The organism is Stenotrophomonas sp. YJH_SMC_36, assembly GCF_059369935.1.
This window is the reverse complement of the sequence record NZ_JCAFTD010000001.1, coordinates 114,316-574,543: the sequence shown is the minus strand read 5'-3', so window position 1 is coordinate 574,543 and position 460,228 is coordinate 114,316. Positions and strand designations below refer to the sequence as shown.

Genomic DNA, 460,228 nt, shown 5'->3' with positions numbered 1-460,228 from the left:
CCTGCACGGCCAGGGTCAGCGCGTCGCGCACCAGCGCGCTGGCGTCGGCCTGCGGGAACGGCTGGTCCTCCAGCAGCGTCTCGCCATGGCCAAGCACCTGCCACAGGGCGTGGCTGGCATGCGGGGTGATCGGATTCAGCAGCAGCACGATGGCCTGCAGTGCTTCCTGACGCACCGCGCGGCCCTGTTCGCTGCCGTCCTCGAACTTGGCCAGCGCGTTCATCAGTTCCATCACCGCAGCGATCGCGGTGTTGAAGCTGTGGCGGCGGCCATAGTCGTCGCCGACCTTGCCGATGGTCTCGTGGGTCTTGCGGCGCAGCGCCTTCTGGCCACCGTCCAGCGCGGCCACGTCCAGCGCGGGGGCGGCACCCTCGGCGGCATGCTTCTGCACCTGGGCCCACAGGCGGCGCAGGAAGCGGGCCATGCCGTCCACGCCGGCCTCGTTCCACTCCAGCGACTGTTCCGGCGGCGCGGCGAACATCGAGAACAGGCGCACGGTGTCGGCGCCATACTTGCCGACCATCGCCTGCGGATCCACGCCGTTGTTCTTCGACTTGGACATCTTCTCGGTGCCACCGACCACCACCGGCTGACCGTCGGCGATCAGGGTCGCGCCGGTGATGCGGCCGCGCTCGTCACGCTGCACTTCCACGTCGGCGGGATTGATCCAGTCCTTGGAACCGTCCGGGTTCGGACGGTAATAGGTCTCGGCGATCACCATGCCCTGGCACAGCAGATTGCGGGCCGGTTCGTTGCTGTCCACCATCCGCGCGTCACGCAGCAGCTTGTGGTAGAAGCGGAAGTACATCAGATGCAGGATCGCGTGCTCGATGCCACCGATGTACTGGTCCACCGGCAGCCAGTAGTTGCCGCGCTTGTCCACGGCATCACGCGCGCCCGGCGAGGTGTAGCGCGCGTAGTACCAGCTCGACTCCATGAAGGTGTCGAAGGTATCGGTCTCGCGCTCGGCTGCACCGCCGCACTCCGGGCAGGTGGTCTTGCGCCACTCCGGGTCGGTCTTGATCGGCGAACCGGTGCCGGAGAACGCGACGTCCTCCGGCAGCACCACCGGCAACTGCTCTTCCGGCACCGGTACCGCGCCACACTTGGCGCAGTAGATCACCGGAATCGGGCAGCCCCAGTAGCGCTGGCGGCTCACGCCCCAGTCGCGCAGGCGGTAGTTGACGCGGCGCTGCCCCTGCGCCTTGCGCTCGAAACGCTCGGCCAGGGCTTCAAAGGCGCCCTGGAAATCCAGCCCGTCGAACTCGGCCGAATTGATCAGTTCGAAGGCACGGTTCTTGTCGCTGTACCAGTCCTGCCAGCGCGCGCCATCCCAATTGCGCTCGTCGTCATTGCGCGGATCCTTCAGCGCGATGACCTGCACGATCGGCAGGCCGTACTTGTTGGCCACTTCGTTGTCGCGCTGGTCATGGCCGGGCACGGCCATCACCGCACCGGTGCCATAGCCCATCAGCACGAAGTTGGCGACCCACACCGGCACCTTCTCGCCGGTGACCGGATGGATGGCGCGCAGGCCGGTATCCATGCCGCGCTTTTCCTGGGTTTCCAGCTCGGCCTCGGACACGCCGCCCTGCTTCATTTCCGACAGCAGCGCGGCCAGTTCCGGATTGTTCTTCGCTGCGTGCAGCGCCAGCGGGTGCTCGGCGGCGATCGAGACGAAGGTCACGCCCATCACGGTGTCCGGGCGGGTGGTGAACACCCGCAGCGGATCCAGCGCGCTGCCATCGACGTCGCGCACGTCGAACTGGATCTCCAGGCCCTCGGAACGACCGATCCAGTTGCGCTGCATGGTCTTGACCGATTCCGGCCAGCCGTCCAGCTCGTCCAGGCCGTCCAGCAGCTCCTGGGCGTAATCGGTGATGCGCAGGAACCACTGCGGAATCTCACGCTTCTCGACCAGCGCACCGGAACGCCAGCCACGGCCGTCGATGACCTGCTCGTTGGCCAGCACGGTCTGGTCGACCGGGTCCCAGTTCACCACCGCGTTGCGACGGTAGGCCAGGCCCTTGCGCATCAGACGGGTGAACATGCGCTGCTCGTGGACGTAATAGTCCGGGCGGCAGGTGGCGAACTCGCGCGACCAGTCGATGGCATAGCCCAGCGACTTCAGCTGGCTGCGCATGTGGTCGATGTTCTTGTAGGTCCACGCCGCCGGCGCGGTCTTGTTCTTGATCGCCGCGTTTTCCGCCGGCAGGCCGAACGCGTCCCAGCCCATCGGCTGCAGCACGTTGTGGCCGGTCATGCGCTTGTAGCGGCTGATCACGTCACCGATCGTGTAATTGCGCACGTGCCCCATGTGCAGCGCACCGGACGGGTACGGAAGCATCGACAGGCAGTAGTACTTCGGCTTGTCGGAAGTCTCGTCGACCTCGAACGCGCGGGTGGCGTCCCAGTACTGCTGGGCGGCGGATTCAACCTGCTGCGGGTCGTAGGCGTTGGGTTCAGCGCTGGTCATGGAACACGCGGATGCGGCGGCAAAGCGGTACAGCGTACCGCAGTGCGGCAAACGTCTCCAATCCTGTCCGACGGCTGTGGGCCCGGTGGCGGCCCCGCGACCGTCTCAACGGGCCCGCGACAGCGGCAGCGCCAACGCCAGCCAGACCGCCCAGCAGGCGAAGGCCAGCCGCTGCGACAGAGGCGCCGGCAGCACGCCCTGCAGGGCGAAGGCTGCCAACGCGGCAACCACACCACAGGCCAGCGCCACCCCGCCCAATGCCCGGCCCTGTGTGTCGCGCAGGCGCGCCGTGCCCAGCAGCAGGGCGCCGGCAACGAAGCCCAGCACCCATACCATCCAGGCGCTGGCATGCAGCTGGCTGGCCAGCCCGTGCAGGTCATCCACATCCAGCGGCAGCACGCCCATGGCGGCGAACGCCAGGCCGGCCAGCAGCAGCATCTGGCTGCCCACACGCGGGGCCCAGCCCGCGGTGGCCGGCAGCTGCCGGCGCAGGCATTCGGCCACCACCACCGCCAGCAGGCCCGGCAGCATGAAGCCCAGCAGATTGAAGCCCAGGGCATGCGGCATCCCCTGCGCGCCCAGCAACGCCACCGGATGGCGGGCCTGCGCATAGCCGTCGAGCCCGGCACCGAAGCCGATGACCGCAGCCACGAAGACGAGTGCGGCGATCACGCCCGACAGGCGCAGCAAGGGGGACGGCGACGACATGCAGGCTCCACGACAGCGGCAACAGGAAGGCCGCATTGTCGGCCATTTGCAGCGGCCCGGGTTGAGACGGACAGGTTCCGCCACCATAGAATCCCTCTCCAGATGCCAAGCGATGCCTCCTCCATGACCGAGACGACCTACGTATTCGACGCCACCACTGCGACCTTCGAGGCCGAAGTCCTGCAGAAGTCGCTGCAGACGCCGGTGCTGGTCGATTTCTGGGCCACCTGGTGCGGTCCGTGCAAGACCCTGGGACCGATGCTGGAAAAGCTGGCCGGCGAGTACAACGGCGCCTTTGAGCTGGCCAAGGTCGATGTCGACAAGGAACAGCAGATCGCTGCCGCCTTCCAGATCCGCTCGGTGCCGACCGTGTTCCTGGTCAAGGACGGGCAGCTGGTGGACGGCTTCCCCGGCGCCATCCCGGAGGGCCAACTGCGCGAGTTCCTGGCCCAGCACGGCATCGTCCCCGCCGATGTCGGCGATACGGTCAGCGAGGAGGAAGCACCGCTGGACCCACAGGCACAGGTGGACGTGCTGCGCGCGCAGATCGCCGCCGAACCGGACAAGGACGAGCTGAAGCTCGACCTGGCCCTGGCCCTGCTGCAGATCGGCGGCGTGGATGAAGCCGGTACGCTGATCGACCGCCTGCCGGCCAACCTGGCCACCGACGACCGCGCCGTGCGCGCCCGTGCACGCCTGGCCTTCGCGTCCGCACTCAAGGACGCCCCGGCCGCCGAGGTGCTCGAATCACGCATCGCCGCCGATGGCAGCGACCTCAAGGCGCGCCATCTGCGGGGCGTGCAGCTGCTGCTGGAGGGCCAGGACGAGGCGGCCCTGGCCCAGTTCCTGGAAATGCTGCGGATCGACCGCGGTTTCGAGGACGGATTGCCGCGCAGGACCCTGATCGACGCCTTCAATGTGATCTCCGACGAGGACCTGGTCGGGCAGTACCGCAGGAAGATGGCCTCGCTGCTGTTCTGAACGGAAGCCTGTCCCGTTCAGAATCCCTGCACTGAACGCGGGCGATAATGTGATCGATGGCGGCCGTTCGGCCGCCGCGATCCATTCGGGGGGATGAGGGTCGGGGCCATTGGGTCTTGCTGCTGCGCCTCCGCATTGCCGGGACTGCAAACTGTGACCTTCGTCCGCACTTCGCCTTTCATTACGCGTCTCCAACGTGTCCTGCTGTGTGCCCTCCTGCTGCTGCCGGCCATCGCCGCCGCACAGGACTGGAACTACCGGGTCCGTCCCGGTGACACCCTCTGGGACCTGGGTGGCCTGTACCTGAAGCCTTCCGTGCCCTGGCAACAGCTGCAGCAGCACAACCGCATCGCCAATCCCTACCAGCTGCCGCCGGGCCAGCTGCTGCGCTTCCCGATCAGCTGGCTGCGCACCGAGCCTGCGCCGGCACGGGTCCTGTCCGTGCGCGGGAAGGTCGGGCTGGTGGGCGGCGATGGCAGCGCCACCCGCGCGGTGCGGGCCGGAGAGCAGCTGCGCATCGGCGACACCGTGGAAACCGAAGGCGACTCCAGCATCACCCTCGAATTCGCCGATGCCTCGCGGTTGCAGCTGCGCGAGTATTCGCGCCTGCGCCTGGACCAGCTCAGCCGCTACGGCCGCACCGGCATGGTCGATACCCGCCTGCGCCTGCAGCAGGGCCGCGCCAGCAACCGGGTCACCCCGGCACGTGGCCCGGCATCGCGCTACATCATCGATGCACCGACGGCGACCAGCAGCGTGCGCGGCACGGTCTTCCGCGTCAGCGCCGGCGATGGCGATGCCGGCCGGATCGGAGCCACCGAAGTGCTGGAAGGACGGGTGCAGGTCGCCAACACCCACGGCCAGCGCCTTGTCCGTCCGGGCCAGGCCAGCCGCAACGCCAGCGCCGACAAGGCGCCCGCCGCCGTGGCCGCGCTGCTGCCGGCGCCGACGCTGCGCCAGGATGAGCTGAGACTGGCCCCCCTGCCGAGCCTGCTGGCCTGGGACGCGGTCGCTGGGGCCGACCACTATCGGGTGGAGGTGGTGCAGGCGGCCACGCCGGAAATCCTGCTGTTCGCCGCCACCACCGCCGACACGCGACTGGCGATCGGCGATCTGCCGCCCGGCGAGCTGCGTGTGCTGCTGCGTGCGGTCGACGCACAGGGCGTGGAGGGCCTGGACGCCAGTGCCGACTTCGAACTCAGCGACCAACCGCCGCCGCCGTTGACCGTCTCTCCGCTGCACGGCCAGACCGTCAACAGCGATCGCCCCCGGTTCCGCTGGACCCAGGCCCCGGGCGCGAGCAGCAGCGTGCTGCAGGTCGCTGCAGAACCGACGTTCACGCAGCCGCTGCAGGAGCAGGCCAGCACCGGTACCGACCTGCGCCTGGCGCAGCCCCTGCCGCCGGGCCAGTACTACTGGCGCGTTGCCTCGCGCGATGACAACGGCCACCAGGGGCGCTATGGACAAGCGCTGCCACTGCAGCTGACCAACGAACCGGTGGACCCTGCCCTGCAGCCGCCCGAGGCGGCGCATGGCCAACTGACCCTGCGCTGGCAGGCCGGCAGCGAAGGCCAGCGCTACCGCGTGCAGGTGGATCGTCGTGGCGACTTCGCCAGCCCGATGCTCGATGAAACCGTCGAGCAGCCCCAGGTCAGCTTCAAGCGGCCATGGAGCGGCACCCTGCACGTGCGCGTGCAGTACATCGACGACGACGGGCACGCAGGCGATTTCTCGCCCGCGCAGCAGGTCAAGCTGCCCTGCCGCCTGTGCTACGGCGCCGGCGGCGGCGGTGCGCTGCTGCTCTGGCTGTTGTTATGAGGCGTTCGCCGCTTCCATGGTCCCGACGGATCGCACTGGCCGTGCTGGCCGGTGTGCTGACGGCCGTGGCCAGCCATGGCCAGTGGCTGTGGCGCCAGGATGAAGCGGCCTACGACGCGATGGTCGGCGGCTGGGACTATCGACCCGACCCCAGCGTGCTGATCATCGCCATCGACGAAGGCAGCCTGCAGCGCATCGGCCAATGGCCATGGCCGCGCTCGGTACATGCGCGCCTGCTTGATCGCCTTACCGACGCCGGCGCCGAACGCATCGCACTGGACCTGATGCTGTCAGAACCCGACCGCCGCGACAGCCGCCAGGACGAAATCCTGGCCGCCGCGATCCGGCGCAATGGCCACGTCGTACTGCCCGTGCTGGCGGCGCCGGCAGCCGGCGACCGCATGGCCGAGGAACTGCTGCCCATTCCACTGATCGCGGCCAGCGCTGCGGCGATCGGCCACAGCGATGTCGAAGTGGATGGCGATGGCGTCGCCCGTGGGGTGTACCTGCGCGCCGGCATCGGCCAGCCGCATTGGCCTGCGCTGGGCCTGGCCCTGGCCGGACTGCCCGCCAGCGCGATCGACGGCCTGCCGGATCCCGAGCCGGAGGTCGATTCCCCCTATCAGTGGCGCCGCGACGATTACGTGCGGGTGCGCTACGCCGGCCCGCCGGAACGATTGCCGCAGGTGTCCTATGCCGACGTGCTCGAGGGCCACGTGGACATGGCGATGCTGCATGGGCGACGCATCGTGGTCGGAATGACCGCCAGCGGCATCGCCCCGCGCCTGCTCACGCCGACCACGCGCGAGTACTGGATGAGCGGCAGCGAGTACCAGGCCAACATCGCCTCGATGCTGCTGCAGGGCAGGCAGATCCACGTCCTGCCACGGCTCTGCCAGGACGCCATCGGTGGCCTGCTGGTGGCGCTGTGCGTGATCCTCCTCGGCCTGCGCCTGCCCTGGCTGACGGCGCTCTGTTCGCTGCCGCTGGCCCCGCTGCTGAGCTGGGCGCTGCTGCGCGCCGGCAACCTGTGGTGGGCACCGGCCAGCGCGATGCTGGGCATCGTGCTGGTGCTGCTGGCCTGGGCGATATGGCGGATCGCGGCCTGGCACCGGCTGGCCAACCGTGACGCGCTGACCGGCCTGGGCAACCGGCTGCGTTTCGAACAGTCGCTGCAGCAGGAATGCGATGCCGCACGGCGCAGCGGCAAGCCGCTCACGCTCGCGCTGATCGACGTCGATCACTTCAAGCACCACAACGACCGTCACGGTCACCAGGTCGGCGATCGCGTACTGCGCGAAGTGGCGCGGCAGATCGCCGCCCACGCGCGTCGCCCGCGCGACAAGGCGGCACGCTACGGCGGCGATGAGTTCGCGCTGGTGCTGCCGGATACGCCGGCCGAGGGCGCGCGGCAGGTGATCGAAGGCCTCATCCAGAGCATCCGCGCCCTGCCCGCACCGGGCGAAGGCCATGGCGGCGGCATCACCCTGACCATCGGCGTCTATACCCGCATCCCCAACGGCGAGCTGCAACCCCACCATTTCGTGGAAGGTGCCGACGCGGCGCTGTACCAGGCCAAGGCCAATGGTCGCGACGGCTACGTGATCGACGCCGCAGGGTGACACGCGCCGCGCCGCGCACAGCTACAACATACGCATGCGAATGGTTAGACTTGGGGCCCGCCCTCCGCCCTCGCGATGCACATGAACGCCCGCCTGTTCCGTTTCGGCATCAACCTGTGGCCGCCCTTCCTGTTCACCGGCATCCACGTCACCCGGGTCAGCCCGGACTACCGGCAGATCGACGTCGAGCTGCGCCAGCGCCCCTGGAACCGCAACTACGTGGGCACCCACTTCGGTGGCAGCCTGTTCGCGATGACCGACCCGTTCTGGATGCTGGGCCTGCTGCATATCCTCGGCCGCGACTACTACGTGTGGGACCGCGCCGGTGCGATCGACTTCCTCAAGCCGGGGCGCGGCACCGTGCGCACGTCGTTCCGCATCGACGATGCGCTGCTGGACGAACTGCGCGCCGACGCTGCCGGCGGCGGCAAAGTGCTGCGCTGGTTCAGCAACGAGGTGGTCGACGAAAGCGGCGAGGTGGTCGCCCAGGTACGCAAGCAGGTCTACCTGCGGCTGAAGCCGCACGCACGCTGATCCCGGCCGCATTCCCCCGCATCATCGGCAAGCGCTGGCCGCTACAATGCGCCCATGTCGCTCGAAGCCCCCTCCCTGGTCCCCCGCCCCTCCCTGCAGCGCCTGTTCCTGACCGGCCTGCTGACCCTGCTGCCGATCTGGCTCACCTGGGTCGTGGTCAAATTCGTGTTCGTGCTGCTGTCGGGCATCTCCAGCCCGCTGGTGGTGCCCCTGTCGGAGCAGATCGCGACCAGCTTCCCGCATTACCTGGGCTGGGTGCGCGCGGAGTGGATCCAGAACACCATCGCGCTGCTGGCGACGCTGCTGGTGATCCTGGCCGTGGGCGTGGCCAGCCGCCGCGTGCTCGGCCAGCGCCTGCTGCGCTGGATCGGCGCGGTGATCAAGCGGATCCCGCTGGCCAGCATCATCTACGACAGCGCCAAGAAGCTGCTGGACATGCTGCAGACCGAACCCGGCAGCACGCAGCGCGTCGTGCTGATCGACTTCCCGCACCGCGACATGAAGTCGGTCGGCCTGGTCACGCGGGTGATCAAGGAACACGGTACGGACCGCGAACTGGCAGCGGTGTACGTGCCGACCACGCCGAACCCGACCTCCGGCTATCTTGAAATCGTGCCGGTGGAACTGCTCACACCCACCGACTGGACCGTGGACCAGGCGATGAGCTTCATCATTTCCGGTGGTGCTGTGGCGCCAGCCAGCGTGCCGTTCACCCGCGCGGGCGAACGCACCGAATGAGCACGACGCCGGTCGAGCGCCCGCTGCAGGACCGCGCGGTCCTGCTGTTCATCGTGCTGGCCGCGTTCTTCTGCGGCAATGCCGTGCTGGCCGAGCTGATCGGAGTGAAGATCTTCGCGCTGGAAGACACGCTCGGCATCGACCCGCTGAACTGGAACCTGTTCGGCCAGACCGGATCGTTGAGCTTCACCGCCGGCACACTGCTGTGGCCGGTGGTGTTCATCATGACCGACACCATCAACGAGTTCTTCGGCAAGCGCGGGGTGCGTTTCATCTCGTGGTTGGCGGTGGTGCTGATCGCCTACGGCTTCCTGTTCGCTTTCGCGGCGATCTCGCTGGCGCCGGCCAGCTGGTGGGTCACCTCGATGAACGCCCATGGCGTGCCCGACTACCAGGCCGCGTTCGCCGCGGTGTTCGGCCAGGGCATGTGGACCATTGCTGGTTCGCTGGTGGCCTTCCTGCTCGGCCAGCTGATCGACGTGGCCGTGTTCCACAGGATCCGGCAGGCCACCGGCGAGCGCCACGTCTGGTTGCGCGCTACCGGTTCCACCGCGGTCTCGCAGCTGGTGGACAGCTTCGTGGTGATCTGGATCGCTTTCGTGCTCGGCCCGCAGCAGTGGCCGACATCGCTGTTCCTGGCGGTGAGCAGCGTCAACTACGTCTACAAGATGGGCTTTGCGATCGCCCTGATTCCCCTGCTGTACCTGATGCGCCGTGCGATCACCCGATACCTGGGTGTCGAGCGCGCGGCCGCGCTGCGGGCTGCGGCCGCGGCTGACTGAAGGCCCAGCGGGCGCCAGCTGACTGCGCCCCCGCGCTGGCCGTACGCGGCCGGATCGTGCAAGCTCCACGGTCTGTGTTCCACGGAAGCTCCTGATGCCGTATTCCACCCGCGCCCTGGCCGCCGCCATTGCCGCGTTGTTCCTGTTCAGCGCCGTTCCGTCGGCCGAAGCTGCGAAGAAGAAGGCCAGCCGGCCCGCTGCGACGCAGAGCCGTCCGGCGGCCAAGCCCAAGGCGCGGCCCAGCACGCGCGCCACCGCACCGGCACGCAGCGCCACCCGCTCCCCCGCGCGCCCGGTCGCCGCCGCCCGCACTGTGCCCAAAACGGTCCAGCTGGAGCGCCTCTATGACGAATACTGGGATGCGTCGATGCGGTTGAACCCGCTGCAGGCGACCTTCCAGGGCGAAACCCGCTACAACGACCAGCTGCCGAACATCCTGTCCGCGGCGTGGCGCCAGCAGTCGCATGACTTCACCGTAGAGTGGCTGGGCAAGGTCGAGAAGATCGGCAGCGACGGCCTGCAGGGCCAGGACCTGCTGAGCTACGAGATCTTCGTGCGCGACGCGCGCGCGACCTTGGCCGCCGAGCCGTATCCCAGCTGGATGATGCCGATCAGCCAGTACTACAACGTCGGCAGCATCATGGCCATTCTCGGTGCCGGCGCGGGTGCGCAGCCGTTCAATACCGTGCAGGACTACGACACCTGGTCGCGCCGCTCGCTGGGCATTCCGGCGCTGTTCGACCAGGCCATCGACAACATGCGCCAGGGCATGAAGGCCGGTGTGGTGCAGCCGCGCGACCTGATGGAAAAAGTGCTGCCGCAGCTGGATGCGGTGATCAAGCCGACCGCCGAGGAAAGCATCTTCTGGTCGCCGATCCGGACCATGCCGGAGTCGATTTCCGCCGAGGACAAGGCGCGCATCAGTGCCGAGTACAAGCGCATGATCGAACTGCGCATCATGCCGTCCTACCGCGCCCTGCGCGGCTTCATCGCCACCGAGTACCTGCCGGCCACGCGGACCAGCAGCGGTCTGGGGGCCCTGCCCAATGGCCAGGCGTGGTACGCCAACCTGATCGTGCAGACCACGGCCAGCGAACAGACACCCGCGCAATGGCATGCGCTCGGCGAACAGCGCGTGCAGGAGCTGCAGGCGCAGATCGCCGCAGTGATGAAGGATGCGAAGCTGCGCGGCACGCCGACCAAGCTTCTGCGCAGCATGCGCAGTGATCGCCAGTTCCAGTATGGCGACGCCAACGCGCTGCTCGGCCGCTACCGCCAGGTGCAGCAGCAGGTCGCCACGCGCCTGCCGCAGGTGCTCGACACGCTGCCGAAGGCTGCCCTGGACATCCGTGCAGTGGAGCCCGAGCGTGCGCTCACCGCGGCCGCGGCCTCCTACCAGCCGACACAGCCCGGCGAGGCCGGGGTGCTGTATGTGAACACCCGCGACCTGCCCAGCCGCAAGCGCTGGAACGTGCCGGTGCAGTACCTGCATGAAGGCATTCCCGGCCACCACGTGCAGCTGGGTCTGCAGCAGGAGCTGGCCAAGCAGCCGCGCTTCCGGCGTGCCGGCGGCGACCTGGCCTTCATCGAAGGCTGGGGCCTGTACTCGGAAACGCTGGGGGAAACGCTGGGCGTCTACACCGATCCCTACGATCGCATCGGCTATCTCTCCTCGCGCCTGCTGCGCGCAGCGCGCGTGGTCGCCGACACCGGCGTGCATGCCCAGGGCTGGAGCAAGCAGCAGGCCGTCGCCTACCTGCAGAAGACCGTGGACATGAGCAGCGATGATGCCAATGCCGAAGTGGAGCGGATCATGGCCCAGCCGGCGCAGGCGCTGTCCAACGTCGCCGGCCTGACCACCCTGCTGGCACTGCGCGACAAGGCCAAGGCACGCCAGGGTGCGGCATTCGACCTGCGCCGCTTCCATGCCGAGCTGCTGAAGGACGGCTCGATGCCGCTGGACGTGCTGGAGCGGAAGATGGAACGATGGCTGTCACAACCGCCGGGGTCCGCGCCCACCCCCTGATCGCCACGGAGCCCTCATGCGTCCCGCCACCGTCGTGTTCGCTGCCGTACTGGCCCTGCTGCCGCAGGCCGCGCCTGCCGCACCGGCGGTGATGCCGCCGGATGCGGGCATCGATGGCCTGATGCAGGCCTACGATGGCCAGGTGCCGGGAGCAGCGGTACTGGTGCTGCACGACGGGCAGGCGGTGTTCCGCCGCGGGTACGGCCTGGCGGTGGTGGAAGATGGCACTGCGGTGACCGCGGCCAGCAATTTCCGGCTGGCCTCGGTGAGCAAGCAGTTCACCGCCGCCGCCGTGCTGCTGCTGGTGGAAGAGGGCCGCCTGGGCCTGGACCAGCCAGTGCGACGCTGGCTGCCGGAACTTCCCACTGCGGTGTCCTCCGTCACCCTCCGTCACCTGCTGTCGCATACCAGCGGTCTGCCCGACTATGAGGGCCTGATGGACCCCGCCGACAGCCGCCAGGTGCACGATGCGGACGTGCTGGCGCTGCTCGCACGCGAGGACCGGCTGGATTTCACACCGGGCACTGCGTACCGCTACAGCAACAGCGGATATGCGCTGCTGGCGCTGATCGTCGGGCGCGCGTCGGGCCAGGATTTCGCCACCTTCCTGCAGCAGCGGATCTTCGGCCCGCTGCACATGACCCACACCGTCGCCCACCAGGACGGCGTCGATACGGTCACTGCGCGGGCCTACGGCTACAGCTGGCTCGACGGTCGCTGGCAGCGCACCGACCAGAGCACCACCAGTGCCGTGCTGGGTGATGGTGGCATCTATTCCTCGCTGGACGACCTCGCCCGCTGGGATGCCGCACTGTACGACGACCGCCTGCTGTCAGCCGCATCGCGGCGGGCCATGTTCAGCCCGGCCACCGCAACCACCGAACCGGACGTACCGCATTACGGCTTCGGCTGGCGCCTCAACGGCCGCATGCAGTGGCACAGCGGCGAGAGCATCGGCTTCCGCAACGTCATCCTGCGCTATCCGGACCGGCATCTGACAGTGATCGTGCTGAGCAACCGCAACGACCCCGAACCCTATCCGCTGGCGCTGAAGATCGCCCAGCGCTGGCTGGACATCCTGCAATGACCGATGATCCGACCGCCCTGCTGGGCATCCATCATGCCGCGCTGATCTGCAGCGACTATGCGCGCTCGAAGGATTTCTACGTGCGCATCCTCGGCCTGCGCGTACTGGCCGAGAACCACCGTGCCGCGCGCGATTCGTGGAAGCTGGACCTGGCACTGCCCGATGGCGGCCAGCTGGAACTGTTCTCGTTCCCGTCACCACCGCCCCGGCCCAGCCGCCCGGAGGCACAGGGCCTGCGTCACCTGGCCTTCCGCGTGGCCGCGCTGGAGCCATTCATCCAGCGCCTGGCCAGCTGCGGCGTGGACTGCGAACCGGTCCGCGTGGACGAATACACCGGCCGCCGCTTCACCTTCTTCGCCGACCCGGACGGCCTGCCGCTGGAACTCTACGAAGTCGGCTGATGGCTCGGGGTCAGATCCCTTTTCCATCGGGAAAGGATCTGGCCCCACTCACCTGCTCGACCCGGCACCCCCTTCCCCATACCCCGCCGAATGGGTATACAGTCGGCGTGTACCGGCACCGTGCCGGAATGAACCCTGGGAGGGGACCATGCGCAAGACCTTCAAGACCCTGCTGCTGGCGCTGCCGCTGTGCCTGGCGGCGCTCTCGGCGCAGGCCGCCGATGGCGCGGCCGGCCGCTGGAAGACCATCGACGACAAGACCGGCCAGGTGAAGTCCATCGTCGAGATCAGCCAGGCCGCCAACGGCACGCTGTCCGGCAAGGTGGTGGACATCCTGCACTCGGACAAGGGTCCGAACCCGGTCTGCGATGGCTGTGAGGGTGCCAACAGGAACAAACCGGTGAAGGGCATGACCATCCTCTGGAACCTGAAGGCCGACGGCGCCAGCAAGTGGTCCGGCGGCACCATCCTCGACCCCGCCAACGGCAAGACCTACAAGTCGAAGATGGAACTGCAGCCGGGTGGCAACAAGCTGGACGTCTCCGGCTGCATCGCCTTCATCTGCCGGGCGCAGACCTGGGTACGCGAGTAAGCCACCGGCCCGTCCGTGCATTCCCGTGACCCGGCCCCGGCCGGGTCACCTCGTTGCGGGCATGCGATAATCTGCGGTTCCCCTCGGCTTCACCCCGCGACCATGACCCGTACCGCGCTCGTCACCACCGCCCTGCCCTACGCCAACGGCCCGCTGCATCTGGGCCATCTGGTCGGCTACATCCAGGCCGACATCTGGGTACGTGCACGGCGAATGAGCGGCGGCAGGACCTGGTTCGTCTGCGCCGATGACACCCATGGCACGCCGATCATGCTCGCAGCCGAGAAGGCCGGGGTAACCCCGGAGGCCTTCATCGCCAGCATCCAGGCCAGCCACGAACGTGATTTCGCCGAATTCGGCGTGGCCTTCGATCACTACGATTCGACCAATTCGGCAGCCAACCAAGCGCTGACCGAGGCGTTCTACCTGAAGCTGGAAGCGGCCGGCCACATCAGCCGCCGTTCGGTGGCCCAGTTCTACGACCCGGCCAAGGGCATGTTCCTGCCGGACCGCTACATCAAGGGCATCTGCCCGAACTGCGGCAGCGCCGACCAGTACGGCGACAACTGCGAAGTCTGTGGCGCGACCTACAGCCCCACCGATCTGAAGGAGCCGAAATCGGTGATCTCCGGCGCTACGCCCGAGATCCGGGATTCGGAGCACTTCTTCTTCGAGGTCGGCCGCTTCGAGGGCTTCCTGCGCGAATGGCTGGCCGGCGACGTCGCGCTGCCCGGGGTGAAAGCCAAGCTGATGGAGTGGCTGGACGCGGAGGGCGGCCTGCGCGCGTGGGACATCTCGCGTGACGCGCCGTACTTCGGCTTCCAGATCCCGGGCCATCCGGGCAAGTACTTCTACGTCTGGCTGGACGCGCCGATCGGCTACCTGTCCAGCTTCCAGACCCTGTGCGGCACGCTCGGCGAGGATTTCCAAGCCCACCTGCGCGCCGGCACCGCCACCGAGCTGCACCACTTCATCGGCAAGGACATCGTCAATTTCCATGGCCTGTTCTGGCCGGCGGTGCTGCACGGCACCGGCCACCGCGCGCCGACCCGCCTGCACGTCAACGGCTATCTGACCGTTGACGGCGCCAAGATGAGCAAGTCGCGCGGCACCTTCGTGATGGCGCGCACCTTCCTCGATGCAGGACTGGAACCGGAAGCACTGCGCTACTACTACGCGGCCAAGTCCGGCGGTGGCGTCGACGACCTCGACCTGAACCTGGGTGACTTCGTCGCCCGCGTCAACGCTGATCTGGTCGGCAAGTTCGTCAACCTGGCCAGCCGCTGCGCCGGCTTCATCAGCAAGCGTTTCGACGGCCTGCTCGCCGGGCAGCTGCCCGATGCCGCCCAGTACCAGCGCTTCATCGACAGCCTGGCGCCGATCCGCGAAGCCTACGAGCGCAACGATCCGGCGGCGGCGATCCGCCTGACCATGACCCTGGCCGACGAAGCCAACCGCTACATCGACGACGTCAAGCCGTGGGTGATCGCCAAGCAGGAAGGAGCCGACGCGCAGCTGCAGGCCGTGTGCAGCCAGGGCCTGAACCTGTTCCGTGTACTGGTCACCGCACTGAAGCCGGTACTGCCTTCCACCGCCGCCCAGGCCGAGGCGTTCCTGGCCGCGCCAGTGGCCGACTGGACCGACCTGGCGCAGCCGCTGCTGGCCCATCGAATCGCTGACTACACCCCACTGTTCACCCGTATCGACCCGAAGAAGATTGACGCCATGATCGACGCCTCCAAGGACACCCTGCAGCCGACCGCCGCTGCCCCCGCCGCCAAGGCCGACGCTGCCAAGCCGGCGGCTGCCGTGCCGGCCAGTGCCGCAACGGCCAGCGCCGAGGCACCGGCCTACATCGGCATCGACGACTTCGCCAAGCTCGACCTGCGCATCGGCAAGGTGCTGGTGTGCGAGTTCGTGGAGGGTTCGGACAAGCTGCTGCGCTTCGAGCTGGATGCCGGCGAACTGGGCAAACGGCAGATCTTCTCCGGCATCCGTGCCAGCTACGGCGAGCCGGAAGCGCTGGTCGGCCGCAGCGTCGTGTTCATCGCCAACCTGGCCCCGCGCAAGATGCGCTTCGGCCTGAGTGAAGGCATGATCCTGTCGGCAGGTTTCGATGGTGGCGCGCTGGCGCTGCTGGACGCCGACAGCGGCGCGCAGCCGGGCATGCCGGTCCGCTGATGCACTGCGCGGGTGCGGCCACGGCCGCTCCCGCCGGTCACGGCAACGACGGGACGCACCACGGGAGGCATCGGAATGGAACTGGCGCTGTTCGACTTCGACCATACCGTCACCACCTGCGATACCTATGGCCGCTTCCTGCGCCGCGTGGCCACCGCCGAGCAGCTTGCGCAGGCGTGGTGGAAGGTGGGTCCGTGGCTGGCGGCGTACCGGCTGAAACTGATCTCGGCCGAACGCATCCGCGCCCGCGTCACCCGCCTCACCTTCAGCGAGCGCCACGCCGACGACATCGCAGCGCTGGCCACCGGCTTCTCGCGCGAATTCCTGCCCGAGGTGGTGCGCCCGGAAATGCTGGAACAGATCCGCTGGCACAAGGAACAGCAGCACACCGTGGTGGTCGTGTCCGGTTCGCTGGATCTGTACCTGCGTCCCTGGTGCGAAACGTTGGGTCTTGAACTGATCTGCAACCGCCTTGAAAGCCGGGACGGACGCCTGACCGGCCGTTACCACGGCGGCGATTGCGGTCCTCGCAAGGTCGAGCAGATCCGTCGCCGTTTCGATCTGTCGCGTTACACGCGCATCCACGCTTATGGCGACAGCGCAGAGGACCGGCCGATGCTGGCCCTCGCCCACGAACGCTGGTTCCGTGGCAAACCCCTGAAATGATCCATACGCGCAGCCTTCGCCACGCATGAGCCTGATTCCGCCGCTGACCGAACGCCTGGACCGACTGTTGCCGCAGACGCAATGCGGACAATGCGGCTATGACGGTTGCCGCCCCTATGCGCAGGCGATGGCGCGCGGCGAGGCGGGCGTGGACCGCTGCCCGCCGGGCGGCGATGCGGGCGCGCGTGCACTGGCCCAGGTACTGGGTGTGCCGGCACTGCCGTTTGATCGTACGCGCGGCGAACACAAGGCGCCGCAGGTTGCGGTGATCGTCGAGGCCGACTGCATCGGCTGCACCAAGTGCATCCAGGCCTGCCCGGTGGACGCGATTGTCGGCGGCGCGAAGTACATGCATACCGTGATCGCCGACCTGTGCACGGGCTGCGAGTTGTGCATTCCACCGTGTCCGGTGGACTGCATCGTGCTGCGGGAACGGTAGCGGTGCCAGCTCCCTTCCGGCAGGAAAGGGAGCTGACACCCGCCCGCCGTTACGGCACGGCCGCCGTCACCACGATCTCGACCTTCCACTCGGCGTGTGCCAGCTTGGCTTCGACCGTGGCACGGGCCGGGGTCGCACCCTCGACCACCCATTCGTCCCACGCCTTGTTCATGCCGTCGAAGTCGGCCATGTCGGCCAGGAACACCTCCGCGCGCAGCACATGCTGGCGATCACTGGCCACCAGTGCCAGCAGCTTGTCGATCTCGGCCAGCACCTGCCGGGTCTGTCCGGTGATGTCCTGGCTGGTGTCCTCCGGAATCTGGCCGGAGAGGTAGGCAACCTTGTTGTACACGGTCATTTCGGACATGCGCGGTCCGACGTCGTAACGCTCCATCATGGGCGTGGCTCCTGCGGGTGATCAGGCCTGCATTGTCCTCCAAACCGGCGGCGGGTGGGGCTCCTGCACCACCGCTGTTCAAATGCCTTCGAGAGGCGCACGATGCGCCACGCCCGCGTTGACACCGCCCTCGCCCTCCCTGCCGCACCCTTGCGCCGATGACCGTCCCTTCCGATCCCGCAACCGCTCCGTCCATCCCGGTCTGGAAGCGGCTGCTTACCATCTTCGTTCCCCTGCTGATCCTGGCCCTGGCCCTGCATGGCCTGGCCGGCGAGTTCGACGAACATGGCTACCGCGCCATCCGCCAGGCGTTCCATGCACTCAGCGCAACGCAGATCGCACTGACCGTGACGCTGGGCCTGGCCAGTTATGCCTGCCTGATCGGCTTCGATGCCATCGGCCTGCGACGCAGCGGCATCCGCGTGCATCCCGCGCGCATCGGCATCACCGCGTTTCTCGCCCACACCCTGGGCCAGACCGTCGGCTTTGCGGCCTTGACCGGCGGCGCGGTGCGCCTGCGGGGCTATCGCGGTGCCGGGCTGGATCTGGCCCAGATCGGCCAGGTCGTGCTGATGAGCACGCTCGGTTTCATGTTCGGTGCATGGCTGTTGATCGGCCTGGCGTTATGCCTGGAACCCTCAGCGGCGGCGCTGGCGCTGCCGTTGGATTCCGGCGCCGTGCGCGCGGTCGGCATTGCCGCCCTGCTCGCCTATCTGGCCACGGTGCTGCTGGTCGGCCGCAGCGGACGCCAGTTCCGTGTGTTCGGCCACGCCCTGTGGCTGCCCGACCGGCTGACCATGCTCGGCGTCACCGCGCTCAGCGTGATCGAACTGGTGCTGGCCAGCGCAGCGTTTTACGTGCTGCTTCCGGACTCCACGCCCACCGGGCTTCCCGGCTTCGTCGGCCTGTACCTGGTGGCGGTGCTGGCAGGCCTGGTCTCGACCGTTCCGGCCGGCCTGGGCGTGTTCGAGTGGAGCCTGCTCAAGCTGCTGCCGCAGGTGGCACCGGCGGCGGTGCTGGCGGCCGCGCTGATCTACCGCGTCACCTACTACGTCCTGCCGCTGCTGCTGGCCACCGTGCTCGCGCTTGCGCCTGCACTGCGGCGACCGCTGCGGGCCAGCGCCGGCGCCACCCGCGCCGGCTGGAACGCGCTGCGCCCCTGGCTGCCGCAGATCATCGCGCTGGCGGCTTTCAGCATCGGCGCCGCCCTGGTCATCGATGGCACCTTGCCGACCCCGCGTCGCCATCTGCTCAATGCATCGCTGCCGATCCTGGAAACATCGCACCTGATCGGCAGTCTTGGCGGTGTCGCCCTGCTGCTGATCGGCCAGGGCCTGGCCCGGCGCAGCCACGCCGCGTGGATGCTGGCGATGGCGGTCTGCGTGATCACGCCGCTGCCGCTGTGGCTGCGCGGCGGTCAACCGTTGATCGCGGTATCGGCCGTACTGGTCGCGATGGCACTGTGGGCCGCACGCCGTGAGTTCTACCGCCAGGGTGCGCTGCTGGATGAGGCGTGGTCGTGGCCATGGTTGCGCAACCTGGGGCTGGTCCTGGTCGCGGTCACCTGGCTGCTGTTCTTCACGTACAGCCATGTCGAGTACCAGAACGAACTCTGGTGGCAGTTCGCACTGTCCGGCAACGCACCGCGTGCGCTGCGTGCGCTGCTGGTGGTGGCCATCGCCCTGGTGATGTTCGGCCTCGCCCGCCTGCTGCACAGCACGCGCAGCCCGCTGCCGGCCGCTGACGAAGCCACGCTGCAGGCGTTGGCACCGGTGCTGGCCAGCGCCACCGACACCCAGGCCTGCCTGGTGCTGACCGCCGACAAGGCAGTGCTGCGCGACGATGCCCGGCAGGGCTTCGTGATGATGCAGCGCTACGGCGGCTCGTTGATCGCGATGGGTGATCCGGTCGGCCCGCCGGAGGTCGCACGTGCGTTGATCTGGCGTTTCCGTGAGGAAGCCGACCGCCTCGGCCTGCGCCCGGTGTTCTACCAGGTGGGCGAAGCCTACTGGCAGACCTATCTGGATCTCGGCCTGGGCCTGGTCAAGCTGGGCGAGGAAGCGATCGTGCCGCTGCACGACTTCGGTCTGGAAGGCCGCGAACGCGCCGACCTGCGCCAGGCATGGAACCGGGGCAAGCGCAGTGGCCTGTCGTTCCGGGTGGCGCCGGTGGAAGAGGTCCCCAGCCTGCTGCCGCGCCTGCATGCGATCTCCAATGCCTGGCTGGAAGACAAGTCCGGTGACGAAAAAGGATTCTCGCTGGGCAGCTTCGATCCCGATTACCTGGTGCGTTTCCCGGTCGCGCTGGTCGAGGCCGAAGGTCGGATCGTCGCCTTCGCCAACCTGTGGCAGGCGCCAGCCGGTGCCGAGCTGTCGGTGGACCTGATGCGGCACGTCAACGACGCGCCGAAAGGCACGATGGATTTCCTGTTCATCGAACTGTTCCTGTGGGGCCGGGCCCAGGGCCATGCGCGTTTCTCGCTGGGCATGGCGCCGCTGTCTGGGCTGGCCCAGCATCGCCTGGCGGGCCGCTGGAATCGTCTTGCCGGCCTGCTGGCACGGCATGGTGAGCGCTTCTATGGTTTCAGTGGCCTGCGCCGCTTCAAGTCGAAGTTCGATCCGCAGTGGCGCCCGCGCTACCTGGCGGCGCCCGGTGGCATGCACCTGCCGGCAGCCCTGCTGGACGCCACCCGCCTGATTTCGCTGGATCCACGCCGCGGCTGAGCCACCCGACCGCCGGGCATGGCCCGGCGCTGCTCCTGCAGGCGTGTGCTGATTACGTGCCGCCCTTGAGGATGACCTCGGCCAGACGATCGTAGTCGCCACCGAAATGGTGGTCGCCAGGCAACCGGATCCTGCGCACGCCCTCGTTCGCAGGCAGGTCCGGACACAGCGCGTCCTCATCCTTGTCGCCATAGACGCACAGGGTCTTGGCCGCCGGCAGCCTGGCCACTTCCGGCGCGATCGGCAGGCCATCGCCGCCACCGCCCAGCCAGTTGCTGACATGGAACTCGAAATCGGCCTTCCGCCCCACGGAGAGCAGCACGATGCGCTCGAGTGCTTCGCGGCTGCCGGCATCGAGCCGGTTGATGGTGGCCGGCAGCACGTCGGCGCCCTGCGAGAAGCCGATCAGCATCACCTTGTCGCGCCGCCATTGCTGGCGGTAGTGGTCGATGATCTTCTGCAGGTCAGCGGCAAACCCCTCCGGCGTGCGTTCGCTCCAGAAATAACGCAGCGAATCGATGCCCACCACGGCCACGCCGTGTTCGGCCAGCGACGAGGCCACGTCCTTGTCCAGTCCCGCCCAGCCGCCATCACCGGAGACGAAGATCGCCAGCGTATCGCCGTCACCGTGCGCGGGGACTTCCACCACGGGCAGGCCCTTCAACGCCGCCGGCGGCGGTGCCAGGCTGATGCCGGCCTGCGCACCGATCACCCGCGCGGCAGCCACCAGTCCCGGCGTGGCATCGCCGCGGGCGCTGCGCTTGAATCCGCGCGCCATCGCGACCTGCTGCACGAACGGACCCGCGCCCTGGCCCCTGCAGCCCATATCGCCGATGGCATTCAACCAGGGAAAGTTCAGTTCGGCCGGTTGCAGCCGCCCCTCCTTGACGCCGTCTCCGCAGACCATGCGTTCGTGGGCATGGTCGGGACAGAAACCGGAGGTCAGCAGGCCGGCGAACACCTGGGTGTCGGCCTGTGCGGCCAGGCTGTAGGCCAGCTCGGCACCCTCACCATCGCCGCCGACCAGCGGCAGGTGATATCCCGGCAGGTGCAGGAACGCCTGCACCCAGCGCGAGAAATTCTCGACGTCGCCAGCACCGAACGAACAGGTGCTGTCGCCTTCGCGTTCAAGCACGCCCCGCAGGTGCGCCACATCCACCGCCGCCACCAGCGCACCGTCGGCACGCAGTGCTTCGATCGGCGCCAGGCTGGCAGCGCCATAGGGACCTTCGTGGAACCAGATCACCACCCGCTGCGGCACTCCCGCCGGCAGATGCACCGGCACCTGCTCGAATCGGCCATGGCTGACCTGCTGCACGGATGCCGCGGCCACCGCCGGCAACGCCGCCAGTGCCATCACCAGTCCCATCGCCCTGCCCAACCCTGCACGCGTCATGTCGCAACCCCAGTGGAATGCGCACACGATACGCCGCCACCGCGTGCACGACACGTACCGGTCACGGCCGTTCGCCGGGCCCGCGGCCAGGGTTCAGGCGCGTGTGCGCGCCAGACCGCGCCGGTACAGGGTGACGGCCAGCCAGAGCAGCCAGCCGACGATCACGGCGATCACCAGCTTCTGCCCCAGCCCGCGCGGCGGCCCGTCACGCCAGAGCACATGCAGCCACAGCAACGCGAAGGCCAGCCAGGCCCAGCCCCACAGCAGGGCAGCACTGCGCTGCCAGCCCGGCTCGCGACGCAGGTACCACGCCTGCAGCAGCATGCCGACGCTGGCACACAGGAAGGCCGTGTTGGCAGCCACGCCATGCACCAGCGGCGCCAGCAGCGGCGTCGCCTGCGGCAGCCAGCTGTCGCCGATGGCGACCGTCGCCAGGCCCAGGGCGGACACGGTGAACAGCAGCGGCGCGGCCGCGCTGCGGCGGGGCCCCACGCTGTGACGATAGAGCGCGATGCCGAGCGCGGCGATCGCCACCGCCAGCAGGCAGTAGGCGGCGCGCAGCGCCAGACCCCAGGGACCGTGCAGGTACAGGCTCAGGGTCGCGCGCATCCAATCCAGATCAGCGCGCGCGAACTGCGTCCACAGGGCCGTCGCCACGAACAACAGGAGCGCCACCAGGGCCAGCAGCGCAGCCGGACGCGCTCCGGTCATGGCGTGGCCTCCGGGTGGCGCGCCTTCCATTCGGCCAACGCCTTGCGGTAACGCTGCAGCTCTTCGGCATACAGATCGAGTACGCACAGCGGGCAGCCGCTGCCGCAGCACTCGTTGGGACCAGGTTCTTCCGGTGCGGTCGGCCGGGGATCAGGATCGGGAACGGACACGGTGGGCGGCGCTACCTTGCAGATGCAGGCCGCCAGTGTAACTGCCCCGCTCAGGTGTCCAGCCGGCGGCGCAGGTTCGCGCGTGCCGCGGCATCCAGGCGCTGGTGGAAGAAGTCGCTGAGGAAGATCCGCGGTGCGCGCAGCAATCCCTGCAGGAAGCGGCGGCGGCCGGCGCGGTACAGGAAACCCGGGACCACCCCCTGGTACTCCTCGGCCACACCACGATCGTAGGCATCGAACACCGGTGCAGGCGCGCCCAGGATCGCCATGTCGCAATCCAGGAACAGCGCCGCTTCGACGTCGACATCCGCAGGACCGAGTTCGCCATGACGGGCAGTCAGCAGGATCAGCTGCTCGACGCGGGCGGCGTCGATGCCCGCCAGCGCAGGCTCCTGCGCGATGGCCTGCACGGCCAGTGCCGCCGAGCGTGCCTCGTTGTCCTTGCGTCCCGCCTCGTAGACCGCATCGTGGTAAAGCGCGGCCAGAAAGACCTCGGCGGGCTGCCGCCAACCCGGTCCATCGGCGACGTCCTGGCAGTGCTGCAGCACCGCGCGCACGTGGCCGAAGTGATGGTACGCGCGTGGCGGCGTGGCATATCGGTCCTGCAACGCCTGCCACTGCGCCGGATCGAGCGGGATCGGGGCGAAGTCCATGCCGGCATGATCCTGCCAGACGCCCCGGCCAGCAAGCTGGACAATAATTCACCACGCACTCACAGCCGCCGTCCGGCAAGGGCGGAGCACAGTTGTCCACAGCTTTGCCGAGCGCTGGTCCACATCGCCTGTGGATGACCGCGCCGCCGACCGACGGTCGATGCACGGGCGCACGGGCAGGACTACACTCGGCGGCAGGCGGATGCGCCCGCCGCTGCCGGGAATTGCCATGCAACGTCCTGCCACCCGATTCCTGCTGCTCGCCCTGCTCGCGCTGGCGGCGCCGGCCGCTGTCGCCCTGGACGGTCCTGCCGCCGCACCGGCCGCTCAGTACCGCCCCGCCCCAGCGAGCGTGCCGACCGCAGACGAAGTGCTGGCGATTCCGCCGGCGCTGCGCGCGATGCTGACCCGACAGGTGATCGCGCGCAGCCACTCGCGCGACCAGCGCCTGCAGGCCCTGGTGGAGATGATCTTCGATCGGCAGGGACTGGATCTGCAGTACGACGCCGACGCGACCTATACCGTCGGCGAAGTCTGGCAGTACCGCCGCGCCAACTGCCTGGCATTCACGCTGCTGTTCGTGTCGCTGGCACGCGAGGCCGGCATCCAGGCCCGGGTGCAGGAAGTCGGCAGCGTGGTGTCCTGGTATCAGGAGCAGGACCAGGGCGTGGTCTACAGCGTCGGCCACGTCAATGCCGGGGTCGACGTCGGCGGCCGCTTCGGCACGGTCGATCTGGACCGCAACGTGCTGTACGACCGCCACGGCCCGCAGCCGATCGACCGTGCCCGTGCGTTGGCGCACTTCTACAACAACCGTGGCGCCGAACGCATGGCCAGCGACGATCTGGATGGTGCCCGGGTGTTCTTCGATGCAGCGGTCGCGCAGGACGCGCGATTCGCACCGGCCTGGAACAACCTGGGCGTGCTGGACAACCGGAAGGGAGACACCGCCGGCGCACGTCGTGCGCTGGAAATGGCATTGCGCCTGGACGGCCGTCAGGATGCGGCACTGAACAACGCCAGTGCGCTTTACCGGCGGTTGGGCCTGGTGGCAGCAGCGCAGCAGCTGGAGCGCCGCCTGCGCGCCGTACAGCGCGAGGATCCGTTTACCCAGTACATGCTCGGGGCCCGCGCCGAACGCGCGGGCGACCTGGCGGAGGCCATCCGCTGCTACCGCCGGGCCGTGCGCCTGTACGATGCCGCACACCAGTTCCATTTCGGCCTGGCGAGGGTGTACTTCCTCGCCGGCCAGCTGGCCCGCGCCGACAAGGAACTGACACGGGCCCAGGAACTCGGCGGGGCGCCGCAGCAGGCCCGCTACCAGGCCAAGCTGGACAGCCTGGCCCGCTGGCGGGCGCAGCAGCAGGCCAGGCGCTGAGGGCCGGTCAGGCCTTCTTGAGGAAGCAGGTTTTCAGCACCAGGCCCTTGATCTTGTCCGAGTTGCCTTCGATGTGCTCCGCATCGTCCTCGACCAGCCGGATGTTGCGGATCACCGTGCCCTGCTTGAGCGGAATCGAGGAGCCCTTGACCTTCAGGTCCTTGATCACGGTAACGGTGTCGCCGGCCTGCAGGGTGTTGCCGTTGCTGTCACGCACGACCAGCGCCTGCCCCGCGCCCTCCTCGGCGGTCCATTCGAAGCCGCAATCGGCGCAGATCCACAGCGCGCCATCGGCATAGGTGTTTTCCAGGGTGCACTGCGGACAGGCGGGAACGGACGACATTGCAAGTACCTCAAAATGAATCAACGGCCGCCATTGTAACCGCCCGCTCTTTTCACCCGTTCTCCCGCGGCCGCTCCCCCTGCCCGCCCGAGATGGCCGGCGGGCGCTTGCAGCGGACCGCAAACTGCAGCAGAGTGCGCGGCCCTTGTCCGTCCCTGGAATTCCGCATGCGCCTCGGCATCGACTTCGGTACCAGCAATTCTGCCGCCGCCATCGTGCACGAGGGCCGCCTGTTGCCGATCCGCTTCGGCGATGCCGAACAGTTCCGCACCAGCGTCTACTTCCCAGGCGTGGTACCCGATCCGGACGACTTCCAGCCCGATGCCAGCCAACAGCATGCGCTGGAGCAGATGATCGACAGCGCGGCGCGTGCCGCCCGCGCTGCCGGCCAGGAGCGCCCGCCGCAGGCACTGCGCCGCGAAGCATTGCGCGCACTGCGCCGCGAATGGATGGAAGCTCGTGCCCGCGAAGCGCGCAGCGCCAGCGACCTGCTGCAGAACGCGATCTACGGCGATGACGCGCTGGAAGCCTATTTCGAGGAGCATGAAGGCAACCTCGTGCAGAGCCCCAAGTCGATGCTCGGCTACAACCTGCACCCGCGCGCGAAGCAGACCATCACCGGCATTGCCGCGCATATCCTTGAGCACATCCGCCTGACCGCCAGCGCGCAGCTCGGCCAGCCGCTGCGCACCGCCCTGCTCGGCCGCCCCGTGCAGTTCCGCAGCTCGATCGGCGAGGCCGGCAACGCGCAGGCGCTGGACATCCTGCGCGAGGCGGCGGCGCAGGCCGGCTTCGACCGCATCGATTTCCTGGAAGAACCTGCCGCAGCGGCGATGCACTATCACGCCGGAAGCGCGACACGGCACCAGGCCGTGATCGTCGACATCGGCGGTGGCACGACCGACATCGCCCATGCCGAAGTGGGGGGACCAGTGCCCCCGCATATCCACCGTGCCTGGGGCATCGCCCGTGGCGGCACCGACATCGACCTGGCCCTGAGCCTGTCCAGCTACATGCCGCTGTTCGGTCGTGGCATCACCCGCGTGCCCGCCCACCACTACGTAGAAGCCGCCACCGTGCAGGACATGACCCGCCAGCGCGACTTCCGCCAGCACAACTACGATGCGGTCGACGCACCCTGGGGCCCGCGCCTGCAGGCACTGCAGGACACCGGCAACACCGCGCGCCTGTACCGTGATGTCGAGCGCGCCAAGATCGCCCTGAGCAGTTCTGCCACGCACCGCAGCACGCTGGACTACATCGGCCGCGACCTGCACGCCGACAGCAGTGCCGAGGGCCTGGCCAGTGCGGCCCATGGCTACCTGGAACAGATCCGCACGCTGCTGGCCCAGGTGCGCAGCGATATCGGCGGCGACCCGGACGCGGTGTTCCTGACCGGTGGCATGTCCCGTGCGGGCTACCTGCGCCAGGCCGTGGCGGAGGCCTTTCCGGGTGCCAGGATGGTCCATGGGGAGCCCTCGCTCGGGGTGGTGCAGGGCCTGGCGCTGGCCGCAGCCAGCCGGGATTAACAAAACGTTACGCAGGGTTTGCTACCCTCGGTAGGCTTGATCCACAGCTGTACCTTCCATCGGCCCTGCCGGTGTGTGTTCCGGGTGCAGCGCGGCCCGCCACGCGGGTCTTGCGGCCGTGCCTTCCTGGCTCGTTCATGGCCGCGCATCACCCGAGCCGCCATCGAGACCCGCTTTGGGCACCCGCCAGGCCCCTGTGGCCTTACAACCTGACGCCGCACCTGCACCCATCGACTGCCGCCGTTGTGACGCGGTCTGTTGCCGGCTGCCGGTACTGCTGCAGCCCGGCGACCACGTGCCCGGCCAGTTCCTCGCGCGCGACGCCCACGGCCGGGCCGTGATGGCGCGCAACGAGGAAGGCTGGTGCGCGGCGATCGATCCCTATCACCTGCGCTGCACGATCTATTCGCAGCGCCCGGCGATCTGCCGCCAGTTTTCGATGGGCGGCGATGACTGCCGCCGCGAGCGACAGGATTACCTGCGCCAGGCCGATGCCTGTGCGCTTTCCTCCCCTTCCACCTGACAGGAGCAACCATGCCCCGCAAGGCAAAGACCCCCGCGAAGGCTAACAACAGCATCCGTAGCGAACGCAAGGGTGCAGCCGCCAGTACTGTGGTCAGCAGCGACTCGATCGCGTCTGACCTGGCCGCTTTCCGCAAGGCCGGTGGCAAGATCGAAGTGCTGGGTACGACCTGGGCGCTGAAGAAAGCCAGCTGACCCTCCCTGACCGCGGCGGCGCTGCCGCCGCGGCCTGCCGGTCGATGCTCAGCGGTCCAGTCGGACCCGCACGCTGCCCGAATGCGACTGGATGCGGATATCGCCGTCACCGCCCCCCAGCCGCGTGTCGAGATTGCTGCCCGGCCCATAACGCGGCCGCTCCACCGTGCCGGCATCACTGTTGATCGAGCCGCTGAAGCTGTTCACCGACAGCTGCGCCGATACGGTCCGCGGCAACCGCAGATTGACCGATGCGCTCACCGATTCGACGTTGATGCGCCCCCCCGGCGCCAGACCGGCAGCGGCCAGTTCGATGCTGCCTGACACCGTCTCCACCGCCAGGCGCTGGATGCGCCCCGCATCGACATCCACGCGTCCGGACACGGTCTGCGCACCGATGTCGCCGGACACGCCTCCGCCCGCGTCAATGCGGCCGCTGACGGTGTTCACGTCCAGCCGCGGCGTCTGCAGGCGGGCAGTGACGCTGCCGCTGACCGTGTTGAGCTTGGTGTCGCCGCTGCGGCCTGCCGCGGACAGGCTGCCGCTGACCGTATCGGCCTGCAGCCGACGCACATCGATGCCACTGATGTCCTGGCTCGCACTGACGGTGCTGAGCAGCAGTTCCGCCGAGCGTGGCACGTTCAGCACCAGGGTGGCCCCGCCATTGTTGCTGCGGCGTGGATATTCCACCTCCCACCGCACGCGGTTGGCACTCTTCTCCTGACGCAGCTGCAGGCCGTCGCTGAGGCTGCCGGTGAGCTGGACCTCGTTGCGGTCCCAGCCGCGCACGGTGACCTTGCCGGCCACGTTGCTCAGTTCAATCCGGCCACCGGTGGCGAGTGCATGGCGTTCGTCGACGCGCGTGTCGGCCAGTGCCACAGCCGGTACCAGCAGCAGCGCGGCGCAGCAGAAAAGAAGGGGTCGCATCATGGGTCTCCTCAGGTTGTCAGTCCGGCGGCGGCCTGCGCCGCCTGCCGGGTCAGTTCCAGCCGCAGCGCATAGGTGCGCTTGAGCTGTCCAAGCAGGTGCGGCGCACGTGGATCCTGCGCCATCGCCGCGCGGATCTGCTCCGCGCTGCGGTCGAGTTCGTGCAGGGCCGGTTGCCACTCCGCTGCCCCGCCCTGCGGCAGGGAGGCCACCGCCTGCTGGTACTGCTCGGTCATCGCTGCGGCCTGAAGCTGCAGCCCGGAAGGCGCCGGCGTGGCCTGCGGCGGCTGCCACCACGGTGCCACCGCGTAGACCGCCAGGCTGGCGGCCAGCGCCGCGCCCACCGGCAGCCACCAGCGCCGTCGCGGACGCGGCGTCATCGCCACCACCTTGCCTGCTGCCGGGAGCGGTCCGGGGGCGGACCCGCGCGGTGGCAGGCTGGCCGACAGCCGCGCCCAGCCGTCCTCCGGAACGCTGCGCTCGCGGGGCAAGGCGCGCAGGCGCGCGAGCAGGTCGTGGTCGTAGTCGGGGTCGTTCATCGTCATGTCATGTCTCCCAGCCGTGCACGCAGCAAGCCACGCGCACGATGCAACTGTGCCTTGGAACTGCCGACAGCCATCTGCAGCTGCTCGGCGATTTCCTGGTGTTTCCAGCCTTCGATGTCGTGCAGCACCAGCACCGCCCGCGCCCGCGGGGGCAGCGTCGCCAGCGCACGTTCCAGGTCGCGCTCCGTGCCGGCGCAGCGGTCATGCACGGCCAGCTCCGGTACACCACCGTCCACGTCATCCAGGCTGTCGTGATCGTGTCCTCCCGCCCGGCCGCGCAGTTCCATCAGAGCGGCATTGACCCCGAGACGATGCAGCCAGGTCGACAGGCTGCTTTCGAAACGGAACCCGGGCAGTGCCTTCCACGCCTGCAGGAACGCTTCCTGCAGCGCATCCTCCGCACGTGCCTGCTGGCCGCCACACAGCCTCCACAGCACGGCGAACACCCGTGGCGCATGGCGTCGATACAGCAGTTCGTAGGCCGCTGTATCGCCACCGGCTGCCGCCCGTACCAGGGCGGGTTCGTCGACGGAGTCGGAGGCAGCAGGCGGTGCGGGCATGGTGGTGTCGAGCATAGTCCTTGGATGCGCCAGTCCCGCAGAAGGTTTAGATCCGATTCCTGCCAGGCACGATGCAACCTTTTCGGCGGCCGCTGCATCCATGGAGGGTCCTTAGTGAAATACCGTCCGGGAGCCCGCCATGTCCAGCCCATCGTGTGCCGCTCTGCTGGCCGTCGCTGCCTGCGTCGCGCTGCAGGTGCTTGGCCTGTCGCTGCAGCTCCACCCCGAGCGCGGCCGGGCCTGCCTGCAGCAGCAGCGCCAGGAGCTGGTGTGCCTGGCGTGGAGGCCGATGGTCGAATCGCCGGCACGTGCCGGGTAACATCGGCGACCACCACCGCTACCTGCTGTCGCCCCATGATGTTGTCGCTGAAGGATCACCTGCCGGCCTGGACCCATCCCTGGCTGCACAACATGGGCATCGCCCTGCAGATCGCGCTCGTCCTGCTGGCCGCCTGGCTGCTGCGGCTGCTGGCGCGCCGCCTGATCCGCCGATTCGCCGACCACTACACCCTGCCGCCGGAAATGGTGATGGGCGCGCGCCGCATCACCAGTTTCGTGGTCTATTTCAGTGCACTGCTGTACATCCTGAGCCTGCTGGGGGCCTCACCGGCAGTGCTGTGGACGGCATTCACGGGCTTTGCAGCCGTCGGTGCGGTGGCCTTCTTCGCGGCCTGGAGCGTGCTCTCCAACATCTTCTGCACGCTGCTGATCTTCACTACCCGCCCGTTCCGCCTGCATGACTACATCGAGGTGCTGGAGAACGGCGAGAAGCCCGGACTGAAGGGCCGGGTGATCGATGTGAACCTGATCTACACCACGTTGCAGGAGACCGGCGAAGGCCACGAAGGCACGGTGCTGCAGCTGCCGAACAACCTGTTCTTCCAGCGCACCGTACGCCGCTGGCGCGATCCGGCACAGGCGCCGGGCGGCATCCAGGGCGACGGCTGAGCCGCCCACATCAACGCAGCTGGCTGTCTTTGCTGCCGCGACGGTTGTAGCTGCTGTGCGCCTGCTCTTCCTCATCGTGCGCCTGCTGGCAGGCCACGCACAGCCGTACGCCGGGCACGGCGTTGCGCCGCGCCAACGGAATCGGTGCGTCGCATTCCTCGCAGTGCTCCAGACCCGGGCCCTGGCGCAGCTGGCGCCGCGCGCGGGCAATCGCATCGTCTACCGTCGCGTCGATCTGGTCCTGGACCGCGCCATCTCCCGCCCAACCGGTAGCCATGTCCGTCCTCCGCAGGTGTGTGGCCTGATATGGGGACGATACACCCACGGAAAAGGCCGGGCAGTGCCCCGCCCGGCCCGTGCTTCAGCTACCTGTCTGCCCGTGGGGACGCCTGCGGCAGCGGCTTACCAGACCAGATCGTCAGGAATCTGGAACTGCGCGTAATAGGCATCATCTTCGGCGTTGCCGGTGGAGATCTCCTCCGTCGAGCCCGGCTGCCCGTGGTCGACCACGATGGCTTCCGGCGCACGCTCGCGCACCTTTTCAGCCGCAGCACGGGGCAGCAACGCGTAACCCTCGCCCTGGGCGACGATGACCAGCACGCCCACCGACAGCGCCTTGCGCAGCTTGGGGTCGATCAGCAGGGTACGGATCGTGCTGCCATCGCTGAAGCGATACTCGTCCTCGCCCTTATGCGGCACGGCATGGGCGGCGATGATCTGCTTTGCCTGCGCCTTCTGCTCGGCCAGCCTGGCCTGTGCGTTGCGCTCGGCGGCCAGGGCACGATCACGCTCGATCTTCTCGGCGCGGGCGCGTTCAGCCTCACGCTGCACCTCGGCCGACGTCGATTCAGCCTTGCCCTGGCGCGCCTTGGCCTGTTCGCGTGCGGCGGCGCTGGCCTGCGACTTCTTGGCCAGGCCGGCCTTGAGCAATTGTTCCTGCAGCGCGTTGGGCTTTGCCATGGTCGGTGCGTACCGCGTGTAATCTTGGATGCCCCCATTCTACCGACGCCCCGCCGCCCCTGCATGGCAGTCCTGAAGTACCTCACCGGTTATCCCGAACCCCTGGTCGCCCAGGTCAGCGAACTGCTGGCGCAGGGCCGGCTCGGCCCGTGGCTGCAGCAGCGCTATCCCGAGCCCCATGAGGTGCGCAGCGACCGCCAGCTCTACGACTACACCCAGGAGCTGAAAGACCGCTACCTGCGCAAGTCGGTACCGCTCAACAAGGTCTGCTACGACAACACGCTGGAAGTGATCAAGCATGCATTGGGCACGCATACCGCCATTTCCCGCGTGCATGGCAGCCGCCTCAAGGCCAGCCGTGAGATCCGCATCGCCACGGTGTTCCGGCAGGCGCCGGCCGCCTTCCTGCGCATGATCGTGGTGCACGAGCTGGCGCATCTGAAGGAAGCCGACCACAACAAGGCCTTCTACCAGCTCTGCCAGCACATGGAGCCCGATTACCTGCAGCTGGAATTCGACACCCGCCTGTACCTGACCGAGCTGGCCAACCGCAGCCAGCGCTGACCGCGCGCAGGGGCTACACTGCGCGGCCCCCGCCCGACCTGCCCGCCCATGGAACCGATACGCCTCGACAAACGCTTGTCCGCCCTGCTCGGCATCCCGCGCGGCGAAGCGCGGCGCTACATTGAAGGTGGCTGGGTCACGGTCGATGGCGAGGTGGTCGAACAGCCACAGCGCCCGGTCGATGACACTGCGGTGATCGTGGTCGATGAACAGGCCAATGACAGCAAGGCCGAGCGCGTGGGCATGCTGCTGCACAAGCCGGCTGGTGCTGCCGCCGAAACCCTGTGTGCGCTGGTCAGCAGCAACAGCCACAGCGCTCTGGACGCCAGCGGCATCCGGCCACTGCAGCGCCATTTCCACGGGTTGCAGCTGGCTGCGTCCCTGCCCGCGGCAGACAGCGGCCTGGTCGTGGTCAGCCAGGACCCGGCCACGCTGGCCCACCTGCAGCGCAATCTCGGCCGCACCGAACAGGAGTATCTGGTCGAAGTGGCAGAAGGCGGGCCGGAACGGGGCCCCTGGCTGCTGGCCCGGCTGCAGCAGGAGTCGGGCGGGGCCAAGGTGAGCTGGCAGAGCGAGCAGCGGCTGCGCTTCGCCGGCAAGGGGCTGACGGCCAAGGGCCTGAAGACCGCGGTGGCTGCCGCTGGCCTGCAGGTCACCGCCCTGCGCCGCCTGCGCATCGGCCGGGTGGCACTGGGCCCGCTGCCGCCGGGACAGTGGCGCTACGTGGGCAGCGACGAACGGTTCTGACGCGCGCCGCCGCGCGGCACGCCGATCCACTAGCATGGGGCCATGAGCCCGCCTGCGCCTGTGTGGCGACGCCTGTTGCGCGTCGTTGCGATCATCTTCGCCATCCTCCTGCTGCTGGTCCTGTCCGGACTGCTGCTGGCCGACCACCTGACGCCACAGGCGCACGGTGAGCCGTCGCACGTACTGCCGCTGCAACCGGCGCAGACCCGCATCGACCAGAAGGTCGTGCCGCTGCAGGAGGCGCACCCCGGGCAATCCGGCGTGGCCTTCCTCGGCGATGGCATGGATGCATTCGCGGCGCGCGCGATGATCACCGCGCAGGCCGGGCGCAGTCTGGACCTGCAGTACTACATCTGGCACGACGACCTGATCGGTCACCTGATGGCCAGAGCGCTGCATGACGCCGCCGAGCGCGGGGTGCGCGTGCGCATCCTGCTGGACGACATGAATGCCAAGGACAAGGACGCGCTGATGATGGCGCTGGACCGGCATCCGAACATCGAGATCCGGCTCTACAATCCGTTCCGCAACCGCAGCGGCATCCTGCGCATGGTGGAGATGGTGCAGCGCTTCTTCAGCGTGAACCACCGCATGCACAACAAGAGCTGGATCGCCGATGGCCGTGTCGCCATCGTCGGTGGCCGCAACATCGGCGAGGAGTATTTCAGCGCGCGCACGGATGTGAACTTCCAGGACCTGGACCTGCTGGTCGCCGGCCCTGCCGTTGCACAGGCGAACCGGATATTCGACGACTACTGGAACAGCCCGGCGGCGATTCCGGTCTCCGCGCTGGCCTTCCATACCGACGCGCAGCTTCGCCTTCTGGTGCGTGAGTCCGACCATGAAGCGCAGCGCGATGCTGCCCGGCCCTATCTTGCGCGCGTGGCCGAATCACGCCATCGGCAGCGTCCCAGCCCCGAGCCGCTGCACTGGAGCAGCACCGTGCGCATCGTCTCGGATCCGCCGATGAAACACCGCAACGACGACCGCGGCAGCTGGCTCGTTACCGGGCTGATCGGTGAACTGGAGTCTGCGCGCAGCAAGGCCTTGTTGATTTCGCCCTACTTCGTGCCGGGCAACGAGGGCCTGGACGGGCTCTCGGCAATGGCGTCGCGCGGCGTGCACGTGGGCATAGTGACCAACTCCCTTGCCGCCAACGACGTTGCGGCCGTGCACGGCGGCTACATGGGCTACCGCGTGCCCCTGCTGAACGCCGGCGTGCACCTGTATGAGCTGAAGGCACAGGGCCAGGCGGGCGATGCAGGCCTGTTCGGCAGCAGCGGGGCCAGCCTGCACACCAAGGCCTTCCTGGTGGACGACCGCCGTGGCTTTGTCGGTTCCTTCAACCTCGACCCGCGCTCGGCCTATCTCAACACCGAAATGGGGGTGCTGTTCGACGACCCCGTGCTGGGCGCGCAGCTGCGCGACGAGTACCTGCGCCTGGCCGACGCCAGGCACAGCTGGTGGCTGGCAGTGGACAACCGCGATCGGCTGCGCTGGCTGGAGCGTGAGCCTCCGCCGCGCTGGGTGGAGGACGAGCCAGGTGCTACGCGGCGCCAGCGCTGGCTGTCGCGGATCATCAGCTGGCTGCCGGTGGAATCGCAGCTGTAGCGCTCAGTGTGCCCTGGCCTCGCCTTCATGCGGGGCGTCGTCCAGTGTTTCCACGCTGCGACCATGCAGGCGCCGCCAGATCCAGCGCAACGCATGGGGCGGTGCCGACGGCAGCTGCTCCAGCAGGGCCAGCATCCGGCCCTGGGTGGCGTGGCCATGCCGGCACAGCAGGCTCGCCGCCGCCGCTGCGCTGCCCAGCCGCAGGCTGTCGGACAGCGGGCCCGAGGCGTCGGCCGCCAGGGTCTGGTGCACCGGGTCGGGCAGCTCCCAGGCGGCGGCCACCCGCTGTGCCAGCGGCAACGACCACTGCTGCAGCAGCTGCAGGGCCAGGGCCGGCTGCACGTCCTCGCCGCGCGCCTGGGCTTCCTGCAGCAGCTGGCGCATCACCAGCGCCGCACCGAGTCCCTGCACCAGGCCCAGCCACTGCGCAGCGAAGGCATCGCCGGAGTTCACGCTGCGTGCGTGGTCGGCAGCAGCACGCGATGCCAGCAGGGCGTGCTCCCAGGTGATCGTGCTGAACTGCGGGAACCGCTCGCACTGAACCTGCATCACCGGCTGCACCAGCACCGCACTGATGATCTGCCGCACGCCTTCCGTGCCGACCAGGGTCACCGCCCGCTGCAGGCTCTCGACCGGGCGTTCGTGCACCTTGTACGCGGGACTGTTGGCGATACGCAGCAGGTTGCCCGTGAGTACCGGATCCTGGCCGATGATCGCCGCCATCACCCGTGCCGAGGCGGCATCATCGTTGACGGTCTGGATCAGCTGCGGCAGCAGCTGCGGCCGGCGCGGCAGCTGCCGCGTCGCCCAGTCGCGATCCTGCAGCGCGTCCGCCACCGCCTGTGCCAGTCCGGCGCTGGCGGCATCGACAGGGCCGGGCTCGCCCGCCAGTCGCGGGTACAGCGCCAGCGCGTGCAGGCCACGCTGCAGCTGCGCGGCGATCTCTCCCGGGGGCACTGGGTCTCCCTGCAGGCGGGCAGCCGCAGCGGCCACCGCCTGACGCGGCCCCGCCGACAGACGCGACGGCGCCGCGCCGGTCAGCGACGCAAGCCAGCCGCGTACCCTGCGTGCCCAGGCCAGCGTCACCGGCCGTGATCCTGTCGATGTCGTACTGCGCTCGCCATGGCCCGTCTCTGTCTCTTCACACGATCCGGCCACTGGCCATCGACGCAGCATCGGCCGCGCTTTCATCTTCTTTAACCCGCAGTGCCCATCGACGTCGACGGCAGACACTCGGGGAATGGACTAGAATGGCGCCGCGCGACCCGTCTCCCTGCACCGACGACGTCGCTTTTTTTGTTTTGGGACCCTACCGTTCACTGGTCGTTCGCTGCAGTTCGCCGCCGTTCGCACCATCGGAGACGCCATGCTATTCGAAACCCTCGCCACCACCGGCCACGAACAGGTGGTGTTCTGCCACAGCCATGACGCCGGCCTGAAGGCGATCATCGCCATCCACAACACCACCCTGGGCCCGGCCCTGGGCGGCGTGCGCATGCGTCCCTATGCCAGCACCGACGAAGCGCTGGCCGACGTGCTGCGGCTGAGCCGGACGATGACCTACAAGAATGCGCTGGCCGGCCTCAATGTCGGTGGCGGCAAGGCGGTGATCATCGGCGATCCGAAAGCGGACAAGACCGAAGTCCTGTTCCGCGCCTTCGGTCGCTATGTCGATTCGCTGGGTGGCCGCTACATCACCGCCGAAGACGTCGGTACCGACGTCAACGACATGGAGAACATCTACCTGGAAAGCCAGTTCGTGACCGGCGTCCACCAGGTGCATGGCGGCTCCGGAGATCCCGCACCGTTCACCGCCTACGGCGCGCTGCAGGCGTTGATGGCGTCGATGCGTTTCAAGTTCGGCCACGAGGAAGTGGGCAAGACCAGCATCGCGGTGCAGGGCCTGGGCCACATCGGCATGGAACTGGTCAAGCTGCTGCGCGACCGCGGCGCGAAGCTGTATGTCACCGACCTGGACGCGGCCCTGGTCGATCGCGCAGTCAGCGATTTCGGCGCCGAAGCAGTGAAGCCGGACGAGATCCACGAAGTGAATGCCGACGTCTTCGCGCCGTGCGCGCTGGAAGGCTCGATCAATGCCGACACCCTGCCGCGGATCAAGGCCAAGATCATCTGTGGCACCGCCAACAACCAGCTGTCCAGCCTGGAAATCGGCGATGAACTGCACGCGCGCGGCATCCTGTACGCACCCGATTACGCGGTCAATGCCGGTGGCGTGATGAACGTGTCGCTGGAGATCGATGGCTACAACCGCGAGCGCGCGATGCGCCTGATCCGCAGCATCTACCACAACCTGACACGCATCTTTGAACTGTCGCAGCGCGAGAACATCGCGCCGCAACGTGCGGCCGACCGAATCGCCGAGAGCCGCATCCTGTCGATCGGCAAGCTGAAGATGCCGCTGGGCCGCAGCACCCCGCGCCTGGGCAATCTGCGCGGCGGTTGACCGCCCCTGCCGGGCCTCGGCACGGCGCCCCTCCGGGCGCCGGCAACCCCATGATGGATCAGAACCCGGCGCTGTAACGCAGCGCCGCTTGCCGTGCGTCATCACCGCCGACACGCTGATCGATGCCCAGGCTCAGACGGCCACTCCGCCCCCACCACGACTCCAGCGCAAGCCCGAGCAGGGCGCTGCCACGCGGTGAGTCGGCACCGGGCAACGGTGCCCACGCGTCGACACCGACGAAGCTGGCCTGCCACTCCCCGGCGCCGCCCTGAAGGCGCTGCTGCCATTCGGCGTGCCCGCGCAGCGTCCAGCGTCCCCAGCCGCGCTCGCCGCGCAGCCCCGCCAGCAGTTGGCTGCGCTGCGTACGATTGGCTTCACCCCGCAGGCCGAAACCGAAGCCGCCGCGCTCGTTGAACGCCGCGGTATCCACCCGCGTGGCACTGGCACCGACATACGGTGTCAACGACGCGCCGACGGTGCCGAAGCGATAGCCGCTTTCGACACTGGCGCTGCTGAATCGACCGCCGTAGCGCGCGGAAACGCCGTAGGCACCTGCACCCAGCAGCAGCTGCCGGTCCAGTTCGCGGGTGAACCGCCCTGTGCCGAACTGTGCCAATGCATAACCGTGCCCAACGCTCCAGCCGGCATACAGCTGCGCCTGCGCCTGGCGGTCCTGCCCGCGGTCACCGTTGAAGGCACTGCCACCGTTGCTGCGTGTTTCACCGAACGCCATGCCCAGCAGGCCATGGCTGCCCAGCGGCACGTCCTGACCGGCCATCCAGCCCCGGCTGTCGGTGGCGCTGCCGGCGAAACTGCCCTGCCCTGCCTCACCCAACGTGCTCTGCCAGGCACCGCGCAGCGCAGGCAGAGCCTGCACGCGATCGAAACGGGCGGCCACCGCGCGTCGCGACATGTCGATGCTGTCGAAGGTCGCCGCCTCGGCACGCGTGTGGGCCTTGCCGGACAGGCTCTCCAGCGTGGCCGCCAGGCCCGTGCTGCGCTGCAGGCCGGCCGCTGCGCCACCGAATGGTGAATCCTGCAACGCGTGGTTGCCGTCCAGTTCGACGAACGCGCCTTCCAGCCGCGCCGCAGTTGTCTGCACACCGGCATCGAGCCCACGCGCAGCGGCGGTGACACTGATCCGGGTCAGGTTCAACCATGCGTTGTTGCTGTCATAGCCATAGCTGGTCTGCAGCAGGGCCAGCCCCTGCAGGCCACTGGATGTGGCCGCGGTGCTGAAGGTGCCGGTCAGGCCGGCTGCAGCATGGATCAGATCCTGCCGGGTACCGTCCTGCGGCACGTAGCCATCGACGAATCCGTGGACGTGCACGCCACCGTCCAGACGGGCGCTGCCGGTGACCTGCAGCGCGTTGGCCCCCAGCGCGATCATCAGCTGTGCGCCGGCCTGCTGCACGTAGTTGCCTTCGATGGTCGCCGTGGTATTGGCGGTGGTCAGGAACACGCTGCTGCCGTTGGTCACGTTGCCGACCACGCGGGGCGTGCCGCCATTGAACTGCAGGCCGCTGGATGATGGATCGGCCTGCGGCAGGATGCTCACGCTGGAACGGATCACGCCGCCGTCGCGCAGCGACAGCACACCGCCTTCGATGCGGGTGGCACCGCTGTAGCTGCTGTTGCCGGTCAACGCCAGCACGCCGGCGCCCTGCTTGACCAGGCCGCCACTGCCGACGATGTCGTTGCTCCAGACCGAACCGGTGGATGCTGCGTCGACATTGGCAATCACGTCGCCCCAGTCGAAACGTCCCGGCCCGTTGATGGCCCTGCCGATGTCGAGCAGGCCGTAGCCGAACACCGGGTCCACGCCGGCGGCGCCGATGTCCTTGGCCGTGCCGAGCAGGGTCTGCCGTACCAGGTTGTTGTCGAAGTACGGATACCGCTCCCACACCAGCGCGGCTGCGCCCGACACCAGAGGTGCGGCGAAGGACGTGCCGTAGTTCCAGAAGTAGCTGGTGCCCGCGTCATCCGGATAGACCGCGCTGCCCGGCGCCGCCAGACAGTAGCGCGCCGCCTGGCCGCAGGCATTGGCGTAACCGGCCAGCGTGTCCGGCGCGTAGGGATCGACGGCCGTGGCCACCAGCCAGCCGCGCTCCAGATCCGCAGCCGGTCGCGAGCCTGCCACGCCCGCCTGGCCCGGCAACGCCGCCAGGCTGCTGGGCTCGCTGCGCGCATCGTTGCCCGCGGCGAACACCACCAGCCCGCCGTGATTGATGACGAAAGGCCGGTACTCGCCGGCGACCTGGGCGGTGGTGGGCAGGTCGGTCCAGTACAGACCGCCCCAGGAATTGTTCATCACCTTGACGTTGTAGCTGATCAGGTCGCGGTGCACCTGGGCCACTCCGAGGGTGCCGCTGAAGGAATTGCCCTGGCCGCTGCCGTCGTCTGCCGGCGGCTTGTCGGAGATGATCCGCGCCGACACGATCTGCGCACCGGGCGCGATGCCGCCGGGCCAGCGCCCGACCGCTGCGCCCGCGGCCAGGCTGGCGACGGCAGTGCCATGGCCGACCACATCGTCCACGCCCAGATTGTTGCGGGCAGGGTCGATGTAGGTGAGGTTGGCCACTACCCGCCCGTTCAGCGCGGCGGCCGCGCGCTGCACGCCCGAATCGACGATGCCGATGCGCACGCCCCTGCCGGTGGCACCGGTGGCCTGCGCGGCACCCGCATGGGTGACCGACAGGTGCGCATCGAAGGCCGGCTCCAGCGGTTTGGGCGGGGGCGGCGTGGTCGGCGGCGGCGGTGCAGGCGGCGGCGTGGTGGGCGGCGGGTCAACGCGCACGTTGCCACCGCCACCTCCGCCCCCACACGCCGTCAGCGCCATCGCCAGCGCCGCTGCCAGGACCGACCGTGCCATCGTCGTGCGTTCCATCGATTCCATCCCATGAACGTTGGCCCGCCTTCATCCCGGCGGGCATGCGGCGCCATCCAGCGGCAGCCATCCCCGACCCTCTATACTTGGGCCGACCCCCACGCAGTCTGCCGGGAAACCGGAGCGCATCCAACGCCCCCCGGTCTCCTTTCCGAACATTGCTTACGCATCAACGAGATTGCCATGTCCAACATCGTCATCGCCGCCGCCAAACGCACCGCCATCGGCTCCTTCCTCGGCCAGTTCAACGGTGTGCCGACCCCGACCCTCGGCGCGGCCGCCATCGCCGCAGCGCTGGAGCAGTCCGGTGTCCCGGCCAGCGACGTTTCCGAAGTCCTGATGGGCTGCGTGCTGCCGGCCAACCTTGGCCAGGCGCCCGCCCGCCAGGCCGCGATCGCCGCCGGCATCCCGCTGTCCGTCGGTGCCAGCACCCTCAACAAGGTGTGCGGCTCGGGCATGAAGACCATCATGCTCGGGCATGACCTGATCAAAGCCGGTTCGGCCAAGGTCGTGGTTGCCGGCGGCATGGAGTCGATGTCCAATGCGCCGCACCTGCTGCCCAACTCGCGCACCGGCAACCGCTTCGGCAACTTCCAGGCGGTGGACCACATGGCCCACGATGGCCTGGTCAACGCCTACGACGGCAAGGCCATGGGTGAATTCGCCGAGTGCGCCGTGGACAAGTACCAGTTCAGCCGCGAGGAGCAGGACGCCTACGCCATCGAATCGGTCAAGCGCGCGCAGGCGGCGCAGACCAACGGTGCGTTCGCCGACGAGATCGTCGCGGTGAAGGTGGCCACCCGCAAGGGTGAGGTCGAGGTCGACACCGATGAACAGCCCGGCCGCTCGGACATCGCCAAGATTCCGACCCTGCGCCCGGCATTCAAGAAGGACGGCAGCGTGACCGCTGCCAGCTCGTCCAGCATTTCCGACGGCGCCGCCGCCGTGGTGCTGCTGACCGAGGAAGACGCCAAGGCCCGCGGCATCACCCCGCTGGCACGCATCGTCGGCCACGCCACGCATTCGCAGGAGCCGGAGTGGTTCACCACCGCACCGATCGGCGCCATCCACGCATTGCTGCAGAAGACCGGCTGGTCGCTGGACCAGGTGGATCTGTTCGAAATCAACGAAGCCTTCGCCGTGGTGGCGATGGCCCCGATGCGCGAACTGGGCATTCCCCATGACAAGCTCAACGTGAATGGTGGGGCCTGCGCATTGGGCCATCCGATCGGCGCATCCGGGGCACGCCTGGTGGTGACCCTGGTCAACGCCCTGCGCACGCGCGGTGGCAAGCGCGGCATTGCCACCCTGTGCATCGGTGGTGGCGAGGCGACCGCAATTGCCATCGAATTGATTTAAAAAGGTTTAACTGCGATTTCGCAAAAATGAATGCGGGATCGCTTGACAGCCAAACGTGGCTTGTCATCATGTTGTCGGCGCGCAGTTGCGCGTTGCCTAATCTAACGACGAGGATTCACACAATGAGCATCAACAAGCTGCTGGTCGCGATGTCCCTGGCTCTGGCCCTGGCCGCCTGCTCGAAGCAGGAAGCTGCCCAGGACGCCGCTGCTTCGGCCAACGAAGCCGCCACCGAAGCCCAGGCTGCTGCCGATCAGGCCGCCGCTGCTGGCGCCCAGACCGCCGACGCTGCCCAGCAGGCCGCCGACACCGCCGCCACCGCTGCTGACGCTTCGGCTGACGCCGCTGCCCAGGCTGCTGGCGCCGCTACCGACGCTGCTGCTGAACAGGCCAAGGACGCTGCCAAGGCTGCCGAAGGCACCGCCGAGCAGGCCAAGGACGCTGCTGAAGAAGCCAAGAAGTAATAACTTCTTTCTTCACGCTGTTCTGGAAAAGCCGCTGGTTCGCCAGCGGCTTTTTCTTTGCATCGCGTTCCGCGACCCCGCCTTCACAAGGGCGTGAATAGGCTGGCGTCCCCATCCATTGCCGCAGTGCACTACCGGAGACCGCCATGAAGATCCGCTCGCTGACCCTGTCCCTGCTGGCCGCTTCGCTGCTGATCGGCCTGGCCGCCTGCAAGGGCCCGGAAGCCGAACAGGCCCGCCAGGATGCGCGGCAGGCTGCCGACAGCGCAGGCGCCGCCGCCCGTGACGCAGTCGACCAGGCCGCCGCAGCTACCCGCGAGGCCGCCGACAAGACGGCAGCTGCATCCGAGCAGGCGGCGGCCGATACCCAGCAGGCGCTGGACAAGGCGGCCGACGCTACCGCCAATGCTGCTGACCAGGCCAAGGTCGCCGCCACCGACGCCGCTGCACACGCCAGCGATGCGACCGCGGACGCCGCACAGAAGGTCGCCGACAAGGCGCGTGATGTCGCAAATGACGCGAAGGCGAACGCGGCCAAGGAAGAAGCCAAGCACTGAGCCGCGTCCGGTACTGCAGAGCGCCGCAGCCACGCTGCGGCGCTCTACAGAATTCCACGCTACGGCAGCGCGCGCGCCAGGATTTCCGACAGGTCCAACCCGGCCGGCAGGGTGCCGAACACCCATCCATGTTCACCGCCGAGCCGGCTGCGGATGAACGCATCCGCCACCGGACTGCGTGCACGCAGCAGCAGTGCCGCCTGCAGCAGCAATGCGGTGCGCTCGCAGAACATCCGCGCCTGCGACTCTTCCGGTGCCGGGGTCGTTACCCAGCGCTGCAGCGCAGCGGCATAGCGCGCATCGCGATCAGCCACCGCTGACAGCTCGCCCTGCAGTGCGGCCAGCGTCTCCGGTTCGCGGGCCAGTGCCCGCAGCACATCCAGGCACTGGATGTTGCCGCTGCCTTCCCAGATCGAGTTCAGCGGCGCCTGCCGGTACAGGCGCGGCAGCATTGATTCCTCCACATAGCCCGCGCCGCCCAGGCATTCCTGCGCCTCGTTGACGAAGGTCGCCGCCCGCTTGCACACCCAGTATTTGCCCAGCGCCGTGCCCAGCCTGGCCAGCGCCGCCTCGCCGGCATCGAAGGACGCACGGTCCACCGCACGCGCGATGCGCATCGACAGCACCGTCGCCGCTTCCGATTCCAGTGCGAGGTCGGCCAGCACGTTGGCCATCAACGGATGCTCCACCAGCAACCGGCCGAAGGTGCGGCGGTAGCGGGCATGGTGCAGCGCCTGCGCCAGCGCCATGCGCATTTCCGCTGCGGCACCCAGCATGCAGTCCAGGCGGGTCATCATCACCATGCCGATGATGGTGGCCACGCCACGCCCCTCTTCGCCCACCCGCCACCCCTGCGCGCCGCAGAACTCGACCTCGCTGGACGCGTTGGCCCAATCGCCCAGTTTGTCCTTCAGCCGCACCAGGCGGAATGCATTGCGGTCGCCATCGGCAAGCCGGCGCGGCATCAGCAGACAGGTCAGTCCGCCCGGTGCCTGCGCCAGCACGAGGAAGCCATCGCACATGGGTGCCGAGAAGAACCACTTGTGGCCGACCAGCCGATAGCGCTCGCCGTCGATGGGCTCTGCGCGCGTGGTGTTGGCGCGCACATCCGAGCCCCCCTGCTTCTCGGTCATGCCCATGCCCAGGGTGATGCCGGCCTTGTCGGCCACCGGTACGTCGCGCGGGTCGTACACCGGTGCGGCGGCCTTGCGCGCCCATTCGGCCAGGTTCGGCTGCGACCGCAGCACCGCTACCGCCGCATGGGTCATCGTCAACGGGCAACTGGTACCGGCCTCGGCCTGGTGGTGCAGATAGCTCAGCGCCGCGCGTGCAACATGCGCACCCGGCTGCGGCTCATGCCAGGACAGGCCGGCCACGCCATGCGCCTTCGCGGCGGTCATCAGCTGGTGGTAGGCCGGATGGAACTCCACCGTATCGATGCGATGCCCCTGCGCGTCGTGGGTGCGCAGGCGCGGGCGGTCGCGGTTGGCATCGAATCCGAGCCGGTACAGCTCGTCACCGGCCAGCGCACCGTACTGCGCCAGGCGCGGGACGAAGGCTGCGGCGCCTTCGCGATGCACCGCCTCCATCAACGCTGCGTCATCGGTCCACAGCTGGCGCCCGGCGAACGGTGGCGGCTGATTGAGCACCACATGGGTCTCGAAGGGGGCAGTGCTGCTGAAACCCGGTCCACTCATGCGATCCATCCGGCGGCAAGAGGTATGCGATCCGATTGTGCCGCATGCTGCGCCAAGCCCGCGTTCAGGCCGGTTCTCACCCCGTGCACGAGCCGCGCGCCACAGTGCAGCCATGGCAGGCAACGACGATCTTGTGGTGCTGCGCCCGGAAGGGCTGTACTGCGCTGCTGGCGATTTCCACATCGATCCCTGGCGGCCGGTGCCGCGCGCGGTCATCACCCATGGTCATGGTGACCACGCGCGCCCGGGCATGGGCGAATACCACTGCAGCACGGGCAGCGCGCCGATCCTGCGCTGGCGGCTGGGCGACGTACCGCTGCACGCGCATGCCGAGGGCGCATCCTTTGCGCTGGGCCGGGTGCAGGTGTCGCTGCATCCGGCCGGTCATGTGCTCGGCTCCTCGCAGGTGCGCATCGATGATGGCCGACAGGTGTGGGTCGCCTCCGGTGACTACAAGCGCCAGCCCGACCCCACCTGTACGCCGCTCGAAGTGGTGCCCTGCGATGCCTTCATCACCGAGGCGACCTTCGCCCTGCCCATCTACCGCTGGCCGGACACCGCAGCCGTGGCTGCCGAGATCGCGTCCTGGCGCGAGGAATGCGCGCAGCGCGGCGAAGCCGCCGTCCTGCTCTGCTACGCATTGGGCAAGGCCCAGCGCGTGCTGGCCGAGCTGCTGGCACGGGGCGAACCACCGGCATGGCTGCACGGTGCCATCGCCAATGGCGTGGCCGTCTATCGCGCTGCGGGCATCCCGATGCTGGACACGATCGCCGTCGCCGAACAGGGGCGCCAGGCCGATGCGGCCGGACGGCTGATCCTCGCCCCGCCCTCGGCCGCCGGCACGCCCTGGCTGCGCCGCTTCGGGCGCCACCAGCTGGGTTTCGCCTCCGGTTGGATGCAGCTGCGCGGAAACCGCCGGCGCCGCAACGTCGATCGTGGCTTCGTGATCTCCGACCACGCCGACTGGCCCGCGTTGCTGCGTACCATCGAGCAGACCGGCGCACGACGCGTCATCGCGACCCATGGCAACACCGATGCGCTGATTCCGTTCCTGCGCGAACGCGGTGTCGCCGCGGAGGCTTTCCGCACCGATTTCGGGAGCGAGGAATGAAGGCCTTCGCCGCGCTGTACCAACGCCTCGATCGCAGCACCGCCACGCTGGACAAGCGCGCGGCGCTGGTCGATTACTTCCGTCACGCGCGACCGCACGATGCGGCCTGGGCCCTGTTCCTGCTCAGTGGTGGCAAGGTCGGGGGTGCGCGCCGGAAGATCGCTGCCAGCGGCGAGCTGCGCCGCTGGATCGGCGAGGAAGCCGGACTGCCTGCGTGGCTGGTCGAGGACAGCTATGCGCAGGTCGGCGATCTGGCGGAGACACTGACCCTGCTGCTGGACGACCCAACGGCAATGGCGCCGGACCGCCCTCTGGCCGACTGGATCGAACAGCATCTGCTGGCCGTGGCCAATCAGCCCGAGCCCGAGCGACGTGCAGCCGTGGTCGAGGGCTGGCGCCAGCTGCCCGCGAACGAACGCCTGGTGTTCAACAAGCTGCTGACCGGTGCACTGCGCGTCGGCGTGTCGCAGCGGCTGGTCCAGCAGGCACTGGCCGAACTGTCCGGACTGGACATCGCGCGCATCGCGCAGCGCATGCTGGGCACCTGGGTGCCCTCGCCCACCCTGCTCGCACAGCTGATGTCGCCGGAAGAACTGCCGCTGGACCGCCAGCAGCCATATCCGTTCTTCCTCGCTTCGCCGCTGGAAGGTGAGCCCGGTGATCGCCTGGGCAGCATCGACGACTGGCTGCTGGAATGGAAATGGGACGGCATCCGCCTGCAGCTGCTGCGTCGTCGCGGCGAGGTGGCGCTGTGGTCGCGTGGCGAAGAGCGCCTGGACGGCCGGTTCCCCGAGATCGAGCAGGCCGCCGCACTGCTGCCGGAGGGATCGGTGCTGGATGGCGAACTGCTGGCCTGGGATGAGCCGGCCGATCTTCCCAAAGCCTTCACCGCCCTGCAGACCCGCATCCAGCGCCGCAAGCCGGGCGCCACCACGCTGCGTACGACACCGGTGCGGATGCTGGCCTACGACCTGCTCGAACGCGACGGCAACGACCTGCGCGCATTGCCGCTCCAGCAGAGGCGCGTGCAGCTGGCGGAACTGCTCGGCACGCTCGGCGATGCGCGCATCCAGCTGTCGCCGGAGGTGCCCGCCGGGGACTGGGCACGGGCGGCCGCGCTGCGCGACGCGGCGCGCGAGCGCGGCGTGGAGGGCCTGATGCTGAAGCGCCGCAACTCGGCGTATCAGTCCGGCCGGCGCCGTGGCGACTGGTGGAAGTGGAAGGTCGATCCACTCACCATCGATGCCGTGCTGCTGTACGCACAGGCCGGCCATGGCCGGCGCAGCACGCTGTACACCGATTACACCTTCGGCGTATGGGACGGCGATGCGCTGGTTCCGGTGGCCAAGGCCTACTCGGGCCTGGACGATCAGGAAATCCTCGCCCTTGATCGCTGGATCCGCGCCAACACCCGCGAGCGCTTCGGGCCGGTACGCAGCGTCCGCGCCGAGCAGGTGTTCGAACTCGGCTTCGAGGCGGTCAACCGCAGTGCACGGCACAAATCAGGAATCGCCGTGCGTTTTCCGCGCATCCTGCGCTGGCGCCACGACAAGCCGGCCAGCGAGGCCGATCAGCTGGCGACGCTGCAGGCCCTGGCACGATGACGCGGAGCGAGGCCCTGCAGCGGCTGAACGGCTGGTTTGCCAGCCGCGGCTGGAAACCCCTGCCCTTCCAGCGCGCCATGTGGCGTCACTACCTGGCAGGCGAATCGGGCCTGCTGCATACCCCCACCGGCAGCGGCAAGACGCTGGCGATGTTCGGCGGACCGCTGCTGCAGGCGATGATCGCGCCCGCACCCGTACCCGCCCGCCCCAGCGCGGTGCGCCCATTGCAGGTGCTGTGGGTGACCCCGCTGCGTGCCCTGGCCAGCGACACCGCACGCGCACTGCAATCGGTCGTCGATGGCCTGGGCCTGGGGTGGCGCGTGGGCCTGCGCAGCGGCGACGCCAGCCAGCGCGAGCGGCGCCTGGCGCGCGAAGGGCGCATCGACGTGCTGGTGACCACGCCCGAATCACTGGCACTGCTGCTCACCTACCCCGATACCCTGCCACGCATGCATCAGCTGCGCTGCGTGGTGGTCGACGAATGGCATGAACTGCTGGGCAACAAGCGCGGCGTGCTGCTGCAGCTGAATCTTGCACTGCTGCGCGACACCACGCCTGCGGTGCAGCTGTGGGGATTGTCGGCCACGCTGGGCAATCTGCCGCAGGCGCGCGACGTGCTGCTGCCGGACAGGCCGGATGCACCCATCGTCGAAGGCGCGCGCCAGCGTCCGGTCACCGTCAGCAGCCTGCTGCCGGCACCGGGCGAGCGCTTTCCCTGGGCCGGACATCTTGGCCTGGCGCAGCTTCCGCGCGTGCTGGAAGCGCTGATGGCCGCGCGCAGCAGCCTGCTGTTCACCAACACGCGGGCGCAGGCCGAACTGTGGCACCAGGCGCTGGCGGCGGTGTGGCCGGAGGATGCCGCCACGCTGGCGTTGCACCACGGTTCGCTGGACCCCGCACTGCGTCAGCAGGTAGAAGACGGCCTGCGCGCCGGTGCGATGCGCTGCGTGGTTGCCACCTCCAGCCTGGATCTGGGCGTCGATTTTCCCGAAGTGGACCAGGTACTGCAGCTTGGCAGTCCGAAGGGCGTGGCGCGGCTGCGCCAGCGCGCCGGCCGTGCCAGGCATCGCCCCGGCGCCAGCGGCAGAATCCTGTGCGTGCCCAGCCATGCGCTGGAACTGGCCGAGTACGCCGCCGTCCGCCGCGCGCTGCGCGACGGCGTGGTTGAAGCCAGGCGACCGCCAACCCTGTCGCTGGACGTGCTCGCCCAGCATGCGGTCAGCCGCGCGTTGGCGGGGGGATTCACCAGCCGCTCGCTGCTGGCGCAGGTGAGGCGCACGCACGCATTCGCGCAGCTGGGCGACGCGCAATGGCAGGCTGTCCTGGACTTCATCGTGCAGGGTGGACGGGCACTGGCCCAGTACCCGGACTTCCACAAGGTGGTGCTCGACGCGGACGGCTACCATCGCGTGCACGACCGCCGCCAGGCCCTGCGCCATCGCTTGTCGATCGGCACCATCAGCAGCGATGGCGCCGTGCGTGTGCAGTTCCTGCGCGGCGGTGGCCTCGGCTCGGTGGAAGAACAGTTCGCCAGCCGCCTGCGCAGAGGCGATCGATTCCAGTTCGCCGGGCGCATGCTGGAGCTGGTGCAGCTGCGCGACATGACCGCCTATGTGCGCCTGGCCCGCAAGCGCGGTGAAGGCACCGTCCCGCGCTGGCAGGGCGGCCAGCTGCCCCTGTCCATGCCGCTCGGGCGCGAGCTGGAAGCGGTGCTGTCCGGCGCGGACGACAGCGCCGAGTCGCGCTGGCTGGCCCCCCTGATGGCACTGCAGTCACGCCTGTCTGCCCGGCCATCGCCCGCGCACCTGCTGCTGGAGGATGTCCGGCGCCGCGAAGGCCAGTTCGTGTTCGTCTATCCCTTTGCCGGGCGCCACGTCCACGAGGCACTGGCGGCGTTGCTGGCGCTGCGCTGCACGCGCCGGCAGCGCAACAGCATCGGCTATGCCGTCAATGACCACGGGCTGGTGCTGGCACCGACGCAGCCGATCGAGCTGCAGGCGGAGCAATGGAAGGAACTGTTCGCGGCCGATCAGCTGCTTGAGGATCTGCGTGCCGCCGTCAATCTGGGCGAACTCGCGCGACGCCAGTTCCGCGGAATCGCACGCGTCGCTGGCCTGCTGGTACCCAGCCTGCCCGGTGGCGCGCCGCGCTCGCTGCGCCAGCTGCAGGCCTCGGCCGGACTGCTGTACGACGTGCTGCGCGAGCACGACCCCGAGCATCTGCTGCTGGCATTGGCCGAGCATGAAGTGCTGCAGGACAGCCTGGATCTGCCGGGCCTGCAGCAGGTGCTCGAACGCATCGGCACGCAGTCACTGTCACTGCAGCATCCCGCCTCGCTGACACCGCTGGGCTTCCCGCTGTGGGCCGAGCGCCTGCGCGGACAGTTCAGCAATGAAGACTGGCGCACCCGCGTGCTGCGTGCCGCACAGCAACTGGAGCGACGCCATGGCCGATGAGCTGGCCGTGACGCTGGGCGGTGAACCCATGCTGCTGCTCGGTGCGCGCGCACTGTGGTGGCCGGCCCGGCAGGCCTTGCTGATCGCCGACCTGCACCTGGGCAAGGCCGACCTGTTCCGCCGCGCCGGCATCGCGCTGCCGTCCGGCGGCACCCGCGACGACCTGCAGCGCCTGCAGAGGCTGGTGCAGGCAAGGGCTTGCCGCGAGCTGTGGATACTGGGCGATGTGCTGCATGGGCCGGCGCATCGTGCGGCGTGGTACCGGCAATGGCTGGGATGGCGAGAGCAGCACTCCGCGCTGGCGGTGCATGTGATACGCGGCAATCATGATCGGCACCTGCCGCACGCGGCGCTGCAGGTGGAGCCGCATGAGGAGGTGCAACTGGGCGCGTTCCTGCTGTGCCATGAACCACGGCACATGCCCGCGGCGCACGTCATTGCCGGCCATATCCATCCGCAGATCGCACTGCCGGCGCTGCGCCGCCGCTTTCCGGCGTTCTGGCTCCGCGAAGGATTGACGGTGCTGCCGGCATTCTCCGCCTTCACCGGCGGCTGGGTCATCGCACCGGCGCAGGGTGAACGGCGCATCGCCTGTGTCGAACAGGGTCTGGTGGCGATGCCTGGCCGGTAAGGCCAGCGGGCGCGACGGTCAGGCTGGCCGGACGCCCGCCAGCGCCGGCATCAGATGGAAATCGGGCGTGTCGTTGCTCTGCCGGCGCGGCAGTGCCTGGACGGCCGACAGCATTTCCTGCGCGCAGGCGCGGATGTGCGTGTGGTGTTCCGGCAGCGCATGACTGATCAGGCTGCCCACATGGAACTCGAACACATCCTCCAGAACGTCGGGCTGGTCCTCGTGCAGCATCTGCAGCAATCCCCGCAGCTTGCAGATTTCCGATTCCAGCTCTTCGACCGCGAACAACATGGCGTCCTCCTCGTGAACTCGCAGCACATCCGGGCCGCAGCAGGCCGCGACGGCGGCGCCACCCGGGCCACGCGATGTTCGAATCACGGAGAGGAAAACGGGCGACGCAGCTGTGGCGTGCTTCACTCTTGTCGCACAGACGCGGTGAGGTAACCGTTAATTCACGTGATGATGCGATTCACGCAGCCGCCGTGGCAGCCTGCGTGGCAAGCGCAACGGGCGGCCGGGCCAGGGCTTCGAGGAAGGCTGGATCCAGAGCAAGCGAACCGAACCAGCCGTGCTGGGTTCCACTGAGCACCCGCAGCATGTGCCCGCGTCCCCCCGGCAGCCGCCCCATCGGGCCAAGCAGCGCGTCGCGCGCCTTGGCCCACGCATCGCGATCGGACTGGAACAGCGGCGTCAGCCAGCGGCTCCAGCGCTGGTACACCGCCACATGCGCACGTCGCTGCGCCTGGTAAGCCTGCAGTGCCGTCTCACCAGCGCCATGCACACGCAGCGCGTCTCGCAGCGCCAGCGCATCGAGCAGCGCCATGTTCACGCCCTGCCCCAGCTGCGGGCTCATCGCGTGCGCTGCATCGCCGACCAGGACCATGCGCCCCTGATGCCAGCGGGTCATCACCGCATCGCGGTAAACCGCCCGGGACAGCTGTCCGGCATCGTGCAGGTGATCGAAGCGTGCGCTGGCCTCGGGCCAGAGCGCATGCAGTTCCTGCAGCCATGGTTGCATGCCTTCATCTTCCCAACGCGCGAAGTCGGCGCGTGGCAGGCTCCAGAAAAAACTCAGGCGCGGCGTGTCATCACCCGGACGCGTGCCCACCGGCAACAGGCCGATCATCTTGCGCGCGGCGACGTAGCGTTGGCGCAGCTGCTGCACGTGCGGCCACTCTCCGGCCGGCAGCAGGCACCACAATGCGCCCCACGGATAGACGCGGTCGAGGCCAGCGCCGCCGGCAATGGTCGCGCGCAGGGACGACGCTGCGCCGTCGGCCGCCACCACCAGGTCAAACGGGCCATGGGTGCGGCCTTCGTTGTCGCGCAGTTGCCCCCGCGCGGTATCGACCGCGTCGATGGTGGTCCCCGCATGCAGTTGGCCGGCGCCATCGCGGGCCTGGTCCAGCAGCGAGAACAGGGCGCCGCGCTGCATGCCCAGACCGTGCAGGCGGACATCGAGGCCGCCATAGCCCATGTCCATCACCGCACGTCCGCACGGCGTGTCGCCATAAAGCCGATGCACCGGCGCGGCATGCGCGCGCACGGCCTCCAGCAGTCCCATCTGCCACAGCACCTGCAGGCCGCTGGGCTGCAACAGGAAACCGGCGCCGACCGGCCCAGGGGTCGGTACGCGCTCGAAGATCTCAACGTCGTGCCCGTCGCGGGTCAGCAGGATGGCCATCGCCTGGCCAGCGGTGCCGTATCCAATCACGGCAATGCGAAGTCGTTCCGTCATCCGCACATTGTGCCCCAGCCGGATCCGGATCGTTCTCCAAGCCGTGCGCGGGCGGGCCGCCCTGCCGGCGAAGTAAAGGAGGAGGCGACGGTCGAAGGCCGGCGCCGGGGGACATTCGCCGGCAGGGCGGCCCGCCCGCGCGCGGCTTGGGTTCGGTCCCATGCGATGGGCGCAAAAAAAAAACCCCGCCGGAGCGGGGTTCTCAACGCACTGTCGAGTGGATCACTCGGCCGGCGTGATGTTCGAAGCCTGGGCACCCTTCGGGCCCTGGGTCACGTCATAGGTGACACGCTGGCCTTCCTGCAGGCTGCGGAAGCCCTTGGAGTTGATGGCGGAGAAGTGCGCGAACACGTCGGCGCTGCCATCCTCCGGCGAGATGAAGCCAAATCCCTTGGCGTCGTTGAACCACTTGACGGTACCGTTCGGCATGGTGATGCGAGACCTTATGCAATGAATGGGTGGTGTACGCTGAACCCGCGTACCGGCTGAGTATGCAAAGCTTGCTCGGCGAAGACAATCACCCCCGTGCCAATTCGCCGATCAGTTCCGGAAGTCCATTGCTCGCCGCCTGCACATTGGCCAGCACTTCGGCCATCGTGATCTCCTCGCCATCACCACAGCCCGCGGCCCAGTTCGCCACGATCGCCAGGCACGCGTAATCCAGCCCCAGCTCCCGCGCCAGCGCGGCTTCGGGCATTCCGGTCATGCCCACCAGATCGCAGCCATCGCGCCGCATGCGGGCGATTTCCGCGATGGTTTCCAGCCTCGGCCCCTGCGTCGCACCGTAGCAGCCACCGTCATGGACCGTGACACCCGTCACTTTGGCTGCGGCCAGAATCTTGCTCCGCAGCATCGGCGTGTACGGGTGGCCGAAGTCCACATGCAGCACTTCGGTACCCTCTTCTTCACAGATCGTGCTGATCCGGCCCCAGGTGTAGTCGATGATCTGGTCCGGGCAGGCCAGCACGCGCGGCCCGACCTGCTCGGTGATGCCCCCGACGGTGTTCAGCGCCAGCACGCGCTGGGCGCCGATCTGCTGCAGCGCAGCCAGATTGGCGCGGTAGTTGATCTTGTGCGGCGGCAGCGAGTGGCCCTCGCCATGGCGCGCAAGGAACGCCACGCGGTTGCCCAGCAGCGTGCCCACGCGCACCGGGCCGGAGGGACGGCCGAAGCGGGTCTCGACCTCGTGGGTCTGCACATCGTCGAGCTTGGCCAGGTTGTAGACACCGGTACCGCCGATCACGGCCAGGGCGATCTGTTGCATCGAAAGCACTCCAGAGAAAGACGAACGCCGGCACCCGAGGATGCCGGCGGCGGCAAAGGACGGCCGCGGACGGCCGTGCCTGTTATTCCTTCATCGCGTAGATGGCCGGCACGCAGCGCAGGGTCTCGTTGACGTCCATGCCGAAACCGAACACGTAGCGGTCGGGCAGTTCGATACCGGCGTAGTCAGCCGTCACATCCGGCAGCCCGCGATCGTGCTTCTTCACCGTCATCGCTGCGATGCGCACGTCGGTCGCGCCCTGTTCCAGGCACCAGGTGCGCACGCCCTGCAGGGTGTAGCCCTCATCGAGGATGTCATCGACCAGCAGCACACGGCGGCCGAACAGCGCGGTGGCCGGCTTGTGCTTCCACACCAGGTCGCCGCCGGTGGTTTCACCGCGATAGCGGGTGGCGTGCAGGTAATCGAACTGCACGTCCTGGCCGCGCGCACCCAGCTCCAGCGCCAGCTGGCCGGCGAACGGCAGCGCACCGTGCATGATCGACAGGAACAGTGGCACCTCGCCCTTGTAATCGCGCGCGATGGCGTCGGCGATACCGGCGATGGCCTTGTCGATGGTGGGGCGGTCAACCAGCAGGTCGGCCTGGGCCAGGGCCTGGGAAATGGTGAGGTTCGGCATCAGACGGTTCTTCCAAGGGTTTCAAGCAGACGGGATTGAGTGTCGCCATGGCGGGCATCGGCCAGCAGGCCATCCCAGCCAAGCGCGCCGCGGCCGAGCAGGCCAAGCAGCGCAGCGGTATTGAGGGAGCGTCCCTGCACCGCGTGCAGGGCTTCATCGACCAGCTCCGGATGGCAGACCAGCACGACGTCGCAGCCCGCATCCAGGTGCGCGTGCACGCGTGCCGCAACGCCACCGGCATGGTGCGAAGCGGCCATGCCGATGTCGTCGGAGAACACCACGCCGCGGAAGCCCAGCTCGCCACGCAGCACCTCCTGGATCCAGCGCGGCGAATAGCCGGCCGGTTCCGGCGCCACCTGCGGGTAGATCACGTGCGCCATCATCACGGCGTCGGCACCGGCGGCAACACCGGCCCGGAACGGCACCAGGTCCTGCGCGCGCAGTTCGTCCAGCGTCCGCGGATCGACCGCGGTATCGACATGGGTGTCTTCCAGCACGGTGCCATGGCCGGGAAAATGCTTGAGGGTGGCCGCCATGCCGGCCGCGTGCATGCCGCGTACGTAGGCCTCGGTGAACGCAGCCACGACCTGCGGGTCTTCACTGAAAGCGCGGTTGCCGATCGCAAGGTTGCCACGGCCCAGGTCGACCACCGGGGCAAAGCTCAGGTCCACGCCACTGGCGCGCACTTCGCTGGCCATCAGCCAGGCGTGCTGCTCGGCCAGCGCCAACGCGGCGCCGGGATCCTTCGCATAGCCGGCACCGATCTCCTGCAGCGGCGGCAGATCGCTGTAGCCCTTGCGGAAACGCTGCACGCGACCGCCTTCCTGGTCGACGCAGATCAGCTGCGGGCGCGGCGCGGCCTCGCGGATCGCGGCGCTGAGCTCGCTCACCTGCTGGCGGGAGGCGAAGTTGCGCGTGAACAGCACCACCCCGGCAACGGCATCGTGCTGCAGCCAGTCGCGTTCCTGGGGGGTCAGTTCAGTGCCGGCAACGCCGATCAGCAGCATGGTCGTTCTCCACAACGGGCGCCCGCATGGCGCAGTGCCGCATTGTCGCAGAACCGGCCGTTGGACGCAGGTGGGGGCGTCCATCGCGCGCCCCTCGAAGGATCAGACCCTGCAGCCGTCCGCACCACAGGCGTCGTCGCCACTGCGTCCGGTTGCCGTGCCCTGCTCCGCCGCGATCTGCCGCAGCGCCTGGGCGAAGGCTTCCGGAGGCTGGGCGCCGGAAATCGCCCAGCGGCCGTCGATGACGAAGGTCGGCACCGAGGAAACACCCAGCGCACGGGCCTGGTCCAGTCCCGCTTCAACCTCGGCCAGGCCCCGTGAGGAGGCCAGCATCTGGGCGATCTCTGCCGCATCCAGTCCGCCTGCCACACCGGCCCGGGTCAGCACCTCTGTGTCCGCCAGATTCTGGCCGTGCTCGAAATGGGCGCGGAACAGCGCCTCTCCGACCGCGTCCTGCACACCGTGCTGGCCGGCCAGCCACAGCAGCCGGTGCGCTGGCAGGGTGGTCACCCGCACCTGGCCCTGGCTGAAGTCCATGGGCAGGCCTTCGCCACGGGCGGTGGCCTGGGTCTGGCCGAGAATCTGCTCTGTGCGCTCGACACCGCCGAACTTGCGCGCATACGCCTCGCGCAGCGGCACCGGCGTGGTGCCCGCATCCGGGTCCAGCTGGAACGGCTGCCAGTGGATGTCGAGTGCTGGGGCATCGGCCCCCAGCAACTGCACCCCCTGCTGGAAACGGTGCTTGCCGATCCAGCACCAGGGACAGACCACGTCGGAGTAGATGTCGATTCTCATCCCACCGACATGGGGTCCGGGCGCCCCGAAAAAAGGGGGAATGCCCCTTTCACCAGCGTGAATAGGGATGACTGGCCAGTGCGACGTTGTAGTAGCGCGGGTCGTCGGTGACCTCCGCGCCGGCCCAGTCCGGCAGGGCGATGGCCTGCCCGGCGCTTTCCAGCTCGACTTCGGCCACCACCAGGCCGGCGTTGTCGCCCAGGAACTCATCCACTTCCCAGGTCAGGCCGGCATGCTCGACCAGGTGGCGACGCTTGTCGATCAGGCCCCCCACGCACAGCGCCAGCAGCGCGCGCGCATCCTCCACCGGAATCGGGTAATCAAACTCCTGGCGGGTATGGCCGATCGTGCGCGACTTCAGGTTCAGCGCGGCGTGCTCACCTTCGATGCGCACCCGCACGGACGCGTTCTGGCGGCCGCTGTCGAGCGCGCCCAGATCGTTGATGTAGCCCTGCGCCATCGGAATCACCCGGTGTGCGGCCGCACGCCAGCCGTCGCTGCTGACGAGGAATTTGCGTTCGATCTCGATGCCCATCGCGCCATTATGCGCGATGGGCATGACAGCGGGTCAGCGCTTTTCGAACACCGCGATGCTTTCCACGTGCGCGGTGTGCGGGAACATGTCCATGGCGCCGGCACTGACCAGGCTGAAGCCCTGCTCGTTCACCAGATAACCCGCGTCCCGGGCCAGCGATCCCGGATGGCAGCTGACGTACACGATGCGCTTGAACTGCTTCAACGGCAGCTGCTGCAGCACCTCGATCGCGCCCGAGCGCGGCGGGTCCAGCAACAGCTTGTCGAAGCCCTGGCGCATCCACGGCGTGGCGCGCTGGTCCTGGGTCAGGTCGGCGCTGTAGAACTGGGCGTTGCCCAGCCCGTTGCGCTCGGCGTTCTCACGTGCGCGGGCAACGAGGCCCGCGTCGCCTTCCACGCCCACCACCTCGCGCACTCGGCGCGCCAGCGGCAGGGTGAAGTTGCCCAGCCCGCAGAACAGGTCCAGCACGCGCTCGTCCTCACCCGGCTCCAGCAGATCCAGGGTGTGAGCGATCATCTTCTCGTTGAGCTTGGCATTGACCTGGATGAAATCCAGTGGCCGGAATGCCAGTTCGACATCCCACGGCGCCAGCCGGAACGACAGCGGCACGCCCTGCCCGTCCAGCGGATGGACGGTGTCCACGCCACCGGGTTGCAGGTAGATGGCGAATCCGTGCTGCTGGCCGAAGCTGGCCCATGCGGCGCGGTCGGCATCACTGAGCGGCTGCAGATGACGCACGGTCAGCGCGATGGCCTGGTCACCGCCGATGAACTCGATCTGCGGGATGTCGCGCTTGCCGTCGAGCGACTCGATGAAGGTCGACAGCGCCTGCACCTTGGTGCCCACTTCGGGGATCACGGTCAGGCACTGGCTGAGATCGGCGACGAAGCGCGGGTCCTGTTCACGGAAGCCGACCAGGGTCTTGTCCTTCTTCTCGACGCGGCGCACCGAGAAGCGCCCCTTGCGGCGGTAACCCCAGCTGTCGCCGACCAGCGGTGGCAGCACGCGGCCCGGCTTCACGTGACCGATGCGTTCCAGGTTGTCCATCAGCACGCGCTGCTTGGCAACGATCTGCTGGTCTTCATCCAGGTGCTGCAGCACGCAGCCGGCGCAGGTGCCGAAATGCGGGCACTTCGGCGTCACCCGCTGTGGCGAGGCCTGCAGCACTTCCACGGTGCGTGCTTCGTCGAAATGGCGGCTGCGGGCCGTCTGTTCAGCCATGACCACTTCGCCCGGCAGAGCGCCGCTGATGAAGGTGACCTTGCCACCTTCGCCTTCACGGCGGGCGACGCCGCGACCATCATGGCTGAGGTCGAGGATCTCGGTCTGGAACGGGGTACGGTCGATGCGGGAGCGGGATCGGGCCACGTGGCAACAGGCTGCGGGCGAAAATGGGCGCGTATTGTCGCAGATCCTGACCGGCGGGGCCTGCCGCCGCTTGCGCCAGCCGCCGCCGTGCTTGATGATGTCAACCAGCTGACATGGAGGCAGCCCCTGATGCAGATGACCCCGCGGGCCGGTCGGCCCCGCTTCCTGCTTGTCGAGGACGACATCATCAGCCGCGGGTTTTTCAAGGCGGCGTTGGAAACCCTGCCGGCGGACGTCGATACCGCGGACTCCCTTGCCAGTGCCCTGGCAAGCGCCGAGCCCGGGGCCCACGACCTGTGGCTGATCGACGTCAACCTGCCTGACGGCAATGGCGCGCAGCTGCTGCGCGAACTGCGCCGTTCGCATCCGGACACGCCTGCGCTGGCGCATACCGCCGACGGCGACACGTCCATCCATGCGCGCCTGCGTGAGGCCGGTTTCAGCGACACCCTGGTCAAGCCGCTCGGCCGCGACCAGTTGCTGAAGGCGGTCCGCCGCGCCCTGGTCAACTCGCCGGCCGGCATCGCCGTCGCTCCGGCCCCCGCTGCGATCGAGCTGAACGGGCAGGACTGGGACGAGACCGCCGCTCTGGCCGCTCTCAATGGCCAGCGCAACCACCTGATCGCCCTGCGCGAGCTGTTCCTTGCGGAACTGCCGGGCGTCCGCGATGCGGTGGAGCAGGCCGTGGACCAGCATGATGAACGCCAGCTGCGCAGCCAGCTGCACCGGCTGCAGGCAAGCTGCGGCTTCGTCGGTGCCGCACGGCTGGGCCGCGCGGTGCGCCAGCTGCACCACATGCCGGAGTCGGACCTGGCCCAAGCGGGCTTCCGCGCCGCGGTAGCGGCACTGCTGCACTGAGGGTTGCCCGGCACGGGTGCGCCCTGCCCCGTCAGATATCGAAATCAATCCGGGGTCAGATCCCTTTCCCTGCGGAAGACGGTTCTGACCCCGCCCGCCTACCGCCGGGGGGCCAACTGCTCCAGCAGCTCCCAGGACTTCAGCCCCCGTGGCCCCAGGTGGTGCGCCAGCACCCGCCGCATGGGCAGCCGCAGGCTCGCCAGATCGGCAGGCCCCGGCTCCTCGTCGGCCGCCAGCGCCAACAGCGCCGAACCGGTGGCCGCCGCACTGCGCTCTCCACCGCGCTCGCTGAGCAGCCGTTGCGGCCCTTCCTGCGGATCCAGCGCATAACGCGCTGCCGGATCGATCGGCTGACCATCGCTGGCGCTTTCCAGATCGAAACCGAGCCCCAGTGCGGCAAGCAGCTCGCGCTCGAAGCGGCGCAGCGTCCAGGCCAGTCCGGCGCCCACTGCCAGCCGCGCGCGTGCCTCGCCGTACGCCAGGTACACCTCCGGCAACGGATCCTGGCGTGGCGCCAGCCGCAGCGTCAGTTCACTCAGGTAGAAGCCGGCCAGCATGGCCTGGCCGACCAGCCGCGGCGCCGCGTCCAGCGCTTCGGCGGCACGCAGCTGCGCCAGTTCGCCGCGCTGCTGTGCGCTGAAGCGGATCCACTGCAGCGGCTGCAGGGCCGCGCGCAACACCTGGCCCTTGGCCGTGGACACGCCGCGCGCAAGCAGGCCGATCCGGCCATGCTCCGCGCTCAGCACCTCCACCAGCAGGCTGGTTTCGCGATAGGCCCGCGCATGCAGCACGAACCCCGTGTCGTCCTCGATGATCACCGAAGCGATCGCCGTGGCTTACTCGTAACCGAAGGCCTTCAGCGCGGCCTCGTCGTCGGACCAGCCTTCACGTACGCGCACCCAGGTTTCCAGGAACACCTTGGCACCGAACAGACGCTCCATCTGCAGGCGCGACTTGGCCCCGATCTCCTTCAGGCGCGCGCCCCCCTTGCCGATCACGATGGCCTTCTGGCCTTCCCGCTCGACCCAGATCACCGCGCCGATGCGCAGAAGATTGCCATCCTCGGTGAAGCGCTCGATCTCCACGGTGGTGGCATAGGGCAGCTCCTCGCCAAGCTGGCGCATCAGCTGCTCGCGTACCAGTTCACCGGCAAGGAAACGCTGGCTGCGGTCGGTGATCTCGTCCTCGCCGAACATCGGCGGGGCTTCCGGCAGCAGCTCCAGCACGTCACGCACCAGGGCGTCCAGGCCGTTGCGCTTCTGCGCCGAGATCGGATGCACGGCGGCGAAATCACGGCCGGCGGTCACCTCCTGCAGGAACGGCAGCAGCGCGCCCTTGTCCTTCAGGCGATCGATCTTGTTGACCACCAGCACCACCGGGATGCCGGCATCGCGCAGCACGTTGAAGGCCAGGCTGTCTTCGTCATCCCAGCGCCCGGCCTCGATCACCAGCAGGCCTGCATCCACGCCTTCCAGCGAGCCGCGCGCGGCGCGGTTCATCACCCGGTTCATCGCCCGCTTCTGCACCTTGTGCAGGCCCGGGGTATCGACCAGCACCAGCTGGCCTTCCGGATAGGTGGCGATGCCGAGCAGGCGGTGGCGGGTGGTCTGCGGCCGGTTGGAGACGATGCTGACCTTGGCCCCGACCAGGGCATTGGTCAGGGTCGACTTGCCGACGTTCGGGCGGCCGATGACGGCCACGCTGCCGCAATGATGGGAAGTTTGTTCGCTCACTTGGAATCCAGTTGTTCTAGGACGGCTGCAGCCGCCTGTTGTTCGGCAAGCCGCCGCGAGGCGCCTTCGCCCTCGGTGCTGGCGGCCGGGTCGGCCACGTTGCAGCGTACCCGGAAATGTTTGGCGTGGTCGTCACCGGATTCTGACACCAGTTCGTACTGGGGCAACGCCTTCTGCCGGGCCTGCAGCCATTCCTGCAGGCGGGTCTTGGGGTCCTTCTCGGGGCGGCCGGTGGCCGGCAGCGCCTCCATCGAGGCCGTGAACCAGGGCAGCACCGTCTCCCGGCACGCGTCAAAACCGGCGTCCAGGTAGATCGCGGCCACCACCGCCTCCAGTGCATCGGCCAGGATCGAGTCGCGGCGGTGCCCGCCCGACTTCATCTCGCCCGCGCCCAGGATCAGCCGTTCGCCCAGCTGCAGGGTACGGGCGATCACTGCCAGCGCCCCTTCACGCACCAGCTCAGCGCGGGCGCGGGTCAGTGCGCCCTCGTCGGCCTTGGGCCAGCGCTGGTACAGCGCCTCGGCGACCATCATGTTGACGATGCTGTCGCCGAGGAATTCCAGGCGCTCGTTATGCGGCACGCCGGCACTGCGATGGGTCAGCGCCTGCTTGAGCAGCGCCGGGTCGCGGAAGGCATGGCCGATCAGGTCGCCACGTTGGATGAATTTACTGGGCACCGCTTCGGGTCAGGTCCTGGGAAGAATCGAATTTGCCAACCACATCGAGGTTGCCGATCAACGGGCGACGCACTTCGTAGTTGACCTTGAGGGTCCAGCCATTGTCGCGGCGATCGAACTTGACGTTGCCCGGCTTCACGTTGTCCGAGTAGTTGATGTACAGCCGCTTGAAGAACAGATCCTGGATCCGCGCCGGCTCCATGCTGGCCACGCCCGGCTGGCTGGCCAGGCTCTTCATCGCCGAGCGTACCGCGTAATACTCCTGGTACATCGGGAACAGCTTCATGCCGATGTAGATGAAGAAGCCAACCACGACCAGGACCACCAGAAACGAGGTCAGGGTGATGCCGCGCTGCGTGTTCATCGTCTTCATTGCGTTCTCCCCAGATACGCGTTGGATGTGAAAATACTCAGTTGATGCCCGAGCCGATCCGCGACGGCTCGAAACCGTCCTTGCAGAACCAGCCCTGGCAGTTCAGCCAGATCAGGAATGCCTTGCCCCGCAGGTTCTCTTCCGGCAGCAGCCCCCAGAAGCGTCCATCATCGCTGTTGTCACGGTTGTCGCCCATCACCAGGTACTTGCCGGCCGGCACCGTCCACTGGCCCTGGCCACGCGGATAGTCGGTCTCCAGCACGGTATGGGTGCGGCCCGGGAGATGCTCGACCAGCAGGTTGGCGCCCTCGCCCTGGCCCTTGTGGCCGGCGTAGATGCCCTTGTTGTCGTACTTCACCGGCTCGCCGTTCAGCACCAGGCTGTCGCCCTCGAACACCACGGTGTCACCCGGCACGCCGATCACGCGCTTGATGAAGTTCTCGCCCTTGGCCGGGTCGTTGTCGCCGTGGCCCGGGAAGTGGAACACCACCACATCGCCGCGCGCGGGATCACCCACCGGCACGAAGCGGGTATTGGTGATCGGCAGGCGCAGGCCATAGGCGAACTTGTTGACCAGGATGAAATCACCGATCAGCAGGTTCGGCATCATCGAGCTGGACGGGATCTTGTACGGCTCGGCGATGAAGCTGCGCACGACCAGCACGATCGCCAGCACCGGGAAGAATGCACGCGAGTAATCCACCAGCACCGGCTCGGTGTCGAGCAGGCCTGCACGCTGGGCGCGGCGCCTGGCGAAGTACAGCTTGTCCGCAAGCAGGATCAGGCCCGAGGCCAGGGTCAGCACGACCAGGAGGATCTCAAACAGTTTCATTCAGGGTCCTTTGCAACGTCACCGGACGACCGGCCCCGGAGGGCCGGTGCGCGCTTACTTGTTGTCCATCTGCAGCACGGCCAGGAACGCTTCCTGCGGGATTTCCACGCGGCCGACCTGCTTCATGCGCTTCTTGCCTTCCTTCTGCTTTTCCAGAAGCTTCTTCTTGCGCGAAACGTCGCCACCATAGCACTTGGCCAGCACGTTCTTGCGCATGGCCTTGACCGTGGTACGGGCGATGATCTGCGAGCCGACAGCCGCCTGGATCGCCACGTCGAACATCTGCCGCGGGATCAGGTCCTTCATCTTCTCGCACAGCTCGCGGCCGCGGCGGTCGGCATGGCTGCGGTGGACGATCAGCGACAGCGCATCGACCTTGTCGCCATTGATCAGCACGTCCACGCGCACGAACGGGCCGGCATCGAAGCGCACGAAGTGATAGTCCAGCGACGCGTAGCCGCGGCTGACCGACTTCAGCTTGTCGAAGAAGTCCAGCACCACTTCGGCCATCGGCAGCTCGTAGCTGATCTGCACCTGGCTGCCCAGGTAGTTGATGCCGATCTGGCTGCCGCGCTTTTCCTCGCACAGCTTGATGATGTTGCCGATGTACTCCTCGGGGGTGAGTACGTTGGCACGGATGATCGGCTCGCGGATCTCCTGGACCTGGTTCACCGCCGGCAGCTTGGCCGGGTTGTCCATGTTGATGATCGAGCCATCGGTCTTCAGGACCTCGTACACCACCGTCGGCGCGGTGCTGATCAGGTCCAGGTTGTATTCGCGCTCCAGCCGTTCCTGCACGATCTCCATGTGCAGCATGCCGAGGAAGCCGCAGCGGAAACCGAAGCCCATCGCCTCCGAGCTTTCCGGCTCGAAGCGCAGCGCGGCATCGTTCAGGCGCAGCTTGTCCAGCGCCTCGCGCAGGTCCGGATAGTCCTCGGCGTCGACCGGGAACAGGCCGGCGAACACGCGCGGCTGCATTTCCTGGAAGCCCGGCAGCGGCTTCGGTGCCGGATCACCGGCCAGGGTCAGGGTGTCGCCCACCGGCGCACCATGCACGTCCTTGATGCTGGCCGTGACCCAACCCACCTCACCCGCGCGCAGCGCCGGCAACACCTTGCGCTTGGGGGTGAACACGCCGACGTTGTCGACCTGGTGGTTGCGGCCGGTGGACATCACCTGCAGCTTGTCGCCGGCCTTGATCTCGCCCTGCATGACGCGCACCAGCGAGACCACGCCGAGGTAGTTGTCGAACCAGGAGTCGATGATCAGCGCCTGCAGCTTGTCGGTATCGCGTGGCTGCGGCGGCGGAATGCGATGGACGATGGCCTCCAGCACGTCCTGCACGTTCAGGCCGGTCTTGGCGCTGACCGGCACGGCGTCGCTGGCGTCGATGCCGATCACGGCCTCGATCTCGGCCTTGGCGCGCTCGATGTCGGCCGTAGGCAGGTCGATCTTGTTGATCACCGGCACCACTTCCAGACCCTGCTCCACCGCGGTGTAGCAGTTCGCCACCGACTGCGCTTCCACGCCCTGGGCAGCATCGACCACCAGCAGCGCACCTTCACAGGCAGCCAGCGAGCGGCTGACTTCATACGAGAAATCGACGTGGCCCGGGGTGTCGATGAAGTTCAGATGATAGGTCTGCCCGTCCTTGGCCAGGTACGGCAGCGATACCGACTGCGCCTTGATGGTGATGCCACGCTCGCGCTCGATCGGGTTGGAGTCGAGTACCTGCGCTTCCATCTCGCGGGCCTGCAGGCCACCACAAAGCTGGATGATGCGGTCGGCCAGCGTGGACTTGCCGTGGTCGACGTGGGCGATGATGGAGAAGTTGCGGATGTTCCGCATCGAATCAGATGACATAGGTGGCGGCGGCGCGCGGCGTCGTCAGGGTAACGGTGGATTATCGCACGCCCGGGGCCCGCCCGCGAAAGGCGCCTCGCCGGGCCAGGGCCGGAACGACCGAAGCCCCGCCTGAGCGGGGCTTCGGGGGGGGCAGCGGCTGCCGGAGCAGCCCCGGTCCTTACTCGCCGGCCTTGACCGCCACGAAGGCGCTGTTGCCGTTGCCGGTGCGGACCAGCAGCATCACCACATCGCCCTTCTTGTAGCTGGACAGCGCGCGGTTCAGCGACTCCACGCCGCTCACCTGGGTGCTGGCCACCTGCAGGATCACCATGCCCGGGGACAGGCCGGCATCCCGGGCGCCCTGCCCCTTGACGCCGGTGATGCGCACGCCCTCGCCCGATTCCAGGCCCAGCTGCTTGCGCTGCGGCGCGGTCAGATCGCTGACGTCCAGGCCCAGCAGGGCATTGGCACCACTCTGCGGAGCGGCATCGGCCCTGGCGGTGGCGGGGCTGCGGGCGCTGGCCTGGTCATCCTCGGCCAGCGCGGTCAGGGTGGCGCTCAGGTCGCGCGGCTTGCCGTCACGGATCACGCCCAGGGTGACCCGGCTGCCCGGGGCCATGGCGCCGATCAGCGGCGGCAGATCGGACCAGCTGTTGACCGGTGCGCCGTTCACGGTGCGGATCACATCCCCCACCTTCACACCGGCGCGGGCGGCCGCCGAATCCGGCACGATCTGGTTGACCAGCGCACCCCGGCTGTCCGGCAGGCCCATGGCCTGCGCCTTCAGGCCGTCGATCTCCTGCACCACCGCGCCCAGCTGGCCGCGGGTGACCCGGCCGGTCTTCTTGATCTGTTCAACCGCGCTCATCGCCAGGTCGATCGGAATCGCGAAGCTGATGCCCATGTAGCCACCGGACGCAGAGAAGATCTGCGAGTTGATGCCGACCACTTCGCCCCGGGTGTTCAGCAGCGGACCGCCGGAGTTGCCCTGGTTGATCGCCACGTCGGTCTGGATGAACGGCACGTAGCGCTGGTCCGGGCCGCCGGTGCTGCGGCCGAGGGCGCTGACCACGCCGGCGGTGACCGAGTGGTCGAGGCCGAACGGCGAGCCGATCGCGACAACCCACTGGCCCGGCTTCAGGCTGTTGGAATCGCCGACACGGACGGTCGGCAGGTTCCTGCCTTCGATCTTCAGCAGGGCGACGTCGTACTGCTGGTCGCTACCCACCACCTTGGCGGTGAACTCACGGCGATCGCCCAGCTTGACCTTCACCTCGCTGGCGTCGGCTACCACGTGGTAGTTGGTCAGCACGTAGCCGTCGGGCGAAATGATGAAGCCCGACCCCATGCCGCGGCCCTTGATGCTGGGACCGCCGTCGGGGCCGCCCGGCCCCTGCCCCGGCATCGGGAAGTCCGGCCCGAAGAAGCGACGGAAGAACTCCGGCATGTCGTCGTCCCCCATCGGCCCACGCGCCTGGCGGTTGCTGCGGACGATGGTGGTGTCGACGTTGACCACGCCCGGGCCGACCTGCTCGACGAGGTTGGTGAAATCGGGCAGGCCGGTGACCAGCGGCTGCGCAGGAGCGCGCGGCGCGGCAGCGGCCGCGGCCGGCGCGGTCTGGGCAGCCGGGGACGGCGCCTGGGCACAGGCCACCAGCGGCAGGGTCAGGGCCAGCAGGCCGATGGCCTGCGTGCGGAATCGGGGAGTCATCGGACGGCAACCTCCGGATCGGATGGAAGGGAGAAGAAGGGCCCCGCGATCGGCGGGGCGTGGCGGCACCCGGCTCAGTCGCGCGGGCGGGGCGGCGGCGGCAGGTCGTCCTGCAGGCGCGGCTCGAAGGGGTAGAACGTGGCGCTGTCGGCATGCGCCGGGAAGCTGGCGTTGAGCGCGCCCCCCGCGGCCGGAGCCAGGCTGGAGCGCGGCCACGGCCGGGCCTGCAGGCCGGCCACCTCGCCGAACGGCAGGTTGCGGCTGGCACCGGCCGGCACGGTCGGCACCAAGGGCGCCTGGGCGGCGGCCACAGCCCGCTGCGCCCCATCGTCACGCTGTGCCACCCGCGCAGCCTGCTGGCCGCGGGTGGCACTGGCGCTGGCGCGGCGTGCGTCCTGGCGACGGCTGGCGGCCAATGCGGCCGCCGGAACACTGGCCACCGCCACCACCGCCGGATCGACCGAGGCTTCGGTCACCGTCGCGGGCGATACCGGTGCCGGCGGCAGCTCGGCCTGGCTGGCCACCACCTGCGGTGCCAGCGGCTCTCCGGGAGGGGTCTCCTTCAGCTTCTCGCCGCCGATCAACAGGGCCACCGCAGCGACCGAGGCAGCCAATGCGGCACCGCCCCCCCAGGTACGCCAGCCACTGCGGCGCACCTGCCGGTCCTGAGGCCCGGACCGGGGCGTGGGTTCGGCGGCGATGGCAGAGGCAACCGCGGCGCTGAAGCCGGCGGGCGCAAGCACCGACGCCTGCCCGCGCATCACGTCGCCCAGCAGCTGCCAGCGCTCCTGGCAGCCGGCCAGTTCCGGGTCATGCTCCATGCGGCGCAGCAGGAAGCGGGCCTCGTCGGCCCCCAGCTCGCCATCGACCAGGGCCGACAGCTGTTCCCGATGGCGCTGGTCAAGCCGCAGCCCGGCCGGCGATTGATGATTCTGCGATTCGTTGAATGGATGACTGGTCATACGCGGCTCTTCTCGCGGGTGGCGCTGCCGATGTCCAGCAGCGGCCGGAGTTCGGTGTCGATCGCCTCGCGCGCCCGGAAGATCCGAGAGCGCACGGTGCCGATCGGGCACCCCATCTTCTGCGCGATTTCCTCGTAGCTCAGGCCTTCCACCTCGCGCAGGGTGATCGCCGACCGGAGTTCTTCCGGCAGCGCGTTGACGGCCTTCATCACTGTCTGTTCCAGCTCCTGGCGCATCAACTCGCGTTCGGGCGTGTCGGTGTCGCGCAGGCGCGTGCCGCTGTCGAACTGTTCGGCATCGCCGATGTCGATGTCATCTGTCGGCGGACGTCGATTGTGTGAAGCCAGGTAGTTTTTGGCAGTGTTCACGGCGATCCGATGCAACCAGGTTGAGAACTGGGCATCGCCACGGAAGCTTCCGATCGCGCGGTAGGCGCGTATGAAAGTGTCCTGGGCGACGTCCTGACATTCACTCCAGTCGGCGATGTAGCGACCGACCAGGGCCACGACCCGATGCTGATACTTGCGCACCAGTACATCGAAAGCCGCGCTCTCGCCGCGCTGCACGCGCCGGACCAGTTCCAGATCCAGCTCCTGTGGTGTTTCAACCTCGGCCATGGGGGGCCGCACTCCTGTCAGCCCAACCGACGTCGGGCAATGAGACTGCCAATCCCGGGAAAAGTTCAGTCGCCGATCACCCGGCGCCGCACCAGCTTTTAACCACTGTTCCGTTAGCGTTCTGTTCCACGGCCATGGATCCGGAACCGCCACTCCCCTGCTATAGGGATTTGACGCGGGGGAAACAACCTCTGGATCATAGCCGCTTCTCCATACACAACCGGATGGAACGTCCATGCTCTCAGGCTTCGATGGTCTCCGCTTCAGCCACTGGCACCCCGAGATCCGCGACGACGGCGTGGTGGTCCTGTCCCTGGATCGTCAGGACAGCAGTGTCAACGCGATGTCGCAGGACGTGCTGCTGGAGCTGGGCGATCTGCTCGAACGCATCGCGCTGGATCCGCCGAAGGGCGTGGTGATCCAGTCCCTGAAGAAGGCCGGCTTCATCGCCGGCGCCGATCTGAAGGAATTCCAGGAGTTCGACCGGCGCGGCACCGTCAACGATGCCATCCGGCGCGGCCAGTCCACCTATCAGAAGCTGGCGGAGCTGCCCTGCCCGACCGTTGCAGCCATCCATGGCCACTGCCTGGGTGGTGGCACCGAGCTGGCCCTGGCCTGCCGTTACCGCGTGGCCTCCAATGACAGCAGCACCCGCATCGGCCTGCCGGAAACCCAGCTGGGTATCTTCCCCGGCTGGGGTGGCAGCGCGCGCCTGCCGCAGCTGGTCGGCGCGCCGGCGGCGATGGACATGATGCTGACCGGCCGCACCCTCTCGGCCTCGGCCGCGCGTGGGATCGGCCTGGTCGACAAGGTGGTGGCACCGGCGGTGGTGCTCGACACCGCCGTCGCACTGGCGCTGGCCGGTACCACGCGGCCGTTCAAGCAGCGTGCGCTGGCATGGGCCAGCAACACCTGGCTGGCGCGCAAGGTGCTGGCACCGCAGATGATCAAGCAGGTCGCGCGCAAGGCGAAGAAGGACCAGTACCCGGCGCCCTATGCACTGATCAGCACCTGGCAGCGCAGCGCCGGCAAGCCGGTGCAGGCCCGCCTGGATGCCGAACGCCGCGCGGTGGTCAAACTGGCCAGCACGCCGACCGCGCGCAATCTGATCCGCATCTTCTTCCTGACCGAGCGCCTGAAGGGTCTGGGCGGCGGCGATTCCGGCATCCGCCACGTGCACGTGGTCGGCGCCGGCGTGATGGGCGGTGACATCGCCGCGTGGGCAGCCTACAAGGGCTTCGAGGTCACCCTGCAGGATCGCGAGCAGCGCTTCATCGATCCGGCGATGGAACGCGCGCAGGCACTGTTCGCCAAGAAGGTGAAGGACGAGAGCAAGCGTCCGGCGGTGGCGGCGCGGCTGCGGGCGGATCTGGAGGGCAAAGGCGTGGCCGCCGCCGATCTGGTGATCGAGGCGATCATCGAGAACCCGGAGGCCAAGCGCGCGCTGTACCAGACGCTGGAGCCGGGCATGAAGGCCGATGCGCTGCTGACCACCAATACCTCGTCGATTCCGCTGGTGGAACTGCGCGACCACATCCAGCGCCCGGCGCAGTTCGCCGGCCTGCACTACTTCAATCCGGTGGCACAGATGCCGCTGGTGGAAATCATCCATCACGACGGCATGGCGCCGGAGACCGAGCGCCGTCTGGCAGCGTTCTGCAAGGCGCTGGGCAAGTTCCCGGTACCGGTGGCGGGCAGCCCGGGCTTCCTGGTCAACCGCGTGCTGTTCCCGTACATGCTGGAGGCGGCCACCGCCTATGCCGAAGGTATCCCGGGCCCGGTGATCGACAAGGCAGCGGTGAAGTTCGGCATGCCGATGGGCCCCATCGAGTTGATCGACACGGTCGGCCTGGATGTCGCCGCCGGCGTGGGCCGCGAGCTGGCGCCGTTCCTCGGCCTGCAGATTCCGGCGGCACTGCAGACGGTGGAAGCCGACAAGCGCGGCAAGAAGGATGGCCAGGGCATCTACACCTGGGAGAACGGCAAGCCGAAGAAGCCGGATGTCGCCAGCGACTACCAGGCCCCTGCGGACCTGGAAGATCGCCTGATCCTGCCGCTGCTCAACGAAGCCGTGGCCTGCCTGCACGAAGGCGTGGTGGCCGATGCGGACCTGCTGGATGCGGGCGTGATTTTCGGCACCGGATTCGCGCCGTTCCGCGGGGGTCCGATCCAGCACATCCGCGCGGTGGGTGCCGATGTGATCGTCGAGCGCCTGAAGGCGCTGCAGCAGCGTCACGGTGACCGCTTTGCCCCGCGCCCGGGCTGGGACAACCCTGCCCTGCGCGAACCGGTGGTGTGATGTGATCGGCCGGGCCTGCGGCCCGGCACCCGCAGAGGCAACGTCAAGTTCCACAGCAGAAGCCAGAGCCAAAGCGGCTCTGGCTTTTCTGTTTGTCGGGCGGGGCGGTGTCGGGTTGCGGGGACGCCGTAAACCCGTCCCTGGGGGCTTGGCCGCGGCATCCATGCCGCGGACACCCCGCAACCCGACACCGCCCCACCCCCGACAGTTTCCCGGTGACGGTCGGTGAATCTCGATTCCGGTGTGGATCACTGCGAACTGGTGGGTGTCGACCTTGGTCGCCACCAGGAGCGAAGCGACCGGCGTTTGATGTTGATTTTCTTTTTTCTTCTCCGTGGCTGGACGCACACGGAAACTGTCAGGGGCCGGGCGGGTGGGTTGCGCGGGACCGTTGGCGCCATGGATGGCGCCATCGAGCCCCCATGGATGGGTTTACGGCGTGTCCTGCGCAACCCACCCGCCCGGCCCAAACACTGACTCGCATCCTGACCCGCATCCAGCAACCCAGCCACGAGGGGCTGCGCCGTTGGCTGGAACACCCTGTTACCCGCATGGGGCATGTGCCCGTCACGGCCGCATGCCATGCTGGCACTCTTGATCCTTGCCAGCGAGACGCCCGCATGACCACCATCATCGCCCCGCGCGTACACGACATCGGCGGCCTGGAAGTCCGCCGCGCCGTCCCCACCCTGCAGGCCCGCAGCATCGGTTCGTTCGTATTCGTCGACCAGATGGGCCCGGCCGTCCTTACCGCAGGTACCGGCATCGACGTGCGTCCCCATCCGCATATCGGCCTGGCCACCGTCACCTTCCTCTGGTCCGGCGCCATCGGCCACCGCGACACGCTCGGCTCGGACCAGGTGATCCGTCCCGGCGACGTCAACTGGATGACCGCCGGCCGCGGCATCGCGCACTCCGAACGCACGCCCCCGCCGGAGCGCGGTCACGACCATCCGATCCACGGGATGCAGACCTGGGTGGCATTGCCGAAGTCGCACGAGGAAGTGGAGCCGGCGTTCTATCACCACGCCGCCGCGACCCTCCCGGAGCAGCGCCGCAACGGTGCCTGGCTGCGCGTGATCGCAGGCCGCGCCTATGGCGAGGAGTCGCCGGTGAAGGTCTTCGCCGACACGCTCAATGTAGCCATCGACCTCGATCCCGACGCGGAGATCGACATCGATGACGGCCACCGCGAGCGGGCGCTGTACATCCTCGAAGGCCAGGCGCAGCTGGATGGCGTGGACATCCCGGCGCAGCACCTGGTGATTCCCGAGGCCGGCGCGCGCGGCCGGCTGCGCGCGAAGACCCCGCTCAAGGCCATGCTGTTCGGCGGCGAACCGCTGGATGGCCCGCGTCACCTGTGGTGGAACTTCGTTTCCAGCTCCAAGGAGCGCATCGAACAGGCGAAACAGGACTGGGAAGCCGGCCGGTTCGGCAGCATTCCCGGCGACGACAAGGAGTTCATCCCGCTGCCGCAGTACTGAGCATCGCGCGCTGCACACACCCTGAGGTGTATCCCTGCACCGGCCTTTGACGCTATCGTCACTCGCCGGTCACTGAAATGTGACCTGTTTCACATTTTAGTTCATCAAAGGAGTGCAGTTCATGAGCATGGGTAAACGCTTGGCCGCCGAGTTCCTCGGCACTTTCTGGCTGGTTCTGGGTGGCTGTGGCAGTGCGGTACTGGCTGCCAAGTTCGGCGGCGACGGCAATCCGCTGGGCATCGGCTTCCTGGGCGTGGCACTCGCGTTCGGCTTGACCGTGGTCACCGGCGCCTACGCGTTCGGTCACGTGTCCGGCGCGCACTTCAATCCGGCAGTCAGCGTGGGCCTGTGGGCCGGCGGCCGCTTCCCGGCCCGCGACCTGGTGCCGTACATCATCGCCCAGGTCGCGGGCGGCCTGCTGGCCGGCTTCATCCTGCTGCAGATCGCTTCCGGCGCCAGCGGCTTCGCCATCGACGGCAGCCAGGCCGGGGCCTTCGCCAGCAACGGCTACGGTGCGCTGTCGCCCGGCGGGTACAGCGTGGCGGCCGCCTTCCTGTGCGAAGTGGTGCTGACTGCGGTATTTCTGGTCGTGATCATGGGCGCCACCCATGGCAAGGCACCGGCAGGGTTCGCTCCGCTGGCGATCGGTCTGGCATTGACCCTGATCCATCTGATCAGCATCCCGGTCACCAACACGTCGGTGAACCCGGCTCGGTCCACCGCGGTGGCGTTCTTCGCCGGCAGCGGCGCGGTCGGCCAGCTCTGGCTGTTCTGGGTCGCCCCCCTGCTGGGCGGCATGATCGGCGGCATCATCTACAAGTGGGTCGGTAACGACCGTTGAGTGCTGCCCGGACCATTGCGGCCGACAATCGGCCGCAATGGTTACGGTTGTAACCGCAATTTGTGCGGGCACTCACGTTCCGTTAAGGTCTGTTTGACCGCCTGTGCACATGCCCGGCGGGGATGGCATCCGGGGATGGGATGCCACGGCCGCCAGCAGCATGGCGGCGTCACACGACACGCCACCTTGGGGGGATGCATGAAGTTCGCGCCTGTTGTCCTGTCGAGCCTGTTGTTTGCCGCGGCCCAGGCCGCCGCGCAGGCACCCGCCGAATGTCCTTCGCTGCCGGCGAGCAGCGGCCTGAAATGGCAGCAGCAGGTGCAGTCGGACTTCCTGCTCTGCCGCGCCAGCACCGAGGATGGACGGGAAGTACTGAGCCTGATGCTGAGCGCACGCGATCCGGCGATTCCGCTCAGCCGCTCGCTGCGCCAGGAAAAAGGCAGTTTCGCCGGCGAGTCACTGTACTGGTACCGGCCCGATCTGGGTGGACAGCAGCCGCCGGGATACGCCGAACGACGCATCAGCGTGATCAAGCTGGACAAGGGCCGCTATGCGCAGATTGCCCTGTACCCGGGCAGCACGCAGGAACTGGGGTCGCTGCAGCAGCTGGCGCAGGGCATGAGCCTGACGCCTTCAGCCGTGGCCGCCGGACGTTGACGGTGACGGGGATGACTGCCTGGCAGCATCCCCGCCGGATCCGACGCGTTGGCGGCAACGCCGGGCATGGCCTGATGGACGTCCTTTGCGCGTGCTGTGCCGGAGAGCCGCCGGGCATGGCCCGGCGCTACCGACCTCTTCCGCCGGGCATGGCCCGGCGCTACCGGCTTCCTCCTGGGGGGCGGCGTCGGCCCTCAGAACCTGCCTTCCTGAAAATCGACGAAGGCCTGCATCAGTTCCTGGCGCGTGTTCATCACGAACGGGCCATGCCGCATCACTGGCTCCCGCAGTGGCCGGCCGGCCACCAGAATCAGCCGCCCCCCTTCGCTGCCAGCCGAAACGTGCAGCTGTTCACCGCCACCGAGCACCGCCAGTTCCTGGCGCGCCACATCACGTGCGGCATCCTGCTCGCCGACCGTGATTGCGCCCTCGAAGACATAGGCAAACGCGTTGTGGCCTTCCGGAAGCGTGTAGGTCCAGGCACGATCGGCCTCGAGGCGGACGTCCAGATACAACGGATCGGTGGCCGGCTGCACGATCGGGCCGGTGGTGCCATCGACAGTACCGGCGATCACCTTCACCTCCACACCCGGCTCCGGCTGCACCACCGGGATGCGTTCCGGCGCGAACTCCTGGTACTTCGGGTCCGTCATCTTCTCGCGCGCGGGCAGGTTCACCCACAGCTGGAAACCGCGCATCTGCCCGCTTTCCTGTTCCGGCATCTCCGAATGCACCAGGCCCCGGCCTGCAGTCATCCACTGCACGCTGCCCGGGGTCAGCAGGCCCTCGTTGCCGTGGTTGTCGCGGTGGCGCATGCGTCCGTCCAGCATGTAGGTGACCGTCTCGAAACCGCGGTGCGGATGCTCCGGGAAACCGGCGATGTAGTCTTCGGCGCGGTCCGTACCGAATTCATCCAGCAGCAGGAACGGATCCAGATCCGGCAGCGTCGGGCCGCCGATGACACGGGTCAGGCGCACGCCGGCGCCGTCGGACGTGGGCATGCCACGGATGGTGCGCAGGACGCGGACCGGTTCGGGAAGGCTCATGGCGACTCCTGTTGGATGGATGCCACTGAAGATGGACGCCGCGGCGCCGTCCGCCAATGGATGACGCCGCAACCGATTGTTCCATCCCTGGTGTTCGCCGGGCGTCATGCCGGCGGTTCCGCGACACGGATGTCTGCCCGCAGCCCATGCCGCACACGCGGTCACCACCTTCGTACGACCAAAGTACTACCGCCGATGGGCCCCGCACGCATTGACCCTGTAAAGGGCACGCGGGACTCTTTGACTGTCTTTCCGGGAGAGAGCACCTCATGAAAGGGTTTGCCAAACTGGGTTGGGCGGCACTCGCCCTGCTCGGCGCGTTCTGTCTGGGCACCGTGGCCTTGCGCCGCGGCGAACATATCAACGCGCTGTGGATCGTCGTCGCCGCTGTTTCGATCTACCTGATCGCCTATCGCTTCTACAGCCTGTTCATCGCCAACAAGGTGATGCAGGTGGATCCGACCCGGGCTACGCCGGCGGTGATCAACAACGATGGCCTGGACTACGTGCCGACCAACAAGCACGTGCTGTTCGGCCACCACTTCGCGGCCATCGCCGGCGCCGGTCCACTGGTGGGCCCGGTGCTCGCGGCGCAGATGGGCTACCTGCCCGGACTGCTGTGGCTGGTGGTGGGCGTGGTGCTGGCCGGTGCGGTACAGGACTTCATGGTCCTGTTCCTGTCCAGCCGGCGCAACGGCCGCTCACTGGGCGATCTGGTCCGCGAGGAAATGGGACAGGTGCCCGGCACCATCGCGCTGTTCGGCGCGTTCCTGATCATGATCATCATCCTGGCGGTGCTGGCGATGGTGGTGGTCAAGGCGCTGGCGGAAAGCCCCTGGGGCATGTTCACGGTGATAGCCACGATGCCCATCGCGATCCTGATGGGCATCTACATGCGCTACATCCGGCCAGGCAAGATCGGCGAGATCTCGGTGGTGGGCCTGGTGCTGCTGCTGGCCGCGATCTGGTACGGCGGCAAGGTTGCTGCAGATCCGGTGTGGGGCCCGGCCTTCACCTTCACCGGCACGCAGATCACCTGGATGCTGATCGGCTACGGCTTCGTCGCTTCGGTGCTGCCCGTGTGGCTGTTGCTGGCACCGCGCGACTACCTGTCGACCTTCCTCAAGATCGGCACCATCGTCGCTCTGGCCATCGGCATCCTGATCGTGATGCCCGAGCTGAAAATGCCCGCACTGACCCAGTTCGCCGCCAGTGGCGATGGCCCGGTGTGGAAGGGCGGCATGTTCCCGTTCCTGTTCATCACCATTGCCTGCGGCGCGGTATCCGGTTTCCACGCGCTGATTTCCTCGGGCACCACGCCGAAGCTGCTGGCCAATGAATCGCACATGCGCTACATCGGCTATGGCGGCATGCTGATGGAATCGTTCGTGGCGGTGATGGCGCTGGTGGCTGCGTCGATCATCGATCCGGGCATCTACTTCGCGATGAACAGCCCGGCGGCAGTGATCGGTGCCGATGCGGCGTCTGCCGCGCACTACATCACCAACACCTGGGGCTTCACCATCACGCCGGAACAGCTGACCGCCACGGCCGCCGCGATCGGCGAGCCGACGATCCTGCACCGCGCCGGTGGTGCGCCGACGCTGGCGGTGGGCATCGCAATGATCCTGCATGAAGCCATTCCCAGCGGCAGCGACGCGATGATGGCGTTCTGGTACCACTTCGCCATCCTGTTCGAAGCGTTGTTCATCCTGACCGCCGTGGATGCGGGCACCCGCGCAGGCCGCTTCATGCTGCAGGATCTGCTGGGCAACTTCATTCCGGCGCTGAAGAAGACCGAGTCGTGGACGGCCAACATCATCGGCACGGCCGGCTGCGTGGCGCTGTGGGGCTACTTGCTCTACACCGGCGTGGTCGATCCGTTCGGCGGCATCCAGACCCTGTGGCCGCTGTTCGGCATCTCCAACCAGATGCTGGCCGGTATCGCGCTGATGCTGGGGACGGTGGTGCTGTTCAAGATGAAGCGTGACCGCTACGCGTGGGTGACCGCGGTACCAGCCACCTGGCTGCTGATCTGCACCACCTATGCCGGCTTCATCAAGATCTTCGACAGCAACCCGGCGCAGGGCTTCCTGGCGCAGGCGCACAAGTTCCAGGCCGCCATCGCCAGCGACACCATCACCGCACCGGCCAAGTCGGTGGCGCAGATGCAGCAGATCGTGGTCAATGCCTACGTCAACACCGGCCTGACCGCGCTGTTCCTGCTGGTGGTGGGTGCGGTGCTGACCTATTCGATCCGCACGATCCTGGCCGCACGCCGCAATCCGCAGCGCAGCGACCGCGAGACCCCGTACGTGGCGCTGAAGCCGCATGAAATGGTGGATCTGTAATGAGCACGCAACTGGTTCCCGTTGGCCAGTACCAGGCGCACCGCCGCGTGTGGCGACGCCTGGTGCAGACGGCACGCCTGTGCTGTGGCATCCCTGATTACGACAACTACGTCCGGCACATGCTGGAGAAGCATCCGGACCAGGAACCGATGGACTACAAGACGTTCTTCCGCGAACGTCAGGAAGCGCGGTACGGCGGACGCAACGGCGGACGCTGCTGCTGAAAGGCATGACGCGGGCGCCGGGCATGAAACCCGGCGCCCGTTGCAGGGAGACGCAGAGCGCGACCCGCGCTCAGCCGTTGGCCATCCACTTCAGGATCAGGCCGGTGACATAGGCCAGCCCGGTGCCGGTGGCATAGCCCACCGTGCCGAGCAGCACGCCGACCGGTGCCAGTGTCGGATGGAAGGCCGCAGCCACCACCGGCGCCGATGCCGCCGCACCGATGTTGCCCTGCGAACCAATGGCGAAGAAGAACAGCGGCGCACGGACCAGCTTGGCCACGGCCCACAGCACCAGCACGTGGGTCGCCATCCAGATCGCGCCGAGCAGGAACAGCCACGGCCGATCCAGCAGCGACAGCAGGTTCATCTGCATGCCGATGCAGGCGATCAGGAAGTACAGGAACACCGTGCCCAGGCGCGAGGCACCCGCCGCTTCCAGACGACGTGCACGGGTGAAGCTCAAGCCCAGGCCCATCGCGGTGGACAGCAGGATCACCCAGACGAACTGGCTGTCCAGGCTGAACTGGCTGGCCCAGCTGACGTTGGCCTTGAACCAGCCCGACAGCGGCGCGGCGATCGCGTGCGCCAGGCCGACACCGCCCAGGGCAACGCCGACGATCACCATCAGGTCGGTCATGCTGGGAATACGCGCGTTCTGCGCTTCATAGGCGCTGATGCGCGCCTTCATCTCGTCGATGGCACGGGTGTCGGCACCGTTGCGCGTGTCGATCTGCTGCGCGCGGTTGGCCAGGAACAGCAGGATCGCCATCCACAGGCTGGCGCAGGCCACATCGACCACGGCGAACTGCCCGAAGGTCGTGGCATCGGTACCGAAGATCTCGCGCATGGCGACCATGTTGGCGCCACCGCCGATCCAGCTGCCGGCCAGCGCCGCCATGCCAGCCCAGGTGTCACCGGCCACGGTTTCCGGGTGGATCAGCTTCATCACCTGGAACGAGACGATGGCTCCCAGCATGATGCCGGCGGTACCGGCACAGAACACCAGCAGCAGCTTGGGGCCCAGCTTGGCGATGCCCTTGAGGTCGATCGACAGGGTCAGCAGCACCAGCGCCGCCGGCAGCAGCACATCGCGTGCGACCGGGTTGTACAGCGACGTGTTGTGGCCATCGATCAGGCCGGTGGTGTTGTAGATGGCAGGAACGAAGTAACACAGCAGCAGGGCCGGCACCCAGGCGAAGATCTTCTTCAGCAGCGGGGTGGGACCACTGGCGGCCCAGAAGATCAGGGCCAGGGTGGCGGCAATCAGGCCCAGGCCAACGATGTCGTTGTTGATAAGGGCAGTAGCGGGTTCGGTCGGCATGGGATCCTCTGTCGATCGAAAGAGCGGAAAAAAAAGCGCCGCATAGGGCGGCGCGGGTCGAGATTAACACCCTCTTCACGGCGGGTCATGCTGCAGTGCCGGCCTCGCCTTTCCCGAAACGGAGCGTGTCCATGCAACTGGGTGCCTTCTCGGTCAGCCTTTCGGTCAAGGACCTGGCCGCCTCCCGCGCGTTCTATGAGGCGCTGGGCTTCTCGATCACCGGCGGCGATGCGACGCAGAACTGGCTGGTACTGCGCAACAACGGTGTCGTCATCGGCCTGTTCCAGGGCATGTTTGAAGGCAACCTGCTGACCTTCAACCCGGGCTGGGACCAGCACAAGCAGGAACTGCCGCGTTTCCAGGACGTCCGCGAACTGCAGGCAGCGCTGGATGCGCAGGGTATCGCGCTGCAGGTCCGGGCCGATCCCGACAGTGAAGGCCCCGCCTTCCTGCAACTGATGGATCCGGACGGCAACGTGATCCTGGTCGACCAGCATGTGCCGCGGCCGAAGGCCTGACCCCGCGACTGCGATCATCCGCCTGGGCGCGAAGCACCGAAATCCAGCGTGGCCTGCGTCCCGCGCGGCTCGCAGGGCTGCAGCTGCAGCGTCCAGCCAAGGTGCTCGCACAGGCGCGCGATCAGGTCCAGGCCGATCCCGCCACGATCGACACGCTCTCCCCGGGCCATGCGTGCGTGGATCGCAGCGATCTCCTCCGGGCTCATGCCATGCCCCGGGTCCTGCAAGGTCAGCACCGCCGAAGCGCTCAGGCGCAGTTCGATGTGCCCGCGGCCGCTGTTCTCGATCGCGTTGCGCAACAGGTTGCCGATCGCCGCCTGCACCACCGCCAGCGGGGCAACGATGTCCACCGGCGCGGCCTGGATACCGATGCTCAGATCCTTGTCGCCCAGCAGATGGCGATGATGCTCGACGATGTCCGGCAGCAGCTGGTCCAGTGCGATGCGCTCGGCACGCGCCGCCAGCCGCGCCGGATCGCGCGCAAGCACCAGCAGCAGTTCGATCAGCTGCTCCACGCCCTGCGCGGTGCGCAGCACGCGCTGGATCTGCTGCCGGGCACGGTCCGGCAGGCCCGGCTGCTCCAGTGCCAGCTCGGCGGCGCCGGTCATCACCGCAATCGGGGTGCGCAGCTCATGGCTGGCAGTGCTGATGAACACCCGCTCGCGTTCCACGAACTGCTCGTTGCGTTCGAGGTAGTCATTCAACGCATCGGCGATGGTGTGCAGCTCGGAACTGCCACGCGGGTCGACATCGATGCGCTGGCCCTGCGCGCCCGGCCGCAACGCGCCGATGCGCTGCGCCAGGAGGCTGAGCGGACGCACCATGCGCTCCATGCCGAAGGACGCCATCAGCACGGTGACGAAGATCATGATCACCCCGGCCAGCATCACCCACCGCGTGGCGAACTGCTCAAGGTCGTGGAAGTCGGAGATGTCCAGCACCAGCGCAACGCGCCCCATCGAGTCCGTATCACGCACCATGACCGCCGTTTCGCGGTCCTTCACCATCACCCCGTCATGCAGGCCGGGATGCAGGGTGCGCAGGCTGTCAGGCAGGTTCACCGCGTCGAAACGGTACAGGCTGAGCGTGTCCGAGTCCTGCCATCGATAGTGTGGCTCGTGCTCGACATGCTCGACGATGCTGTCCAGTTCGGAGTTGAGCAGCGCGCGCCAGGCGGCGTGTTCGGCGTGCTCGTGCACATAGTTGCCTACGCTGAACACCGCCAGCGAAAGCAGTGCCAGGTAGCCCAGCAGCCACCACAGCACGCGGCGGTACAGCGGGCCGGGTCTACGCACCTTCATCGTCATTCCTGCCGGCCTCGGCGGCGGTGGGCAGGGCCAACCGGTAGCCGACCCGCGGCAGCGTGTGGATCAGCTTGTCCACGAACGGTCCATCCACGCTGCGGCGCAGTTCGTAGACATGCGAGCGCAGCAGGTCGCCGTCCGGTGGCTCGTCGCCCCACAGGGCGAATTCGAGCTGCTGGCGGGTGACCGCGCCGGGGCTGGCGCGCATCAGCACTTCCAGCAGCTTGCGGCAGGCCGGATACAGATGCAGGACCTGTCCGGCGCGCTGCGCCTCCAGGGTCGCCAGGTCCAGCACCAGATCACCCACCTGCAGCCGCTTGCGGGGGTTGCGTCCCTGTGCCCGCAGCAGCAGGGCCTCCAGCCGCACTTCCAGCTCCGGCAACGCGAACGGCTTGGTCAGGTAGTCATCAGCGCCGGCACGGAAGCCGGCAATCTTGTCCGGCAGTTCGTCGCGTGCGGTCAGCATGATCACCGGCACCTCCGAGCCATGCTCGGCACGCAGGCGGCGCAGCACTTCCGGCCCCTCCATCCGGGGCAGCATCCAGTCCAGGATCACCGCGTCATAGGGATGGCTGCCCGCCAGATGCAGGCCGGTGATGCCATCGGGGGCCACATCCAGCACATGACCGCGCGACTCGAAGTAGTCGAACAGATTGGCCACCAGCTGCCGGTTGTCCTCGATCACCAACAGGCGCATGCATGAAAGTTCCACGGAAGTTCGTACCATGGTAGCGCCACGCATGTCGGAATGAGGTCGCCCCGGCGATACTCCGACGCTTTTCCCACCCCCGCCGCCTCAAAATGGCCGTTTTGCTCCCGGAGCCTGCCGTGCCCGTAGCCCTGCCCCGCCGTTGGCGCCTGCCCCTGCTCTGGCTGTTGATCATCGCGGCACTGGCTGCCGGCATCGGCATGCGCCAGCCGCAGCCACCGGACGAACCCCGCTTCGTACTGGCCGCCAGGACCATGGTGGAAAGCGGGGAATGGCTGCTGCCGCACCGTGGCAGCGAGCTGTATGCGGAGAAGCCGCCGGTGTTCATGTGGCTGCAGGCCGCGGCCTACGAAGTGGTAGGCAGCTGGCAGTGGTCGTTCCTGCTGCCTTCGCTGCTGGGGGCCCTGCTCAGTCTGTGGTTGGTGTCGGATCTGGCACGCCGACTGTGGTCGCCGCGCCACTCCCTCTATGCCATCGGTGCCCTGTTCTGCACCCTGCAGTTCGGCCTGATGGCCAAGCGTGCGCAGATCGATATGGTGCTGGTCGGGATGACCACGCTGGCCCTGTGGGGCCTGCTGCGGCATCTGTGCGAGCGACGCAATGTGCCGGCGCTGTGGCTGGCCGGCTTTGCCGCCGGCCTGGGCACGGTGACCAAAGGCGTAGGTTTCCTGCCGCTGCTGATGGTGCTGCCCTGGTTCGGCTGGTGGCTGTACCAGCATCGCCGCGGCCGTCGGATCGAGGGTCCGCACCCGGCGACCCTGCTGTGGCTGATCCCTGCATTCCTGCTCGGCGTGGCCGTCTGGCTGGCCCCGCTGGGCTGGGCCCTGCTGCACGAACCCAGTGCCTCGCTGCAGTCCTATGCGCATGAACTGCTGTTCAAGCAGACCGGCACCCGCTATGCCAACGCCTGGCACCACCGGCAGCCGGTCTGGTACTACCTGCAGGTGATCCTGACACTGTGGCTGCCGGGTGCCCTGTTGCTGCCGGTGCTGGCCCGCCCGTGGTGGCGGCGCCTGCGCCGTGGCGACCGCCGGCAGTGGCTGCTGCTGGGGTGGGCGCTGCTGGTGCTGGTGTTCTTCAGCGCCAGCCCCGGCAAGCGCGAGGTCTACCTGCTGCCGATGCTGCCTGCCGTGGCCCTTGCCGCCGCGCCCCTGCTGCCCGGCCTGCTGCGCAGGCTGTGCGTGCGCCGGTATCTGTTCGGTTACAGCCTGGTGCTGATGCTGGCAACCGCCGTGCTGGCCGTGATGCTGCTCACCGAAAGTCACTGGGCGCAGGCGCAGCTGCAGCGGCGGGCGATGCCCGACACCCTGCTGCCGGTGCTGGGCGACGGCCTGCTGACGTTCGCGATCGCCGTGGCTACCCTGGCCGTGTGGTTGCGCGTGCGGCGCGCCGCCACCCTGGTACTGCTCACCCACGGCCTGCTGTGGATGCTGTACGGCCTGGTGCTGATTCCGGCGCTCGACCCCTACGCCTCGTCGTCGGCGCTGATGCGCCGGGTCGGCGCGAGGATCGGCCCCGATGCCGAACTGGCACTGGTGGCCTGGCGCGAGCAGAACCTGCTGCAGGCCGACCGCGCCGTGCGCGAGTTCGGCTTCAAGCGGCCCTGGCCTGAACAGTGGCACGACGCCGGCCCCTGGCTGGCCGAAGCACCCGACCGGCGCTGGCTGCTGGTGCTCGACAAGGCCATGAGTCCCTGCGTGGATGCCGCCCAGGTGATCGACATCGGCGTCGCGAACCGCAACCGCTGGCAACTGGTGCCCGGCACCGCCTGGGATGCCGGCTGCCACGCCGAGCGGGCCGGCGCCAACGAAGAAGAAGACTGAATCATCCCCCACGCGGGCCGGCGGTTAACCCGGCCCGAACGCAGGTCCGACCCTTCTCCGACATCAACCTGACGAGCATGGCGCCGGTTCATCGTCACGGTGTTTTCCTGCATGTCCGTCCGTCCTCCCGTCTCCGGGGTTGCTTCGGCCTACTCCACGCTGGCATCGCGGTTCGCCGTGACCCACCTGTGGCTTCCACTGCTCATCGTGCTGCCCCTGTTCGCCGTGTTCATGGAGGGGGGAGCCGATCAATGGCTGGCTGACCACCTGTTCCGGTTGGAGGGCGGCCGCTGGGCACTGCAGGACGCGTGGTTCACCCGCTCGCTGGTGCACCGGGGCGGCAAGTGGTTCAGCACCGCCGCAGCGCTGGTGGTGATACTGCTGAGCTTTCACCACTGGCGCCACGGACGTGATCGCACCCTGCGATGGGCGCTGCTTTATGTCGTAATTTCCCTGGCACTGGGAACCGGCAGCGTGTCTCTGCTGAAGTCGCTGGTGCCGATGGACTGCCCGTGGGATCTGCTGCGCTACGGCGGCCACCAGCCTTATATCGGGCTTTTCAGCCATCGTCCGGCCGACATGCCGATGACCGCGTGCTTTCCCGCCGGCCATGCCAGTGCCGGCTATGCCTGGCTGAGCCTGTACTTTTTCGCCCTGCTGTGGCGTCCTGCCTGGCGCTGGACCGGCCTGGCACTGGGCCTGGGCAGCGGGCTGCTGTTCGGCATCAGCCAGCAGCTGCGGGGTGCACATTTTCTGTCGCATGACCTTGCCACAGCCCTGCTGTGCTGGCTGCTGTCACTGGGGCTGTACGTTCTGGTCCGCCATCACCTGGACCGCACCAACCGCCTGGAGGCGAACGCATGAATGCTTCGGTTCAACGCTCGCTCCGTGTGCCATCGCTGGCCGGACTGCGCAGCTGGCGGCCACAGCTGTCCACCGAGGCGTTGATCGCGCTGACCAGCCTGTTCTTCGCTCTGGCCGGCAACGGCCTGTTCTGGCGCAGCGCGATGGCCAGCCACCCGGAGAGCCTGCGCTACGCGGTGTCGCTGCTGCTGTTGCTGCTCGGCACGCATGGCCTGCTGCTGGGCCTGCTGGTCTGGCGCTGGAACGCCAAGGTGGTGATCAGCGCGCTGCTGCTGGTAACGGCCTTCGCCGCCCACTACATGAGCCGTTACCACATCTATCTGGATGCGGACATGCTGCGCAACGTGCTGGCGACCGATCCGAAGGAAAGCCGCGAACTGATGACGGTCTCGCTGCTGTGGCCGGTACTGCTGCTGGCGGCACTGCCGATGGTGCTGGTGTGGCGGGTGCAGCTGCAGCGGCGCAGCTGGGGGCGCAGCCTGCTGTGGCGCCTGGGCTTCCTGGCGGTGGCTGCGGTGACCGCTGTTGGCGGTGCACTGATCTCGTTCCAGGACGTCTCCGCACTGATGCGCAACCAGCGTGAAGTGCGTTACCTCGCCACCCCGGCCAACGTGCTGCTGGGTCTTCCACGTGCACTGCGCGGCGACAACCCGGTGCAGCGCGCGCCGAAACTGCCGATCGGCACCGACGCCAAGGCCACCCCACGCGCTCCGGCGAGCAAACCGCGGCTGCTGGTAATCATGATGGGCGAGACCGTGCGTGCACAGAACTGGGGCCTCAACGGCGGCCGCAATACCACGCCGGAACTGGCCCAGGCACCGGTGATCAACTTCCCCGACATGCACTCCTGCGGCACCAGCACCGAAGTTTCGCTGCCCTGCCTGTTCTCGCCATGGGGACGCCACGACTACGACGAGAAGAAGATCCGCGCGCACCAGTCGCTGCTGCACGTACTGAACCGTGCCGGCATCGCACCGCTGTGGCGTGACAACCAGTCCGGCTGCAAAGGCGTGTGCGAAGGACTGGACTTCCAGTCGCTGTCCGATGCGACCACCCCGGGCCTGTGCGCCGACGGCCGCTGCATGGACGAGATCCTGCTGCAGGACCTGGCCACCCAGGTGCGTGCCAGGCCCGGCGACCGCGTGGTCGTGCTGCACCAGCTGGGCAACCATGGCCCGGCGTATTTCGAGCGCTATCCGGCCGCCTTTGCCCGCTTCAAGCCAACCTGCGACACCCGTGACATCGGCCGGTGCTCACGCGAAGAGATCACCAACAGCTATGACAATGCCGTGCTGTACACCGATCATTTCCTCAGCAAGACCATCGGCACGCTGCAGGGCATGCAGGACTACGACACGGCGATGATCTACCTGTCCGACCATGGCGAGTCGCTGGGTGAGAAGGGCCTGTATCTGCACGGCGTGCCCTATGCGATCGCCCCGGCCGAGCAGACCCGCGTACCGATGACGATGTGGTTCTCGCCGGGCTTCGCCAGCAGTCGTGGGCTGGACCTGCAGTGCGTGCGCAAGCGTTCGGCGGCGTACACCGACCACGACAACCTGTTCCCGTCGGTGCTGGGCCTGATGCAGGTGAAGACGGCGCTGTACGAGCGCGATCGCGACGTGTTCGCCGGCTGCGAGAGCTGAGGGGCGGGGGCGGAAGGGCTTGCAGCCCTGCACTCGCAGAAGCCAAGGCAACGTCAACGTCAAAAGCCGAAGCGGCATTCCGTGGGATGGCGGGGCACTGTGGGTTCGCGGGGACGGCGCAAGTACGTCCATGTAGCCTTGGTCGCGCCATCCATGGCGCTCACACCCCGCAAACCCACAGTGCCCCGCCTTCGACAGGTTCACTCCGCTGTTGGTAGGTGAAATTCCGGGGTCAGATCCGTTTTCCTGCGGAAAACGGATCTGACCCCAAGAGCATTTCCGACAGATCGCAGAGAACTGTCGAAGGCGGGGTGGGTCCGGTTGCGGGGGCGTGAGCGCCATGGATGGCGCGACCGAGCCTACAGGGACGTATTTACGGCGTCCCCCGCAACCGGCCCCACCCCGCCGACTCACAGGAAACCCGCTTTTGCTCCGGCCGTTGCCGTCTCAGTTGCTTCTGCGGGTGCAGGGCTGCAAGCCCTGCCGAACCCCACCAACCTTCCACACTTGCGGTGGGCACGCGCGCCCACTAGCCTTCGGCCGTCGTTCACCACCCAAGGACCGCCCGTGAAACACCGTCATCTCCTGCTGGCCGCTGCTGTCGCCGCCGCCACGCTGGCCCTGGCTGCCTGCAAGAAGGAAGCGTCCCCCGGCGCCGAGACCGCTGGCAGCAGCGCACCGGCCGGCGAGACCGCCGACCAGTTCGTTGCCCGCATCAATGCCGAATACAAGGCTGCCTATCCGGAGATGACCTCGGCGCAGTGGCTGTCCTCCACCTACATCAACAGCGATTCGGAGCGCATCGCGGCCAAGGCCAACGAGCGTTCACTGACCCAGCTCAACAGCTGGATCGAGCAGGCCGCGAAGTTCGAGGGCCAGCCGATGAGCGCAGACAGCAAGCGTGCGATCCATCTGCTGAAGCTGATGTCCTCGATGCCGGCACCGCGCGACCCGGCCAAGCTGGCCGAGCTGACCCAGATCGCCACCCGCATGGAGGGCAGCTACGGTGCTGGCAAGTACTGCACCGATGCCAACGACCCGGCCTCCTGCCGCCAGCTGGGCGAACTGGAACAGGTGCTGGCACGCAGCCGCGACTACGACGCGCAGCTTGATGCCTGGCAGGGCTGGCACAGCACCACGCGGAACATGCGTGGCGACTACCAGAAGTTCGTCAGCCTGGTGAACGAAGGTGCCAAGGGCATGGGCTTCACCGATGCCGGGCAGATGTGGCGCAGCGGCTATGACATGCCGCCGGAGCAGATCGGGCCGGAAACCGACCGCCTGTGGGAGCAGGTCAAGCCGATGTACGAGCAGCTGCACTGCTACGCGCGCGGCAAGCTGGACAAGACCTACGGCAAGGACAAGGCCGAGGTGGGTAATGGCCTGATCGCCGCGCACCTGCTGGGCAACATGTGGCAGCAGGACTGGTCCAACCTGTGGGACCAGCTGGAGCCCTATCCCGGTGCCGGAAGCCTGGACATCACCGCCGCACTGGAAAAGCAGTACCAGACCAACCTGAGTGCTGCGCTGGCCAAGGCTGGCAGGGATGCCAGCGTCGCGGGCCAGTACAGGGCACAGCGCGAAGCCGAACTGCGTACCGCGAAACAGATGACCGAGCGCGCACAGGATTTCTACGTGTCGCTGGGCATGCCCTCGCTGCCGCAGTCGTACTGGGACAAGACCCAGTTCATCAAGCCTGACGACCGTGACGTGGTCTGCCACGCCAGCGCCTGGGACATGAACATGGAAGGCGATGTGCGCACCAAGATGTGCATCAAGCCGAACGAAGAGAACTTCACCACCATCTATCACGAACTGGGCCACATCTACTACGACCTGGCCTACAACCCGTTGCCGCCCCTGTTCCAGGGCGGCGCCAACGATGGCTTCCACGAAGCAATCGGCGACACGATCGTGCTGGCGATGACGCCCAAGTACCTGAATTCGATCGGTCTCGTTGATGCACCGCAGGAAAGCCGCGAGGCCGTGATCAACGCGCAGATGCGCATGGCGCTGTCGGGCGTTTCATTCCTGCCCTTCGGCCTGATGATCGACCGCTGGCGCTGGGGCGTGTTTGACGGATCGATCACCGCCGACAACTACAACAAGGCATGGTGGGACCTGAAGGCCAAATACCAGGGCGTTGCCCCGGCCAGCACCCGCGGCGAGGAGTTCTTCGATCCGGGCGCGAAGTACCACGTGCCGGGCAATACGCCGTACACCCGCTACTTCCTCGCCCGCATCCTGCAGTTCCAGTTCTACAAGGGCCTGTGCGATGCATCGGGTTACAAGGGCCCGCTGCACGAGTGCACCTTCTACGGCAACAAGGAAGCCGGCCAGAAGTACTGGGCGATGCTCAGCAAGGGCGCCAGCCAGCCGTGGCAGGCCACGCTGAAGGAGCTGACCGGCACCGACAAGCTGGATGCCGGCCCGATGATCGAGTACTTCAGCCCGGTCAATGAGTGGCTCAAGCAGCAGAACGAAGGCCAGATGTGCGGCTGGCAGGCCAGCGCTGCGGCCCCGGTGGCGAAATGAGAAAAGGGGCGGATCCGCGAGGATCCGCCCCTTTCGTTCCGGTGGCGCCGGGCCATGCCCGGCGGCCTTGATCACACCGCTGCGTTCGCCGGGCATGGCCCGGCGCTACCCACTACGGGTCAGCTGTTCTTCTTCGCCGCCATCGCGGCGGCCAGCTCGGCCTTGTATTCCTCGAAGGTCTGGCCCTTCTCCCTGGCCTCGGCCTGCGCGGCATCGCGCAGCGCGTCGGAATACATCAGACGCACCGGCGTACCGTTGCGCTCGTGCAGTTCACCGGCTTGCATGATCAACGCCAGTACCTGCGCGGCGCTCTCGCTATGCCCGGCGATACGGCCATCCATGCCCAGCACCCACTCGCCATCGCGGCGCACGACACCTGCCAGCAGCGTGCGCTGCGCATCACGCAGTTCGGCATGCGGCTCCACCGGCGAAGTCTGGGCAGCGGCCTTGTTGGCAGCCTTCTCTTCCTGGCGGCGGCGCTGGTCGCGACGGGTCTTGGAGGTGGTGGACATGGGGGCGGCATCGCTACGGGGGGCGCAAGGATAGCGCACCCCGGCCGTGGCGCCGCTTCACGGGTCGCCCGCCACCGCCCCTGCGGCCGGTCAGAGGTCCGTGACCAAGGCCTGCACTGCGCGCTCACGGCGGTGTTCCCAGTACCAGAACACAAACCCGGCGGCGAAGAAGCCGGCCTGGCCCAGCGCCAGATGCAGCGGGCTGGCACTGAGCAGGGGCGAGACGACACCGGCCACCACGGTGCTGACCATCAGCTGCGCGAAGGCCTGCAGCGACGAGGCCAGGCCGCGCTGGTGCGGATACATGTCGAGCACGGCCAGCGCCAGGATCGGGAAGATCAGCGCCATGCCCATGCCGCCCAGGAAAATGGGCAGTACCGCCCACGGCAGCGCGAACTGCGGCGCCAGCACCACGTAGCCGACGTTGAGCAGTGTCGACAGCGCGCACAGGGAGAAGCCGATGGTCACCTGCCGGGTCGGCGTGGTGTGCCCGGCCATGCGCCCGGACAGGAACGCGCCGGCCGTCATGCCACCGATGGTGGGAATGAACAGCCAGGCGAAGTCGCCTTCGCCCAGATGCAGGTGCTGCATCACGAACACCGGCGCGGATGCGATGTACAGGAAAATGCCGCCGAAGCCGATGCTGCCGGCCAGTGCCAGGCGCAGGAAACGCGGGTTGAAGCCGATGCGCACATAGTCACGCAGCAGTGCGCGCGGCGACAGTGGTACCCGCGCCTCCAGCGGATGCGTTTCCGGCAGGAAGCGCGCGGTGGCCACCAGCAGCACAAGCGAGAACACCACGAGGAACCAGAAGATCAGCGGCCAGCCGGCACCGCTGAGCAGAATCCAGCCACCGATGATCGGGGCGATGGCCGGCGCGATGCCGAACAGCATCGAGACCTGGCTCATCAACCGCTGGGCGTCATGGCCGTGGTACAGGTCACGGATCACCGCGCGGCCGACGATCATGCCCACGCCCGCCGACAGGCCCTGCAGCGCGCGGAACGCCAGCAAGGTCGGCAGATCGGTGGACAGCGCGCAGCCGACCGAGGCCCCGGCAAATACCACCAGGCCACCGAGGATCACCCGCTTGCGGCCCCAGGCATCGGACAGCGGCCCGTGCGCCAGGCTCATCAGGCCATAGAACAGCAGGTAGACGCTGATGGTCTGCTGGACGGCCACCTCATCCACCGCCAGGCGCTGGGCCAGCTGCGGGAAGGCCGGGAAAATGGTGTCGATGGAGAACGGGCCGAACATGGCCAGGCCTGCGAGCAGCAGGGCCATGCGACGGGTGGACGGAGCAACAGCGGCGGTCATGTGAACGGTGTCCGGCAAGGCCATGCGCGGCACGCACGGCGGGCGCCGGTCCCGCTGCAGCAGGGACGGCGCCAGATGAATTCGGGTATCCGCCCATCATAGGCGGGGAATGCGCCCGATGCCATGCAGCACCGCACAAAACGCACGCCCCGGGCCATCGGCCATTCAGGCGCCGGCCCTGCCCGGGCGGCCCCGGCAGCGGGCCATAACCGGCTATAATCGGCGGGCAACACGGTGGGAGAAGCGGAACACCGCTGCCGAAGGCGCAACGCCCGTAATCGCTCAGGCCCGATACCACCCGCAACACAACTCTGGAGAGACCGGTTCGATCCGGCGCCGAAGGGGCACGAAGCTGCGGCCAGCCGCGCTTCCAAACTCTCAGGCAAAAGGACAGAGGGGCGCCCCGCAGCCCGCCATCCGGCGGCCTGTGCCCGTGCGTGTGCCCTTTCCTGACGGATCCTTCGCCATGTCCCAGAACACCCCTTCCCTGCGTGAGCTCGAGCACCACAGTGCGTTCGTCGAGCGCCATATCGGCCCCAATGACGCCGAGATCGCGCAGATGCTCGACGTCGTCGGCCACGCGTCGCTGGATGCGATGACCGATGCCATCGTGCCGGCCAAGATCAAGTCGCCGGCAGCGCTGGCGCTGCCGGAGTCGATCACCGAAGTGGAGGCGCTGGCGAAGATCCGCGCGATCGCCGACAAGAACACCGTGCTGCGCAGCTTCATCGGCCAGGGGTATTACGGCACCCACACGCCGAACGTGATCCTGCGCAACATCCTGGAAAACCCTGCCTGGTACACCGCCTACACCCCGTACCAGGCAGAGATCTCGCAGGGCCGCATGGAAGCGCTGATCAACTTCCAGACCCTGTGCGCCGACCTGACCGGCATGGAGATCGCCAACGCCTCGCTGCTGGACGAAGCCACCGCAGCGGCCGAAGCGATGACCCTGGCCAAGCGTTCGGCCAAGTCGAAGTCGGACACCTTCTTCGTGCACGATGCCGTGCACCCGCAGACCCTGGAGCTGCTGCGCACCCGCGCCGAGCCCATGGGCATCGTGCTGCGCGTCGGCACCCCGGCCGAAGCGCTGGAAGCAGACAGCTTCGGCGTGCTGCTGCAGTATCCGGATACGTTCGGCCAGGTGGCCGACTACCGGGCACTGGTCGAGGCCGTGCATGCACGCGGCGGCCTGGTCGCCGTGGCCACCGATCTGCTGGCGCTGACCCTGCTCGCCGCACCGGGCGAATGGGGCGCGGACATCGTGGTCGGCAACAGCCAGCGTTTCGGCGTGCCGTTCGGCTTCGGTGGCCCGCACGCGGCGTTCATGGCCTGCCGCGATGCCTACAAGCGCTCGATGCCCGGCCGCCTGATCGGCGTCTCGATCGATGCGCAGGGCAACCCGGCCTACCGCCTGACCCTGCAGACCCGCGAGCAGCATATCCGCCGCGAGAAGGCCACCTCCAACATCTGTACCGCACAGGTCCTGCTGGCGGTGATGGCCTCGATGTACGCCGTCTACCACGGTCCGGAAGGCCTGACCCGCATCGCCCGCCGCACCCACCGCCTGGCCGCGATCCTGGCCGCCGCACTGCGCAAGGCCGGCGTGCAGGTTGCTGGCGACTTCTTCGACACCCTGCACGTCACCGGTGTGCACGCCGATGAGATCCACGCCAAGGCGCGCGCCGCCGGCTACAACCTGCGCGCGATCGACAGCGACTCGGTCGGCATCAGCCTGGACGAGACCGCCACCCGCGCCGATGTGGTTGCGCTGGCCGCCGTCTTCGGTGCCCAAGCCGATGTGGATGCGCTGGATGCCAGCACCGCCGACGCGCTGCCGGCCGGGCTGCTGCGCCAGTCCGCGTTCCTGACCCATCCGGTGTTCAACACGCACCACAGCGAGCACGAACTGCTGCGCTACCTGCGTTCACTGGCCGACAAGGACCTGGCGATGGACCGCACGATGATCCCGCTGGGCTCGTGCACCATGAAGCTCAACGCCACCGCCGAGATGATCCCGGTGACCTGGCCGGAGTTCTCGCAGATCCATCCGCTGGTGCCGGCCGATCAGGCACTGGGCTACAAGGAACTGATCGAGTCGCTGGAAGCGATGCTGGTCGAATGCACCGGCTACGATGCGGTCAGCCTGCAGCCGAACTCGGGTGCACAGGGCGAGTACGCCGGCCTGCTGGCGATCCGCGCCTACCACCGCTCGCGTGGTGAGGAGCATCGCGACATCTGCCTGATTCCGGATTCGGCCCACGGTACCAACCCGGCCTCGGCACAGATGTGCGGCATGAAGGTGGTGGTCACCAAGACCGATGCCAACGGCAACGTCGATGTCGAGGACATCCGACTCAACGCCGAGAAGTACAGCGACCGCCTGGCCGCGATCATGATGACCTACCCGTCCACGCACGGCGTGTTCGAGGAGGAGGTGGTCGAGATCTGCGAGATCATCCACAAGCACGGCGGCCAGGTGTACACCGACGGTGCCAACATGAACGCCCTGGTCGGCGTGGCCAAGCCGGGCAAGTGGGGTTCGGACGTTTCCCACCTGAACCTGCACAAGACCTTCTGCATCCCGCATGGCGGCGGCGGCCCGGGCGTCGGCCCGTGCGCGGTCAAGGCGCACCTGGCCCCGTTCCTGCCGGGCAAGCTGGGTGACAACGGCCCCGTCGGCATGGTCAGCGCCGCCAGCTTCGGCAGCGCCTCGATCCTGCCGATCAGCTGGATGTACATCGCGATGATGGGCCGCGAGGGCCTGCGCAAGGCGACCCAGGTCGCGCAGCTCAATGCCAACTACATCGCCAAGCGCCTGGCGCCGCACTTCAGGACGCTGTACACCGGCCGCAACGGCCTGGTGGCGCATGAGTGCATCCTCGATGTGCGCCCGCTGGAGAAGAGCAGCGGCATCGGCGCCGAGGACGTGGCCAAGCGCCTGATCGACTTCGGCTTCCACGCGCCGACGCTGAGCTTCCCGGTGGCCGGCACGCTGATGGTCGAGCCCACCGAAAGCGAGTCGCTGCATGAGCTGGACCGCTTCATCGATGCCATGATCCAGATCCGCGAGGAAATCCGTGCGATCGAGGATGGACGCCTGGACCGCGAGGACAATCCGCTGAAGAACGCGCCGCACACCGCCACCGCGGTGACGGCCAGCGAGTGGACCCACGCCTACCCGCGCGAGCTGGCCGCCTTCCCGCTGCCCAGCCTGAAGCTGCAGAAGTACTGGCCGCCGGTGGCCCGCGTCGACAACGTCTACGGCGACAAGAACGTGATGTGCGCCTGCATCCCGGTCGACGCCTACAAGGACGATGAAGTCGAAGCGTGATTGACGGAACGGCCCGCGCAAGCGGGCCGTTTTCGTTTACGGTAGCGCCGGGCCATGCCCGGCGAGCGCAGCGGCTGAACCGATCACGGATCCGGCATCTGCCCCAGGCTCAACTGCCAGGACACACCGAACCGGTCCTGCACCCAGCCGTAGCGATTGCTGAAATCGTAGTCGCCCACCGGCATCAGCCAGTGCCCGCCCTCGCCCAGCACGCGCGCCGCGCGCTCGAACTGTTCGGCGCCACCGCACTCGACGAACAGCGAGATCGACGGACTGAAGGTGAAGTCGTGCACATCCAGGCTGTCGAAGCACAGATAGTTGGTGCCGCCGAGCATGAAGGTCGCCTGCCGCACCTGGCCGGGCACTCCCGCCCCTGCGCCGTCGGGATGGCGTTGCAGGGCAAGCAGCCGGAAATCGGCGAACGCCTCGGCGTACAGGGCCAGGGCCGCCTCGGCCTGGCCGGTGAACATCAGGAACGGACGACTGCGCAGCATGGGGTGCTCCAGTTCAGCGGGCCGATGACGGCCCCACGAACAGGATGGCACGCAGGATGTATGCCCGCTGTAGAGCCGAGCCCACGCTCGACTGTACGGATCAGGCCTCGCGCATGCGGCGCGCGATGGCACTGCCGGCCGCGATCGTGGCGGTCAGGGCCACCATCGACAGGAACTGCAGGCGCGTATGCGCCTCGCTCAGCAGCAGGCCGAAGATCAGTGCCAGGATCGCCAGGGCGCAGCAGGTCAGCCACGGGAAACCGGCCATGCGGAACGGCAGGCGCGAGCCGAGGCGGTCCGCACGGCGGCGCAGCACCAGTTGAGAAAGCAGCGACAGCGTCCACACCAGCAGGCAGGTCGAGCCGACGATGTTCAGCAGTACCGGCAGCACCTTGTCCGGGAACAGCAGTTCCATCACCGTCGCGGCAAACCCGAACAGCACGCTGGCCAGAACGGCGATCACCGGTACCTGCCGCGGGTCGGTCCAGCCCAGCACGGCCGGTGCCTCGCGGCGCTGCGCCAGCGAATACATCATCCGCGACGCGCCGTAGAGGTTGGCGTTGAGGGCCGACAGCAGGGCGATCACTGCGATCAGCGTGATGGCCGTGCCCGCCCCCGGAATGCGGGCCGCATCCAGCACCGCGGCGAACGGCGACTTCAGCGCTTCGCTGGTCCACGGCACCACGGCGATGATCACGCTCAGCGAGCCGATGTAGAACACCAGGATGCGCCAGGCCACGGTGCGGATGGCGCGGGCGATGCTGCGCTCGGGATCCTCGGTCTCGGCCGCGGCAACGGCCACGATCTCGGTGCCGCCGAAGGCGAACACCACCACCAGCAGGGCTGCGCCGATACCGGCCAGGCCCTGCGGTGCAAAACCGCCGTGTGCGGTGAAGTTGCTCAGTCCCGGAGAGGTCACCTGCGGCAGCCAGCCCATCAGCAGCGCGAAACCGATGGCGATGAACGCCAGGATCGCCACCACCTTGAGAATGGCGAACCAGAACTCGAACTCACCGAAATTCCTGACCCCCAGCAGGTTGATCGCGGTGAAGAACAGCATGAACGCCAGGGCGGCCATCGGCACCGGAATGGCCGGCCAGACCGTGGCCAGCAGGCCCGCCGCTCCCACGGCCTCGGCGGCGATCACGATCACCAGCTGTACCCACCAGAGCCAGCCGACAGTCGCCCCTGCCGTGGCGCCCATGGCGTCGGCGGCATAGACCGAGAACGCGCCGCTGGTCGGCTTGGCCGCCGCCATTTCGCCCAGTGCGTTCATCACGATGATCACCAGTGCGCCGGCCACCAGGTACGACACCAGCACCGCCGGGCCGGCCGCCTGTACGCCCACACCGGACCCCAGGAACAGGCCCGCGCCGATGGCGCTGCCCAACCCCATCATGATCAGCTGGCGTGGCTTGAGCGAATGGCCCAGGCGGGAGGGCGAGGCAGGCGTAACGGGGCTGGCGGGCATCGGCAGGAGTGGGCGGCGGCTACAGGGGCGTCACCTTACCCTGTCCCGCGCCTGTGGGGATAGGCACAGTGCAGCAGGCCGCTCAGGCCAGCGCCGGCTCGCCGATACGGGCGCGGTAGGCGCGCGGCGAGAAACCGGTTTCGGCCTTGAACTTGCGGGTGAACGCGCTCTGGTCACTGAACCCGCAGGCCTGGCCGATGCAGGCGATGCTGTCGTCGCCATGCAGCAGATGCATGGCCATCTGGATCCGCAGCCGCGTCAGCACCTGCTGCGGGGTCATCTGGAACACCTTGCGGAAGCTGCGCTCCAGCTTGGACAGCGAGAACCCGGTGATGTCCAGCAACGTCTGCATGCGCACGTTCTCGGCGTAGTGCGCGTTGAGATGGGCCAGGGCCAGCCGCAGCTGCTCGTACTGGGTGCCCAGGCTGTCCTTCTGGCCCAGGTCGCGCGAGATGCCGATCAGGCCCTCGATGCTGCCGTCGACCACCAGCGGCCGCTTGCAGGTCAGGCACCAGCCCGGCTCGCGGTTGGCGAACAGGTGCAGCTCCATCAGGTTCTCGATCACCTCGCCGGACAGCACGCGTGCGTCCTGGTCGACGTAATCCGCACTGAGGCCGGTCGGGTAGATCTCGGCCGCGGTACGCCCGATCACGTCCTTGCGCGCGCGCAGGCCCAGCCGCCGCAGCATGGTCTGGTTGACGTGGGTGTAACGGCCCTGGCGGTCCTTTATGAAGAACAGCACGTCCGGGATGGCGTCGAACAGGGCTTCGATGTCGGCAGGCTCGACTCGCATGCGCCAAGCATAGCCGAGGCGCCCTTGTCCGCGCGATCACCTGCGCGGGACCGGGGCTTAACGTCTGGCGCGCGAGGGTAGAGGTTGACTTCCCCGCTACAGGACCTGGACCCATGGCCGCCAGCAAGCCCACCGGCAAGCGCGCACCCGCCCCCTCCCCCGACCATCGCCGTGGCGACGGCGACGAACTGCACCTGCACGCCAGCGGCACGCACCCCCCGATGACCACGGCCCAGGGCATCCCCGTCGCCGACAACCAGAACTCGCTGCGCCAGGGCCCACGAGGCCCCACCCTGCTGGAGGATTTCATCCTCCGCGAGAAGATCACCCACTTCGACCATGAGCGCATCCCGGAGCGCATCGTGCATGCCCGCGGCAGCGCCGCCCACGGCTATTTCGAACTCACCCACTCGCTGGCCAAGTACACCCGTGCACGCATCCTTGGCGAAGTCGGAAAGAAGACTCCGGTGTTCACCCGCTTTTCCACCGTGGCCGGCGGTGCCGGGTCGGTCGACACCCCCCGCGACGTGCGGGGTTTCGCGGTGAAGTTCTACACCCCTGAAGGCAACTGGGACCTGGTGGGCAACAACATCCCGGTGTTCTTCATCCAGGACGCAATGAAGTTTCCCGACCTGGTGCATGCGGTGAAGATGGAACCGGACCGCGCGTTCCCGCAGGCAGCGAGCGCGCACGACACGTTCTGGGACTTCATTTCGTTGATGCCCGAATCGATGCACATGATCATGTGGGCGATGAGCGACCGCGCCATTCCACGCTCGCTGCGCATGATCGAAGGCTTCGGCGTGCACAGCTTCCGCCTGTTGAACGAGGCCGGCGACTCCACCTTCGTCAAATTCCACTGGCGGCCGAAGCTGGGCATCCAGTCCACGGTGTGGGACGAGGCGTTGAAGCTGCAGGCCGCGGACAACGATTTCCATCGGCGCGACCTGTTCGAGGCGATCGAGCGTGGCGACTTCCCCGAATGGGAACTGGCCGTGCAGCTGTTCACGGAAGAGGAGGCCGACGCATTTCCGTTCGATCACCTGGACCCGACCAAGATCATTCCCGAATCGCTGGTGCCGCTGAAGGTGATCGGGCGCATGGTGCTGGATCGCTGGCCGGACAACTTCTTCGCCGAAACCGAGCAGGTGGCCTTCTGCCCGGCCAACGTGCCGCCCGGCATCGACTTCAGCAACGACCCGCTGCTGCAGGGCCGGCTGTTCTCCTACCTGGATACCCAGCTGATCCGCCTGGGCGGACCCAACTTCCACCAGATCCCGGTGAATGCGCCAAAGTGCCCGTTTGCCAACCACCAGCGCGATGGGCATATGCAGATGCAGGTGCCCAAGGGCCGCGTGGCCTACGACCCCAGTTCGCTGGAGGACGACAGCCCGCGCGAGACACCGGCCGGATTCCGCAGCCATGCCAGCGCGGATGACGGCCGCAAGGGGCGCACGCGTGCCGAGAGCTTCGCCGACCATTACAGCCAGGCACGGATGTTCTTCCGCAGCCTGGAAGCACCCGAGCAGGCACATCTGGCCTCGGCACTGGTATTCGAGCTGTCCAAGGTGGAAACGCTGAAGGTGCGGGTTCGTACCGTCAGCCACCTGCGCAACATCGACGAAACCCTCGCGCAGCGGGTAGCGGAAGGACTGGCGCTGCCCGCCCTGCCCGACCCGGCGCCCACTGCTACGCCGGCACAGGACATGCCCCCCGCACCGGAAGTCCGCGTGATCGGCCGCAACAAACCCACCCTGCAAGGGCGCTGCATCGGCATCCTGTTTGATGAAGGCTCCGATGCCGGTGTCATCAGCAGCCTGCGCAAGGCCGCAGAGAAGGCCGGTGCCGCGGTGAAGCTGGTGGCTCCCAAGGTGGGCGGCGCCACCCTGAGCAACGGCAAGCTGCAAGCGGCCGACGGGCAACTGGCGGGGACTCCATCGGCGGTGTTCGATGCGGTCGCGATCGTGCTCAGCGAGGAGGCCGGCAAGCGGCTGTCCAGCGACAGCGCGGGGCTGGAATTTGCCAGCACCGCGTGGGCACACCTGAAGGCCATCGGCAGCGATGAAGGAGGCCGGGTGCTGCTCAAGGCGGCGCGCGTGGGCAAGGATGCAGGCATCGTCGACGCGGGCGATGCCGGCGCTTTCCTCGCCGTCGCCGCCACCCGCCAGTGGGCCCGCGAACCGAAGCTGCGGCAACTGGCCTGACCGCCTCACCCCCATCGCCTGCAAGGAGACGTGTCATGCCCCGTGGAGACAAATCCGCCTATACCGACAAGCAGAAGCGCCAGGCCGAACACATCGAGGAAAGCGAGCGCGAGCGTGGTGCCAGTGAGAGCACCGCCGAGCGCATCGCGTGGGCCACCGTGAACAAGCAGGATGGCGGAGGCAAGCGCAGTGGCAGTGCCCGCAAGGGCGCCAAGAAGACTGCGAAGAAGGCGGCGAAGAAAGCACCGGCGAAGAAGGCCGCAAAGAAGACTGTCGCGAAGAAAGCGCCCGCGAAGAAGTCCACCGCCAGCACGCGCAGTGCAGCCGCGAAGAAGGCAGCGGCAACCCGGGCGGCAAAGAAGGCGGCACGCTCGACCGCCGCGAAGAAGGCCGCGCGGACCCGCGCAGGCGGTTGAGATGCACCCGGCAGCGCAGCGGGCACACGATGCCTGCGGCCCTGCACGGTGACGTGGCGCACGCCGGGCAGCATGAGCACCCGGCGGCGCCACGGCTCAGTCAATCGCCGGCCCGGCCCTTGGGCGCGGGTGCCGCCACGGCCACCGCCTGCAGCTTGCGCACCGCAGCTATCGGACTCGCTTCGGCCCGTCGCTGCTGCGGCCACCAGACGAACAGGAATGCGCTGCTGGAGCCCAGCAGGCGCGCGGTGCCAGGCAAGGGCGCCGCGTCGCCGTTCAACTGCAGGCGGATCACTTCCCCACGTCCCTCGTTGCGGATCTGCTGCCCCCGCACCTGCACGTAGTTGGCCGCGCCGATGGCCATGAAAGCGGCCACGGCCAGGGTCATCGCCGTCAGCGGCCGCAGACCTACGCCCTCCCAGCTGGTCAGTACCGAGCGCATGAGCACCGCCCGCCATGCCCAGTTGCGTGCGCGCAGTTGCTCGAGCTTGGCCGCATTGCGCATCCGTAGCGTGTCCGGCCAGCTCACCAGCAGCACCAGCAGCACGCCCGCAGCCAGCAGCAGTGCATAGGCCGGGTCACGGATGCCGGCCACCAGGAAATCGCTGGGCTGCAGGTAATCCAGAATCGACAGCTCGAATCCCCGGTAGAACCAGAAGCTGCACCACAGCCCCAGCAGCGACACCAGCAGATAGGCAGTGGTGAACAGCAACGCCGGCTCACGGCGCATGCGGGACAGCGCCTGCATCACCGCCGAGTCATCATCACCACGGGTCAGCGGCAGCATCGACCAGTCGGTCGCTGCTTCCGGCTCCGGTGGCGCCGCAGCCACCTCGATGCCCTGCACCCGCGGCACATCGCCATAGGTCCCTTCCGGTTCCCTGTTGTCCATGCCCGCTCCCCTTTTCAGCGAGCATCGCCGAAAAAGGTGGCGCGCGGTAGACCACCGGCCTGCGGCATACTCCACGGTGCCGCAGGGCGCAGAGCGGAGGAAAGGGCCATGAAACGATGGACTGGCATGTTGGGGCTGCTGGCGTGGCTCTGCGCCGCGTCACCGGCCGTTTCCGGCAATGCGCGGGCTCCCGCCGCGCCAGCGGACGATGTGGGTACCGCGCAGGCCGTCGCACAGGCTGAAGCGCGTGGCCGGCAGATGTTCGAGCACGACCTGGCGGCCGAGCGCGCAACCGACGCCCTGCTCGAACAGGGCATGCGCGGCGACACCCGGGTAAGGGGCTGGATAACCGAACAGCGCGGCAGCCACTACGAAGTCAGCATGATCGGCGACGGCGCAGTGGTCCTGTATCGGGCCGCCACCGACGCGCAGGGAAGGATGACCGGCGCAACCGAGACTCTGGATGTTCCAGCGGCGCCAACGACCTACCAGGCCGGCGCTGCCGCCGCACGGGCGCTGGCGTTGAACAGCGCCTTCGACGCCTGCGCGCAGACCTACAACAGCGTGGTTCTTCCGGCGCCCGGTACGGCCGCCGATGCGTGGACGGTCTACCTGCTGCCCGCCACCACCGATCCTGCCGTGGTTCCGCTGGGCGGCACGCATCGTCTCGACATCGCCCACGGTCGGATCGTCTCCCGCCGCGCCTTCACCCACAGCTGCATCCAGCTGAAGCGTGCGCCACCCGGTGCGGCGATGTTCATCACCCATCTGCAGGACCCGACACCGACCGAGATCCATGTGTTCTGGAGCCTGTGGGCCCGCTCGCCGCTGTACGTCTCCACGGGTAAGGACGTGATCTGGAAGATCGAGGACGGCCGCATCCGCCGCATGCAGGACTGACCGGCCACCACGCGCGAACACGTGGCGGCCCGTGCCTTCAGGCGGCTGCCGACGGTCAGGCCGCGCGTGCTGCCACCGTGCGGACTGCACCGCTCTGCTCGATATGGAACACCGCGACCGACGCGGTCAGCGCATTGGCCTGCTCTTCCAGCGCGCGGCTGGCGGCAGTGGCTTCTTCCACCAGTGCGGCATTCTGCTGGGTCACCTGATCCATCTGCACCACCACCTGATTGACCTGTTCGATGCCGGCCGCCTGTTCCTTGCTCGCCGCAGCGATGTCACTCATCAGCTGGTTGGTGCGTGCGCTGGCCTGTGCCAAGCGGGCAATGGCCGCTTCCGACTCGACCGTGACCGCCAGACCGCTCTGCACCTTGCCTGCCGCCTCTTCGATGAGTTCCTTGATCTCCTTGGCGGCGATGCCCGCACGCTGCGCCAGCGTGCGCACTTCACTGGCGACCACGGCAAAGCCGCGGCCCTGCTCACCCGCGCGGGCAGCTTCCACCGCAGCGTTCAAGGCCAGGATGTTGGTCTGGAAGGCGATGCCATCGATGACCGTGGAGATTTCCGAGATGCGCGCCGAGGACTGATCGATCTCTCCCATCACAGATGCCATCTGTGCCATTGCCTGTTCGGTGGCCCGCACCGCCGCGCCGGCAGCGTGTGCCTCGCTGTCGGCCTGGCGGGCCAGCTCGGCATTCTGGCGGACGGTCGAGGTCAGTTCTTCCATCGATGCCGCCGCTTCTTCCAGGTTGGCGGCCTGCTGTTCGGTACGGCGCGACAGGTCGCTGTTGCCGGCAGCGAGCTCCTGCGCGGCAGTGTTGATGCTGTCGGCAGCGTCCTGGATGCCGCGCACGATGCCGGTCAGCTGGGCCGTGGTGGTGTTGGCATCGTCGCGCATGCGGGCGAACACGCCGTCGTAGTGACCGTCCATGCGCGCAGTGAGGTCGCCCCCGGAGACCGCGCGCAGCACATCGGAGACGTCGGCGATGCTGGCCTGCGAACTGGCCATCATGCCGTTGAGCTGCTCGACCATCGCCCTGAACTGATACTGGAACGCACTGGCGTCCCCACGCACGCTGAAATCTCCGGCGCGCGCCGCGCGGACCAGGTCGTCAATCTGGGTGTTGACTGCCAGCAGGCTCTGTTTCACTGCGGCCAGCGTGCGGGTCAGCGTACCCTTCTCGCCGGGATAGTCCGGAAGGTCGCGGCTGAGGTCGCCGATGGCATAGCGCTGCATGACCTCGGCCATCAGCAGTTCCACCTGCACGTGTGATTCCACCAGGCTGTTGGTGGCCTGCACCATGCGCCCGAAATCGCCCGGAAACGCGCTGGCGTCCATGCGGTAGCGGATCGCACCCGCCTCGTGCTGCTCGGCCATGTGCATCTGCGCCCCGATGGCGGCCTGCACGCTCTGCCGCACGCTGGCCATCGCCTCGCCCAGCCGGGTCAGCTCGTCACGGCCGCCGAGGCGGAATTCCTGGTCCAGCTGGCCCTTGGACAGGCGCTCGGCCAGGTTCACCGCGCGTGCCAGCGGACCGGTCAGGCTGCGACCGATCATCACCGAGGCGGCAATGCCGACCAGCAGGGCCACGCCTCCCAGCACCAGCAACTGCAGCAGACTGCGTTCACCCAGGCGGATCGCCTCGGCGGCGGCCTCGCGGCTTTCCTTCTCTTCGAAGTCGACTCCCTCGGACAACGCCTTGTTCCAGCCGTTGGCCGCGTCCTGCACCGGCCCCAGGGTCAGTGCCACGGCAGCGGGGTAGTCGCCCTGCTCCATCAGTTCGCTGGTCTGCTTGTTGAGCGGGCGCGCAAGGGCGCGCTTGGCCGCGATGGTTTCAGCGATGGCCTTGCCCTCGGCATCGCCCGGCAGTGCCTGATAGGCGGACCAATCCGCCTCGTAGCGCTTGACCAGGTCGGCAATGCGCTTCTCGTCGCTGCCGCGGTCTTCGCCCTGGCGGATCAGCATTTCGCGGCGCACTACCATCATCTGGTTGTTGGCATCGAGCATCTGCGACAGCAGGCGTACCTTGGCCACACTGACGTCGACTACCTGCTGCATCGCGCGCTTCTGCACGACACTGGCGGTGGCGCCGGTGACCACCACGGCCGCGACCAGCAGCAGCAACAGGCCAAAGCCCAGCCCAAGACGCCAGGCAACCCTGACATTCCTCAAGTAATCCATGGGTACATCCAAAACGGGGGGATGCGCCCGTATCGGCCGCGCCACCGGCAATCTTGATCGGCAACAAGCACGGGCGTCGGCAGCCGTTCACCTTGGTGAGGCCCCGCCCCGTACTTCTGCGACAAGGGCCTGAGCCACGCCGGGGCTGCCCTGCTCATGCCGGCATCAGGTTGCTTTCACGGAGGCTGCGCAGCCTCTGCGGGCAGGGTGGAGCTGCCATCTGCCGGAGATCTTCATGCCCGTGTACCGCCCCGCCCTGCTCGCCCTGTCCTTGCTGGTGTCGCCCGCCTTCGCGCAGGTACCGCCGCCGGCCCAGCTGCCGGAGCCCATTGCCGAGAAGGCCGGACCCGATACAGCAGCCCGCTCGCCGCTGCACGCCCAAGTGTTGCTGGATCGCGCCAATTTCTCCCCGGGCGAGATCGACGGTGAAGTCGGCAGCAACCAGCATCGGGCCGTGGCCGGCTTCCAGGCGGCACACGGCCTGACAGTGAGCGGAGAGCTGGACGACGGCACCTGGGAGGCTCTCCAGGCCGAGACGATCGCGCCGCTGGCCAGCTACACGCTGACGGCCGAGGATGTTGCCGGTCCGTTCCAGTCCATTCCCAAGAAACCCGCCGCACAGGCAAAGCTGAAGTCGCTGGGTTACAGCAGCGTCGAGGAAGCGCTCGGTGAACGCTTCCACGCGTCCCCTGCCCTTCTGAAGTTGCTCAACCCCGGCGTCGATCTGGCCAAGGCCGGCAGCCGTATCCAGGTGCCCAACATCGCCCCCGCGGCATTGCCGAAGGCGGCGAAGATCGTGGTCGACAAGTCCGATTCCACTCTTCAGTTGCTGGATGCGCAGGGCAAGGTGATCGCACAGGTGCCGGTTTCGTCCGGCAGCCAGCACGATCCGCTGCCGATCGGTGAATGGAAGATTCTCGGCGTCCATCGCGACCCGCCGTTCCACTACAACCCCAAGCTGTTCTGGGATGCGCGCAAAGGCGAGAAGAAGGCCACGCTGCCGCCCGGTCCGAACAATCCGGTCGGCCGGGTCTGGATCGATCTGTCCAAACCCCACTATGGCCTGCACGGAACGCCGGTACCCGGGCATGTCGGCAAGACCGAATCGCATGGCTGCGTGCGCATGACCAACTGGGATGCACTGCGCGTGGCCGATGCGGTGGATACCTCTGTCCCCGTGGTGATGCAGGAGTGAACCGATGCGACTTTCGCAGTTGATCGTGCTGGGCGTGCTGGTAGGTGTGGGAATGGGCTGGTGGCTGCGCCGCGATGCGGGTGAGCCAGTAGCGGTTGCCCGGCCTGCAGCACCACCTGCGGTGGCTGCGGGGCCGGAGGTTGCGGCTGCGACGCCGCGTGTGGGCGCTGCGGCTCCCACGGCGGTGCCGCCGTCCAGCGCCACCGATGCGCCAAGCGGCCTGCTGCTGCCGGTGCAGGGCGTACTGCCTTCGCAGCTGCGCGATACCTTCACCGATGCCCGCAGCGAAGGGCGCGTGCATGATGCAATCGACATCATGGCCGACGCAGGAACTCCGGTGCTGGCAGTGGCCGATGGGACGGTGGAAAAGCTGTTCGACAGCAAGCGTGGGGGGCTGACGATCTACCAGTTCGAGCCGAGCGGGCACTGGTGCTACTACTACGCCCACCTGCAACGCTATGCCGATGGCCTGGCCGAAAAGCAGGTGATCAAGCGTGGCGAGGTGATTGGCTACGTAGGCAGCACCGGCAACGCCAGCGCCGAGGCCCCGCACCTGCATTTCGAAGTGCACGTGCTGGGGCCGGAGAAGCAGTGGTGGAAGGGGGAATCGATCAATCCGTACCCGCTGTTGCAGGCGGGAGGGTAGCGCGTGTGCCGCGTGGCAGAGCCAGTCGCAGTGATGCCCGATTTGGGCACGATCCTAGCCGTATTGGGTATCTGACAAGTACCCCGCCGGGCATGGCCCGGCCTACCGGCGTCGCCACCGCCGCAGCGCGATGCTGGCGGTCGCCAGCCCGCCACCAGCAAGCAGTAACAGCAGTGCCAGGGGCTGCCAGAAGAAGAACGGCCACAGACCTCCAGCACGGTCAGCCGCAGCCAGGAACGCCCGCGCGGACGTGCGTCGCCGCGCCCATAGCCGAAGTACGAGGCGGCAATTCCAGCGGACTCAACCGATTCCATCGCGCGGGTGATGCCGGAGCCCGGCACGCCCGAACGCGCGCCAGCGCGGAAGTCAGTCTGAAGCGCGTGAACCCACCCGATACCTCGCCAGATGGCGAGGCCAGGCATCGCACATGCGGAAGGGCGTCAGGCCGGCCTGACTTCTCTGCAGACCGGCTCGGCAAGTTCGCGGCAGGCGAAGAACAGCCCTTCCACCCCACCTTCGTCCAGGTGCCTGCGCGGCGTCGCCGTGGTGGCGCAACGGTTGGCCGCATGCAGCATCTCCACCGCGGTGAGGATGCCCACGGCCGCACGGTCGATCCGCGCCAAGGACTGACGTCGTCCGTCGGACAGGTTCTCCTCCGGCCACAACATGCCATCGGAGCCCTCGCCATCACGGATGCGGGTGAGGCAGCCCTGGAACGTGCTGAGATCGTCGGCGGGATTGGCGTCGTCGTTGATGGGCTCAACAACATGGAACGGCGGGGTCTTGCGAGCGGTCATGGTGTCGGCTTCCGTGGCTGCACTTGACAGCGCAACCGCCGACAGATGAAACCGGCCCAAACTGAAGCGCCGCGACCCCACAGGGAGTCGCGGCGCTCTTTTTTCAATTGAACAGCGTTACCACCACGCCGGACATGGCCCGGCGCTACCTCAGGCGAACGGATCCTGCAGGACCATGGTGTGGTCGCGATCGGGGCCGGTCGAGACGATGCTGATCGGGCAGCCCGCCAGCTCCTCCAGCGAACGCAGGTAGGCGCGCGCGGCCGGCGGCAGGTCATCCCACTGGGTGATGCCGTGGGTGTTCTCGCTCCAGCCCGGGAACTCCAGGTACACCGGGGTGCACTCTTCCCAGCCCTGCGCGTCCAGCGGCGCGTACTCGGTACGCTTGCCGCGGTATTCGTAGGCGATGCAGACCTTCAGCTTCTCCATGCCGTCCAGCACGTCCAGCTTGGTGATGCACAGGCCGCTGATGCCGTTGATGGCCACGGCGCGCTTGAGCGCGACGATGTCCATCCAGCCGCAGCGACGCGGACGGCCGGTCGAGGCGCCGTACTCGGCACCGCGGTCGCGGATGCCCTGGCCGATCTCATCGTCCAGTTCGGTCGGGAACGGACCGCCGCCGACGCGGGTGGCGTAGGCCTTGGCGATGCCCAGCACGTAGTCGATCGCATCGGCACCCACGCCGGCGCCGGCCAGTGCGCCGCCGACGGTGGTGTTGGAGCTGGTGACGTACGGATAGGTGCCGTGGTCGATGTCCAGCAGCGCGCCCTGCGCACCTTCGAACAGCACGCGCTTACCCTGCTTGCGCAGGTCGTGCAGGATGCCGGCAACGTCGGACTTCATCGGCTCGACGTACTCGCCGAAGGCCAGTGCCTCGTCGTAGGTCTTCTGGAAGTCGATCGCGTCGGTGTTGAGGTACTTGGTCAGCACGAAGTTGTGGTAATCCAGCGCGGTGCGCAGGAGTTCTTCCAGCTGCTTGGGGTAATGCAGGTCGGCGATGCGGATGCCGCGACGTGCCACCTTGTCTTCGTAGGCCGGGCCGATGCCACGCCCGGTGGTGCCGATCGCCTTGCCGCCGGCAGCGCGTTCGCGCGCCTGGTCCAGGGCGATGTGGTACGGCATGATCAGCGGCGCGGCCGGGGAGATCTTCAGGCGCGAACGCACTTCCACGCCGGAGGTTTCCAGCTCGGCGATTTCCTTCTGCAGCGCGGCCGGCGAGATCACCACGCCGTTGCCGATCAGGCACAGTGCGTCGTCGCGCAGGATGCCGGACGGGATCAGGTGCAGGACGGTCTTCTTGCCGTTGATGACCAGCGTGTGGCCGGCATTGTGGCCGCCCTGGAAGCGCACGACCGCGCCGATTTCCTCAGTGAGCAGATCAACGATCTTGCCCTTGCCTTCATCGCCCCACTGGGCACCCAACACTACGACAGACTGACCCATGACGGGCTCCTCGATTTGTTGCGGCCATCGGGGCCGCGGACGGGTAAACCGTGGCGGGGGTGGCCAGCGCGGTGATGGCGGCTCCAAACGGGGAGCAGCCGGCGATGGATGGCCCAGACACGGAAAAAGCCGAACGGGGGAGGCCCGTCCGGCTTTTGTGCATTATCCGGGTTTCCGGGGTCGGGTGCCACCTTTCCGACGGACGGCTTCACCCAGCGGTCAGGGGCCCGAAACGGGGTCAGATCCCTTTCCCGCCGGAAGGGATCTGACCCCTGCTAATGCCGTGCCCACCACAGCAGGCTCAGGCCGGCCAGCAGGATCAGGCCGCCAAAGCTGCGCAGGGCCGGTCCAGGCAGGTCCAGCAGGCGCTCGGCCATGCGCTTCCAGGCCAGCGGGGCCGCGAACAGGAACAGGCCTTCCAGCACCGCGACCAGGCACACGGCCGCGAACAGGTCTTTCATCGTGAACTCCAGAAATGGCACGGGGCCCGGCATCTGGCCGGGCCCCGTGGGTAGTGCGTGCGACCTCAGCGATCGCTCTTGAGGTATTGCAGGAACGGGTCGTTCTTGTCGAGCACGATCACGCCGTTGCCGTCGGTCATGGAGCCACGGTAGGCCTCCAGGCTGCGGTAGAAGGCGTAGAACGCCGGATCGGCAGAACCGGCCTTGCCATAGATGCGCGCGGCATCGGCATCACCTTCACCGCGCAGGCGCTGGGCATCACGCTCGGCTTCGGCGATCAGCACGGTGCTGTCGCGGTCGGCCTGGGCGCGGATCGTCAGCGACTGTTCCTCGCCTTCGGCGCGCAACTTGGCAGCCTCCTGCTTGCGCTGGGCGCGCATGCGCTCATACACGTCGTTGATGACCTGGCTGTCGGTCGGCAGATCGACCTGCTTGATGCGCAGATCGATCATCTGCATGCCCAGCCCCGCCACCGCCTCGTTGATGCCCTTCAGCTGCTCGGCGATCAGCTCGCTGCGGTCGCCGGACACCAGCTGCTGCAGGGTGCGCGAGTTGATCTGGTTGCGCAGCGAGTCAGTGATGATCGGTGCCAGGCGGGCATTGGCGATGCGCGGATCGCCGCCGGTGGCACGGAAGTAGTCACCCACGTTGGAGATGTAGCCGATCGCGAAGAAGTCGACGCTGACGTCCTTCTGCTCGGCGGTGAAGTAACGCGCAGGGGCGGTATCAAGCACCTGGAAGCGGCGGTCGAAGACCTTCACCGTTTCCACGATCGGCAGCTTGAAGTGCAGGCCCGGCTTGATGTCCGAGCGCACTACCTTGCCCAGGTTCAGGACCATGGCGGTCTGGTCCTCGCGGACCACGTACACCGAGCCCAGCAGGCCCAGCACCACCGCCACGATCACGGCGATCCAGATTGGACTCTTCATCGGCTGCCCTCCTCACGGCCGCTCGGTCGCCCGGTCGGGCGGCCCGTGGGCCGGCCCGGGTCACGGGAAGGTTCCGCTGCCGTGGTACCCGGCAACGAAGGCATCACCACGTCCGGATTCGGCACGCCGGAGGCCGACGTCGCAGGACGGGTATCGCCGGTCATCGGCACGTAGATCAGCTGGCGGCCATCGCCGCCGATCACCTTGCGGTTCTCGCTCAGCACCTGCTGCACCGTTTCCAGCCACAGGCGCTTGCGGGTCACGTCCGGCGCATCCTTGTACTGGGCCTGCAGCAGGCTGAAGCGCTGTGCATCACCCTCGGCCTTGGACACCACGGCCTGCTTGTAGCCTTCGGCGGTGGTACGGGCGCGCGAGGCCTGGCCTCGTGCTTCCGGCACGACCTTGGCGGCGTAGGCCTGGGCTTCGTTGATCAGGCGTTCCTTGACCTGCTGCGCACCGTTGACCTCGTCGAAGGCCGGCTTGACTTCCTCTGGCGGACGGGCGTCCTGCAGGGTCAGGCCGGTGACGGTCAGGCCGGTCTTGAACGCGCGCAGCAGCGCCTGCAGGCGCTCCTCGGCAGCCGCGGCCAGCGGGCCACGGTTGTTCAGCACGGCGTTGAGATCGGCACGGCCGACTTCCTCGCGCACGGCACTCTGGGCGGACTGTTCCAGCACCTGGTTGGCATCGACCGTGCCGAACAGGTACTGCTGCGGATCATCGATGCGGTACTGGACGTTCAACGACACGTTGACGATGTTCTCATCGCGGGTCAGCACCGGAACCTGGATCGAGAAGGTCTTGATCTCGGTCGCGTTGACCTTGGTGACCGACTCGATCGGCCACGGCAGCTTGAAGTTCGGTCCGGGCTGCAGGATGCGCGAGAACTGGCCGAAGCGCAGCACCACGCCACGCTGCTGCTCGCCGATCAGCTGGAAGCTGGAGAACAGCACCAGCAGCACCAGGGCTGCCACCACCCAGCGGACGATGCCGCCATCGAACAGATCCTTCAACGGCCCGGGCAGCCCGCCCCAGCCACCACCATTGCCACCGCCGCGCGACCCGAACGGCCCGCGTCGATTGTCCTCGGGGCCTTGTCCGCCCTTGTTGCCGCCGGGTGTATTCCAGGCCATGCACGCTCCATCAAGATATGGGCTGCGGCGCGGGCCCTTCCCGCGGCGCCAGCCGTGAACCATCACCGATCATACAAGATGGGGCGGATCGGCAGGATCGAAAGGGGGCGAACGGGGTAAGGTGGCGTTTTCCTCGAAGTCAGGCACGCCGATGGTCCCCACCACCCCGTTCACCGCCTTCCGCATCGAGAGCGACGACGCCGGCTACCGCAGCGGCCTGACCCGGCTGGGGGTCGACGACCTCAACCCCGGGCAGGTGCTGATCCGCGCCCGGTGGTCCTCGGTCAATTACAAGGACGCCCTGGCCGGCACCGGCAAGGGCCGGATCCTGCGCCGCTTCCCGCTGGTGGGCGGCATCGATGTGGCCGGCACGGTCGTGGCCTCCACCGACCCCGCCTGGCGCGAGGGCGACGCCGTGCTGGCCACCGGCTGCGGCCTGAGCGAAACCCGCGACGGCGGCTACAGCCAGTACGTGCGGCTGGAGTCGAGTGCGGTGATCGCGCAGCCGCCCGGGCTCAGCCCGCGCGAGGCGATGGTGCTGGGCACGGCCGGTTTCACCGCCGCGTTGGCGCTGCTGCGCCTGCAGGACAATCGGCAGACCCCGGATCTGGGCCCGCTGGCGGTGACCGGCGCCAGCGGTGGCGTGGGTGCCCTGGCGCTGTCGATCTTCAGCCGCGCCGGCTATACCGTGCACGCCATCAGCGGCAAGCCGGAGCAGGCCCGCTTCCTGCGCGACATCGGCGCCAGCGAGGTTCTGCCACGCGAGGCGTTGGCCGATACCGGCCCGTTGCAGACCGGGCGCTTCGGCGGGGGCCTGGACAATGCCGGCGGCGACATGCTGGCCAGCCTGCTGGCGCAGACCGTGCCCTATGGCAGCGTGGTCAGCGCGGGCCTCGCCGCCAGCCCGAAGCTGGACATGACGGTGATGCCCTTCATCCTGCGTGGCGTATCGCTGTTGGGCGTTTCTTCGGCCAACGCGCCACGCGCCCTGCGCGAAACCGTCTGGGCGCGGCTGGGCGACGACTGGAAGCCGCAGCATCTGCAGCAGATCTGTACGGCGGAAGTCGGCCTGGAGGCGCTGCCGGCGGTGTTCGAGCGCATGCTGGCCGGCGGCTCGCTGGGACGCACGGTGGTACGGATCGACTGAACGTTGCAGGCAGGCGACGGACGGCAGGCGCCGCCCTCCCGCCGGTAATCCGCCCGCACTACACTGCGGGCATTACCTGGGGAACAACATGGCACGCATTCTGATCGTCGACGACTCACCGTCGCAGCTGTTGGGGATACAGCGCATCGTCGAGAAGCTCGGGCACCAGATCCTGACCGCCACAGATGGCGCCGCCGGGGTGGAAGCCGCCCGTGCCGAGCTGCCCGATCTGGTGCTGATGGACGTGGTCATGCCCAACCTCAACGGTTTCCAGGCGACCCGCACCCTCGCCCGCGACGAGGCGACCCGGCACATCCCGGTGATCCTGGTGACCACCAAGGACCAGGACACCGACCGTATGTGGGGCATGCGCCAGGGCGCCAAGGCCTACATCACCAAACCGTTCTCGGAAGATGAGCTGTCCGAGGTGCTGGAGCGGGTGTTCGCCGGGCAGGGCTGAAGCCGCAGCATGCGCGGGTAGCCCCGGGCCATGCCCGGCGAGCGCAGCGGGTCAGGAGCCGCCGGGCATGGCCCGGCGCTACCCCTGGGTTGATTCACCGAGGGCGCTGCACAGGACGTCAGATTGATTCGCCGAAGGCCTTGGCCAGGTTGCGGTATGCCTTCTTCTGCGCTTCGTCGGTGGCGGCCGGGGCAATGATCTCCAGCTCGACGATCTGATCGCCGTCGGGATTGCCCGGCAGGCCGCGGCCGCGCAGGCGAAGCTTGCGACCGGCTTCGGAATTGGCCGGAATCTTCAGCTCCACCGCGCCGCCCAGCGTGGGCACGCTGATGCTGGTGCCCAGCGCTGCCTGCCAGGGCGTGACCTGCAGCGAATACAGGATGTTGCGGCCATCGACCTCGAACTGTGGGTGTGCGGCGTACTCCACCTCCAGCAGCAGGTTGCCACCGTGGTTGCCCTGCCCCGCCAGACGGATCACCTGGCCGGGACGGATGCCCTTGGGCACGCGCACATCCAGCTGCCTGCCGTTGACGGTGATGCGCAGGCTGTCACCGTTGTAGGCGGCCTCCAGCGGCACCGACAGCTTGGCGCGGGTATCGCGGTTGGGTGCATGCCCCTGGCTGCTGAATCCCGCGCCCGGTCCCTGGCCACCGCGCTGGCGGGCGAACAGGCTCTCGAAGAAGTCGCTGAAGCCGCCATTGGGGCCACCACCGCCGAACACTTCCTCGAAATTGAAGCCACCACCACCGTAGTTCGGCGGCACATTGAATTCCTCGCCCGGCCGGTAGCCCTGCGCGCGCAGCTGGTCATAGGCCGCGCGCTTTTCCGGATCGCGCAGCGCCTCATAGGCTTCATTGACCGCCTTGAACCTGTCTTCGGCCCCGGCCTCCTTGCTGACGTCCGGGTGGTACTTGCGTGCCAGCCGGCGGTATGCGGTCTTGATCTCCGCATCACCCGCACTCGGTTCCACCCCCAGGGTGGCGTAGTAATCCTTGAATTCCATCCAGCTACCTCGATTCGCTTCGGCCGCGCCGGTGGCGCCGCCCCGGGTTCATTCTACGCGCCGGCGATGCTACGCCGCCCCTCGTGCGGCCCCGGTGAGGCCGACTGATCCTGCGCAATGCGCCTGCCATCGGCCTGCGCCACGCTGTGGCTGGAACCCTGGCGCGTGCCCCCTGAAGATGGGGCCTGCACGCGGGGTTTCCAATGTCTTGACGCCCCTGTCCCATCCCGTCCACTAGCCTGCCCCAGCAAGGAGTCCATCATGACCATCCATGTCGGCGACCGCATTCCGGAAGTGACCCTCAAGCGCATCCGCGAGGGCATCGAGACGCTCGATACGCACTCGCTGTTCGACGCCCGCAAAGTGGTGCTGTTCGCCGTGCCCGGCGCCTTCACCCCCACTTGCTCCGCCCGCCACCTGCCCGGCTTCGTCGAGAAGTTCGAGGCGTTCCGCCAGCGCGGCATCGAGGTCTACTGCATGGCGGTCAACGATCCGTTCGTGATGAAGGCCTGGGCCGCTGACCAGCACGTACCCGAGGGCCTGCTGATGCTGTCCGACGGCAATGCCGAACTGACCCGCGCGCTGGGCCTGGAACTGGATGCCAGTGCTTCGGGCATGGGCATCCGCTCGCGCCGGTTTGCCCTGTACGTGGACGACGGCGTCGTCCGCGCGGCCTGGATCGAGCAGCCCGGGCAGTTCGAAGTGTCCTCGGCCGAGTACGTGCTGGAGCACCTGCCCACCTGATCTTCCACCGCAAGAGGAAACGGCCAGCCATGTCCAATACGCCAGCCAACGCCAACACGTCTGCCCACCCGCTTCCCGGCATCAGCGACCGCAAGGTCCTGCGCGAACGCGCGCGGCGCAATCTTGAAGATGGCGCGATCACCGAAAGCTACAGTGCCGACCGCAAGGCCGTGATCAAGCTGCTCAACGACGCCCTCGCCACCGAGTATGTCTGCGTGCTGCGCTACTACCGGCATTACTTCACCGCCAAGGGGATGCTGGCCGATGCGGTCAAGGCCGAGTTCCTTGAGCATGCGCAGCAGGAACAGGCGCATGCTGGCAAGCTGGCCGAACGCATCGTCCAGCTCGGCGGCGAGCCGGACCTCAATCCGGACACGCTGAGCGCGCGTTCGCATGCCGAGTACAAGGAGGGCAGCGACCTGCGTGACATGGTCCGCGAGAATCTGGTCGCCGAACGCATCGCCATCGACAGCTACCGCGAGATGATCGACTTCATCGGTGATCGCGACACGACCACCAAGCGCATCCTCGAGGAGATCCTGGCGCAGGAGGAAGAACACGCCGATGAGTTCGCCGACCTGCTGGACGGGTGGATCGGGGAATAGCGCTGCGCGTATCGGATATCGCGTGCCGGCCGGGGCCGGCACCTACCGGAGGACGTTGAAACGCACCTGCGTCCATGCGCCATCGGCGGCCAGTGCGGTCAGCGTATGGGCGCCCGGCTCGGCGAACTCGCGCTGCATCAGCTGAGATCCCCGGGTCTGTGCGATCCAGCGGCCATCCAGCAGCCAGTCCACTGCCTGCTCGCTGCCCAGCGCGCGCAGCTGCAGGCGCACGCCGTGTTCGGCATTGGGCGCGCGCGCCAGCGTGGCCCCGTCATTCAGACCGTCCACGTGCAGCGCCACGCTGGCCTCACGGCCATCGTCGCGGCAGTCCGGTGACAGCGCCGGCAGCTGCGACAGCTCCCGGGTCGCCTTCGGCAGCCACGGCGACAGCAGCGCCGGCCAACGGGCGATTTCGCGCGCCACCTCCTCATGAGGCAGACGACAATCGGCCGAGACGCGCAGACCGGTGCGTGCATCTGCCAGGTAGCGCTGACGGCCCGGTTGCCAACGCCGGGCTTCGCGCTCGGGGAACGTGAGAGGTACGGCGCCGTCGAGCAGGTACGCCGGCATCCGCCGCTGGCACACGGCCGGCGGCAATCCTTCGGCGCGTTCACCGGTCGGCCAGCAGATGTCGCCCTGGCTGACGCTGGCCGGCATCGGTGCCGCCGCCGAATCGCCACGCTGGCGCGGCAGACTGTCGACCACCTCGAACATCAGCGGCAGCGCGGTGACCGCGCCGTACTGGCCCGGCAGGGGCGTGCCGTCGGGCCGCCCCACCCATACGCCCACGGTGTAATGCCGCGTGCTGCCGATGGCCCAGGCATCGCGGTAGCCGTAACTGGTCCCGGTCTTCCAGGCAACGCGGGGGCGCCCTCCCACATCGAAGGTGCCCACGCCATACCCCGGACGCGGGTTCGACTCCAGCATCTCGCGTACGATCCAGCTCGCCCCCGGCGACGCCAACCGCCGCTCGATCATCGGCTCGTCATCGGTGTAGCGCACGCGGCCGGCGATACCGTTGCGGTTCAGTGCGGCGAATGCCCCGACCAGATCTTCCAGCCTCGCGCCGGTGCCACCGAGTATCAGCGAGAGATTGGGGGGGCTGCCCGCGGGAAAACGCAGCTGGATGCCGGCGTGTGACAGGCGCGCGGCAAAGCGCGCGGCGCCGACCCGCTGCAGCAGGTCCACCGAGGGTACGTTGAGCGACAGACGCAACGCACTGGAGGCGCCGATCGGGCCATTGAACGCCATGTCGAAGTTGCCCGGACGGTAGCTGCCGAAGCTCTGCGGCGCGTCCACCAGCAGGCTCTCCGAGTGGATCAGGCCGTCATCCAGCGCCATCGCGTACAGGAACGGCTTGAGGGTCGAACCCGGCGAGCGCCAGGCCTGCACCATGTCGACGTGGCCCAGGCGCTGGCGGTCGCCGAAGGACAGCGTTCCCACGTAGGCGCGCGCCTGCAGGGTCTGGTTGTCGACCACCAGCAATGCCGCCGACGTCCGCTCCGGCAGGCTCGAGAAATAGCTGGCCACGCGCTCTTCCAGTGTACGCTGCAGGCCGATGTCGATGCTGCTCCGGATGCGCGCCTGGCCGGGGTGTGCCGCATGCAGCCGCTGCGCCAGCAATGCCGCATGCAGTGGCGGTCGCAGCGACCGCGCCACCACGTTCTCGATGCGTGCATCCTCCACCTCATCCGGTGTCCACGCCCCCCGTTCGGCCATGCGTGCCAGCACCTTGTCACGTGCCTTCTGCGCCGCTTCCGGATGGCGGTCCGGGCGCAGGCGGCTGGGTGCCTGTGGCAGCACCGCCAGCAACGCGGCCTCGGCATGTGACAGCTGCGCGGCCGGCTTGCCCAGGTAGGCCCAGCTGGCAGCCTCCACGCCCTCGATGGTGCCGCCGTAGGGCGCACGCTCCAGATACAGGGCCAGGATCTCCCGCTTGGAAAGATGCACTTCCAGCTGCAGGGCCCGCAGCACCTGCTTGAGCTTGCCCCACGGGGTACGCGAATGCGGGTCGAGGATGCGTGCCACCTGCATGGTCAGGGTCGAGCCACCGGAAACGATGCGGCCGCCGCGCAGCAGCTGGCCGCTGGCACGCAGGATCGCCAGCGGGTTGATGCCCGGATGGCGCCAGAACCAGCGGTCCTCGTAGGTCAACAACGCCTGCAGGTACAACGGCGAGACGCTGTCGATCGAGGCCGGATAGCGCCACACGCCCTCGGCATCGGCGAACGCACGCAGTGGCGTGCCATCGGCAGCCACCACCAGGGTGCTGGTGTCGCGCTGCTTCGGCAGTGGCGGCGGGAAAACGACGTCCAGTACCAGCAGCAGCGTCAGCAGACCCGCCGTTCCCCAGCGCAGCCACGGCCACAGCGGCCGCAGCCGGCGGCGCAGGTCCGCCTGCCGGGTCGTCATCGCGTTCTTCATTGCAGGTTGCCAGCAGGACGGGCCGCGCCGTCGCGGCCCGTCCGCGCGGTCACGGCTGCACCACCGTGATCGTGGTCGGGTTGCTGCGGCCGACGCCACGCAGCTGCGGCCGGTACATGTCTTCCACCAGCGGCGGCGGCACCGAGTAGGTGCCCGGGGTCACCGCACGCACCAGGTAGAACACATTGGCCTTTCCGCCGCGCGAGAGCTTGAGCGCAGCCACGTAGCGGTCGTCGCGGAACTCCTCATGCTTGGTATCGGCCGCGTCACCGCGGTCGCTGATGGTGATGCCATCGACCACCACGTCTGCCCACTGCTTGGCATCGCCCAGGTTGAAGTTCTCGATCTCCAGGCCGGCCGGCAGCAGATCGGTCAGCAGCGCATCCGGCATGGTGGTGTCGGCACTGACGGTGACCCGCACGATCAGCGCTTCGCCTTCCTTCAGCGGGCGCGGCGACCACGGCTTGCCGTCGGTACCGAAGTAGCTGCGCTCGACACCGATCACACTGTTGTCCGGCGCGGGCGCACTGCGCGGGATGCCCGCCACATCGATGCTGGCGAACATCGGCGGCTGGCCCTGCGGAGTGAAGCGCACTCCGCTGGCCAGTTCGCTGGCGCTGAAGGTGCGGCCGAACAGCTTGCGCTCGCTGATCGATTCACTGTTGCCACCGATCACCAGCTCGCCGGCCACCAGTGCCTTCTGGTTGGCCGCCAGCGCCTTGCCGAGGCGGGCAATGGCGACCTGCTCCTGCGTGCTCAGCCACATCCAGCCGGCGTTGCGGCGCGCATCCAGGCCGCGGCCGAGATCAACCGCACGCGCATCCCATGCCGGCTTCGCCAGCTTGTTCTCGTGGGTCAGCGCGATCATCAGCGCATCATCACGGATCGCGCTGCCGTAGTCGCCGAAGTACGACGGGCGCTCGCTGCTGGACTTGGCGAAGGCAGCTTCCAACGCGGCCTGGCCTCGCTTGGCGTCGCCCTGCAGCGACAGCGCCACACCCAGGTGGACCAGCGACAGGCCGCCAACCGCCTTGCTGCGCTCGTTGTCGTACAGCGTGCGCAGCGTACCCAGCGGCGCACGGTTGACCCGGGCCAGCACGTAGCCGGAATACGCCTGGTTGGCGAACTTCAGCTTCTCGCGCTCGTCCTGCCCGTAGAACGGGTTGCCGCCGGACAGCAGATCCTCGCTGAGACGGTTCAGTGCCTTCTGCAGCACGTTGTCCGGTACGGCGAAGCCGGCATCCCGGGCATCAAGCAGGAACTCGGCGATGTACGGGGTCAGCCACGGGTTCACATAACCATCGTCGCCCCACATCGAGAAGTTGCCGTTGGCCACCTGCATCGACGCCAGGCGGCCGAACGCGCCCTCCATGCGTTCGCGGCGGGTCTTGGCATCCAGGCCGTCTGCGCCGAGCATCGACGACGTGGCCTGGTCCAGGATCAGCGCAGCGTAGCCCTTGCTGGTGGTCTGCTCGGCGCAGCCATACGGGTAATTCAGCGCGCCCTGCAGAGCACTGGCAAACGGAATCGGGGGCAGCGGGCTGACCAGCAGGCGCGCATTGACCGACTCGGACATCAGGCCATCGGCCAGACCGCTGTCGAGGCTGACCGCCGCCAGCGGGTCGAGCGTGCGTACCTGCGAGCGCAGCACCTGCGGCCATGCCGCACGCACCGGCAGGTCGTAGCGGCGGTCGGCCTTGAAGCCATTGCCTTCCACCCGCACCCGCACCTTGGCCACGCTGTGGCCTTCGCGTGCCGACAGCGGGAAGCTCAGCGTGGTCTTCGCATCGGCGTTGAGCTGCACGCTGCGGATGCCCTCGCCCAGGGCCAGCGGTCCCTCGCTGTCCACGCGCACGTTGAACTGGCCGGGCTTGCCGGTGAAGTTCTGCACGTCCAGCGTCACGGTGCTGCGGTCGCCCGGGGCGAGCACGCGCGGCATGCTGGCCTCGGCCAGGATCGGTGCGCGCACCACCGTTTCCACGTCGCGCTTGCCATACTGGTCATCGCTGTACACCAGCGCCGACACGCGCAGCGTGCCGTTGAAGTCCGGCACTTTGAGGCGGATGCGGGCATTGCCCTTGGCATCAAGCTGTACCGGCCCGGAGAACAGATCCACGGTCTGCACGCGCGCGGTCGGCCGCTTGGCCTGAGGCAGGGACTGCAGCGCCATGTCACCGCCGAACTTCAGCTTGCCGGCGCCGCCGTCGAAGCTCTCGATCACCCGGCTGTAGATGTCATAGGCATCGATGCCGAGGCGGCGCTGGGCGAAGAAGTGCGCGCCGGCATCGGGCACGGGGAAACGGGTGATGTTGAGGATGCCCACATCCACCGCCGACACGGTGACGTGCGCAGCCTTGCCGGCCAGCTGCGGTGCGCTGACCGTCACCGGCAGATCCTGTTCCGGGCGCATCTGCTTCGGCGCCACCAGGCCGACGGCCACGGTGCGGCCCCTGCGGTCCATCGGTACGTGCACCACGCCGACAGCGCGCGCCGGGGTGATCTTGCTCGGCGCACTGCCGCCCCGGAACACCAGCGCGGTGATGTAGACATCGTGGCGCTCCCAGTCAGCGGTGACCGGGATGTTGAAGGTGGCACCGGGTTTGGCGTCGATGTCCTGCACGTACAGCATGCGATCGGTCTCGACCATCAGGATGCCCTTGCCGGCATGCGGCGGCGTCACCGTCACCTGCAGGGTGTCGCCCGCCTTGTAGCCGGTCTTGTCCAGGCCCAGCTTGACCTTGTCCGGGCGCGCATCGAGACCGCGATTGTCATCGCCCCAGCTCCAGCCGGCACGGAACGGATAGCGGCTGGTCAGGCCGGTGCCCGGATCGAACACGTCCACCCGGTACTCGCCCCACTCGACCGGGACATCGAACGCCACCGCGCTGCTGCCGGCATCGACCGTGCGGGTTTCCTTGTTCTCGAACCGACGGGTGAAATCGTAGTCCCAACGGTTGTCGTTGAAGGTCCAGTGATAGTCACGCAGCTCGCGCACCAGGGTGATCTTCAGGCCCTTGGCCGGCTGCGGCCGGCCGGCCGCGTCCACGCGCACCAGTTCGAAGCGTGCGTTGCTGTTGGAGTCGGCACCATCGTCGGGGTTGAACAGCGGACGCACGCCGACCAGTGCATTGGCCGGCCACATCACCCGCTTCAGGGTGCGGGTCACGGTCCGCCCACCGGTCTCGTACAGGCTGCCGGACAGCACCACCGCGATCGGCGCCTTGGCCTTGGCCGCTTCTTCCGGCAGCGTCACGTCCTCGCGCAGCTGGCCGTTGGCCGGCAGCGTCGTGTCGATCACGTCCTTGGCCTCGCGCGGCAGCTGCAGGGTCGGGTCGCCGAAGAAGTAGCCCGGCAATCCTTCGACCGGCTGCTGTTCGGCTGCCACGGCCAGGCGCGCGGTGAAGCGGTTGCCGTCAGCCGGCGCGCCGTACAGATACGCGCCATCGGCCTGCAGACGAAGATCTTCGCCCGGCTTGAGCGTCTTCTGCGGGCTGTCCAGGTCCAGCTTCATCCGTTCGGGCAGGAACTCTTCGATGCGCAGGGTCATGCCCTGGATCGCTTCCTTGCTGGCCGGATCGGTACGGAACTCCACCTGCCAGCGTCCTGTCGGCGCCTCGGCCGGGATGACCTGCTCGAAGGCGATGTAGCCCTGCTCGCCCGGCTGCAGGCGGGTCTCGCGGAAGGTCTTGCCGTCGGGCTGCTTCAGGCGCAGGAACACCGGCTGCGACTTGACCGGCTTGCCATCATTGTCGCGCAGCAGCGCGGACAGGCGCACGGTCTCGCCCGGCCGATAGAGGTCGCGGCCGGACCATGCGTAGACATCGAACCAGGCATTGTCACGGCCGGCAACGGCAAACTCGCTCAGGTCCAGGGCCGGCTGGTTGAAGGGCAGGAAGCTGGTGTCGCGACCACTGCTGGCCACCAGCACGTGGGTGGCGTCGAGCGTGTAGTTCAGCAGCGCATTGCCGTTGCCATCGGTACTGCCCTTGAGCACCACCTCGCCTTTGCCGTCGAGCACGCGCAGCTCGACGTTCTTCAGCGGTGCTCCGTCCTTCAGTCCGGCGGTGTGGACGAACAGCTTGTCCTTGTAGGCGCGCGTGTGCAGGCCGATGTCGCTGACCGAGAAGAACGCGGTGTCGAACTCGCCCTCGTAATCGCCCGTGCGCTTGAGCAGTGCGAAGTACAGGCCCGGCTCCTGCAGCTCCTTGATGTCCTGGGTTGGCAGGTAGGTCAGCACCCGCTCGTTCTGCTTGCCGCCGAGGATGAAGCGGTTGACGTAGACCGGCTCGGCCAACGCATTGATCGGGCTGCGCTCGTAGTCGCTGCTCAGTTCCCAGCTGCCACGACGGCCGCCGCGCTGGTACTGGCTGAAGAAGGTCGGCAGATCCTTCTCGCGCACGCGCAGGAATTCGACGTCGACCTCGGGAACATTCACGGAGACAACCGGCAGGCCGCGGCTGTCCTTGGCCGGCAGCACGCTGCCCTGCGAGGCGAAGCCGGCCACCGGCTTCAATTCGCCACTGAACACCTTCTGTTTCAGCTCCTTGCCCAGCCGGCTGCCATCGGCGGCCAGCAGGTCCGGCGATACCACCAGGCTGAACTCCTTGCCGGCTTCGACGAACGGATAGCGCAGGGTCAGTCCGTCATCGGACAGGGTCCAGCTGCTGTCGTCGGTGCCGACCTTCTCCTCGAAGCGCACCAGCGTGTCGAAATCCTGCGTGCCGACCAGCGGGCGCGAGAACTCCAGCGCCAGCGACAGGCCGTCATTCTTCTGGTCCGGGTAGGCGCGCAGCAGGGTGAAATCCTTCACCTGCTCGGCCTGGGTGGTAATGGCCTCGCCACTGGCCTTGGGCAGCTGCCCGCTGTCGTTGCGGCAACCGGCCAGACCCAGCAACAGGCCTCCTGCCAGTACCGCCGCCGCCCATCCCCACCGCTTGCGCCGTGCCGGACCGCTCATGTCGTCACTCCTTGATCGAGGCGGCCATTATAGGCGCGCCGCGTCAAGGTGTTGGCGCGGATCCGGCAGGAATACATCGGAACGGTAGCGCCGGGCCATGCCCGGCGGTCCCGGTAGCGGCCAACCTTGGTTGGCGTTGGGCCCGTGCCAACCAAGGTTTGCACCTACCAAGGCGCGCCCTACCCCGGCCGGTACAGATCCACGTAGTCGGTCACCGGCATGGCCGCCAGCGCCACCGGGTCCAGCGAGGCCGCCAGGATGCGCTGCTGCTGGGTGGTGGGGAACCGATGGGCCAGATGCCGCCGGAACTTGTCCATCAACAGGGGCATGCCCTCGTCGCGTCGCCGGGCGTGGCCGAGCGGGTACTCGACCAGGACCTCCGGCAGTTCGCTGCCGTCGTTGAAGCGGACGGTCAGGCCGTTGGCGATGCTGCGCTTGTCCGGGTCCAGGTAATCCGCGCTGAGCTGCGGGTCTTCGTGGCAGGTCATCCGCGCGCGCAGCGCATCGATGCGGGGGTCAGCAGCGACATCGTCCTCGTAGTCCTCAGCCACCAGCCGCCCATGCAGCAGCGCGATGGCGACCATGTACTGCACGCAGTGGTCGCGGTCGGCCGGATTGTGCAGCGGGCCGCGCTTGTCGATGATGCGGATGCAGGCCTCCTGCGTGCGGATGGCGATATGCGCGATGTCATCGACGCTGCGCCCGCCTGCCCGCAGCTGCGCGTGCAGCGCGACCGCGGCCTCCACTGCGGTCTGGCCGTGGAACTCGGCGGGAAAACTGATCTTGAACAGCACGTTCTCCATCACGTAGCTGCCCAGCGGCCGCCCCAGCGTCACCGCCTGACCATGCATGGAGACCGCTTCGAAGCCCCAGGTGGGAGCGCTCAACACGCTGGGATACCCCATCTCGCCGCTGGCCGCCATCAGCGCCAGGCGCACGCCGCGACTGGTGGCATCGCCGGCGGCCCAGCTCTTGCGCGAACCGGTGTTGGGCGCATGCCGGTAGGTCCGCAGCGCCTGGCCATCGACCCAGGCCAGCGACAGCGCATTGAGCATGCGCTCGCGATCCAGGCCAAGCAGGCGGGCGACCACGGCGGTGGTGGCGACCTTCACCAGCACCACGTGGTCCAGCCCGACCCGGTTGAAGGAATTCTCCAGGGCCAGCACGCCCTGGATCTCGTGCGCCTTGATCATCGCCACCAGCACATCGTGCACGGTCGGCGGTGGACGACGCAGGGCCGCGGCATTGCGGCCCAGCCAATCGCAGACGGCCAGGATGCCGCCGAGATTATCCGACGGATGACCCCACTCGGCGGCCAGCCAGGTGTCGTTGAAGTCGAGCCAGCGCACCATCGCGCCGATATTGAACGCCGCCTGCACCGGATCCAGCACGTAGTGCGTTCCCGGCACGCGCGCGCCGTTGGTCACGCTGATGCCCGGCACCAGGGGCCCGAGCAGCTTGCTGCAGGCCGGGAAGGACAGCGCTTCCAGGCCGCAGCCGAGGGTATCCAGCAGGCAGTAATGCGCGGTCTGGAATGCCAGTGGCGAGTCGATGCGCACGTCGCGCACGTAATCGACGATGTCCTCCAGCAGCGCATCCCACGCGGCACGTTCGTTGGACGGGGTGTGGCTGTCGGACATCGTCTGTTCTCCGCTGACGCCGGACCACGCCCGGCGGTTCATGGGCGGGCCCTGCCGCGCTCGCCGGGCAGGGCCCGGCGCTACCGCCATGGTCCCGCGTTACAAGGTGTCGGCCGGTACCCGCACGCTGCCTTCCATCAATACACGGGCGCTGCGGCTCATGATGGCCTTGGTCACTGTCCACTGGCCGTCAACGAGACCGGCCTGGGCGCCCACGCGCAGCGTGCCGGACGGATGCCCGAAGGTCACCGCCTCGCGCTGGCCACCGCCGGCGGCACGGTTGACCAGCGTGCCCGGAATCGCAGCAGCGGTACCGATCGCCACAGCGGCAGTGCCCATCATCGCGTGGTGCAGCTTGCCCATCGACAGCGCACGCGCATGCAGATCGATGGCCGATGCCGGGATTGCCTTGCCGCTGGACGATACATAATCCTGTGCCGATGCCACGAACGCCACTTTCGGCGTGTGCTGGCGGGTCGCCGCCTCTTCCAGCGTCGAGATCAGGCCCATGCGCAGCGCACCGTGCGCACGGATGCTCTCGAACTTCTGCAGGGCGGCCTTGTCGTCGTTGATCGCCGGCTGCAGCTCGGTACCGCTGTAGCCCAGATCGGCCGCATTGAGGAAGATGGTCGGGATGCCGGCGGTGATCATCGTCACCTCGAAACTGCCCACGCCCGGCACATCCAGGGTATCGACCAGGTTGCCGGTCGGGAACATCGCGCCCGCGTCGCCATCATCGGAGGGATCTATGAACTCAAGCTGGATCTCGGCAGCCGGGAAGGTCACGCCATCCAGCTCGAAATCACCGATCTCCTGCACCTCGCCATTGCGCATCGGCACGTGGGCGATGATGGTCTTGCCGATGTTGGCTTGCCAGATGCGCACGGTGCACAGGCCGTCGCGCGGCACCCGGGCCGGATCGATCAGGCCGTTGGCGATGGCGAACGGACCCACCGCAGTGCTGAGGTTGCCACAGTTGCCGCTCCAGTCGACGAACGCGGTGTCGATCGAAACCTGGCCGTACAGATAGTCCACATCGTGATCGGGCACGGACGCACTGGAGATGATCACACACTTGCTGGTGCTGGACGTGGCCCCGCCCATGCCATCGGTGTGCTTGCCATAGGGATCGGGCGACCCGATCACGCGCATCAGCAGCGCATCACGTGCCGGGCCCGGCACCTGTGCGGCTGCGGGCAGGTCCTGCAGGCGGAAGAACACGCCCTTGCTGGTGCCACCGCGCATGTAGGTGGCGGCAATGCGGAGTTGCGGAAGAAAGCTCATGGAACGGTTCCTTGCAATGAAAGACGGCCCGTTGCCGGGCCGTCGGTTGTCTCATGCCACCCGGGCACCTTCGAGGAAATCCTGGGCGAAGCGCTGCAGTACACCGCCCGCTTCGTAGATCGCTACTTCCTCGTCGCTGTCCAGGCGACAGGTGACCGGCACGATGATGTCCTGCCCATCGCGGCGGTGGATGACCAGGGTCAGGTCGGCGCGCGGCGTGCGCTCGCCCACCACGTCGAAGGTCTCGGTACCGTCGATGCCCAGGGTCAGCCGGGTGGTGCCCGGCTTGAACTCCAGCGGCAGCACGCCCATGCCGATCAGGTTGGTGCGGTGGATGCGCTCGAAGCCTTCCGCCGCGATCGCTTCCACGCCGGCCAGGCGCACGCCCTTTGCTGCCCAGTCACGCGAGCTGCCCTGGCCGTAGTCGGCACCGGCGATGATGATCAGCGGCTGCTTGCGCTCCATGTAGGTCTCGATCGCCTCCCACATGCGCATCACCTTGCCCTCCGGCTCCACCCGCGCCAGCGAGCCCTGCTTCACGCTGCCGTCGTCGTTGCGCACCATCTCGTTGAACAGTTTCGGGTTGGCGAAGGTGGCGCGCTGCGCGGTCAGGTGGTCGCCGCGGTGGGTTGCGTAGGAATTGAAGTCCTCTTCCGGCAGGCCCATCTTCGCCAGGTATTCGCCGGCGGCACTGGAGGCCAGGATCGCGTTGGACGGCGACAGGTGGTCGGTGGTGATGTTGTCCGGCAGCACCGCCAGCGCGCGCATGCCCGCCAGCGTGCGTTCACCGGCCAGCGCCCCCTCCCAGTACGGCGGGCGGCGGATGTAGGTGCTCTGCGGGCGCCAGTCGTACAGCGGACTGACCGCCGCACCCTGCTCCACGCGCACGTTGAACATCGGGTTGTAGACGCTGCGGAACTGCTCGGGCTTCACCGCCGCCTTCACCACTGCATCGATCTCGGCATCGCTCGGCCAGATATCCTTCAGGCGCACCTCGTTGCCGTCGGCGTCCACGCCAAGCACGTCCTTCTCGATGTCGAAGCGCATGGTGCCGGCAATGGCATAGGCGATCACCAGTGGCGGCGATGCCAGGAAGGCCTGCTTTGCGTAAGGATGGATGCGGCCATCGAAGTTGCGGTTACCCGACAGCACGGCCGTGGCATACAGGTCGCGGTCGATGATTTCCTGCTGGATCGCCGGATCCAGCGCACCGCTCATGCCGTTGCACGTGGTGCAGGCGAACGCGACGATGCCGAAGCCGAGCTTTTCCAGCTCCGGCAGCAGGCCGGCCTCTTCCAGATACAGCTGCACCGCCTTTGAACCCGGGGCCAGCGACGACTTGACCCACGGCTTGCGCAGCAGGCCGCGCTCGTTGGCCTTGCGCGCCAGCAGGCCGGCGGCGATCACGTTGCGCGGGTTGGAGGTGTTGGTGCAGCTGGTAATGGCGGCGATGATCACCGCGCCATCAGGCATCAGGCCCCGCAGCTGCTCGGCCTTGCCGGCATCGAGCTTGGCTGCGTCGGCGATGCCGCGCTCGGCCAGCTCGGCCACCGGCAGGCGGCGATGCGGATTGCTCGGGCCCGCCATGTTGCGGACCACGCTGGACAGGTCGAAGCGCAGCACGCGCTCGTACTGCGCCGTGGCCAGCGCATCGGCCCACAGACCGGTGCTGCGTGCGTAGTTCTCCACCAGCGCCACCTGCGATTCCTCGCGGCCGGTCAGGCGCAGGTAATCGATGGTCTGCCCGTCGATGTAGAACATCGCCGCGGTCGCGCCGTATTCCGGGCACATGTTGGAGATGGTGGCACGGTCACCGATGGTCAGCGCGGCCGCACCCTCGCCGAAGAATTCAAGCCAGGCGCCCACCACGCGTTCCTTGCGCAGGAACTCGGTCAGGGCCAGCACCACGTCGGTGGCGGTGATCCCTGGCTGTGGCCGACCGGTCAGTTCCACGCCGATGATGTCGGGCAGGCGCATCCACGACGCGCGGCCGAGCATCACGTTCTCGGCCTCCAGGCCGCCGACACCGATGGCGATCACGCCCAGCGCATCGACGTGCGGCGTATGGCTGTCGGTGCCCACGCAGGTATCCGGGAAGGCCACGCCGTCCTGCACGTAGATCACCGGCGACATCTTCTCCAGGTTGATCTGGTGCATGATGCCGTTGCCCGGAGGAATCACATCCACGTTCTGGAACGCCCGCTTGGTCCAGTCGATGAAATGGAAGCGATCCTCGTTGCGGCGATCCTCGATGGCGCGGTTCTTCTCGAATGCCTGCGGATCGAAACCACCGCACTCCACCGCCAGCGAGTGATCAACGATCAACTGTACCGGCACCACCGGGTTGACCTTGGCCGGATCGCCGCCCTTGTCGGCGATCGCATCCCGCAGGCCGGCGAGATCCACCAGCGCGGTCTGGCCGAGAATGTCATGGCACACCACGCGCGCCGGGAACCAGGGAAAATCCAGGTCGCGGCGACGTTCGATCAGCTGCGTCAGCGAGGCGGTGAGCAGCGCCGGATCGCAACGCCGTACCAGGTTCTCGGCCAGCACGCGCGAGACATACGGCAGCGTGGCGTAGGCGCCGGGCTGGATCGCATCGACCGCAGCGCGCGCATCGAAGTAGTCCAGCGGGGTGCCGGGGAGGGTCTTGCGGTAATCGGTATTCATGGGCTGGCGGAATGCTTGGGGCGGGCCGGATGCCGGCGAGCGGCAATGAAGGCATCCGGCCGGCACCTGGCCGACCGGATGGATGGATCACGCGGCGGTCAGGCGCGCTTGTCGATGGCCACGAACTCGCGATCTTCCGGGCCGATGTAGTTCGCGCTCGGACGGATGATCTTGCCGTCGATGCGCTGCTCGACGATGTGCGCGCTCCAGCCGGCGGTGCGGGCGATGACGAACAGCGGGGTGAACATCGCGGTCGGCACGCCCATCATGTGGTAGCTGACGGCGCTGAACCAGTCCAGGTTCGGGAACATTTTCTTGATGTCCCACATCACCGTCTCCAGGCGCTCGGCGATGTCGTACATCTTCATGCTCGACTGCTCTTCGGACAGCTCACGGGCGACGTCCTTGATCACCTTGTTGCGCGGGTCGGACACGGTGTACACCGGGTGGCCGAAGCCGATCACCACTTCCTTGCGCTCGACGCGGGCCTTGATGTCCTCTTCGGCCTCATCCGGGCTGTCGTAGCGCTTCTGCACCTCGAAGGCCACTTCGTTGGCGCCGCCGTGCTTGGGGCCGCGCAGCGCGCCGATGCCACCGCAGATCGCACTGTACATGTCGCTGCCGGTACCGGCGATGACACGGCAGGTGAAGGTGGACGCGTTGAACTCGTGCTCTGCGTACAGGATCAGCGAGGTGTGCATCGCCTTCACCCACGAATCCTGTGGCTTCTCGCCGTGCAGCAGGTGCAGGAAGTGGCCACCGATGGAATCGTCATCGGTTTCCACGTCGATGGCGCGGCCGTTGTGGCTCCAGTGGTACCAGTACAGCAGCATCGAGCCGAGGCAGGCCATCAGCTTGTCGGCGATGTCGCGTGCACCCGGATGGTTGTGGTCATCCTTTTCCGGCGCCACGCAGCCGAGCACCGACACGCCGGTGCGCATCACATCCATCGGGTGTGCCGACGGCGGCAGTTCTTCCAGCGCGGCTTTCACCGCGGCCGGGATGCCACGCAGCGACTTCAGCTTGGCCTTGTACGAAACCAGCTCGGCGCGGGTCGGCAGCTTGCCGTGCACCAGCAGGTACGCGATTTCCTCGAATTCGCTGGTGTTGGCCAGATCCAGGATGTCGTAGCCACGGTAGTGCAGGTCATTGCCGCTGCGACCGACGCTGCACAGCGCGGTGTTGCCGGCGGCAGTGCCGGACAGGGCGACGGATTTCTTCGGCTTGAAGGTCGGGGTTGCGGTCGTATCGTTCATGTTTCCCTCCGAAAACTTGATGGTGCAGGGTACTGCTTATTTCTTGGCGGCGAACAGTGCGTCGAGCTGCTGCTCGAACGCGTGGTAGCCGATGCGGTCGTACAGTTCTTCGCGGGTCTGCATGGCGTCGATCACGCTGCGCTGGTGACCGTCGCGGCGCACCGCCTGGTAGACGTTCTCCGCCGCCTTGTTCGCCGCGCGGAACGCCGACAGCGGGAACAGCTGGATGGCGACCCCGGCCGAGGCCAGCTCGTCGCGGCTGAACAGCGGCGTCGCACCGAATTCGGTGATGTTGGCCAGCACCGGCACCTTCACTGCATCGACGAAGCGGCGGTAGGTGTCCAGATCGTAGGCAGCCTCGGCGAAGATGCCATCAGCGCCCGCTTCGACACAGGCGATGGCGCGCTCGATGGCCTTGTCCACGCCATCCACCTGGATGGCATCGGTGCGTGCGATCAGGAAGAAATCCGGATCGGTCTTTGCATCAGCGGCGGCCTTCACGCGGTCGACCATCTCACCCTGCGAAACGATCTCCTTGCCGGGACGGTGACCACAGCGCTTGGCGCCGACCTGGTCCTCGATGTGGCAGGCGGCCGCGCCGGCCTTGATCAGCGACTTCACGGTGCGCGCGATGTTGAACGCGCTGGGTCCGAAGCCGGTATCGATGTCCACCATCAGCGGCAGGTCGCAGACGTCGGTGATGCGGCGCACGTCCACCAGTACGTCTTCCAGGGTGTTGATGCCCAGGTCCGGCAGGCCCAGCGAGCCTGCGGCAACACCACCGCCGGACAGGTAGATGGCGCGGAAGCCGGCGCGCTTGGCCAGCAGGGCGTGGTTGGCGTTGATCGCACCGATCACCTGCAGCGGCGATTCGGCGGCCAGAGTCTCGCGGAAGCGGGCACCAGCGGAAGAAGGGGCGGAAGCGGTCATGCGGCAATCCATGTTGAGGAACAGGTGGGTAGGCGCAAGCACCATGCCAAGCTGCAAGCGATTGATTTCAAAGGCATGATCGGCTAACAGCGATGAAACATATGAAACATTGAAACAGATGTATCATGAAACACTCCCGTGCCGGTGTCCGCCCCATGTACCTGCCCCGCTCGCCCCTGCGCCATGCCGATGCCGACCCCGGTCGCCCGGTGATCTGGACGGTCAGCGTTTCGCGGCTGACCGGCCTGCTGGGTGACGTCATTCCCGAGTTCGACCGCCGCGCGCGCATCGAGCAGATCAACCTCGGCTTCGAAGAGGCAGTGGAGGTGATCGGCCAACGCCTGCGCCGCGAGCACTGCGACGTGGTGATTGCCGGTGGCTCGAACGCGGCCTGGCTGCGCAGTCGGCTCGACCTGCCGCTGGTGCCGATCCAGGCCAACGGCTTCGACCTGATGGAGGCTCTGGCGCGCGCGCGCCGCATCGCCGCACGCATCGGCCTGGTCACCCATGCCAGCGACGTGCCGGTGTTCAGCGGCTTCCAGCAGAGCTTCGGCCTGGATATCGAGCACCGCCGCTTCGTCACCCGCGAAGATGCGCGCGACTGCATCGCCGATCTGCGTGCCAACGGCATCGAAGTGATCGTCGGCACCGGGATGGCCATCGACCATGCCGAGCAGGCCGGGCTGCCGGGCGTGCTTCTGTATTCGGCCGACTCGGTACGGCAGGCCTTCGAGCATGCGCTGGAACTGACCCAGACCCTGGCACGCTCGGTGGGTCCACGCCCCACCACGCGGCGCAGTGCCGCCCCGCGCGGCGATGCATACGCGCTGCTCGGCGACAGCGAGGCGATGGCGCAGGTGCGCGCACAGATCGCGCTCTATGCACCGCACGACAGCACCGTGCTGGTCACCGGCGAGACCGGTACCGGCAAGGAACTGGTGGCACGGCAACTGCACGCCGCCAGCGGCCGGCGCGGTCGTTTCGTCGCGCTGAACTGCGGCGCGATCAGCGAATCGCTGCTGGAAGCCGAACTGTTCGGCTACAGCGATGGCGCCTTCACGGGCGCACGTCGTGGCGGCCGGGTCGGCCTGGTCGAAGCGGCCGATGGCGGCACACTGTTCCTTGACGAGATCGGCGAGCTGCCCTTGCCGCTGCAGACCCGCCTGCTGCGCGTGCTGGAAGAACGTGAAGTGCTGCGCGTCGGCGCCACCGAACCAACACCCGTGGACCTGCGGGTGGTGGCCGCGACGCTGCAGTCGCTGGAGCATCGCGCAGCTGCCGGCAGCTTCAGGCGCGACCTCTACTACCGGCTGGCGGCACTGCGCATCGCACTGCCCCCGCTGCGTGCCCGGCGCGCTGACATCCCGCTGCTGACCCGGCACTTCTTCCGCCAGCTGCGTGGTATCGACGCCCCCCTGGACCAGGACGCGATGGCAGTGCTGGGTGCCGCCGACTGGCCGGGCAATGTGAGAGAACTGCGCAATCTGGTCGACCGCCTGCGCATCCACTGGCAGCCGGCAGACGGGATGATCGACGCTGGGCGCCTGCTGCAGCTGGCGCCGGAACTGGCGCGCGAAAGCACCCCGTCCCTGCGGCTGGAAAGCAATGGCAGGCGCCCGGCACGGGCCCAGCTGCAGGCGCTGCTGCAGGAACACCGCAATGACCGCGAAGGCATGGCCCAGGTGCTCGGCGTGTCACGCACCACCTTGTGGCGCTGGCTGCGCGCGGAAGGAATGTAGGCAGGCGCATCGCGGACCGCGCGGCGCGCCGCCAGCCAAGGTTGGCACTACCCCCGCGTGGCCGCGTCCAGCGGCATGCGGAAATAGACCACCCGCTCGGTCTCTACAAAGCCACAGGCGCGGTGTGCCGCGTGCGCCTCTACGTCCTCCAGGCGGCTGTCCGAGGCCAGCTCGCTGCAGCCCGCGTCCCGCGTCCACGCCTGCACTTCCGCCAGCAGGGCACGGCCGACAGCGCGGCCCTGCCACTGCGGCGTTACATACCAGCCTTCCAGGAACCCGACCGGCGAGGAACCGGTGCCGTTCACATAGTCGTGGCGCAGGCGCACCTCGGCGAAACCGACCGCCTCACCATCAGCCGCGCACGCCAGGAACACCGCACCTTCCGGATCGGCCAGCGATTGCGCCAGCTCCTCCAGCGGATCATCGGCGTCGGGCCACAGGCCCACGCGCAGCCGCGACCATGCAGCGGCATCGGCCGGTGTGGCCTGGCGGATCGTGGCAGCGCAGCCGCTCACGGATACAACAGGCGCTTGCTCCAGCGCCCCTCGGCGCCGGCTTCATAGCACCACCGCTCGTGCAGGCGGAACTGCGCGCCGTACCAGAACTCGATGCGGTCGGGCACCACGCGCAGGCCACTCCAGCCGTCCGGACGCGGCACGTCCTTGCCCTCGAAACGTGCCTCGACCTCGGCCACGCGCGCATCGAACTCTTCGCGCGTTGCAAGCGTCTTCGACTGCTGCGAGGCCCACGCGCCGATCTGGCTCATGCGCGGACGGCTGGCGAAATAGGCGTCTGCTTCCGCATCGGCCACCTGTTCGACACGGCCTTCGATGCGCACCTGGATGCCGGCCTCGCGCAGGCTGCGCCACAGGAACAGCAGGGCCGCCTGCGGATTGGCCCGCAGCTCCTGGCCCTTGTGGCTGTCCAGGTGGGTATAGAACACGAAGCCACGCTCATCGAAGGCCTTCAGCAGCACGGTGCGCGCCGACGGACGACCGTGCAGGTCGGCACTGGCCACGGTCATCGCGTTGGGCTCGACCTCGCGGCTCTGTTTGGCCTCGTCGAACAGGGCCGCAAACGTGGACAGGGCTTCGGCGTACAGGTCGCTCATGATTGCGTTCTTCTCACACGGATTGATCTATTGTGGCGGCATGGTCGCTGCTGCGTATATGCCCCAGGTGAAAGGATTTCCCGAAACATTGGCCGAGCAGGCACTGGATGATGCGCTGGGCAGCGGCGCGGCGGTTCCAGTATTGGCGATCAGCGGGCTGCAGGGGAGCGGCAAATCGACGCTGGCCGAGCAGGTGGTGGCGCGCGCCCGGAACCGGGGCCTGAACGCCGCGACGCTGTCCATCGATGATGTCTACCTGACCCGCGCGCAACGGCAGCGGCTGGCACGCCAGGTCCATCCGCTGTTGATCACCCGGGGGCCGCCGGGCACCCACGACCTGCCGCTGGTCCACGCGCTGCTCGATGCCGCCGCCGCGCGCGAACCACTGGCGCTGCCGCGCTTCGACAAGCTGGCCGACGAGCGCCTGCCACAGGCGCAGTGGCCACGGCTGGAAAAGCCGCTGGACCTGCTGGTGTTCGAAGGCTGGTTCCTGGGCACACCGGCGCAGGAGGAATCCGAACTGGCTCAGCCGTTGAACGCCCTTGAACGTGATGCCGACAGCGATGGCCGCTGGCGCCACTGGTGCAACCAGGCCCTGGGCCGCGACTACCCGGCATTGTGGCAACGCTGTGACCGCCTGTGGTTCCTGCAGCCGCCGGACTTCTCGGTGGTACCGCGCTGGCGCTGGCAGCAGGAGCAGAGCCTGCAGGCGGCTCAGCCCGGCCGGCATGGCATGAGCCGGCCGCAGCTGGAGCGCTTCGTGCAGTACTTCGAGCGGGTCAGCCGGCAGGCACTGCATGCACTGCCGGCCCTCGCCGACCGGGTGGTGGTGCTGGATGCGCAGCGCCAGGTACAGGCACTGCGCTGACGCCCCTCATTCCACCAGGAAGGTCACCCGCAGATTGACCCGCCACTCGGTGATCTCACCGCTGCCATTGGTGACCACCTTGGTCTCGTTGATCCAGGCCCCCTGGATGCCCTTCACGGTTCCGGAGACCTTCTTCAGGCCGCTGCGCACGGCATCCTCCACGCTCGTGGGCGAAGAGGCGGTGATTTCGATGACCTTGGCAACCGACATGGCCTGTACTCCGTTGAACGCGGGAATCCCCGCAGGAAGTCCACCCTGGCGTGAAGGACGTAAAGGCCGGGGCACGGAGGTGTTAGCATCAGGGTGCATGAATCCTGCTCCGAACCTGATCCTGATCGGCCCGATGGGCGCCGGCAAAACCTGCATCGGCCGCCGCCTCGCCGAGCGCTTCACGCTGGACTTCGTCGATGTCGACCAGTCCATCGTCGACGCCGCCGGAGCCAGCATTCCCACGATCTTCGAGCACTCCGGCGAAACCGGCTTCCGCAGCCTCGAGCGCGACGCGCTGGCCCGCCTCCTGCAGGGCCACGGCCAACTGGTCTCGACCGGCGGCGGAGCGGTACTGGACCCGGACAACCGGGCATTGATCGCCCGCCGTGGCTTCGTGGTCTACCTGCGCGTCAGCGTGACCGCGCAACTGGAACGGCTGGCCCGCGACAAGGCCCGGCCGTTGCTGCAGCGCCCCGACCGCGAGCAGGTGCTGCATGACCTGGCCGCCCATCGCGATCCGCTGTACCGCGAACTGGCCGACCTCACCCTTGATACCGACCCGTACACCGCTGCCGACGCCACCGCCCAGCTGGTCGTCAAGCTCGCCGCGCAATGGCAGCGCCAGGACCTGATCGCATGACTTCCCCCACTCCGCTGCAGGTCGCCGTTGGCGGTGACCGCCCTTACACCATCTCCATCGGCGCCGGCGTCCAGAGCGATGGCCCTGCCCTCGCCCGCCACGTGCGGGGGCGCCACGTCCTGCTGCTCAGCGACAGTGACGTCGCCCCGCTGTACCTGGCGCGGCTGAAGCAGACCCTGCTGGCCGCGCGTTCGGACCTGGTCGTCGGCGAACACGTGCTGGCTGCCGGCGAAGCCTCCAAGACCTTGGCCGAATTCGGCCGCGCCATCGAAGCGCTGGCAGCCCTGGGCGCCACCCGCGATGCCTGTGTGTTCGCGCTCGGTGGGGGTGTCGTCGGCGACCTGGCCGGCTTCGCCGCAGCCTGCTGGATGCGGGGCATCGACTGCGTGCAGCTGCCGACCACGCTGCTGGCGATGGTCGATTCGTCGGTGGGCGGCAAGACTGCCGTAGACATTCCTGCCGGCAAGAATCTGGTCGGCGCCTTCCATCCGCCGCGCGCGGTGGTGGCCGATACCGCGGTGCTGGCCACCCTGCCGCCGCGCGAGCTGCGCGCGGGGCTGGCCGAGGTGGTGAAGTACGGCGCACTGGGCGATGCGGATTTCTTCGACTGGCTGCAGCACCACGCCGACGCGCTGTCCGCTGGCGAGGACGCGGTGCTGGCCGAAGCCATCGCCCGCAGCTGCAGGCACAAGGCCGCCATCGTCGAGCGCGATCCGTTCGAGAAGGGGGAGCGTGCCCTGCTGAACCTCGGCCACACCTTCGGCCATGCCATCGAAACCGAACAGGGCTATTCGGCGCCGGGCCGCGATGCGCTGAACCATGGCGAGGCGGTGGCAGTGGGCATGGTGCTGGCGGCCAGGCTGTCCACCGATCTCGGCCTGGCCGACGATGCCGACCGCGCGCGCCTGCAGGCGCTGCTGGAAAGGCTCGGGCTGCCGGTCGCGATCCCGGCCGGCCTGGATCCGCAGGCCCTGCTCGGCCGCATGCGGTTGGACAAGAAGAACGTGGCCGGTCGACTGCGCCTGGTGCTCTGGCGCGGCATGGGTCGGGCCGAGGTGGTGCCGGACGTGGATGAAGCAGCGGTATTGAAGGTGCTGGGCCAGGGTTGATCGCTTCCGCGTTCGCCGGGCATGGCCCGGCGCTACCCGGGGTTTCCTGAGCGTCCGCCGGGCATGGCCCGGCGCTACCGCGTTGCGGCCGGGGTCACCCTGGCCCCGCTACAATCGGGCCATGCATGTCTACCTGCAACATCCCGAGGCCGGTGCGCAGGCACCGCGGTTCCTGCGCCTGAGCCTGCAGCCGGATCTTTTCGGCGGCTGGGAGCTGCTGCGCGAAAGCGGCCGCGTCGGTGGCCGCTCGCAGCTGCGCCGCGAGCTGTTCCTGCAGGCCGACGAAGCCCGCCACGCCTTCGAGAAGGCGCGCGATGCCGAACTGCATCGTGGCTTCCAGATCCTTTCGCACGGCGACTGACGCCGCTGCCCACCTTCGATCCAAGGAACGTTCAACGTGACCAGCCCTCTCCGCAACGATCGCCTGCTACGCGCTCTGCGCCGCGAACCGGTGGATTGCACGCCCGTCTGGCTGATGCGCCAGGCCGGCCGCTACCTGCCGGAGTACCGCGCGACCCGGGCCAAGGCCGGCAGCTTCCTGGCGATGGCCAAGAACCCGGAGATCGCCTGCGAAGTCACCCTGCAGCCGCTGCGGCGTTTCCCACTGGATGCCGCCATCCTGTTCTCGGACATCCTCACCATCCCCGACGCGATGGGGCTGGAGCTGTACTTCGTCGAAGGCGAAGGCCCCAAGTTCCGCCACCCGGTACGTGACGAAGCCGCCATCGCCAGGCTGGCGGTGCCGGACATGGAGCAGGACCTGGGCTACGTGATGGATGCGGTGCGCCTGATCCGCCGCGAGCTGGATGGCCAGGTGCCGCTGATCGGTTTCTCCGGCAGCCCATGGACACTGGCCTGCTACATGGTGGAAGGCGGCGGCAGCAAGGATTTCTCGCGCATCAAGGCCATGGCGCTGAACCACCCGCAGGCCCTGCACCGCCTGCTGGAGGTCACCACCGACGCGGTCATCGCCTACCTGGGCGCGCAACGCGCCGCGGGCGCACAGGCCCTGCAGGTTTTCGACACCTGGGGCGGCGTGCTGTCGCCGGCGATGTACCGCGAATTCTCGCTGCGCTACCTGCAGCGGATTGCCCAGGGCCTGGACCGTGGCGAAGGCAGCGAGCGTACGCCGCTGATCCTGTTCGGCAAGGGCACCGGCCTGCACCTGGAAGCACTGTCGCAGACCGGTGCGGATGCACTGGGCCTGGACTGGACGCTGGACCTGGACGAAGCGCTGCGCCGCACCGGTGGTCGCGTTGCCCTGCAGGGCAATCTCGACCCCACCACGCTGTACGCTTCGCCCGATGCGATCGCCACCGCTGCCGCGCGCGTGCTCGATACCTACGCCGCCGGCAATGGCGGGTCGCGCGAGGGCCACGTGTTCAACCTGGGCCATGGCATGTCACCGGACATGGACCCGGCCCACGTGCAGGTACTGGTCGACGCGGTGCACGCGCACAGCCAGCGCTGAGCCGTGCGCATGCGGTTGCGGCGCGGTGTTGATCGCGCCGTGACCCGCAGTGCGCGATCATGGCGCCCCCACGTTGCACCGGCCACAACCCATGTCCACATCGCCATCGACCTACAACCGCCAGCGCCCCCTGCTGTGGCTGGTGTCCCTGGCGATCTTCATGCAGATGCTGGACTCGACCATCGTCAACACGGCGCTGCCGGCGATGGCGGCCAGCCTGGGCGAGAGTCCGCTGCAGATGCAGTCGGTGGTGTTCAGCTATGCACTGGCGGTCGCCACGTTCATTCCCGCCTCCGGCTGGATCGCCGACCGCTACGGCACCCGGCGCACCTTCCTGGTGGCGATCATCCTGTTCACCCTCGGCTCGCTGGCCTGCGCGCTGGCCCAGCACCTGCATCAGCTGGTGGGTGCCCGCGTGCTGCAGGGCATCGGCGGTGCGATGCTGCTGCCGGTCGGCCGCCTGGCGGTGATGCGTTCGGTGCCGCGCGAGGACTTCCTGCGTGCGATGAGCTTCATCGCCATCCCCGCCCTGATCGGCCCCTTGATCGGCCCGACGCTGGGCGGCTGGCTGGTCGAGATCGCCTCCTGGCACTGGGTGTTCCTGATCAACCTTCCGATCGGCGTGATCGGCTTCATCGCTGCGATGAAGATGATGCCGGACCATTACGCCAGCCACCGCACCCGCTTCGACCTGCGCGGCTACATCATGCTGGCCTTTGCGATGGTGGTGCTGTCGCTGGCGCTGGACGGCATCTCCGGGCTGGGTACGCCGCACGCGCTGGTGATGCTGATGACCGTGGCGGGGCTGGCCGCACTGGTGGGCTATTGGCTGCACGCGGCCAACTCGACCGCGCCGTTGTTCTCGCTGGCGCTGTTCCGTGTGCCCAGCTATCGCATCGGCATCCTCGGCAACCTGTTCTCACGCATCGGCAGCAGCGCCATGCCGATGCTGATTCCGCTGCTGCTGCAGGTGGGCCTTGGCCTGGGACCGATGAACGCCGGACTGATGATGGTACCGGTGGCCGCGGCCGGCATGGTCTCCAAGCGGCTGGCGGTGAAGCTGGTCGAACGCTACGGCTATCGGCGCGTGCTGATGACCAACACCGTGCTGGTGGGCCTGGCCATGGCCAGCTTCATCCTGATGACGCCGGGCCAGCACCTGGGCTGGCGCCTGCTGCAGCTGGCCTTCTTCGGTGCGGTCAATTCGCTGCAGTTCACCGTGATGAACACCGTGACCCTGCGCGATCTGGATCGGGAGTTCGCCAGTTCGGGCAACAGTCTGCTGTCGATGGTGATGATGCTGGCTGCCGGCTTCGGCGCGGCGGCGGCGGGCAGCCTGCTGGCCGCCTTCGGCACGCACCTGGAGGGCCACGGCGCAACGGCGGCGTTGCACGCCACGTTCCTGTGCGTGGGCGCGATCACACTGACTTCGACGATGATCTTCTGGCAGTTGCCGGACACCAAGCCCGAACCCCGCCAGGTCGAACACGTCGCGGAGTAGCCTGCCGGACTGTGCCCGGCCTCAGCGCCCCAACACCTTGGCGATGGCCTCCACCAGCAGCTCGCCCGTGACCGGCTTGCGCAGGAAACCGCCGATCCCGGCCGCTTCCACCTGCTTCTGCAGGTCCGGGTCCGTGCGCGCGGTCACCGCCAGCAACGGCAGCGTGTACCCCTGGTTGCGCAGATGCTCGGCCAGCTCGAAGCCGCTGAGGCCCGGCAGGTCCAGGTCAAGCAGGGCCACATCGAAATCACTCCCGCTGATCTCGCGCAGCGCCGCCAACGCATGCCCGGCATGCACCACCTCATGGCCGCGCGCACTCAGAAGACCCTGCACGACATCGGCCACCGTCGCGTCATCCTCCACCAGCAGCACGCGCAGGGGGGGCATGTTCGCTACTGCATCCTCGCTCCGCGCGGCGCTGTCCGCATCGGCGTCGGCGTCCACTTCCAGCGGCAGGGGCAGCATCACTCCAAAGCAGGTTCCGCGCCCCAACTGGCTTTCGACCTGGATCCGGCCCTGCATCGCCTGCGCCAGCTCGCGGCAGATCGCCAGCCCCAGGCCACTGCCACCATACTGCGCCGCGGTACGTGCACCGTCAGCCTGCTCGAACCGGCGGAACAGGCGCAGCTGCTGTTCCTGGCTGATGCCCGGCCCGGTGTCACGCACTTCGAACTGGAGTGCACGCATCGCCTCATCGCACCGGGCATGCAGGGTGATGGTGCCACGGCTGGTGAACTTCACCGCGTTGGACAGCAGGTTCAGCAGGATCTGCCGCACCCGGATCGCATCGCCGGTGGCCTGCAGGCCGGGCGGCAAGCGATTGTCCAGGACGAAACGCAGTCCCTTCTGCGCGGCCAGCGGCCCCATCAGCGCGGCCAGGTCCTGCAGCAGGCAATGGAGCGCGAACGGCCGGGACTGCAGTTCCAGGCGTCCGGATTCGATCCGCGCCAGGTCCAGCGCATCGTTGACCAGATGCAGCAGATGCTCACCCGCCTGGCGGATGGACTGGGTGTAGCCGCGCTGCTGAGGATCCAGCGGCGAGGACAACAGCAGCTCGCTCATGCCCATCACACCGGTCATCGGCGTGCGGATCTCATGGCCCAGATTGGCCAGGAAGCGCGTCTTGGCTGCCGAGGCCTGCTCGGCCAGTTCCTGCTTGTGCAACGCCAGCTGGTAGGCGTGGCGACGCTGCAGGCGGCGACGGTACAGCCATGCAAACCAGCTGGTCAGCAGCAACGCGATCGACGTCAGCACCAGCAGGCCCGACAGGCTGCGCCACCACGGCGGCTGCACGCGGAACTCCAGGGTCTGCACCCGCGACCAGACGTGATCGGCCGAGCGCGCCTGCACTTCCAGCCGATAGCTGCCCGGCGGCAGCCGCGAGAACAGGCGTTCACCGGCGGGCCCGACCTCGACCCAGTCCGGGTCATAGCCAGCCAGGCGGTAGCGATACGAATTGGAGGCCGAATCGGCGAAGGACAGCAGGCGCGCCACGATGCGCAGATCGCGGTCGCCGTCGGCGATCAGCAACGGTGCGTCGTGGGTCAGGTCCAGCACCTGCTCGTTGCGGCGCACCTCCACCCGCTCGATCACCAGCGGTGCGCGGCGCACCGAAGGCCGCACCTGTTCCGGATCGAACACCACCACGCCGGCCGGCGTGCCTGCCACCAGCCGTCCCGAAGACGTCGCAATCAAGGTATGCGCGCGGAACTCCTGGCTGGGCAGGCCATCGTGCACGCCATACAGGCGCACGCTCTGGCCGTCCGCGCCGACCCGCACCAGGCCGCGTGCACTGGTGGCCCAGGCCACACCCTGCGCATCGACCACCAGACCGGTGGCGGAAACCGCCGGATATCCCTGTTCGGCACCAATGACCCCCTGCCGCTCCAGACGCCCCTGGCTCCATCGATAGCGCGACAACCGGCCGTCCTCGGACAGCCACACCTGGCCGTCGCTGCCGGTATACGCCGCGTACAGTGCCGTTGCCGGCGCGCCGGGCACCGGCTGGAAGCGCTGCTGCTCAGGCTGCCACTGCAGCAGCCCGCGGCTGCTGGCCAGCCAGAGCTGGTTCTGCGGACCGCATACCAGATCCTGGTTCAGCTGGCCGGTCTGCAGTCCGTTCTGGCCATTGTCCAGTTCGAGCAGCAGCCGACCTTCCAGATCGCGCTGCTGCAGGCCGGCGGGCATCATCAACCACAGGCTGTTGCTGTCGCAGATCATCAGTGCGTCGACATCGCCCTCCATCGCGGCATCGGCAGGCGCGTCGCGTCCCCAGCGGCGCAGCTCGTCGCGTGCCGGGTCATAGCGCAGCAGCGCTCCGGACGAACCGATCCAGACCCGGCCATGGCGGTCCTCGCGAACCGAGGTCAGCCAGTGGATGCCATTGACGCCGCGCCGGAACTGCTCGATCCGGCCGGTACGGGGATTGAAGCGATCCAGCGCGCCGTGGCTGCCGACCGTCCAGACACCTCCGTTGCTGGACGCACTGGTGCCGAGTACGTAGGCGTTGCGCAGTGACGATGCATCGTCCTCCAGACGCGAGAACACCGAGAACTGCCACCACCGTGGCAACAAATGCCAGAGACCGGCATTGGTGCTGGCCAGCCAGATGCCGCCCTCGCGATCCTCGTAGGCGCCGGTCCAGTTCGGCCGCACCTGGCCGCGCGCGATCGCGCTGTACAGCGGCACCGTCTGGTACTGGCCATCGACCGCGCGACCGAGTCCGCTGCGGGTGTCCAGCCAGTAGCCCCCCTGCTCATCGCGCAGCATCATGCCCAGCACCTCGTCGCCGGCCGGCACCGACCAGGGTTGCCGCTCGAAGCGACCATCCGGCCGGCGCACGAATGCGCCGGCCAGCGTGCTGATCCACAGGCTGCCGTCAGGTTCGGCGGTCAAACCGTTGATCAGCTGGCCGGGCACCTGCTCGTCGCCGACCCGCTCGAAATCGCTGCCGGTCCAACGCGCCACGCCATGCTTGGTGCCCACCCACAGGCTGCCGTCGGGCAGCGTGGCCAGATAGGGCACCGCAGCGGCCGGCAGGCTGCGCGGATTGTTCGCCTCGGGCAGGAAGCGCTGCACGCGATCATTGCCATCCACCCGGTACAGCCCGCCTTCGTGGGTACCGAACCAGATCGAGCCATCGGGGGTGGCGGCCAGGCTCCAGATCGTATTGGTGCTCATCAGCGGCTGGCTGCTGCGGTCGAAGAACCGCAGCTGCCGGCGGTCGGCCGACATCCTTACCAGGCCGGCATTCTCGGTGCCGATCCACAAGCGGTTGCGGGTATCGACCAGTACGGTCCAGATGCGGTTGTCGCGCAGGCCATCCTCGGAGCGCCAGACCCGGTAGTTGCGGCCGTCGTATCGTGCCAGCCCGTCATTGGTGGCGATCCACAGGTAGCCGTAGCGGTCCTCCGCCATGCGGTTGACGGTGTTGGACGGCAGGCCATCGAACACCGTCACCTGCCGGGGCGTGGGCGGTACCGGCTGTGCGGCAGCGGGCGCCAGGCAGCACAGCAGAAGCATCAGCAGCATCGCCGACCGCAGATACGCCACTGATCGCCTCCTCACGCGTTCCCAGATGGTGCCCCGTCGTGCGGGCGTCGGCATGGTAAACCGAAAGTCGCGCCGTTCACGCCCGGCGCCGGCGCAATCAGCCCTCACCCTGGCGCTTGCTGCGAGCCTGCACGATGGCCGCCACCAGCATGTCGCCCGTGACCGGCTTGCGCAGGAAGCCGTCGAAACCGGCGGCCAGCACCTGCGCCTCCGCATAGGCATCGGACCGCGCGGTCACCGCCACCAGTGGCAGCTCATAGCCCATGGCGCGCAGCTGACGGGCGATCGCCGTTCCGTCCAGGGCCGGCAGATCCAGGTCGAGCAGACCGACATCGAACCCCTCGGTCGCGATCTCCGACAAGGCTCCCAGGCCGTGCAGCACGTGCACTACGTCGTGGCCACGACCGCGCAGCAGGCCGGCGATGACGTCCGCTACCGTGGCGTCATCTTCGACCAGCAGGATGCGCAGCGGCGGCAGCGGCGGTGGCGACGCCCTGTCGGAACCACTGTGGGCAGCCTGGCGGGTCCACGGCAGCGGCAGCTGCACGCGGAACCGTGCGCCCCTGCCCGGCTGGCTGTCGACATCGATGCGCCCACCCATCGCCACGGCCAGTTCCTGGCAGATCGCCAGGCCCAGCCCGCTGCCGCCATAGCGCGATGCTGTCCGCGGGCCATCGGCCTGCTCGAAGCGATGGAACAGACGCTGCTGCTGTTCGGCATTGATGCCGGGGCCGGTATCGAACACCTCGAAGCACACCCCGCCGCCATCCTCCTGCAGCCGCACGCCCAGGCCGACCTGGCCGCGCTCGGTGAACTTGATGGCATTGCCGAGCAGGTTCAGCAGGATCTGGCGGATGCGCATTTCATCGCCACTGACGCTGATCGGGCCGGGCAAGGCATCCTCGCGTACAAAATCGAGCTGGCGCTGCTGCGCCATCGGCCGCATCAGCATCTGCACCTGGTCCAACAGCGCGGCAAGATCGAACGGACGCAGGTCCAGCTCCAGCCGCCCGGCTTCGATCCGGGCCAGGTCCAGGGCATCGTTGACCAGACGCAGCAGATGGCTGCCCGCCTGCTGGATCGATCCGGCATAGCTGCGCTGTACCGGATCCAGTGATGTGGCCAGCAGCAGTTCGCTCATGCCCAGTACGCCGGTCATCGGCGTGCGCACCTCATGACCCAGCGTGGCCAGGAAGTGGCTCTTGGCCTGCGAGGCCTGCTCGGCGAGCTGCTGCTTGTGCACGGTCAGCTGCCACTGCTGGCGCCTTCTCAGACGGCTGCGGATCGCCCATGCCAGCACCAGCAGCAGCAACGAGCCCAGCAGCAGGTAGCCGAAGATCGCCATGCCGCTGCGCCACCAGGGCGGCAATACCTTCACCTGCAGTTGCTGCGACGGCGTCCACGGACCACTGTCGGTGGCCGCCTGCACTTCGATCACGTAGGCACCGGGCGCGAGGCGCGACAGCGTGCGCTGGCCATCGCCGCCCTGCTCCACCCAGTTCTGGTCATAGCCCTGCACCCGGAACCGATAGCGGTTGCCCTGCGGGTTGCCGTACGAGAGCAGCCGCGCGTCGATCTGCAGATCACGGTCATCCGGACCCAGCAGCAGCACCCCGGTGGTCGGCAGGGGTTGCCAGCCGCGCGCATCGTCGCGACGTACGCGCACCTGCGCGATCACCAGCGCGGAGGATGGCAGTGGGGTGTCGGCGGCATTGACGTCGAAACCGACCGCGCCGGTCTGGGTCACCGCGAGCACGCGGCCATCGGCGTTCACCGCAGGCGGTCGGCCGGTGAATTCGGCATCGGGCAGTCCGTCGCGCTCGGTGAACTGCCTCAGCCGCTTCGTTTTCGGATCCCAGCGCAGCAGACCGCGCGGCGTGGTGGCCCACAGGCGGCCATCGTCGGCCAAGGCCAGCCCACCCATGCTCAGAGGTGGCACGCCGGCGGCAGCATCGACGCGCTGCACCAGGCGCAGGCTCATGCCGTCCCACTGGTAGCGCTCGAAGGCGCCCTGGCGGGCGAGCCACAGCTGCTGCGGATCGATCCACACCAGGTCGTAGATCGATCCCCGCGAGACGCCAGGAACCGCCTCGAAGCGCTCACCCTGCTGGCGCCAGAGGCCCATGTCCCCCATCACCCAGGCCTGCCCGCGCGGATCGAATCGAATCTGCTCGATCGGCGCATCGCCCAGGCCGCGGAATCCCTCGACGGGGAAGCTGCGCAGCACCCGGCCATCGTCCAGACGCTGCTGCACGCCGACGTTCATCACCGACACCCAGGCGGTGCCATCCGGCGCCTGCCGCATCAGGTCGATGCGCTGGCGCAGGTCGGAGCCGCCGTCGATGCGCCACTCCCGGGTTGCGCGGGTGGCCGGGTCATAGACGGTGATGCGCCCGGCGCGGCCCAGCCAGAGGCGGCCGTCCGGCCGCGGCAATACCGACCAGACCGCGCCACTGCCCAGCTCGCGATCACTGGCAAGCAGACTCAGCACGCCCTGCGCATCGATCCGGTACACGCCGTGTGCCGAACTCACGTAGTAATTCCGGCCATCGGTGGCCGCGCTGAGCAGGTACTGGCTGTCCAGCGGTTTGCCGTCGAGCTGGTTCCAGGTGGAGAAGCGGCGCCAGTCCGGCGGCAGATAGGCCAACCCCTGGCTCAGCAGGGCCACCCAGACCCCGCCTTCGTGGTCCTGCAGCAGATCGAGCACGCCGCTGTGGGCGGTCAGGAAGCCGCTGCCGCGATCGCCCTCCAGGCGCCACAGTGTCTGCGCATCACCGCGCAGCAGCCCATCTGAGGTACCTGCCCAGTAGCCTCCCTGCCGATCCGCCAGCACCAGTGCCGAGCGAAAGCGATCACTGCCGGACCAGCGTGGACGGCTGACGCGGTCCTGGGCATCGATGCGGAACAGGCCTTCGTTCTGGCTGCCGACCCAGATCGATCCATCGGGGTCGCGGCTGAGACGCAGCACGCTGACCCTGCCCAGCTCGCGCGGCGCGATGGCCTCGAAGCCGTTGCCGTTCCAGCGGGCGACACCGGCCTCGGTACCGACCCACAGGCGGCCCTGCGCGTCCACCAGGCTGCTGAAGATGGTGTTGCTGGGCAAGCCGTCGGGGCGCTGCGGATCATGCTGGAAGAAGCGCAGGCTGCCATCCTCGCCGAAGCGGCACACGCCATGGCCGCTGGTGCCGATCCACAGCGCATCGCCCGCGTAGGCCAGTGTCCAGAACTGGCTCTGGCATTCATTGTTCACCGCGGCGAAGCTGGAGAAACGCTCGCGATCCGCGTCCAGCCGGGCGATGCCCTTGCCGTTGATGCCGACCCACACCCGGTCCAGCGGATCCACCAGCAGGGTCTCGATCTCGTTGCCCGGCAGCGAACCCGGCCGCTCCGGTTCATGCTGCCAGACCCGCAGCGTCGTGCCGTCATAGCGGGCCAGCCCACCATCGGTGGCCGCCCAGATGTACCCCTGGCGGTCCTCGGCCAGGGCCACGACCATGCGCGACGGCAAGCCCTCGGCGGCGCCGAAGCGGCGCAGTCGTGGTGTCTCCCCAGCCATGTCCAGAGTCGCGGCCACCGTGGCGCTTGCCAACAGCAGCAGACCCGTTACTGCGATGCCTCGGCACCACAGACGCCAGCCACTCGTCATCCTGAACCCCCGATCCAGCCGCGATTGTCACACAGCCCAGGCTTCACGACTGCAACAGCCCGTTTCCAGTGGCACCGCCACCACGAACTGTTGCAGCCATGCACGCAGCGTTGTCAGGGGGCTGTGCGTATGATCGCAGCGTCCCCTCCCGGAGCCCGCCATCGATGCGACCCCGCCTGCTCCTGCTGCCGTTGCTGCTCGCCGCTGCGCCCGCCTGGGCACAGCTCGATACCTACCGGCTGGATCCGGTGCACACGCGGGTGCTGTTCATGATCGATCATGCCGGCTACTCGCAGGCCATGGGGACGGTATCGGGCAGTGAGGGCCACCTTCAGTTCGATCCCGACAACTGGCGCGAGGCAACCCTGCAGGTCGATGTGCCGGTCGCCCGGCTGGATCTGGGAGATGCCAAATGGAACCAGGCCACGCTGGCCCGCAGCCTGCTTGATGGCGAGCGGTTTCCCAGCGCCCGGTTCGTATCGTCGCGGGTCGAACCGATCGATGCCAACCACGCCCGTGTGTTCGGCACGCTGACCCTGCGCGGGGTCAGCCAGGAGGTCGCGCTGGATGTGACCCTCAATGCCATCAAACGCTATCCGTTGCCGCCGTTCCGCCGCACCGCCGGTTTTTCCGCCAGCACCACGTTGAGCCGCCGCGCGTTCGGCATCACCGCCTGGCCCGGGGTGATCGGCGACGCAGTACAGGTACGGATCGAGGCCGAGGCCTTCCTCGACCGCAGCGACAGGCCGGGAACTCCTGCCCCGGTTCCCCACTCCGACAGCAAGACGGCCCCCAAGGACCCCGCATGACCGCCAAGAACTCCCCTGCCGCCTGGGGCAGTGTCAGCCAGACCCTGCACTGGTTGATCGCACTACTGATCCTCGCCCTTGGCGTGGTCGGCCTGACCATGGGCGAACTGCCCAGGACGCCCAAATACTTCTGGGTCTACACCGCGCACAAGTCGATCGGCATCACCGTGCTGGCCCTGGTGCTGCTGCGCCTGGTCTGGCGCCTCTACGCCGGTGCGCCCAAGCCGGTGCCGGGTGTGCCCAGCTGGCAGGAGCGCATCGCCAGCGCTACCCACGTGCTGCTGTACGTGCTGATGTTCGCCATTCCGCTTTCGGGCTGGCTGTACGACTCTGCCAGCGGGCTGCGGCCCTTCCGCTGGTTCGGCCTGGTCGATGTGCCCAAGCTCAGCGGACCGGATCCGCAGGTCGTCGCCGTGTCGCATGCGATCCATGAGTACGGCTTCTGGCTGCTGATCGCTGTGGTGCTGGCCCATGCCGGCGCTGCCCTTTACCACCACCTGTTCCAGCGCGACGCGACGTTGAGCCGCATGCTGCCGCGTGGCTGGCTTGCCTCTCCCCAGAAGGACTGACCGATGAATCTGAAACTGACCACCCCGGCGGCCGTGGCCGCTGCCCTGGCCGGCATGCTGGCCACTGCCCCGGCGTTGGCCGCGGACTATGCACAGGCTCCCGGCGCGGGCTCGATCCTGGTATTTGCCAGCAAGTACGACGGCGAAGTGTTCACCGGCAGCTTCCCGGGCTTCGCCACCAAGCTCAGCTTCGATCCCGCCAATCCGGCGGCCGGCTCACTCGACGTCGTGATTCCGCTGGCCGGCGCCAGGAGCGGCAACAGCGATCGTGACTCGACGCTGCAGAGCGCGGACTTCTTCAATGTCGGCAAGTTCGCCACCGCGCGTTACACCGCGAAGGGCTTCCGCGCCATCGGCAATGACCAGTTCGCCGCCGATGGCACGCTCGAGCTGCGTGGTGTCAGCAAGCCGGTGACGCTCACCTTCACCTGGAAGCCGGGCACGCAGCCGGTGCTGACCGGCAAGGCCACCGTCAAGCGCCTGGACTTCAGCGTCGGCGCCGGCGATTGGGCCGACACCAAGACCATCCCCGACGAAACCGCGATCAGCACGATCGTGAAGTTCGACGCGAAGTAAGCCACGGGCCATGCCCGGCTCCACCTTGGAACGGTGATACAGGGTGGCGCCGGGCCATGCCCGGCGGCTTCACCCCGCAGCCAGCCAGGCCCGCACCCGCGCCGCATCGAAGGGCCAGTCCAGTTCGCGGCCGCCCGCCTCGTCGCGCAGCACCGGTACCCGCGCGCCGTAGTGCGCCTCCAGCGCTGGATGGTCATCCAGGAACACCGATTCGAACTCGGGCGCGCGTGCCTTGGCCAGTTCGGCCAGGGCCATATCGCACAGGTGGCAGTCGTCACGCTGGAACAGGGTCAACACCGGCTTGCCTCGCTTGGCGGAAATGCTGCGCCGCAGCCATCGGAGGGCCCGGCAAGCCGCTAGAATAGCCGCTTGTCCGGTACCCGCAGTTTGGCATCCATGGCTGTCAGCACGTTCGACGTCTTCAAGATCGGCATTGGCCCGAGCTCTTCCCACACCGTCGGACCGATGAAGGCCGCCGAGCGGTTCATCCATCGCTGGCTGCTCGACCCCGGCCGCCTGCACGAGGTCGCACGCATCCGCGCCGACGTCTACGGTTCGCTGGCGCTGACCGGTCGCGGCCATGGCACCGACAAGGCGATCCTGCTTGGCCTGGAAGGCCAGCGCCCCAACCTGATCGATCCGGACATCATTCCGTCCACGCTGGAGCGCATCCGCAGCAGCAAGCGCATCCAGCTGATGGGCCAGCATGAGATCGCCTTCGACGAGAAGCGCGACCTCGGCATGAACAAGCGGCAGAAGCTGCCGTACCACACCAACGGCATGCGCTTCACCGCGTACAACGCCGACGATGAAGTGATCGCCACGCGCGACTATTACTCCGTTGGCGGTGGCTTCGTGGTCAACCAGGATGACGCGGCCGATGACCGCATCGTGCCCGACGAAACCCCGCTGCCCTATCCGTTCAAGAGCGGCGACGAGCTGCTCGCGCAGACCGCGCGCAGCGGCCTGAGCATCGCGCAGCTGATGTTCGAGAACGAGAAGTGCTGGCGCAGCGAGGACGAGATCCGCGCCCAGCTGCGCGAGATCTGGAGCGCGATGCAGTCGTGCGTGACGCGCGGCATCCGCGAGGAAGGCGTGCTGCCGGGCGGCCTGAAGGTCGGCCGTCGCGCGCCGGCGCTGTACCGCGAGCTGTCGTCGAAGCCGGAAGCGGCGATGCGCGATCCGCTGACCACGCTGGACTGGGTCAATCTGTACGCGCTGGCCGTGAACGAGGAAAACGCCGCCGGTGGCCGCGTGGTGACCGCGCCGACCAACGGTGCGGCCGGCGTGCTGCCCGCGGTGCTGCATTACTTCGACCGGTTCTGCCCGGGCGCGAACGAGCAGCGCGTGTTCGACTTCCTGCTGACCTCGGCGGCGATCGGCATCCTCTACAAGGAGAATGCTTCGATTTCCGGTGCCGAAGTAGGCTGCCAGGGCGAAGTGGGCGTGGCCTGCTCGATGGCGGCCGGCGGCCTGGTTGCGGCGCTGGGTGGCAATCCAAGCCAGATCGAGAATGCTGCGGAAATCGGCATGGAACACAACCTCGGCCTGACCTGCGACCCGATCGGTGGGCTGGTGCAGATTCCCTGCATCGAGCGCAACGCGATGGGCGCGGTGAAGGCTATCAATGCCTCGCGCATGGCGATGCGCGGCGATGGCAAGCACAAGGTGTCGCTGGACAAGGTCATCAAGACCATGCGCGACACCGGCCGCGACATGCAGGACAAGTACAAGGAAACCAGCCGCGGCGGCCTCGCGGTGAATGTCATCGAGTGCTGATGACGGGCATCTGCCGGACGACACCGTCACCGCGTTCCGGTTAGGCTCGGGCATCCCCTGTCACGGATTGTCCCATGCGCGTGATCGCCGCCGCACTGCTGGCCTGCCTGCCCCTCACCGCCGCTGCCGCTCCCGCCTATGGGCCGCGGCTGGAGGGCTTCGATTACGGCCATCCGGTACAGACCTTCACCCTGGAATCGCAGCAGCAACCGCTGCAGATGGCCTATCTGGACATCGCGCCGACGACCGCGCCGATCGGCGTGGTGGTGCTCCTGCATGGCAAGAATTTCTGCGCGGCGACCTGGAAGGAAACCATCCCTCCCCTGCTCGCCGCCGGTTACCGAGTGATCGCACCTGACCAGGTCGGCTTCTGCAAATCCAGCAAGCCCGAGCGCTACCAATATTCATTCGGCCAGCTCGCCGCCAACACCCATGCACTGCTGCAGCAGCTGCAGCTCGGCGGCCTGCCCGTGCACCTGGTCGGCCATTCGATGGGGGGCATGCTGGCGGTGCGCTATGCGCTGACCTATCCCCAGGACCTGCGCAGCCTGTCGCTGGTCAATCCGATCGGCCTGGAGGACTGGAAGGCGCTGGGCGTGCCGTGGCGGAGCGTCGATGCCTGGTATGCCGGCGAGCTGAAAACCAGTTACGAGAGCATCCGCCGCTACCAGCTGGACGTGTACTACGACGGCACCTGGAAGCCTGCCTATGAAACCTGGGCACGCATGCAAGCGGGCATGTACGAGGGCGACGGCAGGCAGGCAGTGGCCTGGAGCCAGGCGCTTGCCTCGGACATGGTGTTCAACCAGCCGGTGGTGTACGAGCTGAAGAATCTGAAGGTGCCGACCGCGCTGTTCATCGGCCAGAAGGACCGCACCGCGATCGGTCGTGACCTGGCGCCGGCGGAAGTGAAGGCACGGCTGGGCAACTATCCGGCGCTGGGCAAATCGGCCGCTGCGGCGATTGCCGGCGCGACGCTGGTCGAATTCGCCGAACTGGGCCATTCGCCGCAGGTACAGGACCCCAGGCAGTTCAATGCCGCGCTGCTGAAGGTGTTGAAAGGGCGCTGAAACTGCGGATCCGCCGGGCATGGCCCGGCGAGCGCAGCGGTGCGGATAACACCGGGCCATGCCCGGCGGGCGCAGCGGGACGCTGCTCATCCCACGATGCGCAGCACGTCATCCAGCAATGCGGCAGCAGTGACTTCCGCGCCCGCTCCCGGTCCCTGGATCAGCAACGGCTGGGTGCGATAGCGGTCGCTGTGGATCGCGACGCGGTTGTCGGTGCCCGCCCCCTGCGCCAGTGGATGATCGGCCGGCAGTTCACGCAGCCCCACCTGTGCGCCGTCAGCGTCGACCCGGCCGACGAAGCGCAGAACACGGCCGCTGTCCGTCGCCTGCTGCCAGCGCGCCTGCAGCGGTGCGTCCAGCTGCTCCAGTTCGGCCAATGCGTCGTCCAGCGGCAGCGCAGCCAACGCCGAAGGCACCAGTGAATCCACGTGCACCTGTGCGGCATCCAGCGCCAGTCCGCTGCTGCGCGCCAGAATCAGCAGCTTGCGCCGCACATCCTCGCCGGACAGATCCAGGCGCGGATCCGGTTCGGTGTAACCCGCGGCCAGCGCCTCGCGCACTGCAGCCGAGAACGGCGAACGGCCGTCATAGCGATGGAACAACCAGGCCAGGGAACCGGACAACACCCCCTCGATCGCGTGGATGTGATCCCCCCCGGCCACCAGCGCGCGCAGGCTGCTCAACAGCGGCAGTCCCGCCCCCACGGTGGCACTGTCGCCGTACCGGGCGCCGCTGTCGGCGCAGCTCTCGGCGATGGCCTTCGCGCGTGACAGCTGCCCGCCCCGGCCCAGCTTGTTGGCCGTCACTACATGCACCCCGCGCGCCAGCCACTGCGCATGGCGGGCGGCCACGTCTTCGCTGGCGGTGGCATCAACCACCACATCGCCACGCTCCAGCCCTTCGGCACCGGCCCACGGTGGCACGCTCTGGCCGCCACGCGGTGCGCGCCGCGCCAGTTCGAGCGGCAGGGCCAGATCGCGGTCAATGGCCAGCGCAGTACGCGAGTTGGCCAGCCACTGCACGCTGGGCAGTTCCAGGCCGCGCGCCTGCAGGGCCTGGTAGCGCTGCACGAACGCAGAGCCCACCGTCCCGGTGCCCAGCAGTGCCAGGCGACCGCCGCCCAGCGCCGGAATCTCGGCAGCCAGCGCGCTCATGCGTCCACCACCTGTTTGCGACGTGCGGCAGCGTCGATCACCGCTTCGGCGCGGGCCAGCGCCGCACCCAGATCGGCCAGCAGGTCGCGCTCGGCCTCGATGCCGACCGACAGGCGCAGCAGCCCTTCGCTGATGCCAGCGGCAGCACGCGCCTCAACGCTCATCGCTGCGTGGGTCATGGTCGCCGGATGCGCGACCAGGCTTTCCACGCCGCCCAGCGATTCGGCCAGGGTGAAGCAGCGCAGTCCATCGACAAACGCGCGCACGGCAGCGTGCGGATCCTCGCCGGCGCAGTCGGCCAGCTCGAAGGACAGCATCGCGCCGAAGCCGCTCTGCTGGCGTGCGGCGATGGCATGACCGGGATGGTCGGCCAGGCCGGGGTAATACACCCGGGCCACGGCGGGGTGCGCGTCCAGCAGCGCGACGATCGAGGCCGTGTTCTCCTGGTGCACACGCAGGCGTGCATCCAGCGTGCGCAGGCCGCGCAGGGTCAGGAAAGCATCGAAGGGAGAGCCGGTCAGCCCGAGTGCGTTGCCCCACCACACCAGCTGTTCGTGCAGCGCGGGATCACGTGCGATCACCGCACCGCCGACAACATCGCTGTGGCCGTTGATGTACTTGGTGGTCGAATGCAGCACCAGATCGGCACCGAAAGAGAGCGGCTGCTGCAGCGCCGGCGACAGGAACGTATTGTCGACCGCCACCAGCGCCCCGGCCTTGTGCGCCGCCTCGATGACGAAGCGCAGGTCGGTGATGCGCAGCAGTGGGTTGGACGGGGTTTCCACCAGCACCAGCCGTGGCTGGGTGGCCAGGGCCTGCGCCAGCGTGCGCGGGTCGGTGAGGTCGGCGGTGACCAGTTCGAAATGCCCCTTCTTCGCCAGCGCGTTGAACAGGCGCCAGCTGCCGCCGTAGGCATCGTGCGGTACCACCAGCGTGTCGCCCGGCTGCAGCAGGGCATTCAGCACCAGGTTGATGGCGCCCATGCCGGTAGCGGTGACCACGCCACCGGCTCCGCCTTCCAGTTCGGCCAGTGCTTCGCCCAGCAGGTCGCGCGTCGGGTTGCCACTGCGCGTGTAGTCGTACTGGCGCTTGTTGCCGAAGCCTTCGAAGCTGAAGTTCGACGACAGCACGATCGGTGGAGTGACCGCGCCATGGGCGGTGTCACGATCGATGCCGGCGCGGACGGCGGCAGTGGTGCGACAACAGGACGGCTCGGCGGCGTGCAGGCTCATGCGGTCTCTCCAGAAGTGCGGAAGGCGGTAGCGAGGATCGCGTCGATGCGATCGGTTTCTTTGAGGAAGGCGTCGTGGCCGTATGGGGAGCGCAGCACGCGCAGGCTGCCGCGCGGACCCAGCCCCTCGACCAGACCGACCAGGTCGGCCAACGGCACCAGCCGATCGCCTTCCACGGCCACCACCACGGTTGGCGGCAGGATGGCGGTGGGATCCACGCGGTGCAGGTCGATCGATTCGGACAGGCGCAGGTAGGCGGTCACCGGGGTGCGCGCGACGTACTGCGCGCCCGCCGCGTCGAGGTAGTCCTCGGCGGCCACACGGACGCGGCCGTTGACCACCTCGGGCGGAGCGTCGAAGCGCTCGCCGAACTCTTCCGGCGTGCGGTAGCTGAGCATCGCGAACTGCCTGGCCAGTGCCAGGCCATGGTCTTCACCGCATTGCAGCTGTCCCAGGGCGACCGCCCGGCGCTGCAACGCACGCCACGCCGCGGCATAGGGGTGCGGACGGTGCGCACCACTGGCCAGCACCAGCTGGCGCACGCGGGCGCGATGGCGGACAGCGAACTGCTGCCCGACCAGGGCGCCATAGGAGTAGCCGACAAAGGCCTTCAGTGTGCGGATGCCCAGGTGATCCAGCAGCAGGGCCAGCGCGTCGGCCTGGTCGGCCGTGTCGATCGGCACGTCCAGCGCGCCATCCGCACCGATGAAGTCGAACGCCAGAACGCGCAGCTGCTGCGGATCGAGCGTGCGGCCACTGCCGACCAGTTCCTCGGCCCAGCCCTTCTCGGCGAACTGCGCGTTGGACGCCACATGGCGATGGGCGGAGATGCCGCCAGCCAGTACCACCACCGGTGCATCGACCGGTCCCACCCATTCGTAGCGAACGCGTACCGGGCACGCGCCGGCGTGGCGCATCGACAGCACCGCGGCGAACTCGCCGCGCTCGGCGTGCACGCGGTCTTCGACCGGCACGCTGACGGGGACAAAGGGTTCGGGGCGAAGCGTGGTGCTGGGGGCGAAGCTCATGGCGGGATCCGTTAGGGGAATCGGCCATCGAGCCTTCGCGGGGCTCGCGTTCGAGATGCACCTGCGGTGCATGGTTCGAACCATCTTCCGGTGGACGCCACGGTCCCCGCAGGATTTGGCACCTACGCCGGCACTTGCGCGCCTGCGGGCTGCCCCGGCTTCAAAGGGCCTGTCCCTCTGCCGGTCTCGATGGTGGAGCCAAGATGCCATCGCTTTCCGCCCATGTCAATCCCTTCATGCGGATAAAGCGATGAATGCCCGGAGCGATCGCTGCGGCCCACCTTTCGCGGATCAGGTACAGTCGCGGCGGTCCCCCTGTCCGGAACGCCCGATGCCGCGCCTGCCCTTGTCCTGCCTGCTGCTGCCGCTGCTGGTCAGCACCACCGCCGGAGCTGCCGACTGGCGGCAGGGCTGGGGCCTGGTGCCCTCACCGGCCCCCGCCCCCGGCACGCAGGGCATCGGCCAGGCGGTCCCCATGGCGCAGCTGCGGCTGCAGCAGGTGGGCGAATACTGGCAGGCCCGGATCGACAACACCCTGGCCGGCCCGTTACAGGTTGAACTGCGCGCTGGACCCGGGCGCCCCATCGAGGGCCTGCCGGTACGGTCGCTGGTGCAGGGCGACAGCAGCTTCGTGGTCGGTCACCTGCCCTCGCCCGTGGGCGGCAGCACGCTCGACGTACGCCTGCAGTCGGTACCGGGCCGTCCCGACGCCCGCGCCGAAGACGTGGCCTACCGCCTGCCGTTCGACGCCGCACGCCTGCGCGTGGACCAGGCGCCGCAGGGCCGGTTCAGCCACGATGACGAGGAGAACCGCGACGCCGTGGACTTCGCCCTGCCCGAGGCGACGCTGGTGCTGGCCGCGCGCGAGGGAACGGTGATGCAGATCCAGGACGGCTTCCGCGGCAACGGCCAGGACCGCGAGCGCGACGGCGGCAGGGCGAATTTCATCCGTGTCCTGCACAGCGACGGCAGCATGGCGCTGTACGGCCATCTGCAGGCAGGCGGCATGCGCGTGCGTCGTGGCCAGGCCGTGCAGGCCGGACAGCCGATCGGCCTGTCCGGCAACAGCGGCTACAGCAGCGCCCCGCACCTGCATTTCGTGGTGCAGGTCAACCGCGGCATGGCGCTGCGCTCGGTACCCGTGCGCATCTTCGCCTCCCAGGGACAGCTGCAGTTCGCCCGCCAGGGTGATGCCGAGGGCGCGGCCGGGCGCTGACCGGCCACGGCCGGTATAATCAGGCGCTTATCTCTTTGAAAAGCGCCCCGGGCGGGCGCCACTGCCATGTCCGAAGTCGCCACCGAAGCGTCGCGTCGCCGCACCTTCGCCATCATCTCCCATCCTGACGCCGGCAAGACCACGCTGACCGAAAAGCTGCTGCTGTTCGGAGGCGCGATCCAGATGGCCGGTTCGGTCAAGGGCCGCAAGGCGGCCCGCCATGCCACCTCCGACTGGATGGCGCTGGAGAAGGAACGCGGCATCTCCGTCACCTCCTCGGTGATGCAGTTCCCGTACGAAGGCAAGATCGTCAACCTGCTCGACACCCCCGGCCACGCCGACTTCGGCGAGGACACCTACCGCGTGCTGACCGCGGTGGACTCGGCACTGATGGTGATCGACGTGGCCAAGGGCGTGGAAGAGCGCACCATCAAGCTGATGGAAGTGTGCCGCCTGCGCGACACCCCGATCATGACCTTCATCAACAAGCTGGACCGCGAGGGCAAGGATCCGATCGAACTGCTGGATGAAGTGGAAACCGTGCTGGGCATCCAGTGCGCGCCCGTCACCTGGCCGATCGGCATGGGCCAGCGCCTGAAGGGCGTGGTCCACCTGCTGACCGGCGAGGTGCACCTGTACGAACCGGGTCGCAACTTCACCCGCCAGGATTCGACCATCTTCCCGTCGATCGACGCTCCCGGCCTGGCCGAGAAGATCGGCGCACAGATGCTGGCCGACCTGCGCGATGAACTGGAGCTGGTGCAGGGCGCCAGCCATCCGTTCGACCTGCAGGCCTATCGCGAGGGCAAGCAGACGCCGGTGTTCTTTGGTTCGGGCGTGAACAACTTCGGCGTGCAGCCCCTGCTGGACTTCTTCGTCGAGCACGCGCCATCGCCGCAGGCACGCGCCACCACCGGCCGCGAGATCGCCCCGGAAGAGAGCAAGCTGACCGGCTTCGTGTTCAAGATCCAGGCCAACATGGACCCGCAGCACCGCGACCGCGTCGCCTTCATGCGGGTGTGCTCGGGCCGCTTCAGCGCGGGCATGAAGACCTTCCACGTGCGCACCGGCAAGGAGATGAAGCTGGCCAACGCCCTGACCTTCATGGCCAGCGACCGTGAAATCGCCGCCGAGGCCTGGCCGGGCGATGTGATCGGCATCCACAACCACGGCACCATTTCCATCGGCGATACCTTCACCGAAGGCGAGGCCGTCACCTTCACCGGCATCCCCAACTTCGCCCCGGAGCTGTTCCGCCGTGCGCGCCTGCGCGATCCGCTCAAGCTCAAGCAGCTGCAGAAGGGCCTGGCCCAGCTCTCCGAAGAGGGCGCGACCCAGTTCTTCCGGCCGCTGACCAGCAACGATCTGATCCTGGGTGCGGTGGGCGTGCTGCAGTTCGACGTGGCCGCTTACCGCCTGAAGGACGAGTACGGCGTGGAAGCCACCTTCGAGCCGGTCAGCGTCACCACGGCGCGCTGGATCCACTGCAGCAACGAGAAGAAGCTGGAAGAGTTCCGCGAGAAGAACGCACTGAACCTGGCGCTGGACGCCGCCGGCCATCTGGTCTATCTCGCGCCGACCCGGGTCAACCTGCAGCTGGCACAGGAGCGCGCGCCCGACGTGCGCTTTGCCGCCACCCGCGAGGCCGCGCACACCGTGTCGGTGGCCTGAGCCTGGGGTCGGATCCCTTTCCGCAGGAAAGGGCTCTGACCCCAGCATCCAGGGATTCATCGACCATACGGTAACCGGCGTGCATGCGCCCGCCATCGCGGCGATGATAGGGGGGCGCGGGTCCCCCTCCCCGCGAATGATGCCTACGCCATGTCCTCGACTTCCGTTGCTTCGATCCGCGAAGAAATCGCCAGTGCGCTGACCCACGGTCTCGGCGCCGTACTGGCGCTCGGTGCGGGTGCCGTGCTGATCACCCTGGCCGCCATCTACGGCGATGGTTGGCAACTGGCAGGTGCGATCGTGTTCGGCATCGCGCTGCTGCTGCTGTACACCGCCTCCACCCTCTACCACGCCATCCAGCATCCGGTTGCCAAGGGCAGGCTGAAGGTCTTCGACCACTGCGCGATCTATGTACTGATCGCCGGTACCTATACGCCGTTCACGCTGATCGGCCTGCGCGGCCCCTGGGGCTGGGGCCTGTTCGCCGCGATCTGGACGCTGGCCCTGGCCGGCGTGGTGTTCAAGCTGTTCTATACCGGCCGCTTCAAGCGCCTGTCCACCGCCATCTACGTGGCCATGGGCTGGCTGGTGATCGTCGCGGTCAAGCCCATGCTGGCCTCCATCGATGGCTGGACGCTGGGCTGGCTGCTGGCCGGAGGTATCTCCTACACGCTGGGAACCTACTTCTATCACCGCGAATCGATCCCCTATTCGCATGCGATCTGGCACCTGTTCGTGATCGGCGGCAGTGTCTGCCACTTCGTCGCGGTGACCATGCAGGTGCTGTAGATATCCGTGCCACACGCGTTCATGTGCACACCGCGCACATGAACGCTTCGCGCTGCGTCCACCCGCGCAGGGCAACCATGGCAGCGTGAATGCGACTGCCTCCCCTGCTCCGCCGCGTCCGTCGCGCTGGCGCTTCCGCCGCCCTGGCCCGCGAGGCCAGCGCTGGCTGGCGGTGCTGGTGTTCCTGCTGGCGGCCATCCTGGTATTGATCGCGCTCTGGGACTGGAACTGGTTCAAGGGGCCGGTCGAGCGGGCGGTACAGGCGCGGACCGGCCGCGTGCTGCAGATCGGCCACCTGGATGTCGACCTCGGCCGTACCAGCACGATCCGCGCCGACACCGTCACGTTCGCCAATGCGTCATGGGCGAAGCAGCCGAACATGGCCAGTGCCGACCGGGTCGAAATCGACCTGCGGGTGTGGCCCCTGCTGCGGGGCAGCGTGCAGCTCCCCGAGATCCGCCTGACCCGTCCCGACGTGCTGCTGGAAACCGCCCCACGCAAGGGCGAGCCGGGCAACTGGGATTTCCTGGGTGACAGCCGCGGCGGCGCCACGCCCCAGCTCAAGCGGCTGCGTATCGATGACGGCCGCCTGCAGTTCATCGACGCGGCGGGTCGCACCGACATCCATGTCAATGTGCGTAGTGGCCGGCCCAGGCAGGCGGATGCCGCGCCGCCCCTGCTGGTGCAGGGCAAGGGTCGTTGGCAGGGCAATCCTTTCACCCTTCGCGGCGGCACCGAATCTCCGCTGGAACTGACCGACAGCGATCATCCCTTCCGCATCCATCTTGATGGGCGTGCAGGTGCCACCCATGCCGTCGCCCGTGGCACCCTGACCAATCCCTTCCAGCTGCAGGTGCTCGACCTCGCTTTCGCGCTCAGTGGCCAGGATCTGGCCGACCTGTATCCCCTGCTGGGCATCGCCATTCCGCCTTCGCCGCCCTATGCCCTGGAGGGGCGCCTGAAGCGCGACCATAACGTGTGGCGCTACGAGCAGTTCACCGGCAAGGTCGGCGACAGCGATCTCGGCGGCAATGTGAAGTTCGAAACAGGTGGTGCGCGCCCGCGCCTGACGGCCACGCTGGAGTCCCGCCGGCTGGACTTCGACGACCTGGCCGGCTTTGTCGGCGCCCCGCCCAGAACCGGTGGCGGCGAGACCGCCAACGCCGAGCAGAAGGCCGAGGCCGCACGTGTGGCCGCGAGTAGCAGGGTGCTGCCTGACACGCCGTACAACCTGGGCAAGCTGCGCGCGATGGATGCCGATGTGCGCTGGAAGGCACATCGCATCAACGCACCATCGCTGCCGCTTGACGATATGGATGCGCATCTGCTGCTGGACGATGGCGTGCTGCGGCTGGACCCGCTGAACTTCGGTGTGGCCGGTGGTGACATCCGCAGCACGATCCGCATGGATGCGCGGCAGCCGCAGATCGCCACCGCGCTCAAGGCCAGCGTGCGCGGCGTGCAGCTGGGACAACTGTTCCCGGATGCGAAGCTGGCCGAGCAGGCCAAGGGCGGCATCGGTGGCGAAATCGACCTCAGCGGCCGCGGCAACTCGATCGCCGCCATGCTGGGCAGCAGCAATGGCGATGTGGGCCTGGCAATGGGACGTGGCCACGTCGGCAATCTGGTGATGGAACTGGCCGGGCTGGACATCACCGAGGCAGTCAAGTTCCTGGTGACCGGCGACAAGCAGATTCCGCTGCGCTGCGCCTTTGCCGACTTCGGCGTACGCGAGGGATTGATGACCAGCCGCACGTTCGCCGTCGATACCACCGACACGCTGATTCTCGGCGAAGGCACCGTCAGCCTGCGCGATGAGTCGCTGGACCTGCTGCTGAAGCCACGGCCGAAGGACCGCAGCATCCTCGTGCTGCGCTCGCCGCTGCACATCGCCGGAACGTTCAAGGATCCTTCGTTCCGCCCGGACTTCAAGGCGCTCGGCGTCCGCGGTGCGGTCGCCCTGGCACTGGGAAGCATCGCGCCACCGGCCGCGCTACTGGCCACGATCGAACTGGGCCCCGGCAAGGACGCCGACTGCGGCGGCCAGTACGCGAAGTAGGCACGTTTGTTCGCGGCGGCTGTATGGATCGCGAATTGAGAGGCACGCGCGGAACCACAAGGTGTTGCCAACCAAGGCTGGCCGCTACCCACCGCGTTCCCAGCAATGTATCCAGAAGCGGAGAGCATGGCCGTGCAGGACCGTTGGCGCCATGGATGGCGCCATCGAGCCCCCATGGATGGGTTTACGGCGTGTCCTGCACGGCCATGCCCTCCGCCTTCCCGCGCATCAGCAAGGCGCCGCTTTGGCTTTGGCTTTGGCTTTGGCTCCGAACAGCGGGCCGGCGGGCCGCAGGCCCGCCAGCGAAAACTCATCCCGCCACGATGTACTGCTGCAGCTGGTCCAGCTCGCGGCGCTGTGCATCGATCACCGACTTCACCAGATCGCCGATGGAAATCACGCCCAGCACCTGTCCCCCCTCCACCACCGGCAGATGGCGGATACGGTAATCGGTGACCAGCTGCAGGCAATGTTCGACCTGTTCGCCGGGCGCCACCGTCACCACCTTCGCAGTCATGATCTCGGCTACCGCCGTATCGCGTGAGGAACGATCGCGCAGGACGATCTTGCGGGCGTAATCACGTTCGGACAGGATGCCGACCAGTCGCGGCCCTTCCATCACCAGCACCGCACCGATGCCCTTTTCGGCCATCAGCCGGATCGCATCGATCACCGCCGCGCCGGGCGCGACCGCATGCACTTCAGGGGACTTGCCGTCCAACAGTTGCCGTACCGACGTCATCTGCCTGCCCTCCCAGGGTGGGTTGCACGACGGAGTCTGCCACGGACGATGCTAGCCAGGCGTCAACCAGGTACAGGGGACGCTGCTTGGACTCCTCATACAGGCGCCCCAGGTACTCGCCGATCAGGCCCAGCGCGATCAGCTGCACGCCGCCCAGGAACAGGATCACCGCCATCATCGTCGGCCAGCCCGCCACGCGGTCGCCGTACATCGCGGCCTTCACGATCACCCAGACACCGAACACGAAGGCCACCGCCGCAGTGGCCAGGCCCAGATAGGTGGCCGCGCGCAGCGGCACGGTGGAGAAACCGGTGATGCCTTCCAGTGCGAAGTTCCACAGCCGCCACAGGCTGAACTTGCTGCTGCCGGCCACCCGCGGGTGGCGCTGGTACGGCACCGCCACCCGGCGGAAGCCAACCCAGCTGAAAAGCCCCTTCATGAAACGGTGACGCTCGCGCATTTCACGCAACGCGCTCAGCGCGCGTGGCGACAGCAGGCGGAAGTCCCCGGTATCGGCGGGAATCGGCGTGCGCGACAGGCGGCCGATCACCCGGTAGAACATCGCCGCGGTCGCACGCTTGACCCAGCTCTCGCCCGCGCGCGCCCGGCGCGTGCCATAGACGTTGTCATAGCCCTCGCGCCACCGCGCCACGAACTGCGGCAGCAGTTCCGGTGGATCCTGGCCGTCGGCATCGAGAATCATCGCCGCACCCTCGCGGACGAGATCCAGCCCGGCGGTCAGCGCGGCCTCCTTGCCGAAATTGCGCGACAGCTTCAGCGCCGACACGCGTGGCTCGGACTGCGCCAGCGTGGCGATCACCTCCCAGGTTCCGTCCTGGCTGCCGTCGTCCACGTAAAGGATGTGGCCATCGATGTCCGGCATCGCATCCAGTACCGCGCACAGGCGCGGGTGCAGTACCGGCAGCGCCAGAGCTTCGTTGCAGGCGGCAATGACGACGGTGAGGCGTTCACGGATCATGCCCGGATTGTACGTCGCCAGTGCGGAGCGGCGCAGACGCCCGCCTCAGTCCTCGGCCAGGTACGCAGCGCCGCCCAGCTGCCGGGCCTGGCGCTGGATCCACGCGGCGCGACGCTGTACGTAGGGACCGGGCGAGGCCGCGCTGTAGCGCCGCGGTGCCGGCAACACGGCCGCCAACCGTGCGCTCTCGGCCGGGCGGAGGCGCGCGGCGTCCTTGCCCCAGAAGGTCTTCGCCGCCGCCTGCGCACCGTACACGCCGTCACCGAACTCGGCGATGTTCGCGTACATCTCCAGGATCCGCTGCTTGGGCCACAACGTTTCGATCAGCACCGTGTACCAGACCTCCAGGCCCTTGCGGATCCAGCTGCGGCCCTGCCAGAGGAACAGGTTCTTGGCCACCTGCTGGCTGATGGTGCTGGCCCCGCGCAGCCGGCCGCCCCGCGCGTTGTGGTCACGCGCCTTCTCGATGGCCTGCAGATCGAACCCACTGTGTTCGGGGAAACGCTGGTCCTCGGCCGCCACCAGCGAAATCGGCAGGCTCGGCGCCATCTGGTCCAGATCCCGCCACTGGTAGTGCAGCCGGTAGGCCCAGTCGCCCGCACCCAGCGCCTCCCCGTAGCGCCACAGCATCACGCTGGAAATGGGCGGATCCACGAAGCGCAGCACCAGCACCTGCAGGCAGCTGAAGGCCACGAACAGCACCGGCAGCCACAGCAGCCGCTTCCAGTGCCAACGCCGGCGGCGCGGAACGTCCCCGGCCACCTTCACCTTGTCCTGCTCTCCCCCTGCCCCCATTAGTGGTGCATCCTTCTTCTGCCTGGCTGTCGGCGCATTATCCGGCAACCACCCCTGTTTCCGCGCGATGTGAGCCGATGACCGCCCAACCTGATTCCCTGATCCGCTTCCTGCTTCCCGACGCGGGTGTCCGCGGCGTACACGTGCGCCTGCAGGCCACCTGGCAGGAAATCCTGTCCCATGCCCATTACCCGGATGCCGCAGCCGAGCTGCTCGGCGAAGCCTGCGTGGCCTCGGCGCTGTTCACCGGCCACACCAAGGTCGACGGCCGCCTGTCCATCCAGCTGCGCAGCAGCACCACGCTGCGCACGCTGTTCGCCGAATGCACCGCCGCCGGCACCCTGCGCGGCATCGCCCAGCTCAGCGAGGGCGCCGACGCGCCGCGCGACCTGTCCAGCCTGGGCGATGACGCCCTCCTCGCCATCACCATCGAGAACCCCGGGCTGGACCCGCGCGAACCGCAGCGCTACCAGAGCCTGGTCGGGCTCAGCGCCGCGGAACTGGACGAGGCCTTCGAGGACTACTTCCGGCAGTCCGAGCAGTTGCCGACGCGACTGCTGCTGGCCGCCGACCGCACGGGGGCCAGCGGCCTTCTGCTGCAGAAACTACCCGGCGACGAGGGCGACGAAGATGGCTGGTCACGCGCCAGTGCCCTGTTCGAGACCCTGGGCAGGGCCGAACTGCTCGCTACTCCCGCCGAGCAGCTGCTGCACCGCTTGTTCCATGAGGAGAACCCGGAGCTGATGGGCAGCAAGCCACTGTCCTTTGCCTGCTCCTGCTCGCGCGAGCGGGTCGCCTCGATGTTGCAGTCGCTGGGCGAGGAAGAGGCGCGGGCGGCGGCCGAAGCCACCGGCGAGGTCGAAGTCCGCTGCGAATTCTGCGGACGGGAGTATCACTTCCCGTTGACGGAGTTCGGCATACTGTTCCACGGTGCCGAGGGGGCTGTTCCGGCACCTGAACGCCTTCAGTAAGCGGCGGGTCTTGCACCTGGGGAGGATCAAGGCTTGTTAAGAAATCATAAACACCCTAGGATCGAGTCCCCGCCCCTGCGGGAACTTCCGTTGTCTGTCCCTGTCTGAACTGGTCCGATGCGTACCTATCTGCGTCTACCGCTGGCCCTGCTGATCGCCCTTGGCGCGGTCGCGGGCGCGCATGCGCAGAGCAAGGACACCCGCACGGTGCTGCCGGTGTGGAACAAGGGCAGCGGCAAGGTCGAAGCCCTGCTCTACCTGGAACCCACCGGTGAGCAGGCCGCTGGCGCCCGCTGGCATTTCGGCCGCAATTCGCTGGATGCGGCCTTTGGCCTGTCGTCGGGCGACTCGCTGGGCCTGCTCTGCAGCAACAGCAGCAGTACCAGCATCAGCGGTCTGGCCAGCCACTGCATGCTGGCCAGCCTGGGCGACGACGATGACCTCAGCAGCCGCCGCTTCACCGGCACGGCTGCCCTGAACCGGGGCAGCAGCCGCCTGGGCATCACCGCCGGTACCGGTCGCGAAACACTGCCCGCCTGGCTGGCCGGCCCGAACAAGACGCCGTCCCTGCGTGCCGAGCAGAACGACCTGACCGTGTTCGCGCAGAAAAACATCGGCCGCGAAGGATTCGTGTCCATCGCCGGCACCTACGCCAAGGCACGCCTGGTTCCGCTGGCCGATGCCTCGCCGGCCCTGGTCGATCGCTGGGACAGCAAGAGCCTCAGCCTCGGCGCCGGTTACGGCAACTTCACCGGCAGCATCATCGGCCGCGTGGTCGACGTACCCGGCCGCCCTGGCAAGTGGGAAGGTCTGGGCATCGGCCTGACCTGGCGGACGCCGTGGTCCGGCCAGCTCACCGTCGGCGCCGAGAACGTGATCAGCCGCGGCAAGAACCCATTCTCTCCACGCAACGAGAGCAACGACGACGGCACCGTGCCGTATGTGCGTTACGAGCAGGATCTCTGACCGCTCGTACCTCCCTCATGCAGTGACATCGCGGGCGCCGGAAGGCGCCCGTTGCGTTTGCGTGTGCCGCACTCCCTCTGCGCCCCTCCGGCGCTGTCGCAATGTGTGCGTTTCTCGCCGCCGCGACATGTTTCGATACATATCAATGGAAACTTTTTTCATCATTTTTTTTTAACAAACGAGGCACCATGCCACAAACCCTACTGCAAGCCGTTGAAAAGTATTGACATTCCATGAATTTACACAAATCACAGCTTTGATTAACACAGCTTTAATTCTTTGCAGGCGCCCGCTACTATCGGCTCAGCCTCGCGATTTGGAAGCGCACTTTCGCTTCCCCGCCGGGCATAACCCCAGCCAAGATTTCTTGGAGAGAGAGAGCCAATGAAACTCAAGTCCAGCCAGCTGCGCGATGCAGTTGTGATCGCGCTTGTTGCCGGTGCCACCACGGCGACGGCACAGGCCCAGGATGCCACCAACCTCGATCGCATCGAGGTCACCGGTTCGCGCATCCGCCAGGTCGACACCGAAACTGCACAGCCGGTGATGACCATCAGCCGTGACCAGATCGAGAAGCAGGGCTTCAAGTCGGTCGCCGACATCCTGCAGAACATCCCGACCGCCGGTTCGCCCGCCATCAGCCGCACCTCGCCGCTGAGCTCGGGTGAAGCCGTCGGCGGCTACTACATCGACCTGCGCAACCTCGGTGCGAACCGCACCCTGATCCTGATCGACGGCCGCCGCCTCGGCATCACCAACGATGGCCTGCAGGACGTGGCATCGATCCCGTCGGCGATGGTCGAGCGCATCGAAGTCCTGAAGGACGGTGCTTCCACCATCTACGGTTCGGACGCGATCGCCGGCGTGGTGAACATCATCACCCGCAAGGATTTCGAAGGCGCGGAAGCCAACGTGTACATCGGCCAGTGGGACCAGGGCGATGGCAAGCGCGAGAACTACGACTTCATCATGGGCTTCCGTGGTGAGCGTGGTTCACTGACCGCCGGTGTTGAATACACCAATGAAGATCCGGTGTGGGCAAAGGACCGTTGGTTCTCGCGTGACCGCTTCCCGACCGGCGAGAAGAGCGCCCCGCGTCCGGGCGGCCTGTCCGGCACCTCGCAGTGGGGCCGCTTCGTCTACAACGGCCAGCTCTATACCCTGCGCCGTGATGTCCCGGGCCTGGATCCGTCCGACTTCGCAAGCTACCGCCTTGTCAACCCGTCCATCGACGTCTCCAATCCCGCGTTGGCCTCGACCGTGTACAGCGGCATCAAGCGCAAGTCGGCCTTCCTGAACGGCCGCTTCGATTTCACCGACAACGTGCGCTTCGACACCAGCGTCATGTACACCGACCGTGAGTCGTTCGCGCAGAACGCCGGCTATCCGTTCTTCAGCGAGGACTACCCGCTGGCCGGCCCGTTGTCGGCGGACAGCATCTACAACCCGGTAGGCGAAGACGTCGATTATGTCCGTCGCGGTTGGGAAGTACCCCGCGAAGTGCACAACAGCCTGACCACCACCCGCTTCACCGGCGTGTTCAGCGGTTCGTTCCAGACCGGCGAGCGCTACTGGGACTGGGAAGCCGGCTATCTGTACAACCAGAACAAGGGCACCCAGGTCAGCACCGGCAACCTGAACACCTACGCGGTTGGTCAGGCTACAGGTCCGTCCTTCATCAACGCCAACGGCCAGGCACAGTGCGGCACCCCGGATTCCCCGATCCCGCTGGGTAGCGGCCCCGGGGCCTGCACCCCGTGGAACCCGCTTATTCCGAACGGCTACAACTCGCCGAACAGCCTTGCCGATCCCGACGTGCAGGCCTATCTGTATCAGCCGGGCCAAGCGCTGTCGCGCACCACGACCAAGAACTACTTCGCCAATATCGCCGGCACCATCGCAACCCTGCCGGCGGGTGATCTGGGCGTGGCGATCGGCGTGGAGCGTCGTGAAGAAAGCGGTTCGTTCTCGCCGGACGCGCTGGCCCAGACCGGCATCTCGACCGATCTGGCCGCAGGCCCGACGCAGGGTGGTTACAACCTCAACGAAATCTACGCAGAACTGCAGATCCCGATCCTGGCCGACCTGCCGGGCGCGAAGGAACTGACCCTGACCGCCGCCACCCGTTACTCGGATTACGACACCTTCGGCGACACGCTGAACAGCAAGTTCGGCCTGAAGTGGAAGCCGGTGGACTCGATCCTGATCCGCGGCACTTGGTCGGAAGGCTTCCGCGCCCCGACCGTGGCCGACCTGTACGGCGGTATCTCGCAGACGTTCCCGAGCTACACGGATCCATGTGACACCAGCTTCGGCCCAGCCGCAGGCAACGCGCGCTGCCTGGCCGACGTGCCGGCCGGCTTCCGCCAGCCGAACACCTCCAGCAGTGGCCCGGCACAGGGTCCTGGTGAGGCCAGCGACACCCCGTTCATCACCGGTTCGACGCCGGGCCTGACGCCGGAAACCTCTACGTCCAAGACCATCGGCGTGGTGTGGAGCCCGGCATTCCTGAGCGGCTTCAACGCCTCGCTGGACTGGTGGAACATCCGCATCGAAAACACCATCGTTGCCGACACGCCGACCGACCTGCTGAACGACTGCTACCTGCGTGGCATCGAATCCCGCTGCACCGGCTTCACGCGTAACGCCAACGGCAACATCACCGATCTGGAGTTCGCACTGCGCAATGCCGGCTATGTCGAGACCGAAGGCTTCGACTTTGACGTGAACTACCGCTTCGAGACCGGTTTCGGCAACTTCACCACGTCGTGGCAGAACACCTACGTCACGAAGAACGAGATCAAGCAGGACAACACCGACAATCCGCCGACCCAGCAGAACGGCTTCGAAGGCAACTTCCGTATCCGTTCAAACCTGACCATCAACTGGCAGCTGGAGAACCTGTCGGTCTCCTGGACCGCGCGTTATTACTCGGGCACCAAGGAAGATTGCTACTTCGACGACCGCTGCACCCTGCCGGACTTCAGTGCACCGGATACGCAGGGCCAGATCACGCCGAAGAACGAGCTGGGCTCCAACACTTTCCACGACCTGCAGGTGTCCTACAATCTGCCGTGGAATGCGACCGTGGCCGTCGGTGCCAACAACGTGTTCGATCACTGGGCGGCTCCGGCCTACGCCCAGCCGAACTCGGGCTACTCGTACTACGGTGGTTACGACATCGGTCGCTTCGTATACATGAAGTACCAGCAGAAGTTCTGATCGGTTGATCGATCGATGACTGCAGCAACGGCCCCGCAAGGGGCCGTTGTTCTTTCTGCACTGCCGGCGCGTACCACCCTGCACCGGCAACAAAAAAGCCGCGATCAGGTCGCGGCTTTCTCGTGGGCAACGGAAACCGTCAGCCGTTCGGAATGAGCGTCTCGATCAGGTGTTCGACATAGGCCTCGAAATCCTCCCGCGCCTGCTTCGGCTGCTGCAGCTGCAGCGACAGCTGCAGGAAGCCCACATAGGCCGCATAGGCCAGGCGCGCACGATGGCGTGCGTCGGTGGAGCTCAGGCCTGCCTGACGGAACGAGGCGATCAGGTAATCGAGGCGACGCTGCGAAACGCGGTCGATGACCGGCCGCACCATCGGATGGTCCAGCGCCTTCAGCAGCTCGCTGTAGATGATGTGCGGCTGCACTTCGTGCGCCACCATCTGGAACAGCTGACGCAGGCGCGCGCGCGGATCCGGCACGTCTTCCAGGCTGCCGAACACCTGCTCCTGCTCGAACAGCTCCCACCGCTCCAACGCCGCCTGCAGCAGGGCGTCGCGCGAGGGGAAATGCCAGTAGAAGCTGCCCTTGGTGACGCCGAGGCGCCGCGCCAGCGGTTCCACCGCGACGGCACCCACGCCTTGTTCAGCAATCAGATCGAGGGCCGCCTGGGCCCAGTCTTCGGCGCTCAGGCGGCTGTTGCGGCCGGCGCGCGGTTCGCCGGCAGAAGCGTCAGGTTGATTCATGGAGTGATTTAACCATACGGCGGGGTTCGTTGCAGTACGCGGATGCAGCCGAAGGGCTCCGCTGTGCAGACCGGCCACCTGACGCGCCGCACCATACCATGCAGTATTGACATCCCCCGCAACCGATCCATACTAGCAAGTATGGTTACTTCCCCCACACCCGTTGCGTTCCACGACCTGCGTCTGGAAGCCGCGCACGGCACACGGCTGGCCGCCACGGCCAGCGATCACGGCCGCCGCGGCCGGGTGCTGTTCGCCCACGGTTTCGGGCAGACCCGGCATGCCTGGAACGCCACGGCCCGCGCGCTGTCTGCTGCCGGCCTGCAGACGCTGGCCTACGACGCCCGCGGTCACGGCGATTCGGACTGGAATGCCGCCGACCTGCCCTATCACGGCGAGCAGTTCGCCGACGACCTGATCGTGCTGGCCGGCGAACAGCCGCGCCCGCCGGTGCTGGTCGCCGCCTCGATGGGCGGCCTGTTCGGCCTGCTGGCCGAATCGCGCTGGCCGGGCCTGTTCTCGGCGATGGTGCTGGTGGACATCACCCCGCGCTGGGATACCGCGGGCGTGGAGCGCATCCTCGCCTTCATGACCGCCCATCCCGATGGCTTCGCCTCGCTGGCCCAGGCCGCCGACGTGATTTCCGCCTACATGCCGCACCGGCCTCGCAAATCCGAGCAGTCGCTGCGCGCGCTGCTGCGCGAGGATGGTCACGGCCGCTGGCGCTGGCACTGGGATCCGCGCCTGGTCGCCGAGCTGGCCCGCGACAGCGAGCAGCACCAGGATGCGCTGGCCGATGCCGCGCGGCAGGTGAAGTGCCCGATGCTGCTGGTCAGTGGGGGTCGCAGTGACCTGGTCACGCCGCAGACCGTGGCCGAATTCCTGGCGCTGGCCCCGCACGCGCGCCACGTGCAGTTGCCGCAGGCCACGCACATGGTCGCCGGCGACGACAACGACGCCTTTACCGCTACTGTGTTGGACTATCTGGACGTGTTGCCTGCGGTGGACGCCGCAGCTTCGTCCGTCACAAACGAGCACGTCACCGGAGCACGCTCATGAGCATCGTTCTTCCCTTCCTTGCCCTGCTGCTGGCAGGTGCATTCGCCGCCTACCACCGCATGCGGCTGGTCACCTGGACGCTGATCAGCGCCGCGCTGCTGGTCGCCTGCTGGTTCATCCCCTACGTCAACCAGACCGCCACGATCGTCGCCGCCGCCGTGCTGGCCGTGATCGCTGTACCGCTGCTGCTGCCGTTCATCCGCAAGCCGCTGCTGACCGGTCCGATGATGAAGGTGTTCCGCAAGGTACTGCCGCCGCTGTCGCAGACCGAGCGCATCGCACTGGAAACCGGCTCGGTCGGTTTTGAAGGCGAGCTGTTCACCGGCGATCCGGACTGGAACATCCTGCTCAACTATCCCAAGCCGCAGTTGACCGCCGAGGAGCAGGCCTTCCTCGACGGCCCGGTGGAAGAGCTGTGCCGGATGGTCAACGACTGGGAGATCACCCACGTCCACGCCGACCTGCCGCCGGAGCTGTGGGCCTTCATCAAGAAGAACAAGTTCTTCGGCATGATCATCCCGAAGGAATACGGCGGCCTGGGCTTCTCTGCGCTGGCCCACCACAAGGTGATCCAGAAGCTGGCCTCGGTATCCTCGGTGGTCAGCTCGACCGTCGGCGTGCCGAACTCGCTGGGTCCGGGCGAACTGCTGGTGCATTACGGCACCCAGGAGCAGAAGGACCAGTACCTGCCGCGTCTGGCCGACGGTCGTGAAGTGCCCTGCTTCGGCCTGACCGGCCCGTTTGCCGGCTCCGATGCCACCTCGATTCCCGACTACGGCATCGTCTGCCGGGGCGAATGGAATGGCGAGCAGGTGCTGGGCGTCAGGCTGACGTTCGACAAGCGTTACATCACCCTGGCTCCGGTCGCATCGCTGATCGGTCTGGCCTTCCGCATGTACGACCCGGATGGCCTGATCGGCGAGACCCGCGACATCGGCATCACTCTGGGCCTGCTGCCGCGCGATACCGCCGGCGTCGAAATCGGCCGCCGCCACTTCCCGCTGAACTCGACCTTCCAGAACGGCCCGATTCGCGGCAAGGACGTGTTCATCCCGCTGACCCAGCTCATCGGCGGCGCTGCCATGGCCGGCAAGGGCTGGAACATGCTCAACGAATGCCTGGCTGTGGGCCGTTCGATCACGCTGCCGTCCACCGCCAGCGGTGGCGCCAAGGCCGGCGCTGCGGTGACCGGCGCCTACGCGCGCATCCGCAAGCAGTTCGGCCTGTCGGTCGGCCGCTTTGAAGGCGTGGAGGAAGCACTGGCCCGTATCGGCGGCAAGGCCTACAAGATCAGCGCGCTGTCGCAGGCCACGGCTGCCGCCGTCGACCGCGGCGACGTGCCATCGGTACCGTCGGCGATCGCCAAGTACCACTGCACCAGCATGAGCCGCGAGGTGATCTCGGACGTGATGGATGTCATCGGCGGCAAGGGCATCATCCTCGGCCCGCGCAACTTCGCCGGCCGCAGCTGGCAGGCTGCGCCGATCGCGATCACCGTGGAAGGCGCCAACATCATGACCCGCAGCCTGCTGATCTTCGGCCAGGGTGCGATTCTCTGCCACCCGTGGGTGCTGAAGGAGATGAAGGCTGCACAGGATCCGGATACCCGTGCCGGCCTGCAGGAATTCGACCGCAGCCTGTTCGGCCACATCCGCTACGGCATTTCCAACGCCGTGCGCTCGTTCTGGTTCGGCCTGACCGGCGCCCGCTTCGGTGCCGCCCCGGGCGATGCCTACACCCGCCGTTACTTCCGCAAGCTGGACCGCTATTCGGCCAATCTGGCGCTGATGGCCGACATCTCGATGATGACGCTCGGCGGCAAGCTGAAGTTCAAGGAATCGCTGTCCGGCCGCCTGGGCGATGTGCTGAGCCACATCTACATGACCAGCGCCATGCTCAAGCGCTACCACGATGAGGGCGCACCGCAGGCCGACCAGCCGCTGCTGGCGTGGGCCTTCCATGACAGCGTGCACAAGATCGAAGAATCGCTGTCGGCCGCCCTGCGCAACTTCCCGATCCGTCCGATCGGCTGGCTGATGTGGGCACTGATCTTCCCGCTGGGCCGCCGCGCCGAAGCACCGGGTGATCGCCTGAGCCGTCGCGTCGCCGCTCTGCTGATGGCGCCGAACGAAGCGCGCGACCGCCTGGCACAGGGTGTGTTCCTGACCCCGTGCGAGAACAACCCGGGCGGCCGCATCAACAGCTATCTGGCCAAGGCCATCATGGCCGAGCCGGTGGAGCGCAAGTTCCTGAAGGCGCTGAAGAGCAAGGGCATCGAGGCGCTGGACTTCCAGAGCCAGCTGGACGAAGCCGTGGCCGAAGGTGTGATCACCCAGGACGAGCGCACGCTGCTGGAAGAGCTGCGCACGCTGACCCTGGACACCATCACCGTGGACGACTTCGACACCCACGAACTGCGCGCGGCCAGCTACTACGACCGCCAGCACAAGGACCCGCACTCGCAGGCCGCCTGATCGCCCGCGACACGCGTTGCCTCGACGGCGGGCCTCGGCCCGCCGTCGCTTTATCCGCCCAACGGAATCCCACCATGTCCACGCCCCTGCTCTCGCTCTACAACCGCCTGCAGCGCTGGCCTGCCGGCACCTGGCTGTTCTCGCGCGCGGTGTGCTTCAAGGCGCCCTACTTCGCCAGCATCGCGCCGCGCATCACCCGCCTGGAAAACGGCCGTTGCGAAGGTACGCTGGTGGACCGGCGCAGGGTGCGCAACCACATCGGCACGGTGCACGCGATCGCGATGTGCAATCTGGCCGAACTGACGGCCGGGCTGATGGTTGATGCATCACTGCCGAAGGGCATGCGCTGGATCCCCAAGGGCATGCAGGTGCAGTACCTGGCCAAGGCACGCGGCACGCTGCAGGCGGTGGCACTGCCGGCGCAGCCGATCGTGGTCGCGGCCCAGGGCTATGCGCTGCCGGTGACGGTGAGCGTGCGCGACCGTGCAGGGACCGAAGTGTTAAGCGCGGTCATCGACATGTGGATGTCGCCGGCCAAGTGAGGTTCCGGCCAACGGCGCCGCCCCTCGTGGGTTGGTCGCGGCATGCGGTTATCGGTTGGGCCGGATGGGTCGAGCCAGGCGGGGACGCCGTGAACCCATCCCTGGGGGCTTAGCCGCGCCATCCATGGCGCGGATACCCCGCCCGGCCCGACCCATCCGGCCTCTGACAGATCTGTGCGGCGTCCAACCCACGCAGAAGAAAAAAGAAGAGCAGAAGCAAAAGCAGCCCATCGGCCGCTTTTGCTGTTGGTGTTGCTGTTTGCTCTTTTTTTTCTTCTCCGTGGGCTGGACGCCCGCGGAAACTGTCAGGGGCCGGGCGGGTTGGGTTCGCGGGGGTGTCCGCGGCATGGATGCCGCGGCCAAGCCTACAGGGACGTACTTGCGGCGTCCCCCGCGAACCCAACCTGCCTGGCCAAACCCATGACACGCTCTACGCGGCCAACCCACGAGGGGCTGCGCCGTTGGCCGGAACTCACACCAGCGCGCGCAGCACCAGCGCCAGGATCGCCGGCAGCGCCTGGATCATGAAGATCCGGCGGCTCACGCTGTACGCGCCATAGCACCCCGCCACGACCACGCAGACCAGCGAGAACGTCACCAGCACCGGCTGTGCCATCACCAGCCCCGCCACGATGCCGGCCGCCAGGAAGCCGTTGTACAGCCCCTGGTTGGCCGCCAGCACCTGTGTGGTCTGCGCCTTCTCCGGCGTGTTGCGGAACGTCTTCAGCCCCAGTGGCCGCGTCCACAGGAACATCTCCAGCACCAGGAAGTAGACGTGCAGCAGGGCGACCAGCAGAGTCAGGGCGAGTGCGATCCAGTACATGGGCGGTTCCTTGAACAGGGATGGAGAATGGGGTCAGATCCCTTTCCTGCCGGAAAAGGATCTGACCCCGGAAAATCAGCGGTCGCGGGGCAGCTTCTTCTCTTCGCGCAGCACGCCGAACGCGGCCAGCGTCATGAACGCGGCCACCGCAACGCCTCCGATGAACACCACGGGCGAACCGAACAATGCCAGTCCCTTGTGCACCCAGGTGAAGCTCAGGTCGGCACCACGATAGACCACCGTGTCGATGGCCGCACCGGCCTTGTAGCGCCATTGCCGGTCGACACGGGTATAGATCGTCTCGCGTGCCGGCTTGGCCAGGGCGAACTCGCTGGCCCGGGTCATCACCTGCACCACCGCCACCATCAGCGGCATCGGCGACGCCGCCAGCACCGAGAAGCCGATCAGGATCGCGAAGCCGGGAATCAACAGCGCCGGAGCGATGCCGTGGCGCGACAGCAGCCAGCGGGTCAGGCCCAGCTGCATCAGCAGGGCCAGCGCGTTCACCGCCAGATCGATGCGCGAGAAAAATGCGGTGCTTGCCGCAGGGTCGGTGAACGACGCGCGCACGATGCTGGCCTGCTGGTTGTACAGCAGCGTTCCCACGCCGACGCCGAACACCACCATGATGGCCAGCCAGCGCAGCAGGGGCTCGCGCGCGATCAGCTTCAGGCCATCAAGCACGCTGCCGCCCATCGGCTGCTCGCCGGAGACCAGTTGCTGCTCGCGTTCACGCAGCACCGCCCAGTGCCGCAGGCGCCAGATGCACAGCAGGCACACGATCAGGAAGCCGGCCGAGACCAGCATCAGGTTGGCGATACCCACCCGCTGCACCAGCGCACTGGTGATGATCGGGCCGAGGAACGCGCCGAGCGTGCCGGCCGCGCCGATGTAGCCGTAGTACGCACGGGCCTGCACGTTGGAGAACACATCCGCCATGAAGCTCCAGAACACGGCGACGGCGAACAGGTTGAACACCATGACCCAGAAGAAGAAGGCCATGCCCCGCCCCGGCACGCCACTGTCGAACAGTGCGTAGAAGCCCAGCAGGGTCGCGATGAAGAAGCCATACACGGCCGGCAGGAATACCCGCCGCGGAAAGCGGCTGACCAGCCAGCCATAGACCGGCTGCAGCACCAGCATGATCACGAACACGCAGGAAAACAGGAACTGCAGGACGAAATCCTTCAGTGCGATGCCGTGGCTGGCGAACCAGGCGATCAGCACCGGCGGGAACACCGTCTCCAGGTCGGCCGAAGCCGCCATCGCCTCGCGTACCGGTCGCAGCACGTAGTAGCCGCTCAGCAGGCAGAAGAAGTAGAGGAACGACCACCACAGTGCCGGGGACTCGCGCAGCGCTGCCAGCAGCCCGCGCAACGGCCTCCCGTCCTGCACCGAACTCATGCGGCGCCCCACGCCAGCAGGCAGCGGTTGGACAGCGGCATGGCAGGCTCCGGGGGGCGGCAAAGCGCGTACGTTAGCCAATGCACTGCAACATCGCCAGCGCGGCACGCAGGTGGCACCGCAGGGGACTCGCACGGGCGACCGCCGACACGTTCGGATACACAATCCGGCAGCGTCAAAATTCCAACTTTTTCAACGAGATGCGCATTCATCTTCGCTTTGTTTGTGCACAGGCGAAAAGCGGCGCTAGAATCGCCATCAGCAGTCGCGCACGGGTCCAACCGATGAAAAAGAACAGCCTGCGTCGTCCGATCCGTTCGGCGGCCACCGGTTTGCTGGGCATGCTGATGCCCGTTGCCTTGTCCACCACCGCGCAGACCCCGCCGGCCTTGCCGCCGATGCCGGCCAACATCGAGACCGCGGCCGCGCCGGCCGTCGCTCATACCCAGCCGGCCGCTTACCGTACCGGCCTGATGCCGCAGGTGCAGCCACCCGCCCCCGGCTTCAACGTTGCCAACATCGAATCGATGGCGCAGCAGCTCACCTATGGCGAGCGCGTGCCGGGCATGGCGGTGGCGATCGTGCAGGGTGGACGCGTGCTGAGTGCGCGCGGTTACGGCGTCACCGACGTCAACAATCCGCTGCCGGTCGATGCCCATACCGTGTTCCGGCTGGCCTCGCTGTCCAAGGCCTTCGCCGGCACCATGGCCGGCCTGCTGGTCAATGACGGAACGCTGCGCTGGGACAGCAAGGTCACCGACTATGTGCCCGGCTTCCGCCTCAACTCGCCGGAAGCCACCGAGCGTCTGACCGTCGCCGACGTGCTCAGCCACCGCGTCGGCCTGCCCTACAACGCCTACGACCGTGACATCGAAGGCAACGCCGAGTACTACGCACTGACCCAGAAGCTGGCCAACACCAGCCTCAAATGCCTGCCAGGCGACTGCTACGCCTACCAGAACGTGGCCTTCAGCCTGATCGGCGACGTCGTCTACGCCGCCTCCGGCAGCTTCTACGAGCAGGCGGTCGAGCGCCGCATCTTCAAGCCGCTGGGCATGAACGATGCCAGCCTCGGCCTGGCCGGCATCCAGGCCAGTTCGCGGTGGGCACGTCCGCATGTGCGCAGCCGTAATGGCTGGGTGTCGCTGACGCCGAAACCGACCTACTACCGGGTCGCGCCGGCGGCCGGCGTCAACGCCAGTGCCAGCGACATGGCACAGTGGCTGCTGGCCCACACCGGTCATCGCCCCGACGTGCTGCCGGCACCGCTGCTGGCCACCCTGCATTCGAGCCTGATCAACACGCCGGGCGAAATGCGGTCGGGCTGGCGCCGCGAGCGTCTGCATTCGGCCGGCTACGCGCTCGGCTGGCGCACCTTCGATTACGCCGGTCATGACGTGGTGTTCCACGCCGGCGCCGTGCAGGGCTACCGTGGCCTTGTCGCTCTGGTCCCGGAGCGTGATCTCGGCATCGCGATCATGTGGAACGGCGAAAGTGGCCTGCCCAGCGGCCTGCTGCCGACCGTGCTCGACTCCGCGCTTGGCCTTCCCTCGCAACGCTGGCTGGACGTGGATACCGACTTCGGCAGCGACAACCTGATGGCCGAGGGCGCAAGCCCGGCGCAGCAGGACAAGCGCAAGGGCAAGGGTGCATCCAGCAACCGCGCGGTCGCCTCGCCGCGCTGAACCGGCACTCCCTGGCATCACCGGAAGGGCGGCCCATCGGTCGCCCTTTTTTTTGCGGGCTGCAGGCAGGGGATAAAAAAACCCCCTCCTCGCTGGGCAGCCGAGGAAGGGGTTTCAGGGTACGGCTATCGGGAAGTACTTAGATCAGCGGCGCCGGGGTTGCCGGCAGAGCGACCGGAGCGGCCTTCTTCTTGCGGGCGGCCGGCTTGCGCTTGGCGACCTTCTTCGCTGCCTTCTTCGGGGCAGCCTTCTTGGTCGCCTTCTTGGCCGCCTTCTTCGCAACCTTCTTTACGGCCTTCTTGGTCGCCTTCTTGGCGACCTTCTTGGCCGGCTTGCGGGCAGTGGTCTTCTTGGCGGCCTTCTTTGCAGTCTTCTTCGCTGCCTTCTTGGCGACCTTCTTCACTGCCTTCTTCGCGGTCTTCTTCGCCGGCTTCTTGGCTACCTTCTTTGCCGCCTTCTTCACTGCCTTCTTCGCAGTGGTCTTCTTGGCGACCTTCTTCGCAGCCTTCTTCACCGCCTTCTTGGCGGTCGCCTTCTTTGCGACCTTCTTCACTGCCTTCTTGGCAGCGGCCTTCTTAGCGACCTTCTTCACCGCCTTCTTGGCGGCGGGCTTTTTCTTCGCAGCTTTCTTGGTTGCCATGGGATGGCTCCTCGTCAGTGATAGGGAGTTGAAACGCCCAGGTGGATCAAACCCGCGGATGCTGCGTGCGGGGACCGCCGGCGCGTCAGGCGCGCCGTTACGGATGCGGCAATGCCTGCCTCGATCGGCGGAGCAGGCATCGGAACGGGAGTTGCCTTGCATTTCTCCGGGGGAAGCGGGGCCATGTCCACCGTCTTGGGGATCGCGGTGGCTTTCGAGGGGCTGCTTCGCATCGGACGATTGATTCTGCGCACTCGGTTGGGCAGGCAAGGTCTGCTGAGGCGAAACCTAATCACGCTTTTTTTTACTGTCAACAACCCCCGCGAAAAATTTTCACATTGGCGCCGTCCCGGACACCGTCTCCAGCGTCCTCGTTTCGCTTCCGCAGACACCGCTGGCGTGCGCGACACGACCGCCACGCGCGCCACTGCGTGCGCGCGCGCTCAAGAAAAAACACTTGAAATAAGCACTCTGCGTAGATGCGTGCCATTCCTGCGCCACCTCGCGCACGCACCCGGGCTACGTATCGCAGCGGCCTGCCGCGCCACCACAACGGGGCCGCAACGAGGCAGGAAAAGTTTTCACATTCGAACGCGCCGGCGCGGGGTGGAAACGCGGATTTGCGCAAAACTGCGCGCGTCCGAAGACACCCTTCCGAAGCGTCTGATGCCGCGTCGTGGGTGTGCAGCGAACCGGGCGTCATGAGTCCGGCGCGGTCGCCGGAACGAAAACGGCCACCCGAAGGTGGCCGTTTTCAAACCAGGAAACAACGACTCAGTGGTCGTCGTTCTCCAGGACTTCGGCGTAAGCGTCCGGGTCCAGCAGCTCGTTGATCTCTTCGGCGTTGGACAGTTCGACCACGAACATCCAGCCCTCGCCGTAGGCATCTTCGTTGATGGTTTCCGGCTTGTCGGACAGCGCCGAGTTGACCTCGACGACCTTGCCGCTGATCGGGCTGTAGACGTCCGAGGCCGCCTTCACCGACTCGACGACAGCGATCTGCTCGCCGGCCTTGGCGTCGGCGCCGACCTCCGGCAGTTCGACGTAGACCAGGTCACCCAGCAGGCCCTGGGCGTGGTCGGAGATACCGACGGTAACGCGGCCATTGCCTTCGACACGGGCCCACTCGTGGGACTTGAGGAACTTGAGGTCGCCGGGGATCTCGCTCATGGGACTGCTCCAGGATTTGCAGGGGGTGGAAAAAACGGGGCTAGTGTAACCAACCGGCCGCCACTGCTGTCAGTGACGTCCGGCACGTTCGGATCAGGCGTCGGCGAGCACGCCGGGCTGGGCCTGGCCTTCGCGCACGAAGGGGAACTTGACCACGCGCACCGGCACCTGCCGGCCACGGATATCGACCGTGACCTGGCCGAGGTCACCTGCCGGCACGCGGGCAAAGGCGATGCCCTTGGCCAGCGTCGGCGAGAAGGTGCCGGACAGGATTTCGCCCTGGCCGCCGGCCGTGGTGACCACCTGGCCGTGGCGCAGGACACCCTTCTCGTCCATCACCAGGCCGATCATCTGCCGCGCATTGCCGGCGGCCTTCTGCGCTTCCAACACGTCGCGACCGATGAAGTCACGGCCTTCGTCCAGCGACACCGTCCAGGCCAGTGCGGCTTCGTACGGGCTGATGGCTTCGTCCATGTCCTGGCCGTACAGATTCATGCCGGCCTCCAGGCGCAGGGTGTCGCGGGCACCGAGGCCAGCCGGCTTCACGCCTGCAGACAGCAGGCGGTTCCAGAACCCGACCACGGCCTCCTGCGGCAGCAGGATCTCGAAACCGTCCTCACCGGTGTAACCGGTACGGGCAACGAACAGTTCGACACCCTCATCGGACCGCACCTGCAGCGCGGCGAAGCGACCGAGCTTGCCCAGCGCCTCGCGGTCGGCGGCGCCGACCAGGCCAATGACGAGCTCGCGCGCCTGCGGCCCCTGCACGGCGAGGATGGCCAGGTCAGGACGCTGTTCAACGGACACGTTGAACGGAGCGGCCTGCGTACGCAGCCAGGCCAGATCCTTCTCGCGGGTGGAGGCGTTGACCACCATGCGGAAGAAGTCCTCGCCCAGGTAATAGACGATGAGGTCATCGATGACGCCGCCTTCGGCATTGAGCATGCACGAGTACAGCGCCTTGCCCGGCACCTTCAGCTTGTCGATGGAATTGGCCAGCAGGCGGCGCAGGAACGGCTTGACCTGCTCGCCGCGCAGGTCCACCACGGTCATGTGGCTGACGTCGAACACGCCGGCCTCGCGACGCACCAGATGGTGCTCGTCCAGCTGCGAGCCGTAGTGGATGGGCATGTCCCAACCCCCGAAATCGACCATCTTGGCGCCGAGGGCGCGGTGGGTATCGTTGAGCAGCGTCTTCTGGGTCATGACCGTTCCGGCAGCAGAGGAAACAAGAACCCCCATTATCCCAGATCGATCGCCCACGGGCGTGCCGCACCGCAGCGGTTCGCGCACGTACCGCCCGCAGGCTCAGCTGGCCGCTTCAACCACCAGCGTGCTGCCCTGCACCGCGACCACCCGCACCCGTGCCCCGGCCGGCAGTTCCGGACCGCTGACCTGCCAGTACGCATCGTCGATGCTGACCCGACCCTGCCCGTCCGTGATGCCCTGCTGCAATGGCACCACCCGACCGATCAGCTGCTCGGCGCGGCGGTTCAGCAACGGCTTGTCGCTGGCGCGTGCCCGCGACCTGCCCCAGCGCCGGTAGCACTGGATCGAAAGCACGCTCAGCACGACGAAGGCGACCACCTGCCACAGCAGCGGGATGCCGGCAAAGATCGCCACCAGCACGAACACCGCTGCAGCGCCGATGCCGATCCACAGCATGAACGCGCCGGGCAGCAGAGCCTCCGCAGCGAACAGGAGCAGGGCCAGCGCCCCCCAGGCGACGACGTCCCAGCGCATGTCAGCCTCCGATCGGCGGCGGTCGCTTGCCGGCCGCCTTGTTGTCCTGGCTGGCCAGTGCCTGCTTGGCCAGCTCGGCCACGCCGGCGATGGAGCCGATCACCCCACTGGCCTCCATCGGCATCAGCACCAGCTTCTGGTTCGGCGAGCTGGCCAGTTCCTTGAACGCTTCCACGTACTTCTGGGCGACGAAGTAGTTGATCGCCTGCACATCGCCCTCGGCGATCGCCGCCGACACCACCTTGGTCGCCATCGCTTCAGCTTCCGCCAGGCGCTCGCGTGCCTCCGCATCGCGGAACGCTGCCTCGCGCCGCCCTTCCGCCTCCAGCACCGTGGCCTGCTTCTCGCCATCGGCGCGCAGGATCTCCGACTGCCGCGAGCCTTCCGCCTCCAGGATCTGCGCACGCTTCTCGCGCTCGGCCTTCATCTGCCGCGCCATCGCGTCGAGCAGATCGCGGGGCGGCTGGATGTCGCGGATCTCGATGCGGTTCACCTTCACGCCCCACGGGTTGGTGGCATGGTCGACCACGCTGAGCAGCTGGGCATTGATCACCTCGCGCTGGCTCAGCGATTCGTCCAGGTCCATCGAGCCGATCACGGTACGGATGTTGGTCTGGACCAGAGCGATCATGGCCACTTCCAGGTTGGCCACCTCATAGGCGGCCTTGGCGGCGTCCAGCACCTGGAAGAACACCACCCCGTCGACGCGCACGGCGGCGTTGTCCTTGGTGATCACTTCCTGGCTGGGTACATCCAGCACCTGCTCCATCATGTTCACCTTGCGCCCCACGCCGTACACGATGGGGATCAGGAAGTGCAGGCCGGGGGTCATGGTGTGGGTGTAGCGGCCGAACCGCTCGACAGTCCATTCATATCCCTGCGGCACCATGCGCACGGCCTTGAACAGGATGACCACGGCCACGAAGGCCAGTACCACGGTAAAGAACATGGTCGGGAACATCAGGCTTTCCTTATCGGTAGACGTCCAACCCCGAGCATAGCGTGTGAATGCGGCGTGCACACGTTCTCACCACCGCACCCGCCCGCGCAGGATGTCGATGAACATCACCCAGTCCCCCAGGAACGAGTACAGCGGATGGCGGAACGTGGCCGGGCGGTTCTTCTCGAAGAAGAAGTGCCCCACCCAAGCGAACCCGTACCCACAGACCAATGCCGTCAACAGCAGCAGCGGCTGGCCGCGCAGGATCGCCGCAGCGACCAGCAGCAGTACGCCGCAGCTGCCGATGAAGTGCAGGCGCCGCGACACCGGATGGCGGTGCTCGCTGAGATAGAACGGATAGAAGTCACGGAAGCTGGAGAAACGGGACATGTGCGCACTCTCAACGCCACGATCGGCCCCATCATGCCCCTTTCCGGCGGGCCTGGCACCGCCGGCGGTCAGCCCGGCTGGCGCGGCCCGAACATGATCACCGCCATGCCCGCCAGGCACAGTGCAGCACCCAGCAGATCCCAGCGGCTGGGCCGGATGCCATCGACCAGCCACAGCCAGAACAGCGCGGTGCCGATGTACACGCCACCGTAGGCGGCATAGACGCGGCCACTGGCGGTCGGATGCAGGGTCAGCAGCCAGGCGAACAGGGCCAGACTGGCCGCCGCCGGCAGCAGCAGCCAGACGCTGCCTCCTTTGCGCAGCCACAGCCACGGCAGGTAGCAGCCGACGATCTCGGCCAGCGCGGTCAGCAGGAACAGGCCGAGTGTCTTCATTCCTTCTCGGCGGCCTTGGCGTGCTGCCAGAGCGCTTCCTGCGCGTCCAGGTCCAGCGAGGCGAGGGATGTGCCCTGTGCCTCGGCCTGTGCCTCCATGGCCCGGAAGCGACGCTCGAACTTGTGGTTGGCACCGCGCAGCGCGGCGCCCAGGTCGATGTCGGCGTGGCGGGCCAGGTTGGCGCAGACGAACAACAGGTCGCCCAGTTCCTCCTGCAGCCGCGCCTTGTTGCCGGCGATGTCGCCGCGCTCGAACTCCTCGCGCAGTTCCTGCAGTTCCTCGGCGGCCTTGTCCAGGACCGGCAGCGGGCCCGGCCAGTCGAAGCCCACCTTGGCCGCGCGCGACTGCAGCTTCACCGCGCGTTGCCACTCCGGCAGGCCCCGCGAGATTCCAGCCAGGGCGGAATGGTCCTGTTCGCCCTTGGCTGCCCGCTCCGCGCGCTTGATCGCATCCCAGTTGCGCATGACCCCATCGGCATCATCGACGCTGACATCGGCGAAGACATGCGGATGGCGGCGCTGCATCTTGTCGCTGATCGCGCGGGCAACCTCTGCGAAAGCGAACGCCCCCTGCTCTTCGGCCATGCGAGCATGGAATACCACCTGCAGCAGCAGGTCGCCGAGCTCGTCGCAGAGATCATCGAGGTCACCGCGATCGATCGCGTCGGCGACTTCGTAGGCTTCCTCGATGGTGTATGGGGCAATGGTCGCAAAGTCCTGCTCCAGGTCCCACGGGCAGCCGCCCTGCGGATCACGCAGGCGGGCCATGATCGCCAGCAGGCGTTCCAGTTCGGTGCTGGCGGCACTGCCGGCGGTGGGGGTGTCATGCGCGCTCATGCGGCCTCCAGGTCAGTCGGACAACCAGTCGCGCCACGGCAGGCTGGTATCGCCAAGGGCGATGAAATCGCCGTTCAACAGCGTCTCGCGGCGGTTGTAGCGGAAAGGCTTGCCGGTCGCCGCCGAGAGGACCGCGCCGCCCGCCGCGTGCAGCACGCACTGGCCGGCGGCGGTATCCCATTCGGAGGTCGGGCCGAGCCGCGGGTACACATCCAGGCCCGCCTCGGCAATGCGGCAGAACTTCAGCGACGAGCCCTGGGCGATGGTCTCGATGCGGCCCATGCGCGCCAGCAGCGCTTCGGTTTCCGGCGAGCGGTGGGAGCGGCTTGCCGCCACCCGCAGCGGAGCGGTCGCCGGGCTGCGCGTGCGCAGCACGGTGTCGTGCAGTCCCTGCCGGCGGTACGCCAGTTCGCCGCGCATGGCGTGCCACAGAATGCCGGTGACCGGCGCCAGCACGACGCCAAACGCCGGGGCACCCTGGTAGATCAGGGCGATGTTGACGCTGAATTCGCCGTTGCGCTTGACGAACTCGCGGGTACCGTCAAGCGGATCGACCAGCCAGTAGGCGCCCCAATGGCGGCGCAGTTCCCAGGGCACCTGGGCCGACTCTTCAGACAGGATGGGCAGATCCGGGGTCAGTTGCCGCAGACCCTGCTCGATGACCTGGTTGGCGGCCAGGTCAGCGGCGGTCACCGGACTGTTGTCGTCCTTGATCCGCACGTCGAATCCTTCGGCGTAGACCTGCATGATGGCCTGGCCGGCTTCCTGCGCGATGGCGATCGCGGTCTCGCGCAGATCCGTGGTCAGCTTGATCATCGGGCTCCCTGCAGCCACTGGCGGGCGATGAACAACGCCGCCAGCGAGCGGCCCTCGGAAAAGTCCTCGCGCAGCATCAACCGGTCCAGCTCGGACAGCTTCCAGGGCACCACCTCCAGCTCCTCGGGCTCGTCACCGATCAGCTTTTCCGGATACAGGTCGCGCGCCACCACCAGCCACGACTGGTGGCTCATGTACGTCGGCGCCAGCGTCATGGCGCGCAGCACATCGACCCGATGCGCGCCATAGCCGGCCTCTTCCTTCAGTTCGCGATCGGCGGCCTGCTCGGGGGTCTCGCCGGCATCGATCCGGCCCTTGACCAGGCCAAGCTCGTAGCGATGTACCCCGGCGGCGTATTCACGTACCAGCAGCACCGTCTCGTCGTCGAGCATGGGCACCACCACCACCGCACCGTGGCCACGACTGACCAGACGCTCGAAGCGGCGGCGTTCACCATTGGAGAATTCCAGATCCAGATGCTGGCGCTGGAAGGGACCGTTCTCTTCATCGGTGATCCGATGGATGATCGGCAGGCGACGGCTGGCACGGTCATCGTTCATGCGGAATCTCCGCGGCGGCCGACGCGGGCGCCGGGGCCGATAGAATGTGCAGGCAGCAACATGTTCATGAGCCCGAAATGCTAGCAGACCCAACCCCCTCCCCGCTGGCCCTGCACTGGCGGCAACGCGACCTGCAGGTGCTGTGGCATCCGTGCACACAGATGCGCGAGCATCCCGACACCCTGCCGCTGGTGCCGATCGCGCGCGGCGAGGGTGCGTGGCTGATCGACCATGACGGCAACCGCTATCTGGATGCCGTCAGCAGCTGGTGGACGAATCTGTTCGGCCACGCCGAGCCCCGCATCGGCGGCGCCATCGCGGCCCAGGCCGGCCAGCTGGAACAGGTGATGCTGGCCGGCTTCAGCCATGAGCCGGCGATCACCCTGGCCGAACGCCTGCTGGCACTGGCCCCGCGGCAGGCCGGGCGCGATCCGCTGGCCAAGGTGTTCTACGCCGACAACGGCTCGGCCGGGGTGGAAGTGGCATTGAAAATGGCCTTCCATTACTTCCATAACCGCGGCGAGACCCGGCGTACGCGTTTCATCGCGCTGGAAAACGGCTACCACGGTGAAACGCTCGGTGCGCTGGCGCTGGGCGACATCCCACTGTACCGGCGGGTGTACGCGCCGTTGCTGGCCGAAGGGCTGTTCGCACCCTCGCCCGACGCCTACCTGGCCGAGCCAGGGCAGAGCGCCGCCGAGCGTGCGCGCCAGGCCGCCGATGGCCTGGCGACGCTGTTCGACCAGCACCCCGGTGAAGTATGCGCGGTGATCCTGGAACCCCGCCTGCAGTGCGCCGGTGGCATGCGCATGCATGATCCGGTGTACCTGCAGCGCGTGCGTGAGCTGTGCGACGCGCACGGTGCGTTCATGATCGCCGACGAGATCGCCACCGGCTTCGGTCGCACCGGTACGATGTTCGCCTGCGAACAGGCCGGGGTGATGCCGGACCTGATGTGCCTGTCCAAGGGCCTGACCGGCGGGTTCCTGCCGCTGGCCGCGGTCCTGGCCACGCAGGCCCTGTACGACGCCTTTCTCGACGACTCCCGCGAGCGTGCGTTCCTGCACTCGCACAGCTATACCGGCAATCCGCTGGCGTGCGCTGCGGCGCTGGCGACGCTGGACATCTTCGGCAGCGACGATGTGATCGCGCGCAACCGCGGCACCGCATCGGTGATGGGCACCCTCGCGGCACCGTTTGCCGACCACCCGCATGTGGCCGATGTGCGCCAGGCCGGCATGGTGGTGGCATTCGAACTGTCGCGCGGCGGCGACAGGCGCACGCCCTTCGACCCCGGACTGCGGCTCGGCCTGCACGCGTACAAGGCAGCACTGAAGCGCGGCGTGGTCCTTCGCCCGCTGGGCGATGTGCTGTACTGGATGCCACCGTACTGCGTGGACGACGAACAACTGGATCTGCTGGCGCATACCACGCTGGCCGCCATCGACGAGGCGATTGCATGCGCGTGACCCGCTGTCCCATCGACCTGCCGCTGCACAGCGGCCAGACCGTGACCCTGCCCGAGGAGACCGCCAACCACCTGGTGCGGGTGATGCGCCTGCGCGAAGGCGATGGCTGCGTCCTGTTCAACGGCGATGGCCATGACTACGCTGCGACGCTGACCGTGGTCGGCAAGCGCGAAGTGCAGGCACGCATCGACAGCGTGCAGGCCATCGACATCGAATCGCCGCTGGCCATCACCCTGATGCAGGGCATCGCGCGCGGCGAAAAGATGGACCTGATCCTGCAGAAGGCCACCGAACTCGGCGTCAGCAGCATCCTGCCGGTGAACGCGGAACGCACCGAGGTGAAGCTGGACGCGGCCCGCGCGGAAAAGCGCGTGGCGCACTGGAACAACGTCGTGCAGTCGGCCTGTGGCCAGTCCGGGCGCGCGCGCATTCCACGGGTGGGTGCCCCGCTGTCGCTGGCGCAGGCGACCGCTGCACTGCCCGCCGATACGCTGCGGTTGACCCTGGACCCGATGGGTTCGCACCGGCTGTCGACATTGGCAGCGGCGCCCGCGGGCGGCATCGTGATCGCGATCGGTCCGGAGGGCGGCTGGTCGCCACGCGACCGCGAGCAGCTGGCCGCCGCCGGCTTCCAGGGCCTGCAGCTGGGCCCGCGCATCCTGCGCACGGAAACCGCCGGGCTGGCCGCGATCGCCGCGTTGCAGGCGCGGCTGGGTGATCTCGGTTAGGTCCACCGACAACCTGCACGCCAACGGCAGCGCCGGGCCATGCCCGGCGGCCTGTGTCCGGGGGCGGCCTCAGGCCGCCAGTGAAGCCAGCGCGCTTTCCAGTGCGTCCAGATTCGGCAGCAGCGCGCTCTGCTCACCCAGCAGTACGCGCATGTGCACGATCTGCGGCAGGGTCTCCTCCGACGCATCGGCCAGCAGGCCATCGCGCGGCACCGAGATCAACTGCGGGAAGTTCTGGGTCAGCAACGCGTAATACGGCCGCTGCTGATCGCCGCTGAGCGCCTTCAGTACCACCACCTTGTTGTGGACACCGGCTGCCTCGTCCCCCAGCCCCGAAAGCCGTGCGAATGACACCAGCGGCACCTGCCAGCCATGCCAGGCGATCTCGCCGACCAGCCAGCGGGGGGCGTCGGCCACCGGCTGCACCGGCACCCGCGACATCATTTCGGCCACCGTGGCATTGGGCAGCAGCACGCGTTCGTTGCCAGCCTGGATCAGGACACCACGGATTTCATCGTTGCTGGCGTAACTCATGGAGCTTCTCCGTTGTGGTCACCCTCGCCCCAGCGCGCGGCGATGATCTGCGCCAGTTCCTGCGGTTCGCCAGCGGCCATGCCGGCGGCGACCACGGCGGTGGCGGCGGCCGGGTCGTAGCATCCCTCCCCCACCTGCCCGGCCACCCACGCGCCCGCGGCAGCCAGGTCCAGTGCCGGCCCGACATGGCCCAGATCGGCACCGCTGAGCAGTACCAGTGCGGTGTACTGGGCCGGCAACGCGGCAATCGAGATGCCCTGCGCGTCGGTCAGGAAATGCAGACCGTCGCTGGCCGCGCGGACGCCGATGTCATCGGCCAGCACATGCACCTGCCCGGGCGTGGCGCGCTGGCCGGCTTCGGCCAGCTGCACCGGCAGCGGCGAGACACGCGCCATCTGCTTGACGAGATTGCCGTAGCGGCCCCCATCCAGGCGCATGTGCACCAGCACCGGCACCGCCAATGCCGAAGGCAGCGCGCCCAGCAGGCGACGCAACGCATCAGGGCCACCGATCCCGGCCAGCACCAGCAGCGCGCCCGCGCGTGCGCCGGGCGGGGCGGCCGCATCCAGGTCGACCAGGCTCAGGTGGTCGGTATCGAACGACGATGAGCGCGCCTCGACCTCCGCTGCGGCGTACGCCGGGGTGGCGGCATCGGCCGACTCGTCCACCAGCGACCACGCGGTGTGATCGAACGTCACCGACGGTGCCGCGGGGGGGGCTGTCCGTGCGACCGGCGCTTCCGGCGGTTCGGGCACGATCGGCTGCAGCGCGGCCAGAGCGTGTTCGAACGCGACCGGTTCATGCAGCTGCGCCGGCGGTGCGTACAGGCCATCGGCTGGCACGTCGTCGGCCCAGCGGTGTGCCTGTTGCAGGTGCGTCTGCAGCGCTGCCTCCTGCGGCGCAGGTGGCGGCGCAGGACGGCCTGGCTCCAGCTGCAGGGCCGGTTCGTCCTCGGCGCCCGGCGGCAGCACCTGCTGGTGTCCATGCAGCTTGGCGGCCAGGTGACGCCCCCAGCGCTGCGCCTCCCAGCCGTTCCGGCGCGCGGCCAGCTCGGCTTCGTCGAACACCAGGGTCAGGCCGGGGGCCGACAGCACGGGCTCCAGGCGTTCCAGTGCGTCCTCGATCGCCGCTTCCAGTGCGATCACCACGAACTGCGGCCGCGCGTCATGCAGCGCCTGCGGTTCAAGGCCATTCGGGTCGTCTTCCAGCACGATCTGCACGTCGGCGTGCGCCAGTGCTTCGCGCAGGCGCTCACGCGCCGCGCCAGGCCGGGCCAGCAGGGCGACGGCCGGGTTGGCTTCACTCTCGGACACGGGCGATCCCCAGCAGGTCGTACACGTTACGCATCAGGTCCAGCTCCTGATAAGGCTTGCCCAGGTAGCGCTGGACGCCGATCTCGAAAGCGCGCTGCCGGTGCTTGTCGCCGCTGCGCGAGGTGATCATCACGATCGGAACGTCCCTGTAACGCGGGTCGGCGCGCATCGCGGTGGCCAGCTCGTAGCCGTCCATGCGCGGCATCTCGATATCCAGCAGCATCAGGTCGGGAACACGCTCCTCCAGCCGCTCCAGCGCCTCCACGCCATCGCGGGCGACGCTGACCTCGAAGTTGTGGCGCTCCAGGATGCGGCCGGTGACCTTGCGCATGGTCAGCGAGTCGTCGACCACCATCACCAGCGGCACCTGCCGTTCCTGACGCGGCGCATTGACCAGCACCGGCGGCGTCGGGTTGGCCAGGTAACGACGCACCAGCGGCGCCACGTCCAGGATCACCACCACACGGCCATCGCCGGTGATGGTGGCACCGTAGATGCCCGGCACCGATGCGATCTGCAGGCCGACCGGCTTGACCACGATTTCGCGGTTGCCCAGCACCTGGTCGATCGCCACGGCAGCTCGCAGGTCGCCGGCGCGGACCAGCAGCAGCGGCACCTGCGCCTGGCCCTCGGCACGTGCCGGTGCCTGGCCGACTAGGCTGCCCAGGTCGTACAGCGGATAGTCTTCGCCGCTGTAGCGATAGCTGCTGTCGGCGGCCTCGAAGCGCTCGCGCGAGAGGCGGCCGATACCGCTGACCGAAGCCACCGGCACGGCAAAGGTGGTTTCGCCGATCTGCACGAACACGGCCTGGGTGACGGCCAGCGTCTGCGGCAGGCGCAGGGTGAAACGCACGCCCTGGCCACGCACCGACTGGATATCGACCGAGCCACCCAGCTGGCGCACTTCATTGCGCACCACGTCCATGCCCACGCCGCGGCCTGCCAGCTGGCTGACCTGGTCGGCGGTGGAGAAGCCCGATGCGAAGATCAGATTGTCCAGTTCGTGATCGGCAGGCTGCGCGTCGGCGGCCAGCAGGCCACGGTCGATCGCGCGGCGACGGATCGCCTCCCGATCCAGACCGGCGCCGTCATCGGCCACGTCCAGCACGATTTCCGAGCCTTCGCGATGCAGGCGGATGGCAATCTCGCCCTCTTCCGGCTTGCCGGCGGCACGGCGCTGCTCCGGCGCCTCCAGGCCATGGGCCACCGAGTTGCGCAGCATGTGCTCCAGTGGCGCGACCATGCGGTCGAGGACGTTGCGGTCCAGTTCGCCATGGGTGCCTTCCAGGGTCAGGTGGACCTGCTTGCCGGTGTCGATGCCGGCCTGGCGCACCACGCGGCGCAGACGCGGCACCAGGCCGTCGAACGGCACCATCCGCGCACGCATCAGGCCATCCTGCAGCTCCGAACTGACGCGCGACTGTTGCTGCAGCAAGGCATCGTACTGCCGCGAGAGATCGTCCAGCACGCCCTGCAGGCCGCCCAGGTCGGCGGCGGACTCGTTCAGCGCACGGCTGAGCTGCTGCAGGGTGGAGAAGCGGTCCAGTTCCAGCGGATCGAACTTCTGGTCGGCCTGGTCCTGCTCACGCTGGTAGCGGGCAACGATCTGCGCTTCGGTCTCCAGGTCGAGGCGACGCAGCTGGTCGCGCAGACGCGCGTTGGTGCGTTCAAGCTCGCCCATCGCGCCGCGGAAGGCGCCGAGCTGCTGCTCCAGGCGCGACCGGTAGATCGCCACCTCACCTGCGTGATTGACCAGGCGGTCGAGCAGATCCGCGCGCACGCGCACCTGCTCCTGCTGGGGACGTGCCAGCGGATCGTCCTCGACCGTGCTTTCGACCGGCAACGGCGCGGACAGCGGTGCATCGACCAGGGCAACGTTCGCGGGTACGACGGTGGTTTCAGTCTCCACCGGGCCAGCCGTGCCGACGGCGGCAGCCGCTGCCGGATCGGTGGCGGTACGTGCCTCGAAAGCATCGACCAGGTCCTGCGCCGGTTCCACCACACGATGCTCGCCGGTACGGGTCAGCAGCTGGTGCAGGCGATCGAAACCGCGCTCGAGCAGCTGCACGTCGCGGCGCTCGATCTCGGTGCGCCCCGCCGCGACCACCTCCAGCAGCGATTCGATGCTGTGGCCGAGGTCGCCGATGGCGTTGATGCCGGCCATGCGTGCGCCGCCCTTCAGCGTATGCAGGTCACGCTGCAGGCCGGCAAGCACTTCGCGGTCCTGCGGCGCATCGCGCAGCTCGCTGATCAGGCCATCGCAGTGATCAAGCAGGTCCTTGCCTTCTTCGACGAAGATGTCGACCAGCTCGCGGTCATACACGGTGAAGTCAAGCAGATCGGCAGGCTCCTCGCCCACGCTGCCTTCCGGTTCCGGTTCCGGTTCCGGTTCCGGCATCGGCTCGATCGGCTCGTGTGCCGGCACGTCATCTTCGGCAACCGGACCCTCGACCGGCGTGGAACCGCCCGGTCCGGCAGCGCCGCTGCCCTGGCCCGGCGCGTCTTCCATCTCGAAGAACGGCGACGGCGGCGCGGCTGCCGGCTGCGGATCGACCGCAGGCTCTGCAAGGGACTCCCCGGCATTCACCGTCGCCGGGGACGGCGGGTCGGCGCTCTCTCCTTCACCGACCGCCGTCTCCCCGCCGACGTCCGCATCCTCGGCAAAGGCATCCGCCTCGCCCGGCGCGAGTTCGCTGGCCTGCAGGCCGAGCACGGACCACTGCCCGTCGTCGGCCGGAGTCTGCTCTTCGTCGATCACATGCAGGCCGGCTTCGAGCGCAGCTTCCAATGTGACCGGTTCCGCAAAACCCGGCGCAGCCATGTCATCCTGCAGGCTCGACAGCGTGCTGTCGAGTGGCAGTGCAGCAGCGTCATCACTCGCATCGAACCCTTCCACGTCATCCCACGACGTATTCAGGTCGATCGTTTCGGTGAACGCAGCGGCGTCCGCCGCCTCATCCGCATCACGGTCGTCGACCGGCAGCGCGCTGGCGTCCAGGTACGGCGACAGGTCGTCCGCGCCTGTCAGCGCGGCGTCTTCGGCCAGCGCGGGGGGCGCATCGGCGACCGCCGATGACACTTCCGCTGCGGATTCATCGGCAGCGAGCGCGACCGGCGGCAGCGTGGCTGCGGCCTCCTGTCCGGTACCGCCCAGCGACGGCCAGCCGGCGTCGAAGTAGCGCGAAAGGTCATCACTGGCCGTGAGCTCGGCCACGTCCAGTCCGTCCTTCGCCGGATCGGCTGCGGGCACGTCATGGGTGTCAGCAGGTGCACTGTCGATCCCGGCGTTGATTTCGGCGTCGATGTCGCTCTGCGCATCGGCAGGAAGCTGCGCGTCCACCTCGTGCGCAGGCTCTCCATCGGTCGCGAGCGCCTCTTCGTCATCCAGCCCCACCAGCGGCCAGCGCGCTTCCGGCAGTTCGCCGGCCAGGGCCTGCAGGCGCTGTACCAGCGCAGGCTGAGGCGCAATGCGCGGCTGCTCCGCCTGCAGTGCTTCCATGGTCGCGGTAATGGCCTGCGCGGTCGCGTCGAGCGCAGCAACGCCCTCGTCGCCCGGCACCACATCGGCAGCCAGGGCCCGCTTGATATAGGATTCGGCGCCGCCCGTGACCGCCGTGATCTCCGGCACCTCGGTCATCGCGAAGGCGCCATTCATGGTGTGCACGGCGCGCAGCAGCGCATCGCTCACCGGCTGTGGTGCCTGCTGCGCCGAGCGCAGCCACGCCTGCAGGGTTGCCTGGTGGACCTCCACCTCGGCTTCGAGTATCTCGCGCAGCACGCTGTCGATATTGGCCGGAGTGCCCTCGACCGCGGTCGCGTTCCCGGCGTCGGCTGTCATCGCCGCTTCCGCTTCGAGAATGCGGCTGATCTCGTCCTCGCCTTCTTCCGCCGCCGGCGCCACCGGTGCGGGCGCCGCAGCCGGCAGCGGCACGTAGAACGTCTCTTCGCCGGCACCCACGCGATCAGCAACGGCCTGCATCGCCTGCAGATCGACACTGATGCGCTGGCCATGACGCAGTGCGTCGCTCAGCTGCGGCAAGGCGGCATGCGCGTGATCAACCATCGCCAGCACGGCCGGCGTGGCCGGACGGCTGCCGTCAAGCACACGGTTGAGCATGCCTTCGATCTTCCACGCGAACTCGCCCAGCGTCCGCGCACCGACCAGACGGCCGCTGCCCTTGAGGGTGTGGAAGATGCGGCGGATCGGCCGCAGCCGGTCCAGATTGTCCGGCTGCGCGTGCCATGCCGGCAGCAGCGTTCCGAGGTTGGCACGCTCGTCGTCGAACTCTTCCAGGAACACCTCGCGGATGTCCTCGTCGATGTTCTCCGCATCATCGTCGAAGCCGGCATCGAAGCCCGCTTCGGACGCAGCCGTGATCGCGACCGGCGCGTCGGCGGCCGATGGCATCGCCCGCGGGTTGAAGTCCTCCGCGGCGGCGCTCAGTTCAGCGAAGAACCGGGCATCGGCCTCGCTGAAATCGATCGGTGCGATGGTGTCAATCTCGATCAGGGCCACCGCCGGTGCTGCATCTGCGGCAGGCGACGCGTCCGCGGCGAGGGTGACCGGATCCGTTGGCTCCGCATCAACGCTGTCCAGCACCGGATGCAGGTCTGCGTCGTCTTCCAGCACCAGCGTTTCCATCGCATGCAAGGACAGCACGTCGTCGGCGTTGTCCAGTGCATCGGCGTCGAAACGGAATACGACTTCATCAGCCGCCACATCCGCGGCGCCATGCTCGGCGGCCACCGGATCGAATACCGGCGCCGACGTGATATCCGGGGTACCGGATGCGGACGCGAACGTCACTGTGTCGTCGCCGGAGACCGACGGTGCATCCGCCATGTCGTCCACCTGGGACAGCGTCCACTGCGGCGCCTCGGCCGGTGCCGGATCGATCGTTTCGTCGCTGGCCAAGGCCGGCGCATGGGCATCATCCGCGTGCGTGGCACCGACCTCTACAGCCGCCAGGTCCCATTGCGGCACGGCCGGGGCCGGTGCGCTGGACGCGGCGAACACCAGCGAGCCACCGGCATCGGGCGTCGTCCCGGGTACCGCGACCGGTGCCGACAACCCACCGAACATCAGCCCGTTGTCGGTCACTGGCGGTGCCAGCGGCGGATCGAAGACGAAGTCCGGCAGGGCGGCAGCCACACTGCCGGCGGCGGGCGCGGCCGTGCTCACATCGATGTCGACGTGGCCGGGCTGCAATGGCATCACCTGCAGGTCTACCGCCTCGCGCTCGACCGCTTGCACGCCCTGCGGCGCCTCGTCGATCGCGGCGCGCTCCGGCAGCGGCCAGTAGCGCAGCGCTTCCAGGCTGCTGCGGGTGATCTCCAGAATGTCCTCACGGCCCGGACGACGATCACGCAGGGCTTCGAGGTAGTACTCCAGGCTGGCCATGGCGTCGGCGAGCGTATCCAGCTGGCGCCCGCTGGGCACACGCTGGCGACCGATCAGCTCGGCGTCGATGTACTGCTGGACGCCGCGCAGGTAGTCGGCGGCGGTCCCCAGGTCGAGCATCCGCAGTGCACCGGCGACGTCGCCGAGCAGGCGCGGTACGTCCTGCAGTTCCGCGTGGTTCCAGCTGGTTTCGATGAACGCGACAAAGTGCTCGCGGGCCGCAGCGAAATTGGCGATGGCCTCGTGTGCCAGCACCTCGACGGTACGGCGGTTTTCCACGGCGGCAGGGTCATCCTCGCCGCTGCCATCCGCACCCAGATGGGCAACCTGGTCATCCAGCGACGCATCGACGTAGAGCAGCGCGCCGGCGATGTCCAGCAACAGGTTCTCGTCGATCTGCTGGCGGCCCTCGACCACGCCGCGCAGCGCGTCGCGCTGCTGCACGACCACGCCGCGGGCCACGCCCAGGCCCATCATGCCCAGCGTATCGGCCACGGCCCCCAGTTCGTCGGCCTGCGTCTGCAGCTGTTCTGCTGCACCGCCGGTGCGCAGATGCAGGTCCAGCGCATCCTTGATGCGCAGCAGCTCTTCCTTCACCGCGCTGCCGACCGTATCGAGCAGTTCGCGGTTGCGCCCGCTCAGGCTGCCGCGCGCATGGTCGAGCTCGGCTTCGGTGGCGGTGACGCTGTCGGGAGCGAACGCGAACAGGACGCTCTCGTTGATGCCGGCCGCACCGCGCGCGGCGCGGATGTCATTGAGCAGCGGCAGCAGCACGATCGGAATGTCGCGGTGGCCGTTCTGCAGGCGCTCCAGATAGTCGGGCAGCAGCACGCTGCCGCGCATCAGCGTGGCGCAGGCCTCGTCGCGATCAGACGCCTGGCCGCTGCCGATCGCATTGGCCAGCTGCTCCAGCTCCTCGGCCACCATTGCCGGGGCGTACAGTTCGACCATGCGCAGGGTGCCCTGCACCTGGTGCAGGTGGCCGGCGCAGATACGCATGCGGCTGGCATCGGACGGATCCTCGGCGTAGTACTCGACCTCGTTGCGCACCTGGCGCAGGGTCTCGTCCAGCTCGGGCTTGACCCAACCCAGCGCTGCGTGGCTCATCGCATCGCGCAGAGTGCTCATTGACAGGCTCCGGTCGCCGCCGCGCGAAGGCCGCGCTGGATCTGGCGTGGGGAATGGAAATGCTTCATCGACGGGTTCCTTGCTCTTCGCCCTGCCCGCGTCACGCCGGCAGCTTGAAGTCGGCGACCGAACGACGCAGGTCGGCAGCCAGCTGCGCGAGGTGGCCGATCGACTCCGCGGTCTGTCCGGCACCCTGTGAGGTCTGGCCGGTGATCTGGCGGATCACGCCCATCGTGCGGGTGATGTCCGACGCGGCTGCGGACTGCTGCTGGGCCGCGATGGAGATGTTCTTGATGAGGGTGTTCAGTGCATTGGACACGCGCTCGATCTCGGTCAGTGCCGTACCGGCGTCTTCGGCCAGACGTGCACCGGACACCACTTCGGCGGTGGTCTGTTCCATCGAGGTGACGGCCTCGTTGGTGTCGGCCTGGATGGCCTGCACCAGGTTCTCGATACGGCGCGTGGCGCCCGATGTGCGCTCTGCCAGGCGCTGCACTTCGTCGGCCACGACCGCGAAACCGCGGCCCGCTTCGCCCGCCGACGCGGCCTGCACCGCTGCATTCAATGCCAGGATGTTGGTCTGTTCGGAAATGTCGTTGATCAGTTCCACGATCGAGCCGATCTCCTGCGACGACTCACCCAGGCGCTTGATGCGCTTGGAGGTTTCCTGGATCTGGTCGCGGATCTGGTCCATGCCCTGGATGGTCTCGCGGACCACGCCGGCGCCCTCGGCGGCAATCACCACCGAGCGCTGAGCCACGTCGGCCGATTCGGCCGAGTTGCGCGAAACCTGCTCGATGCTCGCTGCGATTTCGCCGATGCGGTCCGAGGCCGAGGTGATCTGGTTGGCCTGGTGGCCGGCTGCTTCTGCCAGCTGCATGGCCGTCGCCTGGGTTTCCTGGGTGGACAGCGCGACCTTGGCCGAGGTGTCGTTGATGGTCGTCACCAGGTGGCGCAGCTCGTCGACGGCGTAGTTGATCGCGTCGGCGATGGCGCCGGTCATGTCCTCGGTCACCGACGCCTTGACGGTCAGGTCGCCCTCGCCCAGCGAGGAGATTTCGTCCAGCAGGCGCATGATCGCCTGCTGGTTGCGGCTGTTGAACTCCACCTGGGTCTGGTAGCGCAGCTCCTGCTCACGCGAGCGGCTGCGCACGTTGGTGGAGACGAAACCGATGATCGCGATCAGCGACAGCGCACCGGACGCTACACCGATCCAGAAGTTCGGGAACAGGCGGGTATCGGACACCGAGCCGAACGAAGAGAAGGCTTCGAACAGCTTGCGGCTGTCATCCAGCATGTGCGCCGAGCCCTGGCCCAGCGCGGTGGCCGCCGACTGCGCGGCGAACAGCTGGCGCGAGCTGGCCAGGATCGCGTCGGCATCGGCCTTCATCGCCTGCCACTGGGTGTGCGACTGCTCCAGCGCGGCCACGGCGGCCGGGCCACGCACTGCGGTGATGCCCAGTTCCTCGTTGCCGTTGCGCAGGCCGTCGAGCACCTGCGAGAACACGGTGATGTCACGCGCCAGTGCGTCGCCCGCGGCGGCCGCCGAAGAGCCGCCCGCACGCATTTCGGTGACCCGTCGGGCCATCGAGCCGGCCACCACGACCTGCTGCAGCGCGCTGTACACCTGCGCGGCCGGTGCACCCGAAGCCGACATCGCGCGCACCACCTCGTTCAGCTGCGCCTGCAGCCCCGGCACCGCGCCAGTGAAGTTGTTGGCATTGCCGGCCAGGGCCAGCACCGCCGGCTCGCTGGCGACCAGCTGCCCGGCCTGCTTGCCCAGCGGCGCCCAGGTTTCACCCAGCGTCGAGATCGCCCGCGACACGCCCGGTTCCTTGCCGTAGCGCCCCTGCAGCGTCGAGACATTCTGTTCGATCGCGTTGCGGGTGGCCTTGAAGGCGGTGAACGCCTGGGCATTGCCGCCCACCGCGTCACGCCCCTGGTTGGCCAGCTGCTGCGACAGCACCTGCAGGTCCGCGGCCTTGGAACCGGCATCGGCCAGGCGGCTGCCCTGCCAGGTCGCCACGCCGGTATTGACGCCGAACAGGATCATCGATGCCAGCAGCAGGGCCAGCCAGAGGTTGCTGCCGCCCAGCCGAAGCTTGCCGGTCTTGGTGGCGTCCGAAGCAGTACTCATCGTTCAACCTCGATCTTCAGTGCAGGGGGCGATGCCCGGCCTCAGGCCGCGGCTTGCCGGAATTCAGGAGTGCGCGACAGCAGCGAGAGCGAGAACACGCCCCAGTCCTGGCCGTCAGCATGGAAACCGCGCTCGACGAAGTGCCCGTAACGACCCTCGGCCAGGCTGCCGGCCTCGATCTGCTGGTCGGCTTCGAAGCTGCGCTGGCCGAACAGTTCGTCGATGGTCAGTGCGACGTCACCGCCGGCCTGGCGCATGATCAGCACGCGCTGCCCTTCCTGCTGCACGGTGCGTGTGCCTTCCAGGAAGTACTTCAGGTCGACCACCGGGAACAGGTTGCCGCGCAGGTTGCCCACGCCCAGCAGCCAGGGCTGCGCGCAGGGCACGGGCGTGACCGGCGGCATCGGCACGATCTCCACCACTTCGCGGAAATCGGACACCAGCCGGCGCTGGCCGACGCGGTAGCCGACGCCTCGCCACAGGTCCTGGACGAATTGCCGGCCCGGCAGCTGCACCGCATGGGCCAGGCTGCGCCGTTCGTAGGCTTCGAGAATGTCGAAAGGCGAGCGCATCAGGCCACCAGTTCGTTGATCCGCGCGATCAGTTCATCCTCGCGCGGCGGCTTGACGATGTAGTCGGCCGCACCCTGGCGCAGCCCCCACGCCTTGTCGGTCTCCATCGCCTTGGTACTGACGATGATGACCGGGATGTGCCGGGTCGCGGCGTCGCGGGCCATCGCCCGGGTGGCCTGGAAACCGCTCATGCCCGGCAGGACCACGTCCATCAGCACCAGCTGCGGCACCTGGTCGCGGACAAGCTGCAGGCCATCCTCGGCGTTGTCCGCTTCCAGCACCTCGTGGCCGGCACGGCGCAGCCACTGGGTGAACACCGCGCGGTCGGTCGGTGAATCCTCGATCAGGACGATACGAGCCATTGTGCCTTTCCCCCCTGGTCAGGCGTTGACGTATGTGCGGATGGCACCCAGCAGTTCTTCGCGCGTAAAAGGCTTGGTCAGGTACTGCTCCGACCCGACGATGCGCCCCCGCGCCTTGTCGAACAGGCCATCCTTGGACGACAGCATGATCACCGGGGTCGCCTTGAACAGCTGGTTTCCCTTGATCAGCGCGCAGGTCTGATAGCCATCCAGACGCGGCATCATGATGTCGACGAAGATGATCTGCGGCTGCTGGTCGGCAATCTTCGCCAGCGCTTCAAAGCCGTCGGTGGCGGTGACCACCTCGCAGCCTTCGCGCTTGAGCAGCGTTTCCGCAGTCCTGCGGATGGTCTTCGAATCATCGATGACCATCACCCGGAGTCCTGCGAGTTCCCCGCCCGCAGTCGTGTTTTCAGTCATTGCCTATCCCCAAGCGCACGGCCCGGTCTCAGGCGGGGGCCGCTACGAAAGCGTATCTATATCGCACTTTCCGCGCCCGCTTCAAGGCCGGCCCATCACGCGGGCCGTGCTACCGGGCTGAACGTGACGGGGTTCGCATACGGTGCGCGGCCCGGGGGACGGACGCAGCGTTGCATCGCCGCGGGGAGGCGCACGGCGGGCGTTGCCGCTACCATCAACGCCTTGCCTGACAGGTGCGCCCATGCCGTTGAACGTCATCGTGGTGATGGACCCCATCGCCCACATCAAGATCGCCAAGGACACCACCTTCGCCATGCTGCTGGAAGCCCAGCGCCGCGGCCATGCCCTGCACTACGTGCGGCCGGGCGGACTGGCCCTGGAAGGTGGCGTGGCGGTGGCCCAGACCGCCCCGCTGCGGGTCCGCGACGACCCCGCCGGCTGGTACGAGCTGGGCGGGTTCAGCCGGACCGAGTTCGGTCCCGGCCAGATCGTGCTGATGCGCAAGGATCCGCCGGTCGATGCCGAATACGTCTACGACACCCAGGTGCTGGACGTGGCCGCTGCGGCCGGCGCCTGCGTGGTCAACAATCCGCAGGGCCTGCGCGACTACAACGAAAAACTGGCCGCGCTGCTGTTCCCGCAGTGCTGTCCGCCGACCCTGGTCAGCCGCGACGCCAAGGCCTTGAAGGCCTTCGCACTGGAACATGGGCAGGCCGTGCTGAAGCCCCTGGATGGCATGGGAGGGCGCTCGATCTTCCGCAGCGGCCAGGGCGACCCGAACCTGAACGTGATTCTGGAAACGTTGACCGATGGCGGACGCAGGCTGGCGCTGGCACAGAAGTTCATCCCGGACATCAGTGCTGGCGACAAGCGCATCCTGCTGATTGACGGCGAGCCGGTCGACTACTGCCTGGCGCGCATTCCGCAGGGCGACGAGTTCCGCGGCAACCTGGCCGCTGGCGGGCGCGGCGAAGGCCGTCCGCTGAGCGAGCGCGACCGCTGGATCGCCGCGCAGGTGGGACCGGAAATGAAGCGCCGCGGCATGCGCTTCGTTGGCCTGGATGTGATCGGCGACTACCTGACCGAAGTCAACGTCACCAGCCCCACCTGCGTGCGCGAACTGGACGCGCAGTACGGCCTGAACATCGCCGGCACGCTGTTCGACGCGCTCGAGGCCGGCCTGCGCTGATGCCCGCCGCACCCGCCGTCCTGCCACCGCCGCCGCGCGAAGCGCAGCGGCTGGGTGCCACCCTCACCCTGTCGGTGCTGGTCCACGTCCTGCTGATCCTGGGGGTGGGTTTCGCCGTGAAGGGCGAGGCCCCACTGGTGCCCACGCTGGAAGTGATCTTCAGCCAGACCCGCACCGCGCTGACGCCGAAGCAGGCGGACTTCCTGGCCGCCGCCAGCCAGGAAGGCGGCGGTGACCACGACCGCGCGCAGCGTCCGCGCGACAACCAGGCCGGGATCGTGCCGCAGGCCCAGGCCGGGGTCAGCCCGGTGCCACAGCAGCAGCAATCCGCAGCGCCCGTGCCACCGCCGCAGGCCCGCGTGGTCAGCAGCCGCAATGGCCAGGACACGGTGGCACGTGCGCAGGCCCAGCCAACGCCACTGGAACCGGTGCCGGACGCACCGATGACCGCACGCGAGCAGCGCGATGCGGAGATGGCGCGGCTGGCGGCCGAGGTCCACCTGCGCTCGGCGCAGTACGCCAAGCGACCGAACCGCAAATTCGTCTCGGCCAGCACGCGCGAGTATGCCTATGCCAATTACCTGCGCGCCTGGGTCGACCGCGCCGAGCAGGTGGGCAACCTGAACTATCCGGACGAGGCACGGCAACGCCGTCTCGGCGGCCAGGTGGTCATCAGCGTTGGCGTGCGTCGCGATGGCAGTGTGGAAAGCAGCCGCATCCTGCGTTCAAGCGGAACACCGCTGCTGGATGAGGCCGCGCTGCGGGTGGTGACGCTGGCACAGCCGTTCCCGCCGCTGCCGCGTACCGAGGACGGAATCGACATCCTGCAGGTCACCCGCACGTGGGTGTTCCTGCCCGGCGGCGAACTGCGCGACGACCGGTAGGGGGGTGTTGCCCGGGCCTGCGGCCCGGGACCCGCTGAAGGCAACGGCAACAGCAACGTCAACAGCAAAAGCAAAAGCGGCGGTCAGTGTAGTGACGCCTGGCGGGGCGGTGCCGGGCGGCGGGGACGCCGCAAGTACGTCCGTGTAGGCTTAGCCGCGGCATCCATGCCGCGGATACCCCGCCACCCGACACCGCCCCGCCTCTGACAGATCCCGGCCTCTCTCAGCCGTTGGCCTTCGCCTTGGCCTCGCGCGCGGCCTGCTGCTCGACCAGGGTCAAGGCCACGTTGTCGCGCAGGTAGGCCGGTTCCACCCTCTCCGGCGCGATGCCCTCGCCACGTGCCAAGGCCGGCACCGCCAACGCCAGCACGTCCGATGCCCGCGGCAGCGCCGCGGCGTCGAACCCCCGCAGGCCCGCCCCCAGCTGCGTGACCAGCGCGCCCTCGGCCGCACCAAATCCAGTGCCGACACCGAACACCGACAGATCGTCCGGCAACGCTACTGCGGCCGGTGCGCACACCCGCTCTGCATCGCACGGCATCGGCAGGCCGTCCACGCGCTCGAAACACGCGACGTAGAGTTCGCCCATCCGTGCATCGATCGCCGACAGGATCTGCCTTTCTTCTGCCGGCGCACGCAGCGCCAGCACCTGCAGGGTCGATACCGGCAGCAGCGGACGGTCCAATGCCAGTGCGATGCCCTGGGCAAGGGCGATCGCCAGGCGCACCCCGGTGAAGGCACCCGGACCACGACTGAGTGCGATGCCATCGAGCTGGCGGCGGCTGATACCGGCCTCGGCCAGCAGCGCGTCGGCCCACGGCAGGCTCAGCTCGGCATGCCGGCGCGGGGCGATCTCGAAGCGTTCCAGGACCTGCCCGTCCACGTGCAGGGCAACGGAACAGGCTTCGGTGGCGGTTTCAAAGGCGAGCAGTTTCATCGGGTCGGATCAGAACAGGGGGAACGTGCCACCCGGGGCGGGGTGCGTGGCCGCCACAGGGACGTCCGGCGCTCCAGCATCGGTGGCGGGGTGCCATTGTGGCGCAAAGAAGGACTGCACATCGGCCAGACTGCGGGTACGGCGGAAAGGTGGCAGCGAGTCGAGGAAGACCCGGCCATAGCCACGGTTGAGCAGCCGCGGGTCGCACAGCACCAGCACGCCGCGATCGCTCTCACTGCGGATCAGCCGGCCGACGCCCTGCTTCAGCGCGATCACGGCCTGCGGCAGCTGCTCGTCGCGGAACGGATTGCCCCCCTGGCTGCGGATCGCCTCCAGCCGCGCCTCGTAGACCGGATCGTCCGGCGCGGCAAAGGGCAGCTTGTCGATCACCACGACGCTCAATGCTTCGCCGACCACGTCCACCCCTTCGCGGAAACTGGCCGAGCCCAGCAGCACGCCGTTGCCGGAGTCGCGGAACTGCTGCAGCAGCGTGGCGCGTGGCGCCTCGCCCTGCACGAACAGCGGCCACGGCCCATCGCGCAGCGCCTCGGCCGCTTCGCGCAGGGCCCGGTGCGAGGCGAACAGCAGGAATGCCCGGCCCTGCGAGGCCTGCAGCACCGGCCGCAGGACCTGGATGAGCGAGGTGCCGAACCCCCGCGCGGCGGGATCGGGCAGGCCTTCGGGCAGGTAGCACAGTGCCTGCTCGGGCCAGTTGAATGGACTGGACTGGACCAGTGTCTGCGGATCATCCAGGCCGAGCCGGCGGGCGATGTGATCGAAGCCACCGCCGACGGTCAGCGTCGCCGACGTGAAGATCCATGCGGCACGACTGCGCTCGCGATGCTCGCGCAGCGGACCGGACACATCCATCGGCGTACGCTGGCAGCGGAATCCGCGCGGGGTAAGTTCGTACCAGAGCACATCGGCGCTCGCCGCCTGCGCAGGGTCGGCATCGAAATCAAGCGCCGGTTCGTCATCGCCCAGCCAGCGCCCCAGACGCGATACCGCCTCGCGCGCACGTGCGTGGCAGGCATCGAGGCCTGCGGCGGCTTCGCGCAGCGGCTGCAGCGCCTGCTCCAGATTCACCAGACCGGTCATCACCGCATCAAAGCCATCGCGCACCTGCGGCATCGCCAGTGCGCGCCACTGCGTGCCACGGGATGGCAGGCCATCCATGGCCGAGCGCAGCGCACGCAGTGCCTCCTGCAGCTGATCGACCGGCGCCTGCAGCGCTGACTGTGCGCCACCGACACCGCGCGCCTCGGCCAGACAGTCCCGGCCCAGCTCCTGCCAGGGTCGCATGCCGAAGCCCTCACCGAAGAACTGCGCTGCCAGTTCAGGCAACTGGTGCGCCTCATCGATGACGAAGGCCTGTGCGCCCGGCAGCAGCTCTCCGAAGCCCTCCTGCTTCAGCGCAAGATCGGCCAGCAGAAGATGATGGTTGACCACCACCACGTCCGCAGCCTGAGCGCGTTGCCGCGCGCGCACCACGAAGCAGTCATCCCAGAACGGACACTCGGTGCCCAGGCAGTTGTCGACGGTGGAGGTAACCATCGGCAGCAAGGGTGAGTCATCGGCCAGGCCTTCCAGTTCCGCGATGTCGCCATGTTCGGAACGACCGGACCAGGCCAGGATGCGCTGGAACTGCGCCGCCTGCTCCGGGCTGGAGAAGCGTGGCTCGCCACGCGCCTGCTGCAGGCGGTAACGGCACAGGTAATTGCTACGCCCCTTCAGCAGCGCGCTGCGCAGGCCGACCCCCAGTGCCTGGCGCACGCGTGGCAGGTCGCGATGGTAGAGCTGGTCCTGCAGCGCGCGGGTACCGGTGGAAATGATCGTGCGCAGGCCGGACAGCAGCACCGGCACCAGGTAGGCGAACGTCTTGCCGGTACCGGTGCCGGCCTCGGCCAGCAGCAGGTCGCGCTGCTGCAGCGCATCGGCGATGGCCTCGGTCAGGCGCAGCTGTGCCGGACGCGGGACGAAGGCATCCAGGTGCGAGGCAAGCGCGCCGCCTGCGCTGAGTGCTTCGCGGCTGGCGTGGACAAGGTCGGACATCAGACGGAAAGGATACCGGGCCGGGCGCTGCCCGGCACCCGTTTGTAGCGTCGAGCTTGCTCGACTGAACTGGAAGGGGTCAGAGCCGTTTCCTTTCGGAAAACGGCTCTGACCCCATCGCGAGCGCGCGACCGGCTTCTGATCTTTCTGTTCTCGCCCGCGGCCCGCGCGGCGTGTGACGCGCCCGATGGAGGGGAATACCTCAGTACCGCTTGATGCCCGGTACCGTGCACCCTTCCAGCTGTGCATGCGCCGACACCGCGTTCTCCTTCTCCCCGCGCGCCAGCCGTGACTGCTCGATCGTCGCCCAGTGGCGCCGGCACAGCGGCCCGGTCTTCGACCCCAGATCGATGGCCTTGCGCGCGAACGTCTCCGCCTCCGACCACTTGCCCTGCAGCAGGGCGATTTCGGCCCGCTCCTGCAGCACTGCGGGGTCTGCGGCGACGATCTGCAGCGCCTGGTCCAGGCTGGCGGCGGCGGCCGGCAGATCGTTGGCCTGGCGCTGCGTCAGCGCGGTCTGGCGCAGATCCTCAACCTGTGGATCGCGCAGCGGCTGCACCGACAGTTCCTTGTCATCCGGTCCCGCCGCCGCTTCGACCGCAGCCAGGCGTTGCACCGGCGTGGTGGTAGCGGCGACCGGCTTGACCACCGGCGGCGCGCTGCTGACACAGGCGGCCAGCACCACGGTGAGGCCGGCCAGGGTGAGCGGATGCAGGAAAGTTCGAAGCGTCATCGGATTCATCGACTCGGAGGAGGAGTGGTCGCCGCCGGCGCGGCTGCGGGTTCTTCCGCCGGTTCCGGCTTGCGATCCAGGCCGAACCAGCTGCGCCAGCCTCCGCCTTCGCTGCCGGCGCCGTCCTGGGCTTCGGGCGAAACCGCCGGCGCGCAGGGCGCATACGCCGGCGCATAGCCGACCACGAACGGGAAGCGCCGCGCGCCCGGACAGCCCTCATCGGTACTGTTGGTGCCGCTGGCGGCGATCGGCTGCCAGTCCAGCCCCTTGTTGCTGACCCGCAGCGGCGCGCTCGGCAGGCGCTGGAAGATGCCCGACCACACGCGCATCGCACCGGTGGCGCCATACAGCCCGGCCTGCTCGTTCTGGTCGTTGCCCATCCAGATCACCGCCAGGTGGTCGCCGGTGTAGCCGGCATACCAGCTGTCGCGGCCATCATTGGTGGTACCGGTCTTGCCGGCCGGCTGCAGGCGGCCCAGGCCGTCTGCGTTGAGGCGCTGCGCGGTGCCGCTGGCAACCACCTGCTGCAGGCCGATGCTGATCAGGTTGGCCGCGATCGAATCGCCTTCCTGTGCCGGCGCAGGCGACTTGTCATAGCGCTTGAGCAGCTTGCCCTGCGGATCAAGCACGCCACGCACCGCGTGCAACGGCTGGATCTCGCCGCCCGAGGCCAGGAACTGGTACAGCTGCGCCATCGCATACGGGCTCTGGTCGGTCGAGCCGAGAATCACGGCCGGATTCGGTTCGGCCTTGATGCCGGCCAGCACGTGGATCAGCTGGGTCACACGCTCTGGACCGACCTGCATGCCGACCCGCACCGTGGCCTGGTTGTAGGAATTGGCCAGCGCATCGATCAGCCGCACGGTGCCATGGCTGCGGTTGTCCGCATTGCCCGGGCTCCAGTTGCGGCCACGGCTCAACTGGACGGTCACCGGCGAATCGTCAACCCAGCTCGCCAGCGAGTAGCGGTCTGGCTGGGCCAGCGCCAGCAGGTACACGAACGGCTTGAGCAGCGAGCCGACCGGGCGCTGCGCCTCGATGGCGCGGTTGAAGCCGACCTCGGAGACCTCGCGGCTGCCGATCACTGCCAGCACGTCGCCGTTATGCACGTCGGTCAGCACCATGCCGGCCTGCAGCTCGGGACGGCGCTTGCTCTCCAGCGACTTGATGGTACGGGTCACAGCGCCTTCGGCGTAGGCCTGCGCGGACGGCGACATGCCGGTCATGACGCTCAGGCCCGCGCCCTGCAGTGCGGACTCGGGATAATCGTGGCCGAGCTGGCGACGGACCAGATCGACATAGGCCGGGAAGCGGTTGGCGGCGACCAGGCCCGGTGTCTTCGGCACCCCCAGCGGAGCCTTCAGCGCCCGCTGGTATTCGGCATCGTCGATCAGCGCCGCTTCGCGCAGCTTGCCCAGCACGAAGTTGCGACGATCCAGCGCGCGTTCCGGGTTGCGTCGCGGGTCGTAGTAGGACGGGCCCTTGACCAGGCCGATCAACAGCGCGATGTGCTCGGTTTCCAGCGACGACAGGTCGCGGCCGAACCAGAATTCGGCGCCGGAGGACATGCCATGGATCGCCTGGCTGCCGCGCTGGCCCAGGTACACCTGGTTCAGATACGCCTCGAAAATGGTGCGCTTGTCGTAACGCGCTTCCATGATCAACGCATACAGCACTTCATTGAACTTGCGGGTGAGGGTCTGCTCCTTGCCGATGCCGAGCAGGCCGCTGCGGGCCAGCTGCTGGGTCAGCGTGGACGCACCCTGCCGGCTCTGCCCGCCGGAACGGACGGTCACCCAGACCGCACGGGCGATGCCCGACAGGTCGATGCCGTGATGGCGGTTGAAGTCCTTGTCCTCCACCGCCTGCAGGCCGGTCACCAGCAGGTCCGGCGCCTCGTCCATGCGGATCAGGCGACGCTCTTCCTGCTTCTGGCCGTACAGCGTGGCGATGCGTGCCGGATCCAGGCGGGCGGCCTTGAGCGCCTTGCGGCTGTCGGCATCGCGCAGCGACGCGACGGTGCCGCCAGCGAGCGACAGCTCGACGCGACGTGCGGCCACCCGGCCATCGACGTCGGCGTAGCCACGGCTGGCAATGACGAAGCGGCCACCCTTCACCGCGTAGGTGGCCGGCTCCCTGCCTTCGCCGTCATCGCGGTAGGCGGACGCGGCCAGTTCGGTCTTCAGGGTCGCCGCATCCATCGCCTTGCCGGGCGTCAGCACCAGCGGGCGGGCGTAGACACGGGTCGGGATCTGCCAGCGCAGCTCTCCGAAACGCTGGGTCACCTGCTGGTTGAGGTACAGGGTGTACGGGATCAGGAAACCCAGTCCCAGTGCGACCGCTGCCATGCTCCAGGTGATCAGCCTGCGTCGCCAGGGCGAGCTGCCGCCCTCCTGGTCGTCGTCGTCGAAATCGTCGTGGTCGTCGGAATCGTAGCGTCGGGGCACGGGAAAAGCATGGCAGGGGCGTCAGCGGAGTCTACCCCAGCCCTTTCCCCAAGACAGGTTCGATCGGTCGTCCGTTCAGCGATGGCCCGGCGGCAGCGGACCGGCCCGGCCGCGGATGCCGTCCCACAGCCCCTTCAACATGAACCGCAACCGAATCCAGCGCGGCGCCAGGAACAGCCCGTTGCCCACCAGCTTCAGCAGCAGGCGTGGCACGTCCTGCGCGATCCAGACCCGCGGCGTATAGGCGCGCCCGTAGAGCAGCACGCGGTTGCGCATGATGAAATACAGGCGGAACGGCTTGTGCACGATCACGCCGTCCGGCTTCGCCCGCGACGGCAGCAGTTCCTCGCCGATGCTGTGGCTCATCTGCGCATCGCAGATTCCGTACAGCGCGTGGCCACTGCGTTTGGCGCGGAAGCACCAGTCCATGTCCAGGTTGTCGATGAACAGGCTTTCGTCCATCGCACCGAGGTCACGCAGCGCCGACATCGGCACCAGCGATCCGGACGTGATGAGGAAGTCGCAGGAGATGCGCTGGCCCGGGCCGCCACGCAGCTTGTGGTTGAAGGGGAAGCCGAAGCGGACGAACGGGGCGAGCATGCCGCTGCGTGCGTCGCGGAACTGCGGTCCCACCGCAGCGATCCGCTCATTGCCCGCCAGCTCGACCAGCGCGGTGCCCAGCACGTCGACCATGCCTGGCTCCAGCACACTGTCCTGGTCCATCAGCAGCACGTAGTCGAACCCCAATGACTGCGCCTGCTCATACGACCGGTTCAGCGCACTGCCGAGCCCGACGTTGTGCGGCGAGGCCAGCAGGCTGATACCGGGCGCCGCGCCCAGCAGCGCTTCCACATCCACACCACGGCTGCCGTTGTCGAACACCACCAGATGCCCGACCTGCTGCAGCACGCTGTCGACCACCCGCCGCAGCAACTCCGGATCGGGGCCATAGGTGACGATCACGGCGCAGACGCGGTGCGCGTCGAAGGCAGCACGCGCTGCCGGCATCTGCGAAGTCATTGGATTCCCTGCACGAGGTCGCTGGCCGCCGAACGCAGGCCGTTGGAAAAACGATGATAGCGGCCACTGCCCAGCTCACGGGCGATGTGCAGCATGCGGGACGGCAGCCGGGCTGGCGCGCAGGCCCGCGCCTCGGCATGGCGCAGACGCTGGTCCAGTGTCGCCAACTGTGCGGCATCCAGTGCCGGCCGGCCCAGCCGCGCCTGCTCCTGCAACGAGCGCAGGCGGGCCAACGCCGCCGCGAGGTAGGTGCGGCGCGCGGAACCACTGCCCACGGCCCGCTCCAGCAGCCCGCGCTGGCGCGCGCCCACCTGGTTGTCGCCATGCTGCCGGTAGTCGGTGGTGATCGCTTCGATGCTGTCCAGGCCACCGCTTGCCGCCGCCACCAGCGCCAGCCATTCGTCGTGGATCCAGCCCTTGGCCACCGGCAGCGCCTGCGTGATCAGGCCACGCCGCAGCGCGGTCACGGCGCCGGTCACCAGATTGCGGCCCATCAGCAGCTCGAAGCCTTCACCGCGGTGTTCACGGTCCAGGTCGCGGCGGCTGATCGACAGCGCCTGGAACAGGGTCGCCGGCAGCGGCCGACCCTGCGCATCGACCAGCCGTGCATCGCTGTGCAGCAGTTGTGCCGTGGGCCGCGCGGCGAACGCCTGCAGGAAGGTGGCGACCTTGTCCGCATGCCACACATCGTCCTGGTCGCACAGGAAGACGATGTCGCCGCTGCAGGCCGACAACGCGGTTTCGAAATTGCGCACGTAACCGACGTTCTGCTCCTGCTGCCGCAGCACCACCTCGATGCCGGCCGCACGCAGCGCTTCAGCCTCGTGCAGGAGCACGGCCCAGGTACCATCGGCAGAAGCATCGTCGACCACCACCACCTGTGTCGGCAGTACGCTCTGCGCGGCGATGCTGCGCAGTTGGGCGGCGACATGGCGCTCACCCTGCCAGGTACACAAGGCAACGGAGACGGTGGGTGCGACGCTGGACATGTTCTGGGGAGCGGCCGGAGCGGCTGGACTATACCCGACTGGCACCCCCGGCACGAATGGTCGTCGCATCAGTGCGGCTGTGGCTCGCCACCTGCGCGCCGCAGCCGCTCCTCGAACGGCGGCAGTTCGGCCAGGTCCGGTTGCAGCTGCCGCGCCTGCCCCGCGGCATGCGCGGCAAATGCCAGATCGCCGCTGCCGAGCCGTTCGCTGCCGATCGCCAGCCAGCGCTGGGCCAGGCGCAGCCGTGCGGTCGGCAACCCGGCGTCGGTCGGCGCCAGCGTCTGCCACGCCTGCAGACAGGCGCCGGCGGCCTGCACCCGGTTCTGGCGCAGGTTGTCGTCGAAGCACTGGCGGCTGGCCGGCAGCAGCCGCGTGGCAGCCGCTTTCACGCGGGTGTCGCGTGGGGCCAGCGACTGCGCTTCGCGCAGCGCATCGAAGGCACTGTGCCCGGGCGGACTGATCCATTGCCCTGCACGCTCGGCGCGTTCGACCTGGCGCAGGTGATCACGCAGCAGACGCTCACGCTGGCTGTTGCTGATCGACGGCTGCTGCAGGGCCTGCTGCGCCTGCCGTGCACGCTGCAGGCGCTGCTCGAGCTGCTGCCTGGCCGCTGCCGAGGCACCCAGCGACGCTGCCAATGCGGCATCGCGCTGTGCCGCCTCGAACTGGAAGTCATCGGCCCGCTTCTGGCTGCGTGCGAGGACCGCCTGCAGTGTCTGCTCCCGGCCGCGCTGGGCACTGGGATCGTCGGCCGCCACCGCCAGGACCGCCTGGAAGCCCGCCGCCGCCGCTTCCAGCTGCTGTCGTTTCAACGCACGCTGCGCCTGCCGCAATCGCTGATCCATCGCCTGCGCCAATGCTTCCTGGCTGGCCGGCAGGTCGGCGTGCCCGGCATCGAACTGACGTGCCCGCTGCACCACCGCGGCCGCGTCGGCCAGATCACCTCGCGCGGCCAGGGCACGCGCCTGCTGCAGCAGGTCACTCAGTGCATCCTCGCGACCTTCCAGCGCCGATAGGTTGTCCGGCTGCAGGGCCAGAATGCGCTGGAACATCGGCAGGGCGCTGCTGTCGCCGTCATCCAGGCGCCCAGCGGCGAGTGCGTTGCGCGCCTGCGCAAGCATCGCGCCAATCCCTGCCCCGGCCGTGCGACGTGCCTGCAGCTGGCGCGCCAGCGCATCGGTCTGGCTCTGCGGCACCTGCAGCTCGCGTGCCAGCGCCAAGGCCTGCGCACTGGCGTCCAGTTCCCCGGCCTGCAGCCGATCCCGCGCCTGCTGCAACGCAGCGGCACCGGTCCGTGCCAGGCCCTCGCGCGCCTGCGGGCGATCGCCGTCGAGCGCAAGCGCGGCCTGGTAGCGCTCGCGCGCACCACTGCCATCGGTGGCGGTCAGCCGTCCCGCCGCCAGCGCACGATCACCTTCGGCCAGCAGCTGTTCGATCTGCGGTTCGTCCCAGAACCAGTCCGCCAGCGGCTTGCGCAGCAGCACCAGCAGCACGAACACCGCCATCGCCGCCACCAGCGCCCAGCGCCAGACCCGGCGCGCATGCCGCGCCTGCAGCCACCACCAACGGCCTTCACGACGGACACGGTCCAGCGCAGGATGTTCGGCGCCGTGAGGGCGATGCGGAGGCTCGCGTTCCATGCGTGCAGGGTAGCCGGGGTGGCGTGAAGCTCAGCCGAGGCGACGTGCCTCGCTGACACCGGGCAAGGCATCGAGCTTGCCCAGCAGCGTCGACAGCTGGCCGTAATCGCTCACCTTCAGCCGCAGGCGCAGGTGGGCACGGCCGCTGTTGCGCACGTTGTCGCTGTGGATGTCGAGCACGTAGGCGTCTTCCTGGGCGATCAGGTTGGTGATGTCCTTCAGCAGCCAGCGGCGATCGACCGCATCGACCACCACGTCCACTTCGTAACCGCCGCCCGCCTGCCCCCATTCCACCGGCAGGATGCGTTGCGGGCTGGCCGCGGCAAGGCGGGCCAGCGCTGCACAGTCTGCGCGATGCACCGTGACACCCCGGCTACGGGTCAGGTAGCCGACGATGGGTTCGCCCGCCACCGGCTGGCAGCAGCGTGCCAGCTGCACCAGCAGGTTGCCCACGCCCTGCACGGTGAACTTGGACTTGCCCAGGTTCTCGCGCCGTGCGGTCGGGCGTGGCAGGGTCGGCGGCGGCGCTGGCTGGCTGGCCGCACGTTCGGCCTCCAGCAGCGCGCGGCTGATCTGGTTGGGGCCGGTATCGCCCAGCGCCACCTGGATGTACAGGTCGTCGACGCTGTCGGCATGGAACTTCTTCGCCGCGGCCGCCAGATCCGAATGCTGCAGCCCGAGCCGCTTGAGCTCGCGCTCCAGCAGTTCGCGGCCGGCCTGCACGTTGCGCGCGCGGTCAAGCTTGTGGAACCAGCTGCGTACCTTCTCGCGCGAGCGGTTGCTGGCCAGGAAGCCGTTGGCCGGTATCAGCCAGTCGCGGCGCGGATCGGCCTCCTTGCCGGTAAGGATCTCCACCCGGTCGCCGCTGCGCAGGCGGTAGGTCAACGGCACGATGCGGCCGTTCACCTTGGCGCCGCGGCAGCGGTGTCCCACCATGGTGTGCACCTGGTAGGCGAAGTCCAGTGGCGTGGCCCCCTGCGGCAGATCCAGCACTTCGTCCTTCGGGCTCAGCGCATAGACGCGGTCCTCGGTGAGCTCCGCATCCAGTGCCCCGGCCAGTTCATTGCCCTGCCCGTCCTGCGCCTGCTCCAGCAGCTGGCGCATCCAGGTGATCTTGCGGTCGAAGGACTTTTCGGCGCCCTTGCCACCTTCCTTGTACTTCCAGTGCGCAGCCACGCCCAGTTCGGCCTGCGCATGCATCTCGTGGGTGCGGATCTGCACTTCGATGGTGCGCCCTTCCGGGCCGACGACGGCGGTGTGCAGCGAACGGTAGTCGTTGGCCTTGGGTCGGGCGATGTAATCATCGAACTCGCTCGGCACCGGCGCCCACAGCGCGTGCACCACGCCCAGCACGGCGTAGCAGGCCGCGACGTCGTCGACCATCACCCGCACCGCACGGATGTCATACAGCTGGTCGAACGCCAGCCGCTTCTTCTGCATCTTCCGCCAGATGCTGTAGATGTGCTTCGGCCGCCCGCTGACCTCGGCCTTGATGCCCTGGGCCGACAGTTCGCGCGAGAGCACCTTCTTGACGTTCTCGACGTAACGCTCGCGGGCGATGCGCGTTTCATCCACCTCGCGGGCGATGCGTCGGTAGGTGTCCGGCTCCAGATGGCGGAACGCCAGGTCTTCCAGCTCCCACTTCAGCTGCCAGATGCCCAGGCGGTTGGCCAGCGGGGCATGGATGTCGCGGGTCAGCTGGGCCAGCGCGCGGCGCTGCTCCTCCTCCAGCCTGTCGGCCGCGCGCATGCGCGCCAGTTGCCGCGCCAGCAGGATCGGCACCACCCGCAGGTCGCGGATGATCGCCAGCAGCAGCCGGCGCAGGCCCTCACTGTTGCGTCCTGCCTCGCGACCGGCGTGCAGCGCCCATACCGGGTCGGCCGCGTCCTGGCCGTCGAGCAGGCCGATCACCGCCGCCCGGTGGCTGCCAAGCGGCAACTGCTCCAGGTGGGCGCGCAGGCCGGGCAGGTCGAACAGCAGGGCCGCGACCACCGCGCCTTCGTCCGCCGAGAGCATTGACAGGGCATCGAGGGTGTCGCCCAGCACCGACCAGCTGGCGCGCATCTGCGTGTCAGTCCCGGCAGCTTCCCAGTACTCGCGCAGGGCCTGGCGCAGCGGAGCGGGCAGCACCGCTGCCGAGGGACGGTTCAACAAGGCATCCAGGCCGGGGACGGAAGCGCGGTTCACAGCATCGAGCAGGCAAGACAGAGGCCCCTACACTAGCGCCGGCACCGTTCAGGGACAATCGCCACCGCTGCATCGCCGGGCATGAGCACATGCCGCTACACTCGCGGGCAAACCCCGGAGAGACCTGTCATGCCTTCCATTGTCCTGCGCGCCCGTCCACGGCTGCTGGCCTGTGCCGCCGTGCTGTTGTCCCTGTCCGCGCCCGCCCTGGCGCAGCGCGTGGTGGAGGGCGATCTGCAGCAGCAGATGTCACCGGCCGAGTTCAAGGCCGCCGGCCTGGACAAGCTCAGCGCCGCCGAACTGGCCTCGCTCAACCGCTGGCTGCAGGGCAAGGTCGAAGCCGCTGCCACCGAGGCGGTCGCCGCCGTGCGCGAGGAAGCGCGCGAGGAGGGGCGTCAGGAAGTGATCCGCAAGAACCGTGGCTTCTTCGACTTCGGCAGCAAGGAGCCGATCACCGGTGTGCTGCAGGGCGAGTTCCGCGGCTTCGGCAAGGGCCGCGTCTATTCGCTGGACAACGGCCAGCAATGGGAGCAGACCGACGCGACGTCAATTTCCGGTGTCCGCAGGCAATCACCCAAGGTCAGCATCACCCCGGGCATGTTGGGTGTGTGGTACCTGAAGGTCGAGGGCGTCAATACCCAGCCCAAGGTCCGCCGCACCAAGTAACGCGCGAGCCGTTTGAATGCAGCCGGGCACTGCCCGGCTGCACGCTTCATGCCTGGCGCAGTGCCGCCACCCGCTGCGCCAGCTTCTTGGCCGAGATGCCGGTGCGCGCCCCCAGTTCCTGGGCGAACAGCGAAACCCGCAGCTCCTCCAGATCCCAGCGCAGCGCCTGCCACTGTGGCCGCTCGCGCAGGCCCTGCTGTTCACCGGCAGCCAGCGCCTCCAGGAACGGATGCAGTTCCAGCATGCGCGCCTGGTCACGTGGTGGGTCGCGCTTGGCACGTTCGGTGCGAAGGATCATCGCCTTCAGGTAACGGGGATACTGGGCCAGCGCATCAGCCGGTGTGTCGCGCAGGAAGCCGGGGTGGATCAATCCCGCCAGCTGCGCTTCCATGTCGTCCAGGTTGCCCCGTGCCCAGCCCATCAACGGCGCTTCCAGCATCGGCTTCAGTTCCGCCACCAGCGCCAGGATGGTCTCGGCCAGCTTCAGCCGCGACATCGCCTCGCCAAACAGGGCCTTGGCTGCATGCTCGCGGCGCTGTTCGAAGGCCGCCGCATCGCGGATGCTTTCCAGTCCTTCGGCCAGCACGGCGTTCATCGCCGCATCGACCAGATCGCCTCGCAGGCGCTCCTGCGATTCGATCGCCGCATACAACAGGCCCGTCTTGGCACCGACCGGCAGCTGCTTGCGGGCCTGCTTGACCTTGTCGGCCAGCGCTATCTCCAGCAGGCGGCGCACGCCCAGTGGGTGGGCCTCCTCGGCCTGCTGGCGGTCGGCGAAGATGCGCAGGGCCACACTGTCACCCTCGTCCAGCAGCGCCGGATAGGCGGGCACGCCCGCCTCACCGGGTACCTGCAGTGGAATCGGCGCAGCCGGGAAGGTGCGCAGCCCATCGGCCGCCATCTCGCGACCGGCACGCGCGGCAAAGGCATCACCGGCTCGGCCGCCGAATCGCGCCCGCAACGCGTCGAGGTCACGTGAGGTGGCCAGCACCTTGCCCTGCTCGTCGCGCAGTCGCAGATTCATGTGCAGATGCGGCTCGATGGAATCCGGCTCGAAATCAGTCGCCGCGACTGGGGCGCCGGTCGCGCGCGACAGGAAGCGTGCCAGTTCGCCGGTGATCGCATCGGCACTGGCATTGGGGAACGCCTCATGGAACGCACGGCCGAAATCCGGGGCCGGCACATAATTGCGGCGCATCGCCTTGGGCAGGCTGCGGATCAGCGCTGCCGCCTTGTCGGCGACGAAGCCTGGCGCCAGCCAGCCCAACTGCACTGGATCGAGTGCGTTGAGCAGGTGCAGCGGCACCTCCAGGGTGACACCATCATCTTCGGCACCCGGCTCGAAACGGTAGTGCAGCGGCAGCCTTGCCTGGCCCAGCGGCAGATACTTCGGATAACGCTCCTGTTCGCTGCCTTCGCCCGGCAGCAGGTCCGCCAGCGTCCAGTGCAGCCCCTTGCGCTGTGCGGGCGGCAGTTCCTTCCACCACGCGTCCAGGCCGGATGCCGAATGGATGTGGGGGGGAACCCGGTCCAGATACCAGCGCGCCTGCCAGTTTTCATCGGCAACGATGCCAGCCCGGCGCAGCTTCGCTTCTTCCTCGCGCGCCACCTCCAGCACCTTCTGGTTGTCTGCCACGAAACTGGCGCGGGTGTTGATCTCGCCGGTCACCAGCGCCTGCCGCACGAAGATGTCGTGCGCCTCGCCGGGTGCGATGCGTCCGTAATGCACCGGCTTCTTCGGCGCCAGCACCAGACCGAACAGGCTGATCTGTTCCGATGCCAGCACCTGGCCCTGCGCACGCGACCAATGCGGGTCGAAGTGCTTGCGCAGGAGCAGGTGCGGCAGCTCGGCAATCACCCAGTCCGGCTCGATCGCCGCCAGGGTCATGCCCCACACCTTCTGCGTGTCGAGCAGGTTGGCCACCAGCAACCAGGGGGGTGGCCGCTTGGACAGCACGGAACCGGGGAACGGCAGGAAGCGGCGCTGGCGTGGCGCGAGGAAATCCCCCTTCTCGGTGCGATGGCCGATCTGCGTAGGCAGGCCCGCCACCAGTGCACGATGCAGCGTCTGATAGGCCGAAGCCCGCACGCGTTCACTGAAGCCGCCGCCGGCAGGCGCCTGCTCTTTCTGCGCCCGTGCCGCCACCGGCGCCGGCACGGCCTCTGCCTTGCCCTCGCGGGCCAGGCGGGCAGCGCGGTGCAGCTGGCCCCGCGTGGCTTTCACCGCTGCCGCGTCATCACGTGCGGCCGCCGGCGCACTGCTGCCCGCCAGCAACGGTGCCATCGATGCTTCCACGGGCTCTTCCTTCCAGCCCAGCTCCTCGCACAGCAGGCGTAGTTGGCGATGCAGCTCGCGCCACTCGCGCATGCGCAGGAATCCAAGGAAATGCCGCCCGCACCAGTCGCGCAGCTTGGACTGGGTCAGGTCTTCATGGGCCTGCCGGTAGGCATCCCACAGGCGCAGCACGCCGACGAACTCGGAGCGGCCGTCGGCGAACTGGGCATGCGCGGTGTCGGCGGCCCCCCGTGCCTCGGCCGGTCGCTCGCGCGGGTCCTGGATGCCCAGGAACGAGGCGATCACCAGCATCGGCCGCAGGCAGCCGGCCGCCTGTGCCGCCACCAGCATGCGTGCCAGCTTCACATCCACCGGCAGGCGCGCCATCTGCTTGCCGATCGCGGTCATGCGCCGCTCGCTGTCGATCGCGCCCAGCTCGGTCAGCTGCTGCCAGCCATCGGCCACCGCACGTTCGTCCGGTGCTTCCAGGAAAGGAAAATCCTCGATGCGGCCCAGACCCAACTGCAGCATGCGCAGGATCACCCCGGCCAGGCTGGAGCGGCGGATTTCCGGATCGGTGAACTCCGGCCGGGCCTGGAAATCGGCCTCCGCATACAGGCGGTAGCAGATGCCCTCGGCGATACGGCCGCAGCGGCCCTTGCGCTGGTTGGCGCTGGCCTGCGAGATCGGCTCGATGTGCAAGCGGTCAAGCTTGTTGCGCGGGCTGTAACGCTTGACGCGGGCGAAGCCCGGATCGACCACATAACGGATACGCGGCACCGTCAGCGAGGTCTCGGCCACGTTGGTGGCCAGCACGATGCGCCGGTTCGGCCCGGGGTTGAACACCCGGTCCTGGTCCTGGTTGGACAGCCGTGCATACAACGGCAGCACCTCGGTATTGCGGTACCGGCGTCGCTCCAGCGACTGGTGGGCGTCGCGGATCTCACGTTCACCCGGCAGGAAGATCAGCACATCGCCCCGCGCGTCCAGGCGCGTGATCTCGTCGATCGCCGACACGATCGCATCGTTGACGGTGCGTTCGCCCTCCTGCTCGCCCTCGCCTTCCAGCGCGCGGTAGCGCACCTCGACCGGATAGGTACGGCCCTCCACGCTGATCACCGGCGCGTCGTCGAAATGCTGGGCGAAACGGTCGGTGTCGATGGTGGCCGAGGTGACGATCAGTTTCAGGTCCGGCCGCTTGCGCAGCAGCTGCTTCAGATAGCCGAGCAGGAAGTCGATGTTGAGGCTGCGTTCATGCGCTTCATCGACGATGATCGTGTCGTAGTTCGACAGCCAGCGGTCGCTGGCGATCTCCGCCAGCAGGATGCCGTCGGTCATGAACTTGATGCGGCTGTCCTCGCTGACCTTGTCGTTGAAGCGCACCTGGTAGCCGACCAGCTGGCCCAGCTCGCTCTGCAGCTCCTGTGCCACGCGGCTGGCCACCGCGCGTGCGGCGATCCGGCGCGGCTGGGTGCAACCGATCATGCCGGCCTGGCCACGGCCGGCGGCCAGGCACAGCTTGGGCAGCTGGGTGGTCTTGCCCGAGCCCGTTTCGCCCGCGATCACCACCACCTGGTGATCCCGGATCAGCGCGATGATGGCATCGGCTTCACGCGCAGTCGGCAGCTGGGGGTCCAGAGTAATGGCTGGTTGCTGCTGCGCCCGTTTCTGCCGGCGCTGCACCGACGCCTGCAAGGCCTGCTCGAAGGTAGCAGCCAGTGCCGCATCCTGTGGCTTGGCCTGGCAACGCGAGAGCATCCCCAGCAAACGGCCCCGGTCGCGGCTCATTGCGCCGTCGATGGCGGCGCGCTGTTGGCGCAGGCGGGACTGCGGCATTTTGTCGATAGCGTTCATCAATCGGTTCGTTTAAAACTTTGAAAGCAAACAGTCGTCAAGACTGATTTATTGTGAAGACCAACGATTCCACAAAGGAGGAACCCCATGGCGAAGACCAAGAGCCCGACCAAGGCCAAGACCGGCAAGCAGAAGCTTGCCGCTGCGGCGCCGTCGGCCCCCAATATCGATATCGGGATCACCCAGGGCGACCGCAAGAAGATCGCCGACGGTCTGTCGCGCTTCCAGGCTGACGCGTTCACGCTCTACCTGAAGACGCACAACTTCCACTGGAACGTGACCGGGTCGATGTTCAACTCGCTGCACACCATGTTTGAAACACAGTACACCGAGCAATGGGCGGCCCTGGACGATGTGGCCGAGCGCATCCGCGCGCTGGGCTTCAATGCCCCGGGCTCCTACCGGGAGTTCGCTGCGCTGACCTCGATCGCCGAGGAGCCGGGCCTGACCGACAGTGCGGACTGGCGGGAAATGGTACGCCAGTTGGTGGTCGCCAACGAAGCGGTCTGCCGTACGGCGCGTGAAGTGCTGGAGGTGGCGGCCAAGGGCGATGATGCCCCGACCGAGGATCTGATGACCCAGCGCCTGCAGACCCACGAGAAGTATGCGTGGATGCTGCGCTCCCTGCTCCAGTAAGGGTCGGGGGGTGTTCGGCAGGGCTGCGCCCTGCACCCGCAGAAGCAACTGCAACGGCAACGGCCGGAGCAAAAGCGGGTTTCCTGTGGGTTGGCGGGGTGGGTCCGGTTGCGGGGGACGCCGCAAGTACGTCCCTGTAGGCTCGGTCGCGCCATCCATGGCGCTCACGCCCCCGCAACCGGACCCACCCCGCCTTCGATAGATCTCCGCGAGCTGTCAGGACATGCCTTGGGGTCGGATCCGTTTTCCGCAGGAAAACGGATCCGACCCCATTCTGTTTGTCGATATCTGACAGATTTCATCCACGCAGGGCGTGGATGGCCCCACCGTCACCGGGAAACTGTCGAAGGTGGGGCGGTGTCGGAGTGCGGGGTGTCAGCCGCATGGATGCGGCTGCCAAGCCTACACGGACGTACTTGCGGCGTCCCCGCACTCCGACACCGCCCCACCAGACCGCGGATCAGCCCAGAGCCGGCTGTTGCCTTTGACGTTGCACTGGCTTGCAGCAGGTGCAGGGCGCAGCCCTGCCGAACCCCTATCCCTCCCTCCGGGGTAAACTAGCGCGATGGCTTCCCGTCCCGCGCACGACCTGCTCAACCGCGTCTTTGGTTACGACGATTTCCGTGGTCCGCAGCAGGACATCGTGGAGCACGTGGCTGCCGGTCACGACGCCCTGGTGTTGATGCCCACCGGTGGTGGCAAGTCGCTGTGCTACCAGGTGCCCGCCCTGCTGCGCGACGGATGCGGCATTGTCATCTCACCGCTGATCGCACTGATGCAGGACCAGGTCGAAGCCCTGCGCCAGCTGGGCGTGCGCGCCGAATACCTGAACTCGACGCTGGACGTGGACACTGCCGGCCGCGTCGAACGCGAACTGCTGGCCGGCGAGCTGGACATGCTCTATGTCGCACCCGAGCGCCTGCTGACGGGTCGCTTCCTGTCCCTGCTCTCGCGCAGCCGGATTGCCCTGTTCGCGATCGACGAAGCCCATTGCGTGTCGCAATGGGGCCATGACTTCCGCCCCGAGTACCGCCAGCTGACGGTGCTGCACGAGCGCTGGCCGCAGATTCCCCGGATTGCCCTGACAGCCACCGCCGATCCGCCGACCCAGCGCGAGATCGCCGAGCGCCTGGACCTGCAGGATGCCCGCCATTTCGTCAGCTCCTTCGACCGCCCCAACATCCGCTACACCGTGGTGCAGAAGGACAACGCACGCAAGCAGCTGACCGATTTCCTGCGCGGCCATCGCGGCGAGGCGGGCATCGTCTACTGCATGTCGCGGCGCAAGGTCGAGGAAACCGCCGAGTACCTGCGCGGACAGGGCTTCAACGCCCTGCCCTACCACGCCGGCCTGCCCGCCGACGTCCGCGCGGACAACCAGCGCCGCTTCCTGCGCGAGGACGGCATCGTCATGTGCGCCACCATCGCCTTCGGCATGGGCATCGACAAGCCGGACGTGCGCTTCGTTGCGCATACCGACCTGCCCAAGTCGATGGAAGGCTACTACCAGGAAACCGGCCGCGCCGGCCGCGATGGCGAAGCGGCCGAAGCATGGCTGTGCTACGGCCTGGGCGACGTCGTGCTGCTCAAGCAGATGATCGAGCAGTCCGAAGCCGGCGAGGAACGCAAGCAGCTGGAGCGGTCCAAGCTCGACCACCTGCTCGGCTACTGCGAATCCATGCAGTGTCGCCGCCAGGTGCTGCTGGCCGGCTTCGGGGAGACCTATCCCCGCCCCTGCGGCAACTGCGACAACTGCCTGACCCCGCCAGCGGCATGGGACGCGACAGTTCCCGCGCAGAAGGCACTGAGCTGCGTCTACCGCAGCGGCCAGCGCTACGGCGTCGGCCATCTGATCGACATCCTGCGCGGCAGCGAGAACGAGAAGGTGCGCCAGCAAGGTCATGACCAGCTCAGCACCTACGCCATCGGCCGCGACCTGGATGCACGGACCTGGCGCAGCGTATTCCGCCAGCTGGTGGCCGCCAGCCTGCTCGAAGTGGATAGCGAAGGCCACGGTGGCCTGCGCCTGACCGATGCCAGCCGCGACGTACTGAAGGGCCGCCGCACGGTGAACATGCGCCGCGAGGCTGCGACCAGCGCCGGCCGCGAACGCAGCGCGCAGCGCACCGGCCTGTCGGTCCCCCCGCAGGATCTGGCCCTGTTCAATGCCCTGCGCGGCCTGCGTGCCGAACTGGCCCGCGAGCAGAACGTGCCGGCCTTCGTGATCTTCCACGACAGTACCCTGCGCAACATCGCCGAACAGCGCCCCACCAGCCTGGACGAGCTGGCCCGGGTCGGCGGCATCGGTGGCACCAAGCTGAGCCGCTATGGTCCGCGCCTGGTGGAAATCGTGCGCGAAGAGGGGTAGCGCCCGGCCTCCTGCAGAGCCGAGCCCACGCTCGGCTGCCATTGCCGCAGAAGCAGCCGAGCGCGGGCTCGGCTCTACATTGGTGCCGCTCCAATCTTGAACCGGCCATTCAGCCGGAAGTGCATCCGGGCCCGCTTGCGGCTAGATTAGCGCCATGTCCCTGGCCTCTACCCTGCTCCGCGTCGTGCTCATGCTCAGCCTGTTGCTCAACGGGCTGAACGCGGCCATGGCCAGCGGTCATGAGGAGATGGGCCGCATGGCCCACGTGATGATGGCGACGATGGCGGGCGACGCCGACTGCCATCACCACGCCGCCATGTCCGCCGACGAGGCGCCGCAGGCCCAACCGGCGGCCCACGATGCGCATTGCCAGATCAAGGACTGCCTGCGCAGCTGTGCCCAGCATCCCCTGCTGGCGGTGCAGGCGCTGCCCTTCATGGCCGGTCCCAGCCTGTCGCTGACACCGCAGCCGATGCCGGCCAACGGCCGCCCGGCGCCGCCGTTGCCGCCACTTTCCCGCCCTCCCATCGCCTGATCCACACGCGTCGTGCGCCACGCGCACTCAAGCCGGCCCGCTGCCGGCGTCCTACCGTGTCTGGAGTCACCACCATGAATACCCGCATTCCCCCCGGCCCGGGCGCCCTGCCCATGCCGTCGCGCCGCCTGTTCGTTCAGGGTCTCGCCGCTGGCGGCGTGGTTGCCGGCATCGCCGCGGTCGGCGTGCCGCAGCGCGCGCTCGCTGCGGCCAGTGCCGCCCCGCGCCTGGCCGGCGCACCGGCCGTGCTGACCGATACCCGCCTGGAACTGGCCATCGGCGAATCGCTGGCCAACTTCACTGGTCGCACCCGGCCGGCGATCACCGTCAACGGCTCACTGCCGGCACCGATCCTGCGCTGGCGCGAGGGCCAGACCGTGGATCTGTTCGTACGCAATACGCTGGACCGCCACCCGACCTCGATCCACTGGCACGGCATCCTGCTGCCGGCCAACATGGACGGCGTCCCGGGCCTGAGCTTCAACGGCATCGGTCCCGGCGAGACCTACCACTACCACTTCCAGCTCAAGCAGTCGGGCACGTACTGGTATCACAGCCATTCGATGTTCCAGGAGCAGGCCGGCCTGTATGGCGCACTGATCATCGACCCGGCCGAGCCGGCCCCGTACCGGCACGACCGCGAGCACGTGATCATGCTGTCGGACTGGACCGACATGGACCCGGGTGCACTGTTCCGGCGCATGAAGAAGCTCGCCGAGCACGACAACTACTACAAGCGCACCCTGCCCGACTTCGTGCGCGATGTGCGCAGCGATGGCTGGTCTGCGGCGCTGTCCGACCGCGGCATGTGGGGACGGATGCGGATGACACCCACCGACATCTCCGACATCAACGCGCATACGTACACCTACCTGATGAACGGCACCGCGCCGGCCGGCAACTGGACCGGGCTGTTCCGCACTGGCGAGAAGGTGCTGCTGCGCTTCATCAACGGCGCCTCGATGACCTACTTCGACGTGCGCATTCCCGGCCTGAAGATGACCGTGGTCGCTGCCGATGGCCAGTACATCCATCCGGTCAGCATCGATGAGTTCCGCATCGCCCCCGCCGAGACCTACGACGTGCTGGTCGAACCCAGCGGGCAGGATGCGTTCACCATCTTCTGCCAGGACATGGGCCGCACCGGCTACGCGGCCGGCACCCTGGCCGTGCGCCACGGCCTGCAGGCGCCGGTTCCCGCCCGCGACCCACGCCCGCTGCTGACGATGAGCGATATGGGTCACGACATGGGCGGCGGTCACGGCGGTCATGACATGGCCGCGATGAAAGGCATGGAAGGCGGCTGCGGCGCCAGCATGGGGCACGGCGCGCATGGCGGCGCGACGACCACCGGCAAGGCACCGCAGCACCCGGCCAGCGAACGCAACAATCCGCTGGTGGACATGCAGAGCTCGGCCACCGATCCCAAGCTGGACGATCCCGGCATCGGCCTGCGCGACAACGGCCGCCAGGTGCTGACCTACGGCGCGATGCGCAGCCTGTTCGAGGACCCCGATGGCCGCGAGCCCAGCCGTGAGATCGAGCTGCACCTGACCGGCCACATGGAGAAGTTCTCCTGGTCGTTCGACGGCATTCCATTCGCCAGCGCCGAGCCACTGCGGCTGAACTACGGCGAGCGCATGCGCATCGTGCTGGTCAACGACACGATGATGCAGCATCCGATCCACCTGCATGGCGTCTGGAGCGATGTGGAGGACGCGCAGGGCAACTTCCAGCTGCGCAAGCACACGGTGGACATGCCGCCGGGCACCCGCCGCAGCTACCGCGTGCGCGCCGATGCGCTCGGCCGCTGGGCCTATCACTGCCACCTGCTCTACCACATGGAAGCGGGGATGATGCGCGAAGTGAGGATCGAAGAATGAAGCGCTCCCTTTTCTCCCCCAGCCTGCTGGCAATGGCCCTGACCGTCGCACTGCCTGCTTTCGCACAGTCGCACGCGGGCCATGACATGCCCACGCCCGCACCGGCACCGGGGCCGAAGACCAAGCAGCCCACTGCCGAAGACGCGGTTGATCACTCGAAGATGGATCATTCGACGATGGATCACTCGAAGATGGATCATTCGACGATGGATCACTCGCAGATGGATCACGCGGCGATGGGTCACGGCACGCCCGCACCGACCGAGCCGCGCGAGCCGATTCCAGTGCCCACCGACGCCGATCGTGCCGCCGCGTTCCCGCCCATCGCCCATGGCGCGATGGAGCATGCGCCGGAGATCAACAGCCTGCTGCTGATCGACCGCCTGGAGCATTGGGACGGCAAAAACAGCAACGGCCAGGCCTGGGAGGCCACCGGCTGGATCGGCGGCAACATCAACCGCCTGTGGCTGCGCACCGATGGCGAGCGCAGTGAGGGCCGCACCGAATCCTCGGCGGTGGAAGCACTGTACGGGCGCAGCGTGTCGCCCTGGTGGGATGTACTGATGGGTGTCCGCCAGGACTTCCGCCCCGCCGATTCCCGAACCTGGGCGGCCATCGGCATCCAGGGCCTGGCGCCGTACAAGTTCGAGAGTTCGGCCACGCTCTATGCCGGCTCCGGCGGACAGCTGGTGGCCAAGGCCGAAGTGGAGTACGACGTGCTGCTGACCAACCGGCTGATCCTGCAGCCGCTGGTGGAGGCCACCGTGGCCAGCAAGGACGAACCGGAGTACGGCATCGGGCGCGGCCTGAACAAGGTCGAGGCCGGACTGCGCCTGCGCTACGAGTTCAGCCGCCGCTTCGCGCCTTACATCGGTATCACCCATGAGCGCAGTTTCGGCGATACCGCCGACTATGCCGGCGACCACGCGCGCGACACGCGCTGGGTAGCGGGCGTGCGCATGTGGTTCTAGTCGGCACAATGCGTGCAGCAGCCGGCCCCGGTTCAGACCGGGGCCGGCTACACTGCGGCACGTTCTTTCGCAGCTTGCATCATGGCCTTGCAGATCCGCCGCGCCACCTTCGCCGACGCTGAAGCGCTCTCAGCGATCGCCATCGCCACCTACACCGAAACCTGGGGCGACTCCTATCCGCCGCAGGATCTGCATGCGTTCCTGCACGCGCACTACAGCACGCAGCCGCAGCGCATCGAGCTGTCCGATCCACGCAGCGCGGTCTGGCTGCTGCTCGATGGCGATACGGTGGTTGGCTATCTGGCCGCAGGAGCCAACACCCTGCCGCATGTCGACGCCCGCGACGGCGACATCGAACTCAAGCGCCTGTATGTGCTGGCGGCGTACCAGAACGGCGGCCACGGGGCGCGCCTGATGGAGGCGTTCCTGCATTGGCTGGATACGCCGCAGCGCCGCACCCTGTGGGTCGGCGTCTGGGAGGAGAACCTCGGCGCACAGCGCTTCTACGCGCGCTACGGTTGCAGCAAGGCCGGCGAATACGACTTCATCGTCGGCGACAGCCGCGATCGCGAGTTCATCCTGCGCCGGGCCTGACGCCCCCGGGATCGCCGCTGCCCCGTGGGCCTGTCAGAAATCGAACAGGTCGGACAGGAAGCTTTCCTTCTTCTTTTTCTTGTAGCCGTAACCGTGCTGGCCACGGTTTTCGTCGTGACGCTGGCCAAGGTGGCGGGTATCGCGGTGCATCACCGGCGGTGGCACTGCCGCCGGTTGTGCCTGTGCTGGCGGCGGTGGCGGCACCGCCGCACCGGCATTGGCGCGCTCGATGATCTTGTCCAGTTCGCCACGATCCAGCCACACGCCGCGGCAATTCGGGCAGTAGTCGATCTCGATGCCATGGCGCTCGGCCATCTGCAGGGTCTGGGTCTTGCACACGGGGCACAGCATCGGCATTGCTCCTGTCAGGTCTGATCTGGACTCTACCTGCTCTGCGATGACTGTCCGGCAACGCATGACCGATGGCAGGGGGACTTCCGGCGCGTGCCCTGCATCGCGCCGCATCGCACACTGCGGTCTGGTCCCGCATGGAATGCGCTGATGAGTGTCCTGTCCCGCCTGCCGACTGCCGCCCGGATCCTGCTGGTCCTGCTGGGAACGGGCCTGGGGCTGAACGTACGTGACATCGCGGCGGCGCTGGGGCGGCCCATCCCCGGCCTGCCGATCCCCTATGGCGGCAGCCTGCTCGACAACGCCCTGGCGGTGCTGGTGGCCGTGCTGCTGGCCCTGCTGCTGCGTCCGCGCCACATGGGGTTGGCCGAAAGCCTCGGCCTGCGCGGCAACGGGATGCGCGGACCGCTATGGGTGCTGCTGGCCAGCCTGCCCTGCTGGGTGGGTCTGGCCGTGCTCGGCCGACCCAACACGGCGCTGACCGCCCTCGATGCGACGATGCTGGCCATTCTGTTCCCGCTGGCCGAAGAGATTCTGTTCCGCGGCCTGGGCTTCATTCTGCTGGTGAAGATCGTGCGCGGCCCGTGGCCCTTGCTCGCACTGCCGCAGGCCCTGTTGTTCGGCATGGTGCACTGGCTTGGATTCGGCGGTTTCGATGGCGGCGGGGTGGCGCTGTTCGTCGGTACGGTGATCGCCTTGGGCGGCTTCGTCTTCGCCTGGCTGGACCGCCTGGATGGCAACACCCTGTGGTGCGGCCTGGCGCTGCACGTGTCGATGAACCTGGCCTGGAACGTGTTCAGCCTGGACGACGCCGTGGCGCTGGGTTGGCAGGCCACCAGCCTGCGCATCGGCACGGCTCTGCTGGCGGTCGCGGTCCTGGCCTGGGGCGTGCGCCGGCGCCGCCTGTAACATCCACGTGGCTTGCCGTGCACGCCGGGATCACTACCGGATTGCGCATACTTGCGCGCCTTTTCACCGTCGCTGTCCGGAGTTGTCGCGTCATGTTGCTGTCCAAGCGCCACGTTGAACCGCGCGTCCTGCTGATCGAGGACGCGGAGGAGACCCGCGAACTGAGCCGCATGGCGCTGGAAAGCCAGGCCTGCCACGTGGTGGGGGTGAGCTCTGCCGAAGCGGCACTGGGCCTGCTGGCCGCCGGCGAGCGCTTCGACCTGCTGTTCACCGACGTCAATCTGGGCCCGATCAGCGGCATCGAAGCCGCCAACCGGGTCCGCGGCCTGCATCCCCAGCTGCCGATCCTGGTGACATCGGGCATGGACCAGCACGCCGTCCTGCCGCAGTTGCGCGACGGCATCCATTTCCTGCCCAAGCCGTACAACATGAGCGAGTTGCTCGATGCGATCCGCCTGTGCTTCCGCCACGCGGATGTGGGCGTATTGACCGGGCCGGATGCACAGGCGGCGTGAAGCATCCATCCACGCCCTGCGTGGATGACCTCCGCCGTCAACCGCTGCTGTACGGCCCGGTGCCCGGGAACACCCTCAGCAGCGCGCGCGTGATCACGTCCGGGTAGACCGTGAAGTGGTCCTCGTCATCGATCACCATGTTCTCCACCTTCAACGAACGCCCGCTGCTGCGCAGCTGCTCGGCGAACTCGGCGTTGTCGCGCAGCATGTCGTTGCGGGTGAAATAACGCGGCTCGGGCTTGACCGTTTCAAAGCTGCCTACCGACAGCACCACCGTGGTCGGCTGCGTCGGCGCCTTGGCCTCCGCCTGCATGCGCGGCACGCGATGATCATCGAACCACAGCGACGGACTGGACAGGATATAGCTACGGAACATGTCCGGGCGCGTGGTCAGCACATAGGCACCGAACAGGCCACCATAGGAATGGCCTGCATAGGCACGCCGCGCCGGATCGGTGCGGTAGCGCGCATCGATCATCGGCAGCACCTGCTCGGCAAGAAAGTCGCGATAGTGCGCGGCACCGCCGTAGCTGACGTCATCACTGTAGTCCCGCGGATCGGTACGTGCCGGGTCGCTGGGCGTGTAGTCGCGCGAGCGGCTCTGCCTGGAGGTCAGCCCCTCCTGCGGCGGCAGCCCCACCAGGATGAAGTCTTCGATGTTGACGCCCCGCTGCCCCACCATGTGTCGCACGCTGCGTACCAGCGGGAAGCTGTACAGCGCGTCGGTCACGTACAGCACCGGATAGCGCTTTTCCGGATGTGCGGCGTAGTCGGCCGGCAACGCCACCCACACCGGGTAATCGCGGCCGACCGGATCGTGCACGCGCAGCGCCTCGGTATCCGGCAGCACCACACCCGGCGCGACGGTAGACGCGCTTTGCTTCGCCTCACTCTGCGCCGCCGGTGGCGCCACCGACATCGCACAGCCACTTACGGCCAGACAGGCCGCCACACTCCATCCACGCACACGCTGCATCCACACGCTCCCGTTACGGGCGGCGCACCGGATGGCGCCGCTGCCGCATCCTTGCATGCGGTGCACGCCGGTGCCAGTGCGGTCAGGGCGAAGCCGCTGGCGGCGCCGGGAACAGCGTGCGCAGTGCCTGCAATGCGGCCGGGTGATAGATCGTGGCGTGGGTTTCTTCCGGCAGCGGCAGGTACTTCACCAGCGGCGACGGCGACGGCTGTTGCAGCAGCGTGGCCAGCTGCGCCGCGGAACTGGCCAGTTCCGGTTGCCCACTGCTGGCCAGGAATACGCGTGGCTTTGCCTGCGTCACCGCCGGCAGCTGCGTGGCTGCGCCGGCCAGCAAGGTGCCACGGTTCCACCACAGGCTGGGATCGAGCGCGATGTAGCTGTTGAACAGCGCCGGTTCCTGCAGCAGTGTTTCAACCACGAACAGGCCGGCCAACGATTCGCCGATCAACGCACGCTCGTCGGTGGTCGGGTAGCGCTGGCGCACCTGCGGCATCAGTTCATCGCGCAGGAAGGCGCGGTAGGCCGCCGAACCGCCGATGCGCGGCGCGATCTTCTGGTCCTGCGGGTCCTTGCTGGGGCCGGTCATGTCGCGGCGGCGCTCGGTGTTCTCGATGCCGACCAGCAGGAACGGACGCATGCCGCCGTTGCCGCTCAACACCTGCACCAGCCCCGCCACATGCAGGAAGTCCTCGCCGATGCCACCGTCGGGCATGTAGAGCACCGGCAGCGGTGCCTTCGGATCCAGGCCCCACGGCTGCGGGCGGTAGACATTGATGCGGCGGGTCTCGCCCAGCGCCTTCGATTGCACGGTGAAGGTCTCGCCGATGACGAGCGGCGCGGCCGGCGTTGTCTGCGCGGACGGCGCGGGTTCGGCGGCCATCAGTGGCGCGGGGGAGACGGCGGACAACAACAGCGACAGCACGATGAGGCGCATGGGGGAACCCGTCCTGGGAAAGAGGCCGAGCATAGCGCGAGGTCGCTGTAGATCCACGCCAAGCGTGGATGGATCACTGTAGAGCCGAGCCCACGCTCGGCTTGGCCTTGGCGCAAACCGCAGCCGAGCATGGCTCGGCTCTACAACACCTCGCCCCGGCGCAGACGCCAACATCTCGGTCGTCGCAAATGCACCGATTTTCGAGGGTACGACTCGCAGGCCTTGCCACCGCTGCAGGCGAAAGTCACGCCCATTTTCCACGCGACACATCACGGCATGGTCGCCGCCACCCGCTGTTCTCGACAACTTCCAACGCGATAAACCGGGCGTAAGCATCAACACGTCGCGTACTGTCGCTTGCCGCATCAGATGCGCCTGCGCCACCATCGTCGCGCGCCTTGGTTCCGCATTTCTCTTCGGAGAATCCTCATTGAAATCCAAGCGCGTGCGTAAACACCATGCAGCGCCACCGACAACGGATGGCGCCGGGCCTGCAAGCCCACGATGCCTGTAAGCATGTTGTTTGCGCTCACCCGCCGACACTGTCTCTGGACCGTGCCGGCGGGTGATCCGTCGGCCTTCATGGCGGGCGGTGCGTGGGGGTTTTCGGACCCGCCGGTTAACTGCTTACTGTCATCCCGGCTTGCAGCCACGCATCGCCTGCCACCCGTCCTGCGCGGTGGCATTCCCACCCCAGCGCCGAGGAAGCCGACATGAACCAGCGTCCGCCGTATGTTTCAGATACCGCCAGCGTCAACGATGACGATGACAACCCATCGCCCGAACTGAGCACCTTCCTGGGCTGCCTGAAACGCATCCGCGCGGGTGAAGGTGCCGATGGTCTGCCCTGGTCTGAGGCCGACGTTTCCCCGGGGCGTGGGGTTGCCCTGTCGCGGGTGGAACGGGCTGCCATCGGCATGCTGACCGTGGCGGAAATGCTGCACGCCGCCGACCGCTGCCGGGAAATGGCAACGCCGGACCGGCATCTGGACGCCGGGGTGGTGGAAGGGCTGTTCTTCGCCTGCCGCAGCCTGGCGGAACTGGTGTGCCGGGATGTGCGGGCCGAGTAGCCCGCTGCCGCAAAGCGGTCCATACTCGGGCCGGACCGGTCCATCGTCATGTTCAAACCTACAAGGAGGTACGCATGTTGAATGCAATGATCGTCGTCGCACTGGCCGCAGGCCCAACCGCATCCGCTCCGTATGGCGACTGCCTGCTCGCTAACCTCCAGCCCGGGCTGTCCGACCGTGCGGTGCAACTGGTGCAGCAGGCCTGCGCCGCGAAGCATCCCGACAGCTTCGCTGCATCAGTGGAACTGGAGCGCAGATACAGCATCCAACGGCAGGCGCAGTTCAGTGCTGATCGTGCCGCAGCGGAGCAGGCCGCGAACGCCGCCGCCCGCGCTGCGAATGTGGCTGCCACCGTGGCGGCGGAACGCGAGGCAGCAGAGGCCAAGGCTGCGACGGCGAAGTAGCCTCCACAGGAGGTGGGGAACGCACCCATTGATCGCTGTCCAAGGAAAGGAATTCCCATGCAGATGACGTCGCTTGCTTTCGGCATCGCGCTGTTGACGAGTGTGTCTGTCGGCCCGGCACTGGTCGGTGCAGACGCCGCACCCGTGAAGGCGCGCACCACCGTGGAATCGCGGACGACCTGGCCAGCAGGCTCCGTCGAGGCCGCGTCCATTCTGGCGTGGGTCAAGGCACGGTCTCCCGGATACGCGCCCGTCACCTCTGGGGGAGAGATTTCTATTGTCCGCAGGCAGATTGAGCCGCAGCCGCTGACTCGAACATCCAGCGGCTCAACTGTGGAGCTGCCCGCCTCAGGGCGGCAGGGCGAGGCGATCACGATCACGAATCGCCAGGCAGATGGCTCCATCGAAACCTGGGCCCATACAGGGATCGACAGCGGGTGGATGCTGGTTGAGTATCACTTCAAGCGCGGCTTCAGCCCCGAGAGCATGAACTAGTCCAGTTCCGCTTTGCACTCCTGTACGGCCCTGGAATGCTCCGCGATCTGCGTCGGATTTTCGTCCAGCATCTCTGCTCCATGCCGCACATGCATCAAAACAGGCCGCCGCAGCGTTGACTGCGCGGTGCCAGGATTCAAGCCACCGGCCTAGGGTCCAACCGTATGAGCAGCTTCAGCTTCTGGCATTGGATGATCGTGCTTGCGGCCGTACTGATCCCGGCCGGGATCGCCGCTGTCCTTGCCTATGTGCTGTTCCGAAGCCAGAAAGTGAAGTCGTGAGCGACACGCAATCGTCAGCCCCATGCAACGTCTGCGCGCAGCCGCAGAATGGGGCGCAGATGGAGAATGAAGCGCGTTGCCCTTGGCCTTGAGGTGGAGGACGATCCAAAGAAAAGGCGCCCCGAAGGACGCCTAAGTCTCTGAGTGCAATGGTGGGCCGTGTAGGATTCGAACCTACGACCAAAAGATTAAAAGTCTTCTGCTCTACCGACTGAGCTAACGGCCCGGTGCACTGCCCCAGCCGCGTGGCGGGGGTGGGCATTCTACCCCACTTTCCCACGCGACGCGAAACCCCATACCCGCAGTCCGGCCAATCAAGCGCCCGGGCAGCCGGCTTGAACCGGCTTAAACCTTCCGCCCACACCGCGCATCCCATCCCTGATCCCCACTGGAGAGCCAGGATGCGCCGCTGCCTGCCCCTGATCGCCGCACTGCTGTTGCCCGGCGCCGCGCTGGCAGCGGCGTCCCCGGTGCGTAGCGACGACATCGCCCGCTTCTGGGCCACCTACGATGCGGTGCGCGCCGAACCCGATGCCGAGCGCCGGGTGGCGCTCGTGCAGCAGCACTACGTCGACCCGGGCAGTCCCGGCCTGCATGCGCTGATGCAGGTCCGCAATTACACCGCGCGCGAGTATGCCGATGCCATGCGCGCGTGGCCGCGGTTCTGGAACTCGGTAAGGCCACTGACAACCAACGCCCGCAGTGCCAGCGCGACGCTGGAACAGGATCTCATGGCCTTCCGCACGCTCTACCCCTCCCTGCGCCGGGCCACGATCACCTATGCGGTGGGCGTGCTGCGTACCGGCGGTACCACGCTGGGCGACCAGGTGCTGATCGGTGCGGAGATGGCACTGGGCGACGAGCGCGTGGATGTCAGCGAACTGCCGGAGCCGATGCGCAGCCGCCTGCGCATCTTCTATGACAGCCGCCCCGGCGCGAACAACGCGCAGAACAACCTGCATGAGTATGTGCACACCCAGCAACGCGAGACCACCGGCAATCTGGCGCAGTACGCGGTACGCGAGGGTGTGGCCGAGTACATCGCCGAGCGCATCAGCGGCAGGCGCCCTGCCCTGCCGCTCTATGACTACGGCCCGCTGCACGAGGCGGAGATACGCACCCGGTTCATCGCCGAGATGGACGGCGATGACCTGGACAACTGGCTGTACAACAGTGCCCGCAATCCGTTCGGCGTGAGCGACGTGGGCTACTACGCCGGCTATCGCATCGCGCAGGAGTACATGCGCCGGCAGGCCGATGAGAAGGCGGGGATCGCGCGGATGATCGAGCTGGACTACGCCGATCCCAAGGCGGTGCGGGCCTTCATCGAAGCTTCGGGTTGGTTGCAGCAGCGGTAGCGTCAGGCCTGCCCGGCGCTCAGTGCCAACCAAGGTTGGCACCCACCATTGGGGCATCAGCCCCCATCACCTCAGGCGTACAGCGTCGGGTCGGCCACGCCGGCGTCGGCGAAGCCCTGTGCACGCAGGCGGCAGGCATCGCAGTGGCCGCACGCGGCACCGTTGGCATCGGCGTTGTAGCAGGACACGGTCAGGCCGAAGTCCACGCCCAGGCGCACGCCCTCGCTGACGATCTGGCCCTTGCTCAGGAACTGCAGCGGCGCGTGCACCTTGATGCCTGCGCCTTCCACGCCGGACTTCGTCGCCAGGTTGGCCAGGGTCTGGAAGGCGGCGATGAACTCGGGGCGGCAGTCCGGGTAGCCGGAGTAATCCACGGCATTGACGCCACAGAAGATGTCGTTGGCGCCCAGCACTTCGGCCCAGCCCAGGGCCAGCGACAGCATGATGGTGTTGCGTGCCGGCACGTAGGTGACCGGAATGCCGGCACCTCCGGCCTCGGGCACGTCGATGTCATCGGTCAGTGCCGAGCCGCCGATGCTGCGCAGGTCCACATCCACGGTCTTGTGCGCGACCACGCCCTGGGCCTTGGCCACGCGTGCGGCGGCGTCCAGTTCGGAGGTGTGGCGCTGGCCATAACGTACGCTCAGGGCATGCACCGCAAAGCCCTGTTCCTGGGCCATGGCGATGACGGCGGCTGAATCCATGCCGCCGGAGAGAAGCACGACTGCCTTCTTCATGGAAAATCTTCCGGTTGGGGGAGGAAAGCCAGCACGCTGTCCCGCGCCGGAGTTGCATCAGGAAACAAGGGTGGCCTCAGCGGCCCGGCTCATCGTTCCACAGAATCTTGTGCAGCTGCATCTGGAAGCGTACCGGAAGCCGGTCTTCAACAATCCAGTCGGCCAGCTGGCGCGCGGTGATCTCCCCCTTGCTGGGCGAGAAGAACACCGTGCAACGCTTCACCAGCTCGTGCTCGGCCAGCAGGGCCTTGGCCCAGTCGTAGTCCTCGCGGCTGCAGATGACGAACTTGATCTGGTCGCGTGCGGTCAGCAGCGGCAGGTTCTCCCAGCGGTTGCGCGCCACCTCGGCCGAACCCGGGGTCTTGATGTCGACCACGCGTGATACGCGCGGGTCCACCGCGCTGACGTCCAGCGCACCGGACGTTTCCAGCGAGACGTCCAGGCCGGCGTCACACAGCTTCTGCAGCAGCACCAGGCAGCGCTTCTGCGCCAGCGGCTCGCCGCCGGTCACGCAGACGTGACGCACGCCCTGGGCCAGCACTTCGGCCACGATGTCGTCGATATCCCACCAGGTGCCGCCGTGGAAGGCGTAGGCGGTGTCGCAGTACTGGCAGCGCAGCGGGCAGCCGGTCAGGCGCACGAACACGGTCGGCCAGCCGGCGGTATCGGCTTCGCCCTGCAGCGACGTGAAGATCTCGGTGATCTTCAGGCGCGGCAGGGGCGACTGCACGATGTCGCTGGGGGTGGCGACGGCGTTGGACGGGGTAACGGCGGTCATGGCGGGAACTTCTTTGTGGGACACGTGGCGGGTGGGCTACCGTGGCCGGTAACGAAAGCAGCAGAGCATGGCTCGGCTCTACAACAGCAACCGGACGGGCATGGCCCAGCCGGTGATGCGAGCCGCCGGGCATGGCCCGGCGCTACCGGATCCGGGTGGGTTGGCCGATCCGGAAACGAAAGCAGCCGAGCATGAGCTCGGCGCTACGGGACACATATTGTACGCCCGGTCAGCGGATCTGCTGGCCCAGGCGGATCGACTGCAGGCGGTCCTGCGCGGTGCGCGCGGCGTCCGAACCGGGGTACTGCGCCACGACAGTCTCCAGCGTCTGCTGGGCCTGATCGACCTTGCCCTCGCCATACTGCGAGAGGCCAACCTTGAGCAGGCCGCCCGCGGCCTTGTCATGGGTCGGATAGCGTGAGAGCAGCTCGCGGAACTGGGTCTCGGCCATCGGGAAATTGCGGGTGGCGTAGTAGCTCTCGCCCAGCCAGTACAGTGCATTCGGCGCGTACACGCCGTTCGGATACAACTGCAGGAAGCTCAGGAACAGCTGCGCCGAATCATCGTACTTGCCGGCCTTGAGCGAATCGAAGGCGACGTTGTAGGCGGTGCGCTCATCACCCGTGGCGGCCAGACTGCCGGGATCGCCATGGATGGACGGCGGCCGCTCGGAAGTGGCCGCCGCTGCCGGTTTGGCCGGGGCCGGTGCGGCCTGCGGCGCGTTCGCCGGAACGGGGGGCAGGACCGGGGCATTGCCCCCTTCCAACCGGTTCAGGCGGCTGTCCAGGTCCAGGTACTGATCCTGGGCGGACTGCTTGAGCTGGGCGTTGTCGTGCTGCAACTGCTCGATCGAGGCCTGCAGGCTGGTCACCTGCTGCCGCAGCTGGTTGATCTGGTTCAACAGGTCCTGGTTGGCACTGTTGTTGTACATCTGCTGCTCGAGCGCGCCGACACGATCGGCCAGACTCTGTCGCTGTGCATGCGCCGGTGCGGCAGCCACGAGGGCTGCCGCAACGACCAGCATCAGTTTGATGCCAATGCGCATGGATTACTGCGCGGTGTAGACGATTTCGACGCGACGGTTCTGCGACCAGCAGGACTCGTTCGACTCGGTGCAGACCGGACGCTCTTCACCGTAGGACACGACGGTCAGCTGCGAAGCCGAGCCACCGTTGGCCTGCAGCGCCGAGCTGACGCCGTTGCCACGACGCTCGCCCAGGGCCTGGTTGTACGCGCGCGAACCACGCTCGTCGGTGTGACCCTGCAGGGTGATGCGCGAGGACGGGCGGTCACGCAGGTACTTGGCGTGGCAAGCCATGATGGCCTGGAATTCCGGCTTCACGTCTTCCTTGTCCAGGTCGAAGTAGACAACGCGCTGGCGCAGGCAGGCATCGGTATCCAGGTCGCCCGGGCCGTACAGGCCGGAGGTCGACGGACCGGTCGGGGTGGTGGTCGAGGTGCCGGTGTCAACCGGGGCTGCCGGCTCTTCCTTCACCTTCTTCGAGCAACCGGCCAGGACGGCCACAGACAGCAGGGAAACAAGCAGAACACGGGTGGACTTGTTCATGGCGATACCTTTGTGGCTCCTAGGCCGATGAGGGGTTCAAGACAGCGAAAATATTAACACTCTTTTAGCGCTGGGTACGGTATGGGGACCATGCCGGCTCGCGCACATCACCATCGGCCAGAACCAGGCGCTGGCGAACCCGCGCATCGGCCGAAACGGCATACAACACACCACGGCCACCTTCGCGGGCGGCGTACAGCACCATGCTTGCGTTGGGCGCAAAGCTCGGCGATTCATCCAGCGAACCCGGGGACAGGGTGCTCCAGCGCGGCGAGCCCAGCGAGCTGTCCATCATCGCGATCTTGTAGCTGTTGCCCGAGCCCTGGGCCACGGCGATCTTCTTGCCGTCATAGGACACCGAAGGCTTGGCGTTGTAGTTGCCCTGGAAGGTCACGCGCTCGGCGCTGCCGCCGCCGGCACCGACCTTGTAGACCTGCGGACGGCCGCCGCGGTCGGAGGTGAAGTACACCGCGCTGCCGTCCGGCGCCCAGGTCGGCTCGGTATCGATGGCGAAGTGGTTGGTCAGCTGGGTGAGCTGCTTGCTGCCCAGGTCCATCACGTAGATTTCCGGGTTGCCGGAGCGCGACAGGGTCAGGGCCAGCTTGCGGCCGTCCGGCGAGAACGCAGGCGCGCTGTTGATGCCGCGGAAGCTGGTGACCAGCTCACGGGCACCGGTGGCGATGTTCTGGATGTAGATGGCCGAGTTGCCGCGCTCGAAGCTGACGTAGGCCAGCTTGCCACCATCCGGGCTCCACGACGGCGACAGCAGCGGCTCGGCCGAACGCACAATGGTCTGCGGGTTGTAGCCATCGGAGTCGGCCACCATCAGCGCATAGCGCATGGCGTCGCCCTTGCCGCTGGCGGTCACGTAGGCGATGCGCGTCCAGAAGGCACCCCGGACACCAGTGATCTTCTCGTAGATGGCATCGGCCATCTGGTGGGCGACGTCGCGCATGGCATTGCCGCGGGCGGTCATCGCCAGGCCGAGCAGGCGCTCGCCCTTCGGCACGTCGAACAGTTCGTATTCGACACGGTAGGCACCGGCACCGGCATCCAGCACGCGGCCGACCACGATGTAGTTCTGCTTCAGCGCGCGCCAGGTGGCGAACTGGATCTCGCCGCCACGGACGGGCTTTTCCACGATCTGCGCTTCGGGCAGGGTGCGGAACTGGCCCGAACGTTCCAGGTCGGCGCGGACCACACCGGCGACATCGGTCTGCGGTGCGGCCGACGAGCCCTGGTAGGGCATCGGCACGATGGTGATCGGCAGCGCGGACGCGTTGCCACCGATGATGTCGATATCCAGTCCCCTCTGCTGCGCGACGGCAGCGAAGGGCAGCAACAGGGCCGCAAACACGGCAAGCCAACGAGGCATCTTCTTCATGGAGCGCTCAATAGGGGGAAACCGGAACGAGGGATAGCAAAGCGGCGGTGAACCGCTTCGCAATCATGAACCAAGGGTACGTGAATTCCGGGTCAGTTCCAGCCCGTCCTCTCACGCCCCATTAACGTATCGGTCGGCTGCCGCGCGACGGGGCGACCCGCAGGCCGGCCCGCGCGGCCGATCAATCCTGCGCGGTGAAGGTCAGGTTGAGCGTGCGCGCAAACACCGATTCGAATCCGCGATAGGGCAACGGCTGCGCATTGAGCACTGCGGCCTCGATCGAACGCCTGCCGGCTTCGTCATAGGGGCAGTTGGCGCCCACCTTGGCCTGAAGCACCTGCCCCCCCGGAATCTGCGTGATGGTGATCTGGCAGCGCTGGCCCAGCGGCACACTGTCTGGACGCGTCCAGGCGCTGCGAACCTTGGCCTGGATCGCGGCAGCGTACTTCGCCGAAAGATCATCGCTGTTGCCACCGCCCCCAGCGGCCGGCTGTGCCGCACCGGTGTTGCCGGCCGGCGCGCTGCCGGCGGCGTTGCGTGCGGCGGCGACCTGGCGCAGCTTCTGCTCGGCCAGCTTGGCTTCCTTCTCCGCCTGTTCGCGCCTGGCACGGATCTCGGCGATCTTCTTCTGCCGTTCGGCCTCGGCCTGGTCGGCGGCCTGCCGCTCCTGCTCGGCACGCTTCTTCTTGGCGTCTTCTTCCTGCTGCTTGGCCAGGCGCAGCTTCTGCTCGGCTTCTTCCTGGCGCTTGCGCTCGGTCAGGTCGATCTGCTCCTGGCGGCGCTTGGCTTCCTGTTCCTGCCGGGCCTTCTCCTGCGAGATGGCCAGTGCGCTCACCGCCTCCTGGTCCTGCGTATCGGGCTGGGCGACACGCTCCTGCGCCTGTTGCTGCTGCGGCGTGGGGGCATCCTGCGGACGTGGCTCGGGAATCGGCTGCGGCGGTGGAATGGTGTCCTCGGGCACCGGAATCGGCTCGGCAACCGGCGGCGGCAGATCTTCCAGCTTCTCCGACTGGCGCAGGGCCTGGCGCGCAGCGGCCGCCTCCGACGCGGACAGCGCCAGGCTGGCCTCGACCGAGGGATCACCGGCAGCGGCATCGGTATTGCGCGTGGGCGACCACAGCCACGCCAGGATGAACACCAGCGCGACCAGCAGGTGCACCAGCACGGCCAGCGCCAGGGGCAGGCCCCAGCCCGGTTCCTGCTGTCGCGGAGGCGGCAGGGTCTCAGCGTGCATCGGTGGCCAGGCCTACCTTGTCCACTTTCGCGCGCTTGATCACGTCCATCGCCGCGATGACCTTCTCATAGGCCACGGCACGGTCGGCGGCGACGATCACGCGCAGGCCCTTGTCCTGTGCGGCGATGCCGGCCAGGCGCCCTTCCAGCTCCTCGGCAGACACGGCCGTGGGCTCCTTGGCGTCGGGCAGCTTCAGGCTCAACTGGCCGTCCTGGCGCACCGAAACGATCACCGGATCCTGCTTGCTCTCCAGCGCCTTGGCATTGGAGTTCGGCAGGTCCACGTCAAAACTCAGGGTGAGCAGCGGCGCGGTGACCATGAAGATGATCAGCAGCACCAGCATGACGTCGATATAGGGAACGACGTTGATTTCCGATTTCAGCTTGCGGCGCTTGCGGCGACCGATGGCAGCGGACATGGCTTGGACTCCCGGGTCAGGCGCTTACTCGTCGCCAGCGCTCTGGCGCTGCAGGATGGAGCTGAATTCGTCGGCGAAGGTCTCGAAACGGACCGACATGCGCTCCACACGGGTGGTGAAGCGGTTGTAGGCCCACACCGCCGGGATTGCCACGAACAGGCCGATGGCGGTGGCGAACAGCGCTTCGGAGATGCCCGGGGCGACCGAGGCGATGCCGGCCTGGGCACCGCTGCTGATCATGTCGTGCATGGTCACCATGATGCCGAACACGGTGCCGACCAGGCCCACGTAAGGCGCGGTCGAGCCGATATTGGCCAGCAGTTCCAGATTGCGCTCGAGCTGATCGACTTCGCGGGTGTAGGTGGTGCGCATCGCACGTTGCGCGCCTTCCAGCTGCGCACGGCCATCCAGCCGGCGCTTGTCGCGCAGGCGGGTGAACTCGCGGAAGCCCGCCTCGAAGATCGCCTCCAGGCCGCCCACGTTGCGGCTGCGGTCGGTGGCCGAGCTGTACAGCTTGCCCAGGTCGGCGCCGGACCAGAAGCGGTTCTCGAACTCGTCCGCCTCGCGGGTGGCCTGCTTGAACACGCGGGCCTTGCGGAAAATGATCACCCAGCTGACGAACGAGCCGACCAGCAGCAGCAGCACGATGATCTTCACCGGCAGGCTGGCCTTGGCCATCAGTTCGAGGTAGTTGATGCCGCCGCCGGTGGTGGCCTGGGCAAGGGTCTGGGTCGCGGCGTTGCTGACGTCAGCCGGCAGTGCCTCGGTGACCGTGGCCTGCAGGGCCAGGAGCGTTGCGATCATCCGTTGTTCCTCAGTGTTCGGATTCGGGGTGGAGGTAGGGTTGCAGCACGGCAAGGACGGCGTCGTCCATGCCACGCGGGCGGAAACTGGCCGCGTCCAGTGCGGCGATGCGGACCTGCGCCGACAGCAGCAGTTCGCCGTCGCGCTCGATCCGCTGATCGAAGACCATGCTGGCCTTCTTCAGCTGGACCAGCGTGGCACTCACCTGCAGGAGGTCATCCAGCCGCGCCGGTCGGATGAAGTCCATCTGCATGGCACGTACCGCGAAGACCATGCCGTGCTCACTGCGCATGCGCTCCTGGCCATAGCCCAGCGCGCGCATCCATTCGGTCCGGGCCCGTTCCATGAAGGCCACGTAGCGGGCGTGGTAGACCACCCCGCCTGCGTCCGTATCTTCCCAGTAAATGCGTGTCGGCCAACTGAATAGTGGCTCAACCGACATCGGGAACCTCCGCGAACAGGTCCTGCGGCGGGTTCTTCGGCTTCAGCCCCATGTGCCGGTACGCCTTGTGGGTGGCCATGCGGCCGCGCGCGGTGCGCACCAGGAAGCCCTGCTGGATCAGGTAGGGTTCGACCACGTCTTCCAGCGTTCCGCGCTCTTCGGACAGCGCGGCGGCCAGCGATTCGATGCCGACCGGGCCGCCGTCGAAGTAGTCCACCAGGGTCCTGAGCAGGCGCCGGTCGAGCTCGTCGAAACCCTCCGGGTCGACCTTGAGCATCTGCATGGCCGCCTGGGCGACCGCCACGTCGATATGGCCACCCGCCTTCACCTGGGCGTAGTCGCGCACCCGCCGCAGCAGGCGGTTGGCGATGCGCGGGGTGCCACGCGCACGGCGCGCGATCTCCCCTGCGCCATCGGCGGTGCAGTCGATGCCCAGGATGGTGGCCGAGCGGCGTACGATCCGGGTCAACTCCTCGACACTGTAGAACTCCAGCCGCTGGACGATGCCGAAGCGGTCGCGCAGCGGCGCGGTCAGCAGGCCGGCGCGGGTGGTGGCCCCGATCAGCGTGAACGGTGGCAGGTCGATCTTGATCGAGCGGGCCGCAGGGCCCTCGCCGATCATGATGTCGATCTGGAAATCCTCCATCGCCGGGTACAGCACTTCCTCGACCACCGGCGACAGGCGGTGGATCTCGTCCACGAACAGTACGTCGTGTGGCTGCAGGTTGGTCAACAGGGCGGCCAGATCACCGGCCTTTTCGATCACCGGGCCGGACGTCACCCGCAGCGCCACCCCCAGCTCGTTGGCGATGACGTGGCTGAGCGTGGTCTTGCCCAGCCCCGGCGGACCGAAGATCAGCACATGGTCGAGCGCGTCGCCGCGGGCCTTGGCCGCTTCGATGTAGATCTCCAGCTGCTCGCGCACCGGCGCCTGGCCCAGGTAATCGGCCAGTCGCTTGGGGCGGATGCTGGCGTCGGCGGCGTCATCCTCGCGGGTGGCGCCGGCGCCGATGATGCGGTCGTCGGTCATGTGCTGATTATGCGGCAAAAGCGCGGGTTTCGGCCGGGCTGCGCCCAGCACCCGCGGTAGTGCCGGCCGCTGGCCGGCAACCTCAACAGCAACAGCCGAAGCGGGCTTCCTGGGGAATGGCGGGGTGGGTCCGGTTGCGGGGGACGCTGCAAGTACGTCCATGTAAGCTCGGTCGCCGCATCCATGCGGCTCACGCCCCCGCAACCGGACCCACCCCGCCTTCGACAGTTGGCCGCGATCTGATGGTAGGTGTCGACCTTGGTCGACACGGAAGATCCACGCCATGCGTGGATGGAACAGAGCAGGAGAGTGGGCTCAGTTTCAGGCACGCAGCATCTCCGCAAGAGGAGCCCCCTTGTTGTTCAAGGGGGCGCGCCGATAGGCGGGGGGATAAGGTGGAGTGCGCGCGGGGCCCACGGTTTGCGCAGCAAATCGTGGGACGTAACGCAGGTGGAGATTAAATCTCCACCTGTGCGCCCAACTCAACCAGACGGTTGCCCGGAATCCGGAAGAAGCCCGTGGCCGGCGCAGCATTGCGATGCATCAGTGCGAACAGCTTGTCGCGCCAGATCGGCATGCCGCGGTTGGCGGTGGCGACGATGGTCTCGCGGCTGGCGAAGAAGGTGGTGTCCATCGGATCGAAATAGATCCCGCCGTGGTCGCAGGAGCGCATCAACGCCAACGGTACGTCCGGCGTCTCCATGAAACCGAAGCGGACATAGACCCGGTAGAACTCGTCGCCCACCGATTCGATCTTCAGCCGTTGCCCCTCCATCGCATAGGGAATGGGCAGGGTTTCCACATGCAGGAAGACGTTGCGCTCGTGCAGCACCTTGTTGTGCTTGAGGTTGTGCATCAGTGCATGCGGAGCCACGGTCGGGTCAGCGGTGAGGAACACCGCGGTACCCGGCACACGCACCGGCGGCGCCAGCATCAGGCCCGGCAGGAAGGTGTCGATTCGGATGCCGTCCTTGCGGATCTCGTCGCGCAGCAGCTCTCGGCCACGGCGCCAGGTGCGCATCATGGTGAACAGGAAGATGCCCAGCACGACCGGGAACCAGGCGCCCTGCAGCAGCTTGGCGCCATTGGCGATGACGAAGCCGACGTCGATGATGAAGAACACCACGCACAGCGGCAGGATCCAATGGCGCGCCTTGGGCCACAGCGAGCGCGCGACCAGGGCCAGCAGCAGCGTATCGATCAGCATGGTGGCCGAGACCGAGATGCCATAGGCCACGGCCAGGTTCGACGAGCTGCGGAAGGCCAGCACCAGGCCGATGACCATCACCGCGATGCCCCAGTTGATGCCCGGGATGTAGATCTGGCCGATGGTGTCGTGCGAAGTGTGCTTGATGCGCATGCGCGGGATGTAGCCGAGCTGCATGGCCTGGCGCGAGACCGAGAACGCGCCGGTGATCACCGACTGCGAGGCGATCACCGCCGCCATCGTGGCCAGGATGATCATCGGATACAGGGCCCAGTCGGGGACCGCTTCGAAGAAGGGATTCTTCACCGCTTCGGGGTGGTTCAGCACCAGCGCACCCTGCCCCAGGTAGTTCAGCACCAGGCACGGCAGCACGAAGAAGTACCAGGCATGGCGGATGGGCTTGGCACCGAAGTGGCCCATGTCGGCATACAGGGCCTCGCCACCGGTGACCGCCAGCACCACGGCGCCAAGGATGAAGATGCCGTGCCAGCTGTGCTCCATGAAGAAGCGGATGGCCCACCACGGGTTGAACGCCTTCAGCACTTCCGGCGAATCGATGATGTTGTAGATGCCGATCGCCGCCAGCGAAATGAACCACACCGAGGTGATCGGGCCGAACGCCTTGCCGATCTTCTCTGTGCCGAAACGCTGCGCGGCGAACACCATCAGCAGGACCACCACGGTGATCGGCACGATGAACGCGTGCAGGCCCGGTGCGGCCACCTCCAGGCCCTCGACGGCACCAAGCACCGAGATCGCAGGGGTGATCACGCCATCACCGAAGAACAGCGACGCACCGAAGATGCCCAGGATGCCCACCACGTAGGCCGAGCGTGAGCCGTTGCGCAGCGTACGCTGGGTCAGCGCCATCAACGCCATGATGCCGCCCTCGCCATCGTTGTCGGCGCGCATGATGATGGTCACGTACTTCAGGGTGACCACGATGTTCAGCGCCCAGAACGCCAGCGACAGCACGCCGAGCACGGTGTCGTGGTCGCTGTTGAGCCCGTAGTGCGGCGAGAACGCCTCCTTCAGGGTGTACAGCGGGCTGGTACCGATGTCACCGAAGACCACACCGATCGCACCGATGACCAGCGCCAGTCCCCCGGCCGGGGGGGCGTGACCGTGTCCGCCAGGGGCGGCTGCGTGCGGGGTTTGACTGCTGGACATGGGACTCCTGGCGAAGCTCAGGCGATGGGGGGAGGAAAAGGACGCGGCTCAGCGCAGCGCCGACTGCAGGGCCTTGCGGATGACCGTGGCCACTTCGTCGCCTTCGTTGAAGGCATCACGGGCCATGCGGGCCGCTTCAGCCGGCTTGTAGCCCAGCTGCTGCAGCGCCACGGTGGCATCGGACAGCGGGTCGGCCGGGGCCGGACCGCTGCCGGTCGGCAGCGCCCCGCCGGCACCGAACTGGGCCGCACGGTCGCGCAGCTCCAGCACCATGCGCTCGGCCGTCTTCTTGCCGATGCCCGGGATGCGGGTCAGTGCGGTGATATCGCCCGCCTGCACCATGCGCGCGAATTCCTCGACGCTGACAGCGGACAGCACGGCCAGCGCGATCTTCGCGCCGATGCCGCTGACCTTCTGCACATCGCGGAACAGCCGACGCTCGCCTTCGCGCAGGAAGCCGTACAGCGAGACGCTGTCTTCCTTCTGCGCGTAATGGGTGTACAGCGTGACCTCGCGTCCGAGCTCGGGCAGGTCGTAGAAGGTGCTCATCGGCGCCTCCAGTTCGTAGCCCACTCCATTCACGTCCACCACCAGCCACGGCGGCGCCTTGTAGGCGACGATGCCGCGCAGTCGACCGATCATTGCGTGCAGCTCCTCATTTGCGACCCCACGCCTGGCGGGCGCTGAGCCCCAGGCGGTTGGCCGTCGCCCTTACGTGGGCGTGGGTGATCGCTACCGCCAACGCGTCGGCCGCGTCGGCCTGCAGCTTGGTTTTCAGGTTGAGCATGAGCCCGACCATGTGTTGAACCTGTTGCTTTTCCGCGCCACCACGGCCGACCACCGCCAGCTTGATCTCGCTGGCGGCGTATTCGTGCACCGGCAGGTCGCGCAGCACCACGGCCGAAATGGCTGCGCCGCGGGCCTGGCCCAGCTTCAGCGCCGAATCGGGGTTGCGCGCCATGAACACGCGCTCGATCGCCACTTCCTGCGGCTGGTACTCGCGGCACAGGTCGGCCAGACCCAGCACCAGCAGCTTCATCCGCTGCGGGAAATCGTCGGCGCCCAGCAGCACCAGGGGCTGGTGATGGACGTGGATGACGCGCCCTGCGGCATCGACATCGATGATGCCCACCCCGGTCCGCTGTGAACCGGGGTCGATGCCGAGGATGCGGGTCATGCCGCGCTCCTGGCGGGGCGGAACGGGAAGCGCTGGCAGGCGTATGGGCTCATGACTGTCCGCGGTGACCGTTCAACGGCCCGCGCCCAGGCCGTCGGTGACGGCTCAGGCGTAGGCGTCGGCGCCGAGTTCGGCGTTCGAATACACGTCCTGCACGTCGTCCAGGTCTTCAAGCATGTCCAGCAGCTTGCGGACCTGCAGGGCGACCTCGCCCTCGACCTTGATGTCGTTGTCGGCGCGGAAGGTGATCTCGGCGTGGTCGGCGAGATGCCCTGCGGCAGTCATCGCCTCCTTTACCGCGTTGAATGCGTCAGGGCTGGTGACCACGTCGATCGAGCCATCGTCCGGATAGACGACGATGTCATCGGCGCCCGCCTCGATGGCCGCTTCGGTGATCGCCTCCTCGTCGGCACCCGGGGCAAAGCTGAGCACGCCCAGGCGCTTGAACATGAAGGCCACCGAGCCCTCGGTACCCATGTTGCCGCCGCATTTGCTGAACGCGTGGCGGACATCGGCCACGGTGCGCACGCGGTTGTCGGTCAGGCAATCGACGATCACCGCCACACCGCCGGGCGCATAGCCCTCGTAGCGCACTTCCTCGTAGTCGACGCCTTCCAGCTCACCGGTGGCCTTCTTGATCGCACGTTCGATCACGTCCTTGGACATGTTCACGGCCAGGCCCTTGTCCATCGCCACGCGCAGGCGCGGGTTGTTGTTGGGGTCGCCTCCACCGCCGCGCGCGGCCACGCCGATCTCGCGGATGATCTTGGTGAAAATCTTGCCGCGCTTCGCGTCGGACGCGTTCTTGCGGGCTTCGATGGAGGGGCCTCTACCCATGGGTGCTACCGTCTGGCTGCTTCAGGATCAAGGCGCGGATTCTACCTGATCGGGCGCTGCAACCGTGTCTAGGGCGGATGGACGCCGCTGCGCTCGCCGGGCATGGCCCGGCGCTACCGGGGAAAGCGCCGCAGGATCGTTGCCGGGGTAGCGCCGGGCCATGCCCGGCGGACGGTGCGCATCGACCGGGCGCCTACGCGGCCGCAGCGTCGCGGCTGTGATCGAACCGGCCGTGGCGCAGGAAGTGCGCGGTCTGCCGTGCCGCATCGGGCGAAACCACCAGGCCGCTGTGGCTGGTACGCACTACGCAATGATCGGCCAGACCCGGCAGGCGGGTTTCCGCCAGCGCCACCGTGCCGTCGGAGGCATCGTCGATCGCGCCGAGCAGGCTGCCCAGCCCATGCGGCACCGAACCGGCGATCAGGCCGACCGCGGCCGTGCCCTGCCAGTCGGGCAGGCCGTCAAGCAGCAGTTCGCTGCTGCGGCCCAAGGCCAGGCCCCAGCCATGCTCGGACAGCGAACGCGCGGTACCGCTGCCGCGCAGCGGCGAGCCAAGGCAGACTACGCGCTGTACCTGCAGCTGCGGTTGCCGGCGCAGTGCCTCCAGCGCCAGCAGCCCGCCAAGGCTGTGGCCGACCAGCGACAGCGGTCCGGCATCGGCCAGACGCTCCAACAGCTGAGGTACCGCTACATCCGGGCCGCCGAACACGGAGGAATAGCCAAAGGTCTGCACCCGGAACCCGCGCGCGCGCAGGCGCCACGCCAGCGGCCCTACCCAGGCGCGGGCGTTCCAGATGCCATGGAGCAGCAGTACGGGGGGTGTCATGTGCAACAGCCTGGCGATCAGCGGGGCGGAAACGTGAGGTGATTGAACACACGCCGGCAGAAAGCGGCGGTGAACGCGCTCAGGCCGTTCGCGGCGCGCGGCGCAGGATGAACTCCAGATCGTTGGTCTGGCCGACCGGGAACAGGTACTGCCCGGCCTTCTCGAAGCCGTAACGGGCATAGAAGCGCTGTGCGCCGAAGTTCTCCGACCACACGCCCAGCCACAGTGTCCTCGGGCCGTCGCGCTCCAGCCACGCCAGCGCGGTTTCCAGCAGGCGGCTGCCCCAGCCACAACTCTGCTGCGACTTGACCAGATACAGGCGCTTGAGCTCGCCATCCCCCGCTTTCACGTCCTGATGGGGCAGGCCACAGGGGCCGGCGGCGGCATGACCGACCGCCTCCCCTTCCCGCTCCAGCAACCACACGGCGTAATCCGGGTGAGCCAGGATCGTGCGCTGGCGCTCGACCGTGTAGGACTCCTGCAGGAACGCCTGCAGGTCCTGCGGCGGATACAGGTGGCCGAAAGTCTCGGTGAACGTGCGTGCGGCCAGCGCCGACAAGGTCGGCGCGTCGTCCACGGTGGCGCGGCGGATCGAGTACATGCAGGAAGTTGACGTCAGCGCGAAGGGCGGGTCAAGCCTTTTCAGGCGATTCCGCGTCTTCCTCGTCCTCTTCCTCGTACTCCTCTTCGTCCTCGTCCTCTTCTTCGCCTTCCTCGTCCTCGTCGTACTCTTCTTCCTCTTCGTCGTCTTCGTAATCCTCGACGCCGAAGTCTTCACCGTCCCAGCGGCCTTCGCCGTCGGCGACGAAGGTCAGGGCCATCGCCGACGGGTTGGTGCCGACGCGGACCAGCCAACCACCGAACACGCGTGCCCGCTCGGTGACCAGGTTGGCCTCGGAGCCTTCATTGCCCAGCTTTTCCCACTCCAGCGAAAACGCAAACTCGGTCATTGCCTGGATCTCCTGATCAGTTTTTCTTGGGGCGAACCTGGATGTGCACTTCGGCCAGCTGCTCGTCGACGATCGGCGACGGCGCGTCGGTCATCAGATCCTGTGCACCGGTGGTCTTCGGGAACGGGATGACGTCGCGGATCGACTCGGTACCGGCCATCAGCGCGGCGATGCGGTCGATGCCGAATGCGATGCCGCCGTGCGGCGGCGCGCCGTAGTTCAGCGCGTCGAGCAGGAAACCGAACTTCGCACGCGCTTCTTCGGCACCGATGCCGAGCAGCTCGAACACCGCGCTCTGCATGTCCGGGCGATGGATACGGATCGAGCCGCCGCCGATTTCATTGCCGTTGAGCACCATGTCGTAGCCGCGCGAGACCGCAGTACGGGCATTGGCGCGCAGGTCGGCGATATCGTCCACGGCCGGTGCGGTGAAGGGGTGATGCAGGGCGACATAGCGCTGCGCCTCGTCGTCCCATTCGAACATCGGGAAATCGGTGACCCACAACGGGCGCCAGCCATCGGCGACCAGGCCGAAGTCCTTACCGGCCTTCAGGCGCAGTGCGCCCATGAAGTCGGAGACCTTGTTATAGCCACCGGCACCGAAGAACACGATGTCACCCTTCCCGGCGCCGACGTGCGCAACCAGCGCGGCGAAGGCGTCTTCGCTGAAGAACTTCTGGATCGGCGAGCTGACCTCGCCGTTGTCGGCGATCTTGATGTAGGCCAGGCCCTTGGCGCCGTACTTGGCGGCGTGAGCAGCGTACTCATCGATCTGCTTGCGGCTCAACGCTGCGCCACCGGGGATGCGCAGCGCGGCGACGCGGCCATCGGCGTCGTTGGCCGGGCCGGTGAACACCGGGAACTCACTGCCCTTGACCAGCTCGGCCACGTCCACCAGTTCCAGCGCGATGCGCAGGTCCGGCTTGTCCGACCCATAGCGGCGCATCGCTTCGGCCCAGGTCATGCGCGGGAAGCTGGCATCCAGGTCGACGTCCACCACTTCCTTGAAGATGGCGCGGATCATCTCTTCGACGAAATCCTGCACGTCGCGCTCGCGCACGAAGGCGAACTCCATGTCCAGCTGGGTGAATTCCAGCTGGCGGTCGGCACGCAGCGCTTCATCGCGGAAGCAGCGCGCGATCTGGTAGTAACGGTCGAAGCCGGCCACCATCAGGATCTGCTTGAACAGCTGCGGGCTCTGCGGCAGAGCGTAGAACTCGCCCGGATGCATGCGCGCCGGCACCAGGAAGTCGCGCGCGCCCTCCGGGGTGGCCTTGGTCAGGATCGGGGTTTCGATGTCCTGGAAGCCACGCGCATCCAGGTGACGGCGCAGCGCCTGCACCAGCTTGATGCGGGTGCGCTGCATGCGCTGCATTTCCGGGCGGCGCAGGTCCAGGTAGCGGTACTTCAGGCGGGTATCTTCGCCCGGATTCTCGTGAGCGTGGAACGGCAGCGGCGCCGCCTTGTTCAGCACGGTAATGGCCGTGGCGATCACTTCCACCCTGCCGGTCGCCATCTTGTCGTTCACCGCGTGGCGGGCACGCACCACGCCTTCCACCTGCAGCACATCCTCGTAGCCCAGGCTGGCCGCGACCGCGAACACTTCGGCGTTGTCGACCTCGACCGTCACCTGCACGATGCCTTCATGATCGCGCAGATCGATGAAGCAGACGCCGCCCTGGTTACGGGCCACGTCGGTCCAGCCGGCGAGGGTGACAGTCTGGCCAATCAGGGTCTCGTCGACCAGGCCGCAGAAGTGGGTACGCATGGGGGAAAGCTCCGCTGGAGAACGCCGGCACCCGATGGGGCCGGAAAGCCCCGTATTCTGCGGCCGAGGCCCCGGCCGGGGCAAATGCGGGGCAGTCACACGGGCTTTATCCGTTCCGTCCTTATAGTCGCGCACCACACACCGTATGGGGATTCGCCATGAAAACGCTGTCCCTGGCCAGCCTGGCCGTCACCCTCAGCCTGGGCGCCCTCGCCGGGCTCACCCTCTCCCCCGCCCCCGCCGCCGCGCAGAACGGCGTCATCCGCTGCGAAAGCCAGAACAACCGCGAACGGGTCTGCACTACCGGCTGGCGCAGCGCGCAGCTGGTACGCCAGCTGTCCGGCTCGGCCTGCCAGGAAGGCCGTACCTGGGGCAGCCGCAACGGCAGCATCTGGGTCAACAACGGCTGCCGTGCCGAATTCGTCGAGGGTCGCGGCGGTTGGGGCGGTGGCAATGGCGGCTGGGGGGGCAACAACGGCGACACCATCCGCTGCGAAAGCCAGAACAACCGTGAACGCAGCTGTCCGGTCGGATGGCGCAATGCCCGCCTGGTCCGCCAGTTGTCCGGCAGTCCCTGCCAGGAAGGCCGCACCTGGGGCGTGCGCAATGGCGCGGTGTGGGTCAGCAATGGCTGCCGCGCCGAGTTCGCTGAAGCCCGCGGTGGCTGGGGCGGCGGCAACGGCGGCTGGGGCGGCGGCGGCAACAGCAACAGCAATTACTCCATTACCTGCAGCAGCAGCAACAACCGCACCCAGAACTGTGACTGGGACGAGCGCCAAGGCCGGCCCGTGCTGCAGCAGCAGCTGTCGGGCAGTGCCTGTCAGGAGGGCCGCAGCTGGGGCTATTCGCGGGGCCAGGTCTGGGTGAGCAACGGCTGCCGGGCCCGCTTCGGCACGCGCTGAGCGAACGAACCTGCGGGCGTGCGGCGGCATCGCCGCCGCCGCGCTCGCCGGGGATGGCCCGGCACTGCCAGGCGCGATTCGAGCGCTACGGTGCGGTTGCCGGCGGGGCCTCGTCGCCCCACGGTGCCGGCGGCAACGCCACCGGCTTGCTCAGGTCGAACTGCACGCGGAAGCGGCGGCCTTCGGGACGGGTCAGCTCGTAGACGAAGCGCTGGTCCGGCTCGATCTCCATCGCCCACACGTTGTGGGTGGACGCCAGCATGTCGGCGCGGCGGAACATGGCCACCGAATCGGCATCGGCCGGGAACTGCTGGCGTTCGGCGGTACCCGGCGGACGGCTGTCGCCGCCATACAGGGTGATCGCATCGGGGCTGCCGTCGGCATGCCGGTGATCGTGCTTGAACCGCAGCCCGCTCTCGGTGCGGGTCAGGACCCAGGTCCGCGAATGATCATCGCCGACATGGAAGGGGATGCGCAGCTCATGCCCGGGATCGGCACAGCCCCGCACGTGCATGACCAGCCGCTGCCCGGCGAAGGGGTCCTTGCCGGTCGGTGCCGGCGTGTCCTCCACCACTTTGCCCTCGTACGCCTGGCCGCAGTGAGCGGCGATCGCAGCCATGAAGGCGTCGGCCGGGGCCGTCGCCACGTCGTGGGCGACCGTATGCGAGGGCTGTGAGCAGGCTGCGAGCGTGAGCAGGGCGGCAGAAGCAGTGACGAGGGCAGGCAGTTTCATGCCCCAACCCTAACGACCATGGCCGGCCTGCGCAAACCACTCATCCGTTCAACGCCCCGTGTCCACGCCCTCCGCCAGGGTCTCGGTTGCCGCCACGGGTGCGGCCTCGCCCGCCCCGTCCGGCTCCTGCTCGACCGGGTCGACATCGAAGGGCGTGCGGAACACCAGCGAGGGCAGCAGGGTGGTCAGCGCCGCGTACAGCAGCAATGCGCCGAACAGCACCGCCGGAATCTGGAACCGCTCACGCATGATCGCGGCCAGGACCAGGGTGAAGATCAGCGTCGGCGCCAGCGCCAGCGACACGCGCAGACTGCTGCGGAAACTCTCACCGAACATCAGCCGGCGCTGCAGCCAGACCACGCCGATACGCAGCGGCAGCACCACCAGGGTGATCACGATGCCCAGCCCCAGCGCTTCGAAGCTCAATGCCTCGGCGGGAACCTTGGTGCCGGCATTGAAGAAGTAGAACGGCACGAAGAACGATGCGAACAGCCGCAGTGCATGCAGGTTCTCGTGCGAGGCCAGCAGCGGCATGCGCTGGTGCAGAAGCCGTGCGACCAGGCCTGCGATGAAGGCGCCCACCAGGTAATACACCCCCAGCAGGTAGGTGATGTAGGCAGCGACCATGCCGACCATGACCAGCAGCGAGAACTCCGAACCGGGCGCGTGCGGCGCCACCCAGCGACCCAGCGCGATGAACAGCAGCGGCAGGCCGACCATCATCGCCAGCAGGGCCAGGCTGGACAGGGCCATGTGACCGGGATCGCCGGCCTGCAGCACGATGAACAGTGCCGCCAGCGCCAGCAGCTCACCGGCGATGGCCTTGCTGGTCACCCAGAACCGCTCGTCCTCGCTGAGACCCAGCCGCGACAGCGAATCCATGATGAAACCCGTGGAGGGCGTCAGCAGCGCCAGGGCCAGCAGGCCCGCGGCCTGCCACGGCAGGCCGGCGTAGCGCCAGGCCAGCCAGCCGACGCCGAACAGGGTGGCGCTGCGCACCACAAGATGCGCCAGCAGGGGCCACATGCCACGGCGCAACGCCTGCAGATCGACCTCCAGACCTGCGAACAGGAACAGGGACGAGATGCCGAGCGTGGCCAGCAGCCCGATCACCGCGTCGTGCGCCTGGTCCCCGAGCCAGAGCATGCCGATGATCCCGAACAGCAGGCAGGTGAGCGGTGCGGGCAGGCTGAAGCGCTGCAGCGCGCGCGGGATCACCAGCAGCGCGAAGATCAGCAGCAGGTAGATCAACTCATGACTCATGGGGGACTTCCGTGTGGTTTCGAACGCGCGCAGGATGCGCGCGCACGACCCTCGGAACAAGCCCGGCCCGGAGACTGGCGGGCGTCAGCCGATCAGCCTGTCCGCGATGCGTCCAACCTGCGCCAGCACGCTGGCGCGTTGATCGTTGCTGATGTCCGCAGCCTGCAGGTAGGCCGTAATCACCCAGGGTGCCCCTCCCCCCATGGGCCACAACACGGCGGTGTCATTGCGTGCATCCTCGCCATTGCTGCCGGTCTTGTCGCCCACCCGCCAGCGCGCGCCCAGCCCTGCGCGCAGGCACGCATCGCCGGTTTCGTTGTCGATCAGCCAGTCGGCCAGTTGCTGGCGCGCGCCCGGCGCCAGCGCATCGCCCAGCACCAGCCGCTGCAGGGTCGCGGCCATCGCCGCCGGCGTGGTGGTGTCACGTGGATCACCCTCGGCGAAGCTGTTCAGTTCCGGCTCGAGACGATCGCTGCGGGTCACGCTGTCGCCCTGAGCGCGCAGGAAGGCCGTCACGGCGGGCGGCCCGCCCACCACGTCGAACAACAGATTGGCCGCCGTGTTGTCGCTGGTGATGATCGTTGCCCGGCACAGGTCGCGTACGGTCAGATCCTTGCCGGCGTGGCGGCGCGCCACCGGCGCATGCGAAAGCAGGTCGGCCTCGCGCACCGGCACGCGCCTGTCCAGCAGCCCGGGCACGCGCCGTGACTGGTCCAGCACCGTGGCCGCCAGCACCGTCTTGAACGTGCTGCACAGCGGGAACCGCTCATCCTGGCGATGGCCGATGCGGCGACCGCTGGCGGTATCCAGCACGGTCACGCCAAGCCGGCCCGCGCAGGCCTTTTCCAGGGCGGCAAAGTCCGTGGCGGCGGCGATCGCGCCGGCCGCCGCCGACGTGCCAACGCCCCTGCCGGCAGCACGGGCGATCAGCGGCAGAGCCAGTGAAGTCACCACTGCTGAAGTACTGAACTGAAGGAATCGTCGACGGGGCAACATGCAGGACCTCCGGGAAGTGAACCCGATTATCGAAAGCCCCTGCCGCGCCTGACCAGCGCGTTTTTTCAGCACGTGCCATCAGTTTCATTCATGTCTCAGAACTGCATTCAACGGAGATTCCACGCACCGCCTGGATCCCGCTACGATCAGTCATCATTTCAGCTCACGGCTTTCCGATGCTGCATCCGACTCTGCCGCTCAACGCCCTGCGCGCCTTCGAAGCAGCGGCCCGCCACCAGAACTTCACCCGCGCCGCGCTTGAGCTGTGCGTCAGCCAGGCCGCGTTGAGCCATCAGATCCGGGGGCTGGAGGACCGGCTGGGGATCCGCCTGTTCCATCGCCTGCCTCGCGGCGTCGCCCTCACCGATGAAGGCGCCGCGCTGTTCCCGGTGCTCAACGAAGCGTTCGAGCGCATCTCGACCAGCATCGCGCGCTACACGGGGGGAGCGGCCCGCGAAGTGCTGACGCTGGGTGTGGTGGGCACCTTCGCCACCGGCTGGCTGCTGCCACGCCTGGCCGCGTTCGAGGCCACGCATCCGGATATCGAGCTTCGCGTGCAGACGCACAACAACCGCATCGATCTTGCCGGCGAAGGCCTGGACCTGGCCATCCGCTTCGGTGAGGGCGACTGGCAGGGGCAGGCCTGCACGGCCATCCTGGACGCGCCGTTCGCACCGCTGTGCGCCCCCGCCCTGGCACGCCGGCTGAAACAGCCGCGTGATCTGGGCACGCTGCCGCTGCTGCGCTCCTATCGCAATGATGAATGGCCGCGCTGGCTGCAGGCGGCCGGGGTCAGCGGCGTGGAGGCGCGCGGGCCGGTATTCGATTCGTCGCTGACCTTGGCCATGGCCGCTGCCGGAGGGGCCGGCGTGGCCCTGCTGCCGCTGCGCATGTTCGAACAGGAACTGGCGGAAGGACGGCTGCTGCAGCCGTTCGCCACGACGCTGGAACTGGGCCGCTACTGGCTGACGAGGCTGCGCTCACGCGCCGAGCGTGAGCCTGCACGACGCTTCCGGGAATGGTTGCAGGCGCAGGGCTGACGCGCGCGAGCGGTAGCGCCGGGCCATGCCCGGCGAGCGCAGTGCATCGGGAACACCACCGGGCATGGCCCGGCGCCCTCCATCAGGACTCCAGCAGCTCCATCCAGGCAGCTTCAGCCTTTTCCAGCTGCGCAGCGGCCGTTTCGCGATCACGGCCCAGCACGGCCATGCGGGTGCTGTCGGCATAGTTGGCCGGGTCCGCCAGTTGACGGTCCAGTTCAGCCAGGCCGGCTTCCAGCTCGGCCACCTTGGCTTCCGCCGCGGCCAGCTTGTGCGGATTCACAGGCTTCTTCTGCACGACCTGCGCAACCGGTGCGGTCTTGACCACCACCGGCTCTTCCACCTGCTCCATGCGCGCCTTGGTGCCCTGCGCCTGCGGACGGGTGCGCAGCCACGCAGCGTAGGCGTCGAGATCTCCGTCGAACGGCTCGACCACGCCATCGGCCACGCGCCAGTAGGTATCGCAGACCAGGCCGATCAGGTGGCGATCATGGGAGACCATCACGATCGCGCCTTCGAAGGTTGCCAGCGCTTCGGCCAGCGCCTCGCGCATTTCCAGGTCCAGGTGGTTGGTCGGTTCGTCCAGCAGCAGCACGTTCGGCTGCTGCCAGGCGATCAGCGCCAGCGCCAGGCGCGCACGCTCACCACCGGAGAAGCCATCGACCGGCTCGAATGCACGATCACCCGGGAAATTCCACTTGCCGAGAAAATCGCGGAACGACTGGTTCGGCGCATCCGGCGCGATCTCGCGGAAATGCTCCATCGGCGACTGGCCTTCGTGCAGCGACTCGACCGTGTGCTGTGCGAAGTAGCCGATCTTCAGGTCCGGATGGGCCATGCGCTCTCCGGCAATCGGTGCCAGCTCGCCCACCAGGGTCTTCACCAGGGTGGTCTTGCCGGCGCCGTTGGGGCCGAGCAGGCCGATACGCTGTCCCGCTTCCAGACCAAAGCCGACGTTGTGCAGGATCACGGCGTCCTGGCCATAGCCCGCCTCGACATGATTCAGGCGGATCAGCGAGAACGGCAGTTTGGCGGGCGGTGCGAACTCGATACGGAACTCGCGCTCGGCACGCACCGCCTCGGTACCGGCCAGCTTGGCCAGACGCTTCATGCGGCTCTGCGCCTGCGCGGCCTTGCTGGCCTGCGCCTTGAAGCGGTCGATGAAGCTCTGCAGGTGGGCCCGCTCGGCCTGTTCCTTCTCGTGCGCGATCTGCTGCTGGCGCAGCTGCTCGGCACGTTGGCGCTCGAAATCGGTGTAGCCGCCCGGGTACAGCTTGGCGCCGCCCCCATGCAGGTGCAGGGTGTGGGTGGCAACGTTGTCGAGGAACTCGCGGTCATGCGAGATCAGCAGCAGCGTGCCGGGGTACTTCAGCAGCCACTGTTCCAGCCAGTACACCGCATCCAGATCGAGGTGGTTGGTCGGTTCGTCGAGCAGCAGCAGGTCGCTGGGCATCATCAGCGCGCGGGCCAGGTTCAGGCGCACGCGCCAGCCACCGGAGAAGGAGGACACCGCGCGGTGGTGGGTCTCGGCCGGGAATCCGAGGCCGTGCAGCAGCTTGCCGGCACGTGCTTCGGCGTCATAGGCGCCCATCTCGGCCATCCGGGTATGGGCATTGGCCACCGCCTCCCAGTCTTCACGGGCGGTCGCATCGGCCTCTTCGGCCAGCACGGCGGCCACTTCCGTATCGCCACCGAGCACGAAGCTCAACGCCGGATCCGGCAGCGACGGGGTTTCCTGGGCCACGCTGGCAATGCGGACCTTGCCGGGCAGGTCGACGTCGCCCTTGTCGGCCTCCAGTTCGCCCTTCACCGCCGCGAACAGGCTGGACTTGCCGGCACCGTTGCGGCCGACCACGCCCACCCGGTAACCGGCATGCAGGGTCAGGTCGACGTTGGACAACAGCAGCCGCTCGCCGCGGCGCAAGGCGAAATTACGAAGCGAAATCATCGGGGGAGGGGTCCATATAACCGGATGGAATGTGCTGGTAAGCACTGTTCCTGCGACGCAATTCTAGCGTTAACGAATACTTGACGCGCCCCGGGATGCGCAGCGGCTGGCGTTTCCTCTCTCCCACGTCCTCACCGCACGTGTCCCGGGCCCCTCTCATGATGATGCCCATCGCGGCTAAATGGTTGCTGCTGCAACGTTTTTTCCGATGGCCGGCATTTGACAGGCACTGAATATCCCGTTAATTCCTATTTTGCGCACCGCAACAACCGTCGTCCGCTTCACCTCGTGATGTCGATACCGGTGCCGTCCCCGCCAACCGGAGTTCCGTCCCGATGACCCGCAAGACCAGCCTGATCGCCGCCGCCGTCGCTGTCGCACTCGGTGGCTCTCCGTTCCTCGCCGCCGCCCAGCAGAGCGGTACTGCCGCCAACACACTGGACACCGTGATCGTCACCGGTACCCGCGTGGCCGACCGCACGGTCGCCGAATCGCAGTCCCCGATCGACATCATCACCCCTGAGGTTCTGCAGTCCACCGGCACCAGCGAACTGGCCACCGCGCTGTCGCGTGCCCTGCCCTCGCTGAACTTCCCGCGCCCGGCCCTGACCGACGGCACCAGCGGCGTGCGACCGGCGCAGCTGCGTGGCCTGTCACCGGACCAGGTGCTGGTGCTGGTCAACGGCAAGCGCCGCCACACCTCCGCCATGATCAACGTCAACGGCAGCATCGGCCGCGGCTCGTCGGCGGTGGACATCAATGCGATTCCGATCGCCGCCATCGAGCGCGTTGAAGTGCTGCGCGACGGCGCTTCGGCGCAGTACGGCTCGGACGCCATCGCCGGCGTCATCAACATCGTGCTCAAGGGCAGCGGCAGCGGCGGCAGCCTGGCCGTCGACTACGGCCAGTATTCGGCCGGCGATGGCAACAAGTACCAGCTCTCCGGCGATACCGGCGTGGAGTTCGGCAGCGGCCGTGGCCGCCTGCACGTGGCCGGGCAGATCAGCCAGCAGGATGAAAGCAACCGCGCCGGTCCTTACCAGGGCAGCACACCGAACACCGGCAATTTCCCTGGCATCGGCGAGACGACCTTCGTGGTCGGCGATCCGCGCGTGGATGCGACCGCCGCCTCGGCCAACGCCAGCTTCGACTTCAGCGACCGCGTTACCGGCTACGCCAGCGCGCTGCTCAGCAACCGCGACATCACCTCGTTCGCGTTCTACCGCTCGCGCAACCACAGTGGGCAGGGCGCCCTGCTGGCCCAGGTCTACCCCGACGGCTTCGTGCCGCAGATCAACCAGTACTCCAAGGACCGCTCGCTGGTGGCCGGCGTCAAGGGCAGCACCGACAGCGGCTGGACCTGGGACCTGAGCCTGAACCACGGCGAGAACACCCTGGATTTCCACACCCGCAACACCATCAACTACAGCCTGGGCACGGCCAGCCCGAGCTCGTTCTACGACGGCACGTTGAAGTACCAGCAGGACATCTTCAATGCCGACCTGACCAAGTCGCTGGACTGGGGCCTGGCCTATCCGGTGACGCTGTCCTTCGGTGGTGAGTACCGCAAGGAGAAGTGGGACCAGAACCCGGGCGAGCTGAATTCGTACACCGGCAGCGGCGCACAGGGCTTCGCCGGCTTCACCCCGACCAATGAAGTGCATACCGACCGCCACAACTATGCGGTCTACGCCGGCCTGGAAGCGGACCTGACCGAGAAGTTCTCCGCCGGCCTCACCGGGCGCTACGAAGACTATTCGGACTTCGGTGACCGCTTCTCCGGCAAGCTTTCGGCACGCTACGCGTTCACCGACAAGGTCGCGCTGCGGGCCACCGCGTCCAGTGGCTTCCGCGCGCCATCGCTGGGCCAGCAGGGCTACCAGGCGGTGACCAGCACCATCATCAACGGTGACTTCTTCGAACGCGGCACTTTCCCCACCACCAGCCCGGCCGCACAGGCGCTGGGCGCCTCGCCACTGAAGGCCGAGACCTCCACCAGCTACAGCCTGGGCCTGGTGCTGCAGCCGGTGGACCGCCTGTACGTGACCATCGATGCGTACCAGATCGACATTGACGATCGCATCGCGCTGTCCTCCAACATCACCACCACGCCGGCTGCAGCCGCGCTGCTGGGCGGGCTGGGCCTCCCGCAGGTGACGGCCTTCTCGTACTTCACCAATGCACTGGACACGCGCACGCGGGGCGTGGACTTCGTCTCCAGCTATACCGTGCCCTTCAGTGCCAGCAGCCTGGAGCTGACGGCGGCCTACAGCTACAACGAAACCGAAGTGAAGCGGGTGAACGGGTCTCCGTCGGTGTTCCCGACGCTGGGTATCTCGCAGTCGCTGATCGGCCGCGATGAGATCGGCCGCATCGAGGACAGCTATCCGCGCGACAAGGCGATCCTCAGCGGCACCTGGCGCTCGGATCATTGGGAGCTGGGCCTGGCGGCCACACGCTACGGCAAGTTCACCGTGCGCAATTCGGCCACCGCGCTGCGTGACCAGACCTACGGTGATGCCTGGGTAGTGGATGCCTCGGCCAGCTACAAGCCGAGCAGCAACTGGACCCTGACCGTCGGCGCGGACAATCTGCTGGACAAGTATCCGGACCGGACGGCGGACCTGCAGAACTCGACCTTCGGCATGCTGCCGTACAGCAACTACTCGCCGTTCGGCTTCAACGGCGCGTATGTGTACGGACGTATCCGGTACACCTGGTAAGCGGCACCGGTAACGCCGGGCCACGCCCGGCGGCGCGGTGGAACCTGCATCCCTTCTGTTCCGGCAGAAGGGATCGGCCCTGTACTGCTCAAACCATCCGTTCCACCTGCCGGGTTTGCTGCATCTGGCCGCTTGGGTGAAAATCGGGACATCCCCCTCCCCGAACCCTGCGAGTGCCGATGCACCATGACACCGACCTGATCAACATCGTCGCCGTTGGCCTGGGGCTCGCCTTCATCTTCGGCGCGCTGGCCAACAAGCTGCGCTTGTCTCCCCTGGTCGGGTATCTGGTTGCTGGCATCTGCGTGGGGCCATTCACCCCGGGGTTCGTCGCCGACCAGGCGCTGGCCAACCAGCTGGCCGAACTGGGCGTGATGCTGCTGATGTTCGGCGTCGGCCTGCACTTCTCGCTGAAGGACCTGATGGCGGTCAAGGCCATCGCCATCCCGGGTGCCATCGGCCAGATCGCAGTGGCCACCCTGCTCGGCTGGGGCGTGGCGTGGTTGATGGGCTGGCCGACACTGCATGGGGTGATCTTCGGCTTCTCGCTGGCCACCGCCAGTACCGTGGTCCTGCTGCGGGCGATGGAAGAGCGCCGCCTGCTGGAGACCATGCGCGGCAAGATCGCAGTGGGCTGGCTGATCGTGGAGGATCTGGCCTGCGTACTGGCACTGGTGATGATGCCGGTGCTCGCCGGCGTGTTCGGCCCCGATGCGGCCAAGGAAACCCACACCGTCGGCAGCGTGCTGGCCGATCTGGGCTGGACGTTCGTGCAGCTTGGCCTGTTCGTGGCCGTGATGCTGGTGGTCGGTCGGCGGGTCATTCCCTGGATCCTCGAACGCATCGCCGGCACCGGCTCGCGCGAGCTGTTCACCCTGTCAGTGCTGGCGATCGCACTGGGCGTGGCCTTCGGTTCGGCCATGCTGTTCGGCGTGTCCTTCGCGCTGGGCGCGTTCTTCGCCGGGATGCTGCTCAACGAATCGGAACTGAGCCACAAGGCGGCGCATGATTCGCTGCCGCTGCGCGATGCGTTCGCGGTGCTGTTCTTCGTTTCGGTGGGCATGCTGTTCGACCCCAACATCGTCGTGCAGCATCCGTGGCAGGTACTGGCCACGGTGCTGATCATCATGTTCGGCAAGTCCGCCGCCGCCTTCTTTATCGTGCGTGCGTTCGGCCACCCGAGCAGCACTGCGCTGACCATCTCGGCCAGCCTGGCGCAGATCGGTGAGTTCGCCTTCATCATCGCCGGCCTCGGTGTCTCGCTGCAGATCCTGCCGAAGGAAGGACAGTCGCTGGTGCTGGCCGGTGCACTGGTGTCGATCATGCTCAACCCGCTGGTGTTCGGCCTGCTCGACCGCTGGCAGGCGAAGCAGGAGCAGCTGCCGCAGGCGCCGGAGCCGGAAGAAGCCACCGGGCCCTCGCGCGACCTGCATGACCACGCCATCGTGATCGGCTACGGCCGCGTCGGCAGCGAGCTGGCGCAGGTGCTGCGCGACCGCGGCGTACCGGTGCTGGTGATCGATGACAACAAGGACCATGTCGAGCGTGCACATGCCAGTGGCCTCGCGGCGATCCGTGGCAGCGCCGCGGCCGACCGGGTGCTGGCCGAGGCCCACCCGGAGCGCGCCAAGATCGCCGTCCTGGCCATTCCGCAGCCATTGGAAGCCGGCGAAGCGCTGGCCAAACTGCGCGCGATCAATCCCGAGCTGACCCTGCTGGCACGGGCACACAGCGATGCTGAAGTGAAGCACCTGCTGGAACATGGCGCCGATGGCACGGTGATGGCCGAGCGCGAGCTGGCCTATTCGCTGGCGGAGATGATCATGTCCACCCCGCCCTACCGGAATCTCGGCCAGCACAGCATTCCGGTGGTGTGAGGCAGGGCGGATGGCGTAGCGCCGGGCCATGCCCGGCGGCTGCCATGAAAAATCCCCGGTCGACCCGCATCGACCGGGGATAGGTAACACCAGTGCCACGCCTTGGAGAGGCAGCTCCACCGTAGCGCATCGCGGCGGCGGTGGTGATCGCCACTGGCGATGACGACCAAGCGCCTGGCTATCAGGCGCCGGCCAGCGCCTGCTGCAGGTCGGCCTGCAGGTCGCCGATGTGCTCGATGCCGATCGACAGCCGCACCGTGTCTTCGCTGACCCCGGCGCGGGCCAGTTCATCGGCATCCAGCTGGCGGTGGGTGGTGGATGCCGGATGGGTGGCCAGCGACTTGGCGTCACCCAGGTTGACCAGCCGCGTGAACAGCTTCAGTGCGTCCAGGAAGCGGGCACCGGCCTCACGTCCGCCAGGAAGGCCAAAGGTCAGCACGCCTGAGCCCTGCCCACGCAGGTAACGCTGTGCGCCCGCATGCTCAGGGTCATCCGGCAGGCCGGCATAGCGCACCCACGCCACCTTGGGATGCTGCTTCAGATACTGCGCCACGGCCAGCGCGTTGGCGTTGATCCGTTCCATGCGCAGGGCCAGGGTCTCGATGCCCTGGAGGATGAGAAACGCATTGAACGGCGACAGTGCCGCGCCGGTATTGCGCAGCGGTACCACCCGCGCACGGCCGATGTAGGCGGCCGGGCCGAGGGCGTCGGTGTAGACCACACCGTGATAGCTCGGGTCCGGCTGGTTGAGACGGGCGAAACGCTGTGGCTGCGCCGTCCAGTCGAAGCGGCCCGAATCGATGATCGCTCCCCCCAGACTGTTGCCATGGCCGCCGAGGTACTTGGTCAGCGAGTGCACCACGATATCCGCGCCATGCTCGAACGGGCGCAGCAGGAAAGGCGTGGCAACCGTGTTGTCGACAATCAAGGGCACGCCGGCGGCATGGGCGACTTCGGCAATCGCGGCGATGTCGGTGACATTCCCGCGTGGATTGCCGATAGACTCCACGAACACCGCCTTGGTACGGCTGTCGATGAGGGGAGCAAAGGCTGACGGATCGGCCGGATCGGCGAATCGCGCCTGGATGCCGTACTGCGGCAGCGTATGCGCCAGCAGATTGAGGCTGCCGCCATACAGCGCACTGGCGGCGACGATGTTGTCGCCTGCTTCGGCGATGGTCTGGATCGCATAGGTGATCGCAGCCTGCCCGGATGCCAGCGCCAGCGCACCGATCCCGCCTTCCAGCGCGGCCAGACGTTGCTCCAGCACGTCGGTGGTGGGATTCATGATGCGGGTATAGATGTTGCCCTGCACCTTCAGATCGAACAGATCGGCGCCGTGCTGGGTGTCATCGAAGGCGTAGGCCACGGTCTGGTAGATGGGCACCGCCACTGCGCGCGTGGTCGGGTCGGGCCGGTAGCCGCCGTGCACGGCCAGGGTTTCCAGTTGCCACTGCGGATCACTCATCGCGTCAGGTTCCATCCGGGGAAACCTGCACGATAGGCGACCCCACCGCGCACGCTGAGAGCCGCTGGCGATGAGCCCGTAACCTGTGGTTATCAGGACCTGCCCGGCAGCCCGCAGATTCCCGCCCCCATGGGCGGGAACCCGGCCGACATCAGGCCTTGGCGAACACCAGGTGACCGCCGTCGTTGCCGACCTCGATGGTGTCACCGTTGGCGAAGGCGCCCGACAGGATCTTCTGTGCCAGCGGATTCTCCAGCTGCGACTGGATCGCGCGCTTCAGCGGGCGTGCGCCGTATACCGGATCGAAGCCCACATTGCCCAGCAGGTCGAACGCGGCGTCGGACACCACCAGCTTCAGGCCGCGCTCGGCCAGCCGCTTCTCCAGCCCGCGCATCTGGATGCGCGCGATCTCCTTGATCTGCTGCTTGTCCAGCGGGTGAAACACCACGATATCGTCGAGGCGGTTGATGAACTCCGGACGGAAGTGCGCCTGCACCACCCCCATCACCGCGGCCTTCATCTGCATGTAGGCCTCCGGGCTGTCGTCACCGCTCATGTCCTGGATCTGGTGCGAGCCCAGGTTCGAGGTCATCACGATGACGGTATTGCGGAAGTCCACCGTGCGGCCCTGGCCATCGGTCAGGCGGCCATCGTCCAGCACCTGCAGCAGGATGTTGAACACGTCCGGATGCGCCTTCTCGACCTCGTCGAGCAGGATCAGCGAGTACGGACGGCGACGCACGGCTTCGGTCAGGTAGCCCCCTTCCTCATAGCCGACGTAGCCCGGAGGTGCACCGATCAGGCGGGCGACGCTGTGCTTCTCCATGAACTCGCTCATGTCGATGCGGATCATCGCGTCGGCGCTGTCGAACAGGAATTCGGCCAGGGACTTGCACAGTTCGGTCTTGCCGACGCCGGTCGGGCCCAGGAACAGGAACGAGCCGGCAGGCCGGTTCGGGTCGGACAGGCCCGCGCGTGAGCGACGCACCGCGTCAGACACCACCTTGATCGCCTCTTCCTGGCCGACCACGCGGTTGTGCAGCACCTCTTCCATCCGCAACAGCTTGTCGCGCTCGCCTTCGAGCATCTTGTTCACCGGGATGCCGGTCCAGCGCGACACGACCTCGGCGATCTCCTCATCGGTCACCCGGTCCTGCACCAGCTTGAAGTCCTTGTGCTCGGCTTCCTGGGCAGCCGCCAGCTGCTTTTCCAGTTGGGGCAGCAGCCCATACTGGATCTCGCTCATCCTGGCGAAATCCTGCCGGCGCTGCGCGGCTTCCAGCTCCAGCTTGGCCTGCTCCACCTGCTCCTTGATCTTCGTTGCGCCCTGCAGCGCGGCCTTCTCCGACTTCCAGATTTCATTGAGGTCGGAGAATTCGCGCTCCAGCACCTCGATGTCATTCTCCAGATCGGCAAGGCGCTGCCGCGAGGCATCGTCCTTCTCCTTCTTCAGCATTTCGCGCTGGATCTTCAGCTGGATCACGCGCCGCTCCAGCCGATCCAGTTCCTCGGGCTTGGAGTCGATCTCCATGCGCAGGCGCGAGGCGGCCTCGTCCATCAGATCGATGGCCTTGTCCGGCAGCTGGCGGTCGGTGATGTAGCGGTTGGACAGCGTGGCCGCAGCAACGATCGCCGGGTCGGTGATCTCAACGCCGTGGTGCAGGGCGTACTTCTCCTTCAGCCCACGCAGGATGGCAATGGTGTCCTCCACCGAAGGCTCGCCCACGAATACCTTCTGGAAGCGGCGTTCCAGTGCGGCATCCTTCTCGATGTACTTGCGGTACTCGTCCAGCGTGGTGGCACCGATGCAGTGCAGCTCGCCGCGCGCCAGCGCCGGCTTCAGCATGTTGCCGGCGTCCATCGCACCGTCGGCCTTGCCGGCCCCGACCATGGTGTGCAGCTCATCGATGAACAGGATGATCTGCCCTTCGTTCTTGGCCAGGTCGTTCAATACGCCCTTCAGTCGCTCCTCGAATTCACCGCGGAACTTGGCGCCGGCGATCAACGCGCCCATGTCCAGTGACAGCACGCGCTTGCCGCGCAGGCCCTCGGGCACTTCGTCGTTGATGATGCGCTGGGCCAGCCCTTCCACGATCGCGGTCTTGCCCACGCCGGGTTCGCCGATCAGCACGGGGTTGTTCTTGGTCCGGCGCTGCAGTACCTGGATGGTGCGGCGGATTTCCTCGTCACGGCCGATCACCGGGTCCAGCTTGCCGCTCTCGGCGCGCGCGGTCAGGTCGATGGTGTACTTCTCCAGCGCCTGGCGCTGCTCTTCGGCGTTCTCCGACTGCACGTTCTCGCCGCCGCGCAGCTTGTCGATCGCCGACTGCAGGCGCGCCTTGTCGGCACCGGCGGCGCGCAGCGCCATGCCAAGCGTGCCGCCATCCTCCAGCGCCGCCAGCACGAACCACTCGCTGGCGATGAAGGCATCGCCGTGCTGCTGGGCCAGCTTGTCGGTGTGGTTGAGCAGGCGGTTGAGATCATTGCCGATCGACAGGTTGCCGGCCTGCCCGGACACCTTCGGCAGCGCGTCCAGCGCCTCGTCCAGGCGCTCGCGCAGCACCGGTACATTGACACCGGCCTGCGCCAGCAGCGGGCGCGTGCTGCCGCCCTGCTGGTCCAGCAGTGCGCTGAACACGTGGACCGGTTCGATGATGCTGTTGTCGCGGCCCACGGCCAACGACTGCGCGTCCGCCAGCGCCTGCTGGAAACGCGAGGTGAGCTTGTCCATCCGCATTGCGAATCCTCATCGGTCGTCAGTGCCGGCCCGTGCCGGCGATGCTGGAAAGATGCGGTTGCACCACCCGGTTTCAAGGGTGGCTGCGACTGCACCCCGGGGCCAGTCAGCTTGGGGCCAGCATGCCGGAGCGGGTGTGGTCGGCGCGTTGATCCGGATCAGTTACGCATGGCGGGCCGCGCCCGCGATCGCTCAGCGCGCGATCGCGCTGCGGATCGCCCGGAGCTGCTGCTTGACCGCCCGCGATTGCGCCACATCCATGCGCAGCAGGGCCTTCTGGCCAATCGAGCGCGCCTGCAGATCCGGATCCACGAAGCGGTAGCGGCCCCGTTCATCGCGTTGAACGAGGGGCGCCTGCTGCGGCTCCGGGGTCTCCAGCAGATGGTCGATCACCGCCACCAGGCGATCATTGAAGTAGCCCTCTGGCCGCCCAAGATCGACATAGGCCTGCTGGATCAACGGGTAGAAGCGCTTGTACGCCGTAGCCGTTGCCGCCGTGTCCAGCGCGGTGAATGCCTGCACATAGGGCGCATAGCGCGCGGCGTTGCTGGCGGCGATGCGTTCCCCGCCCTCGCCCGGCTCGACCTGCAGGCTCCCCGGCAGAGGCCGCGCGGCCAATGCGGTCGGCGGAACGCTGGCCTTGTCCAGATTGTCGACCTGGGTCACCAGGCGCTGGATCAGGTGATCGCGCAGCAGCAGGGTGAGCGGCCCCTCCCCCTGGAACAGCTGGCTCAATGCGCTCCAGGCCGCGATATCGCTGTCGGCCAGTTTCGGCAGCGCGGGATCGGCCGCGGCTTCGGTGTCCAGCGGATGCTGGATGGCGGGCGGCGCCGGTGCGGTTTCTGCGGCCGCCTTCGGTTGTGGCGGTGCGCCAGCACTGGCGGGGGGCGACTGCACCGGCACCGGGACACCGTCCGCCAGGCTCTTGAGCTGATCGCGGAACAGCCAACCGCCCGCGCCACCGATCACCACCACACCCAGCACCCAGGGCCATACCGCCTTTCCACTCTGCATGATGCAGTCCCTCGTTTTCCATCTGCATGGACAAGGTGTGACCCTCTCGATTCCCGAGGGTTCCCCGCGTGTTCCGCTGCCGTTGGGGTTGGCGCCGCACGCAGGGCACGCTCACGCCTGCTTTGCGCGCGCTGCGCGAGGCTGTGCATCTTGTCGTGGGGAGACCGTGTCATGCACTACGCGTTGTACTACTGGACCGGCATCCAGGGACGTGGCGAATTCGTACGATTGGCCTTGGAAGACGCTGGCGCCGACTACATCGACATGGCGCGGATACATGGCGACGCCGTGATGCAGCCCTTTCTCGATGGCCACAGTGAGGGCGCGCAACCGTTCGCCCCCCCGTTCCTCAAGGCGGGGCGACAGGTCATCGCGCAGGTCGCAGCGATCCTGGATTTTCTCGGCCCCACCCTGGATCTGGTGCCGCAGGCCGCGTCGCGGCGCATGCAGGCGCTGCAGTTGCAGCTGACCATTGCCGACCTGGTGGCTGAAGTACACGACACCCACCATCCGATTGCCACGTCGAAGTACTACGAGGAACAGAAGACCGAAGCCAACGCACGTGCGGCGTCATTGCGCAGCGAGCGGCTGCCGAAGTTCCTCGGCTATTTCGAGCAGGTGCTGGCGGCCAACGGTGGCCGCCATGCACTGCGCGAGCACTCCTACGTGGATCTGTCGCTGTTCCAGCTGATGAGCGGGCTGGACTACATGTTCCCGCGCCGGATGCAGGCACTCACGCCGCGCCTGCCCCTGCTGCGGGCACTGCAGGAGCGGGTGGCGAAGCGACCGAACATCGCTGCCTATCTCGCGTCGGAGCGGCGATTGGCGTTCAACACCAACGGCATCTTCCGCCACTACCCCGAGCTGGACGGAGAGCGGTAGCGCCGGGCCATGCCCGGCGTCACCGGTCAATGATCGGCGCGATCACCCAGCGGCTTCACCGCCTGCTTCTGCAGCGACAACAGCCCCAGCAGCAGTGCCAGCGCCACGTAAGCCCCCGCAAACTGCCAGCTGATGGTACGCGCCAGGCCTTCAAGGTCCCACGGCAGGTAGATGCCGCCGCGCGGATCCACCGAGTGGATCAGGCCGAACAGGGTCAGCACAGCCGCCACCAGCAGGAAGCCGCAGGCGCGGCGCAGACGGCCGTCAACCATCGCGGCCACGGCGGAAATCCACAGCATCGAGGTGATGATGAAGCCGTTGCCCAGAGTGAAGATCACCGCCAGTTCCGGCAGGCCGTGTCCATCGAGCTTGGTCAGCAGCTGCGGCAGCTGGTCCGGTGCGATCCAGCCCGGCGCCTTGATCGCCAGCAGGTAGGCCACCGAAGGCAGGAAGCCGAACACCATCGCTCCGGCGTGCTGTCGCGGTGTGGCCTGGAAGGCCTGGGTAGTGATGTCGATGGCGACGTACACGATGATCGGCGCCAGCACCGCCAGCGGCAGCCACTGCACCAGCCCGGAAATGATGCCCAGCATGCCGCCGATGCCGACGAACAGGCCCGTCAGCAGCGTGTACCCGCTGCGTGCGCCCATGTGCTTGTATGCAGGCTGGCCGATGTAGGGGGTGGTCTGCGCGACACCGCCGCAGACACCGGCCACCAGCGTGGCCACCGCTTCCACCAGCAGGATATCGCGGGTGCGGTAATCATCCCCGGCCGCGCGCGCGCTCTCGGACACGTTGATGCCACCGACCACCATCAGCAGGCCGAACGGCAACAGCAGCGGCAGGTAGGTCATTGCCGTGGGCAGGCCGTCCAGGAAGCCCAGCGTCGGCAGCGGCAGCACCACCTGCGGCGGCGTCCACGCCGGCACGTGGAAGCCGGGGGCCCCCAGTCCCGCCAGACCGAGGCCGTAGTACAGGACGGTGCCGAACACGAACGCCAGCAGCACACCCGGGCCACGCACCGGCAGCCGGCCCTTGGCGATCAGCACATACAGCAGCAGGCCCAACGTGGTGAAGCCGACCAGTGGCGAACGCAGGGTTTCCAGCAACGGCAGCAGGCCCATCAGTACCAGCGCGATGCCGGCGATGGAGCCGAGCAACGCTGCACGCGGCAGCGCGCGGGTGACGGCTTCGCCGAAGAAGGAGAGCACCAGCTTGAGCGCGCCCATGATGACCAGCGCCGCCATGCCCAGCTGCCAGGTCGCAATGCCGGCGGCATGCGGGTCCATGCCCTGCTGCTTGAACGCGACGAACGCCGGACCGAGCACCAGCAACGCCATGCCGATGCTGGTGGGTGCATCCAGCCCCAGCGGCATCGCCGTGACGTCATCACGCCCTGTGCGTGCCGCCAACCGGCGCGCCATCAGCGTGTACAGCAGATTGCCGATCAGCACGCCGAAGGCGGTACCGGGAAACATGCGGCCGAACACCACGTCGGCGGGAAACTGGAAGATGCCGACCAACGCCATGGCGATGAAGCCGAGGATGGAGAGGTTGTCGACGACCAGGCCGAAGAAGCCATTGAAGTCACCGGCGACGAACCAGCGACGCGGTGCGGCGGAAGCGGGAGCGGACATGGAAGGGGCGATGGGGGTGGGGAGCGCCGATGGTAGGCCCAGCGGCGCCGGCGCGCCAATTCCACGGTGGAATGATGGGTTCCAGCCAACGGCAGGGCCCCTCGTGGCCGGGCGCAAATCGCAGATCCCGGGCTGGCCCGTGCGGGTGGGCGTCGCGGGGGACGCCGTGAACCCATCCCTGGGGGCTTGGCCGCGGCATCCATGCCGCGGACACCCCCGCGACGCCCACCCGCCCGGCCCCTGACAGTTTCCCGCGTGTGCCAGCCACGGAAGAGAATCAAAAGATCAAAAGCAAAGGCAGGCTCTCGTTGTAGCGCCGAGCGCATGCTCGGCTGCCATACGCGAAGCCTCTGAGCCGAGCATGGCTCGGCTACAGAAGATCATCCCGATCACTCCTTCGTTCATCCACGCATGGCGTGGATCTACCGTGTCGACCAAGGTCGACACCCATCAGGCAACAGCCATGCCATTCCGACAGATCACAGGAATCTGTCGAAGGCGGGGTGGGTCCGGTTGCGGGGGTGTCCGCGGCATGGATGCCGCGGCCAAGCCCCCAAGGACGGGTTTACGGCGTCCCCCGCAACCTGACCCACCCCGCCATCCCCCAGATAACCCGCTTCTGCTCTGGCTCTGGCGCGTAGCAGGTGCAGGGCGCAGCCCTGCATAAAACCCCAACCCTCACTTCTTCAGGAAGTTGTCCACCAGCAGATGCTTCACGTCGTCGAAGCGGCCATTCAACACCGCCTTGGCCGCATACAGGGCCGTACCCGCCACCTGTTTGGCCTCGATCTGCGGCGGCATCACCAGCTCCGCCCGGCTGGTATGCACGTCCAGCAATGCCGGACCGCGCTGGGCGAGGAAGTCCTGTACGGCCTCCTCCAGGTCCTCGCTGCGGGTGACCGTGCGGCCATGGAAACCGATCACCTCGGCCAGACGGCCGAAATCCGGATTCTTCAGATCGGTGTAGTTGTCCAGCAGCCCTTCCACCTTCTGCTCCAGCTCCACGAAGTTCAACGAACCGTTGTTGAACACCACCACCTTGATCGGCAGCTTCTCCTGCACGGCGGTCAGCAGATCGCCCAGCAGCATCGCCAGGCCGCCATCGCCCGACAGCGAGATCACCTGCCGGCCCGGGAACGCCTTCTGCAGGCCCAGCGCCTGCGGCATCGCATTGGCCATCGTCCCGTGCAGGAGACTGGTAAGCGTGCGGCGACGGCCATTGACGCGGATATGCCGCAGCACCCACACCATCGGCGAGCCACCGTCGGCGGTGAACAACGCATCGTCGCTGGCGTATTTCGACAGCAGCGCGGTCAGGTGCTGCGGATGGATCAGTTCGCCCTCGCCCGGCTGCTCCTCCTGCTCACGCTTGGCCAGCGCCTTGTCGCGACGCTCGATGCACTCGTCGAGGAACGTGCTGTCCTCGCGGGGTGGCAGCATCGGCAGCAGTGCATCCAGCGTCGGTGCGATGTCACCCACCACGCCCAGGTTCACCGGATGGCGGCGACCGAGATGGCTGCCATCGCGATCGACCTGGATGATCGTCGCCTTGTCCGGATAGAACTGCCCCCAGGCAAAATCGGCGCCGAGCAGCAGCAGCGTGTCGCACTCCATCAGGGTGTGGAACCCGGATTCGATGCCGAAGATGCCGGTCATGCCCATGTTGTACGGGTTGTCCGGCTCGACGAAGTCCTTGGCACGCGAGGTGTGCGCGATCGGGGCCTGCAGGCGCCGGGCCAGTCCCAGCAGCTGCGCATGGGCGCCCTGGCAACCGGCACCGGCATAGATGCCGATGCGCTTGCCCTGCCCCAGCAACCCGGCGATGCGCTGCAGCTCGCCATCCGACGGGCGCAGCACCGGCTGGGCGTAGTGCACCGAGAACGGCACATCGTGCTTCACCTCGGCCTGGCTGATGTCGGCCGGCAGGATCACCACCGCCACGCCGCGGCGGCTGATCGCCGCCTGGCAGGCCAGGGCGACCACGCGTCGTGCCTGCGCCGGGCTGTGCACCTGCTCGCAGAACACCGTGCAGCTGCCATAGACCGCCTTGAAATCCACTTCCTGGGGGAATTCCATGCCCAGTTCGCTGGTCACCACCTGGCTGGCGATCAGCACCATCGGTGCGCGGTTGCGGTTGCTTTCAAAGATGCCATTGATGAAATGCAGGCCGCCGGGACCGCAGGAGCCGGCACAGGCCGTCAGCTCGCCGCTCACCAGCGAGTCGGCGCCGGCGGCGAAGGCGGCCACCTCTTCGTGGCGCACATGCACCCATTCGATTTCGCTGCGATGCAGTGCATCGGTGACGTGGTTCAACGTGTCGCCGACGATGCCATAACAGCGGCGGACACCCGCCTGCTGCAGGGTATCGACAACGATCTCGGCAACGCGCTTGCTCATCGGATGCATCCTCGAACGGGGGAACGTCCGAGGCTAGACCCGACGAAGTGATGCCTCCGTGGGCAAGCCACGCATCGCCTCGACAGGCAAACTGCAGAGCGATATCGGGTCAATCGTTGACGTTGATCCAGCCCACCACCGCGCCGCTCTTCGGGTTGCGATACCGCACCTTCAGCCAACCCTCGTGTTCATCCAGCAGTTCCACGCGGTCGCCCTGCAGCAGGTAACGCTGGGTGCTGGGCGCACCGGGCCGGTCGAACAGGAACAGGCGCGCCGGCACCACGGTGGCCTGCTGGCTGCGCAGCGGGCCGTCGGGCGGTGCGCCCAGGCCATCAGCGATCGCGCTCTCCAGCACACGACCGGTGGGATCAAAGGTGCGCCAGACCGCCGACGGGCCCTGCTCGTCGGCCGGCACCCACCGCAGTGCGGCGTTCAGGGTATCGCCCAGCATCAAGACGCGCTCGGCGCGATACAGATAGAGTTTCGCGCCTGCAAACCGGTACTGGTCCGTGTACCACATCGGGCCGCTGCGGCAGCTGCTGGTCAACGTGCGCGTGGCGGCATCAACGGTGAGCCCCATCAGGCCGCCGCAGTTGTCACGCCCATGGGTTTCGGCCTGCAGCGCGCGGAAACCACCGCTGGTCGGATCGTAGCGATACACCGCCACCGCTTCATTGACCATGCCGACCGACGCCCGCGCAACCAGCTCCGGGCGCCCATCGAAATCAACATCCTCGGCTGACAACCGCGAATTGCCGTCGACGTCCGGGGCACCCGGCAGGCTCAGCCGCTTGCCAGAGGGCAGCAGCTGCACGGCAATGCTGCCGTCCTCCGCCACCTCAGCCTGCACGCCAATGCCAGGTGCCGCCTCGAAGCGCAGCGACGCATCGCTGTCAGCAGCGTGCGCCAGCGGTACCAGCAGGCCCGCCAGCAGGCCCGCCAGCAGGCCAATCACGGTGTCCCTGTGTCTCATCGTCGTTGCCTGCGGCGCCAGGGCGGCGCCTCCCGGTCAGAACGATACGTCAACGGCCTGCCGCGACCACAGCACCGACTGGTGCCCGGTCTGCTGCTTCCACGCCAGGCGGATGGCTTCGATGTCGGCACGACGCTGCGGGCTGTCTTCGTGCAGCACCACCAGTACCTTGGTGCGCAGGCGGTTCGGCGCAGCGTCACCCCGGAACAACCACTGGCCGTAGGCATCGAACACGGTCAGGCCATCGGGGAAGCGCGGGGTCACTTCCTTGTCCAGGAAGGTCCGCCACTGCGCCTCGCTGATGGTGTCGGCCTGCGGTCGGTTGCCGGCGCCCTGCTCCTCGCCCACCCCGAAGTACAGCTCGCTGCGCACCCAGCCCTGGCCAGCGGACGGGCGTGCGGCATCCCCCTTCAGTTCAGCGGTCGTGGCCGTAGCGTAGGCGCTGGGCGCCTGCGAGGAGAGGCTGGCGCAGCCACTGGCGGCAAGCAGAACAGCGAAGGCAAGGCCAAGGTGTTTCATCGGTACAGCTCCGGGGAAGGGGGACAGTGCGAGCCGGCAGCGTACAGCGCCACCGGCCCGGCGTGCTGATGCCAACAGGGCATCAGCTCATGCCGGACCGGCAGGGGCTTGCATCAGCACCGGTCATCACGCGAAGATAATATATCGCTTCATCCGGATGGATGTAAGTGAAACTATCTCCCCCCTTCCCCGTCGTCGTTGTTGCTGGAGCCCCCATGTCCGCCCGCCTGCCCGCGTCGCCGCTCGGCCTCGCCATTGCCCTTGCGCTCTCCCCCATCGCCCCGGCCCTGGCCCAGGACGCCACCAACCTCGACACCGTGATCGTCACCGGCACCCGTGCCGCCGACCGCACGGTGCTCGAATCCACCTCGCCGGTGGATGTGCTTACCGCCGAGGACATCCGCAAGGCCGGCGTGGTCAACGGCGAACTCGGCAGTGCGCTGCAGGCGCTGTTGCCGTCGTTCAACTTCCCGCGCCAGTCCAATTCCGGTGGCGCCGACCACGTCCGCGCCGCGCAGCTGCGCGGCCTGTCGCCGGATCAGGTACTGGTGCTGATCAACGGCAAGCGCCGCCACCACACCGCCCTGGTCAACACCGACAGCAAGATCGGCAAGGGCACCACGCCGGTCGACTTCAATGCCATCCCTGTCAGCGCGATCAAGCGCATCGAAGTGCTTCGCGACGGTGCCGGCGCGCTGTATGGCTCCGACGCCGTGGCAGGTGTCATCAATGTGATCCTCGACAATGGTGGCGATGGCGGTGAGATCGAAGCCAGCTACGGTGCCAACCACACCGATCTGAAGCCGATCGGCCGCACCCTTACCGATGGGCAGGCCGGCAACATCAGCGCCAAAGTGGGCACCTCGCTGGGTGAGGACGGTGGCTTCCTGCGCGTCGGCCTGGAGTACAAGCACCGCAACGGGACCAACCGCGCCGGCTTCGACCAGATTCCACCGTGGGACCAGACCCCGGACAACCTGGCACTGCAGGGCAAGCGCAACTACGTGCTGGGCGATGGTGAGAGCAAGGACATCAACCTGTGGCTCAACACTGAAATCCCGGTCGGCCAGACCTCCACCTTCTATGCGTTCGGCACCTTCAACCAGCGTGACACCGAAGGCGCGAACTATTTCCGCTACCCGGACGGCGAGGCCAACTGGAAGGAGGTCTATCCGAACGGTTACCGGCCGGTCTCCGAAGGCGAGAACCGCGACGTGCAGGCGGTCGCCGGTGTGCGCGGCCAATGGGGTGAGTGGAGCTACGACGGCAGCCTGGACCATGGCCAGAACGATTTCACCTATCGCCTGCGTGATTCGCTCAACGCCTCATTGGGCCCGGCCAGCCCGACACGCTTCAAGACGGCTGATTATGAGTACGCTCAGACCGTCGGCAACCTGGACCTGAGCCGTGTGTTCACCCAGAGCGACAGCATCAGCCATACGCTTGGCCTGGGCGCGGAAGCGCGCCATGAGCGCTACCAGACCCGTCCCGGCGCCCCCGCCAGCTATGCGGCCGGCCCGTTTACCGACCGTCCCACCGGCTCGCAGGCCGGCGGCGGCCTCACGCCGCAGGATGCCGCCACCCTGTCGCGCGATGTGGCCAGCGCCTATGCCAGCCTGTCCGGCCAGTTCGGCGATCACTTCTCCAGCGACCTGGCTGCGCGCTACGAGCACAGCGATGATTTCGGCGGCGAACTGACCGGCAAGCTCGGCCTGCGTTACCAGTTCACCCCGGCCTTCGCCCTGCGTGGCGCGATCTCCAACAACTTCCGCGCCCCGTCCCTGGCACAGATCGGCTACGAGTCGACCTCCACTGGCTACAACGCCGGCGGCCAGCTGGTGCAGGGCCGGCTGCTGTCGGTCAACAATCCGATTGCCCGCGGCCTGGGCGCGCAGGACCTCAAGCCCGAAAAGTCGATCAACACGTCGCTGGGCTTCACCAGCCGCATCGGCGAGCACTTCGACCTGTCGCTGGACTTCTTCCAGATCGACATCGATGACCGCATCGCGCTGTCCGAAAGCATCACCGGCGATGCGCTGACCGATTATGTCGCCGCCAACTACGGCGTCAGTGGCCTGCAGAGCGCCAGCTTCTTCGTCAATGCCGCCGATACACGTACCCGTGGCGCCGAACTGGTCAGCAACTGGCGGCAGGCGCTGGGCAACGGCCAACTGCTGCTGACCGGCACTTACGCCTACACCAAGACCACGCTGAAGAACGTGCTGGCCACCCCTGCACAACTGCAGGCGCTCGATCCGGACTATGTGCTGTTCGGCATCGAAGAGACCAACACGCTGACCGACGCCACCCCGCGCACGCGCGGCAGCGTCTCTGCAGCATGGAGCAATGACCGCTGGTCACTCAGCAGCCGGGTGAACCGTTATGGCAGCGTCACCCGTGTCTTCAACTTCGGTGACGGTTACATTCCGCGCCAGACCTACCAGGCCGAATGGCAGCTGGATGCAGAAGTGGAGTATCGCATCAGCGCCCGATGGAGCGTGGCCATCGGCGGACAGAATCTGACCGACAACTACCCGGATCGATCCAATGAGGACATCCATTACTTCGGCAATCTGCCCTACGACGTGCTTTCGCCGATCGGCAGCAACGGCGCCTACTACTACGGCCGCGTCCGTTACACGTTCTGACCGCGGCTGACGCGTGTCTGCGGTGGTGCGGACCACGGGTCCGCACTGCCCCGCTCCGGTACCGCTCCCTTGTGCCGGCAATCGACAGACAGCGCCGACGCACCGTCGTCGCCTGCTCTCGACCCCACGTACACGCCCACGCTGGCAGGCTGGGCGTCATGGCTGAACCGCTCCCCCTGCGTCCGCCACCTCCATTGCTGGACGATGCCTGCGCGTTGTTCCTCGATGTCGATGGCACCCTGATTGAATTCGCTGCACGACCGGACGCCGTGCAGCTGCTGCCCGATGTGCGTGAGGCCATCGGTCGTATCAGCGACCGCCTGGAAGGTGCCGTAGCACTGGTCAGTGGCCGTCCTCTGGCACAGCTTGACCAGTTGTTCGCGCCTCTGCAGCTGCCTGCGGCCGGCCTGCACGGCCATGAACTGCGTGGCCAGGACGGACGCGTGCTGCGCGACGAACATGACGATGACACCGCCGAATGGCTACATGCCCTGCATCAGCAGGCGATGCGTTTTGCCCATGGCCATCCCGGGGTACTGGTAGAAGACAAGGGTGTGGGCCTGGCCCTGCACTGGCGCGAGGCGCCGCACGCTGGAAGCGAGGTGCGGGCGTTCGCTGACCGCCATGTGCGCGGTCGCTCCAGCTACCGCCTGCAACCCGGCGATCACGTGGTCGAGTTCGTGCCCGTCGGCACCGACAAGGGCCGCGCGATCCGGCGGATGATGCAGTACTTGCCGTTCCGGGGCCGCCTGCCCGTGTTCCTCGGCGATGACCTGACGGATGAATTCGGATTCGACGCCGCCAACGGCCAGCATGGCTGGAGCGTGCTGATCGGCGAGCGTGAACCCAGCGCCGCCGTGTTCGCGCTGCCTGACATACGCAGCGTGCACGCCTGGCTGCGCGAGAATGCCTATTGACCCGGCCACCCCCACGGCCGCAACCGAGATGTACCGCGTGATGACCCAACCCGATCTTGATCTGGGCGTGGTCGGCAACGGCAGCTTCGGCGCCCTGGTCGACAAACATGCCCGTGTCGTCTGGAGCTGCCTGCCCACCTTTGACGGCGACCCCACCTTCTGTGCGCTGCTGGGCCCGAACCAGCAGACAGGCGGCGACTTCGCCGTCGAGCTGGAGGACTTCGCCGACAGCGAGCAGGAATATCTCACCAACACCGCCATCCTGCGCACGGTGCTGCGCGACACGCATGGAGGTGCGCTGGAGATCCTCGATTTCGCGCCACGCTGGCGGCAGAACGACCGCTTCTACCGGCCGGTCAGCCTGATCCGCCAGGTGCGGCCATTGGCCGGCAGCCCACGTATCGTCATCCGCGCACGGCCGCTGGCCGACTGGGGCGCACGTGTTCCCGAATCCACGTGGGGCAGCAACCACGTGCGCTGGATCCTGCCCGACCACGTGCTGCGGCTGACCACCGATGTGCCGGTCCGGATGGTCCGTGATGGCCTGCCGTTCGTCCTCAACCACCCTGTGCACCTGATCCTGGGCGTGGATGAATCGCTCAACCGCTCGATCAGCGGCTATGTGCAGGAAGCGTTCCAGCGCACGCGTGACTACTGGCGCGAATGGGTGCGCTATCTGTCGATTCCGCTGGAATGGCAGGACGCGGTGATCCGCAGCGCGATCACTCTCAAGCTGTGCCAGTACGAGGACAGTGGGGCGATCATCGCGGCGATGACCACCTCGATTCCCGAAGCTCCCGGCAGCGTGCGCAACTGGGACTACCGCTACTGCTGGCTGCGCGATGCTGCGTTCGTGGTGCGTTCGCTGAACCGGCTTGGCGCCACCCGTACGATGGAGCAGTTCCTCGGCTACATCTTCAACCTCGCCACCACCGACGGCACGCTGCAGCCGCTGTACGGCATCGGATTCGAGGCCAAGCTGGACGAGGATGAAGTTCCCAGCCTGTCCGGCTACCGCGGGATGGGCCCGGTGCGCCGCGGCAACCTGGCCTGGGTGCAGCGCCAGCACGACGTGTATGGCAGCGTGGTGCTGGCCTCCACCCAGTTGTTCTTCGATCGTCGCCTGCAGGACCCCGGGGATGCCCATACCTTTGCCCGGCTGGAACCGCTGGGCGAACAGGCCTTTGCCCTGCACGACGTCCCCGACGCAGGCCTGTGGGAGTTCCGCGGCCGCACCGAGGTGCACACCTACACCAGCGCGATGTGCTGGGCCGCCTGCGATCGCCTGTGCAAGATCGCCGTGAGGCTCAAGCGCGATGACCGTGCACGCTACTGGCGCGAGCGCGCCGACATCATCCACGCGCGCATCATGCAGCGGTCCTGGAGCGAATCGCTGGGCCACTTCACCGACACCTTCGACGGCCATCGCCTGGACGCGTCGCTGCTGCTGCTGGCCGACATCGGCTTCATCGATGCACTCGACGCACGTTTCATCGCCACCGTCGAGGCCATCGGCCGCGACCTCAAGCATGGCAATTCGCTGTACCGCTACATCGCACCGGACGATTTCGGCGAGCCGGAAACCAGCTTCACCATCTGCACCTTCTGGTACATCGATGCGCTGGCGGCGATCGGGCGCATGGATGAGGCACGCGAGATGTTCGAGACGCTGTTGAAGCAGCGCAACCATCTTGGCCTGCTGTCAGAGGACCTGGCCTTCGACAGCGGCGAAGCGTGGGGCAACTTCCCGCAGACGTATTCGCATGTGGGTCTGATCACGGCAGCGATGCGCCTGTCGCGTTCGTGGCAGGAGGCATCATGAGTCGTCTGGTGGTGGTCTCCAACCGCGTTGCCGTGCCCGGCGAGAACCGCGCCGGGGGCCTTGCGGTGGGCCTGCTGGCTGCGCTCAAGGAGCGCGGCGGCATGTGGTTCGGCTGGAGTGGCAAGACCGTGCGTGATGGCAGCGGCGCGCTGCATGAACAGCAGGACGGCGACATCCGCTTCGTCACCATGGACCTGAACAAGCGCGAGGTGGACGGCTACTACAACGGCTTCGCCAACCGCACGCTGTGGCCGCTGCTGCATTTCCGCCTGGACCTGGTCGACTATGACCGCGGCACGCGCGAGACGTATCACAAGGTCAATGCGATGTTCGCGGACAAGCTCGCGCCGTTGCTGCGCGAGGACGATATCGTCTGGATCCACGACTACCATCTGATCCCGCTGGGTGCCCTGCTGCGCGAGCGCGGCATCGGCTGCCGCATCGGCTTCTTCCTGCACATCCCGATGCCCTCGGCGGACCTGCTGCAGGCCATGCCCGACCACCTGCGGCTGTTCTCCGCGCTGTATGCCTATGACCTGGTGGGATTCCAGACCCAGCGCGATGCCGACCGCTTCCAGACCTACCTGCGGCTGTTCGGCGGCGGTCGCGTGCTCGACAACGGCGAACTGGAGGCCCCGGGGGGGCGCCGCTTCCGCGCTGCCGCCTTCCCGATCGGCATCGACACCGGGCTTATCGCGCGTCAGGCCAGCACCGCAGCGGCCAAGGCCGCCGTGAAGAACCTGCGGGCCAGTCTGCGGGATCGGCAGCTGGCCATCGGCGTGGACCGCCTGGACTATTCCAAGGGGCTGCCCGAACGTTTCCTCGGCTTCGAACGTTACCTGCAGCGCCACCCCGACCAGCGCGGCACCCTGACCTACCTGCAGATCGCGCCGGTCTCGCGCGGTGATGTCACCGAGTACCGGCAACTGCGCAGCCAGCTGGAACAGATCGCCGGGCACATCAACGGTGGCCATGCCGAGCCGGACTGGACGCCGCTTCGCTACGTCAACCAGAACTTCACCCATGCCACCCTCACCGGCTTCTACCGCGCGGCGGCCGTCGGTCTGGTCACCCCGCTGCGCGATGGCATGAACCTGGTCGCCAAGGAGTACGTCGCCTCGCAGGACCCGGAGGATCCGGGCGTGCTGGTGCTGTCCCTTCTGGCCGGCGCCGCCGATGAACTGAAGCAGGCGCTGCTGGTCAACCCGCACGATCTGGACGGCGTGGCCGATGCCATCGCCACGGCCGCCACCATGTCGCTGCGCAAGCGCCAGGAGCGCTGGCACGCCATGATGGAGCACCTGCGCACCTACGACATCAACCATTGGCGGCGCAGCTACCTGGACGCCCTCGAAGGCTGAATCAGGCGCATTCTGTACGCCGAAACTTGACGCTTTTGGCTCGAAAGTAATTGCGCATGCAACCATCCCGCAGCTGTGGCGTGATCTCCACAGCCGCTGTCGCAAGTGGCACTCAGGCAGGCGAACGTCCCGCTGCCCCAAGGCTTCCAGCCAGCTGCGTGGCGTCCTCGCGACGCCATCGCGGAAAACGAAAGAAAATGAACCGGCGATATTTCATTTCGCATTGACGCGACCTCCCCACAGTGGCGCCCCCAGAGCTCCTGCAATCGACAGAAGCCGCACCGTGCACGACTGCGTGCACATCACTCCGGGGATCCACTGCATGCACGCGTACGACCGTTTCATCGAAGAAGCCAGCCACCGCCTGGGACTGGGCCATCGCACCCGTTGGGTGGTTGATGTGATTGCCGGCTGGATAGCCTCCCACCCACGGGGACTGGACGGACTGGAGCAGACCTTCGAGCAGGCGGGCCTGGGGGTTCACTTCCGATCCTGGCGGCGTCCCGGGCAGCCGCCGCTGCCGGTGCTGGCCAGCGACCTGCAGCGTGCGCTGGGTGATCCGGTCATGGACCGGCTGGCCCGGCGCAGCAGACTGTCATCGGGGGCGTTCCGGGTCGTGGCCTGCGATCTGCTGCCGGGGCTGATCGCATTGACGTCCCAGCCCATCGAGCCGGCCCCTTCGGAGCCGCGCCAGCTGCGCAATCGCCCGCAGCGGCAGCGACCGCAGATGGCCGGCACCCTGCTCACCCCGCGGGTGCAGGGCATGGCCCTGCGCAGCCTGCTGTGGATGATGGCCGCCGTGGTCGTGCTCGGCGCTACCGCATGGCTGCAGCTGAAGGCACGCACGCCGCTGTGGACGCCACAGGCGATCGTCCGCGAACACGACGCGCGGCTGTTCCTGCACCAGCGCGGCACGCAGGTCTCGGTCCATGGCAGCCTGCCCAGCGACGCCCTGCGCCGCCGCCTGTGGAGCGCGTTGATTGCGGTGCATGGCGCAGGGCACGTCAGTGGCCGTATCGAGATCGATCCGCAGGCCCGGTCGCCGCGCTGGTTCGAGCGCCTCATCCGCACCCTGCCCTGCCTGCAGGGCGACGGACTGCGCCTGGAGTTCGCCGGCAACCAGCTGGATATCGACTCCACCGCCCTGAGCGAAGAGCGGCGCCTGGCGATCTCGCGGCAGCTCCGCCAGGATTTCCCCGCCCTGCGGATGAGTGGGCTGTGGGGTCCGGGCCGGGCGGCATTGTCGCGGCTGCCGGCCGATGCCGGCGCCGCGCAGCGGATCGCTGCGCTGAACCTGACCCGGCTGGAGTTCCATCCCGGCTCCAGCGAACTGCGCGGCAGCTCCAGCGAAACGCTGCAGGTGGTGGCCGACGCATTGCGCAGCACTGCGCCGGGCACACGGGTGGAAGTGGCCGCGCACACCGACAGCCAGGGCGCGTCCGAGGCCAACCGGCAGCTCAGCCAGCAGCGTGCGGACGTGGTGGTGACGGCGTTGCAGGCGCATGGCGTGCCGGCACCGACGCTGGTCGCGGTGGGGTACGGCGAGGAGCATCCGGTAGCCGACAACCGCAGCGAGGACGGCCGCGCGCGCAACCAGCGCATCGCCTATCGGCTGCTTGCGGCTCCGCACTGACACCGCGCGCGGACCGACCGGCGCATCAGTCCAGGAAACGGCCGGCCTGCTGCGTCGTCGCCAGCGTGCAGCGGTCGTGACGACCGAACCAGCGGTATCGGTTGCGGGCCAGCCTGCGATAGGCGGCATCCCGCCAGCTGCGCGGCAACAGGCGCAGCACGCCCGCCAGCCGCCATGCGCCTCCCAGCCCGGTCAGCACGCGCAGGATCGCGTCCGTGTCAGTCCAGGCGCCCTGCTCGTCCAGCAGCAGAAAGGAGCGCGGGTCCTGCGGATCCAGCCCATGGCTGCGCAGCAGCAGGCTGCCATGCGTACCCTGCATCGCTGCGAAGCGATAGCGCCCGTGGCGGTCCACACGCAGCAGGAAACGCACCCAGCGACTGCACAGCGCACAGACGCCATCGAACACGATCACTGCGTCAGTGCGGGTCGAGCCAGCCTTCATAACGGATCAGGGGTCCAATCCAGGGCAATGTCACATCAACCAGGAAAGTGTAGCGCTCTGCGGCCCAGGCCTCGCGGCAGCGCACGCCGTCGAACCAGCGCGTCGGCAGCGGCAGCAGGCCGAACACGCGGACGCTGCGCACCGACCAGTCGATGCCGCCTTCACACGCCCGCAGCTCGAATCCGAAGTGCACCGCACCGAGCTGCTCATGCAGACCGCCTTCCTGTGCCCACAGCCGCGACACCATCGGCCAGCGCCCGAAACGTCGCGCCCACTGCTCGCCTTGCCCGCAGGCGCTGAACACCACCTCGACCGGCAAGGCGTGCGCCTCCTTCGGCAGCCGCGCCAACGCGGCCAGCATGGGCACCAGCCAATGGCGGCCCCGTGCGATCCGCGCCTGCCCGGTACGGCGGCACGGCAGCGGCGCCGCATGCAACGCCTGCACCGGTGCTGCCAGGGTGGTGAAGGCCGGCCCCAGCACCTGCGCGAACAGCGGCACGGTCAGGGAGCGATCCAGGCCAGCGTTGCCATGCGGCCGGTGCGGCGGTCGCGACGGTGCGAATACAGGTCCGGATCGGCAATGGTGGAGATCGTGCCGCCAGACACCTGGGCCGGGTCCACGCCCACGGACTGCAGGCGCTGGCGGGCCAGTGCGAACAGATCGACCTTCCAGTGCCCCGCGCGGGTGGCCACGAAGGCGGCGGCCGCCGCCGGTTCGTGGCCGACGAAGGCCTGATACACCTCTTCGCCAATCTCATAGTCGGCAGGCCCTGCCGCCGGGCCCAGCCAGACCCGCAGCTGCGACGGCGCGGTGCGCATCGCGGCTACCGTGTGTTCCAGCATGCCATCGGCCAGGCCGCGCCAGCCCGCATGGGCCGCGCCCACTTCGCTGCCGTCGGCGGCGGCAAACACCACCGGAAGGCAGTCCGCGGTCAGGATGGCCAGCACCACCCCCGGCACCGACGTCACCGCAGCATCGGCCACCGGCTCGCTGGCCCCGGCCACTGGCGGGCCATCAAAGCGCAGCACGGTGGTGCCATGCACCTGGCGCAGCCAGTGCGGCGCGGAGGGCAGCGCCAGTCCCTGCTGCAGCAGTTGCCGGTTGTGTTCGACGTTGGCCGGCGCATCTCCATCGGCTGCGTGCCGGTTGCCCAGGTTGAACTGGGCAAAGGGTGCCGGCGAAATGCCCGCGCCGTGCCGGCGTGTGGTCAGCGCCCGCACGCCCGGCGGCGCCGGCCAGTCAGCCTGCAGCAGCGGCAGCGCGGTCGCCATCACCAGCGATCCCGCTCGCGCTCGGTGAAGGCCTCGCTGTCTTCGCGCAGCACCTTCATCAGGTGCAGCATGTCGTCCGGTACCGGCGCCGAATTGCGCACCGGCTCGCCGGTGATGGGATGCACGAACTCCAGCGTCTCGGCGTGCAGGGCCTGGCGCTTGAAGCCACGCAGCGCCGCCACCAGTTCGTCGCTGGCGCCCTTGGGCAGCTTCAGCGCGCCGCCATACAGCGGGTCGCCGATGATGGGGTGGCGCAGGTGCGCCATATGCACGCGGATCTGGTGGGTGCGGCCGGTTTCCAGCCGGCATTCCAGCGCGGTGTGCGCCCGGAAGCGCTCGCGCAGGCGGTAATGGGTGATCGCGTCCTTGCCGTCTTCGCGCACCGCCATCTTCAGGCGGTCGCGCGGATGACGGTCGATCGGCGCATCGGCGGTGCCGCCGGCCACCAGAGCGCCCATCACGATGGCCAGATACTGGCGGTGCACATCACGCGCGGCCAGCTGTTCGACCAGGGCCGTCTGCGCCTCCAGGGTGCGGGCGACCACCATCACGCCGCTGGTGTCCTTGTCGAGGCGATGCACGATGCCGGCGCGCGGCAGAACCGCCACCGACGGGTCGCGGTACAGCAGCGCATTGACCAGGGTGCCGCTGTGGTTGCCGGCACCCGGGTGGACCACCAGGCCGACCGGCTTGTTGATCACCAGCAGGTGCTCGTCCTCGAACAGCACGTCCAGCGGGATGTCCTCCGGCTGGGCATCGGTCTGGGTCTCCAGCACCACGTTCAGGGTCACCACCTCGCCACCGCGCAGCGGATCGCGCGGCCGCGCCTGGGCGCCATCGAGCAGGACGTCGCCGGCCTTGATCCATTCGGTCAGGCGTGAACGGGAGTACTCGGGGAACAGTTCGGCCACGACGGCGTCGAAACGCCGGCCGGCGGCGGTGTCGGGGACGATGGCCTGGCGGGCCGATTCGGAGGGTTGTTCAGACATGGCAGGGGGGTATCTTTGAAATTTTGGGGTCCCGGCGGTCGGTTTCAGTCGCAGGACAGGACACTAGGCTATCATCGACCCTTCGTATTCCAGACGCGTCCCGCCTTGACCCCATGATCCGACGCTCCGCCATGCTCTCCGCGCCCGTCCGCCTCACCGCCCTGCTGCTGGTGCTGGTCATCGCCGCCACCGGCTGCCATCGCGGCGCCAAGAAGGGTGATCGCCCCGACGAGGGGACGCCGGTCGAACAGCTGTACGAGAAGAGCCACACGCTGATGAAGGGGGGCAACTGGAGCGGCGCCGAAGCCAGCTTCCGTCGCCTGGTGGCCCAGTATCCCTACGGCCCGTACACCGAACAGGCGATGATCGAAACCGCCTACGCGCAGTACAAGGCCGGCAAGCACGACGATGCGGTGTCGAGCATCGACCGCTTCATCCGGACCTATCCGACCCATCGCAACATCGCCTACCTGTATTACCTGCGCGGCCTGGCCAACTCCAACCGCAATACGGTTTTCCTGCGTCGCGTATGGTCCCTGGACCCCAGCCGCCGCGATCTGTCCACGCCGCACCAGGCGTATTCGGACTTCAACATCGTCGTTGACCGCTACCCGAACAGCCGCTACGCCGCCGACGCCCGCCAGCGGATGATCGAGCTGCGTGACGTATTCGCCCAGCACGAGCTGGACAACGCGCTGTACTACATGCGCCGTGGCGCCTGGGTGTCGGCCGCTGGCCGCGCCAACTACCTGCTGGAAACCTATCCGCAGAGCGCCTTCCAGTACGACGCCGTGGCGGTCCTGGCCGACTCCTACACCCACCTGGGCAACAAGACCCTGGCCGACGATGCCCGGCGCGTGCTGGAGCTGAACCAGCCCGATCACCCGTGGCTGGCAGGCAACTGGCCGAAGTACCCCTGGATGATCCGCAAGCTCAACCCGTTCGCAGGCGAGAAGTCCGCCAGTACCGGCCAGCGCAACGCGCGGCTGGAAAAGAAGTAAGAAAAGGGCCCCGCAAGGGGCCCTTTCTTTTTGTGGGGCCCGCCATGGCCGGGCCCTGCGGAGGCGCGGGCCTCAGCCCTTGTAGCCGTTGCTGATCGGGTAGCGGCGTTCGCGGCCGAAGGCGCGACGGGAGACCTTCGGCCCCGGTGCGGCCTGGTGCCGCTTCCACTCGCTGATGCGCACCAGCCGCAGCACGCGGTCGACCACGGCCGCATCGTAACCGGCTGCAACGATCTCGGCGCGCGACTGCTCCTGGTCGACGTAGCGGTACAGGATGCCGTCCAGCACGTCGTAGGCCGGCAGCGAATCCTGGTCCAGCTGGTTCTCGCGCAGTTCGGCCGACGGCGGGCGGCTGATCACGGCCGGCGGAATCACCGGCGCGCCCCCCACGGTATTGCGCCACTTCGACAGACCGAATACTTCGGTCTTGTACAGATCCTTCAACGGCGCGTAGCCGCCACACATGTCACCGTAGATGGTGGCGTAGCCGACCGCATACTCGCTCTTGTTGCCGGTGGTCAGCAGCAGGCCACCGAACTTGTTGGCCAGCGCCATCAGGATCACGCCGCGGCTGCGCGACTGCAGGTTCTCCTCGGTCACATCCGGGGTTGTGCCCTCGAACAGCGGCGCCAGCGATTCCATCAGGCCCTTGAACGCCGGCTCGATCGACACCGCTTCCAGCTTCACTCCCAACGCCTGGCACTGCTCTGCAGCCAGATCGTTGGACAGGCCTGCGGTATAGCGTGACGGCAGGCGCACGGCAGTCACGTTCTCGGCCCCCATCGCATCCACCGCCAGGGCCAGCACCAGGGCCGAATCGATGCCGCCGGACAGGCCCAGCCACACCTTCGTGAAACCATTCTTGCGGCAGTAATCCTGGATGCCACGGGTCACCGCGCGCCAGGCCAGGGCGTCCATGCTCTCGTCGCCATCGTCCATCCAGACGTGAGGCATGAAGCGACGGCTGGCACCGTCGTACTCCACCACCAGCCACTGGTCGACGAACGCAGCGGCAGCCGGGTGCACCGTACCGTCGCCATCGGCCACCACCGAAGCGCCGTCGAATACCAGTGCGTCCTGGCCACCGACAACATTGAGATACGCGATCGCCGCACCGCTCTCGCGGGTGCGCGCGGCCAGCACGGCATCGCGCTGGGCGTGCTTGCCGCGCTCGTAGGGCGAGGCATTGGGCACCACCACCAGCTGCGCGCCAGCACGCACGGTATCGGCCAGCGGCTCAGCGAACCACAGGTCCTCGCAGATCAGCAGGCCCACCGGAATGCCGTCGACGTCGAACACGCAGCTGCCGCCATCAGGGTCGACGTCGAAGTAGCGGCGCTCGTCGAACACCGCGTAGTTGGGCAGCTCGCGCTTGCGATAGGTCTGTTCGACCCGGCCATCGCGCAGCACGCTGGCGGCGTTGTACACCACCGCGCCCGCCGCCTGCGGCCAGCCGACCACAGCGGTGATACCGCGGCAGGCAGCCGCAATGCGCGCGATCGCCTGCTCGCATTCGTACAGGAACCCCGGACGCAGCAGCAGGTCTTCCGGCGGATAGCCGCTGACCGCCAGCTCGGGGAACATCACCAGCCCGGCGCCATACTCATCGCGCGCCTGGCCGATCATCTCGATGATGCGCTCGGTATTGCCGGCGACATCGCCGACCGGAAAATCGAACTGCGCCATCGCGATGCGGATCGAAGCCATGGAAGGTCCAGCCTGTGGTTGCAATGGCCCATTGTAACGCCGCACCGTGTGCCTGCCGGGCGGACCCTGCGGGTAGCGCCGGGCCATGCCCGGCGGATGACTGCGCGACGCCCAGACGCAGAAAAGCCGCCCGGAGGCGGCTTTTCCAAAGCAAGCCGAGCATGGGCTCGGCTCTACAGATCGTGCCGGCCGGAAGCCGGCAACAACCTTACTTCACCAGCTTGGCGATGGCAGCGCCCAGGTCGCCCGGCGAACGCACGGTGACGACGCCAGCCGCTTCCATGGCGGCGAACTTGCCTTCCGCCGTGCCCTTGCCGCCGGAGGCGATCGCACCGGCATGGCCCATGCGCTTGCCGGCCGGAGCCGAGGCACCGGCGATGAAACCGACGACCGGCTTCTTCACGTGGTTCTTGATGTATTCCGCACCGGCTTCCTCGGCGTCGCCACCGATCTCGCCGACCATGATGATGCCTTCGGTCTGCGGGTCTTCGTTGAACAGCTTCAGGCAGTCAACGAAGTTCAGGCCGTTGATCGGGTCGCCGCCGATGCCGATGCAGGTGGACTGACCCAGGCCGACTTCGGTGGTCTGCTTGACCGCTTCATAGGTCAGCGTGCCCGAACGCGACACGATGCCGATCTTGCCGGGCTTGTGGATGTGGCCCGGCATGATGCCGATCTTGCACTCACCCGGGGTGATGACACCCGGGCAGTTCGGGCCGATCAGCACGGTGTCCGGGTAGGAACGGGTCAGCACGTTCTTGACGCGCAGCATGTCCAGCACCGGGATGCCTTCGGTGATGCAGACGATGACCTTGATGCCGGCAGCTGCGGCTTCCAGGATCGCGTCGGCCGCGAACGGCGGCGGCACGTAGATGACCGAAGCATTGGCGCCAGTGCTCTGCACGGCGTCGGCAACGGTGTTGAAGACCGGCAGGTCGATGTGGGTGGTGCCACCCTTGCCCGGGGTCACGCCGCCAACAACCTGGGTGCCGTACTCGATCATCTGAGTCGCGTGGAAGGTGCCCTGCTGGCCGGTGAAGCCCTGCACGATCACCTTGGTGTTCTTGTTAATCAAAACAGACATGGGAATTTCCTTCGGTGTCGTGGATCAGGCGGCGTTCTTGACCGCTTCAACGACTTTCTTGGCGCCGTCGTTGATGTTGTCAGCCGGGATGATGGCCATGCCGCTGTCACGCAGCAGCTGCTTGCCTTCTTCCACGTTGGTGCCTTCCAGGCGCACCACGACCGGCACCTTGACGCCCACTTCCTTCACGGCGGCGATGATGCCCTCGGCGATCATGTCGCAGCGGACGATGCCGCCGAAGATGTTGACGAAGATGCCTTCCACCTTGTCCGAGGACAGGATCAGCTTGAACGCTTCGATGACGCGCTGCTTGTTGGCACCGCCGCCCACGTCCAGGAAGTTCGCCGGCTCGCCGCCGTTGAGCTTGATGACGTCCATGGTCGCCATGGCCAGGCCGGCGCCGTTCACCATGCAGCCGATGTTGCCGTCCATGGTGACGTAGTTGATGTCCAGCTCCGAAGCGGTCACTTCGGTTTCATCTTCCTGGGACTTGTCGCGCATCGCGACCAGTTCCTTGTGGCGGAAGTTGGCGTTGTCGTCGCTGTTGAACTTGCCGTCCAGCGCGTACAGGTTGCCGTCGTCCAGGATCGCCAGCGGGTTGATCTCAACCAGCGCCAGATCCTTTTCGTTGAAGATGCGGTACAGGTTCACCATGATGTTGGCGAACTGGCCGGCCTGCTTGGCGGTCAGGCCCATCTTGAAGCCGATGTCACGGCCGTGGTAACCCTGCACGCCCTCGACGAAGTCCACATTCAGGGTGTGGATCTTGTCCGGGGTCTCGGCAGCCACCTGCTCGATTTCCATGCCGCCTTCCGAGGAGGCGATGTAGCTGATGGTGCGGGTGCCGCGATCCACCAGGACCGACAGGTACAGTTCCTTGACGATCTCACCGGCGGTGGTCACCAGCACCAGGTTGATCGGCAGCTCGACGCCGGCGGTCTGGTAGGTGGCCATCTTGGTGCCGAGCATCTTGGCCGCTGCGGCCTTCACGTCATCGACGGTCTTGCAGAACTTGACGCCGCCAGCCTTGCCGCGGCCGCCAGCGTGGATCTGCGCCTTGACCATCCAGGGGCCCTGGCCCAGCGACTGGGCGACTTCAACCGCCTCGTCCGGAGTAGCCGCGACCTTGCCGGCCGGGACCGGGATGCCGTATTCGGCAAGCAGTTGTTTTGCCTGGTATTCGTGGAAATTCATGCGTCACCGTGGGAATAGGAACGACCGCACGCAATTCCTCAGGGCCTCCGGGGGAGGCACCGGCACGGACCGCGGCGGGCCCACTATTGTGGCCGAGCCGGCGCCGGGGCGCAAAGAAGTCTGTACGCAGTACCGGATCCGGGCGGATTTCCGCTGTCATTCAGGCAGTTGCGGATCGCCGGCAGCCGCCCGGCCGCCCTCGCCACAGGCCGATTGCGCGACGCGGACCCGCGGCCGGGCATCGCCACGACCGTATACTGGGCATCTGCGTCCGCTCGGGCATGCCCGTCGCACAACCCAGATCCAGGCAGCCAGAAGGGGAGTTCCGGCGTGTCACCCAGTGCTTCATTGATCGACCGCATCGAATCGATTCCGCGGCGCGAGCTGTACTTCTTCGCCCTGTACCGGGTGCTGATCGCAGCCGTGATCGCCGCCCTGCTGTACAGCCCGTTGTCGATGATGGTCGGCGAGGCCCACCACCCGCGGCTGGCCTACACCGTCGGCGCGGCCTACCTGGCGTTGTCGCTGCTGGCCCTGGCGATCGGCCGCAACGAACGCTGGCTGCGGCCGATCGTGGTCACCGGCGTGCTGGTGGACATCATCGCCGCCATCCTGCTGGCCCACGCCCTGCCCGGCGCCAGTGCCGGCATCTCGATGTCGCTGCTGTTCAACATCGCCGCGGCCGCCACCCTGCTGCCGCTGAGCTGGGGTCTTGGGCTGGCCCTGGCGGCGAGCCTGGCAACGGTGGGCGAATACCTGTGGAAGCTGCTGGAGGGCGGCGACCCGACCCGCACCCTGGCCGAGCTGGCGATGTTCACGACCAGTTACCTGGCCCTGGCCTTCATCAGCTACCAGGTCGGCAGCCGCGCCCGCCGCAACCAGCAGCTGGCCAACCAGCGCGGTGACGAGGTGGCCAATCTGTTCCAGATCAACGAACTGATCATCCGCCGCATGCGCACCGGCGTGCTGGTGGTGGATGCCGACAGCCGCATCACTCTGGCCAACGAGGCTGCCTCGATGCTGCTCGGCGACAGCGACGGTGCGGGCGGAACCGGCCGCCTCGATCTGGCCAGCGTCGCACCCGAGCTGGCCCGTCGCCTGCAGCGCTGGCGCAACGGCTGGACCCAGGACGAACTGCCGCTGCAGCTCAATCCGGACCAACCCGAAGTGCAACCGCGCTTCGCGCGCCTGCTGGCCGGCAGCGAACTGGCCCTGGTCTTCCTGGATGATTCCAGCGTGGTGTCGCGGCGCGCCGAGTCGCTCACCCTGTCGGCGATGGGCCGCTTCTCGGCCAGCCTGGCCCATGAGATCCGCAATCCGCTGGCGGCGATCAACTATGCCGTGCAGCTGCTGGAAGAAGGTACCGGCTTCAACGAAAGCGACCGCCGCCTGCTGCAGATCATCCGCCAGCAGTGCCAGCGCACCAACGGCATCGTCGAGAGCGTGCTGGGCCTGGCCCGGCGCGAACGTGCCACGCCGGAGAACGTGGATCTGGTCGCCTTCGTGCGCCGCTTCGTGCTGGAGTACAAGCAGGGCCAGACGCTGGAAACCGACAGCATCGAACCGATCGTCAGCGACACCTCGGTGCCGGCGCAGGTCGACACCCGCCACCTCTACCAGGTGCTGACCGTGCTGGTCCATAACGCCCTGAAGTACGGCCGCATCGGCCAGCAGCCGGCCCGCGTGCGGCTGCGTGTGGCCCGGCACGAACGCAGCGCGGTGATCGACGTGATGGACCGTGGCCCGGGCATCCCCGAAAGCGTGGCAGCGCAGCTGTTCCGGCCGTTCTTCACCACCTCCGAGCACGGCACCGGGCTGGGCTTGTACATTGCCCGCGAATTGTGCAGGGCCAACCAGGCACGGCTGGATTACATCCCGGTGCCGGCCGGCGGCTCGTGTTTCCGCTTGGTCCTGCCAGGTCCGCACACCCTGCTGCCCGATGGTTCCTGATTCTGTGCGTCAAACATTTGTCGCTTTCAGCCCCCTCGTTTATCTTTTCCGCCCATGAACGAAACCCGCAGCGCCCTCGTCGTCGACGACGAACGCGACATCCGCGAACTGCTGGTGCTGACGCTCGGCCGCATGGGGCTGCGCATCAGTACTGCAGCCAACCTCGCCGAAGCGCGCGAGCTGCTGGCCAGCAATCCTTATGACCTGTGCATCACCGACATGCGCCTGCCGGATGGCAACGGCATCGAGCTGGTCAGCGAGATCGCCCAGCACTACCCGCGCACACCGGTGGCGATGATCACCGCCTTCGGCAGCATGGATCTGGCAGTGGAAGCCCTGAAGGCGGGCGCCTTCGACTTCGTCAGCAAGCCGGTGGACATCGCCGTACTGCGCGGACTGGTCAAGCACGCGCTGGAACTGAACAACAGCGAGCGGCCCGTACCGGGCCCCGTCGCCGAACAGGGCGCCCGGCTGCTCGGCAATTCGCCGGCGATGGACGTGTTGCGTGCCACCATCGGCAAAGTGGCGCGCAGCCAGGCACCGGTCTACATCCTCGGCGAATCCGGCGTCGGCAAGGAACTGGTCGCGCGGACCATCCACACCCAGGGGGCACGTGCTGCCGGGCCGTTCGTGCCGGTCAACTGCGGCGCGATTCCCGGCGAACTGATGGAGAGCGAGTTCTTCGGCCACCGCAAGGGCAGCTTCAGCGGCGCCCACGCCGACAAGCCCGGCCTGTTCCAGGCCGCCCATGGTGGCACCCTGTTCCTGGATGAGGTCGCCGAGCTGCCGCTGCAGATGCAGGTGAAGCTGTTGCGCGCGATCCAGGAGAAGTCGGTGCGCGCGGTGGGTGCGGCCAGCGAGGAACCGGTCGATGTGCGCATCCTGTCGGCCACCCACAAGGATCTGGCCGAGCTGGTCGAGGACGGTCGCTTCCGCCACGACCTGTACTACCGCATCAATGTGATCGAACTGAAGGTGCCGCCGCTGCGCGAACGCCGCCAGGATCTGCCGGAGCTGGCCGCTGCCGTGCTGGCACGGCTGGCCCGCAGCCACGGCCGCACCACGCCGCTGCTCGCGCCCTCGGCGCTGGAGGCACTGGCGCAGTACGCCTTCCCCGGCAACGTGCGCGAACTGGAGAACATCCTTGAGCGCGCGCTGGCCCTGGCCGAGGAAGACCGCATCGGTGTCGACGATCTGCGCCTGCCGCAGCACGCCCCCCGCATGCCCGGCAACGGCACGGCCGCCGAAGCCGTGGTCGATCTGCAGCCGGGCAGTGCCGCCCTGCCCTCGTACATCGAACAGCTCGAACGCAGCGCCATCCAGCGCGCGCTGGAAGAAAACCGCTGGAACAAGACCCGTACCGCCGCGCAGCTGGGCATCACCTTCCGCGCGCTGCGCTACAAGCTGAAGAAGCTGGGCATGGAGTAAGGGCCGCAAGGCCCTGCGGTCGGATCCCTTTCCGCAGGAAAGGGCTCCGACCCCGCCAGCACAACCGCGTCAATCCTTGGTAACGCGATTGATCTCGGCCAGGCTGGTCACACCCGCCGCGACCTTCCTCAATGCCGACTGCCGCAGGTCATTGACCCCGATCGCCTGCGCGGCTTCGGCAATCTGCAGCGCATTGCCACCGGCCAGCACGATCGTGGCGATCTCGTCGGTCATCGGCATCACCTGGTAGATACCGGTGCGGCCCTTGTAACCCTCGGTGCATTCATCACAGCCCACCGCCTCATGCAGCTGGATGCCCTCATCCAGCTGGGCCTGGGTGAAGCCCTCGGCCAGCAATGCATGCTCCGGCAGCTGCGCCGGGCGCTTGCAGTTCGGGCACAGCCGCCGCGCCAGACGCTGGGCGATCACCAGGGTCACCGAGCTGGTGATGTTGTACGGCGCGATGCCCATGTTCATCAGGCGCGCGATGGTCTGCGGCGCGTCGTTGGTATGCAGGGTGGACAGCACCATGTGGCCGGTCTGCGCGGCCTTGATGGCGATCTCGGCGGTCTCCAGGTCGCGGATTTCGCCGACCATGATGATGTCCGGATCCTGGCGCAGGAACGAGCGCAACGCAGCGGCGAACGTCATGCCGCGCTTGTTGTTCTGCTGCACCTGGTTGACGCCGGGCAGCCGGATTTCCACCGGGTCTTCCGCCGTGGAGATGTTGCGCGTCTCGTCGTTGAGAATGCCCAGCGCGGTGTACAGCGACACCGTCTTGCCCGAACCGGTCGGCCCGGTCACCAGCACCATGCCGTACGGCTTGTGGATCGCATCCAGGAACAGCTTCTGCTGGTCGGGCTCATAGCCGAGCTTGTCGATGCCCAGCTTGGCGGCACTGCCGTCGAGGATACGCAGCACGACTTTCTCGCCGAACAGGGTCGGCAACGTGCTCACACGGAAATCGATCTGCTTGGACTTGGACAGGTTGAGCTTGATGCGGCCATCCTGCGGCACGCGCTTCTCGGCGATGTCCAGCTGCGCCATCACCTTCAGGCGCGCGGCGATGCGCTGGTTCAACTTCACCGGCGCGCGCGCGACCATCTTCAACAGCCCGTCGATGCGCAGGCGCACGCGGTAATCGTCTTCGTACGGCTCGAAATGGATGTCCGACGCGCCCTTGCGGATCGCATCGACCAGCACCTTGTTGACGAACTTCACCACCGGGGTGTCGTCGCCCTTGGCATCGATGCCGGAGTCGCCACCCGCACCATCCTCATCGCCCAGGCCCACGTCGAGGTTGGCCATCCCCTCATCATCACCGCCCAGCGCGTCACCCAGCGTGTCGTGGCTGGCGTGCCACTGTTCCAGAGTGCGGCGGATCTGGTCCTCGTCGACCAGGATCGGCTCCACCACCAGGTTGGTGTGGAACTTGATCTCGTCCAGTGCGTGGGTCGGGTTGCTGGTGCCGACGAACAGCTTGCCGCCACGCTTGAACAGCGGCAGTACGTTGTGCTTGCGCAGCAGTTCCTCGCTGACCAGGCTCATCGCGTTCTGGCTGGCATCGAAGGTCGAGACGTCGAACAGCGGCATGCCGAACTCAACCGCATTGGCCGCGGCCAGCTGCGCTGCCCCCACCACCTTGTTCTGCGCGAACCACTGCGGCAGCGGCTGCCGCGCGGCGGCAGCCCGGGTCATGGCGTCGCGGGCGGTGGCCTCGTCCAGCGCACCATCCTGGACCAGGCGGCGCGCCAGCCCGGTGATGCCGACAAGGTTGGGGGATGAAACAACGCTCATGGGAGTCCTCGTTACTCGTGCCCTGACGGCCGGAATTCAGTTTCAGAAACGGGTCGCCGGCCCATAGCGGCCAGGTAGCTCAGCAAACGCAGTGGTCCGTTTCCTCGCGCATCGGGCGCGAGCGCCTTCCAGTACTGGTCCGTCAGTTGCCGCGACGCCGTGGTATCCCCCAGCTGCCGCGCAGCGTGCTGCATTGCACCGAACAGATAATAGCCGGTGGCCGGGTCGGCCAGCAGCGTCGGCGCATGCTCGCTGCCCAACAATCGCCGGCCTTCCGTGAGTACAGCGTGGTGGTCGTCGGTGGCCGCGGCGGCAACCAGGGCAAGGCTGGCGGACACGACGGGATCTGCCGGGGTGCAGTCCATCCAGTCGCGCTGCGCCCAGAGGGCCGCCCGCTGCGCTGCCGGCAGGAACGGGATCGTTTCTCCGGCCAGCACGAACAGCAGTTCTGCGGTTTCGGTGGGTACCTGGTCAAGTTCGCAGCGATCTGTCATGCCCCGCAGCGCATGTGCACGCAGCCAGTTGCCGGCGCCAATAGAACCGTGTGCGACCACGCTCCCCTGCAGCACGTCGTACACGGCGCGCGCCGTGGGACGCTTGTCGTCGAGACCCGAGGCCGCCTGAGAAGGATCATTCGACGCCCCCCGGTCAGGAACCTGCTGCGAACGCGCGACGATGGGCCAAGGGGCGGTCATCACCTGCTGGAAATCACGGGTGAACGCCCCTTGGAAGCGTGCCACCGGGGCATTCAACTTCAAGGTCGGGAAGTAATCGGAATTGCGCGCGGCCGGATACAGAGGAACGAAGGCGCGCAGCGCTGCGTCATCCATGGACAGGGCGTTCTCCAGATCGGCCACCGAATGCACGCCGATCCGCGCCAGTTCCCCGCGCAGCTGCGGCTGCTGGAACAGGCTGCCCTTCATCGGCGGCAACGTGCCCTTCGGCGTCGCCACCAGGATCAGGTCGCCACGATTGGCCAGGTATGCGCGCACATCGGAGAACTGTTCCAGCAGCCCCGCCAGTACCGAGCTGACCAGTTCGGGGGTGATCTCATACAGCTGCAGCCACTGCACGAACACGCCACCTTCGTTGAGCTGCTGTGGCACGAACGCATAGAACTCATCGCTGAACAGCGCCGCCGTTCCACCCACCCAGGGATTGGACGGCTCGGAAATGATCAGATCGTACTTGCGCGGACTGGCGGCGAAATAGGACTTCGCATCGTCGATCACCACGTGCGAGCGCGGATCGTTGAAGGCGCGCTCGACACGCTCGCCGAACAGACGCGCGCCCTCCACCATGGCCGGCTCGATCTCCACCGTTTCCACGCGCCCGACGCGCTGGTCGCCCAACAGCGTGTGCGTGCTGAGCCCGGATCCGAAACCGATCACACCGACGCGCTGGTAATCATCGCGCAGCGCCAACGGCAGAGCCGCCAGCAGGATCATGGTCGATTCGTCGCTGGTGGGTGCCTGTGCCATCGACACGGCCATGCCTGCATCCACTTTGCCGTTGGTGGCGATGGCACGCATGCGGCCGATCGGCTGGGTGCTTTCATAGACCGCCACGGTGGCCGTCTGCCCATCGCGCGAGAACAGCATCGTGGCGGTATCCGCCAGACGGGCCGTGCCATGGCGGTACACCGACGAATTCAGCACCAGCGGATCGAAGCGGACCAGCACGACGGCCGCCACTACGCCAGCGACACCCAGCGCGCCAGCCTGCCACAGTGGCGAGCGCAGACGGCCCGGAGCCGCAAGCCGAAGGCGCTGCAGCAGCACCAGGCCCAGCACGATGTCGACCACCGCCGCGACCAGCAGCGCGTACTTCAGCCCCAGCAGCGGCATCAGCAGATGGATGGCCGCCAGCACACCGACGATCGCGCCGAGCGTATTGAACGCATAGGCCTGGCCGATCGCGCGCTCGCCCTGCCCGGCGCGCAGCAGCGCCAGGGTCAGCAACGGCAGCGTCATGCCGGCGAAGAACGCCGCCGGGAACATCACCAGGCCGGCAATGGCGGCACTGGCCACGTTGTACAGCACGTAGCCATCCGCACTGCGCACGATGACCCGCATCAGCCAGCCGACCCAATCGAAGGCCTGCGCATAGACGAACATCGAGGCCAGCGCCGCCAGCCCCATCCACACCTGGACCCAGCCGGCGACGCGCAGGGGCGACGGCATCCGGTCGGCGCGGCGGCGCAGCCACAGGCCACCGAAGGCGATGCCGAGGATGAACGCCGCCAGCATCAGCTCGAACGAATGCAGCGTGGTGCCGAGTGCGAGCGACAGCATGCGCACCCAGGTGATTTCGTAGACGAAGGATGACGCGCCGGTCGCCGCCGCGACCAGCAGCACCAGCCGCACCGGCACTGCAGTCTCCGGTCGTACGCCGCCGGCAGCCGGCGCGGCGGAGGCCACTACCGCAGGCGCGCTGCCGTCGCGGGCCAGTGGATAGACCAGGATGGCCACCACGATGTTGAGCAGGCCGGCACTGAGGACGGTGCCCGGCAGCCCTACCGCCGGCAGCAGCGCGTAGGTCGCCACCAGGGCGCCGGCGGCCGCGCCCAGGCTGTTGGCGAAATAGAGCCCGGCCAGCACCTCACCCTGCGACCCGGGCTGCAGGCGCATGCAACCCGCACTCATCAGCGGGAAGGTCGCGCCCAGCAGGATGCATTGCGGCAGCACCAGGGCCGTGGCCAGCGCCCAGCGCAGCGCCGTGGACGAGGTGCCCTCCATGCCCGGCATGAGGTGGGTGTACGCCCAGCCGGTCACGCCCTGGAACAGCCCGTCGAAACCGATGCCCAGCACCCCGATCACCAGCTCGATGACCGCGTAGGCCAGCAGCGGCCGGCGCAGCAGCGCACTGCGGCGGCTGACCAGCCACGCCCCCAGCGCCATGCCGCCCATGAACAGGATCAGCACCAGCGATTGCGCGTGCGAGGAATGCCCCAGGAACAGCCCCAGGTACTGCGTCCAGATGGACTGGTAGATCAGCCCGGCGAAGCCGGAGAGCACGAAGATCAGAAGCAGCCATGGGCCATGGCTGAATGAAGGACGGCGCATTGCGAACTCCCCAGTCGCACGGTCGATTTCAACAGAAGAACAAACTTCGCGGACTCAATGCAAGCGTGTGGCCAGGTAGGATCCGGTCAACCCGCAGCGCTGAAACGAAAACGGGGAGCCTGCGCTCCCCGTTCTCATACTGCGATCAGCAAGCTCTGATTACTCGCCGCCGCCGTCACCGCCAGCAGCAGCGCCCTGGCACGAACCCGGGCGGAACTTGGTGTCGATGCTGCCAGCGCAGGTCCAGGCCGGCACGACGCCGTCGGCAACCTTGCTGTCATCCGGAGTCAGGGTGATGGTCTTGTCATCGATATTCGCATCGCCAATAGACTGGGCGGTAGCAACGATCTGCTTCTTGTCACCGTCCCAGGTAACGGACTTGACGTATTTGGTTGCCTGGAAGTCCGGCTTCCAGTCAGCGCCCGGCAGCTTGTTGTTGCTGGCCACGTATTCCGACACGTCGGTACGCAGCGAAGAAGCCGCAAGGATCACTTCCGAGACCTTGGCCTTCTTGGTGTAGTTCGAGTAAGCCGGCAGCGCGATGGCGGCCAGGATGGCGATGATCGCAACGACGATCATCAGTTCGATCAGGGTGAAGCCCTTCTGGTTCTTCATGGTGGTACGTCCCCAAGTAGTGGTGGTTGATTTTCCGGGTGCGGCAACCGGCCGGCCAGATGACCGGATGAGCAGGCTGCCCGTCCCCGCGGGTGGATCAACGCAGGTTGCGTGCCAATCTCCCATGGCCACGCCTCCCCCGATTTCCCCGCGCCAATGATGGCAGCTATTTCGCGGATGGGAACCCCCCTGCTCCGAATCTGCGATGGACGCGGCAATGTGACGCAGCGCGTCACCTTCCGCCTCGACGCGTCAAAAACCCTGCACGCCGTCACGTCGGCAGGCTCCCCGGGCGGGCCTGAACCGGCTACCATCGCCGCTCAGGATGCCCGCCTGGGGATGGCGGGCCTTGGGGAGCCAACATGTCTGTGAGTCGCAGTGCGATCAAGAAGGAGCCCGTGGCCCGCGCCACGATGGAGCTGCAGCCGTTTGTCTGGGAGGGGACCGACAAGCGGGGCATAAAGATGAAGGGCGAGCAGCTGGCGAAGAACGCCAACCTGCTGCGCGCCGAACTGCGCAAACAGGGCATCAGCCCGGGCCAGGTCAAGCCCAAGCCGAAGCCGCTGTTCGGTGCGGCCGGCAGGCCGGTCTCGCCGAAGGACATCGCGTTCTTCAGCCGGCAGATGGCCACGATGATGAAGTCCGGCGTGCCGATCGTGTCGGCGCTGGAGATCATCGGCAGCGGGCACAAGAACCCGCGCATGAAGAAGATGGTGGACACGATCCGCACCGACATCGAGGGCGGCTCGTCGCTGCACGAGGCCATCAGCAAGCATCCGGTGCAGTTCGATGAGCTCTACCGCAACCTGGTGCGGGCCGGCGAAAGCGCCGGTGTGCTGGAGACCGTGCTGGACACCATCGCCTCCTACAAGGAGAACCTCGAGGCACTGAAGGGCAAGATCAAGAAGGCGCTGTTCTACCCGGCCATGGTGCTGGTGGTGGCGTTCCTGGTCAGCACGATCCTGCTGGTCTGGGTGGTCCCGCAGTTCGAGGAAGTCTTCCAGAGCTTCGGTGCCGACCTGCCGGCATTCACCCAGATGGTGGTGAACCTGTCGCGGTTCATGGTGTCGTGGTGGTGGCTGATCGCCATCGTCGCCATCGGCGCGGTAGTGGCGATCGCCATGACCTACCGGCGATCGGAGAAGATGCAGCACACCGTCGACCGGCTGATCCTGAAGGTGCCGGTGATCGGCCAGATCATGCACAACAGTGCGATCGCCCGCTTCTCCCGCACCACAGCGGTGACCTTCAAGGCCGGCGTGCCGCTGGTGGAGGCACTGGGCATCGTCGCCGGCGCCACCGGCAACAAGGTCTACGGCGAGGCGGTGCTGCGCATGCGCGACGACGTTTCGGTCGGCTATCCGGTCAACATGGCGATGAAGCAGCTGAACCTGTTCCCGCACATGGTGATCCAGATGACCGGCATCGGCGAGGAGGCCGGCGCCCTTGACACCATGCTGTTCAAGGTCGCCGAATACTACGAGCAGGAGGTCAACAACGCCGTGGATGCCTTGAGCAGCCTGCTGGAACCGATGATCATGGTGTTCATTGGTACCATTGTCGGCGGCCTGGTCATTGCGATGTACCTGCCGATCTTCAAACTGGGCGCCGTCGTCGGATAAAAATACATGGCTTTTCTCGACCAGCACCCCGGCCTCGGCTACCCCGCCGCGGCCGGACTGGGACTGCTGCTGGGCAGTTTCCTCAATGTTGTCATCCTGCGCCTGCCCAAGCGGCTGGAATGGCAGTGGAAGCGCGATGCGCGCGAAGTGCTGGAGGAACCGGACTTCTACGAGCCGCCGCCGCCGGGCATCGTGGTCGAACCGTCGCACTGCCCGCATTGCAAGCACAAGCTGTCCTGGTACGAGAACATCCCGCTGTTCAGCTGGCTGATCCAGGGGGGCAAATGCCGCCACTGCAAGGCGCCGATCTCGCTGCAGTACCCGCTGGTGGAAGCGATGACCGCCCTGCTGGTGCTGGCCTGCGTGTGGCAGTTCGGCTTCGGCTGGCAGGGCTTCGGCGCCATCGTGCTGACCTGTTTCCTGATCGCGCTGTCCGGCATCGACCTGCGCACCCAGCTGCTGCCCGACCAGCTGACCCTGCCCCTGATGTGGCTGGGCCTGATCGGCAGCATCGACAATCTGTACATGCCCGCCAAGCCGGCCCTGGTCGGCGCCGCCGTGGGCTATCTGTCGCTGTGGACGGTCTGGTGGCTGTTCAAGCAGCTGACCGGCAAGGAGGGCATGGGCCATGGTGACTTCAAGCTGCTGGCGGCGCTCGGCGCCTGGTGCGGCCTGAAGGGCATCCTGCCTATCATCCTGCTGTCCTCGGTGATCGGCGCCATCGTCGGTTCGATCTGGCTCTACAGCCGGGGACGCGATCGCGCCACGCCGATTCCGTTCGGCCCGTACCTGGCCATCGCCGGCTGGTTGTTCTTCATGTGGGGCGAACCGCTGGTGGAGCGCTACCTGGCCCTGAGCGGCCTGCGCTGAGGGGGCCGCCGTGAGCCGCTACGTGGTCGGCCTGACCGGCGGCATCGCGGCCGGCAAGAGCGAAGTGACGCGGCGCTTCGAGGCGCTGGGCATCGTGGTGGCCGACGCCGATCTGGCCGCCCGCGCGGTGGTGGCCACCGGCAGCCCGGCACTGGCCCGCATTGCCGACCGGTTCGGCACGGACATGCTGCTGGCCGATGGCAGCCTGGACCGGGCGCGCCTGCGCACCCATGTCTTCGCTGACCCGGCCGAACGGACGGCACTGGAAGCCATCACCCACCCCGCCATCCGCCTGTTGATGCAGCAGCAGTGCACGCAGGCGCCGAGCCCGTACGCCATTGCTGCGATTCCGCTGCTGACCGAGGTGGGCGGCCGCCACGCCTATCCATGGCTGGACCGGATACTGCTGGTGGATGCACCCGAGGCCGTACAGCACGCCCGGCTGATGCAGCGCGATGGCATCGACGCCGCCCTGGCCGACCAGATGATCGCCGCTCAGGCCAGCCGCGCGCAGCGCCGGGCACTGGCCGATGACGTGGTGGTCAACGATGGACAGCCGGACGACCTGCAGGCGCAGGTGGAGGCGCTGCACCAGCGCTATCTGGCGCTGGCCGGGAGCTGACCCGGCGGACACGTGCCCGGCTTCCTGGCTGCGCTGCGCGGTGAGCCGAGCGCGAGCCCGGCTCTGCCAGGATCGTCAGCGTGACCTACTCCACCTGCTGGCGGGCGTGGCGGACCAGTTCACGGGCGCCCAGCAACAGGCCGTCGACCACATCCGGACTGAGCTGCTGATGGGCGCCCCCCTGCTCACGCGCGGCTGCGGCGGCGTGCAGCACCTGAACCAGCACGTCCAGACCCGCCAGCGTACGACCGAGTCCGGCCTGGGTTGCGACCTGTACCGGACTGAGACCCTCCACGTCCAGCCGCCTGCCATCAGCGCCGTCGCGACCATCCATGCGGGCCAGCAAGGCGGGAAGCAGGTCCTGGGGGTCATCCAGCAGGGCTTCGAGCCGCTCGGCAGCATCGGCAGGAAGCCGGTCGGCAGATTCGCCGATCAAGGCGCAGAGAAGGGGAAACAACGGACGTGCGGACATGGTGAGGCTCCTCGCAGACGGCAGGCCACCTGCAGATGCAAGGTGGCGGACGGTGCGGGTTGGCGTACCGGATCACAACAATCAACCAAAAGACTCCGGCGGACACTTACGGGTCCCCACACACCGCCCGCCAAAGCAAGGCATGCGGTGCATTCTCCACGACGGGCCAAGGGCCCTAGGATCGGTTTGATTGTTGTGTTGATTTCAGGACGCCAATCCCGGCCGGGGCACCCGCCCCGGCCCCGCCATCACGCCATCCAGCGAAGCGCTTTTCTGTAAGGGAATTGCCAAGCTACGGGTGGCTGTAGCGATTCGCGCAGTGGTGCACGCCGAGGGCGCGGCACGCATCACGCACTTGTCGTGATGGGCCCTGCTGATGAAGTGATACCGCCGCACCGTGCGCGCCGGTTGCGACAACCCGCGCGACGCGGAGCATCCGTCAGGCCGAGCACACGCTGCCTGACCTTCTAGGCCGCCGCATCTTCCACAGCACTCCCCCTGCGCAATGCCGCTTCCGCGACGGCCACACCGGGCGGGTTGAGATAGCAGGTGCGCCAGCGCAGGTAGCCCCACTGCCAGTAGTACTCGCGCCCCGTCAGCTGCAGGGCGTCGTCATAATTCTCGGGGTGCTTGCGCCATGCCGTCAGTTCCTCCAACTCCTGCACCGACATCGCCAACGGCACCCGCGGCTGGAACATCTGCCCAGCCCGTTGCATGCGCTCCCGCTCCTGCCGGTGGGCCTGCTCCATCGCGTCCAACTCCTGCATCCGCTGCCGATAGGTATCACGTTCGCGCTGCTGCACGTGCAGCCACTCGTCATCGTCCAGGCCGAACGGCTTGAACCAGGCCCGCGAGTCGTGCACGTAGCCATCCAGAAACGTTGCCACGGGTTCCGGCGGCATCTGCCGCGACGCCCATATCTGCTCGATATGACCATCCAGCCATTGCTGCTCCTTCTGGCCGCGCAGCGTCGCCTGCACGAAGTCCGTTGCCGGAATGCTCTTGTAGGGCGGCAACGCGAGCATGCCGTGGTGAGGCGTGCTTACCGGTGCATTACGGATGCGCTGTGTCGCGTTGTTGTAGCGCATCCCCCTCACTTCCATCGCCAGCTCGGTGTTTCCGCCGCGCAGATCCGCACGGTCCTGTGCCGACGCCCGCTGGAAGGCAGGCAGGCTGGCAAAATCATCCAGATGCTGGCGCCGCCACAACAGGTACTGGCGATAGTGCGCGTACATCAGCACCGCCGTGCGATTGGCCTTGGACGCGGGATTCGTGCCCGGCAGGAATGACGCCATCGCCTGCACATAGGCGTTGTAGTGCTGGCGCAGCCCAGGGGATATCTCGAACTGACCTGCGGTTTCCCTGTCCGCTTCGTCCATCGGCACCAGCGGCACTCCCGCCGCCAGCGCATGCCGGTACATGTCGCACAGCGGAATCTGCGAGAGCTTGTCAGCGTCATTCGGCGAACGCCCCTGCTCGCCCGGTGCATACCCGCCACCTATGTCCGAATGCACCCCAGGGTAGATGATCTGTTCGCAGTTCACGCCATCCACCAGATCCACCGGGAACGAACCGCGTACTTCATGTGCGGCCACCATGTGCACGCAGCGGCGTACGTCGGCGGGAATGCGCAGGTCTTCGGCTGCGGCCCAACCACCATGGCCGTCGAACACCGATTCAAAGAAGCTCTGCGCGGCCCCCACCGAGGCGACGGTGTCGAAAAGGCCCATGAAATCGATCTGCACGGGAATGCCACAGAGGCGCAGGGGACCCGGCCCCGGATCGCAGGCATCACCCAGCCAGTTGCAGAATACGCGTGCCTCTGCCGCGCCCCGCGAGAAGCCGAAGATCGACAGGCGGATGCGGTCCACGCGTGGATTCTGGGCCTGGAACGGGGCCACCTTCTTCGCCAGGAACGCCCGTCGCTCCTGCAATACCGCCCGGCGCGCCGCGTGATCGGCGCGGGTCAGATGGGTACCACGCACCCGCTGCAGCGCACCGACCATGTTCCAGAAGCCGCCGCTGAGCGAGTTGCGCAGATCGAGCTCCTTCTCGCCTTGGTTGACAGCCAGATAGTTGGACAGCGGCATTCGTGCTGCCTGAGCCAAGCGTTCCACGTCCTGAAGGCTCAGGCGGAGATCGGCACTCATCTTCCGCGCGACCGGGACAGTAGAATCAAAGCCCATGGCGGAGGTGACGGTGGTCTCGGCGAAATGGGTCAAGAGATGGTCCTGGACCCGCATCAGCATCCAGTTCACCCGACCCTCGCCGCCCCAGCCGGCTGCCGCGCCGGCGCGCGCGTGCCAGCCTGTGCCGGTGTCGCCGACTTCTTTCAGCGCCTCCGTGCCTACGCCTTGGATGTAGCTCGCGAAGCGGGTGGCACGCTTATCGGAATTTGAACCTTGATCGCGGTCAAAGACATCAAAGAGTCGTGAGATGTTTGATTCCGTCTTATCTTGCCGACGAAGGGAGTTCAGTCTGTGGTTTCGCGTTCCATCGAAAAAGCAACCAAGAAAGAGATCAGTACCACAATCTGAGGATGACCCCGCACTTGCTCCAGCGTTGCGAGCGGCTTCGCGATCATTCAATTCGGTCATATTGTCAGAAGCTGGAGAAGATGCCGCCACTCTCATTCATCCACCTCCTTGGGCAAAGTTTCCAACAGGAACTGCGCGACCCTCTCTTCGTCGCGCTCACGGCTAGCGAACTCTATGTCGTACTGGAACTTCGGAACACCAGGAAAATACGGTGTCGCTACCACTCGCACCTGGTCATCCGGGAAGTACATGAAATAGATGAAGCCATCCAGGAAGGGCTTGTAGGGCGCCACAGGGACGTCCCTTTCCACGTAGCTTGTGGGATCTTTCAAGAACATGCTGGTGGTGCGGTAGGCCACAGTTACCTTGAGCCCGGGATGCCAGAGACGGGGCAAGGTCACGCAGCAAGTGGCGGCATTTCCACTCGCGCGGGCCCGCATCGCGCCGCCCCAGGCATCATTGATGTACACCGTGCCCAGTCCATCATCCGAGTAGTTGGCCACACCAATCATCAGATGCATTTCCGATGGCGCATCGGTGATGTCATGGCCAGAAGCGAAATCAATAATGATCGGCTTCGAAGGGTCCAGTGGCGGCGGCCCGATCCTGAACTCCATGAACTTGAGCACGACACCTGCCAAGGCCAGCAGCGCAACGCCGATCAGGGCGAGCCTCGTCAACAATTTCGTCACTACTTTCATTTGGTCTGAATGCGTCATTCAGCAGTGTCCCCGGTTATGGCGCATGCCGTGACCATCGAGTACCGATTCAAAGAAGCTCTGCGCGGCACCCACCGAAGCGACCATATCGAACAAGCCCATGAAATCGATCTGCACGGGAATGCCACACAGGCGCAGCGGACCCGGTCCGGGATCGCAGGCATCGCCCAGCCAGTTGCAGAATACGCGTGCCTCTGCCGCGCCCCGCGAGAAGCCGAAGATCGACAGGCGGATGCGGTCCGCCCGCGGATTCTGCGCCTGGAACGGGGCCACCCTCTTCGCGAGAAACGCGCGGCGTTCCTGCAATACTGCCCGGCGCGATGAGTGATCGGCGCAGGCCAAGTGGGTGCCACGCACGCGCTGCAAGGCACCGACCATGTTCCAGAAGCCGCCGCTGAGCGAATTTGCGCATTCGTGCTGCCTGAGCCAAGCGCTCCACGTCCTGAAGGCTCAGGCGGAGATCGGCACTCATCTTCCGCGCGACGGGAACGGTGGAGCCGGAGCCCATTGCTTTAGTGACGGTAATACCTGTGAAATGATCGAGGAGGTGGTCCTGGACCTGCATCAGCATCCAGTTCACCCGGCCCTCGCCACCCCAGCCTGCTGCAGCGCCGGCTCGGGCGTGCCATCCGGTGCCGGTATCGCCAACTTCTTTCAGCGCTTCCGTGCCTACGCCTTGGATATAGCTGGAGAACTTTTTTCTACGTTGCCCCTCACGGCGCAATTGGTCAGCATCATAGACATCGAACAGCCGCGACACGTTGCTGTCACTCTTGTCCCCGCGTCTTTTGGAGGCCAGCCTGTGGTTACGCGTCCCATCAAAGAAGCAGCCTACTGACACGTCCACACCGCAGTCGGATCCAGATTCCGACAATGAGGCTGCGTATCGCGCCGCTTCAACGGAGCTCAGTCGCGTTGGATGCTCTGTCGTCGTAGTAGATACCCTTACCCTCACTATTTCGCCTCCTCGCCTGCAGTTGCTTCCAGAAATTTCCTGATCCTTGCTGGATCACCATGTCCGTCGCCGAAGTCGATGTCGTAAGCGAAGCCCGGATATCCTGGGGAGTAGGGAGTGGCCACCACTCGAACCTGGTCATTCGGGAAGTACATGAAATAGATGAAGCCATCCAGGAAGGGCTTGTAGGGCGCCACAAGGACCTCCCTTTCAACGTAGCTTGTGGGATCTTTCAAGAACATGCTGCTGGTGCGGTAGGCCACGGTAACCTTGAGCCCGGAATGCCAGAGGCGAGGCAAGGTCACGCAGCAGGTGGCTGCATTGCCACTCGACCGTGGCTCCATCCCCCCTGCCCAGGCATCATCGATGTACACCGTGCCCAGCCCGTCATCCGAGTAGTTGGCCACACCGATCTTCAGGTGCATCTCCGGAGGAGCACCGGTGATGTCGTGGCCAGTATCAGGCTCAATGATGATCGGCTTCGTAGGATCCGGCGCCGTCGGCCCGATGCTGAAGTCCATGAACTTAAGCACGACACCTGCCAGGGCCAGCAGTGCAAGACCGATCAGGGCGAGCCTCGTCAGCAGTTTTCTCACGACCTTCATTTGATCAGGGGGTGTCATTCAATTGGGTCCCAGGTTATGGACGCACAGCGGGGTATGATCCGCTCGCAGTCCGCACCATCCACCAGACTCGCCGGGAATGAGCCGCACTTCATGCGCGCCCATGGTTGGCACGCAACGGCGCACAATCGCCGCCCTCCATCCTGATCGAGGGCTCGTGCGTCCTCTCCGGCAGAGCGCGCATCCCACGCGGTAACGGCCTTGACCGTCATCCGGTGTGCCAGCGCCAGATGGTCGATACCGCGCCGCGCCAAGCGCGCAAGCACGACTTCCGCACAACGATGTACATGTGAAGGCATCATGTCGTCCGGTCGCAGTGATGGCCGCTGCAGCACGAAGCGGGCGATGGCATCGGCCTGGCTGTGCCGGCGTAGTGCCGCTTCCTGTACGGCGGTGAACATCAAGGGGCTGGCATCGATAGCGAAGAGTGCCCCCCCGGCGCCTGCCACGCGCATCCAGCCTCCTGTACGGGTGGGCAGATACCAGTCCTGCAGTCCGGCCAGCACGCGTCTGCGTTGATTTCCATCCAACGCCTCAAGCAGGATGGCTGCCGCTCTCCCGTCAGCCCAACGCAGCAGCCAGGGCTCTCCCACGCTGGACTCGCCTTCCCAGATCCGTCGCAGGTGGTGAATCAGCGCCCCCGGATCGGCCGTAGTACGCAGGACAGACAGCATTGGCGCACCACGGCTCAGGGCCAACAGCGCCTGCCAGCAACGCTCGCGTGCACGGGCATCATCGGGAAGGGTGAGCAGGCAGGGCGACAAGCGGTCCAGGCCCTCGCCCGCGTAGCGATGCTTGAACACTGGCTGGATGCTGGCTGACAGCGCGTGCAGCGATTCGCAGGCAGTCGGCGCGAATGCCCTGTCCACTAGAACATGTGCAGGCAGGGCGTTTGCCGTCTCTTCGTCAGTGCCCTGCCACGGCAGCCCGATGTGCTGCCATGGGTCAATCCAGGCAGGCTCAACCATTCTTCAAGGACCATGGCAGTCCGGCCTGCATCGCCTTCTGCAGGCACTCCACACAGATCGTCTGCGGGAACTGCGGCAGGGGAAACAGTTCCTGCGCCGGACCGACGAATGTCCGCCGGCCGGTCCTGAAGGTCAGCGTACCCGGGCACGTCACCTGCAGATGTCCATCAGTCAGCGTGATCGCTGCACCCTCCGCAGTGACGATGTGCAGGGCGCGGCCGGCCGCCAGCTGGACCTCGCCCTGGCCGCTTGTCGCCCGCAGACCGGCCCGTGACTGCAGAAGCACCGCATCGGCCTGAGCCTGCAGGTCAAGCTGTTCTTCGCCGGCCACTACACTCAATCCAATCTGATCCGCGCGGTGCGCCGCACCGGCCAATACACCGATGGCCTGGCGTCCCTGCCAGCGGGCATGGCCGACGACGATGGCCGCGGAGCTGCCGCCACTGGCCAACAGCGTGCAGTCCCGAACTCCCATCTGAAACGCCTGACCGGCCACCTGGCAGATGCCAGTCGGTGCCGACAGGCCCAGCACGGGCGACCGTGTGGCGGGGACCTGCTCACCGGCGGTGCTATTGCTCCGCGACGCCGCCACGCTGTCGGCCAGAACCTGCAACACCGATGAGCCGCTGGCCTGCCGGACACAACCGCGCAGCCGTATCGTCTGGTGCCGCCGCGCTGCGTCATCAAACGTCTGTCCCAGCACCAGGGTCTGCCGCAGCAGCGCAACCGGTGCTATCCGCAGACCCGCGGGATCACTGGCAGTTCGCGCCGTGCTGTCCAGCCACAGACCTGCCGTGGCACGTACCGATCCCCATGCGTCGCTACGCAGCTCGTATCCGTTTCCGCGCAGGCTGCCGCGAAAGTTGTGCTGCTGGTGACGCAACTGGCCCAAACTGAGGGAACTATGGCGCTGGGTGGTACCCAGCCTGACCTGCAGCTGGTTGTCGCTGTCATCGAATTCGAGGCTGCTGCCCCCCTGGCCGTCCCAGCTCTGCGAACTGATGCCCCAGATTGCACCCGCGTTGCGCTGGGCGCATTCGCCGGCGCCAGCGGCATGCCAACGTGGCGCCTGACCACCGGCCAGATTGTTCTGGGCGCTGGTGGCCGCATCACTGGCCAGTGCCAAGGCATCCGGACGCGATTCCCCGCGACCGTTGTAGAGCGCACCGACCACGAGGGGCCTGCGGATGTCTCCGTTGATGAAGTCCACCACTACCTCCTGACCCACGCGCGGCAGGAACTGGCTGCCAACGCCAGGACCGGCGAAGCGCTGGGCGACACGCAGCCATCCACTTTCCGCCCTGCCATCGGTGGCGAAGCCAAACCGCACACGGATGCGTCCTGCGCTGTCCATGTGCAACGGTGCGCCGTCATCGCCGCCCACTACGGTGGCCAACTGTGGTCCAGGCGCGGTGGGACGATAGTCCGGGTCCTCCAACCGACGTCGCCACCGCTGCTCAAGCGGGATGGCCTGGAACCGGTTTGCGTACCCCAGTGCCTGCGCGCGTGCTGCGGGCACGGTATCGGGCAGCGTGCAGGCCGGCAGGTCCTGCTGTAGTTCGGCCACCGACGGCAGCAGATTGACTCCGGCATGGTTCACCGCCGTAAGCAACAGCGCGGGCGCCGCTCTCTGACCCGGCACCGGCAGCACCTCGAATGCCTCGCCCGGCTCGAAGTCCGGCTCGGTCCCCTCGCCCGTCCAGCGCCGTTGGTCGCACAGTGCCGCTTCAGCCTCCCGCATCACCTCGGCCAGTGCTTCACGTGTGGTCTGCCACGCCGCGTGGCGTGCTGGCGAGTAGTCTTCCAAAGGACCATCCGCCGCGTCACGCACGGGCAGGCTTGCCGATATCACACGGAACGCATCGTCATTGTCCGTCACGCGTGTCATTCGGGTTGGCACCACCCTGCGGGACTCATGCAGGAACGCGATGCCCGGGCTGTCCACCACCCGCTGCGTCCGGTGCACCCGCCGAAGACCCGGGAGCACGCTGCATTGCGTACTGTCGCCAATGATCATCAGCGTATGTCCACCCGGCGCCTCAGGCCGTGCTCGAATGCACCAGCCCAGTCCTTCCTCAGCCATCAGCTGCTGCAGGAACGCCATGTCCGACTGGCGATACTGCACGCGATACCCCCGGCACCGCCGGTCCAGCGTACTCGGGCTGCCAGCGTGCCAGCACCAGTGTGCAAGGGGTGCGTGTTCCGAAAGCACGGTATCGATGATGCTGGCGACGTCCTCATCCTGGAATACTCGACTGTGGCGACTGTCGTGCAGCCAGGCTGTCCAGTCCGCCAGATGGACGCGGTAACGCACCAGACTGCCAACACAGGCCACACGTTCAACGCTGCGGATCAGTCCGACGCGGACGACCTCTCCTCCATCCGGAAGGCGGGTGGTGATGCTTGCGGGCCGCGTCAACCAGTCGTCCAGATCCTGTTCGTGTTCGTCACCCAACAGGTCGATCTGGCAGCGCAACTCCCCAGACAACGACTCGTGCCCATGCCATCGCTCGACAATTAGCCGCGTGGCGGTTGGCCCGCAGAACCGATGGACACGCGAAGACGCTTCGCATGCGGCAGTGAATGATGATGATCGATGATGCATGACAGCTCCCTCGGCAGGCATGACCTGCGATGACGTTTGCTGCGCCTGGCACTGGCCGCGAGCTGACCCGCCGGGCACGTGCCCGGCGTTGCAGAATCGTCGTTGCGGCGTCCCCGGCCATCACTGCAATGTGGCTGTCCCCCTGATTCTCTCGGCCTGCAGCTGCTGCTGCACGTGACACGTCAGTTCCCGCGCGGCCAGAATCAGGCCTTCCATCGCGCCCGGTGGCAGCACGTTCTGCTGGCCCCCCCGCGTGCGCGCGATGTGCGCGGCGTACATCACCCGGGTCAGGGTGCCGAGACCTTCGACGGCGCGCCTGAGATCGGCAGGCTGCACTGCGTCGGCGCTGACGCCGCCGGCGTCGATTGGCGTCTGCTGGGCCGGCATATGGCCGTCGCAGCGGGACAGTACGTCCTCGACGCGCTGGGCGACGTCCGGAGACAACTGGCTGATCGAGTCACCGACCAGTTGATGCAGGTTGGGGTAGCGGATGCGATGCGACATGGCGATGCTCCTGGCAGCCGGCAAAGTGCGCGGACTGGCATCTTGGCCATCTGCGCGTCTGGCAATCAGGAGGTAAAAGCGTCAACTGCCCTATGACTACCCGGAACCGTGAGATCGGACACGCAGCGGACGCGGCAGAGCGTGCGCGCGCCGGGTGTCTGGCCGTGCAGAACAGATACGTTCATGCCGTTAGCGACAGCGACGCCCTGGAAGAGGCGTCCCTGTAGGGCCGGGCCCTGCTCGGCAGGCAAAGGATCTGCTACAGCGGCCTGGGCGAGAACGTCAGCGTTGCGATCACGCCGCGCTCGCCCCCGGGGCGCACGCTGACCTGCCAGCCGTACAGGTCGCAGAGGCGGCTGACGATCGACAGGCCGATGCCGCCGCCCTGCGAATGGCCCGCGTGCGTACCGCGGTAACCGCGCTGGAACAGCTTGGCCGCATCTTCCTCGCTCAGGCCCGGACCACTGTCGGTGACCGAGACCGAGTTGGACCCTACGTGCACGCGCACTTCGCCATCCTGCGAGTACTTCACTGCGTTGCCGATGAGGTTGCCCAGGGCCACCGAAAGCGCGGCCTCAGGCGCGTCGATCACCAGGTTGCGCTCGCCCTCCAGTGCCAGTTCCAGCGGCTTGCCACCCAGCTGCGCGCGGTGCGCGTCCAGCAGCTGCTCGGCCACGCGGGCAACATTGCTGGTGCCCTGCCCCCGCTCGTTCCGCGACAGCAGCAGCAAAGCGCCGATCAGATCACTGCACTGCTGCTCGGCACGCTGGATGCGCTGCAGGCGCTGCAGCACCTTTTCATCCAGGCCGGGACGGGTCAGCAGCAGCTCGGTGGCGCCGCGGATCACCGCCAGCGGCGTGCGCAGTTCGTGGCTGACGTCCGCATTGAACTCACGGTCGCGCTGCACCACTTCGGTCAATCGCGAGGAGTAGTCGTCCAGCGCCTGGGCCAGCTGGCCCACTTCGTCGTCGGGGAAGCGCGGCGCCAGCGGCTCAGGCTCGCTGGTGCCGCCCCGGTAGGCGCGCAGGCGGGCCGCCAGGTCCGATACCGGCTTCATCACCTTCGAGGCCGACCACCAGCCCAGCACCAGCGACAGCAGGCTGAATACCAGCACCGACAGCACCAGCGCACGGTTGAGCTGCTTGCTGCCGCGCATGCTGTCGGTCATGTCATAGGCCAGGAAGAACCACGCATCGTCGGCTTTGCGCACGGCAAGCTTGTAGGCGTACGGCTGCCCCTGTTCGTCGGTCCCGCTGAGGTTGTAGTTGCCGGTCTGCAGGTCAGCCCATTGCGGCCAGGACTCACGCGCCTTGTCGAACTTGTCCGCCGAATAGGCATACGCGCGGATCTGCTGTACCGGCACGGCCGGATTGCGTCCGGGGTGCTCGTAGAAGCGACGGGCGTATTCTTCAATGTTGTGGTTGATCACATCCTCGACCAGCTGGTTCTCCACCCGAATCCGGGCCCAGTTGGTGGCGAACGCGAACAGTGTTGTCAGGCAGAAGCCCAACAACACGAATGACACGATGATTCGACTGCGCAGGCGGCGCCGATACGGCGTGCGCCGGCGCTCCCCCTTGGTTGCCACGGGATCAGCTTTCCGGGGTGGCGATGCGGTATCCGATGCCATGGCGGGTCTGGATCAGCGGCACTTCGAACGGCTTGTCGACCACGGCACGCAGACCGTGGATATGGACGCGCAGCGAATCCGAGTCGGGCAGTTCCTCGCCCCACACGCGGGTTTCCAGTTCCTGGCGGGTGACCACGGCCGGCGCCGCTTCCATCAGCGCCTGCAGGATTTTCAGTGCGGTCGGGTTGAGCTGCAGCAGCTTGCCCTGGCGGCGCACTTCCAGCGTGTCCAGGTTGTACTCCAGGTCGCCGGTTTCCAGCACGCGGGTCTGCACCCCCTTGCCACGTCGGGACAGCGCGTTCAAACGCACTTCCACTTCCTGCAGCGCGAACGGCTTGATCAGGTAGTCGTCCGCACCGGAATCAAAACCCGCCAGCTTGTTGTCCAGCGAGTCACGAGCGGTCAGCATCAGCACCGGGGTCTGCTTGCGCGCTTCGTTGCGAAGCTTGCGGCAGACCTCGATTCCGTCCATTCCCGGCAGGTTGAGATCCAGCACGATCGCGTCGAACTCGTGCACTACGGCCAGATGCAGTCCGGTCACGCCATCGGCGGCGAAGTCCACGGTGTGGCCCCGGTCCTCGAGGTAGTCGCCCAGATTGGCGGCGATATCGCTGTTGTCTTCTATTACAAGAATGCGCACTGGGACCTCTGTTTCGTGAAGGGTCGTCGGGGGGCCATGCCCACTCCCGCAGGGTGGACCCGTGGAAGTGGACGCGACGTCTACCTGCTGAACGATACAGGTTCCATTCTTAACATTTCGTACCGGACATGTTGCTACTGCATCTACTCCAGCAAGGCACGCGCGCGGCCCAGCGCGGCCTGCCCCTGCGGCCGCACGGCCACCGCCCAGGACTGCGTCAATCCAAGGGCGGCGGGTTGTTGCCCTGAGCCCGATACATCAGGTCGCGGCTGGACTTGGTCGCCTCGCGCCGTTGCGCCACCGTCATACACACGTTCTGCGGCATGTTGCTGCCGATCTGGCGCTCACGGCGGCACACCATCCTGCTGTCGGCTTTGGCCTTGGTCAGAAGGGTATTGACCTCCTCCTGGTCATTGAAGACCTCGACCTTGTCCTGCGGTGCCAGACTGTCGGCACTGTCGTGAGCGCCCACCCGCGCGCGGATACGGGACAGCGCAGCCTGCACACGACTCTTGTCCTCGGTGGAGATTTCGCTGTATTCCTCGTCATTGAGCGCCGCTTCAACACGCTGGATCTGCATCGCCAGCGGCTCACGCACGTTGAGCTGGACCACCTCCTTGCCGGACTTGGCTTCGGCCGAGACAGCAAGCCCCAGGCACAGTGCCAATGCGAACGTTGTGGTACGGAACATTTCCACCTCCAGTGTCATCCATGAACGGAAACCGAACTCTACGACCGGACCGCAGCCTCCACAAGAGACTCCCGGCAGGGTGTCCCATCGCGGTTGGGATGGATCAGTGGCCCGATGCGGGATCAAGATTGTTGAACGTGCGCTGGTCATTGATCAGCGCCTTGCCCTTTTCTTCGATGCGGCGACGTTCGGCGACAGTCAGGCAACGGCCCTTGGGCATGTTGCTGCCGGTGGTGCGCTGGTAGGTGCAGACCTGGCGGCTGTCGTCGCGCGCGCGGGCGAGCAGCTGGTTGACCCGCTCCTGGTCGTTGAACACCTGCGCCTGTACCTGCGGCGGCAGCTCATCGACCCGCTGCCGGTCCCCCATGCGCTGGGTGATGCGGGCCAGCGCCTGCTGGATCTGGCTGCGGTCATCGGCGCTCAGTTCGGCGTACTCCGGCGCCTGCAGCGCCTTCTCGACCTGTTGGACCTGGCCGGCAACCGGAGCCTGGCGATCCATCTGCAGGGCGCTCTTCTCTGTCTTGGCGACAGCAGCGCCCGACACGCACAGCAACAACGCGATCATCGTGATGCGGTACATCGCCCACCTCCCGGTCCATCGGAACGAAGGCCCAACTCTACGAGCGCCCCTGGGTCGCCACAAGTGGCGCGTGGCCTACGGACGCGCATAAAAAAGGCCCAGGCGGTGCACCCGCCTGGGCCTGAAGTCGTATCCCGATACCGATCCTGCTGAGAGGCAGAGCTGCGGTTCGCTGAAGCCTACCCCCGCACCGATTAAAGGCATGTTAAAGCAGCGTCTCGCCGCCCAAAGAGAATCTCAACTTACTGAAAAATCAGGATTTTTTCAGCTTCTCGACGTGCTCGATGATGCGCATGGCCACGTCCACCCCGCAGGCTGCCTCGATGCCTTCCAGGCCCGGGGTCGAGTTGACCTCCAGCACCAGCGGGCCCCGCTGCGAGCGGATCAGGTCGACGCCGCAGACCGACAACCCCAGTGCCTTGGCCGAGCGCACCGCGACCTGCTGTTCGGCGCGGCTGGCCTTGGCCGCCACGGCGGTGCCGCCGGCGTGCAGGTTGGAGCGGAAGTCGCCTTCGGGTGCCTGCCGCTGCATCGAGGCCACCACCTGGTCGCCGACCACGAAACAGCGCAGATCGGCCCCCTTGGCCTCACCGATGAACTCCTGCATGAGGAAGTTGGCATACAGGCCACGCAGCGCCTCGACGATCCCGCGCGAGGCACTGGCCTTTTCGGTCAGGATCACGCCGCGCCCCTGCGTTCCTTCGTTGAGCTTCACCACATGCGGCGGCGGCCCCAGCATCGACAGCAGATCGACGGTGTCATCGGGGTTGTCGCCGAACACCGTGACCGGCATGTCGATGCCTTTGGCCGCCAGCAGCTGATGCGCGCGCAGCTTGTCGCGCGAGCGCAGGATCGCGTCGGACGGATTGGGCGTACGCGCGCCCATCAGCTCGAACTGGCGCAGGACCGCAGTGCCATAGCGCGTGATCGACGCACCGATGCGCGGAATGACCATGTCCACACCGGTCATCGGCCGCCCTTTGTAGTGCATCGAGAATCCGTCGGCAGCGATGCGCATGTAGCAGCGCAGCGGATCGAGGATGCGCACCGTGTGGCCGCGCGCACGCCCCGCCTCGACCAGCCGGCGGGTGGAATACAGGGAGCTGTTGCGGGACAGGATGGCGAGCTTCATCGCGGCGGGATCGGTCGGCAGGCGCGCAGCATAGCGCGGCCGTGTGGCGGGCGGATGATGCCGCGTGGTTGCCGAGACAGGGCGCCACAGTCCAGCCAGCAACAGCCCGACACCGATGCCGTCGGGCTGCGGCTGCCGCGTTTTATCGGCCCGTGTTGATCCGTGCAACGACCTCCCGCACCCTCTTGGTGTAGGCCGCCAAAAGCTCTCTGGACTGCTCCGGCGTGACCGCCTTGCCGACGTGGCCAGGCTGTGCGGCATAGTCCCGCTGGAAATCGCACATTTCCACGGATACCGCGCTGCTGACGTCGTCCTGCGCAACGGAGGGCGCACCGGTACTGCCATCCGCATTGACGTTGATCATGAACGCGCGGTCGCCCGTGTAGCCGCCGAAGCTGTTCTTCGCGTTGACCATCCCGCAGACAATCGTACCGTCGAACATCGCAAACGCCTGACGGATGACGATCTTTGCCGAGTCAGGATCCTTCAGCGCCCGACGGACCCCCGCCTCCGCTATGGCCCGATCAGCCTCGACCTTCTGTTTTCTTGCATTTTCTTCGGTCGGCGTGCACGCCGACGCAATACCCATCAACGCAACCGCAAGAATCCGATTCCGCATTCCCCCCCCTGCCACTGGCTTGAATGTTGCCGCACTTTACCGGCTTATCGCCCCGCCAGACCATCGGCAAGCACGGGAAGCGCCCACGCTTCACCGACTCACAGAGCCGGCAGGCACAGAAAGATGCAAAAGGGGAAACATCTAGGTTCGCGGCCGATCCGGAAAACACACGCATCGTTGCGGAAGATGGAGCGGGCGATGGGAATCGAACCCACGTCAGTAGCTTGGGAAGCTACAGCTCTACCATTGAGCTACGCCCGCGTCGCGTGGTGAAAGTCTATGCGGTCGGGCCGGTGTTGCGCAATGGTGGCCACCGCATGCGCCGGGCATGGCCCGACGCTGCCATGCAGCCTTCCCAGGCCCTTGCGGGGCCTGGGAAGGTGCGTTCGTCAGAAACTGCCGCTGAAGCTGGCAAACAGCGTCGCGTCACGTGCACGCTTCTGCGCGGTGGAGGTGCTCAGGCCGATGTTGCTCTGCAGCCCGAACAGCTCCGTGCGGGCGCCCAGCACCACGGTGGCGTAGTCCTTGTCGAACTTCAGGCCCGGCACGCGGTAGCTGCCCAGCTCCGGCAGGGACTGCAGCCAGGCGCTGGCCTGCTTGGTGTCTTCGAACTCGTGATCGTAGGTGGCCTGCACGTAGGGCTTGAAGGTGCCGCCATCGAAGCGCGCCTGCCAGCCGATGCGACCGACAGTGGAGTCCAGCTCCTGGTTGTTGTAACCCAGCGCAGTGGCCAGCGTGCCGGCGTCGGCGCTCTCGGTATAGCCGTCGATCTTCACCTTCTGCCAGATCAGGGCAGCCACCGGACCGTGGCGGAAGCCGCCCTCGGCGCCGAACTCGTACCCCGCATTGATGGCGGCGGTGAGATTGCTGCCATCTGCCGAACCGCCATGCTCACGGGTGGCCGGACCCAGCTGCACCTTGCGGGTCACGTCGTAGTCGAGCCAGCTGTAGCTGACCTGCCCGTTGACCCAGGCACGCTGGCCGTACCAGCCAGCGAACAGGCCCAGCGTGGTGTCGGACTGGGTGAAATCGCCGCGGCTGTTGCCGAAATCGGCATCCATGCGTCCATAGCCACCGAAGCCGCCAAAGACCATGCCGTCACGCGACCAGTCGACACCGAACAGGCCGGCCGGCGCCAGGCCGTCGTAGAGATCGGCGTGGTCATAACGCTGCATGTCGCCGCGCACACCGCCCCACCACGACAGGCCGTCAGCCGGACGACCGCCCAGATGCATGCCGACCTGGTCGGCGCGCGAACGGCCGATGGTCTGCGCCGAATGGCTGAGCACCTGCTGCAGGCGCGGGCCTTCCAGCACGGATACCGCGTACTGGCCCAGCAGTGCATGGCCTGCCGTGGTCGGATGCACGCCGTCGGCGAACAGGTAGGTCTTCGCGGCATCCGGGCTGACGTAGGACGTCGGGTTGCAGCCGATGATGCTCTGCGTCGAATTGGCCGGGTCGATGGTGCAGGCCGTGCTGGTGACGTTGGTGAAACCGTACATGGCCGGATTGGCGGCCACTTCACTGAGCACCGTGAAGGTATCCAACGGGATGAATTCGATGCCCGCCTGCTTCAGCCCGCCATACAGGGCGTTGTTGTAGCCGGCCGACAGCGCGGTGGCGGCGGCGGCATTGGGGCCACGGAAGGACGGCGTCAGGCCGACGTTGGGCAGGTTCGGCACCAGCACGTACTGGGCGCCCGCCTGCTTCAGCGCGCCGACCAGGGCGATCTGGTCGGTGACGGCCGCGCCGATGATGGCCTGCGCCTGTGCCGGCGCCGCAGCGGCCGCGAACAGGTCGTTGGCGCCGCCCCAGACGGTGTACAGCGCGTTGGCATCGGCTTTGCCGCCATTTACGGCCAGGTAGCGGGTGAGTTGCGTCTTCAACGACGGAATGGGCCCCAGGGCACCAGTGACCTCCACCGACACGCGCGCACCGCCGGCGGCATAGTTGTCGCCGTTCTGGCCGTTGCCGTTGGGCGTACCGTTCAGGCCGTAGTAGTTGGCGACCTGCTGCGACCAGACCCAGCCCGGATTGGTGGTGAACTGGCCGGTGACCTGCTGTGTTGCCGGGGGCAGCAGCGGCCGGAAATAGCCCGCGTCGGTCAGGCTGTCGCCGAAGAACACCGCGTGCGAGTAAGGGGATTCGCCTGCCATGGCCGGAACCGCGGCCAGTGCGATCGCGGCCGCCATCAGGGAGCGGATCGGGCGTTTGCTGAGCAGCATGTAAAGAACTCCTGTGGGGACGTCATTGAGGATCCGGCGTGCGTACGCCGGCGCACGGTGAATGGTTTCACCGCACCGACGATTGCTCACGCTGCGCCGCCGCATGAATTGCCGCGCAGCCCGCCAATCGCAGGCTGCGCCGATGCGGGCGCCGTGCGGAGGAACGGATGGTTTCCGTCCTGACGGGCCATACGCGACAATGCCGCCATGAACATCCAGCTCAACGGCGAACCCCGCACCCTGCACGCTTCGGCAACCCTCCATGACCTGCTCGAGGCCGAGCAGCTGCTGCAGCGCCGGGTGGCGGTCGAGGTCAATGGCGAGATCGTCAGCCGCAGCCGCCATGGCGAGCATCGCCTTGCCGAAGGTGACGTGGTGGAGATCGTGCACGCCCTGGGTGGGGGTTGAGGCACGACGCCCGCGCTGCGCGCTCGCCGGGCATGGCCCGGTGCTGCCCCTGCACCTGCCTCCCGGCGGCATCGAAGTGACGACCCCATCTTCAGGCGGATAAGCGATAATCGCGCCATGAACGTTCATGTCTCCCCCGATTCGCTGGTGATCGCCGGCAAGACCTACGGCTCGCGGCTGCTCACCGGCACCGGCAAGTTCAAGGATCTGGAAGAAACCCGCCTGGCCACCGAGGCCGCTGGCGCCCAGATCGTCACCGTGGCCATCCGCCGCACCAACATCGGGCAGAACCCCGGCGAGCCGAACCTGCTGGACGTGCTGCCGCCGGAGCGCTTCACCATCCTGCCCAACACCGCCGGCTGCTACACCGCCGAAGACGCGGTGCGCACGTGCCGCCTGGCCCGTGAACTGCTGGACGGCCACAACCTGACCAAGCTGGAAGTGCTGGGCGACCAGAAGACCCTGTACCCGGACGTGATGCAGACCCTCAAGGCCGCCGAACAGCTGGTCAAGGATGGCTTCGAGGTCATGGTCTACACCTCCGACGACCCGATCCTGGCCAAGCGCCTGGAAGAGATCGGCTGCGCTGCGGTGATGCCGCTGGCCGCGCCGATCGGTTCGGGCCTGGGCATCCAGAACAAGTACAACCTGCTGCAGATCATCGAGGACGCCCGGGTGCCGATCATCGTCGATGCCGGCGTCGGTACGGCATCGGACGCGGCGATCGCGATGGAGCTGGGCTGCGATGGCGTGCTCATGAACACGGCCATTGCCGGCGCGCGCAGCCCGGTGCTGATGGCCAGTGCGATGCGCAAGGCGGTCGAGGCCGGACGTGAAGCGTTCCTGGCCGGGCGCATCCCGCGCAAGCGCTACGCCAGCGCGTCGTCGCCGGTGGATGGGTTGATCGGCTGATGACCAATCCTTTCGACAGCGCTGGGTCCAAGGCCCCGCCCAAGCCGTTCACCGTCAGCGAGGGGCGCCGCGAGGTGCGCAGTTTCGTGCTGCGCCAGGGCCGCTTCACGCCTGCCCAGCAGCGCGCGTTCGACGAACGCTGGCCGCGCTTCGGCCTGGATTACAGCGGCCAGCCGCGCGACCTGGACGCCACCTTCGGTCGCCCGGCGCACAAGGTGCTGGAGATCGGCTTCGGCAACGGCGCTGCACTGCGCTTTGCTGCCCAGCATGACCCGTCGCGCGACTACATCGGCATCGAAGTGCACGCGCCCGGTGTCGGCCGCCTTCTGAACGCCCTGGCCGACGACAACGCCGACCACGTGCGCCTGTACCACCATGACGCGGTGGAAGTACTGCAGAACGAGATCGCCGATGGCGCGCTCGATGAAGTGCGCATCTACTTCCCGGACCCGTGGCACAAGAAGCGCCACAACAAGCGCCGCCTGCTGCAGCCGGCCTTCGCAGAGCTGCTGGTGCGCAAGCTGCGTGCGGGCGGCCGCCTGCACTGCGCCACCGACTGGGAAGACTACGCCGAACAGATGTGGGACGTGCTCGATGCGACCGCCGGCCTGGTCAACCGGGCCGGTCCGCGGGGCAGCGTGCCGCGCCCGGAATGGCGGCCGCAGACCCACTTCGAGACCCGCGGCCAGAAGCTCGGCCATGGCGTCTGGGACCTGTTGTACGACCGCACCTGACGATCGCCCGAGGACGCCGCGCCCCACATGGATACCGCGCTGACGCTGACCAACGACATGAAGCTCGTACTCGGGCTGGTCGGCTTCACGATGGCGATGTTCCTGTTCGAGCGGATCCGCGCCGACGTCGTCGCGCTGGTGGTGCTGGTGGTACTGGGTGTGACCGGCCTGATCGCCCCGGAGGAAATCTTCGGCGGCTTCTCCGGCAACGCGGTGATGAGCATCATCGCCACCACCATCCTCGGTGCGGGCCTTGACCGCACCGGCGCACTGAACCGGCTCGCGGCCTGGCTGCTGCGACGCGGACATGGCATCGAGCAGCGCCTGCTGATGATGACCACGGCCATCGCCGGCCTGAACTCGTCCTTCATGCAGAACCCGTCGGTGATGGCGCTGTACCTGCCGGTCGCCTCGCGGTTGGCGGCACGCACCGGGCTGACCATGCAGCGGCTGCTGCTGCCGATCTCGGCGGCGATCGTGATGGGCGGTGCGCTGACCATGGTCGGCAACTCGCCGCTGATCCTGCTGAACGACCTGCTGGCCTCGGCCAACAACAACCTGCCCTCCGGCCTGGCCAGCATCGAGCCGCTGCGCATGTTCGCGCCGCTGCCGATCGGCGTGGCGCTGCTGATCGCCTCGCTGCTGTACTTCCGCTATTACGGCGACCGCAAGCTGATCGAGGAAGAGACCCTGGTCAACGATGGGGTCACCCCGGCCCGTACCGAGAGCTACTTCGCCAAGACCTACGGCATCGAAGGCGATGTGTTCGAACTGGTGGTCACCGCCGAAAGCCCGCTGGTCGGCATGACCCTGGGCGAGGCCGAGAGCCTGCATGACGCGCCGCTGCTGCTGGCGCTGAAGACCGGCAACGATACGCGGCTGGCGCCACCGGCGGAAATGCGCATCTGGGTGGGCAGTGTGCTGGGCGCGATGGGTCCGCGCGAGCAGATCGGCGATTTCGCCCAGAACCAGTTCCTGCGCATGTCCTCGCGGCTGAAGCACCTGGGCGACCTGTTCAATCCCAGCCGCGCGGGCATTTCCGAGGCGGTGGTGCCGCCGACCTCGAACGTGATCGGCAAGAGTGCGGCCGACCTGCGCCTGCGCAAGGAGCGCGGCATCAGCCTGCTGGCGATCAACCGCGACAAACAGGTGATCCGCGAGGACGTGCGCGACGTGCAGCTGCGCGCTGGCGACATGCTGGTCTTCCACAGCATCTGGACCGACCTGGCGCAGGCCGCCAAGAGCCGTGACTTCGTGGTGGTCACCGACTACCCGACCGGCGAACAGCGCCCGCACAAGTTCAAGATCGCCATGGCGATCTTCGCGCTGACGATCCTGATCGCGCTGACCAGCAAGCTGCCGGTGGCGCTGACCCTGATGACCGGCGTGGCCGGCATGCTGCTGACGGGCGTGCTGCGGATGGACGAGGCCTATGCCTCGATCAACTGGAAAACCGTGTTCATGATGGCCGGACTGATCCCGCTCGGCTGGGCGATGGACTCCAGCGGCGCGGCGGCCTGGGTCGCCGGCCATACCATCGACAAGCTCCCCACCGGCATACCGGTGTGGGTGCTGGAGCTGGCCCTGGCGCTGCTGACAACGGTGTTCTCGCTGGTGATCAGCCATGTCGGCGCAACCATCGTGATGGTGCCCATCGCGGTGAATCTGGCGCTGGCGGCGGGTGGCAACCCCACCGCGTTCGCACTGATCGTGGCGCTGTCGGCCTCCAACAATCTGATGACGGCGTCCAATCCGGTCATCTCGATGATCACCGGCCCGGCCAACTACACCCCGCGCGAGATGTGGCGGGTCGGCGGACCGTTGTCGCTGATCTACACCTGTGTGGTGGTGCTGATGATCAACCTGATGTTCTGAGGGTCGGGTTCATCGGCAGGGCTGCGCCCTGCACCCCAGTAGTGCCGGCCGCTGGCCGGCAACCTCAACGGCAAAAGCGTGCATTTCGTGGGAAGGCGGGGTGGGTCCGACAGATTTCTGCGATCTGCCAGAACAGCGTCGTGCACCGCTTTGGTAGGTGTCGACCTTGGTCGACACGGTAGATCCACGCCATGCGTGGATGCCTTTGCAGAGTCGAGCCATGCTCGACTGCTCCTGGCTTGATGGGTCAGAGCCGTTCTCCTACGGAAAACGGAGCCGCCCCCCAGCCGGCCTCAGGCCAGGTAGACCTGCCCATCACGCACGTCCACCGTCACCGCGCGCAGGCGGTCGCCCTTGCAGGGGCCGGCGATGCAGTCACCGCTGTCCAACGCGAACGAGGCGCCGTGGGCGGCGCAGACCAGATGCCCCTCGCGGCTCTTCAGGAACTGCCCCGGCGCCCAGTCCAGGCGACGGCCGGCATGCGGGCAGATGTTCAGGAAGGCGCGCACCTGTGCGCCGTCGCGATACAGCAGCAACGACTCGGCATCGCCCTCGACCACTGCTTCGACCTCGGCAAACGCACCATCGGCAATGGCATCAAGGGCGATCAGGGCAACAGCGGCAGTCATGGCGAAGGCTCGGACAGTAAAGACGCATTGTCGCACGCCTGCTCAGGTGACTGGCTGCAGGATGAACACAAGTCATTGATTCGTAATAAGCACAGGCTATATTTAACGAGTTTTTCACTCAATGACAGTGCGGGCTCCCGATACTCTGGTTTCGCTGATTTCCCAGCCTATCGAGCCGCCATGTTCAATCGCGATTCCGCCTTCAACCAGTTCCGCACCCTGTTCGCGCCGCGCAAGCCGCGTCACCCGCTGGTGCGCGTTGCCGTGGGCCTGCTCGGCCTGGCGATCCTGGCCGCGATGGTGTTCATCGGCGTGTTCGTCGGTGCGGCGATGATCCTGGTCGGCCTGGCGTGGAAGCTGCTGGCCTCGCGCAAGGCGGGTGCAGCCCGACCGGCCGACCCGACCGTGGTCGAGGGCGAGTACCGGGTGGTGCGCAAGCCGGTGCTGCCGGCCTCGCGCTGAGCCCTGCCGGCCGGCGTGCCCGCTGACGGCGGGCGCCATGCGTTCTAGACTGCGGGCATTCCCTTCCTGGATGCCCGCATGTCCGATGTTTCCGATGTGATCCCTGCACCTGCCACGCCGCGTGTTCCGGTGGTGGGCGGTGGCAGCTTCCCCGTGCACCGCGTCTACTGCGTGGGTCGCAACTTTGCCGACCATGCGCGCGAAATGGGAGCCGCGGTGCCGGCGGCCGACGACCGCGGCCGGCCGATGTTCTTCAGCAAGCCTGCCGATGCGCTGGTGGTCGGCCATGACGATGCCATCCCCTATCCGCCCGCGACGGCCAACCTGCATCACGAAGTGGAGCTGGTGGTGGCCATCGGCCGTGATGCCCCGGCCGGCGAGCTTCCCGTGGCCGATGCCGAAGCGCTGGTGTACGGCTATGCCGTCGGCCTGGACCTGACCCGCCGCGATCTGCAGGCGGCCGCCAAGGAGAAGGGCCATCCCTGGGACGCCGCCAAGGGCTTCGATGCCTCTGCACCGATCAGCGAAATCGTGCATGCCGGCGAAGTGGGCGATCTGGCGGCGCTGAACCTGTCGCTGGAAGTCAACGGCGAAGTGCGCCAGCAGGCCCTGCTGGACCAGATGATCTGGAACGTGCCGGAAATCCTGCACGAGTTGTCCAAGCTGTGGCAGCTGCGCGCCGGTGACCTGGTGTTCATGGGCACGCCGTCCGGAGTGGCCGCACTGAAGCCGGGCGACCGTTTCAGCGCGCGCCTGGAAAACGTGGCCGAGCGCCACGGCGTGATCGCCGGCTGACACCACCTGCGCTACTCTGCGCGCTGTCCACATCCCCCACAGGAGAAAACACATGGGAGTGCTCACCGAATTCAAGGAATTCGCGATGCGCGGCAACGTCATCGACCTCGCCGTCGGCGTGGTGATCGGCGCCGCCTTCGGCAAGATCGTCACTGCACTGGTCGAGAAGATCATCATGCCGCCGCTGGGCCTGCTGATCGGCAAGGTGGACTTCTCGCAGCTGGCGTGGACGCTGTCGCCGGCACGCATCGGGCCGGACGGCAAGGAGATTCCGGCGGTGGTGATCGGCTACGGTGATTTCATCAACACCCTGATCCAGTTCGTGATCGTGGCGTTCGCCATTTTCCTGGTGATCAAGGTCATCAACCGTCTGTCGCGCAAGAAGGAAGCCGCTCCCGCCGCCCCGGCCGAGGAAGTGGTGCTGCTGCGCGAGATCCGCGACAGCCTGAAGAAATAAGGCGTAGCGCCGGGCCGTACCCGGCGAGGCCGCCGCATGTGAAAGTCCCGCTCCGGCGGGGCTTTCGCTTTGCCGGACGTGGCGGAAAACAGCGTTCGCTCCGGACATGACCTCCCGCCCATGCGCGCGTCTGAACGACTGTTAAGCTCCAAGGCTTGGTCCCTTCCCGGAGTTGTCCATGCGTCGCCGCGTCCTTGCCATCGCATCCTCCCTTGCCCTGCTGGCCGCCCCGGCCTTCGCGGCACCGCGCGCCACTACCCTGCCCCCGGCGTCGCTGGCCACGGCCGCGCAGCTGCGCGATCAGGCCCTGGCCGATGACACCGGCTGGAAGGTGGTCGAGTCGCTGACCACCGAAATCGGTCCACGCATCGCCGGCAGCGAAGCCGACGCGCGTGCGGTCGCCTGGGCCGAAGCCAAGTTCAAGGCCCTGGGTTTCGACAAGGTCTGGAAAGAACCGGTGACCTTCCCGAAGTGGGAGCGCCGCAGCGAACACGCCGCCGTGACCGGCAGGAACCCGCAGCCGCTGCAGATCACCGCACTGGGTGGCAGCCCGGGCGGTACCGTTGAAGCAGAGGTCGTGCGCTTCGCCGACCTGGCCGCGCTGCAGGCTGCGCCCGCCGGTTCATTGAAGGGCAAGATCGCCTTCGTCGATTACCAGATGCTGCCGTTCCGCGATGGCCGCGACTACGGCCGTGGTGGCGCGATCCGCAGCAAGGGACCTTCCGAGGCGATCCGCAAGGGCGCCGTCGGTTTCCTGATGCGCTCGGCCGGCACCGATTCGCACCGCGTGCCGCACACCGGCATCACCCGATTCGATGACGGCCTGACCCCGGTACCGTCCGCGGCCCTGTCGGTGCCCGATGCCGACCAGCTGGCACGTCTGCTGGCACGTGGCAGCACTACGGTGAAAGTCGCGCTGGACTGCGGCTGGGACGGTACGGCGACCTCCTACAACGTGATCGGCGAGATCACTGGCCGCACCCTGCCCAAGGAAGTCGTGGTGATCGGTGGCCATCTGGATTCGTGGGATCTGGGCACCGGTGCCGTCGATGACGGCGCAGGTGTCGGCATCACCATGGCCGCGGGGCATCTGATCGGCCAGCTCAAGCAGGCCCCCAAGCGCACGATCCGGGTGATCGCGTTCGCCAACGAAGAGCAGGGGCTGTACGGCGGCAAGGCTTACGCCGAAGCACATGCAAAGGACGTGGCGCTGCACCAGCTGGCTGCCGAGAGCGATTTCGGTGCCGGCCGCATCTATGCGTTCAATACCGGCTCGCCAAACCCGGAAGGCTCGCGCGAAGCGACCCGGCAGATCGCCGAGGTGATGAAGCCGCTGGGCATCGAGTACGCAGCCGACAAGGGCGGCCCGGGGCCGGATATCGGCCCGCTGGCGGCCAAGGGTGGCGCCTGGGCGTGGCTGGCACAGGATGGTTCGGACTACTTCCACCTGCACCACACCGCCGACGACACGCTGGACAAGATCGACCCCAAGGCGCTGGCGCAGAATGTGGCGGCATACACCGTATTTGCCTATCTGGCCGCAGAGGCCGACGGCAACTTCGGCAGTGAAGCCAAAGCGACGACACCGCCGAACGAGTGATGCGGCAGCGCCGGGCCATGCCCGGCGAGCGCAGCGGGAAAGGAGGTGCGGACCAAGGTCCGCACCCACCAGCAAGGATCGCATCCACCAGAGGGGATCGCGCCCACCAGGCTGGGTCACCCCATCTGCCTGGACAATTACCGTTCCCACGCGCAGGTGTTGCGAACACCAAGCCGGTGCGGATCGAAGAGGGGATCCGTCCCCAAGCGACGGTGGTGTTCGTAATCGCGCAGCGCGGCCAGCGCCGGCTTCTGCAGCAGCAGGATGGCGAAGATGTTCAACCAGCTCATCAGGCCCACGCCGATATCCCCCAGCGACCAGGCGACCGTGGCACTGTTCAGCGCCGAGTAGCCGGTGGCCAGCAGGAACAGCAGCTGGAACCCGCCTATCACCCACGGCATCGGGCGGTCCCGGCACAGGTAACTGATGTTGGTCTCGGCCATGTAGTACAGCGCCAGGATGGTGGTGAACGCAAAGGGCAGGATGGCCAACGCCACGAATGAACGGCCGAAGCCCGGCAATGCCGATTCCACCGCGTGCTGCACGAAACGCGGTCCGGCCTCGACGCCCGGCAGATTGCCCAGCAGCAGGCGCGCATCATCCGGAATGCCGTTCACCGCCGGGTCGTAGACGTTGTACAGGCCGGTCGAAAGAATAAGGAAGGCGGTCGCACTGCACACCACCATCGTGTCGATGTAGACCGAGAACGACTGCACCAGGCCCTGCTTGACCGGATGGGAGACCTCCGCTGCGGCCGCCGGGTGCGCACCACTGCCCATGCCGGCTTCGTTGGACAGCACGCCGCGGCGCACGCCCCACTGGATCGCCGTGCCGATCATGGCGCCGAACGCTGCATCCATGCCGAAGGCACTGCGCAGCACCAGCGCTGCGACCTCCGGCACTTTGTCCGCGTTGAGCACCATTACCATCGCGGCCACCAGCAGATAGGCGATGGCCATCAGCGGTACCAGCCACTGGGCGACACCGGCGATGCGGCGTACACCGCCGACAAGGATGGCACCCAGTGCAACCAGCAGTGCGCCGGTGGTGAACACGACCGGTACGTCCCAGGCTTCATTCACCGCGCTGGTGATCGCATTGGACTGCGTACCCGCCAGCATCGCGCCGGCCAGCACGGCGACCAGTGCAAACAGCACCGCATACCAGCGCTGGCCCAGTCCCTTCTCGATGTAGTAGGCCGGGCCACCCCGATACTGGCCACCGGCATCGCGATCCTTGTAGATCTGCGCCAGCGTCGATTCGATGAAGGCGCTGGACGCACCCAGGAAAGCGACAACCCACATCCACAGGATCGCACCGGGACCACCGAAGGCGATGGCCATCGCCACACCGGCGATATTGCCAACGCCCACCCGGCTGGACAGCGACAGGGACAACGCCTGGAACGGGGAGACCCCTGCATCGGACCGCTCATGGCGGAACACCAGGCGCAGCATGTCAGGCAGCGCGCGGAGCTGGATGAAGCGGGTGCGCACGCTGAAGTACAGGCCGGCGAGCAGGCACAGCACCACCAGGTAAGGGCTCCACACCACGCCGAGAAGGGCATTGACGATCGATTCGACGTTCATCGCGCCCCCTCAGAAGGACATGCCCAGGGCGACCTGGGGGCTGATGAGGCGGGCGGCATTGCGGCCGGCCACCGTGACCTCCACGCCGGCGATCAGGCCAAGCGAGGGACTGAAGTGGTACTGCAACGCAGGGGCGAAAGTCAGCGTACGGCTGGCCGGGCACCATTCGTCGACGCGCGCGATGGCGCCGTCCGCGCCGGGAGCGAAGCCGCTGAGGCGTTGCCGGGTCTCGCGGCTGGCCGCCACTTCCATCACCGCCACCCAGCGGGGGTTGACGCTGTATTCGGCGCCGATCGACAGGCCCAGTACCGAACCGCGCGCGATGTGGCCCTGGAAGCCCGCGGCGGTACCGTACACGCTGGCACCGGTGAGGGCCGTGCGGGAAGGCGCCGGACCCGCACTGAGCTGGGCACGCCAGCGCAGTGGCCGCTCGTTGCCCAGCCACACCACCTGCTGCACGCCCAGCGCGGCAACGGTACGCTGCACGCCGTCACCCTGCGCGTCGAGCGGATTGCCGGTGATGCGGTCATGGCTGCCCGTGCTGAAGCGCTGCACGAGCGCTACTGAAACCGCGGGCCGGGTGCCATCCGCATTGGCCGCCTGCAGCAGATACTGCAGGCGCGCAGTGGTGTCACCCGCGCGGAAACCCCGGCTGTGGGCGGCACCGGATTCGGCGCGCGACGCGCTCAGGTTGACCTGGCCGGTGATCCGCTCACCCAATCCATAGGCGATGGGCACCACCACCGTCCAGCCGCCACTGCGTTCACCGCTGCGCTGGCGCTGGCCACGGTCATCGAAGTGATCGCGGCTGTCGACACGTACCAGATAGGGTTCGATGTAGCCGTGCCCCTTCGGCATGCCGGCCGGATTCGGGGTGATCAGCGGACCCGTGAAATTGACGCCTTCCAGACTGCGTGCGCCGGCATACACATCGACCGACGCAAGCAGGCTTGACAGCGAGAGGAGCGCGCCGAGGGCGCAACGATGACGACCATGCATGTGGACCACCTTGCCTGACAGGAATGGAACTCCAACCTGCGTCGAGCAAGAGGGCGCAACAATGAGGCAAGTTTCAAAAGCATGCTTGATCGGAAAAATCAGGCTGTACGCAACGCGAGACGACGTTATCCGCCTTAAGCCGCCTTGACGCTGCACGACGTCCGCGGTGGTCCCGCCGGCACATCGCGCAAAAGAAACCCGGCCACGGGGGCCGGGTCCTGGCAGCCGATGGCGGCGACCTGTCCGTCAGCCGTCGCGACGGCTCGCCCACTGCGCCAGCAGCACTGCGGTGGCCGAGGCCACATTGAGGCTCTCCACCGCGCCACTGCCGGGAATGGAGACCTGCAGGTCACATTCACCGGCCAGGTCGCGGTCCATCCCCTCGCCTTCGGCGCCCATGACGTAGACCAGACGCGCCGGCAGCGACGTGCGGAATACATCGTCACCGCCATCGACGAGTGTGGCCGCCAGACCGAAGCCGGCATCGCGCAGCTGGGCCATCGCCTGCGGGGTCGCAGGCAGCTGCACCAGCGGCACGGCTTCGGCACCGCCTTCGGCCACGCGGGCAGCCGCACCGGACAGCGCCAGCGTGCTGTCGGCCGGCAACAGCAGCGCCTTCGCGCCGAAGTGCGCCGCCGAACGCAGGATCGCGCCGAGGTTGTGCGGATTGCCTACGCCATCCAGCCACAGCGCCAGTGACGGGCCTTCGCCGATCTGCTGCAGCCACTGCGCCAGCGGCACGGTCGGCGCACGCAGCACGTCGGCCACCACGCCTTCGTGGTGGGTGGTGCCGGCCAGCTTGTTCAGATCGCCTTCCTCGACCACGCGGTAACCCACGCGGTTGGCCACGCACCACTTCAACAGCGGCTGCAGGCGCGGAATCCGGGCCTCCAGCAGATACAGCTTGCGCAGTGCCTGCGGCCGCGCTGCGAACGCGGCCAGCACGGCATTCAGGCCGTACAGGCGCAGCTCATCGCTGCCTCCGCGTCCACCGCCGCCCGTTGCCGGCAGGTCCGTGCGCGGCAACGGTGTGGCGCGCGGCGGACGAGCGGACGGGCGGCGGTTGTTCCAGGGGTTGTTCACTTACACGTTCTCCTGCTTGCGCTGGCGCCAGAAATCGGCGTTCCGGATGCCCAGTGCATCGGGATCGAACGTCGGATCCAGGCCCAGCTTCTTCTGTCGTTCGTAATCGCGCAGCGCCAGCATGGCGGGCTTCTGGATGATGAAGATGGCGATGATGTTCAGCCAGGCCATCAGGCCCACGCCGATGTCACCCAGGCCCCAGGCCAGGGTCGCGTTGTGGAACGCACCGAACACCACCATGGCGATGATGCCCAGGCGCAGACACAACACGGTCAGCGGACGGTGCTTGTTGTGGTTCACATAGCTGAGATTGGTCTCGGCCATGTAGTAGTACGCCATGATGGTGGTGAAGGCGAAGAAGAAGATCGCCAGCGAGACGAACGACGCGCCCCAGCCCGGCAGCACGGCTTCAACGCCGGCCTGCGCATAGCCCGCCCCTTCCGGAATGCCGGCCAGGCCCTGGAACACCGGAGCCGCGCCTTCCACCGGCGAGTACACGTTGTAGGTACCGCTGGCCAGGATCAGGAACGCGGTGGCGGTACACACCATCATGGTGTCGAAGTAGATCGCGAACGCCTGCACGTAGCCCTGCTTGGCCGGATGCGAGACTTCCGAGGCCGCCGCCGCGTGCGGGCCGGAGCCCTGTCCCGCTTCGTTGGCGTAGATGCCGCGCTTGACGCCCCATTCGATCGCCAGGCCCATCATCGCGCCGAACGCCGCATGGGTGCCGAACGCGCTGTTGAAGATGATGCCGAACATCTCCGGCACCTGGTCGGCATTGAGGATCATGATGACGATGGCCATCAGGATGAAGGCCGCCGCCATGAACGGCACCACGATCTCGGCGAAGGTGGCGATGCGCTTGACGCCGCCGAAGATCACCACGCCCAGCAGCAGCGCGACCACGATGCCGATGCCGAGCTTGAGCGCGGCAACCGATTCCATGCCGAAGGCCTGGCCATCCAGCGGCCCGCACAGCGCACCGCCACGGCAGGCATTGATGATGCTGTCGGCGATGGCATTGGCCTGCACCCCCGGCATCAGGAAGCCGGCGGCGATGATCGTGGCGATGGCGAAGGCCATGGCATACCACTTCAGGCCCATCGCCTTTTCAATGTAGTACGCCGGGCCACCACGGTAGCGGCCTTCGGCATCCTTGGTCTTGTAGATCTGCGCCAGGGTGCATTCCACATACGAGGTGGATGCACCGAGGAAGCCCATCACCCACATCCAGAAGATCGCACCGGGGCCACCGAAGGCGATGGCCGTGGCCACGCCGGCGATGTTGCCGATACCCATGCGCCCGGCCATGGACATGGCCAGGGCCTGGAACGAAGAAACGCCGGCGTCGGACTTTTCGCCCTTGACGGTGAGGCGGCACATTTCCACGAAGCCGCGGATCTGCATGAAACGGGTGCGGACGCTGAAGTAAAGGCCGGCCGCCAGGCACACGAAGATCAGTGCCTTGCTCCAGATGATGCTGTTGACGAAATGTACGGTAGCTTCCACGCGCGCTCTCTCCAGTCGGCGGGGTGAATGGACGTCCCGTCGGCTGGAAGGGACCGGTCGATTCTCCCTGATCGAAGGTCGCTGCGATAGCGCCGGAAGGCATCCGCCGGGCATGGCCCGGCGCTACCGGTTCCGCCGCGGGTAGCGCCGGGCCATGCCCGGCGCCGTTCAGGGCAACTGGGTGCGCACCCGCGCGAACCGGCGCAGGTCATGCAGGGTGCCGCGCTTGTAGATGGCGCAGCGCTCCACGCCCTCTTCGTGGAAACCGTTCTTTTCCAGCACCCGGGCCGACCCCAGATTGAAGTCCACCACGGTGGCCTGAAGCCTGAACAGGCGCAGTTCGTCCATCACCCACGGCGCGAAGACGCCCACCACGCGGGTCATGATGCCCCGCCCCCAGTACGCCCGGCCAAGCCAGTAGCCCAGCTCGGCGGTATGCCCACGCTCGGCCACGCCCGGCTGGGCACCGATGCTGCCGCAGGCCTGGCCGTCGATCTCGATGGCCAGTGCCAGGGTGCCCGGGGTCAACACGCGACCGGCAAGGAACGCCTCACCGTCCTCACGTGTGTAGGGATAGGGGAAGCGATCGCGCAGGCCGCGTGACACCTCGGCATCGTTGGCATGACGCAGCAGCGATTCGAGGTCGCCGCCGCGCCATGGACGCAGCTGGAAACCGTCGCCGCGCAGCACTGGGGTCGGGGCCCTTTCCTGCGGGGAAAGGGATCCGCCCCCGTCGGCGCGACGGTCAGGCATGCCCGCCCACCGAGGGCGACGCTGCTTCCTGCTTTTCCAGCTCGCGCTTCACTGCTTCCGGCGAGCGGGTGTACGGGGCCAGCCGTGCGTAGAACGCCGGCACCACGAACAGCGACAGGAAGGTGGACAGGGTGACGCCGAAGATGATCACGATACCGATCGTGCCACGGCTCGCCGAACCCGGTCCACCGGCCACCACCAGCGGAATCGCGCCGACCACGGTGGCGATGGAGGTCATCAGGATCGGACGCAGGCGCACCATCGATGATTCGATGATGGCCTCGCGCACGCTGCGGCCGTCGTCACGCAGCTGGTTGGCGAACTCGACGATCAGGATGCCGTTCTTCGCCGCCAGGCCGACCAGCATCACGATGCCGATCTGGCTGAACAGGTTCACTGTGCCCCCGCTCAACCACAGGCCGACCAGCGCGCCGAGCACGCCCAGCGGTACCGTCAGCATGATCGTCAGCGGATGGATGAAGCTCTCGAACTGTGCGGCCAGCACCAGGTACACCACCAGCAGGGCCATGGCGAAGGTCAGCAGGACCGCACCGCCGGCGCTCTGGTACTCGCGCGACTCGCCCTTCCAGTTCACCTGCGCGTACTGCGGCAGCTCCTCGCGCGCGACGTTCTGTGCCCAGGCAATGGCCTCGCCCAACGGGTAGCCCGGCGCAAGGCCGGCGCTGATGGTGATCGAGCGCAGGCGGTTGAAGCGGTTCAAGGTGCCTGCCTCGGCAACCTCGCTCAGGGTGACCAGGTTCGACAAGGGCACCAGCTCACCGGAGGTGGCACGCACGCGGATCGCGGCCAGATCGGCCGGCGTGGCGCGTCCGTCGCGGCCCGCCTGGACCAGAACGTCGTACTCTTCGCCGTTGTCGACGAAGGTGGTGACGCGACGCGAGCCCATCATCGTTTCCAGCGCCGAGCCGATTGCGGTGACGGGCACGCCCAGGTCGGCCGCGCGCTGGCGGTCGATGTTCACCCGCATCTGCGGGCGGGTTTCCTTGTAGTCCGAGTCGGGGCCGACCAGGCCGGGATTGTCGGCCATGCGCAGCAGGATGCGGTCGCGCCACTGCGCGATCTCGGCGTACTCCGGGCCTCCCAGCACGATCTGGAAGGGCTGGCCGCCGCTGCGGACCAGGCCACCGCCGACCTGCGTGCGCACGCGCACGCCCTGGATGGTGTCCAGCTCCTTCTGCAGCTCATTGGCGACCTCCGGGGTGCCTTCGCTGCGCTGGCGCCACGGCTGCAGGAAGATGCTCACCCGGCCGGTGTGCATTTCCTCGCTCGCTCCCCAGCCACCGGGCACGCGCGGGTTGGCGCGCACGATCGGCTTGTCTGCTCCCACGTGGGGCGCCAGCATCGCTTCGACCTGCTGCACCTGCTGCACGGTGTAGTCGTAGCCTGCGCCTTCCGGGCCGTCGATCATGATCTGGAACGAACCGCGGTCCTCAGCTGGCGCCAGCTCCGAGGGCAGCACCTTGATCAGCAGCCAGCTGGCAGCCAATGCCGCCGCCATCACCAGTAGGTAGATCCAGGTACGGTCGACGTGGCGCTGCAGGATGCGGCCGTAGGCGCCGGCCAGCCGCTCCAGGTTGCGGTTGACGAAGCCATGCAGGCCCCGCGGCGCCTGCCCGGTATGCGGCTTGAGCAGTTTGGAGGCCATCATCGGTGTCAGCGTCAACGCCACGAACGCGGACAGCGCCACGGCCGCGGCCAGCGCCACCGCCAGCTCGCGGAACAAGCGCCCGGTGTTGCCCTCGAGGAACCCGACCGGCAGGAACACCGCCACCAGCACCGCAGTGGTCGCGATCACCGCGAAGGCCACCTGCGTGGTACCCCGCTTGGACGCCACCAGCGGCGGCTCACCCAGATCGATCCGGCGCTGCACGTTCTCCACCACCACGATCGCATCGTCGACCACCAGGCCGATGCACAGCACCAGCGCCAGCAATGTCAGCAGGTTGATCGAGAAATCGAACGCGTACAGCGCGATGAATGCGGCCACCAGGCACACCGGTACCGTCACGGCCGGAATCAGCGCTGCGCGGAAGCTGCCGAGGAACAGCCAGATCACCGCCAGCACCAGGATCATCGCCTCCACCAATGTGGCATAGACGCGATCGACGGCCGCTTCGATGAAGGTGGTGTTGTCGAAGGCAACGAAGATCTGCGTGCCCTTGGGCAGCGTCAACGCGACCCGCTCGGCTTCGGCGCGCGCGGTGCGCGCGACGTCCAGCGAGTTCGCGGTGGAGGTCTTGACGATGCCCAGGCCGATGCCCGGCTCGCCATTGCTGCGGTAATAGGCGCGGCGCTCGGCCGACGCCAGCTCGATCTTCGCCACGTCGCCCATGCGCACGACGTAACCGTCGCTGCCCTTGCCCAGCGGGATGGTCGCGAAGTCTTCGGGCTTGATGTAATTGCGTTCCACGCGCAGGGTGAAATCGCGGTCGGTGGATTCGATGCGCCCGGCGGGCAGTTCCACGTTCTCGTTGCGCAGCGCGGTTTCCACATCACCGGTGGTCAGTCCACGCGCGGCCAGCTGATCGCGGTCCAGCCAGATGCGCATCGCATAGCGCTGGCGACCACCGATACGGACCTGGGCGACGCCATCGAGGCTGGAAAAGCGGTCGACCACATAGCGGTCGGCGTAGTCGCTCAGCTCCAGCGTATCCATGGTCGAGGAGACCATGTTGAACCAGATGATCGGATCGGCATCGCTCTCGACCTTGGCGATCTCCGGCGGGCGCGCCTCTTCCGGCATGCGGTCGGCAACCCGGCTGACGGCATCGCGCACGTCATTGGCCGCGGCCTCGATATCGCGGTTGGAGGTGAACTCGATGCTGACCTGCGAGCGGCCGTTGGTGCTGCGCGCGTTGATGGTATCGATGCCTTCGATGCCGGCGAGCGCATCTTCCAGCACCTGGGTGATCCGGCTTTCGATGACCGCTGCCGAGGCACCGGTGTAGTCGACCGAGACCGACACGATGGGCGGGTCGATGGCCGGCAGTTCGCGCAGCGTGAGGCGGGTGAAGGACATGATGCCCAGCACCAGCAGCAGCAGGCTCATCACTACGGCGAACACCGGCCGCTGGATGGAAACGTCGGACAGCTTCATCCGCCGTGTTCCTCGGTCGCGACCGGCGCAGGCGCATCGGCAGGCTTGGCACCGCTGGCCGGCGCCGCATCACGGGCGGCCACCTTCAGACCCGGGCGCAGCTTGCCGGTACCGTCGACCACGATGCGCTGACCGGCGGCCAGCCCCTGCTTGATCTCGACCACGCCGGCACGGCGCGCGCCGGTGACCACGTCCACGCGCTCGACGCTGTCGTCCGCGCCGATGCGGTACACGAAACTGTCACGGCCCACCTGCACCACCGCGATCTCCGGGATCACCAGCGCCGGGCGCTCGGGGCGGAACAGGCGCACATCGAGCAGCATGCCCGGGCGCAGCGCATGGTCGGCGTTGGCGAAGTCGGCCCGCACGGTCACCGCGCGGGTGGCCGGGTCGATACGTGCATCGATGGTGGTGACCTCTCCTTCGAACGTGCGCCCCGGCCACGCGACGCTGGTCGCGCTGACCTTGTCGCCCGCCGAAAGCGCGGCCAGTTCCACTTCCGGCACCTGGAAATCGACGTGCATGCGCTCGATGTCGTCCAGGGTGGCAATCACCGTGGTCGGCGTCAGCAGCGTGCCAGGGCTGACCTGGCGGATACCCAGCACACCTGCGAACGGCGCACGCACACGACGGTCGCCGATGTCGGCCTGCATCTGCGCGACACGGGCCTCGGCGGCATCGCGGATCGACTTCTGCGTATCCAGCGTGGCGCTGGACACCAACCGCTGCGTGGCCAGTTCGCGCTGCCGGCGGTACAGCTGGTCGGCCTCGTGGAAGGTGGCCTGCGCCTGCACCAGCGCCGCTTCCTGGGCCTGGCCGCGCAGAGTCACGATCGGCGCACCCGCAGCGATCTGCTGGCCGCTTTCGAAGTGCACCTTCTCCACGATCTCACTGACCTTGGCGGTGACGCTGATCGACTCCCGCGCCTTGGCCGTACCCAGCGCCTGCAGGGTGTCGTTCCATTGCGTGGGCTGCACGATCTGCGCGGTGACCGGCACCGCTTCCCCCTGCCGTCGCGCGGCGGCCTCCTGTTTGCCTGCGCACCCGGCCAGGACGGCCAGGCTGAGGCCAAGGGCCAGGGTCGAAGCGATACGAGCCAACATGAACGGTCCTGATTGATGCACGGCCGCCGAGTGTAGGCATCCCCCCGCGAAGGCGGTATATGCCAAGCGTTTACCGGCGTGGAACCGGCGTCGCGATAGCGGCCTGAACCCGTTCCATGCAAGGGTCTGTGCGGCGGTGTCGGCGTATGTCGGGATGTATCCGGGCGACCGCTGGGCGTGCTGCTGCCGTAGAGTCGGACAGGTCCGGCGGAGGGCGTCGGACCGGGTCGGATCCTGGCGGGGATCCGATCCGGTTGTTCCTCTCCGCGGCCGATCCATCGGGGCCTGGCCGCGTTGTTGCTGTTGCGCCAGTTCTTCGCAGGTGCAGGGCGCAGCCCTGCCCGAGCACCCTCACACCGTGATGGTCTGGGTCAGCGATTCCCAGGTCGGCGGCAGCGGCCACGCGGCCACCTGGTTGCCGTCCAGTACCCGGCGCAGGTCCCGCGGATCGATCTGCGGCGCCAACACATGCACCAGCTCCAGCGCGTAATCGCGCAGCACGCGGTCACGCGGCAGCACCGCCCAGGCGATGCACTCGGCGATCGGAGCGGGTGCCGGCCATGCCTTGAGGTCTTCGTCGAGGGAACTGACCGCCATTTCGGCCAGCAGGCCCACACCCAGGCCGGTACGCACATAGGTCTTGATCAGATCGGCGTCCAGCGCAGTCAGCGCCAGATCCGGAACCAGCCCGTTGGCAGCAAAGGCACGCTGCAGCGACGAGTTGGGGCGCGTGGACGATTCATAGCTGATCAGCGGCTGGCGGGCGAGCGCCGCCAGGTCCGGTGCGCGGCCCGCGCGATCCAGCGGATGGCCCTTGGGCACCACCACCAGCCGCCGCCAGCGGAACAACGGTACGGCGATGCCATCGCCAGGCTCCCCACCGGCCGTACTGATGATGGCGATGTCCGCATCACCCTGGTTCAACCGATCCAGCGCATCGGCTTCGGCGGCCTGCTGCAGGTGCACGCTGACCTGCGGATACGCCTGCTTGATCGCCGCCACCGCCGGCGGCAGCACGAAGCGCGCCTGGGTATGGGTGGTGGTCAGAATCAGCTGACCCTGGCTTTCGCGGCGCTGGTTGGCCGCGTAGGTGCGGATGTTGTTGGCCTCGGCCAGCACGGCGCGCGCGCGGGAGATCACCTCGGTACCGGCCGGGGTAACGGACTCCAGGCTGCGACCCTTGCGTACGAACAACAGGAAGCCCAGCTCGTCCTCCAGCTGCTTGAGCTGCTTGGACAGGCCGGGTTGGGTGGCGTGCACGCGCGAGGCAGCCAGCGTGATGTTCAGCTCGGCGTCGGCGATGGCGACCAGATAGCGCAGCTGGGTCAGCGTCATGGGCGGGCAGGCAGCAGGGGCGGAGGTCCACTCTAGGGTCAATTACCGTCACCAGCTTATAACCAAAGGTTGTTTAAGAAAGGCATCTGGTCATTTCCGGGCGTCATATGCCGGCGCTACGGTCAGCCGGCAGCCGCTGGCGTGAACAGCCAGCCCTCCCTCTTCCGCCCGCCGTCCTGGCGTGGCCCCGCCTCCGGAGCGCTTCCATGGCCCTGTACGACTCCATCCTCGACACCGTCGGCAACACCCCCATCGTCAAGCTGCAGCGCCTGGCGCCGCCGCAGGTCAGCCTCTACGCCAAGGTCGAGTCGTTCAATCCCGGCGGTTCGGTCAAGGACCGCCTGGCGCTGGCGATCATCCTCGACGCCGAGGCCCGTGGCCTGCTCAAGCCGGGTGACACCATCGTCGAAGCCACCTCGGGCAACACCGGCGTGGCGCTGGCGATGGTGGCCGCCGCCCGTGGCTACAAGTTCGTGGCGACCATGGTCGAGACGTTCTCGGTGGAACGCCGCAAGCTGATGCGTGCCTACGGCGCCAAGGTGATCCTGACCCCGGCGGCGGAACGTGGCAGCGGCATGGTGCGCAAGGCGCGCGAACTGGCCGAACAGCATGGCTGGTTCCTCGCCAGCCAGTTCGCCAATCCGGCCAACCCGGCCTACCACCGCAACACGACGGCGGCGGAGATCCTGCGCGACTTCGCCGGCAGGCGCGTGGACTATTTCGTCAGCGGCTGGGGAACCGGCGGAACCCTCACCGGTGTCGGCGAGGTGCTGAAGGTCGCACGGCCGCAGACCCGCATCATCGCCACCGAGCCAGCCGGCGCCGCGCTGCTCAAGGGCGATGACTGGAAGCCGCACAAGATCCAGGGCTGGACGCCGGACTTCGTGCCGGACGTGCTCAACCGCGACGTGGTGGACGAGCTGCTGAGCGTGGACGACGAACGCGCCATCGCCACCGCGCGCCGGCTGGCCGCCGAGGAAGGGATCTTCGTCGGCATCTCCGCCGGCGCCACGGTCGCCAGCGCGCTGGATGTGGCCAGCCGCGCCGAGCCGGGTTCGGTGATCCTGGCGATGCTTCCGGATACCGGCGAGCGCTACTTCTCCACGCCCCTGTTCGCCGACGTGAACGAAGGTTCCGACGACGACTGGCTGGCCGGCCTGCCGTGATGCACAGGGTCGGATCCCTTTCCCGTCCGGGAGAGGGCTCTGACCCTGCCGGCGCACCTCGGAAACATGGGGTCAGAGCCTTTTCCATACGGAAAAGGCTCTGACCCCTTTCTGCTTCAGCCTGCGTGAAGGTGGCGACCGCCATCGTGCGTGAAGACCGTCGGATCGCAGCGCGTGAGACGGTCATGACGCAGCATCGATGGCCTGTCCCCTACGCTGGGTACAGCCGCCGCAGGTACTGCGCGGAACATCCGACAGGCAGGAGACGGACGCATGAAGATCGAAGTGTGGCAGGGCGACATCACGACCCTGGCGGTGGATGCGATCGTCAACGCGGCCAATGAATCGCTGCTGGGCGGCGGCGGAGTGGACGGTGCGATCCACCGTGCCGCCGGCCCCGGCCTGCTGGCCGAATGCCGGCAACTGCCGGAACTGCGCCCAGGCGTGCGCTGCCCGACCGGTGAAGTGCGCGCCACCGGCGCCCATGCATTGCCGGCGCGGCACGTGCTGCACACGGTGGGCCCGGTCTGGCACGACGGCCTGCGCGATGAACCCGCGCTGCTGGCCAACTGCTACTGGAAGTCGCTGCAGCTGGCCGAATCGCTCGGGGTGCAGTCGATCGCGTTCCCGGCCATCAGTTGTGGCGTGTACGGCTATCCGCTGTACCAGGCCGCGCAGATCGCCGTGACGGAAACCCTGGCGTGGCAACGCAGCCATGCACAGCCGATGCGGATCGTGCTGGTTGCTTTCAATACCGCCACGGCCAAGGCGTATCAGCAGGCCCTGGCCAGTGCCGGGCAGAACGCGGACAACGAAGTGCGCGGCACGCTGCTGCCGCCACTGGGCGATACCGGCTTCGCTGCCGCGCATTGAACACGGGGCGGCAGCACTGAAGAAAAGGCCGGGCAATGCCCGGCCTTTTCATTGCGGCAGTGCCCCTGGACGCGTCAGCGGCTGGCCGCGTCGACTGCGGCGTCATCCGGCACGGCCGCCGCATCCGCCGCTGCGCGGGCCGCCGACGCCGCGGCGCCGGCAGCGCTGGCGCCATCGATCTGCACGCGCACCTCGACCAGGCCCTGCTCGTCGCTGAGGCTGGAAACATCGACGGTGTAATGACCGGCCGGCAACGATTCCTGCAGACGCGCGTTGGTGCCGTTGCCGCCGTCGTCGTCGACCAGCTCGACGTCACCGCCGACCACACGCAGCACGGTGTCCACCTGACCGGAGATCGCATCCAGGCGAACGTCGCCCGGACGCTCCAGTGTCAGCAGGAAGCGACGGCGACCTTCGCTGTCGAGCATGGTGAACACGCTGCCCGACTGCGGCAGTTGGGTACCATCGCGCTCGACGATGTTGCCCGGCAGCTCGGTGCGGGCAACGGTCAGCTTGAAGGTGCCGGACGCATCGTCGTCCAGCCCGCGCACGCCCAGTGTGTACTTGCCGGGCTGCAACGGCAGCGACAGGCGCGAATTGGTGCTGTCACCGCCATCGTCGTTCTCCGCGTCGATCTCGCCGCCCTTCAGCTTCAGCACGGTATCGAACGCATCGGACGACAGGTTGACCTCATAGAGGCCGGCCTTGTCCACCTGCAGGGTGTAGTCCTGCGATCCGGAAACCAGCATGTCCACGACTTCGCCGCTGCCTGCGATGGGCTTGCCGTCGTAGGGCACCAGCTTCTCTACCCGCAGGCGGTAAGGGCCGTAGGCGGTCGGGCTGTCGGCGTTGACCGCCACCTGGTAGGTGCCGGCGCCGTTGGCGCGGAACGCCAGCGATACATCCCCGCTGCGCTCATAGCCGGTGCGGCTGCTGGCGACCAGGCTGCCATTGTTGAACACGGCAATCGAGCCACTGAGGGCACCGGTCAGCTTCATGCCTACCAGCTGCTTGTCCTCCAGCGTGATCTGGTACAGCTGGTGGTGGCTGCCGTCATTGAAATTGATGCCGCTGCGCGAGGTGATCTCGCCGGAAACGGGCTTGTCGAACTCGAGCGACGGGGCCTTGCCCACATCCGCATTGCTGCCGGAGCGGTTGCAACCGCCTGCGGCGAGGACCGTAGCAACGGCCAGCGTGATTGCTGCCAAACGCATGTTTTTTCTCCTTGGCCTTCCATGTGTGTCCCCCGGGCCGGCCGGGCCCGCGGGAGGCGGAAAAGATACCCGCAAAAGCAAACGCCGGCGTGAGGCCGGCGTTGCCCTGTTCATCCTGCGATGGAACCGATCAACCGTTCCACTTGCCCAGTGCAGCCAGGCCGTTTTCCTTGGCGCGCTCGAACACGGTCTTCTGCGCGGCGGCGTAGTTGCCCTTCATGTCCTTGGCCCACAGCTTCAGTGCCGCCTGCTGCATGGCACGGCCGTAGGAGAAGCTCAGCGGCCACGGCAGGTTGCCCAGCTGGTTCATCGCATTGAGGTGGGCGGTGGACTGTTCATCGCTCTGGCCGCCGGACAGGAACACCACGCCCGGCAGGATCGCCGGCACGGTGCTCTTCAGGCACATCACGGTGGACTCGGCCACTTCCTCGACGTCGGCCTGCTCTTCGCAGTCCTTGCCCGAGATGACCATCGAAGCCTTCAGGATGGTGCCTTCCAGCAGCACGTTCTGCTGGTACAGGGCGTCGAACAGCGAACGCAGGGTGGCTTCGGTGACTTCGTAGCAGGTCTCGATGTCGTGGTCGCCGTCCATGATCACTTCCGGCTCGACCATCGGCACCAGGCCGCATTCCTGGCACAGCGCGGCGTAGCGGGCCAGCGCATGGGCGTTGGATTCGATGCAGGTGCCCGACGGAATGCTCTCGCCGATGTTGATGACCGCGCGCCACTTGGCAAAGCGCGCACCCAGCTTGTAATACTCCTGCAGGCGCTCGCGCAGGCCGTCCAGGCCTTCGGTCACCAGCTCGCCCGGGCAGCCGGCCAGCGGATGCGCACCCTTGTCCACCTTGATGCCCGGAATCATGCCGTGGTCGGCCATGTACTTGGCGAACGGCACGCCGTCCTTGGTCGACTGGCGGATGGTTTCGTCGTACAGGATGGCGCCGGAAATGTGCTCGTTGAGCTTCGGCGTGGTCAGCAGCAGTTCGCGATAGGCGCGACGGTTCTCCTCGGTGTTCTCGATGCCCACGCCGGCGAAGCGCTTGGCGATGGTACCGGTGGATTCGTCGATCGCGATGATGCCCTTGCCCGGGGCAACCATGGCCTGGGCGGTTTCAGCCAGCTGTTCGATGCTCATGTACTTCCTGTGGCGGGTGCGGGAAAAACGTAAGTATAGCCCCGCAGCCCGTGGCCTCGACGTGGAGGCCAGACTGGAAACGATTCCAATGTCCGTTCAGGACAGGCGCTGTCCTGCGCCGTTCCGGTCAGAGCCCCGGTGGGGCTCCGACCCGGTTCCGCAGCGGTTACAGATCGCCCAGACCGCTGGCGCGACCGTCTTCGCCCACCTCGAGCAGGCGCAGGGTGTTGGTCGCACCGTGGGTTTCCATGTGCTCACCGCTGGTGAACACCACCCGATCGCCGGCCTGCAGCAGATCCGATTCGACCAGCAGGCGGATGCTGCCACGTGCGGCTTCGCGCGGGGTCAGGCCACGGCTGTCGAAATTGATCGGAAACACATCGCGCATCAGCGCCATCTGCCGGCGTGCGCCGTCATGGCGGGTCACCGCGAACACCGGTGCCTTGGCACGGAAGCGCGACAGGTAGCGCGCGGTACCGCCGGACTCGGTCATGGCCACGATGGCCCGCACGCCCACGTGCTGGGACAGGAACATGGTCGCCATCGCGATGGCCTGGTCGGCGCGCTCCAGGTTGCGCGGCGACGCATTGAAGTCGGTCTCGGTCTGGAACTGGCGCTCGGCGCCCAGGCAGATGCGCGCCATCGCCTCCACGGCCTTGACCGGATACGCACCGGCAGCGGTTTCGGCCGACAGCATCACCGCATCGGTGCCGTCGATCACCGAGTTGGCCACGTCCAGCACTTCCGCGCGGGTCGGGATCGGGCTTTCCACCATCGACTGCAGCATCTGGGTGGCAGTGATCACCACCTTGTTCTGCGCCAGCGAAGCCTTGATGATCTTCTTCTGCAGGCCCGGCAGTTCGGCATCGCCGATTTCCACGCCGAGGTCGCCGCGCGCCACCATCACCACGTCACTGGCCTCGACGATCTCCTCCAGGTTCTCGATCGCTTCGGTGCGCTCGATCTTGGACACCAGCGCGGCGTAGCAGCCGTGCGATTCGGCGATCGCGCGGGCATCGTTCATGTCCTGCGCATTGCGGCAGAAGGAAACGGCGATGAAGTCGACACCAATCTTGGCGACGATCCCGATCAGCTCCTTGTCGCGCTCGGTCAACGCGCCCAGCGACAGGCCACCGCCCTGCTTGTTCAGGCCCTTGCGATCAGACAGCACCCCGTCGTTGAGCACGGTGCTGATGATCCGCTCACCCTGCACCTCGACGACCTGCAGCTGCATCAGGCCGTCATCGAGGAGCAGGACATCACCGGGGCCGACGTCCTGCGGCAGGCCGAGGTAGCTCACACCCACCTGCGTGGCATCGCCGGCCGGTGCGTTGGGCGAGGCGACCAGATCGAAACGGTCGCCCGCCTTGAGATGGATCTTGCCTTCGGCAAAGCGCTCGATGCGGATCTTCGGGCCCGGCAGGTCGGCCAGGATGCCCACTTCCACGCCCACCCGCTGCGCGGCAGCGCGCACGTCGGCGGCACGCTTGGCCTGGCCGGACGGGTCACCGTGGCTGAAGTTCAGGCGCACCACGTTGACGCCGGCGCGGAACAGATCCTCCAGCACGCCCGGCGGATCGGTGGCCGGACCGAGGGTGGCTAGGATCTTGGTGCGACGCTGACGCTCGAACATGGTGAATGGGCCTCTCCCGTTAAAGCACGGAAATTAGCACATCCTTCACGCCCCATGTATGCGGTTACAACCTTGTGCTGCCTGACTCTGCGGGACATGTAACGGACATCGCCCGGACATACGCCGGCGCAGGGTGCCCGGTCGCGTCGGGCCATGCCCGGCGGGCTTCGGGCAAAGCCGCCGGGCATGGCACGCCGCGACCGGTCAAAGAGGCATCAGGCCAACAGTGTCGTCAGCTGGACCGGTTCGCGTGCCAGCTGGCCCGCACCGGCTTCAGTGAGCTCCGCTTCGCCACCAAACCCCCACAGCACACCGATGCTGCGCAGGCCGTGGTGACGCGCGCCCTCGATATCCATGCGACGGTCGCCGATCATCCAGCACTGCGTGGGCGACACCTGCAGCCGGCGCAGCGCTTCGCCGACCAGCTCGGGCTTGTGGCTGCGCGAACCATCCAGGGTCGAGCCGATGATGTCCTCGAACAATCCGCCGAACGGCAGATGGGCCAGGATCCGGCGCGCGTGCGGCTCGTTCTTGGCGGTGACCACCGCCAGGCGGTGGCCACGCGCATGCAAGGTGCGCAGGGCGTCCTCCACCTGGGGGTACACCGTGTGCTCGCGCCAGCCCTCGGCATCGAAGCGCTCGCGGTAGTACCCGACGGCCTGCTCCACCCGCGCCGGTTCGATGAACAGCAGCGCGAACGTGGTGCGCAGCGAAGGCCCGATCCAGCCCAGCAGGGTTTCCCGCGCCGGCACCGGATGCTCCATCTTCTGCAGCGCATAAGCGATGCAGGTGGTGATGCCCACCTGCGAATCGATCAACGTACCGTCCAGGTCGAAGAAGAGCGTCGCGCGTTCTTCCGGTGCCGGGTGGGCAGAACCGGCCTGGGTGCCGTCCGGGTTCATGCGCCGCGCGCGGCGAGCGCGGCCACGGCCGGCAGGGTCTTGCCTTCCAGGAATTCCAGGAACGCGCCGCCACCGGTGGAGATGTAGCTCACGTCCTTGGCGATGTCGAACTTGTCGACCGCTGCCAGGGTGTCGCCACCGCCGGCGATGGAGAATGCCGGGGACGTGGCGATGGCACGCGCCAGCGCTTCGGTTCCCTTGCTGAAGGCTTCAAACTCGAACACGCCGACAGGGCCGTTCCAGACCACGGTGCCGGCATTCGCAATCAGCTGCGCGTACTGGGCAGCGGTCTGCGGACCGATGTCCAGGATCAGATCATCTTCGGCGACCGCATCCACGGCCTTCACTTCGGCAATGGCGTCGGGCAGGAACTGCTTGGCCGTGACCACGTCCACCGGAAGCGGAATCTCGGCCCCGCGCGCCTTGGCGTCGGCAACGATCTTCCGGGCGGTGTCCAGCAGGTCCGGCTCGTACAGCGACTTGCCGACCTTGTAGCCGGCAGCCGCGATGAAGGTGTTGGCGATGCCGCCCCCCACGATCAGCTGGTCGACCTTGCCCACCAGATTGGCCAGCAGTTCCAGCTTGGTGCTGACCTTGCTGCCGGCCACGATGGCCAGCAGCGGCTTGGCCGGTGCGTCCAGCGCCTGCGCCAGGGCATCCAGCTCGGCCATCAGCAGCGGGCCACCCGCGGCGACCGGGGCGAAACGGATCACGCCATGGGTGGACGCCTGCGCGCGGTGCGCGGTACCGAAGGCATCCATCACGAACACATCGCACAGCGCGGCGTACTTCTTCGACAGGGCTTCGTCATCCTTGCCCTCGCCGACGTTCATCCGGCAGTTTTCCAGCAGCACCAGCTGGCCCGGCTGCACCTCGACGCCGTCGATCCAGTCGCGCACCAGCGGCACCTCGCGACCCAGCAGTTCGGACAGGCGTGCGGCAACCGGTGCCAGCGAATCGGCTTCGCTCCACACGCCTTCCTTCGGCCGGCCCAGGTGCGAGGTGACCATCACCGCCGCGCCCTGCTCCAGTGCGCGCTTGAGCGTCGGCAGCGAAGCGGTGATGCGCTGTTCGGAAGTGATGCGGCCATTCTCGATCGGCACGTTCAGATCCTGGCGGATCAGCACGCGCTTGCCGGAGAGGTCGAGGTCGGTCATGCGGACGATGGACATGGGCAACTCTTGGGCTCAGGGACGGGGTGCCGGCGTTCGGCAGACCGTCATTGTATCGGCTGCGGCAGAACGGATGGCGCCGGCCGCAGCGCCGCTCCATGCGCGGCCGGGATTCATCGGGATCTACGCCGAAGGCGAAGGCTTCTGCCTGAGCAGGCTGACCGCCAGACCGCCCACGACCAGGACCCCCACGCCCAGCAGCGCCCACAGCAGCCAGGCCTTCCAGTCCCGCTGCGGTTCCAGCGCTGCGTCTCCGGCCAGCGGCTCGGGACGGCCCTCCAGGCGTGCCAGCGTCGGCTGCCAGGCCGGATCGTTGCGCTGGCGAAGTTCCTCGATCAGCACCCCGATCGGCGCCTCCGCGCGGCGCGCCGTCGCGCTGCCCACCGCCAGTGCATAGGGCGCAGCGCCCTGGCTCAGGAACACCATCACTTCCGGCTGGTAGCCCAGGCGCAGGGTGGGGGCGCCGGCGATCTCCGCCGGGCTTGCCACCAGCTTCCAGTAGCGGTCGCGGTGCACATCGCCCAGCACCTGCGCCGCCGACTGCTGACGCGGGCCCTGCGTTCCCTGCTGCAACTGATAGGCGATCCACGGTGCACTGCGTCGTTGCCACTGCGCGCCTTCATCGTCGCGGCTGAACAGCGTCCACTGCACCAGGCTGTTGTCGGTACTGGCGACATCGGCGCGCGCGATCGGGAAACGTCCGTCCAGTTCGAAGGTGTATTCGCCCTTGCCCTGCGCTGTCGGCGTCAGTGACAGCCATTCCCACGGCAACGTCGCCGGTGCCGGCGGAAGCTCGGCGAGCACGCCATGCAGGGCAGGCAGTCGCGCGTCGCCCTGCGGCAGCACGCGCAGATAGCGCGCATTGCCGTCAACCTGCAGGCGTCGCTGCAGCAATCGTTTGCCGGCGCGCTGCAGGTCCACCAGCGGAATGTCCCGACCGATGGAGCGCCAATGCTGCAGGTCATCGCTGGCATCAAGCTGCACCTGCGCCTGCAGCGGCTGGCCACTGTCGGCCCAATCCAGCACCAGCGCCGCCAGCGGCTGCTGGCCGAGCACGCTGGCATCGATCAGCCAGCCGCCCTGCCCGTTCACCGTTCCGGCGCCGACACGCGCTTCGACCCGGCGCACACGGCCGTCGGTATCGCGCTCGGTCAGCAACTGCAGGTCGTTGCGTTGCGCATCGGCCAGCGGCGGCAGTGCGAACCAGGGCAGCTCGCGCTGCACCGGCGGCTGTGCCAGCGGCGCGTCCGGTGCCAGCAATGCCGACGGCAGGGCCTGTCCGGCCGCGTTGAACACCTGCAGGTCACCCAGGTCTGCTGCGCCTGCACGGCGGTAGATCGCCGGTTCCAGCACGACCCGATAGGCGCCGGACTGCGCACTGGACAGCGTCAGCGGCCACTGCTCGGCGTACTGCGTGCGGTAGTCGGACGCGTGTACGGCCATGGTGGCGAACAGGCCCAGCATCGCCGGCACCACCATCCTGCTCCACATTCTCATTGGTTCTCCTCCACGGATGGCACCGCGCCCGGTGGCGCCGGTGCCAGATAGCCGACGACCGTACACAGCAGGCCATAGGCGATGAACGATGCGATCCCGAGCAGGTTGCCCAGGTGCTGGCGGTCAATGAGGACCAGTTTGGCCAGGACCACGCCCATCAGCACCGCACCGACCATCCACAACACACGCTGGCCACGACGCGAGCCCCATACCCAGGCGATCACGCCGAGCACGCTCCACAGCACGGTCAGGCTGGTCTGGGCCAAGCTGTAGCGCGCCATCGACGTACTCCAGGCCAGTCCCCCCCAGTGGTGCACGCCATGCAGGACCAGGCTGGTCAGGGCGATGAAGCCCGCCAGTGCCAGCACCGGCAGGCGCAGCCTGCGCAGCGCGGGCGGTGCCACATCGCTGTACAGCCAGCGCGCCAGCAGCAACAGGCTCAGCCACTGCCCCATCTCGGCCGGGTTCAGCACCGGCAGCCACGGCAGCGGTGCCGCGGTGCCCGGCAGCAGCTGGCCCAGCAGCCATCCGGTCGCCAGCAGCGCGAACAGCACGCACTGCAGCGGCACGCGTGCGGCATCGAATGCCGGGCCCAGCGGCCAGCGCAGCCAATCCCAGCGCCACAGTGACAGCGCGGCCAGCAGCAGCCAGGGCAGCGTCACCAGCAGCAACGTCCAGCCCTGTGCCAGGCCGGCCTCGCCGCCTCCCCACAGGGCCAGCAGCGAAAGCAGCGATGGCCACAGCAGCCACCACAGGAACTGGGCGATGCGCGCCACCGTGTCGCCGCCCTGGCGCAGGCACAGCAACGTGCGCACCCCCAGCACGGCGAACAGCGCCCATGCCAGGGCGCCGTGGCCCGCGAACGGTTGCTGGTGCGCATGGCTTTGCGCCAATGCCAATGGGAACGCCATCGCCAGCATCGCAAGTGCGGTCATCCCCAGCGCACGTGCCGGTTGCCGGCGCTGCACCTCGGCGGCCAGCCAGGCGGTCGCCGCCGCCAGCACCAGCAGTGCATCGGCCTGCGAGGCATGCGCGAGGAAACGCCCGATCTCGTGCACCCAGCCGCCGAGCCACCACAGCAGGCCCCACAGGTAGTAGACCAGGGCGATCTCATGACGTGCCCGGCGCTGGTAGCTCCAGGCCGACGCCAACCCCGCCACGGCCAGCAGCAGCGCGCCGATCGCGGTGGGATTGAGCAGCAGGCGCGCGTCCTCGTGCCAGTGGTTGCCACCTGCCACGAAGGCGAATGCCGCCGCCATCTGCAGCAGCGCAGCGGACACCTGTGGCAGCCAGCGCCTCTGGCGCAGACCGAGCCAGGCCAGCCCGGCACCTTCCAGCGCGAACACCGCACCGGTGGCACGGGCGGACAAGGCCAGCGGCACGGCCAGCGTGGCGAAACCCACCGCCAGCACCGCGTGCGACTGCGCCAGCACCGTATACGAGGCCCGGGCGATCAAGGCACGCGCCAGCACCGCGTAGATCACCGCCAGGCCCAGCGCGCACAGTGCCAGTGTCATCGGCTGTTCGTGCAGCATCGCCGCCTGCAGCGAGAAGGCGATCAACGGCGTGCCGAACACCAGGCTGCCATCGACCAGATCGCGGCGACCGGCAGGCTGCCTGCGCGCGTACAGCAGGGGAATCAGCAGATAGAAGGCGAAGAACAGCAGCAGGAACGGTTCGGTGCTGGAGAACTTCTCGGCCCTGTACTGAAGCACGCCCCAGAACGTGCCGATACCGAAGGTGAACGCGAAGCCCAGCAGGTTCAGCGCGCGCCACGGACGGAACCAGGCGATGGCGAAGATGCCGGCGTTGAGCACTGCGTAGTAGCTGAAGAGGCCGACATGGTTGCCACTGCCGGTCGACAGCCACAGCGGGGCCATGAAGCCCGCCAGGATGCCCAGCACCGCCAGGGTGCGCGAGTTCTGCAGCACTGCCAGCACGCACAGGCCGGCGACCAGCGCGATCGAACTGGCGAACGCAAAACCCGGCGCGAGCAGTTCAAAACGCTTGAATGCCGCGAAGATGGTCAGCAGCAGCACACCGATGGCGCCGCCCTGCAGGGCCAGCGCGAACAGGCGCCGGCGTTCGCGCTGATGCCAGCCGAAGGCCAGCAGGCCCAGCGCACCAGCGGTGACGGCCGCCAGCCGGAGTTCGACCGGGAGCACCAGCCAGCCCTGGTCACTGACGTACTTCAGCAGCGCGGCAACACCGGCCAGCAGCACCAGCATGCCGATCTTGACCGGCACGTTGCCCTCGGTGAACCAGCGTTTGACGGCGCCGATGCCACGCTCGAAGAAGCCCGGCCCGGCCGGCTCGACCGGCGGCGCAGGCGGGGGCGGCGTGGCCGGCAGCGGTGGTGGTGGCGGCGCTGCCTGCCGCGGCGGCGCCGGCACGGAGGATTCCAGCGCATGGGCCGCCACGGGAGAAGGTGCTGCCGCAGCCCGCGGTCGCTCCATGGCTGGCGCGTCCGTTGCCGGAACGGGGGCGGGCCCGGGCGGTGGCGCGGCAGCGCGCGGCGATTGCGACACATCGGCCAGTGCGCCCTCAAGCGCAGCGACCCGGCGCCGCAGGCCGGCGATCATCACCAGCGCGACCACCAGCAGCAGCGGAATCGCCAGCAGTATCAATACGACCAGGGCTATCAGTGCTTCCATTGCGTGCCTTCCCATGCGATCCCGCGCCCCTGCGGCGGCGGTCGGACCGCCCCATGCTACGACAGGGCCGGTCCCTCAAACGACGAACCCCGGCCAGGCCGGGGTTCGTGCGCGATCTTCGCCGGCCTTACTTGGCGGCGACGACCCTGGCCATTTCCAGGCACTTGTTGGAGTAGCCCCACTCGTTGTCGTACCACGACACGAGCTTGACGAAGGTACCGTCCAGGGCAATGCCGGCTTCGGCATCGAACACCGACGTGTGGGTCTCACCGCGGAAGTCGGTAGCCACGACCTTGTCTTCGGTGTAGCCGAGGATGCCCTTCAGCGCGCCTTCGCTCTGTGCCTTCACTTCGGCGCAGATCTCGGCGTAGGTGGCTTCCTTTTCCAGCTCGACGGTCAGGTCGACCACCGACACGTCCGAGGTCGGCACGCGGAAGCTCATGCCGGTGAGCTTCTTGTTCAGTTCCGGAATGACCACGCCGACCGCCTTGGCCGCACCGGTGGAGGACGGAATGATGTTCTCCAGGATGCCGCGGCCGCCGCGCCAGTCCTTGTTGGACGGGCCGTCAACGGTCTTCTGGGTAGCCGTGGCGGCGTGCACGGTGGTCATCAGGCCACGCTTGATGCCCCACTTGTCATTGATGACCTTGGCCAGCGGGGCCAGGCAGTTGGTGGTGCACGAGGCGTTGGAGATGATCGCCTGGCCGGCGTAGGTCTTGTCGTTCACGCCGAACACGAACATCGGCGTATCGTCCTTGGACGGGGCGGACAGGATGACCTTCTTGGCGCCGGCATCGATGTGCTTCTGCGCGGTTTCCTTGGTCAGGAACAGACCGGTGGACTCGATGACCACGTCCACGCCCACTTCGTCCCACTTCAGGTTGGCCGGATCGCGTTCCTGGGTCAGGCGGATCTTCCTGCCGTTGACCAGCAGGTCGTTGCCCTGCACCGACACGTCAGCCTTGAAGCGACCGTGCACGGAGTCGTACTTGAGCATGTAGGCCAGGTAATCCGGCTCCAGCAGATCGTTGATGGCCACGATTTCGATGTCGTCGCCGAAGTTCAGCACCGCCGAGCGCAGGACGTTACGCCCGATGCGACCGAAACCGTTGATACCAACCTTGATTGCCATTTCTCAAGCTCCTGCAGCCGCGACGGGTGCGGCGGGGTGGATAGGGCCCACAAGTCTAGCAGGCCCGGCCTGGCCACCGCCGGCCAGACCGGGCCGGTGGCGGGCGGGCTGGCCGGATTTGATCCGGATCAAAGCGTTAGCGCGGCGTGAGGCCGAGACTGGCCCCATCCACCCCGCAACGAGAACACCCCCATGCGCAAGACCTCTCCCCTGATCGTGGCCAGCCTGGCCGCCGCCCTGTCCCTCGCCGCCGCCCCGGCGATGGCCCAGTCCAAGGGCGACTGGACCCTTTCGGCCGGCGTGCACCAGGTGGCGCCGAAGTCGAACAACGGTTGGCTGGCCGGTGGCACGCTGAAGGTCGACGTCGACAACGATGTCAAGCCGACCATCACCGGTGAGTACTTCATCGCTGACAACCTGGGCATCGAAGTGCTGGCGGCACTGCCGTTCAAGCACGACATCAACATCAACGGCCTCGGCCGTGTCGGCAGCACCAAGCAGCTGCCGCCGGTGGTGACCGTGCAGTACCACTTCAACAGCAAGGGCAAGGTGTCGCCGTTCATCGGTGCGGGCGTGAACTACACGACCTTCTTCAGCGAAGACACCACGGGCGCGCTCAAGGACAGCCGGCTGAAGCTGCAGGACTCCTGGGGTCTGGCCGCGCACGCCGGCGTGGACTTCGCGATCGGCGAGAAGGGCGCGCTGCGCGTGGACATGCGCTGGATCGACATCGACAGCAAGGTGAAGCTGGACGGCCAGAAGATCGGTACGGTCAACATCGATCCGCTGGTCTACGGCGCCTCCTACGTCTTCAAGTTCTGAGCGCGGCCTCCGGCGTGGCGGGCCTGCCCCGCCCTCCGGCCAACCGCTGAACCCTCCGCAGCATGTTGCCCCGGTGATCGCCGGGGCTTTTTTTTTCGGCCTACCCATCGGTGGCCACCTCCACCCGGTTGCGCCCGGACGCCTTGGCCCGATACAGCGCGGCATCCGCACGCGCCAGTGCCTGCTCCAGCGAATCGGCGCCATCGTCATGCCACCGCGCCACACCAATGCTGACGCTCACCACCGGCGCGGCGTCCGAATCGGCATGGGCGATCGCCAGCGCCTGGACCTGCTGGCGCATCCGCTCGAACGGCGCGGTTTCCGGCTCGCCCGGCGACCACTGCCCCAGCGCCACGAACTCCTCACCGCCGTACCGCGCCACCACCGAGTCAGCGCCGCGAAGCTGCGCGGCCAGCGTCACCGCCACCGCATGCAGGACCGCATCGCCCGCCGGGTGACCATGATGGTCGTTGTAGCGCTTGAAGTAGTCGATGTCGATCATCGCGATGCGCAAGGCGCCACGCGCGTGCGGCCGGCGGAGATAACGCTGGAAGATCTGGTTGGCACGACGATCGAATGCGCGCCGGTTGAGCAATCCGGTCAATCCGTCGTGGTTGGCCAGTGCATCCAGCCGCTGCTCGGCGCGCCAGGTTGCACGCGCCTGCCTTTCCAGGATGTAACTACCGAAGATGCCAGCCAGGTTGCTGGCCAGCACGAATGTCACGCTCTGCAGCATCTGCGCCCAGTGCCGGCCGACCTGCAGCTCCGCCAGCACGAACGCCGATGCGATCAGGGTTCCGGTCAGCGTGGCGACGCCGAAGCGCAGGCCACACAGGAAGTAGTTCAGCAGCAGGAACAGGCTGACGCCTTCATAGGGATAATCCACGCCGGCGCGATGCGCCGTCCAGATCATCGTCACCAGCGCCAGCCCGCTGATCAGCACAGCACCGCCCCCCAGCCACTGCAGATGGCGGCGGAACGCCGGGACGAAGGTGAGTGCTACCGCCACCAGCAATACCGGCAGCAGCAGCCCGAGCCGCCAGCGCAGCACCTGTGCATGCACATCCGGCGGAAGCCAGAAATGGTCCAGCACGGCAAAGCCGATTGAAAAGATGCCGGCAACGGCACAGGCCCAGCGCATCCGCCAGACCACCTGTTCATCGAACGCGCGGGCAAAGCCGTCGTCCGCATGTATTGCCGTGATGCGCCGGTCCGTGATGCTCATCGCGATGTCCCCGCCCGTGGCCGCGCCACCGTAACGGTCCGCGCATCAAGGGCGCGTGGCGAGCGGCCATGCTGGATCAAACGCGTCCGGCCGCCGCCCCGCTAGAATGCCGGCATGAAAGCCCTGCATTCCCTGTTCCTCGCCGCCGCGATCGCGCCGGCTCTGCTGTCCGCCTCCGCCCCTGCCCATGCCTGGGGCGCGCAAGGTCATCGCCTTGTCGCTGAGGTAGCGGATTCCCGCCTCTCGCCCACTGCACGCGCCGAAGTCGACCGCCTGCTGGCCACCGAACCCGGTGCCACCCTCGCCAGCGTGGCGCCCTGGGCCGACCAGCTGCGTGCCAAGGACCCGGGCCTCGGCCGCCGTTCCGCCGGCTGGCATTACGTCAACATCGCCGAAGACGGCTGCCACTACGAAGCGCCCAGGCACTGCACCAACGGCAACTGCATCGTCGAAGCGCTGAAGGCGCAGAGCGCGATCCTCGGCGATCGCAGCCTGACCGACGGCGAGCGGCTGCAGGCCCTGAAGTTCGTGGTGCATCTGGTCGGCGACATCCACCAGCCAATGCATGCCGGCTACGGTCACGACAAGGGCGGCAACGACTTCCAGCTGCAGTACGGCAACCGCGGCACCAACCTCCATTCGCTGTGGGACAGCGGCATGCTCAACACCCGCAAGCTGGACGACAACGGCTATCTGCCGGTGCTGCGGTCGCTGCCGGCGCCGAAACTGGCGCGCCAGTCCAATCCGCAGCGCGATCCGCAGGCGTGGGCTGAAGCCAGCTGCCGCATTTCGATGCAAGCCGGCGTTTATCCAGCCTCGCGTAAGATCGGCGATGAATACACCGCGCGCTACCGCCCGGTGGCGGAAGCGCAGCTGCGGCTGGCCGGCGAGAATCTGGCGCAGCTGCTGAACCGCGTGCTCGCCGCACGCTGAGGAGGTTGCCGATGCCGGTCCAGGTCCAGTCGTTCTTCCATCGTGACAGCAATACCTTCAGCTACCTGGTCAGCGACCCGGCCAGCGGCGAGGCTGCGCTGATCGATCCGGTCCTGGACTACGACCCGGACACCGATGCCAGCAGCGAGTCGCCGGTCCAGCCGGCACTGCACGCGATCGAGCAGCAGGGGCTGCGGCTGAGGTGGCTGCTGGAGACCCACGCCCACGCCGACCATGTGTCGGCCGGGCGGCGGCTCAAGCAGCGTTTCCCTCACGCCACGCTGGCCATCGGTGAAGGCATCCGCGCCGTGCAGGCGACCTTTGCGCCGCGGTTCGGCCTGCAGCTTCCTGCCGCGGACGACATCTTCGACCACCTGTTCGCCGACGGCGAGACCTTCACGCTGGGCGAAGTGCGCGGCCAGGTCATCGCCGTGCCCGGCCACACCAGCGACAGCATCGCCTACCTGATCGGCGACGCACTGTTTACGGGCGATTCGCTGTTCATGCCCGACGGCGGTACCGCCCGCTGCGATTTCCCCGGCGGCGATGCGGCGCAGCTGTACCGCTCGATCCAGCGCCTGCTGGCGCTGCCCGAGTCCACCCGCGTGTTCGTCTGCCACGACTATGGCCCGGGCGGCCGCGACATCGCCAACGAGACCACCATCGGCGAGCAGCGCGCGCGCAACATCCACGTGCATGACGGCGTGGCCGAAGCCGACTTCGTCAGCGTGCGCCAGGCCCGCGACGCCACGCTGGCCGAGCCGGCGCTGATGCAACCGGCGGTGAAGGCCAACATCCAGGGCGGCGCCTGATCGACGCCGCCGTGCTGGCCGGGCATGGCCCGGCGCTACCCGGCATCACGCGTGATCATTTTCCCTGCGTGCGGACGGTCTGCCGGCCCTTCACGATCTCGAAGGTGAAGGCGTACAGCAGGCTGACCGGCACCGGCTCGATGCGCTCGGCGCTCCCGCAGTCGCCGCGGTCGGCTGGGACCTTGCCGACCGGGTAGTGGCAGACCGCGGCAGCGCTGTACTTCCACATCGCCACCGCCTCCTGCGCCGCCTGCAGCAGCGGCGCGTTCTCCGCTGCAGCGCCGGCGGCGCACTCGGGGCGGTCGGTCAGCGGCAGGCTGCGCTCGACCATGCCTTCCGCATCGACCACCACCTGCAGGCAGATGGTGGTGGGCGCCAGTTCGGTACGCGGATCGCGGTCGCCCACCTTCGGATCAGGCGCCGCATACAGCTGCGGCATCCGATAGCCTTCGCCCGCTGCCAGCGCATAGGCCTGCACCTGACCGCTGCCGCCCGCCGCTGTGGGCTGCAACCGCTGATGGCCGACACTCTCGCTGCGGGTGTCAACCGTGCCCAGTCGCTCCTGGGTGGCACAGCCGGCCAGCAGCGTGGCCAACAGCAGCGCGGCCTGCCTCACCGCGCGCGCTCCGCTTCCCTCTCGTCCTCACTCATGGAGAACGTCAGTGGAATCCGCACGGCGGAAGCCACCGGACGCCCATCCTTCAGGGCCGGCCGGAAGGTCCAGCCCTTGGCGGCCGTGATCGACACCGCGTCGAACACACCGGGATTGGTGGCACTGAGCACCTGTACGTCGGTCGGCCTGCCCTCTGCGTCGATCTCGACCTTCAAGGTGACGACGCCGGTCAGGCCCTGCTGGAAAGCAGACTCCGGATACTTCGGCGGTGCCATCCTCTCGACCTGCGCAGAACGCTGCAGGCCGGCCGCAGCGGCATCGGCCTGCGCGTACTCGGCTGGCTCGACGCCGATCGACGACACGCCGGCCATCCCGAGCTGGCTTGCCCACGCCACCGTGGCCAGGCCCGCGCACACCCCGACCACCAGCACCTGCCCGGACACCCACGGCAATGCCTTCCGCTTGGACTGCTTCAACATGGCGATTCGCTCCTTCAATACGGGTTGGCTGCGCCAGTGACACACTGCCGGCGCAACCGGGTGAACCAGCTGCGCCTTCAGCAGCGTGCTGGCGTAAAGTCCGCGCAGCGCAGGCTGCGTGGCAATGGTGCGGGCATCGCAGGCCAGTTCCTGGTCGCGCAGGAACCTGCGTGTTGCCCATGGCATCAGCGGATGGAACCAGAACGCTGCGCGTACCAGCAGCAACGCGCCGTTCGCCCAGTGATCGCCATTGCGGCGATGGCTGCGTTCATGTGCCAGGATCAACCCCTGCTCGCGTGCATCGAACTGCTGGTCGAAATCGGGGCCGACCACGATGCGCGGCCGCCACAGGCCGACCAGGGCCGGCAGACCGGGATCGGCACTGGCCTGCCAGCTGCCGTCGGCACGCGCCTGCAGACGGCCCAGGATACGTTCGAAGCGCTGCTGCGCACGCAGGCTGCGCAGCAGACTGATCGCCACGCCAAGCATCCAGGCCAGCAGCAACCATTTCGGCCAGCGCATGACCTGGGTGGGCTCGCCCTCCGGCGCGACAGGCATCACGTTCAGGGGCAGGGTCGGCACATGCTGCAGCAGGGGCAGCGCAGGCAACGGCAGCAACAGGCCTGCCAGCAGCAGGGGCAACAACCACCAGCTGCGATAGGCCAGCGAGGGCCCTCCCAGCCGCAGCAGCAGCGGCCGCATCGCCGCCAGCAGGATCACCGCCAGCGCCAGCCACACGCTGGCCCGCCACACGCTGTCGAGCACCTCACTCATGGTCCAGCTCCTGGATCAGCTTCTTCAGTTCGGCGATGTCCTGCGCGCTGAGCTGGCCGCGTTCGCTGAAATGGGCAACCAATGGCGCCACCCGTCCTTCGAACACTCTGCCCAGAAAGTCCTGGCTCTGAGCCGCGACCCAAGCTTCGCGCTGCAGCAGTGGCCGATACAGATAGCGGCGGCCTTCGCGTTCGGCAGCGATCGCGCCCTTGGTCAGCAGGCGGTTGAGCAGCGTCTTGATGGTCGGTTCGGCCCAGTCCCGGTGGGCCAGTGCGGCAACCACCTCATCGGCACCGCGGGGCGCCTGCTGCCACAGCACTTCCATCACGACCGCCTCGGCTTCACTGATCGGATTCATTGTTTACGCCCGTAATCGACAATTCGATTACGCACGTAATCAAAGCCGCTGTCAAGCCTTCCATCGACCTGCACTTCATGCGCCCTGGCCCAGCATCGGCCGTCCCGGCCCCGGAGTGCGCATGAAACCGCTGCCCAAGAAGGATTTCCCCGTCGAACAGGCCCGCCGCTTCCTCGAACCCGGCCCGATCGTGCTGGTCAGCACCGCGTGGCGTGGCCAGCGCAACCTGATGACGATGGGCTGGCACATGGTGATGGGCTTCTCGCCATCACTGGTGGCGACCTATCTGTGGAACGAGAACCACAGCTTCGCGCTGGCGCGGGGCAGCGGCGAATGCGTGATCAATGTGCCGGGCGTGGAGCTGCTCGATACCGTAGTGGACATCGGCAACTGCAGCGGGCGGGAGGTCGACAAGTTCGCGCACTTCGGCCTGGATGCCCTGCCCGCCCGCGAGGTCGGCGCGCCGCTGGTCGGCCAGTGCCATTCGTGCTTCGAGTGCCGCCTGTACGACGACAGCCAGATCGAGACCAGCAACCTTTTCATCTGGGAGATCGTGCGTGCCCACGTCGCGCCACGGCCGAAACTGCCGCGCACCGTGCACTACCGTGGCGATGGCCGCTTCATGGTGGCCGGTGCGGAAGTCTCGCGTCGACGGCGGTTCAAGCCCGACATGCTGTAATGCCGGAACTCCCCTTACGCAGGACTGCCCCGGATGACCGAACACCTCACCGACCTGGACGCCGCCGTCGATTGGCTGTTCGCGCGCGTGGAAGGGCCGCTGCGGATCGGAGCACCGCTGGCGCTGGGCAAGCCACACCGGTTGCTCAATGCACTGTATGCACGGGTCGAGAACGATCCCTCGCACCCCCTCCAGCTCTACACTGCCCTGTCGTTGAATCCGCCGAAGGTGCGGGGCAGCGGCCTGGAGGCCCGCTTCCTGGGCCCCTTCGCGCAGCGCCATTTCGGCGAGGATTTCCCCCGCCTGGCCTATGCCGACGCGATCGCCCGTGACGCACTGCCCGCCCATGTGCAGGTGGAGGAGTTCTACATGCAGTCCGGCGCCCTGCTCGGTTCCCGGCAGGCGCAGTCCAGCTACACCAGCCTCAACTACACCCATGCCGCTGATGCAGTGGCCCAGCGCGCGCCGCATGTAATCGTGCAGAAGGTGGCGATGCGCCCGGACGATCGCCGCCTCTCGTTGTCCTGCAACAACGACATCACCCAGGACACGCTCGATGCAATCGCCGCACGCGGCCTGCCGCGTCCGCTGATGGTGGCCGAGATCGATCCGCAGCTGCCTTATCTGGGCGGCACCGCCACGGTCGATGTGTCCTTCTTCGACCTGGTCATCACCCCGCCGCCGCCGTATCCGGCGCTGTTCGGCCTGCCGCGGCAGCCGGTCGCCGACGCCGACTATGCGATCGGCCTGTATGCCAGCACCCTGGTGCGCGATGGCGGCACGCTGCAGATCGGCATCGGCACGCTGGCCGATGCACTCAGCCATGCACTGGTGCTGCGGCATACCGACAACGCGCGCTACCGGCGCGTGCTGCACGCGCTGGACCCGCAGCTTGCGCGGCATCCGCTGGTACAGGAAATCGGCGGCCTGGAGCCGTTCGAGATCGGCCTGTACGGCTGCAGCGAGATGCTCAACGAGGGCTTCCGGCGGCTGGTCCAGACCGGCGTGATCAAGCGCAAGGTGCATGACGACCTCGCGCTGATGCAGCGCATCGAGAACGGCAGCACGCTGTCCATCGACCATGCCACGCTGGCCGCCGAAGGCGAATACCTGCATGGCGCGTTCTACCTGGGCTCGCCGGAGTTCTACCAGTGGCTGCGCGAGCTGCCGGCGGATGAACGTCGCGCCATCGGCATGCGCCGCATCAGTGAGATCAACCAGCTTTACGGCGGCAACGAGACGCTGGAGCGCCTGCAGCGCCGCCATGCACGCTTCTTCAATTCCTGCATGATGGCCACTGCGCTGGGCGCGGCGGTCTCCGATGCCCTGGACGATGGCCGCGTGGTGTCCGGCGTCGGCGGCCAGTACAACTTCGTGGCGATGGCCCATGCCCTGCCGGAAGCACGCAGCGTGCTGATGTTCCGCGCCGCGCGCGATGACAAGGGCCATCGCGAATCGAACGTGCGCTGGAATTATGGCCACACCACCATTCCCCGCCATCTGCGTGATATCTACCTGGACGAGTACGGCATCGCCGACCTGCGCGGGTTGACCGACGAGGACTGCGTGCAGGCGATGGCGGCGATCACCGAGGCGCCGTTCCAGCAGGGCCTGCTGCAGCAGGCACAGGCCGCACGCAAGCTGCTGGCCGCACCGCAGCCCGATCCGCAGCGGCTGCAGCGCAATACACCGCAGGCCCTGGCCGCAGCGTTGGCACCCTTCCGTTCCGACGGCACCCTGCCCGACTACCCGCTGGGCAGCGACTTCAATGAGATCGAGCAGGTGCTGGTGAAGGTGCTGGGCTGGTTGAAGGCCAACACGCAGACCCGCGGCGACAAGCTGCGTACCGTCTGGGCAGCGCTGCGCCAACCGGCCGGCGACGGCGATGCGGTGTACCTGCAGCGCATGGGCCTGCAGTCACCGAAGGACTTCAACGAGCGGCTGGACGCGCGCCTGCTGCGGCTGGCGCTGGCACGCACGGCCTGAAGCCGGTAGCGCCGGGCCATGCCCGGCGAGCAGCCGATCCGCCGGGCATGGCCCGGCGCCAGCCCAAAAGGAAAGGCCGGCTTGCGCCGGCCTTTCCTGCATCACATCGCGATGCTGCTTACAGCGCCTTGGCGGCGTCCACCACGTGCGCGGCGGTGATACCGAAGTGCTTGTACAGCTGGTCGGCCGGGGCCGAGGCACCGAAGGTGTCGATACCGATCACCGCACCGTCCAGGCCGACGAACTGGCGCCAGAAACCAGTGACGCCGGCTTCCACCGCCACGCGCTTACGCACGGCGTTCGGCAGCACCGATTCACGATATGCCGCATCCTGGCGCAGGAACACATCGGTGGACGGCATCGAGACCACGCGGGTCTTGAGGCCGGCCGCGTCCAGCTGGGCTTTCGCTTCCGTGGCCAGCGAGACTTCCGAACCGGTGGCGATCAGGATCACGTCCGGGGTACCGGCAGCGTCGGCCAGCACGTAGCCGCCACGCTCGATCTGCGCGATCTGCTCGGCGCTCCGTGGCTGGTGCGGCAGGTTCTGACGGCTGAATACCAGGCAGCTCGGGCCGTCCTGGCGGGTGATCGCCGCCTTCCAGCTCACCGCCGACTCGACGGCATCGCACGGGCGCCACACATCGTTGTTCGGGATGTAGCGCAGCGAGGCCAGATGCTCCACCGGCTGGTGGGTCGGACCGTCTTCGCCCAGGCCGATCGAATCGTGGGTGTAGACGTGGATGGCATGAGCCGGGATCAGCGCGCTCATGCGAACGCCGTTGCGGGCGTAATCGCTGAACACCAGGAAGGTGGCATCGAACGGAATGAAGCCGCCATGCAGCGCCAGGCCGTTGGCGATCGCGGTCATGCCGAACTCGCGCACGCCGTAGTACACGTAGTTGGCGTTGGCGTCGTCGCTGGCGACCGAGGTGCTGCCCTTCCACAGGGTCAGGTTGGAGTGCGCCAGGTCGGCCGAGCCGCCGACGATTTCCGGCAGCAGCGGCGCGAAGGCCTCGATGGCCAGCTGCGAGGCCTTGCGCGAGGCGATCGTCGGGCCTTCAGCCGCGACCTTGGCGATGTACGCGTCGGCCTGGGCAACGAAGTCGGCCGGCAGTTCGCCGTGCGAACGACGGGTCAGTTCAGCGGCTTCGGCCGGATACTGGGCCGCATACTTGTCGAACAGCTGTTCCCATTCGGCCTGGCGCAGGGTGCCGGCACCGTTGGCGCGCCAGCCATCGTAGATGGCCTGCGGGATTTCAAACGGGCCGTACTCCCAGCCCAGCTGCTTGCGGGTGGCTTCCAGCTCGTCCTTGCCCAGCGGGGCACCGTGGCTGGATTCCTTGCCGGCCTTGTTCGGCGAACCAAAGCCGATCGTGGTGCGGCAGCAGATCAGGGTCGGCTTGTCGCTCTGCGACAGCGCGGCCTCGATGCCGGCCTTGATGCTCTCCGGGTCGTGACCATCGACATCGCGGACCACGTTCCAGCCATAGGCCTCGAAACGCTCCGGCGTGTTGTCGGTGAACCAGCCTTCGACGTTGCCATCGATGGAGATGTGGTTGTTGTCCCAGAAGCAGACCAGCTTGTGCAGGCCCCAGGTGCCGGCCAGCGAAGCGGCTTCATGCGAGACGCCTTCCATCAGGCAGCCATCGCCCATGAACACCCAGGTGCGATGGTCGACCACTTCCAGTTCCGGACGGTTGAAGCGCTGCGCCAGCAGCTTCTCGGCCAGGGCGAAGCCCACGGCATTGGCGAAACCCTGGCCCAGCGGGCCGGTGGTGGTTTCCACGCCGGGGGTTTCATGGCGTTCCGGGTGACCGGCGGTGTGGCTGCCAAGCTGGCGGAACAGCTTGAGCTGCTCGATCGGCAGGTCGTAACCGCTCAGGTGCAGCAGCGCGTACTGCAGCATCGAGCCGTGGCCGTTGGACAGCACGAAACGGTCGCGGTTGAACCAGTGCGGATTGCTCGGGTTGTGGCGAAGGTAGTCGTTCCAGAGCACTTCGGCGATGTCGGCCATGCCCATGGGCATGCCGGGGTGGCCGGACTTTGCGGTTTCAACCGCATCGGCGGCAAGGAAGCGGATGGCGTTGGCCAACTGGCGACGGGTAGGCTGCGTCATGGTTCTGTCGGAATCGGGAGGCGGCCGCGGACGTGCGGGCGGCCTATTGTCCCATAGTCACCGGGTGGGGGTCAGTTCCACTTGCCAGGTCGTGCGGACGCTGGCCGGCAACGTCGTGATCTCCGCCGGATTCCGCATGTGAAAAGGGGTCGGAGCCCTTTCCGTGCGGAAAGGAATCCGACCCCGATCAGGTCGCCAGGACTCAGTCGCGGTCGGGAACCAGCGCCGGGCCGTCGTGGCCCTCGCCCTTGGCCACCAGGGTGGTCAGCGCCAGATCGCCGGTCACGTTCAGCGCCGTGCGGCACATGTCCAGGAAATGGTTCACGCCCAGGATCAGGCCGATACCCAGCGGGTTGACCCCCACCATGGCGCAGATCATCGCCACCACCGGCAGCGAACCCGACGGCACGCCCGCGGTACCGATGCCCCCCAGGATGCACACCGCCATCACCATGATCTGCTGGCCGATGCTCAGGTCCACGCCGAAGAACTGGGCCAGGAAGATCACCGTCACGCCCTCGAACAGCGCCGTGCCGTTCTGGTTGGCGGTGGCGCCCACGGTCAGCACGAAGCGGGACACGCGCTGCGGCAGGCCCATCTGGTCGGCCACGCGCAGCGCGGTCGGCAGGGTGGCGTTGCTGGAGGCGGTGGAGAAGGCCATCACCGTCGCTTCCTGGGTATCGCGGAAGAACGACAGCGGCGAACGGCCCGACAGCCACACGGCGGCGCCGTAGGTCACCACCATGTGCAGGCCCAGTGCCAGCACCACCACGCCCACGTAGGCGCCCAGGCGGATGATCAGCTCGAAACCGAACAGCGCGGCCAGGTTGAACATGAAGCAGGCCACCGCATACGGTGCCAGGCGGATGACCAGATTGATCAGGGTCATCGAGATTTCGAACACGCCTTCGATGGCGCGGCGCAGCGGGGCGACCTTCTCGTCATCGGTCAGCACCATGCCGATGCCGAACATCAGCGCGAAGAACATCAGCGAGAGGATCGCGCCGTTGTCGGAGGCCGCCTGCAGCACGTTGCTCGGCACGATCGACAGCAGCATGTCCATGCCCTTCGGCGTGCCATGGATGCCGGCGACGATCTCCTTGCTGCGTTCGGCGTTCTCCGAGAGCATCAGCGCGGCGGTCTGCGGATCGACGCCGACGCCGGGCTTGAGCAGGTTGACCAGCACCAGGCCGATGGCCACGGCGATGCCGGACAGCAGCACGGTATAGGCCAGCGTCTTCCAGCCGATGCGGCCGAGGGCGCGGATGTCGCCCATCTCCGACACGCCCATGATCAGCGCCGAGAAGATCAACGGCACGATCAGCATGAAGATCAGGTTGAGGAACAGCCCCGATGCAGGCGTGGTGATGTAGTCCATGACCCACTTGGCACCGGTCTGCAGACCATCGACGCTGCCACCCAGGGCGTGCACGGTCAGTCCCAGGATCAGGCCGATCGCGAAGCCGATGCCCATCTTCCAGTGCAGGGGCAACGTCTTCTTGCCGGCGGCAGCTGCTGTCATACGCAGGTTTCCTCGAAAAATGAATGCACTCTAACAAAGCGCGCAAGCGGCGCCGGTTCAGGTTCGGCGCTGCGGATACAGCGGCGCCAGCCCAGTGTCGGTGCCGCGGGCGGTACCCGACCAGTGTGGTCCGTCACGGAAGGCCTCGCGCAACCGCACACGCAGCGGTGCCGGCTCTCCCTGCCCGCCCCATCGCACCTGCTGGAGGTCCTGCAGCACTCGGCGCTGGATCGGATCACCCAGCCTGGCGATGACCTGCTCCAGCCGCGGTACACCTGCCATCGCGCACAGCTGCGCTTCGACCTGGTCGAAGCCCTCGCCGTCCAGCACCCGGCGCAGTTCGGCGACGCTGCCGCGTCCTTCGCTGGCTTCCGGCCCGGACGGCGGCCCCGGCGGGCGAGTGGCACCGCGCATGGACGGCCCGCCGCGTCCGCGCTGCCAGCCCCACAGCAGGGTCAGCAGCCACAGCAGCGCCAGGCCGATCACCGCGGCAATCCAGGGCCAGGGCTGGCTCGGCGTCCCCGAGGCGATCGGATCGGTGGCCGCAATGCGCGTGTCGTCGTCGGGCAGCGCTGCATCGGTGTCGATCGGCGGCGGCGGGGCGGGCGCGGCAGTGCCCGTACCGGCGCTGACCGTCAGTGCCAGGTCCGGCAGTCGTGCCTGCTGCGCGCTGCCGTCGCGCACGTTCCACCATGACACCCTCGGCCCCGGCACCTGCAGCGGACCCGGCTGGCGGGGCACGACGGAGTAACGACGGGTGATCTTCAACCGCGGGGTGCTGCCAGTGAAGGTCTCTTCGTACTGCGCCGGTTCGGCGAACACCTGCGCCGCCGTGCCGAGGTCCGGAACCGGAAGGTCGGTGAACTGGGCACGGGTGGCACCTTCGGCGATCGCTTCGACCACGATGGTGGCCGCCTCGCCGGTACGTGCAGTACTCGGCGCGCTGGTATAGCGCAACTGCAGGCCCTGCAACGGCAGCCACGGCTGCGGCGCCTGCGCCGGCTGTGCCTGCACCTGCAGCGTGCGGTCGGCGCCGGTGGCGTTCATGCGGCCATCGCCCCCTCCGAAAAAGTCATCGAAGAAGCCGCCTGCGCTGCGGCCGTTGAAGCGCGCGCCGGCCAGGCGCAGTGTCCCGCTGCGCTCGGGAATCAGCAGGAAGCGGCGCTCGACCACGTTGTAGCGGCGTCCATTGACCTGCCTCACGTCGGTGCGGTCGTCGCCCACCCGCTGCAGCGAGGCACCGGCGGGCGTATCCACGATGAGCTCGCCGGAGGCCAGCTGCGAGGCGAAGAACAGGCGCACGACCACGCCAACGCTCTGCTGCACGTAGGGCGTGTCATCGTCGACATCGGTCTGTATGAACGCCATGGCCGCACCGTTGGCAGCGGTGACCGGGGCGGCGGCGTCCACCTGCAACGTCAGCGGTGCGGTCTGCGCAGTACCCACCTGCAGGGCCGGGATCGTCAGCGCGCCACTGCGTCGCGGTGTCAGTGCCACGCCATACAGACTGCGTTGCTGCATGCTGCCGTTGCTCCACTCCACCTGGCGGCTGCTGGTCTGCCCACTGAGATCGAAGTCACCGCGCAGCGGCGCGAAGTCGGGCGCACCGGCATCACTCTGCACGTTGAGGGTGACCGTATCGCCCATCGCGATGCGATCGCGGTCCAGCCATGCCCGCGGCTGTGCCCAGGCCATCAATGGCAGCCACAGCAGCAGCATTGCCGCACACCGGCGTAGGCCGTGCATGTTCATCGCCCTTCCCTCTTCCTGCGTTCGTTTTCCAGCTGGAACTTGGCACGCAGCAACGCGCCCGGATCATCCGGCACGCGCCGCATCCAGGCGTCCACCGCCTGTTGTTCCTCACGCTGGCGCGGCGTGCGGCCGTCATCGCCCGCCACGGTCGGATCATTCTTCTCCCGGCCCTCGCGCCCCTGTTCGATGGCCTGCTGCATGCGCTGTCGCTGCTGCGCGTCGGCCTCGGCCTGCGCATGGGCGTCCTCGGCCTGGGGCGGTGACGGCGGCCCCTGATCACCACGCTCACCGAGCCGCGGTTGCGGCTGGGCGCCGGCGTCTGAGGGCGGGGGGCGCTGCGAGGGCGCCTGCGGCTGTCCCTGCCCCGACGGCTGGCCCTGCTGTGGCTGGCCCTGCTGATCCTGCGGCGTCGAGGACGGCTTCCGGGGCGGATTCTGCTGTCCCGGGTTCTGCCGCTGGCCACCCGGCGGCTTGCGCTTGCGTGCAGCATCCACAACAGCCCGGTTGGCCACCGCGTCGGCCATCCCCGGCTGCAGGGCCAGTGCGCGATCGTAGGCGGCTATGGCATCGTCGTACTGGCCCTGGCGGGCCAGCACATTGCCGAGGTTGTACCAGCCGGCCGCGGTGTCGAGCCCTTCGAACTGCTGCCGGGCACGTGCGAAGTCACCCTGGCGGTAGGCCTGTACGCCTTCGGCCAGACGCTGATGCTGCACCTGGTCCGCCCGCTTCCACAGCGTGCCCTGCACCGGCCGCGTCTGTGCCTGCGCCTGCGCCTGCGCGCCGTCCGTCCACGGCAACAGGCCGACCGCCAGCACGGCAGCCAGCAGCGCACGCCGTCGGAACGCCAGCAACGCAAGCAGCATCAACGGCGGCAGCAACCAGAAGCCTTCGTCGCGCCATTGGTGACCGGTACCCGGCCGCTGCAGCGCTGTGCCCTCACGGGCATCGAGCACACCCAGCGCGCGCAGGTCGCGCTCATCGGCGGCGATCCGCACATAGCGGCCGCCGCCGGCCGTCGCCACGGCGCGCAGGCGGCCTTCGTCCAGCGCGGCCTGGCGGATCTGGCCGCTGCTGTCGCGGTACGCGGCACCGCCCGGAGTTCCCAGACCCAGCACCGACACCTGCAGCCCCAGGCTGCGGGCCTGCGAAGCAGCGAGTTCGGCCTCATCGTCAGCCTGGTCGGTGACCACCAGGATCTGCCCCTGGGGCGTGCCGGTCTGCCGCATCAGCCGTGTCGCCCAATCGATGCCACGATCGGCACGCTGGCCATCGCGCGGCATGACATCCGGCGACAGCGCGTCCAGATAGAGCGCGACATTGCTGGCATCCTCGGTCAACGGAGCGACGGTATAGGCATCGTCCGCATAGACGATCAGCCCAACCTGGCCACCCTCGCGGGCGCGCAGCAACGTGCCGATCTTGGCCCGCGCCTGCAGCAGGCGCGACGGCGGCAGGTCGGTGGCGGTGATCCGGCTGGACAGGTCCAGCACCACCAGCAACGGTGCGCTGGCCTGGAACATCGGCTGCGCCTGCTGTCGCCAGCTGGGCCCGGCCAGGGCCAGGCACGCCAGCGTCCAGCCCAGCAGCTGCGCCCACGGCAGGCGCATGCGACGGCGCTGCCCCGACGCCAGCAGATGGGGCAGCAGATGGGCATCGACCGCCTGCCGCCATGCATCGCTGCGGCGCTGTCGATACACCGCTACGGCCACGATCAACGGCAGCGCGGCCAACGCCCACAGCCAGTCAGGCCGCAGGAAATGCAGCGCGTTCCAGTCCGGCAGATGGGATGCCAGGGCGATCATCGACGACGCTCCGGCCATGCCCACGCAAGCGCACCGAGCAGCAGCGCCACGCCCAGCGGCCAGGGATAACGCTCATCGCGCGGGCGCAGGACCGGCCCCTTCTCCGCGATGGGCTCCAGCCGGTCCAGCTCGGCATAGATGCCTGCAAGCTCGGCAGTGTCGCGGGCGCGGAAGAACTGGCCGCCGGTCATCCGGGCGATCTGCCTGAGCGTCGCCTCGTCCACCGGGTCCTGGTCGGCGGAAATCGGAATTCCGAGAAAGCGCATGCTGCCATCGCCGCCAAAGGCGACGGTGTGGATGCGCACGCCCTCGGCACGCGCTACCTCCGCCGCACGCAGCGGTTCCAGCACGCCTGCATTGCTGACGCCATCGGTGAGCAGGATCAGCACACGCTGGCCCTCGGGCTGGCTGCGCAGGCGCTTGACTGCAAGGCCGATGGCATCGCCGATGGCGGTCTCGCGCCCGGCCAGGCCGACCACGCTGTCGCGCAGCTGGTCGCGGACGCTGGCCAGGTCGGCAGTGAGCGGGGTCAGCGTATAGGCCCGATCACCAAAGATCAGCAGGCCGATGCGATCGCCTGCACGACGGTCAAGAAAGTCGGCCAGCACGGCCTTGGCGGCGGTCAGCCGATCGACGGCCTGGCCGCCGAGCACCATGTCGGCCTCGCCCATGCTGCCGGACACGTCCATCGCCAGCATCATCTGGCGCCCCTGCTGCGGCGGTGTGGTCGCCTCGCCCAACTGCTGCGGCCGCGCCAGCGCCACGCACAGCGCGATCCAGCCCAGCCACAGCAGCAGCGCACGCCACCTGCGCGCATCGATACGGCCTGCTCCGGCCAGGGCCTCCAGTTCGGTCGCGGCATAGGGCACGCGCAGCGCAGCGCCGGGGGCGGCACGGCGCTTCCAGGCCAGCATCAGCAACGGCAACGGCACCGCCAACAGCGCCAATGGCCAGGCCAGCTGCAGGTCCGGCCAGGGCCAGTAACTCGCCAGCGCACTCATCGGCGCCGCTCCTGCAGCATCGCCAGGTAACGTCCGCGTGCCCAGCGGCGCAGCACTGCGACATCGGCCGCATCCACCTGCGGCCGGTACGCGCCCTCGGCAAGCAGATCGCGCTGCGCCGCCGACAACGTCGCCTGCGGATCCACCCGCTGCCACCAGGCGTGGTCATGCAACGCTTCGCTGCCCGGCCGTGCCTGACGCGCGGCACGGCGCAGCAGGCCCGCAATGGCCGCCACCTCAGCGGCGGCATCGGTCGCGCCCGCCAGCTCGCGATCAAACGCCTGCAACCAGCGCTGCTGACGCCGACGGCGACGCCACCACAACAGGGCGAGGATCAGCAGCGCCAGCAGCAGAACCGCCCCGATCATCAGATAGCCGGGGGCCGGTGGCCACCACGACGGTGCCGGTGGCAGCTGCACATCGCGCAGGGGCAGGGCTGCGCTCATGCGGGTACCTCGGTAGGCGCCGGCGCCAGCCAGGCATCGCTGGCCGCATCACTGCTCAGTACCTGCACATCGATGCGGCGTGCCCCCAGCTGGCGCTGCAGTTCCTGCAGCGGTTCAACGAAATGCGCATGCCACTGCGCCTGCACGTCGCCACGGCGCAGGTCCAGTCCGATGCGCTGCTGGGCGGCAAGGAACTGCAGGGGGGCCGACGGCGGCTGCAGCTCCAGCGGATCGACCAGCAGCACCAGGCTGAGGTCGTGATGCTGGGCCAGCGCTCCCCATCGCGCCGGCGCAATGCGGATGGCCTGCTGCGGGTCGGCCAGCACCAGCAGCCGTGCACCCGGACGCAGAACGCGCGCCGCGTGGTCCAGCGCGCGCTCCAGACCCAGGTCATCGGCCGGAGGTTGCGCATACCAGCGCGTCAGCGCGTCGAGCACGCGCAGCACGCCACGTGGTCCGCCGGCTGGCGCTACCGGCGCTTCGCGGTCACTACCGCGCAGCGCACCGATGCGGTCGCCGCGGCGCTGCGCCGACCAGGCGGCGACTGCACCGGCACGCGCAGCCTGCACCGACTTGAAGCGCACGCGGGTGCCGAAGTACAGCGCGGGTGAGGTATCGGCCACGATCAGACTGACCCGTTCGCGTTCGGCCTGGAACAGCTTGGTATGGGCACGACCGGTGCGCGCGGTCACGCGCCAGTCGATATGACGGGCATCGTCACCGGCGACGTACTCGCGCGATTCGGCGTACTCCATGCCGCGCCCGCGCAGCGGCGATGGTGCCTGCCCCGCATTGCCGGCGCGGCCGCGACGGGGCGGCGGCGGACGCTGGGCCAGACGGCGCAGCGCCACCAGCTCGGCCAGCTGCGGGCGCAGTCCATCGCCTTCGCTGGCGGACACTCCATGCTCCTGGGATGTATCGGTCATGCGCAGGCTCAGGGTGCCGGCACCCGGGCCAGCAGTTCCTGCACCAGCCGTTCGCCATCCCACCCTTCGGCGGTCGCCTCGTAGCTCGGCAGCACGCGATGGCGCAGCACGTCCGCAGCCACCGCACGCACATCATCAGGGGTGACGAAGTCACGGCCGGCCAACCATGCGCGCGCACGCGCGCAACGCTCCAGCGCGATCGAACCGCGCGGGCTTGCGCCCCACGCGATGCGACGGCCCAGCGCGGGGTCGTAGCGGGCCGGATCGCGGGAGGCCAGCACCAGCTCCACCAGGTAGCGTTCCAGGGCCGGTGCCATGTGCAGGTCCAGTACCTGGCGACGCGCCTGGAAGACATCCTGCATCGGCATTTTCTCCGGCGCCGCCGGGGCTTCACCCAGCGCGCCGCGCGCACGTTCGCGCGCCAGCCGCAGGATTTCCGCCTCGGCCGTCTGGTCCGGATACCCGATGCGCACATGCATCAGGAAGCGGTCCAGCTGCGCTTCGGGCAACGGGAAGGTACCTTCCTGCTCGATCGGGTTCTGCGTGGCCATCACCAGGAACAACGAGGGCAACGCATAGGTGTGGCGACCCACGGTGACCTGGCGCTCGCCCATCGCTTCCAGCAGCGCCGACTGCACCTTGGCCGGTGCACGATTGATTTCATCGGCCAGCAGGATCGGATGGAAGATCGGGCCCGGCACGAATTCGAAACGGCCTTCCTGCGGGCGCCAGATCTCGGTACCGGTCAGATCGGCAGGCAACAGGTCCGGGGTGAACTGCACGCGCGCGAAATCGGCCTCCAGGCGCGCTGCCAGGGCGCGGATGGCGGTGGTCTTGGCCAACCCGGGCGCGCCCTCCACGAGCAGATGGCCATCAGCCAGCAGCGCGATCAGCAGGCGCTCGACCAGGGCGGCCTGGCCGACGATCTCGGCCGACAGCGCCTCGCGCAACGTGTTGAACGCCGCGTGCAGGTGGGACGTGGCCGGCGTGGCAGCCGGCATTGCAGATTCGGGCATCGGCGGGGGCAGGTTCATGAGGGCCTTTGACCGGCACAGGACGGCACGGGTTCCCGACATCATCGCAGGGTGCCCCGGCGATGGCATCAAGAGACGCTGAACAGCGTCCACGCCCTGCGTGGATGCATGGCCGCAACGCAGACGGGGCCGCACATGGCGGCCCCGTTTCGCACCTGCTGCAGGCGGTGGCTCAGTTCTGCTTGGCCACGCGCAGCACCTTCGGCGTCACGAACACCAGCAGCTCGGCCTTGTCCTTGTTGCGACCGCGCTTCTTGAACAGATTGCCCAGGAACGGCACATCGCCCAGGAACGGCACCTTGCTGATGCTGTTGCGATCGGTGAACTCGTACACACCGCCGATCACCACGGTCTGGCCGTCCTCGACCAGCACCGCGGTATTGACTTCGCGGCGGTTGATCGACGGCACCGTACCGTAGCCCTGCAGTTCGATCAGGCGATCGACTTCATCCTTCTTGACCTGCATGTTCAGGAACACGCGGTTGTCATTGGTGATCGTCGGGGTCACCCGCAGCTCCAGCACGACTTCCTTGAACTGCACGTTCGGCGTCGAACCCGCGCCCCCGGCGGCACCGGTACCGCTGATGGTGACGTAACCGATCTCCTTGCCCTGCTTGATCATCGCCTCGCGCTGGTTGGTGGTGACCACGCGCGGATTGGAGATCACTTCGCCACGCGATTCCTCCTGCATGGCCGACAACTCGACATCCAGCAGGTAGCCCGCGTTGAGGATCGACAGCGCCAGCGAACCCGGGTTGTTGGCCAGGGCCACCGGCAGGTTCCAGTTCAGGCCACGCTCGATGGTCGAGCCGGTCGGCACGGGTGCCGGACCGACACTGCCACCGGCCTGCCACTCACGCACGGCCTTGGCGTTCTCCAGCGCGGTATCGACCTGCGATTTGCGGGTCTTGGCGTTGGCGTCGAGGCTGCCGCTGAAGTAGACATTGTCGCGGCTGCCGCTAATGCCGAACTTCGCACCCAGTTCGCGGGCGAAGGTGTCGGTGGCGATCACGATGCGGCTTTCGATCAGCACCTGGTCCACTGGACGATCGATCACCCCGATCAGTTCGCGCATGCGTGCGATCTTCTTGGGGATGTCGCTGATCATCAGCGTGTTGGTGCGCTCGTCGGCAACGATGCGGCCGCGCGTGGACAGGAACCCGCTTTCCTCCTGCGACGAGGAACCGCCACTTCCACCACCGCCACCGCCGCCGATGCCCTTGGCCTCGGTCAGCGCTTTGAAGATCTGCGTGGCGCTGTGGTAGTTGATCTGCACGTAATCGGTCACCAGGTCTTCGCGGTTCTCGATGGCGATGCGGGCGTCTTCCTTCTCCTGCTCGAACTTGGCCAGCTCGGCCTGCGGCGCGACCCAGATCACGCTGCCATCGCGACGCTTGTCCAGGCCCTTCGCGCGCAGCACGATGTCCAGCGCCTGGTCCCACGGAACGTTGACCAGGCGCAGGGTCACGTTGCCCTGTACCGAATCGGACGCCACGACATTGAGGTTGGATTCTTCGGCGATCAACTGCAGCACCGTGCGCACCGGCACGTCCTGGAAGTTGAAGGTGACCGGCTTGCCCGAGTAGCCACGCTGGCCGACGGCCTTCGCCGCCTGGGTGACCGTACCGGCGTTGACCGCACCGACGGCGGCGGGCGCCTGTCGCGGACTGATCTCGACCACGTATTCGTTGCCGCTCTGGTAGGCCAGCGACTCCACCGTACCCGCCGTGCTCAGCACCAGCTGGGTCCCGGCGCCCGATGGCTTGGCATCGATGCGCTGCACGGGCGTGGCAAAGTCGACCACGTTCATCGGCTTCTGCAGGTTGGCCGGCAGGCGCGCGTTGCCCACGTCGACCACGACGTTGCTGCCCTGCGTGCGCAGGTCGGGAATCGCGCCCTGGCCGTCGAACTGCAGGATCAGGCGGCCGACGCCGTCATCGCCACGCTTGAAATCGATCTTGGACACCGACAGGCCAGTTGTCGCCGGGGCCGAAGGGGCCACCGCGGTGCTGGCCGGTTTCTCCGCCGGTGCGGCGGCCAGCGCCGGAGCGCAGGCCAGCATCAGCGCGACTCCCAGCGCGCTGACACGGTTCAAGGTAGAGCGCCGGATGGGACGCAGCCCCTTGGCTTGGTGAAAGGTCATCGTGCTATCCCCAGTAAACGATCATTGATCTTCCAGCGCGAGCGTCGCTGGCCGTTCCAGCCAACCACCCGCGCCATCCGGCACCAGTTCGATCAGTTCAACGCGGTCCTCGAAGACCGCGGTGACCCGCCCGTCGCTCTGCCCCAGGTAGCCGCCCGGGCGGACCCGGTAGGTGACCTTGTCCGGCCCCATCACCAGCGCGACGGTGCTGCCGCCGGTGCCGATGGTGCCGACCATGTCCAGTGCGTCCAGCGGGAAGCCCTCCAGGGGCTCCTTGCGCCGGTTCGGGTCCGGTCGCAATCCGCCGTTCCCCTGCTGCGGATTGGTCCAGGCATCGGTGAACGGATCGCGCATGCCCTGCGCGGAGTATTCGAAGGTCTCGAACTGCTGCATCACCGGCAGCGGCTCCAGCGGCTGCGCCGGTCGCGCACGCTCGCCCTCCACCCACTTCTCCAGGTTCGGCGCATCGCCCGGCGTGCTGGTCACGCCGCGGCCACAGCCGGCCAGCAGCAGGACCGCCAGCACCATCGACCCGCGTACGATCTGTGCGCGCATCACTTCCCGCCCTCCTTGCCGGCGTCAGCGCTCTGCTGCGCCTGCACTTCGGCTTCGTCCAGATACCGGTAGGTCTTGACCGTGCCGGACAGCTCCAGCGCACCTGCGCGGACGTTGCCGCTGGTCTTGTCCTTGGGCTTGAGGTTGATGTCGTGCATAGTCAGGATGACCACCCGCGGCAACGAAGCCACGCCGCTGACGAACGCACCGAACTGGTGGTAGCTGCCCACCATCCGCAGCTTGATCGGCTTCTCGGCGTAGAACTCCTTGATCTGCTCGGACTCGGGTTCGAACAGCTCGTTGGACAGGCCGCTGGACAACGCGGTCTGCGAGATGTCGATGATCAGGTCCGGCATTTCGGTCTTGCTCGGCAGCTGCCGCAGCATCTGCTGCAGCACCTGCTCCATCTGTGCCAGCTGCTGCTTCAGCGGCGCCAGGTTCACCGCACGTTCCTGCTGCTTGGTGAACTCGGTGCGCAGCTCGGTCTCCTGCCGCTCCAGGCCCTCCAGTTCCTCGCGCTTGCCACTGATCAGCAGCATCCACGCCACGAACATGATGACCAGCGCCAGCAGCGCGCAGAAGACGATCTTGGCCTTCTGCGGCCAGTTGCCGATGTCGTTGAAATCCAGGTTCTTGAGATCGATCTTCTGGCTCATGCGCGATCCCCCTGCAACGGGGCGTGGAAGGCCTGCGGCGGCTGTGCCAGGCGGCTGCCCTCCGGCTTGGCCGGCGCAGCGGCTGGCGGGGCCGTTGCCGGGGGCGGCGTGGTGGCGGGTGCGGTGGCCGGTGCGGCGGGCGCGGCGGCTTCGGGCGCGGCTGACAGCGGTGCGACCGGTTCGGCGGCTGCGGCCGGTGCCACGGTGCCATCGGCATTCAGGCCCGGCGGCGCGGTGGCCTCCTCGCTCTGCGCCGGCAGCTTCACCTTGACCACGAACACATACGGCAGCGCCTTGATGTCCGATACCGGGCCCGGGCGACCGTCCTTGTCCTTGTCCGGCTCACGCGCCTCGATGATCGACAGCTCCGGACTGGCCATCCAGCCGGACGTCTCCAGGTTGCGCATGTACGCCGAAACGCGGGCGTTGGACTGGGTGCGGCCTTCCAGGGTAAGGGTGTCCCCTTCCTGCTTCAGGGCGGTCAGCACGACGCCATCGGGAATGGTGCGCACCAGCGCGTCGAACAGGTGGACCATCTGCGAGCGCTTGGCCTGCAGTTCCTCGATCACCTTCTTGCGCGCCAGCAGCCGCTCCTTCTGCGCGTCGAGGCGGTCGATCTCCTTGTTCTGCTCCTTGACCTTGTCGATCTCGGCCTGCAGGTAGGCATTGCGGTCCATCTGGCCGCTGACCTGGCGGTCGTAGTAGAACCAGATCATCAGCGACAGCAGCAGGCCACCCACGGCGGCCATGCCCAGCATTGCGTAGAACTCGCGCTGGCGTTGCTTGCGCCGTTCGGCGCGCCAGGGCAACAGGTTGATGCGTGCCATCAGTCGAAGCTCCTCAGCGCCAGACCGGTCGCGATCATCAGCGCGGGAGCATCCTGGGCCAGCGCATGCGCGTTCACCTTCGGTCCCAGCGTCATCTGCGCCAGCGGATTGGCGACCACGGTCGGCACACCCAGCTGCTCCTCGACCATTTCCGGCAGGCCCCCAAGAACCGCGCAGCCTCCGGCCAGCACGATATGATCGACACGATTGAATTCGCTGCCGGCGTAGAAGAACTGCAACAGGCGGCTGATCTGCTGGACCGTGGCTTCCTTGAACGGCTCCAGCACTTCCATCTCGTAGCTTTCCGGCAGCCCGCCCTGGCGCTTGGCCAGGCCGGCTTCCTCGTAGCTCAGGCCGTAGCGGCGCATGATCTCGTCGGTCAGCTGCTTGCCGCCGAACACCTGTTCGCGGCTGTACAGGCTGCGCCCGCCGCGCAGGACGTTCAGGGTGGTCATCGTGGCGCCGATGTCGACCAGCGCGACCACGCCGTCGGTGGACACCGGCAGCTCACTGGCAACCAGGGCGAAGGCGTTCTCGACCGCGAAGGCCTCCACGTCCATCACCTTGGCCTGGAGGCCGCCGAGTTCCAGCGCCGACTGGCGCAGTTCCACATTCTCGGACCGCGACGCGGCCAGCAGCACCTGGACCATCTCCGGGTTGTTCGGGATCACCCCGATCACCTCGAAGTCCAGGTTCACTTCCTCGATCGGATAGGGAATGTAGTTGACCGCTTCCAGCTCGATCTGCGCTTCCATGTCGTTCTCGTCGAGCTCGGCCGGCATCGGGATCACCTTGGTGATCACGGCCGAGCCGGCCACGGCGGCGGCGGCCTGCTTCGCCTTGCTGCCGGAACGGTTCAACGCCCGGCGGATGGCCTCACCCACGGCCTCCACCTCGACGATGTTCTTCTCCACGACCGCATTCGGCGGCAGTGGTTCCACGGCGTAATGTTCCACACGGAAACGATTGCCACTGCGGGAAAGCTGCAACAGCTTTACCGCAGTCGAACTGATGTCGACGCCAATAAGCGGCGACTGACTTTTTGGGATGAGCCCCACGGTTTCTCCCCTGCCGACGGGCACTTGGACGCAAGAACTGCGACCGCGCATTAATAACGTATTCTTAGCAAATGGCAACCGCCCTGCTGTGAATTCCCTCACAGGTTCACGATGCAGCCCCTGGCGTTTCCCCTTGCGCTCCCCGGTGCCGACCCCAGCCGCCACCTTGCGTAATCTATACTCTGCGACCACGAAATTCGCAATCGGAATCTGAACCCGATGACTCGACTCCGCCGCTGGCTGCGCTGGATCTTCCTGATTGTCCTGGTCCTGGCGCTGATCGGTGCGGCCGCTGTGGGCGGTCTCTACTACGCTGTGTCCTCCAAGCTCCCCGACGTGCAGACCCTGCGCGACGTGGAGATGCAGGAGCCGATGTACGTCTATGCCGCCGACGGCAAGCTGATGGCGGTGTTCGGCGAGACCCGGCGCACCCCGGTCACCATGAAGGACGTGCCGGAGAAGCTCAAGCAGGCTTTCCTGGCCACCGAGGACGCCCGCTTCTATGAACATGGCGGCGTGGACTACAAGGGCATCGCCCGCGCGGTGTGGCTGCTGGCCACCACCAACGACAAGCGCGTGCCCGGCGGGTCCACCATCACCCAGCAGGTGGCCCGCCAGTTCTTCCTCAGTTCCGAGTACAGCTACACCCGCAAGCTGGCCGAGATCCTGCTGGCCCGCAAGATCGAGTCCGAGCTGAGCAAGGACGAGATCTTCGAGCTGTATCTGAACAAGAGCTTCTTCGGCAACCGTGCCTACGGTGTGGCCGCGGCAGCGGAGTTCTACTACGGCAAGAAGCTGGCCGAGCTGGACCTGGATGAGATGGCCTCGCTGGCCGGCATCCCGAAGTTCCCCTCCTCCGGCAACCCGATCTCCAACCCGGAACGCGCCCGCCAGCGCCGCGACAACTATGTGCTGCAGCGCATGGCCGATCTGAAGTTCGTCAGCCAGGCCGAGGCCGATGCGGCCAAGGCCGTGCCGATGCATGCCACCGCGCATGAGCCGCCGGTGCAGGTCGAGGCGCCCTACGTGGCCGAACTGGTGCGCCAGGAGATGATCGCGCGCTTCGGCGGCGACGTGGTCAACAAGGGATACCACGTCACCACCACCATCGATTCGACCCTGCAGACCGCGGCCAACCTGTCGGTGCGTGACGGCCTGCTGCTGTATGACCACCGCCACGGCTGGCACGGCGTGGAGAAGCAGGTGCAGCTGGGGGCCGGCGACGATGCCGCCGCCCTGGCCGAACATCTGCGCGGCATCCCGGCGCAGGCCGGCCTGCTGCCGGCGATCGTTGCCAGCGCCGGTGCCGATGGCAGCGCCACGGTGGTGCTGGCCAACCGCAGCGAGATCGTGCTGCCGGCCGGTGCCGCCCGGTGGACCAACAAGACCCCTGGCAAGCTGGTGCAGCGCGGCGACATCGTGCGTGTGCGCGCCGGCGACAAGGAGGGCGAGTGGCTGCTGGACCAGATCCCGCGCGGCCAGTCCGCGCTGGTCTCGCTGGATGCCCACAGCGGTGCCCTGAAGGCGCTGGTCGGCGGTTTCAGCTTCTCCGGCAACAAGTTCAACCGCGCCACCCAGGCCCGTCGCCAGCCCGGTTCGAGCTTCAAGCCGTTCGTCTATGCCGCAGCGTTCGACAAGGGTTACAACCCGGCTTCGATCGTGCTTGATGCCCCGGTCGTGTTCCGCGACCGCCGCGGCAAGACCTGGGCACCGCAGAACGATGGCGGTGGCTTCCGCGGCCCGATGCGCCTGCGCGAAGCCCTGGTGCAGTCGCGCAACCTGGTCTCGGTACGCCTGCTCGACGGCATGGGCGTGGACTACGCCCGCAAGTACATCAGCGAGTTCGGCTTCGCCGAATCGGAGCTGCCGCCGAACCTGTCGATGTCGCTCGGCACCGCCTCGCTGACCCCGCTGTCGGTGGCCCGTGGCTATGCCGTGTTCGCCAACGGCGGCTCGCGCGTGGACACCTGGCTGATCGACCAGGTGAACGACCGCGACGGCAACCTGGTGTTCAAGGAAAACCCGGCACTGGCCTGCCGCGACTGTGCCGGCAGCAGCGACCAGCCGGTCAGCCAGGTCGTGGACGGCTTCAACTTCGGTGCCCCGGCCCCCACGCCGGACCCGGCCGCCGCCAAGGCGCAGGCCACCACCGAAACCGCTGCCGCACCGGTCAACCCGGATGCGCGCACCGCGCCGCGCGCGATCGATGCACGCACCGCCTACCAGCTGGTGTCGATGATGCGCGATGTGGTCCAGCGCGGTACCGGTACCCAGGCCAAGGTGCTCGGCCGCGAGGACGTGGGCGGCAAGACCGGCTCCACCAACGACCACCGCGATGCCTGGTTCTCCGGCTTCGGCGGCCCGTACGTGACCACCGTGTGGGTGGGCCGCGATGACTTCCGTTCGCTGGGTTACCGCGAATACGGCGGCAAGGCCGCGCTGCCGATCTGGATCGAGTACATGCGCACCGCGCTGAAGGACACGCCGATCGCGCAGAACGATCCGCCCAGCGGCATGGTGCAGACCACGCTCAACGGCGCGACCGAATGGGTCAAGGTGGAGGACATGGATCGCCTGACGGACTACGACCTCAACCTCAATACCCCGCAAGCCGACGCGGCTGCGTTCGATATCTTCTGACGCGCGCCGCGGGCGTCACCGTCGAGCCGGCGCATGCCCGGCTCGACGGCCCGGCCAGCCGAGCGTGGGCCGGCCCCGTATCCCTGTTCCATTCCCCACGCAGATGTCACACCGTTGCGCTAGTCTGTAGCCAGGTCGCAACAGGAGTTCCCGCATGCATCGCGCCCGCCAGCATGCCACCACCCAGACCCGTGAGCGTCGTCACCGCCTCGCCCACGAAGCCGCCCGCCTGATGGCCGAAGGCGGCATCCGCGACTTCCACCAGGCCAAACTGAAGGCGGCCAGCCGGCTCGGCATCCATGACGATGCCTCGTTGCCCCGCAATGTCGAGATCGAGGATGCGCTGCGCGAGTACCAGCGCCTGTTCGCTGGCCCCCAGCACGGCAACGAGCTGCAGCGCCGTCGCGAAGCTGCGCTGCGCGCACTGGAATTCCTGCATGCCTTCGCCCCGCGCCTGGTCGGCCCGGTGCTGGACGGCACCGCCGATGCCAACAGCCCCGTGCAGGTCCATCTGCACAGCGACGACCCCGAAGCCGTGCATCGCTTCCTGGACGAACAGGGCATTCCGGCCGAGTCGCGCGTGCGCCGGCTGCGCCTGGACCGCGAGCGCAGCCTGGACGTGCCGGTCTGGGTGTTCAGTGCGGAGGAACTGACGTTCGACCTGGCCGTGCTGCCGTATGACGCCCTGCGCCAGGCACCGCTGTCACCGGTCGACGAGAAGCCGATGCGGCGCGCCTCGCAGGCCCAGCTGCGCGAACTGCTCAGCCAGGAGCAGATCGAAAGCTATCTCGGCAGCATCTGAGCCCCACAACGCAGACGCCCCACGCGGCGGACCGCGTGGGGCGTCGTCATGCATCAGGGCGACCGGACCGCGTCGCCCTGCCGGTTACCAGCCCACGCCGAAGCCCACGCCCACGGTGCGCTCACCGCTGTTGGTGAAGGCACCATTGAGGCTGAAGGTGGCCGAGCCGCGCTCGTTGAGCACGCGCTGGTAACCCACCGCCAGCGCCGACTCGCCTTCGGCATGGCCCACACCCGCGCCGAGGCGGTTGTAGGTCTGCAGGCCGGCGGTGTTCATCGCCATCGCCGCCTGCGCACTGCCCATCGCCGCCATCCGGTTCAGGCGCTTGTCCATCCGGTCCAGCCGGCGGTCCACGCTGGCCATCGCCTGGTCTGTGTAGGCCTGCGCCTGGTTCACCGCCTGATCCACGGCACGCGAGTCCACCTGCGGCAACGGATCGTCGGCTTCCGGCTTCGGCTTCGGCGTGTCGGTGGAGGCCACCGACGGCGCGTCCTTGACCGGCGGGGCCGGGGTCTGGCTGTCCGCCGGCGACTCGCCAGCGACGTCGTCCACCGCTGCCTGGCGGCTGGCCGTCGCCGACCCGTCGATCTGCGACTGCAGTCCGTCGATGCGGCCGTTGAGCTGCTGCTGCACGGCGTGCAGCTGACCGCCATTGACCGCATCGCGGCTGCCCGGCGCGATCATGCCGTTGGCCACGTTGCCCAGCACCCTGCCGTGTTCCCCGGCCAGCCGCAGCTGGCCGGTACCGTCATTGCGGACGCCGCCATCGTCGAACAGGCGCTCGAAACGCGCATCGATGCTGGCCAGATCCCGGCGCGTGTCGACCACCGCGCCGTCGAGCGACTTCAGCGCATCGCCGACCGTGGCCTGCCGCTGGCCCTGCACGTGGAACTCCGGCGCGATGATGTTGCCGTCGGCATCCATGCGCATATCGCCGCCGAAAGCCGCGAAGGCGCTGCGGAGCTGGGAAACGGTGGTGAGGTCGCTGGCATCGCGGCCGTTGGCAGCGTTGGTTACGCGGCGCTTGAGAGTCGCATGCCCCAATGAAACTTCATTGGCTCCTCGCGCTTCAGACCATGAACCAAGTGCAACACTCTGAGTGGCGCCAGAGTGAACTACAGCGGAAGAACCAAGTGCGACACCATTGAGCACTTGCACTTGCGAGCGCGCACCCAGCGCAAAGCCATTCTCCGCACCCTCATGAACCAATGCCGCACGACCCAGAGAAACTGAATTTTTGCCCCGAGCTTGAGCAAAACTGCCGATTGCAGTGGCCCCCTCAGCCATAGCCAATGTATCACTTCCCATTGCCGTGGCCAGCAGCCCTGCTTGTGCAGGCTTGCTCAGCTCGTCATAGCCCACGACCGCATAAAGGTGCTTCTCCTCCAGGCCTGCGATCCGCTGGTTGCTGGCATGAAGCTGCCCGCCCGTGACCACCTCCCGGCTGCCCGCGTGGCTGATATCGCCTTCGCCAACGTTGATGAGGCGCGCGCCACCGAAATCGACGGCGGAACGGTCGGCGCCGAAGCGCACGGCACTGGCATCCGCCATCGCCCGCGCCTGATCCAGCGTATCGAGGCGCGCGTCCATCGCATCCAGTCCGCCACGATTGCTGTCCACGCCTGCATCCAGCGCAGCCAGTGCATCGCCTACGGTGACGTGTACAGCGCCCTGCACACCATAGGAAGGAGCAATCACGCTGCCGTCCACGGCAAAGCCCGCGCCGCCGCCGAGAGCGTTCACCACGCCGGAGAGCTGCTCGACAGTGGTTACGTCATAGGCGTGAACACCATTCATCGCATTAGTAACTCGCCTCCTGAGACCTTGACCACCTAGCGATACCACACCCGCCTCAGTAGCGACAGATCCGTAGCCTAGCGCAACACTGTTGGTTGCTCCCTCCCAAATTTGGGTAGAGCCACCGATCGCCAACCCGTTCTCGGCACTGACACGTGAGCGTGCACCCAGTGCGAATCCGTCATCGGCACCCGCCAAGACCTGAGCCGCACGTCCCAGCGCAACTGAATTGGTTGCCTGCGCATCAGCGAAGCTGCCAATTGCGGTAGATCCGGAGCCGAGAGCCTTTGTATCACTGCCCATCGAGGTAGCCAGATGGCCGGCGCGCGCCGCGAGGCTCTCTCCATCGGCACCAACGACTGCATACTTCTGCGCCTCCTCCAGCACCGACACCCGCTCATGGGTCACGAACAGCTGCCCGCCCGTGACCGCCTCGCGGCTGCCTGCCGCAATCTCGCCATCAGCCAGAGCGACCAGACGCGCAGCCTTCAGGTCCACCGTGCCGTCCTCGCCGAACTGCACGACGCTGCCCAGGTCAGGCGTGTAGTTGTCGAAGTCCACGCGCAACGCGTCCAGGTCGTCCCGGGCGGATGCGATCTGCGCGCCCTGCTCGGCCACCTTCGTATTGGTGGCGAACAGCTGCGCGCCATTGACCGCCTCGCGGCTGTCGGCACTGAGTTGCCCGTCGCCTACGGCGAGCAGGCGCCCACCCTCCAGGTCGACATTGCCGCCTGCGTCGAAACGCACCACATCGGACAGGTCCGGATCGAAGCCCTCGAAGTCCTCGCGCAGGCGGTCGATGTCCGTACGGTTGCGGGCGATCTGCGCGTTGCTGTCGAACAGCTGGCGGCCGCTGACTGCATCGTCGCTGGTGGCCGACAGTTGACCGGCGGCAACGCCGTGCACGCGACGCGCCTGGTTGCCCTGGTTGCGCACATCCAGCACGCCGCCGCTGTTGGCGGCTCCCAGTCGTACGTCGCCGGTGGACGAGGTCTGGCTGAGCAGGCCACCGAGCACGTTGGCCTTGCCCTGTGCATCGTTGGCGGTGGACTGGGCGGCGTTGGCCACGCTGTGCGCCGTATTGGCCAGGGTGGTGGCCGTGGTCACGTTCTGGTTGGTGGTGTTGAGCTGGCGACCACTCACCGCGTCGGTACTGGCTGCACTCAGCACACCATCGGCGACGCCACTGATACGACGGCTGGCGTTGCCCTGGTTACGGACATCGAGGACGGTGCCACTGTTCTGCGCGCCCAGCCGCAGATCGCCGCCGGCTGCCGCCTGGCCGACCAGGCCACTGAGCGTGGCGGCGGTGGCGGTGACCTGCGTGACGTTCTGGTTGGTGGCATGCAGCTGCCGGCCACTGACCGCATCGGCACTGGTGCTGCTGAGTGCCGCGTCGGCCACGCCGGTGACGCGACGGTTGGCGCTGGACTGGTTGCGCATGTCCACCGCGCCACCGGTATTGCTGGCACCGACGCGGACGTCGCTGTTGCCGGCACTCTGGCTGAGCAGCCCCCCCAGCGCGTTGGCCTTGGTCTGCGCATCGTTGGCGATGCTGTGTGCGGTGTTGGCCAGCGCATTCACCGTGGCGAGGTTCTGGTTGGTGGCATGCAGCTGCCTGCCGGTCACCGCCTCGGCGCTGGTGGTGCTCAGCGTTCCGTCAGCCACATTGACGATGTTCCGCTTCACCGTGGCACTGCCCACCGAGACCTGGTTGGCGCCGGTCGCCACCGAGCCCGCGCCCAAGGCGACGCTGTTGCCCGCCTGCGCATTGACCTTGGCGTTGGTGCCCAGTGCGATGGCGCCGCTGGAGGTGGCATCCACGGCGGCACGATTGCCCAGCGCCACCGAGGAGTCAGCCGCGGCGCCCGCCAGGGTGCCCGCGCCCACCGCGTTGGCGCCAGCCGCGCTGGCCTGGTAACCGAAGGCGTTGCTGTGGGAGCCCTCCGCTTTCGCCGAATGGCCGACCGCCACGGCATTGCCACCCGCCGACGCCCCCTGGCCGACGGCGGTGGTGGTGCTGGCCAGGGCCGTCAGCGCGCGTGTGGCATCGGCCTGGGCCGCAGTAGCCGCCTGGCTGACTGCGGTGACATTCTGGTTGGTCGCATGCAGCTGCTTGCCGGTGACCGCCTCGGTGCTGGTGCTGCTCAGCGTGCCATCGGCCACATTGACGATACGGCGCTTGAGCGTGGCATTACCGACTGAGACCTGGTTGCTGCCGGAGGTGGTGGAGGAACTGCCCAGCGCCACCGAACCGGTGTGGTTGGCCAGCGCGCGGTCGCCAAAGGCGGCACTGCTCTCGGCCGTCGCTTCGGACAGATTGCCGACGGATGTAGCGAAGCGGGCGCTTGCCACACTGCCGCGGCCCAGCGCCGTGGCCTGGTTGGCGGTGGCCGCCGCCTGATAGCCCAGTGCGGTGGCATGGATCACGTCGGCTTTGGCGTCGTTGCCGATGGCCACGGCACGGTCGCCGGTGGCCGAGGCACGCAGGCCCGATGCCACGCCGCCATTGCCGCTGCGCGAGCCGGTGCCGAGCGCCACGCCGCCGTTGGACGCGGCAACGCGCTCACCGGCCGCATTGACGCCGCTGCGGGCATTGTTGCCCAGTGCAAGACCGTCATTGTTGTAGGCCAATGCCGCATTGCCGATGGCCACGCCGTTGTCGCCCCCCTCGGTCCGCGCGCGGTTACCCAATGCCACTGCACTGCTGCCGTCCGCAGATGCCAGGGTGCCCATCGCCACGGCGTTGCTGCCGGCGCTGGACGCCTGGAAACCCAGGGCGTTGCTGTAGCCACCGGACGCATCGGCGGCATTGCCGATGGCGGTGCTGTTGGTGCCCGTTGCAGTGGCACCGGTCCCAATCGCGATGCGGCTGCCATCCAGCCTGGCCAAGGCCTGCCCGGCTTTCGTCGCAGCCTGGTCTGCGGCCGTCTTCGCCGCGTTCGCCGTGCCCGTCGCGCTGGCGATGCTCTGGTTGGTGGCGTGCAGCTGCTTGCCGGTCACTGCTTCGCTGCTGGTGGTGCTGAGGGTGCCATCGGCCACATTGACGATGCGGCGCTTCAGGGTGTCATTGCCCACCGAGACCTGGTTGCTGGCACTGGTGACCGAGCCGGCGCCCAGGGCCACTGCATTGCTCTGCCCGGCATTGGCGTTGGCACCCAGCGCCACGGCCTTGCCGTGGCCGTCGGTCACGGCGTTCCGGCCGATGGCGATGCCCGCATCGTAGCCGCCGGAGCGCGCACCGCTGCCGATCACGATGGCGTGGTGTGCGTTGCCGTTGGCAAGTCTGCTGCCGTCACCGATGACGACGGATCCCTGCGCCTGTGCCTGCGCATTGTTGCCCAGCGCTACCGATCTGGATCCCGACGCCTGTGCCCTCGGCCCCATCGCCGTGGCATCGCTACCCTCGGCCCGGGCATTGCGCCCGACCGCGACCGCACTGTTACCGGACGCGCCAACGTAGCTGTTGAGGCCGATCGCGACGGCCCCGACTCCCAGCGCCGTGGCGCTTTTGCCGATCGCAGTGCCCCCTTCGCCGCTTCCCGTGCCCGCCTTGATGCCGATGGCCACGCCACCGGCAAGTCCCTGGGCATTGTTGCCGATACCGATGCCGTCGAACGCCGTGACCGAACCCACGCCGATGGCCACGCCCTTGGTGCTGTTGACCGTGGAACCCCCACCGATCAGCACGTTCTGGTAGCTGGTAGTGCCGACACTGCGCGACGTGGCAGGCGAGCCGATGAACGCGCTCATCAACGCGTCCCACTCTGCCGGTGCTGCGTCAGCCTCCGCTGCAATGGCGTCGGGCACGCTCAACGGATCCGGTGCAGGCTCGGTCGCGAATGCGGGAGCGGCCAACATCGCGCACAGGGCGGCGGCAAGCGGGCGTGCCGCCGAAGCCGGCTTGCCGCGCGAACGGGTGTGCTCGCTGGCAACCGCCCAGCAACGCAGTCGGGTATTCCAGATCAAACGGTAGATGCGATTCATCGATGTCTCGGTGGTTGGGAAACGGGAACCTGGGGGCGCAAGGCCAGGCAGTCAGGGCTGCAGCGTCTGCCGGTGCTCACGGAAGCCGGCGTGGCTGAGCCGGTAGTCGATCTCCACGCGCCCACCGGCGCGGGGCACGAACGGCAGCGTCATCGCCGCGCCGGGGTAAAGGCTGCGTTTGATCTCGTGCGTGGTGCAGCGGCCGTCCGCGGCGCAGTCCTGCACCTGGTTGACGCCGAGCCGCAGCGTGCCGCGGTTCAACAGGCGATCACCGTCCAGGGCCATCTCGACGCGCCCCTCGGCGGGCAGCACATTGACCAGCACGCCCCAGACCAGGCTGACGCCCAGCGTGGCGCTGGCGCCCTGCACCGGCACCTCCGGCGTGCTGTCATCAGGACCGCGTACGCCTTCGAAGTAGATGCGGAACGCGGTTTCCTGCTCGACCGGCTGCAGCGGAATGATCCGTATCAGGCGCGTGCCGCCTCCTGCCAGACCGAAGCGTCCTGGCGTGACCGCCATGACCGCTGCGGTGCCGACGGCCTCATCGACTTCTTCCTCGTGGTCACTGGCCGGGTGCAGGATGCGTTTCACCGTGGCCTGCACGTACTGCGGCTGCGGTGATTGCGAGTGCACGCGCACGGTCGTGGTCTTGCCGGCTTCGGCGTGCACGCGCATGGGGTGGACGTTGAGATTGGCCAGCACCGGTGCCGCTGGCAGAAGGGCCAGCAGCAGCGCGCCGGCCAGGGGAATCTTGCTCATGGGATCGGGTTCCAGGGGAAGGTCAGAGGCGGTCGGTCGGCAGGCGCATTTCGAGCTTGAGGCGGCCGTCGTAGTAGCCCTCGCGTTTCTCGGACGCCGGCACACGGGGGGTTTCCAGGGTCAGCGGCGTGGGCACGCAGTACACCCACTGGTTCATGTCGGGCAGCATCACCAGCCGCAGCTCGGCGGTATCGATGCCGCGCAGCAGCACTTCCTCGTTGTTGTGCAGGGCGATCTTCTGGCCGCTGTGGTCCAGGGTGAGCTGGTAGTCCAGGCGGTCCTGTGCCTCGCGCCCACCGTCGCGGTGCCAGACCGAGTACTGCGATGGCGGACGCCCGGGCGCGGAGGGGCCCATGTCACGCGCGGTGATGGCCAGATACTCGCTCTGCGAGCCCATGCCGTCGTACAGGCACATGTCCAGCACGGCGGTGCCACCGATCGTGCCGGGTGAGGGAATCGGCCGGTAGTCCAGCTGCAGGCCCACCAGCGGCTCGGCCATGCCGAACTCGGGCAGGTAGATCATGGTGCGGTCGCGATCGGTGATGGTCAGATCGAACCGGAACACATGGGTGGCGACGATCGGGCCGTCGGGATCGATGCGCAGGTTGAGGCGGAGTTCTGCTCTCCAACGACCCGCAACGAGATTCCCGACGTCTTCACTGTGAATGATGAGCCGCGCAGCTGTACCACCTGGAGGTATCTGGCAATCGCGAGTCGTGGAACTCCAGAGCGGATATCTGTTCTTATCCCAGAAATCATCGCTGCAAGTGCGCTGCCACTCGGCCCGCTCTATCCACCCTACAACGTCGATGCCGATGTCCTGACCGCTTCTCAGTTCGCGAAACTGAAGTGGGAAGGATGCGTGGGACACAGGCCCCTCCTGCGTATCACGCGTCGGACAACGCCCATACGCAGGGTCTTCATCACACGTCAGATGGATCTTCCCGTACCCCAGCTCCACCTCCCCGTACCCGAGCACTGTCCTGGGCGCCCACAGCTCCAGCGCTTCGGGCGCGGAGCGGTCGAAGGTGCGGACGATGTCGGTGGTGATCACGCCGGTGGCCGGCGTCGTTGCCGGTGGGCGCTGTGCCAGCGCCTGTGCACTGCCAAGCAGGCAGGCCGCGGCCAGCAGCAGCCTCCATGCGGTCCTCATCGCGCACCTCCACTCATCACGTTGCGTTCGTTGCGCCCCGCCACCGGGGCCAGTTCGTTCAACAGGCGCTGTACCCGCGCCTGGTGGCGGATCGGTGCCGGCAACTGCTCCAGCGCCAGCGGTTCGCACTGCACCTGGCCGACCAGCAGCACCACGCTGCGGCGCTCACGCACGGTGAGCGGGCACTGCAGCAGGTCGCCTGCACGCAGCAGGTAGAGCACCGGCTCGCGCTGCGGGAATTCGGCGATGAAGCCGCCGTCGCGGCCCAGCGAGGGCACCGGCGCATTGAGGATGCGGGCGCCTTCCAGCGGGGTACCGGCGATGTCGCGTGCGTTGCCGATGAAGGTGTACGTCACGTCCAGCGTGACCGGCAGCGCGATCACCTTTCCCGGCAGCAGGAAGGCGTGCTGCGCCGCGCCCAGGCGGGCGACACGCACTGCGGCGTCGCTGTCGTGCGCACTGGCGTCCTGCACGTCCACGCGATGACGCTGGTAGCCGCCCAGCGGCAGCAGCCGGCGCTCACCGAAGCCGAGGATGCGGCGCCGGTTGCTGCCGGCGCGGATGTCGGCAGCCGCGCCACTGAGCTCCAGATCGCGCGCATCGTCCACGCTGACCACTACCCCGGCATCCGCGCCATGGGCGCCGCCCCAGTGCAGCCCGCGTGCGGACAGCGACAGCCCCGACGTGTGGTTGCCGCTGTAGGCCAGTTCACCCCCACCGTGGTGCTGGTAGTACGACACCGATGCACCGCTCTGCCCGAAGCGGTTGTCGATACGGGCGCTGGCCAGCGCGCTGTAGCGGTCGTCGTTGTACGCGCTCAGCTCGGCGCCCAGATCGCGCGCGTCGCCGTCGCGCTCCTGCCGCAGCGAATGCGACAGGCCCAGGCGGGCATCCGGGCGGCTGTGCTGGGGCTGGCGCATGTCCAGCGCCACGCGCTGCTGCACGCTGCCGTCGTCGATCCGCTGCAGCCGCGAGACTGCAATGTTCAGGTAGAGGCCGCGATCACGGGCAGGCCCGCGCCCGCTGCCGGTATCGGTGTCCTGCTGCCACACCCCCAGCCGGCTGCCGATGCTCAGTCCACGCCACTGCCGGGTACGGCTGTAACTGGCCTGCAGGCTGCGCGAGGTCTGCGCAGGACGCAGCGCCGGCACATGAGGCGGCAACAGGCCCGGCGGCAGGCCCGTCCAGGCATCGTCGTCTTCGCCGGGCAGGCTCCACTCCGGGGTGAAGCTGCGCCGGCGCGTGTATCCCAGGTACAGGCTGCCGCCGAACAGGGGCGCCGATACCGAGGCACTGAGCGCATCGACACAACCGAAACGGTCATGCAGCACCGGCGTGCTGCTCTGGCACGCACCGCCACGCAGGCGTTGCCGATAGACATTCCAGGACGCGTAGTGGCGATAGCTCAGCTGCTGCTGCAGGCCGTGGCTGCCGTCGCCTCCGTTCAGCACACCGACCATCGCCTGCAGGTCATGCCGCCCGAACTGCTGGCGTCCCTCCAGGCGCAGTTCGCCGTAACCGGTATCGGCGACGCGGGCGATACCCGCTGTCATGCCGTAGTTGCGCGCAAGGGGGATGCGCAACCCCGCCTGTACCGCCGTGTCGGACGCATCGCCGATGTCACTTGCACGTGTCGCATGCGCACGACGCCGCCCGCCCTGCACGAACCACTGCAGGCTGCGCTCGGACCAGTCGCCGCCCCGGCTGAAGGGCGCCTCCTCGCTGCGCACGAAGCGGCCATCCTCATAGATGCGCAGGGTGACGGTGTAGCTGCCGAGCGGAAACCGGCGCGTATCGAGATCGTTGACACCGGCCTGCAGGTAAAAGGTCTGCAGCAGGCGATCACCGTCGAAGGCGTCCACGCGTGCATCGCGGCCGAGCAGCACGGTCAACGGGGTGGAGGTGACGTTCGCGTCGGTATCGACGTAGGCCTGCGTGGTACCCACGCGCAGCCCTTCGAAGCGATCCAGCGGCAGCATGCCGAAACCGAAGGTGCCGCCCTGCTGGCTGGACAGATTGCGCCGGTCCATGCGGCCCAGCTGCACGTAGTGGCGCTGGGCAAGATCGTGGCGATAGTAGAGATCGTCCAGCTGGAAGCGGTCATGCGCGCGATAACCCTGCCGCGCCTGGCGGCTGTAGTTCCAGCTGCTGGCGACATGGCCATCGCGCAGCACGCCAAGCACCGTGCTGCCCTGCACGCTCAACGCCTGATAGCCATCCCCCCCACTGAAATTCACGGTCTGCTGCTGCAGCAGCGCGTTCTGTGCCTGCTCGGACACCTGGTGGAACGGCGAGCGCTGCGCGCTCTGCTGTGGCAGCCACCGGCGTGCCGGAAACAACATCAATACGCCATCGCTTTCATCGAAGATGGCGTGCACCTGCGCGGGATCGTCCGGACTGTCGATCCAGCCGCAGCCGGGATCCGGTTGGCCGTAGGGACACGCCAGATGACTGTTGCGCGGCAGCGGTGCAGCCAGTGCCGCCTGCAGCGCGTCGCGCGCATCGGCGCTGAGACCCAGGGCTTCCAGAACCTGCGCGGGCTGGTCCAGCTGCACCGTATCCAGCGTGACCCAGGCGGACCACAGGCCGGCCGACTGCCCGAACAGGCGTACCTCGACACGCTCGGTCTGGCCGCTGGCGAGGTCTTCGAAACCGGCCGGTACCGGCCGTGCGTGGACAGCCGGCAGGGTCGGAATGGCCAACGTCAGGGCGAGCGCGACCGCCAGCCGGCTGTGGGCAGGTGCAGGTATCAACATGGGGAGACAACCGATGGCCGGCCGGCCCGCGCACGGGCCGGCGCGGTGGGGATTACGGCGCGGCGGTGTTCTGCGACACGACCAGCGCAACGGTGCCGCTGTACAGGCCCGCGAAGTTGATCTCGCCGGACACGGTCTGCTGCACGCGCAGCGGCATGGCGATCGACGCACCCGGAATCGCGCTGTCGAACAGGTCGTCTGCAGCGAAGTCGATCGGGGTGGTCTCCAGGGCGCGGCCGTTGAGGCTGACCGTCAGCGGCACGTTGATGGCACCCGGTGCGGCCAGGTCGGGACGCAGCACGGCGTCGGCCGCCAGGCGCACGCTGACGTCCTTCTCGGTGTCGTTGGTGAAGATGCGCACATCTTCGCTCCACGACGACAGGCCGGCACCGCCGGCGCGGTAGACCAGCTGCACCGCGTCCGGCAGCGCGGTGCCGTCGGCCTTGAGCAGGGACAGGGTCGGATCGACGTTCGCCCACACGGTGATGTTGGTTTCCACGGCGGCCTGCGCGGTCAGCGAAGCGCCGGCGAGCGCCACGGCCAGGGCGGCCTTCTTGAACATGTGCGACATGGTTTCTCTCTCTGATGGATTGGGTTGCCTCCTGGATGGAAGCACTGCCGGCACGGACCTGCCCTGCCAGCAGCGCGGTCAAGGTATTGATCGGCTCCTGCGGTGTACATGCAACGTTTCTTGATTGCCGATTACGCGTACTTCTGCGACATCACACACGCATCGCGCGTGCCGTGACCAGCAGAATGCGACGCTTTCGGCATTGCTCCGACCAGGGCACGACCACGGCATGGGCAAAAAAAAACGCCCCCTTGCGGGGGCGTTCTTCCACGTTGCGATTGCGGGGCGATCAGCCCTGGTAGTCGCGCACGTCGCTGCCGGTGTAGACCTGGCGCGGACGGCCGATCTTCATTTCTGGATCGACCTGCTGTTCCAGCCAATGCGACACCCAGCCGGAGGTACGGCCCAGGGCGAACATGACGGTGAACATCTCGGTCGGAATCTGCAGCGCCTTGTAGATGATGCCGCTGTAGAAATCGACGTTCGGGTACAGCTTGCGGGCGACGAAGTAGTCGTCCTGCAGCGCGGCCTGCTCCAGCTTCACGGCCACGTCCAGCAGCGGGTCCTGCACGCCCAGCTGCTTGAGCACCTTGCTGGTCATCTCGCCGATGACCTTGGCGCGCGGATCGAAGTTCTTGTAGACGCGGTGGCCGAAGCCCATCAGGCGGAAGCCGGAGGTCTTGTCCTTGGCCTTGAGCACGGCCGATTCCACGTTGTCGGCCGAACCGATTTCTTCCAGCATCTTCAGCACGGCTTCGTTGGCACCACCATGGGCCGGACCCCACAGCGCGGTGACGCCTGCGGCAACCGACGCATACGGATTGGCACCGGTCGAGCCGACCAGGCGCACCGTCGAGGTGGACGCGTTCTGCTCGTGGTCGGCGTGCAGGATGAACAGCAGGTCCAGCGCCTTGACCACGTCTGGATTCAGTTCGTACTGGCCGTCGGCCGACTCGAAGGTCTGCTTCAGGAAGCGGCTGACGTAATCCAGCGAGGTGTCGGGCGTGTTGGCCGGCAGGCCCTTGCCGTGACGGTAGATCAGCGCCGAGAGGGTCGGCACCTTGGCGATCAGGCGCACAGCGGCCTGGCGGCGCTGTTCGGCGTCGGACAGGTCCAGCGCGTCGTGGTAGACGGCCGACAGCTGCGCGATCGCGGCAGCCAGGATGGCCATCGGATGGGCATCCTTGGCGAAGCTGCCGATCAGGGTGTTGATCGAATCGGGGACGTTGGCCTCGGCAGCCAGCTCATCGGTGAAGGCCTTCAGCTGCTCGGCGCTCGGACGCTCGCCGTTGATCAGCAGGTAGGCCACTTCGACGTAGCTCGACTTTTCCGACAGCTGTTCGATCGGGTAGCCGCGGTACAGCAGCACGCCCTTGTCGCCGTCGATGTAGGTGATGGCGGACTTGCAGCTGGCCGTCGCGGTGAAGCCGGAATCGTAGGTGAAGTACCCCGTTTCCTTGGTCAGCTTCGCGATGTCGACGCAGTCGTTGCCAAGGGTGGGTTTGATGACGGGCAGAACGACCGACGTGTCGCCGGCGTTGAGCGTGACCTGATCAAGATCGGACACTGTGTGCGCTCCTTCATGGGAAGGCGCCTGCCCAAGCGCATTGGTCAGGCACGTGAATGACGTCCACGACCTGTGTCGTGGATCACGCCATTATCGCACAGCAGCATTTGCCCGGTGCTAGACGGAAGTCGTAGACGGCAGGCGGCCGGAACCCGGCCAGCGAGTGGCCCGGATCGGCAAAAGCGTTGTCACGCGAACGCAGTGTTCTGTCCATCCAAACGCCTGTTGGGCAGGCGCCGGGGAAAAACAAACGGCCGCGCAGAGCGCGGCCGTCGGTTCGGAGCGGGATCGACAGATCAGCGCGCGTAGCGCTTCTGGAACTTGTCGATGCGGCCCGAGGTGTCGATGACCTTGTGCTTGCCCGTGTAGAACGGATGCGAAGCCGAGGAAATTTCAACCTTGACCAGCGGGTATTCGTTGCCGTCTTCCCACTGGATGGTTTCCTTCGTCGCCATGGTGGAGCGGGTCAGGATCTTGAAATCGGAGGTGACGTCATGGAAGACGACGTCGCGGTAGTTCGGATGGATATCGGCCTTCATGGGCTCACACCGTAAATGGGCTGGTGGTCAAGAGCGGCATTATAAGCACCGGCCGCCCCTTGGGGCAACCGGTTGCGTGGATCCGCGCTCAGTCCGCGCCAAGTGCCTGCCGCACAAGGCTTTCGAAGCGGGCCTGGTCGTAGGCCATCAGCAGGTCGCAGTTGTCCGGCTGGCCGGTCTGGCGGTTCCAGTCGACGAGGGTCGCGCCGCGACTGAACGTTCCGTTCAGTTCCACGTTCAGCGGCCGCGATTCCACGCGCAGCTGCCCTTCCGGGTTCAGCGCCCAGGCCATGGCCAGGGCATCGGCGGTGTACCAGCGTCCGCCCTTGCTGTCTTCGGACAGGCCACGGGTCTTGCGCGAGATCAGCTCATAGAAGCGGGCGCGCTCCGAATCGGCCTGCAGCCACGTCTCGGCCTGCTGCAGCGGCAGGCCGTGGGCGACGGTGGCTTCCCAGTCCGACACCAGCAGGTGCTTGAATGCGGTGAACACCACGTGCGCCGCTTCCGGATCGAAGGCGATGTTGAACTCCGCCGCCGGCGTGATGTTGCCGTGGCAGGTGACCGCGCCGCCCATCACCACGATGCGCTTGATGCGCTGAGGCAGGGTCGGGTCCAGCTTCAGCGCCAGCGCCAGGTTGGTCAGCGGGCCGAGCATCACCAGCATCAGTTCGCCGGCATGTTTGTGCGACAGGCGCAGGATCGCCAGCGCGGCATGCTCGGCTTCGGCCTGTCGGCCCGGCGGTGGCAGATCGACATCGCCGTAGCCATCACGGCCGTGCACATGCGCGGCATCGACGGAGGGATGCAGCAGCGGATCGGGGCTGCCGGCAAACACCGGCACGTCGGGACGGCCGACGATGTCGCAGAGCTTGAGGGCGTTACGGACGGTGTACTGCAGGCCGACATTGCCGGCGGCGATGGTCAGGGCGACCACGTCATGCCGTTCATCGGCAAAGGCCATCAGCAGGGCCAGGGCGTCGTCCACACCGGGATCGGTGTCGATCAACAGGGGGATCTTGTGGGTCATCGTTGCCGTCTTCAGATCGGCAACGAAGTGTGGACCGGGATGATGACCGTTGCAAGCATGGGGGTTCTGGCAGGGCTGTGCCCTGCACCCGCCGAATCAACGGCAAACGCCAGAGCAACGGCGAAAGCTGGTTTTCCGTGGGATGGCGGGGTGGGCCCGGTTGCGGGGGACGCTGCAAGTACGTCCATGTAAGCTCGGTCGCGCCATCCATGGCGCTCACGCCCCCGCAACCGGACCCACCCCGCCTTCGACAGTTTCCCGCGGTCTGTCGGAACGGCGTTCTGCTCTGCCAGGTGTCGACCTTGGTCGACACATCCACGCAATGCGTGGATGAACATGGAAATGATCGAAAGCGCTGTCTGTAGAGCCGAGCCATGCTCGACTCCCGCGCGCAGCGCACAGAGGCCGCTTACGCCGAGGCGTAGCGCACGGCCGTGCCGATCCAGCGCTTGACCACGCGGTCGGCCAGTGCGGGCTGCTGGGACAGCAGGCGCTCGGCCAGGTCATGCACGCCGGGCAGCAGGCCGGCGTCGCGTGCCAGATCGGCAATGCGGAAGCCGGCCAGGCCTGTCTGCCGCGTGCCAAGCAGTTCGCCCGGCCCGCGCAGTTCCAGGTCCTTCTCGGCGATGACGAAGCCATCGTTGGTGTCGCGCATGGTCTGCAGACGCTCACGCGCCATCTGCGAAAGCGGCGCCTGGTACAGCAGCACGCAGCGCGACACCGCCGAACCGCGGCCGACGCGACCGCGCAGCTGGTGCAGCTGGGCCAGGCCCAGACGCTCGGCGTTCTCGATCACCATCAGCGAGGCATTGGGCACGTCCACACCCACTTCGATCACCGTGGTCGCCACCAGCAGGTCGATGTCACCGGCCTTGAACGCGACCATGGTCGCCTGTTTCTCGGCGGCCTTCATCCGCCCGTGCACCAGCCCCACGCGCACGCCCGGCAGCAGCGCCTGCAGCGATTCGAAGGTGGCCTGTGCGGGCGTGGCATCCAGCTCTTCGCTTTCCTCGATCAGCGTGCACACCCAGTACACCTGCCGCCCTTCCGCGCAGGCCAGGGCGATACGTTCGATCAGCTCCGGACGGCGGTCGTTGTTCAGGGCCACGGTCTGCACCGGCGTACGGCCCGGTGGCAGTTCGTCGATGGCCGATACGTCCAGGTCCGCGTACTCGGACATCGCCAGCGTGCGCGGAATCGGCGTGGCGGTCATCACCAGCTGGTGCGGCACGCTGTTGCCGCCGGCGCCCTTGTCGCGCAGCGCCAGGCGCTGGTGCACGCCGAAGCGGTGCTGTTCGTCGACGATGGCCAGGGCGAGGTCCTGGAACACCACCGCCTCCTGCATCAGCGCGTGGGTACCGACCACCACCTGCGCTTCGCCATTGGCGACCTGTTCCATCACCTTCGCGCGCGCCTTGCCGGTGACCTTGCCGGCCAGCCAGGCGATACGTACGCCCAGCGGCTCCAGCCAACCGCGCAGATTGTTGAGATGCTGTTCGGCCAGCAGTTCGGTGGGCGCAGCCAGCGCGACCTGCTTGCCCTGCTCTACCGCCAGCATGGCGGCCAGCGCGGCCACCACGGTCTTGCCGGAACCCACGTCGCCCTGCACCAGCCGCAGCATGGGACGGGGTCGCGCGAGGTCTTCGCGGATCTGCTTGAACACGCGCGCCTGCGCACCGGTGAGGGCGAACGGCAGCTGCTTCAGCAGGGCCTTGGCCAGCGCACCGGGGCCGGCCAGCGGCGGCGCATGATGCGCCTGCAGCGCGATGCGTTGGCGACGCAGGCTGAGATGGTGTGCCAGCAGTTCTTCCATCGCCAGCCGGCGCTGCGCCGGATGGGTGCCGGCGGCCAGCGCGGCCAGGTCGGCATCCGGTGGCGGCCGGTGCACCGTCAACAGCGCACTGCGCAGCGACGGCAGGCCGAGGCCATCGAGCCAGCCGACGGGCAGCAGTTCCAGCGCGGCTTCTTCGGGGAGGCGATCCAGTGCCTGGCCGATCAGCCTGCGCATCGTCATCGGGCCCACACCTTCCACCGTGGGATACACCGGATCGAGGCGGTCGCCAAGTTCAGGATCATCGTTGCGCCCCAGCACCTGGTAGCTGGGATGAACGATTTCCAGGCCAAGGTGGCCCGGCTTGGGCGTTCCGAAACAGCGCAGGCGGTTGCCGACCGCGAACTGGCCGACCTGCTGCTGGCGGAAATGGAAGAAGCGCAGCACCAGGGTGCCCTGCCCCTCGTCCTCGACCGCCACCTTCAGCATCGGCCGGTAGCGCATGCCGCGCTCGACCGCGACGACGCGCACTTCCACCTGTGCCGGCACGCCGGATCGCAGGTCTTCGATGCGGGTCAGCCGGGTCCGGTCCTCATAGCGCAGCGGCAGGTGAAGCCAGAGATCCTGCAGGGTGGCCAGGCCACGCGCCTGCAGCTTGGCGGCCACGGCCGGACCCACGCCGGCGAGCATCGCCAGGGATGCTTCGCCGGACGGTGACAGGACCGGAGTGACCGCCGCCTTGCGTGCCACGGGGGCGTCAGTCGATGACCATCACCGCGTCGACCTCGAAGTTGGCGCCCTTCGGCAGGCCGGAGACTTCGATGGTGGAACGGGCCGGGAACGGAGCCTGGAAGTAGTCCTGCATGACCGCGTTGACCTTGGCGAACTCGCCCAGGTCGGTCAGGTACAGGCCAAGGCGCACGACCTGGTCCAGCGAACCGCCGGCAGCTTCGGCCACGGCCTTGAGGTTGTCGAACGCGCGGCGGGCCTGGGCTTCGACATCACCGGCACCGACGATGTCGCCGGTCGCCGGATCAAGCGGGATCTGGCCGGAGAAGTACACGGTGTTGCCGGCGCGCACGGCCTGCGAGTAAGGGCCGATGGCGGCAGGCGCCTTTTCGGTGTTGATGATCTGGCGGGACATGGTCGCTCCGGTGCATTTGGAAAACAGAGCGGCGATTGTAGCAACCCGGTAGCGCCGGGCCATGCCCGGCGACGTTTGGTTCATGCTGCGTGGCGCGCTCGCCGGGCATGGCCCGGCGCTACCGGTGCACCATCCACCCATGGTCTCCGGGCCGGGCGCATCCGTAGACTGGCTGCTGATTCCTGTGGGACCAAGCCATGGCAAACGTGTTCGACTCCCCCTTCAAGGGCAAGCTGCTGACCGAAATGGTCACCAACCCCAACATCCTCGTCGGCCGCTACAGCTACTACTCCGGCTATTACCACGGGCACGGCTTCGACGACTGCGCGCGCTACCTGCTGCCTGATCGCGACGACGTGGACAAGCTGATCATCGGCAGCTTCTGCTCGATAGGAAGCGGCGTCAGCTTCATCATGGCTGGCAACCAGGGCCACCGGCACGATTGGGCATCGACGTTTCCGTTCTTCTACATGCAGGAAGAGTCGGCCTTTGCCGCGGCCAATGACGCCTTCAGGCCGGCCGGTGACACCGTGATCGGCAACGACGTGTGGATCGGCGCCGAGGCGATGATCCTGCCGGGAGTGCGCATTGGCGATGGTGCCGTGATCGGTAGCCGGGCACTGGTGACCCGCGACGTGGCGCCCTACGCCATCGTGGGCGGCAACCCGGCCAAGGTGCTGCGCAGCCGGTTCGAAGCGGAGGACATCGCGCGGTTGCTGGAAATGGCGTGGTGGGAGTGGCCGCTGGCGCAGATCAAGGCGGCGATGCCGTTGCTGACCGCTGGGGATATCCCGGCGCTGCATGCGTATTGGCGCGAACAGGCGGCGTGATCCGACCTCGCGCATCGTGTGCACGGAATATCATCCACGCATGGCGTGGATCTACTTCAATCCGGGCCTGCGATGCGCCATCCGTAGAGCCGAGCCCATGCTCGGCTGCTTCAGGCAAGAGCAGCCGAGCGTGGGCTCGGCTCTACAAGAACCATCCACGCATGGCGTGGCTTTACTGGCGGCGCACCGACTGCACGACCGACAGGCGGCGCAGGCGCCGCATGACCTCGGCCAAGTGGTTGCGGTCGCGCACCTGGATGTTGAACGCCAGCACGGCAGCGTTGAAGTCGCGATCCAGATAATCCACGCGCTCGATGTTGGACTGGCTCTGCGCGATCGCGGCGGCAAGCTGGGCCAGCACGCCGGTACCGTTCTCCACTTCCACCACCAGCGAGGTGTCGTAGTCACCGGAAACGGTGGTATCCCAGCCGATCAGCACCCAGCGCTCGGGCGACTTGCGCAGCTCGGCCAGGTTCGGGCAGTCCATGCGATGCACCACGATGCCCTTGCCGGCGGTGTGGTACCCCATGATGTCGTCGCCGGGAATCGGCTGGCAGCAGCCCGCGAAGGTGACCACGCCGCGCTCGCTGCCATTGATCAGGATCTTCTCCTGCGAGTGGTGGCGCGAATGCGGGCCGCCACGCAGTTCCGCATAGGCCATCAGCGCCTGCGCGGCCTGGGTCGGCATCCAGTTGCCGAGCGCGACTTCGGCCAGCAGCGCCTCCAGGCGCGGGAAACGGTGTTCGGCCAGGAATGCATCCAGGCGCCCCTTCGGCAGCCGCTCCAGCGAGGAATCCATCGCCTCCAGCGCACGGTCAAGCATGCGGTGGCCCAGCTGCACGGCGTCCTCGTGCTCCAGCTGCTTGAGCTGGTGGCGGATCGCGGTGCGTGCCTTGCTGGTGACCACGAACTCCAGCCACTGTGGTTTGGGCGTGGCCGAACGCGCGGTGATGATCTCCACCGACTGCCCGGAGACCAGCTTGGTGCGCAACGGCACCAGCTTCTTGTCCACGCGCGAGGCCACCGCCATGTTGCCGACATCGGTATGCACGGCGTAAGCGAAATCGAGCGCGGTGGAATTGCGCGGCAGGGCCAGGATCTTGCCCTTCGGCGTGAACAGGTAGACCTCGTCCGGGAACAGGTCGACCTTCACGTTGTCGAGGAATTCCAGCGAGGAGCCGGCCGCGCGCTGCGAATCGATCAACTCGACGATCCACGCGTGGGCACGGCTCTGCGCGCTGTTGGGCGAATCGCCACCGAACTTGTAGGTCCAGTGTGCGGCCACGCCTCGCTCGGCAATCAGGTCCATTTCCTCGGTACGGATCTGCACCTCGATCGGCGAGCCGTACGGTCCGAAGAGCACGGTGTGCAGCGACTGGTAGCCGTTGGCCTTGGGAATGGCGATGAAGTCACGGAAGCGGCCGTCCAGCGGCTTGAACGTGGCATGCACCGAGCCCAGTGCGTGATAGCAGGTGGGCACGCTGCGCACGACCAGGCGGAACCCGAACACGTCCATCACCTGGTCGAAGCTCTTGTTCTCGTCGCGCATCTTGTTGTAGATGCTCCACGGCGTCTTGATGCGGCTGACCAGGCGGTGTTCGATGCCCTCCTTCGCCAGTCGCTGCGAGAGCTGCACTTCCACCTGCGCCATCGCCTCGCGGCGCACCACCGGCTGGCTGCGGATGTGCTTTTCCAGGATCGCGTGGCGCCACGGATACAACGCCTTGAAGCCCAGGTTCTGCAGCTCGCTCTTGACCAGGCTCATGCCCAGTCGCTGCGCGATCGGCGCGTAGATCTCCAGCGTCTCGCGGGCGATGCGGCTCCTCGCTTCGCGGCTCTGGGCGCCCAGCGTACGCATGTTGTGCAGGCGGTCGGCCAGCTTGATCATGATCACGCGCAGGTCGCGCGACATCGCCAGCAGCATCTTGCGGAAGCTCTCCGCGGCAGCTTCCTGGCGGTCCCGGAACTTCAGCTTGTCCAGCTTGGTCACGCCATCGACGAGTTCGGCAACCGGCTCGCCGAACTCGGCGGCCAGCGCCTCGCGGGTCAGCGGCGTGTCCTCGATGGTGTCGTGCAGGATCGCGGCGATCAGCGCTTCGACATCCAGGCCGAGCTCGGCCAGCACCTGCGCAACCGCCACAGGATGGGTGATGTAGGGCTCGCCCGACTTGCGTGTCTGCCCAGCGTGCGCAGCGGCCCCGACTTCCCAGGCACGGCGCAGCAGCGGCAGCTGCTCCGGCGGCAGGTAATGGGCGGCGCGTTCAAGCTGGAGGACGTAGTCGGGTACGGCGGCAGTGGGGGCTGCGGCGACCTTGGCAGTGGGGCCTGGGTTCATGCCCGAAGCCTATTCCAGCGCGACGTTTACGGCAAATCCTGAATGCGAAACAGCCCGCACGGGGCGGGCTGTTCGGCGTGTCCAGCGATGACGTTGATCGATGCGATCAATCGTCGTTCTTGGACATGTCTTCGTCGGCGACCACTTCCGCGGCGGCCCACTCCAGCGCTTCGCGCTCGGCGCGCTCACGCTCGGCCTTCTCGACTTCGTCGATCAGCGCGTTGTCGATCTTGCGGGCAGCGATCTCGCGCAGCGCCAGCACGGTCGGCTTGTCCTCGGTCTCGCTGTTGTCCAGCGTGGCCTGCACGCCATTGGCGAGCTGGCGGGCACGCTTGGAGGCCATCATGACCAGCTCGAAACGGTTGTTAACGACTTCCAGGCAATCTTCTACGGTGATGCGGGCCATACGGGCTCCCGGCGACCGGTCGGCCGCTCAGTCGAATGAGGGAAAGGGGACGGAGTGTACCGGCAGGGGCTGGACAAAATCAAGCCAACCCTCACCCGATTCTTTTGGAATCAGTCAGTTGCGCCCGGATCAGGGGTCAACAGGGCCTGGATCAGCCCGGCGTGGCGGACCTTCTGGGCCTCGCGGCGCAGGCGGCTGGCGGTGAAGATCGCGCACAGCTCGTCCACGGCGGTGTCGAACACCTCGTTGACGATGACGTAGTCGAACTCATTGAAGTGCAGCATCTCGTCGCGGGCGGCGCCCAGGCGCTGGGCGATCACCGCCTCGCTGTCCTGCCCACGCTTGCGCATGCGGTCCTGCAGGGCCTGCTTGGACGGCGGCAGGATGAACACGGTGACCGTGCCCGGTACCAGCTGCCGGACCTGCTGCGCGCCCTGCCAGTCGATCTCCAGCAGCACATCCTGGCCGGCCGCCAGCTGCGGTTCCACCGACTGCCGCGCCGTGCCCTTCCAGTCTCCGTGCACCCATGCATGCTCGAAGAAGTCGCCCGCAGCAATCATCTGCTCGAACTTCTCTGCGGTGACGAAGTGATAGTGCTCACCGTTCACTTCACCCGGTCGCATGGCCCGCGAAGTGAAGGAGATCGACAGGGCGATCTGCGGGTCGCGGGCCAGCGTCGCGTTGACGATGCTGCTCTTGCCGGCGCCTGAAGGGGCGGCAACGATGTACAGCGTGCCGCGCGCGATGGTGGCCGACGGGGTGGACGGGGCGCTCATGCACGGAACCCAACTGGTTGATTTCGCAAAATTTTTCCTCGATGTTCCAGACGTGGCGCGGAGGATCGCGCCAGGACGGCGGGGACTGCGCGGAACATCCTGGAACCAGGCCCGGCAGACGGCTCCCCGGGGTGCGGGCACGCAACTTTACCAGAGCGGCCCCTCCCCGCGCCCGGCCACACCCGGCCGGCCTTGTGCCACATGGGCATGCGGGGGGCTGTGCTATAACCGGCGCATTGCGGTCGTTCCCGGAAAGACGCTCGCGGCATGCTGGCGGTTCTCCCCTTCGACGGCCGTACCCACCGACAGCCCGGAGGCCTGCACGCCTCCCCGCCATCCAAGGAGAACGGCATGCCCTCGATGAGTCGCCGCCAGTTCCTGAAGGTCACCGGGACAACCCTGGTGGGCTCCAGCCTGGCCCTGATGGGCTTCGCGCCCGGCATCGCGCTCGCGGAGGTGCGGCAGTACAAGCTGACCCGCGCCACCGAGACCCGCAACACCTGTACGTACTGTTCGGTGGCCTGCGGGATCCTGATGTACAGCCTCGGCGATGGCGCCAAGAACGCCGAGCCGAGCATCTTCCACATCGAGGGCGACCCGGACCATCCGGTCAACCGCGGCACGCTGTGCCCGAAGGGCGCCGGCCTGGCCGACATCATCCACAGCAAATCGCGCCTGCTCTACCCGGAATACCGGGCACCGGGTACGAACGAGTGGAAGCGCCTGAGCTGGGACGACGCTCTGGACCGCATCGCGCGGCTGATGAAGGAAGACCGCGACGCCAACTTCGTGCAGAAGAACGAGGCGGGGCAGACGGTCAACCGCTGGCTGACCACGGGCATGCTGGCGGCCTCGGCCACCAGCAATGAAACCGCGGTATTGACCCACAAGGTCGTCCGCTCGCTTGGAATGCTCGCATTCGACAACCAGGCACGTGTCTGACACGGCCCGACGGTGGCAGGTCTTGCCCCGACGCTAGGCCGAGGTGCGATGACGAATCACTGGGTCGACATCAAGAATGCCGACCTGATCCTGATCATGGGTGGCAATGCCGCCGAGGCACACCCGTGCGGGTTCAAATGGGTGACCGAGGCCAAGGCACACAACAAGGCCCGCCTGATCGTCATCGATCCACGCTTCAACCGCTCGGCCGCGGTGGCCGATGTCTACGCGCCGATCCGCACCGGCACGGACATCGTGTTCCTGGGCGGCCTGATCAACTACCTGCTGGCCGAGGACCGCATCCAGCACGAGTACGTGCTGAACTACACCGACATGTCGTTCCTGGTGAAGGACGAATTCGCCTTCACCGACGGCCTGTACTCGGGCTATGACCCGCAGAAGCGCAGCTACGACCGCTCCAGCTGGGACTACCTGTATGGCGACGACGGTTACGTACGCAGCGACCCGACCCTGAAGGACCCGCGCTGCGTCTACAACCTGCTCAAGCAGCACTACGCACGCTATACCGTGGAGATGGTCGAACGCATCTGCGGTACGCCCGCCGACAGCATCCGCCAGATATGGGACATGATCGCGTCCACCGCCGGCAAGGACAAGGCGATGACCATCCTGTACGCGCTGGGCTGGACGCAGCACTCCGTCGGTGCGCAGAACGTGCGCGCCGGCACGATGGTGCAGCTGCTGCTGGGCAACATCGGCGTGGCCGGCGGCGGCATGAACGCCCTGCGTGGGCATTCCAACATCCAGGGCCTGACCGACATCGGCCTGATGTCCGACCTGCTGCCGGGCTACCTGACACTGCCCAGGCAGGACGAGCAGGACTACAACGCCTACATCGCCAAGCGCACGCAGAAGCCGCTGCGCGCCAACCAGATGTCGTTCTGGCAGAACTACCCGAAGTTCCATGTCAGTCTGATGAAGTCGTGGTGGGGCGATGCCGCCACCGCCGACAACAACTGGTGCTTCGATCACCTGCCCAAGCTCGACAAGCCCTACGACATGCTGCAGGCCTACGAGCTGATGAACGAAGGCAGGATCCATGGCTACATCTGCCAGGGCTTCAACCCGCTGGCCTCGGCACCGAACAAGGGCAAGCTGATCAGCGCGTTCTCCAAGCTGAAGTTCATGGTCAGCATGGACCCGCTGGAAACCGAAACGATCGCCTTCTGGCAGAACCATGGCGCACTGAACGACGTCGACCCGAGCACGATCCAGACCGAAGTGTTCCGCCTGCCGACCACCTCGTTCGCCGAGGAGAACGGCGCGGTGGTGAACTCCTCGCGCTGGCTGCAATGGCACTGGAAGGGCGCCAACGCACCGGGCGAAGCGCGCAGCGACATCGAGATCATGTCCGAGCTGTTCCACCGCATCAAGGCGCTGTACGAGAAGGACGGCGGCGCGTGGTGGGAGCCGGTGCGCGACCTCGCCTGGAATTACGCCGACCCGAAACTGCCGACGCCGGAAGAACTGGCGATGGAGTACAACGGCAAGGCACTGGTGGACGTGTTCGATCCGAAGGACCCGACCCGGCTGGTGCGCAAGGCCGGCGAACAGCTGGCCGCGTTCGGCGACCTGCGCGACGACGGCAGCACGTCTTCCGGCTGCTGGATCTACATCGGTGCGTGGGGGCCGACCGGCAACATGATGGCACGGCGCGACAACAGCGATCCCACCGGTATCGGCAACACGCTGGGCTGGGCCTGGGCGTGGCCCGCCAACCGCCGCGTGATGTACAACCGCGCCTCGTGCGACGTCGCCGGGCAGCCGTTCGATCCACGACGCACCCTGCTCGCCTGGAACGGCAGGAACTGGGGCAACATCGACGTGCCCGACTTCAAGGCCGATGAAGACCCGGCCGGCGGGATGGGCCCGTTCATCATGAACCCCGAGGGCATCGCCCGCTTCTTCGCCAAGGCCGGCATGGCCGAAGGCCCGTTCCCGGAACACTACGAGCCCTTCGACACGCCGTTGCGCAGCAACCCGCTGAGCCCGGGCCAGGCGCTGACGCTGAACAATCCGGCCGCGCGCGTGTTCGACAGCGACCGCGCGCAGATCGGCTCGCCGGACGAGTTCCCGCACGTGGCCACCACCTACCGGCTGACCGAGCATTTCCACTTCTGGACCAAGCACGGCAAGCTCAACGCCATCATCCAGCCGGAGCAGTTCGTCGAGATCGGCGCAGCCCTGGCCGACGAGCTGGGCATCGGCAACGGCAGTCGCGTGCGGGTCAGCTCCAAGCGTGGCCACATCGAAGCCGTAGCGATGGTGACCAAGCGCATCAAGGCACTGCAGATCGATGGCAGGACGGTGCACCAGGTGGGCGTGCCGATCCACTGGGGCTTCCTGGGTGCTGCCAAGCCCGGTTACATCGCCAATACGCTGACCAACGCCATCGGTGACGGCAATTCGCAGACGCCTGAATCGAAGTGCATCCTGGTCAAGGTCGAGAAGGTGTAGGAGACACGCCATGTCACTGCAATCGCTGGACATCATCCGCCGCTCGGCCACCACCACGCCCTCGCCGCAGGCGCGCGGTTCCCACACCGGACAGGTCGCCAAACTGATCGACGTGAGCAAGTGCATCGGCTGCAAGGCCTGCCAGGTCGCCTGCATGGAGTGGAACGACCTGCGCGACGAGGTCGGCAGCTGCGTCGGCAGCTATGACAACCCGCCGGACCTGAGCGACCAGTCGTGGACGGTCATGAAGTTCCGCGAGTACGAGGACGAGAAGGGCAAGCTGGAGTGGCTGATCCGCAAGGAGGGCTGCATGCACTGCAGCGACCCGGGCTGCCTGAAAGCCTGCCCGTCGCCGGGCGCGATCATCCAGTACGCCAACGGCATCGTCGATTTCCAGGAGGAGAACTGCATCGGCTGCGGCTACTGCGTGACCGGCTGCCCGTTCGACGTGCCGCGGATCTCAAAGAAGGACCACAAGGCCTACAAGTGCACGCTGTGCTCGGACCGCGTGGCCGTGGGCCAGGAGCCGGCGTGCGTGAAGACCTGCCCGACCGGGGCGATCACGTTCGGCAGCAAGCAGGCGATGACCGAGCATGCCGCCGGCCGCGTCGAGGACCTGAAGTCACGCGGCTACGAGAATGCCGGGTTGTACGACCCGCAGGGCGTCGGTGGCACCCACGTGATGTACGTGCTGCAGCACGTGGACAAGCCGGAGCTGTACGCCGACCTGCCCAAGGACCCGCGCATCAGCCCCATGGTCGAGGTCTGGAAGGGGGTGGCCAAGCCGCTGGGCGTGCTGGCAATCGCCGCGACAGCCTTCGTGGGCTTCCTGCACTACATCGGCATCGGCCGCAACACGGTCAACGATGAGGAGGAAGAGCAGGCCGAGCACGAAGCAAAGAAGATCGAAGAGGAGCAGCGGCCATGAAGTACGCCCCGCACCCCCGCCAGATCGTGCGCTACCGCGCTCCGACCCGCATCAACCACTGGATCGTGGCGATCTGCTTCGTGCTGACCGCGCTGTCCGGCCTGGCCCTCTTCCACCCTGCGCTGTTCCCGTTGACGGCGCTGTTCGGTGGCGGGCCGTGGACACGCATCCTGCATCCCTTCGTCGGCCTGGCCATGGTGGTGGGCTTCGCCCTGCTCGCCTTCCGCATGTGGCGTGACAACCTGCCTACCGCCGACGACCGCGCGTGGCTACGCGGCATGCGCGAAGTGCTGCGCAACGAGGATGAGACACTGCCACCGGTCGGCCGCTTCAACGCCGGCCAGAAACTGCTGTTCTGGGCGATCATCGGCTGCCTTTCGGCGTTGCTGCTGACCGGCTTCGTGATCTGGCGGCAGTATTTCAGCCATCTGTTCCCGATCGGCGTGATCCGTTTTTCGGTGCTGGTGCACGCACTGTTTGGCTGGGTACTGGTGTGCGCCATCGTGGTGCACATCTATGCCGCGATCTGGATCAAGGGTTCGGTGCGCGCGATGACCCAGGGCAAGGTGACCTATGGGTGGGCCTACAAGCACCATCGGCAGTGGTTCAGGGACATCCTGCGCGGGCGGCGCGGAGAGGGGTAACGGCAGGGCCTGCGGCCCTGCACCCGCCGGATCAACGTCAACGTCAACGTCAACGTCAACGTCAAAAGCAGGTTGCCGCCGGATGGCGGGATGGGTCCCGCTGCTGTTGGTGGGTGTCGACCTTGGTCGACACGATGAACACGGCAACAACCGATGGGGTCAACCGATGGGGTCAGATCCGTTTTTCTTTGGAAAACGGATCTGACCCCGACCTTTCAGGTGGCTGGCAGCACGCTGGACGCCAGCGTCGACAACGGCGAGGATGGAGGCTGGTTCTTCCGGCTGGCCCCGCATGGCGCAACGCATCCTTGAACCCGGTGAGATCGAGACGCTGGCCTCGCGCGATGTCCCGCGCATCATCCTGCCGGATATCGCCTCGCTGTTCGGCGGACGTGCGGACCGGTTGCGCAGCCTGGCAGGACGCAGTGCCATCGGTGGCTACCTGCAGCTGCTGGCGGCACTGGCCGATGCACAACAGGCGCTGCTGGACGAACTGACGCCGCAGCAACGCGAGGCGCTGCAGGCGCAGGCCCGCGCGCAGCAGTCGAGCGCGGCGGCCAGCGCCGGCATGCCATTGCGGCCCGCCAACACACTTCAGCTCGATGGCCGATGGCGCGACTGGTTGCGCGCGCTGTGCCGGCACTGCGCCGATGAAGCCGGACTGCCTGCGGAGACCCGACAGGAACTGCAACGGGTTGCCGCGGCCGCTGACGCCTGGCTGGATGCACAGGCGCATGCGGTGCTGGAGCGCGACGACGCACCGTCGCTGGACGCGGTCGCTGCCCTGCTGGTGATGAACGCGCTGCAGGTGTACTGGGCCGTACTCGCGGCCAGCTTCCGCCCCACCGACCTGAAACCGCTTGCCGATGCACCCGGGCTGTGCCCGCTGTGCGGCTCGTTGCCGGTGGCCAGTGTGGTGCAGGCGCGCCCACCCTACGCCTCCTACCGCTATCTGTCGTGCTCGCTGTGCGCCTGTCAGTGGCACTACGTGCGCGTGCAGTGCAGCCAATGCGGCGCGGCCGGCAAGGACATCGCCTATCGCGCGCTGGCCGAGGTCGACGGCGATGCAGGCGAGGTGGTGCGTGAAGGCGCGATCCGCGCCGAGACCTGCGATCACTGCCACAGCTACCGCAAGATTCTGTATCTGGAGAAGGATCCGGCGCTGGAGCCGGTCGCCGACGACCTCGGCACGCTGGCGCTGGATCTGTTGCTGGGCGAGGAAGGCTACATGCGCGCCAGCCAGAATCCGCTGCTCTGGCAGTCCGACGGCGACTGAACCGATGCCTCGCGTGCACGCCCCCACCGCCCCGGCCAGCGCCCTGCCCTCGCTGGACCGCCTGCTGCGCCTGCCGGCGTTGTCGACGCTGATCAGGGACCACGGCCGCAGCCGCATCGCCCATCTGCTGCGCGAGCACGTGCAGGGGTTGCGCGAGCGCAGCGGCTGCGGCCAGCTGTCACCGGAACAGCTGCAGCGGGCCGTCGCGGAACCCGGCGTGGTCGCGGCCCTGCAGTCGGCGCTGGCAGCCGATGCACGCCTGGATCTGCAGCCGGTATTCAACCTCACCGGCACGGTGCTGCATACGAATCTCGGCCGCGCGCTGTTGCCGGACGCCGCGGTACGCGCAGTGACCCGCGCGATGACGGCGCCGGTGGATCTGGAATTCGACATCGCCCTGGGCCGTCGGGGGGACCGCGATGCGCGCGTGCGGGCACTGGTCTGCGAACTGACCGGCGCCGAAGCGGCGACCGTGGTCAACAACAACGCAGCAGCAGTCCTGTTGCTGCTCAACAGCCTGGCCAATCGCCGCGAGGTAATCGTGTCGCGGGGCGAACTGGTGGAAATCGGCGGCGCCTTCCGAATTCCCGATGTAATGCGCAGCGCCGGTGCGCGGCTGCGCGAAGTGGGCACCACCAACCGCACCCATCCGGCCGACTTCGACAGCGCCATCGGCACGCGCACCGCGCTGCTGATGGAAGTGCACGCCAGCAACTACGCCATCACCGGCTTCACCGCCAAGGTCGATACTGCACGGATGGCATCGATCGCGCACGGGCACGGGCTGCCACTGGCGGTGGACCTTGGCAGTGGCAGCCTGTGCGACCTGTCTGCCCACGGTCTGCCGCGCGAACCTACAGTGCAGGAGACGCTGGCGGCGGGCGCCGACCTCGTCTCGTTCAGCGGCGACAAGCTGCTCGGTGGACCGCAGGCCGGGATCATTGCCGGCCGCGCCGACCTCATCGCACGCATCAACCGCAATCCGCTCAAGCGCGCCCTTCGTATGGACAAGATGGGCCTGGCCGCGCTGGAAGCGGTACTGGCGCTGTACCGCGAACCGGAACTGCTGCCGCAGCGGCTGCCGACCCTGCGCACGCTGTCCCGCGAACAGGGAGACATCCATGCGCAGGCACAGCGCCTGCTGCCTTCCGTGCAGCAGGCGCTGGCCGCGCATTACGCGGTTGAAGCGGTGCCGATGTACAGCCAGGTCGGCAGTGGCGCGCAGCCACAGGCGCAACTGGCCAGCGCCGGCCTGCGCATCCGCGTCGCTGCAGCTGCCGGGTTGGACCGGCTGGCCAAGCGCCTGCGCGGCCTGCCACGGCCGGTGCTCGGGCGCATTGCCGAGGATGCGCTGTGGCTTGACCTGCGCGGGCTTGAGTACGGGGATGAGGCTGCTTTCCTCGCCCAGTGGAGCGCGCTGCAGGCATGATCGTCGGTACCGCCGGGCATATCGACCATGGCAAGACCAGCCTGGTGCGGGCACTGACCGGCATCGAAACCGATCGCCTGCAGGAAGAGCGCGCGCGCGGCATCTCCATAGAACTGGGGTATGCCTATGTGCCGGTGGAGGCCGCACGCGGAGAGGGGCCTCCGGCGATGCTGGGCTTCGTCGATGTGCCGGGTCACGAGCGCTTCGTGCACACGATGGTGGCCGGTGCCACCGGCATCGATGTGGCGCTGCTGGTGATCGCCGCCGATGACGGCGTGATGCCGCAGACCCGTGAGCATCTGTCGATCCTGCAGCTGCTGGGTGTGGACCGCGCTGCAGTGGCATTGACCAAGATCGACCGTGTGGATGCGGCGCGCATTGCCGAGGCCGAAGCGGAGATCGTTGCCCTGCTGGCCTGCACACCGCTGCAGGGGTCTGCAGTATTCGCCTGCAACAGCACCGACAGCGCGGATGCCGGCATCCATGCGCTGCGCGCCCACCTGCATGCGTGGGCCGCCGCTAACGACAGCCGCCAGACGGCCCAGCGCCGCAGCGAGCTGTTCCGCATGCCGGTGGATCGCGTGTTCTCGCTGGCCGGTCACGGCACACTGGTCACCGGCGCGGTACAGGGCGGCGTGGCCGCGGTCGGCGCGCATCTGCAGTTGATGCCGGCCGCCATCGACGTGCGTATCCGTAGCATCCATGCGCAGAACCAGGCCAGTGGACAGGCTGCCGCGGGACAGCGCTGTGCCCTGAACCTGGCCGCCATCGCCCGCGACGGCATCACCCGCGGCGACTGGATCGCCGATCCGCGCGCGCTGCAGGCCACCACCCGCGTCGACGTACGCCTTCGCCTTGCGGCACAGGTGCGGCCCCTGCGCGACTGGACACCGCTGCACATCCACTGGGGCACGATGCACCGGCAGGCCCATGTGGTGCTGCTGGAGGATGAAGACAGTGGCAACGGCCAGCTGGTGCAGCTGGTGTTCGATGCCCCGGTCTGCGCGATGTGCGGCGACCGCTTCATCGCCCGCGATTCGGCCGCAGCGCATACGCTGGGCGGCGGCACCGTGCTCGATCCCGATCCACCGCAACGACGTCGGCGCAGCCCGGCACGCCGGGCGTGGTTGGCAGCCCTTGAACAGCTCGCGGCCGGCGCCGGCGTCGGGCCGCTGCTGCAGCAGGCACCGGCCGGCATCGCGCTGGCCGCCCTGCAACGCTACTGCCGGCGTGAGGCCGCACAGATCGATCTCCCTGCAGATGCCCGGCGCATCGCCACCCGCGAGGACACCGTGATCATCTTCGCCTCACACTGGCAGGCGCTGCGCGAACAGGTGATCCGCTCGCTGCATGACTGGCACGAGCGACGGCCGGACGAGCCCGGTGTCGACAGCGGGCGCCTGCAGCGCAGCACCCTGCCCGCGCTCTCGACCAGTCTCTGGAACGCTCTGCTGCAGGACCTGTTCGACGATGGCGCGTTGCAGCGCGTGGGCGCGTGGTGGCGGCTGCCAGGCCACGACCATGCGCCGCCGGAACGCGAGCGCGCGCTTCTCGACCGCGTGCTCCCGCGTCTGGATGCCGGTGGTTTCGATCCGCCCTGGGTGCGCACGCTTGCGGCCGATCTCGGCTTCGCCGAGGAGGAGATGCGTGCGGTCCTGCGCCGCGCCGCCGCGCGCGGCGAGCTGTTCCAGGTGGTGCCGGACCTGTTCTACGCACCGGCCCGCATCGACGCGCTGGCGGCAACGGTCGCCCGGCTGTCACAGGCAACGGGCATGGTGGACGCGGCAGCATTCCGCGATGCCATCGGCCTGGGCCGCAAGCGCAGCATCCAGATCTTGGAGTTCTTCAATCGCGTTGGCTACACTCGACGCGTCGGTGACCAGCATCGGCCGCGCGGCGACCTGCAATGGAACACCGCCCACGGTTGACTGCACCGGTACCGCCGTACCTTCGGAAGGCATGCGCATCCGGGCATGCGGCTGGGCTTCAAACCCAGCAGGGGGCGTCGATCGCTCCCTGGTAGGTTCGACTCCTGCTGCCTTCCGCCATTCGTGTTCCTGCAGGAGATGCCGGCATGGCCTCGCATGTGCAGTCCCCACTCCCCCCGTCGGCCGAGGCTCCGCAGCGATTGACTTCGCTGGCCCACGGCGGCGGTTGTGGCTGCAAGATCGCACCCGGCGTGCTGGCCGAACTGCTGCGGGGCACCCCGGCGTTCCCTGCGCCGGCCGAACTGCTGGTCGGCCGCGAGACCAGTGACGATGCCGCGGTCTACCGGCTTGATGATCGCCAGGCGATCGTCGCCACCACCGACTTTTTCATGCCGATCGTCGATGACCCGTTCGACTTCGGCCGCATCGCCGCCACCAATGCGCTGTCGGACCTGTATGCGATGGGCGCGCGGCCGCTGTTCGCACTGGCCATCGTCGGCATGCCCATCAATACGCTGCCACAGGACACGATCCGCGGCATCCTGCAGGGCGGCGAACGTGCCTGTGCCGACGCCGGCATCGTGGTGGCCGGGGGCCACAGCATCGACTCGGTGGAGCCGATCTATGGCCTGGCCGCGATCGGCGTGCTGGATCCGCAGCGGCTCAAGCGCAATGCCGATGCCCGCGTCGGCGATGTGCTGGTGCTGGGCAAGCCATTGGGCGTGGGCGTGTATTCGTCGGCGCTGAAGAAAGAAGTGCTGAATGCCGAGGGCTACCGGCAGATGGTCGAGTCGACCACCCGCCTGAACAGCGTGGGCCTGCCCCTTGCCGCGCTGGACGGCGTGCATGCCATGACCGACGTCACCGGCTTCGGCCTGCTCGGCCATCTGCTGGAAGTGTGCCGCGCCAGTGGCGTGGCCGCCGAAGTGGACAGTGCACAGGTGCCTCTGCTGCCGCAGACCCTGGATCTGCTGCAACGTGGCTGCTTTACCGGCGCATCCAACCGCAACTGGGCCTCGTATGGCGGCCAGATGCAATTCGCCGAAGGCGTGGCCGCCCACTGGCAGCCACTGCTGACCGACCCGCAGACCAGCGGCGGCCTGCTCGTATCCTGCGCAGCGGACGCCGTGGATGCAGTGAATGCCGTTTTTGCCGGCGCCGGGTTTGCCCAGGCCGCGGTGATCGGCCACCTGCTGGCGGGGCCTGCCGGCGTCAGCGTGCGCTGAAACGATGAGGGCGCCCGAAGGCGCCCCGCAGCATCACTCGATGTTCTGCACCTGCTCGCGGATCTGGTCGATCAGCACCTTCAGCTCGACCGCGGCATTGGACGTGCGGCTGTCCACCGACTTCGAGCCCAGCGTGTTGGCTTCACGATTGAACTCCTGCAGCAGGAAGTCCAGGCGGCGGCCGACCGGCTCGCGCTGCGTGAGCACGCGGCGGATCTCGACGATGTGGCTCGACAGGCGGTCCAGCTCCTCATCCACATCCAGCTTCTGCAGCCACAGCACCAGCTCCTGCTCGGCGCGGCCGGGATCGACCGGATGCGGCAGATCGGCCAGGCGCGCAGCCAGCTTGGCACGCTGGCCATCACGGATGGCGGGAATCAGCGTGCGGACGTCACCCGCGATGCGCTCGATGCCATCCACGCGCTCGGCAATGGCCGCGGCGAGCTTGCCGCCCTCACGCTCGCGGGCTTCGACGAATCCGTCCAGCACCTGATCCAGCAAGGCCAGCGCCTCGACCTGCAGGGCCGCCGCATCGGTGGCCTCGCCCCGGGTCACACCCGGCAGCTGCAGCAGATCGGTGAAGCTCACCTGCAGGTTGGGAAAATCCGACGTCAGGCGGTGGGCCAGATGCCCGAGCTGGCCCAGCAGGGCCTCATCGACCTGCAGATTCCCCGCCGCGTCCGGCGCACGCAGTCGCAGCACCAGATCCAGCTTGCCGCGGCTCAGGCGCGCGGCGATGCGCTCGCGCAGCTGCGGCTCCAATGCCCGCAGTTCTTCAGGCAGGCGGGTGCCGACCTCCAGGAAGCGGTGGTTGACCGAGCGCAGCTCGCAGCCCAGCGTGCCCCACGGGGTGACCCGCTCGCCACCCGCGTAGGCGGTCATGCTTCGAATCATGGAATGTGTCCGGTGCGTGCAAAGGGGGAATGGTACCCTAGCGCCCTCACCAGAGCCCCCCTGCCCGCCCCGTGAAGGTCGCGGGCATGGCGGCGTACTCCCCGCCCTTACGGAACCCGCATCATGTCCGATTCCCGCCCCAGTGGCCGCCAGCCCGACCAGCTCCGCCCGGTCGTCATCCAACGCGGCTTCACCCGCCACGCCGAAGGCTCGGTACTGGTGTGCTTCGGTGAAACCCGCGTGCTGTGCACGGCCAGCGTCGAGAACCGGGTTCCGGGCTTCCTGCGCGGCAAGGGCGAAGGCTGGGTGACCGCCGAGTACGGCATGCTGCCGCGCGCCACCCACACCCGCAGCGACCGTGAAGCGGCGCGTGGCAAGCAGGGCGGCCGCACGCTGGAGATCCAGCGCCTGATCGGCCGCAGCCTGCGCGCCTGCGTGGACCGCAATGCCCTCGGCGAACGCACCATCACCCTGGACTGCGACGTGCTGCAGGCCGACGGCGGCACCCGCACCGCGGCCATCACCGGTGCCTACGTGGCCCTGGTCGACGCCGTGAACGTGCTGATCAAGCGCGGCGAGATCAAGCGCAACCCGATCCTGGGTGCGGTGGCAGCGGTGTCGGTGGGCGTTTACCGCGGCACTCCGGTGCTGGACCTGGACTACGCCGAAGACAGCGACTGCGACACCGACATGAACGTGGTGATGAACGATGGCGGTGGCTTCATCGAGCTGCAGGGCACTGCCGAAGGCCATGCCTTCCGCCGCGATGAACTGGACGCGCTGCTGGGACTGGCCGAAAAGGGCGTGAACGAACTGCTGGCCGCACAGCAGGCGGCGCTGTCGGCATGAACCGGCGCCTTGCCCTGACCACCCTGGTGGTGGCCGACTATGACGAGGCCATCGCTTGGTATACCGGCAAGCTCGGCTTCGCACTGCTGGAGGACATCGACCAGGGCCACAAGCGATGGGTCGTGGTCGGACCGACAGACGGCAGCGCCGCTGCCCTGCTGCTGGCGCGCGCCAGCAACGAGGAACAGCGCAGCCGCATCGGCAACCAGACCGGTGGACGCGTTGCGTTCTTCCTCAACACCGACGACTTCCACCGCGACCATGCGGCGATGCTGGCCGCCGGGGTGGAGTTCCTGGAATCGCCGCGCGAAGAACCCTATGCAACGGTCGCGGTGTTCCGCGATCTGTATGGCAACACCTGGGACCTGCTGGAGCCCCGTCAATGAAGAAACTGGTACTGGCCAGCCACAACGCCGGCAAGCTGGTGGAGATGCAGGAGATCCTTGCCGACCTGCCGCTGCAGATCACCTCGGCCGCCGAACTGGGCCTGGGCGACGTCGACGAGACCGGCCTGACCTTCGTCGAGAACGCGCTGCTGAAGGCGCGCGCAGCCTGCGAAGCGACCGGCCTGCCGGCGTTGGCGGATGATTCGGGGCTGATCGTCGATGCGCTCGGCGGCGCACCCGGCCTGTACAGCGCGCGCTATGCCGGCCACCCGACCAATGCCGCCGCCAACAACGCCAAGCTGCTGGACGCGATGGCCGACATCCCCGATGGCCAGCGCAGCGCCCGCTTCTATGCAGTGATCGTGCTCCTGCGCCACGCCACCGACCCGCAGCCGCTGATCTGCGAGGGCCGCTGGGAAGGGCAGATCATCCGCGAACTGCGTGGCACGAACGGTTTTGGCTACAACCCGGTATTCCTGGACACCACCCACGGCCTGACCGCTGCGGAAATGGAGCCGGCCCTGAAGAACGCCATCAGCCACCGTGCCATTGCCCTGCAGCAGCTCAAGCAGCAGCTGGCGACGCTGTACTGAAGCCATCCGATCGAACCAGGGAAGCCGGCCAACCGCCGGCACTACCGATGAAGCCCATGCCGCACGCCCACGACCACTGCAACCACCTGCCCGGCGAAGCCTGCTCCGCTGACCACGACAGCCCACCGCGACTGGTGCCACCGCCGCTGTCGTTGTACGTGCACCTGCCGTGGTGCGTGCGCAAATGCCCGTACTGCGATTTCAACTCGCACCAGGCCAAGGGCGAGCTGCCGTTCGAGGCCTACATCGATGCACTGCTGCGCGACCTGGACCAGGACCTGCCGCTGGTCTGGGGCCGGGTGGTGCACAGCGTGTTCTTCGGCGGTGGCACGCCCAGCCTGTTCCCGCCGGAGGCGATCGATCGCTTCCTGCAGCAGGCCAGCGCCCGTCTGCGCTTCGCGCCGAACGCCGAGATCACGCTGGAAACCAATCCCGGCACCGCCGAGCATGGCCGCTTCGACCGCTACCGCGCGGCTGGCGTGAACCGCCTGAGCTTCGGCATCCAGAGCTTCGACGACGAAGCGCTGAAGCGGCTGGGCCGCATCCACGACAGTGGCGAAGCCGAGCGTGCGGTGAAGATGGCCCAGGATGCGGGGTACGACAATTTCAACATCGACCTGATGTACGCACTGCCCGAGCAGACGCTGGCCGGTGCCGAATCGGACCTCGAGCGCGCCTTTGCACTGCAGCCGGCGCACATCTCGCACTACCAGCTGACCCTGGAACCGAACACGGTGTTCTTCGCGCGCCCGCCGCAGGGCATTCCCGATGAAGACAACGCCTGGGATATGCAGGAACACTGCCAGGCGCTGCTGGCGCAGGCCGGCTTCGGCCAGTACGAGGTCAGCGCCTACGCGCGCCCCGGCCGGCAGAGCGCGCACAATCTGAACTACTGGCGCTTCGGCGATTACCTGGGCATCGGCGCCGGTGCACACGGCAAGATCAGTTCCGGCGCCGAAGAGCACGTGCTGCGGCGCTGGAAGCTCAAGCATCCGCAGGCCTACCTGGACAGCGCTGGCACCCCGGCGTCGTTCGGTGGCGATGACGTGATCACGCCCGCGCGGCTTCCGTTCGAGTACATGCTCAACCTGCTGCGCCTGCACGAGGGCTTCAGCCTGCGTGATTTTGAATCGCGCACCGGCCTGCCGCGCAGCGTGCTCGACGCACCGCTGGCCGAGGCCGTGCAGCGCGGCTGGCTGGAGACGGCCGATGGCCAGGTCCGCCCGACCGAACTGGGCCGCCGTTTCACCAATGATGTGGTGAGCCTGTTCCTGGACGAATGAGCGCCCCGTCGCATCCGCCGGGCATGGCCCGGCGCTACCCAGCGGCCAGCATGCGGTAGCGCCGGGCCATGCCCGGCGTGCAGCGTGTGCATTCACCCTAAAGTAGCGCCGGCCTCGGCCGACACGGTAAATTCACAGGATCGCTCCGCGGGAATCCGGGTACCGCACGCCGATGTCAGCTGTCTTCTCCCTCTCCGCCACCGACGCTGCCCGCCTGGCCAGCACCGACCTGCCACCGCGGGTACGTGAACTGCTGGGGGCGTTGACCGGCCTGTGCCGGCAGGCACTGACCGCGCCGCTGATCCTGACCGTCGAAGCGCTGGAACAACTCCTGTTGCACGATGCCGACCGCGCGCGCAGTCCGCAGCAGCAGGCTGAACTGATGGCGCAGCGTAGCCAACTGCATGCCTTCGCCGGCCACTTCAGCGAGCGCATGCTCGATGCGGTGGCCGAGGCACTGGCGCGGCTGCGCGAACCGACCGCCTTCACGGCAGCAGCACCACCGCCCGCACTGCCGGGCACGATCGGCCTGTCGCTGGTCGACGAGCACGAGGTCGACCGCGAACTGCTGCTCACCGAAATGGTCCGGCGCGAGACGCAGCGCTCGGCCAACGCCCTGAACCTGCTCGGCCAGCGCCTGGGCGTGCTGGCTGCGGCGCCTGCGTTCGAAGCCGATACCCTTCCGCTGGCACCGCAGGCGCTGTGCGCGATGGTGCGCAGGGTCGCCGAACAGGATGGCCTCGGGGCAGAGGTGCAGCTGGCGCTGTATCGCAGTTTCGAGCGCCAGGTGCTGGAACGCCTGGGCGACCTGCTTGATCGGGCCAATGCCCTGCTCGCCCAGCAAGGCGTGCTGCCGGGCCTGGTCTACACCCCGTATCTGGCCCGCTCGTCGAGTACGCGAAGGATCATCACCCAGTCCGTCGCTGGCGGCCGTGCCACGCAGCCAGCCAGGCGCGCGGCGGCCCCCATGACCGGCTGGGGCGAGAACCTGCCTGCCGGCTCCTGGTCGACCCTGATGCAGGATGCCTTCCAGTCCGGTTCCGCATCCGCTGCAGCGGCCCCCGGGCTGACCACCGCCACCGGCACCCTGCTGCACGACCTGCTGCAGCGCGCGCGTACCACGCCGGCGGCAGACGCGCCTGCGGTACCGACTGCTGCCGTCGATGCGGTATTGGCAAGGCTGCAAAACCAGGCCAGCGCCGCTACCGGTGTGGTCGACCTGCAGGCCGCCGTGGTCGCGCAGCTGCGCAGCGAGCATGGCCCGCATGCGCAGATCGGCAGCCATGATCGCGACAACCTGGACCTGCTGCGCCTGTTGATGCAGCAGATCCAGCAGCAGCAGCGCCCGGACCCGGTGCCCGCCGCCCTGCTGGCGCGCCTGCAGGTACCGTTGGCACGTGCAGCGATGGCCGATCCGGGCTTCTTCGTACGCGACGAGCATCCTGCGCGCGAGCTGCTCAACCATATCGCCGAAGCCGGTGCCCGCTGGCTGGGGGACGACGACGTCGATCCGCAGTTTCTGCAGCGCATGGCACAGAGCGTGCAGAGCCTGCTCGGCGAGGATGCACGCACGCCGGAAGCCTTCGCTGCTGCCAACGAAGAGGTGCAGCAGCACCAGCGCGCTGCCGCCCATCGCGCCGAACTGGCCGAACGCCGCCACGTCGAAGCCGCGCGCGGCAGGGAGCGCCTGGAACTCGCGCGGCGCCAGGCCAGCGCCCAGATCGAGCAGTGCTGCAGCACGCAGCAGCCGCCGCGCTTCGTCCAGACCCTGCTGCGCCAGGCCTGGTCCGACGCGCTGACCCTGACCCGGCTGCGCCATGGCGAGGACTCGCCCCAGTGGCAGGAGCGGCTGCAGCAGACCGAGCGCATCGCGGCCGTTACTGCAACCGCCGCCAACGGCGTCGATGGCACCGATGGCGCCTTGGCCGCCGATGTGGAGGCCGCGCTGCTGCAGGTGGGCTATCACGCCGAGGAAGCCTCAGCGGTGGCCCGTCGCCTGGCCACGCCCGGGGGCGAGGACGACAGCACGTCGCGTACCGAACTCAGCGCGCGGCTGAAGGCCCGCGCCCGGCTGGGCGAGCACACCGACAGCCGCAGTGCGTCCGCCCCTGCCGCGCCACGCAGCAGTGCGGAGGAGGCCGCCTACGAACAGCTGTGCTCCCTGCCCTTCGGCAGCTGGTTCGACATCGACAACGGCGACGGCACGCTTCGCCGCCAGCGCCTGTCCTGGTACAGCCTGCTGACCGGCCATGTGCTGTTCGTCAATCCGCGCGGGCAGAAGATTGCCGAAACCGACCTCGACAGCCTGGCGCGGCAGATCAGCGCTGGGCGTGCGCATCTGGTCACCGAAGACAAGGGCCGGCTGGTCGACCGCGCCTGGAAGGCCAGTCTGGGCGCCCTGCGTGCCCTTGCCGGCCGCAACCCGCAGGACACCCCCGCATGAGCATGACGCCGCCGCAGGACACCCGCCGCGCCCCCCGACGCCAGGTGTCGGACCTGGTGCCGGTGACCGACCAGATGCGCGACTGCGTGGTCGGTCGCCTTGGCAATGTGTCCGAAACCGGCATGCTGATGCTGGCCAGCACTGCGCTGCGCGACGACGCGCTGTATCAGTTCCGCTTCCCGCTGCCGCTGGGCGATGGCCAGCAGGCAGCCATCGACGTGGGCGTGCACCTGTTGTGGAGCGAGCCGGCGCACGCCCCGGGACAGAGCTGGGTGGGCTTCCGGTTCCTCACCCTGTCACGCGAACACCGCCAGCTGCTGCGGCAGTGGGTAGGCGAAGACAGCGACGAAGGACCGCTTTCGACGGACTGACTGCCGGTTCCGGCACAGCGGTTTCCGCCGGTATGCGGCAGAATCTAGGGCCGTTTTCCGTGTCGAGCCACCGCAATGATCCAGCAAGACCCCGGCGCCCTGTATCCCGATCACCTGGCCGTGCTGTGCCGACGCGCCGAGCAGGCGCTGGCGCGCGGCGGCTTTGATCACCTCGTGGTGCCCAGCGGCACCCTGCACTACCAGGTGTTTGATGATCGCGACTATCCCTATGCGGTGAATCCGCAGTTCAAAGCATGGTTGCCGCTGACGCGCGTGCCCAACAGCTGGATCGTGTTTACGCCCGGCAAGCGGCCGGTGGTGATCTTCCATCAGCCGTTCGATTACTGGCACGTAGTGCCGGACGCGCCGAGCGGCTGGTGGGTGGAGCACTTCGACATCCACATCATCCGCACGCCGGATGAAGCGCTGGCGTTGCTGCCGGCCGATCCGTCGCGCTGCGCGATCCTGGGTGAGCCGCAGAGCGCACTGGGCAGCCACGTGCCGAACAATCCTCCGGCGGTGGTGAATTACCTGGAATGGCACCGTGGCAGCAAGACGCCCTACGAGATCGCCCTGATGCGCCAGGCGCAGGTGCTGGGCGTGCGCGGCCATCGCGCCGCCGAAGCCGCGTTCCGCAACGGTGCCGACGAGTTCAGCATCCACATGGCGTACTGCCAGGCGGTGGGCCAGGACGCCAATGAACTGCCCTACGGCAACATCGTGGCGTTGAACGAGCACGCCGCCGTTCTGCACTACACCGAACTGGGCCGCAAGGCACCGCAGCCGCTGCGCAGCTTCCTCATCGATGCCGGCGCCAGCGCGCACGGCTACGCCAGCGACATCACCCGTACCTACGCGGCGCACGGCCACGACGAATTCGCTGCGATGATCGCTGCCGTCGATGCCGCCCAGCAGCAGATGTGCGCGGCGGTGCGCCCGGGCGTTGATTACAGGACGCTGCACGTGGACGCGCATCTGTCGCTGATGGGCGTTCTGAAGGACTTCGGCGTCATCAGGGTATCGCCGCAGACCGCGCTGGAAACCGGCGTCAGCGCCGCATTCTTCCCGCACGGCATCGGCCATCTGATCGGCCTGCAGGTGCATGACGTGGCCGGATTCGCCGCCAGCGACGAAGGCGGCCGGATCGAACGTCCGGCGGGTCATCCCTATCTGCGTCTGACCCGCGTGCTGGAACCGGGGATGGTGGTGACCATCGAGCCGGGCCTGTACTTCATCGACATGCTGTTGAACGAGGTCAAGGACGCCGGCCATGGCGATGCGATCAACTGGGAGCGCGTGGACTTCTTCCGTCCGTATGGCGGCATCCGCATCGAGGACGAAGTGCTGTGCACCGACGGCGAAGCGGACAACCTGACGCGGCCGGAGTTTGCAGCAGCCAACGGCTGAGCCCCTCGTGGTTGGATGCTGAATCAAAGCAGCGCTTGGCGGGGCGGGTAGGCCATGCAGGGGACGCTGCAAGTACGTCCCTGTAAGCTCGATGGCGCCATCCATGGCGCCAACGCCCCTGCATGGCCTACCCACCCCACCTTTGACAGTTTCCTGCCGCGTCCAACCACGGAAAAGAAAAAAGAAAAGCAGAAGCGGGTCGCTCGCTGCGCTCGCTCCGTGTCGACCAAGGTCGACACCTACCAGCAGCCGCAATTACCAGTAGATCCACGCCATGCGTGGATGATTCATTCGATATCTGACAGATGTGCCGACCAACGGTCGGCCCCCACCAACAGCCGCGTGAACCTGTCGAAGGCGGGGCACTGTGGGTTTGCGGGGTGTGAGCGGCATGGATGCCGCGACCAAGCCCCCATGGACGGGTTCACGGCGTCCCCGCAAATCCACAGTGCCCCGCCATCCCTCGGAATGCCCGCTTTGGCTTTGGCCTTGGCCGTTGCATTGAGCAGGTGCAGGGCTGCAAGCCCTGCCGGCAACCCTCAAGCCGCCATCACCACTTCGATCTCGTCCGCACTCCGCGCCAGCCCTTCGGTCAGCACGCGATGGCCATCGTCGGTGATCAGCACATCGTCCTCGGTGCGGATGCCGATGCCACGCCAGCGCGGCTCCACCGTCGTATCGTCCACGCCGATGTACAGGCCCGGCTCGATGGTGAACGCCATACCGGGCTCCAGCAGCCGCGAGTCCCCGGCCAGGCGGTAGTCGCCCACGTCGTGCACATCCAGCCCGATCCAGTGGCCGGTCTTGTGCCGGTAGAAGCGCTGGTACAGGCCTTCGGAAAGATTCTTCTCCAGCGTGCCCTTCAGCAGGCCGAGCCGCAGCAGGCCTTCGGTCAGCGTCTGCACCGCCGCCAGGTGGCCGGCTTCGTAGGGTATGCCGGGCCGGGCCTGGGCCAGCGCAGCCGCCTGGGCCTGGCCGACCAGATCATGCAGCGCGCGCTGCTCGGCGCTGAAGCGCCCGTTCACCGGGAAGGTGCGGGTGATGTCGCTGGCGTAGCCACGGTACTCGGCACCCGCATCGATCAGCACCAGCTCGCCGTCGCGGGCACGCCCGTTGTTGTCGCGATAGTGCAGGATGCACCCGTTGCGGCCGGCGCCGACGATGCTGCAGTACGCCGGCACCGCATCGCTGGCGCGGAACACGCGCTCCAGTTCGGCCTGCAGCTCGTACTCATGGATGCCCGCCTTCGCCGCCTTCATCGCTGCCAGGTGCGCACGCACGCTGATCTGCGCGGCGTGCTGCATCAGCGCCACCTCCGCGCCGGACTTGAACAGGCGCTGCTCATGCAGCAGGTGGCCCAGCTCCAGGAACTCGTGCGGCGGCTGCGCACCGTGGCGCACCTGGGAGCGGACACGGTTGACCCAGCCGATCAGCTTCAGGTCGAAGTCCGCGTCACGGCCGAAGTGGTAGTAGACGCGCGAGCGTCCCTCCAGCAGGCCCGGAAGGATGTCGTCCAGATCGTCGATCGGATAGGCATCGTCCATGCCGAACTGCGCCACGGCGCCTTCCTGGCCGGCGCGGCTGCCGTCCCAGGCCTCGCGCTCGGCATCGCGTTCGCGGCAGAACAGGATCGCCTCGCCGTGACGACGCCCGGGAATCAGCACCAGCACGGCTTCCGGCTCCGGAAAGCCGCTCAGGTACTGGAAGTCCGAATCCTGCCGGTACGGGTAATGGGTATCCAGGCTGCGCACCTTCTCGGACGCGGCGGGCAGCACCAGGATGGCGTCTTCGCCGGCCATGTCCATCAGCTGCCGGCGACGACGCTTGTACTCGCCGGCCGCGATGCCGGTGCGCTGCTTGATGTCCATCAGTTCAGGCGCTGCCGGTGGCGCGCGGCCAGCACCACATCGCCGTGCAGCAGCAGCACCGCCACGCGGATGAATTCCTCGATCTCCGACAGCGCCTCATCGTCGTCCTCGCCACCCGCCTCGAAATCCTCGCTGGAAGCACGCGCCAGGCTGGCCATGTCGGTCAGCGCCTCTTCGCCCTCTTCGGACAGGGCCGGACGACGGCCGCCACTGCCCAGTCCGAATCCACCCAGGAAGGCGCGGGTCCAGCTGAACATGGCGTCGGCCTGCGCAGCCACGTCCTCGCTGTCGCTCAGCAGCAGCTCGAACGCGAAATCGCGGTCCTCCAGCTGCTTGATGGTGGCCTGCAACAACTGCCCGAGGGCGCTGTCGGCCGCCACCGGCGGCAGGCTGTCGTCGGCCAGCACACGCGCCGGCCAGTCGTTGCCGGGAGCTCCACCGGCGGCCAGCCAGCCGCACAGGCCGCCATGCAGCTCGGCAGCGGTGGCGCCCAGGCCCAGGTCCTGGCTGGCGCGGGAAACGTCGTCGACGGAGGGAAGTTCGGTCATCGTGCGGCTCGTTCGGAGAAGGAAACCCCGAGCGCGCACGCGCGCGCCCGTGAGCCCTGTAGTGTAGCAACCCGATAGCGACCTCCCCGTGGCCATCCGGGCGTGCTGCGACAGCGCTTGACCGCCCAGACCCGGCTTGCCTATCGTGCCTGCATGGAACCCGCCGATCCCCTTGCCCAGCTGCAGGACTTCGCCGCCCGCGTGGAAGCGTTGCTTGAACGCAACCAGCGCCTGGCCGAAGAGAACCGCAGCCTGCGCCACCAGCAGGAACAGCTGGTGGCCGAGCGCTCGACGCTGCTGGCCAAGAACGAACAGGCGCGCTCGCGGGTGGAAGCGATGATCAGCCGGCTCAAATCCCTGGAGCAGCACACATGAGCGCCGAACCGGTCAGCGTCCGCATCCTCGACCGCGAGTACACCGTCGGCGTGGGTGCCGATGAACGCGACAGCCTGATGGCGGCCGCGCGCCTGCTCGACGCACGGATGCGCGAGATCCGTGGCAGCAACCGCATGGCGGCGGTCGACCGCATCGCGGTCCTGGCGGCACTGAATCTGGCCCATGAACTGCAGCTGTTGCGTGACGAGAACGCCCGCCAGGCCGTGGCCCTGCAGCAGACGCTGGCCGACCTGAACCGGCGGCTGGACCGCGCCATCGACGGCAATCCCTGACAGATCGCGCGACACGCGTCTTCTCATTTCTGAATTGGCACGGACTGTTGCCGACGAACGGCCTATCCAGATCAGGACCGGCCGCTATAATGGCCCTGCGTTCTCTGCGGTACTCGACGGCATGTGCAAACATTCGCCTTGTCCCTTAAGAACGACACCGGGAGCGCGACAGCGCCGGGAGTGCAGGTCCGCCTTGTAGCGGGAAGCCCGATGGTTCTCCAGCGTTCCCACTTGAGCCCCCGGGTTCAAGGTCGTTTCGCATGCATCGACATTGCGGAGAATGCAATATTCCAGCAAGGGCGGCGTCTTCGGGCGTCGCCCTTGTTCTTTCCGGCACAATGACGGCTGTTCCTTGCCGCACGCTGCCATGACCGACCCGCGCCAGGCCCTGCGCCACGACCTGCGGCAACGCCGCCGCGACCTTTCCGCCAGCGAGCGCATCGCCGCCGCCGATGCCCTTGCCGATGGGCTGCTGGCGTTGCCGTTTGCGCCGCTTCACGGCCACGTTGCCGGCTATTGGGCGCTGGACGGTGAGATCGCGCTGCATCGCTGGCAGCTGCAGCTGCCCGATGGACTCTCCTACTGCCTGCCGGTGCTGGCCGGCGACACGCTGCGCTTCGCGCCCTGGCGGCCCGGTCAGCCCCTGACCGGCAACCGCTACGGCATTCCGGAACCGGACGTGGCCGTGGAAGACACGCTGGAACCGGCGCAGATGGCGCTGGTAGTGACCCCGCTGGTGGGTTTCGACACACAGTGCCGGCGGCTGGGCATGGGGGGCGGCTGGTATGATCGCAGCTTCGCCTTCCGCCACGACCGGCCGGCGCCGCCCTGGCTGGTCGGTGCTGCCTTCGCGGTGCAGCAGGTCGAGTCCTTGCCGGTGGCGTCGTGGGACGTGCCGGTGGATGCGATCTGCACCGAAGCCGGCACCCTGTTCCCCTCCGCTGCCCCCGTGAACGCATGACCGCCCGCAAGCGCTATTGGCTGATGAAGTCCGAGCCGGACGCCTTCTCCATCGATGACCTGGCCCGGGTCAAGGTCGAGCCGTGGAACGGGGTACGCAACTACCAGGCGCGCAACTTCATGCGCGATGGCATGCAGGTCGGCGACGGCATCCTGTTCTACCACTCCAATACCAAGGTCCCCGGCATCGTCGGCCTGGCCACGGTCGCCAGCCCGGCCTACCCGGACGATACCCAGTTCGACCCCCGATCCGACTACCACGACCCGAAAAGCACGCGCGAGAACCCGCGCTGGATGCTTGTGGACGTGGCCTTCGACCGCAAGCTCAGGCAGGTGATCGCGCTGGACGAGATCAAGCTGCACGCTGAAGCGCTGGGCGAGGGCTTCCCGCTGGTTGCCAAGGGCAACCGCCTGTCGGTGTTCCCGGTGACCGCCGCGCAGTGGAAGCTGCTGCTGTCGCTGGAAAAGAAATCCTGATTCCCTGCTGAGAGTTGCTCCCATGTCCGAAGCCAAGCGCCTGGCCGCCGAGAAAGCCATCGAGTACGTCGAAGACGGCATGATCGTCGGTGTCGGCACCGGTTCCACCGTCGCCTATTTCATCGATGCGCTGGCGCGCATCCAGCATCGCATCAAGGGTGCGGTCTCCAGCTCGGAACAGAGCACCGCGCGCCTGAAGCAGCACGGGATCGAGGTGATCGAGCTGAACCACACCGGCAACCTGTCGCTGTACGTCGACGGCGCCGACGAGTGCGATCCCGGCAAGTGCCTGATCAAGGGCGGTGGCGCTGCACTGACCCGCGAGAAGATCATTGCCGAGGCCAGCGAGCGCTTCGTCTGCATCGTCGACCCGAGCAAGCAGGTCCCGGTGCTGGGCAGGTTCCCGCTGCCGGTGGAAGTGATTCCGATGGCACGCAGCCTGGTGGCCCGGCAGATCCGCGACATGACCGGGGGCCAGCCGACCTGGCGCGAGGGCGTGGTCACCGACAACGGCAACCAGATCCTGGACATCCACAACCTGCAGATCACCGATCCGGAAAAGCTCGAACGCGAACTCAACCAGCTGCCGGGCGTGGTCTGCGTCGGCCTGTTTGCCCGTCGCCGTGCCGACGTGGTGATCATCGGCGGCGAACCGCCGGTCGTGCTCTGACCCTCACGCGAAGGATCCTGACGATGTCGCTGCTGCGTTCGCTGCTGATGCTTCCCTTGCTGGCCCTGGCCGGCTGTGCCACCGATGCGGCCCGTCACTGGGTCGAACTGGACGGCGCCCGCTACCACGTGGAGCTGGCAACCAATGATGAGACCCGCGCACGCGGGCTGATGTTCCGCGACCAGATGCCCGTTGACCACGGCATGCTGTTCATCCATGACCGCGAGGAAATGCAGGCGTACTGGATGAAGAACACCAAGATCGCGCTGGACATCCTGTACTTCGACAGCCAGCGCCGGCTGGTGAGCCAGCAGCGCGACGTGCCGCCCTGCTCGGCCGGCGACATGTGCCCGCCCTATCCCAGCGGCGGCCCGGCCCGGTACGTGCTGGAACTCAACGCCGGCCAGGCCGAGAAGCTCAAGCTGAAAGACGGTACCGAACTGACCTTCGGCCCGGGCATCGAGAAGTAGGCCCACGCGGCCCGGCGGCCGGCCGGCACCCCGGTCGGGGTCGGATCCCTTTCGCACGCGGACGGGATCTGACCCCTGGATTTTTCACGCCACACCGCTTGAATCCGTCTGCGATTGCCGCCAGTCTGTGACCATGCCGGACCGGATCACACTCCCCGACTGGGATGCACTGGCCGACCTCGAAGACGAGGCGCTGCCGTTGTTGCCGACCGCGCTGCTGATCGCGCGCGATGAATATCCGGATCTGCAGCCGTCCACCTACGACGCGCTGATCCAGAGCCATGTCGACCACCTTCGCGCCGAAGTGGACAGCATCGAGCGCAGTCCGCTGAAAATGGCCGCGATCAATCGCCACCTGTTCGACGAACTGGGCTACAGCGGGGACCACGACGAGTATTACGATCCGCGCAACAGTTATCTCAACCAGGTATTCGAGCGCAGGCTCGGCAATCCGATCTCGCTGGCGCTGGTACAGATGGAGGTCGCGCGGCGGCTGGGCATTCCGCTGGACGGCGTGTCCTTCCCCGGCCACTTCCTGGTGCGCCTGCCGGTGGATGACGGTGTCCTGGTGATGGACCCGTTCAACGGCGGTCGGCCGCTGGATGTGGACGAACTGCGGGAGCGCGCAAAGTCACATCTGGGCGGGCAGATGCCCGACGACCAGGTGCTGGCGCAGATTCTCGATCCGGCACCGTCCCGCGCGATCCTGATGCGGATGCTGCGCAACCTGCACGGCGTGTATGCCGAGGCCGGTGAATGGGACCGTGCCGCGCGCAGTGCCGACCGCCTGCTGAAGCTGGCGCCGGAGCAGGACGACGCCCTGCGCGACCGGGGCCTGGCCTACCTGCAGCTGGAGTACCTGACGGGAGCCCGGCACGATCTGGGGCAGTACCTCAAGCGCAATCCCGAGGCCAGCGACGCGCAGTGGCTGCGCGAGAAGCTGATCGATCTGGGCGGGCCGATGCCACGGCTGCATTGAGGCGGTCGGTGCGCGGACCTGCGGCCCGCCCCACGTCCGTCAATCGACCTCGACCATCTCGAAATCGGCCTTGGTAACGCCGCAGTCCGGGCAGGTCCAGGTGTCCGGAATGTCTTCCCAGCGCGTGCCCGGCGCAATGCCCTCTTCCGGCAGGCCGTCGGCCTCGTGGTAAAGGAAGCCGCAGACCACGCACATCCAGGTACGCAGGGTGGTGGGGGTGGCGTCGCTCATCGGATAATCGGGGTTGAATTCACGGGCCGCCATTGTCCCATCGCGGTCCACTCACCGGTAGCCATCGATGACCTCTGCTTCCCCGGCGCCCCGTGGCGTCTACCTCATCACCCCGGATGAGCCCGACACCGCACGCCTGCTGGCCCGCACCGCGCCCTTGCTGGCCGCCGGCGCCACCTGGCTGCAGTACCGCAACAAGACCGCCAGCGACGCGCTGCGGCTGGAACAGGCCACCGCACTGCAGGCGCTGTGCGCAGAGCACGGCGTGCCGCTGATCGTCAATGATGACCCGGTACTGGCCCGGGCCGTGGGCGCAGCCGGCGTGCATCTGGGCGGTACCGACGGCGACATCGCCAGCGCGCGCGCCCTGCTCGGTGCCGACGCCATCATCGGCGCCTCCTGCTACGACCAGCTGGCCAACGCCGAGGCCGCCGCAGCCGCTGGCGCCAGCTATGTGGCCTTCGGCGCCTTCTTTCCGACCACCACCAAGATCACCACCAGCCGTGCCCACATCGATCTGCTGCGGCAGAGCGGCGCACTGGGCGTACCGCGGGTGGCGATCGGCGGCCTGACGCCGGACAATGTCGGTCCCCTCATCGAGGCCGGCGCCGACCTGGTGGCCGTGGTCAGCGGCATCTACGCCGCACCGGACCCGGTCGCCACCCAGCGCGCCTACCTCGCCCAGTTCCGGTAACACCCAGGAAACCCGATGAACCACGACCAGTCCCACGCCCTGTTCTCCCGTGCCCAGCACTTGCTGCCGGGCGGCGTCAATTCGCCGGTCCGCGCGTTCAAGTCGGTCGGCGGCGAGCCCTTCTTCGTCGAGCGCGCCGATGGCGCCTACCTGTACGACGTGGACGGCAACCGCTACATCGACTATGTCGGTTCCTGGGGTCCGATGATCGTCGGCCACAATCATCCGGCCGTACGCCAGGCGGTGAAGAAGGCCGTCGAACAGGGCCTCTCGTTCGGTGCGCCGTGCGCCGCCGAAGTGACCATGGCCGAGACCATCACCCGCCTGGTGCCGTCCTGCGAGATGGTGCGGATGGTCAACTCCGGCACCGAAGCGACCCTGTCGGCGATCCGCCTGGCGCGCGGTGCCACCGGTCGCAACCGCATCGTCAAGTTCGAAGGGTGTTACCACGGCCATGGCGACTCGTTCCTGGTGAAGGCCGGCAGCGGCATGCTGACCCTCGGTGTGCCCACCTCACCGGGCGTTCCGGCAGGCCTGAGCGAACTCACCCTGACCCTGCCCTACAACGACTTCGAGGCCGCCACCGCACTGTTCGAAGCACAGGGCAGCGAGATCGCCGGCCTGATCATCGAACCGGTAGTGGGCAACGCCAACTGCATCCCGCCACGCGACGGCTACCTGCAGCACCTGCGCGAGCTGTGCACGCAACACGGCGCACTGCTGATCTTCGATGAAGTGATGACCGGCTTCCGCGTGGCGCTCGGCGGCGCGCAGGCGCATTACGGGATCACGCCGGACCTGACCACCTTCGGCAAGATCATCGGCGGCGGCATGCCGGTGGGCGCCTATGGCGGTCGCCGCGACCTGATGCAGCAGATCGCCCCCGCCGGCCCGATCTACCAGGCCGGCACGCTCAGCGGCAATCCAGTGGCGATGGCGGCCGGCCTGGCAATGCTGGAACTGGTCCAGCAGCCCGGCTTCCACGCCGACCTGGCCGAGCGCACCGCACGCCTGTGCGAGGGCCTGGAAGCTGCGGCCGCAGACGCCGGAGTGGCCGTGACCACGACCCGGGTCGGCGCGATGTTCGGGCTGTTCTTCACCAGCGAGAAGGTGGAGACCTATGCGCAGGCCACCGCCTGTGACATTCCGGCGTTCAACCGCTTCTTCCACGCCATGCTGGACCAGGGCGTGTTCCTGGCGCCGTCGGCGTACGAGGCCGGCTTCCTGTCCAGTGCGCACGACGATGCGGTGATCGAAGCGACGCTGGCCGCTGCACGCGTGGCGTTCAAGGCCGCCAAGGGCTGAGCCCTGCCCATGGCAGGTGCCAACCTTGGTTGGCACTGCCTTGCACCGTATCCACGCCTGGCGTGGATCTACTGCAACGTGTAGAGCCGAGCCATGCCCGGCTCATCGTACGCAGCGCGGAAAAGAGCAGTCAAGCATGGTGCGACGCTGCAAACGGCGTCAACCAAAGACGAACGTGCCCTTCATCATCGCGAAGTGGCCGGGGAACGAGCAGAAGAAGGTGTAGTCACCGCCCTTCTGCAGGCCCTGGGTAGAGAAGCGCACGCGCGTGGTCTCGCCGCCGCCGATCACCTTGGTGTGCGCCAACACGCGCTTGTCGGCCTTCGGCAGGTAGCTGTCGGCCAGGGTCATGCGCATGCCCGCCATCGCCACCGGCTGGTAATCGGCACTGCGGGTCAGCACCCAGTTGTGGCCCATGGCAGTGGCGGCCAACTTGCCGGTGTGGCGCAGGGTCAGATCCACGGCGGTGCAGTCGGCGGCGACCTTGATCTCGCGGCTGCTGAAGCTCATCTGGTCGGTGCTGTCGATGCTCACCGCACACACCCGCGCCATCGCCGACGGCGCCAGCATCAGCGCGCCCAGTCCCACTGCCACCATCCAAGCCTTCATCGTTGCCTCTCCTGCGGATTCAAGCGCCATTCTAGGCAGCCCCCTGTGGCCGCGTCTGCGACCGTCTGTCGCATGCCCGCTCCAGGGTTTCCCGCACACTTGCCGCAATGGCATGCTCGGCCGATGCGGATCGACCTGTTGCTGCTGGATGTAGACGGCGTGCTGGTGCATTACCAGCGCGCGCAACGCGTGCTGCATCTGGCGAAGGCGCTGGGGGTTCCGACGCAGGCCGTGCAGACCGCGTTGTACGACAGCGGGCTGGAAGCCGCGCATGACAATGGCTCGCTGGGCGGCCCTGCCTATCTGGCGCGATTGGGAGAGCTTCTGCACAGGACCATCGACGTGGACACCTGGACCGCAGCGCGGCAAGCCGCGAGCCATCCGCAGCGCGCAGTCCTGCAACGGCTGCAGGCCCTGCAGCTGCCGATGGCGGTGCTGACCAACAATGGCGCGCTGATGAAGCAGGCGTTGCCTTCCCTGCTGCCGGAGCTGTTCCCTGCCCTGCTGGGTCGCGTGTTCTGCAGCGCCGATTTCGGCCTGCGCAAACCGGCGCCGGAGGTGTTCCTGCGCACGCTGGAGATGCTTGATGCAGCGCCTGCGCACACGTTGTTCGTCGATGACCTGTTCGCCAACGTGCGCGGCGCACGCGCCGCTGGGCTGCACGCGGAAACGGTGCACGATGGCCGTGGGCTGGGCAAGGTGTTGAAACGCTACCGGATCACGTGACCGCTGTAGAGCCGAGCCCATGCTCGGCTGCTGTTGCCTGACGTGGAGATGAGCCGAGCATGGGCTCGGCTCTACAGCGATTCCGCGGCGACGGGGTCAGCGCCAAGGCTTCAGCGTGCGGCGATGAACGCTGCAACAGCGGCACGCAGGCGCTTCAGGCCTTCGGCCACTTCTTCGTCGGTGATGTTCAACGACGGCACGAAACGCAGCACGTCCGGACCGGCCTGCAGGGTCAGCAGGCCGTGTTCGGCCGCGTGATCGAGGATGGCACCGGCCTGCCCGGCGAAGTCCTTGGCCAGGACCGCGCCCAGCATCAGGCCGCGACCGCGTACGCCACTGAACACGCCGAATTCCTCGCTGATGCGGGCGAAACCATCGCGCAGCGCCTTCGACTGGCGGCTGACATTGGCGGCGATCTCAGGCGAGGACAGTTTGCGCAGCGCTACGCGGGCGACGGCAGCAGCCAGCGGATTGCCACCGAAGGTGGTGCCGTGCGCACCGAACTGCATGGTCTCGGCGACCTTCGGGCCGGCCAGCATCGCGCCGATCGGGAAGCCGCCTCCCAGCGCCTTGGCCAGGGTGACCATGTCCGGCACCACGTCATCCTGCCAGTGCGCGAACAGCGTGCCGGTACGGCCCATGCCCGCCTGGATCTCATCCAGCACCAGCAGCGCGCCGTGCTGGTCGCACAGCTCGCGCACGCGCTTGAGGAAACCGGACTTGGCCGGCATCACGCCACCCTCGCCCTGCACCGGCTCCAGCATCACCGCCGCCACGTCGCCCGCGGCCATCGCCGTTTCCAGCTGCACTTCGTCGTTGAAGTCGATGTAGCGGAAGCCACCGGGCAGCGGCTCATAGCCTTCCTGGTACTTCGGCTGGGCGGTGGCGGTCACCGCGCCCATGGTGCGGCCGTGGAAGCTGCCGCGGAACGTGATGATCACCCGCTTGTCAGCCGGCCGCCCCTGGCTGGAGGCCCACTTGCGCACCATCTTGATCGCCACTTCATTGGCTTCGGCGCCGGAATTGCACAGGAACACGCGCTCGGCGAAGCGGCTGGCCTTCACCAGCTCTTCCGCCAGGTGCAGCGGCGGTGCGCTGTAGAACACATTGCTGGTGTGCCAGAGCTTGCCGGCCTGCTCGACCAGTGCCGCCACCAGATCCGGGTCGTTGTGGCCCAGGCCGCACACGGCGATACCGGCCGCCAGATCGATGAACTCACGGCCCTGGCTGTCCCACACGCGGGCGCCCTGGCCACGCTCCAGCACCACCTGGCGAGGCTTGTAGACCGGCAGGTAGTAGTGCGAAAGGGAGATCAGCGGGTCGGTCGCGGCGGTCATGGCAGTCGGCAGGATTCAGGAATGCCCATTCTCGCGCCGGAACCCCTGCGGCACAATGCGCCCATGCGACCGTTCTCCGCCCCCCAGCTGAACCCCGCCACCGAAACCGGCTGGCGCCGCCAGTGGTTCGACATCATCTACCGGCACGATACCCGGCCCTCGCGCAATTTCGACCTGCTGCTGGTGGTGACCATCATCGCCAGCATCCTGGTGGTGATGATCGACAGCGTGCAGCACCTGCACGCCGAGTGGTCCACCAGCCTGTACGTGCTCGAGTGGGGCTTCACCCTCATCTTCACCGCCGAGTACCTGCTGCGGCTGGCGGTGGTCAAGCGCCCGCTGCGCTATGCCGTGAGCGTGTGGGGCATCATCGACCTGCTGTCGATCCTGCCCGCGTACCTGTCCATGTTCATCCCCGGCGCGCAGAGCCTGCTGGTGGTGCGCGCACTGCGCATCCTGCGCGTGTTCCGCATCCTCAAGCTGACCCGCTACATCGAGGAAAGCGGCGTGCTGATGCAGTCGCTGTGGCGCAGCCGGCGGAAGATCCTGGTGTTCCTGTTCACGGTGATCACCATCACCATCATCGCCGGCGCGCTGATGTACGTGATCGAAGGACCGGAGAACGGCTTCAGCAACATTCCTGCCAGCATGTACTGGGCGGTGGTGACCATGGCCACGGTCGGCTTCGGCGACATCGTGCCGCAGACCGTGCTCGGCCGCTTCGTCACGTCCGTGCTGATCCTGATCGGCTACAGCATCATTGCCGTGCCCACCGGCATCTACACCGCTGAACTGGCCAGCACCATGCGCGAGGCCGAGCTGGCGGCACGCCGCGATGCCCGGGGTTGCCCGCACTGCGGGCTGGAAGGCCACGAACCGGATGCACGCCACTGCCGGGCCTGCGGCAACGCGCTGCCGGAAGCCTTCAACCGCTGACCCGTACCTGCGCGGGGCGGTGAGCAGCCTGCCGCCGCTCCCGCCTCAGCGCATCGGATTGCTGGCACTGACCAGTGCGTCGGCACACTGGACTGTCACCCGGATCTACTGCCGGTTGCTCTGGAACACCAGCGCGTTGTAGACATGCAGCAGTCGCCCGGCCGAACCCCGCGGGGCCATCGACGGCGAATCCAGCATGCGCCGCTCGAAGTCGTTGTACGGGGTCTTGCTGCTGACCCGCTGCAGGCGCTCCTTGCCCTCGCGACGGAAGTTCTCGGCTTCGCGCTCGAAGCTGTTCCAGTCCAGCTTGCCCGGCTCCTGATCGGCCACCTTGGCATGTGCTTCGTCGGAAATGCGATTGAAGGCCTGCAGCCGTTCATCGGCCTGCGCCGGATCGAAATCGTCGTCGCCCATCATGTCCATGATCGCTTTCGCTTCCAGCATCATCGCCAGCCGGTAGTACTCGCGGGTGCGGCCCTCGGCCTGTTCCAGCGCCTTGAGGTGCTCGCGCTGGGCAGCATCGTTCTGGCGTTCCAGTTCAACGTTGAACGTTTCGCTGGCGCCGGCGAAGGCCTTGAACGCAGCCATCAGCGGCGCGTGCAGCTGCTTGCCCTTGGCGAACTGGTCGTCCTCGTAATCCTGGCGCTCGTAGTAGTCGTGTGCCTCATGGCTGACCGGCACCAGTGCCTTCAGCGCCTGCAGGTAGCGGCCAGCCGCCGCATCGAGTTCCGGCAGCGCGGGCTGGGCCGCGATCGCCTCGGTGATCGGTGCGTCGCACTGCTTCATGTCGTAGTCGTCGATCTCGCTTGGTCCGTACACACGGGTCTCGCGTCCGCTCGGACCGGCCTCCAGATCCTTGATCCAGCCCGTGTAGGCGCGGGCGCTGCCATGCACCTCGGAATCGACCGCGTTGAAGCAGCCGATATAGGCGTTGAGCTTGGCGGTCAGCTGCTGCTGGGCATCCTGCGTAGGCGCGGCATCGGCCTTGTCGGACGTGCCGGACGAGGCGGGCGGCTTGCCACCACAGGCGACCAGGGCAAGCGACAACGACGCAGCGAGCAGCGCTGCAGTGGTACGACGGAGCATCTACGCACATCCTTGTTGAAAACGATTACAGCCGCGAATTCTATCGCAGTTGGCCGATCATGACACTCGCATCGGATCAGTCGAGGAACAGATCCGGCAGCAGCGGCCGCGACGGATCCACCGCATAGCCGGACAGGTCGGTGATGCCGGCCTGTGCCAGCACCTCGTCATCGATCAGGAACTGGCCGTGGAAACCCGCGGCTTCGCGTACCAGCACTGCATGCGCGGCATCGGCCATGATCTGCGGCGTGCGGCATCCCGCCGCGTCAACGCCGGGGATCATGTTGATGGCGTCGGTGGCGATCACCGTGCGCGGCCACAGCGCATTGACCGCCACGCCCTGCGGCCCGAACTCGGCAGCAAGGCCGAGGGTGACGAAGCTCATGCCCATCTTCGCCAGCGTGTAGCCGGTATGCGCACCCCACCACTTCGGTTCCAGGCTCGGCGGCGGCGCCAGGGTGAGGATGTGTGGATTCGGGGCCTGCCGCAGGTACGGCAGGCAGGCCTGTGCGCACAGGAAACTGCCACGCGCATTGACCTGCTGCATCAGGTCGAAGCGCTTCATCGGTGTCTCCAGCGTGCCGCGCAACCAGATCGCGCTGGCATTGTTGACCAGGATGTCGATGCCACCGAAGGTATCGACCGTAGCGGCGACGGCCGCCTGCACCTGCTCTTCCTCGCGGATGTCGCATTTCAACGCCAGGCCCTGGCCGCCGGCCGCATTCACCGCATCGGCAGCGCTGTGGATGGTGCCCGGCAACTTCGGGTTCGGCACCGACGACTTGGCCGCGATGGCCACGTTGGCACCATCGCGCGCGGCACGCAGCGCGATCGCCAGGCCGATGCCACGCGAGGCACCGGTGATGAAAAGGGTCTTGCCCTGCAGACTGCCCACGTTCCAGACTCCAGCGTATGCAATGAGCGGCTAGTATGCCGCGCCGACGCGGAGTTCACCCGGTCTTGACGATACTCGGGCCTCCAGTCAACGCACGAGGTCCACGCCATGCGCCGTTCCCGTCTGCTGCTGCCTGCCCTCGCACTCGCCCTGATGACCGCCTGCCAGGGCAGCTCGCCCGAGCCCGGCAAGGAACCTGTCGCCACGGACACCCCCAGCGCGGAGAAGGCAGCGACCGATGGCCGGATGCGCTGGAGCGAGGCGGTGGTGTGGGACGGCGATCTCAACGCCTGCCGTCAGGGAGGCGATGCGGCGACGCGCGACTGCCTGCGCGATGCGATGCGCAGCGGCGGCGCCAGCTCGGATGCAATCACGGCCGCCGAGCAGCTTTCCACCGGCGGCGAACTGGCCTATGTCAGCGCGTGGCATGAGCATGACGGACTGGGCGTGGCCACGGTTGAATATCCCTTCCGCGCCAACACCAACCAAGGCACGCGTCTGGTGGATGCAGGCGGCAAGCGCATCGATGTCGATGCGGTGCAGCTGGACGATGCGCTGCGCGCCGACCCGACTGTGCAGGCAGTGCTGAAGGCCAACCCGCAGGCGACGCCGTTCGCACCGGCGCAGGCCGCAGGCACCGCACCACTGGAAGGCGGCGGCATCCGCCTGCTGTACCGCACGCCGCTGCGCGACTGCCATGCCTGCCCGGATGTGGGGCAGCTGCAGATCGGCTATGACTTCGATGCCAAGCGGAACTTCATTGGCCAGCAGCTGGTGCCGGCAACGCCCTAGCGCTCCGGTGGCGCCGGGTGCCGCCGGGCCCGGCCTACCCGTACGCGCGTACCTGCCTGCGCAGCAGATGCGGCACGATCAGCCGGTGCATCGGGTCCACCGGCAGCATGTACAGGCGCCCGAACGCGTTGTGCGTATGCACCACCGTCGCCACTTCCAGCGTGTCACCCTGCCACTGCAGCGCCAGCTGCACGTGCAGGTGCCGGTCGTCATCCTCCAGCACGATGGCATCATCGTGCAGCGACTGCAGGGTGAAAATGCCGAGCCGCTGCCCGGGACTCGGATGCTGCGCAGCCTGCACCGCACGCAGCGAACCCAGATCCTTCATCCCGAGCAGGCGCATGCCCTGGTTGCGCAGCGCCATCAGCCCGTCAAACCACGCAGGGACCGTCGCTGCCATGTCGCGATAGGCCTGCAGCGCACTGCGCCCCTGTCGATGGGTGTCGACGCGGCAGGCATGCACGAAATCCGCACCCGCCAGCTGCGGATGCAGGACGCTGGCCGCGCTCGGCAGCGTGGTCACTACGTGCCACCGTCTCACGGCTTCGGCCCCTGCCCTTCGTTGTCTTCCCAGTGCAGGATGCGCCGTGTGACGAAGCGGTAGACCGGCTTGCCGGTGGCGAACCACAGTTCGCGTACCCACGACGTGCGCTTGAGCACGCGCTTCTCCACCGGCGTCAATGACTCGCGGCAGTACATGCGTTTGTGCTTGAGCAGATGGCGCAGATCCTCGCGGGCCAGCAGGCGCATCCAGCGCGAGCGCGGATTGCCGATCACCGCCAGCTGGAAGTCGATCAGCGCCGGACGACCATCGTCGGTGACCAGCCAGTTGGCCTCCTTGGCCAGGTCGTTGTGGGCGACGCCGCGCCGGTGCAGCTGCTGCAGCAGGCGCCGCGCGGCGCGGAACCAGGCGAGGTCGCCGCGCGGCGGGCGCTGGTACATGGCATCGCCGGCCATGAAACTGCGATCCAGGTGGCGGCCATCCCAATCGATCAGCTGCGGGACATCGGCCATGCCGTGGATATGGCGCAGCGCGCGTGCTTCGCGCCGCGCCAGCCACCACGCCGGCAGGCGCAGCCACAGCGGCGTCGCCCCCAGATCGCGGCGCACGAACGGCCCGTCGGGGCCCTCCATACGAAGGATGCGGCCGAAGCTGTCGGCCTTCAATGCATGTGGTGGGACGTCTGGCGAATGCGGCATGGCGCCATTCTAGGCGATGCCGACGGTGGCAAACGGTCGGCAAGCGGCTGGGAACCAGTCACCTTCACGCCTTTATAATCGGGCAATGGACTCTTCATGGATCGACGCCACCCTCGCGTGGATTGCCGCTCATCCCGTGCTGGCGGGCGCGGTCATTTTTCTGATCGCGTTCTGCGACGCGGTCATCATTCTCGGCGCCATCGTGCCCGCGCTGCCCCTGCTGTTCGCCGTGGGCGTGTTCATCGGCCTTGGCCAGATCTCCGGGCCGTACGCGGTCGCTGCGGCAGCGCTGGGTGCGTTCGCGGGCGACGGCATCAGCTACTGGATCGGCCGCCGCTGGGGCGATCGCCTGCGCGGCGTGTGGCCGTTCAGCCGCTACCCGCAACTGCTGGACCGTGGCGAGAACCTGTTCCGCCGCAATGCCTTCAAGAGCATTCTTGTGGCCCGCTACGTCGGCGCGATCCGGCCGTTCGTCCCCGCCATCGCCGGCATGATGAACATGCCCGCCAGCCGCTACATGCAGGCCAGCGGCATCGCCAGCATTTCCTGGGCCGTGCTGTTCCTGGCGCCAGGCTGGATCCTGGGCGAAGCCTATGACGCGGTCGCGGCCGTGGCAGGTCGCCTGGTGGTGGTGGTCGGCCTGCTCGCGGTGATCCTCAGCCTGGTCTGGGCGATCGTGCTGTACGGCTACCGCTGGTCCGCAGCGCGCATGGATCATTGGCTGTCGCGCCTGCTCGACTGGTCCAACCGCCATCCGACTCTGGGCCGTTACACGGTCGGCGTGCTCGACCCGAAGCGGCGCGAGTCGGTGCCGTTGGCGATGCTGGCACTGATGCTGCTGCTGCTCGGCTGGGGCTGGTTCGCACTGCTCACCCTGGTGGTCGCGCACGGTGAACCGCTTGCGGTCGATCTGCTGGTGCACCAGGCCATGCTGGCGCTGCGCAACCCGCTGGCCGACTACCCGATGGCGGCGCTGGCCTCGCTCGGCGCATGGCCGGTACTGCTGCCGGCCACCGCCGCGGCGATGGGCTACCTGATCTGGCGCCGGCGCTGGATGGCTGCGGCGCACTGGCTGGCCGCGCTCGCCTTCGGCCTGGCCCTGACGCTGCTGCTCGGCGCGACCGTGGATGTGGTCCGCCCGGTCGACGCCAGCAGCGGCTTCGGCTTCCCGTCGGTATCGGTGACCATGGCCACCATCACCTTCGGCTTCTTCGCGGTCCTGATCGCGCGCGAGATGCCCGGCCGCACCCGCGTCTGGCCGTACCTCGTATCGGGCATCGTGGTCAGCCTGATCGGCTTCTCGCGCCTGTATCTGGGCGCACACTGGCTGAGCGATGTGATCGGCGGCATGCTGTTCGGCACGTTCTGGCTGCTGGTGCTGGGCATTGCTTACCGCCGCCGGTTCAACCGGTCGTTCTGGGTCAAACCGGTCGCCTGGCTTTTCTACGGCGTCTTCGCCGTTGCCGCGATGTGGTATGCGCCGCGCAACATCGCGGTGAAGCTGGAACGTTTCGAGCCGTCCCTGCCCGCCGCGCAGGCGATGGATATGCAGGCGTGGTGGCAGCACGACTGGTCCGCGCTGCCGGCGCGCCGCAACGAGTTCGACGATGACCAGCGCTGGCCGCTCGATGTGCAGGTCGCCGGTCCCCTGGCCCCGTTGCAGGCACAGCTGGAGGCACGTGGCTGGACGCTGCAGGAGCAGGCCGGTTGGCAGGAAGCATTGCTGATGCTGGACAAGGACACCGGTGCGGAGCAGCTGCCGGTCTTGCCGGCAACGCTGGACACGCGCGTGGAAGCATTGCTGATGGTGCGCCAGGGGGCGCGTCCGGACGAGCGCTACGTGCTGCGCCTGTGGCCGGCCGCCGTGCAGCTGCAGCCGGGCGACACGCCACTGTGGCTGGGCAGCGCACAGACCCTGCGCTACGAGCGCCACTTCCAGTGGATCGGCATGTGGCATCCGCTGCGCGGCGTGGATCCAGCCTTGAACGCGGTGAAGGACGCCGTGCAGGAACTGCCGCAACGCGAGGATGTGCACGGCGAAACCGGGTTGCCGGTACTGCGGTTGAAGACCATCGCACCGTGAGGAGCCGCCGGGCGTGGCCCGGCGCTACCGCGCGGGATGATTCTTTACGGCATCCAGCCCAGCAGCTGCTGCAGGCGCTGATGCGGATCGTCCATCTGCAGCAGTTGCAGGCGCTGCTGTTCGCTCAACGGCAGCAGCTCGGCCAGGCGCCAGCCGACCCAGCTTGCCTGGTCCAGCAACGCAGGGTTGGCCGGAGCGTAGGCTTCGCCGGCCTGCTCGATGATGTGACCCAGCACGGTGGCCAGCAGCGCATGCTGTGGACGCAGCTCGTCATCCGGGTCTTCTTCGCACCAGCGCACATCGGCCACCACCAGGCCGTTGTCGCGCACCCGGGTGCGCTCGACATGGAAGCGGCGGGTACCGCGCAGGCGCAGCTGCAGCACGCCGTCGGCGCCGACATCGAAGTCCTCGATGCGTACCTGCACACCGTAGGCGGCCGGCGTTGCCGGCGCACCGACCTCCTGGCCATCAAGGATCAGGCAGACGCCGAATCCCTCCGCACTGCGGCCACTGTCGCGGATCAGGTCCAGATAGCGGCGCTCGAACACGCGCAGGCCGATCGCCGCGCCAGGCAGCAGGGTGGCGTGCAGCGGGAACAGGGGCAGTGACGCGTCCGTGCTCATCGCGCCTGCAATGCTGCGAGGAAACGGCGCGGCGCGCCGTCGAAGCCACCATTGGACATGAACACCACGTGGTCACCGCGGTGCACGCGCTCCTGCAGCTGTGCCAGCAATGCGTCGGTATCGGGTACCGCGTGCGCGTGGCCGCGCACCGCTGCGATCACCGACGCTGCGTCCCAGGCCAGCTCGGGACGATGCAGGAACACCACCTCGTCGGCCAGCGCCAGCGAGGGCGCAAGCGCGTGTGCATGTGCGCCCAGCCGCATCGAATTGCTGCGCGGTTCCATCGCCACCACGATGCGTGCATCGCCCACCTTGGCGCGCAGGCCCTCGAGGGTGGTGGCGATCGCGGTGGGATGGTGCGCGAAGTCGTCGTAGACGGTGATGCCGTCGTGGCTGCCGATCACTTCCATGCGCCGCTTGACGCTGCGGAAGCGCGCCAGCGCCGGGATCACCTCGGCCGGTGCCACGCCCACCGCATGGGCAGCGGCCAGCGCAGCGAGGCCATTGAGCACGTTGTGCCGCCCCAGCAGCGACCATTGCACATCGCCCAGCGCTTGCCCGTGGTGGTGCACGCGGAAGGCGCTGCCATCGGCGGCCAGCAGTTCGGCATGCCATTCCAGCGCCGGATCGAATCCGAAACGCTCGACCGGCGTCCAGCAGCCCATTGCCAGCACTTCGGCCAGGTGCACGTCCTCGCCGTTGACGATCAGACGGCCGCGCGCCGGCACGGTGCGCACCAGATGGTGGAACTGGCGCTGGATCGCGGCCACGTCCGGGAAGATGTCGGCGTGGTCGTATTCGAGATTGTTGAGGATGGCGACCAGCGGCCGGTAGTGGACGAACTTGCTGCGCTTGTCGAAGAAGGCGGTGTCGTACTCATCGGCTTCCACCACGAACTCACGGCCCTGACCGAGGCGGGCGGAAACGCCGAAATCCTCGGCCACGCCGCCGATCAGGAAACCCGGTGCGCGACCGGCATTCTCCAGCAGCCAGGTGAGGATGGTCGTGGTGGTGGTCTTGCCGTGGGTGCCGGCCACAGCCAGCGTGTCGCGGCCCGGCAGCACCTGCTCGGACAGCCACTGCGCGCCGGAGCTGTAGCGCTGGCCGGCGTCGAGCACCGCCTCCACGGCCGGGTTGCCACGCGAGAGCGCGTTGCCGATCACCACCTGGTCGGTGCCCGCCGGCACGCTGTCGACCCGGTAGCCCTGGTCCAGGGTGATGCCCAGCTGCTCCAGCTGGGTCGACATCGGCGGATAGATGGCCTGGTCACTGCCGCTGACCGTATGGCCCAGTTCCCGCGCCAGGGCGGCCACGCCACCCATGAAGGTGCCGGCGATTGCAAGGATATGTACGCTGCTCATGAGCGAGGATTGTGACCGATCACGGCTGTATAGGGCCAATGTCCGTAATGGGGTCAGACAAGTCCTACACCCGATGTGAGAAAACTCCAGCCACCTGTCAGGGAATTCCCGATAGCGATGTTCTGTGAACCCGGACACAATTCGGATTGCCAGCCGCAGTACCCGAACCGGTCCTACTCCCCAAGAGGCCATCCCCAAGGGAGCTCATGCTGCGGGGCCCTGAGCAAGCCCTCCGCTGGCACCTATGAAAACGACACAGGCCTGGTCCGCAAGGACCAGGCCTGTGTTCTGCATGCCGACCGCAGCCGGCCGCGCGCCTGGTTCAGGCCTTGATCGCGGCCAGGATGCGGGCTTCGATCTCGTCGAGCTCGCCGACGCCATCGACGCGGGCCAGGGTGCCCCGGCCTGCATAGAAATCCACCACCGGCGCGGTCTGGTCGTTGTAGACCTGCAGGCGCTGGCGCACCGATTCGGGATTGTCGTCGGCGCGGCCCTGCTCCTTGGCGCGGCCGGCGATGCGTTCGACCAGCAGTTCGGTGGCCACATCCAGCTGCACCACCGCATCCAGCGGCTGACCGATCTTGGCCAGCAGGCCGTCCAGCGCATTGGCCTGCGCCACGTTGCGCGGGTAGCCATCCAGGATGAAGCCCTTGGCGACATCCGCCTGGGCCAGCCGCGACTCAAGCATGCCCAGCAGGATCTCGTCCGATACCAGGTTGCCGGCATCCATCACCGCTTTCGCCTGCTTGCCCAGCTCCGAGCCCGCAGCGATCTCCGCACGCAGCATGTCACCGGTCGAGATGTGGGCGATGCCCAGCTTGTCCTTCAGGCGCGTCGCCTGTGTCCCCTTGCCCGAACCGGGCGGTCCCAACAGAACCAATCGCATTGACCTGACTCCAACGTGTTGAAAACAAAGAAGGTTCGCGTCCCGGACGGTCCGGTATCGCTGCACCGCAATAGCGCCACTTTACCGCATCCGGGTAATGTCCCTGCAATGTCCCTCCCCTGAGCAGGTAGAAGCATGCGCAACGGTACCCTCCTCTATGCCCAGTCCGGTGGTGTCACCGCGGTCATCAACGCCACCGCTGCGGCGGTGATCGAACAGGCCCGGGCCAAGGGCATCAAGGTCCTGGCGGCCCGCAACGGCATCCTGGGCGCCCTGCGCGAAGAGCTGATCGATACCAGCAGGGAGAGTGCGGCGGCCATCCGCGCCCTCGCCCATACACCGGGCGGTGCCTTCGGTTCGTGCCGCTTCAAGCTGAAGTCGCTCGATGCCGACCGTGCGCGCTACGAACGTCTGCTGCAGGTCCTGCGCGCGCACGACGTGCGCTGGTTCCTCTACAACGGCGGCAACGACTCGGCCGATACCGCGCTGAAGGTCTCGCAGCTGGCCAAGGCCTCCGGCTACGACCTGACCTGCATCGGCGTGCCGAAGACCATCGACAACGACCTGGCTGTTACCGATACCTGCCCCGGCTTCGGCTCGGCGGCCAAGTACACCGCGGTGTCGGTGCGCGAGGCGGCGCTGGATGTCGCGGCGATGGCCGAGACCTCCACCCGCGTCTTCATCTACGAAGCGATGGGCCGCCATGCCGGGTGGCTGGCCGCTGCCGCAGGCCTGGCCGGCAATGGCGACGATGAGGCCCCGCACATCATCCTGCTGCCCGAACGTGCCTATGACGAGGCGGCCTTCCTGGCCAAGGTCAAGGCGGTGGTCGAACGGGTCGGGTACTGCGTGGTCGTGGCCTCCGAGGGCATCGCCACGGCGGATGGCCGCTTCGTCGCCGATGCCGGCGGCAGCAAGGATTCATTCGGTCATTCGCAGCTGGGCGGCGTCGCCGCGCACCTCGCTGGCCGGGTCAAGGACCAGTTGGGGCTGAAGGTGCACTGGGCCCTGCCCGATTACCTGCAGCGCTCGGCACGTCACATCGCCAGCCGCACCGACTGGGACCAGGCGCAGGCCGTGGGCAAGGCGGCCGTGCAACTGGCATTGAAGGGCCAGAACGGGGTGATGCCGGTGATCGTGCGCAGCAGCGACGCACCGTACCGCTGGAAGATCGAGTCCGCACCGCTGTCGAAGATCGCCAACCACGAGAAGAAGATGCCAGCCGGCTTCATCCGGCGCGACGGCTTCGGCATCACTGCCCGGGCGCGCGCCTATCTGTCACCGCTGATCAAGGGCGAAGCGCCACTGCCGTACGGCGCCGATGGCCTGCCGAAGTATGTGACGCTGAAGAACGTGGCAGTGAAGAAGACGCTGCCGGCCTTCGAGGTCTGACTGCGATCATGGCCCTGCGGATCGTCCGCCTCGGTTCTCCGCGCGTTCCGGGCGAAGGCCTGCGCATCGGCACCGTACGCCGCCCGCCGCGCGGCGTGCCACGCAGCGAGTTCGTCCGCCAGGACTGGTACGACGTCTGGTTCCCGACGTTGTCGCCCAGCGCGGAACGAGTGAAACAGGCTCGCGGGGCGACCACCGCGGCCGACTGGAATGCCTTCTTCCGCAGCTACCGTGCCGAGATGAAGGCGCCCGACGCAGCCCACGCGCTGGATCTGCTGGCCGCGCTGTCGCAGCACACCGACATCAGCGTGGGCTGCTACTGCGAGGATGAGGCGCACTGCCATCGTTCGGCACTGCGTGACCTGCTGGTGGCCCGCGGTGCGAAGCTGGCCGAGTGATGGCAGGGGTGCCGGCCAGCGGCCGGCACTACCGGGTTCTCCGCCGGGCATGGCCCGACGCTACCGGTGCGCGCCGAAGTACATCCACGCCCTGCGTGGCTTCGCCCTGCCGGACGGCGTCAGTTGCAGGCCTTGCCTTCCACCTGCAGCTGCGCGGCGAACATCGTCACCTGCGGAATCTTGCCGGCGGCGGCCTGCTTCTTTGCTTCTTCCAGATAGATGCGCGACTGCCCCTGGCCGTCCAGCGCCTGGCGGTTGTCGACCGGCAGACGCCACACCCGCACCACCGCCTGCTGTGCCGGGCACGTCGCGCTGGGCACGCGGATCACGTCATTGAGCTTCCAGCCCTTGTCGACAGCGGGCTGCGCCTTGGCGAAGTCGACAAAACGAGCGCGCGGCTGGCACTGCTCGCTGGTACGGACCACGGCGAATCGATACGGCTCGGCAGCCTGGCCGGTGAAGGCGCCCTCCAGCCGCGCACAGGCTTCGGGAATCTGCCGCAGCGTGTGTACCGCTCCCACCGCCTGCGGCGCACCCACCGCGCGTTGCAGTTCCGGGGTCTCGGCGGCAGATGCAGGCATTGCCGGCACAAGGGCGGCAAGCATCAACAGGGACAGACGCATGGGAGGGTCTCCTTCAGGACTGAGCGCAGGCTTGCAGAGGAAGGCTTAACAGGGTGCAAAGGCGCGTCGGTGGAGGGGCAAGCGCTGCGCCTTCCACGCACGGCGCTACCATCCGGGCGCATGTGCACGCATACTGCGGCCACCAGGGAATGCTGAACACCGCCATACGTCGGACGACCGCCACGGTCGGCACGGGTTGGTTCCAGGCTGCAGCCCGTCGTCCCCCTCGTGGTGAAGTTCATCGCCACTGGATGCTCATCATCCATTCTGCGGAGGGGTCTAATGCTGGAACGTCACGGGCTGTCATTGGCGCTGGGCTGCGCCATTCTCGCGATCCTGTTCGGAATCGTCTCGGCGCGCTGGATCCTGCGCCAACCCACCGGCAATGAGCGCATGGTCGCGATCGCCACCGCGATCCAGGAGGGCGCACGCGCCTATCTGAACCGCCAGTTCCTGACCATCGGCATCGCTGGCGCGGTGTTGTTCGTGCTCGTAGGCGTGTTCCTGAGCTGGTACACCGCTGTCGGCTTCGCGGTGGGTGCGGTGCTGTCCGGCGTTGCCGGCTACATCGGCATGAACGTGTCGGTGCGCGCCAACGTGCGGACCGCTGAAGCCGCACGCAACGGCATCAGCGCCGCGATGGACGTAGCGTTCCGTGGCGGTGCGATCACCGGCATGCTGGTGGTCGGCCTGGGCCTGCTGGGCGTGGCCGGCTATTACGCCCTGCTGCTGCGGCTCGGGCTGCAGATGGACCAGGCGCTGCATGCGCTGGTCGGCCTGGCCTTCGGCTCTTCCCTGATCTCGATCTTCGCGCGCCTGGGCGGCGGCATCTTCACCAAGGGCGCCGACGTCGGCGCCGACCTGGTCGGCAAGGTCGAAGCCGGCATTCCCGAAGACGATCCGCGCAACCCGGCGGTGATCGCCGACAACGTCGGCGACAACGTCGGTGACTGCGCCGGCATGGCCGCCGATCTGTTCGAAACCTACGCGGTCACGGTGATCGCAACCATGCTGCTGGGCAGCCTGATGCTCGCCGAAGCCGGCGCCAACGCCGTGCTGTATCCGCTGGTGCTGGGAGGCGTGTCGATCATCGCATCGATCATCGGCGCGCTGTTCGTCAAGGTGAAGCCCGGTGGCTCGATCATGGGGGCCCTGTACAAGGGCGTGATCGTGTCGGGTGTTCTGGCGGCGATCGCCTTCTACCCGATCACCACGGGGCTGATGTCCGACAACGTGCACGGTCCATTGGCGCTGTATGGCTGCGCCCTCATCGGCCTGGTCCTGACCGGCCTGATCGTCTGGATCACCGAGTACTACACCGGTACCCAGTACAAGCCGGTGCAGCACGTCGCCCAGGCGTCGACCACCGGACATGGCACCAACATCATCGCCGGCCTCGGCATCTCGATGAAGTCCACCGCGCTGCCGGTGGTGGCGGTCTGTGCCGCGATCTGGGGCGCCTACGCGCTGGGCGGCCTGTACGGCATCGCCATCGCCGCTACTGCCATGCTGTCGATGGCCGGCATGATCGTGGCCCTCGACGCCTACGGACCGATCACCGACAACGCGGGCGGCATCGCGGAGATGGCCGAACTGCCCTCGGAGATCCGGGACATCACCGATCCGCTTGACGCGGTGGGCAACACCACCAAGGCAGTGACCAAGGGCTATGCGATCGGCTCGGCGGCGCTGGCGGCGCTGGTGCTGTTCGCCGACTACACGCACAACCTGCAGGCGGCGAATCCCGGGCAGGAGTTCCGCTTCGACCTCAGTGACCACACGGTGATCATCGGCCTGCTGATCGGCGGCCTGATTCCGTACCTGTTCGGCGCGATGGCCATGGAGGCGGTGGGTCGTGCCGCCGGCGCGGTGGTGGAGGAAGTGCGCCGGCAGTTCCGCGACATCCCCGGCATCATGCAGGGCACCGGCAAGCCGCAGTACGACAAGGCCGTGGACATGCTGACCCGTTCTGCGATCCGCGAGATGATCCTGCCCTCGCTGCTGCCGGTGGTGGTGCCGGTGGTGGTCGGCCTGCTGCTGGGCCCACGCGCGCTGGGGGGCCTGCTGATCGGTACGATCGTCACCGGCCTGTTCGTGGCGATTTCGATGACGACCGGCGGCGGTGCCTGGGACAACGCCAAGAAGTACATCGAGGATGGCCACTTCGGCGGCAAGGGCAGCGAAGCGCACAAGGCCGCGGTGACCGGCGACACGGTCGGCGACCCGTACAAGGACACGGCAGGGCCGGCGATCAATCCGCTGATCAAGATCATCAACATCGTGGCGCTGCTGCTGGTGCCGCTGCTGTAGCGGATCGGTGGAGCCGGGCGTGGGCCCGGCTCCATCCCCTCACGCGGACTCAGCGATTCCAGCGACGCCCACAGCGGCGCGGATCGCCGACATCGCCACGTTCGACACTCTGGGGCGGCTCCAACCGTGGCGCTGGCCGGCTGAGCACATAGCCGGCGCTGACCGCGAAGAACAGGCCCACGCCCAGCAGCAGCCGCCAGGAAGGGTGTGCGCCCCAGCAGAACAAGGCGAACCCCACCGCCATGCCAGCGCTGGCCAATGCCTTGCCCCGGCGCGACACGGCGCCCTGTTCCCGCCACAGTCGCAGCGGCGGGCCGTAGCGAGGATGTGCCAGCAGCCGTTGCTCGAACCGTGGCGAACTGCGCGCGAAGCAGCCCAGCGCCAGGATCAGGAAGATGGTGGTGGGCATCACCGGCAGCAACGCGCCGATCACCCCCAGCCCGACCATCATCCAGCCCAGCGCGAACCACAGCCAGCGCATCAGCGCATCGCCCGCAGGCAGCGCCCGGGCATCAGCCGAACTCGATTTCAACGTGGCCATGCACGCTACGGAACGCGGCATCGGCGGCATCGATCACCTGCTGTTCCTGCGCGGCGCTCAGGGGCACCGCATCCAACGCGGCGGTGAATTCCCGCCAGTGGCGGGCCGCGCCATCCGGGTGCGCAGCCAGGTGGCGGGCACCGAACCCTTGGTCCAGGCCAAGCCGCGCGGCCATCTTGTACAGCACCGTGCCCCCCAGGTTGGAGCCTTCGGCCACGTACAGCCACCCCAGCGCCACCGGCAACGGCAGGTCACCTGCCAACGGCGCCATGTCCGCGCCAGGGAGATCCTGCCCCAGGTCGTGCAGATCAGCTGCCACCTGCTGCAGACGCCGACGCCCGGCCAGCTCCGGCAGCAATGCCTCCAACGCCGGGCTGGCGTACAGCCGGTCGATGCTGCGATGGAAGCGGTACTGCACGCGCAGGAAGCGGGCGAAGCTGCCGAGATCGGCAAAGATGTCACCGGCCATGATGCGCTTGTCCAGCGCGCCGTGGCTGTCGCGCGTGGCGGCCTTGAGGCGCAGGCTACGGCTGTCTTCAGGAGCGATATGTGCGTTCACGGAGGGTACCTGGGAGAGAGGTCCTGCTGTAGACGTGCGGCGCAGGGCTTTCCCCAAGCCCACTTGGGTCGATAATGCCCCTCCCTCTTTCCCGCCGGGAACCGATGATGATCACCACCGAACCGCGCATGACCAACCTGTTCCTGCAGCTGGGCCTGGATGCCAGCGCCGAGGGCATCGCCCGCTTCATCCGCGACCACCAACTGGCTACCGGCGTGGCGGTGGCCGACGCGCCCTACTGGAACGATGGCCAGCGGCAGTTCCTGGCCGAATCGCTGCAGGCCGATGCGGCCTGGAGCACGGTGGTCGATGAACTGAACGAGTCGCTGCACGAAGATGCGGTGAAGGCAGCGACCGGGCTGTAAGCCTGCGGTCGCGGCAAGGCGGTGCGGACCAAGGTCCGCACCCACCGAAGGCGCTCTGCGCAGGTAATCAGTACCTCCAGGTGAACGCAAGGCGCGCGGTACGGCCCGGGGCGGGCATCACGCCCAGGGCGAGCGGATCGAGATAGTAACGATCCGTCACGTTGTCCACATTCGCCTCCACCGACAGCTGGTCGCTGAAGCGCCAGCTGGCGAACAGATCCACCAGGGTGGTGGGCCGGTACAGCTGCTGGATCGCCGAAAGGCCGACATTCCAGTCCTTGTCCAGTCTGCTGATCGGGCCGGCGTTGTGGATCACCCGGGTGCCGAAGGTCAGGCGCTCGTCGAACAGGCGCGATCCAGCCGTCAGGTTCACCATGTAGCGCGGCGGGTTCTGCGTATTGGTGTAGGAACCCTCGAAGCCACCGTCTACGCAGTTGGGCGTACTGGCCAGTTCATCATTGTTGCGCTGTGCACCGTACGCCCGGCGCTCGGCGGCGATGTCCGGGGCGCAGGTCCTGGCCTTGAAGTAGTAATGCGCGGACAGGTCGGCAAATACCTTGCCGCTGTCATAGCTGGACTGGAACTCCATGCCTGAGACCTTGAACTGGTCGACGTTGCGGATCAGGCCGGCCGACAGCGTGCGGTAGTCACGCGTGATCAGGTCATCGATGCGCGTATCGAAGTACGCCAGCTTCAGCGCGAGGCGATCATCGGCGGTGAACAGGTCATGGTGGACGGTGCTGGCACCGATTTCCCAACTGCGCGCGCGCTCCGGCTTCAGCTCTCCGACGGGTTTGGCGGCGGTGAACAAGCCCAGTGTCGTCTCGAACAGGCTCGGAAGCTTGGTGCCCTCGGCGTACTTCACGTAGACCATCGTGTCCTCGCTGAAGCGATAGGCCACGCTGGCGGTGGGTGAGAAGGCACTGTCGCGGCGACGGATCGGCTGCGACCAGGTCCAGCTGACCGGCACCTCCAGGTCTTCCGGTGCATCAGCGTCGTAGAAGTTCCAGCCACCGATGTCAGCCACCGTGCCTTTCTTGTACGGCGAGGCCAACAGCGAGGCCTGGGTGAACGCACCATCGGCGTCCGGATACCAGTTCAGCAGCGCGATGCGCTTGGCGCGCCAGGAGGGCAGTGCCGGGTTGCCATCCAGCAGCTCGGTGTAGCGGTACTGTCCCTGCACTTCATAGGCATCGGGTGTGGCCAGACGATTGCGGTCATGCACGTCCACCCGGTTCCAGCGGCCACCGGCCATCAACTCCCAGTGTTCGTCGGGCTGCCACTTCAGCGACGCCACCGCACTGTATTCCTTGCGCTCAGCGTTGCGCAGGAAACGGTTGTTGACCAGATCATCCTGCTTGATCGGTGCGGAGCTGCCCGGTGCGATGTCCTCGTCGCTGTAGGACAGGCCGTAGTCGAGGGTGAACACGCCTGCACGGGTGTCGAAGATCGAGGTGTTGCTGGCATCCAGGCCGAAGCGCTTCTGTCGCAGCGGATTGCGGTAGGCATCCTTGTAGCCCGGATCGCCGCTGAAACTCGGCGCGTCGTACCACTCGGTACGGCGGTCGAAGTACCACGGCGTGATGCCGGTCAGGCTGTTGTACATCACGCTGTCAGCATCGGTGTACCAGGCGTTGACGCGCAGATCGATCCGTTCGCTGTCTGGATCGAAGCGATAGCGCAGGCTGTAGCTGTCCATGTCGACGTGGCCGGGATCCCACTGTGGGATGCGATCCCGCTCAACGCGGATGATCTGCGAGGCCATGATCTCGCCGGCGCGGCCCTCATAGCGGCGATAGCCAGCTTCGAGGGTCTGCGCATCGTCGATGCGCCAGGTGCCCTTGAGCAGGGCCGACGTCGAGCGCGAGGAGGTGTTGAACACTTCGGTGCGCGGAGGATTCAATGGTGCCAGCGTGCGCCGGGTCTGCGGAAAGTCATCGTATCCGTGCCTGCCGGAGAAGTAGTTGCCGTTGTCGCGGTGGGCGTACGCCGCGACCAGATCGAAGCGGTCCCACTGCCCAGCGGCGGCAACGTTGAAGAACTGGCTTCCGGTGGCGCTGCGGTCCGTCCGGGGCACGGCGCTGTAAGCCGGCACGCTGTTGGCGCTGGCGTTGGCCAACCCAGCGCGCACGCGGACGCCGACGTCGCGGCCCTCGCGCAGGATGTCACCCACGTTCAGCGTCTCCATCTCCACCACGCCGCCGATGCCGCCGGACGCGTTGGCCTGCAGGCTGGGGCCCTTGGTGATGGTCAGGCGTGAGATCAGGTCCGGATCAAGATAGCTGCGCTGTGACTGGCCGGCGTAGCCTCGGTAGGTGTCCATGCTGGACTGCCCGCCATCGATGATGACGGGCACGCGGCTCTGGCCCTGGATGCCGCGGATGTTCACGTCGAAACCGTTGCCCACGCGCGGATCACCGGCGGTGACCCCGGCCACGCCCTTGACGATGTCGCCGCTGGATGTGCCACGGAAGCGCTCCAGCGTTGTGCGATCCAGCGTGGTGGTCGAGCCGACGCTGCGATAGGTGTCGAGCAGGCGCGCCTCGTCGCTGCCGATGCCTTCAGCGACGCGATCGCCGGCCACACGCAGCGGGCCGGTGATGGTCGGCGATTGCGCCTGCAGGGCGCCGGCCGCTGCCAGTGTCACTGCACCGTCGCCGACACGGCGCACGCCCATGCCACTGCCCTGCAGCAGCCGCGCCAGCGCCTCGTCTGCGGTGAGCGGGCCGCTGACCGCCTGCGACGTGACGCCGCTGGCCAACGCAGCCGGATAGACCACCTGTACGCCGGACTGCCGCATGTAGCTGCGCAACGCGCTGTCGAGCGGCTGCGCGGGAATGTCGAAGCGCTGCGCGGCTGCCTGCGGGTTGGCAGTGTCCTGGGCCAGCGCGGGCGGTACTGCGCCGGCAATACCGGCGGCGAGCAGTGCGACACACAGGCGGGACGGGCGCGGAGTGCGGCCCGGACGTGGGGAATCGAACATGGAGAAACCTGTCAGGAGAGCGGAGCCGCAGGCGCGGCGTCATCCACGGCACGCGTGGACACGGCGACGTACGTGGCGGCTGCGGGTACGTTCGTGGAGTAAGACGAACGGCAGCGCCACAGCCCCAAGGGGGATCACTGCCGATCACGTCTCCACGCGTGACACGGCGTCATCTGTGAACGATGACCACAGCCATCGGCAGGCGGGTGATCCTCAGCCCCGTCGTCTCCGCGAGTGCATCCAGGGCCTGTTCGGGGCGATCGATACGCAGTGCGGCACTCACGGCCGGCAAGGTCGAAAGGTCGCCCTGCACGAAGGTCGGACCAGCACGATAACGACCAAGCAGATGCACTGCATCGGCAACATTGGCCTGCTCCAGCAGCAGTTCGCCCTGGCGCCACGCACCCACGCTGTCGGCAGCGACATCGCTCAGGCGGACGACGCCGGACGCGGAACCGTACTGCGCACGCTGCCCCGCCTGCAGATAGGTCCAGCCACTGTCGGCCGGGGCGGCCACGCGCACCCTGCCCTGCCCGACCTGGGTTTCAACCGCTTCCTCGACCCGCGACACGGAGAATGCCGTGGAGATGTCTTCAACCACGCCGTTGCCTGCGGCCACGCTGAAGCGCCGCTGCGGATCGGCGACCACCTCGAACCAGGCGCGGCCACGCAGCAGATCGACCCGCCGAGTGCCCGCATCGAAGTGCACGGCGATCGCGCTGTCCGCGTCGAGCACCGCACGGCTGCCGTCGGGCAACTGCACATGCTGGACGCTCTGGCGGCTGCGGTGGTCCGCCTGCAGGCGCAGGGACGCCTCGGGCCAGACCATCAGCATCGCCAGGGCGGCAGCGGCAGCCGTCATCCAGCGCAGCCGCTGACGCCGGCGCCGCACCGCAGACGCGACAGCCGGTCGAGGGCCGAGGCTGCGCCACAGCGTGCGCTGCTGCTCGAAGGCGTGGCGATGGCCCGGTTGCGCCAGCCACTCTTCGAATTCGCACATGCCAGCATCGGTGATGTCGCCCGATGCCAGCCACGCGATCCAGCGCATGGCCTGTTCGGCCACGACGTCTTCGCAGGCGGCGGGAGAAGAAGTGTTCGGCGGGCTCATTGGCTGGCGGACAGGAATATTCACGCGCGGGGAGAGGGAACTGGACCGCAGGTACAGTCCAGCCATCAAGACGTTTGAACCAGGCCCATCCCCAAGCGCGTCCGCTCAGCGGCCGCTGCGGGCCCAGGCCAGGCGCTGCAACGCGGCACGGATGTGGTTCTCCACGGTGGTGACCGACACGCCAAGGCGACGCGCGATCTCTGCCTGGGTCAGGCCCTGCAGCCGATTGAGGCGGAAGATGGCGCGGGTCGGCTCCGGCAGGTGGCTGGCCGCATCGAGGACACGCTGCAGCTCATCCTGCGCCATCACCTGCTCTTCGGTGGACGTGGACGTAGCCTCGTCCGGTCCCCACAGGTAGTGATCGGCCAACAGGCGGTTGCGGCGCGTCGACTCGCGTCCATGATCGGTCGCCAGGTTGGCTGCCAGGCGGTACAGATAGGCCCTGGGATTGTCGATCAACGGGGCGTTGCCCACCCCGCGGGCCTTGAACCAGACGGCCTGGATCACGTCCTCCGCACCCGGGTCGCCCCCCAGGATGCGCTGCACCCGGCGCAGCAGCGCCGGCCGCTCTCGGATCAGCAGTTCGGTGAGGGTGGCGGCATTGGATGGCATGCGCGGAGCCGGTACGACGGGAGGGCGCCGCGCATGCTACACCGTCAATGCGAATCAGTCACGTTCTCATTTGAGAGAATCACAGGCAACCGATCAGCCCCTCGTGAATCGAAATGCGGCCGCCCGGCGGCGTCACATGGATCGCACGGTTGGGCTGGGCCTGCTCCAGCGCACGCAGGAAGTCCTCAAGCCGTGTTCCCGTCGCCACGGGCAGTGGACAGGCGAAACTGCGCAGGTCGACATCGATCCGTCCATCATCAGCCACCGTGGTGGCGCTGCCGGCGAAGGTCCAGATGCAGCTCTGGATGGCGCCGCTTGCCGCATGCACCGAGCAGCGCAACCGCATCGGCAGCAGATTGCTGTATTCGCCTTCGCAGAAGGTGTCACCGCAGACGTGGTCAAAGCTCTGCCGCAGCGACCGTTCGACCGCCAGGAAGCGTTGCCACCCAGCCGCCTGGTTGGGGAACAGGCGTGCATCCACATAGGCCGGCGCAGCGTGTGCCGCGCCGGCCAGCCCCATCAGGCCTGCAAGAACACCCCTCTTCAGCGCGCGCATCAGGCGGCCCTCCCGGCATTGCCCGGCCGCCCCAGGCAGGTCGGCAGTGTGTCGAAGACCGTCACATCGGTTCCCGGGAAGGGCTCGAACGCGCCCTCCTCCTGCTCCAGCGTCGCGTGGAACACCTCCACCGGAATGCCCTCCCCAAGGGTGACGGGGCAGATCCAGCGCGCATTGTCCACCTGCACTTCGCCGCGGACCGGTTCGACCTGCAGCTCGCTGGCCACGATGCCCCAGGCGCAGTGGCGTACGGTACCGGCGTCGGCCTGAACGGCGCAGCGGAACGTCAGTACCCGGTAGTTGCTGTACTCACCTTCGCAGAAGGTGTCGGCGCAGATGCCGTCGAACTCGCGCACCAGCGACGCCTGCAACCGGTGGAAGCGGTCCCGATTGGCTTGGGGCGAGGGGTAGTCGACAAGGTCGACATGGCTGGCGTGTGCCAGCGGCGGCAGGGTTGCGAACAACAGGAACGTGCCGCAGCAGCGGGTTGTCCAGGACATGGCGGATATCTCCCAGGGAACGAGCCAGCAGCCTGCGCCGGCCGGCCTTCCGGGCCCATCGGGCAAGGCGGGCGCCGCAGGTCGTCCACCTGCGCAGCGGCCTGTAGGGGTCGCCCCACCTGCACAGCGGCCTGCAAAGGCATAAAATGGAGGGCTATCCGCCTACATCCCCACCTGGAGCACGACCATGGGTCTGGAACTCGTCTCGCCCGGCAAGAACCCGCCGGAAGAAATCAACGTCATCATCGAGATCCCGAAGGACTCGGAGCCGGTGAAGTACGAAGTGGACAAGGAAACCGGCGCGATCTTCGTCGACCGCATCCTGTCGACCCCGATGCGCTACCCGTGCAACTACGGCTACGTGCCCAGCACCCTGTGCGGCGACGGCGATCCGGCCGACGTGCTGGTGGTGCTGCCGCTGCCGCTGGTGCCGGGCTCGGTGGTGCGCTGCCGCCCGGTCGGCGTGCTGAAGATGAGCGATGAGGCCGGCAGCGACGAGAAGATCCTGGCCGTGCCGGTCGCCAAGATCTTCAGCGGCTATGCCCACGTGGAGGACATCGAGCAGGTTTCCAGCCACTGGCTGGAGCGCATCGGCCACTTCTTCGAGCACTACAAGGACCTGGAAAAGGGCAAGTGGGTCAAGCTCGACGGCTGGGGCGGCGCGGCGGAAGCCAAGCAGATCCTGGTCGAAGCGCACGCGCGCTACCTGGAAGGCAGCAAGGCCTGATCCTGAACCGCGTCGCTCCGGTGTGTCCTGCCGGAGCGATGCGGGTCACGTTTCAACACCACGGCACAGCACTCCGGGTGCTGTATTAGGTAAATTGCGTCACTTCACACGTCGTCGACATCCAGCGTCGAGACAGCCAGGGGATTGTGTCGTGCGTATTCTGCTTGTTGGAGATGCAGCCAGCCTGCCGGCCGAGCTGACCGAATTCATTGCCGATCTTGGGGAAGACTGGCAGCCGTTGACCGCCGCCGACGGCCACACCGCGATGACGGCAGTGGCCACGCAGGGCGTGGACGCGGTGATCGTCTGCCCGCAGCTGCCGGACCTCAATGCCACCACCTTGCTGGGGCAGATCCGGACACTGCGCCCGGAAACCATCCGTATCGCCCTGGTCGATGCCCAGCACGGCAACCGGCCACCACCGGCGCGCCTGATCGGCGTTGCCCACCGCTTCCTGCCGCTGCCACTGGCGCCGGAAGTGCTGCTGGAGGCCTTGACCAGCCTGGAAGAGCTGCGCGAGGTGCTGGACAGCCCGCGCCTGCGTGATGCCATCGGCCGCATCGAGAAGCTGCCTTCGCCGCCACACCTGTACCTGAGCCTGACCCAGGCCCTGGAACACGATGACGATACCGACAGCGCCGACGTGGCCAAACTGGTCGCCGCCGATCCTGCCATCGCCGCGAAAGTCCTGCAGCTGTCCAACTCGGCCTTCTTCAGCCAGGGCCGCACCATCGCCGATCTGCGCACGGCGGTCACCCGACTGGGCCTGTCCACCCTGCGCGACCTGGTCCTGGCAAGCGAGGTGTTCTCGGCACCGACGCTGTCTGCGGCCGAACGCAACTCGCTGCAGCAGCGCGCCCTGCTCGCCTCGCGTCTGGCCGCCCGCCTGCTGCCCGATTCCAGTGCGGAACTGGGTGCCACCGCGGCGCTGCTGGCTGACATCGGCCTGCTGCTGCCGGGCGTCCGCAACGAGCGCAGCGAGCCTGCGCTGGCCGGCGACCTCCGTCCCGGGCACGCCGAAGCCGGCGCCTACCTGCTGGGGCTGTGGGGCCTGCCGATGCCGATCATCGAAGCGGTGGCGTTCCACCTGCAGCCGCAACGCGCCACGACCCGCAGTTTCTGGGTGACCGGCGCGGTGCACGTGGCGCTGGCGCTGGTCAACGGCGATCCCGTTGACGAGGACTACCTGCAGCGCGCGGGCGTGCTCAATCGACTGCCGCAGTGGCGTGAGCATGCCAATGCACTGATGGGGCTGACACCCACTGACGCCTGAGCGGCACGCGGGCGACTGCCGTCACCTCGCATGAGGGCGCGTCCAACGGACGCGCCCTTTTTTCTCTCTCAGCGCTGCGGACAGGCGTCCAGCACGCACAGACGCCATTGACGCTCGCACAGGGCCGGGGCGTTGCCCTTGGCCAGGCACTCCAGCCGGAGTTGCTCGCAGTACACACCGCCGCCGCAGACGATGATGTTCTGTGCGGACAGCGAGCCCACCAGCGTTGCATAGATCAGGACGGCGGCCGATACCTGGCGGAAAAGCGTGCGCTTCATATCCATCTCCCAGTGTCCGGTATTGGACGCGCCTACTGTGCTGAATGCGACAAGAGCAGACAGTGACCGCACTCACTTTCCCGACCTGATCAGAATTCCCTTACAGAAACGAAAAGGGCGGACCTTGCGGTCCGCCCTCCTCGTTCTGCTATCGCACTTCGATGGATCAGAAGCGCTGGGTGTACTTCATGTACAGGAAGCGACCCACGTCGAAGCCGCCGTAGTAGGCGAAGCTCGAGTTCGGCTGGGTGAACATGATCGGACCCTTGTGGTCGAACACGTTGTTGGCGCCCAGCGCGATGGTGGCATCCCACGGTGCCTTCCAGCTGACCTGCAGGTCGTGGAAGGTGTTGGAGCCGGTCTTGCGCAGTGGCGACTTCTCACCGTTCTGGTAGCGGTCGGCGTCGTCGCACGGACGGTTGGCCACGCAGGCTTCGTTCATGCCCGAGTAGTAACGTGCGGTGTACGCCACGCCGAAGTCACCCTTCGACCAGGTCAGGCCCAGGTTCGAACGCACGCGGAACAGGCCCGGCTCACCGACACGGCCGATGGTGATGTTGTCACCGTCAGCGTTCTGGCCCTGCTCGTCGTACTTGGCCAGGTAGCTCGTCTGCCAGTCGATCGCGAACTGGCCGATGGCCAGCTCCGGCAGGCGGTACTTGATGCCCAGGTCGTAGCCCTGGGTTTCCATCTGGCCGAGGTTGGCCAGGCCGTAGGTCATGCCGTTGATGTGGCCATCGCCTGCACGGGTGTGCGCGGCGCAACGCGAAGCATCGCCCAGCACGTAGCAGTCACGCAGGATGCGGTCGACGCTGTCAGCGATGATCATGTCGCTGATTTCGTACTTGTACCAGTCCAGCGAGATGTCCAGGCCCTGCACCCAGCGCGGGCTCCAGACCAGGCCGACGGTGGTGCTCTTGGAGGTTTCCGGGGTCAGGTTCGGGTTGGCACCCGAGATGAACTGGTCCGGCGTCGCACACGGGGTCGAGGTGCACGGAATCAGGCCCTGGCCCAGCTGGGTGTAACCGACCGGGACGCCCGCCGCCGAGCAGGCCGCGTTGCCGTTGACCGAACCCGGCGCGGTGATGCCGCACGGATCGGTGTACGACTCGAAGCTGCTGCTCAGGCCACCGTACAGGTTGTCGATGGTCGGAGCACGGAAGCCCTCAGCCCAGGTACCGCGAACCAGCAGCTCGTCCAGCGGACGCCAGGTGAAGCCGAACTTCGAGTTCAGGGTGTCGCCGAAGTTGCTGTAATCCGAGTAACGGGTCGCAGCATTCAGGGTCAGCTCCTTGGCAAACGGCATGTCCGCCAGGACCGGCACGTTCAGTTCCAGGTAGACCTCGTCCAGCGAGTACTCACCCTGGGTGGTCTGCGCGCCCAGGCCGGTGGACTGGCCCGACTGTGCGAAGGCATCCGGCGAGAAGCGGCCTTCTTCCTTGCGGTGCTCGACGCCCACGGCGAAGCCCAGGTCACCGGCCGGCAGGGTCACGATCGAACCCGACAGGTTGGCGGTGAAGCTGGTGGTCTTGGTCAGACCGGTATCGGTGAAGTACGGGAACAGGAAGTCCTGGGTGGCCTGGTCGGCCAGCGAACCGGCACCGGCAACGCCGAACGGCAGCAGCGGGTTCCACGGACGGCAGCCGCTGGTGGCGAGCGGATCGGACATGCTGGTGCCGCAGCGGGCGACGCCATCAGCACCGATGAACGAAGCGCCCAGCGCCTGTTCCGATGCGATCAGGCTCATGTCGCCGTGACCACGCTTGGTGGTTTCGTTGCGGTTCCACAGCGCGCCGACGTCCCAGTCGAAGGTCTTGCCGGCGAAGTCGAAGAAGCCGCTGATGCTCGGGGCGAAGCGCAGGGTCTTGACCTGGCTTTCGGTGGTGCGCGGCACTTCCCACAGACGGCGGCGGAAGGTCAGGTCTTCACCGGTCGGGTTGAACGCGCTGTCGGCCGACAGCGGGGTGTCGAAGGATGCCGACTGGTACGGATAGCCTGCGATCTGCTGGGTGGTGTTGCGCTCGTTGTAGAGCACGTCAGCGTTGAACGAGATCGCGTCGGTGAAGTCGTAGTTGCCGTTGACGTACAGCGACTTACGCTCGATACCGGTCTGCACCATCATCTGCTGGTTGGCATTGACGGCGTCAGCGGAGGTTTCCAGACGGTAGTCGGCGCGGTTGGCCGGGTTGCCGCCATCACGCAGGGTGTACCAGCGCTGGTCGCTCGGGCCGACATAGCCCGGCTCGCCCTGCTTCAGGTTCGGGGTGACGCACGGGTCGCAGAAGCCACCCTTCTGGTTGATCGGGCTGGCGCCCGAACCCGGGTAGTTCGGGCCGGCGTTGCCGTCACGGCTGAACCAACGGTCCTTCGCCCACACCGGATCCTGCTTGGAGTACTCGGCGGACATGGTGACACCGCCGCGCTCGCCCATGCTGCCGAGGGTGAACGAATAGGTTTCGGTGTCGCCGTCGCCCTTGCCGTACTGACCGACATAGACGCTGGCTTCAGCGCCGTCGAAGCGCTTGCGGGTGATCACGTTGACCACGGCCGCGATGGCGTCCGAACCGTAGATGGCCGAGGCGCCGTCCTTCAGGATCTCGATGCGCTCGATGGCGGCCATCGGGATCTGGCTCAGATCCTGGTAGCCGGCGGTGGTCGCGCCCAGGCGCTTGCCGTTCATCAGCACCAGGGTGCGCTGCGCGCCCAGGTTGCGGATGTCGACGTAGTAGCCACCGACGTTTTCGCCCGAAGCCAGCGACTCCGAACGGGAGATGGCCGGGGAGCCGGCCGAGGTCAGGTTCTGCAGGACGTCGGCAACCGAGGTGTAGCCCTGCTTTTCCAGGTTCTCACGGCTCAGGGTGACGATCGGCTGCTGGGTTTCAACGGCAGCGCCGCGGATGCGCGAGCCGGTGACCGAAATGCGGTCCAGGTCGGTGGTGCCCTTTGCTTCCGGTGCTTCCTGTGCGGAAGCGAAGGCGGGCGCCAGCGCCAGCGCAATGCCGGCCGGCAGCAGGCCGAACCGCACTGCGGGGTTACGAACGTTCATCAATCTCTCCAAGGTACGTGTTAGCAGCGTGTTAAAACACCCCAGCACGTTACGATTGCGTTGCAGCGCTGTATTTGCGCGAACCAACCAGAGACTTTGCGGATTGTGGCGGGAGCAAGCCGCCGTTTTCCCTGAAGCGCGAAGCGGACTGCCCGTAGCGGGCGCGGAACGCCCGGGCGAAGCTGCAGCAGTTGTCGAAACCACTGGCCGCGGCGACCTCTCCCACCATCATGTCGGTGTCGCGCAGCAGGTCGGCGGCGCGCTCCAGGCGCAGCCGTGCCGAAAGCGACTGCGGGCTTTCTTCATACAGGCTCTGGAACGTCTTGGAGAGATACCAGCTGGAGAAGTTGGTCAGCTCGGCCAGTTCGCCGATGCGTACGACGCGGTGGCTGTTGCCTTCCAGATAGAGGCGGGCGCGCTGCATGCGACCGAACACCTGGCGCTTGCGGCTGCGCGAACGGCCAGGGCAGCGCTGCACGTTGTCGGCCAATCCACGCTGCAGGCCGGCCAGATGCAGCAGCAGCGGGCGCAGGTGCTGCGCCGGGTGGCCACTGGCCAAGGCATCACGCCACAGGCGCAGCGCGACGCGAGCGTCACTGCGGCCCATCCGGCCGCGGCCCGCGTACAGGCCGCAGTCGGCCATCTCCGCCAGCACACGCAGCGCTTCCACGTTCAGGTTCAGGCCGATGCACAGCCCGTTGCGCCCTGCCTGCACCAGCGGGCGCGATTCCTTCTCGAACGCGATCCATTCGCCGTGGCGCAGGCGGAAGCGCCCCTCCTTGGCCTCCACCCAGGAGCTGCCGCGCACCTGCATCCACACAGTGAAGCTGCTGCCCGCGGTCTGCAGGCTGCCGAGCCGGGCCACGCCCAGGCAGGTCGGCACGACGTCATCGAGTGCCTTGTCCAGGGAGACGGATTGGCCACGATCGGCCAGTGAGAGTTGACGCATGGTGCACCACGGATTTGCCAAGTACAGGCCTCCGTTTTGCCCAATCAGGCGGCACCGCGTCAGGAAAGACCGACGAGATCGCCACGAATTCGCGGCGAGATCCCGACGAAAAAATTACGAAGGCCCATTTCCCTTGAACATCAACATCTTGGAGAAGGCCGGGAACAGCGCTGGCGCCTTTTCGGGCAGCCGCATCACGCCAATGTCGGCGCCATCACTGACTGCCAGAGCGACAAACAGGGCCGTCCCGTCTGCGCTGGCACTGAGTCCGTTGCTCGCGCTCAAGCGCTGCGCGTCCAGGCAGCGCCCGGCATCCTCCTGCCCGGCGGCGATGCGGACGAGGATGGTGCTGCAGCGGGTGGAACTGCCGAGATAGCCGATGCTGTCGTGGCCGGCAACCGTCCACGAGCGGTAGCGCCAGCGGCTGGGTTTGTCCTCGCTGATCTGCCGCACGCTGTCCGGCGACAGCGCCGCGTCCGCCGCCCACAACCCCTCCGCCGCCAGGCGGGTGAACAGCACCCGACGGCCTGCGCGGTCAAAGCGGACCTGGGAGACGCCGTCGATGCTCGCCAGCCGCCGCCAGGGTTGGGTGCTGCGATCGAACAGACTGAGCCGCGTACGCTGGTCGGCATCACGTTCGACCACCAGCAGTTGCTCGGGCGTGGCGCCATACAGCGCCTGCAGCGGCTGTTCGGCGGGCACGGGCAGCGGTTGCAGACGCTCGTCGCGGGGTGCGATCTCGTAGACCACCGCGCGACCGTGTGCATCGCGCCCAACCACCAGAAGTTGCCGGCTGTCGGCCGACCAATCGGGGGCCTGCCGTGCTTCCGGGCGCAGGCCCTCGATCGGCCGCAGCGAATCGGGGCGTTGCATGTCCGCCCACCAGAGAGCGAAGCTGCCCGAGCGGTCAGAGGTGAATACCAGCTGGCGACCGTCCGGTGCTGCCATCGGTTGACCATCGCGACCGCTGGACGCAAACAGGCGCTCCGGTTCACCGCCCTGCATCGGCACCTTGAACACGCCGAACTGTGCACGGCGATGGACGAAGGCCAGCATGCCGCCATGCCGCGATACCGCCGGCCACTGCGCGTCATCCAGTCCGGCATCACGCAGCGTGCGCCGCTCGATGTCGAGGTAATAGAGCCGCACCTCGCTGTCGACCCGGCGGCCGAACACGATGGTGCGGCCGTCGCCAAGCCAGGCCCATCCGCGCAGCTCGGCCGACTCGCTGGTCAGCTGCTCCGGCGTGCCACCCGCGGCAGGAACCCGCCACAGGTCGCCCATCTGCGGGTTGCGCACGAACACCAGCCATTTGCCGTCCGGCGAATAGCGCGGCGCGTAATCGAAATCGTCCTGATCGACGGCGTACTGCAGCGGCTGCCACTGTCCGCTGGCCAGATCGAGTACTCGGATACCGCGGTGGGCATAGCGGCCCACCATGCTGCCGAATACCAGGCCGCGCCCGTCGGGTGTCCAGTCGAAGCTGAGCAGCTCGGTGCCATCGCAGCGCGTGGCCTGGCGCAACGCGCCGCCGGTCGCACTGGCGATCAGCACCTGACAACCCCCATCGGCGGAGAAGCGGGCAAAGGCGATGTCGCGTCCATCCGGCGACCAGTTCGGGAAGCGATCAACCGCACCCTCAGGAGGAACAAGCAGCTGCCGCGCCGGCGCGTTGCCGGACGTCTGTACCTTGATCGCACCGCCGCCCAGGCCATCCTCGCTGGCACCTTCGTAGGCCACCTGCGAACCATCCGGCGACAGCGTGGGATAGGTTTCGAAGCCTGCGGTGGCGGTGATCAGCCGATAGGGCCGCTGCGGGCTGCCGATCACCCGCGTGCCGTTCTCCACCGCCGCCTCCACCGGAGAGCTGGCCGGCGCACGGCGCAGCAGCAGGACCGTCATCACCAGCAGTGCGGCCAGCATCAACAGGCCCAGCACCAGCAACAATCGACGTCGCAGGTAGCGCCAGCGACGGCGTCGCATGTCCTCCGGGGCTGGCGTGTGCACTTCCACGACCGCGTTGGAATCGCCAGCCGCGCCTTCGGCATCGACCGCCAGTTCCGCTTCGGGCTCGGGCACGGCCTGCACCGGCACGCGCAGGCGGTAGCCGGTCTTGGCGATCGTCTCGATATACGCCTGGCCGTTGTCATCGTCGTTGGCGAAGGCTTTGCGCAGCTGGGTGACCGCCTGCGTCAGCACATCGTTGGTGGGCAGCGTATCGGGCCACACCTCGGCGAACAGTTCTTCGCGGGTGACCACGCGCCCGGGTTGCCGCAGCAGCACACGCAGCACGCCCAGCGCCTTCGGCGTCAGCCGGCGCGGGCGACGCGCGCCGGCAACTTCGACCTCTCGCGAGGACAAAGTGACGACACATTCGCCAATCCGGATCCGATCAGATTCGGTGGGCTGGATTTCGCTGCGGTTCATTTTTTGCTAAACAGTAGAGACAGTTTCCGGGCAGTGTTCGCCTTCGATACCGTCCCCAACGGGGAACAGCGAAAAGCCAGACTCCGCACAAAGCATCGGCGCATACCGCAAAAACAATGGAGCGCGCGAATACTAGCCTATGCCGGTTACCTCGCCTATCGCGTGGTCGACATCAGGCTCTCTCTCGCCGACGCATTCACATAACTTCGCACCATCATTCGCGCCCTTTCGGGCGCGAAATTTTTATCTGCCATTCATTTTCAGAAACGCCGCAGCATGGTCAATCCGACCAGCCGCGAAACCACCAAAGCCACGTACATCACGCCTGAGAACTGCTCCAGCATGACCAGTGCGCGTGCCTGCGGATGCAGCGGCACGACATCGCTCAGGCCGACCCCGGACAGCAAGCTGAAGCTCAGATAAAGCAGCTCCATCCAGCTTCGCTGAGGTCCCTCGCTGCTGCCCTGGAAGCTGCCCGGATACCACTGTTGGCACACCCCAAATGCGAAGGCGAATGCCCACGCGAGCAAGGTGAAGGTGGCGCCGGCCGCGAACAGTTCGTCGCGGGTGACTTTGTGGTCCTGCAGCATGTAGGCGATCAGGGCGCCGGCCGTATAGAAGTAGAGCAGGCTCTCCAGCAGCTGCGCGGTGGTCACCAGCGCGGCGCGGTCCAGCAGCGCGCCGGCGATGGAGAACACCACCGCCGGAATCGCCAGCAGCAGCGCCAGCCATGTACCCAACGGGCTGCGCTGGACCACCCACAACGCCAGGCCCAGCACCGCCATTCCAAACATGCCCAATGCGGCGCGGCCGGCGGCCGTGTCGTCCAGCGCGGGATACAGCATCACCGCCAGCAGCTGCGCGCCCAGCAGCCACGCGGACGGATGGCGGCGGGCGATGGCCAGCCAGCGGGTGGTCACGGCAACAGGCATGGCGTCCCTTCCCCGGAAAGATGGGCGGAGGATAACGGGATGCGCGTGAGGCGCGCGATGCAGCGCCGCCGGGGCACGCCCGGCGACGCCAGTCCGGTCAGCCCTGCTGGTAGACCTCCGCGCCCGCAGCGCGGAACTGCTCGGACTTCTCCTTCATTCCGGCCTCGGCGTACTCACGCACGTCCTGGGTGATCTTCATCGAGCAGAAGTGCGGCCCGCACATCGAGCAGAAGTGCGCCAGCTTGTGCGCGTCCTTGGGCAGCGTCTCGTCATGGAATTCCTTTGCCTTCTCCGGGTCCAGCCCGAGGTGGAACTGGTCTTCCCAACGGAACTCGAAGCGCGCCTTGCTCAATGCGTTGTCGCGGACCTGCGCGCCCGGATGCCCCTTGGCCAGGTCGGCCGCATGTGCGGCGATGCGATAGGCCATGATGCCGTCGCGCACATCCTGGCGGTTGGGAAGGCCAAGGTGTTCCTTCGGCGTCACGTAGCAGAGCATCGCGGTACCGAACCAACCGATCATCGCTGCGCCGATGGCACTGGTGATGTGGTCATAGCCGGGCGCGATGTCCGTGGTCAGCGGCCCCAGCGTATAGAACGGAGCCTCACCACATTCGCGCAGCTGCTTGTCCATGTTTTCCTTGATCAGCTGCATCGGCACGTGCCCGGGACCTTCGATCATCGTCTGCACGTCATGCTTCCATGCGATCTTCGTCAGCTCGCCCAGCGTTTCCAGCTCGCCGAACTGCGCCGCGTCGTTGGCGTCTGCGATGCAGCCCGGGCGCAGCCCATCGCCCAGCGAGAAGGTCACGTCGTAGGCCTTCATGATTTCGCAGATGTCCTCGAAGTGCGTGTAGAGGAAATTCTCCTTGTGATGGGCCAGGCACCACTTGGCCATGATCGAGCCGCCGCGACTGACGATGCCGGTCACCCGCTTGGCGGTCAGCGGCACGTAGCGCAGCAGCACGCCGGCATGGATGGTGAAGTAGTCCACGCCCTGTTCGGCCTGTTCGATCAACGTGTCGCGGAAGATCTCCCAGGTCAGTGCCTCGGCACGGCCATCGACCTTCTCCAGGGCCTGATAGATCGGCACCGTGCCGATCGCCACCGGCGAGTTGCGGATGATCCACTCGCGGGTCTCGTGGATGTGCTTGCCGGTGGACAGGTCCATCACCGTATCGCCCCCCCAGCGGATCGCCCACACCAGCTTCTCCACTTCCTCGGCAATGCCGGATGACACCGCGCTGTTGCCGATGTTGGCGTTGATCTTGGTCAGGAAGTTGCGGCCGATGATCATCGGCTCGCTTTCCGGGTGGTTGATGTTGTTGGGCAGCACCGCCCGGCCACGGGCGATTTCGTCGCGGACGAACTCCGGGGTGATGATCTTCTGGATGGATGCGCCAAAGGCTTCGCCCGGATGCTGCTGCAGCAGGCCTGCATCGCGGATCGCGTCCAGCCGCTGGTTCTCGCGGATGGCGACGAATTCCATCTCCGGCGTGATGATGCCGCGGCGCGCATAGTGCATCTGGGTGACATTGCCACCCGCACGGGCGCGGCGCGGCAGGCTGCGGGCCGGGAAGCGCACCGCATCGAGCTTCGGGTCGTGCTCGCGATCGCGGCCGAAGGAAGAGCTCAGGCCATCAAGCTGTTCGGTGTCACCCCGCGCTTCGACCCAGGCACGGCGCAGGGCCGGCAAGCCCGCGGACAGGTCGATGCGCACGTCAGGATCGGTGTAGGGGCCGGAGGTGTCATACACCGTGACCGGCGCGTTCTCTTCGCCGCCGAACAGGGTCGGCGTGCGGCTCAGTGTGATCTCGCGCATCGGCACGCGCAGGTCCGGGCGCGAGCCGGTGACATGGATCTTGCGCGAGCCGGGAATCGGCCGGGTCACGGATTCGGAGAGTTGCTGGGCCTGTTGCTGCAGGGCGGAGAGCTGTGCGTTCATCGGGCATCGTCCAGGAGGGTCAGGGACGAAGCGGCGGCGCACTGCCCCCGCACGCGGACGGCCCTTGGGCCGCGTCCGGGTTCGGTTGCATTGCAAAGCTTCCCTACGCCGGTATGAGCCGGATCAGGTTCCAAGGGACTGTCTCAACCGTGGCCGATGGCCGCGGTACCCCCGCTTCTTGCCGGCATTAGACCATAGAAGTCCTGCAACAGGGCGAGCCCACGGGGCGGCTGCGCGTCACGCGCCATTGATGAATTAACGCAACCATGACGTCGCGTTCAGTAACGTGCACGCGCATCGTGTCGCTGCGACCGATGACGCATCGCCGCCATCGCGGCCCCTGCCCGGCTAGCGCTCGAGTGCCGCCGGCCCCTCGCTGCAAGCATTTGCTCGCTCCCTCAATCCCTTTGATCGGAGAAGCTCCTTCATGGTGTTTCGTGTTTCCATCGCACTGGTCCTGTTGCTGGTGCTGCTTGCCGGCGTAGCACCCGGTCCCTTCAACGCCGTGGTGCAGAGCATCCTCGGCGAACTCATCCGCGGCATCGGCTGGCTGTACCTGCTGGTGGTGTTCCTGGCGCTGGTGTTCCTGATGTACCTGGCGTTCGGCCGCTTCGGCAACCTGCGCATCGGTGGCGAAGACGCCGAACCCGAATTCTCGCGGGCCAGCTGGATGTCGATGCTGTTCGCCGCCGGCATGGGCATCGGCCTGGTGTTCTGGGGGGCGGCCGAGCCGATCTCCCACTTCAGCAAGCCGCCGGAAGGACTGGCACCGGAAAGCATGGACGCCGCACGTGCAGCGATGCGCTATGCGTTCTTCCACTGGGGCCTGCATCCGTGGGCGATCTACGCGCTGATCGGTCTGGCAATGGCGTGGTTCCAGTTCAACCGCAACGGCCGCGGGCTGGTCAGCGACATGTTGCAGCCGATCATCGGTCATCATCATCGGGGCTGGATCGGACGGATTGTCAACATTGCCGCGGTGGTGGCCACGGCAATCGGTGTGGCCACCACGTTGGGCTTCGGCACCATCCAGATCGCAGCCGGCATGCAGCGCGTGTTCGGCGTGCATGCCGGTGTGCCGCTGCAGCTGACCATCATCGCCGTCGCCTTCGTGCTGTACATGGCCTCCACCCTCAGCGGCGTGGAGCGCGGCGTGAAATGGCTGTCGAACTTCAACCTGGCACTGGCCGCCCTGCTGCTGGCACTGGTCCTGGTGCTCGGGCCGACCGGCGCGATCTTCAATACCTTCACCACGACGCTGGGGTCCTACCTGAACCAGCTGGTGACGATGAGCCTGCGCATGTCACCGTTCTCCTCCAGTACGTGGGTCGCCGACTGGACGATCTTCTACTGGGCCTGGTGGATTTCCTGGGCACCGTTCGTGGGTTCGTTCATCGCGCGCATCTCGCGTGGCCGCAGCGTGCGCGAGTTCGTGGTGGGCGTGGTACTGGCGCCGACGCTGCTGGGCTTCTTCTGGTTCTCGGTGTTCGGTGGCACCGCGATCTGGTCGCAGATCTTCGGCCATGCAGACCTGGTACAGGCGCTGGGCAATGGCTATGAGACCGTACTGTTCACCCTGTTCGACAGCATGCCGCTGCCATTGCTGCTGTCGTGCATCGCGCTGGTTCTGCTGATGATCTTCTTCGTGACCTCGGCTGACTCGGCGGTGCTGGTGCTGGCCAGCATGTCCACCGACGAGGCAGGCGACCCGCCCGCCAAGCGCAAGCTGGCCTGGGGTGTGGGCATCGCACTGATCGCAGGTGCGTTGCTGCTGGCCGGCGGCCTCGACGCACTGCAGGGCATGATCACGATCTCGGCACTGCCATTCGCGCTGCTGATGGTGCTGGTGATGGTCTCGCTGTACCGGGTACTGGACCAGGAGTACACGCGGGAGCGGCGGCAGGCACAGCGCCAGCGGCACATGATCGATGCGTGGATCGCGCGCGAAATGGCGGCACAGGAAGAAACCCAGGCCGAAGCAGCGCGCGCGCAGGATTCGGATTGAGGGTGTTCGGCAGCCTGCGCCGGAAAAACACGAAGGGGTCGGATCCGTTTCCTCTGGAAAACGGATCGGACCCCAACCCACAGCGCGCGGCTGTTGCTGTTGCTGTTGCTTTTGATCTTCTTCTTTCTCTTCCGTGGCTGACGCGCACGGAAATTGTCGGGGGGCGTGCGGGTGGGAAGGACGGGGGTGTCCGCGGCATGGATGCCGCGGCCAAGCCTACAAGGACGTATTCACGGCGTCCCCCGGCATTCCCATCCGCACGCCCCAATCCATGATCGGCTCTGGCGATCAGCCGCGAGGGGGCTCAGCCCGGTGGCCGGGAGACCTCAATACCCCGCCGCCTGCCCATCCTTTCGACTCTCCGACGCGCCGTAGTACACGCCCGTGTCCGGATCCCGCATGATCGCCTGATACCCGCCGTACGGACCGTCGGCGAACACGATGCGATGCCCCTTGCGCATCAGCGCGCGCACCGTTTCGTACGGGAAGCCCGTCTCCAGGTTCACCTCCCCCCCATCGGTCATCGCCGTGGCCTGACCGGTCGGCTCCGTGGAACCTTCATGCTGGATACGCGGCGCATCTCCGGCCTCCTGCAGGTTCATGCCGAAGTCCACCAGGTTCATCACGATCTGCGCGTGGCCCTGCGGCTGCATCGCACCGCCCATCACGCCGAAACTGGCGTAGGGCTTTCCATCCTTGGTGATGAACGCCGGAATGATGGTCTGGAACGGGCGCTTGCCCGGTGCGTAGCCGTTCGGATGGTTCTTCTGCAGCACGAACATCTCGCCGCGGTCCTGCAGGATGAAGCCGAGCCCCGGGGGCGCCATGCCGCTGCCCATCCCGCGG

Annotated in this window: 392 protein-coding genes, 3 tRNA genes, 1 other RNA gene, 3 pseudogenes and 3 riboswitches (2 of these 402 running past the window's edge); of the genes and pseudogenes, 164 read left to right on the top strand and 235 right to left on the bottom strand. The window is 67.4% G+C overall.

Annotated elements, in window-relative coordinates:
• Positions 1-2,476, bottom strand: partial view of a leucine--tRNA ligase gene (gene leuS, locus AC5P76_RS02460; RefSeq protein WP_065181980.1) — the 5' portion only. 167 nt of this gene lie to the left of the window's left edge; the window shows 2,476 of its 2,643 coding nt (coding positions 1-2,476); its start codon is at positions 2,474-2,476; the stop codon falls past the left edge of the window.
• 105 nt (positions 2,477-2,581) lie between these two features.
• A complete protein-coding gene (locus AC5P76_RS02455; RefSeq protein WP_065181828.1) occupies positions 2,582-3,184 on the bottom strand; it encodes a DUF998 domain-containing protein in 603 nt (200 codons plus the stop codon).
• Between the two features lie 123 nt (positions 3,185-3,307).
• Here AC5P76_RS02455 and trxA point away from each other — a divergent pair, with 123 nt between their 5' ends.
• The 13 genes from trxA (at position 3,308) to rnfB (ending at position 17,051) form a co-directional block, all read left to right on the top strand.
• Positions 3,308-4,165 carry a thioredoxin gene (gene trxA / locus AC5P76_RS02450; protein WP_053520124.1) on the top strand — a complete coding sequence of 286 codons (858 nt, stop codon included), beginning with the start codon at positions 3,308-3,310 and terminating at the stop codon, positions 4,163-4,165.
• A 153-nt stretch (positions 4,166-4,318) separates the two neighbouring features.
• Positions 4,319-5,983 carry a FecR family protein gene (locus AC5P76_RS02445; protein ID WP_460255905.1) on the top strand — a complete coding sequence of 555 codons (1,665 nt, stop codon included), beginning with the start codon at positions 4,319-4,321 and terminating at the stop codon, positions 5,981-5,983.
• Complete coding sequence (locus AC5P76_RS02440) at positions 5,980-7,605, top strand: CHASE2 domain-containing protein (protein WP_263175218.1); 1,626 nt, start codon at positions 5,980-5,982, stop codon at positions 7,603-7,605. The genes AC5P76_RS02445 and AC5P76_RS02440 overlap by 4 nt, the downstream gene beginning before the upstream one ends.
• Positions 7,606-7,686: 81 nt before the next feature.
• The gene (locus AC5P76_RS02435) at positions 7,687-8,139 is read left to right on the top strand and encodes a DUF4442 domain-containing protein (RefSeq protein WP_053520130.1); all 453 of its coding nucleotides are present in this window, start codon (positions 7,687-7,689) and stop codon (positions 8,137-8,139) included.
• 54 nt (positions 8,140-8,193) lie between these two features.
• The gene (locus tag AC5P76_RS02430) at positions 8,194-8,877 is read left to right on the top strand and encodes a DUF502 domain-containing protein (RefSeq protein WP_053520126.1); all 684 of its coding nucleotides are present in this window, start codon (positions 8,194-8,196) and stop codon (positions 8,875-8,877) included.
• A complete protein-coding gene (locus AC5P76_RS02425; protein ID WP_053520127.1) occupies positions 8,874-9,659 on the top strand; it encodes a queuosine precursor transporter in 786 nt (261 codons plus the stop codon). Before AC5P76_RS02430 ends, AC5P76_RS02425 begins: the two co-directional genes overlap by 4 nt.
• A 94-nt stretch (positions 9,660-9,753) precedes the next feature.
• Entirely contained in the window at positions 9,754-11,685 is a 1,932-nt protein-coding gene (locus AC5P76_RS02420; protein WP_065181825.1) for a DUF885 domain-containing protein, read from the top strand.
• Between the two features lie 16 nt (positions 11,686-11,701).
• A complete protein-coding gene (locus AC5P76_RS02415; RefSeq protein WP_495222612.1) occupies positions 11,702-12,772 on the top strand; it encodes a serine hydrolase domain-containing protein in 1,071 nt (356 codons plus the stop codon).
• Positions 12,769-13,173: an SMU1112c/YaeR family gloxylase I-like metalloprotein gene (gene gloA2 / locus AC5P76_RS02410; RefSeq protein WP_053519946.1), complete on the top strand. Its 405-nt coding sequence runs from the start codon at positions 12,769-12,771 to the stop codon at positions 13,171-13,173. The genes AC5P76_RS02415 and gloA2 overlap by 4 nt, the downstream gene beginning before the upstream one ends.
• A 148-nt stretch (positions 13,174-13,321) precedes the next feature.
• Positions 13,322-13,765: a DUF2147 domain-containing protein gene (locus tag AC5P76_RS02405; protein WP_053519945.1), complete on the top strand. Its 444-nt coding sequence runs from the start codon at positions 13,322-13,324 to the stop codon at positions 13,763-13,765.
• A 102-nt stretch (positions 13,766-13,867) separates the two neighbouring features.
• A complete protein-coding gene (gene metG / locus AC5P76_RS02400) occupies positions 13,868-15,946 on the top strand; it encodes a methionine--tRNA ligase (protein WP_253118659.1) in 2,079 nt (692 codons plus the stop codon).
• Positions 15,947-16,021: 75 nt separating this feature from the next.
• The gene (locus tag AC5P76_RS02395) at positions 16,022-16,612 is read left to right on the top strand and encodes an HAD family hydrolase (RefSeq protein WP_065174860.1); all 591 of its coding nucleotides are present in this window, start codon (positions 16,022-16,024) and stop codon (positions 16,610-16,612) included.
• 25 nt (positions 16,613-16,637) lie between these two features.
• Positions 16,638-17,051, top strand: coding sequence for an Rnf electron transport complex subunit RnfB (gene rnfB, locus AC5P76_RS02390; RefSeq protein ID WP_080375344.1), 414 nt, complete (start codon positions 16,638-16,640; stop codon positions 17,049-17,051).
• 49 nt (positions 17,052-17,100) lie between these two features.
• Here the strand turns inward: rnfB and AC5P76_RS02385 are convergent, their stop codons facing one another.
• Positions 17,101-17,448, bottom strand: coding sequence for a RidA family protein (locus AC5P76_RS02385; protein ID WP_049426796.1), 348 nt, complete (start codon positions 17,446-17,448; stop codon positions 17,101-17,103).
• Between the two features lie 158 nt (positions 17,449-17,606).
• Between AC5P76_RS02385 and mprF the strand changes: the two genes are divergently transcribed.
• On the top strand, positions 17,607-20,171 hold the full coding sequence (gene mprF, locus AC5P76_RS02380) for a bifunctional lysylphosphatidylglycerol flippase/synthetase MprF (protein WP_164151994.1): 2,565 nt from the start codon (positions 17,607-17,609) through the stop codon (positions 20,169-20,171).
• A 52-nt stretch (positions 20,172-20,223) separates the two neighbouring features.
• On the opposite strand, the gene AC5P76_RS02375 is transcribed toward mprF, so the two are convergent.
• From AC5P76_RS02375 to AC5P76_RS02360, 4 genes are all read right to left on the bottom strand, one after another.
• Positions 20,224-21,567, bottom strand: coding sequence for a virulence factor family protein (locus AC5P76_RS02375; RefSeq protein WP_253118657.1), 1,344 nt, complete (start codon positions 21,565-21,567; stop codon positions 20,224-20,226).
• Positions 21,568-21,660: 93 nt separating this feature from the next.
• Positions 21,661-22,278 carry a DUF998 domain-containing protein gene (locus tag AC5P76_RS02370; protein ID WP_053519940.1) on the bottom strand — a complete coding sequence of 206 codons (618 nt, stop codon included), beginning with the start codon at positions 22,276-22,278 and terminating at the stop codon, positions 21,661-21,663.
• Positions 22,275-22,448 (bottom strand): oxidoreductase-like domain-containing protein, encoded by a 174-nt coding sequence (locus AC5P76_RS02365; RefSeq protein WP_065174857.1) that lies wholly within the window; start codon positions 22,446-22,448, stop codon positions 22,275-22,277. Before AC5P76_RS02365 ends, AC5P76_RS02370 begins: the two co-directional genes overlap by 4 nt.
• Before the next feature lie 50 nt (positions 22,449-22,498).
• Positions 22,499-23,101 carry an HD domain-containing protein gene (locus tag AC5P76_RS02360; RefSeq protein ID WP_193396079.1) on the bottom strand — a complete coding sequence of 201 codons (603 nt, stop codon included), beginning with the start codon at positions 23,099-23,101 and terminating at the stop codon, positions 22,499-22,501.
• Between the two features lie 229 nt (positions 23,102-23,330).
• On the opposite strand from AC5P76_RS02360, the gene AC5P76_RS02355 reads away from it, so the two are divergent.
• Positions 23,331-24,479 (top strand): transglutaminase domain-containing protein, encoded by a 1,149-nt coding sequence (locus tag AC5P76_RS02355; RefSeq protein WP_053519950.1) that lies wholly within the window; start codon positions 23,331-23,333, stop codon positions 24,477-24,479.
• 7 nt (positions 24,480-24,486) lie between these two features.
• Here the strand turns inward: AC5P76_RS02355 and AC5P76_RS02350 are convergent, their stop codons facing one another.
• Entirely contained in the window at positions 24,487-24,822 is a 336-nt protein-coding gene (locus AC5P76_RS02350) for a zinc ribbon domain-containing protein YjdM (protein WP_053519938.1), read from the bottom strand.
• A gap of 167 nt (positions 24,823-24,989) precedes the next feature.
• Here AC5P76_RS02350 and AC5P76_RS02345 point away from each other — a divergent pair, with 167 nt between their 5' ends.
• From AC5P76_RS02345 to AC5P76_RS02335, 3 genes are all read left to right on the top strand, one after another.
• Positions 24,990-26,351: an Hsp70 family protein gene (locus AC5P76_RS02345; RefSeq protein ID WP_065181820.1), complete on the top strand. Its 1,362-nt coding sequence runs from the start codon at positions 24,990-24,992 to the stop codon at positions 26,349-26,351.
• 229 nt (positions 26,352-26,580) lie between these two features.
• Complete coding sequence (locus AC5P76_RS02340; protein WP_080375345.1) at positions 26,581-26,874, top strand: YkgJ family cysteine cluster protein; 294 nt, start codon at positions 26,581-26,583, stop codon at positions 26,872-26,874.
• 11 nt (positions 26,875-26,885) lie between these two features.
• The gene (locus AC5P76_RS02335) at positions 26,886-27,068 is read left to right on the top strand and encodes a hypothetical protein (protein WP_053519936.1); all 183 of its coding nucleotides are present in this window, start codon (positions 26,886-26,888) and stop codon (positions 27,066-27,068) included.
• A 48-nt stretch (positions 27,069-27,116) separates the two neighbouring features.
• On the opposite strand, the gene AC5P76_RS02330 is transcribed toward AC5P76_RS02335, so the two are convergent.
• Genes AC5P76_RS02330 through AC5P76_RS02320 form a run of 3 tightly spaced genes read right to left on the bottom strand, consistent with a single transcriptional unit; the run spans position 27,117 to position 29,115 of the window.
• On the bottom strand, positions 27,117-27,998 hold the full coding sequence (locus tag AC5P76_RS02330; RefSeq protein ID WP_053519561.1) for a DUF4097 family beta strand repeat-containing protein: 882 nt from the start codon (positions 27,996-27,998) through the stop codon (positions 27,117-27,119).
• Positions 27,999-28,006: 8 nt separating this feature from the next.
• Positions 28,007-28,540: a hypothetical protein gene (locus AC5P76_RS02325; RefSeq protein WP_053519560.1), complete on the bottom strand. Its 534-nt coding sequence runs from the start codon at positions 28,538-28,540 to the stop codon at positions 28,007-28,009.
• Positions 28,537-29,115: an RNA polymerase sigma factor gene (locus AC5P76_RS02320; RefSeq protein WP_053519559.1), complete on the bottom strand. Its 579-nt coding sequence runs from the start codon at positions 29,113-29,115 to the stop codon at positions 28,537-28,539. Before AC5P76_RS02320 ends, AC5P76_RS02325 begins: the two co-directional genes overlap by 4 nt.
• Before the next feature lie 124 nt (positions 29,116-29,239).
• On the opposite strand from AC5P76_RS02320, the gene AC5P76_RS02315 reads away from it, so the two are divergent.
• Both AC5P76_RS02315 and AC5P76_RS02310 read left to right on the top strand, forming a co-directional pair.
• Entirely contained in the window at positions 29,240-29,419 is a 180-nt protein-coding gene (locus AC5P76_RS02315) for a hypothetical protein (RefSeq protein ID WP_053519558.1), read from the top strand.
• 35 nt (positions 29,420-29,454) lie between these two features.
• Positions 29,455-30,048, top strand: a complete 594-nt coding sequence (locus AC5P76_RS02310) for a mechanosensitive ion channel family protein (protein ID WP_080375333.1) — start codon at positions 29,455-29,457, stop codon at positions 30,046-30,048.
• Positions 30,049-30,058: 10 nt separating this feature from the next.
• Here the strand turns inward: AC5P76_RS02310 and AC5P76_RS02305 are convergent, their stop codons facing one another.
• Positions 30,059-30,325: a DksA/TraR family C4-type zinc finger protein gene (locus AC5P76_RS02305; RefSeq protein ID WP_053519557.1), complete on the bottom strand. Its 267-nt coding sequence runs from the start codon at positions 30,323-30,325 to the stop codon at positions 30,059-30,061.
• Between the two features lie 125 nt (positions 30,326-30,450).
• The gene (locus AC5P76_RS02300) at positions 30,451-31,008 is read right to left on the bottom strand and encodes a DUF2058 domain-containing protein (protein WP_053519556.1); all 558 of its coding nucleotides are present in this window, start codon (positions 31,006-31,008) and stop codon (positions 30,451-30,453) included.
• 63 nt (positions 31,009-31,071) lie between these two features.
• Here AC5P76_RS02300 and AC5P76_RS02295 point away from each other — a divergent pair, with 63 nt between their 5' ends.
• From AC5P76_RS02295 to AC5P76_RS02285, 3 genes are read left to right on the top strand one after another with little or no spacing between them, the layout of a single operon-like run.
• Positions 31,072-31,572: a M48 metallopeptidase family protein gene (locus tag AC5P76_RS02295; RefSeq protein WP_053519555.1), complete on the top strand. Its 501-nt coding sequence runs from the start codon at positions 31,072-31,074 to the stop codon at positions 31,570-31,572.
• Positions 31,573-31,620: 48 nt separating this feature from the next.
• The gene (locus tag AC5P76_RS02290) at positions 31,621-32,319 is read left to right on the top strand and encodes an RNA pseudouridine synthase (RefSeq protein WP_065181817.1); all 699 of its coding nucleotides are present in this window, start codon (positions 31,621-31,623) and stop codon (positions 32,317-32,319) included.
• A gap of 42 nt (positions 32,320-32,361) precedes the next feature.
• On the top strand, positions 32,362-33,930 hold the full coding sequence (locus AC5P76_RS02285; protein ID WP_253118655.1) for a phospholipase D family protein: 1,569 nt from the start codon (positions 32,362-32,364) through the stop codon (positions 33,928-33,930).
• 3 nt (positions 33,931-33,933) lie between these two features.
• Here AC5P76_RS02285 and AC5P76_RS02280 read toward each other — a convergent pair whose 3' ends face one another.
• Entirely contained in the window at positions 33,934-35,016 is a 1,083-nt protein-coding gene (locus AC5P76_RS02280; protein ID WP_065181815.1) for an HDOD domain-containing protein, read from the bottom strand.
• Between the two features lie 280 nt (positions 35,017-35,296).
• On the opposite strand from AC5P76_RS02280, the gene AC5P76_RS02275 reads away from it, so the two are divergent.
• Positions 35,297-36,394 (top strand): Glu/Leu/Phe/Val dehydrogenase dimerization domain-containing protein, encoded by a 1,098-nt coding sequence (locus AC5P76_RS02275; protein ID WP_053519551.1) that lies wholly within the window; start codon positions 35,297-35,299, stop codon positions 36,392-36,394.
• Positions 36,395-36,452: 58 nt separating this feature from the next.
• Here the strand turns inward: AC5P76_RS02275 and AC5P76_RS02270 are convergent, their stop codons facing one another.
• On the bottom strand, positions 36,453-39,281 hold the full coding sequence (locus tag AC5P76_RS02270) for an autotransporter serine protease (protein WP_253118654.1): 2,829 nt from the start codon (positions 39,279-39,281) through the stop codon (positions 36,453-36,455).
• Between the two features lie 183 nt (positions 39,282-39,464).
• Here AC5P76_RS02270 and AC5P76_RS02265 point away from each other — a divergent pair, with 183 nt between their 5' ends.
• The 3 genes from AC5P76_RS02265 (at position 39,465) to AC5P76_RS02255 (ending at position 41,661) form a co-directional block, all read left to right on the top strand.
• A complete protein-coding gene (locus AC5P76_RS02265) occupies positions 39,465-40,640 on the top strand; it encodes a thiolase family protein (protein ID WP_180876121.1) in 1,176 nt (391 codons plus the stop codon).
• A gap of 122 nt (positions 40,641-40,762) precedes the next feature.
• On the top strand, positions 40,763-41,104 hold the full coding sequence (locus AC5P76_RS02260; RefSeq protein ID WP_053519549.1) for a hypothetical protein: 342 nt from the start codon (positions 40,763-40,765) through the stop codon (positions 41,102-41,104).
• Between the two features lie 146 nt (positions 41,105-41,250).
• On the top strand, positions 41,251-41,661 hold the full coding sequence (locus tag AC5P76_RS02255; RefSeq protein ID WP_053519548.1) for a hypothetical protein: 411 nt from the start codon (positions 41,251-41,253) through the stop codon (positions 41,659-41,661).
• Between the two features lie 59 nt (positions 41,662-41,720).
• Here AC5P76_RS02255 and AC5P76_RS02250 read toward each other — a convergent pair whose 3' ends face one another.
• A complete protein-coding gene (locus AC5P76_RS02250) occupies positions 41,721-43,358 on the bottom strand; it encodes an acyl-CoA dehydrogenase family protein (protein ID WP_253118653.1) in 1,638 nt (545 codons plus the stop codon).
• Positions 43,359-43,470: 112 nt separating this feature from the next.
• Here AC5P76_RS02250 and AC5P76_RS02245 point away from each other — a divergent pair, with 112 nt between their 5' ends.
• Genes AC5P76_RS02245 through pdeM form a run of 4 tightly spaced genes read left to right on the top strand, consistent with a single transcriptional unit; the run spans position 43,471 to position 49,160 of the window.
• Positions 43,471-44,469 carry a ligase-associated DNA damage response exonuclease gene (locus tag AC5P76_RS02245; RefSeq protein ID WP_253118652.1) on the top strand — a complete coding sequence of 333 codons (999 nt, stop codon included), beginning with the start codon at positions 43,471-43,473 and terminating at the stop codon, positions 44,467-44,469.
• On the top strand, positions 44,466-46,073 hold the full coding sequence (locus tag AC5P76_RS02240) for an ATP-dependent DNA ligase (RefSeq protein ID WP_253118651.1): 1,608 nt from the start codon (positions 44,466-44,468) through the stop codon (positions 46,071-46,073). The genes AC5P76_RS02245 and AC5P76_RS02240 overlap by 4 nt, the downstream gene beginning before the upstream one ends.
• Complete coding sequence (locus tag AC5P76_RS02235; protein WP_253118650.1) at positions 46,070-48,529, top strand: ligase-associated DNA damage response DEXH box helicase; 2,460 nt, start codon at positions 46,070-46,072, stop codon at positions 48,527-48,529. The genes AC5P76_RS02240 and AC5P76_RS02235 overlap by 4 nt, the downstream gene beginning before the upstream one ends.
• Positions 48,519-49,160, top strand: coding sequence for a ligase-associated DNA damage response endonuclease PdeM (gene pdeM, locus AC5P76_RS02230; RefSeq protein WP_111186411.1), 642 nt, complete (start codon positions 48,519-48,521; stop codon positions 49,158-49,160). Before AC5P76_RS02235 ends, pdeM begins: the two co-directional genes overlap by 11 nt.
• Before the next feature lie 18 nt (positions 49,161-49,178).
• Here pdeM and AC5P76_RS02225 read toward each other — a convergent pair whose 3' ends face one another.
• From AC5P76_RS02225 to rlmD, 9 genes are all read right to left on the bottom strand, one after another.
• Positions 49,179-49,451 (bottom strand): hypothetical protein, encoded by a 273-nt coding sequence (locus AC5P76_RS02225; protein WP_053519542.1) that lies wholly within the window; start codon positions 49,449-49,451, stop codon positions 49,179-49,181.
• 178 nt (positions 49,452-49,629) lie between these two features.
• On the bottom strand, positions 49,630-50,898 hold the full coding sequence (locus tag AC5P76_RS02220) for an FAD-dependent oxidoreductase (RefSeq protein ID WP_065174844.1): 1,269 nt from the start codon (positions 50,896-50,898) through the stop codon (positions 49,630-49,632).
• Between the two features lie 222 nt (positions 50,899-51,120).
• A complete protein-coding gene (locus AC5P76_RS02215) occupies positions 51,121-51,327 on the bottom strand; it encodes a cold-shock protein (protein WP_005410590.1) in 207 nt (68 codons plus the stop codon).
• Positions 51,328-51,415: 88 nt separating this feature from the next.
• Positions 51,416-52,162, bottom strand: a complete 747-nt coding sequence (locus AC5P76_RS02210) for an S-methyl-5'-thioinosine phosphorylase (protein ID WP_053520226.1) — start codon at positions 52,160-52,162, stop codon at positions 51,416-51,418.
• Between the two features lie 82 nt (positions 52,163-52,244).
• Positions 52,245-52,799: a hypoxanthine-guanine phosphoribosyltransferase gene (locus AC5P76_RS02205; protein WP_053520227.1), complete on the bottom strand. Its 555-nt coding sequence runs from the start codon at positions 52,797-52,799 to the stop codon at positions 52,245-52,247.
• Positions 52,799-53,806: a beta-N-acetylhexosaminidase gene (nagZ, locus tag AC5P76_RS02200; RefSeq protein WP_111186713.1), complete on the bottom strand. Its 1,008-nt coding sequence runs from the start codon at positions 53,804-53,806 to the stop codon at positions 52,799-52,801. The genes AC5P76_RS02205 and nagZ overlap by 1 nt, the downstream gene beginning before the upstream one ends.
• 102 nt (positions 53,807-53,908) lie before the next feature.
• Positions 53,909-54,601 carry a DsbA family oxidoreductase gene (locus AC5P76_RS02195; RefSeq protein ID WP_253118649.1) on the bottom strand — a complete coding sequence of 231 codons (693 nt, stop codon included), beginning with the start codon at positions 54,599-54,601 and terminating at the stop codon, positions 53,909-53,911.
• A 49-nt stretch (positions 54,602-54,650) separates the two neighbouring features.
• A complete protein-coding gene (locus tag AC5P76_RS02190) occupies positions 54,651-55,136 on the bottom strand; it encodes a CYTH domain-containing protein (protein ID WP_197571814.1) in 486 nt (161 codons plus the stop codon).
• Between the two features lie 33 nt (positions 55,137-55,169).
• Positions 55,170-56,504 (bottom strand): 23S rRNA (uracil(1939)-C(5))-methyltransferase RlmD, encoded by a 1,335-nt coding sequence (gene rlmD / locus AC5P76_RS02185; protein WP_065181808.1) that lies wholly within the window; start codon positions 56,502-56,504, stop codon positions 55,170-55,172.
• A gap of 129 nt (positions 56,505-56,633) precedes the next feature.
• On the opposite strand from rlmD, the gene AC5P76_RS02180 reads away from it, so the two are divergent.
• The gene (locus AC5P76_RS02180; protein ID WP_053520232.1) at positions 56,634-57,362 is read left to right on the top strand and encodes a response regulator; all 729 of its coding nucleotides are present in this window, start codon (positions 56,634-56,636) and stop codon (positions 57,360-57,362) included.
• A 98-nt stretch (positions 57,363-57,460) separates the two neighbouring features.
• On the opposite strand, the gene recO is transcribed toward AC5P76_RS02180, so the two are convergent.
• From recO to rpoE, 9 genes are all read right to left on the bottom strand, one after another.
• Positions 57,461-58,180: a DNA repair protein RecO gene (recO, locus tag AC5P76_RS02175; protein ID WP_053520233.1), complete on the bottom strand. Its 720-nt coding sequence runs from the start codon at positions 58,178-58,180 to the stop codon at positions 57,461-57,463.
• 18 nt (positions 58,181-58,198) lie between these two features.
• The gene (era, locus tag AC5P76_RS02170) at positions 58,199-59,095 is read right to left on the bottom strand and encodes a GTPase Era (protein ID WP_053520234.1); all 897 of its coding nucleotides are present in this window, start codon (positions 59,093-59,095) and stop codon (positions 58,199-58,201) included.
• Positions 59,092-59,772, bottom strand: a complete 681-nt coding sequence (rnc, locus tag AC5P76_RS02165; protein ID WP_053520235.1) for a ribonuclease III — start codon at positions 59,770-59,772, stop codon at positions 59,092-59,094. The genes era and rnc overlap by 4 nt, the downstream gene beginning before the upstream one ends.
• Entirely contained in the window at positions 59,762-60,145 is a 384-nt protein-coding gene (locus AC5P76_RS02160) for a DUF4845 domain-containing protein (protein WP_053520236.1), read from the bottom strand. The genes rnc and AC5P76_RS02160 overlap by 11 nt, the downstream gene beginning before the upstream one ends.
• Positions 60,146-60,182: 37 nt before the next feature.
• On the bottom strand, positions 60,183-60,977 hold the full coding sequence (lepB, locus tag AC5P76_RS02155) for a signal peptidase I (RefSeq protein ID WP_053520237.1): 795 nt from the start codon (positions 60,975-60,977) through the stop codon (positions 60,183-60,185).
• A 54-nt stretch (positions 60,978-61,031) separates the two neighbouring features.
• A complete protein-coding gene (gene lepA, locus AC5P76_RS02150; protein WP_065174904.1) occupies positions 61,032-62,825 on the bottom strand; it encodes a translation elongation factor 4 in 1,794 nt (597 codons plus the stop codon).
• Between the two features lie 175 nt (positions 62,826-63,000).
• Positions 63,001-64,533, bottom strand: a complete 1,533-nt coding sequence (locus AC5P76_RS02145) for a DegQ family serine endoprotease (RefSeq protein ID WP_065181807.1) — start codon at positions 64,531-64,533, stop codon at positions 63,001-63,003.
• Between the two features lie 74 nt (positions 64,534-64,607).
• A complete protein-coding gene (locus AC5P76_RS02140) occupies positions 64,608-65,495 on the bottom strand; it encodes a sigma-E factor negative regulatory protein (RefSeq protein ID WP_053520401.1) in 888 nt (295 codons plus the stop codon).
• A complete protein-coding gene (gene rpoE / locus AC5P76_RS02135) occupies positions 65,492-66,112 on the bottom strand; it encodes an RNA polymerase sigma factor RpoE (RefSeq protein ID WP_065174837.1) in 621 nt (206 codons plus the stop codon). Before rpoE ends, AC5P76_RS02140 begins: the two co-directional genes overlap by 4 nt.
• 235 nt (positions 66,113-66,347) lie before the next feature.
• Between rpoE and AC5P76_RS02130 the strand changes: the two genes are divergently transcribed.
• The 4 genes from AC5P76_RS02130 (at position 66,348) to AC5P76_RS02115 (ending at position 71,393) form a co-directional block, all read left to right on the top strand.
• On the top strand, positions 66,348-68,411 hold the full coding sequence (locus AC5P76_RS02130) for a 3-hydroxyacyl-CoA dehydrogenase NAD-binding domain-containing protein (RefSeq protein WP_253118647.1): 2,064 nt from the start codon (positions 66,348-66,350) through the stop codon (positions 68,409-68,411).
• A 620-nt stretch (positions 68,412-69,031) separates the two neighbouring features.
• On the top strand, positions 69,032-69,895 hold the full coding sequence (locus tag AC5P76_RS02125; protein ID WP_053518997.1) for a pirin family protein: 864 nt from the start codon (positions 69,032-69,034) through the stop codon (positions 69,893-69,895).
• A gap of 121 nt (positions 69,896-70,016) precedes the next feature.
• Positions 70,017-70,736, top strand: a complete 720-nt coding sequence (aqpZ, locus tag AC5P76_RS02120) for an aquaporin Z (protein ID WP_080375317.1) — start codon at positions 70,017-70,019, stop codon at positions 70,734-70,736.
• Between the two features lie 198 nt (positions 70,737-70,934).
• Positions 70,935-71,393, top strand: a complete 459-nt coding sequence (locus AC5P76_RS02115; RefSeq protein ID WP_253118646.1) for a hypothetical protein — start codon at positions 70,935-70,937, stop codon at positions 71,391-71,393.
• A gap of 194 nt (positions 71,394-71,587) precedes the next feature.
• Here the strand turns inward: AC5P76_RS02115 and AC5P76_RS02110 are convergent, their stop codons facing one another.
• Positions 71,588-72,439: a pirin family protein gene (locus tag AC5P76_RS02110; protein WP_065174835.1), complete on the bottom strand. Its 852-nt coding sequence runs from the start codon at positions 72,437-72,439 to the stop codon at positions 71,588-71,590.
• 269 nt (positions 72,440-72,708) lie between these two features.
• On the opposite strand from AC5P76_RS02110, the gene AC5P76_RS02105 reads away from it, so the two are divergent.
• Positions 72,709-74,790 carry a carbon starvation CstA family protein gene (locus AC5P76_RS02105; protein WP_053519002.1) on the top strand — a complete coding sequence of 694 codons (2,082 nt, stop codon included), beginning with the start codon at positions 72,709-72,711 and terminating at the stop codon, positions 74,788-74,790.
• On the top strand, positions 74,790-75,014 hold the full coding sequence (locus tag AC5P76_RS02100; protein ID WP_053519004.1) for a YbdD/YjiX family protein: 225 nt from the start codon (positions 74,790-74,792) through the stop codon (positions 75,012-75,014). Before AC5P76_RS02105 ends, AC5P76_RS02100 begins: the two co-directional genes overlap by 1 nt.
• Positions 75,015-75,084: 70 nt before the next feature.
• On the opposite strand, the gene AC5P76_RS02095 is transcribed toward AC5P76_RS02100, so the two are convergent.
• Positions 75,085-76,335: a DUF819 family protein gene (locus AC5P76_RS02095; RefSeq protein WP_253118645.1), complete on the bottom strand. Its 1,251-nt coding sequence runs from the start codon at positions 76,333-76,335 to the stop codon at positions 75,085-75,087.
• 131 nt (positions 76,336-76,466) lie between these two features.
• Between AC5P76_RS02095 and AC5P76_RS02090 the strand changes: the two genes are divergently transcribed.
• On the top strand, positions 76,467-76,853 hold the full coding sequence (locus tag AC5P76_RS02090; RefSeq protein WP_197571915.1) for a VOC family protein: 387 nt from the start codon (positions 76,467-76,469) through the stop codon (positions 76,851-76,853).
• A gap of 14 nt (positions 76,854-76,867) precedes the next feature.
• Here the strand turns inward: AC5P76_RS02090 and AC5P76_RS02085 are convergent, their stop codons facing one another.
• The gene (locus AC5P76_RS02085) at positions 76,868-78,154 is read right to left on the bottom strand and encodes a sensor histidine kinase (RefSeq protein ID WP_065174832.1); all 1,287 of its coding nucleotides are present in this window, start codon (positions 78,152-78,154) and stop codon (positions 76,868-76,870) included.
• Positions 78,141-78,854, bottom strand: coding sequence for a response regulator transcription factor (locus AC5P76_RS02080; protein ID WP_065174831.1), 714 nt, complete (start codon positions 78,852-78,854; stop codon positions 78,141-78,143). The genes AC5P76_RS02085 and AC5P76_RS02080 overlap by 14 nt, the downstream gene beginning before the upstream one ends.
• Positions 78,855-78,985: 131 nt before the next feature.
• Between AC5P76_RS02080 and AC5P76_RS02075 the strand changes: the two genes are divergently transcribed.
• The 4 genes from AC5P76_RS02075 (at position 78,986) to AC5P76_RS02060 (ending at position 85,734) form a co-directional block, all read left to right on the top strand.
• Positions 78,986-80,689 (top strand): glycosyltransferase family 39 protein, encoded by a 1,704-nt coding sequence (locus AC5P76_RS02075; protein ID WP_253118644.1) that lies wholly within the window; start codon positions 78,986-78,988, stop codon positions 80,687-80,689.
• A 111-nt stretch (positions 80,690-80,800) separates the two neighbouring features.
• Positions 80,801-81,553, top strand: coding sequence for a phosphatase PAP2 family protein (locus AC5P76_RS02070; RefSeq protein ID WP_253118643.1), 753 nt, complete (start codon positions 80,801-80,803; stop codon positions 81,551-81,553).
• Entirely contained in the window at positions 81,550-83,199 is a 1,650-nt protein-coding gene (locus AC5P76_RS02065) for a phosphoethanolamine transferase (protein ID WP_253118642.1), read from the top strand. Before AC5P76_RS02070 ends, AC5P76_RS02065 begins: the two co-directional genes overlap by 4 nt.
• A 567-nt stretch (positions 83,200-83,766) precedes the next feature.
• Complete coding sequence (locus AC5P76_RS02060; RefSeq protein WP_164151614.1) at positions 83,767-85,734, top strand: M2 family metallopeptidase; 1,968 nt, start codon at positions 83,767-83,769, stop codon at positions 85,732-85,734.
• A 119-nt stretch (positions 85,735-85,853) separates the two neighbouring features.
• Here the strand turns inward: AC5P76_RS02060 and AC5P76_RS02055 are convergent, their stop codons facing one another.
• Complete coding sequence (locus tag AC5P76_RS02055) at positions 85,854-86,246, bottom strand: hypothetical protein (protein ID WP_053519021.1); 393 nt, start codon at positions 86,244-86,246, stop codon at positions 85,854-85,856.
• Between the two features lie 90 nt (positions 86,247-86,336).
• Entirely contained in the window at positions 86,337-87,563 is a 1,227-nt protein-coding gene (locus AC5P76_RS02050; RefSeq protein WP_253118641.1) for a multidrug effflux MFS transporter, read from the bottom strand.
• Between the two features lie 301 nt (positions 87,564-87,864).
• Positions 87,865-87,967, top strand: a riboswitch (glycine riboswitch).
• 62 nt (positions 87,968-88,029) lie between these two features.
• Here AC5P76_RS02050 and gcvP point away from each other — a divergent pair.
• On the top strand, positions 88,030-90,897 hold the full coding sequence (gcvP, locus tag AC5P76_RS02045) for an aminomethyl-transferring glycine dehydrogenase (protein ID WP_065174824.1): 2,868 nt from the start codon (positions 88,030-88,032) through the stop codon (positions 90,895-90,897).
• 83 nt (positions 90,898-90,980) lie between these two features.
• On the opposite strand, the gene AC5P76_RS02040 is transcribed toward gcvP, so the two are convergent.
• From AC5P76_RS02040 to AC5P76_RS02030, 3 genes are all read right to left on the bottom strand, one after another.
• Positions 90,981-91,391, bottom strand: coding sequence for a VOC family protein (locus AC5P76_RS02040; protein ID WP_053519027.1), 411 nt, complete (start codon positions 91,389-91,391; stop codon positions 90,981-90,983).
• 100 nt (positions 91,392-91,491) lie between these two features.
• Positions 91,492-92,862: an amino acid permease gene (locus AC5P76_RS02035; protein WP_065174823.1), complete on the bottom strand. Its 1,371-nt coding sequence runs from the start codon at positions 92,860-92,862 to the stop codon at positions 91,492-91,494.
• Between the two features lie 82 nt (positions 92,863-92,944).
• Entirely contained in the window at positions 92,945-93,655 is a 711-nt protein-coding gene (locus tag AC5P76_RS02030; protein ID WP_053519032.1) for an AraC family transcriptional regulator, read from the bottom strand.
• Between the two features lie 113 nt (positions 93,656-93,768).
• Between AC5P76_RS02030 and AC5P76_RS02025 the strand changes: the two genes are divergently transcribed.
• Both AC5P76_RS02025 and AC5P76_RS02020 read left to right on the top strand, forming a co-directional pair.
• Positions 93,769-95,859, top strand: coding sequence for a catalase (locus tag AC5P76_RS02025; RefSeq protein ID WP_262218599.1), 2,091 nt, complete (start codon positions 93,769-93,771; stop codon positions 95,857-95,859).
• 35 nt (positions 95,860-95,894) lie between these two features.
• Positions 95,895-96,275, top strand: a complete 381-nt coding sequence (locus AC5P76_RS02020) for a hypothetical protein (RefSeq protein WP_193396771.1) — start codon at positions 95,895-95,897, stop codon at positions 96,273-96,275.
• 100 nt (positions 96,276-96,375) lie between these two features.
• Here AC5P76_RS02020 and AC5P76_RS02015 read toward each other — a convergent pair whose 3' ends face one another.
• Positions 96,376-97,167, bottom strand: coding sequence for a hypothetical protein (locus AC5P76_RS02015; protein ID WP_253118640.1), 792 nt, complete (start codon positions 97,165-97,167; stop codon positions 96,376-96,378).
• 108 nt (positions 97,168-97,275) lie between these two features.
• On the opposite strand from AC5P76_RS02015, the gene AC5P76_RS02010 reads away from it, so the two are divergent.
• The gene (locus AC5P76_RS02010) at positions 97,276-98,067 is read left to right on the top strand and encodes a hypothetical protein (protein ID WP_128988004.1); all 792 of its coding nucleotides are present in this window, start codon (positions 97,276-97,278) and stop codon (positions 98,065-98,067) included.
• Positions 98,068-98,122: 55 nt separating this feature from the next.
• On the opposite strand, the gene AC5P76_RS02005 is transcribed toward AC5P76_RS02010, so the two are convergent.
• Complete coding sequence (locus AC5P76_RS02005; protein WP_253118639.1) at positions 98,123-100,249, bottom strand: methyl-accepting chemotaxis protein; 2,127 nt, start codon at positions 100,247-100,249, stop codon at positions 98,123-98,125.
• 235 nt (positions 100,250-100,484) lie between these two features.
• Between AC5P76_RS02005 and AC5P76_RS02000 the strand changes: the two genes are divergently transcribed.
• Positions 100,485-101,444, top strand: a complete 960-nt coding sequence (locus AC5P76_RS02000) for a L,D-transpeptidase family protein (protein WP_253118638.1) — start codon at positions 100,485-100,487, stop codon at positions 101,442-101,444.
• Between the two features lie 4 nt (positions 101,445-101,448).
• The gene (locus AC5P76_RS01995) at positions 101,449-102,090 is read left to right on the top strand and encodes a M23 family metallopeptidase (protein ID WP_197601071.1); all 642 of its coding nucleotides are present in this window, start codon (positions 101,449-101,451) and stop codon (positions 102,088-102,090) included.
• A 102-nt stretch (positions 102,091-102,192) separates the two neighbouring features.
• Here the strand turns inward: AC5P76_RS01995 and AC5P76_RS01990 are convergent.
• The 6 genes and pseudogenes from AC5P76_RS01990 to hflK form a co-directional block, all read right to left on the bottom strand.
• Positions 102,193-102,458, bottom strand: a pseudogene (locus AC5P76_RS01990) (hypothetical protein); the annotation flags it as partial.
• Positions 102,459-102,530: 72 nt separating this feature from the next.
• Positions 102,531-102,887 carry a hypothetical protein gene (locus tag AC5P76_RS01985; RefSeq protein WP_053518618.1) on the bottom strand — a complete coding sequence of 119 codons (357 nt, stop codon included), beginning with the start codon at positions 102,885-102,887 and terminating at the stop codon, positions 102,531-102,533.
• A gap of 150 nt (positions 102,888-103,037) precedes the next feature.
• Complete coding sequence (locus AC5P76_RS01980; protein WP_053518619.1) at positions 103,038-104,330, bottom strand: adenylosuccinate synthase; 1,293 nt, start codon at positions 104,328-104,330, stop codon at positions 103,038-103,040.
• Positions 104,331-104,605: 275 nt separating this feature from the next.
• A complete protein-coding gene (locus AC5P76_RS01975; protein WP_053518621.1) occupies positions 104,606-104,791 on the bottom strand; it encodes a DUF2065 domain-containing protein in 186 nt (61 codons plus the stop codon).
• A 65-nt stretch (positions 104,792-104,856) separates the two neighbouring features.
• On the bottom strand, positions 104,857-105,720 hold the full coding sequence (gene hflC / locus AC5P76_RS01970) for a protease modulator HflC (protein WP_053518623.1): 864 nt from the start codon (positions 105,718-105,720) through the stop codon (positions 104,857-104,859).
• On the bottom strand, positions 105,717-106,850 hold the full coding sequence (gene hflK, locus AC5P76_RS01965; protein WP_074899529.1) for an FtsH protease activity modulator HflK: 1,134 nt from the start codon (positions 106,848-106,850) through the stop codon (positions 105,717-105,719). Before hflK ends, hflC begins: the two co-directional genes overlap by 4 nt.
• A gap of 151 nt (positions 106,851-107,001) precedes the next feature.
• On the opposite strand from hflK, the gene AC5P76_RS01960 reads away from it, so the two are divergent.
• Both AC5P76_RS01960 and pilH read left to right on the top strand, forming a co-directional pair.
• A complete protein-coding gene (locus AC5P76_RS01960) occupies positions 107,002-107,997 on the top strand; it encodes a YhdH/YhfP family quinone oxidoreductase (protein WP_253118637.1) in 996 nt (331 codons plus the stop codon).
• An 88-nt stretch (positions 107,998-108,085) separates the two neighbouring features.
• Positions 108,086-108,457 (top strand): twitching motility response regulator PilH, encoded by a 372-nt coding sequence (gene pilH / locus AC5P76_RS01955; protein ID WP_053518630.1) that lies wholly within the window; start codon positions 108,086-108,088, stop codon positions 108,455-108,457.
• A gap of 118 nt (positions 108,458-108,575) precedes the next feature.
• Here the strand turns inward: pilH and AC5P76_RS01950 are convergent, their stop codons facing one another.
• A complete protein-coding gene (locus AC5P76_RS01950; RefSeq protein ID WP_253118636.1) occupies positions 108,576-109,460 on the bottom strand; it encodes a DnaJ C-terminal domain-containing protein in 885 nt (294 codons plus the stop codon).
• Positions 109,461-109,721: 261 nt separating this feature from the next.
• On the opposite strand from AC5P76_RS01950, the gene AC5P76_RS01945 reads away from it, so the two are divergent.
• Positions 109,722-110,204: a peroxiredoxin gene (locus tag AC5P76_RS01945; protein WP_065182640.1), complete on the top strand. Its 483-nt coding sequence runs from the start codon at positions 109,722-109,724 to the stop codon at positions 110,202-110,204.
• Between the two features lie 29 nt (positions 110,205-110,233).
• Entirely contained in the window at positions 110,234-110,809 is a 576-nt protein-coding gene (locus tag AC5P76_RS01940; protein ID WP_065182639.1) for a ferritin-like domain-containing protein, read from the top strand.
• 42 nt (positions 110,810-110,851) lie between these two features.
• Here AC5P76_RS01940 and pbpC read toward each other — a convergent pair whose 3' ends face one another.
• The 7 genes from pbpC to prpB all read right to left on the bottom strand — a co-directional run bounded on the left by pbpC (position 110,852) and on the right by prpB (position 125,970).
• The gene (pbpC, locus tag AC5P76_RS01935; protein ID WP_111186364.1) at positions 110,852-113,233 is read right to left on the bottom strand and encodes a penicillin-binding protein 1C; all 2,382 of its coding nucleotides are present in this window, start codon (positions 113,231-113,233) and stop codon (positions 110,852-110,854) included.
• 49 nt (positions 113,234-113,282) lie between these two features.
• Entirely contained in the window at positions 113,283-118,190 is a 4,908-nt protein-coding gene (locus tag AC5P76_RS01930; protein ID WP_495222605.1) for an alpha-2-macroglobulin family protein, read from the bottom strand.
• Positions 118,191-118,369: 179 nt separating this feature from the next.
• Positions 118,370-119,830 (bottom strand): bifunctional 2-methylcitrate dehydratase/aconitate hydratase, encoded by a 1,461-nt coding sequence (locus AC5P76_RS01925; RefSeq protein WP_193396762.1) that lies wholly within the window; start codon positions 119,828-119,830, stop codon positions 118,370-118,372.
• A gap of 99 nt (positions 119,831-119,929) precedes the next feature.
• A complete protein-coding gene (prpF, locus tag AC5P76_RS01920) occupies positions 119,930-121,114 on the bottom strand; it encodes a 2-methylaconitate cis-trans isomerase PrpF (protein ID WP_322522913.1) in 1,185 nt (394 codons plus the stop codon).
• Between the two features lie 51 nt (positions 121,115-121,165).
• Entirely contained in the window at positions 121,166-123,784 is a 2,619-nt protein-coding gene (gene acnD, locus AC5P76_RS01915; protein ID WP_065182635.1) for a Fe/S-dependent 2-methylisocitrate dehydratase AcnD, read from the bottom strand.
• A 98-nt stretch (positions 123,785-123,882) separates the two neighbouring features.
• Positions 123,883-125,040: a bifunctional 2-methylcitrate synthase/citrate synthase gene (prpC, locus tag AC5P76_RS01910; RefSeq protein ID WP_053518648.1), complete on the bottom strand. Its 1,158-nt coding sequence runs from the start codon at positions 125,038-125,040 to the stop codon at positions 123,883-123,885.
• 36 nt (positions 125,041-125,076) lie between these two features.
• Complete coding sequence (prpB, locus tag AC5P76_RS01905; RefSeq protein WP_495222604.1) at positions 125,077-125,970, bottom strand: methylisocitrate lyase; 894 nt, start codon at positions 125,968-125,970, stop codon at positions 125,077-125,079.
• A 155-nt stretch (positions 125,971-126,125) separates the two neighbouring features.
• Between prpB and prpR the strand changes: the two genes are divergently transcribed.
• The gene (gene prpR, locus AC5P76_RS01900) at positions 126,126-127,709 is read left to right on the top strand and encodes a propionate catabolism operon regulatory protein PrpR (protein ID WP_193396775.1); all 1,584 of its coding nucleotides are present in this window, start codon (positions 126,126-126,128) and stop codon (positions 127,707-127,709) included.
• Positions 127,710-127,756: 47 nt separating this feature from the next.
• Here prpR and aacA read toward each other — a convergent pair whose 3' ends face one another.
• Both aacA and pdxH read right to left on the bottom strand, forming a co-directional pair.
• Positions 127,757-128,224: an aminoglycoside 6'-N-acetyltransferase gene (gene aacA, locus AC5P76_RS01895; protein WP_193396759.1), complete on the bottom strand. Its 468-nt coding sequence runs from the start codon at positions 128,222-128,224 to the stop codon at positions 127,757-127,759.
• Complete coding sequence (gene pdxH, locus AC5P76_RS01890) at positions 128,221-128,820, bottom strand: pyridoxamine 5'-phosphate oxidase (RefSeq protein WP_053518654.1); 600 nt, start codon at positions 128,818-128,820, stop codon at positions 128,221-128,223. Before pdxH ends, aacA begins: the two co-directional genes overlap by 4 nt.
• A 40-nt stretch (positions 128,821-128,860) precedes the next feature.
• Here pdxH and AC5P76_RS01885 point away from each other — a divergent pair, with 40 nt between their 5' ends.
• On the top strand, positions 128,861-129,688 hold the full coding sequence (locus tag AC5P76_RS01885) for a kinase (RefSeq protein ID WP_111186370.1): 828 nt from the start codon (positions 128,861-128,863) through the stop codon (positions 129,686-129,688).
• Between the two features lie 6 nt (positions 129,689-129,694).
• On the opposite strand, the gene AC5P76_RS01880 is transcribed toward AC5P76_RS01885, so the two are convergent.
• Entirely contained in the window at positions 129,695-129,898 is a 204-nt protein-coding gene (locus tag AC5P76_RS01880; protein ID WP_053518657.1) for a dodecin family protein, read from the bottom strand.
• Between the two features lie 97 nt (positions 129,899-129,995).
• Between AC5P76_RS01880 and AC5P76_RS01875 the strand changes: the two genes are divergently transcribed.
• From AC5P76_RS01875 to mdtD, 5 genes are all read left to right on the top strand, one after another.
• Positions 129,996-130,538, top strand: a complete 543-nt coding sequence (locus tag AC5P76_RS01875) for a shikimate kinase (RefSeq protein WP_065174808.1) — start codon at positions 129,996-129,998, stop codon at positions 130,536-130,538.
• Entirely contained in the window at positions 130,535-131,647 is a 1,113-nt protein-coding gene (gene aroB, locus AC5P76_RS01870) for a 3-dehydroquinate synthase (protein WP_197601064.1), read from the top strand. Before AC5P76_RS01875 ends, aroB begins: the two co-directional genes overlap by 4 nt.
• Before the next feature lie 121 nt (positions 131,648-131,768).
• The gene (locus AC5P76_RS01865; RefSeq protein ID WP_053518663.1) at positions 131,769-132,008 is read left to right on the top strand and encodes a WGR domain-containing protein; all 240 of its coding nucleotides are present in this window, start codon (positions 131,769-131,771) and stop codon (positions 132,006-132,008) included.
• Between the two features lie 36 nt (positions 132,009-132,044).
• Positions 132,045-133,118, top strand: a complete 1,074-nt coding sequence (gene hemE, locus AC5P76_RS01860) for a uroporphyrinogen decarboxylase (RefSeq protein ID WP_065182628.1) — start codon at positions 132,045-132,047, stop codon at positions 133,116-133,118.
• A 91-nt stretch (positions 133,119-133,209) separates the two neighbouring features.
• A complete protein-coding gene (gene mdtD, locus AC5P76_RS01855; protein ID WP_253118631.1) occupies positions 133,210-134,619 on the top strand; it encodes a multidrug transporter subunit MdtD in 1,410 nt (469 codons plus the stop codon).
• A 21-nt stretch (positions 134,620-134,640) separates the two neighbouring features.
• Here mdtD and AC5P76_RS01850 read toward each other — a convergent pair whose 3' ends face one another.
• Together AC5P76_RS01850 and AC5P76_RS01845 are read right to left on the bottom strand one after the other, a co-directional pair.
• On the bottom strand, positions 134,641-138,171 hold the full coding sequence (locus AC5P76_RS01850) for a hybrid sensor histidine kinase/response regulator (protein WP_193396754.1): 3,531 nt from the start codon (positions 138,169-138,171) through the stop codon (positions 134,641-134,643).
• Between the two features lie 97 nt (positions 138,172-138,268).
• A complete protein-coding gene (locus AC5P76_RS01845) occupies positions 138,269-141,817 on the bottom strand; it encodes a sensor histidine kinase (protein ID WP_253118630.1) in 3,549 nt (1,182 codons plus the stop codon).
• 164 nt (positions 141,818-141,981) lie between these two features.
• On the opposite strand from AC5P76_RS01845, the gene AC5P76_RS01840 reads away from it, so the two are divergent.
• From AC5P76_RS01840 to AC5P76_RS01830, 3 genes are read left to right on the top strand one after another with little or no spacing between them, the layout of a single operon-like run.
• Positions 141,982-142,626, top strand: coding sequence for a YceI family protein (locus AC5P76_RS01840; RefSeq protein WP_065174806.1), 645 nt, complete (start codon positions 141,982-141,984; stop codon positions 142,624-142,626).
• Positions 142,623-143,195, top strand: a complete 573-nt coding sequence (locus AC5P76_RS01835; protein WP_053519880.1) for a cytochrome b — start codon at positions 142,623-142,625, stop codon at positions 143,193-143,195. The genes AC5P76_RS01840 and AC5P76_RS01835 overlap by 4 nt, the downstream gene beginning before the upstream one ends.
• Positions 143,196-143,198: 3 nt before the next feature.
• Positions 143,199-143,771: a YceI family protein gene (locus AC5P76_RS01830; protein WP_053519881.1), complete on the top strand. Its 573-nt coding sequence runs from the start codon at positions 143,199-143,201 to the stop codon at positions 143,769-143,771.
• 69 nt (positions 143,772-143,840) lie between these two features.
• Here the strand turns inward: AC5P76_RS01830 and AC5P76_RS01825 are convergent, their stop codons facing one another.
• On the bottom strand, positions 143,841-144,026 hold the full coding sequence (locus tag AC5P76_RS01825; protein ID WP_053519891.1) for a thioredoxin domain-containing protein: 186 nt from the start codon (positions 144,024-144,026) through the stop codon (positions 143,841-143,843).
• A gap of 141 nt (positions 144,027-144,167) precedes the next feature.
• Between AC5P76_RS01825 and AC5P76_RS01820 the strand changes: the two genes are divergently transcribed.
• Together AC5P76_RS01820 and AC5P76_RS01815 are read left to right on the top strand one after the other, a co-directional pair.
• Positions 144,168-145,550, top strand: coding sequence for an L-serine ammonia-lyase (locus tag AC5P76_RS01820; RefSeq protein WP_074899552.1), 1,383 nt, complete (start codon positions 144,168-144,170; stop codon positions 145,548-145,550).
• A 74-nt stretch (positions 145,551-145,624) separates the two neighbouring features.
• Positions 145,625-146,620: an alpha/beta fold hydrolase gene (locus tag AC5P76_RS01815; protein WP_065174805.1), complete on the top strand. Its 996-nt coding sequence runs from the start codon at positions 145,625-145,627 to the stop codon at positions 146,618-146,620.
• A gap of 86 nt (positions 146,621-146,706) precedes the next feature.
• Here the strand turns inward: AC5P76_RS01815 and AC5P76_RS01810 are convergent, their stop codons facing one another.
• Genes AC5P76_RS01810 through metX form a run of 3 tightly spaced genes read right to left on the bottom strand, consistent with a single transcriptional unit; the run spans position 146,707 to position 150,034 of the window.
• The gene (locus tag AC5P76_RS01810; RefSeq protein WP_197601062.1) at positions 146,707-147,774 is read right to left on the bottom strand and encodes a homoserine dehydrogenase family protein; all 1,068 of its coding nucleotides are present in this window, start codon (positions 147,772-147,774) and stop codon (positions 146,707-146,709) included.
• A complete protein-coding gene (locus AC5P76_RS01805; protein WP_053519885.1) occupies positions 147,771-149,006 on the bottom strand; it encodes an O-succinylhomoserine (thiol)-lyase in 1,236 nt (411 codons plus the stop codon). The genes AC5P76_RS01810 and AC5P76_RS01805 overlap by 4 nt, the downstream gene beginning before the upstream one ends.
• Positions 149,003-150,034: a homoserine O-succinyltransferase MetX gene (metX, locus tag AC5P76_RS01800; RefSeq protein WP_197571440.1), complete on the bottom strand. Its 1,032-nt coding sequence runs from the start codon at positions 150,032-150,034 to the stop codon at positions 149,003-149,005. The genes AC5P76_RS01805 and metX overlap by 4 nt, the downstream gene beginning before the upstream one ends.
• Before the next feature lie 77 nt (positions 150,035-150,111).
• A riboswitch (SAM riboswitch) is annotated at positions 150,112-150,230 on the bottom strand.
• Between the two features lie 135 nt (positions 150,231-150,365).
• On the opposite strand from metX, the gene AC5P76_RS01795 reads away from it, so the two are divergent.
• From AC5P76_RS01795 to AC5P76_RS01780, 4 genes are all read left to right on the top strand, one after another.
• The gene (locus AC5P76_RS01795) at positions 150,366-151,250 is read left to right on the top strand and encodes a M23 family metallopeptidase (RefSeq protein ID WP_053519887.1); all 885 of its coding nucleotides are present in this window, start codon (positions 150,366-150,368) and stop codon (positions 151,248-151,250) included.
• Between the two features lie 66 nt (positions 151,251-151,316).
• Complete coding sequence (locus AC5P76_RS01790; RefSeq protein ID WP_164151560.1) at positions 151,317-152,921, top strand: peptide chain release factor 3; 1,605 nt, start codon at positions 151,317-151,319, stop codon at positions 152,919-152,921.
• Positions 152,922-153,071: 150 nt separating this feature from the next.
• Positions 153,072-153,710, top strand: coding sequence for a PAQR family membrane homeostasis protein TrhA (gene trhA, locus AC5P76_RS01785; protein ID WP_053519889.1), 639 nt, complete (start codon positions 153,072-153,074; stop codon positions 153,708-153,710).
• Between the two features lie 85 nt (positions 153,711-153,795).
• Positions 153,796-155,769: an AsmA family protein gene (locus tag AC5P76_RS01780; protein WP_065174801.1), complete on the top strand. Its 1,974-nt coding sequence runs from the start codon at positions 153,796-153,798 to the stop codon at positions 155,767-155,769.
• A 310-nt stretch (positions 155,770-156,079) separates the two neighbouring features.
• On the opposite strand, the gene AC5P76_RS01775 is transcribed toward AC5P76_RS01780, so the two are convergent.
• Genes AC5P76_RS01775 through mtgA form a run of 3 tightly spaced genes read right to left on the bottom strand, consistent with a single transcriptional unit; the run spans position 156,080 to position 158,285 of the window.
• On the bottom strand, positions 156,080-156,511 hold the full coding sequence (locus AC5P76_RS01775) for a CBS domain-containing protein (RefSeq protein ID WP_053520201.1): 432 nt from the start codon (positions 156,509-156,511) through the stop codon (positions 156,080-156,082).
• Complete coding sequence (locus AC5P76_RS01770; RefSeq protein WP_053520200.1) at positions 156,471-157,490, bottom strand: glycosyltransferase family 2 protein; 1,020 nt, start codon at positions 157,488-157,490, stop codon at positions 156,471-156,473. Before AC5P76_RS01770 ends, AC5P76_RS01775 begins: the two co-directional genes overlap by 41 nt.
• 45 nt (positions 157,491-157,535) lie before the next feature.
• The gene (gene mtgA / locus AC5P76_RS01765) at positions 157,536-158,285 is read right to left on the bottom strand and encodes a monofunctional biosynthetic peptidoglycan transglycosylase (protein ID WP_495222603.1); all 750 of its coding nucleotides are present in this window, start codon (positions 158,283-158,285) and stop codon (positions 157,536-157,538) included.
• Positions 158,286-158,362: 77 nt separating this feature from the next.
• Here mtgA and hslO point away from each other — a divergent pair, with 77 nt between their 5' ends.
• From hslO to AC5P76_RS01750, 3 genes are all read left to right on the top strand, one after another.
• The gene (hslO, locus tag AC5P76_RS01760) at positions 158,363-159,256 is read left to right on the top strand and encodes an Hsp33 family molecular chaperone HslO (RefSeq protein ID WP_180876610.1); all 894 of its coding nucleotides are present in this window, start codon (positions 158,363-158,365) and stop codon (positions 159,254-159,256) included.
• A 117-nt stretch (positions 159,257-159,373) separates the two neighbouring features.
• On the top strand, positions 159,374-160,222 hold the full coding sequence (locus AC5P76_RS01755) for an XOO1806 family protein (RefSeq protein ID WP_128990771.1): 849 nt from the start codon (positions 159,374-159,376) through the stop codon (positions 160,220-160,222).
• 384 nt (positions 160,223-160,606) lie between these two features.
• Positions 160,607-163,444: a TonB-dependent receptor gene (locus AC5P76_RS01750; RefSeq protein WP_253118629.1), complete on the top strand. Its 2,838-nt coding sequence runs from the start codon at positions 160,607-160,609 to the stop codon at positions 163,442-163,444.
• Between the two features lie 139 nt (positions 163,445-163,583).
• On the opposite strand, the gene AC5P76_RS01745 is transcribed toward AC5P76_RS01750, so the two are convergent.
• Positions 163,584-164,186, bottom strand: a complete 603-nt coding sequence (locus AC5P76_RS01745) for a TetR/AcrR family transcriptional regulator (RefSeq protein ID WP_053520195.1) — start codon at positions 164,184-164,186, stop codon at positions 163,584-163,586.
• 141 nt (positions 164,187-164,327) lie between these two features.
• Here AC5P76_RS01745 and AC5P76_RS01740 point away from each other — a divergent pair, with 141 nt between their 5' ends.
• The 3 genes from AC5P76_RS01740 to AC5P76_RS01730 all read left to right on the top strand — a co-directional run bounded on the left by AC5P76_RS01740 (position 164,328) and on the right by AC5P76_RS01730 (position 168,261).
• Positions 164,328-165,245: an alpha/beta fold hydrolase gene (locus AC5P76_RS01740; protein ID WP_065174796.1), complete on the top strand. Its 918-nt coding sequence runs from the start codon at positions 164,328-164,330 to the stop codon at positions 165,243-165,245.
• Positions 165,242-167,719 (top strand): acyl-CoA dehydrogenase, encoded by a 2,478-nt coding sequence (locus tag AC5P76_RS01735; RefSeq protein WP_065174795.1) that lies wholly within the window; start codon positions 165,242-165,244, stop codon positions 167,717-167,719. Before AC5P76_RS01740 ends, AC5P76_RS01735 begins: the two co-directional genes overlap by 4 nt.
• Before the next feature lie 74 nt (positions 167,720-167,793).
• On the top strand, positions 167,794-168,261 hold the full coding sequence (locus AC5P76_RS01730) for a hotdog fold domain-containing protein (RefSeq protein WP_253118628.1): 468 nt from the start codon (positions 167,794-167,796) through the stop codon (positions 168,259-168,261).
• A gap of 472 nt (positions 168,262-168,733) precedes the next feature.
• Here the strand turns inward: AC5P76_RS01730 and AC5P76_RS01725 are convergent, their stop codons facing one another.
• Both AC5P76_RS01725 and AC5P76_RS01720 read right to left on the bottom strand, forming a co-directional pair.
• Positions 168,734-169,084 (bottom strand): DUF1304 domain-containing protein, encoded by a 351-nt coding sequence (locus AC5P76_RS01725; protein ID WP_128989749.1) that lies wholly within the window; start codon positions 169,082-169,084, stop codon positions 168,734-168,736.
• 75 nt (positions 169,085-169,159) lie between these two features.
• Entirely contained in the window at positions 169,160-170,488 is a 1,329-nt protein-coding gene (locus tag AC5P76_RS01720) for an NTP/NDP exchange transporter (RefSeq protein ID WP_253118627.1), read from the bottom strand.
• Between the two features lie 284 nt (positions 170,489-170,772).
• On the opposite strand from AC5P76_RS01720, the gene AC5P76_RS01715 reads away from it, so the two are divergent.
• Complete coding sequence (locus AC5P76_RS01715; RefSeq protein WP_065174793.1) at positions 170,773-172,173, top strand: serine hydrolase domain-containing protein; 1,401 nt, start codon at positions 170,773-170,775, stop codon at positions 172,171-172,173.
• Between the two features lie 139 nt (positions 172,174-172,312).
• Here the strand turns inward: AC5P76_RS01715 and AC5P76_RS01710 are convergent, their stop codons facing one another.
• From AC5P76_RS01710 to nudE, 10 genes are all read right to left on the bottom strand, one after another.
• On the bottom strand, positions 172,313-172,813 hold the full coding sequence (locus tag AC5P76_RS01710) for a histone (RefSeq protein WP_065174792.1): 501 nt from the start codon (positions 172,811-172,813) through the stop codon (positions 172,313-172,315).
• 774 nt (positions 172,814-173,587) lie between these two features.
• Positions 173,588-173,983 (bottom strand): glycine cleavage system protein GcvH, encoded by a 396-nt coding sequence (gcvH, locus tag AC5P76_RS01705; RefSeq protein ID WP_053520260.1) that lies wholly within the window; start codon positions 173,981-173,983, stop codon positions 173,588-173,590.
• A 93-nt stretch (positions 173,984-174,076) separates the two neighbouring features.
• Positions 174,077-175,189 (bottom strand): glycine cleavage system aminomethyltransferase GcvT, encoded by a 1,113-nt coding sequence (gene gcvT / locus AC5P76_RS01700; RefSeq protein ID WP_053520259.1) that lies wholly within the window; start codon positions 175,187-175,189, stop codon positions 174,077-174,079.
• Positions 175,190-175,291: 102 nt separating this feature from the next.
• Positions 175,292-175,726, bottom strand: a complete 435-nt coding sequence (locus tag AC5P76_RS01695; RefSeq protein WP_053520258.1) for an NfeD family protein — start codon at positions 175,724-175,726, stop codon at positions 175,292-175,294.
• A gap of 1 nt (position 175,727) precedes the next feature.
• The gene (locus AC5P76_RS01690) at positions 175,728-176,687 is read right to left on the bottom strand and encodes an SPFH domain-containing protein (RefSeq protein ID WP_053520257.1); all 960 of its coding nucleotides are present in this window, start codon (positions 176,685-176,687) and stop codon (positions 175,728-175,730) included.
• Positions 176,688-176,753: 66 nt separating this feature from the next.
• Positions 176,754-177,056, bottom strand: coding sequence for an Mpo1-like protein (locus AC5P76_RS01685; RefSeq protein ID WP_053520256.1), 303 nt, complete (start codon positions 177,054-177,056; stop codon positions 176,754-176,756).
• Between the two features lie 68 nt (positions 177,057-177,124).
• Positions 177,125-177,451, bottom strand: coding sequence for a YnfA family protein (locus AC5P76_RS01680; RefSeq protein WP_053520255.1), 327 nt, complete (start codon positions 177,449-177,451; stop codon positions 177,125-177,127).
• On the bottom strand, positions 177,448-178,287 hold the full coding sequence (gene mazG, locus AC5P76_RS01675) for a nucleoside triphosphate pyrophosphohydrolase (protein ID WP_053520254.1): 840 nt from the start codon (positions 178,285-178,287) through the stop codon (positions 177,448-177,450). Before mazG ends, AC5P76_RS01680 begins: the two co-directional genes overlap by 4 nt.
• Before the next feature lie 12 nt (positions 178,288-178,299).
• Positions 178,300-179,103, bottom strand: a complete 804-nt coding sequence (gene cysQ, locus AC5P76_RS01670; RefSeq protein ID WP_053520253.1) for a 3'(2'),5'-bisphosphate nucleotidase CysQ — start codon at positions 179,101-179,103, stop codon at positions 178,300-178,302.
• Complete coding sequence (gene nudE / locus AC5P76_RS01665) at positions 179,100-179,663, bottom strand: ADP compounds hydrolase NudE (RefSeq protein ID WP_053520252.1); 564 nt, start codon at positions 179,661-179,663, stop codon at positions 179,100-179,102. The genes cysQ and nudE overlap by 4 nt, the downstream gene beginning before the upstream one ends.
• Before the next feature lie 77 nt (positions 179,664-179,740).
• Between nudE and bioA the strand changes: the two genes are divergently transcribed.
• Together bioA and AC5P76_RS01655 are read left to right on the top strand one after the other, a co-directional pair.
• Positions 179,741-181,132, top strand: a complete 1,392-nt coding sequence (bioA, locus tag AC5P76_RS01660; RefSeq protein WP_065174790.1) for an adenosylmethionine--8-amino-7-oxononanoate transaminase — start codon at positions 179,741-179,743, stop codon at positions 181,130-181,132.
• A complete protein-coding gene (locus AC5P76_RS01655) occupies positions 181,123-181,860 on the top strand; it encodes a 16S rRNA (uracil(1498)-N(3))-methyltransferase (RefSeq protein ID WP_111186719.1) in 738 nt (245 codons plus the stop codon). The genes bioA and AC5P76_RS01655 overlap by 10 nt, the downstream gene beginning before the upstream one ends.
• 69 nt (positions 181,861-181,929) lie before the next feature.
• Here the strand turns inward: AC5P76_RS01655 and AC5P76_RS01650 are convergent, their stop codons facing one another.
• The 8 genes and pseudogenes from AC5P76_RS01650 to pilG all read right to left on the bottom strand — a co-directional run bounded on the left by AC5P76_RS01650 (position 181,930) and on the right by pilG (position 193,727).
• Positions 181,930-182,394, bottom strand: a complete 465-nt coding sequence (locus tag AC5P76_RS01650; RefSeq protein ID WP_053518915.1) for a chemotaxis protein CheW — start codon at positions 182,392-182,394, stop codon at positions 181,930-181,932.
• Positions 182,391-183,707: a chemotaxis protein CheB gene (locus tag AC5P76_RS01645; RefSeq protein WP_253118626.1), complete on the bottom strand. Its 1,317-nt coding sequence runs from the start codon at positions 183,705-183,707 to the stop codon at positions 182,391-182,393. The genes AC5P76_RS01650 and AC5P76_RS01645 overlap by 4 nt, the downstream gene beginning before the upstream one ends.
• Positions 183,694-186,069 (bottom strand): annotated as a pseudogene (locus AC5P76_RS01640) (response regulator); the annotation flags it as partial. The pseudogene AC5P76_RS01640 and the gene AC5P76_RS01645, both read right to left, overlap by 14 nt.
• A gap of 119 nt (positions 186,070-186,188) precedes the next feature.
• Positions 186,189-190,236, bottom strand: a pseudogene (locus AC5P76_RS01635) (Hpt domain-containing protein); the annotation flags it as partial.
• Positions 190,237-190,336: 100 nt separating this feature from the next.
• Positions 190,337-192,373: a methyl-accepting chemotaxis protein gene (locus tag AC5P76_RS01630; protein ID WP_053518921.1), complete on the bottom strand. Its 2,037-nt coding sequence runs from the start codon at positions 192,371-192,373 to the stop codon at positions 190,337-190,339.
• Positions 192,374-192,414: 41 nt separating this feature from the next.
• On the bottom strand, positions 192,415-192,945 hold the full coding sequence (locus AC5P76_RS01625) for a chemotaxis protein CheW (protein WP_053518924.1): 531 nt from the start codon (positions 192,943-192,945) through the stop codon (positions 192,415-192,417).
• On the bottom strand, positions 192,945-193,307 hold the full coding sequence (locus AC5P76_RS01620; RefSeq protein WP_053518925.1) for a response regulator: 363 nt from the start codon (positions 193,305-193,307) through the stop codon (positions 192,945-192,947). Before AC5P76_RS01620 ends, AC5P76_RS01625 begins: the two co-directional genes overlap by 1 nt.
• An 18-nt stretch (positions 193,308-193,325) precedes the next feature.
• A complete protein-coding gene (pilG, locus tag AC5P76_RS01615; protein WP_005418455.1) occupies positions 193,326-193,727 on the bottom strand; it encodes a twitching motility response regulator PilG in 402 nt (133 codons plus the stop codon).
• Between the two features lie 241 nt (positions 193,728-193,968).
• On the opposite strand from pilG, the gene gshB reads away from it, so the two are divergent.
• Together gshB and AC5P76_RS01605 are read left to right on the top strand one after the other, a co-directional pair.
• Complete coding sequence (gene gshB / locus AC5P76_RS01610; protein WP_053518927.1) at positions 193,969-194,916, top strand: glutathione synthase; 948 nt, start codon at positions 193,969-193,971, stop codon at positions 194,914-194,916.
• On the top strand, positions 194,916-195,800 hold the full coding sequence (locus AC5P76_RS01605; RefSeq protein WP_053518928.1) for an energy transducer TonB: 885 nt from the start codon (positions 194,916-194,918) through the stop codon (positions 195,798-195,800). The genes gshB and AC5P76_RS01605 overlap by 1 nt, the downstream gene beginning before the upstream one ends.
• A 223-nt stretch (positions 195,801-196,023) precedes the next feature.
• Here the strand turns inward: AC5P76_RS01605 and tsaB are convergent, their stop codons facing one another.
• The 8 genes from tsaB to AC5P76_RS01565 form a co-directional block, all read right to left on the bottom strand.
• Positions 196,024-196,737: a tRNA (adenosine(37)-N6)-threonylcarbamoyltransferase complex dimerization subunit type 1 TsaB gene (tsaB, locus tag AC5P76_RS01600; protein WP_253118624.1), complete on the bottom strand. Its 714-nt coding sequence runs from the start codon at positions 196,735-196,737 to the stop codon at positions 196,024-196,026.
• 9 nt (positions 196,738-196,746) lie between these two features.
• On the bottom strand, positions 196,747-198,789 hold the full coding sequence (gene yoaA / locus AC5P76_RS01595) for a DNA repair helicase YoaA (protein ID WP_253118623.1): 2,043 nt from the start codon (positions 198,787-198,789) through the stop codon (positions 196,747-196,749).
• Between the two features lie 202 nt (positions 198,790-198,991).
• Positions 198,992-199,531 carry a hypothetical protein gene (locus tag AC5P76_RS01590; RefSeq protein WP_065174783.1) on the bottom strand — a complete coding sequence of 180 codons (540 nt, stop codon included), beginning with the start codon at positions 199,529-199,531 and terminating at the stop codon, positions 198,992-198,994.
• Positions 199,528-201,969 carry a penicillin-binding protein 1B gene (gene mrcB / locus AC5P76_RS01585; RefSeq protein WP_065174782.1) on the bottom strand — a complete coding sequence of 814 codons (2,442 nt, stop codon included), beginning with the start codon at positions 201,967-201,969 and terminating at the stop codon, positions 199,528-199,530. Before mrcB ends, AC5P76_RS01590 begins: the two co-directional genes overlap by 4 nt.
• 75 nt (positions 201,970-202,044) lie before the next feature.
• Entirely contained in the window at positions 202,045-202,989 is a 945-nt protein-coding gene (locus AC5P76_RS01580; RefSeq protein WP_253118622.1) for a glycosyltransferase family 2 protein, read from the bottom strand.
• The gene (locus AC5P76_RS01575; RefSeq protein ID WP_253118621.1) at positions 202,986-203,978 is read right to left on the bottom strand and encodes a glycosyltransferase family 2 protein; all 993 of its coding nucleotides are present in this window, start codon (positions 203,976-203,978) and stop codon (positions 202,986-202,988) included. Before AC5P76_RS01575 ends, AC5P76_RS01580 begins: the two co-directional genes overlap by 4 nt.
• 68 nt (positions 203,979-204,046) lie before the next feature.
• Positions 204,047-205,618 carry a hypothetical protein gene (locus AC5P76_RS01570; RefSeq protein ID WP_253118620.1) on the bottom strand — a complete coding sequence of 524 codons (1,572 nt, stop codon included), beginning with the start codon at positions 205,616-205,618 and terminating at the stop codon, positions 204,047-204,049.
• Between the two features lie 30 nt (positions 205,619-205,648).
• Positions 205,649-207,805 carry a bifunctional (p)ppGpp synthetase/guanosine-3',5'-bis(diphosphate) 3'-pyrophosphohydrolase gene (locus AC5P76_RS01565; RefSeq protein WP_053518941.1) on the bottom strand — a complete coding sequence of 719 codons (2,157 nt, stop codon included), beginning with the start codon at positions 207,803-207,805 and terminating at the stop codon, positions 205,649-205,651.
• A 129-nt stretch (positions 207,806-207,934) separates the two neighbouring features.
• Between AC5P76_RS01565 and AC5P76_RS01560 the strand changes: the two genes are divergently transcribed.
• Positions 207,935-208,471 carry a hypothetical protein gene (locus AC5P76_RS01560; protein ID WP_128989723.1) on the top strand — a complete coding sequence of 179 codons (537 nt, stop codon included), beginning with the start codon at positions 207,935-207,937 and terminating at the stop codon, positions 208,469-208,471.
• A gap of 46 nt (positions 208,472-208,517) precedes the next feature.
• On the opposite strand, the gene hrpA is transcribed toward AC5P76_RS01560, so the two are convergent.
• Positions 208,518-212,600, bottom strand: coding sequence for an ATP-dependent RNA helicase HrpA (gene hrpA, locus AC5P76_RS01555; protein WP_495222601.1), 4,083 nt, complete (start codon positions 212,598-212,600; stop codon positions 208,518-208,520).
• A gap of 87 nt (positions 212,601-212,687) precedes the next feature.
• Between hrpA and AC5P76_RS01550 the strand changes: the two genes are divergently transcribed.
• The 6 genes from AC5P76_RS01550 (at position 212,688) to AC5P76_RS01525 (ending at position 219,587) form a co-directional block, all read left to right on the top strand.
• Entirely contained in the window at positions 212,688-213,236 is a 549-nt protein-coding gene (locus AC5P76_RS01550; RefSeq protein WP_053518946.1) for a Dps family protein, read from the top strand.
• A 565-nt stretch (positions 213,237-213,801) separates the two neighbouring features.
• Positions 213,802-215,604, top strand: a complete 1,803-nt coding sequence (recQ, locus tag AC5P76_RS01545) for a DNA helicase RecQ (protein ID WP_253120259.1) — start codon at positions 213,802-213,804, stop codon at positions 215,602-215,604.
• Between the two features lie 154 nt (positions 215,605-215,758).
• Complete coding sequence (locus tag AC5P76_RS01540; RefSeq protein WP_253120261.1) at positions 215,759-216,139, top strand: CopL family metal-binding regulatory protein; 381 nt, start codon at positions 215,759-215,761, stop codon at positions 216,137-216,139.
• A 74-nt stretch (positions 216,140-216,213) separates the two neighbouring features.
• Positions 216,214-218,022, top strand: a complete 1,809-nt coding sequence (locus tag AC5P76_RS01535) for a copper resistance system multicopper oxidase (protein ID WP_253120263.1) — start codon at positions 216,214-216,216, stop codon at positions 218,020-218,022.
• Positions 218,019-218,993 (top strand): copper resistance protein B, encoded by a 975-nt coding sequence (locus AC5P76_RS01530; protein ID WP_253120265.1) that lies wholly within the window; start codon positions 218,019-218,021, stop codon positions 218,991-218,993. Before AC5P76_RS01535 ends, AC5P76_RS01530 begins: the two co-directional genes overlap by 4 nt.
• A gap of 81 nt (positions 218,994-219,074) precedes the next feature.
• Positions 219,075-219,587 carry a GNAT family N-acetyltransferase gene (locus tag AC5P76_RS01525; RefSeq protein WP_065174771.1) on the top strand — a complete coding sequence of 171 codons (513 nt, stop codon included), beginning with the start codon at positions 219,075-219,077 and terminating at the stop codon, positions 219,585-219,587.
• A 33-nt stretch (positions 219,588-219,620) separates the two neighbouring features.
• Here the strand turns inward: AC5P76_RS01525 and AC5P76_RS01520 are convergent, their stop codons facing one another.
• A complete protein-coding gene (locus AC5P76_RS01520) occupies positions 219,621-219,938 on the bottom strand; it encodes a TFIIB-type zinc ribbon-containing protein (RefSeq protein ID WP_053520162.1) in 318 nt (105 codons plus the stop codon).
• 150 nt (positions 219,939-220,088) lie between these two features.
• Between AC5P76_RS01520 and AC5P76_RS01515 the strand changes: the two genes are divergently transcribed.
• Together AC5P76_RS01515 and AC5P76_RS01510 are read left to right on the top strand one after the other, a co-directional pair.
• Positions 220,089-220,847 carry a CPBP family glutamic-type intramembrane protease gene (locus AC5P76_RS01515; protein ID WP_253120268.1) on the top strand — a complete coding sequence of 253 codons (759 nt, stop codon included), beginning with the start codon at positions 220,089-220,091 and terminating at the stop codon, positions 220,845-220,847.
• Between the two features lie 92 nt (positions 220,848-220,939).
• Positions 220,940-221,362 carry a response regulator gene (locus tag AC5P76_RS01510; protein ID WP_065174769.1) on the top strand — a complete coding sequence of 141 codons (423 nt, stop codon included), beginning with the start codon at positions 220,940-220,942 and terminating at the stop codon, positions 221,360-221,362.
• 37 nt (positions 221,363-221,399) lie between these two features.
• Here the strand turns inward: AC5P76_RS01510 and AC5P76_RS01505 are convergent, their stop codons facing one another.
• Together AC5P76_RS01505 and AC5P76_RS01500 are read right to left on the bottom strand one after the other, a co-directional pair.
• Positions 221,400-222,338 carry an alpha/beta hydrolase gene (locus AC5P76_RS01505; RefSeq protein WP_065174768.1) on the bottom strand — a complete coding sequence of 313 codons (939 nt, stop codon included), beginning with the start codon at positions 222,336-222,338 and terminating at the stop codon, positions 221,400-221,402.
• An 82-nt stretch (positions 222,339-222,420) separates the two neighbouring features.
• Complete coding sequence (locus AC5P76_RS01500; RefSeq protein WP_253120272.1) at positions 222,421-223,272, bottom strand: alpha/beta hydrolase; 852 nt, start codon at positions 223,270-223,272, stop codon at positions 222,421-222,423.
• A 713-nt stretch (positions 223,273-223,985) separates the two neighbouring features.
• On the opposite strand from AC5P76_RS01500, the gene AC5P76_RS01495 reads away from it, so the two are divergent.
• The 3 genes from AC5P76_RS01495 to AC5P76_RS01485 all read left to right on the top strand — a co-directional run bounded on the left by AC5P76_RS01495 (position 223,986) and on the right by AC5P76_RS01485 (position 225,241).
• Positions 223,986-224,342 (top strand): hypothetical protein, encoded by a 357-nt coding sequence (locus tag AC5P76_RS01495; protein ID WP_253120275.1) that lies wholly within the window; start codon positions 223,986-223,988, stop codon positions 224,340-224,342.
• 74 nt (positions 224,343-224,416) lie between these two features.
• A complete protein-coding gene (locus AC5P76_RS01490; protein ID WP_164153082.1) occupies positions 224,417-224,746 on the top strand; it encodes a hypothetical protein in 330 nt (109 codons plus the stop codon).
• Positions 224,747-224,803: 57 nt separating this feature from the next.
• The gene (locus tag AC5P76_RS01485; RefSeq protein WP_253120277.1) at positions 224,804-225,241 is read left to right on the top strand and encodes a hypothetical protein; all 438 of its coding nucleotides are present in this window, start codon (positions 224,804-224,806) and stop codon (positions 225,239-225,241) included.
• 431 nt (positions 225,242-225,672) lie between these two features.
• Here AC5P76_RS01485 and AC5P76_RS01480 read toward each other — a convergent pair.
• Positions 225,673-225,748, bottom strand: a tRNA-Lys gene (locus AC5P76_RS01480).
• Positions 225,749-225,923: 175 nt separating this feature from the next.
• On the opposite strand from AC5P76_RS01480, the gene AC5P76_RS01475 reads away from it, so the two are divergent.
• A complete protein-coding gene (locus tag AC5P76_RS01475; protein WP_253120357.1) occupies positions 225,924-226,880 on the top strand; it encodes a DUF2268 domain-containing putative Zn-dependent protease in 957 nt (318 codons plus the stop codon).
• 71 nt (positions 226,881-226,951) lie between these two features.
• Here the strand turns inward: AC5P76_RS01475 and queC are convergent, their stop codons facing one another.
• From queC to aspS, 18 genes are all read right to left on the bottom strand, one after another.
• A complete protein-coding gene (gene queC / locus AC5P76_RS01470; RefSeq protein ID WP_053520243.1) occupies positions 226,952-227,617 on the bottom strand; it encodes a 7-cyano-7-deazaguanine synthase QueC in 666 nt (221 codons plus the stop codon).
• A 76-nt stretch (positions 227,618-227,693) separates the two neighbouring features.
• Positions 227,694-228,395 (bottom strand): 7-carboxy-7-deazaguanine synthase QueE, encoded by a 702-nt coding sequence (gene queE / locus AC5P76_RS01465; protein WP_053520244.1) that lies wholly within the window; start codon positions 228,393-228,395, stop codon positions 227,694-227,696.
• Positions 228,396-228,624: 229 nt separating this feature from the next.
• Positions 228,625-229,440 (bottom strand): tol-pal system protein YbgF, encoded by an 816-nt coding sequence (ybgF, locus tag AC5P76_RS01460; protein WP_053520245.1) that lies wholly within the window; start codon positions 229,438-229,440, stop codon positions 228,625-228,627.
• A 3-nt stretch (positions 229,441-229,443) separates the two neighbouring features.
• Positions 229,444-229,962, bottom strand: coding sequence for a peptidoglycan-associated lipoprotein Pal (gene pal / locus AC5P76_RS01455; RefSeq protein ID WP_005418510.1), 519 nt, complete (start codon positions 229,960-229,962; stop codon positions 229,444-229,446).
• 64 nt (positions 229,963-230,026) lie between these two features.
• Entirely contained in the window at positions 230,027-231,346 is a 1,320-nt protein-coding gene (gene tolB / locus AC5P76_RS01450; RefSeq protein WP_053520246.1) for a Tol-Pal system beta propeller repeat protein TolB, read from the bottom strand.
• Positions 231,347-231,527: 181 nt separating this feature from the next.
• A complete protein-coding gene (tolA, locus tag AC5P76_RS01445) occupies positions 231,528-232,580 on the bottom strand; it encodes a cell envelope integrity protein TolA (protein WP_053520247.1) in 1,053 nt (350 codons plus the stop codon).
• Positions 232,570-232,998: a protein TolR gene (gene tolR / locus AC5P76_RS01440; RefSeq protein WP_053520248.1), complete on the bottom strand. Its 429-nt coding sequence runs from the start codon at positions 232,996-232,998 to the stop codon at positions 232,570-232,572. Before tolR ends, tolA begins: the two co-directional genes overlap by 11 nt.
• Positions 232,999-233,022: 24 nt before the next feature.
• Entirely contained in the window at positions 233,023-233,802 is a 780-nt protein-coding gene (tolQ, locus tag AC5P76_RS01435) for a protein TolQ (RefSeq protein ID WP_053520249.1), read from the bottom strand.
• Between the two features lie 10 nt (positions 233,803-233,812).
• Positions 233,813-234,244 (bottom strand): tol-pal system-associated acyl-CoA thioesterase, encoded by a 432-nt coding sequence (ybgC, locus tag AC5P76_RS01430; protein WP_053520250.1) that lies wholly within the window; start codon positions 234,242-234,244, stop codon positions 233,813-233,815.
• Complete coding sequence (gene ruvB / locus AC5P76_RS01425) at positions 234,234-235,274, bottom strand: Holliday junction branch migration DNA helicase RuvB (protein ID WP_065174760.1); 1,041 nt, start codon at positions 235,272-235,274, stop codon at positions 234,234-234,236. The genes ybgC and ruvB overlap by 11 nt, the downstream gene beginning before the upstream one ends.
• Before the next feature lie 457 nt (positions 235,275-235,731).
• Positions 235,732-237,651 carry a potassium transporter Kup gene (locus AC5P76_RS01420; protein ID WP_053519356.1) on the bottom strand — a complete coding sequence of 640 codons (1,920 nt, stop codon included), beginning with the start codon at positions 237,649-237,651 and terminating at the stop codon, positions 235,732-235,734.
• 48 nt (positions 237,652-237,699) lie between these two features.
• Complete coding sequence (gene ruvA, locus AC5P76_RS01415; RefSeq protein WP_053519357.1) at positions 237,700-238,293, bottom strand: Holliday junction branch migration protein RuvA; 594 nt, start codon at positions 238,291-238,293, stop codon at positions 237,700-237,702.
• Between the two features lie 13 nt (positions 238,294-238,306).
• The gene (gene ruvC, locus AC5P76_RS01410; RefSeq protein WP_053519359.1) at positions 238,307-238,828 is read right to left on the bottom strand and encodes a crossover junction endodeoxyribonuclease RuvC; all 522 of its coding nucleotides are present in this window, start codon (positions 238,826-238,828) and stop codon (positions 238,307-238,309) included.
• Between the two features lie 105 nt (positions 238,829-238,933).
• Positions 238,934-239,665 carry a YebC/PmpR family DNA-binding transcriptional regulator gene (locus tag AC5P76_RS01405; protein WP_053519361.1) on the bottom strand — a complete coding sequence of 244 codons (732 nt, stop codon included), beginning with the start codon at positions 239,663-239,665 and terminating at the stop codon, positions 238,934-238,936.
• Positions 239,666-239,858: 193 nt separating this feature from the next.
• The gene (locus AC5P76_RS01400) at positions 239,859-240,491 is read right to left on the bottom strand and encodes an esterase/lipase family protein (RefSeq protein ID WP_053519363.1); all 633 of its coding nucleotides are present in this window, start codon (positions 240,489-240,491) and stop codon (positions 239,859-239,861) included.
• 79 nt (positions 240,492-240,570) lie between these two features.
• Complete coding sequence (locus AC5P76_RS01395; RefSeq protein WP_065182592.1) at positions 240,571-241,092, bottom strand: GNAT family N-acetyltransferase; 522 nt, start codon at positions 241,090-241,092, stop codon at positions 240,571-240,573.
• Between the two features lie 31 nt (positions 241,093-241,123).
• Entirely contained in the window at positions 241,124-241,441 is a 318-nt protein-coding gene (locus AC5P76_RS01390) for a DNA primase (RefSeq protein WP_128990548.1), read from the bottom strand.
• A gap of 16 nt (positions 241,442-241,457) precedes the next feature.
• A complete protein-coding gene (gene aspS / locus AC5P76_RS01385) occupies positions 241,458-243,209 on the bottom strand; it encodes an aspartate--tRNA ligase (protein ID WP_053519369.1) in 1,752 nt (583 codons plus the stop codon).
• A 158-nt stretch (positions 243,210-243,367) separates the two neighbouring features.
• Between aspS and AC5P76_RS01380 the strand changes: the two genes are divergently transcribed.
• Positions 243,368-244,111, top strand: coding sequence for a DUF3011 domain-containing protein (locus AC5P76_RS01380; protein ID WP_495222599.1), 744 nt, complete (start codon positions 243,368-243,370; stop codon positions 244,109-244,111).
• 85 nt (positions 244,112-244,196) lie between these two features.
• Here the strand turns inward: AC5P76_RS01380 and AC5P76_RS01375 are convergent, their stop codons facing one another.
• The 3 genes from AC5P76_RS01375 to blaL2 all read right to left on the bottom strand — a co-directional run bounded on the left by AC5P76_RS01375 (position 244,197) and on the right by blaL2 (position 247,103).
• Positions 244,197-244,844, bottom strand: coding sequence for a hypothetical protein (locus AC5P76_RS01375; protein WP_253120087.1), 648 nt, complete (start codon positions 244,842-244,844; stop codon positions 244,197-244,199).
• 48 nt (positions 244,845-244,892) lie between these two features.
• Entirely contained in the window at positions 244,893-246,107 is a 1,215-nt protein-coding gene (locus tag AC5P76_RS01370) for a cation:proton antiporter (RefSeq protein ID WP_053519375.1), read from the bottom strand.
• Between the two features lie 84 nt (positions 246,108-246,191).
• Complete coding sequence (blaL2, locus tag AC5P76_RS01365; protein WP_253120085.1) at positions 246,192-247,103, bottom strand: L2 family extended-spectrum class A beta-lactamase; 912 nt, start codon at positions 247,101-247,103, stop codon at positions 246,192-246,194.
• Positions 247,104-247,279: 176 nt separating this feature from the next.
• Here blaL2 and ampR point away from each other — a divergent pair, with 176 nt between their 5' ends.
• A complete protein-coding gene (ampR, locus tag AC5P76_RS01360) occupies positions 247,280-248,143 on the top strand; it encodes a LysR family transcriptional regulator AmpR (RefSeq protein ID WP_065174755.1) in 864 nt (287 codons plus the stop codon).
• Between the two features lie 82 nt (positions 248,144-248,225).
• Here the strand turns inward: ampR and AC5P76_RS01355 are convergent, their stop codons facing one another.
• Positions 248,226-250,091 (bottom strand): ABC-F family ATP-binding cassette domain-containing protein, encoded by a 1,866-nt coding sequence (locus AC5P76_RS01355; RefSeq protein ID WP_053519381.1) that lies wholly within the window; start codon positions 250,089-250,091, stop codon positions 248,226-248,228.
• Positions 250,092-250,426: 335 nt separating this feature from the next.
• On the opposite strand from AC5P76_RS01355, the gene AC5P76_RS01350 reads away from it, so the two are divergent.
• Together AC5P76_RS01350 and ybaL are read left to right on the top strand one after the other, a co-directional pair.
• Complete coding sequence (locus AC5P76_RS01350) at positions 250,427-252,814, top strand: TonB-dependent receptor plug domain-containing protein (protein ID WP_074899615.1); 2,388 nt, start codon at positions 250,427-250,429, stop codon at positions 252,812-252,814.
• 179 nt (positions 252,815-252,993) lie between these two features.
• A complete protein-coding gene (gene ybaL / locus AC5P76_RS01345) occupies positions 252,994-254,691 on the top strand; it encodes a YbaL family putative K(+) efflux transporter (RefSeq protein WP_053519386.1) in 1,698 nt (565 codons plus the stop codon).
• Between the two features lie 181 nt (positions 254,692-254,872).
• On the opposite strand, the gene AC5P76_RS01340 is transcribed toward ybaL, so the two are convergent.
• The 3 genes from AC5P76_RS01340 to AC5P76_RS01330 form a co-directional block, all read right to left on the bottom strand.
• Entirely contained in the window at positions 254,873-256,159 is a 1,287-nt protein-coding gene (locus tag AC5P76_RS01340) for an O-acetylhomoserine aminocarboxypropyltransferase/cysteine synthase family protein (RefSeq protein ID WP_053519387.1), read from the bottom strand.
• A 151-nt stretch (positions 256,160-256,310) separates the two neighbouring features.
• Positions 256,311-258,896 (bottom strand): ATP-dependent chaperone ClpB, encoded by a 2,586-nt coding sequence (gene clpB / locus AC5P76_RS01335; protein WP_253120083.1) that lies wholly within the window; start codon positions 258,894-258,896, stop codon positions 256,311-256,313.
• A gap of 192 nt (positions 258,897-259,088) precedes the next feature.
• Positions 259,089-259,910: a DUF3014 domain-containing protein gene (locus AC5P76_RS01330; RefSeq protein WP_253120081.1), complete on the bottom strand. Its 822-nt coding sequence runs from the start codon at positions 259,908-259,910 to the stop codon at positions 259,089-259,091.
• A 171-nt stretch (positions 259,911-260,081) separates the two neighbouring features.
• On the opposite strand from AC5P76_RS01330, the gene AC5P76_RS01325 reads away from it, so the two are divergent.
• A complete protein-coding gene (locus tag AC5P76_RS01325) occupies positions 260,082-260,792 on the top strand; it encodes a glutathione S-transferase (RefSeq protein WP_111187259.1) in 711 nt (236 codons plus the stop codon).
• A gap of 26 nt (positions 260,793-260,818) precedes the next feature.
• Here the strand turns inward: AC5P76_RS01325 and AC5P76_RS01320 are convergent, their stop codons facing one another.
• From AC5P76_RS01320 to AC5P76_RS01305, 4 genes are all read right to left on the bottom strand, one after another.
• Complete coding sequence (locus tag AC5P76_RS01320) at positions 260,819-262,429, bottom strand: SulP family inorganic anion transporter (protein WP_111187260.1); 1,611 nt, start codon at positions 262,427-262,429, stop codon at positions 260,819-260,821.
• A gap of 678 nt (positions 262,430-263,107) precedes the next feature.
• Positions 263,108-264,826 carry a thiamine pyrophosphate-dependent enzyme gene (locus AC5P76_RS01315; protein ID WP_180875516.1) on the bottom strand — a complete coding sequence of 573 codons (1,719 nt, stop codon included), beginning with the start codon at positions 264,824-264,826 and terminating at the stop codon, positions 263,108-263,110.
• 109 nt (positions 264,827-264,935) lie between these two features.
• The gene (locus AC5P76_RS01310) at positions 264,936-265,799 is read right to left on the bottom strand and encodes an XAC2610-related protein (protein ID WP_253120079.1); all 864 of its coding nucleotides are present in this window, start codon (positions 265,797-265,799) and stop codon (positions 264,936-264,938) included.
• Positions 265,800-265,835: 36 nt separating this feature from the next.
• Positions 265,836-266,318: a DUF3574 domain-containing protein gene (locus AC5P76_RS01305; protein ID WP_053517005.1), complete on the bottom strand. Its 483-nt coding sequence runs from the start codon at positions 266,316-266,318 to the stop codon at positions 265,836-265,838.
• Between the two features lie 215 nt (positions 266,319-266,533).
• Between AC5P76_RS01305 and AC5P76_RS01300 the strand changes: the two genes are divergently transcribed.
• From AC5P76_RS01300 to AC5P76_RS01280, 5 genes are all read left to right on the top strand, one after another.
• Complete coding sequence (locus AC5P76_RS01300) at positions 266,534-268,966, top strand: TonB-dependent receptor plug domain-containing protein (RefSeq protein WP_253120077.1); 2,433 nt, start codon at positions 266,534-266,536, stop codon at positions 268,964-268,966.
• 158 nt (positions 268,967-269,124) lie between these two features.
• A complete protein-coding gene (otsB, locus tag AC5P76_RS01295) occupies positions 269,125-269,883 on the top strand; it encodes a trehalose-phosphatase (protein WP_053517008.1) in 759 nt (252 codons plus the stop codon).
• A gap of 40 nt (positions 269,884-269,923) precedes the next feature.
• On the top strand, positions 269,924-271,705 hold the full coding sequence (locus tag AC5P76_RS01290; RefSeq protein ID WP_053517094.1) for a glycoside hydrolase family 15 protein: 1,782 nt from the start codon (positions 269,924-269,926) through the stop codon (positions 271,703-271,705).
• Positions 271,702-273,066 (top strand): alpha,alpha-trehalose-phosphate synthase (UDP-forming), encoded by a 1,365-nt coding sequence (gene otsA / locus AC5P76_RS01285; protein WP_053517011.1) that lies wholly within the window; start codon positions 271,702-271,704, stop codon positions 273,064-273,066. Before AC5P76_RS01290 ends, otsA begins: the two co-directional genes overlap by 4 nt.
• A gap of 322 nt (positions 273,067-273,388) precedes the next feature.
• Positions 273,389-274,699 carry an OmpA family protein gene (locus tag AC5P76_RS01280; protein WP_253120075.1) on the top strand — a complete coding sequence of 437 codons (1,311 nt, stop codon included), beginning with the start codon at positions 273,389-273,391 and terminating at the stop codon, positions 274,697-274,699.
• A 25-nt stretch (positions 274,700-274,724) separates the two neighbouring features.
• Here AC5P76_RS01280 and AC5P76_RS01275 read toward each other — a convergent pair whose 3' ends face one another.
• From AC5P76_RS01275 to rluD, 4 genes are read right to left on the bottom strand one after another with little or no spacing between them, the layout of a single operon-like run.
• Positions 274,725-275,141 (bottom strand): thiol-disulfide oxidoreductase DCC family protein, encoded by a 417-nt coding sequence (locus tag AC5P76_RS01275; RefSeq protein ID WP_253120073.1) that lies wholly within the window; start codon positions 275,139-275,141, stop codon positions 274,725-274,727.
• A complete protein-coding gene (locus AC5P76_RS01270) occupies positions 275,116-275,622 on the bottom strand; it encodes a DUF4166 domain-containing protein (protein WP_429000976.1) in 507 nt (168 codons plus the stop codon). The genes AC5P76_RS01275 and AC5P76_RS01270 overlap by 26 nt, the downstream gene beginning before the upstream one ends.
• A 20-nt stretch (positions 275,623-275,642) precedes the next feature.
• Complete coding sequence (gene pgeF, locus AC5P76_RS01265; RefSeq protein ID WP_065175783.1) at positions 275,643-276,413, bottom strand: peptidoglycan editing factor PgeF; 771 nt, start codon at positions 276,411-276,413, stop codon at positions 275,643-275,645.
• Entirely contained in the window at positions 276,413-277,402 is a 990-nt protein-coding gene (gene rluD / locus AC5P76_RS01260; protein WP_053517019.1) for a 23S rRNA pseudouridine(1911/1915/1917) synthase RluD, read from the bottom strand. Before rluD ends, pgeF begins: the two co-directional genes overlap by 1 nt.
• Positions 277,403-277,515: 113 nt before the next feature.
• Here rluD and AC5P76_RS01255 point away from each other — a divergent pair, with 113 nt between their 5' ends.
• Positions 277,516-278,403: an outer membrane protein assembly factor BamD gene (locus tag AC5P76_RS01255; RefSeq protein ID WP_053517021.1), complete on the top strand. Its 888-nt coding sequence runs from the start codon at positions 277,516-277,518 to the stop codon at positions 278,401-278,403.
• Between the two features lie 72 nt (positions 278,404-278,475).
• Here the strand turns inward: AC5P76_RS01255 and AC5P76_RS01250 are convergent, their stop codons facing one another.
• The 3 genes from AC5P76_RS01250 to sucC form a co-directional block, all read right to left on the bottom strand.
• A complete protein-coding gene (locus AC5P76_RS01250) occupies positions 278,476-280,110 on the bottom strand; it encodes an NAD+ synthase (RefSeq protein WP_065181642.1) in 1,635 nt (544 codons plus the stop codon).
• A gap of 208 nt (positions 280,111-280,318) precedes the next feature.
• Positions 280,319-281,194, bottom strand: a complete 876-nt coding sequence (gene sucD, locus AC5P76_RS01245) for a succinate--CoA ligase subunit alpha (protein ID WP_005418610.1) — start codon at positions 281,192-281,194, stop codon at positions 280,319-280,321.
• A gap of 24 nt (positions 281,195-281,218) precedes the next feature.
• Complete coding sequence (gene sucC / locus AC5P76_RS01240; protein WP_005418614.1) at positions 281,219-282,388, bottom strand: ADP-forming succinate--CoA ligase subunit beta; 1,170 nt, start codon at positions 282,386-282,388, stop codon at positions 281,219-281,221.
• 330 nt (positions 282,389-282,718) lie between these two features.
• Between sucC and AC5P76_RS01235 the strand changes: the two genes are divergently transcribed.
• The gene (locus AC5P76_RS01235) at positions 282,719-284,338 is read left to right on the top strand and encodes a sensor histidine kinase (RefSeq protein ID WP_053517024.1); all 1,620 of its coding nucleotides are present in this window, start codon (positions 282,719-282,721) and stop codon (positions 284,336-284,338) included.
• 54 nt (positions 284,339-284,392) lie between these two features.
• Positions 284,393-285,766, top strand: a complete 1,374-nt coding sequence (locus AC5P76_RS01230) for a sigma-54-dependent transcriptional regulator (protein WP_053517026.1) — start codon at positions 284,393-284,395, stop codon at positions 285,764-285,766.
• A gap of 69 nt (positions 285,767-285,835) precedes the next feature.
• Here AC5P76_RS01230 and pilB read toward each other — a convergent pair whose 3' ends face one another.
• The 3 genes from pilB to AC5P76_RS01215 all read right to left on the bottom strand — a co-directional run bounded on the left by pilB (position 285,836) and on the right by AC5P76_RS01215 (position 291,243).
• Positions 285,836-287,563, bottom strand: coding sequence for a type IV-A pilus assembly ATPase PilB (gene pilB, locus AC5P76_RS01225; protein WP_053517028.1), 1,728 nt, complete (start codon positions 287,561-287,563; stop codon positions 285,836-285,838).
• Positions 287,564-287,574: 11 nt separating this feature from the next.
• A complete protein-coding gene (locus AC5P76_RS01220; RefSeq protein ID WP_253120069.1) occupies positions 287,575-290,628 on the bottom strand; it encodes a fused MFS/spermidine synthase in 3,054 nt (1,017 codons plus the stop codon).
• Between the two features lie 159 nt (positions 290,629-290,787).
• Positions 290,788-291,243 (bottom strand): pilin, encoded by a 456-nt coding sequence (locus AC5P76_RS01215; protein ID WP_253120067.1) that lies wholly within the window; start codon positions 291,241-291,243, stop codon positions 290,788-290,790.
• A gap of 362 nt (positions 291,244-291,605) precedes the next feature.
• Here AC5P76_RS01215 and AC5P76_RS01210 point away from each other — a divergent pair, with 362 nt between their 5' ends.
• Genes AC5P76_RS01210 through coaE form a run of 3 tightly spaced genes read left to right on the top strand, consistent with a single transcriptional unit; the run spans position 291,606 to position 294,357 of the window.
• A complete protein-coding gene (locus AC5P76_RS01210; protein ID WP_253120066.1) occupies positions 291,606-292,865 on the top strand; it encodes a type II secretion system F family protein in 1,260 nt (419 codons plus the stop codon).
• Positions 292,866-292,871: 6 nt separating this feature from the next.
• Positions 292,872-293,735, top strand: a complete 864-nt coding sequence (locus AC5P76_RS01205; RefSeq protein WP_053517036.1) for a prepilin peptidase — start codon at positions 292,872-292,874, stop codon at positions 293,733-293,735.
• 10 nt (positions 293,736-293,745) lie between these two features.
• Positions 293,746-294,357 carry a dephospho-CoA kinase gene (coaE, locus tag AC5P76_RS01200; protein WP_164150949.1) on the top strand — a complete coding sequence of 204 codons (612 nt, stop codon included), beginning with the start codon at positions 293,746-293,748 and terminating at the stop codon, positions 294,355-294,357.
• Between the two features lie 85 nt (positions 294,358-294,442).
• Here coaE and AC5P76_RS01195 read toward each other — a convergent pair whose 3' ends face one another.
• The 4 genes from AC5P76_RS01195 to AC5P76_RS01180 all read right to left on the bottom strand — a co-directional run bounded on the left by AC5P76_RS01195 (position 294,443) and on the right by AC5P76_RS01180 (position 298,358).
• Positions 294,443-294,829, bottom strand: a complete 387-nt coding sequence (locus AC5P76_RS01195) for a hypothetical protein (protein ID WP_065175776.1) — start codon at positions 294,827-294,829, stop codon at positions 294,443-294,445.
• Between the two features lie 467 nt (positions 294,830-295,296).
• Entirely contained in the window at positions 295,297-297,426 is a 2,130-nt protein-coding gene (locus AC5P76_RS01190) for a T6SS phospholipase effector Tle1-like catalytic domain-containing protein (protein WP_253120065.1), read from the bottom strand.
• Positions 297,427-297,458: 32 nt separating this feature from the next.
• Positions 297,459-298,067 (bottom strand): DUF3304 domain-containing protein, encoded by a 609-nt coding sequence (locus tag AC5P76_RS01185; protein ID WP_253120064.1) that lies wholly within the window; start codon positions 298,065-298,067, stop codon positions 297,459-297,461.
• A gap of 18 nt (positions 298,068-298,085) precedes the next feature.
• Positions 298,086-298,358 (bottom strand): DUF2235 domain-containing protein, encoded by a 273-nt coding sequence (locus tag AC5P76_RS01180; RefSeq protein WP_253120063.1) that lies wholly within the window; start codon positions 298,356-298,358, stop codon positions 298,086-298,088.
• Between the two features lie 103 nt (positions 298,359-298,461).
• Here AC5P76_RS01180 and AC5P76_RS01175 point away from each other — a divergent pair, with 103 nt between their 5' ends.
• Positions 298,462-298,923, top strand: a complete 462-nt coding sequence (locus tag AC5P76_RS01175) for a hypothetical protein (RefSeq protein WP_495222596.1) — start codon at positions 298,462-298,464, stop codon at positions 298,921-298,923.
• 116 nt (positions 298,924-299,039) lie between these two features.
• Here AC5P76_RS01175 and AC5P76_RS01170 read toward each other — a convergent pair whose 3' ends face one another.
• The 12 genes from AC5P76_RS01170 to AC5P76_RS01115 form a co-directional block, all read right to left on the bottom strand.
• Positions 299,040-299,636: a DUF3304 domain-containing protein gene (locus AC5P76_RS01170; RefSeq protein ID WP_253161721.1), complete on the bottom strand. Its 597-nt coding sequence runs from the start codon at positions 299,634-299,636 to the stop codon at positions 299,040-299,042.
• A gap of 23 nt (positions 299,637-299,659) precedes the next feature.
• Positions 299,660-300,631, bottom strand: a complete 972-nt coding sequence (locus tag AC5P76_RS01165) for a DUF4123 domain-containing protein (protein ID WP_253120059.1) — start codon at positions 300,629-300,631, stop codon at positions 299,660-299,662.
• Entirely contained in the window at positions 300,624-303,257 is a 2,634-nt protein-coding gene (locus tag AC5P76_RS01160; protein ID WP_495222595.1) for a type VI secretion system Vgr family protein, read from the bottom strand. Before AC5P76_RS01160 ends, AC5P76_RS01165 begins: the two co-directional genes overlap by 8 nt.
• A 99-nt stretch (positions 303,258-303,356) precedes the next feature.
• The gene (locus AC5P76_RS01155) at positions 303,357-303,740 is read right to left on the bottom strand and encodes a hypothetical protein (RefSeq protein WP_193396507.1); all 384 of its coding nucleotides are present in this window, start codon (positions 303,738-303,740) and stop codon (positions 303,357-303,359) included.
• A gap of 259 nt (positions 303,741-303,999) precedes the next feature.
• Positions 304,000-305,328 carry a sensor histidine kinase gene (locus AC5P76_RS01150; protein WP_277381039.1) on the bottom strand — a complete coding sequence of 443 codons (1,329 nt, stop codon included), beginning with the start codon at positions 305,326-305,328 and terminating at the stop codon, positions 304,000-304,002.
• Between the two features lie 4 nt (positions 305,329-305,332).
• Positions 305,333-306,010 (bottom strand): response regulator transcription factor, encoded by a 678-nt coding sequence (locus tag AC5P76_RS01145; protein ID WP_053517044.1) that lies wholly within the window; start codon positions 306,008-306,010, stop codon positions 305,333-305,335.
• 217 nt (positions 306,011-306,227) lie between these two features.
• Positions 306,228-306,701, bottom strand: a complete 474-nt coding sequence (locus AC5P76_RS01140) for a hypothetical protein (protein WP_253120055.1) — start codon at positions 306,699-306,701, stop codon at positions 306,228-306,230.
• Between the two features lie 103 nt (positions 306,702-306,804).
• On the bottom strand, positions 306,805-307,281 hold the full coding sequence (locus AC5P76_RS01135; RefSeq protein WP_253120052.1) for a hypothetical protein: 477 nt from the start codon (positions 307,279-307,281) through the stop codon (positions 306,805-306,807).
• A gap of 253 nt (positions 307,282-307,534) precedes the next feature.
• The gene (rimK, locus tag AC5P76_RS01130) at positions 307,535-308,413 is read right to left on the bottom strand and encodes a 30S ribosomal protein S6--L-glutamate ligase (RefSeq protein ID WP_065181793.1); all 879 of its coding nucleotides are present in this window, start codon (positions 308,411-308,413) and stop codon (positions 307,535-307,537) included.
• A gap of 142 nt (positions 308,414-308,555) precedes the next feature.
• Positions 308,556-309,002 carry a hypothetical protein gene (locus AC5P76_RS01125; protein WP_253120047.1) on the bottom strand — a complete coding sequence of 149 codons (447 nt, stop codon included), beginning with the start codon at positions 309,000-309,002 and terminating at the stop codon, positions 308,556-308,558.
• A gap of 217 nt (positions 309,003-309,219) precedes the next feature.
• Positions 309,220-309,293: transfer RNA gene (locus tag AC5P76_RS01120), tRNA-Gly, on the bottom strand.
• Between the two features lie 128 nt (positions 309,294-309,421).
• The gene (locus tag AC5P76_RS01115; RefSeq protein WP_253120093.1) at positions 309,422-311,224 is read right to left on the bottom strand and encodes an autotransporter outer membrane beta-barrel domain-containing protein; all 1,803 of its coding nucleotides are present in this window, start codon (positions 311,222-311,224) and stop codon (positions 309,422-309,424) included.
• Positions 311,225-311,464: 240 nt separating this feature from the next.
• Here AC5P76_RS01115 and thiS point away from each other — a divergent pair, with 240 nt between their 5' ends.
• The 4 genes from thiS to AC5P76_RS01095 all read left to right on the top strand — a co-directional run bounded on the left by thiS (position 311,465) and on the right by AC5P76_RS01095 (position 315,186).
• Positions 311,465-311,665, top strand: a complete 201-nt coding sequence (gene thiS, locus AC5P76_RS01110) for a sulfur carrier protein ThiS (protein ID WP_053517056.1) — start codon at positions 311,465-311,467, stop codon at positions 311,663-311,665.
• Positions 311,666-311,782: 117 nt separating this feature from the next.
• Complete coding sequence (locus tag AC5P76_RS01105) at positions 311,783-312,577, top strand: thiazole synthase (RefSeq protein ID WP_053517058.1); 795 nt, start codon at positions 311,783-311,785, stop codon at positions 312,575-312,577.
• Positions 312,577-313,311, top strand: coding sequence for a tRNA (guanosine(46)-N7)-methyltransferase TrmB (gene trmB, locus AC5P76_RS01100; protein WP_053517060.1), 735 nt, complete (start codon positions 312,577-312,579; stop codon positions 313,309-313,311). The genes AC5P76_RS01105 and trmB overlap by 1 nt, the downstream gene beginning before the upstream one ends.
• 27 nt (positions 313,312-313,338) lie before the next feature.
• Positions 313,339-315,186, top strand: a complete 1,848-nt coding sequence (locus AC5P76_RS01095; protein WP_053517063.1) for an SLC13 family permease — start codon at positions 313,339-313,341, stop codon at positions 315,184-315,186.
• A 293-nt stretch (positions 315,187-315,479) separates the two neighbouring features.
• On the opposite strand, the gene AC5P76_RS01090 is transcribed toward AC5P76_RS01095, so the two are convergent.
• Complete coding sequence (locus tag AC5P76_RS01090; RefSeq protein WP_253120045.1) at positions 315,480-315,815, bottom strand: Rieske (2Fe-2S) protein; 336 nt, start codon at positions 315,813-315,815, stop codon at positions 315,480-315,482.
• A 180-nt stretch (positions 315,816-315,995) separates the two neighbouring features.
• On the opposite strand from AC5P76_RS01090, the gene AC5P76_RS01085 reads away from it, so the two are divergent.
• From AC5P76_RS01085 to AC5P76_RS01070, 4 genes are all read left to right on the top strand, one after another.
• Positions 315,996-316,277: a hypothetical protein gene (locus AC5P76_RS01085; RefSeq protein ID WP_128988456.1), complete on the top strand. Its 282-nt coding sequence runs from the start codon at positions 315,996-315,998 to the stop codon at positions 316,275-316,277.
• Positions 316,278-316,355: 78 nt separating this feature from the next.
• Positions 316,356-317,072 carry a fumarylacetoacetate hydrolase family protein gene (locus AC5P76_RS01080; RefSeq protein ID WP_065181655.1) on the top strand — a complete coding sequence of 239 codons (717 nt, stop codon included), beginning with the start codon at positions 316,356-316,358 and terminating at the stop codon, positions 317,070-317,072.
• Between the two features lie 52 nt (positions 317,073-317,124).
• Complete coding sequence (gene mscL / locus AC5P76_RS01075; protein ID WP_053517072.1) at positions 317,125-317,529, top strand: large-conductance mechanosensitive channel protein MscL; 405 nt, start codon at positions 317,125-317,127, stop codon at positions 317,527-317,529.
• 178 nt (positions 317,530-317,707) lie between these two features.
• Positions 317,708-319,129, top strand: a complete 1,422-nt coding sequence (locus AC5P76_RS01070) for a M28 family peptidase (protein ID WP_053517073.1) — start codon at positions 317,708-317,710, stop codon at positions 319,127-319,129.
• 137 nt (positions 319,130-319,266) lie between these two features.
• On the opposite strand, the gene AC5P76_RS01065 is transcribed toward AC5P76_RS01070, so the two are convergent.
• The 8 genes from AC5P76_RS01065 to AC5P76_RS01030 all read right to left on the bottom strand — a co-directional run bounded on the left by AC5P76_RS01065 (position 319,267) and on the right by AC5P76_RS01030 (position 330,618).
• Positions 319,267-320,718 carry an alanine/glycine:cation symporter family protein gene (locus AC5P76_RS01065; RefSeq protein WP_253120043.1) on the bottom strand — a complete coding sequence of 484 codons (1,452 nt, stop codon included), beginning with the start codon at positions 320,716-320,718 and terminating at the stop codon, positions 319,267-319,269.
• A 9-nt stretch (positions 320,719-320,727) separates the two neighbouring features.
• A complete protein-coding gene (locus AC5P76_RS01060) occupies positions 320,728-321,717 on the bottom strand; it encodes a hypothetical protein (RefSeq protein ID WP_253120041.1) in 990 nt (329 codons plus the stop codon).
• A gap of 246 nt (positions 321,718-321,963) precedes the next feature.
• Complete coding sequence (locus AC5P76_RS01055) at positions 321,964-322,800, bottom strand: TrmH family RNA methyltransferase (protein WP_111186759.1); 837 nt, start codon at positions 322,798-322,800, stop codon at positions 321,964-321,966.
• Positions 322,801-324,309 (bottom strand): alanine/glycine:cation symporter family protein, encoded by a 1,509-nt coding sequence (locus AC5P76_RS01050; RefSeq protein ID WP_065175761.1) that lies wholly within the window; start codon positions 324,307-324,309, stop codon positions 322,801-322,803.
• A 168-nt stretch (positions 324,310-324,477) separates the two neighbouring features.
• Entirely contained in the window at positions 324,478-325,062 is a 585-nt protein-coding gene (locus AC5P76_RS01045; RefSeq protein ID WP_128988465.1) for a GNAT family N-acetyltransferase, read from the bottom strand.
• On the bottom strand, positions 325,055-328,180 hold the full coding sequence (locus AC5P76_RS01040; protein WP_065181659.1) for an efflux RND transporter permease subunit: 3,126 nt from the start codon (positions 328,178-328,180) through the stop codon (positions 325,055-325,057). The genes AC5P76_RS01045 and AC5P76_RS01040 overlap by 8 nt, the downstream gene beginning before the upstream one ends.
• The gene (locus tag AC5P76_RS01035) at positions 328,177-329,283 is read right to left on the bottom strand and encodes an efflux RND transporter periplasmic adaptor subunit (RefSeq protein WP_065181660.1); all 1,107 of its coding nucleotides are present in this window, start codon (positions 329,281-329,283) and stop codon (positions 328,177-328,179) included. The genes AC5P76_RS01040 and AC5P76_RS01035 overlap by 4 nt, the downstream gene beginning before the upstream one ends.
• A 351-nt stretch (positions 329,284-329,634) precedes the next feature.
• Positions 329,635-330,618, bottom strand: a complete 984-nt coding sequence (locus AC5P76_RS01030) for a LysR family transcriptional regulator (RefSeq protein ID WP_053517088.1) — start codon at positions 330,616-330,618, stop codon at positions 329,635-329,637.
• A 206-nt stretch (positions 330,619-330,824) separates the two neighbouring features.
• Here AC5P76_RS01030 and cysK point away from each other — a divergent pair, with 206 nt between their 5' ends.
• Complete coding sequence (cysK, locus tag AC5P76_RS01025) at positions 330,825-331,784, top strand: cysteine synthase A (protein ID WP_253118336.1); 960 nt, start codon at positions 330,825-330,827, stop codon at positions 331,782-331,784.
• A 273-nt stretch (positions 331,785-332,057) separates the two neighbouring features.
• Positions 332,058-332,657, top strand: a complete 600-nt coding sequence (locus AC5P76_RS01020; RefSeq protein WP_053517092.1) for an O-acetyl-ADP-ribose deacetylase — start codon at positions 332,058-332,060, stop codon at positions 332,655-332,657.
• Between the two features lie 74 nt (positions 332,658-332,731).
• Here AC5P76_RS01020 and AC5P76_RS01015 read toward each other — a convergent pair whose 3' ends face one another.
• The 8 genes from AC5P76_RS01015 to gap all read right to left on the bottom strand — a co-directional run bounded on the left by AC5P76_RS01015 (position 332,732) and on the right by gap (position 343,996).
• Entirely contained in the window at positions 332,732-333,871 is a 1,140-nt protein-coding gene (locus AC5P76_RS01015) for an ABC transporter substrate-binding protein (protein ID WP_065175758.1), read from the bottom strand.
• A gap of 130 nt (positions 333,872-334,001) precedes the next feature.
• Positions 334,002-335,006, bottom strand: a complete 1,005-nt coding sequence (locus AC5P76_RS01010; RefSeq protein ID WP_053518502.1) for a class I fructose-bisphosphate aldolase — start codon at positions 335,004-335,006, stop codon at positions 334,002-334,004.
• Positions 335,007-335,172: 166 nt separating this feature from the next.
• Positions 335,173-336,639, bottom strand: coding sequence for a pyruvate kinase (gene pyk / locus AC5P76_RS01005; RefSeq protein ID WP_065175757.1), 1,467 nt, complete (start codon positions 336,637-336,639; stop codon positions 335,173-335,175).
• A 215-nt stretch (positions 336,640-336,854) separates the two neighbouring features.
• The gene (locus AC5P76_RS01000) at positions 336,855-337,541 is read right to left on the bottom strand and encodes an HAD hydrolase-like protein (RefSeq protein ID WP_283219263.1); all 687 of its coding nucleotides are present in this window, start codon (positions 337,539-337,541) and stop codon (positions 336,855-336,857) included.
• Positions 337,538-338,713, bottom strand: a complete 1,176-nt coding sequence (locus AC5P76_RS00995) for a phosphoglycerate kinase (protein ID WP_053518495.1) — start codon at positions 338,711-338,713, stop codon at positions 337,538-337,540. The genes AC5P76_RS01000 and AC5P76_RS00995 overlap by 4 nt, the downstream gene beginning before the upstream one ends.
• A gap of 123 nt (positions 338,714-338,836) precedes the next feature.
• Complete coding sequence (locus AC5P76_RS00990) at positions 338,837-340,210, bottom strand: DUF3999 domain-containing protein (RefSeq protein ID WP_253118334.1); 1,374 nt, start codon at positions 340,208-340,210, stop codon at positions 338,837-338,839.
• On the bottom strand, positions 340,207-342,864 hold the full coding sequence (locus AC5P76_RS00985; protein ID WP_253118333.1) for a DUF2339 domain-containing protein: 2,658 nt from the start codon (positions 342,862-342,864) through the stop codon (positions 340,207-340,209). The genes AC5P76_RS00990 and AC5P76_RS00985 overlap by 4 nt, the downstream gene beginning before the upstream one ends.
• 127 nt (positions 342,865-342,991) lie before the next feature.
• Positions 342,992-343,996: a type I glyceraldehyde-3-phosphate dehydrogenase gene (gene gap / locus AC5P76_RS00980; RefSeq protein WP_253118332.1), complete on the bottom strand. Its 1,005-nt coding sequence runs from the start codon at positions 343,994-343,996 to the stop codon at positions 342,992-342,994.
• Between the two features lie 192 nt (positions 343,997-344,188).
• On the opposite strand from gap, the gene AC5P76_RS00975 reads away from it, so the two are divergent.
• Positions 344,189-344,818 (top strand): OmpW/AlkL family protein, encoded by a 630-nt coding sequence (locus AC5P76_RS00975; protein ID WP_053518487.1) that lies wholly within the window; start codon positions 344,189-344,191, stop codon positions 344,816-344,818.
• 100 nt (positions 344,819-344,918) lie between these two features.
• On the opposite strand, the gene AC5P76_RS00970 is transcribed toward AC5P76_RS00975, so the two are convergent.
• Positions 344,919-346,043: a GGDEF domain-containing protein gene (locus AC5P76_RS00970; RefSeq protein WP_053518485.1), complete on the bottom strand. Its 1,125-nt coding sequence runs from the start codon at positions 346,041-346,043 to the stop codon at positions 344,919-344,921.
• Positions 346,044-346,157: 114 nt separating this feature from the next.
• Here AC5P76_RS00970 and AC5P76_RS00965 point away from each other — a divergent pair, with 114 nt between their 5' ends.
• Together AC5P76_RS00965 and AC5P76_RS00960 are read left to right on the top strand one after the other, a co-directional pair.
• A complete protein-coding gene (locus AC5P76_RS00965) occupies positions 346,158-346,976 on the top strand; it encodes a S1/P1 nuclease (protein ID WP_253118331.1) in 819 nt (272 codons plus the stop codon).
• A gap of 11 nt (positions 346,977-346,987) precedes the next feature.
• Positions 346,988-347,788, top strand: a complete 801-nt coding sequence (locus AC5P76_RS00960) for an MBL fold metallo-hydrolase (RefSeq protein WP_053518482.1) — start codon at positions 346,988-346,990, stop codon at positions 347,786-347,788.
• A 55-nt stretch (positions 347,789-347,843) separates the two neighbouring features.
• On the opposite strand, the gene AC5P76_RS00955 is transcribed toward AC5P76_RS00960, so the two are convergent.
• Genes AC5P76_RS00955 through AC5P76_RS00945 form a run of 3 tightly spaced genes read right to left on the bottom strand, consistent with a single transcriptional unit; the run spans position 347,844 to position 350,012 of the window.
• Entirely contained in the window at positions 347,844-348,404 is a 561-nt protein-coding gene (locus AC5P76_RS00955; protein WP_065175751.1) for a hypothetical protein, read from the bottom strand.
• The gene (locus AC5P76_RS00950) at positions 348,401-349,654 is read right to left on the bottom strand and encodes a M56 family metallopeptidase (RefSeq protein WP_197600555.1); all 1,254 of its coding nucleotides are present in this window, start codon (positions 349,652-349,654) and stop codon (positions 348,401-348,403) included. Before AC5P76_RS00950 ends, AC5P76_RS00955 begins: the two co-directional genes overlap by 4 nt.
• Positions 349,647-350,012, bottom strand: coding sequence for a BlaI/MecI/CopY family transcriptional regulator (locus tag AC5P76_RS00945; RefSeq protein WP_065181668.1), 366 nt, complete (start codon positions 350,010-350,012; stop codon positions 349,647-349,649). The genes AC5P76_RS00950 and AC5P76_RS00945 overlap by 8 nt, the downstream gene beginning before the upstream one ends.
• Before the next feature lie 121 nt (positions 350,013-350,133).
• On the opposite strand from AC5P76_RS00945, the gene AC5P76_RS00940 reads away from it, so the two are divergent.
• Together AC5P76_RS00940 and AC5P76_RS00935 are read left to right on the top strand one after the other, a co-directional pair.
• On the top strand, positions 350,134-350,691 hold the full coding sequence (locus tag AC5P76_RS00940; RefSeq protein ID WP_053518474.1) for a flavin reductase family protein: 558 nt from the start codon (positions 350,134-350,136) through the stop codon (positions 350,689-350,691).
• Between the two features lie 33 nt (positions 350,692-350,724).
• Positions 350,725-352,677 carry an acetyl-CoA hydrolase/transferase C-terminal domain-containing protein gene (locus AC5P76_RS00935; protein WP_253118330.1) on the top strand — a complete coding sequence of 651 codons (1,953 nt, stop codon included), beginning with the start codon at positions 350,725-350,727 and terminating at the stop codon, positions 352,675-352,677.
• Positions 352,678-352,795: 118 nt separating this feature from the next.
• Here AC5P76_RS00935 and tkt read toward each other — a convergent pair whose 3' ends face one another.
• The 13 genes from tkt to AC5P76_RS00870 form a co-directional block, all read right to left on the bottom strand.
• Positions 352,796-354,793 carry a transketolase gene (gene tkt, locus AC5P76_RS00930; protein WP_053518470.1) on the bottom strand — a complete coding sequence of 666 codons (1,998 nt, stop codon included), beginning with the start codon at positions 354,791-354,793 and terminating at the stop codon, positions 352,796-352,798.
• Between the two features lie 202 nt (positions 354,794-354,995).
• Complete coding sequence (locus AC5P76_RS00925; RefSeq protein WP_053518469.1) at positions 354,996-356,315, bottom strand: dicarboxylate/amino acid:cation symporter; 1,320 nt, start codon at positions 356,313-356,315, stop codon at positions 354,996-354,998.
• Positions 356,316-356,372: 57 nt separating this feature from the next.
• Entirely contained in the window at positions 356,373-358,067 is a 1,695-nt protein-coding gene (locus AC5P76_RS00920) for a BatD family protein (RefSeq protein ID WP_253118329.1), read from the bottom strand.
• Positions 358,064-359,869, bottom strand: coding sequence for a tetratricopeptide repeat protein (locus AC5P76_RS00915; RefSeq protein ID WP_253118328.1), 1,806 nt, complete (start codon positions 359,867-359,869; stop codon positions 358,064-358,066). The genes AC5P76_RS00920 and AC5P76_RS00915 overlap by 4 nt, the downstream gene beginning before the upstream one ends.
• Complete coding sequence (locus AC5P76_RS00910; RefSeq protein WP_253118327.1) at positions 359,866-360,870, bottom strand: vWA domain-containing protein; 1,005 nt, start codon at positions 360,868-360,870, stop codon at positions 359,866-359,868. The genes AC5P76_RS00915 and AC5P76_RS00910 overlap by 4 nt, the downstream gene beginning before the upstream one ends.
• Entirely contained in the window at positions 360,867-361,316 is a 450-nt protein-coding gene (locus AC5P76_RS00905) for a DUF4381 family protein (RefSeq protein WP_253118326.1), read from the bottom strand. Before AC5P76_RS00905 ends, AC5P76_RS00910 begins: the two co-directional genes overlap by 4 nt.
• Positions 361,313-362,242 (bottom strand): DUF58 domain-containing protein, encoded by a 930-nt coding sequence (locus AC5P76_RS00900; protein WP_053518463.1) that lies wholly within the window; start codon positions 362,240-362,242, stop codon positions 361,313-361,315. The genes AC5P76_RS00905 and AC5P76_RS00900 overlap by 4 nt, the downstream gene beginning before the upstream one ends.
• A gap of 8 nt (positions 362,243-362,250) precedes the next feature.
• Entirely contained in the window at positions 362,251-363,276 is a 1,026-nt protein-coding gene (locus AC5P76_RS00895; RefSeq protein ID WP_065175742.1) for an AAA family ATPase, read from the bottom strand.
• 172 nt (positions 363,277-363,448) lie between these two features.
• Complete coding sequence (locus tag AC5P76_RS00890; RefSeq protein ID WP_053518459.1) at positions 363,449-365,419, bottom strand: type IV pilus secretin PilQ; 1,971 nt, start codon at positions 365,417-365,419, stop codon at positions 363,449-363,451.
• Positions 365,420-365,440: 21 nt separating this feature from the next.
• Positions 365,441-365,974 (bottom strand): pilus assembly protein PilP, encoded by a 534-nt coding sequence (locus AC5P76_RS00885; protein WP_053518457.1) that lies wholly within the window; start codon positions 365,972-365,974, stop codon positions 365,441-365,443.
• Entirely contained in the window at positions 365,974-366,630 is a 657-nt protein-coding gene (locus AC5P76_RS00880) for a type IV pilus inner membrane component PilO (RefSeq protein ID WP_053518455.1), read from the bottom strand. The genes AC5P76_RS00885 and AC5P76_RS00880 overlap by 1 nt, the downstream gene beginning before the upstream one ends.
• Positions 366,627-367,457 carry a PilN domain-containing protein gene (locus tag AC5P76_RS00875; RefSeq protein ID WP_253118325.1) on the bottom strand — a complete coding sequence of 277 codons (831 nt, stop codon included), beginning with the start codon at positions 367,455-367,457 and terminating at the stop codon, positions 366,627-366,629. Before AC5P76_RS00875 ends, AC5P76_RS00880 begins: the two co-directional genes overlap by 4 nt.
• On the bottom strand, positions 367,457-368,515 hold the full coding sequence (locus AC5P76_RS00870; protein WP_053518451.1) for a pilus assembly protein PilM: 1,059 nt from the start codon (positions 368,513-368,515) through the stop codon (positions 367,457-367,459). The genes AC5P76_RS00875 and AC5P76_RS00870 overlap by 1 nt, the downstream gene beginning before the upstream one ends.
• 219 nt (positions 368,516-368,734) lie before the next feature.
• Here AC5P76_RS00870 and AC5P76_RS00865 point away from each other — a divergent pair, with 219 nt between their 5' ends.
• Both AC5P76_RS00865 and AC5P76_RS00860 read left to right on the top strand, forming a co-directional pair.
• Entirely contained in the window at positions 368,735-371,155 is a 2,421-nt protein-coding gene (locus AC5P76_RS00865; protein WP_065181675.1) for a penicillin-binding protein 1A, read from the top strand.
• Between the two features lie 154 nt (positions 371,156-371,309).
• A complete protein-coding gene (locus AC5P76_RS00860; RefSeq protein ID WP_065175739.1) occupies positions 371,310-371,957 on the top strand; it encodes a hypothetical protein in 648 nt (215 codons plus the stop codon).
• An 84-nt stretch (positions 371,958-372,041) separates the two neighbouring features.
• Here the strand turns inward: AC5P76_RS00860 and AC5P76_RS00855 are convergent, their stop codons facing one another.
• The 10 genes from AC5P76_RS00855 to AC5P76_RS00810 all read right to left on the bottom strand — a co-directional run bounded on the left by AC5P76_RS00855 (position 372,042) and on the right by AC5P76_RS00810 (position 389,028).
• Positions 372,042-377,741: an ESPR-type extended signal peptide-containing protein gene (locus AC5P76_RS00855; protein ID WP_495222591.1), complete on the bottom strand. Its 5,700-nt coding sequence runs from the start codon at positions 377,739-377,741 to the stop codon at positions 372,042-372,044.
• A gap of 51 nt (positions 377,742-377,792) precedes the next feature.
• Entirely contained in the window at positions 377,793-378,500 is a 708-nt protein-coding gene (locus AC5P76_RS00850) for a pilus assembly protein (protein ID WP_197600564.1), read from the bottom strand.
• 22 nt (positions 378,501-378,522) lie between these two features.
• Positions 378,523-379,653: a CblD like pilus biogenesis initiator family protein gene (locus tag AC5P76_RS00845; RefSeq protein ID WP_253118323.1), complete on the bottom strand. Its 1,131-nt coding sequence runs from the start codon at positions 379,651-379,653 to the stop codon at positions 378,523-378,525.
• Positions 379,650-382,409 carry a TcfC E-set like domain-containing protein gene (locus AC5P76_RS00840; protein WP_065181679.1) on the bottom strand — a complete coding sequence of 920 codons (2,760 nt, stop codon included), beginning with the start codon at positions 382,407-382,409 and terminating at the stop codon, positions 379,650-379,652. The genes AC5P76_RS00845 and AC5P76_RS00840 overlap by 4 nt, the downstream gene beginning before the upstream one ends.
• A 52-nt stretch (positions 382,410-382,461) precedes the next feature.
• On the bottom strand, positions 382,462-382,980 hold the full coding sequence (locus AC5P76_RS00835) for a CS1 type fimbrial major subunit (RefSeq protein ID WP_065181680.1): 519 nt from the start codon (positions 382,978-382,980) through the stop codon (positions 382,462-382,464).
• 289 nt (positions 382,981-383,269) lie between these two features.
• On the bottom strand, positions 383,270-384,547 hold the full coding sequence (locus tag AC5P76_RS00830; protein WP_053520043.1) for a citrate synthase: 1,278 nt from the start codon (positions 384,545-384,547) through the stop codon (positions 383,270-383,272).
• 296 nt (positions 384,548-384,843) lie between these two features.
• Positions 384,844-385,086 carry a type B 50S ribosomal protein L31 gene (locus AC5P76_RS00825; protein WP_005410871.1) on the bottom strand — a complete coding sequence of 81 codons (243 nt, stop codon included), beginning with the start codon at positions 385,084-385,086 and terminating at the stop codon, positions 384,844-384,846.
• 88 nt (positions 385,087-385,174) lie between these two features.
• Positions 385,175-386,113 (bottom strand): nucleoside hydrolase, encoded by a 939-nt coding sequence (locus AC5P76_RS00820; protein ID WP_065175735.1) that lies wholly within the window; start codon positions 386,111-386,113, stop codon positions 385,175-385,177.
• A gap of 409 nt (positions 386,114-386,522) precedes the next feature.
• Positions 386,523-388,634 (bottom strand): ATP-dependent DNA helicase RecG, encoded by a 2,112-nt coding sequence (gene recG / locus AC5P76_RS00815; RefSeq protein ID WP_253118322.1) that lies wholly within the window; start codon positions 388,632-388,634, stop codon positions 386,523-386,525.
• Between the two features lie 7 nt (positions 388,635-388,641).
• Positions 388,642-389,028: a RidA family protein gene (locus tag AC5P76_RS00810; protein ID WP_053519454.1), complete on the bottom strand. Its 387-nt coding sequence runs from the start codon at positions 389,026-389,028 to the stop codon at positions 388,642-388,644.
• A 197-nt stretch (positions 389,029-389,225) separates the two neighbouring features.
• On the opposite strand from AC5P76_RS00810, the gene catB reads away from it, so the two are divergent.
• On the top strand, positions 389,226-389,858 hold the full coding sequence (catB, locus tag AC5P76_RS00805; RefSeq protein ID WP_111186780.1) for a type B chloramphenicol O-acetyltransferase: 633 nt from the start codon (positions 389,226-389,228) through the stop codon (positions 389,856-389,858).
• Between the two features lie 172 nt (positions 389,859-390,030).
• Here catB and AC5P76_RS00800 read toward each other — a convergent pair whose 3' ends face one another.
• From AC5P76_RS00800 to gmk, 3 genes are all read right to left on the bottom strand, one after another.
• Positions 390,031-392,193 carry a RelA/SpoT family protein gene (locus AC5P76_RS00800; protein ID WP_053519455.1) on the bottom strand — a complete coding sequence of 721 codons (2,163 nt, stop codon included), beginning with the start codon at positions 392,191-392,193 and terminating at the stop codon, positions 390,031-390,033.
• A gap of 106 nt (positions 392,194-392,299) precedes the next feature.
• Positions 392,300-392,599: a DNA-directed RNA polymerase subunit omega gene (rpoZ, locus tag AC5P76_RS00795; RefSeq protein ID WP_005410877.1), complete on the bottom strand. Its 300-nt coding sequence runs from the start codon at positions 392,597-392,599 to the stop codon at positions 392,300-392,302.
• 110 nt (positions 392,600-392,709) lie between these two features.
• Entirely contained in the window at positions 392,710-393,375 is a 666-nt protein-coding gene (gmk, locus tag AC5P76_RS00790; protein ID WP_053519456.1) for a guanylate kinase, read from the bottom strand.
• A 351-nt stretch (positions 393,376-393,726) separates the two neighbouring features.
• Between gmk and fdnG the strand changes: the two genes are divergently transcribed.
• The 8 genes from fdnG (at position 393,727) to selD (ending at position 404,226) form a co-directional block, all read left to right on the top strand.
• Positions 393,727-396,795 carry a formate dehydrogenase-N subunit alpha gene (gene fdnG / locus AC5P76_RS00785; RefSeq protein ID WP_146256248.1) on the top strand — a complete coding sequence of 1,023 codons (3,069 nt, stop codon included), beginning with the start codon at positions 393,727-393,729 and terminating at the stop codon, positions 396,793-396,795.
• 10 nt (positions 396,796-396,805) lie between these two features.
• Positions 396,806-397,723, top strand: a complete 918-nt coding sequence (fdxH, locus tag AC5P76_RS00780) for a formate dehydrogenase subunit beta (protein WP_253118321.1) — start codon at positions 396,806-396,808, stop codon at positions 397,721-397,723.
• Complete coding sequence (locus tag AC5P76_RS00775; RefSeq protein WP_053519460.1) at positions 397,720-398,367, top strand: formate dehydrogenase subunit gamma; 648 nt, start codon at positions 397,720-397,722, stop codon at positions 398,365-398,367. The genes fdxH and AC5P76_RS00775 overlap by 4 nt, the downstream gene beginning before the upstream one ends.
• 292 nt (positions 398,368-398,659) lie before the next feature.
• A complete protein-coding gene (gene fdhE / locus AC5P76_RS00770) occupies positions 398,660-399,643 on the top strand; it encodes a formate dehydrogenase accessory protein FdhE (protein WP_128988518.1) in 984 nt (327 codons plus the stop codon).
• A gap of 4 nt (positions 399,644-399,647) precedes the next feature.
• Complete coding sequence (selA, locus tag AC5P76_RS00765; protein ID WP_429000953.1) at positions 399,648-401,072, top strand: L-seryl-tRNA(Sec) selenium transferase; 1,425 nt, start codon at positions 399,648-399,650, stop codon at positions 401,070-401,072.
• Positions 401,069-403,000 carry a selenocysteine-specific translation elongation factor gene (selB, locus tag AC5P76_RS00760; protein ID WP_253118319.1) on the top strand — a complete coding sequence of 644 codons (1,932 nt, stop codon included), beginning with the start codon at positions 401,069-401,071 and terminating at the stop codon, positions 402,998-403,000. Before selA ends, selB begins: the two co-directional genes overlap by 4 nt.
• A 24-nt stretch (positions 403,001-403,024) precedes the next feature.
• A tRNA-Sec gene (locus tag AC5P76_RS00755) sits at positions 403,025-403,120 on the top strand.
• Positions 403,121-403,146: 26 nt separating this feature from the next.
• Positions 403,147-404,226, top strand: coding sequence for a selenide, water dikinase SelD (selD, locus tag AC5P76_RS00750; RefSeq protein ID WP_253118318.1), 1,080 nt, complete (start codon positions 403,147-403,149; stop codon positions 404,224-404,226).
• A gap of 33 nt (positions 404,227-404,259) precedes the next feature.
• On the opposite strand, the gene AC5P76_RS00745 is transcribed toward selD, so the two are convergent.
• Entirely contained in the window at positions 404,260-405,120 is an 861-nt protein-coding gene (locus AC5P76_RS00745; protein ID WP_053519464.1) for a YicC/YloC family endoribonuclease, read from the bottom strand.
• A gap of 123 nt (positions 405,121-405,243) precedes the next feature.
• Here AC5P76_RS00745 and rph point away from each other — a divergent pair, with 123 nt between their 5' ends.
• The 7 genes from rph (at position 405,244) to pepQ (ending at position 412,452) form a co-directional block, all read left to right on the top strand.
• The gene (rph, locus tag AC5P76_RS00740) at positions 405,244-405,969 is read left to right on the top strand and encodes a ribonuclease PH (protein ID WP_053519465.1); all 726 of its coding nucleotides are present in this window, start codon (positions 405,244-405,246) and stop codon (positions 405,967-405,969) included.
• Entirely contained in the window at positions 405,966-406,355 is a 390-nt protein-coding gene (locus tag AC5P76_RS00735) for a VOC family protein (RefSeq protein ID WP_053519466.1), read from the top strand. Before rph ends, AC5P76_RS00735 begins: the two co-directional genes overlap by 4 nt.
• The gene (gene rdgB / locus AC5P76_RS00730; protein ID WP_053519467.1) at positions 406,352-406,948 is read left to right on the top strand and encodes an RdgB/HAM1 family non-canonical purine NTP pyrophosphatase; all 597 of its coding nucleotides are present in this window, start codon (positions 406,352-406,354) and stop codon (positions 406,946-406,948) included. Before AC5P76_RS00735 ends, rdgB begins: the two co-directional genes overlap by 4 nt.
• Before the next feature lie 56 nt (positions 406,949-407,004).
• The gene (hemW, locus tag AC5P76_RS00725) at positions 407,005-408,231 is read left to right on the top strand and encodes a radical SAM family heme chaperone HemW (protein ID WP_128988524.1); all 1,227 of its coding nucleotides are present in this window, start codon (positions 407,005-407,007) and stop codon (positions 408,229-408,231) included.
• 172 nt (positions 408,232-408,403) lie between these two features.
• Positions 408,404-410,674, top strand: a complete 2,271-nt coding sequence (locus AC5P76_RS00720; RefSeq protein ID WP_253118317.1) for a DUF1631 family protein — start codon at positions 408,404-408,406, stop codon at positions 410,672-410,674.
• Positions 410,671-411,045, top strand: coding sequence for a PilZ domain-containing protein (locus AC5P76_RS00715; RefSeq protein ID WP_065175725.1), 375 nt, complete (start codon positions 410,671-410,673; stop codon positions 411,043-411,045). The genes AC5P76_RS00720 and AC5P76_RS00715 overlap by 4 nt, the downstream gene beginning before the upstream one ends.
• 75 nt (positions 411,046-411,120) lie before the next feature.
• Positions 411,121-412,452, top strand: a complete 1,332-nt coding sequence (pepQ, locus tag AC5P76_RS00710) for a Xaa-Pro dipeptidase (RefSeq protein WP_065181689.1) — start codon at positions 411,121-411,123, stop codon at positions 412,450-412,452.
• A 539-nt stretch (positions 412,453-412,991) separates the two neighbouring features.
• Here pepQ and AC5P76_RS00705 read toward each other — a convergent pair.
• Positions 412,992-414,314, bottom strand: a complete 1,323-nt coding sequence (locus AC5P76_RS00705) for an aminopeptidase P N-terminal domain-containing protein (protein ID WP_253118427.1) — start codon at positions 414,312-414,314, stop codon at positions 412,992-412,994.
• A gap of 5 nt (positions 414,315-414,319) precedes the next feature.
• On the bottom strand, positions 414,320-414,868 hold the full coding sequence (locus tag AC5P76_RS00700) for a UPF0149 family protein (protein ID WP_053519828.1): 549 nt from the start codon (positions 414,866-414,868) through the stop codon (positions 414,320-414,322).
• Between the two features lie 153 nt (positions 414,869-415,021).
• On the opposite strand from AC5P76_RS00700, the gene AC5P76_RS00695 reads away from it, so the two are divergent.
• The 8 genes from AC5P76_RS00695 (at position 415,022) to AC5P76_RS00660 (ending at position 419,092) form a co-directional block, all read left to right on the top strand.
• Complete coding sequence (locus tag AC5P76_RS00695; protein ID WP_005410898.1) at positions 415,022-415,243, top strand: TIGR02449 family protein; 222 nt, start codon at positions 415,022-415,024, stop codon at positions 415,241-415,243.
• A complete protein-coding gene (locus AC5P76_RS00690) occupies positions 415,240-415,536 on the top strand; it encodes a cell division protein ZapA (protein WP_053519829.1) in 297 nt (98 codons plus the stop codon). Before AC5P76_RS00695 ends, AC5P76_RS00690 begins: the two co-directional genes overlap by 4 nt.
• A gap of 98 nt (positions 415,537-415,634) precedes the next feature.
• A non-coding RNA gene (gene ssrS, locus AC5P76_RS00685) (6S RNA) lies at positions 415,635-415,820 on the top strand.
• An 83-nt stretch (positions 415,821-415,903) separates the two neighbouring features.
• A complete protein-coding gene (locus AC5P76_RS00680; protein ID WP_111186786.1) occupies positions 415,904-416,497 on the top strand; it encodes a 5-formyltetrahydrofolate cyclo-ligase in 594 nt (197 codons plus the stop codon).
• Entirely contained in the window at positions 416,494-416,973 is a 480-nt protein-coding gene (locus tag AC5P76_RS00675) for an EVE domain-containing protein (protein ID WP_111186787.1), read from the top strand. Before AC5P76_RS00680 ends, AC5P76_RS00675 begins: the two co-directional genes overlap by 4 nt.
• A gap of 22 nt (positions 416,974-416,995) precedes the next feature.
• The gene (rpiA, locus tag AC5P76_RS00670) at positions 416,996-417,643 is read left to right on the top strand and encodes a ribose-5-phosphate isomerase RpiA (protein ID WP_065175077.1); all 648 of its coding nucleotides are present in this window, start codon (positions 416,996-416,998) and stop codon (positions 417,641-417,643) included.
• Positions 417,644-417,666: 23 nt separating this feature from the next.
• Entirely contained in the window at positions 417,667-418,113 is a 447-nt protein-coding gene (locus AC5P76_RS00665; RefSeq protein ID WP_053519833.1) for a DUF192 domain-containing protein, read from the top strand.
• A 133-nt stretch (positions 418,114-418,246) separates the two neighbouring features.
• On the top strand, positions 418,247-419,092 hold the full coding sequence (locus AC5P76_RS00660) for a SirB1 family protein (RefSeq protein ID WP_053519834.1): 846 nt from the start codon (positions 418,247-418,249) through the stop codon (positions 419,090-419,092).
• Between the two features lie 39 nt (positions 419,093-419,131).
• Here the strand turns inward: AC5P76_RS00660 and AC5P76_RS00655 are convergent, their stop codons facing one another.
• On the bottom strand, positions 419,132-419,356 hold the full coding sequence (locus tag AC5P76_RS00655; RefSeq protein WP_053519835.1) for a rubredoxin: 225 nt from the start codon (positions 419,354-419,356) through the stop codon (positions 419,132-419,134).
• A 34-nt stretch (positions 419,357-419,390) separates the two neighbouring features.
• On the opposite strand from AC5P76_RS00655, the gene thiE reads away from it, so the two are divergent.
• Together thiE and hemL are read left to right on the top strand one after the other, a co-directional pair.
• On the top strand, positions 419,391-420,017 hold the full coding sequence (gene thiE, locus AC5P76_RS00650; protein WP_197600574.1) for a thiamine phosphate synthase: 627 nt from the start codon (positions 419,391-419,393) through the stop codon (positions 420,015-420,017).
• Between the two features lie 15 nt (positions 420,018-420,032).
• Complete coding sequence (gene hemL / locus AC5P76_RS00645) at positions 420,033-421,322, top strand: glutamate-1-semialdehyde 2,1-aminomutase (protein WP_065175080.1); 1,290 nt, start codon at positions 420,033-420,035, stop codon at positions 421,320-421,322.
• A gap of 159 nt (positions 421,323-421,481) precedes the next feature.
• Here hemL and azu read toward each other — a convergent pair whose 3' ends face one another.
• Positions 421,482-421,931, bottom strand: coding sequence for an azurin (gene azu, locus AC5P76_RS00640; protein ID WP_050509801.1), 450 nt, complete (start codon positions 421,929-421,931; stop codon positions 421,482-421,484).
• 123 nt (positions 421,932-422,054) lie between these two features.
• Between azu and AC5P76_RS00635 the strand changes: the two genes are divergently transcribed.
• A complete protein-coding gene (locus AC5P76_RS00635; protein ID WP_197572400.1) occupies positions 422,055-422,657 on the top strand; it encodes an HAD-IA family hydrolase in 603 nt (200 codons plus the stop codon).
• A 110-nt stretch (positions 422,658-422,767) separates the two neighbouring features.
• Here AC5P76_RS00635 and AC5P76_RS00630 read toward each other — a convergent pair whose 3' ends face one another.
• The gene (locus AC5P76_RS00630; protein WP_180875887.1) at positions 422,768-423,994 is read right to left on the bottom strand and encodes an acetylornithine transaminase; all 1,227 of its coding nucleotides are present in this window, start codon (positions 423,992-423,994) and stop codon (positions 422,768-422,770) included.
• A gap of 63 nt (positions 423,995-424,057) precedes the next feature.
• Here AC5P76_RS00630 and AC5P76_RS00625 point away from each other — a divergent pair, with 63 nt between their 5' ends.
• Complete coding sequence (locus AC5P76_RS00625) at positions 424,058-424,930, top strand: ion transporter (protein WP_053519846.1); 873 nt, start codon at positions 424,058-424,060, stop codon at positions 424,928-424,930.
• A 105-nt stretch (positions 424,931-425,035) separates the two neighbouring features.
• On the opposite strand, the gene AC5P76_RS00620 is transcribed toward AC5P76_RS00625, so the two are convergent.
• On the bottom strand, positions 425,036-426,016 hold the full coding sequence (locus tag AC5P76_RS00620; protein WP_253118312.1) for a YiiG family protein: 981 nt from the start codon (positions 426,014-426,016) through the stop codon (positions 425,036-425,038).
• A 76-nt stretch (positions 426,017-426,092) separates the two neighbouring features.
• The gene (locus AC5P76_RS00615; RefSeq protein WP_053519841.1) at positions 426,093-426,911 is read right to left on the bottom strand and encodes an SDR family oxidoreductase; all 819 of its coding nucleotides are present in this window, start codon (positions 426,909-426,911) and stop codon (positions 426,093-426,095) included.
• Between the two features lie 108 nt (positions 426,912-427,019).
• Between AC5P76_RS00615 and AC5P76_RS00610 the strand changes: the two genes are divergently transcribed.
• Positions 427,020-427,703 (top strand): hypothetical protein, encoded by a 684-nt coding sequence (locus AC5P76_RS00610; protein ID WP_111186792.1) that lies wholly within the window; start codon positions 427,020-427,022, stop codon positions 427,701-427,703.
• Positions 427,704-427,737: 34 nt separating this feature from the next.
• Here AC5P76_RS00610 and AC5P76_RS00605 read toward each other — a convergent pair whose 3' ends face one another.
• Together AC5P76_RS00605 and AC5P76_RS00600 are read right to left on the bottom strand one after the other, a co-directional pair.
• Positions 427,738-428,226: a DUF2867 domain-containing protein gene (locus AC5P76_RS00605; RefSeq protein ID WP_429000952.1), complete on the bottom strand. Its 489-nt coding sequence runs from the start codon at positions 428,224-428,226 to the stop codon at positions 427,738-427,740.
• 14 nt (positions 428,227-428,240) lie between these two features.
• Positions 428,241-428,903, bottom strand: coding sequence for a serine/threonine-protein kinase (locus tag AC5P76_RS00600; RefSeq protein ID WP_111186793.1), 663 nt, complete (start codon positions 428,901-428,903; stop codon positions 428,241-428,243).
• A gap of 85 nt (positions 428,904-428,988) precedes the next feature.
• Here AC5P76_RS00600 and AC5P76_RS00595 point away from each other — a divergent pair, with 85 nt between their 5' ends.
• Positions 428,989-430,986: a bifunctional DedA family/phosphatase PAP2 family protein gene (locus AC5P76_RS00595; RefSeq protein WP_180875883.1), complete on the top strand. Its 1,998-nt coding sequence runs from the start codon at positions 428,989-428,991 to the stop codon at positions 430,984-430,986.
• A gap of 44 nt (positions 430,987-431,030) precedes the next feature.
• Here the strand turns inward: AC5P76_RS00595 and AC5P76_RS00590 are convergent, their stop codons facing one another.
• From AC5P76_RS00590 to AC5P76_RS00580, 3 genes are all read right to left on the bottom strand, one after another.
• Positions 431,031-431,609, bottom strand: a complete 579-nt coding sequence (locus AC5P76_RS00590) for an LON peptidase substrate-binding domain-containing protein (protein WP_065175087.1) — start codon at positions 431,607-431,609, stop codon at positions 431,031-431,033.
• Positions 431,606-432,970 (bottom strand): UDP-N-acetylmuramate:L-alanyl-gamma-D-glutamyl-meso-diaminopimelate ligase, encoded by a 1,365-nt coding sequence (gene mpl / locus AC5P76_RS00585; RefSeq protein WP_065181702.1) that lies wholly within the window; start codon positions 432,968-432,970, stop codon positions 431,606-431,608. Before mpl ends, AC5P76_RS00590 begins: the two co-directional genes overlap by 4 nt.
• Positions 432,971-433,292: 322 nt before the next feature.
• Positions 433,293-433,856, bottom strand: a complete 564-nt coding sequence (locus AC5P76_RS00580; protein ID WP_053519211.1) for an adenylate kinase — start codon at positions 433,854-433,856, stop codon at positions 433,293-433,295.
• A gap of 135 nt (positions 433,857-433,991) precedes the next feature.
• On the opposite strand from AC5P76_RS00580, the gene AC5P76_RS00575 reads away from it, so the two are divergent.
• A complete protein-coding gene (locus tag AC5P76_RS00575) occupies positions 433,992-435,248 on the top strand; it encodes a 6-phosphofructokinase (RefSeq protein WP_053519209.1) in 1,257 nt (418 codons plus the stop codon).
• Between the two features lie 8 nt (positions 435,249-435,256).
• Positions 435,257-435,646, top strand: a complete 390-nt coding sequence (locus AC5P76_RS00570; protein ID WP_164150863.1) for a DUF488 domain-containing protein — start codon at positions 435,257-435,259, stop codon at positions 435,644-435,646.
• Positions 435,647-435,765: 119 nt separating this feature from the next.
• On the opposite strand, the gene AC5P76_RS00565 is transcribed toward AC5P76_RS00570, so the two are convergent.
• Positions 435,766-436,269, bottom strand: coding sequence for a hypothetical protein (locus tag AC5P76_RS00565; protein ID WP_065175090.1), 504 nt, complete (start codon positions 436,267-436,269; stop codon positions 435,766-435,768).
• Between the two features lie 282 nt (positions 436,270-436,551).
• Between AC5P76_RS00565 and AC5P76_RS00560 the strand changes: the two genes are divergently transcribed.
• Positions 436,552-438,579, top strand: a complete 2,028-nt coding sequence (locus tag AC5P76_RS00560) for a sodium-translocating pyrophosphatase (RefSeq protein WP_495222584.1) — start codon at positions 436,552-436,554, stop codon at positions 438,577-438,579.
• A 49-nt stretch (positions 438,580-438,628) separates the two neighbouring features.
• On the opposite strand, the gene AC5P76_RS00555 is transcribed toward AC5P76_RS00560, so the two are convergent.
• The gene (locus AC5P76_RS00555) at positions 438,629-439,060 is read right to left on the bottom strand and encodes a YbaN family protein (RefSeq protein ID WP_065181703.1); all 432 of its coding nucleotides are present in this window, start codon (positions 439,058-439,060) and stop codon (positions 438,629-438,631) included.
• Between the two features lie 31 nt (positions 439,061-439,091).
• The gene (locus AC5P76_RS00550) at positions 439,092-439,679 is read right to left on the bottom strand and encodes a biliverdin-producing heme oxygenase (RefSeq protein ID WP_164150861.1); all 588 of its coding nucleotides are present in this window, start codon (positions 439,677-439,679) and stop codon (positions 439,092-439,094) included.
• A gap of 107 nt (positions 439,680-439,786) precedes the next feature.
• Between AC5P76_RS00550 and AC5P76_RS00545 the strand changes: the two genes are divergently transcribed.
• Positions 439,787-440,044 carry a DUF2789 domain-containing protein gene (locus tag AC5P76_RS00545; RefSeq protein ID WP_053519195.1) on the top strand — a complete coding sequence of 86 codons (258 nt, stop codon included), beginning with the start codon at positions 439,787-439,789 and terminating at the stop codon, positions 440,042-440,044.
• A gap of 67 nt (positions 440,045-440,111) precedes the next feature.
• Here AC5P76_RS00545 and AC5P76_RS00540 read toward each other — a convergent pair whose 3' ends face one another.
• From AC5P76_RS00540 to AC5P76_RS00520, 5 genes are all read right to left on the bottom strand, one after another.
• Positions 440,112-443,027 carry a TonB-dependent receptor gene (locus AC5P76_RS00540; RefSeq protein ID WP_253118310.1) on the bottom strand — a complete coding sequence of 972 codons (2,916 nt, stop codon included), beginning with the start codon at positions 443,025-443,027 and terminating at the stop codon, positions 440,112-440,114.
• Between the two features lie 169 nt (positions 443,028-443,196).
• Entirely contained in the window at positions 443,197-444,135 is a 939-nt protein-coding gene (locus AC5P76_RS00535) for a FecR family protein (protein ID WP_253118309.1), read from the bottom strand.
• 105 nt (positions 444,136-444,240) lie between these two features.
• A complete protein-coding gene (locus AC5P76_RS00530) occupies positions 444,241-444,747 on the bottom strand; it encodes an RNA polymerase sigma factor (protein WP_053519189.1) in 507 nt (168 codons plus the stop codon).
• Between the two features lie 79 nt (positions 444,748-444,826).
• Positions 444,827-445,303 carry a hypothetical protein gene (locus AC5P76_RS00525; RefSeq protein ID WP_253118308.1) on the bottom strand — a complete coding sequence of 159 codons (477 nt, stop codon included), beginning with the start codon at positions 445,301-445,303 and terminating at the stop codon, positions 444,827-444,829.
• The gene (locus AC5P76_RS00520) at positions 445,303-445,803 is read right to left on the bottom strand and encodes a hypothetical protein (protein WP_253118307.1); all 501 of its coding nucleotides are present in this window, start codon (positions 445,801-445,803) and stop codon (positions 445,303-445,305) included. Before AC5P76_RS00520 ends, AC5P76_RS00525 begins: the two co-directional genes overlap by 1 nt.
• Before the next feature lie 187 nt (positions 445,804-445,990).
• Here AC5P76_RS00520 and ppa point away from each other — a divergent pair, with 187 nt between their 5' ends.
• The gene (gene ppa / locus AC5P76_RS00515; protein ID WP_053519183.1) at positions 445,991-446,530 is read left to right on the top strand and encodes an inorganic diphosphatase; all 540 of its coding nucleotides are present in this window, start codon (positions 445,991-445,993) and stop codon (positions 446,528-446,530) included.
• Between the two features lie 151 nt (positions 446,531-446,681).
• Positions 446,682-447,803, top strand: a complete 1,122-nt coding sequence (locus AC5P76_RS00510; RefSeq protein WP_053519181.1) for an HDOD domain-containing protein — start codon at positions 446,682-446,684, stop codon at positions 447,801-447,803.
• Positions 447,804-447,871: 68 nt separating this feature from the next.
• On the opposite strand, the gene AC5P76_RS00505 is transcribed toward AC5P76_RS00510, so the two are convergent.
• The 6 genes from AC5P76_RS00505 to thiC form a co-directional block, all read right to left on the bottom strand.
• The gene (locus AC5P76_RS00505) at positions 447,872-448,081 is read right to left on the bottom strand and encodes a hypothetical protein (protein WP_053519179.1); all 210 of its coding nucleotides are present in this window, start codon (positions 448,079-448,081) and stop codon (positions 447,872-447,874) included.
• 166 nt (positions 448,082-448,247) lie between these two features.
• Positions 448,248-451,127, bottom strand: coding sequence for a TonB-dependent receptor plug domain-containing protein (locus AC5P76_RS00500; RefSeq protein ID WP_053519177.1), 2,880 nt, complete (start codon positions 451,125-451,127; stop codon positions 448,248-448,250).
• A gap of 49 nt (positions 451,128-451,176) precedes the next feature.
• Positions 451,177-452,076, bottom strand: coding sequence for a helix-turn-helix transcriptional regulator (locus AC5P76_RS00495; protein ID WP_053519175.1), 900 nt, complete (start codon positions 452,074-452,076; stop codon positions 451,177-451,179).
• A gap of 114 nt (positions 452,077-452,190) precedes the next feature.
• The gene (locus tag AC5P76_RS00490) at positions 452,191-454,503 is read right to left on the bottom strand and encodes a winged helix-turn-helix domain-containing protein (RefSeq protein WP_253118306.1); all 2,313 of its coding nucleotides are present in this window, start codon (positions 454,501-454,503) and stop codon (positions 452,191-452,193) included.
• Positions 454,504-454,763: 260 nt separating this feature from the next.
• A complete protein-coding gene (locus tag AC5P76_RS00485; protein WP_053519170.1) occupies positions 454,764-455,435 on the bottom strand; it encodes an ion channel in 672 nt (223 codons plus the stop codon).
• Positions 455,436-455,532: 97 nt separating this feature from the next.
• Positions 455,533-457,377, bottom strand: coding sequence for a phosphomethylpyrimidine synthase ThiC (gene thiC / locus AC5P76_RS00480; RefSeq protein ID WP_065175099.1), 1,845 nt, complete (start codon positions 457,375-457,377; stop codon positions 455,533-455,535).
• An 82-nt stretch (positions 457,378-457,459) separates the two neighbouring features.
• Positions 457,460-457,560: riboswitch (TPP riboswitch) on the bottom strand.
• 244 nt (positions 457,561-457,804) lie between these two features.
• Between thiC and AC5P76_RS00475 the strand changes: the two genes are divergently transcribed.
• Complete coding sequence (locus AC5P76_RS00475; RefSeq protein WP_053519166.1) at positions 457,805-459,382, top strand: BCCT family transporter; 1,578 nt, start codon at positions 457,805-457,807, stop codon at positions 459,380-459,382.
• A gap of 326 nt (positions 459,383-459,708) precedes the next feature.
• On the opposite strand, the gene ggt is transcribed toward AC5P76_RS00475, so the two are convergent.
• Positions 459,709-460,228: the end of a gamma-glutamyltransferase gene (gene ggt, locus AC5P76_RS00470; RefSeq protein WP_180875869.1), read on the bottom strand. 1,199 nt of this gene lie beyond the right edge of the window; the window shows 520 of its 1,719 coding nt (coding positions 1,200-1,719); the start codon falls outside the window, past its right edge; it ends in the stop codon at positions 459,709-459,711.

Bases quoted from the DNA above. Each gene is read 5' to 3' on its own strand.
- AC5P76_RS02455 (WP_065181828.1), bottom strand. From the start codon at position 3,184: ATGTCGTCGCCGTCCCCCTTGCTGCGCCTGTCGGGCGTGATCGCCGCA.
- trxA (WP_053520124.1), top strand. From the start codon at position 3,308: ATGACCGAGACGACCTACGTATTCGACGCCACCACTGCGACCTTCGAG.
- AC5P76_RS02440 (WP_263175218.1), top strand. From the start codon at position 5,980: ATGAGGCGTTCGCCGCTTCCATGGTCCCGACGGATCGCACTGGCCGTG.
- AC5P76_RS02435 (WP_053520130.1), top strand. From the start codon at position 7,687: ATGAACGCCCGCCTGTTCCGTTTCGGCATCAACCTGTGGCCGCCCTTC.
- AC5P76_RS02430 (WP_053520126.1), top strand. From the start codon at position 8,194: ATGTCGCTCGAAGCCCCCTCCCTGGTCCCCCGCCCCTCCCTGCAGCGC.
- AC5P76_RS02425 (WP_053520127.1), top strand. From the start codon at position 8,874: ATGAGCACGACGCCGGTCGAGCGCCCGCTGCAGGACCGCGCGGTCCTG.
- AC5P76_RS02420 (WP_065181825.1), top strand. From the start codon at position 9,754: ATGCCGTATTCCACCCGCGCCCTGGCCGCCGCCATTGCCGCGTTGTTC.
- AC5P76_RS02415 (WP_495222612.1), top strand. From the start codon at position 11,702: ATGCGTCCCGCCACCGTCGTGTTCGCTGCCGTACTGGCCCTGCTGCCG.
- gloA2 (WP_053519946.1), top strand. From the start codon at position 12,769: ATGACCGATGATCCGACCGCCCTGCTGGGCATCCATCATGCCGCGCTG.
- AC5P76_RS02405 (WP_053519945.1), top strand. From the start codon at position 13,322: ATGCGCAAGACCTTCAAGACCCTGCTGCTGGCGCTGCCGCTGTGCCTG.
- metG (WP_253118659.1), top strand. From the start codon at position 13,868: ATGACCCGTACCGCGCTCGTCACCACCGCCCTGCCCTACGCCAACGGC.
- AC5P76_RS02395 (WP_065174860.1), top strand. From the start codon at position 16,022: ATGGAACTGGCGCTGTTCGACTTCGACCATACCGTCACCACCTGCGAT.
- rnfB (WP_080375344.1), top strand. From the start codon at position 16,638: ATGAGCCTGATTCCGCCGCTGACCGAACGCCTGGACCGACTGTTGCCG.
- AC5P76_RS02385 (WP_049426796.1), bottom strand. From the start codon at position 17,448: ATGATGGAGCGTTACGACGTCGGACCGCGCATGTCCGAAATGACCGTG.
- mprF (WP_164151994.1), top strand. From the start codon at position 17,607: ATGACCGTCCCTTCCGATCCCGCAACCGCTCCGTCCATCCCGGTCTGG.
- AC5P76_RS02375 (WP_253118657.1), bottom strand. From the start codon at position 21,567: ATGACGCGTGCAGGGTTGGGCAGGGCGATGGGACTGGTGATGGCACTG.
- AC5P76_RS02370 (WP_053519940.1), bottom strand. From the start codon at position 22,278: ATGACCGGAGCGCGTCCGGCTGCGCTGCTGGCCCTGGTGGCGCTCCTG.
- AC5P76_RS02360 (WP_193396079.1), bottom strand. From the start codon at position 23,101: ATGGACTTCGCCCCGATCCCGCTCGATCCGGCGCAGTGGCAGGCGTTG.
- AC5P76_RS02355 (WP_053519950.1), top strand. From the start codon at position 23,331: ATGCAACGTCCTGCCACCCGATTCCTGCTGCTCGCCCTGCTCGCGCTG.
- AC5P76_RS02350 (WP_053519938.1), bottom strand. From the start codon at position 24,822: ATGTCGTCCGTTCCCGCCTGTCCGCAGTGCACCCTGGAAAACACCTAT.
- AC5P76_RS02345 (WP_065181820.1), top strand. From the start codon at position 24,990: ATGCGCCTCGGCATCGACTTCGGTACCAGCAATTCTGCCGCCGCCATC.
- AC5P76_RS02335 (WP_053519936.1), top strand. From the start codon at position 26,886: ATGCCCCGCAAGGCAAAGACCCCCGCGAAGGCTAACAACAGCATCCGT.
- AC5P76_RS02330 (WP_053519561.1), bottom strand. From the start codon at position 27,998: ATGATGCGACCCCTTCTTTTCTGCTGCGCCGCGCTGCTGCTGGTACCG.
- AC5P76_RS02325 (WP_053519560.1), bottom strand. From the start codon at position 28,540: ATGACGATGAACGACCCCGACTACGACCACGACCTGCTCGCGCGCCTG.
- AC5P76_RS02320 (WP_053519559.1), bottom strand. From the start codon at position 29,115: ATGCTCGACACCACCATGCCCGCACCGCCTGCTGCCTCCGACTCCGTC.
- AC5P76_RS02315 (WP_053519558.1), top strand. From the start codon at position 29,240: ATGTCCAGCCCATCGTGTGCCGCTCTGCTGGCCGTCGCTGCCTGCGTC.
- AC5P76_RS02310 (WP_080375333.1), top strand. From the start codon at position 29,455: ATGATGTTGTCGCTGAAGGATCACCTGCCGGCCTGGACCCATCCCTGG.
- AC5P76_RS02305 (WP_053519557.1), bottom strand. From the start codon at position 30,325: ATGGCTACCGGTTGGGCGGGAGATGGCGCGGTCCAGGACCAGATCGAC.
- AC5P76_RS02300 (WP_053519556.1), bottom strand. From the start codon at position 31,008: ATGGCAAAGCCCAACGCGCTGCAGGAACAATTGCTCAAGGCCGGCCTG.
- AC5P76_RS02295 (WP_053519555.1), top strand. From the start codon at position 31,072: ATGGCAGTCCTGAAGTACCTCACCGGTTATCCCGAACCCCTGGTCGCC.
- AC5P76_RS02290 (WP_065181817.1), top strand. From the start codon at position 31,621: ATGGAACCGATACGCCTCGACAAACGCTTGTCCGCCCTGCTCGGCATC.
- AC5P76_RS02285 (WP_253118655.1), top strand. From the start codon at position 32,362: ATGAGCCCGCCTGCGCCTGTGTGGCGACGCCTGTTGCGCGTCGTTGCG.
- AC5P76_RS02275 (WP_053519551.1), top strand. From the start codon at position 35,297: ATGCTATTCGAAACCCTCGCCACCACCGGCCACGAACAGGTGGTGTTC.
- AC5P76_RS02270 (WP_253118654.1), bottom strand. From the start codon at position 39,281: ATGGAACGCACGACGATGGCACGGTCGGTCCTGGCAGCGGCGCTGGCG.
- AC5P76_RS02265 (WP_180876121.1), top strand. From the start codon at position 39,465: ATGTCCAACATCGTCATCGCCGCCGCCAAACGCACCGCCATCGGCTCC.
- AC5P76_RS02260 (WP_053519549.1), top strand. From the start codon at position 40,763: ATGAGCATCAACAAGCTGCTGGTCGCGATGTCCCTGGCTCTGGCCCTG.
- AC5P76_RS02255 (WP_053519548.1), top strand. From the start codon at position 41,251: ATGAAGATCCGCTCGCTGACCCTGTCCCTGCTGGCCGCTTCGCTGCTG.
- AC5P76_RS02250 (WP_253118653.1), bottom strand. From the start codon at position 43,358: ATGAGTGGACCGGGTTTCAGCAGCACTGCCCCCTTCGAGACCCATGTG.
- AC5P76_RS02245 (WP_253118652.1), top strand. From the start codon at position 43,471: ATGGCAGGCAACGACGATCTTGTGGTGCTGCGCCCGGAAGGGCTGTAC.
- AC5P76_RS02240 (WP_253118651.1), top strand. From the start codon at position 44,466: ATGAAGGCCTTCGCCGCGCTGTACCAACGCCTCGATCGCAGCACCGCC.
- AC5P76_RS02235 (WP_253118650.1), top strand. From the start codon at position 46,070: ATGACGCGGAGCGAGGCCCTGCAGCGGCTGAACGGCTGGTTTGCCAGC.
- pdeM (WP_111186411.1), top strand. From the start codon at position 48,519: ATGGCCGATGAGCTGGCCGTGACGCTGGGCGGTGAACCCATGCTGCTG.
- AC5P76_RS02225 (WP_053519542.1), bottom strand. From the start codon at position 49,451: ATGTTGTTCGCGGTCGAAGAGCTGGAATCGGAAATCTGCAAGCTGCGG.
- AC5P76_RS02220 (WP_065174844.1), bottom strand. From the start codon at position 50,898: ATGACGGAACGACTTCGCATTGCCGTGATTGGATACGGCACCGCTGGC.
- AC5P76_RS02215 (WP_005410590.1), bottom strand. From the start codon at position 51,327: ATGCCGAACGGTACCGTCAAGTGGTTCAACGACGCCAAGGGATTTGGC.
- AC5P76_RS02210 (WP_053520226.1), bottom strand. From the start codon at position 52,162: ATGCAACAGATCGCCCTGGCCGTGATCGGCGGTACCGGTGTCTACAAC.
- AC5P76_RS02205 (WP_053520227.1), bottom strand. From the start codon at position 52,799: ATGCCGAACCTCACCATTTCCCAGGCCCTGGCCCAGGCCGACCTGCTG.
- nagZ (WP_111186713.1), bottom strand. From the start codon at position 53,806: ATGCTGCTGATCGGCGTTGCCGGCACTGAACTGACCCCCCAGGAACGC.
- AC5P76_RS02195 (WP_253118649.1), bottom strand. From the start codon at position 54,601: ATGAGAATCGACATCTACTCCGACGTGGTCTGTCCCTGGTGCTGGATC.
- AC5P76_RS02190 (WP_197571814.1), bottom strand. From the start codon at position 55,136: ATGGGCATCGAGATCGAACGCAAATTCCTCGTCAGCAGCGACGGCTGG.
- AC5P76_RS02180 (WP_053520232.1), top strand. From the start codon at position 56,634: ATGCAGATGACCCCGCGGGCCGGTCGGCCCCGCTTCCTGCTTGTCGAG.
- AC5P76_RS02160 (WP_053520236.1), bottom strand. From the start codon at position 60,145: ATGAAGACGATGAACACGCAGCGCGGCATCACCCTGACCTCGTTTCTG.
- lepB (WP_053520237.1), bottom strand. From the start codon at position 60,977: ATGAAACTGTTTGAGATCCTCCTGGTCGTGCTGACCCTGGCCTCGGGC.
- lepA (WP_065174904.1), bottom strand. From the start codon at position 62,825: ATGCGGAACATCCGCAACTTCTCCATCATCGCCCACGTCGACCACGGC.
- AC5P76_RS02145 (WP_065181807.1), bottom strand. From the start codon at position 64,533: ATGACTCCCCGATTCCGCACGCAGGCCATCGGCCTGCTGGCCCTGACC.
- AC5P76_RS02140 (WP_053520401.1), bottom strand. From the start codon at position 65,495: ATGACCAGTCATCCATTCAACGAATCGCAGAATCATCAATCGCCGGCC.
- rpoE (WP_065174837.1), bottom strand. From the start codon at position 66,112: ATGGCCGAGGTTGAAACACCACAGGAGCTGGATCTGGAACTGGTCCGG.
- AC5P76_RS02130 (WP_253118647.1), top strand. From the start codon at position 66,348: ATGCTCTCAGGCTTCGATGGTCTCCGCTTCAGCCACTGGCACCCCGAG.
- AC5P76_RS02125 (WP_053518997.1), top strand. From the start codon at position 69,032: ATGACCACCATCATCGCCCCGCGCGTACACGACATCGGCGGCCTGGAA.
- aqpZ (WP_080375317.1), top strand. From the start codon at position 70,017: ATGAGCATGGGTAAACGCTTGGCCGCCGAGTTCCTCGGCACTTTCTGG.
- AC5P76_RS02115 (WP_253118646.1), top strand. From the start codon at position 70,935: ATGAAGTTCGCGCCTGTTGTCCTGTCGAGCCTGTTGTTTGCCGCGGCC.
- AC5P76_RS02110 (WP_065174835.1), bottom strand. From the start codon at position 72,439: ATGAGCCTTCCCGAACCGGTCCGCGTCCTGCGCACCATCCGTGGCATG.
- AC5P76_RS02105 (WP_053519002.1), top strand. From the start codon at position 72,709: ATGAAAGGGTTTGCCAAACTGGGTTGGGCGGCACTCGCCCTGCTCGGC.
- AC5P76_RS02100 (WP_053519004.1), top strand. From the start codon at position 74,790: ATGAGCACGCAACTGGTTCCCGTTGGCCAGTACCAGGCGCACCGCCGC.
- AC5P76_RS02095 (WP_253118645.1), bottom strand. From the start codon at position 76,335: ATGCCGACCGAACCCGCTACTGCCCTTATCAACAACGACATCGTTGGC.
- AC5P76_RS02090 (WP_197571915.1), top strand. From the start codon at position 76,467: ATGCAACTGGGTGCCTTCTCGGTCAGCCTTTCGGTCAAGGACCTGGCC.
- AC5P76_RS02085 (WP_065174832.1), bottom strand. From the start codon at position 78,154: ATGAAGGTGCGTAGACCCGGCCCGCTGTACCGCCGCGTGCTGTGGTGG.
- AC5P76_RS02080 (WP_065174831.1), bottom strand. From the start codon at position 78,854: ATGCGCCTGTTGGTGATCGAGGACAACCGGCAGCTGGTGGCCAATCTG.
- AC5P76_RS02070 (WP_253118643.1), top strand. From the start codon at position 80,801: ATGTCCGTCCGTCCTCCCGTCTCCGGGGTTGCTTCGGCCTACTCCACG.
- AC5P76_RS02065 (WP_253118642.1), top strand. From the start codon at position 81,550: ATGAATGCTTCGGTTCAACGCTCGCTCCGTGTGCCATCGCTGGCCGGA.
- AC5P76_RS02055 (WP_053519021.1), bottom strand. From the start codon at position 86,246: ATGTCCACCACCTCCAAGACCCGTCGCGACCAGCGCCGCCGCCAGGAA.
- AC5P76_RS02050 (WP_253118641.1), bottom strand. From the start codon at position 87,563: ATGACCGCCGCTGTTGCTCCGTCCACCCGTCGCATGGCCCTGCTGCTC.
- gcvP (WP_065174824.1), top strand. From the start codon at position 88,030: ATGTCCCAGAACACCCCTTCCCTGCGTGAGCTCGAGCACCACAGTGCG.
- AC5P76_RS02040 (WP_053519027.1), bottom strand. From the start codon at position 91,391: ATGCTGCGCAGTCGTCCGTTCCTGATGTTCACCGGCCAGGCCGAGGCG.
- AC5P76_RS02035 (WP_065174823.1), bottom strand. From the start codon at position 92,862: ATGCCCGCCAGCCCCGTTACGCCTGCCTCGCCCTCCCGCCTGGGCCAT.
- AC5P76_RS02030 (WP_053519032.1), bottom strand. From the start codon at position 93,655: ATGCGAGTCGAGCCTGCCGACATCGAAGCCCTGTTCGACGCCATCCCG.
- AC5P76_RS02025 (WP_262218599.1), top strand. From the start codon at position 93,769: ATGGCCGCCAGCAAGCCCACCGGCAAGCGCGCACCCGCCCCCTCCCCC.
- AC5P76_RS02020 (WP_193396771.1), top strand. From the start codon at position 95,895: ATGCCCCGTGGAGACAAATCCGCCTATACCGACAAGCAGAAGCGCCAG.
- AC5P76_RS02015 (WP_253118640.1), bottom strand. From the start codon at position 97,167: ATGGACAACAGGGAACCGGAAGGGACCTATGGCGATGTGCCGCGGGTG.
- AC5P76_RS02010 (WP_128988004.1), top strand. From the start codon at position 97,276: ATGAAACGATGGACTGGCATGTTGGGGCTGCTGGCGTGGCTCTGCGCC.
- AC5P76_RS02005 (WP_253118639.1), bottom strand. From the start codon at position 100,249: ATGGATTACTTGAGGAATGTCAGGGTTGCCTGGCGTCTTGGGCTGGGC.
- AC5P76_RS02000 (WP_253118638.1), top strand. From the start codon at position 100,485: ATGCCCGTGTACCGCCCCGCCCTGCTCGCCCTGTCCTTGCTGGTGTCG.
- AC5P76_RS01995 (WP_197601071.1), top strand. From the start codon at position 101,449: ATGCGACTTTCGCAGTTGATCGTGCTGGGCGTGCTGGTAGGTGTGGGA.
- AC5P76_RS01985 (WP_053518618.1), bottom strand. From the start codon at position 102,887: ATGACCGCTCGCAAGACCCCGCCGTTCCATGTTGTTGAGCCCATCAAC.
- AC5P76_RS01980 (WP_053518619.1), bottom strand. From the start codon at position 104,330: ATGGGTCAGTCTGTCGTAGTGTTGGGTGCCCAGTGGGGCGATGAAGGC.
- AC5P76_RS01975 (WP_053518621.1), bottom strand. From the start codon at position 104,791: ATGAAAGACCTGTTCGCGGCCGTGTGCCTGGTCGCGGTGCTGGAAGGC.
- hflC (WP_053518623.1), bottom strand. From the start codon at position 105,720: ATGAAGAGTCCAATCTGGATCGCCGTGATCGTGGCGGTGGTGCTGGGC.
- hflK (WP_074899529.1), bottom strand. From the start codon at position 106,850: ATGGCCTGGAATACACCCGGCGGCAACAAGGGCGGACAAGGCCCCGAG.
- AC5P76_RS01960 (WP_253118637.1), top strand. From the start codon at position 107,002: ATGGTCCCCACCACCCCGTTCACCGCCTTCCGCATCGAGAGCGACGAC.
- pilH (WP_053518630.1), top strand. From the start codon at position 108,086: ATGGCACGCATTCTGATCGTCGACGACTCACCGTCGCAGCTGTTGGGG.
- AC5P76_RS01950 (WP_253118636.1), bottom strand. From the start codon at position 109,460: ATGGAATTCAAGGATTACTACGCCACCCTGGGGGTGGAACCGAGTGCG.
- AC5P76_RS01945 (WP_065182640.1), top strand. From the start codon at position 109,722: ATGACCATCCATGTCGGCGACCGCATTCCGGAAGTGACCCTCAAGCGC.
- AC5P76_RS01940 (WP_065182639.1), top strand. From the start codon at position 110,234: ATGTCCAATACGCCAGCCAACGCCAACACGTCTGCCCACCCGCTTCCC.
- pbpC (WP_111186364.1), bottom strand. From the start codon at position 113,233: ATGAAGAACGCGATGACGACCCGGCAGGCGGACCTGCGCCGCCGGCTG.
- AC5P76_RS01930 (WP_495222605.1), bottom strand. From the start codon at position 118,190: ATGAGCGGTCCGGCACGGCGCAAGCGGTGGGGATGGGCGGCGGCGGTA.
- AC5P76_RS01925 (WP_193396762.1), bottom strand. From the start codon at position 119,830: ATGTCCGACAGCCACACCCCGTCCAACGAACGTGCCGCGTGGGATGCG.
- prpF (WP_322522913.1), bottom strand. From the start codon at position 121,114: ATGAGCTTTCTTCCGCAACTCCGCATTGCCGCCACCTACATGCGCGGT.
- acnD (WP_065182635.1), bottom strand. From the start codon at position 123,784: ATGAATACCGATTACCGCAAGACCCTCCCCGGCACCCCGCTGGACTAC.
- prpC (WP_053518648.1), bottom strand. From the start codon at position 125,040: ATGAACGATACGACCGCAACCCCGACCTTCAAGCCGAAGAAATCCGTC.
- prpB (WP_495222604.1), bottom strand. From the start codon at position 125,970: ATGACCGCTTCCGCCCCTTCTTCCGCTGGTGCCCGCTTCCGCGAGACT.
- prpR (WP_193396775.1), top strand. From the start codon at position 126,126: ATGTACCTGCCCCGCTCGCCCCTGCGCCATGCCGATGCCGACCCCGGT.
- pdxH (WP_053518654.1), bottom strand. From the start codon at position 128,820: ATGAGCGACCTGTACGCCGAAGCCCTGTCCACGTTTGCGGCCCTGTTC.
- AC5P76_RS01885 (WP_111186370.1), top strand. From the start codon at position 128,861: ATGGTCGCTGCTGCGTATATGCCCCAGGTGAAAGGATTTCCCGAAACA.
- AC5P76_RS01880 (WP_053518657.1), bottom strand. From the start codon at position 129,898: ATGTCGGTTGCCAAGGTCATCGAAATCACCGCCTCTTCGCCCACGAGC.
- AC5P76_RS01875 (WP_065174808.1), top strand. From the start codon at position 129,996: ATGAATCCTGCTCCGAACCTGATCCTGATCGGCCCGATGGGCGCCGGC.
- aroB (WP_197601064.1), top strand. From the start codon at position 130,535: ATGACTTCCCCCACTCCGCTGCAGGTCGCCGTTGGCGGTGACCGCCCT.
- AC5P76_RS01865 (WP_053518663.1), top strand. From the start codon at position 131,769: ATGCATGTCTACCTGCAACATCCCGAGGCCGGTGCGCAGGCACCGCGG.
- mdtD (WP_253118631.1), top strand. From the start codon at position 133,210: ATGTCCACATCGCCATCGACCTACAACCGCCAGCGCCCCCTGCTGTGG.
- AC5P76_RS01845 (WP_253118630.1), bottom strand. From the start codon at position 141,817: ATGACGAGTGGCTGGCGTCTGTGGTGCCGAGGCATCGCAGTAACGGGT.
- AC5P76_RS01840 (WP_065174806.1), top strand. From the start codon at position 141,982: ATGCGACCCCGCCTGCTCCTGCTGCCGTTGCTGCTCGCCGCTGCGCCC.
- AC5P76_RS01835 (WP_053519880.1), top strand. From the start codon at position 142,623: ATGACCGCCAAGAACTCCCCTGCCGCCTGGGGCAGTGTCAGCCAGACC.
- AC5P76_RS01830 (WP_053519881.1), top strand. From the start codon at position 143,199: ATGAATCTGAAACTGACCACCCCGGCGGCCGTGGCCGCTGCCCTGGCC.
- AC5P76_RS01825 (WP_053519891.1), bottom strand. From the start codon at position 144,026: ATGGCCCTGGCCGAACTGGCCAAGGCACGCGCGCCCGAGTTCGAATCG.
- AC5P76_RS01820 (WP_074899552.1), top strand. From the start codon at position 144,168: ATGGCTGTCAGCACGTTCGACGTCTTCAAGATCGGCATTGGCCCGAGC.
- AC5P76_RS01815 (WP_065174805.1), top strand. From the start codon at position 145,625: ATGCGCGTGATCGCCGCCGCACTGCTGGCCTGCCTGCCCCTCACCGCC.
- AC5P76_RS01810 (WP_197601062.1), bottom strand. From the start codon at position 147,774: ATGAGCGCGCTGGCTGCCGAGATTCCGGCGCTGGGCGGCGGTCGCCTG.
- AC5P76_RS01805 (WP_053519885.1), bottom strand. From the start codon at position 149,006: ATGAGCCTGCACGCCGCCGAGCCGTCCTGTTGTCGCACCACTGCCGCC.
- metX (WP_197571440.1), bottom strand. From the start codon at position 150,034: ATGAGCTTCGCCCCCAGCACCACGCTTCGCCCCGAACCCTTTGTCCCC.
- AC5P76_RS01795 (WP_053519887.1), top strand. From the start codon at position 150,366: ATGCCGCGCCTGCCCTTGTCCTGCCTGCTGCTGCCGCTGCTGGTCAGC.
- AC5P76_RS01790 (WP_164151560.1), top strand. From the start codon at position 151,317: ATGTCCGAAGTCGCCACCGAAGCGTCGCGTCGCCGCACCTTCGCCATC.
- trhA (WP_053519889.1), top strand. From the start codon at position 153,072: ATGTCCTCGACTTCCGTTGCTTCGATCCGCGAAGAAATCGCCAGTGCG.
- AC5P76_RS01775 (WP_053520201.1), bottom strand. From the start codon at position 156,511: ATGACGTCGGTACGGCAACTGTTGGACGGCAAGTCCCCTGAAGTGCAT.
- AC5P76_RS01770 (WP_053520200.1), bottom strand. From the start codon at position 157,490: ATGATCCGTGAACGCCTCACCGTCGTCATTGCCGCCTGCAACGAAGCT.
- mtgA (WP_495222603.1), bottom strand. From the start codon at position 158,285: ATGGGGGCAGGGGGAGAGCAGGACAAGGTGAAGGTGGCCGGGGACGTT.
- hslO (WP_180876610.1), top strand. From the start codon at position 158,363: ATGACCGCCCAACCTGATTCCCTGATCCGCTTCCTGCTTCCCGACGCG.
- AC5P76_RS01755 (WP_128990771.1), top strand. From the start codon at position 159,374: ATGCGTACCTATCTGCGTCTACCGCTGGCCCTGCTGATCGCCCTTGGC.
- AC5P76_RS01750 (WP_253118629.1), top strand. From the start codon at position 160,607: ATGAAACTCAAGTCCAGCCAGCTGCGCGATGCAGTTGTGATCGCGCTT.
- AC5P76_RS01745 (WP_053520195.1), bottom strand. From the start codon at position 164,186: ATGAATCAACCTGACGCTTCTGCCGGCGAACCGCGCGCCGGCCGCAAC.
- AC5P76_RS01740 (WP_065174796.1), top strand. From the start codon at position 164,328: ATGGTTACTTCCCCCACACCCGTTGCGTTCCACGACCTGCGTCTGGAA.
- AC5P76_RS01735 (WP_065174795.1), top strand. From the start codon at position 165,242: ATGAGCATCGTTCTTCCCTTCCTTGCCCTGCTGCTGGCAGGTGCATTC.
- AC5P76_RS01730 (WP_253118628.1), top strand. From the start codon at position 167,794: ATGTCCACGCCCCTGCTCTCGCTCTACAACCGCCTGCAGCGCTGGCCT.
- AC5P76_RS01725 (WP_128989749.1), bottom strand. From the start codon at position 169,084: ATGTACTGGATCGCACTCGCCCTGACTCTGCTGGTCGCCCTGCTGCAC.
- AC5P76_RS01720 (WP_253118627.1), bottom strand. From the start codon at position 170,488: ATGAGTTCGGTGCAGGACGGGAGGCCGTTGCGCGGGCTGCTGGCAGCG.
- AC5P76_RS01715 (WP_065174793.1), top strand. From the start codon at position 170,773: ATGAAAAAGAACAGCCTGCGTCGTCCGATCCGTTCGGCGGCCACCGGT.
- AC5P76_RS01710 (WP_065174792.1), bottom strand. From the start codon at position 172,813: ATGGCAACCAAGAAAGCTGCGAAGAAAAAGCCCGCCGCCAAGAAGGCG.
- gcvH (WP_053520260.1), bottom strand. From the start codon at position 173,983: ATGAGCGAGATCCCCGGCGACCTCAAGTTCCTCAAGTCCCACGAGTGG.
- gcvT (WP_053520259.1), bottom strand. From the start codon at position 175,189: ATGACCCAGAAGACGCTGCTCAACGATACCCACCGCGCCCTCGGCGCC.
- AC5P76_RS01695 (WP_053520258.1), bottom strand. From the start codon at position 175,726: ATGCGCTGGGACGTCGTCGCCTGGGGGGCGCTGGCCCTGCTCCTGTTC.
- AC5P76_RS01690 (WP_053520257.1), bottom strand. From the start codon at position 176,687: ATGTTCCCGACCATGTTCTTTACCGTGGTACTGGCCTTCGTGGCCGTG.
- AC5P76_RS01685 (WP_053520256.1), bottom strand. From the start codon at position 177,056: ATGTCCCGTTTCTCCAGCTTCCGTGACTTCTATCCGTTCTATCTCAGC.
- AC5P76_RS01680 (WP_053520255.1), bottom strand. From the start codon at position 177,451: ATGAAGACACTCGGCCTGTTCCTGCTGACCGCGCTGGCCGAGATCGTC.
- mazG (WP_053520254.1), bottom strand. From the start codon at position 178,287: ATGAGCGCGCATGACACCCCCACCGCCGGCAGTGCCGCCAGCACCGAA.
- cysQ (WP_053520253.1), bottom strand. From the start codon at position 179,103: ATGATCAAGCTGACCACGGATCTGCGCGAGACCGCGATCGCCATCGCG.
- nudE (WP_053520252.1), bottom strand. From the start codon at position 179,663: ATGAACGATGACCGTGCCAGCCGTCGCCTGCCGATCATCCATCGGATC.
- bioA (WP_065174790.1), top strand. From the start codon at position 179,741: ATGCTAGCAGACCCAACCCCCTCCCCGCTGGCCCTGCACTGGCGGCAA.
- AC5P76_RS01655 (WP_111186719.1), top strand. From the start codon at position 181,123: ATGCGCGTGACCCGCTGTCCCATCGACCTGCCGCTGCACAGCGGCCAG.
- AC5P76_RS01650 (WP_053518915.1), bottom strand. From the start codon at position 182,394: ATGAGTTACGCCAGCAACGATGAAATCCGTGGTGTCCTGATCCAGGCT.
- AC5P76_RS01630 (WP_053518921.1), bottom strand. From the start codon at position 192,373: ATGAGTACTGCTTCGGACGCCACCAAGACCGGCAAGCTTCGGCTGGGC.
- AC5P76_RS01625 (WP_053518924.1), bottom strand. From the start codon at position 192,945: ATGCGCTCGCCTTTCGACATTCTCGAAGCCTACGAACGGCGCAGCCTG.
- AC5P76_RS01620 (WP_053518925.1), bottom strand. From the start codon at position 193,307: ATGGCTCGTATCGTCCTGATCGAGGATTCACCGACCGACCGCGCGGTG.
- pilG (WP_005418455.1), bottom strand. From the start codon at position 193,727: ATGACTGAAAACACGACTGCGGGCGGGGAACTCGCAGGACTCCGGGTG.
- gshB (WP_053518927.1), top strand. From the start codon at position 193,969: ATGCCGTTGAACGTCATCGTGGTGATGGACCCCATCGCCCACATCAAG.
- AC5P76_RS01605 (WP_053518928.1), top strand. From the start codon at position 194,916: ATGCCCGCCGCACCCGCCGTCCTGCCACCGCCGCCGCGCGAAGCGCAG.
- tsaB (WP_253118624.1), bottom strand. From the start codon at position 196,737: ATGAAACTGCTCGCCTTTGAAACCGCCACCGAAGCCTGTTCCGTTGCC.
- yoaA (WP_253118623.1), bottom strand. From the start codon at position 198,789: ATGTCCGACCTTGTCCACGCCAGCCGCGAAGCACTCAGCGCAGGCGGC.
- AC5P76_RS01590 (WP_065174783.1), bottom strand. From the start codon at position 199,531: ATGAATCCGATGACGCTTCGAACTTTCCTGCATCCGCTCACCCTGGCC.
- AC5P76_RS01580 (WP_253118622.1), bottom strand. From the start codon at position 202,989: ATGACTTCGCAGATGCCGGCAGCGCGTGCTGCCTTCGACGCGCACCGC.
- AC5P76_RS01575 (WP_253118621.1), bottom strand. From the start codon at position 203,978: ATGTCCAGCGTCGCACCCACCGTCTCCGTTGCCTTGTGTACCTGGCAG.
- AC5P76_RS01570 (WP_253118620.1), bottom strand. From the start codon at position 205,618: ATGGAACGCGAGCCTCCGCATCGCCCTCACGGCGCCGAACATCCTGCG.
- AC5P76_RS01560 (WP_128989723.1), top strand. From the start codon at position 207,935: ATGCCTTCCATTGTCCTGCGCGCCCGTCCACGGCTGCTGGCCTGTGCC.
- hrpA (WP_495222601.1), bottom strand. From the start codon at position 212,600: ATGAACGCTATCGACAAAATGCCGCAGTCCCGCCTGCGCCAACAGCGC.
- AC5P76_RS01550 (WP_053518946.1), top strand. From the start codon at position 212,688: ATGGCGAAGACCAAGAGCCCGACCAAGGCCAAGACCGGCAAGCAGAAG.
- recQ (WP_253120259.1), top strand. From the start codon at position 213,802: ATGGCTTCCCGTCCCGCGCACGACCTGCTCAACCGCGTCTTTGGTTAC.
- AC5P76_RS01540 (WP_253120261.1), top strand. From the start codon at position 215,759: ATGTCCCTGGCCTCTACCCTGCTCCGCGTCGTGCTCATGCTCAGCCTG.
- AC5P76_RS01535 (WP_253120263.1), top strand. From the start codon at position 216,214: ATGAATACCCGCATTCCCCCCGGCCCGGGCGCCCTGCCCATGCCGTCG.
- AC5P76_RS01530 (WP_253120265.1), top strand. From the start codon at position 218,019: ATGAAGCGCTCCCTTTTCTCCCCCAGCCTGCTGGCAATGGCCCTGACC.
- AC5P76_RS01525 (WP_065174771.1), top strand. From the start codon at position 219,075: ATGGCCTTGCAGATCCGCCGCGCCACCTTCGCCGACGCTGAAGCGCTC.
- AC5P76_RS01520 (WP_053520162.1), bottom strand. From the start codon at position 219,938: ATGCTGTGCCCCGTGTGCAAGACCCAGACCCTGCAGATGGCCGAGCGC.
- AC5P76_RS01515 (WP_253120268.1), top strand. From the start codon at position 220,089: ATGAGTGTCCTGTCCCGCCTGCCGACTGCCGCCCGGATCCTGCTGGTC.
- AC5P76_RS01510 (WP_065174769.1), top strand. From the start codon at position 220,940: ATGTTGCTGTCCAAGCGCCACGTTGAACCGCGCGTCCTGCTGATCGAG.
- AC5P76_RS01505 (WP_065174768.1), bottom strand. From the start codon at position 222,338: ATGCAGCGTGTGCGTGGATGGAGTGTGGCGGCCTGTCTGGCCGTAAGT.
- AC5P76_RS01500 (WP_253120272.1), bottom strand. From the start codon at position 223,272: ATGCGCCTCATCGTGCTGTCGCTGTTGTTGTCCGCCGTCTCCCCCGCG.
- AC5P76_RS01495 (WP_253120275.1), top strand. From the start codon at position 223,986: ATGAACCAGCGTCCGCCGTATGTTTCAGATACCGCCAGCGTCAACGAT.
- AC5P76_RS01490 (WP_164153082.1), top strand. From the start codon at position 224,417: ATGTTGAATGCAATGATCGTCGTCGCACTGGCCGCAGGCCCAACCGCA.
- AC5P76_RS01485 (WP_253120277.1), top strand. From the start codon at position 224,804: ATGCAGATGACGTCGCTTGCTTTCGGCATCGCGCTGTTGACGAGTGTG.
- AC5P76_RS01475 (WP_253120357.1), top strand. From the start codon at position 225,924: ATGCGCCGCTGCCTGCCCCTGATCGCCGCACTGCTGTTGCCCGGCGCC.
- queC (WP_053520243.1), bottom strand. From the start codon at position 227,617: ATGAAGAAGGCAGTCGTGCTTCTCTCCGGCGGCATGGATTCAGCCGCC.
- queE (WP_053520244.1), bottom strand. From the start codon at position 228,395: ATGACCGCCGTTACCCCGTCCAACGCCGTCGCCACCCCCAGCGACATC.
- ybgF (WP_053520245.1), bottom strand. From the start codon at position 229,440: ATGCGCATTGGCATCAAACTGATGCTGGTCGTTGCGGCAGCCCTCGTG.
- pal (WP_005418510.1), bottom strand. From the start codon at position 229,962: ATGAACAAGTCCACCCGTGTTCTGCTTGTTTCCCTGCTGTCTGTGGCC.
- tolB (WP_053520246.1), bottom strand. From the start codon at position 231,346: ATGAAGAAGATGCCTCGTTGGCTTGCCGTGTTTGCGGCCCTGTTGCTG.
- tolA (WP_053520247.1), bottom strand. From the start codon at position 232,580: ATGCACGCTGAGACCCTGCCGCCTCCGCGACAGCAGGAACCGGGCTGG.
- tolR (WP_053520248.1), bottom strand. From the start codon at position 232,998: ATGTCCGCTGCCATCGGTCGCCGCAAGCGCCGCAAGCTGAAATCGGAA.
- tolQ (WP_053520249.1), bottom strand. From the start codon at position 233,802: ATGATCGCAACGCTCCTGGCCCTGCAGGCCACGGTCACCGAGGCACTG.
- ybgC (WP_053520250.1), bottom strand. From the start codon at position 234,244: ATGTCGGTTGAGCCACTATTCAGTTGGCCGACACGCATTTACTGGGAA.
- ruvB (WP_065174760.1), bottom strand. From the start codon at position 235,274: ATGACCGACGACCGCATCATCGGCGCCGGCGCCACCCGCGAGGATGAC.
- AC5P76_RS01420 (WP_053519356.1), bottom strand. From the start codon at position 237,651: ATGTCCAGCAGTCAAACCCCGCACGCAGCCGCCCCTGGCGGACACGGT.
- ruvA (WP_053519357.1), bottom strand. From the start codon at position 238,293: ATGATCGGTCGACTGCGCGGCATCGTCGCCTACAAGGCGCCGCCGTGG.
- ruvC (WP_053519359.1), bottom strand. From the start codon at position 238,828: ATGACCCGCATCCTCGGCATCGACCCCGGTTCACAGCGGACCGGGGTG.
- AC5P76_RS01405 (WP_053519361.1), bottom strand. From the start codon at position 239,665: ATGGGTAGAGGCCCCTCCATCGAAGCCCGCAAGAACGCGTCCGACGCG.
- AC5P76_RS01400 (WP_053519363.1), bottom strand. From the start codon at position 240,491: ATGACACCCCCCGTACTGCTGCTCCATGGCATCTGGAACGCCCGCGCC.
- AC5P76_RS01395 (WP_065182592.1), bottom strand. From the start codon at position 241,092: ATGTACTCGATCCGCCGCGCCACCGTGGACGACGCGCCGACCTTGTCG.
- AC5P76_RS01390 (WP_128990548.1), bottom strand. From the start codon at position 241,441: ATGACCGAGTTTGCGTTTTCGCTGGAGTGGGAAAAGCTGGGCAATGAA.
- aspS (WP_053519369.1), bottom strand. From the start codon at position 243,209: ATGCGTACCCACTTCTGCGGCCTGGTCGACGAGACCCTGATTGGCCAG.
- AC5P76_RS01380 (WP_495222599.1), top strand. From the start codon at position 243,368: ATGAAAACGCTGTCCCTGGCCAGCCTGGCCGTCACCCTCAGCCTGGGC.
- AC5P76_RS01375 (WP_253120087.1), bottom strand. From the start codon at position 244,844: ATGAAACTGCCTGCCCTCGTCACTGCTTCTGCCGCCCTGCTCACGCTC.
- AC5P76_RS01370 (WP_053519375.1), bottom strand. From the start codon at position 246,107: ATGAGTCATGAGTTGATCTACCTGCTGCTGATCTTCGCGCTGCTGGTG.
- blaL2 (WP_253120085.1), bottom strand. From the start codon at position 247,103: ATGTTGCCCCGTCGACGATTCCTTCAGTTCAGTACTTCAGCAGTGGTG.
- ampR (WP_065174755.1), top strand. From the start codon at position 247,280: ATGCTGCATCCGACTCTGCCGCTCAACGCCCTGCGCGCCTTCGAAGCA.
- AC5P76_RS01355 (WP_053519381.1), bottom strand. From the start codon at position 250,091: ATGATTTCGCTTCGTAATTTCGCCTTGCGCCGCGGCGAGCGGCTGCTG.
- AC5P76_RS01350 (WP_074899615.1), top strand. From the start codon at position 250,427: ATGACCCGCAAGACCAGCCTGATCGCCGCCGCCGTCGCTGTCGCACTC.
- ybaL (WP_053519386.1), top strand. From the start codon at position 252,994: ATGCACCATGACACCGACCTGATCAACATCGTCGCCGTTGGCCTGGGG.
- AC5P76_RS01340 (WP_053519387.1), bottom strand. From the start codon at position 256,159: ATGAGTGATCCGCAGTGGCAACTGGAAACCCTGGCCGTGCACGGCGGC.
- clpB (WP_253120083.1), bottom strand. From the start codon at position 258,896: ATGCGGATGGACAAGCTCACCTCGCGTTTCCAGCAGGCGCTGGCGGAC.
- AC5P76_RS01330 (WP_253120081.1), bottom strand. From the start codon at position 259,910: ATGCAGAGTGGAAAGGCGGTATGGCCCTGGGTGCTGGGTGTGGTGGTG.
- AC5P76_RS01325 (WP_111187259.1), top strand. From the start codon at position 260,082: ATGCACTACGCGTTGTACTACTGGACCGGCATCCAGGGACGTGGCGAA.
- AC5P76_RS01320 (WP_111187260.1), bottom strand. From the start codon at position 262,429: ATGTCCGCTCCCGCTTCCGCCGCACCGCGTCGCTGGTTCGTCGCCGGT.
- AC5P76_RS01315 (WP_180875516.1), bottom strand. From the start codon at position 264,826: ATGAGCAAGCGCGTTGCCGAGATCGTTGTCGATACCCTGCAGCAGGCG.
- AC5P76_RS01310 (WP_253120079.1), bottom strand. From the start codon at position 265,799: ATGAGACACAGGGACACCGTGATTGGCCTGCTGGCGGGCCTGCTGGCG.
- AC5P76_RS01305 (WP_053517005.1), bottom strand. From the start codon at position 266,318: ATGAAACACCTTGGCCTTGCCTTCGCTGTTCTGCTTGCCGCCAGTGGC.
- AC5P76_RS01300 (WP_253120077.1), top strand. From the start codon at position 266,534: ATGTCCGCCCGCCTGCCCGCGTCGCCGCTCGGCCTCGCCATTGCCCTT.
- otsB (WP_053517008.1), top strand. From the start codon at position 269,125: ATGGCTGAACCGCTCCCCCTGCGTCCGCCACCTCCATTGCTGGACGAT.
- AC5P76_RS01290 (WP_053517094.1), top strand. From the start codon at position 269,924: ATGACCCAACCCGATCTTGATCTGGGCGTGGTCGGCAACGGCAGCTTC.
- otsA (WP_053517011.1), top strand. From the start codon at position 271,702: ATGAGTCGTCTGGTGGTGGTCTCCAACCGCGTTGCCGTGCCCGGCGAG.
- AC5P76_RS01280 (WP_253120075.1), top strand. From the start codon at position 273,389: ATGCACGCGTACGACCGTTTCATCGAAGAAGCCAGCCACCGCCTGGGA.
- AC5P76_RS01275 (WP_253120073.1), bottom strand. From the start codon at position 275,141: ATGAAGGCTGGCTCGACCCGCACTGACGCAGTGATCGTGTTCGATGGC.
- pgeF (WP_065175783.1), bottom strand. From the start codon at position 276,413: ATGGCGACCGCGCTGCCGCTGCTGCAGGCTGACTGGCCGGCGCCGCCG.
- rluD (WP_053517019.1), bottom strand. From the start codon at position 277,402: ATGTCTGAACAACCCTCCGAATCGGCCCGCCAGGCCATCGTCCCCGAC.
- AC5P76_RS01255 (WP_053517021.1), top strand. From the start codon at position 277,516: ATGATCCGACGCTCCGCCATGCTCTCCGCGCCCGTCCGCCTCACCGCC.
- AC5P76_RS01250 (WP_065181642.1), bottom strand. From the start codon at position 280,110: ATGGCTTCGATCCGCATCGCGATGGCGCAGTTCGATTTTCCGGTCGGC.
- sucD (WP_005418610.1), bottom strand. From the start codon at position 281,194: ATGTCTGTTTTGATTAACAAGAACACCAAGGTGATCGTGCAGGGCTTC.
- sucC (WP_005418614.1), bottom strand. From the start codon at position 282,388: ATGAATTTCCACGAATACCAGGCAAAACAACTGCTTGCCGAATACGGC.
- AC5P76_RS01230 (WP_053517026.1), top strand. From the start codon at position 284,393: ATGAACGAAACCCGCAGCGCCCTCGTCGTCGACGACGAACGCGACATC.
- pilB (WP_053517028.1), bottom strand. From the start codon at position 287,563: ATGAGCGTTGTTTCATCCCCCAACCTTGTCGGCATCACCGGGCTGGCG.
- AC5P76_RS01220 (WP_253120069.1), bottom strand. From the start codon at position 290,628: ATGCGCCGTCCTTCATTCAGCCATGGCCCATGGCTGCTTCTGATCTTC.
- AC5P76_RS01215 (WP_253120067.1), bottom strand. From the start codon at position 291,243: ATGAAGAACCAGAAGGGCTTCACCCTGATCGAACTGATGATCGTCGTT.
- AC5P76_RS01210 (WP_253120066.1), top strand. From the start codon at position 291,606: ATGTCTGTGAGTCGCAGTGCGATCAAGAAGGAGCCCGTGGCCCGCGCC.
- AC5P76_RS01205 (WP_053517036.1), top strand. From the start codon at position 292,872: ATGGCTTTTCTCGACCAGCACCCCGGCCTCGGCTACCCCGCCGCGGCC.
- AC5P76_RS01195 (WP_065175776.1), bottom strand. From the start codon at position 294,829: ATGTCCGCACGTCCGTTGTTTCCCCTTCTCTGCGCCTTGATCGGCGAA.
- AC5P76_RS01190 (WP_253120065.1), bottom strand. From the start codon at position 297,426: ATGACCGAATTGAATGATCGCGAAGCCGCTCGCAACGCTGGAGCAAGT.
- AC5P76_RS01185 (WP_253120064.1), bottom strand. From the start codon at position 298,067: ATGAAAGTAGTGACGAAATTGTTGACGAGGCTCGCCCTGATCGGCGTT.
- AC5P76_RS01175 (WP_495222596.1), top strand. From the start codon at position 298,462: ATGTTCCAGAAGCCGCCGCTGAGCGAATTTGCGCATTCGTGCTGCCTG.
- AC5P76_RS01165 (WP_253120059.1), bottom strand. From the start codon at position 300,631: ATGGTTGAGCCTGCCTGGATTGACCCATGGCAGCACATCGGGCTGCCG.
- AC5P76_RS01160 (WP_495222595.1), bottom strand. From the start codon at position 303,257: ATGCCTGCCGAGGGAGCTGTCATGCATCATCGATCATCATCATTCACT.
- AC5P76_RS01155 (WP_193396507.1), bottom strand. From the start codon at position 303,740: ATGTCGCATCGCATCCGCTACCCCAACCTGCATCAACTGGTCGGTGAC.
- AC5P76_RS01140 (WP_253120055.1), bottom strand. From the start codon at position 306,701: ATGTTCCGTACCACAACGTTCGCATTGGCACTGTGCCTGGGGCTTGCT.
- AC5P76_RS01135 (WP_253120052.1), bottom strand. From the start codon at position 307,281: ATGTACCGCATCACGATGATCGCGTTGTTGCTGTGCGTGTCGGGCGCT.
- rimK (WP_065181793.1), bottom strand. From the start codon at position 308,413: ATGAAGCTCGCCATCCTGTCCCGCAACAGCTCCCTGTATTCCACCCGC.
- AC5P76_RS01125 (WP_253120047.1), bottom strand. From the start codon at position 309,002: ATGGGTATTGCGTCGGCGTGCACGCCGACCGAAGAAAATGCAAGAAAA.
- AC5P76_RS01115 (WP_253120093.1), bottom strand. From the start codon at position 311,224: ATGGCGGCCGCGATCGCACTGGCCGCGGTTCCGGCCATGGCAGGCGAA.
- thiS (WP_053517056.1), top strand. From the start codon at position 311,465: ATGAACATCCAGCTCAACGGCGAACCCCGCACCCTGCACGCTTCGGCA.
- AC5P76_RS01105 (WP_053517058.1), top strand. From the start codon at position 311,783: ATGAACGTTCATGTCTCCCCCGATTCGCTGGTGATCGCCGGCAAGACC.
- trmB (WP_053517060.1), top strand. From the start codon at position 312,577: ATGACCAATCCTTTCGACAGCGCTGGGTCCAAGGCCCCGCCCAAGCCG.
- AC5P76_RS01095 (WP_053517063.1), top strand. From the start codon at position 313,339: ATGGATACCGCGCTGACGCTGACCAACGACATGAAGCTCGTACTCGGG.
- AC5P76_RS01090 (WP_253120045.1), bottom strand. From the start codon at position 315,815: ATGACTGCCGCTGTTGCCCTGATCGCCCTTGATGCCATTGCCGATGGT.
- AC5P76_RS01085 (WP_128988456.1), top strand. From the start codon at position 315,996: ATGTTCAATCGCGATTCCGCCTTCAACCAGTTCCGCACCCTGTTCGCG.
- AC5P76_RS01080 (WP_065181655.1), top strand. From the start codon at position 316,356: ATGTCCGATGTTTCCGATGTGATCCCTGCACCTGCCACGCCGCGTGTT.
- mscL (WP_053517072.1), top strand. From the start codon at position 317,125: ATGGGAGTGCTCACCGAATTCAAGGAATTCGCGATGCGCGGCAACGTC.
- AC5P76_RS01070 (WP_053517073.1), top strand. From the start codon at position 317,708: ATGCGTCGCCGCGTCCTTGCCATCGCATCCTCCCTTGCCCTGCTGGCC.
- AC5P76_RS01065 (WP_253120043.1), bottom strand. From the start codon at position 320,718: ATGAACGTCGAATCGATCGTCAATGCCCTTCTCGGCGTGGTGTGGAGC.
- AC5P76_RS01060 (WP_253120041.1), bottom strand. From the start codon at position 321,717: ATGCATGGTCGTCATCGTTGCGCCCTCGGCGCGCTCCTCTCGCTGTCA.
- AC5P76_RS01045 (WP_128988465.1), bottom strand. From the start codon at position 325,062: ATGCCTGACCGTCGCGCCGACGGGGGCGGATCCCTTTCCCCGCAGGAA.
- AC5P76_RS01040 (WP_065181659.1), bottom strand. From the start codon at position 328,180: ATGAAGCTGTCCGACGTTTCCATCCAGCGGCCGGTGTTCGCCGTAGTG.
- AC5P76_RS01035 (WP_065181660.1), bottom strand. From the start codon at position 329,283: ATGTTGGCTCGTATCGCTTCGACCCTGGCCCTTGGCCTCAGCCTGGCC.
- AC5P76_RS01030 (WP_053517088.1), bottom strand. From the start codon at position 330,618: ATGACGCTGACCCAGCTGCGCTATCTGGTCGCCATCGCCGACGCCGAG.
- cysK (WP_253118336.1), top strand. From the start codon at position 330,825: ATGGCCCTGTACGACTCCATCCTCGACACCGTCGGCAACACCCCCATC.
- AC5P76_RS01020 (WP_053517092.1), top strand. From the start codon at position 332,058: ATGAAGATCGAAGTGTGGCAGGGCGACATCACGACCCTGGCGGTGGAT.
- AC5P76_RS01015 (WP_065175758.1), bottom strand. From the start codon at position 333,871: ATGCGTTTGGCAGCAATCACGCTGGCCGTTGCTACGGTCCTCGCCGCA.
- AC5P76_RS01010 (WP_053518502.1), bottom strand. From the start codon at position 335,006: ATGAGCATCGAACAGCTGGCTGAAACCGCCCAGGCCATGGTTGCCCCG.
- pyk (WP_065175757.1), bottom strand. From the start codon at position 336,639: ATGTTCGAGCGTCAGCGTCGCACCAAGATCCTAGCCACCCTCGGTCCG.
- AC5P76_RS01000 (WP_283219263.1), bottom strand. From the start codon at position 337,541: ATGAACCCGGACGGCACCCAGGCCGGTTCTGCCCACCCGGCACCGGAA.
- AC5P76_RS00995 (WP_053518495.1), bottom strand. From the start codon at position 338,713: ATGTCCATCGTCCGCATGACCGACCTCGACCTCTCCGGCAAGCGCGTG.
- AC5P76_RS00990 (WP_253118334.1), bottom strand. From the start codon at position 340,210: ATGAGAATGTGGAGCAGGATGGTGGTGCCGGCGATGCTGGGCCTGTTC.
- AC5P76_RS00985 (WP_253118333.1), bottom strand. From the start codon at position 342,864: ATGGAAGCACTGATAGCCCTGGTCGTATTGATACTGCTGGCGATTCCG.
- gap (WP_253118332.1), bottom strand. From the start codon at position 343,996: ATGGCAATCAAGGTTGGTATCAACGGTTTCGGTCGCATCGGGCGTAAC.
- AC5P76_RS00975 (WP_053518487.1), top strand. From the start codon at position 344,189: ATGCGCAAGACCTCTCCCCTGATCGTGGCCAGCCTGGCCGCCGCCCTG.
- AC5P76_RS00970 (WP_053518485.1), bottom strand. From the start codon at position 346,043: ATGAGCATCACGGACCGGCGCATCACGGCAATACATGCGGACGACGGC.
- AC5P76_RS00965 (WP_253118331.1), top strand. From the start codon at position 346,158: ATGAAAGCCCTGCATTCCCTGTTCCTCGCCGCCGCGATCGCGCCGGCT.
- AC5P76_RS00960 (WP_053518482.1), top strand. From the start codon at position 346,988: ATGCCGGTCCAGGTCCAGTCGTTCTTCCATCGTGACAGCAATACCTTC.
- AC5P76_RS00950 (WP_197600555.1), bottom strand. From the start codon at position 349,654: ATGAGTGAGGTGCTCGACAGCGTGTGGCGGGCCAGCGTGTGGCTGGCG.
- AC5P76_RS00945 (WP_065181668.1), bottom strand. From the start codon at position 350,012: ATGAATCCGATCAGTGAAGCCGAGGCGGTCGTGATGGAAGTGCTGTGG.
- AC5P76_RS00940 (WP_053518474.1), top strand. From the start codon at position 350,134: ATGAAACCGCTGCCCAAGAAGGATTTCCCCGTCGAACAGGCCCGCCGC.
- AC5P76_RS00935 (WP_253118330.1), top strand. From the start codon at position 350,725: ATGACCGAACACCTCACCGACCTGGACGCCGCCGTCGATTGGCTGTTC.
- tkt (WP_053518470.1), bottom strand. From the start codon at position 354,793: ATGACGCAGCCTACCCGTCGCCAGTTGGCCAACGCCATCCGCTTCCTT.
- AC5P76_RS00925 (WP_053518469.1), bottom strand. From the start codon at position 356,315: ATGACAGCAGCTGCCGCCGGCAAGAAGACGTTGCCCCTGCACTGGAAG.
- AC5P76_RS00920 (WP_253118329.1), bottom strand. From the start codon at position 358,067: ATGAACATGCACGGCCTACGCCGGTGTGCGGCAATGCTGCTGCTGTGG.
- AC5P76_RS00915 (WP_253118328.1), bottom strand. From the start codon at position 359,869: ATGATCGCCCTGGCATCCCATCTGCCGGACTGGAACGCGCTGCATTTC.
- AC5P76_RS00910 (WP_253118327.1), bottom strand. From the start codon at position 360,870: ATGAGTGCGCTGGCGAGTTACTGGCCCTGGCCGGACCTGCAGCTGGCC.
- AC5P76_RS00905 (WP_253118326.1), bottom strand. From the start codon at position 361,316: ATGAGCGCAGCCCTGCCCCTGCGCGATGTGCAGCTGCCACCGGCACCG.
- AC5P76_RS00900 (WP_053518463.1), bottom strand. From the start codon at position 362,242: ATGACCGATACATCCCAGGAGCATGGAGTGTCCGCCAGCGAAGGCGAT.
- AC5P76_RS00895 (WP_065175742.1), bottom strand. From the start codon at position 363,276: ATGAACCTGCCCCCGCCGATGCCCGAATCTGCAATGCCGGCTGCCACG.
- AC5P76_RS00890 (WP_053518459.1), bottom strand. From the start codon at position 365,419: ATGACCTTTCACCAAGCCAAGGGGCTGCGTCCCATCCGGCGCTCTACC.
- AC5P76_RS00885 (WP_053518457.1), bottom strand. From the start codon at position 365,974: ATGCGCGCACAGATCGTACGCGGGTCGATGGTGCTGGCGGTCCTGCTG.
- AC5P76_RS00880 (WP_053518455.1), bottom strand. From the start codon at position 366,630: ATGAGCCAGAAGATCGATCTCAAGAACCTGGATTTCAACGACATCGGC.
- AC5P76_RS00875 (WP_253118325.1), bottom strand. From the start codon at position 367,457: ATGGCACGCATCAACCTGTTGCCCTGGCGCGCCGAACGGCGCAAGCAA.
- AC5P76_RS00865 (WP_065181675.1), top strand. From the start codon at position 368,735: ATGACTCGACTCCGCCGCTGGCTGCGCTGGATCTTCCTGATTGTCCTG.
- AC5P76_RS00860 (WP_065175739.1), top strand. From the start codon at position 371,310: ATGCATCGCGCCCGCCAGCATGCCACCACCCAGACCCGTGAGCGTCGT.
- AC5P76_RS00855 (WP_495222591.1), bottom strand. From the start codon at position 377,741: ATGAATCGCATCTACCGTTTGATCTGGAATACCCGACTGCGTTGCTGG.
- AC5P76_RS00850 (WP_197600564.1), bottom strand. From the start codon at position 378,500: ATGAGCAAGATTCCCCTGGCCGGCGCGCTGCTGCTGGCCCTTCTGCCA.
- AC5P76_RS00845 (WP_253118323.1), bottom strand. From the start codon at position 379,653: ATGAGGACCGCATGGAGGCTGCTGCTGGCCGCGGCCTGCCTGCTTGGC.
- AC5P76_RS00840 (WP_065181679.1), bottom strand. From the start codon at position 382,409: ATGTTGATACCTGCACCTGCCCACAGCCGGCTGGCGGTCGCGCTCGCC.
- AC5P76_RS00835 (WP_065181680.1), bottom strand. From the start codon at position 382,980: ATGTCGCACATGTTCAAGAAGGCCGCCCTGGCCGTGGCGCTCGCCGGC.
- AC5P76_RS00825 (WP_005410871.1), bottom strand. From the start codon at position 385,086: ATGAAGGCCGATATCCATCCGAACTACCGCGACGTCGTCTTCCATGAC.
- AC5P76_RS00820 (WP_065175735.1), bottom strand. From the start codon at position 386,113: ATGACCCACAAGATCCCCCTGTTGATCGACACCGATCCCGGTGTGGAC.
- AC5P76_RS00810 (WP_053519454.1), bottom strand. From the start codon at position 389,028: ATGTCCCGCCAGATCATCAACACCGAAAAGGCGCCTGCCGCCATCGGC.
- catB (WP_111186780.1), top strand. From the start codon at position 389,226: ATGGCAAACGTGTTCGACTCCCCCTTCAAGGGCAAGCTGCTGACCGAA.
- AC5P76_RS00800 (WP_053519455.1), bottom strand. From the start codon at position 392,193: ATGAACCCAGGCCCCACTGCCAAGGTCGCCGCAGCCCCCACTGCCGCC.
- rpoZ (WP_005410877.1), bottom strand. From the start codon at position 392,599: ATGGCCCGCATCACCGTAGAAGATTGCCTGGAAGTCGTTAACAACCGT.
- gmk (WP_053519456.1), bottom strand. From the start codon at position 393,375: ATGAGCGCCCCGTCCACCCCGTCGGCCACCATCGCGCGCGGCACGCTG.
- fdxH (WP_253118321.1), top strand. From the start codon at position 396,806: ATGTCACTGCAATCGCTGGACATCATCCGCCGCTCGGCCACCACCACG.
- AC5P76_RS00775 (WP_053519460.1), top strand. From the start codon at position 397,720: ATGAAGTACGCCCCGCACCCCCGCCAGATCGTGCGCTACCGCGCTCCG.
- fdhE (WP_128988518.1), top strand. From the start codon at position 398,660: ATGGCGCAACGCATCCTTGAACCCGGTGAGATCGAGACGCTGGCCTCG.
- selA (WP_429000953.1), top strand. From the start codon at position 399,648: ATGCCTCGCGTGCACGCCCCCACCGCCCCGGCCAGCGCCCTGCCCTCG.
- selB (WP_253118319.1), top strand. From the start codon at position 401,069: ATGATCGTCGGTACCGCCGGGCATATCGACCATGGCAAGACCAGCCTG.
- selD (WP_253118318.1), top strand. From the start codon at position 403,147: ATGGCCTCGCATGTGCAGTCCCCACTCCCCCCGTCGGCCGAGGCTCCG.
- AC5P76_RS00745 (WP_053519464.1), bottom strand. From the start codon at position 405,120: ATGATTCGAAGCATGACCGCCTACGCGGGTGGCGAGCGGGTCACCCCG.
- rph (WP_053519465.1), top strand. From the start codon at position 405,244: ATGTCCGATTCCCGCCCCAGTGGCCGCCAGCCCGACCAGCTCCGCCCG.
- AC5P76_RS00735 (WP_053519466.1), top strand. From the start codon at position 405,966: ATGAACCGGCGCCTTGCCCTGACCACCCTGGTGGTGGCCGACTATGAC.
- rdgB (WP_053519467.1), top strand. From the start codon at position 406,352: ATGAAGAAACTGGTACTGGCCAGCCACAACGCCGGCAAGCTGGTGGAG.
- hemW (WP_128988524.1), top strand. From the start codon at position 407,005: ATGCCGCACGCCCACGACCACTGCAACCACCTGCCCGGCGAAGCCTGC.
- AC5P76_RS00720 (WP_253118317.1), top strand. From the start codon at position 408,404: ATGTCAGCTGTCTTCTCCCTCTCCGCCACCGACGCTGCCCGCCTGGCC.
- AC5P76_RS00715 (WP_065175725.1), top strand. From the start codon at position 410,671: ATGAGCATGACGCCGCCGCAGGACACCCGCCGCGCCCCCCGACGCCAG.
- pepQ (WP_065181689.1), top strand. From the start codon at position 411,121: ATGATCCAGCAAGACCCCGGCGCCCTGTATCCCGATCACCTGGCCGTG.
- AC5P76_RS00700 (WP_053519828.1), bottom strand. From the start codon at position 414,868: ATGACCGAACTTCCCTCCGTCGACGACGTTTCCCGCGCCAGCCAGGAC.
- AC5P76_RS00695 (WP_005410898.1), top strand. From the start codon at position 415,022: ATGGAACCCGCCGATCCCCTTGCCCAGCTGCAGGACTTCGCCGCCCGC.
- AC5P76_RS00690 (WP_053519829.1), top strand. From the start codon at position 415,240: ATGAGCGCCGAACCGGTCAGCGTCCGCATCCTCGACCGCGAGTACACC.
- AC5P76_RS00680 (WP_111186786.1), top strand. From the start codon at position 415,904: ATGACCGACCCGCGCCAGGCCCTGCGCCACGACCTGCGGCAACGCCGC.
- AC5P76_RS00675 (WP_111186787.1), top strand. From the start codon at position 416,494: ATGACCGCCCGCAAGCGCTATTGGCTGATGAAGTCCGAGCCGGACGCC.
- rpiA (WP_065175077.1), top strand. From the start codon at position 416,996: ATGTCCGAAGCCAAGCGCCTGGCCGCCGAGAAAGCCATCGAGTACGTC.
- AC5P76_RS00665 (WP_053519833.1), top strand. From the start codon at position 417,667: ATGTCGCTGCTGCGTTCGCTGCTGATGCTTCCCTTGCTGGCCCTGGCC.
- AC5P76_RS00660 (WP_053519834.1), top strand. From the start codon at position 418,247: ATGCCGGACCGGATCACACTCCCCGACTGGGATGCACTGGCCGACCTC.
- AC5P76_RS00655 (WP_053519835.1), bottom strand. From the start codon at position 419,356: ATGGCGGCCCGTGAATTCAACCCCGATTATCCGATGAGCGACGCCACC.
- thiE (WP_197600574.1), top strand. From the start codon at position 419,391: ATGACCTCTGCTTCCCCGGCGCCCCGTGGCGTCTACCTCATCACCCCG.
- hemL (WP_065175080.1), top strand. From the start codon at position 420,033: ATGAACCACGACCAGTCCCACGCCCTGTTCTCCCGTGCCCAGCACTTG.
- azu (WP_050509801.1), bottom strand. From the start codon at position 421,931: ATGAAGGCTTGGATGGTGGCAGTGGGACTGGGCGCGCTGATGCTGGCG.
- AC5P76_RS00635 (WP_197572400.1), top strand. From the start codon at position 422,055: ATGCGGATCGACCTGTTGCTGCTGGATGTAGACGGCGTGCTGGTGCAT.
- AC5P76_RS00630 (WP_180875887.1), bottom strand. From the start codon at position 423,994: ATGACCGCCGCGACCGACCCGCTGATCTCCCTTTCGCACTACTACCTG.
- AC5P76_RS00625 (WP_053519846.1), top strand. From the start codon at position 424,058: ATGCGACCGTTCTCCGCCCCCCAGCTGAACCCCGCCACCGAAACCGGC.
- AC5P76_RS00620 (WP_253118312.1), bottom strand. From the start codon at position 426,016: ATGCTCCGTCGTACCACTGCAGCGCTGCTCGCTGCGTCGTTGTCGCTT.
- AC5P76_RS00610 (WP_111186792.1), top strand. From the start codon at position 427,020: ATGCGCCGTTCCCGTCTGCTGCTGCCTGCCCTCGCACTCGCCCTGATG.
- AC5P76_RS00600 (WP_111186793.1), bottom strand. From the start codon at position 428,903: ATGCCGCATTCGCCAGACGTCCCACCACATGCATTGAAGGCCGACAGC.
- AC5P76_RS00595 (WP_180875883.1), top strand. From the start codon at position 428,989: ATGGACTCTTCATGGATCGACGCCACCCTCGCGTGGATTGCCGCTCAT.
- AC5P76_RS00590 (WP_065175087.1), bottom strand. From the start codon at position 431,609: ATGAGCACGGACGCGTCACTGCCCCTGTTCCCGCTGCACGCCACCCTG.
- mpl (WP_065181702.1), bottom strand. From the start codon at position 432,970: ATGAGCAGCGTACATATCCTTGCAATCGCCGGCACCTTCATGGGTGGC.
- AC5P76_RS00580 (WP_053519211.1), bottom strand. From the start codon at position 433,856: ATGCGATTGGTTCTGTTGGGACCGCCCGGTTCGGGCAAGGGGACACAG.
- AC5P76_RS00575 (WP_053519209.1), top strand. From the start codon at position 433,992: ATGCGCAACGGTACCCTCCTCTATGCCCAGTCCGGTGGTGTCACCGCG.
- AC5P76_RS00570 (WP_164150863.1), top strand. From the start codon at position 435,257: ATGGCCCTGCGGATCGTCCGCCTCGGTTCTCCGCGCGTTCCGGGCGAA.
- AC5P76_RS00565 (WP_065175090.1), bottom strand. From the start codon at position 436,269: ATGCGTCTGTCCCTGTTGATGCTTGCCGCCCTTGTGCCGGCAATGCCT.
- AC5P76_RS00560 (WP_495222584.1), top strand. From the start codon at position 436,552: ATGCTGGAACGTCACGGGCTGTCATTGGCGCTGGGCTGCGCCATTCTC.
- AC5P76_RS00555 (WP_065181703.1), bottom strand. From the start codon at position 439,060: ATGCGCTGGCTGTGGTTCGCGCTGGGCTGGATGATGGTCGGGCTGGGG.
- AC5P76_RS00545 (WP_053519195.1), top strand. From the start codon at position 439,787: ATGATCACCACCGAACCGCGCATGACCAACCTGTTCCTGCAGCTGGGC.
- AC5P76_RS00540 (WP_253118310.1), bottom strand. From the start codon at position 443,027: ATGTTCGATTCCCCACGTCCGGGCCGCACTCCGCGCCCGTCCCGCCTG.
- AC5P76_RS00535 (WP_253118309.1), bottom strand. From the start codon at position 444,135: ATGAGCCCGCCGAACACTTCTTCTCCCGCCGCCTGCGAAGACGTCGTG.
- AC5P76_RS00530 (WP_053519189.1), bottom strand. From the start codon at position 444,747: ATGCCATCCAATGCCGCCACCCTCACCGAACTGCTGATCCGAGAGCGG.
- AC5P76_RS00525 (WP_253118308.1), bottom strand. From the start codon at position 445,303: ATGCGCGCGCTGAAGAGGGGTGTTCTTGCAGGCCTGATGGGGCTGGCC.
- AC5P76_RS00520 (WP_253118307.1), bottom strand. From the start codon at position 445,803: ATGTCCTGGACAACCCGCTGCTGCGGCACGTTCCTGTTGTTCGCAACC.
- ppa (WP_053519183.1), top strand. From the start codon at position 445,991: ATGGGTCTGGAACTCGTCTCGCCCGGCAAGAACCCGCCGGAAGAAATC.
- AC5P76_RS00505 (WP_053519179.1), bottom strand. From the start codon at position 448,081: ATGAAGCGCACGCTTTTCCGCCAGGTATCGGCCGCCGTCCTGATCTAT.
- AC5P76_RS00500 (WP_053519177.1), bottom strand. From the start codon at position 451,127: ATGAACGTTCGTAACCCCGCAGTGCGGTTCGGCCTGCTGCCGGCCGGC.
- AC5P76_RS00495 (WP_053519175.1), bottom strand. From the start codon at position 452,076: ATGCGTCAACTCTCACTGGCCGATCGTGGCCAATCCGTCTCCCTGGAC.
- AC5P76_RS00490 (WP_253118306.1), bottom strand. From the start codon at position 454,503: ATGAACCGCAGCGAAATCCAGCCCACCGAATCTGATCGGATCCGGATT.
- AC5P76_RS00485 (WP_053519170.1), bottom strand. From the start codon at position 455,435: ATGCCTGTTGCCGTGACCACCCGCTGGCTGGCCATCGCCCGCCGCCAT.
- thiC (WP_065175099.1), bottom strand. From the start codon at position 457,377: ATGAACGCACAGCTCTCCGCCCTGCAGCAACAGGCCCAGCAACTCTCC.
- AC5P76_RS00475 (WP_053519166.1), top strand. From the start codon at position 457,805: ATGGTGTTTCGTGTTTCCATCGCACTGGTCCTGTTGCTGGTGCTGCTT.